A 457,479-nucleotide genomic window follows, 5' to 3' on the forward strand; every position below is an offset into this window, starting at 1 on the left:
CAATCAGGCAGGTCTTTAAGTGTCCGAAAAAGCTGAAAAGAAGCAGAACGCCCTCTGGGAAAACGTCAAGGTCATCATTCAGGCGCTGCTGCTGGCCATGGTCATCCGCACCGTGCTGTTTCAGCCCTTCACGATCCCTTCAGGGTCGATGATGCCGACGCTGCTGGTAGGCGACTATCTTTTCGTCAACAAGTTCTCCTACGGCTATTCGAAATATTCGCTGCCCTTTTCGCCGAACCTGTTTTCAGGCCGTATCCTCGAATTCAGCAAGCCCAAGCGCGGCGATGTCGTGGTCTTCCGCCTGCCGCCCAATCCTGAAGTCGATTACATCAAGCGTCTCGTCGGCTTGCCCGGTGACCGCATCCAGGTAACGAACGGCGTGCTGTTCATCAACGGCCAGCCGGTTCCGAAGCAGCCTGACGGCACCTTCACCTCCGATTACCGTGCCGATCCGGGCGCCAATGTACCGGTGTTCCGTGAAACGTTCGATAATGGCGTTACCTTCGACACGCTCGACCAGTCGCCCGATTCGCGCGGCGACAACACCCGCGAATTCCTGGTGCCGGAAGGCCATTATTTCATGATGGGCGATAATCGCGACAACTCGCTCGACAGCCGTTTCGATGTCGGTTTCGTGCCGGAAGAAAACCTGATCGGCCGCGCCAGCGTCATCTTCTTCTCGCTGGGCAATGACACGCCGTTCAGCCGCATTTGGGACTGGCCGTCCAACATGCGCTGGGACCGTCTCTTCAAGGTTGTGGGATGAGTAAGACCAAGCCGCTGTCGATTGCGGAGATTTCCCGTCTCGAAGCGTTGATCGGATATGAATTCAAGGAAAAGGCCCGGCTCGACCGGGCCTTGACCCATGCGAGTGCCCGTTCCGCTGCGGCGGGCAATTACGAGCGGCTGGAGTTTTTGGGCGACCGCGTTCTCGGCCTTTGTGTTGCCGAGCTGTTGTTCTCCACCTTCCGCAACGCCAGCGAAGGTGAGCTTTCGGTTCGCCTCAACCAGCTTGTCAGCGCCGAATCCTGCGCCACTATCGGCGACGAGATGGGCCTGCATAATTTCATTCGCACCGGATCGGATGTGAAGAAGCTGACCGGCAAGGCAATGCTGAACGTGCGCGCCGATGTGGTCGAAAGCCTGATCGCCACTCTTTATCTGGATGGTGGTCTGGAAGCATCCCGCAAGTTCATTCTGAAATACTGGCAGGGCCGCGCAACGCGCGTGGATGCCGGACGGCGCGATGCCAAGACTGAATTGCAGGAATGGGCGCATGCCAGATTTGCGGTGACGCCCGCTTACCGGGTTGACGATCGCTCCGGACCGGATCACGATCCAAGCTTCACCGTGACGGTGGAAATTCCCGGCGTAAAGCCGGAAACCGGCGTCGAGCGCTCCAAGCGCGCAGCCGAACAGGTGGCAGCAACCAGATTGCTGGAACGCGAAGGCGTCTGGCAGAAAAGCTCCACCTAGAACTGAGCGCCCAAAAGATAGTGGCGCTAAAATCGAGCGCATGGCGAGCCTTGTGGCCGCATGTTGAATACCTCAGACCTTGAATGGATATCATGACCGATCACGAAAACCCCGCCGTTGCCGGCGAAGACATCGCCCTTCCGACCCGCTCCGGCTTCGTGGCCCTCATCGGCCCGACCAATGCCGGCAAGTCGACGCTGGTCAACAGGCTGGTGGGTGCAAAAGTTTCGATCGTCAGCCACAAGGTACAGACGACGCGAGCCGTGATGCGCGGCATCGCCATTCACAAAAATGCGCAGATTGTTTTCATGGACACGCCCGGCATCTTCAAGCCGCGCCGCAGGCTCGACCGCGCCATGGTCACCTCGGCCTGGGGCGGCGCGAAGGATGCGGATCTCATCCTGCTGCTGATCGACAGCGAACGCGGCCTGAAGGGTGATGCGGAAGCGATTCTCGAGGGGCTGAAGGATGTTCCGCAGAAGAAAATCCTCTGCCTCAACAAGATCGACCAGGTGAAGCGCGAAGACCTGCTGAAGCTTGCCGCCGCCGCTAACGAGCACGTAACCTTCGACCGGACCTTCATGATTTCGGCCACCAACGGCTCTGGCTGCGAAGACCTGATGGATTATCTGGTCGATACCCTCCCGGAAGGTCCGTGGTATTATCCGGAAGACCAGATTTCCGATCTGCCGATGCGCCAGCTCGCCGCCGAAATCACCCGCGAAAAGCTGTTCCTGCGTCTGCATCAGGAGCTTCCCTACGCCTCGCATGTCGAGACGGAGAAGTGGGAAGAGCGCAAGGACGGCTCCGTGCGCATCGAGCAGGTGATCTATGTCGAGCGCGACAGCCAGAAGAAGATCGCTCTCGGCAAGAACGGCGACGCGATCAAGGCGATCTCCACCGCCTCGCGCAAGGAACTGTCTGAAATCCTCGAACAGCCGGTCCACCTCTTCCTGTTCGTCAAGGTTCGCGAAAACTGGGGCGACGATCCCGAGCGTTTCCGCGAAATGGGCCTGGAATTTCCGCGGGGATAAGGCACATCCGGTTCCTCCCACATTCCTGTGACAGGCACAGGAATGTGGATGTGCCGGCCGGAAACGGAACGACACACAACGAACATTCTGAATATCTTCAACCTTTTATCGGGAACCGAATGCATTCGGGTGGGTTGTTCCAAAACGATTGGGCGCAACCTTTTTTCGATGATGGATATTCATGTCGCCAAAAAAACCGAACGGAATTTCCACCACCCCGTGTCAGCACTGTCCCTTGCGCGACCTGCCGCATTTCAGGGACTTTTCCTCTTCCGAACTGGATTTCGTCTCCCGTTTCAAGACGGGAGAACTGGCGGTCGAAAGCGGTTCCGTCATTTTGATGGAAGGGTCGCACAGCGCCCATCTCTACACTGTCCTTCAAGGCTGGGCTTTCCGTTATAAAACACTGGAAGACGGCAGGCGGCAGATCCTCAATTATGTCATGCCAGGCGATCTCGTCGGCCTGCAGGGCACGGTCATGGGGGAAATGCAGCATTCGGTGGAGGCGCTGTCGCCGGTGACGCTGTGTGTCTTCGAGCGCTCGCGACTCAACAACCTTTTCACCGATCATCCGACACTTGCCTATGACCTGACGTGGATTGCAGCAAGCGAGGAGCGCATGCTCGACAACCACTTGCTCAGCATCGGCCGGCGCACAGCGATCGAGCGTGCCGCCTACCTCATCGCGTTCCTTTACAGCAAGGCAAAGGCGGTTAATCTCGTGCAGGGCGAAACGCCGATCCCGGTAACCCAGCAGCATGTTGCCGATACGCTCGGCCTCTCCATCGTCCACACCAACAAGACCTTGAGAAAGCTTGTCGATCGCGGTCTGATTCGCTGGACGGACAAGGGCTGTCTGGTGCTGGACGATGCCGGACTGAGCCATGTTGCCGGTTGGCAAAACGATGAAAAGCGGCCAAGACCCTTCATCTGATCTTTTTTTGACATGTCTTTTTTAAATGACGTTGGGTCCGTAATTTGCGAACTCTATCGACATGGCGCTTGAAAATCACAGTGGCGACAGCGGCGCAAATCCGTCTGGTTCCCTTCACGTTGAAAGAAGAAGAAACATGGTGCCACAACGCTGCATCATCGTTGAAGATGAATATCTGGTGGCGCTTGACGTCGAGGCGGTTCTCCAGTCCATCGGCGTTGAAACCATCACGATTGCGACGACACTTGCGCAGGCACAGGACGCATTAGGTCGGGATGGCGCCGATTGCGTGCTTCTCGACGTCAGCCTTTCCGACGGCAAGAGTTACGATTTCGCCCGCCACCTGCGCGATCACGGAATTCCCTTCGGTTTCGTCAGCGGTTATGGCGACACGAGTGGTTTCCCCGAAGATCTCGTGCATGCGCCTCTGCTGGGCAAGCCTTTCGGTGAAAACGAAATCGCCGATTTCGTGACGACGCTCGTTGCTGCGGCGCGCGACACCGTAAAAGAATAACGTTTCGCCGTCAGATCGGTTATGATCAGGCTTGAATCGGAATTCGGACAGATTTCATGCAGTGGCAGGACGAGGCAATCATTCTCGGCGTAAAGCGTCATGGCGAGACCAGCGTCATCGCCGAGGTGATGACCCGTTTGCGCGGCCGCCATCTGGGGATGGTGCGCGCCGGGCGCTCCCGCAGCATGCAGCCGGTGCTGCAGGCGGGAAACCGGGTGGATGTGATCTGGCGGGCGCGGCTTGACGACCATCTCGGCGAATTCCGCATTGAGCCTTTGCAATTGCGGGCGGCGCAACTGATGGAAACGGCAACCGCCGTGTATGGCGTGCAGGCCATGGGCGCGTTGCTGCGCCTTTTGCCGGAGCGTGACCCGCATCCGCATCTCTATCAGGCGCTCGACGTCATTCTCGACAATCTCCATGATCCGGTCGATGCTGGCGAATTGTTCGTACGGTTCGAGCTGGCGGTGCTGAACGATCTCGGTTTCGGTCTCGATCTCACGGAATGCGCGGCAACGGGCCTGCGCACCGATCTCATCTATGTATCGCCCAAAACGGGCAGGGCGGTCTGTAGTACGGCGGGGGCGCCCTATGCGGCGCGTATGCTTTCGCTTCCCGCTTTCCTGAGCGAAGGTCAGTCGAAGGCCGCCGATCGCGACAGCCTCGCGGCTGCCTTCCGTCTCACCGCCCATTTCCTCAACCGCCATGTCTATGATCCACGCGGCCTCAATGAAAACGCCGCCCGCGACGGTTTCGTGCAGGCGGCGTTGAAGGCACTGGAGCGCAAGGCGGTGCTGCCTGCGCTCGATAAGGCGGTATAGCCTCAGGCCATTGCTGGCCGAGGTGCCGGTCGTTCCTGGATAGGCCAATGCACGATGGCCGCAAAAATACCCATGCCGACGCCGAGCCACCAGACGAGATCGTAGGAGCCGAGCTTGTCGTAAAGGAAGCCGCCCAGCCAGACACCGAGGAACGAGCCGATCTGATGCGACAGGAATACGACGCCACCCAGCATGCCGAGATGGCGCGTGCCGAACATGATCGCCACCAGCGCATTGGTCGGCGGCACGGTGGAAAGCCACAGGATGCCCATCACGGCCGCGAAGATGATGACCGAAAGCGGCGTTTGCGGCAGAAGCAGGAAAGCCGTGACGGCGATTGAGCGGGCGATATAGATATAGGCCAGCAGATAGGGTTTCGAGTAACGCTGGGCAATGACGCCGGCGGCCAGCGATCCGATGATGTTGAAGAAGCCGATCAGCGCCATGGCGATGACCGCATAGCGGGGTTCGATGCCGATATCGCCGAGATAGGCCGGAAAATGCGCGGTGATGAAGGCCACCTGGAAACCGCAGACGAAAAAGCCGGTGGTCAAAAGCAGATAGCTCTTGTGGCCGAGCGCTTCTCTCAGCGCCTCGCCTGCCGTCTGCTTGAATTGCGTCTGCGACTGGCTGCCGGACGAGGAATTGCCGCGCATCGGATAGGCCAGCAGCGGCACCAGCATCATCATCACGGCAAGCCAGACGAGACTGTCCGACCAGCCATAGGTGGAAATCAGGCCCTGACTGATTGGCGCAAACAGGAACATGCCCGCCGATCCCGCCGCGGTGCCGATGCCGAAGGCAAGCGAGCGTTGCTGCGGCGTAACATGCCGCGCGAAGGCCGAAAGAATGACGCTGAATGAACCAGCGGCAATGCCAAGCCCGACAAGCACGCCACCACCGAAATGCAGCCAGAAGGGCGAAGTGCCGAAGGACATGCAGATGAGGCCAGCCGCATAGAGAAAGCCTGACAGCACGAGTACGCGCCCCGTACCGAATTTATCGGCGATGGCGCCGAAGAAGGGTTGGCCGAGACCCCAGAACAGATTCTGCAACGCCATGGCAAGTCCGAAGGTGGAGCGGTCCCAGCCGGTATCGGCCAGCATGGGTAGCTGGAAAAAGCCCATCGCCGAGCGTGGCCCGAAGGTCATGACCGCGATCAGCGACCCGGCGACGATGATCGCCCAGGGCATGGTTTGGCGTGTGGCTTGCGACATGAAAACTCTCCCGATGCAGCGCCTCGCCCCGTGGGACGCTGTGCCGCAAAATTCCCCTTTGATGAGAGGAATATTATCTTTTGCAAGGCTGGCCCACTAGCAACTTTTCTTGACGGCACTATTCGTGCGATTGATGAGACACTCAGGTGAAATGCCATCGGGCAAGGTGAGGCAACGATGAAGCAGAATATTTACGACGACCCGCAGTTTTTCGAGCGCTACAGCGCCATGCCACGCTCTCTGGAGGGACTGCGTCAGGCGGGCGAATGGCATGAGCTGCGCGCCATGTTGCCAACGCTGAAAGACAAGACCGTTCTTGATCTCGGTTGCGGTTTTGGCTGGCATTGCCGCCATGCCGTAGAGCAGGGCGCGGCGCATGTCATCGGGGTCGATCTGTCGGAAAATATGCTGCGCCGCGCCGCAGAGATAAACGGCGGCCCCGGCATCGAATATCGCCGCGCCGCGATCGAGGACATCGATTTTGCGCCGGAAAGCTTCGATCTGGTACTGAGCTCACTCGCTTTGCACTACGTCCGCGACCTGGATGCGGCATTCGCGAGAGTTTTCTCCGTGTTGAAATCCGGCGGCGACTTCATCTTTTCCATCGAGCATCCCGTGTTCACGGCGCTGGATAAACAGGACTGGTTCTACGGCGAAGATGGCGAAATACTGCACTGGCCGCTCGATAGTTATCAGAACGAGGGCGTGCGCCATTCCAACTGGATGGCGGATGATGTCGTCAAATATCACCGCACGGTGTCAGGCATTCTCAACGCCCTGCTGACTTCCGGCTTTGCGATCACGCGGCTCGCGGAACCGAGGCCCGATCCCGCCCTGCTGGCGGAGCGGCCGGAGATGAAACACGAAGACCGCCGCCCGATTTTCCTGATCGTCGGTGCGAAGAAGCCTTGATAGGAGAGCGGCGTTGCACGGCGTGCGCGATATGATGGATTGAGATCGGTGCGTCGGGCTGGATGCTTGCCGTCGTCCATAGTGCTCCGTGGTATCCTCATCCCTGTGCTTGTCACAGGGATCCGGCCAGCCCAAGTCTTTGGGCTGAAAGGAGTCTTTCCCGTCGCGCAGACGCGCGTCGGCTGGATTCCGGTGACAAGCACAGGAATGAGGGAGCGAGGTTGGACCGGCTCTAGCGCCTTTTGATCGCCCAGCCGTCGGCGCGTTCCTCAACCACCTTTGCCACATCGCCGACAGACAGCCTGCCTTCGCCGCGCGGCGTGACATTCCAGCCGAAGAGCGGGCCGGGCACCCGCCGGTCGCCGGACATGCGGATGCGGCCCATGGCTTTCATGGGCGAGGGCACGTCGCGGGAGCCGGTGATCTGGTCCTGCGTCGTCATGATGCAGCGGGCGCAGGGCTTGACGAGGTCGAAGCGGATGCCGCCGATCTCGATCGCCGCCCAGCGATCTTCCGCCCACGGCTCCTCCGTTTCCAGCACGATATTGGGCCGGAACCGCTCCATGCCAACGGCGTCCTCGCCATTCGCACGCATATTGTCGTTAAGGGCTGCAAGTGAAGCGGTGGTGGTGACGAGGATCTGGTAACCGTCGGCAAAAGTGACGGGCGTTTCGTTGCCGGTCCATTCAAGGCTCGCGATGCGTTTTGCGATGTCGTCGAAGAACACCAGCTTCACCTCACGCCCAAGCCACTCAGACAGTGTGTCGTTGGTTTCGCTATCGGCGATATTGGCGCTGACGACCGATTTCCACACCGCCACATCCATGCGCTCGCCGGAAGGCCTGGCGAAAATCTCGCCATTCGTTTCCCGCGAAAGCACCATGCCGCCATCCGCGTGCTGTGCCAGAACCGTGGCGATGACAGGCAATTCGCGCTGGGTGATGAAGTGGCCCGAAGGGTCGGTCAGCATGGCGCGCCGGTCGCCAGGCAGGCCTTCCGCCGAAACATCGCTTTTCGAGAGGACAATGCCGCGCGCGCTTTTCAGCGGGTAGATGTTGAGTTCGGTAACACGCATTCAGGTCTCCTCAGATTTCGTCGAGAAACAGGTCCAGCACCTGTTTCAGCCGCTCATGGCGGGCCTTTGCCAGTTCTCGCCCGGTTTCGGTGCGGAAACCATCAGCAAGCTTGAACAGCTTGGTTTCGAAATGGTCGATGGCAAAGGCGCGATCATCAAGCGGACGGTCCTTTGCCAGCGGATCGGCCGGGTCGTAAAGCGCCGAACCCATGCGCCCGGCAATATAAAAGCAGCGCGCTGCCCCCACCATGCCGATGGCGTCCAGTCTGTCGGCATCCTGAAGGATTTTTGCCTCCAGCGTCTGCGGCTCGATATTGGCGGAAAAACTGTGGGTGGTGATGGCATGCGCGGCAGCGTCAATATCGGCCTGACGCCAGCCAAGCCCGGCCAGAATGCCGGAGGCTTTTTCCGCCGCAAGACGTGAGGCCTGCGCGCGAAGCGGCGAGTTCTTCTCCACCGCCACGCAATCATGCAAAAGCACGCTGGCCGCCAGCACCGTGCCATCGCCGCCTTCGCCCGCATGGATGCGCATGGCGTTGCGGAAGACGCGGTGGATATGGGCAAGATCGTGCGAGCCGTCGCCCGCATCGGCGGCATGCGGGATAAGGTCCTGCGCAAGCGCCGCATAGGGCGCAAAAGCCTCAGCCGGGATCATGTCTTCGGCTGCCGGGTGAGGATTTTCTGATAGAACAGACCGATGCCGATCAGCACGGCGCCAAGCCCGATGAAGGACAGCGCCCGCAGCACGCCCTCAAGATTGCTCATGTCGATCAGGAATGCCTTGGCGACGGAGATCAGTACGAAGGCGGCGGATGCCAGACGCAGGCTGCGCGCATTGAAGCGCGAACCGACGATGAGCAGCAATACGCCTATCAACAGCCAGACCACCGAGTAGCTGTAGGTCTCGCCCTGCAGGAAGCCTTTCCAGTTGGCAATGTCTTCACCCTGCCAGAAACGGCGGACCGAAAGCGTGGCCCAGGCAAAGCCGAGTGCGGCACCCGCCACGGCCAGCAGGCTGACATAGGCCGCAGGCCGCTTGCCGCGTGCGTAATAGGCAAGGCCGCCATAGGCGAGCGCCGGCAGCAGGTAACCGATCAGCAGCAGGTTGAGGAACGGGATGCGGCCGGTATTTTCGCCGGTGAAATAGGGGTTCAGCGTGAAGAAATGCATCACCAGCACGTTGATGACGGCGATAACGCCTGCAATCATCGAGCCGTAACGGAAGACGGGGCTGGGGCTCTTCAAATCGAGCGTCATCAGAACGCCTGAAAAACCGATGGTCAGCAGCGTATAGATCGACTGTTCGCCAAGCGTCGGCACGCTTTCGTCCAGTGTGCCGCCATTCATCGCATGGCGGATGAGGATTGAGACCGCCAGCAGGCCCATCAGGCTGGCGATGGCCTGCAGGAAGTTCTTTGCCCGGAAGCCCGGCCAGTCGCGCAGCATCCAGGCGGAGACGATGGCGAGCAGCGCCGGAATGCCGTAACCCGGCAGAAGCGCGTTGAAGACCGGCGTGAGCCCAAGATTTTGCGGCCCGACGATGGTCGGCTCCCAGGCGATGCGGCCAAGAACGGCAACACTTGCCACCGCCATGACCCAGGGCAGCACATCCCAGTTGCGCTGGCGGGTTGCCAGCACATAACCGAAACCGATGACGGAAAGCAGTATGGTTGTCGTAAGCCCCTCAGTCAGCGTGTGCAGGCTAAGCGCGAATGCGGCAAACGAGCCGAGCACGAGGATGTTGAGCGGCTTGCGATAGGCCTCGTTGTTTTGTCGGTGCAGCCATTCGGCAGCGGCGATCAGCACGAAACCGAGGCCGAGGCCATAGGCCGCGTGCAGCCAGTCACGACCGAGATTTCCATATTCGACGAAGCTCGCGGTTCCGAGCCAGACCGGGAAGAGAGCTGCAATCCCCGCCCAGAGCTGGGCGAAATCCGGATCGTCCGCGCCCTTGCGTTTCAGGAAGGAAAAACCGCAGAGCAAAAGAATGGCGCCAAGACCAAGCGCCATGGCAATTTCAGCCATGTAGCCGGTTCGCACCGGCGGCAGCGCAATCGAGGTATCGTTGATGATGCCGATGAAATCGAGCCCGGAGCGAGACATCAGCGAGACCGCAGCCTGCGCGCCAAGTGCTGCGATAATGGCGGGCCAGACCGCGTTGCGGCGGGAAGCACCAAGGGCCGCCAGCCCTGCGATGAGCGCTGAGACAATCACGGCCGGATGAAGGTCGATGCCGGCACCGATGACGAGAAAGCTGAATGCAGGCAGGATCACGGCCATTGAGACGGTGAGATTGATGGAAAGCGACGGGCGCAGCAAAAGCCGCATGGCGCGAACGGCGCGCCGCCCGGAAGTTACGGTTTCTCCCGTTTCGGCAGGTGCTGTGTCGACATAGCGTCCGGGCCAGAGGAAGGTCGTACCCGCCAGCATGACGAGCAGCGCAAGGACCGGAGGTGCGGCACTGATCGTATCGGCGATGGCGATATAGCCGAGCGCCCAGAGGCCGAGACCGGCATTGGCAAGCGAGGGAGCCACGGTCCAGCGCTGCCTGCGCGCAGCAGCTGCTGTCGCGAGCCAGGAGATCGTGAGGAAGATAAACAGCGCCCAGACATCAGGCGTTTCGGTGGCGATCAGCGCAGGCGTCAGCATCGAGCCCAAAAGGCCAAGACCGGCGAGCGCCTGCCCGTGCAGAAGTGAAAGGCCAATGGTGCCGAAGGCGACAAGCCCGAGCAGGATGAAAGCGGTGGTGGGGCTTATGTAGTCGTAAATGCCGTAGGCGGCATAGATAACGCCGAACAGTGTCAGTGCACCTGCTGCCGTCAGCACGCCAGGTATCATGGCGTTGGAATAGGTAGTGGCGATACCAGGTACGGCCCTGCGGCGGATTGCTTCGCCGGCAAGACCGAGGCCGAGGCCGAAAATGGCGGCGAGCGAAAGCCGCACGGCCGGGCTCAGGAGCCCAGACTCGATCGAATATTTGATGAGGAAAATGCCGCCGAGCGCCAGCGCCAGCCCACCTGCCCACACTGCCCAGCGTGCACCCAGCAGGCTTTCGAAGCTTTCCTTCGGGGCTGACGCGGATGCGGCCTCAGTGGAAAGCGCACGTGTCTCTTCCCCGCTGGCAAGGTTCTCCGCCGGCGCCATGGCAGCGGCCACTTCGGTTTCGGACGGATATTCCGTTTCGACGAACTCGTCTTCCGGCAAAGCCCGATCTTCTTCTTCCGCCCTGAAATCCGGGTTTTCCGCGGCTGCATCCACCTCCGCCTGTGCGGCAAGAGGAGAGGCCGCCCCGGTGGCTATCAGCCGCTTCAGGCCGTGAACCTCACGCTCCAGCGACTTGATGCGGCTTGAATTGCGGATGCTTGCGACCAGCGTATAGATGAAGGCTGCGATGACGGCGAGGATGAGAAACGGGATTTCCAAACAGACTCTCCAATTACTAAGCTGTTTTTAAAGCCGTTTTGGCGAATTTATGCAAGGCTTGGTTGAGGGATGCGGGAGGTTGCCGTTTGTTTCTTCTCCCCTCCGGGGAGACGGTGGCCCGAAGGGTCGGATGAGGGGAAAACGTTGCCCATCTCACGGCCTTTGCCCCCTATCCCGCTGCCGTGGCTTTCTGCCCTGCGGGGGAGAACAAACCACGAGGCAACGCAGTATCGTCAGATGTCACGCCGCAAGCCAGTGCCGTGCCGCTTCGATATCGGCAAACCCGAGATCGTGACCGTCATCGATCATTTGCACTTCTGCCCGCGCGCCGCCGGCCACAAGCCTGCCTTGCACATCTGCCGCTCTGTCGCGATATTTGTCGCGTTCTCCGGCTACGAGCAGGAAGTTGCGTCCGGTAAGATCACTTTCCGGCCATCTATCGAGAATCGGCAACGGGCGGTAAAGCAGCGCATCCCCGGCAAGCTCCGGGTAGAGTGCCGCAAAGGCCGCATAGAAATTTGCGCCGTTGGAATGGCCGATGAAGCGCAGCTTCGAACGATCCAGACCATAGGACCGAATGGCGCCGTCAATGAAGGCGGCAAAGGCTTCCGCTTCCGAGACGATATCCTTCTGGTCGAAGCTGAAATCGGGCAGACGCCGGAACCAGCGGGCGATGTCTTCCTCCGTGCTGCGGCCACGAACGCCGAGAAGCGTGGCGCCCGGAGCAGCCCGGTGCGCCAGCGGCATCAGGCTGGTTTCACTGCCGCCGGAACCGTGCAGCAGGATGATGGTGCTGCCATCCGGCTTTTCGGGCGTATAGAAGCGGTGCACGAAGGGCAGGTCGCGATAGACGATACGTTCTTCGCCAGGCATCGAAAATTGTGGCAGCGCAACGCGCACATCCGCTTCGTCCTTCATGAAGAGTGGCGGGATGAACAAATTTTCGCCGAGTGCCTCCAGCGGTTCGTCCACGGTCATGCCGGGAGCGTCGGTCGCCATTTCAATCAGCACGCCGCCCGGTTCGCGGACATAAAGCGAGTGGAAATATTTCCGGTCGTGGGCATTCGTGGTGCTGGAATTAAGCGATTTCAGCTCGGCCAGAACCGCGTTCAACTCTTCCAGATCCTTCGCGCGGAAAGCGATGTGGTCAACAGTGCCGGTGCCCGGCGCGCTGGACCAGAAGCCGGTCGCATCGCGCACGTCGATGATGTCGCCACTTTGCGCTACGAGCCGGCGGATCGCGCCTGTCTGGCTTTCCTGCCGGTAGCCGAAATATCTTGTGAGGAACGCCACGGTTTCTTCCGGCACCTCGCTCAGCATCGTCGCGCCATAAATCCGGCGAATGGCGTCTTCTGCGGGGATGTCGTTTGTCACATGCGGCGTGGCATCGGCGAAGGCGTTCGTGCCGACCAGCTTGACGATCAGGCCGTCAGGGTCTTTCAACCGGATGACAGGGGTACCGAATTCGTCGGATGGTCCCTCGGCGCGGATGCCGAATTTCAGCGCGCGCGTCAGCCAGAAACCAATGCTGGCAGGGTCGATCGCCAGTGAAACTTCCAGCGTCTGACCATAACCCACGCGGCCCTGCCCACCGTCTTCCCAGACGAGGAAGGTCAAAAGCGAACCGGGCGAGGCGTTTCCGTCGCCGTAAAGCAGGTGAAGCTGCATGGCATCTTCAAAACCGGCAGTACGTTTGACGAGCCTTAAGCCCAGAAAGCCGGCGTAAAAATCGACATTCGCCTGCACCTTCCGGGTGATCATCGTGATGTGGTGTATGCCCAGTGCAGAATTCATCTTGCCGTCCCCGCCGTTTTGCCTGCTGTTTGTGGCCCTATTTGTCCCACGCTGCGCCTGATCCGCAACCCCGGCAAGTGAGAACGCTGTGTTCGCGGCGTGAACGATATTGCTGTCGCTTCGTTGCATGCGTGATGGGCAAAAATCGGGCTTTTTGCCTGCCGGTTGACCATGGGTGCCTTTAAAATAAGCATACAAAATAACGGCTATTTTGTATGCAATTTTATCTTGCCTTGATGGCTGGAATTGGGTCTTATGCAACCAATCCAACCATAACCATCAGGGGGAATAGATGATATTAACGCGTAGGTTGTTGTCGAGAGCTCTGGCCATTGCTGCAGTCGGTGCCGCTGCCGGGCTGTCGCTGCCGGTAACGAGCGCCCATGCCGAAACACCGGTGAAATTCACGCTCGACTGGAAATTCGAGGGACCTGCCGCAGGTTTCCTGCTGGCGTTGGACAAGGGATACTTCAAGGCCGAGGGCCTCGACGTGACGATCGACAGCGGCAACGGCTCGGTGGAGGCCATTCCGCGCGTGGCGACCGGCGCTTACCAGATGGGTTTCGGCGACATCAATTCGGTGATTAAGTTCCTCGATGAGGATCCGAGCCAGAAGGTCAAGGCCGTTTACATGGTCTATGAACGCCCGACATTTGCCGTCGTCGGCCGCAAGTCGCTTGGTGTCACTGGCGACCCGAAGTCGCTGGAAGGCAAGAAACTCGGCGCGCCGCCGCCGGATGGCGCTTTTGCGCAATGGCCAGCCTTCAAGCAGGTCGCCGGGCTGGACGACAGCAAGATCAAGATCGAATCGATCGGCTTTCCGGTGCGTGAGCCGATGCTCGCCAAGGGCGATGTCGACGGCGTCTTCGGTTTTGCCTTTTCGGTGATCCTCAACCTGAAAAAACAGGGCATTGCCGATGACGATATCTCGACCATCCTGATGGCCGAGCATGGCTTGAATCTTTATGGCAATGCCGTGCTGGTAAACACTGATTTTGCTGAGAAAAACCCTGATGCCGTCAAGGGTTTCCTCAAGGCGCTGGCCAAGGGCTTCGCCGATTCCGTCAAGACCCCTGAAGAGGGTGTGGCGGCCGTGCTCAAGCGTAACGAGACGCTCGACAGCGCGATTGAGCTGGAACGCCTCAACATGGCCAACAGCATGAACATCAAGACACCCTATGTGGTGGAAAATGGCATGGGTGGTGTCGATCCGGCCCGGCTTGCTGCCTCCCTCGAGACCCTGAAAGTTTCCATGGGTCTGAAGGGCAACGTCAAGGCAGAGCAGGTCTTCGACGCGGCTTACCTGCCGCCCAAGCAAGAGCGCATGCTCCCCTGATTGAGGTCACGGCGACCGCTCGGATCGCTTGCCGGTCCGGGCGGTTTGCAATTTTTAAATAGCTTGGGGGGCTGAAAAGGGGACTGCGATGTCACATCTCGTGGAAATAGACAATGTCGACATGCGTTACGGCGGGGCGGCCGGAACGCTGGCTGTATCCGGCCTCAACCTGACGGTCGACAAGGGGGAGTTCGCTGCTGTCGTAGGCCCGTCGGGCTGCGGCAAGTCGACCCTGATGAAGCTGGTAACGGGGCTGCATATCCCGCAAAAGGGCAATGTCATCGTTGCCGGGCGGCAGGTCACGGAACCGGTTTCCATCGTCGGCATGGCGTTTCAGAACCCGACGATGCTGCCCTGGCGCACGACGCTCGAAAATATCCTGCTGCCGCTGGAGATCGTCGAGAAGCACCGCCGGCGTCTTCGCGCGCACAAGGCCGAATATGTCGCCAAAGCCGAACGCCTGCTGGAAATCGTCGGCCTCAAAGGCTTCGGCTCGAAATTCCCCTGGCAGCTTTCCGGTGGCATGCAGCAGCGCGCCAATCTCTGCCGCGCCTTGATCCACGAGCCGGATCTTCTGATGCTGGATGAGCCCTTCGGCGCGCTCGACGCCTTCACCCGTGAGGAACTGTGGTGCGTCATTCGTGATCTGCATACGGCGCAGCGGGTTACCATCATTCTGGTGACACACGATCTGCGCGAAGCGACCTTTCTCGCCGACAAGATTTTCGTGATGAGCGCAAGGCCGGGCCGCGTGCTGGCGGAACACCGCGTGCCTTTCGCGCGGCCGCGCCAGCTGGATATCATGTATGACAAGGGTTTCAACGACATGGTGCAGGAACTGCATGGCGAGATAGCGCAGGCGAGGGTGGCTGCATGAGTGCGTTTGTGGAAAGCAGCATGGCAACCGCGCCGTCGAAACCGCTGATCGCCCGGGTCAACTGGGTGAAGGCCGCCCCCTGGCTATATACGCTGGCGCTGTTTGCAATGTGGGAATTGCTGGTCTACGCGCTGAAAATGCCGCCAACCATTCTGCCGTCGCCCGTGCGTGTGGGGCAGGCCATCGTGCAATATTGGTCGCCGATCTGGAAGAACTCACTGCAGACGCTCTATACCACTACGCTCGGTTTTGCGATTGCCGTCGCGGCGGGTCTCGCCATCGGCCTCTTTATCGGCTGGTCGAAAACCATCTATGCCGGGCTTTATCCGCTGATGATCGGTTTTAATGCCATCCCCAAAGTGGCGCTGGTACCGATCCTCGTCATCTGGTTCGGCATCGGCACTGTTCCTGCGGTTCTGACTGCGTTCCTGATTTCCTTCTTCCCCATCGTCGTCAACGTCGCGACCGGTCTGGCCACCATCGAGCCGGAAACGGAGGACGTGCTGCGCGCACTTGGCGCCAGGAAGATGGATATCATGCTGAAGGTCGGCATTCCGCGCTCCATGCCTTACTTCTTCGGCTCGCTGAAAATCGCCATCACGCTCGCCTTCGTCGGCTCGGTCGTATCGGAAACCGTCGCCTCCAATTATGGCCTCGGTAATATGATGAGTTCGGCGCAAAGCCAGTTCAACGTTCCACTGGTCTTTGCCGGTCTGTTGATGCTCGCCGTGGAAGGTATCGTCATGTATGCGATCATGGCCTGGCTCGAAAAGCGCATGACCGGTTGGGCGCATCGCTCGACCATGGGGCAGTGAGCGGGGAAAGGGCCGTATCAACTCGCATTGGTTGCCTTCTCCCCACTGGGGGGAAGGCGAAATCGTGACAATTCAAGGTTTGACCACATGCTGCGGAAAACCAGGAAGAGTGCGGTCTTAATGCGCCGCCATTTCCTCGACGATCTCAGGGCCATCCATCTGGAACGGATAATAGGTCGGCCAATTGGTCACCTCGTCCAGAAGCGCCTTGCGGTCATTGCCCCAGTAGAGGTGGTAATGGCCGGCTTTTTTAGGCGCGATGGTGTGATCGCTGAACTGAATGAATTGCGGTGCATCCGCATCGCCGCCGGTCTTTTTAAAGATGTACCGCACGCCGCGATTACCCTTCTTGTAGGTCAGGATTTCCTGGCCGTCGCTGACATAAGTGCCTTGCGCTGGTTTGCCTTCCTTATAAAACGCCACGTTGTCGCCCTTGATGGTGATGCGATTGACATCCGTTTTGTAGCCGATTTCGTAATAGGCACGATATTCGGCTGCTGTCTTGTCGCCGTGGGCTGCCTTCTCCGCCATGATCCCATCGAGAGAACCGTTCAGCAGATAGGGATAGACGGACTGCCAGTCACCTTCCCAGTCTGAAAGCGTGCGTGGCTTCACCTGCGCATCCTCGAAGTAACCCTTGTAGATCTGTTTCTCGGCTTCGGTCTGGCCATGGCTGTGGTCGTGGCTGTGACTATGCGCGGTGGACGTCTTGTCTTTTCCGGCCGCCAGTGCCGGGGCTGTCATCAGCAGCATGGAACCGATTGCAAGCGCGCCGGTGACGCGGGTGATGGTTTTTTGCATTCTTCTGGCCCTTATGTGGTTATAAATTGAAGGGTAAGTTATGTAATAACATTACGCATAGGTCGTATAAACACGTCCTTCGCCAGACGCAAGAGCGCCTGCCGCCACCCTTGCGCGAAAAATGGCGAAATCCGGCTCAGGGCCGGCTTTCATATGGAAAAAAGTTGTATGGAGAAGGGAGCGGCTGGGACGCTCCCAATTCACGCGGTTTGTGCGGTTAATTCCGCCTTGCGCTCATCGAAAGCGAGCTTCATTGCCTTCGTCACGTCACGCGTGGTTGCGAAGTAATTGTCGCTGCGCGCCCAGTAGCGCAATTTCACGGTGGCGCTGTCGGCGCTGACCGAATCGACGAAGGTAACGGGGGCGGGGTCCAACAGCACCCGGCTTTCCGAGCGCACCACACGCATCAGCATGTCCTGCGCCGCAGCCAGATCCTCGTCGCTCTTTACCGTCAGGCTCAATTCGTGGCGGCGCGATGGGAAGCGGCTGTAATTGGTGATCGGCACGTTCCACAGGGTGGAATTTGGCGCAAGGCGGTAAAGCCCATCGCTGGTTTTAAGCTCGGTAGCAAACAGGCCGATTTCGATCACCGTGCCGCTCACGGCGCCGGTCTCGATATATTCGCCAACCCGGAAGGGACGCAGCACCAGAAGCATGATGCCGGCGGCGATGTTCTGCAATGTGCCCTGAAGCGCCAGACCGATGGCGAGGCCGGCAGCGCCAAGTGCCGCAAGAATGGAGGCCGTCTGTACGCCGAACTGACCAAGCACCATGACCAGCACCAGAATAAGCACCACGTAACGGATGGCACCCGCGAAGAAACCGGCAAGCGTCGCATCGAAGCCGCGGATGCGCGACAGGCCTTGAAAAGCCCAGCGCTGCAGGAAAGTCGCGGCCAGCCAGCCGATGATCAGAAGCAGGAGCGCACCGATGATCGAAAAGGAATATTGCACCGCCAGCGTGCTCGCCTGTCGTACCGCTGCCTGCGATGCGACGATGATATCCGTTGCCTGTTGTTCCATGAATTATCCCGTGATTCTTATTGCTGTTCTACTTTGGTAACGACTGGATGCCGCAGGGGTTCCGCCAAAAACGGAGGCGTCAGTTGGAGAGAGGCAGCACGAAGGGCACGTTGCCGTCCGTATCCGCACCCCTGCCGATCGTCTTGATTGCCGCCACCAGCCTGCCATCCCGCCCAAGCAACCGGTCACCGATTGCGATGATCCGGGCATTGGGGGTGGCGTAAGGTGAGGCGGTGCGCAGGCTGAGCGCAAGCGCCATCTCGTCCTGATCCGGATAAAGGCTGAGTGCTGCAATGACGGCTGCGGCGGGAGAGCGCGACACGCCCATCCAGCAATGGATGAGAAGCGGTGCGGACTGGTCCCATTCGCGGGCGAAATCGATCAGCCGCAGCACATGCGCATCGTCAGGCGCGATGAGATCGCCGGTGCCCTTGAAGCTGATGTCGTTCATGGCAAGGGTCAGGTGCCTTTCGGCTGAGATCACCGCCGGGCGGTGAAAGGTCTGCTCCTTTGCTATCAGCGTCACCATTTCGCGGGCTTTGTGCTTCACGGCCATTTCCGCGATCCTCGACAACGGCGATACGACGATAGAAGTCATTTCACCCCTCCAGCCGCGTTGCTGGTTTTGACCACGCGCATTGCCTCGATCGCCTCGAAGCGTTCAACGAACCGCTTCTGCGCCTCGGTCGAGGGAAGTGGGATAATGTCGAACATATCGCGGGTGATGCCGCGCGGCAGGCCGAAGAATTTCTGTGCCTCGGCAATGGAAAAACCGGCAAGCTCTGTCGCCTCGAAAAAAGCGGCAACCGTATCGGCTTTCTTGATGCGGTCCTTCAGCTCGCGCGAGGCATGCGGCGGCAGGCCAAAGCGCAGATGCACGGCCGCTTCCAGCCTTTTCTCCACGGTTTTATAACCGCCGCCGACCACGGATTTGAACGGCGAGATCATGTCGCCGATGACATATTCCGGGGCGTCGTGCAAAAGCGCCATCTGCATATCGTCGGGCGTCGCATTCACACACATGCGGCAGAAAATGTTTTCGACGATGAGGCTATGCTGGGCGACGGAGAAGGCGTGATCGCCGCGCGTCTGGCCGTTCCAGCGGGCGACGCGGGCAAGACCATGGGCGATATCGGCGATTTCAACGTCGAGCGGTGAGGGGTCGAGCAGGTCGAGCCGCCGTCCAGAAAGCATGCGCTGCCAGGCGCGCGGACTTTTAGCGGGCGCCACGCCTATTCCTCCGCCTGTACCGCAGGATCGACTACGGGGAAGGAGATGCCGCTCCAGGCCGGCAAGGCCATAGTCACGGGAACATTCTCGGCAATGAGCGGCGTGGCGGAGGCGAGCGCATCGGCAACGCGGTCCGTCCGCACGATGGCAAGTCCCGTGTTGCCGCAAACGGTTCCAAGCGCCCCTACCGGTTTTCCGTTGGCGGTGATGTCTGTTCCGGTTGCGGGAAGCGCGCTTTCAGCCGAAACGGTGACGACCCGCCGTCTTGCCGTGCCGCGATGTTTCATGCGCGAGACGACTTCCTGGCCGACGAAGCAACCCTTTTTGAACGAGACGCCGTCATTCACATCCATCAGCACATCATGCGGAAAAGCATCCTGCAACGCATAATCGCGGCCGGATTCGGCAATTCCGTACTCAATGCGCAGGGCATCATATGCCGTTATGTCGCCCGAGGCCGAAGCACCCGGAACGCGGAACAGATTGATGCCGGCCTTGGCGAAACGGCCGTCCGTCGCGCCCGCCTTGGGCACGCTTTCGCTCCAGAAAACGCTGACGCCTTCTATCGGTTCGGCCTTGAGATCGACGGGCGCGCGCAGCTTGTACATGGTCAGGCGGCGCAGCAGCGCATCCTGTTCGGCAGCACCCGATTCGATCAGATAATCCGGGCCATCGCGCGCGATCAGGAAATCGAACAGGATCTTGCCTTGCGCCGTCAGAAGTGCCGAGGCGCGCGCCTCGCCTTGCGGCAGGTTTTCAACATCGGCCGTGATCAGATTGTTCAGAAACTCTTCGGCACCCGTGCCGGAAACTCTGATCAGGCGGCGGTCGGCAATAAAGGCGGAAGGCATGGCATCACCGTTCGGTTCATCGAAAGCATTTCCGGCCAGGGTCGCTGAGGGCTGCCCGAGGCAATCTGCAAAAATGCTCTCTTTTTGTTTTCGCGCAGTTTCCTTTGCAGAACCGCGACGCGCTTCTGCTGAATTGCTCATGCCGCACAGTTAGGATTTTTGCAAAAGAACGGCAAGCACCGCCGCGCGATCAATCGCCGGCGGTGAAGAACTTCCACTTGCCGTCAGGCGAAATGCCGATGCGGTAAAAGCTGTAATTACCGTATTCCTGCATATCAGCCAGATCGCCCGCCGTGATGATACGCAGCAGCTCCACCTTTTCCGGCGCGGTCAGCGTATTGAGCGGCTTTCCGGCGAAATAGGGGAAAACATAGGCTTCATCCGGGGTGCCGGCGTCGACATGGGCATAACCCGTCGAAAGCAGATCGATGATGATCGCCAGCACTTCCAGACCGTCGGGATCGCCGGAATAGCTTTTCAGCGCTGCGATCGGGTCGTCGCTGTCATTGCCGTCGATACGGAACTGCTTGTCGCTGGCGGCGATGAAAGGCCGCAGTTTTTCGATATCGCCCGAAGAGGCGGCGTCGATGATCTGCTGGCGAAGCTTGCGCACTGCTTCCGGCGCCTTGGAAATATCATGCTCGATAACGACCGACATTTCCGGCGTGTTGCCCGGCTTGGCGGGTTGCTGGGTCGATTGACCGGCGGAACGGTCGACCAGAGGGTCGGGCAGGGGAATGCCGTCCGAATCACCTTCGATCTCGTCGGGCTCGGGAGCCTGGGGCCGTTGCGGCTGTTCGCCACTTTGGGCTTGCGGCTCGCCTTCGGTATTTTGTGCGGGTTTCAGCTCGGAAAGCGCAAAGGCGCGGCTGGGCAAGCCAATAGACCCGGCGGTCAAGGCAGCCAATATGGACAGCATGGCGGAAGAGAGCAAAAGCCCCTTGCTCAGGCAAGACATGACAGACCCCGACTTTACTGTATCACACGCTGCGGGGAAAATTCGCCTTCAAGCATGCGCTGGCGCAGCGATTCCAGCATTGCTTCAGCACCGGCTTCGCCGTGCATACGGATGGTTTCGCGCATGGCCAGAGCGATTGCGGCATCGGCGATGATCTCCGGCTCGATGCCGTCGGCCATGCCGTCAGCCCATGCCTCGTTCTGGTGTTCCAGAGCGACCTGCATCTTTTCATGCACGATCATGTCGTCGATTTCGTTACGGCTCGTCTGCATTTTTCATCCTCGACAGGGCGGGCAAGTCCTTACCACCCTGTTAACAACACTAGCAGCCTTTTATCAAAACGGCACGGGCTGCGGCGAAAAGAGGTTAACAATCCGCTAATTTCCGAACCTGGACGCAATTTCTTGGGCGAGTGTTGCCCCTTCGTTACGGTAGCCCTCTTCTGCCATGACGGCGGCGCGTGTGCAACTGGTGTGGATGGCCGCAAAGGAACGATATCCACGGTTGAATGCAGCCGTCATGCGCTGGCGCCTTTCCGGTTCGTTGGCCGTATCGGCCGCCAGAAGATCGCTCATCGATTTGCGCCAGTCCTCCGGACCGGAGGAAGGGCACAGGGTTCTCAGATATTGCACCGCCCCCAATATCTCCGACAGCCGTGCCAGCCTGTCGTCATAGGGAGCGGGTTTGGGCGGTTGTGCTTCCGGCGGGCGAACCTCACTGGAAGCAGCCTTCGAAGGCTGCGCATGAGCGACGCCGTCTTGCCCGGCGGGTGCAAGCATGGTCAGGAAAAAAGACAGGAAAATGGTTGGCCTTATCAAAATTTTATTCTGCCCCACACATACTCGTGAACACCCGGCGGGCGGATCGGTCCTAAAGCCATCGCGGTCTTTCAGACCGCTCCGTCAGCTTTAGGTCTATATCATGTCGTTATCGCAAAACCGCTGCACAGTGTTGCGCGACATCCTCTAGATAATAGCGATTCTGGCTGGCTGGCAATCATGCAAGCAGCCGCTCGGCGCATTCGACGACGCTTTCCGGTGCCGGCAACCGGCGGATTTCCGCCAATGTGAACCAGCCCGCATCCGCCGCGTCGTCGGCCGCCGTCACCTCCGGGTCCGCGTCCGTTTCCACGGTAAAGACGGAGAGGAAATAGTGGCTCGTCAGCGCACCTTCGGGGTCGCGCGACGGCAGGTCATAGGTCGCAAACAGCTGCGGTTTACGCGCGACGATGCCGGTTTCCTCCTGAAGTTCGCGCAGCGCCGTCTCGGCTGGCGTTTCACCCTCTTCGCCGCGCCCGCCCGGAAAGGCGAACATGTCCTTCGACGGCGGATTTATACGGCGCACGAGCAGCAGCCGATCTCCATTCCGGACGATGGCGGAGGAGGCGGGGCGGGGCTTGATACGAAGGGTCATGAATGGTTTCGCTTGTTTCAGCCGTCTTGGGCCTGTCTATATTGGTCCGGGAATACCGATGGTATATTTGGGAATCGGATCGATTGTGCACGCAGAAGACGGTGGAATGAAGGTCTATCTTATTTATGCCCTGGCGGCTGTTGCGGAAATCGCCGGTTGCTTTTCCTTCTGGGCCTGGCTGAAGCTTGGCAAGACGGGCTGGATATTGCTGCCAGGCATGCTGGCGCTCGCTGCTTTCGCCTGGGCTTTGACGCTGGTGCCGACCGAGACCGCGGGCAGGGCCTATGCCGCCTATGGCGGGATTTACATTGCTGCATCGCTTCTCTGGCTCTGGGGCGTTGAGGGGCAAGTACCGGATAGATGGGATATCGCTGGCGGTGCCGTCTGCCTCGCGGGCGCGGCTATCATTTTATTCGGTCCCCGGGCCTGAGGAGCAGACAATGTGCGGACGTTTCGTGCTCAAAGCGACACCGGAAGAGATTGCCGATTATCTTGATCTGATCGGCCTTGAGGATTTTCCCGCCCGTTTCAACATCGCGCCCACACAGCCGATCCTGATCGTGCTGGAGGGTGAACGGCAGGAGCGCGGCAGTAACCTGCCCAACCGGCGGGCCATGCTGGTGCGCTGGGGTTTTCTGCCCGGCTGGGTCAAGGACCCGAAGGATTTCCCCCTGCTCATCAATGCGCGTTCGGAAACGGCCATTGGCAAGGCATCTTTTCGCGCCGCCATGCGCCATCGCCGCGTGCTGGTGCCTGCCACCGGCTTTTACGAATGGCGGCGCCCGCCGAAGGAGGAGGGCGGCAAGTCGCAGCCCTATTTCATCCGCCCGAAGAACGGCGGCATCGTCGCCTTTGCCGGCCTCATGGAAACCTGGTCCTCTGCCGATGGGTCCGAGGTCGATACCGGCGCCATCCTCACCACCGCTGCCAACGCCGCGATCGGCCGCATTCACGACCGTATGCCGGTGGTAATCGCGCCGGAGGATTTCAGCCGCTGGCTGGATTGCAAGACGCAGGAGCCGCGCGAGGTGGCCGACCTGATGCGCCCGGTTCAGGATGATTTTTTCGAGATGATCCCGGTATCGGACAAGGTCAACAAGGTCGCCAATGTCGGCGCTGACCTTATCGAGCCGGTGCCGGAAAGCGCGCCACTCGCGAAAATCAGGCCACCTAAGGATGATGGCCAGATGTCATTGTTCTGATGTGCTTGCTTGCTGGCATTCGAGGCTGGTCATCGCGGATCGACACCCGGTCACTCCACAGTTGCCCATCCTGCGCCCGTCTTACCCGTTCCGCCCGATTTTCTGCAGGCCTTCCTGAATCATGATGTCGGAATAGACGCGGTTGCGGCCGTTCGCCTTGGCGAGGTATAGCAGCTGGTCTGCGGCATTGAGCTGATTGTCGAAGGGTTCGCCCTTTTCGATTTCCACAACGCCGAGCGAAATCGTCAGCGCCAGGCTGCTGCCGCTCAGCTGGCGGCCGTTCTTTTCGACGGCGCCGCGCAGCTCCTCGCAGAATTGATAGGCGGCATGCGCATTGAGCCCACGCAGGAACACGGCGAATTCCTCGCCGCCAAGACGCGCGGGAATGTGGCGCTGCTCATGGCACATGTCGTGCAGCAGTTCGGCAAGCTTCTTCAGCGCCCTGTCGCCGGCATCATGCCCCAGCGTGTCGTTGATCTTCTTGAAATGGTCGATGTCGAGAATGGCGACTGCGCCGTTCTCTTCATTGTCGTTGATGACGTCCATCAGCGCCCGCGTACGCTCGAAGAAGGAGCGGCGGTTCGGCAGACCGGTCAGATGATCCCGCTCTGCCAGTTCGCGCAGCCGTTTGAGCTGTTTCAGCGTTTCGATATTGTTGTCGATGCGGCACTGCAATTCTTCCGGCACGAAGGGACGGTAGACGAAATCCGACGCCCCGGCCTTGAGGAAGCTTGCCGAAAGCAGCCGGTCCGTGGAGGACGAGATGCCGATGACCCGCAGGTCTTCCGAGGAACGGCTGTCGCGGATGCGGCGCGTCAGCTCGTAGCCGTCCATGTCAGGCATATGGTAATCGGTGATGACGAGCTGAATCGATGGATCCTGCGACAGGATTTCCAGCGCCTGCTTGCCCGAATGGGCTTCGCTGACCCTGAAATTCTGCCGTCCGAGGATTTCCACGAGGCCGGAACGCGCCGTCCGCACGTCATCCACCACCAGCACGGAAAACAGTCTGTTGGTCAAAATCCGGTCGACCGTTTTCACCACGGCATCAACGGTGCGATGGCCATCCTTGACGATGTAGTCGATGATCTTCTTTTCGGCGTAGCGCTTGCGCGCCTCTTCATCCACCGTGGCGGTGAAGACGATCGCCGGCACCTTGTGGTCGGCAAGAAGTGCGAGAATTTCACCCTTCGGCGCATCCGGCAGATTGAGACCGGTGAGTGCCAGCGTGAAATCATGGGCGCGCAGCAGTATATCGGCCTGCGCCATGCTGTCACAATGGATCACTTCGGCTGCCGTTTCCTCCGAAAGCCGCGACTTCAGCAGCATGGAAAGAGCAACGGAATCTTCAATCAGAAGGATTTTATCCTGCATGCCGTATGAAGCCCCCCATGGCCCGTCTTCGTTGGTTTTCCCGCAACATCCGAATTTGTCCGATACCGCCTGTCAACGGCATCGAAAATCGGCCTTGTTCGCTGTAGCAGGAAGAATCGCTAAAGTAGAAATTTTTTTGATGCTCAGTAGTCGATGCGAGACTATCCGTACAGTCGTCCCGTGGAAGTCGAATACTTTACTTCGTTTTGGTTGCAGCTTCGTTACGGATTGGGAAATTTTATAAAACACGCCGGTTATGCGGTTCTCGATGGGGGCCGCACAAATGGAGACGGCGCTAATATTAGCGCCGCACATTTATCCGGATGTTTTTTCGGATTGACCGTTACCATCGCAAAGTCTGCCAGGCCTTGGATGCTGTGCTTTTAAGAAAAGCGAATGTTTTCAAGCAGTTTTGGCGGCGGGCTTGCGCTTCAGCATCAGGGCTGCGGCCGCAACGGCCTTCAGTCCGAGCGGTCGGTAGTGGCTGTTGAGGTCGGGCTTCGCCTGCGGCTGTGCCTTCGTCTCGTTCGTCATTTCTCTTTCTCCACAATTCACGTCAATCGCCGTTTCGATACGTGTGAGCTACTTCTTTCGTGGGTAATCTTGACGGATTCGAGGCGAAAGAACGCGAAGCCCGCTTTTCGGGCTGCGACATTTTGCGTCATGTCAAACGCCGGTTCGTGGGAGAAAAATAATACCTGCGGTTTCAAATACCGCGATCGAGGCCGTTGCCGCCATTGGCGTCGTCATGCGCGTCTTCCTCAATCGTCAGCGTGCCGTAACGGCGGTGCCACAGGCGGGCGCTGATGGGGATGAACACGAGATAGGCGGCAACGGTCAGAACCAGTACTTCCCAGGTGAAGCTCATCAGCATCGCGACGTAAAGCACGACGACGAGGATCATCGGCAGCACCAGATCGCGGCGAATGCGGCTGGTACCTGACTTTCCCGACCAGACCGGCAGGCGGCTGATGAGAAGATAACCGATCAACACGGTGTAGGCGGCGGCGATATAGGCGAAGGGCTTGCCCGGCTCGACACCAAGGAAGCCGAGATAGACCGGCAGAAGCACCAGCATGGCGCCCATCGGCGCCGGAACGCCCACGAAAAATTCGTTCTGCCACGGCGCCTTCACCGGGCGCTCGATCATGACGTTGAAGCGCGCCAGACGAAGGCCTGCGGCAATCACGTAGATAAGGGCGGCGATCCAGCCGATCGAACGTGCCTGATCAAGCAGATAGATATAGACAACGAGGGCAGGGGCGACACCGAAATTGACGATGTCGGCCAGACTATCCATCTGTTCGCCGAATTTGGATGTCGCCTTCATCATGCGGGCGATGCGCCCGTCGATGCCGTCGAGGAAGGCGGCAAGCAGCACCATGCCCACAGCCAGCTCGAACCGGCCTTCAATGGCTAGGCGCACGCCGCTCAGGCCCGCGCAGATGGCCAGAACGGTGATGAGGTTGGGTATCACGAGGCGAAAAGGAATTTCCCTCAGGCGCGGCCCACGGCCGCTATCGTTGCGGCCCTCATGTTTTCCGTTCTGTTGCGGCTCCGAGATCGGCGTTTCCATGGCGCATGCCCTTCCTGTTTTCGTCAGCCGCGACGGCTAAGGACCGGACCCTTGGCGGAGCCGAACTCGGCCAGAACCGTTTCGCCGGCAATTGCCGTCTGGCCCACCGAAACGCGCGGCTGAAAACCTTCGGGAAGGAAGATATCGAGGCGCGAACCGAAACGGATAAGACCGAAACGCTCGCCGGCATCAACTGGTTCATTCGGCTTGACCCAGCAGACGATACGGCGGGCGACCATGCCGGCAATCTGCACCACGCCAACCTTGCCATGCGCTGTCTCGATGACGAGGCCGTTGCGCTCATTGTCTTCGGAGGCCTTGTCCACTTCCGCATTAAGGAAGAGGCCGGGGCGGTAGGCGACATTGACGATGCGGCCGCGCACGGGCGCGCGGTTCACATGGCAGTTGAACACGTTCATGAACACCGAAATGCGCACCATCGGCTCCTTGCCGAGTTCCAGCTCCAGCGGCGGAACGACGGTCTGGATGGCGGACACCTTGCCATCGGCAGGGCTGATGATCAGGTCGTCATCCTGCGGCGTCACGCGCTCGGGGTCGCGGAAGAAGTAGGCGCACCAGGCCGTCAGCACCAGACCGACCCAGAACAGCGGTTCGGATATCCAGCCGAGCACCAGCGATGCGACGAAGAAGGCGGCCACGAAGACGTAGCCTTCCTTGTGGATCGGTACGATGGTGTTGCGAATGGTGTCGAACAGATTCATAAGTTTCCTTGCTCCGGTTTCCGCCTGCCGCGTCTGTATATGGTCGTGATACGACATCATCCATACGGGCATGCGACAAAGTTCGCTTAGCTGGTTACAGCCAAACTCCCCGCCCGGCAATGGTCCGGTTGGTGTGCCGCCCTGTTGTCAGGGGTTTATGCCCGTCAATGCGCGGGTTCGCCGCGGTCCACAACGCCAAGATCGTCGGTTTCGCGAACATGGCGCAGCATTTCCTCTGCGCGAATGGCTTCGCGCTGGCGGCTCCACATCGAGGCATAAAGCCCGTTCTGCGCCATCAGCGAGGCGTGGGTTCCACGCTCGGCGATTAGCCCTTCCTTCAGCACGATGATTTCATCGGCACTGATGACGGTGGAGAGGCGGTGGGCGATGACCAGCGTCGTACGGTTTTTCGAAACGATATCAAGCGCGCTCTGGATTTCCTGTTCCGTATGGGTGTCCAGCGCAGAGGTCGCTTCATCGAGAATGAGGATCGGCGGCGCTTTCAGAATGGTTCGGGCAATCGCCACGCGCTGCTTTTCGCCGCCGGAAAGTTTCAAGCCCCGTTCGCCGACCATGGTGGCGTAACCCTCCGGCAGCTTGCCGATGAAGGCGCTGATCTGGGCCGCATCCGCCGCTGCCGTGACCTCCTCGGTCGTTGCCGAAGGGCGTCCGTAACGGATGTTGTAGGCGAGCGTATCGTTGAACAGCACGGTATCCTGCGGCACCATGCCGATCATCGAGCGCAGGCTCTTTTGCGTCACGTCGCGAATGTCCTGCCCGTCGATGGTGACGGCGCCTTCCTGAATATCGTAGAAACGATAAAGCAACCGCGAGATCGTCGATTTTCCGGCACCCGAAGGACCGACGATCGCCACCGTCTTGCCCGCCGGCACATCGAAGGAAACGCCCTTCAGGATCGGTCTTTCCGGATCGTAGGCGAAATGCACGTCGCGGAAGGAGATAGCGCCCGGTCCGGCCACAAGCGGCTTTGCGTCCGCCCTGTCGGTAACCTCGGCCTCGACCTCGAGAAGTTCGAACATCTGTTCGATGTCGGTCAATCCCTGGCGAATTTCACGATAGACGAAGCCGATGAAGTTCAGCGGTACCGAAAGCTGCAGCAAAAGCGCGTTGATGAACACGAAATCGCCAATGGTCTGCTCGCCGCGCTGCACGGCCATCGCCGACATCACCATCATGACCGTGGAGCCGATGCCGAAGATCACGCCCTGGCCGAAGTTCAGCCAGCCGAGCGACGTCCAGATCGAGATCGCTGATTTTTCATAGCGCTCCATGGCGACGTCAAAGCGCTTCGCCTCCATCTCCTCATTGCCGAAATATTTGACGGTTTCGAAGTTCAACAGTGAATCGATCGCCTTGGTGTTGGCATCGGTGTCGCTGTCGTTCATGGCGCGGCGAATGGAGATGCGCCAGTTGCTGGCCCGCACGGTGAACCAGATATAAGCCCACACGGTGACAACCGTGACCAGCACATAGGAAAAGCTGTAGGAGGTCCAGAAAATGATCGCCGTCAGCAGGAATTCGATGAAGGTCGGTGCGGTGTTAAGAATGGTGAAGCGGACAATGGTTTCGATGCCCTTGGTCCCGCGCTCGATAACCCGCGAAAGCCCGCCGGTCTTGCGCTCCAGATGGAAGCGCAGGGAAAGCCGGTGCATGTGCACGAAGGTTCGGTAGGCGAGCTGGCGCACGGCATGCTGGCCGACGCTGGCAAACAGCGAATCGCGCAGCTGGTTGAGCCCGACCTGTATCAGCCGCGTCAGATTATAGGCGATGACAAGCGCGACAGCACCGAGCAGAAAGGCCGGAACCAGCCCGACCATGTCCAGCTTGCCGTTCAGCGCATCCGTTGCCCATTTGAAGAAATAGGGAACGAGGATCAGCACCAGCTTGGCGACAACGAGAAACGCCGTCGCCCAGATTACCCGCATTTTCAGGTCAAGGCGGCCTTCCGGCCACATGTAGGGCCAGAGGTTGATGAGGGTCTGCGTGGGATTGCTGGAATCCGCCGAAATGGTTTTTTTCTTAGTGGCCATCATTTGCTCCGGGCACTGCCGGAAGCCGACAGCAGGGCGGCGGCTCTGGAAAGCCGCCGTGCTTGTCACAGGTAGGGTTGTTGCGGGGTCACCGCAATGTCTTGAACGATCAGGAACCGCTCTTCAGACGCTTGCGATGAAGTTCTTCCGCATTCGGCAGTGCCTTCTCCGGCACACCGAAAATCTGGCCGGGCTCGATCAGGTCAGGATTTTTGATCTGATCCTCGTTGGCGAGGTAGATCGTGGTGTAACGCACGCCCTGTCCGTAAACGCGGCGGGAAATCTGCCACAGCGTATCGCCGCGGCGGATGATGACGCTGTTCTGGCTTTCGGCAAGCGGCGGCTGCTCGAAGGTCTGCGGACCGGCGGGCGCCTGCGGTGCAGGTGCGGGCGGCGCGATGATGTGGAGGTCGGCAAGACGGCTTGCCAGCGTGGCGATGCCCTTGCCGATCCCGGCAACGTCGTTCGGCCACGCCTCTACCGATGTCAGCAACTGACGTGCCTTGGCGGCGATATCGCCGGCAAAGGCGGTAAAGGACGGCTCGGTGCCGGCGGCAGTGCGGAACTCGGAGAGCGACTTGAGGCCGATCACCACGGCGGAGCGGCCCGCAATGGCCTGGTCGAGCGCCGGTGTGGCCTGATCCTTGTAAAGATTGGACAGAATGCCGAAGGCCTTGGCGACATCCGTGCGCAGCTTTTCGAATGCAGCGCGGTCGCTTGCTGTGCTCTGATTTTCAGCGGGTGCGGTCGTCGTGGCGACGGAGGGCGTTGCGGACGGTGCCTGCATGGCGACGGTTGCCTGGTCGGTCTGCGGGCGCTCGAAAGGAACGCGCACGCGCACCTTCACCGTGCCGTCGGCATTCAGCTCTTCGACAGTGATGATATGGCTGCCGACGGAAAGATCGACATTGCCCTCGATGACGAAATGGCCGGAGGCCTCCGTGGTGCTTTTGCCGATTTCCTTGTCATCGACCAGCGCGCGCACGCTCGAAGCGGCAGGCGCGGAACCCGCAACGAAAATCTTCGAGCCTTCGAATTCGACGGCGGTCACCTGAACGGTCGAAGTCAACGGGGCGGCGGCAGCGGACGGAGCCGGGGTACCAACGGCAGTCGCGGGCGTCGCGGTGGCGGCAGCTGTTGCCGACTGGCCCGGTTGCGCGGCTTGCGGGGGCTGGAGTGCTGAAGGTGCCGCCTCCGGCATTGCCAGCACGCGGCTTGCTTCACCGGGCTTGGACACCATTGCCAAGAGTTCGCCCGCCTTGCCGTTGGGCACGGAAACGGTTGCGACTTCTTCGGATTGCGTTGCCTTGCCGCTGGCGTCGGTCGAGCGCAGCACCAGCTCATGGTCGCCTGGTGGTAGCGGATTGTCAAAAACGGCGGCGAAATCGCCCGATCCGTCGATGGTCGTCTGCGCGATCACCTTACCGTTGCTGAGGATTTCCAGCTTCGAGCCGGGCTGTGCCTTGCCCGCGACCACAGCCGAACCATCAGGTTCTACGCGAAGCACGTCAAAGGTCGGTGCGCCTGATGTGGCCTGCGCTGCATCGGCGGCAGGAGCCGCGGGTTGGGGCTGCTGTGCAGCGCCATCGTCGGTGCCGGTGAAGACACCCGCCAGACGGCGAACCTGTGCTGCCGCCGCCGCTGCACTATCGGGCAGACCGCGCAGGAAAGCGGTGGTGCGTTCGGCCGCAGTGCGCGCCGTGGTGATGAGGCGCGACGTCGTTTCATCCAGCGTCTCGGGAATTTCGATATTGGTCAGTTCCTTGAGCGATGCCTCGACCTTCTTGCGTGCTGCCGCAAAGTCGGCGTCGGACGGAACCTTGCTGTCGGCGAAAAGCGTGGTCAGATCCTTGATCGACTGGGTTGCGGAAGCCGCGAGGCGCCCGACCTTGTCGGCGATATTGGCGGTCTCCTGAGCGGCGTCGGACAGGATGTCGCCCGCCTTGTCGCTGCCCATTTCAACGCTGTTCTTTACCGCGTTGCCCGCTTCGTTGATGGCATCGCCGATCGGTTTGCCGTCATTGGAAATTCTAGGCAGGACGAAAAAGATCATGAGCAGGGACGCGATGCCCAGCACGATCAGTGCCAGCAAACCGGCTTTATTGTTTTTCATCCTGGAATCTCCGGGTATTGTAAGCTTTTTACACGAGTTGAGATTGCTAGCGTCTTACCTTGCCCCAGACAAGCGGCGTGGCCGTAAAAGGCCATATTTGCAAGGGATTTCCCAAATTTTCTTGACGTGTCGCATCCGGCATAGTTCCTTCCCCTCATGACGGACAAAAATACAGCGATTCGATCCATCTGCGTTTATTGCGGCTCCCAGCCCGGACGTGATCCGGCTCACATGGAAGCAGGCCGCGCGCTTGGGAAATCCATTGCCGAAAACGGCATTCGCCTGGTCTATGGCGGTGGCACCAAGGGCATCATGGGCGCGGTCGCCAGCGGCGTTCTTTCCAACGGCGGCGAAGTAACGGGTATCATACCTGAATTTCTGGTCGATATGGAGGCTACACGCCATTCTCTCGGACAATTGAACGAGCTCATCGTCACCAAGGACATGCATGAGCGCAAACATATGATGTTCGAGCGCTCGGATGCTTTCGTAACGTTGCCGGGCGGTGTCGGCACGCTGGAAGAGATCGTCGAAATCATGACCTGGGCGCAGCTCGGTCGTCACGCCAAGCCGATTGTCTTCGCCAATATCAACGGCTTCTGGAACCCGATGCTGGAACTCGTGCAGCATATGCGCGATCAGGGTTTCATCCATCGCGCCCATCTTCTGAACCCGCTGGTCATCGATGAGGTGAAGGACATCGTGCCCGCCATCATCGACCGGGCGCTTGCGCAGCAGAACCCGGAAGGCGACCCCTCGGTAATCTCCCGTCTCTAGGCATCGAATAAATGTTAACGGGCCGCCACGCGGTTCGTTACAATTTTAAGTGTATATTAATAGAGATTTGACTGCGGCATCGCCCCGCCCGCTGTTTTCATGGCTCCGCGCTCGATCCTGTGCCAGCGTCTACAAGGCGTAGGCTGAGCGCGGAATTTGATTTTCGCCGCCATGATAGCGGGGCTCATTGGGGAATGATTGCTTTTTTGGTGCGGCTGAAAAGCCGGACGCATTTTATTATTCAGAGAAGTCCGTTTCAGGGCAGGGATGCGATCCTCGGTTCCGCTGCCCGCCGCCGGGTGGACGCGAAAAAGCGGCTCGGAATATTGATCGCCGTCTTTGCCGTTATCTATGGCGTCGTTGCGGCGCGACTGGTCCAATACGGCCTTGCCGAACCCATTGCGACCGCATGGATCAATACCGGCGCTACCGCAGTCGCGTCCCGTCCCGATATCCTCGACCGCAACGGCACGCTGCTCGCGACCGATCTCAACATGGTGTCGCTTTATGCGGATCCGCGCCGGGTCGTGGACGCGGATGAGGTTGTCGAGAAACTCGCAACCGTCATCCCCAATCTCGACTGGCGCGAGACGCACCGCAGATTGCGCTCGGACACCGGCTTTCAATGGCTGCGGCGCCAGCTGACGCCGCGCCAGCAGGCCGATATTCTCAACCTCGGCATCCCCGGCATCGGTTTCCGGCCGGAGAAACGGCGCTTTTATCCGGGTGGCCCCGCAGCCTCGCATATCATCGGCCACGTCAATGTCGACAATCAGGGCCTTGCGGGGATGGAACGTTATCTCGACCAGCAGGGCCTGGCCGACCTGCGCGCGACCGGCCTTGCCAGCGGTGCACCGCTGGAGCCGGTGAGGTTGTCGATCGATCTGCGGGTGCAGAACATCGTGCGTGAGGTCGTGCTCAAGGCGAAAACCGCCTATCAGGCGGAGGCTGCCGGTTCAGTGATACTGGATGTGGAGACGGGCGAGGTGCTGGCCATGGCGTCGGTGCCGGATTACGACCCGAACGAGCCTTCCCCCACCCTTGCCGATGGCAGCATCGACAGGGAGTATGAAAAGGGCTGGTTCAACCGCATGAGCAATGCGACCTTCGAGATGGGATCCACCTTCAAGAGCTTCACACTTGCCATGGGACTGGATGCAGGGGCCATAACGCTCAACTCGGTAGTTGACGCGTCGCGGCCCATCCGCATGGGCGGCTTCACCATCAAGGATTTCAAGGGCCGGAACCGCCCGCTGTCGATCCCGGAAGTGTTTCAATATTCATCGAATATCGGCACGGCGGCTGTTGCCGACAAGGTCGGGGTCGAAGGCCACCAGCAGTTCCTGACGAAACTGGGACTTCTCTCCAGAATGGACACGGAAATGCCCGGCGTTGCCACGCCCACCCAGCCGAGAACATGGAAGAAGATCAATTCCGTCACCATTTCCTTCGGCCATGGCGTTGCCACTACGCCTTTGCAGACGGCGGTGGCGGCAGCTGCGCTCATCAATGGCGGCAACCTTATTTCGCCGACCTTCCTGCCGCGCTCCCGAGAGGATGCGGCTGTGCTTTCTCGCACCGTCATCAACGGAAAGACGAGCGCCGATATGCGTTACCTTTTCAACTGGAACGGTATCAAGGGTTCGGGCAGGGGTGCGCAGGTGGAGGGATTTCATGTTGGCGGCAAGACGGGAACCGCCGACAAGGTCATCAATGGCCGCTATGCCAAGGATATCAATTTCAACGCCTTCGTTGCCGGTTTTCCGATGCACAAGCCGAAATATGTCGTGCTGACGATGATCGACGCCCCCAGGACCGGCGTGAACGGAGGACGCACGGCTGCCTCGACGGCCGCACCCATGACCCGCGAAATCATCACGCACACGGCTGGACTTCTCGGCGTCAAACCGCGCTTCGGTTATGACGCGACACCGCAATTGCTGGTCGATTATTGAAGACCCACATTCCCGTGACAGATACGGGAATGTGGAGAGGTGGCATGACGCGGAAGGTTATCGCTTCAGCCGCATCAGGCTCGATGCGGTATAGATCGCCAGCGCCACCCAGATCATTGCAAAGGAAGCCATCCGCACCATGTCGAACGGTTCCTTGAAGATGAAGATGGCGATGAGGAAGATCATCGTCGGCGCGATATATTGCATGATGCCGATGGTTGACAGCCGCAGAAGCTTTGCACCATTGCCGTAAAGAATAAGCGGAACGGCGGTGACGATGCCGCTGGCGGCAAGCAGCCAGGTATCGGTCGCATTGCCGGCCATGAAATGCGCCTGTCCGCTAATGGCAAACCAGGCCAGCACCAGCACGGCCGGAACGGAAAGAAGCATGACTTCAAGCAGGAAGCCCTGTGTGGCGCCGATTGGCAGCGTCTTGCGGAAGAAGGCGTAGAAACCCCAGGACACGGTAAGCGCGATGGAAACCCATGGCAGGCTGCCCGCATGCCAGGTGAGGATCGCAACGGCCAGCCCCACGAGGCCGATGGCGGCGATCTGCGCCGGATAAAGCTTTTCCTTGAGCAGTACCGCGCCGAGGAAGATGCTGAACAGCGGATTGATAAAATAGCCGAGCGCGGCATCGAGTGCGCGGCCCGCGCCGATCGCCCAGATATAGATGCCCCAGTTGATGCTGATGAGGGCGGCCGTGAGGCTTGCCATGGCGAGCATTTTAGGGGTTTTCAGCGCAGTGCGGATTTCCGCCGTGCGACCGAGAGCGATGAGGACGGCGGCGCCGATCGGCACCGACCAGATGACGCGGTGCACGATGACCTCTAGAGGCGAAATATGCGCAACCGCCTTCATGTAGATGGGAAGGAATCCCCACAGCAGATATGCGGAGAGCGCGAAAGCAAAACCGCGTGCGCTATCGCCGCCCTCTTGGGCCGGAAGCGTTTTATCGAGTGCCATGGGAGTACCGCCAATTATTAGGGATGGCCCTTCATAACGGATCGTCGTAGCGCGGGCCAATTCATTTCCGTGAAGCGTTCATGAGAAAAACTGCATGAATAAAAGGCGATTTGCCCTTGAAACAGGCGACTTTGCGACAGGAGGGATGATCCACGCACGAAAATCTGCGTGAATCGTTGTCTCATCAGGTCGCTTCAAGCATCTGAAAGGCCTGCCTATTTCCCCCCGAAACGATCGGTTGCGCGGATCAGCTGGTCAAGAATACCAGGTTCGCTCAGCGCATGCCCGGCTGCCTCGACAATATGGAAATCCGCCTTCGGCCAGGCCTTGGCAAGCTGCCAGGCATATTTCAGCGGGCAGGGCATATCGTAACGCCCGTGCACGATGACGCCCGGAATATCGCGAAGCTTGTTGGCATCGCGCAGCAATTGCCCTTCCTCCAGCCAGCCGCCATTGACGAAGAAGTGGTTCTCGATGCGTGCGAAGGCGATGGCGTATTTATCCTCGCCGAAATCCTCGACGCGCGCCGGATCGGTCACAAGGGCGATGGTTGCGCCTTCCCATTGGCTCCATGCTCGCGCGCATTCGAGTTTCTTGGCTTCGTCCGTACCGGTGAGATAGCGGTTATAGGCCTGCATCATCTCGCCGCGCTCGGTTTCAGGAATTGGCGCGATAAAGTTTTCCCAGCGATCGGGATACATTTCAGAAACGCCGAACTGGTAATACCAGTCCAGTTCCGGCCTGGTAACCGTGTAGATGCCGCGCAGCACCAGTTCGCTCACGCGTTCGGGATGAGTCTCGGCATAGGCAAGCGCCAGCGTCGAGCCCCAGGAGCCGCCGAAAACCAGCCATTTTTCAAAGCCGCACAGCGCACGGAGCCTTTCAATGTCGGCAACCAGATGCCAGGTGGTGTTGGCTTCCAGTTCCGCATGCGGCGTGGAGCGACCGCAGCCGCGCTGATCGAATAGGATGACGTCGTAAAGTGCCGGGTCGAAAACGCGGCGATGCGTGGGGTTTACCCCGCCGCCAGGACCGCCATGCAGGAAAACCGCCGGTTTTGCACCGCGTGTACCAACTCGTTCCCAATAGATCGTGTGCCCATCGCCGACATCGAGCATGCCGCTCTCGAAGGGTTCGATCTCGGGGTAAAAGCTGAGCAATTCTTCGGTCATGTCTTACTTTCCTTCGGGTGGCCATTCGGCCGTGTCACGATCCGGGTGTTGCCGGTTGTTGACCGGTAGCCGGTTTTCATCCGGCGCAGCTTCCGGCTCGACCGGCAAGCCGTCAAGCTCCCCGAACCAATGCATTTTGCTGTCGAGATTTGATTGAGCCTCGGGCTTTATCCGCTCCGGCTCGTCCAGCGAACCAAGCGTGATGTTGATGAAATCGGCGTCCGGCATGTCATAGAAAAGCGGCGTGCCGCACCGTCCGCAAAAACCGCGCCGCACGTGATCGGACGACTGGAACCACGAAGCCTCGCCACGGGTCATTTCAAACTTCGCGCGGGTGCTTGCTGCAAGCGGCATGAAATAGTTGCCCGATGCCTTCTGGCACATGCGGCAATGACACAGATGCGGATAGCGCAACCCGCCATCGATCCGGTAACGCACGGCGCCACACTGGCATCCGCCGCTGAAGCTTTCTGAACCGTTCATGCGCGGTCGTCTTCCGGCGGCCAGACCTTGGTGTCGTGGTCCGGGTGCTGGAAGGAGGTGATATCAGCCTCATCGACGCTCTGCTCGATTGCAGGTTTGGAAAACAGCTGCTCGATCCAGGGCATGCGCTTGTGGATATTGACCTGCACCTGCGGTTCGATCCGCTCCGGCTGATCGAAAGCGCCGATCGCGATTTCTACGCCGCCAGGATAATGGTAGGTCAGCGGCGTGCCGCATTTGTTGCAGAAGCCGCGATGGATTTTCGCAGATGAACGGAAGAGGGAAGGCTGGCCGCGCGTCCATGTCAGATGCGCCTGATCGGCGGTGACGAGCGCACCGAAGAAATTGCCGAAATGCTTCTGGCACATGCGGCAATGGCAAATGGAGGGGCGACCGATCTTGCCCGCATGAAACCGCACGGCGCCGCACTGGCAGCCGCCGGAAAAGCCTGTTTCGCTCATCGTTTATTCTCCGGGGGCCAGCTCTCGGTGTCGTGGTCGGGGTGCTGGTAGGAAACGAGGTTGGTCAGATAGTCGACCGAGGTCAGATCGTCTTCCGTTGGGACGGCGGGTAGCGTGTGGATGCTGTCGACGAAATCGATCTTGCGTTCCACACCCCACTGAATGGTGGGCGGCAAGGCGGCGGGATCGTCGAAAGCACCGGCCGCAACCGCCATGCCATCCGGCGCCTCATAGGTCAGTGGCGTGCCGCATTCGGGGCAGAAGCCGCGCTTGACGACGCTGGAGGACTGGAAGCGCTTGGGTTCGCCGCGCGTCCATTCGAATTCGACCTCACGCACCGAAACCAGCGGCGCGTAATATGCCCCGAAAGCCTTCTGGCACATGCGGCAGTGGCAGACGGAACTGTCTTTCAACTCCCCGCTGGCGCGAAAACGGATCGCACCGCACTGGCATCCGCCGGTGTAGGTGGTCATGGTTGGCTCTCCTCTGTCACGCGGAGTATGTGCAGGCAGACGTTATCGATGTCTTTCACAACATCTTCGTTCCAGAAACGCAGAACCCGCCAGCCACACTGCTCCAGCGTCTCCGTTCGTTGCCGATCATAGTCTGCCGCAGCATCTTCCGCATGCTGAAACCCGTCTAACTCGACAATGATCTTATGCGACGGGGAGGCGAAATCAACGATGTATCCTGCGACAGGCAGCTGGCGTCTGAAAGATAGACCTGCAAGACGATGGGCACGGACGGCGTTCCAGAACTTGAGTTCGGCGCCGGTCATGGCCTTGCGCATCTGCCGAGCATGTTCCCGATGTCGGGGTCTGACCTTGGCATGGGGCATTGGGATGCTCGCGACTTGAACGGTTGCCGCGAGATTGTAGCATGGTGTGGACGAAATCAAGGGCCTGTCGTGGGGGATCACCCCCCTCTGCCCTGCCGGGCATCTCCCCCTCAAGGGGGGAGATCGACAAGCGGCTAGCACCCTGCCTATGGAATGCGCGGGGACTTATCGTACTAGCGCGCGGCATCTGATCTCCCCCCTTGAGGGGGATATGCCCGGCAGGGCAGAGGGGGGTAAGCCGCAGACGCGACGCTACCGCTTCAACTCCCAGGTCGTCGTCCGTTCCCCGGTTTCCTTGTCCTTGCCATCCTTCAGCTGGATACCCTTTTCAGAAAGCTCGTCGCGCAAACGATCAGCCTCCGCAAAGTTCTTCGCCTTCAGCATTTCAAGGCGCAGCTGCACCAGGGCATCGACTGCCGAAACGATGGCCTCGTCCACTTCCGCTTTCTTCGGCAATACGCCGAGCAGGGCGGCGCTGGCCGCGAAGGCGGGCAGGCGGGCAGGATCGGTGTTGGCGGCATGTGCCAGCGCATGAAGCGCCTGCACGGCGGCAACCGTGTTCAGGTCGTCGGCAAGCGCATCAAGCACGGTTTCGTCCGGCGCGGCGTCTGAGGCTTCGGCCGCCGGCCACTTGGCGAGCAGACGTTCGGCCTCTTCGAGACGCTTCACCGAAAAATCGATTGGCTCGCGGTAATGCGTCATCAGCATGGCAAGGCGAAGAACCTCGCCCGGCCATTGGCGGCCGCCGAATTTTTCGGTGTGCAGCAATTCATAGATGGTCACGAAGTTGCCCTCGGACTTCGACATCTTGCGGCCTTCCACCTGCACGAAGCCGTTATGCATCCACACATTGGCCATCACCTGCGTGCCATGGGCACAGCGGGATTGCGCGATTTCGTTCTCGTGATGCGGGAAGATGAGATCGAGCCCGCCGCCATGAATATCGAACACTTCGCCGAGGTAGCGACCGGCCATGGCCGAGCATTCGATGTGCCAGCCCGGACGGCCTCGGCCCCAGGGGCTTTCCCAGCCCGGCTCATTATGAGAGGAAAGTTTCCACAGCACGAAATCGCCGGGGGTCTTCTTGTGGGCTTCCACCGCCACGCGCGCGCCGGCCTGCTGTTCGTCCAGCGGGCGTTTGGACAGCTGGCCGTAATCGGCCATCGAGCGGGTGTCGAACAGCACTTCGCCGCCCGCCGCATAGGCATGGCCGCGCGCGATCAGCTTCTCGATGATGTCGATCATCTCGGCGATGTAGTCGGTGGCGCGCGGTTCAACGGTCGGCTGCAGGCAGCCGAGTGCTGCCACATCCTCATGGAACTGGTCGGCGGTCTTTTTCGTCACCGCGTGGATGGCGTCGTTCAGCGGCAGATGCGGATAGTCGCGCAGCGCCCTTGCGTTGATCTTGTCGTCGAGATCGGTGATGTTGCGAGCGTAGGTCACATGGCTTTCGCCATAGACGTGGCGCAGCAGCCGGTAAAGAACATCGAAAACGATGACCGGGCGCGCATTGCCGATATGGGCGAAATCGTAAACCGTTGGTCCGCAGACATACATGCGCACATTGTCGGCGTCGATCGGCGCAAATTCCGTCTTTTCGCGTGTCAGGGTGTTGTGGAGTTTCAGGCGCAAGGACATGCGGGCGTTCCCTAAAGGCAGTCAATTGTCCTGGCCGGACCGTTTGTCTGTTGGACCTTGCGGGGAGACGAAAACGATCTGGCCGGTGGTGAACCAGCAAAAATTATTCAGCAGCAGGTGCAGATCGTTGTTTTCATGCCTTGCCTTATGGCGTGCCGGTGTTTCGCGGTCAAGCGTTTCTCGCAGGCGCCAGAACCACCTTAAGAGACCGCCTTGACCAAAAGCCTATTCAGGCTGGCGATAATCCAGGAATTTGCCCTCGCGTACCACGAAGAGCTTGCCGGTTTCGTTAAGCTCAGGCGAAGCGAGTTGAACAATGGCGGCGGCAACTTCAGAAGGGTGCGGCACGTCTGCGGGGTCTTCGCCGGGCATGGCCTGCGCGCGCATGGCGGTGCGTGTAGCGCCGGGATTGATGCTGTTGATGCGCAGCGCGGTTTTATCGGTTTCCGCAGCCCAGGTGCGGGCAAGTGCCTCAACGGCGGCCTTGGAGGTGGAATAAACGCCCCAGAAGGGACGACAGCTGTGGGCAGCACCCGAAGACAGGATCAACGCGCGGCCGGCATCCGATCGCAGGAGCAACGGTTCGACCGAGCGGATCAGCCGCCATGTAGCGGTGACATTGATGGTCATGACCTTTTCGAAGACTTTCGCCTCGATATGGCCGACCGGCGAGATGACGCCGAGAACACCGGCATTCGCGACCAGAATATCGAGCTTGCCCCAGCGCTCGAAGATATTGGCGCCCAGAGCATCGATGGCGTTCATATCGGCGAGATCGAAGGGAACCAGCGTCGCGGTGCCGCCGACGGCCTTGATGGCGTCGTCCAGATCCTCGAGACCGCCGACCGTGCGGGCGCAGGCAATGACATGCGCACCGGCCTTGGCAAGTTCCAGCGCCGTGAAATAGCCGATACCGCGCGACGCGCCGGTGACAAGCGCGATCCTGCCCTTGAGATTGATGGTCATTTTGCCCCCTCCGAAATTCATTCCGCTTGTTTTATGAAGCCCCTGACGCCAACCGCAAGCGATCAAAACGCCGCAGCGGGCACTGTTTCAATCGCCCGCCACAAAAAAAGCGGCCACCGGAAGCCGGTGGCCGCTTGTTATTTCAACATTATCAGCCGTTGCTGGCCAGCACGGAAATCTTGCTGCCCATCGCCTCGCCATTCTGGTCGAGAAGGCGGGTAGGGTAGTCGCCGGTAAAATAATGGTCCGTGAATTGCGGACGCGCATTGTTGCGGTTCTCGCCACCGACGGCGCGGTAAAGACCGTCGATCGACAGGAAGGCAAGCGAATCGGCGCCAATGAATTTCGCCATGGCGTCCACATCGGCATATTGGTTGGCGAGCAGCTTGTCAGCATCAGGTGTGTCGATGCCGTAGAAATCCGGATGGAAGATCATCGGGCTGGCAACGCGGATATGCACTTCTTTCGCGCCCGCTTCGCGGATCATCTGCACGATCTTCAATGAAGTCGTGCCGCGCACGATCGAATCATCCACCAGCACCACGCGCTTGCCTTCAATCATCGCCCGGTTAGCGGAATGCTTGAGCTTGACGCCAAAAGCGCGGATCTGCTGCGTCGGCTCGATGAACGTACGGCCGACATAATGGTTGCGGATGATACCGTATTCGAACGGAATACCGCTTTCCTGCGCAAAACCAAGTGCTGCCGGCGTGCCGCCATCGGGCACCGGAACGACAACGTCAGCTTCCAGCGGCGCTTCCTTGGCAAGGTTCATGCCCATGTTCTTGCGCGTCGTATAGACGTTGCGGCCGCCGACGACGGAATCGGGGCGGGCGAAATAGACATATTCGAACAGGCAGAGACGTTCCGGCTGCGGCTTCGAAGGCTTGCGCGCATCGATGGTGATCGAACCATCAGGCTGAATTTCGCAGATGATGACTTCGCCGTTTTCGACGTCACGCACGAATTTCGCGCCGATGATATCGAGAGCGCAGGTTTCCGAGCAGAAGATCGGCTTGCCGTCCAGCTCACCCATGACGAGCGGGCGGATGCCGATCGGGTCGCGGGCTGCGATCAGCTTGGTGCGGGTCATCGCCAGCATCGAATAGCCACCTTCCATCTGGCGGATGGCGTCGATGAAACGGTCGGCAGTGGAGCTGTGACGCGAACGGGCGATGAGGTGCAGCACGACTTCGGTATCCGACGTCGACTGACAGATGGCGCCGGTGGCGATGATCTGTCGGCGAAGCGTCAGGCCATTGGTGAAATTGCCGTTATGGGCAATCGAAATGCCGCCTTCTTCCAGCTCGGCAAACAGCGGCTGCACGTTGCGCATCGCCACTTCGCCTGTGGTGGAGTAGCGGGTATGGCCAATCGCGATGGAGCCGGGCAGGCGGGCAAGGGTTGCCGGATCGGTATAATGATCGCCGACGAGGCCCATATGGCGTTCCTGATGGAAGCGCTTGCCATCGAAGGAGACGATGCCTGCTGCCTCCTGGCCGCGATGCTGAAGCGCATGCAGGCCGAGTGCAGTCAGGGCGGAGGCATCGGCGTGGCCGAGAATGCCGAACACGCCGCACTCTTCGTGCAGCGTGTCGCCGTCGATCTCTTCATTGAAAGTGGAATGCGAAAGCGGCTCAATCATCCGGCTTGCCCTTGCTCTCTACCGAGAAAAACGAAAGACCTCTCCGGTGAGCTTGTCTCCCGGTCGGCCTGTCTGTGTCGTGCTTGATATTTAGCACAAATAGCGCGCCTTGCATGCATTGCAAGGCGCGACACTGTGTCAATTATTCGTTGCCGGCGCATTTGTCGCCGGTGCATCTTCCGCAGGCGTCTGCGCAGCTGCCGGTTCCTGCGGTTTTCCGAGGATACGGGCGCGGATCTGCGGCTCGATATCGTCAGGCAGGACCGCTTCCAGCTTGCCCACCAGCCCGTCGAGGAAAGGCTTGGACTTGGCCTGTGTTACCCATTGCGGCTGCGTCTTCACATCCACCAGCCAGTTCCAGAAGGCAACCGCGACGACCAGCAGCAGAATGCCGCGCGCTGCGCCGAACAGGAAACCCAGCGTGCGATCCAACGCACCGATGCGGCTGTCGATGATGAAATCGGCAATGCGCGAGGTGATGAAGGAAATGACGACGAGGGAGATGAGGAAGACGACGCCTGCCGAACCGGCGATGGCGATCTTGTCGTCATCGGTATAGTTGCGTGCATAGGGCAGCAGGATCGGGAAAAGATAATAGGCGGCGGCGACCGAACCGGCCCAGCTCGCGATGGACAGAATCTCGCGGGAAAAACCGCGCACCATCGCGAGAATGGCGGAGAAAAGAACAACGGCGATGACGATGCCGTCGAAAATTGTAATGGGCATATACCAACTCCGGAGGTGCGACGCCCTGTCAGGCGCTGCCTTGCCAATTGTGCGATCCTCTTACACCACTGTTTCCCTTGGCGAAAGGATCAATCTTAGTCGTCCTCAACCTGTTTGAACCGGTTGCCGGAACCGGCGATGCGCGCCACGAGGTCCGGCAGGCTTTCTATTTCCGTCCAGCGCCCCTTGCCCGCTTTCGGCAATTCAGCCGAAGCAGACGGCAGAAGTGCGGCGGAGAAACCGAGTTTTTCAGCTTCTTTCAAACGCTGGCCCGTATGCGAGACTGGCCGTACCGCGCCCGACAGGCTGATCTCGCCGAAATAGACGCAATCGGCGGGCAGGGCAAGACCGGCAAGCGAGGAAACCAGCGCAGAGGCTATCGCCATATCCGCAGCCGGTTCGGAAATGCGGTATCCGCCGGCGACGTTCAGATAAACGTCGTGCTGACCGAGCTTCACGCCGCAATGGGCTTCCAGCACGGCAAGGATCATGGCGAGCCGCGAACTGTCCCAGCCGACCACGGCGCGGCGCGGCGTGCCAAGCGAGGTGGCCGCGACCAGCGCCTGCACCTCGACCAGAATGGGACGGGTGCCCTCCATGCCGGCAAAGACCGCGGCGCCGGGAGATTTCTCATTGCGCTCGCCAAGGAACAGTTCGGACGGATTGGAGACCTCGCGCAATCCGCGGTCGGACATTTCAAACACGCCGATCTCGTCCGTCGGCCCGAAGCGGTTCTTGACGGTGCGCAGAATGCGGTAATGGTGGCCGCGGTCGCCTTCGAAATAAAGCACGGCGTCGACCATGTGCTCCACCACGCGCGGACCGGCGATCTGGCCTTCCTTGGTCACATGGCCCACCAGCACCATGGTTGCGCCCGTCTGCTTGGCGTAACGGATCATTGCCTGCACGCCGGTGCGCACCTGCGTTACCGTGCCGGGAGCGGAATCGGCCGTGTCGCTCCATAGCGTCTGGATGGAATCGATGATGACAAGATCGGGGCGTTTGCCCTCGGAAATCGTCGCCAGAATATCCTCGACATTGGTTTCTGCCGCCAGCAGCACGTCGGTTTCAGCCGCACCCAGCCGCTGGGCGCGCAGACGCACCTGCGCTACCGCTTCTTCGCCAGAAACATAGATGACGCGATGTCCGCGCCGCGAAAGGGCCGCCGCCGCCTGCATCAGCAGGGTCGATTTGCCGATGCCGGGATCGCCGCCGATCAACACCGCCGAACCGCGCACGAAACCGCCACCGGTTGCCCGGTCCAGTTCGCTGATGCCGGTCGGAATGCGCGGTGCCTCCTCGATCTCGCCCGAAAGCGCCGTGAGCGCGACCGCCCGGCCCTTTTTCGGCGTCTTGCCGGGGCCGGAGCCGATGCCACCCATCGGGTCTTCTTCGACGATGGTATTCCACTCGCCGCAGCCTTCGCATTTTCCCGCCCAGCGGGTATGAACCGTGCCGCAGTTCTGGCACACGAATTGGGTCTTGGCTTTGGCCATCTATGTCAGTTTTCTTCTTGTTTGAAATCTTTGGCGGAAATGTCCTGGTGGCCGTGCAGCACGCTGCAGAACGGTTAAATCAACCTCGTCAATCCGAAAGAAGATGACGCGCTCGCGAAAGGTAATGCTGCGGAGCCCGGCTCCATACCCGCTTCTTGAGACGCCGGACAAGCCGAGCGTCGCTATCGATTCGATTTTGTTGAAGATATCGAGAACGAGGCGATCCGTCGCAACGGGATTTTCGGTCTCGATATAGGCGTGGTCTTCGGCAAGATCGCGCCTTGCCCGCGTGGTCCAGATAGAGGTCCGGATTTTAATGATCGGTCCCCGTTTTTTGCTGCGCGGAAACGCGTTTGATATCGCTCAGGAAGTCGTCTTGGGAGGCGTAACGGTGAACCCGGCCCGCCTCCGCGTCATCGAGGCCCTCCTGTATCAGCAATTTAAGCGCGGCTCTCTTGCCTTCGTCGCTGCTCAGCAATTGCAGGCTCGCGTGAATAACCGCATCCGCATCGCTGTAGATGCCCGCCGCCACCTGCTCTTCGATGAACTTCTCGTCCTGTTCGCTCAAATGGATTTCGGGCACTTCGATCTCCTTTTGTTCTCTTTTAGCACAGGTGGCATCGGCTTTCCAAGGGCTAAAGGCGAGGCTTAGTCATCGGCAATCAGATATTGCCGCTCGTAACGCAGGCCAAGCCCCGTCAGCATTTCATAACCGATAGTACCGGCGGCCCGCGCCACCTCATCGAGCGGCACTTTCGGGCCGAAAAGCTCGATATAATCGCCGGTGCGGACGGCGTTTGCCGGTATGTCCGTGATGTCGAAAATTGTGAGATCCATGGTTACACGACCGGCGACCGGCGCCTTGTGGCCGTTGACTATGCCGTAAGCGCCGCCATGCCCCATTTCGCGCAAGGGTATGCCGGAACCGGAAAGCGACCGCTGGTATCCGTCCGCATAACCAACGGAAGCGATGGCAAGGCGGCTTGCCCGTTTCAGCAAATAGGTGCCGCCATAGCTGACGGTCTGGCCTTCGCCGGCCTCGCGAATCTGGATGATCCGCGCTTCGGCCTTTGCGACGGGCCGCATCGGGTTTGCCACATCGTTGATTGCCTCGCCGCCGTAAAGGGCGATGCCGGGGCGGGTGAGATCGAAATGATAGTCCGGTCCCATAAAGATTCCGGCAGAGGCGGAAAGGCTTGATTCGATACCTTCGAAAGCGGCGCTAACCTTGTGGAATGATTCGAGCTGAACCCTGTTCATCGGCGAAGAAGGCGTGTCGGCGCAGGCGAGGTGGGAGAGCACCAGAACCGGATCGAAACTCGCCGGCCGGGTCACGTCGTCGGCCAGAAACAGCGCGTCGTCCAGCGGCAGGCCAAGCCGGTTGAAGCCCGTATCCACATGCAGCGCGCAGGGGTGTTCGCCGCGTTCGGCAACCGTCGCCATCCAGAAGGAGAGCTGTTCCTCCGAGGCCAGAACCGGCACGAGATCATTGTCGAAGACCTGACGCTCCTGGCCCCGCCAGATGCCTGACAGCACGAAGATGCGCGCTTCCGGTGCATAGGATCGCAAGGTCGCACCTTCGGACACCGTGGCCACGAAGAAGTCGCGTGCGCCGGCATGGTAGAGCGTCGCGCCGCAATCCTCGATACCGAGCCCGTAGGCATCCGCTTTCACGACGGCCGCCGTCCGCGCCTTGCCGGACCGCTTTTTCATGTCGCGCCAATTGTCGGCAAGCGCGCCGAGATCGACGGTCAGCCTCAGCGGCGCATGTTCGAAAGCGTCGGTTTCGTGTTCGGGAAATGTGTCTTCGAAGTCGTCTGTCATGCCATGCGTCCGGTTGATTGGAACCGGTTCGGACCCTAGCACTTTTGTTCAAGACGGTAATGACCGATTGGTTTAAAGTCGTTCTATGCACAATGTTTCGCAGGAACAGGCCATAGACGTCATGCCGGTTGCAGCGACGGAAACGACGCGTTTCTGGCGCGACCCACGTTTTGGCGGCATGGAATGTCTGAGCGCGACGTTTCTGACGCATGAATATTCGCCGCACGCGCATGATACCTTCTCGATCGGCGCGATCGAAAGCGGCTCGCAGATTTCCACCATTCAGGGCACCAGGGAACAGACCGGGCCGGGGCATCTCTATCTCATCAATCCGGACGAGATTCACGATGGTGCGCCGGGTGGCGGCGGTTATCGTTATCGGATGATCTATCCCGACGCAGCACTACTGCGTGATATTATCGAGGATGTGACGGGCAGGGCCTTCCACGGCATGCCGTCCTTTCCACGGTTTCTGCCGCGTGATCCGCAGATGGCCGCCGCTTTTCAGATGGCGCATCGCAGGCTGGAGGCCAAGTCCGGCGCTCTTGAGGCGGATGAGGGCATGTTCTCGGTTCTGGCGGCACTGTTCGGCAGGCATGGCAGCGCCATTATCCTGGCCATTGAAACCCGCGAGAAGACGGCGGTCTATACCGCTCGCGACTATCTCTCCGATAATTACGAGACCGATATCGGCCTTGAGGAACTGGCGTCCATCGCTGGTCTCAGCCGCGCGCATCTCATCCGGGCCTTCCGCAAGGAGTTCCACATCACCCCGCATGCCTATCTGACGGATGTGCGCATAAGGCGCGCGCGCCGTCTTCTGCGCGCCGGCGAAATGCCGGCGGATGTAGCGGCGTTGTGCGGTTTTGCCGATCAGGCGCATTTTACGCGGCATTTCAAGGCGCGCACCGGCGTCACGCCGGGACAATTCCGGACGGCGTGATTTTGGTGGCCATTCCGAAGCGCAACGTCACTTTCATTCAAGACTGGAAAAACTTGCGGGCGTAATCGCATGTCTCTGAAAAGGAGAATGCAATGTCCGTACTGGAAAAACGTGCAGAGCTTGGCGCAGGCCTGAGAGCTGCGGCACCCCTGCTGGTCGCCATGGTGCCGATCGGCGCCGTGTTCGGTGCAGTCGCGGTCGGCAAGGGATTGTCGCCGCTGGAAGCCTCGCTGATGTCGATTCTCGTCTTTGCAGGTGGCTCGCAATTCGTCGCCATGGATCTGTGGACGCATCCGGCAAGCTGGAGCGCGCTCGGTTTTGCCGCGCTGCTGGTCAATCTTCGCCATGTGCTGATGAGCGCTTCCATCGCCGGCAAGCTCGATGACTTTACCGGCTGGCGAAAATATGCGGCCATGCTGGTGCTGACGGACGAATCCTGGGCGCTATCGGAATTCAGGGCAGTTGCCGGCAGGCTGACGGCCGCATTTTTCACCGGTGCTGCGCTTTCGATTTACCTCGTCTGGAACCTCGCCACGCTCACGGGCGCACTTTTAGGCTCGGTGATGGGGGACATGACGGTCATCGGTCTGGACTTCGCTTTTCCGGCCGTCTTCATCGTGCTGCTGATGGGGTTCTGGAAGGGCAGGGAAACGGGCCTGGTGCTGCTGGCAAGCGCTGCCGCCGCCTTTGTCACGCACGCGCTGGTCCCAGGCGCCTGGTACATAGCCGCCGGTGCGCTTGCGGGACTTTCCGTCGCAGCCTTCGGCCGCGGGGACGAGGTGGAGCAGCCGGCATGACGCTTGATACGAACACCCTGCTGGCGATCCTCGCCATGATGGCGGCCACCGTCGCTACGCGTCTTGGGGGTCTGCTGCTGGTCAACCATTTCACCCTGACGCCGCGTCTGAAAAAAGCGCTCGGCGTGGTTCCGCCTGCGGTCTTGATGGCTGTGGTGACGCCAACGGCATTCTCAAGCGGAATGGCGGAAACAATCGCCTGCGCGGTGACGGCAGTCGCGGCATTCCGCCTCAGCCTGCTCCCAGCCGCAACGCTCGGCGTCGTCACCGTTGCGCTTTTGCGCGGAATCGGATTGTGAGGCAATCCCGCCAAAGTTCTGAAAAGATTCCCCAGTTTCGATTTAGAGCATGCAGGGCGAAACGCTGACCCGGTTTCGCCCTCGGTTCAGATCAATGCTCTTCGTACTGGCTGAAGCTCGGGTCGGCCAGATCCGCAAAGCGGGTGAATTCGGACTGGAAGGCGAGTTTCACCGTGCCGGTCGGTCCGTGACGCTGCTTGGCGATGATGACGTCGGCGGTGCCTTTCACCTTGTCAAACAGGGCTTCCCACTCGGCATATTTCGGATCGGAAATATCGCGCGGCTCCATGTTCTTGACGTAATACTCCTCACGGAACACGAACAGCACCACGTCGGCGTCCTGCTCGATCGAGCCCGATTCACGCAGGTCGGAAAGCTGCGGGCGCTTGTCCTCACGGCTTTCCACCGCACGGGAGAGCTGTGAAAGCGCGATGATGGGAACGTTGAGTTCCTTGCCGAGCGCCTTAAGGCCCGTGGTGATCTGGGTGATTTCCTGCACGCGGTTCTCACCGCTCTTGCCGGCGCCGGTCATCAGCTGAATATAGTCGACCACCAGAACGTCAAGACCACGCTGGCGCTTCAGTCGACGGGCACGGGCGGAAAGCTGGGCGATGGAGATACCACCGGTCTGGTCGATGTAAAGCGGCACCTTCTGCATCATCTGGGAGCAGGCGACGAGCTTCTCGAAATCGGCCTCGGTAATGTCACCGCGGCGGATTTTCGAGGAAGACACTTCCGTCTGCTCGGAAATGATACGGGTTGCCAGCTGTTCGGACGACATTTCGAGCGAATAGAAGCCGACGACGCCGCCGTTTTTCGCCTTGAACGAACCATCAGGCTGGACTTCCTGATCGTAGGTCGCCGCGATGTTGTAGGCGATGTTGGTGGCAAGCGAGGTCTTGCCCATACCCGGACGACCGGCAAGTACGATAAGGTCGGAACGCTGCAGGCCGCCCATGCGGGCGTCGAGCGAATGGATGCCGGTGGAAATGCCTGAAAGATTGCCGTCACGCTCGAAGGCGGCGCCCGCCATGTCGATCGCCAGCGCCACCGCATCGTTGAACGACTGGAAGCCGCCATCGTAGCGACCGGTTTCCGCCAGTTCGAACAGGCGGCGCTCGGTGTCTTCGATCTGCGTCTGCGGCGGCATGTCCAGCGGCGCATCATAGGCGATGTTGACGACATCCTCGCCGATCTGGATCAGCGCGCGGCGCAGCGCCAGATCGTAGATCGCCCGGCCGTAATCTTCCGCATTGATGATCGAAACGGCTTCTGCCGCCAGACGCGCCAGATATTGCGCCACCGTCAGGTCGCCGACCTTGTCGTCTGCGGGCAGGAAGGTCTTGATGGTCACCGGATTGGCGGTCTTGCCCATGCGGATGATGTCGCCCGCCACTTCGAAAATCTTGCGGTGCAGCGGTTCGTAAAGATGCACGGGCTTCAAGAAGTCCGACACGCGGTAATAGGCGTCGTTGTTGACGAGGATGGCGCCCAGCAGCGCCTGTTCGGCCTCGATATTGTTCGGCGCCTCGCGGTAATGCGGTTCCGCCGGTTGCGCGGGGGTGATCTTTCTCACAGCGTCGTTCATGGTTTGCACGATCTCCCTTTGCCTTGCCACTACACTTCGGGTTTGGCTTCCTTGGCCATGGCAGTCAATGATATTGTTGCAACACTCTATGGCAGCCTGACGTCCTGTCTGCGAAGCTGGATCACATCTTCAGTTGTCCCCAGCAATCCACAGGCGGGTGGGGACAAGGGGCGGGAAATTCCCGGCAACGTGATTCGCTGCCATGAGTTTATCGCATGGCAGACCCGACGTGAAAGAAACTTGAAAATCGGCAGGCTTCCAAATAAATAGGTAGAAAATAAGTAGTGTGCTAATTATAAGGCTTGCTGACATGTCCCGCGAAACCGACAAGGAACAGCTTCTGGACGAGGTGTCCGCCTTCACCCGCAAGCTGCGCGCATTTTTTGACGCGCGGGTAGGGGAAAGCGGCCTGACTTTGGCGCGTGCGCGTGCGCTTTTCGCGCTGTCGCGACGGGGGCCGCTGACCCAGACGGAGCTTGCCGAGGAGATGGAAATCGAAACGCCGACGCTGGTGCGCGTGCTTGACGGCATGGAGAAACAGAACCTCATCGAGCGCCGCTCCGACGAAACCGACCGCCGCGCCAAACGAATCCACATGACGGAGGAGGGCGAGAAAACCTCCGAAACGGTGCAGGCGGTGGCAAAATCGCTCCGTTCTGAAATCGCCGCCGATGTTTCCTCGCAGGATCTGGCGATGGCGCTGGATGTCATGCGCAGGCTTTCGGCCAATCTGCAAAATCTGGCAAGCGGGAGGGCGCAATCGTGAGTACCGTGGTGCCGCAAACGGCAGATGAGACCGCCTCTGAAAATGCCGACGTGACGGTAAAGCCGGCGAGCGCGCCGGAATCTGCCGCCGCCGCCGCGCCGCAGCCGGTGGAGCGGCCAGTGTGGCTGCGGCTGTGTTTCATCTTTGCGGGCCTGGCGTTCTTCATCACGCAAGGGTTGGGCATGAACCTCGTCATGGCCAATCTCTACCAGTTGCAGGGCGAATTTTCCGCCACGGTGGCCGAGGTCGCCTGGCTTTCCGCCGCCTATATGGCCCCCTATGCCACGTTTTCCATCGCGCTGTTCAAGGTGCGAACGCAATATGGCCTGCGGCCCTTTGCCGAACTTTCGATCATCGTCTTCGTCGTCGCCTCATGCCTCAACCTGTTCGTGACAGACCTGCATTCGGCGATCGTCATCCGCTTCCTCAGCGGCATGGCGGCGGCACCTCTTTCTTCGCTCGGCTTTCTCTACATTCTGGAGGCCTTTCCGCCGGCGCGGAAATTCTCGCTGGGCTTCAGCATCGCGCTCACTGGAACCTTGCTGTCTGCACCGCTCGCGCGCATCGTCTCGCCTTCCTTGCTGCAAATCGGCGGCTGGAATGCCCTCTACACGATGGAAATGGGCTTCGCGCTGATCTCGCTCGCCTTGATCTACCTGTTGAAAGTCACGCCGCCGCCGCGCGCGAAAGTCATCGAGCGCACGGATATTCTGAGTTACCTTCTGTTTGCGGGTGGCCTTGGCTGTCTTGCGGTCATGCTCACGCTTGGCCGGTTTTACTGGTGGTTCGAAACATGGTGGCTGGGCGTGCTTCTGGCCACGTCGATCACGCTTCTCACGCTGATGGTCGTCATCGAGTTGCCGCGCAAGAACCCGCTGCTTGACCTGCGCTGGATTTTTTCGAAAACCAACCTGCATGTCATAGCGGTCCTGCTCATCTACCGTGCGGTTTCCTCCGAGCAATCCTCCACGGCGGTGAGTTTCTACCAGCAGCTTGGCCTTTTGAACGACCAGACGATCACGCTTTATGCTCTGGTGCTTTTGGCGACGGTTCTCGGCGGTGCGGCCTGTGCCTGGCTGATGCTGACGAAATATGTCGATACCGCTCATGTGATTGCGCTTACCCTGATTGCGGCCGGCGCTTTTCTGGACAGCCAGTCCAACAATCTGACGCGGCCAGCGCAGATGTATCTGAGCCAGATGATGATCGCCTTCGGTGCGGCCATGTTCCTGCCGCCCGTTATGGCCAAGGGGTTTGCCGCCGCACTTGCGCGCGGAGCGCCCTATCTGGTGAATTTCATCACCATCTTCCTGTTCACCCAGATTACCGGATCGATGTTGATGACCGGGCTGCTCGGCAGTTTTGTGACGCTGCGCGAAAAATTCCATTCCAATATTCTGGTAGAAAATATCCTGCTCACCAACCCTTTGGTCGCCCAGCGCGTGTCGCAGCTTTCCGGCGCCTACAGCCACGTCATCACCGATCCGGCGCTGCTGAAGGCCGAGGGGCTTTCGCTCCTTGGTCAGCAGGTTACCAAGGAAGCCTATGTGCTCGCCTATAACGATACGTTCCTGTTGATTTCCACCGTTGCGGCGCTGGCGCTCATGGCGCTTTTGCTCCACCTTGCATGGCTGCGCATCCGTCCCCGCTTTTTCCGGGACAATGTCGATGCCGCGCCGGCGCCACAGTCTTGAACCTCCAAGAGTGATAATATGCTGAAGAAGATTTTTACCCCCGTTTCCATTCTCGTTCTGCTGGGCGGCCTCGCCGGCGTCGCGCTCGTGCTTTATGCATGGCGCCTGCCGCCATTCCTCTCAACCGTCGAAATGACCGACAACGCCTTCGTGCGTGGTTACGTGACGACGATGAGCCCGCAGGTGAGCGGTTATGTCGTGGATGTGCCGGTGAAGGACTATCAGGAGGTCAAACAGGGCACATTGCTGGCGAAGATCGACGACCGAATCTACCGCCAGAAGCAGGCGCAGGCGGGAGCCGCGCTGGATACGCAAAAGGCGGCACTGGACAATTCCCGCCAGCAGGAAAACGCCGCCAATGCCAATATCCGTTCCAGCGAGGCGGCTGTCGATAGCGCGCAGGCATCTCTGAAACAGGCGCAGCTGGCATCAGACCGTCAGGACAACCTCATCAAAAGCGGTGTCGGCACCTCCAGCCTGCAGGAAGAGGCGCATGCCGCGCTTGAAAAGGCGAGGGCATCGCTCTCGCAGGCGAAAGCGGCACTTGAGGTCTCGCGGCAGGATTTGCAGACGATCATAGTTAACCGCAGTTCCCTGCAGGCCGCTGTAGCCAATGCCGAGGCTGCGGTCGAACTCGCCAGGATCGATCTCGACAATACCGAAATTCACGCGCCGGTGGACGGCAGGCTCGGCGAAATCGGCGTACGCACCGGTCAATATGTGACGGCCGGAACGCAGTTGATGGCGGTTGTGCCGCATGATGTCTGGGTCATCGCCAATTTCAAGGAAACCCAGCTCGCGGGCATGCAGGTCGGCCAGCCGGTTACGATCTCGGTGGATGCCCTGCATCGCCGCAAACTCAACGGCCGTGTCGAGCGGTTCTCGCCCGCCACGGGTTCGGAATTCGCCGTCATCAAGCCCGACAATGCCACCGGCAATTTCGTGAAGATCGCCCAGCGTCTCGGCGTGCGCATCGCAATCGACGCCGATCAGCCGCTGGCAGCGGATCTGTCGCCGGGCATGTCGGTGGTTGTGCATGTGGACAAGAGTACGTCGCCTGAGGGTGCGGAGACGGCGGCGAAGTAGTCTGGCTATTGAGTATGCCGAGAGGCACCCCCTCTGTCCTGCCGGACATCTCCCCCACAAGGGGGGAGATCGAATTGTGGCTTGCGCTCGACAACCTCAACGTTGCGGCTATTAGCGATGTGGGATCGCCCTGCTGATCTCCCTCCTTGTGGGGGAGATGCCCGGCAGGGCAGAGGGGGTAACCTCTCCGCACACTCCACGCCACCGCCAAAAAACGAAAAACCCCGGATGTCGCCATCCGGGGTTTTCCTTATGACCACAAGGCCAAAATCTTATTCGTCGTCGTCGTTGCCGTCAGCTTCCGGATCGAAGAAGTCTTCCGGACGCAGGGCGTCTTCGTCAACGCCGTAGATGGCGTCGGCGGAGGTGAGGCTTTCGCCCTTGGACTGACGCTCGGCTTCTTCGGCAGAACGGGCAACGTTCAGCTCGACCTGAAGCTCGACTTCGGCGTGCAGGTGCAGGGTAACGTTGTGCAGGCCGATAGTCTTGATCGGCGTGTTCAGTTCAACCTGGTTGCGGCCGATGTTGAAGCCTTCGGCGCCGAGGATTTCAACGACGTCGCGAGCAGCAACAGAACCGTAAAGCTGACCGGTTTCGCCAGCCGAGCGAACGACGATGAAGGACTTGCCTTCGAGTGCTTCGGCAACCTTCTGGGCTTCCGACTTGCGCTCGAGGTTACGGGCTTCAAGCGTTGCACGCTCGGTTTCGAAACGGGTCTTGTTGGCGGCGTTGGCGCGCAGCGCCTTGCCCTGCGGCAGCAGGAAGTTACGTGCGTAACCGTCGCGAACCTTTACGGTTTCGCCCATCTGGCCGAGCTTGTTGATGCGTTCGAGAAGAATAACGTCCATCTTCTTGATCCTTTCTATGTGTTGGTTTCGTTCGTATTGTCAGTTTTCCGCGTCGGGGTGAGGGAGATCGTGCTGCGCACGTCGCTCAATCCCAACACGAGAATGATAAGCAGCGGGAAGACAAAGACCGCCGAGAGATAAGCGAGGATGAGAACCGGCAGACGCCAGTCCTTTCCACGCGCGCGTTTGTGCAGCGAGGCGTAACCCGCCATCAGGAAGCCCGCGCCGAAGGTGCCGCAGACGACTGCGCCGACCATGGCGGCAACGCCCCCGAAGAACATGGCGACGATGCCGCAGAGAAAAACGAAGATGGCGTTGCGGTGCATGCGCAGTGCGGAAGGAATGTCCTCGCGCGGGCGAAGACCCTTGCCGAAGGAACCGACCAGCCGGGCCGCGAAATAATAGGCCGCAAACAAAAGGATGACCCACAGGCCGCCCTGAACGATCGGCAGCATCAGAACCAGCAGCGACTTCGTCTGCGCCAGTGCCTCGACATTGGGTTCGAACAGCGGTTCGCGGCTCTGCACGGAGGTCATCATCAGATCGACCATGCGCGCGACGAGATCGGGACCGTAACCGATCATCCAGCCGAGAATGACGACGGCGACCGAAACCAGAAGGCAGAGATGCAGGACGATGCCGGACAGCGGATACCAGGCAAGCAGGTCATCCGGACCGCCGAGTTCCGAGGCCGGGCGCGCCAGATTGGCAAGATGCGAGAGCCAGCCCGCCGGGATCAGCGTGAAGATCGCGATGGTCAGCGAGAAAAGCGGCGATATGACGAGTGCGCCGATGATAGCCGTGGTGATAATCGCAACGACGGCTGCGCGGTTGCCCCAGCCCATGCCGGCGATGAAGATGGGCATGGCGGAACCGGCGTAAAGCAGGAAGGAAAAGGACGACTGTGCCGTTGCGCCAAGCGTTAGAAACGCGGCGCATATGCCGGCGAGAACGCCGGTGATCAGCACTGTCTGGTTCAACTTTTGCACTTCGCTGTCCTGCTGGAAACTTGAGCAGTTAGAGGACCGGTCCAATCAGGATCGTCGTCCCCAACATGGGATTTATGGTATCGATCCGCGCCCAACGCGGAAGGATTTGAACTCGCAACCTACTGATTAAAAGTCAGTTGCATCGTGGAAGACGAGGCCGCGCCAAAGCGCGGCCTCGTTTCAAATCATTACGCTACGACGTAAGGCAACAGGCCGAGGAAACGGGCGCGCTTGATCGCCTGGGCGAGTTCGCGCTGCTTCTTCTGGGAAACGGCCGTGATGCGGGAAGGAACGATCTTGCCGCGCTCGGAAATGTAGCGCTGCAGGAGACGAACGTCCTTGTAGTCGATCTTCGGAGCGTTTGCGCCGGAGAAGGGGCACGTCTTGCGACGGCGGTGGAACGGGCGGCGTGCCTGGGAAGAGGATGTATCAGCCATTGGTCAATTCTCCTTATGCACGGTCTTCGCGCGGACGGCGCGGACGGTCTTCGCGGTCGCCGAAGCCACCTTCGCGCGGTGCGCGGGGACCACGATCTTCACGCGGGCCACGATCCGGACGGTCGCCATCGCGGCGCGGACGGTCGTCACGGTCGCGCTTCTGCATCATCGCGGACGGGCCTTCTTCGTGGGCTTCGACGGCGATGGTCATGTAACGAAGAACGTCTTCGTTGATGCGCATCTGGCGCTCGATTTCGTGGATCGCAGGCGCCGGAGCGTCGATGTCCATGAGAGCGTAGTGAGCCTTGCGGTTCTTCTTGATGCGATAGGTGAGGGACTTCAGACCCCAGTTCTCGACGCGTCCGACTTTACCGCCGAACGATTCGATAACGCCCTTGTACTGCTCGACAAGTGCGTCGACCTGCTGGGCAGAAATATCCTGCCGGGCAAGGAAGATGTGTTCGTAAAGAGCCATTTAAGCTTTGCCTTTCTTGCGTTTCGTCCTTCACCCGGCAACGGCGCTAAGCCTCAACGACTGCTCCTGGTTAGGCTGCGAAGCCTTAAAGCAAGAAAAGCGTTGTTCGAGACGGTCGAGAGCGGAGACACGGGAGGCCGGAAAAACCTTATGGTTCCTGCTGTTTCGTTACCGAAACCAGCCCTCCGTTCAGCCACCAGCCAATTGGACCGGGTGTTGTGAACAGCGCGCTTATACGGATTTTTCACATTTTGGCAATGGTTTTGTCAGTGAAGCGCGTTTTTCTTCAAAACGACGAACCATTTGTGCGTGGTATCGCCGATATGACCGCTTTCAGTGAGCGGGATCGTCTTTTTCGTCACCGAGTCTAGAACGTTGAAGCCGATGACGTCGATCTCTCCGGGTCGTCTTGCGACGACAATGTCAGTATGCGACCTATAGGTCCCGACTTTATCATAGTAGCCCTGCGCTTGCTGAAAGCTCACTTTTTCATAGGTATAGCCGATGATATCGCCAACATCCGGAGTCGCGCCAGGCTCTTTGAGGCGGTAGCCGTGGTAGAGGGCGCTTGTCGAGTTTTGCTGGCGCGCCTTTATAAAATGGCGAATCCAGACGGAATGCGCTTGCGCGAAGGGAAACTCTTTTTTGATGAATTTCGCGGCATGGAAGACATAGGAAATCCCGACGGCGGACCAGAAATACTCGTCGTTCATAATCTCGTCTTCAGTCGGCGTTCCGCCGCCTACAGCATTGTAGTTCTTGATGACGTGTTTTGCGAATAGGGGATCGTCATCTTTGTGACGGATGTTCTTAGCGCCAGTAGAAAGGTTCCATATGGAATTTCCCCAGTGGTTCCATTCCTGATTTGCGATGCTGAGAATATCTGCGACTGTCTTCGCCATCGGATTCTCCAAATTATAATATAATTATTACTGTCGTAAAATATATATAAAATTCTGCATGTTCGATCGGTAATTCATCGACGCATATTATGGAGATGCGTCGATGAATACGATAATACAGAGTTTAACAAGTATTGAAAGACAGTTTATTTGGATTTCCGGTTTGACGATAGTTCAGATCGGCATCGGATACTGCCGATGGATCGCGGCGATGCCTTTCAGGACGTCGTCGGACAAGGTGACGTCGGCTGCTGCGATATCCACCTTCAACTGCTCCATGGTCGTTGCGCCGATGATGGCAGAGGCCATGAAGGGGCGTGTCAGGCAGAACGCGATGGCGAGCTGGGCCGGATCGAGGCCGTGTTGTGCGGCAAGCTCCAGATAGGCCTTGACCGGCGCTTCCTGATGCGGCTGCAGGCGACCGCCGAGGTCCTTGTTGATGGTGCCGCGCGAGCCCGCAGGCCGTGCGCCGTTCTGATACTTGCCGGTGAGCAGCCCCGCCGCCAGCGGCGAGTAGGCCAGCAGGCCGACATCTTCGTGATGGGCGACTTCCGCCATGTCGAGATCGAAGCTGCGATAGAGCAGGTTATATTCGTTCTGGATGGTTGCGACGCGCGGCAGGCCACGGGCCTCGGCAATATCGATATATTTCTGCGTGCCCCAGGCGCTTTCGTTGGAAAGGCCGATAGCGCGGATCTTGCCGGCCTTTACCAGCTCGCCGAGCGTGTCGAGCTTTTCGGTGATCTCGGCAAGCGTGCGCTCCTTTTCCTGACCGGAAGCATCAAAGCTCCAGGCGCCGCGGAAGTGATAGGTGCCGCGGTTCGGCCAGTGGATCTGATAGAGGTCGATGTAATCCGTCTTCAGGCGCGTGAGGCTGGTATCTACCGCCTCGCGGATGGCGCTCGCATCGATATCGCGCCCGCCGCGAATATAGTCACGCCCGGAACCGGCGACCTTGGTGGCGAGCACGACCTGGTCACGCTTGCCGGTCTTTTCGAACCATGTGCCGATATAGTCTTCCGTCCGTCCCTGCGTTTCGGCGGAAACGGGGGTGGTGGGGTAAAGCTCGGCCGTATCGAAGAAATTGACGCCGTTCTCCAGCGCGTAATCCATCTGCGCATGCGCTTCGGCTTCAGTGTTCTGCGTGCCCCACGTCATTGTGCCAAGGCAAATTTCGGACACGGAAATGCCCGTGCGGCCCAATAGTCTCTTTTTCATGGAAATGTCCCGGTGCTTGGCCAGATATTTTGAAAGGTGGCATGAAAGTAATCGGGAATTGCCGCAGTGCAAGAAAAAATATGATGAAAAGAAAGGGGAAAATAGATCGGCAAAACCGCGTCGATGGGGTGCCGAAGGGCTTCAAGCCTTGACTCCGCAGGCCGGAATGTGAATGGAAGTCGAAAAGAATAAAGGCAAGGCCAGACAAGAAGGACCACATCCCATGGGTATTGCATTCACATTTCCCGGTCAGGGAAGCCAGGCCGTCGGCATGGGCAAGGAACTCGCCGACACCTATCCGGAAGCACGGGCTGTGTTCCAGGAGGTCGATGACGCGCTCGGCCAGAAGCTCTCCGACATCATGTGGAATGGCCCGGAAGAAACGCTGACGCTGACGGCCAACGCTCAGCCGGCGCTCATGGCGGTGTCCATGGCAGTCATGCGGGTTCTGGAAGCGCGCGGTCTGAAGCTCTCCGATGCCGTTTCTTATGTCGCTGGCCATTCGCTCGGTGAATATTCGGCGCTCTGTGCTGCCGGCACCTTCTCGATTGCCGATACCGCACGGCTTCTCCGCATTCGCGGCAACGCCATGCAGGCTGCCGTGCCGGTGGGCGAGGGCGCGATGGCCGCGATCATCGGGCTGGAGCACGATGCTGTTTCGGCAATCTGTGAAGAGGCTTCCATTCTCGGCGTCTGCCAGATCGCCAACGACAATGGCGGCGGCCAGCTGGTCATCTCCGGCGGCAAGGCGGCTGTCGAGAAGGCGGCTGCGATCGCTTCCGAAAAGGGCGCCAAGCGCGCCATCATGCTGCCGGTTTCCGCGCCCTTCCACTCCGCGCTGATGGCGCCGGCGGCGGAAGCCATGCGCGAGGCGCTGGCGGCTGTCGAAAAGAATAACCCTGTCGTGCCTATTATCGCCAATGTGCGTGCCGCCCCCGTTTCCGACGCCAATGAGATCGCCGCTTTGCTGGTCGAGCAGGTGACGGGCCAGGTGCGCTGGCGCGAGACGGTGGAATGGTTCGCTGCCAACAATGTGACACAGCTTTACGAGATCGGCTCCGGCAAGGTGCTGACCGGTCTTGCCCGTCGCATCGACAAGACGGTGAACGGCGTTGCCGTCAACGGCGCTGCCGACATCGACCAGCTTCTCGCCACTCTTATCGGCTGAGACGGGTTTCGCCCCGCATCGGCTTTTTGTTTTACGGTAATTCCCGATGCAATTCCGCTAAAAGGCTTTTTGCGGAATTGGTCTAAAGAAGGAACGGAACATGTTTGATCTGACAGGCCGCAAGGCTCTCGTAACCGGCGCGACCGGCGGCATTGGCGAGGAAATCGCCCGCCTTCTGCACAGCCAGGGCGCAACCGTCGGCCTGCACGGCACGCGCGTTGAAAAGCTCGAAGCGCTGGCGGCGGAACTTGGCGACCGCGTCAAGATTTTCCCGGCCAACCTTGCCGATCGTGCCGAGGTCAAGGCGCTGGGCGAAAAGGCAGAGGCCGAGCTGGAAGGCGTCGACATTCTCGTCAACAATGCCGGCATCACCAAGGACGGCCTGTTCGTGCGCATGAGCGACGAAGACTGGGACAACGTCATCGAGGTGAACCTGACCGCGATGTTCCGCCTGACGCGTGAACTGACGCATCCGATGATGCGCCGCCGTTTCGGCCGCATCATCAACATCACCTCCATCGTCGGCGTCACCGGCAATCCCGGTCAGGCGAACTACTGCGCCTCCAAGGCCGGCATGATCGGTTTTTCGAAGTCGCTGGCACAGGAAATCGCCACCCGCAACGTCACCGTCAACTGCGTGGCACCTGGCTTCATCGAAAGCGCGATGACCGGCAAGCTGAACGACAAGCAGAAAGACGCCATCATGGGTGCCATTCCCATGAAGCGCATGGGAACGGGCGCCGAAGTCGCTTCGGCCGTACTTTATCTGGCTTCCAATGAAGCTGCCTACATGACCGGCCAGACCTTGCACGTCAATGGCGGCATGGCGATGATCTGACGCCACCTGAAAGGCGTCTTGAAACGATTGCGGCGCTGTTTCTGCACCTTGTTTGGTGTCGGGCGCCGCAAGACCCTCCATGCCGGTTTCCGGCGAAATTGCCTGTCATACGTTGTGCTTAGCGCGTTTTCAGGCTTTTCGACCGGTTGAAACCGTGTTAATCGGGCCAAGACTGTGAACAGTCGTCCCGGAGAGACAGGAAGCCGTTGCGATTTTGCGCGACGATGTCTAGCTTGGACCGGGTTGAACGGGTTTGCCAGCAGTGCCGGATTTGAACGGCGCATGAGGGCTTCTAACAGGGCAGGGTGCCGTAAGGCATTCCCTTCAAAATAAAGGTCGAGGAAACCGACATGAGCGATATCGCAGAACGCGTAAAGAAAATTGTAATTGATCATCTGGGCGTCGACGCCGACAAAGTTGTTGAAGGCGCAAGCTTCATTGACGATCTGGGCGCTGATTCGCTCGATACCGTTGAACTGGTCATGGCTTTCGAAGAAGAATTCGGCGTCGAGATCCCCGACGACGCAGCTGACTCGATCCTGACTGTTGGCGACGCTGTCAAGTTCATCGAGAAGGCCCAGGCCTGATCGACCTGTATTGGGGAGGTGTAACAACCTCCCGTCTTGGCCCGGCTTGTCCGGGCCAATATTTTATCGTGAAACAGAACGCGCCCGAAAGACGTGCGTCCTGACGACTGCATAAGTTTCCGAACCGGCTCTGGCCTGCGGAAGATTATGCGGACATTCAAAATGGTGCAGCGCCTGTTCCCGCCATTCCATGGTGTGTGGCGTTGCAAAAAGACCGATGATTTGGATAAGGGCGGAGCGTTGGCGATGAGGCGTGTCGTTATCACCGGTACCGGCATGGTATCTCCTCTTGGATGCGGAACGGAAATCACCTGGGAACGGCTGCTTGCCGGCCAGAACGGTGCCCGTCTCGTGACTGAGTTCGAAGTCGAAGACTTGCCCGCAAAGATTGCCTGTCGCATTCCCGTCGGCGATGGCTCCAACGGCACGTTCAATGCCGATGACTGGATGGAACTCAAAGAGCAGCGCAAGATCGATCCGTTCATCCTTTACGGTGTGGCCGCCGCCGACATGGCGCTTGCGGATGCCGGCTGGCATCCCGAAACGGACGAGGACCAGATCGCTACGGGCGTTCTGATCGGCTCCGGCATTGGCGGTCTGGAAGGTATTGTCGAGGCGGGCTATACGCTGCGCGACAAGGGCCCCCGCCGCATTTCTCCATTTTTCATTCCCGGCCGTCTGATCAACCTGGTTTCCGGCCACGTTTCCATCCGTCACAAGCTGCGCGGTCCGAACCACGCCGTAGTGACGGCTTGCTCGACCGGTGCGCATGCCATCGGCGATGCTGCCCGGATGATCGCGTTCGGCGATGCCGAGGTCATGGTCGCAGGTGGTGCCGAATCGCCGGTCTGCCGCATCGCGCTTGCCGGCTTTGCCGCCTGCAAGGCGCTTTCCACCCAGCATAACGACGATCCGCAGAAGGCATCCCGTCCCTATGACCGCGACCGTGACGGTTTCGTCATGGGCGAAGGTGCCGGCATCGTCGTTCTGGAAGAGCTGGAACATGCCAAGGCGCGCGGCGCAAAGATTTATGCCGAAGTCGTCGGTTACGGCCTTTCCGGTGACGCCTACCACATCACTGCACCGTCTGAAGATGGCGATGGCGCGTACCGCTGCATGGCGATGGCGCTGAAGCGCGCCGGCCTGACGCCTGACGATATTGACTACATCAACGCCCACGGCACCTCCACCATGGCCGATACGATCGAGCTTGGCGCGGTCGAGCGGCTGGTTGGTGACGCGGCGTCGAAGATTTCCATGTCTTCCACAAAGTCGGCCACCGGCCATCTTCTCGGAGCAGCTGGCGCTATCGAGGCGATTTTCGCCACGCTTGCGATCCGCGACAACATCGTTCCGCCGACGCTGAACCTCGACAATCCCGACGTAGAGACGAAGATCGATCTGGTGCCGCACAAGGCGCGCAAGAGGCAGGTCAACGTCGCCTTGTCGAACTCCTTCGGGTTTGGCGGCACCAACGCCTCCCTCGTACTGCGTCGCTACGAAGCATAAATCACGACGAAAACCCGGCGCCGCAAACCGCCTAAAGCGGGTGCGGCTCCCTCCCGCCGGGTGCCTGAGAGCGCTCTTCTTTGAAGAACGCATTGCGGCTTGCGAAAGCCATTTCGATTTTCGCGCCGATATTGTAGTCGTTTACGGAAGACGGTTTGCCGGTTTCGGAATGATTTGCTGCTGCGGATGAATTTCCCGCCGCAGATGGCTTTCTTTGACCGGCTTTGCCGGAAACGACGATTCGTGAAGGAGGACAATGAGGTCTTCACGATGTCTCTATGTGGTGCAGGAAGGCATTCCGAACCTGTTTTTGCCGCATTACCTGCGCAAAAAGCGCTGACAACGCCGAACTGAAAAGGACCGACGGTGAGCGACACGAACCAGAACAGCCAGGGACCATACGGACGAGACGGCGCGGGTGAGGGCAATCGCGGCCCGATCATCCCGAAATCCCCGACCGAAGCGCTTCGGCCGGAAAAGGTGCCGGCTCCACCGAAGCGCTCCCGCAAGGCCCATGGCCAGCTGGTGATCTTCCTGAATTTTCTGATGACGCTTGCGGTTGCCGTCTGTGTGCTTGCTGTCGCAGCCTTCTATTACATGATCAATGCGTTCCAGGAGCCCGGTCCGCTTCAGACGAACACACATTTCACGGTGCGCAACGGCGCAGGCCTCATCGAGATCGCTAATAATCTCGAGCGCAATGACGTCGTATCCAATGCCCGTGTTTTCCGCCTGATGACGGGCAGCTACCTGCAAAAGGACCAGACGCTGAAGGCGGGCGAATACGAAATCAAGGCCGGCGCATCCATGAAGGATATCATGATGCTCTTGGAGTCCGGCAAATCGATCCTTTATTCCGTGTCGTTGCCGGAAGGTCTGACCGTCAAGCAAATGTTCGCGCGGCTTGCCGCCGACGAGGTGCTGGATGGCGAATTGCCCGCCACCCTGCCGCCGGAAGGCAGCCTTCGCCCCGATACCTATCGCTTTACCCGTGGTACGAAGCGTGAGGAAATCATCAACCAGATGAGTGCGGCGCAGGAGAAGCTGATCGACATGATCTGGGAACGTCGTGACCCCGACCTGCCAATCAAGACGGTCGAGGAATTCGTGACGCTCGCCTCGATCGTGGAGAAGGAAACCGGCAAGGACGACGAGCGCGCCCATGTCGCTTCGGTGTTCTACAACCGGCTGAAGAAGGGCATGCGCCTGCAATCCGACCCGACGATCATCTACGGTCTCTTTGGCGGCGACGGCAAACCCTCCGACCGTCCGATCTACCAGTCGGACCTGCAAAAGCAGACGCCGTTCAACACCTATGTCATCAAGGGCCTGCCGCCGTCTCCCATCGCCAATCCGGGCCGGGCCGCACTCGAGGCGGTTGCTAACCCGTGGCGCACCGATGACATCTACTTTGTTGCCGATGGCACCGGCGGCCATGTGTTTGCGAAGACGCTGGACGAACATAACGCCAATGTGCGCCGCTGGCGCAAGATCGAGGCCGAAAAAGCGGCTTCCGGCGCCAATCCCGATGTTGTCGTGGATGGTCAGCCCGGCGGCACCGAGGCGGAAAAACCGGCCAATAACTGATAGTTCTGACCGGGCCTTGTCATTGCAAGGCCCGGTTTTTTGCACGGCATGATGGGGGCTTTCTGAATATGACATTGCAATCGATGACCGGGTTCGCGCGCAGCGAAGGAACCTCCGGCCGTTACCGCTGGGCGTGGGAATTGCGCTCGGTGAACGGCAAGGGGCTCGACGTGCGCCTGCGCCTGCCAAACGGTCTGGAAGCGCTGGAAACGGGCCTGCGGGAAATCGCGGCACAGCATCTTTCCCGCGGCAATGTTCAGGCGGGATTGACGCTGGCGATTGCGGAAAACCGGCTGGAGGCAGTGATCAACCGCGATGCTCTTGCTGCAGTTCTCGCTCTCAAGAAAGAACTGGGTGACGTCGTCGACGACAAGCCGCTGAGCTTCGATACGCTGCTGTCGCTGCGCGGGCTCGTCGATTTTCGCGAGGCGGAAGATGATGCCGAGGCGCAGGCCGCGCGCAACACTGACGTGCTTGCGGGCTTTGCCGCCGCCGTCGAGAAGCTGAAGGACATGCGCGAGCGGGAAGGGGCTTCCCTGTTTGCCATCCTGTCCGGGCAGATCGACAGGATCGAGCAACTCGTGAACCTCATCGAAAACGATCCTTCCCGCCAGCCGGAACAGATCGCGGCAAGGCTTGCCCAGCAGATTGCCCTTATTGGCGATGGCATGCACGGGCTCGATCGCGACCGCCTGCACGCCGAGGCCGCACTGATCGCTACCAAGGCGGATCTGCGCGAAGAGGTCGACCGGCTACACGCACATGTCCAGGCATCGCGCGAACTTTTGGCTCATGGCGGGCCGGTTGGCCGCAAGCTCGATTTTCTTGCACAGGAATTTAACCGCGAGTCGAATACAATCTGTTCCAAATCGAACGCCAGTGCGGTAACCGCAGCAGGCATAGAGCTGAAAGTGGTTATCGACCAGTTCCGCGAGCAGGTCCAAAATCTGGAGTAGACCCATGGTTCCGGTGAACAATTCCCCTGTTACGATTGCCCGCAGAGGGCTGATGCTGGTGATTTCATCGCCATCGGGCGCTGGTAAATCCACGATTGCGCGCAACCTGCTCGACAAGGACAAGAACATCAGCCTGTCCGTCAGCGTGACGACGCGCCCGCGCCGCCAGAGCGAGATTGAAGGCATCCACTACCACTTCATCTCCAAGCGCGACTTCGAGCGCCTGCGTGACAGCGATGAGCTTCTGGAATGGGCAGAGGTTCACGGCAATTTCTACGGCACGCCGCGCGAGCCGGTGGAAGTGGCGATGGCGGCCGGACGCGACATGCTGTTCGACATCGACTGGCAGGGCGCCGAGCAGCTTCAGGACAAGATGAAGGCCGACGTCGTGTCGATCTTCATCCTGCCGCCAACCATGACCGAGCTGCAATCGCGCCTGCACCGCCGCGCCGAAGACACCGAAGCGGTGATCCAGACCCGGCTTCTCAATTCCCGCGCCGAGATCGAGCACTGGCGCGATTACGACTACGTCATCCTCAACGACGACCTGCAGGCGGCCTTCGAGGCCGTAGAAGCGATAGTCAAGGCCGAACGTGTGCGCCGCGACCGCCGCCATGGCATGTTCGATTTCGTGCGCGGACTGCTTGCGGAAGAACCGCAGCTCTGATTTGGCGGTTAAAGCGGCGTGTTATCTCTAACGCTGACGTAGCCATTGCCGGGACAGCCGCTCGTCTGCCGCGTCTGCTGCCCAGCCATGGCCTGTGTCGAGTGTCTCCAGTACCACATCCGCGCCCGCAGTCGAAAATTGATCGGCCAAATGGGGCGCATCATCGCGATGCCGCCGCTCATCATGTGCACCTGCCAGCAGGAGCGCAGGATATCCGGTGAGCTTCGGAAAATGCTCGTTATTGCGGGGGGATAGTGGCCGAAGCAGAATGGCACCCCTCGACAGATGACGATTCTGGCAGATCGTTTCAGCTGCGATGATCGCACCGTTTGAATATCCCACGAGAAAGGGTCTTTGCCCCGTCTGCTGAAATACGAATTCGATAAACCGGCAAAGCCCGCCGGCTTGATGTTTCAGGTCGTCGATATCGAGTTGTCTGTCGGGCTTTCTGCGAAAAAACGCAAAGCCATTTTCCCATGGCACAATGCCTCTCGGAGCATAGAGAATGCCGTTGGGAAAAACGGCACGGCCAAACGAAGCGAGATCTTCCTCCGTTCTTCCCGAACCGTGTAGCAACACGACCGCGCAATCAGGCGATCCGACGGGAATGGGGAGCTTGTAGTGAAAACCGGCACTCTCCACGCGCTTGTTCCCTAATTCTGTCACCCGCGTTAGAAGTGCCGAAACGTCGCCTTCAATTACAGGCAGTTCGCCAGCGTCACAAATTCCTCGACCGACAGCGTTTCCGCTCGCCGTGTCGCGTCAATGCCTGCCTTTTCCAGCAGAACTTCACCGCCAAGGCTTTTCACGCTCTGGCGCAGCATCTTGCGGCGTTGGCCGAAGGCAGCTTCCGTTACCTTTTCGAGCTTCGCGACATCGCAGGGCAGCGGCTTTTCCTTTGGCAGCAGATGCACGACCGTCGAGGTGACCTTAGGCGGTGGGCTGAAGGCCTGCGGCGGGACGTCGAAGGCCATTTCCGAAACCGTGCGCCAGCCGGCGAGAACGCCAAGGCGGCCGTAATGGTTGTCGCCTTCTTCCGCCACGATGCGCTGGCCGACTTCCTTCTGGAACATCAGCGTCATGGAGAGCCAGAAAGGCGGCCATTCTTTCGGCAGCAGCCAGTTGACCAGCAATTGCGTGCCGACATTGTAAGGCAGGTTTGCAATGATCCGCACCGGTTCGCCGGCGGGAACCAAAGCCTCGAAATCGGTCTTCAGCGCATCACCCTCGATGACCTCAAGACGTCCGGGATAATGTGCTTCGATCTCCGCAAGTGCCGGCAGGCAGCGGCTGTCCCGCTCAATGGCGATAACCTTTTTGGCACCGAGCGATAGAATGGCGCGGGTGAGGCCGCCAGGCCCGGGGCCAACCTCGATGACCGTCACGCCGTCAAGCGGCCCAGCGGTTCGGGCGATCTTCTGGGTGAGATTGAGATCGAACAGGAAGTTCTGCCCGAGCGATTTCTTAGCGTCGAGCCCATGGCGCTGAATGACATCGCGCAGCGGCGGCAATCCGTCTATGGCGGCCATTATGCGCCGACCCGGCTGCGAAGAGAAATCTCCGCCGCCATCTTCAGCGCTGCGACAAGGCTCGTCTCGCTGGCAATGCCTTGGCCGGCGATGCCGAAGGCGGTGCCGTGGTCGGGCGAGGTGCGGATGAAGGGCAGGCCGAGCGTGACATTGACGGAATCGTCAAAGCCAAGCGCCTTGGCCGGGATAAGGGCCTGATCGTGATACATGCAGACGGCGACATCATAGCGCCTGCGGGCGGCATCGTGGAACATCGTATCGGCGGGCAGGGGGCCGAAAGCGTCGATCCCGTCTTTCCGCAACCGTATGGTCGCAGGGTGAACCACATCGCGGTCCTCCGTGCCCAATGCCCCATCTTCACCCGCGTGTGGATTGAGACCGGCGACCGCCAGTCGTGGTGCCTCGATGCCGAATTTCTGCCGCAGATCGGCATCGATAATGCGGCAGGTGGTGACGATGAGGTCTTCCGTCAGCGCCGAAGGCACCTCTTTTACGGGGATATGGATCGTTACCGGCACGACGCGGACCTTGGGTCCGGCAATCATCATCACCGGCATCACCTGTTTGCCGGTCAGACGCAAAGCCAGATCGGCGAGAAATTCCGTGTGACCGGGAAAACCGAAGCCTGCTTCGTAAAGCACGGATTTCGCAATCGGATTGGTGACGACGGCGGAAGCCTTGCCCTCGACCGTCAAGGCAACGGCGAGCTCGATCGCCTTGATCGTCGCATGAGCGGCTCCGACATGCGGCTGGCCGGCCTGAACCTCGAAACCGACGGGAAGAGGAAGAACGGGAAAAGCACGGTCGAACACGCCGAGGGCATCCGCCGCTTCGCAGGTCTCGATATTGACCGGTATACCAAGCAGCGCCGCACGGCTCGCCACCACATCGGGATCGCCGATGAAGATGAAGGGCGCTACGCCGTTCTCCCGGCGCTTGGCCCAGGCGGCAATGGCGATATCAGGGCCGATACCGGCTGGATCTCCCTGTGTCAGGGCAAGCGGCAGGGATGCATGTGTCACGGAAAGGCCGGCTCTCGTATCAGGTGTTGACGATCTGCGCCTTCTTGCGCAGCTCATCCATATATTTCTTCTCGTTCGGGTTTTCGCCACCCTTGGCCTTCATCAGGTCTTCGGACTTGAACACCATTTCCGCTGCGTAATCGTCGGAAACCTGACGCTGCTTGCAGATTGCCAGATATTCGACACCCTTTTCGGTCACGCGTGTTCCTGTGGTGCCGCCTTCCTTGGTCTTTTCCACCAGAGGCTTCCACTCTTCCGGCAGTTCGGGCGCCAGAATCCGTCCGAGATCCTTGATCGCCACGTCCCGCATGGTGGCCGCGAAAGTCATGGCCTGGTCGCAGCCGGGATAACGCTTGCGCGAGGCTTCAGCCTCAGCCTTGCGCTTGCCGGTGATGGCATTGCGCTTCGATTCCGGAACGACAAAGATCACCTGTTGCAGGAAATATTCCGTCGTTACCGGCTTGTCGCCGCGTTCCCTAAGGCGGGTGACGAGGTCCTGGTTAGACATCTTGCCACGCGCACCATAACGGGCGTTCACAAGGCGCGGCCAGCTCATCTGCACGGCGATGAAGGATTTGAAATGGTCCGCACCGACACCGGCCTTGGCGAGGATCTGCGTCAGCTGTTGCGGGTTCATCTTGTTGTTTGCAGCAAAGCGCGCAAAAGCCGCATCGACTTCTTGGGTGCTGACGGACATTTTCACACGGCCGATTTCTTCGCGCTTCAGCGCCTCATCAACCAGTTGCTCACGCGCTTTTTCGGCGAGATTGCCGGATTGACGCTGCAACTTCAGAAAGGCGACACGCTTGGCAATATCGTCATTGGTGATGGGCGTCTTGTTGACGACGATCTTGACCGTGCTGTCGGCGAAGGCCTGGCTGGCAAAGGGCGCAACGGCCATGGGAACGGCGAATATCGCAAAGGCGAAAGCAGCGCCACGCAAAGCCGTCTTTCCGAAATTCATCATATCCTTCTCCCTTTCGTCGGGCGGGGTTCTGTTTCCCCGTCCCGCCAATCTGTTCTGTCTGCCAATGGGGAATATTCCTTACCCCGGCTTTTCAGATCTGCACCTGTGCATCCGCACCGCGAATTTGCCACGTATATATCATCGCGATCTGCAAGACGGCAATGTGTCGGTTTGTTGAAAGAAACCCGATGGTCCTATACCGGACGAACCCTGGCGCGTTGTTGCGGCAAAACCGTGACTTTTACTGGCTGGATGGCAAAAAGGCAGGCCACAATGCTGTATGGCCTGCCTTTAAACTCAGTAATTGTTCGGTTTCCAGCCGATATCCATATCGGCCCAGTCCTCGTTTGCGGAGCCAATGCTGACATCGCCGAGCGTGCGGAACGCCAGACGGGCATTGATCGACCAGTCATTGGCGGCCTGCCGGCTGGACGTGATATTGCCCTCATCGGAGTAGCTGACCGTCAAGATCGTGCATTCATCCTGATAGGCAATGCCAATACGGCGCTCGGCGGCAAATTTTCCGTTCAGATCGTAGTTGATCGAGCCGAACAGCGACCAGTTGTCGTCCATGCGCAGCGTACCGGAGGCCTGAACGATATCGCGGTCTTCATTGTAGCCGTACTGCGGCTGCGCCTTGACCTGCGTATAGCTGAGCTTGCCGGTGAGGCGGCGGTCCGAATAGCTGACGCCTGTCTCGGAACGGTTGATCTCGAGATTGTCCTTGTCGAAGCGCAGGCTCGACGACAGCGATAGGCCGATCGGCGCATCGAAGGCTGCCATGGCGACGTAGTCAGACCGGTCAGATTCGAGACCGGAATTGGCACCAACATTGAGCAGATCGTAAGAGGCGAAGGAATTGTCGCCCGCCAGATGGAAAGACTGGCCGGCAATGGCGCGAATGCCGTAGCCATTGTCAAACGTGCCGTTGTAGCGGAGGCCGATGTTTGCGCGCGTGCCGCCTTCGATCCGGTCGAAACCGGAGAACTTGTCACGTTCGAACAGGTTGGTCGCGTCGAACACGAAAGCCTGCGCATCTTCATTGGGGAAGCGGCCGGCATATTGTTCGTTCGGACGCACGAAAATCTGCGCAATCGGCTCGATCACGTGGTTGCTGTTAAGCGCCGTGAACAGCCAGGGGTAACGCACTTCCAGACCGCCGGTTACCATGCCGCGCAACGCCGCATCGTCCTGCATCATGCCCTGATAGGCATAGGAAGTGCCACCCGATGTAAAGCTTGCCGCCGACATATCCGTCCATAGCGCATCGCCACGGGCGGCAAGGATCGGCGTGATCTGCAGGCCGCTATCCATCGTGAAGGTGCGCTTCCATTCGGCTTCGGTGGAAAGACGCGTATAGTTGCCTTCAAGCCCGTTGAACCGCGAATAGCCTCCAAGCGCGTAGGCATCCTGTTTCTGGCGGGTGATGCTGGTCAGGTTGGTGGTCAGCGAAAGTTCGCCGCCATAGATCGGATCCGGTACGAAATAACGGTAGTCGACAACCGGATGAACGATGGCCTGCTTGCGTTCGTTGGACTCGTTGTTGTCCGTATCCTGAACGTTGAAATAATAGCCGCGGGCATCGAAACTGTTCCGCTCGCCTGTGCCAGCCAAATAGATCTGATTGGTCTGGACGTCGTTCTTGTAACCCTTCAGCCCATAGGTGCGCGAAAAGTTGTTGTCGGTCTGCACCATGGCATCCCAACCGAACGCCCAGCGCGGATTGATGGAGAAGTTACCCTTGCTGGCAATCATGCCGCGATTGTCGTTGAGGGCGTCACTGGTTCCGGCAGTAAATGTATCGGACTTCAGCTGGCTGATGCCGGCGACGGTCACGGTGTGCATGCCGGTTTCGAAACGCTGGCGCAGTTCCGCCTGCAGAAGCAGACCCTGCGTCGTGTAATAGGTCGGGGTAACGGTCACATCCGAGGTGTCGGACAGAACCTGAAAATAGGGCACGCCGATGCCGAAACCGAGGTTGTCGGTAATGCTCATTTGCGGGAACAGGAAACCCGACTTCCGCTTCACCGTATTGTCCGGAACCGTCAGGAACGGCACATAGGCGATCGAATGGCCAAAAAGCTGCAAGCGGGCTTTTTCCAGCCGGATCGTATGGGTCTTGCCGTCCTGAATGACGCGTTCAGCCTTGACCTGCCACAGCGGCGCCTTTTCGGGCCGTTCGGCGCAGGGCAAACAGGCGGTATAGACGCCGTTATTGAGGACCATGCGGTCGCCTTCGAGCCGTTCGGCACTTTCACCCGCGATGCGGGTATTGTCCGGGGTCTCGACGCGAAGCGCATTGACGAAGCCCTGACCGAAATCGTCAGTGACATCCATCTCGTCGGCATAGATCTTGTTGCCGCCGGGCTCGATCAGCTCGATGTTGCCATGCGCAATCACGCGGCCCGTCTGCTGATTATATTCCACTTGCTGGGCCACCATACGGTAGCCCGAATAATGCATGCGAACCACACCCTTCGCGATGACCCGCTGGGAATCGCGATTATAGGTCAGTTCATTTGCCGTAAGCAGGAGTTTCGAATCGTCTTGGCTTCCGGGCGCAAGCAAGCCACCCTGGCCGAAAGCGACCGGGCTGGATGCCAAATATGCGCACACAGCGGCACCTGTCAGAAGGGCCGTCCAAAGCCGCCTGATATTCCCGCGGTCATATACCGCCACTAGCCGTCCTCCTGATGAAGCAGAATGGTTGCCCCCAAAGCCAACGCCACGATGACTGGAACCCAGACCGCGACGGTGGGAGGGACAACGCCACCACTCCCGAATGCCCTTACGAGCACGGTTACTACATAAAGCACGAAGCCGGAAACGATTCCACCCAGAATCACGGAGCGCGACTGGGCGAAGCGGCTGAACTTTAATGAAACTGTCGCGGCGATCAAGGTCATCGCAACCAGAAGCAGGGGCGTCGATAGCAGGAAATGATACTGCGTCTCAAGCGCTTTCGAAGACAGTCCAAAAGACTTTGCAACTTCGATCTTGTGAGAAAGATCAAATAAAGCAACGGTTTCCGTCTGTGTCATGCGTTCCTGAACGAATTCCCGTCTCAGATTGGTACTGATCCGCGTGCTCTCTTGCCGAACTGGCACATGTCCCGCGCGGGTTTCCGCGACGCCGTTAAGAAGCCAGTAACCATCTTCCAACTTTGCCGACTTCGCGTCCTGCCGGGAGACAATGTTTCCGTCCTTGTCGAGGTGGATCAGAACCACATCGAGAAGCATGGTTCCGTTGTCTTCGAAGCTCTTGGCGCCGATGATCGTATCCTGGCCGCCACTCGACTGGCGCATCCAGGGAATGATGTCCTGCTGGCGACCGCCGCTGCCTTCGTTACGCCAGCCCGCCTCCATCGACAGCGAGCGGTTCTGGCCCCATGCAGCGATTGGATTGAGGACGAGGACGGACAGGATTCCAAGAAAGACCGCACCAAGGACAAAAGGAAGAATGAATTGCCAGGCGGAGACGCCCGCCGCACGCGTGACGACGAGCTCGTAACGCCGGTTGAGCGAGATCAGCGTCGTCATGCCGACGAAGAGCGCGATGAAGGGAATAGTCTGCTGCAAGATCAGCGGCAGACGAAGCGCGGTGAGGCCAAGTGCGCCCGGAACCGAATAGCCTGGCACGCTGGACATGCGCCGCGCCGTTTCGCTGAAATCGGCAAGATAGATGATTGCCGATACGCCGAGCAGGAACCAGATGGCCGTGATCAGATACCGTTTGAGGAAATACCGGGCGAGGGTGCTGAAAATCATGCGTTGCCGCTCCCCGAGCTTCGCGCCAGCCGGCTGGAGAAAAGACGGCGCAGACGGCTGGCCGTATCCGCGATGATCTTCGGCATTCTCGGCTTGCGGCCCGTGATGAGAATAAAGGCGGCGGCGGCGCCGCTGAGACCCGGCACGGCATAGACCAGCGGAATGAAAGCCGCGCTCTGCTTGACCTGGTTGGTGACGTAAAAACCGAGCCAGCGCAGCATGAAGGCCGTCACCAGCGCAGCGACCATCGGATGCATCCGCGCTTCACGATGCGAGCGCGCATCGGCGGCGATGACCAGCGATATCAGTGCGAAGGCGAAGGCGAACATCCAGTCCGACAGGCGCTTGTGCAGCTCACTGCGGAAGCTTTCGGGAGACCGCTTGTAACTCGCGTTGTTCTCGTCTGGCGAGAGAAGGAAACCGAGGCTCGCATCGCCCGGAGAAAGCGACGGTTCGGAAGTCTGCTTTTCCGACATGGTCGAAAGGTCGAAGGCATAGGACAGGAACTTGACGATGGAGACCTTGCCATCAGGTGTCTTCTGCTGGACTTCGCCGTCGCGCATCGTCAGCGACGTGCCGCTTTCATCGATCATGCCTTCCTTGGCGTAATAGATAAGATCGAAATTCGGATCGCGGCGGTCGGCGACGAACAGGCCCTTGAGGATACGGCCCTGACGCTGGGCGATCTGCACATAGAGGCCGTCCTGAACAGCGCGGAAGGTCTTTTCCTCGATCACCGACGAGAGGAGGTCGGCATAGGCAGCCGCCACCATCTGCCTGGCCGAATTTCGGGCAGGCGGCTCGATGAAGTTGGTGATGGTGAAGGAAAGCGCACTTAGAACGGCAGCCAGAATGATAACCGGGCGAAACATCACAGAGCGCGACGATCCTGCCGCATCGATGATGGCAAGCTCGGAATCGTTGTTCATCGCCGTGAATGTCTGGGTGATGCCGATGACGAGGGCGAAAGGCAACACGACGGGGATCAGCGTCGGCAGGATCATCGTCGCCAGCGCCATGAAGGAACCCATCGACTGGCCGGTATCGGTGACGAGGTTGATTCTCTGGAGAACCTGGATGGTCCAGATGATGGCCAGCACCGGCAGCAGCGCGACCAGAAACATCTGCGTTGTCCGTCGCAGGATATAGTTCTCGAGAAGCTTCATACTGCCCTTGTCGACATTGTTTTTCTGCGCGATCGCTCGCCGGATTTCCGCCTATCTAATCGCATCGTTTGCAATTGGCTATTCCGGCACGCTCACAAATATGTTTTGCACGATGATTTTTCCACCGCCTGTGTCTTTTTGTGGAACAAGCTGTCGGTTTCATGACGCGATCGGCCATTCCACAAAAATGCCTTTCCTTTAGCGAATGTCGGCCTTTAAAGAATGTGAGCCTTTAAAAATGCAGGGTTGCGCCGGGGGCCGAAAAGGCCATGATCGGGCGCACACGCAAGTTATCCACGAAGAGCAGGAAAACATGTCCGCCAAATTCGATATTTCTTTCGCCAATTCCGCCTCGCTTGAAAATACCCTTGCCGTTGTGCTGCAAGCCTCGGGTGAGGCGCAGGCAGCTGCCGGCGCATCGGAAGCCGATCCGGGCGGCGTGCTTGAACGGGCGGCAAAGATCTCGGGCTTTTCCGCAAAGTCCATGACGACACTCGACGTGATTGCGCCGCAGGGCTCGAATGCCGACCGGCTTCTCGTCATTGGCCTCGGCAAGCCGGCGAAACTTGTCGCCCATGACTGGCTGCGCGCCGGCGGCATTGCTGCCGCCAATTTCAGGAAGGCGGACAAGGTCGCCATCTATCTCGATGCCCCGGGCGTCGATGTCGGTGCGCAGGCGGCTGCGGATTTTGCGCTTGGCCTGCTGCTGCGCGCCTATAGCTTCGATGCCTATAAGACCAAGAAGAAATCCGATGATGAGAAGTCGCCGAAGAAAGTAGAAATCGTCATCGTGACGGCAGTCCATCAGGAGGCGGAAAAGGCCTTTGCCGTGTCGGATGCCGTCGCGGGCGGCGTTGTCCTGGCGCGTGATCTCGTCAACCTGCCGCCGAATGTTCTCGGTCCTGTCGAGTTCGCCGAAAAGGCCGAAGAGTTGAAGAAGCTCGGTGTCGAGGTCGAAATTCTCGGCGAGAAGGAGCTGAAGAAGCTTGGCATGAACGCGCTTCTCGGTGTGGCGCAGGGTTCGGCGCGTCCGCCCCGGCTTGCGGTCATGCAGTGGAACGGCGGCTCCAAGAAGGACGAGCCTATCGCCTTCGTCGGCAAGGGCGTCGTGTTCGATACCGGCGGTATCTCGCTGAAGCCCGGCCTTAACATGGAAGACATGAAGGGCGACATGGGTGGCGCTGCCGCCGTGACCGGCCTCATGCACACGCTTGCGGCCCGCAAGGCGAAAGCCAATGTGATCGGCGTCATCGGTCTGGTGGAGAACATGCCTGATGGTAACGCCCAGCGTCCCGGCGATATCGTCACCTCCATGTCCGGCCAGACAATCGAGATCATCAATACCGACGCCGAAGGCCGGCTGGTTCTGGCTGATGCACTCTGGTACACCAAGGAGCGTTTCAGCCCGAAATTCATGATCAACCTCGCCACCTTGACGGGAGCGATCACGGTTGCTCTCGGCAATCTTCAGGCTGGCCTTTTCTCGAATGACGACGAGTTGGCTGCACGTCTTTCGCAGGCGGGCGATGTTACGGCGGAGAAGCTGTGGCGCATGCCGCTCGGCAAGGATTACGACAAGATTATTGATTCCAAATTCGCCGACATGAAGAACAGCTCCGGCCGTCTGGCGGGCTCGGTCACCGCCGCTCAGTTCCTCAAGCGTTTCGTGGGCGAAACACCCTGGGCGCATCTCGATATCGCCGGCACCGCCATGGGTTCGCCGATGACCGAGATCAACCAGTCCTGGGGATCCGGCTACGGTGTGCGGCTGCTGAACGAACTCGTTCGCGCCCACTACGAAGATTGATGCGACCGGAGCTGCAAGTCCGCAGATGACTGAAATCCTGTTCTACCATCTGACGGAATCCAAGCTGGAGGATGCATTGCCGCCCTTGCTCGAAAAATCGCTGGAACGCGGCTGGAAGGTCGCGATCCAGACGGTGGACGAGGAGCGCCGCGATTTCCTCGACACGCATCTGTGGACCTTTCGTGACGACAGTTTTCTGCCGCACGCAACGGATACCTCTGCCTCGCCGCAAAACCAGCCGATTCTTTTGACGGCGTCGGATGCGAACGGTAACGAGGCGAGTGTCCGCTTTCTGGTCGACGGTGCCGAACCGCCAGCGGTGGAGGGCTATGAGCGGATAGTGTTCATGTTCGACGGATACGATGCCTACCAGCTGGAAATGGCGCGGAATCACTGGAAAAGGCTGAAGACCGAAGGTCATGCGCTGACCTATTGGCAGCAATCGCCGGAAGGCCGCTGGCAGAAGAAGGCCTGATCACAGCTCCCCACACAAAAAGACTGGCAAAAATTCGCATGTGGCGCCGCCTGTCGGTTTTCGCATTATGAGCCGAATCGGACATAGCTGTCTGATCCGGCCGACAGGTGACGGAAGGTGGCGGCTGCCACAGACGAAACAGCAGAAGGACATCATCATGGGACAGGCGATTTCACGGCCCGACGGGGAAATAGAGCGTCTTGTCGCGGTGCGGTCAATCATGTCCGTCAAGAATGCCGAGATGCCGGAACTGGAAGTGCTGTCTCGATTGGGGCAGGGCGTCTTTGACGTCCCGCGTGCGGCCGTCCATATCGTCGATGAGGACTGGCTCCATATTGCCGAACAGGCGGGAATGCAACTTTCGGAATGCCCGCGCGATCTGTCGATCTGCAACCGAGTAATTGCCAGGCAGGATGTCGTGGTCATTTCCGATCTGACCCAGCATCCGGATTTCCGCTTCATGTCTTATGTGAAAGGCGGTCCCGGATTGCGTTCCTATGCCGGCGCGCCGATTGAGCTGGAACCGGGTCTTGTGGTCGGCGCCTTTTGCCTTGTCGATACGGTGCCGAGAAAATTCTCTCACAGCGAAATTGACAATCTGAAGCACTTCGCGCTGCTGGCGGCCGCACTCCTGCGTCTACAGAAGGCCAACTTCACAATGAGTCTGGCGGAGCGTGAATTGCGGGATGCGGTGATGACTGATCCGTTGACCGGCTTTTACAATCGCAAGGCGCTGGAGGCGATTGTCGATGGCCAGCTCGGCGCGGCCCTGCGTGAGAACGAGGCCTTCGGCGTGCTCTATCTCGATCTGGACGGTTTCAAGGCGATCAATGACACGTTCGGCCACCCGGCGGGTGACCGGGTGCTCACCGCCGCCGCCGACCGCATTCGTAATTCGATCCGCAGCGAAGATACGGTGGTGCGCATGGGGGGCGACGAATTCGCCATTTTCATACCCCGTCCCAGCAGGTCTGAGGTGATGAACGGACTGGCAGACCGGCTTCTGGCGGCCTTCCGTGAACCCTTTGATGTTGACGGGCAGGCGGTCGGTGCGCGTCTCAGCATTGGCGGCGCCATCGCCCCTCAGGCCGGTGCTGACCGCGCCACGCTTTTGCGCAGCGTAGACGAGGCACTGTATCAGGCAAAAAAGTCAGGGCGCGACCGTTTCGTCAGCCGCGCCCTTTGATGCACCTGTCTTCCGGAAGGCTTCCAAAAGCCTTTCGACTTCTCAGTCGTAGAAAGAATCCACGAATTTGTGACGGCCGAGCAGGAAGGCATCGGCCACATGGGTCAACGGCGCAAGATCGACATCAGAGCGTCCGGCCTTGATGATTTCCGCAAAACGCTCGTAGAGCGCCGGATATTCCCGCTCGGGTTCCGACACTGCCTGCTCGCCATTGATGGAGAGCTTCGCGCCGCCTTCCGAAAGCACCATCTGCCCGGCCGCCGTTTCGGCAATGATATCCCAGCTCTGCTTGCCGGTCTGGCGCCAGTCGAACTCGGCGCGCACGGGCATTTTCGTCACGTCGGAAAAATGCAGCTCGGCAGCGATGGGCGCGTCGCGGTTTTCCGGGAACTCAAGCGTTGCCTTGGTCAGGAACAGCGCGCGGGGCAGGATGTGGGTGATGATCGACAGCGCGTTGATGCCGGGATCGAACACACCGAGACCGCCCGCCTGCCAGATCCATGCCTGGTTGGGGTGCCAGTGGCGCACATCCTCTTTCCAGATGACATGCACGCTGTCGATTTTTGTCGAGGCCAGAAACGCCTTTGCAGCTTCAACGCCCGGCGCATAACGCGAGTGCCAGCTTGCAAATAGCGAAAGACCCTTCGAATCCGCAAGGCGAACGAGATCCTGAACTTCCGAAAGCGTTGCGCCCGGCGGCTTTTCGAGGAAAACGTGCTTGCCGGCATTCAGCGCCGCATAAGCAGCCTCGTAACGGTACTGCGGCGGCATGCAGAGCGATACGGCCTCGATATCCTCGACGGCCTCGAGCATGGTCTCGATGGTGCCGTAAGAAGCGACGCCATCCACGGTACCGTGGCGGCTGGCCGTGCAGATCAATTCAAAATCCGGATTGCCTGCGATGGCGGGAAGGTGCTGGTCGCGAACGATTTTGCCGACGCCGACGATGGCAAGCTTGGTGGCTGACATGAAGTGGAACCCATTTGTATGATGCGTGGGATAAAGTGTGACTTTACGAGTTTTTTAACAGAAACGCTCAAAGGAGCAAGGCGATCGTCCTTGCAGGTCTCGTCTTTTTTCCGTGCGTAAGGGTATGGCAAAAATCGGTATGCATATTTTATGTTGCCTAATATTTGAAATGTGAAAATATTCTTTCAAATTTAAAAGTATTGATTTTTATAACTTAATGCCTTTAAGATTCGAACTTGAAGTTACGTTCCGAAATATTAATGTATATTTTACATGTAAATCAATTTAAATTTCAGTATTAAAAGTATGATAATTAAAATTGAAAATACATCTTTATATGGATTTTGTCAGGATTTCAGCGAAGGCAATTGTCAAATAAATACATACAGCGTAATTCTTGCATCGTTATCTACACTCCGTTCTTTAAGGTCGACGTAAAATTCGTGCGGTAGACTATCTCGTTGGTTTTTTCGTCCGGTTGTTGGTTGGCGCTTCGCTCCGTTGCTTGATTTTCCTGCTCGGCATTGTCCGACGCCGGCGGTGAGGAGGTACCCGAACTCGTGACTTATCAGTCACTCGCTGCTGGCTCCTGTCCGGTGATTTCGCCCGAGGGCAGCCCGCGATGGAGCGACAGGTCGTGTGGAGCGATTGGCTATATGTACTGATTTTCCTGCGTAAACGCGGGATTTGTGAAGGTCAAACGCCGGAATCACGGCGACAGAATAAGTAATGACCGGGGGACATGCAGAGATGATGGAATTGATCGCCGCCCAAGCGGCCGCGTCAGCCGCCGAGTTGCCGTTCCTGCTGCTCCAGGCTGCGGCCCTTGTCGGCATGGTGTCAGTGCTGATCCTTCTGCAGCGAAACATCGCTCTCGATGACGCTCGTTATAAAATCTACTACGGCATCATCTTCGGAGTTACCGGTTTTTTGCTGACGCTGCTGGTATCCGAGTTCATCAAGCTGCCTTCCAAGCCCTATATCCGCTCTGACCTGCTGTTCCTGGCTGGCGTGTTGGGGTCCTGGCAAGGCGGTTTGATCAGTCTGGCGCTCGTCTCCGCCGGGCGGCTTTTGTTCGGTGGTCCGGCACTCTTTGGGGCTGCATTTCTGGATATGAGCATCATCTCGGCTTTCGGGATGCTGATGTATGGCTGGATGCGCAATCGCAGTCTTACTGAACTCGGCGCCCGCGAGGTCTTCGGCGTATTTGCGGTCAGGATTTTCGCGGCGTTGTTCGCTGTTTGCGTGACCTACAGTCTCAGCATGATAAATCAGGAGGTTTTTCTCAGTAACGTCGGACGTCGCATCTTCGGCTCGTTGGTCGGGCTGCCGATGATCGCCTGTCTGTTTTTGTTGCTGCGCAGCGAGGCGCGGGCGCGTGAGGAGGCAAGAAAACGCGATGCTGCGGCGCGGACGGATTCGTTGACGGGCCTGCCCAACAGGCGCGCCCTCAAAGACCATATCGAAGCCGTAATGCGGCAGGAGCCGGCCGTTCCGCACGCTCTCCTTCTCATAGAAATCGTCAATATCGCCGATGTCGCCGCCTGCCAGGGCGAGGATTGGGGCGATCTTTTCTGGCCGAGGCTGGCACAGGAAATCTGCAACACCGACAACGGCCTCCTGTCGAGCTCCAATGCACCGCGTAGCTTCATGTTCGGCGATACCACCCTTGCAGTCGTCATTGCGGGGATTTCGCTCGAGAAGTCGGAAAGCACAAGGCTGATGATGCGCCTCCATGACGGGCTAAGTACATTTTCACGGTCTGCAGACGCCGAGCCGGTGCCGCATCTGAAAATAGGTGCTGCTAATCTGGATAAGCTTTCCCGGCAGAACGTGGCTTCCTTCCTCCGGCAGCTTAGTCTTGCGCTGAGGGGAAGCGAAAATCCGGTGCAGATATTCCCCTTCTCCTTTGCCGATAAGGCCACGCGGGACGAGGGGGTGCGCCAGATGCTGGTCAACTGGATCAGATCCGGCAAGCCGCCGATATTTTATCAGCCGAAATTCGAAATGTACAATCGCCGCATGATTGGCGCGGAGGCTCTTTTACGGGCTGTGGATGCGCGCGGACAGCCGCTTTCGCCCTATTATGTGCTGGAGATTGCCGAGCGTCACCGGCTGCTGGTGGAGTTTGAATGGTCGACGATCGAAGCCGTCGTCCGCGATCTCATCGATCTGCGGGGCCTCGACCCGGACTTTCATCTGGCGGTGAACATTTCCGCATCGTCTTTTGCCACTGCGGGCTTCGGAGAGCGGGTTGTGGCCTTTTTGAACGAGATGGGGGTCCCGGCGCACCGTCTGTCGATCGAGGTGACGGAGATGAGCAGGATACCGGCTATCGACATCGTGCAGCAGAATTTCGACAGGCTGAGCGAAGCGGGCGTGCGGCTGGCGCTCGATGATTTTGGCACCGGTTATGCGGCACTCACCCTGCTTGCGAGGTTCCCCTTCGAGGAGGTCAAGATCGATCACTGGATGACGTCCCGGCTTGAACAGTCGCGGTTCAGGGAGGCCATCGCGCTCGCCTTCGAAAGCGCCGAACGTTACGGCGCCACGCTGGTGACGGAAGGTATAGAAACGGAAGAGCAGAGCAGGCTGCTCATGCAGATGGGAATCCGTTTCGGTCAGGGCTATCTTTATTCGCCCGCCGTGCCGCTCGAGCGGCTGCAGCCTCGCAGGGAATGCGCTTAGCTTTTCGCACGAGCATCATGACGCATCACTGCGCCATCGCATCCTCATATTCGCTTGAAAGCATCAGCCACTGCTCCTCGGCGTCCGAAAGCTTGCTCGCGGCTTCGCCACGCTCTTTGACTTTCTGCGCGGCCTTGGCAGGTGCCTTTTCGTACAAGGCCGGGTCCGCCAGTTCCTTGTCGAGCGCCTGAATCATTTTCTCAAGCTTCGCCGTCAAAGATTCGATTTCATTGATCTTTTTCTTCAGCGGCGCAAGCTGGGCGCGTTTTTCGGCGTTGGCCTTGCGCTGGTCGGCTTTCGATGTCTGGTCGGCGGCGGCTTCTGTCTTCTCTTCCTTCTTTTTTCCGGAAGAGACGACGAGGTCGCGATATTCCTCCATGTCACCTTCGAACGTCTTCACCGTGCCATCGGCCACCAGCCACAGGCGGTCGACAGTTGCCTCGATGAGATGCCGGTCGTGCGAGATGAGGATGACGGCGCCGTTATAGTCGTTCAGCGCCTCGATCAGCGCCCGGCGACTGTCGATGTCGAGATGGTTGGTCGGTTCGTCGAGGATGAGCAGATTTGGCGCATGGAAGGCCGCAAGTCCCATCAGCAGCCGGGCCTTTTCACCGCCGGACAGGTCTTTCGCCGCCGTCGCCATCTTCTCCGTCGCAAGGCCCATCTGCGCCACCCGTGCCCGCACCTGCGCTTCGGACGCCAGCGGCATCAGCTTGCGCACATGTTCGACCGGTGTCTGGTCCGGCACGAGATCGTCCAGCTGATGCTGCGCAAAGAAACCGATCTTCAGGCCGGGGGCGATGCGAAGATCGCCCGCCTGCGGCGCAAGCCTGCCGGAGATGAATTTCGCAAAGGTCGATTTGCCGTTGCCGTTGGAACCGAGCAGCGCGATGCGGTCGTCATTGTCGATCCGGAGATTGAGCTGCTTCAGAATGGATTTGCCCGGCTCGTAGCCCACGGCACCGCCATTGATGGCGACGATAGGTGAGGCGGGCTGTTTTTCCGGCTCCGGGAACGTAATCGGCTGGACGTGGTCCTCGATCACGGCGGCGACGGTGCCCATGCGCTCCAGCGCCTTGATACGGCTCTGCGCCTGACGCGCCTTGGTGGCCTTGGCGCGAAAACGGTCGATGAAGCTTTGCAGATGTTTGCGCGCGGCGTCGTTTTTCACCTTCGCCTTCATCTGCAATTCGTCTGCTTCGGCTTTCTGGCGCTCGAACTGGTCGTAACCGCCGCGATAGAAGGTCAGTTTCTTCTGGTCCAGATGCACGATGGAATTGACGGCATTGTTCAGGAGATCGCGGTCGTGGCTGATGATGATGACGGTATGTGGGTAACGCCGGATATAGTCTTCCAGCCAGAGCGTGCCTTCAAGGTCGAGATAGTTGGTCGGCTCGTCGAGCAGCAAGAGGTCGGGTTCGGCAAACAGCACGGATGCCAGCGCCACGCGCATGCGCCAGCCGCCGGAGAAGGAGGAGGCGGGGCGAAGCTGCGCCTCGTGATCGAAGCCAAGACCGGCAAGAATGCTGGACGCGCGGGCTTCGGCCGAATGCGCGTCGATATCGACCAACCGCACCTGGATTTCGGCGATCCGGTGCGGGTCTGTTGCGGTTTCCGCCTCGGCCAGCAGCGCGCTGCGCTCCTTGTCGGCGGAAAGCACGATGGAAATCAGCGATTCTTCCGTTCCCGGCGCTTCCTGCGCAACCTGGCCGATGCGCGCCAGTTTCGGGATCGTTACCGAACCGCTTTCCGCTGAAAAGTCACCGGTGATGACCCGGAAAAGAGTGGATTTGCCGGCGCCGTTGCGGCCAACGAGGCCCACTTTCACGCCAGCCGGAAGCGTCACGCTGGCGTGGTCGAGAAGCAGGCGGCCGGCGATGCGGGCGGAGAGATCGGTAATCGTAATCATGGCGCCGTTTTGGCCGAACTGCGTGGCCAAGGCAAGAGCGCGCGCGCCACACCAGATCAGATATGCAGCTTCAACAGCCGAGCTGTGCCAGATAGCTGCTGCGGCTGTGTTGAGCCACGTCCCGGGAGTAGCCTATGACGCAATTGCGCGTGCCGCAGCGTGCGGATAGCAGGGCGAGCTCGGCATGGCTGAAAAATTCGGCTGATGTCGTGGTGCAGTCCACTGCCGCAACGCCGATCGAGACGGTCAGATGCTCGCCGTCGCCCTCACTGGTGACGAAACGCAGCGCCTCGACGTTCTGCCGCAACCGCTCTGCAATTGCTTCAGCTGTATTTTGCGAGACGCCAGCAAACAGAAAAGCGAACTCGTTTCCGCCGATGCGGGCAACGAAATCGTCCTTCTTGATCGTCTTGCGGAAAAGCGCTGCCAGCCGGCGCAGCGCCTTGTTGCCAGCGGTGGGGCCGTATTTGCCGTTGATTTCGCGGAAATGGTCGATGTTGAGCAGCACAAGCGATGTGGCGGATGCTCCTTGATCGCCCGAAAACAGGTCGCCGAGCTTCTCGAGGAAAGCCGCCCGGTTGGGAAGCGCCGTCAAGGCATCACGCAGGGAGTTCGCCTGAAGATCGGTCCGGCTTTTCTCAACCTCGCGGATTTTCATCAGCCCCATGGAAACGAAATGCCGGAGGCTCGTTTGTTCCTCGTGAATATCGCCGATCAATTGCGCAAGCCGCTCCGTTGCAGGCAGCTCGGAGTGATCTTGCCCGGAAAGACTGGAAATGAATGTTTCGGTGCGTTGCAGGCCGGCTTCCAGCCGCGCGGAAATCTGCTTCAGCGTTTCAAAAGCCGTCGCTGCCATCTGCTCGGCCTCGATCTTCGAAAAACCCGGCAGATTGTGTCTCTGGCCGACAATATCGATTTCATGCTGTTGCGGCGCGTTGCCAAGGGCGAGAATATCGCGTCCCATCGCCGGGTTGTGCCCCGACAATATTTCGTAAATCAGTTCGTAGTTTCGCGGCAGCGGCGCAATATTCATCTTGTCGATGAACTGAGCGATTTTCGTAAAGACGAGACCGTTCCTTGCCTGTTCGCGTTTTTTATCGCCCGCTGTTGACGTCACTGACAGCCCCAATACCAATAGATTATGAATGCACCGGCGATAACCGATTGTTGAACACGATTATTCTTACAAGCAACGGTTTAAATAGGCTAAACCTGGTGAGGTTTTCATCGCCGCGAGACCCAAATTCCCGTGGAAGGGACGGTTACGCGCCGGAAGCGTTTTTTGATCAGTAGTATGACAAATCCTGATTTGATTTCACGCGGTGGTCGTTTTTATATCTCATCATCGATGTAGCAGAAGAGGGTGCAGCCTATGACGACCTCCAGAACCTTATATTCACTTTGCGGAAGCGATAGCTCACGGCCGTTTTCTCCCCATTGCTGGAAAACCGTGCTTTCGCTGGCGCATAAGGGGCTGGATTTCGAAGAGCGCCCCCTGCCATTCACGGTTATTCCCACCGTGGAGGACGGTTTTTCGAAGACCGTGCCGATCCTTCGTGACGGCGATCATCTGGTGAGCGACAGTTTCGAGATCGCCCTTTATCTGGATGAGGCCTATCCGGAGCGGCCGTCGCTGTTTAACGGGGAAGGCGGCAAGGCCATGGCGCGTTTCGTTGAAAGCTGGTCGCAGACGGTGCTGCACCCGGCCATCGTCCGTATCGCTGTTCTCGATATTCACGACATGCTGAACGAACCGGACCGGAATTATTTCCGCGACAGCAGGACAAAGGCGCTCGGCCGCCCGCTTGAGGATGTGGTGGCGAACCGCCAGGCCGAAATTGCCGCCTTTCCGGCATTGCTGACGCCGATCCGCCGCATGCTGGGCTTCCAGCCTTTCATCGGCGGCTCATCGCCGCTGTTTGCGGATTACATCGTTTTCGGTGCGCTGCAATGGGCAAGGATCACCGCCGGAGCGGATCTGTTTTCGGAAAACGACCCCGTCCGTGACTGGTTCGAAGGATGCCTCGACCTCCACGACGCCAGAGGCCGCAGTGTGACAGCGGCGTGAAATGTCTGCAGCCATCGTCGCAATGTGGTTGATCCCCCTTGTTTTCGGGCCTTTGGGCGGGTAAAGACCGCCCACTTTCTCTATAGGAAAAGGAAACGGACACATGGCGATTGAACGCACATTTTCGATGATCAAGCCGGACGCAACCAAGCGTAACCTGACTGGCGCGATCACCAAGGTATTTGAAGACAACGGTCTGCGCATCGTCGCCTCCAAGCGCGTCTGGATGAGCAAGCGCGAAGCCGAAGGCTTCTACGCCGTTCACAAAGAGCGTCCCTTCTTCGGCGAACTCGTTGAAGGCATGACATCCGGCCCGACCATCGTTCAGGTTCTGGAAGGCGAAAACGCTATCCTCAAGAACCGCGAAATCATGGGCGCAACCAACCCGGCCCAGGCTGCTGAAGGCACCATCCGCAAGAGCTTCGCGCTTTCCATCGGCGAAAACTCTGTTCACGGTTCGGACGCTCCGGAAACCGCCGCACAGGAAATCGCCTACTGGTTCGCCGAAACCGAAATCGTCGGCTGATTCAAAATATCAACGGCTTGAATCGCCCTCTCAGGCGATGGCATGAAGCCGCTGAAAAGACTCGATGAAACGGAGCCGAAAGGCTCCGTTTTTTTTGTTTTGTTGCCGATAAAAGTTTACACCGAAGCCATCCACACGGACCTCAGTCCTGTGACGAGCACAGGTATGAGGGGAGGTCTTCACGACGCCGGACACCCCTCGACAGGCCGCATATCCGTCGTGCCGTCCGCTTTGAACACGTCCGGGTTGGGCGTGTAGAGCGGGCCGACCGTGAGCGGTTTGGCGGGAAGGAGCGATTGGTCGGTGTCGGAGCGGATGGTGGTCTCTATCGTCTGCAGTACATCGCCTTCCGGCCCTTTGATGCGGATCGTGACCTTGTAGGGGCGGTCCTGCTTGACGCATTCGACCGGTGGGCTTTGAACGGCGATCTTTTCATCTGCCGGGAAAATCTTCTCCCTGGTCGTCAGCTCGGCGCCGCCGCGGGGATTTTCGAAGGTCGCCTCCAGCGTGCTGCCGTCGCGGATGGGGGCGATGCGCTGCAAGGTCACGAGATAGGTGGCAATCGCCACACGGTAGTTGAAGACGAACATGCGGCCGGAAACCTTCGCGACATCGCGTGGCTCGTCCCGCTGACAGCCGGAAAGACCGAGCACCGCCGTGATCGCAAGCAATGGAATGGTTATTCCTCTCATGCCTGCGCCTCCTTCTTGCGGTGATAGTGCCGGCTGGCTTTCTGCCGGTTGCCGCACACCGTCATGTCGCACCAGATGCGGCTTCTGTTCTTGCTGCGGTCGATGAAAAGCCAACCACAATTGCCGCAAATCCGCAGCCGCTTCCGCGTCTCCGCCGCAAGCAGCGACAGAGCTGAATGGGCGGTCGCATTGGCAAGGCTCTCTCGCAGGGGAAACGACCGTAGTGCCGTGCCACATGCGAAGAGAAGCCCGGCAAGCCGCCCGTCGTCATCGCCGCCGCTCGTCATCGACGAGCGGAAATAATCGTCGATCGCCTCGCGAAGATCGAGAAATACCTGCCTCATGTCCGCTTCGGGTGCGATGAGGGCGGGAAACCTGTCGCGCTCCGCTCCGAGCCGGGTCGACGCCTCGGCAAAGGTGGCAATCTGCTCAGGCGTGGCGAAACGGTCGACTGATTTTGCCGCGTCGGCGCGCAGGATGACGCTATTGGCGACATCGAGGGCCAACGCGCCGCCTGCGAAACGATGTTCTGTCCAGCGAAATGTCATGGCGACATTATAACTATCAAAATGGATTTTAACAGTTATAATGCGATGGGGAGAACGGATTGGCTTATTTCCTGCAACAATTGCTGAATGCCGTGCCGGTCGCCTCGCTTTATGCGGTTCTGGCCTTCGGCTACGCCGTCGCCTTCTCGGTCACGAAACGGGCCGATGTCACCTATGGCGCGATTTTCGCTTTCGCCGGTCAGACCTGCCTGCTGTTTGCCGATTTCGGCTGGAACCGGCTGTGGCTGATCTTGCCTGCAACACTCGCGCTTGGGGCAGGGGCCGGTCTTTTCGGCGGTCTGTGGGCGGCGGCTTTCATCGGCAGGGCGGTGATGCGGCCCCTGGCGAAAGCCTCCCCCAATGCGGTGACGGTCGCCTCCATTGGCGTGCTGATTGCGCTCACCGAAAGTGCCAGACTTGCCGCCGGCACGCGGCAGTTGTGGCTGCCGCCGCTTTTGTCCGAACCGGTGCGATTCTGGGCCGATGGAAGCTTCGCCGTCACCCTGACGTCGATGCAGATGCTGAACACGGCTGTCTTCTGCCTGCTCGTTCTCGCAGGCACTTTCTACCTCCAGCGTTCCGGCTTTGGCAGACGCTGGAAGGCGGTGTCGGACGATGCTTTCGCCGCGTCACTGTGCGGGGTAAATGCAGGCAGGGTGTTCCTGCTGTCTTACTGTGCAGCGGGTCTGCTTGCCGCCATCGCCGGCGTCCTCGCCACGTTTTATTACGGCACCATGGATTTCGGTGCCGGTCTGGTGTTCGGCCTGAAGGTCGTGCTGATTTCGGCAGCGGGCGGTTATGCAAGCCCGCTCGTCTGCGCGCTCGGGGCTGCTGCCGTCGGGTTCGCGGAAACGCTATGGGTCGGTTACGGCCCGGTTATCTGGCGGGATGCGGCGGTTCTGGCGCTTCTGGTGGGCTGGCTGATCGTCATGCGCAGCAGGGTGGAAGCGCCCTAGAGCATTTCCAGGAGGGGTGGCGTCCGGTTTTCGTGCGGAAATGCGGGAAAACACAAAGCGTTACCGCCATTTGTCCTTGGCCGTGTCGTCGGTCGTCTTTGCGGCAACCCAGTCACCCGTCATGCCATCCTTGCCATGTTCCTTTTTCCAGAACGGGGCGGACGTCTTGAGGTAGTCCATCACGAAATTTGCGCCGTCGAAGGCGGCCTGCCGGTGCCGGGAAGCGGCAATGACGAGGACGATATTCTCGCCGGTGGCGATCTTGCCATGGCGATGGATGGCGGTGAGGCCAAGAAGTTCGAAGCGTTCGATGGCGAGTTGCGCGATGCGGGTCATTTCCGCTTCGGCCATGCCGGGATAATGCTCGAGTTCCAGCGCCGCGAGCGTACCGCCATCATCGCGACAAAGCCCGGTGAAGGCCACCACCGCGCCGATGCTCTTGTCGCCTTCCGTCAGCCTGCGGGTTTCTTCCGCAGCGTCGAAATCCTGTGCCTGCACGCGGACCGTCGGCTGCATCCGGTTATCCCCCCGTCATGGGCGGGAAGATGCCGATCTCGCGCGCACCGGCAATGCTCTCGTCATGTTCGACATGTTCCTGATTGACCGCAACGCGGATCACATCCGGAAATTCGAAGGCGGCTTCGTAGTTTTCACCAAGGGTTGAGAGATAAGCGATCAGCTCGCCGGCCGTGGTAACGGAGGAGGGGATATCCAGCTCCTCCTCAGCCGTGCCGATCTTTTCGCGAACCCAGGCGAAATAAACGATCCGCGCCATCATTCTTCGTCCACGATGTGCTTGAGGCCAGCCTTGAAGTAGTCGTAGCCGGTGTACATGGTCAGCGCTGCTGCAAGCCAGAGAAGCGTAATTCCCATCTCGGTCGTGTAGGGCAGAACCTTGTCGCCTGCGGGACCGGCGAGAAGAAAGGCGATGGCCACCATCTGGATGGTCGTCTTCCACTTCGCGATGCGGGTGACGGGAACGCTGACCTTCAGCGCCGCCAGATATTCACGCAGGCCAGAGACCAGAATTTCGCGGCAGAGAATGGTAATAGCGGCCCACAGCGACCAGCCGGCAATGGTGCCGTCGGCTGCCATCAAAAGCAGCACCGAGGCGACCAGCAGCTTGTCGGCGATCGGGTCCAGCATGCGGCCGATATTGGAGGTCTGGTTCCAGATACGCGCCAGATAACCATCCAGAAAATCGGTCAGCGAGGCGACGATGAACAGCCAGAGTGCCGTCCAGCGCGCAAAATCCGAGCTTTCCAGCTTTCCTTCGATGTAAAAACACAAAACGATGACGGGAACCGCCAGAATGCGGGCATAGGTGAGAAGGTTGGGAATGCTGTATGCGCGCGAAGCCATGGGAAACCTGTCAGTCTGGATAAGCTGCCTTGATGCCGCCCCTGACGCATAGGGTCAACACGTTATTATGTTTTTTTAGCAGTTCGTTGCGACAGTGAGCCTTCAATCGCCACTGCTCTCATGGAAGTGATTGTAGATTTGCCGCGCTACGGCTTCTGAAATGCCGGTGACATTCATCAGATCGTTGAGGCCTGCGCGTGAAACCGCCTTGGCCGTACCGAAATGCTGCAGCAGCGAGCGCTTGCGTCCTGGGCCGATCCCCGAAATTTCATCCAGCGGATTGCGCACCATTTCCTTCTTGCGCCGCGCCCGGTGAGAGCCGATGGCAAAACGGTGGGCCTCGTCGCGCATGCGCTGAATGAAGTAAAGCACGGGATCGCGCGGCGGCAGGGAAAAATCGCTGCGGCCATCCGCGAAGAAGCGCTCGCGGCCCGCCTCGCGGTCCACACCCTTGGCGACGCCGATGGCAATCACGCTGTCGCGAATGTCGAGCTCATCGAGGATGGCACGCACCGCCGTCATCTGTCCCTGACCACCATCGATCAGGATAACGTCCGGCCAGGCGGGGAAGGGCATGTCCGCGGCTTCCTCGGGTGTGGGCGTCAGCGTCTGCGCGCGGTCGGGCTTGCCCTCTTCCTTCAACAGGCGCGAGAAGCGGCGGGTCATGACCTCACGCATCATGCCGAAGTCGTCACCGGGAGTGATGTCGGTCGATTTGATGTTGAACTTGCGATACTGGTTTTTCACGAAGCCTTCCGGCCCCGCCACCACCATGCCGCCCACGGCATTGGTGCCCATGATGTGCGAGTTGTCGTAAATCTCGATCCGGCGCGGCACGTAGGGAAGGTTGAAGGTTTCCGCGAACCCCTTCAGCAGCCGCGCCTGAGACGAGGTTTCCGCCAGCTTGCGGCCATGCGCCTCGCGGGCATTGGCAAGAACATGGTCGGTGATGTCCTTCTTCTCGCCGCGCTGCGGCACGCTGATCGTGACCTTGTGTCCGGCTTTTTCACCGAGAGCAGCGGCCAGCAATTCCTGTTCCTCTACGGTTTCGGAAAGCAGGATTTGCTTCGGCACCGGTTTGTCGTCGTAAAATTGCGCCAGGAACGCATTGAGGATTTCCGAGCCGGGCAGGGACGGGTCGGCCTTTGGAAAATAAGCGCGGTTGCCCCAGTTCTGGCCGGTGCGGAAAAAGAACACTTGGATGCAGGATATGCCGCCCTCGTGATGGATGGCGAAAACATCCGCCTCCTCGATGCCGGCCGGATTGATGCCCTGATGGCTCTGGACGTGCGAGAGCGCCGCCAGCCGGTCGCGATAGACGGCGGCGCGCTCGAAGTCGAGATCCTCGGCCGCCTCGTTCATCTGTCGGGCAATCGCGGTCTTGACGCTCTGGCTCTTGCCGGACAGGAAATCCTTGGCTTCCTTGACGAGTTCCGCATACCCCTCATCGCTCACCTCATGTGTGCAGGGGCCGGAACAGCGCTTGATCTGGTAAAGAAGACAGGGCCGCGTGCGGGTTTCGAAAACGCTGTCGGTGCAGGTGCGGATCAAGAACGCGCGTTGCAGTGAATTGATCGTGCGCCCGACGGCTCCGGCAGAGGCGAAGGGTCCGAAATAGTCACCCTTGCGCGCCCGCGCACCCCGGTGCTTGAAAATCGCCGGTGCACGATTGTCGGCGGTGATCAGGATATAGGGAAATGACTTGTCGTCGCGCAAAAGCACATTAAAGCGCGGCCGCAAGCGTTTGATGAGGTTAGCTTCCAGGAGAAGCGCCTCGGTTTCCGTGCGGGTGGTGACGAATTCCATATGGGCGGTCAGCCGCACCATCTGCGCAATGCGGTTGGAATGCACGCGACCCTGGGCATAGTTGCCGACGCGCTTCTTCAGCGAGCGCGCCTTGCCGACGTAGAGAACGTCGTTCGCCTCGTTGAACATGCGGTAGACACCCGGCGAGTTCGGCAGGTGTTTGACGAATTCGCCGATCAGATCCATGCCCTTCAGGCCGGATTCGTTTTTCCAGCCGGCATTCCAGTCCATGCCGGCAACGTCGCGCGGTGCCTCGGCCGCGTCTGTCGCGGCAAGGTTTGCATCGTCGTCTTCGTCATCGGTTTCATCGAAGAGAATACCGCCGTCAGGCAGCTTCTTTCCGTTCATTCAGGTATCTCCGCCACATCAGGGGTTTCCCAGCCAAGATGCTGGCCGCCATCGAGCGCGATCATTTGTCCGGTGATCGACGGCGTATCAAAAAGAAAGCGAATCGTCCGCCCGAACTCGTCGGGTTCCGGACCGCGCTTTAATATAAGGCCGTCGATCTGCGCCTGAAAGTCCTCCGGCGCCTGTCTTTCGCTTTTGAAGGAGGGACCCGGCCCGATGGCGTTGACGCGCACCCGCGGCGCAAAACTCTGCGCCATCGTCCGTGTGGCTGTCCAAAGGGCCGATTTCGAAAGCGTATAGGAGTAAAAACGCGGCGTAAGCGCAAGTACACGCTGATCGATGATGTTGACGATCAGTCCGGATTTGTCCTGAGGCAATTGCTGAACGAAGGCGGCCGCGATGAGGGAAGGCGCCCGCACATGCACGGAAAAATGCGCGTCGAAGATCGCCGGATCGGGCGTTTCTGCCGAATCGTCCAGAAAAATGGATGCATTGTTGACGACGACGCCTATCGGGCCGAGCGCCGAAGATGCCTGTTCGACAAGCGCCATCGTTGGCGATGATTGTGTCAGATCCGCCTGAACGGCAACGGCCTTGCCGCCTTTTTGCCTTATTTCGTTAGCGAATTCCTCGGCTTGCCCCATAGAGGCATTGGCGTGGACGGCAATCGCAAAGCCATGCGAGGCCAAATCCGTGGCGATCGCCCGCCCGAGCCGCCGGGCGGCACCCGTTATCAAGACTGTCTTCGGTATATTTTCTTTCACAGCGGACCTGCATTTGCTCATACACGCCCTATTTGCTGGATATAATCGCAAATCGCAAGCTGTCCGTGGGCCGTAAAAGAATTGTGTGGATTTTTATTGGTAATGTAATTTAAATTTAATTTGAATATAACTAAGTTTAAATTCGATATATTGGAAATTAAGTTTCCGGTAGGGTTAATAAAACCCTTGTGGCAATTAGGCAACGTCTAATTCTAGTCACGTGTCTGCCCCAAACAATTCACATTTTGGCTCTTTGATCTCCGCATTCTCCCATCAAATTCAATTTTCAGAGGGGCGATTAACCCGACGAATTTACCGCGTCTAAAAACAATGTTTTGAGTACGGCGCGGTCCTGAAAGGAGAATAACATGCGTATTTTCGTAGCAACCATTATGGCTTCGACCATTGCAGCCGCCGGTTTCTCGGCTGCTCACGCCGCTGACGCCGTAAACGACGTGCCGCAGGCACCGGTAGCCTACGACCAGCCCGCTCCGGTCAAGAACTGGACCGGCGCTTACCTCGGTGGTACCGCCAACTACGATTGGGGCCGTTTCAGCTCCAGCAACGACGGCCGTGACGCCAAGGGCGCTGGCGGCGGTATCTACGGCGGTTACAACATGCAGAACGGCCAGATCGTTTACGGTGCCGAAGCAGATGTTAACCTCGGCCGCGAGCGCGGTTCCGCTGGTACGGTTGGTGGCAACGCCGTCGAAGGCAAGCAGGGCGTCAACGGCTCGCTGCGTGCCCGCGTCGGTTACGACATGAACCCGTTCCTGCTGTACGGTACGGCTGGTCTCGCAGCCTCCGACAACAAGGTACGTGACGCGACCTCCAAGGACAGCGCAACCGCCCTCGGCTACACCGTTGGTGCCGGCGTTGAAGCCATGGTTACGGACAACATCACTGCCCGTCTGGAATATCGCTACAGCGACTACCAGAAGAAGGACTACAGCCTGGACTCCGGCGCGTTCTCGCGCGGCTTCGACGACCACTCCGTCAAGGCCGGTATCGGCGTCAAGTTCTGATCCTTCAAGGATCGGTAAAAGAAAAGCCGGGGTTTACGCCCCGGCTTTTTTGTTTTTGCCATCAGTGACCACATCCATGCCCGGCGATCAGGCCAGGCATGGCGCTCACATTGGCGTCAGGCGGCGGCCTTCATGTCCTTATAGGCTTCGAAACGCTTGCCGAATGTCTCCGGCCATTGCGCCAGCGCCTCGTGTCCTTCGGCCCATTCGCCTGCAAAACGCAGATCGAGATAACCGATCAGTGCCGCAAGGGCGAAATGTCCGCCATGCAGCTTCTTGCCGGTTTTCGGCAGGTTGGCGTTGAGCTGATCCAGACCCTTCACCGCCTTTTTCCACTGCTTGTCGATCCATGGCTGGTGAACTCTGTCTTCCGGGCGGGAACGGCGCTCGTAAACGATGGCCAGCAGGCAATCCATGATACCGTCGCAGAGCGCTTCCAGAATTTCCGCTTCGGTGCGCTTGCCGTTCTTTTTAGGGTAGAGCTTGCCGCCCGAAAGACGGTCTAGATAGTGCATGATCGCGACGCTGTCATAGACGGACCCGCCATCGTCCAGAAGCAGGACCGGAATTTTGCCGAGCGGATTGTTGTCAACCAGCGTCGCGGGCTCGGCATTGGTGTCGACGGCGACATTGGCAATGTCGATGCCAAGATGGCGGGCGGCCATGCGCACCTTGGCGGAGTAGGGGGAAGTGACGGAATAAAGCAGTTCCATAGTCGGGTCCTGACGTATGTTGATGTGTGAGTATTAGCGTATGGGGACGATTTCGGTAGCGCTGACGCGGCAGCCCTTGCGGTCAAGCTCAGGGCAATCGCGGAATGTCATGTCCTTGTTGAGGCAGATACGGACTTCCTCAAGGCGTTTTCCGTCGCAACTGATCGAGACGCCGCGTTTCGACATGCCGGGGTTGGCGTCGGTGAAGGCGGTTTCGATGGCGTCGGCGGAAAGGGTGGCGCCTTTAGCGCCCGAAGCAATCGTCTCCGGCAGCTTGACCGCCTCGAAGGCGGTTCGTGTTGCCGAAAAATAATCCTTCTGCGAAAGGCCGGAGCAGGCGCCGTGCTTGCGCCACTGGTGGCCGATCAGGCCCATGGAGGGCATGATGTCGAACATCGTGCGGCCGATTGCGTCGGGCACACGGTCCGGCTCGCTGCTCGTGCAGAATTCGGGGTATCCGGTTTCGTTTTGCGGCCAAAGCCCGTGCACGACGAAACCGTAACGCCTGTCGCTGCCGCATTGCTGGCGATTGCCGGAACCTTCGGAACTGGCGCAGAACGCCGGCGACCAGGAGAGCGAAAGCACATAAAAATCGAAGCCCGTTCCGGCGGGCACAGGGTTTTTGCCCGTGTCTCGCCGGGAAATTCCCGGCTGGGATGTTTCGGGCCTGGAATTGCCGGCGGGCTGCGTTTGGGATTGGGTCTGCCGGTTGGTTGCAGAACCGGTCGGGACCGGATTTTCCCGCGAGAACCACAGGGCCGCAAGCGACAGAAGACCGAAGGCGATGAAACCGGCATAACGCTTCATTCCGTGCACGCTCTCCGGAAAATGGACGACCTCGTATCGCCCGCAGACGACAAAGCGGTCTTACATAAATTTGTGAACGAGGCAAACGGGCAAAAAGGTTGAAAGCTTCGCCGCATAACGAATAGAGTCGAACGAATCTTCTGCGGAGTGCGGAAATCGGGTTGGGGTGAAGCTGGGGGAAATAGGCGGGCATGACCGCATGACATTGAAGAAATACATCTGGCCCGTCATTGGTCTGGCAACGATCGGTTTTTCGGCCTGGCTGCTCTATCACGAGCTGCGCGGTCTTTCACTCGATGATCTATGGGAAAGCCTCACGGCCATTCGCGCGCGGGACTGGGTGTGCTCCGGCCTGTCGACGCTTGTCGCCTATGCCGCCCTTGCCGGTTACGACCGCATCGCTCTCCAGCATCTCGGCCGCAAGGTAAACTGGTTCTTCATCACGCTCACCTCCTTCACCACCTACGCGCTTTCCCACAATGTCGGGGCATCCGTGTTTTCCGGTGCCGTCGTCCGATACCGGGCCTATACGTCCAAAGGGTTGAGCGCTGCCGAAGTCGGCATTCTCGTCGGCCTTTGTTCCTTCACCTTCATCATCGGAACGATCATGCTCATCGGTCTGGTGCTGGTCTACGAACCGGACATTACCGAGCGCTTTACCGGCATCCTGCCCGTGGAAGCATCAACGACAACCGGCGTCCTGCTGCTCGCCATCGTCGCACTTTATGTGCTTGGCAGCCTTTTAAAGCTGCGGCCGCTGAAAATCGGTTCGTTTTTCCTGCCCTATCCCGTGCCGAAACTGGTGGCGCAACAGCTTGTCATCGGTCCGATCGAACTGATCGGAGCGGCGGGCATCATCTATTTCGCGCTGCCGGAAGCCGGAAATCCCGGTTTCATGATCATTCTCGGGATTTTCCTGATTTCCTTTTCAGCGGCGCTCATCTCGCACGCGCCGGGCGGGCTTGGCGTGCTGGAGCTGGTGTTCGTCACCGGGCTGCCGGATATGAACCCGGCTGACGTGATTGCGGCGCTGCTGGTGTTCCGGCTGTTCTATCTCATCATCCCGTTCATCATGGCGCTGTTCGTGATCCTGTTCTTTGAGCGATCGCAGCTTGCACAGGCGCGGAAGGGGTGAGGTAAGCCCTCAATCCTCTTCCGGCTTTTCCTCGCCGCGCAGCCAGAAGGCGCGGTGCGAGGCGTATCTGTCCTGCGCCATCACCGTCTTCAGGAATGGCAATAGCGTGTGCAGCTCGTCCTTCAGCGTGTAGGGCGGGTTGACGACGATGAGGCCGGAGCCGCTCAAGCCTTCCAGGCGGTCACTTTTCACGGAAAGTTCCGCGCACAGCATCTTCGGAATATCGAAGGATTGCAGCCGCTCGTGGAAATCCTTGATCGGTGCGCCTTTTTTGAGCGGATACCACAGGCAATAGGTGCCGGTGGAGAAACGCCGATATGCCTTGTTCAACCCATCCGCCAGCCGCTGATATTCATTTTCAAGCTCGAAAGGCGGATCGACGAGGATGAGGCCGCGTTTTTCCTTCGGCGGCAGATGCGCGCCAAGCGACAGCCAGCCATCGAGCTCCGTCACCCGAACCTGATAATCTCCCTCGAACAGACGCGCCAGCGCGCGTGCGTCGTCCGGGTGCAGTTCCATGGCCGAAAGCCGGTCCTGCGGGCGGAACAGCATGCGCGCGAGTTTCGGCGAGCCGGGGTAGAATTGCATGCCGCCTTCGGGGTTAAGTTCCCTGACGGTGGAAAGATAGGGTTCCAGCAATTCGGCGATAGCGGCCGGCAGATCGGCGTCCATCAGCTTGCCGATGCCAGTCTGCCATTCGCCAGTCTTCTGCGCCTCTTCCGACGACAGGTCGTAAAGGCCGATGCCGGCATGAGTATCCAGCACCCGAAACGCCTTGTCCTTGTTCTGCAGGTAACGGACGAGACGGGCGAGAACGGCGTGTTTGAGAACATCCGCGAAATTGCCGGCGTGGTAGATGTGGCGATAGTTCATGGGATGTGTCTCGCTTGCCGATGGGGATGATGAATATTCTTGATGGACGTCACTTCGGCCTTTTTGCCGCGTCGCTGATGCAATATAGAAAAGACATGAACCTTGCGACCCCGATTTCCGCTAAAAACGCCGCCCCGAAAGCCGAAAGTGCCACGCGCATCGGCCACACGGTCTGTCCGCATGACTGTCCGAGCGCCTGCGCGCTGGAAGTGGACATCAACGCCGATGGCCGCATCGGCCGCGTGCGCGGCGCCAATGCCAATACATACACTGCCGGCGTCATCTGCGCCAAGGTGGCGCGTTATTCCGAGCGTATCTATCATCCCGGCCGTCTTTTGACCCCGAAGCGCCGCAAGGGTGCGAAGGGTGCCGGCGACTGGCAGGAGATATCCTGGGAGGCGGCACTGGACGAGGTTGCCGACGCCTTCGTCAAAGCCGAGGCAAAGCACGGCGCCGAGGCCATCTGGCCCTATTTCTATGCCGGAACCATGGGACAGGTTCAGCGCGATTCCATCGAGCGCCTGCGTCACGCCAAAAAATATTCCGGCTTTTTCGGATCGATCTGCACCAACATGGCCTGGACGGGTTATGTGATGGGTACAGGCGCGCTTCGCGGACCCGATCCGCGCGAAATCGGCAAGGCCGATGTCGTCGTCATCTGGGGCACGAATGCGGTCGCCACGCAGGTCAACGTCATGACCCATGCGGTAAAAGCCCGCAAGGAACGTGGCGCGAAGATCGTCGTCGTCGATATCTATGACAATCCGACCATGAAACAGGCCGATATGCGCATCGTCCTGCGTCCCGGCACCGATGCAGCGCTCGCCTGCGCCATCATGCACATTGCCTTCCGCGATGGTTATGCCGACCGCGATTACATGGCGCGCTTCGCTGACGATCCGGTAGGACTTGAAGAGCATCTGAAGTCGAAGACGCCGCAATGGGCGTCCGAAATCACCGGTCTTTCCGTGGAGGAAATCGAGGATTTCGCAAGGCTCGTGGGCACGACGAAAAAGACGTTCTTCCGGCTGGGTTATGGTTTTGCCCGCCAGCGCAATGGTGCAGTCGCCATGCATGCCGCCCTTTCGATCGCGACGGTGCTCGGCTCCTGGCAATATGAAGGCGGCGGCGCCTTCCACAATAACGGCGATATCTTCCGGCTCAACAAGGCGGAACTGATGGGCACAGCCTATGCCGACCCCGACGTGCGCCAGCTCGACCAGTCACAGATCGGCCGTGTGCTGACGGGAGATGCGGAAGCGCTGCGACACGGTGGCCCGGTGACGGCGCTGCTCATCCAGAACACCAACCCCGTCAATGTCGCACCCGAGCAGCGGCTGGTGAAACAGGGTTTCCTGCGCGACGATCTTTTTGTTGCCGTGCATGAGCAATTCATGACGGAGACGGCCGAGCTGGCCGATATCGTGCTGCCGGCCACCATGTTCCTTGAACATGACGATATCTACCGTGCGGGAGGCCAGAACCACATTCTGCTCGGCCCGAAACTGGTGGAGCCTCCGGAAACCGTGCGCACCAATCTCTTCGTCATCGAAGAACTGGCGAAACGTCTCGGTATCGACCATATGCCGGGCTTCGGCCTTTCCGCCCGCGACCACGTCGATCATATGCTGAAAGTCAGCGGCTGGGGCGATTTCGATACGTTGGCGGAAGAAAAATGGATCGATGCGCAGCCCTCTTTCGAGGTGGCGCATTATCTCGAAGGCTTTGGTTATGGCGACGGAAAATTCCGTTTCAGCCCCGAATGGGCGACGGGGCCATCTCCGAACAAGCCGCCGAAAAATATCGGCGTGATGGGGCCGGTTGCGCAATTTCCCAAGTTTCCGGATCAGGTAGATGTCATCGAAACCGCTGACGGAGAGCATCCTTTCCGACTGGCGACATCGCCAGCGCGCAACTTCCTCAACTCCACCTTCGCGGAAACGAAAACCTCCGTGCAGAAGGAAGGCCGTCCGGAAGTGATGATCTGTTCCGAGGACGCCACCCGTAACGGTATAGCCGATGGCGACATCGTGCGTATCGGCAATGGCCGCGGCGAAGTGCGTCTTCACGCGAAAATCGTGGAGGGTGCGAGGCCCGGCGTTCTGGTTGCCGAAGGGTTGTGGCCCAACAAGGCGCATCTGGACGGCGAGGGTATCAATGTTCTGACGGGTGCCGATGCCGTTGCCCCCTATGGCGGCGCGGCTTTCCACGACAACAAGGTGTGGCTCCACCGCGACGACGAAGCCTGAAAGGCTTGATATTGCACCGCAACAGGGCCAAGCTGAACACTTCCGCGACAGGCAAGGGAATATCCGGTGACACAGACGCAAGCGAAAAACGTTCCGGGCGACACTGATTCCGGCAGGGTCCGGCTGGTGGAAAAGGAAACGGTGTGGAAGGGCTTCGTGCATATGCAGAAGCTCGTTTTCGACCAGCGCATGCCGGATGGCAAGACAATCCGCATCGTGCGGGAAGTCCACGATCACGGCAGTGCCGCCGCCATCCTTCTATATGATGCCAAACGCGACAGCGTGGTGATGGTGCGCCAGTTCCGTCCTGCCGTCTTCGTGAACGGCGATCCAAGCTTCATGATCGAAGTGCCAGCGGGGCTCCTCGATGACGACAATGCCGCCGACGCCATTCGCCGCGAGGCGATGGAAGAATCTGGCTACGCGGTGGAAAAGGTCGAATACCTGTTCGACATGTATGCCAGCCCGGGAACGCTCACCGAAAAAGTCAGCCTCTTCGTTGCCCGCATCGATCTTGACGTGCAGGCCGGCAGCGGCGGCGGTCTGGAAACGGAAGGCGAGGATCTGGAGGTTCTGACCTACGGCCTCGACGAAGCCTTCGCGATGATCGCGTCCGGCGAAATCACCGATTCCAAGACGATTATTTTGCTGCAATGGGCGATGTTGAACCGATCGAGGCTTTCAGGGCGGGCGTGACACGTCCGCCGCAAGAACTCAGAAGCGGCCCTTGACGCCAGCGCTCACGAGAAGCGACTGCATGTCGCCGCCACCGGCATTTTTGTAAAAGGAGCCATTAGCGCTTCCAAACCGTGTGACCGTTTCGTCTCCGCGACCGAAACTCGTATATTCATAAGCGCCGTCCAGATAGAGCGAGGCAGTATCGGTGAGGTTGTAGGCGATGCCAGCTTTGGCCCCGAACATGCCACCGATGTCGAAGTTGTCGGTGAAGCGGAGCGATCGCATCCAGTGATCGTCGGTGGCTTTAGCGTACACCATCGCGCCGCCTTCGAGACCGGCATTCAGCGACCAGTTGCCGATTTTGCGCCCGCCTGTCAGATTGCCGTAAAACACTGGTATTTGCTGGCGATAGGTAATTCCTTTTTCGCCATTGTTGAACTCACCGACGTTGTTGCGAAAGCCCCCCCAGCTGTAGATATAGTTTCCGCCATATGCTGACCACTGTACGTCGGTATAGCGAAAGCCGATACCGGCGCTGAGATGCTGCACTTGGTCTTCAAGCAGAGTTCGGTTAAGTTCGATGCTTCCGGTTAAGTAGTGATCGAGCCGGGTGTCGCCATGCTGTGAGCGGTCGCTCCATCCATTCTTCGACGTATCCCTATAATAGGGACGCAGCCAATCGTAGTCCGTCATGTAGCCATCGCCAGCAAAGCCAATGCGGCCCTCTGTTTTGACGCGCCAGTCGGGTGACAGTTCAAATCCGAGCGATCCGCGCAAGGCCATGGCATTTGTTGTCTTCCAGTCGAGATGGCTGATTTTGTGGCTGCCATCGTAGACGGTTTCCGTGGCCTTTAGGTTTAGGACCCCGACATCGAGCGAGGCAGTTATGCCGCTGTCTTGAGCTGCAAGCGGCAGGCTGCTGTTCATCAATAAAATGGCCGAAAGCGGTAGGGAACATTTCGGAAACAGCATAATCGCTCCTTAAGTGACGGAGGCCTGAAGAGGGCCGTTACCGATACTAAGGATGGTTGTGGTAAACAATCAGTTTATTCAGGTGGAAATACTGCTCAGGAAAAGTTTATATTAGAGATTTATTTATCAATTACATGAAATAAGGCTCGAATATTCCTGTTTAATTATGCTGCTGCTGGAGACGGCTTTGCCGCCTTCCATCCGCACCTTGCCTTCTGCAAGCTGCTTGAGGGCCAGCGGATAGAGCTGATGCTCGACGGTGAGTATCCGCGCCGCCAGCGTTTCGGCCGTGTCATCGGAAAGAACCGGCACCGCGCCTTGAGCGATAGTCGGGCCTTCGTCCATGCCTTCGGTTACAAAATGTACGGTGCAGCCGGAAATCTTCATGCCGCTGTCGATGGCGCGCTGGTGGGTGTGCAGGCCGGGGAAAAGCGGCAGCAGGGAAGGGTGGATATTGATGATGCGGCCTTTATAGGGGGCGATGAAATCCCCGGAGATCAGCCGCATGTAACCGGCAAGGCAAATGATATCCGGCGCAATCTCGCCAAGTGCGGCCAGAATGGCGCCCTCATGCTCGGCTTTGCTGGCATAGGTCTTGCGCTCGAAAACGAGCGTGGGAATACCGAACGCCTGCGCCTTTTCCAGCCCGCCTGCCGACGCCTTGTCTGAAATTACACAGGCGATCTCGGCCGGAAAATCCGTCTCCTGACAGGCCTTGGCAAGCGACACCATGTTGGAGCCGCTGCCGGAAATGAAAACGACGACACGTGCGCGGCCAGATCGAGAGGCGGCGCTCATCATAGGCTGAGGGCGCCCTTGTAGATCGTGCCGTGCCCACCCTCTTCGCGGGCGACCATGCGGCCGAGCGGGAACACGGTCTCGCCTTCCGCCGTCAGGGCGTCGGTGACCTTGGCGGCATTTTCAGCCGAAACGACCACGATCATGCCAACGCCGCAGTTGAACGTGCGCAGCATTTCTTTGGCTTCGACGCCACCAGTTTTTGCAAGCCACGAGAACACAGCCGGAACCTCGATCGCGTCGAGATCGATCTCGGCGGCGAGATGCTTGGGCAGAACGCGCGGAATATTCTCCGGGAAGCCGCCGCCGGTAATATGCGCCAGCGCCTTCAGCGCACCGGTCTCGCGGATTGCCTTCAAAAGCGGCTTTACATAGATGCGCGTCGGCGTCAGCAGCGCTTCGCCAAGCTTCTTGCCATCTGCGAAGGGTGCCGGGGCGTCCCAGTCAAGGCCGGAGACAGAAACGATCTTGCGCACCAGCGAAAAACCGTTGGAATGAACGCCGGAGGACGAAAGCCCGAGAATGACGTCGCCTTCGGAAATATCGCCGGCGGGCAGAAGCTGGCCACGTTCGGCAGCACCCACGGCAAAGCCCGCGAGATCGTAGTCGCCATCGGAATACATGCCGGGCATTTCAGCGGTTTCACCACCGATCAGCGCACAGCCGGATTCGCGACAGCCGGCAGCGATGCCGGAAACGATGGCAGCGCCCTGGTCTGGGTCGAGCTTGCCGGTCGCGAAATAGTCGAGGAAGAACAGCGGTTCTGCGCCCTGCACAACGAGATCGTTGACACACATGGCAACGAGATCGATGCCGACGGTGTCATGGAAATTCGCGTCGATGGCGATCTTCAACTTGGTGCCGACGCCGTCATTGGCGGCCACCAGAACCGGATCGTTAAAGCCTGCGGCCTTCAGATCGAACAGGCCGCCGAAGCCGCCGATTTCGCCATCCGCGCCGGGACGCCGCGTCGAGCGCACCGCCGGTTTGATCTTTTCGACCATCAGGTTGCCGGCGTCGATATCCACACCTGCGTCACTATAGGTAAGACCGTTCTTGCCCGACTGGCTCATCGCTCTCGTCTCCGCTGGTTCCTTTGGCGTCGCCATTCGCACGGGACGGGGCCTGATGCAAGGGTTTGAGTGGCAAAAGCTCCGGTTTTTAACGGCTTTGCGACGGTTTGACGTTTTGTGTGCCTCGGGCCTCTCGACGGCGATATGCGCAGCGCAGACTTGAAAACCCGTCGTCGTTGCACAGACCTGGTAACCGCCGTGTCTATCGCTGCCCGACCACCGGCCTTGACCATGTGCATATGCGCATCCTATCTCCATCATGGGCAATGACGGCACGGCGACAAGAGGATGAACGGATGCAACCCCATGTGAGCGGTACGAGCCTGCGCCGGCAGGTTTTTTTCTGGATAGGCGTGCTTGCCGTCTTTATCTTTTTCCTGATGGTCTTCAGCTCCATCCTCCTGCCTTTCGTGGCGGGCATGGCACTTGCCTATTTTCTCGATCCGGTTGCCGACTGGCTGGAGCGGCGCGGCCTTAGCCGGTTGATGGCCACCGTCGTTATCCTCGTCTCCTTCGTGCTGATTTTCGCGCTGTCGCTCATCATCATCATTCCGTTGATTGCCGCACAGGCATCCGAATTCATCACGCGCATCCCGCAATATATCTCGTCCCTGCAGCAGTTGATCGCCGGTGCGGACGCCAATCTGCTGCCTGACTGGGTGAGCAACCAGATCAATGCGGTGAAGGAGAATTTTTCCAAGCTGCTGACCGAAGGCGCGGGCTTCATCGGCACCCTGCTGACGCAGATCTGGAATTCCGGCAAATCGCTGGTCGATGTCATGTCGCTGCTGGTCGTTACACCCGTCGTCGCCTTCTACCTGCTGCTCGACTGGGACCGGATGATCGACAAGGTCGATAGCTGGATACCGCGCGACTACGTGCATACGGTCCGCCAGATCGCCCGCGACATGGACAGGACAATTGCCGGATTCGTGCGCGGGCAGGGGTCGCTCTGCCTGATCCTCGGCGTTTATTACGCTGTGGGCCTGTCGCTGGTGGGTCTGAATTTCGGCCTGCTGATCGGCCTTTTCTCCGGCCTTATCAGCTTCATTCCATATATTGGTTCGATGGTTGGCCTCATCCTTGCCGTCGGCGTTGCCATCGTGCAGTTCTGGCCTGATTATATCTATGTGTTTCTGACACTTGCCGTGTTCTTCTCCGGCCAGTTCATCGAAGGCAACATCCTGCAGCCGAAGCTCGTCGGCAGCAGCGTCGGCCTGCATCCGGTATGGCTGATGTTCGCATTGTTCGCCTTCGGTGCGCTTTTCGGTTTCGTCGGCCTTCTGGTCGCCGTGCCGGCGGCGGCGGCCGTTGGCGTGCTTGTCCGCTTTGCATTGTCGCGATATCTTGAAAGCGATCTTTACCATGGGCACGCCGCCAACCTTCCCTGGGAAGAACAGGAAACGTCCTCCGGCAAGGTTGACTCTCAGGGCTAACGATGACTGACCAAATCAAAAACGACAACGCCCGGTCGAAGGCCGAGCAGCTGCCGCTCGCATTCTCGCACCAGTCCGCTTCCGGAAGGGACGATCTTCTCGTGTCCGACTCGCTCAAGGCTGCCGTCAGCCTTGTGGATGAATGGCCGAACTGGCCTTCGCCCGTGGTGGTGCTGGCCGGGCCTCCTGGTTCGGGAAAATCGCATCTCGCCAATATCTGGAAAAATATCAGCAGCGCGCAGGATATCCACCCGCAAGCAGGCGCAGGCGCCGCGCGACTTGCCGAAACCGGACCGGTTCTGTTTGAGGATGCCGATCGCCGCGGTTTTGACGACACCGAACTTTTCCATGTCATCAACAGCGTGCGCCAGCACGGCACCACGCTTTTGATGACCAGCCGGCAATGGCCGGCCGCATGGCCGGTGACATTGCCGGACCTGCGCTCACGCCTGAAAGCCGTGACTGTGGTGGAGACAGGCGAGCCCGACGAGGGTCTTCTGGCACAGGTTCTGGTGAAACTCTTCGCCGACCGGCAGCTTTATATGGATGACAAACTCATAGGCTACATCGTCAACAGAATGGAGCGTTCACTCGATACGGCGCAGACGATTGTGGACCGTATCGACAGGCTGGCGCTCTCGCGTGGAACGAGGATAACCCGTCCCTTGGCGGCGGAAGTCCTCAACGCGATGGGCGAAGGGACAAGGGGTAGCGGGCTGGAGGTCGATTGACTGTCACAGTTCCGTCGTCAAACTGTTATACGGGCAAGAGGGACGATCGCGGGATGCAGCAGGATCACGGGACGGAAAGTCAGGGGATGGTACAGGACATGGACGCTATTGTGCAGGACGACTTCAACAAGGTTCAGCCGGTCAACGAGGGCGAGAACCTCTGGGACAGCCCCGCGCGCTTCATCAACCGCGAATTCTCCTGGCTCCAGTTCAATCGCCGTGTTCTTGAAGAGACGCTGAACACGGATCATCCGCTGTTGGAGCGGCTACGTTTTCTGTCCATCTCCGCCGCCAACCTCGATGAATTCTTCATGGTCCGCGTCGCCGGCCTCGAAGGCCAGGTGCGCCAGAAGATTACGGTCAAGACACCTGACGGCAAGACACCGGCCGAGCAGCTGGAAGACATTCTGAAGGAAATCGACAATCTTCAGATGGAGCAGCAGGCTTCGCTTGCCGTTCTGCAGCAATATCTCGCCAAGGAAGAAATCTTCATCGTGCGGCCTGCCGCACTTTCCGAAGCGGATCGTACCTGGCTTGGCACCGAGTTCGAGGAACGTATTTTCCCGGTGCTGACGCCGCTGTCCATCGACCCTGCGCACCCGTTTCCCTTCATTCCGAACCTCGGTTTCTCGATGGGCCTGCAGCTCGACAGCGTCAACGGCCGCGAGCCGATGACGGCGCTGTTGCGTCTCCCGACCGCGCTCGACCGCTTCGTTCGTTTGCCGGATGAGAAAAACGCCATCCGCTACATCACGCTTGAAGATGTGGTCGGCCTGTTCATTCACCGTCTTTATCCGGGCTATACCGTCCGGGGATTCGGCACGTTCCGCATCATCCGCGACAGCGATATCGAGGTGGAGGAAGAGGCGGAAGATCTGGTCCGCTTCTTCGAAAGCGCGCTGAAGCGCCGCCGCCGCGGTTCGGTTATCCGCATCGAGACCGACAGCGAAATGCCGCAGTCGCTCCGCCAGTTCGTGGTGCACGAGCTCGGCGTGCCTGATAATCGCGTCGCCGTTCTGCCCGGCTTGCTCGCGCTCAACACCATCTCGGAAATCGTGCGCGCACCGCGCGACGACTTGAAGTTCGAGCCTTACAACGCCCGTTTCCCCGAGCGCGTGCGTGAACATGCCGGCGATTGCCTTGCCGCCATCCGCGAAAAGGACATGGTGGTTCACCACCCCTATGAAAGCTTCGACGTGGTTGTGCAGTTCCTGTTGCAGGCTGCGCGCGACCCCGAGGTGCTCGCCATCAAGCAGACGCTTTACCGCACCTCCAACGACAGCCCGATCGTTCGCGCGCTGATCGACGCGGCGGAAGCCGGCAAATCCGTCACCGCGCTGGTCGAATTGAAGGCGCGTTTCGACGAAGAGGCGAATATCCGCTGGGCGCGCGATCTGGAGCGTGCCGGCGTGCAGGTGGTGTTTGGCTTCATCGAACTCAAGACGCATGCCAAGATGTCGATGGTGGTGCGCCGCGAGGACGGCAAGCTCAGAACCTATTGCCACCTCGGCACCGGCAACTACCATCCGATCACGGCCAAGATCTATACCGACCTGTCCTTCTTCACCTGCAACCCGAAGATCGCCCACGACATGGCGAATATCTTCAACTTCATCACGGGTTACGGCGAACCGGAAGAGGGCATGAAGCTCGCCATTTCGCCCTATACGCTGCGTGCGCGCATCGTGAAGCACATCAACGAAGAGATCGAGCACGCCAATCGCGGTGCGCCGGCGGCGATCTGGATGAAGATGAACTCGCTGGTCGATCCCGAGATTATCGATACGCTTTACCGTGCCAGTGCGGCTGGCGTGGAGATCGATCTTGTCGTGCGCGGCATTTGCTGCCTTCGCCCACAGGTTGCGGGTCTGTCGGACAATATCCGCGTCAAGTCGATTGTGGGCCGCTTCCTCGAGCACAGCCGAATCTTCTGCTTCGGCAATGGTTTCGGCCTGCCTTCCGACAAGGCTCTGGTCTATATCGGCTCCGCCGACATGATGCCGCGCAACCTTGATCGCCGCGTTGAAACGCTGGTGCCGCTCACCAACCCCACCGTGCACGAGCAGGTTCTTTCACAGATTATGCTGGGCAATCTCATTGACAACCAGCAGAGCTACGAGATACTTGCGGACGGAACGTCGAGGCGCATCGAGGTGCGTAAAGGCGAAGAACCGTTCAACGCGCAGCACTATTTCATGACCAATCCCAGCCTTTCCGGACGTGGTGAAGCCCTGAAATCAAGTGCGCCCAAATTGATTGCCGGGTTGATTTCTTCCCGCAAGAAACAGGCTGAATGACTCGATCAGAAGCACAGGGGCGGCTGACCGGCCTTGCCCCCGTTTCCGTCATAGATATTGGTTCGAACTCCGTTCGTCTCGTCGTATATGAAGGTCTTTCCCGCGCGCCCGCCGTGCTGTTCAACGAAAAGGTCCTTTGCGGTCTCGGCAAGGGACTGGCCCTCACGGGCCGGATGCATGAGGAAGGCGTTAGCCGGGCTTTGATGGCACTGCGTCGCTTCCATGCGCTTTCCGAACAGGCGCAGGCGCAGCAACTCTACGTGCTGGCGACAGCGGCAGCGCGTGAAGCGGAAAACGGCCCGGATTTCATCCGTGAAGCCGAAGCCATACTTGGTTGCGAGATCGAGGTACTGTCCGGGGAAAAGGAAGCGCTTTATTCCGCCTACGGCGTGATCAGCGGTTTCCACGACCCGGATGGCATTGCAGGCGACCTGGGCGGCGGTTCGCTGGAACTCATCGACATCAAGGGCAAGAACTGCGGCGAGGGCATCACCCTGCCGCTCGGCGGCCTTCGGTTGTCGGAGCAATCGGATGGCTCGCTGGAGAAGGCGACGACCATTGCCCGCAAGCACGTCAAATCCTTCGCAAAGCTGCTGGCGGCCGGCGAGGGGCGTACCTTTTATGCCGTGGGCGGCACGTGGCGAAACATCGCCAAGCTGCACATGGAGATCACGGGTTATCCGCTGCACATGATGCAGGGATATGAATTGCCGCTGGCGGAAATGCTGAATTTTCTGGAAGAAGTCATCGTCTCCAGGGACAGCAAGGACCCGGCCTGGCAGGCGGTCTCCAAGAACCGCCGTTCGCTTCTGCCGTTCGGCGCCATCGCCATGCGCGAAGTTCTAAAGGCAATGAAGCCGGCAACGATCGCCTTTTCGGCGCAGGGCGTGCGCGAAGGTTATCTTTATTCGCTGCTGACGGAAGCGGAGCGGGATACCGACCCGCTGCTGGTCACAGCCGACGAGCTGGCCATTCTGCGTGCCCGTTCGCCCGAACATGCGCGCGAACTGGCCGACTGGAGCGGCCGCACCTTTCCGGTCTTCGGCATCGAGGAGACGGAAGAGGAAAGCCGTTACCGGCAGGCGGCCTGCCTTCTGGCCGATATCAGCTGGCGCGCACATCCGGACTATCGCGGCCTGCAGGCGCTCAACATCATCGCCCACTCCTCCTTCGTGGCGATCACCCATCCGGGCCGCGCCTATATCGCGCTTGCCAATTATTACCGCTTCGAAGGGCTGAACGACAACGGCACCACACAGCCGCTCGCCGCCATGGCGGGTGACCGCCTGCTGGAACTCGGCAAGTTGCTCGGCGGCCTGCTGCGTGTCGTTTACCTCTTCTCAGCCTCCATGCCTGGTGTCGTCGATCACCTGAAATTCCGCAAATCCGCCAATCCGGATCTGGATCTGGAATTCGTCGTACCACACGCCTATTGCGATTTTGCCGGCGAGCGTCTGGACGGACGCCTGCAGCAACTGGCGAAGCTGACGGGCAAGCGGTTAGCGTTTGTGTTCGAGTAGACCAACCAGGTGGTAGTTGATGATTCAGTCAACTATGGCTTTGGAATTCGTCATCGATAAATGGGGTGAGGCACGAAGAAATGGCAGAATACAGTCATGATATATTTAGTGCGTCACGGTGAAACCGTCTGGAACACGCTCGGTCGCTATCAGGGCATCAAAGATTCACCGTTAACCCCTCACGGCGTCCGGCAAGCGAATACCGTAGCGACTTTGCTGCGTCGCGAGATTTCCGGGAGCGGACAATCGTTCGAATTATGTGTTAGTCCGCTTGGTAGAGCGCAGGAGACCGCTGCGCTTCTACAATCCGTCTTGCAGATAAACAAAAGTGACGATGAACGACTTAAGGAGGTTTCGGCGGGTTCTTGGGATGGCCTGACGACGTTCGAGATCGAAAATGAATTTCCCGGAATGCTTCGCGGATCGACTGCCTATGACTGGTACTTTAAATCACCGGATGGGGAGAGTTTTGATCAAGCGTGCGATCGGGCAACAGCATGGTTAAAGAATATTCATAAGCCAACGGTTGCCGTCTCCCATGGACTTTTCGGAAGAATTTTGCGGGAAGTTTATTCAGGTCTTTCTAAAGAAGAAATGATTGAACTTACGGTTCCGCAGGACGGTTTTTTTGCTTTGGAAGACGGTGCGGTACGCGCTGTCAGCTGTTAGGCGAGCCTCGTAAACTCGAAACATAGTACAACTATTTCAGCTTCCCTGTTTGTAACGGTAGCGACCGTTCAGCAGTGCCCCAGCGCCTTCCTGATACAGGCGCTGAGATAGGCATATTGCAGGGGCGTGGCCCTTGCCATCGCCTCCGTGCGGGTGGCGGGCCTGTCCTCGTAACCGACCGGAATATCGAACTGGGTGAAGGTGAAATCCCAGCGGGTGCCGTTGACGATATTGTAGAAATGGTCGGCGCCGCTAACGACGGTTTGGGCGAGGTCGCCACCGAAAATATCTTGCACCACAAGTGCTGTAACGCCGCCTTGCCCCCTGGCTGGGTTTTCCCTTGACCACAGGCTGCTGGTTTCGAGCGACCAGCTTTTCCTCAGGGCGTAATACAGTCGTTCGGCATTGTCCTGCATGAAGGGTCTTTCCTGTTTCGGAACCGGGTTCCGGGTCAGGTTGGGTCGGTACAGGAACGGAGCGCCGCGCTTCCTTTTTCAGGCCGCAGGGACGCTCCGTTCAGTTGAGATTGCGCCGATGCGCTGATGGTGCCGGAACGAATTCCGGCACCGTTTTCCTTACTTCGCGTCGAGCAGGTCCTTGACTTCCAGCAGGACGAACTCGTTGTCGTCGGCCTTGTCCAGCGCACGGCCAGCCGAGAAGGGCAGGTTGTTGTCGTTGCCGACGATGATATGGGTGGCGTCTACACGGTCGACATTCTCGATGGTCACGAACGGCATGTCGTAGAAACCGTTGCCGCCGCCCTGACGCTTCCTGTTATCAGGATCGGAGATTTTCAGCAGGTCGATATAGCCGATCTTGCGCGCCGCCTTGCCGGCATTGGCGTCGTTGAATTCGATCTTGTAGATGCGCTTGACCTTGGAAGGCACGGCAAAGCAGTTTACGTCCGGCTTCTTCGGGTCGGCGCAGGCCTTGTCGGCGGTGCCGGCGCCATTGTCACGCTCGATGACCAGCGCGGTGCTCTCGTCCAGCATGTTGAAATCGCCGATGGCTTCGCCACCTTGCGCCAGCGGGTAGAGCCAGGTGCGGCCTGTCCATTCCTTCTTGGCGGTATCGAGTTCGATGATGCGAAGGGCGGTTGAGCCGTCTTCGGTCTTTTCGACCTGACCTTCGGCGTTGTAGAGCGGGCCTTCGAGAAGGCCGTAAAGCTTCGAGCCGTCCTTGGACAGTGTCATGCCTTCATAACCACCTGATCGTTTCAGGTTGAAAGCGGGCATTTTCTGCGTCGGGTTGCCGGGCAGTGCCAGGGTCGGATGATCGGGGACTTCACCTCGATATCGCCGACCTTGGTGGCGATGACGTCGGTCAGCTTGCCGTCGCGGGTGAATTTCAGGATATAGGGACCGAACTCCTCGCCCACCCAGAAGCCGTCGGCAACGGGCTGAATGGATTCCACGTCGAAGTCGGCGCCCGTCAGGTAACGTTTGGCCGAACCTTCCATGACGATAGGGAAGGGAGCTTTCTTGTCCGGGTCGGAAAGGAACACGGTCTCCAGCGCGTTGACCTTGCCGGCATCCCAGTCGAATTTGATGTGGTGGAGCATCAGCATGGCGTCGCTGGAGTTGAGCTTCGAGCCGAAACCATTATCGGAAAGGCTCCAGAAGCTGCCGTCCGCCATGGCCTTGATGCCGGAAAAGCCCTGCATGGCCTGGCCGTTGAACGGCATGGAGAGGCCGGTCGGGCGAACGCCATCCTTGCCGGGCACCGTGCCGAGACCCTCAGCGCGCTTGCGGTCGGCCGTCGTGAACTTGGCGGATGTCTTGAGGTATTCCGGCGCATCGGCAGGTGCTGCGATGATGGTGTTGGCGGGCAGAATGGCGTGCGAGACCAGCTTTGCCGGAAACTCCTGCTCTGCATGGGATGCGGTGGCGAGCGCAAGAACGGCGAAAGGTGCGAAAAGAATATGCTTCATGGTGGAGACCCCTCAATACCTGTAGAAGACAGGATTGAGGCGATAGGGGTGCTGCATGACAGGCAGGTGATTGCAGTTTGAAGCTTTGATGAATTTTGATGGCGGGCACCGTTGGAAACGAGGCTACCCGTTTGTTTTCAGGGTTTTTTTCAGGCGGCTGGGGCCTGATATTGGCTGAGCGTACACACGCCGAGCGTCTGCCCGCGTCCCTTGACTGCATGTTCGCCGAGATATTCGCTGCGCACACCTTTGGGTAGCACCAGCTGATGGGCGAGATCGGCGGAAATCAGCACGGGATGGCCGAGCATCTTGCTCAGTGATTCGAGTCGCGAAGTGGTGTTCACCGTGTCGCCGAAATAGGTGATCTTGTGGTGATCGACGCCGATTTCGGCGGTAATGACCGGTCCGCCATGAATCGCAAAGCGAAGGCGCGGCACTTCGCCGAAACGGGCGAGCCACATGTCGCGCTTGTTCTCGATGGTCGCCTGGATATCGAAAACACAGCGCACGCAGGCTGCCCGCCTTATCGCCATGTGATAGGGCCAGGTGATGATGGCCGCGTCGCCGATATAGTCGTCAATGACGCCGCCATGTCTTCTGACGGGGGCTGCGTAGCTCGCAAAGATTTCGCCCAGAAACTCCTGCGCCTTTAGGTCGCCATGGGTTTCGGCGAACGAAGTGGAGCCGACGAGGTCGATAAAGATGAAGACGCGGTCTTCGCTGACTGGACGGCGATAGCGCCCGAGAATGAGATCGATGAAGATGTCACGGCCCAGCAGTTCGCGCACGCGCATGATGAAAACGATGATGCCGCAGACGATGAGGGTGAAGATCAGTGTCTGCACCTCGGCATGCACCGCCCGTTTCCAGGTGCCGGGAAATATGCCGCTAACCCACAGAATGGTACCGCCAAGCCCGAAGCCACAGAAGACGAGGACGGCGTAGATGATGAGGCCGACGGCAATGTAGGCCGGTGTCGGCAATGCGCTGACTTGCCGCGACAGGCCGGGCAGCACGTAACCACGCTCGAAGGCGAGGATGGGCGCGCAGGCGAACAGCGCATAGGTGGCGCCAATGAGCGCGCCGCCGCCATATTCCAGAAACGCGTAGGCCACACCGCTGCCGGCCACGGCAACGAAGAGCACCACGTAATCCAGAATGGGCAGCAATTTTCTCATGTCGGTTCTTGATCTCGGGGAAGGGAAGCGTCGTGCCCCCGTCAGGCGAAGCTTCTGTTCAGGTCATATGCGACATTAATGTGGAAAATGCGCTGCAAAAAGTGACCATTCGGTAAGGTCACATGAAGGATTGGAAAGGCTGTTGCCCCGTTGCCGCAAAACGGCTGTGCACCCGGCTCTACTACTTAATAGGATGTTCTGTAATAGACCGTTTCAAGCGGGGATTGCGGACGGTCGTCCGGCGAGCGGTTCGACCATGTGACGGGGAAAGCGGCAAAACGCAGCCGGTTGCCGTCTATCCATGCCCGGTCGAACAGGGTTTCTCCCTTGCCGGCAAAGGTGATCGCCGCGCAGGTCCGGCCATCGACATCGAAGGGAATATTCTCTTTCCAGCCAGTCAACCCGCAGCCGGTACCCTTCGGGTCGCCATTATAATGCTCGACAACCGCGGGGTCGTTGGGTGTCATGGCGATCGAGGTGACGGTATGGGCAAAGAGCAGGCTGTCGTTGTCCTTCAGGCCACCATCCAGCGTGCCTTCGTAACGCACCTGCACCGTGGGCTGCTGGCAGCTGCTGCGGGCGTAAATCTGTGAGACGGCATGCATGCGGCCACCGCGTATGGTGATGCGCGTGACGATGCCGTGACGGTCGTTCTTGCCGATCTTAAGGCAATCGGTCGTCCATTCGCCCTGAAGATCGACCTTGCCGTCATCGGCGCGCGCTGACGTGGGTGAAAGAGTAGGGAGAATACCTGCGGCCGCGATAGATGCGGCCAACAGCAGAGCACGGGCAGGTTTCATGGAAATACCCTCAAAGCGAGACCATCTGCAAAGAGATGGACCGCGATGCGGGCGAAATTTGGGTTGGCGCATGTCCGGTAAAAGCAGAAGCGCTTTCGCGTCCGGACAACGCGCAAAACTGCGCGAGGCGAGGGCGATCAGGCCTCGCTCACCGCCACCTCAACTGCCTCGACCTTCTTGCCGGCGAAACGCAATGCCACTTCGCCATTGATGAGCTTCAGCGCCACGTCGCCAAACAGTTCGCGCCGCCAGCCGGTCAGCGCTGCCACGGTGGCAGCCTCGCCCTCGGAAGCGATCTTGTCCAGATCTTCGCTGTTGGCGATGACCTTTGCTGCGACGCCATGCTTGTCCGCCGTCAGCTTCAGGAGAACTTTCAACAGCTCCACGGCAGCGCCGGAGCCTTCCGGTGCGTGGCTGTGACGCGGCGCCTTCGGCATTTCCTCTTTCGGAAGTGCCAGCGCCGCATTCACGGTCTCGACGATGGCCGTGCCGGAGGAGGAGCGCTCCCAGCCCTTCGGGATGGTGCGAAGCCGCGACAGCGCCTCGGTGTCCTTCGGCTGCTGCTGTGCGATTTCGAAGATCGCATCGTCCTTCAGCACGCGTGAGCGCGGCACGTTGCGCGACCGCGCCTCACGTTCACGCCACGCGGCGACAAATTTGAGGATGGCGAGTTCCGTCGGCTTGCGCAGGCGCGATTTCAACCGCAGCCAGGCATCGTCGGGATGCATGTCATAGGTTTCGCGCGATTCCAGAATGTCCATCTCTTCGGTCAGCCAAAGCGAGCGGCCTTCACGCTCGAGCTGCGCCTTGAGCGCCAGATAGACATCGCGCAGATGGGTGACGTCGGCCAGCGCATAATCCAGCTGCTTTTCCGTCAGCGGGCGGCGGCTCCAGTCCGTGAAACGTGAGGATTTGTCGATCTGCACATTCTTGATCCTCTGGACCAGCTGGTCGTAAGAGATCGAATCGCCGAAACCGCACACCATGGCCGCGACCTGCGTATCGAAGATCGGGTGCGGAATAAGCCCGCCAAGATGATAGATGATTTCGATATCCTGACGCGCCGCATGGAAAACCTTCACGACATCAGGATTGGCCATGAGTTCGAACAGCGGCGTAAGGTCGAGACCCTTGGCGAGCGGGTCGACCAGTACCTCAAGGGTAGGGCTCGCCATCTGTACGAGACAAAGCTCGGGCCAGAAGGTCGTCTCACGCAGAAACTCGGTGTCGATGGTAATGAATTCCGATTTCGCCAGTTCCGTGCAGGCTTCGGCGAGGGCGGCAGTCGTTTCAATCATTGCAAATGGCCACTCGTGAAAATTATCCGTCTTACTTTCCCTTTGCCGGGCGCATGTCAATACAAAGCCCGCTTTTGAAGGCTCAAGGATCGTTTTTCTCAGGTTGTTTTGGCGTCGGCCCGTCGTTTTTGGGCGGTGAAGGGGCCGCCAGCTTCTGAAAATAGGCCGAGGTGCGCAAAAGCGGGCGGAACCGCCAGTTCCGCTCCTCAACGGGTACTCCCTCGCGCACCCGCAGCCGGTATATGGTGTAGGCGATGAAAACGATCTGGATCGCGGCCGTATAGCTGAACAGCGCTTTGGGACCGAACTGGTCGATCAGGACGGAGGCGAGCAGCGGCCCGACGGTTGCACCCACCGACCAGAAGAACAGCAGCCCGGCAGACACCATCGCATGTTCGCCCTCTTTCGCATGGTCGTTGCCATGGGCGGAACTCAGTGAATAGAGCGGCAGAGCAAAGGCGCCGAACACGAAGACGCCGATGATGTTGCTCCATTCGTCCGAGCCGGCGAACAGGGCGAGAAACAGACCGACAATCACGGAGCACGCCGTGGTGGCGAGAATGATGATGCGGCGGTCGTAACGGTCGGAATAGACGCCGAGCGGATATTGCAAGACCACGCCGCCGATGATGCCCGCACTCATGAAGGTGGCGATGGCGGTGACGGAAAGGCCGATCTGTTCGGCATAGATTGGCCCGATATTGCGAAACGCCGCCATGCTGAGGCCGACAGCGACGCAGCCGACGACGGCAAGCGGTGAGATGCGCCACACCGCGAAAAGATTGAACGGGATCTGTTTCGGCGGCGCGGGGTTGGATTTGTCGGCAATCGAGATCGGCACCAGCGACAGCGTGAGCGCCATGGCGATCAGCGAAAACACGACGGGCCCGTCAATGCCGGCGACGGGAATGATATATTGGGCGAGCGTTACGGAACCGAGATCGACGAAACGATAGATGGACAGCGTGCGCGCACGGTTGGAATTCGTCACCTGCGCATTGATCCAGCTTTCGATCGCGGCGAAAAGACAGGCGACCGCAATACCGATGACGAAGCGCATCAACATCCAGAACAAGGGATGAAGGACAAGCGGCATGGCGATCGAGGCGGCCGATGCGACCGCAGCCATGGTGGCGAAGGTTCTGATATGGCCAATCTTGCGCAGAAGGCGCGTCACCGAAATGCAGCCGAGCGCGAATCCGATGCTGTAGGCGGCGCTGATGAGGCCGATGGTGCTGGCCGAAAACCCTTCGGACAGGCCCCGCAGCGCGATATAGGTTCCCTGGAGACCGTTGCCGCCAATCAGAATGCCGGCGGTAACGAGAAGCGGGATAAGAGGTCTGATCTGGCTCATTGCGGGCCGACTCGGTTTGGCGGGCTGAATAAGCACTATCTAAAGCGAAGGTGCGCGAAAGGACAGGCTGAACGCGACATTGTTGTGCTTTGCCTTGACAAATCGGGCTGGTCATGCGCTTTTCCGGCAAATTTCGACAGTGCCGCCCATCTGGCCCACGACACGCTCCAGGATAAAAAAATGCATCGTTACCGCAGCCACACCTGTGCCGCTCTCCGCAAGTCCGACGTCGGCGAAACCGTTCGCCTTTCCGGTTGGGTTCATCGCGTGCGAGATCATGGCGGCGTTCTCTTCATTGACCTTCGCGACCACTACGGCATCACCCAGGTCGTGGCCGATCCGGACAGCCCGGCCTTCAAGGTTGCCGAGACGGTGCGCGGCGAATGGGTGATCCGCATCGACGGTCTCGTCAAGGCGCGTTCCGAAGACACCATCAACAAGGGCATGGCCACCGGCGAGATCGAGCTTTATGCGCAGGAGATCGAGGTTCTGGGCGTTGCCAAGGAACTGCCGCTGCCGGTCTTCGGTGAGCCTGAATATCCCGAAGATGTACGCCTGAAGTATCGCTTCCTCGACCTGCGCCGCGAAACCCTGCACAAGAACATCGTCAAGCGCACGCAGATCATCTCCTCCATGCGCAAGGGTATGGGCGATCTGGGCTTTGCCGAATATACGACGCCGATCCTCACCGCATCCTCGCCGGAAGGCGCGCGCGACTTCCTCGTTCCCTCACGCATCCACGAAGGCCAGTTCTTCGCGCTGCCGCAGGCCCCGCAGCAGTACAAGCAGCTTCTGATGGTGGCCGGTTTCGACCGCTACTTCCAGATCGCTCCATGCTTCCGCGATGAAGACCCGCGTGCAGACCGTCTGCCGGGCGAATTCTACCAGCTCGACGTCGAAATGAGCTTCGTGACCCAGGAAGATGTCTGGACCACGATGGAGCCGATGATGACGGCCGTTTTCGAACAGTTTGCCGAAGGCAAGCCGGTGACGAAAGAATGGCCGCGTATTCCCTATGACGAATCGATCCGTAAATACGGCTCCGACAAGCCGGACCTGCGCAATCCCATCGTCATGGAAGCCGTGACCGAACATTTCGATGGCTCGGGCTTCAAGGTTTTCGCCAATATGATCGCCTCCAACCCCAAGGTTCAGGTCTGGGCTATCCCGGCCAAGACCGGCGGTTCGCGTGCATTCTGCGATCGCATGAACGCCTGGGCGCAGAGCCAGGGCCAGCCGGGCCTCGGGTACATCTTCTGGAAGGAAGAAGAAGGCAAGGTTGCCGGCTCCGGTCCGCTTGCCAAGAACATCGGCGAGGAACGCACCGAGGCGCTGCGCCAGCAGCTTGGCCTTGAGGCGGGCGACGCCTGCTTCTTCGTCGCGGGCGATCCCGCAAAGTTCTACAAGTTTGCCGGCGAGGCGCGCACCCGTGCCGCCGACGAGCTGAACCTGATCGATCGCGACCGTTTCGAAATGTGCTGGATCGTCGATTTCCCCTTCTTCGAATACAACGACGAAGAAAAGAAGATCGACTTCGCCCACAACCCATTCTCCATGCCGCAGGGTGGCATGGAAGCGCTGGAAGGGCAGGATCCGCTCTCCATCAAGGCCTTCCAGTATGACGCGGTCTGCAACGGCTTCGAAATCGCCTCCGGCTCGATTCGTAACCAGTCGCCTGAACTGATGGTCAAGGCTTTCGAAAAGGTCGGCCTGTCGCAGAGCGACGTGGAAGAGCGCTTCGGCGGTCTCTACCGCGCCTTCCAGTATGGCGCGCCTCCGCATGGCGGTTGCGCTTTCGGTATCGACCGTGTGGTCATGCTTCTGGTCGGTGCGAAGAACTTGCGCGAAATCACGCTGTTCCCGATGAACCAGCAGGCGCAGGACCTGCTGATGAACGCGCCGTCGCCGGCAACGCCGACCCAGCTTCGCGAGCTGGCGCTGCGCGTGGTTCCGTCCAAGAAGGACTGATCTCAACCGCCACGGGTTTTGAACAAAAGGGCTGGCGGCGACGCCGGCCCTTTCTGTTTCTGCAACGAACGTGGGAAAGTCACAATTTTACCGCGAGTTTAACGGAATTCCGAACGTAATCAGCCGGAATCCGATCCCAGTATAGTTTTGCGCTCATTTTGGGGACGCAAAGACTATCAGGGATTTTAAACTTGGGACAGCGCCGGCCGAACTTCGCTTGGGGTTGCGGCGCGATCATATTTATAAGGATTTCAGAATGGCACATGAATCGGAAAAAGACCTCGCCCCGGCCGGTGGGCAGATGCTGCCAGCCCCGCCTCGCAACGGCTTCGCCGTCAGCCTGCGCTCACCGGGCGCCAAGTTTCTGATGATCGGTTTCATATCGATGGTTCTGCTCGTACCGCTGCTTCTCGTCTGGGCGCTGACGGAAGAGCGCGCCTCGCGGGCCGAGGATGTTTCGGGCCGTATCGCCAGCGGCTGGGGTGGCGATCAGGTGGTGAACGGCCCTTATCTCGCCGTGCCTTTCGACGTGGAAAGACGCCGCGAGGTGAACGGCCAGAGCATCGTCGATCGCACGACCGAATGGGCGCTGGTCATGCCGGAAACGCTTGATGTCACGGCCGATCTGAAGACCGAGGAGAAGCGGCTGTCGATCTACAGCCTGCCGGTCTATAATGGCGACCTTGTCCTCAAAGGCCGGTTCGGTGCCGGTATCCTTCAGGATCTCGCCCGCTTCTCCGGCACGCCCCGCCTCGACAGCGCCATTCTCGTTCTCAGCATACAGGATATGACCGGCATTCGCTCGAGCGCCGGTGTCAGGATCGATGGCGGTTCCGTATTGCCGTTCGATCCCGGCATGCGTGATATCTCTGTCATAGCGCCCCGCACGGGTGCGCAGGACATGTCCATCAGGTCCGATGCCGGCGTGCACAGATCGATCGAAAGAGGCCTTGTCGAGAAAGGCTTCGATTTCGATATAGCCTTCTCCCTGAATGGTTCCGGCAGCTTTGCCGTCGCGCCCGCCGGCCAGACCACCAGTTTGGCGGCCAAGGCCAACTGGCCGCATCCCGGCTTTGAAGGCCTGTTCCTGCCGGAGGAAAAGACCGTCACAGCCTCGGATTTCACGGCCAACTGGACAATCCCCTATCTCGCAAGGGGCATAGACCGCGTGGTCGAGAGTTCGCGCCTGCCGCTGACCGACAGCCTGATGAGGATCAACCTCGTCGAGCCCGTGAAATTCTACCAGATCATCGCCCGGACACTCAAATATTCGATAGGCTTCATCTCTCTGGTGTTCCTGGCCGTCTTCATCGTCGAACTGAGGGGCGGCAGCAGCGTGCACTGGATCCAGTACGTGCTGACGGGGCTGGCGCTGATCGTTTTCTACGTGCTGCTGCTCGCACTTGCGGAACATACGGGCTTCACCATCGCCTATGCTGCGGCGTCGCTTCTGACAGCGCTCCTGATCTCCTCCTATCTCGGAAGCGCAACCGATAGCCGTCAGAACGGGATAGCCCTGTTCACGGTTCTGGCGGTGGCTTATGGGGTCATGTATCTGGTTCTGAATGAGGATGAATATGCGCTGCTGGCCGGCGCGTTGATATCTTTCATCGCCATTGCTGCCACCATGTTCGCAACCCGCAGGGTCGACTGGTCGGGAACCGGCCCAACCCAGCACAACACCAATATTGGTCGGCACGAAGCCTCTTGAGGCGTCATCGCCGGCATCGAAAAGCGGGCAGGCAACTTGCTGCCCGCTTTTTTGCCGTCTATAGGTGGACCACTCACCACGGACCCGGTGAAATTCCGGGTGGCTCTTCTGGCCGCCGATCCGCCAGACAACGCAAAGCACCGACATTCTTTTTCAATCTACCGGACATGTTTCCGGCCGGTGCGTCATATTTTGCGAAAAAATCAAATGAACAGATTTCAGACTTACAGACGTGAGTGGTTTTCCAATATTCGCGGCGATGTGCTTTCCGGCATCGTCGTCGCACTCGCGCTCATTCCCGAAGCGATCGGCTTTTCCGTCATCGCCGGCGTCGATCCCAAGGTGGGGTTGTTCGCCTCTTTCGCCATTGCCTGCGTCTGCGCCTTCACCGGTGGCCGTCCGGGCATGATTTCCGCGGCAACCGCCGCCACAGCCGTCCTGATGGTGACGCTGGTGAAGGAACACGGCCTGCAATATCTCTTTGCGGCGACCATCCTCATGGGCGTGCTGCAGATCGCTGCGGGCTTTGCAAGGCTCGGACGGGTGATGCGCTTCGTCTCGCGCTCGGTCATGACCGGCTTCGTCAATGCGCTGGCGATCCTGATCTTCATGGCGCAATTGCCCGAGCTGGTAGGCGTGCCTGTCGCAACCTACGTCATGATCGCGGCTGGTCTTGCGATCATCTATCTCTTTCCTCTGGTCACGAAAATCATCCCGTCGCCGCTGGTCGCCATCGTCCTTTTGACCTGCGTGGCGGTGTTTTTCGGCATGGATATCCGCACCGTCGGCAATCTCGGTGAGCTGCCCTCGACGCTGCCGGTCTTCGCCCTGCCGCAGGTGCCGCTGACTTTCGAAACGCTTCAGATCATCTTTCCCTATTCCGCAGCGCTGGCCGCCGTCGGTCTCCTGGAATCCCTGCTGACGGCACAGATCGTCGATGACATGACGGATACCGGCAGCAACAAGAGCCGGGAATGCATCGGGCAGGGGACAGGCAACATCGCTTCCGCGCTGATCGGCGGCATGGGCGGCTGCGCCATGATCGGCCAGTCCGTCATCAACGTCAGATCCGGCGGCAGGGGCAGGCTCTCCACCTTTGTGGCGGGCGCCTTCCTGCTGTTCCTCATTCTGGTGCTGGACGATCTTGTCCGAATCATTCCAATGGCCGCTCTTGTGGCTGTCATGATCATGGTTTCGATCGGCACCTTCTCGTGGCGTTCGATTCTCGATCTTAGCCGCAATCCACCGTCTTCCAGCATCGTCATGCTGGTAACGGTCGGGACCGTGCTGGCGACCCATGATCTCGCAAAAGGCGTGCTCGCAGGTGTGCTTTTCTCCGGCGTGTTTTTCGCGGGGAAGGTTTCAAAACTCTTCCACGTTCGTCCAGAGCTTGCAGCCGATGGTCGGCACCGCATCTACCGCGTCGATGGGCAGATTTTCTTCGCCTCGACGGAAAGCTTCATTGCCGCCTTCGATTTTGCCGAAGACGTGGAAACGGTCACCATCGACGTCACACAGGCGCATCTGTGGGATATTTCGGCTGTCGGTGCGCTGGACAAGGTGGTGCTGAAATTCCGCAAGACCGGCAAGACGGTCGAGGTGATCGGCGTCAACGAAGCGAGCGCTCATATGATCGACCGTTTCGCCCTGCACGACAAGCAGGATGGAGCGACAGCCCCACTCCACTGACCAGAAGTAAAAAGCCCCGGCGTAACCGGGGCTTTTTTGTTGTGCTATTCGTTTGCCGTCACCGTGACGCCCAGCATTGTCGGCAGGGTGTTCGGCGCGCCCATGGCGGCGCCCATGATCATCGGGAAGGGAACCGGCTTTTCCGGTTCGGCCGAGATGGAGAAGCTCTTCGGATTGTCGACGTAGGCGTTGATCGCAGCCGACACCATGTTCTGCAATTCCGGAACGTTCAGCGAAGCCATCATGATGGGCGCCATGCCCTTGATGGTCTGGGAAAGCTGCTCGCTGGTCATGCCCTGCTGGCTTGCAGCGTAGTCGATGGCGCGCTTGGTGATGCTGGCATCTTCGAAGCTGATTTCGGCATTAATGAAGGAAAGCTGCTGCATCAGGCCGAGCATGGCAAGGCCCGCTGCCTGTTCCGCCTGTTCCTTGTTCGGATTTGCAGCCTGCGCCTTCACCGTCTCCTGCATCGATTTGATGAAGGCGAGTGTGTAGCCCGAGAAACCGAACGACATGTTGAGACGGCCGACCTTGTCGAGGTCGATGGCATATTCCTCGACGTCTACGGTGCCGGAGGCGACTTCCCAGCTTCCGCTCATGGTCATGTTGCCGGAAAGGGCCTGCAGATTGAGCTTTTCAATCGCGTCCTTCGTGGCCGGATCGTTGACTTCGCTAAGATCGGCCTTGAAGCCGGATGCATCGAGATCGAAGCCGATCGAGGCCTTGTCGTCGCTGACGGACATCGTTGCGCTGCTTTCCTCGAGCGAGAAAGCCTGCTTGCCGTCGATGGAAACGGAAATCGGACCGCTATGCGCCTCGTCGTAGAACATCAGCGCATCAATCGTGCCCGTCGTCGCATCGGCAGGGATGGTGAGACCCGACATGTAGATGTCGTTGGCCTTGATCTCCACGTTTTCCTGCTTGTAATCGACATTGTCGAAACGCGCGTTCTTGATCTTGTAGCCGCCGTTGTTTTCCTCGACGCCTTCAAGGGTGACGTTGCCGACCGGAATTTTTTTGGCCGGATCGGCAGCTGCATTGAAGGTCACGCCGTTCAGCGTCACCGTGTCGCCGTTGACGGCGACGGACCCGGCGGCGATTTCACCGCCCTGCGCGGCGTAGGCGGCGTTGATCTTTTTCAGAACGTCGCCGCCATCCAGTGCGAATGCCGGTGCGGAAAGCGCGAGAAGCGCGGCACTTGCGAAAAGAATCTGCCGGGTGGATTTCAGTCTCATAGTGTTTCTTCCCTCAATGTGCGGATGTGCACCGTGTTCTAAATGTGAATGGTGACATTTATATTCGCGATTATTCAAAGGTCTACAGGATTTAGATCGATTCGTATGACGGCGGCATTGCGGCATTCGTAACGCAGTTAATAAAAATCCTCACAAAAGGCGTCGTTTCGTCCACAGCCGAGACCCCCGAATTCCTTGCCGGGAATCGGCATTTCCGCTAGTCAAGCACCATGGGAAAAAATCTTGTACCTCCGTCAGGCGGAGACGATAACATTCATCCGGTCGATTTGAAGGCGGCGCTTGAAGAGCGCTACCTCGCTTACGCCTTGTCCACGATCATGCATCGTGCGCTGCCGGATGTGCGCGATGGCCTGAAGCCGGTTCACCGCCGCATCATCCACGCCATGAGCGAAATGGGCATCCGCCCCAACTCGGCTTTCAAGAAATGCGCCCGTATCGTCGGTGACGTTATCGGTAAGTTCCATCCGCATGGCGACCAGTCGGTCTACGATGCGCTGGTGCGTCTTGCGCAGGATTTCTCGCAGCGTTATCCGATCGTGGACGGGCAGGGCAATTTCGGCAATATCGATGGCGACGGCGCCGCCGCCTATCGTTATACCGAAGCACGCATGACCGATGTGGCAGCGCTGCTGCTCGAAGGCATCGGCGAGGACGCGGTTGATTTCCGCGCTACCTATAATGAGGAAGACGAGGAGCCGGTCGTCCTCCCGGGCGCCTTCCCCAATCTGCTTGCCAACGGTGCCTCCGGCATCGCCGTCGGTATGGCGACATCCATCCCGCCGCACAACGCCCATGAACTGTGCGACGCAGCTCTGCATCTCATCAAGCATCCGGATGCGACGGTTGAAAAGCTGGTGGAATTCATTCCCGGCCCCGACCTGCCGACCGGTGGCGTGATCATCGAAAGCCGCGAGAATATTCTCGAAGCCTACAAGACCGGGCGCGGTGGTTTCCGCGTGCGCGCCAAATGGGAAACGGAAGACCTCGGACGTGGCGGCTATCAGATCGTCATCACCGAAATCCCGTTCCAGGTGCAGAAATCGCGGCTGATCGAAAAGATCGCCGAGCTGCTGCTCGCCCGCAAACTGCCGCTGCTTGAGGATGTCCGCGACGAATCGGCCGAAGACGTGCGTATCGTGCTGGTTCCGAAAAACCGCACCGTCGACGCGACGCTGCTGATGGAATCGCTGTTCCGTCTGTCCGACCTTGAAAGCCGCCTGCCGCTCAACATGAACGTATTGTCGCTTGGCAGGGTGCCGAAGGTCATGGCGCTGAACGAGGTGCTGAGCGAATGGCTGGCACACCGCAAGGACGTGCTGGTCCGCCGTTCCCGCCATCGTCTCGCGGCCATTGATCGCAGGCTCGAGATTCTGGGCGGCCTGCTGGTCGCCTATCTCAATCTCGATGAGGTGATCCGTATCATCCGCGAGGAGGACGAGCCGAAACAGGTGATGATGGCCAAGTGGTCGCTCACCGACAATCAGGCCGAAGCCATCCTCAACATGCGTCTGCGCAATCTGCGCAAGCTTGAGGAATTCGAAATCCGCAAGGAGTTCGACGAACTCAGCAGCGAGAAGGCTGAAATCGAGGGGCTGCTCGCCTCCGATGAAAAGCAGTGGCAGACCGTCGCGTGGGAAATCGGCGAAGTCAAAAAGAAATATGCCAAGGCAACCGAGATCGGCCGTCGCCGCACGCAGTTTGCGGATGCGCCGGATGCCGACATCGAGGCCATTCAGCAGGCGATGATCGAAAAGGAACCGGTCACCATCGTCATCTCGCAGAAGGGTTGGATCAGGGCGCTGAAGGGGCATATGTCCGATACGTCGGCTCTGACCTTCAAGGAGGGCGATGGCCCGAAGCTCGCCTTCCCGGCGCAGACGACCGACAAGTTGCTGCTGCTGACCACCGGCGGCAAGGCCTACACGCTCGGCGCCGACAAGCTGCCCGGCGGGCGTGGTCACGGCGAGCCGATCCGCATCATGGTCGATATGGAGAACGATCAGGACATCCTGACGGCCTTCGTCCACGATCCGTCGCGCAAGCTTCTGCTCGTCTCGACTGGCGGCAACGGCTTCATCGTGGCCGAAAGCGAAATGGTCGCAAATACCCGCAAGGGCAAGCAGATCATGAATGTCGCCATGCCTGACGAAGCCAAGCTCGCCGTACCTGTTACGGGCGACCATGTCGCCGTCGTTGGCGAGAACCGCAAGCTTCTGGCCTTCCCGCTGTCGCAGGTGCCGGAAATGTCACGCGGCAAGGGCGTGCGCCTGCAACGCTACAAGGACGGCGGGGTCGTTGATGTGAAATGTTTCGCGCTTGCAGACGGCTTGAGCTGGTCCGACACGGCTGGGCGCCTCTTCACCAAGGTCGGTGAGGAATTGCGCGAATGGCTGGCAGACCGCGCCACCGTTGGCCGCACCGTACCGAAGGGCTTTCCGCGTAGCGGGAAATTTGGCGGGTAAAACCGTCCGACGCTCATAGGCATCCAAGACGCGCCGCATATCGAAAGATGTGCGGCGTTTTCGCTTACTGGAGCGGGATGGTGTGATCGTTGAGAAAACGGTATGCGCCTTCCTCATCAATCTCACCTGCAGCAACATCAAGAACAAAAGCCACGATGTCTGCTTGCTCGGCAATGACTTCAAGTCCGTTGATAAAAAGGAAGGTGTAGGCTGCAAGAAAAGCCGTGCGTTTGTTGCCATCGCAAAACGGATGGTTGCGCGCTACACCGTAAAGATAAGCGGCGGCGAGTTTCAGTGGCTCCTCTTCTCCAAAGGCAGCTTTACGCAATGGACGTGCCAAAGCTGCCTCAAGCGCATTTTCATCCTTGAGGCCCGGCAAGCCACCGTGTTCGGCGAGTTGCTCCTGATGTATAAATTCGACGGCGGCACGGGAGAGCCACTTGATACTGCTCACTTGGCGAGTTCTCTCAGCGCTGTATGGTATTTTTTCATACCACGCCGGGCGGCTTCAAGCTGTTCCCTCAGTTCCGCATGTTCGGGGACGAGTTCGATATTGCCAGCGGTTTCTCGGAGTTCCAGCGCGTCACCAGCCTTGAGACCCATGCGATCCAGAACTTCCTTCGGAATGATGATACCTTCGGAATTACCGATTTTGCGGATCGTAATGTTCATGATGACAGCTCCTGTTATAACTGGCGTTATAACAGGACTGGAATTCGTACACAATGTACGATTTCCGGGGAGTGTCAGTACGACGTTTCCAAACGCGGGTTACTTTTCTTCCGGTGTATAAACCTCCCACCCACGCGGTGTCAGATGCTCCTGCGGGTGGTAGCGGGTCTTGTAGCCCATCTTTTCAGAACCATCGACCCAGTATCCAAGATAGACATGCGGCAGGCCGAGTGCGCGCGTGCGGGTGATGTGATCCATGATCATGAAAGTGCCGAGAGAGCGCTTTTCTAGATCGGGGTTGAAGAAGGAATAGACCATCGACAGCCCGTCGCTCATCACATCGCTCAGCGCTACGGCGAGAAGTTCACCTCGTTTGCTGGAATCGATGCCGGAGCCGGGCTCTCGCACACGGTATTCGATGATGCGGGTGTTCACATGCGTGTCTTCGATCATGATCGCATAGTCTAGCGCCGACATGTCGGACATGCCGCCCGACTGGTGCCGATGGTCGAGATAGCGGCGAAACAGTGAGAACTGTTCGGTGGATGGCTCAGCGGCGTGAACGGTGGCGACGACATCCTTGTTGATGGAGAGAACGCGCCGCATCGATTTCGTCGGCTGGAACTGTTCGGTAAGGATGCGCACCGAAACGCAAGCGCGACAGGTTTCGCACGCCGGGCGATAGGCGATGTTCTGTGAACGCCTGAAGCCGCCCTGGGTGAGAAGGTCGTTCATTTCCGACGCACGCGGGCCGACCAGATGCGTGAAAACCTTCCGCTCCATCTGGTTCGGCAAATAGGGGCAGGTGGCCGGTGCCGTAAGATAGAATTGGGGAGAGGGCGTCGCCTGCGTGTTCATCGAACCGTGATCGCCTCCTGCGTCTGTTGTGAAAGCGCGCCGCGATTTCACGGGGTGCGGCGACGCTTCAAGCGACATGCATAGTGTCACAGAATGGCAAAATGACGGAAAACGTCAACTGCACCATGCGGTATTTGCCTGATATGGAAGCCACGTTTTCGTGGCTTTCCCCTATATCAGTAGGTTCTGACCATGACGGTGCCGAGCAGGAAGTCGTGAACGAGGCGCGAGCGCTCCGTAAACAGGCCTGCAAGCAGGATAAGCGGCGTCAAAACCGAGTTGATGACCCAGAAAAGCGCGATGTGCACGGTCGCCAGAAGGAAATCGATTCGCCGTCCGTCCATACGCGCCATCGCGATTCCCATCGCCCGCATGCCGGGTGAGGCCTGCGACGGGCCACTGAGCGTCACGCCGAAATAAAGGACCGCGACGATGACGAACAAGGCCGGATAGAGGAAGAAGCCGAGACCCAGCGTAATCACGCCGAGAAAGAAGACGATCACGGCGGCTGGAATGCACAGCAAGAGAACGATCGCGTAATCGATCAGGAAAGCGAAGATGCGTCGGCTCAGCACGCCGCTATAGGCGCGCCAGTCGTCCGGTGCGACATAGGTAGGGTTCTGGTCGAGGTTCATCGGTCGTTTTCTCCTGAGAAGACATGACAGCTCGAAATGCGCTTTTCGTCAGCATTCCGTGTCAGCAAACAATATGGGAAGAAAACGACCGAATACAATAAGCGTCCGCTGTCAGCCCTTCGCGAGTTTGCGTGCGGCTTCCACAGCGAAATAGCTCAGAATGCCATCGCAGCCCGCACGCTTGAAACAGAGAAGCGTTTCCATCATCACGCGCTCGCCATCGATCCAGCCATGCATGGCCGCTGCCTTGATCTGGGTATATTCACCGGACACCTGATAGGCGAATGTCGGCAGCCCGAAATTCTCTTTCAGCCGCCAACAGATGTCGAGATAGGGCAGGCCGGGTTTGACCATCAGCATGTCAGCACCTTCTTCCACGTCGAGCGCTGCGTCGCGGATTGCCTCCATACCGTTGGCGGGGCTGATGTAATAGCTGTTCTTGTCCCCCTTCAGCAGTCCGGCCGTCGAAATGGCCTCGCGATACGGACCGTAATAGCCGGAGGAGAATTTCGTGGCATAGGCCATGATGCCGACGTTCTGGTGCCCGGCCGCATCCAGGCCGCGGCGGATGGCGCCAATGCGGCCATCCATCATCTCGGACGGAGAAATAATGTCCGAACCGGCATCGGCCTGAAGGATTGCAGCACGAACGACCTGGTCCACGGTCTCGTCATTGACGATTTCGTCGCCGCGCAGAATGCCGTCATGCCCATGGCTGGTGAAGGGATCGAGCGCAACATCGGTGATCATGCCGATATTCGGAACCGCTTTTTTGACCGCAATGGTCGCCTGATTGATGAGGTTGTTGGCCTCGAGCGCATTCGAGCCGGTCTCGTCACGCAAGTCCATCTCGATATTCGGGAAGGTCGCAATCGCCGGAATGCCGAGATCGGCGGCTTCCTTCGCCGCTTCGACCAGCTTGTCGACGCTCATGCGGTTTACGCCGGGCATCGCCGGTATGGGATCGAGGATGTTGCTGCCCGGCACGATGAAGACCGGCCAGATGAGATCATCGACGGTCAGACGGCTTTCCTGAACCAGACGGCGAGTCCAGTCGGCCTTGCGATTGCGGCGCATGCGGCGATGGCCGGTGATCGCGTCGACCAGATGCGTTTTGTCCTGCATGTAAGAATGTCCTTCGTATCCCACCCAAGTCAGGAAAGCTGCATAACACGAAGCAAGCGCCGTGCGAATGCGACAATGTTTCCCCCTGGACTTCCCCGGCGGGCGAGGGTGCTTTGACAAGGCAAGCCACGGAATTCAATATGGGCTGGTCGCCCGCCCGTCGAAACCGTATCTTCCGGCCATGGAACCTGATTCTCAACCTCTGCCGAAACGTCCGCTGACGGAAATCCTCTTTCTGGTCTTCATGAGGCTGGTCGCGGTTTCCTGTTTCTGGTTCGGCCTGCAATATTGGGCGATGCTGACGGGATATTCTCTCGGCGGGCATGGGCGGTTCGATATGCTTAACCTGCCATGGCGGGTGGCGGGTAGTGCGCTTGCGGTGATTTTCCCGGTCGCGGCGCTCGGTCTCTGGCTCGGCGCCTCCTGGGGGGCGGTCATGTGGGTCTTGGGTGCCGGCACCCAGATCGCCATGTATAAGGTGTGGCCATATATCTTCGGCGCCAACACGCTTGTACCCGTCATGCACGGTCTCGTGGCAACCATTTATATACTATTCCTGGTCGCTTTTTGGCTCGATCAGCGCCAGAATGAAGAGCGCGCAAGAATTGATTTACCATAAGAATAAAGCAATTCAGCCTGGTTTTCGGTTGAATTTTATTGCTAAGTAATTGATTTGTAATGCATGGCGATAAGCCAGTCCCGCTTCGCCACAAGTTTGACCCACTTGAGAAAATGCAGGTAAGCATTTGTTAATCGTAGCTTTTAAGTAGAATTTTATGCGCATTGATTAGGTTCTCACTCAAGGCGGGAGACAAACAAACACACCGCCAAACAAAACAGTGAGGCAGTCATGATCAATAGCAAAGCAAAGCCGCAGGCCGTTGTTGCCGACGCACATGAAGATACCATCCGTTCGCTCTACATGGAGTCGCTGCACCTGGTGGAACGTCTCCACCGCCGCCTCCTCGATGTCATCAAGGACGAGTTCGATCGTCAGGGTCGCGATGACGTCAACGCCGTTCAGGCGCTCCTGCTGTTCAACATCGGCAATTCCGAGCTGACGGCCGGCGAGCTTCGTTCGCGTGGTTATTACCTCGGATCGAACGTCTCATACAACGTCAAGAAGCTGGTAGACCTCGGTCTCATCAACCACCAGCGCTCGCGTGTCGACCGCCGCTCGGTCCGCATCAGCCTGACTGAAAAGGGCCAGGAAATCGCCGAAACGGTTGCTCACCTCTACGAGCGCCACGTCGGCTCGATCGAAAAGGTCGGCGGCATCGGCACTGGCGAGTTCTCCGAAATGAACAAGCTGCTGCAACGCCTCGATCGCTTCTGGAACGACTCGATCGCTTATCGTCTCTAATTCGCGACGGTTTCACTGTTAGAGCCGGGGGCATCGGTTTGCCTCCGGCTTGCGGATTCGCGTTGGAGGCGCCGTTCACCTGTGCGTGTCAAGCCCGGTCTCTCAGGTGCGTTTTCGCCCTGTTTTGCAGGCATACACAGCTTCGTGAGAAAAGGCCCGTGACACGAATTGGCCATATTGATATGGGACCCGCAAAGGTGAAGGAGCCGGCGGTTTCTCCTGCTGTCGTGGCAAGTCCCGACTGTTCTGCCAGACAATAGCGCCCAGACGATGGGTGTTGAGCATTACCGGCCGGCAGACACGTTGTACGTGTTTGTTAATCATATTGATTTAGGCATTGTTGAGAATGCCGAAGAGAGTGGCTGGTAGGTAGAATGACAAAAAAATCCGTTTCCGAATCCGTATCGCGCCGTGCGCTTCTGCGCTCGGCTGTTTCCGTTGGTGTTGCCGCGCTTGCCGCGCCGGCCCTGGCGCAGAATGCGCTCAACGATCTCATGGGCTCATCGCGCCGCGGCAACTGGGATGACCAGTTTGACGCGAATTCGTCGCGTTCCGCCGTTGGCGTCGTTTCCAACAACCCGGTTCTCGGACGGGAAGCGCCTGTCTACATGCAGCAGGCGATCATGCAATATCAGCAGATCGTGCAGAATGGCGGCTGGCCGGACGTGCCCGTCACCCAGCAGCGTCTCCAGATCGGCGTTTCCGATCCGTCCGTTCAGGCGCTTCGCCAGCGACTGATGGTCTCCGGCGACCTGCCGCGCGAAGCTGGCATTTCCAGCGCCTTCGATTCCTACGTCGATGGTGCGTTGAAGCGCTTCCAGGCCCGCCATGGCCTTCCCGCCGATGGTGTCAGCGGCGAATATACGACCAAGGCGCTCAATGTTTCGGCCCAGATCCGTCTGGCGCAGTTGCAGACCAACCTCGTGCGCATCCAATCCATGTCCGGCGATCTCGGTCAGCGTCACCTGATGGTGAACATTCCGGCCGCTGCCATCGAAGCGGTTGAGAATGAGCGCGTCGTCCTGCGCAACACTGCCGTCGTCGGTCGCGCAAGCCGCCCGACGCACGTCATCAATTCCAAGATTTACGAAGTCATCCTCAACCCTTACTGGACAGCGCCGCGCTCGATCGTCGAAAAGGACATCGTGCCGCTGATGCAGAAGGACCCGACCTATCTGGAGCGGAACAACATCCGCCTCATCGACGGCAAGGGACAGGAAGTTTCGCCGACAGCGGTCGACTGGTTTGCGCCAAAGGCACCGAACCTGATGTTCCGCCAGGACCCCGGCAAGATCAACGCCATGTCCTCGACGAAGATCAACTTCCACAATCCCAATAACGAATATATGCACGACACGCCGCAGCAGGGTCTGTTCAACAAGCTGATGCGGTTCGAATCGTCCGGCTGCGTGCGCGTACAGAACGTGCGCGACCTCACGAGCTGGCTGCTGCGCGACACGCCCGGCTGGTCGCGTCAGGAAATGGAACGCGTCATCGCCACCCGCGTCAACACACCGATCAAGCTGGCGCAGGAAGTGCCTGTCTATTTCGTCTACATCACCGCATGGTCAGCGAAGGACGGCGTGGTGCAGTTCCGCGACGACATCTATGAAAAGGACGGCAACGCCGAACTGGCGCTCAACACCACCACCGGCATCGAACAGCCGGCTGGACCCGTCGACGACGACCTGTTGCCGCGCAACTGATCCGGTACTGCCGTCAGGTTTTTATATCGAAGTGAAAGGCCGCACCCCGTCGGGTGCGGCTTTTTTCATTTTCGCTGCTGGTTTTGAAAAAACAGCTGCCGTTTTTTGTCGCAACGTCGCAGTTTGACGGGCAAATCTCGCTGCCCGTATTGCTCTTGGTCGGGCAGGGCGCTAAGACGCCATCGCATTACTGTTTCAGGAGCCTTCACCATGTCGAACACAGATGCTTTCTTCTCCCGTCCGCTTGCCGAAGTCGATCCGGATATTTTCGGCGCGATCGAGAAGGAACTGGGTCGCCAGCGCCACGAGATCGAACTGATCGCCTCGGAAAACATCGTTTCCCGCGCTGTGCTTGAAGCGCAGGGTTCGATCATGACCAACAAATATGCGGAAGGTTATCCGGGCAAGCGTTATTACGGCGGCTGCCAGTTCGTAGACATTGCTGAAGAGCTTGCCATCGAGCGCGCCAAGAAGCTGTTCGGCGTCAACTTCGCCAATGTCCAGCCGAATTCCGGTTCGCAGATGAACCAGGCCGTGTTCCTCGCGCTGCTCCAGCCAGGCGACACCTTCATGGGTCTCGACCTGAACTCCGGAGGCCATCTGACGCACGGTTCGCCGGTCAACATGTCCGGCAAGTGGTTCAACGTCGTGTCTTACGGCGTGCGCGAAGGCGACAACCTGCTCGACATGGACGAGGTGGAGCGCAAGGCCAAGGAAACCCGGCCGAAGCTTATCCTTGCCGGCGGCACCGCCTATTCCCGTATCTGGGACTGGAAGCGCTTCCGCGAGATCGCCGATGAAGTCGGCGCCTATCTGATGGTCGATATGGCCCACATCGCTGGTCTCGTTGCCGGTGGCCAGCATCCGTCGCCGTTCCCGCATTGCCACGTTGCCACCACGACGACGCATAAGTCGCTGCGCGGCCCGCGTGGCGGCATGATCCTCACCAATGACGAGGATTTGGCCAAGAAGTTCAACTCCGCCGTTTTCCCCGGCCTGCAGGGCGGTCCGCTGATGCACGTCATCGCCGCAAAGGCAGTTGCCTTCGGTGAAGCTTTGCAGCCGGAATTCAAGGATTACGCCGCACAGGTCGTCAAGAACGCCAAGGCGCTTGCCGAAACGCTGATCGAAGGCGGTCTTGATGTCGTCTCCGGCGGCACCGACAACCACCTGATGCTGGTTGACCTTCGCAAGAAGAACGCCACCGGCAAGCGTGCGGAAGCAGCCCTTGGCCGCGCTTACGTCACCTGCAACAAGAACGGCATTCCTTTCGATCCGGAAAAGCCCTTCGTCACCTCTGGTGTGCGTCTCGGCACGCCGGCCGGCACCACGCGCGGTTTCAAGGAAGCGGAATTCCGCGAAATCGGCAAGCTGATCGTCGAGGTTCTCGATGGTCTTAAGGTCGCCAATTCGGATGAGGGCAACGCTGCCGTTGAAGCTGCGGTGCGCGAAAAGGTCGTCGGCCTGACTGACCGTTTCCCGATGTATCCGTACATGTAAGGACGTAAAAAGATGCGCTGCCCATTTTGCGGTTCCGAAGACACACAGGTCAAGGACTCGCGTCCGGCGGAGGATAACACCTCCATCCGCCGGCGGCGCATCTGCCCCGATTGCGGCGGCCGCTTCACGACCTATGAGCGCGTGCAACTGCGCGAGCTGATGGTCATCAAGAAAAGCGGCCGCAAGCTGCCCTTCGACCGGGAAAAGCTGGTGCGATCCTTCGAGATCGCGCTACGCAAACGCCCGGTTGACCGGGACCGGATCGAGCGGGCCGTCTCCGGCATTGCTCGCCGTCTGGAAAGTTCCGGCGAGACGGAAATCCCCTCGGAAGAAATCGGCCTCCAGGTACTTGAAGCGCTGAAGAGCCTCGATGACGTGGCCTTCGTACGCTACGCCTCGGTCTATCGCGATTTCAGTCATGCCGAGGATTTCGAGAACGTGATTGCCGAAATCAACGCCAAGATCGCCCGAGATACAGACGCCGGAGCATAGACGTGACGAGCCGCGCCGATGACGAAAAATTCATGGCCCGGGCAATCGAGGTTTCCCTGCGCCATCAGGGTCAAACCCAGACCAATCCCTCCGTCGGTTGCGTTCTCGTCAAGGACGGAAAAATCATCGCCGAAGCGGTGACCGCAATTGGCGGCCGCCCCCATGCCGAACGCCAGGCGCTGGAAATCGCCGGCGAAGCGGCGCGCGGTGCAACAGCCTATGTCACCCTCGAACCCTGCTCACACTGGGGCAAGACGCCGCCCTGCGCCAATGCGCTGGTTGAATACGGCGTGGCCCGTGTCGTGGTAGCGGTTGACGACCCGGACGAGCGTGTTTCCGGTCGCGGTTACTCCATCCTGCGGGAGGCGGGCATTGTCGTGGAAACCGGCCTGCTGCGCGAACAAGGCAAGAGAGCGCTTGCGGGTTACCTCACACGCCAGGTGAAAAAACGCCCGCATGTGATTCTGAAGCTTGCCATTTCTGCCGATGGCATGATCGGCAGACAAGGGGAGGGGCAGGTAGCGATCACCGGTCCGCAGGCCAGGCACGCCGTGCATGAACTGAGAGCGCGCTGCGATTGCATCCTCGTGGGCATCCGTACCGCGATAGCGGACGATCCGGAACTGACCGTTCGAATTGCAGGTCTCGAAGATCGTTCTCCGGTCCGAATCGTGCTTGATCGCAAGTTTGAACTACCGTTGACGTCTAAGCTGGTTGATAGTGCACGCGAAGTGCCGGTAATCGTCGCGGCGTTATCCCCCTCTGCCCTGCCGGGTATCTTGCCCTCAAGGGGGGAGATGCCCGGCAGGTCAGAGGGGGGTAGCCACGACCGTCGCCAACAACTGACCGACGCAGGCGTGGAAATCCTTCAAGCACCAACCCTCGAGAACCTCCTTCACATTCTCGCTGAACGCGGCATGTCGGAACTTCTGGTCGAAGGCGGCGCTTTTGCCGCAAAATCGTTCCTTGAAGCTGATCTGGTGGACCGTATCATGCTGTTTGAAAGCCCGGTCGTGGTTGGTGAAGGCGGGATTGAAACGCCGCTCAGCCGTGCCGATATTCCGGGCGATTATGTTTTGGTCAGCGAAACCGCCTACGGGCCGGATCGCTGCTTCGATTATGAAAGGCCGCTTTGATGTTTACCGGAATTGTCACCGACGTTGGAACCGTGTCCGAGCTGGAAGCTTTGGCGGAAGGCATTCGTCTGCGGGTGGCGACCAATTACGATCCCAAGACCATCGATATGGGCGCATCGATCTCCCATGGCGGCGTCTGCCTGACGGTGACCAAACTGCCGGAAGACGGCAGCAACGAGCGCTGGTACGAGGTCGAGGCCTGGGAAGAGGCATTGCGCCTGACGACGATTGCGGGCTGGCAGAAGGGCACGCATGTCAATCTGGAGCGCGCCCTGAAGATTGGCGACGAGCTTGGCGGTCACATCGTTTCCGGCCATGTCGATGGCAAGGCGGAGATTCTGTCGGTCGAGCCGGAAGGCGAGGCGGTCCGTATCCGCCTGCGCGCGCCCGACCATCTGGCGAAATTCGTGGCGCCCAAGGGTTCCATTGCACTCGATGGCACTTCTCTGACTGTCAATGCGGTCGACGGAACGGATTTCGACGTACTCCTGATCCGCCATACGCTCACAGTCACCACATGGGGTGAGCGCCAACCGGGTGATTTCGTCAATTTCGAAGTCGACACCATGGCGCGATATGCCGCAAGGCTTGCGGAGTTCCCCTCGGCGTAACAACGTTCGGCATTTATCGTGCTGAAATACACTCCCGGCCTTGAGCCGGTATCCAACCAGCCCAAATCCTTGGGCTGAAAGCACTTTCTTCGCCGCGCAGATGCCCGTGACTGGATCCTGTGTCAGCTTACAGTCCTCCGCCATCGCGACAAATCAGTTGTTGTCCCGCACTCCGCTTTCGATTGACGGGCAAACACTGTAAAGACGTCCTTAGGCCCAAACGGGTAGGGGGATTACGACATGCCGTCTTTCGAACTGCTGACAGCCTTTTTCATCACTACCGCCCTGTTTGCCTATATTCCCGGCCCGGCCATGCTTTATGCGGCGGCGCAGACCATGGCGCGCGGCCGGTTTGCCGGGCTGATGGCGGTGCTTGGCATCCATGTCGGCTGCTATTTCCATATCGTTGCCTCTGCGGCGGGGCTTTCGGTGCTGTTCCAGGCGGTGCCGTGGCTTTATCTGGCCGTGAAGCTGTGTGGCGCGCTGTATCTCATCTGGCTCGGTTTCTCGATGCTGCGCAGCAAGCTTGAAGGTGAGGCCGTCAATCTGACCATCGAACCGAAATCGGCAAGGCGCGCCTTTATCGACAGCATTATCGTCGACGTGCTCAATCCGAAGACGGCGCTGTTCTTTCTGGCGTTTCTGCCGCAATTCGTTGATCCGGCGGCGGCCTTTCCGATCTGGCTGCAATTGCTGATCCTCGGTATCGCCGTCAATTTCATTTTTTCCTCCGCCGATCTCGTTGGCGTGCTTCTGGCGGGCGCGATGGTCGGGAGGCTCAAGCGTTCCAGCAGGGTGCAGGTGCTTGCCCGTCGCACTGCGGGAACGGTGCTGATGGGGCTTGGCGTGCATCTGGCTTTCCAGAAAACCTGATTTCCGTAAGCCGCGCCGGATAAGGCGAAAACCTGGGCAATTGTCTTGCAAACGGGGCCTCTTGCGCGGGTGACACATGAAATTACTTGCCAAAAACGGCCAGCCGTGGTTTGACCGCCGCAAAAGCCGGTATGATCCGGCCCGAACCTTTTCAGGAAAATCCCATGTCCAAACCCCATCTCCTTATCGTGGAAGCACGCTTTTACGACGATATGGCAGACGCTCTTCTCGAAGGCGCGAAGTTCGCGCTGGATGAGGCTGGCGCAACCTATGACATCATCACCGTTCCCGGCGCGCTCGAAATCCCCGCTGCCATTGCCATGGCGCTGGATGGCGGCGACAACGAAGGTACGGAATATGATGGTTTCGTAGCGCTCGGCATGGTCATTCGTGGCGAGACCTACCACTTCGACATCGTTTCCAACGAATCCTCCCGCGCCCTGATGGATCTCGCCGTCAGCGAATCGCTGGCCATCGGCAACGGCATCCTCACCGTCGAAAACGACGATCAGGCATGGGCACGTGTTCGCCGTTCTGACAAGGACAAGGGCGGTTTTGCGGCCCGCGCGGCGCTGACGATGATCGAGCTCAAGAAAAAACTGGGTGGCTGAACGCATGTCGGATGTTGAAAATGGCGGCGAACCGCGCCAGCCTTCGGTAAAGCCCGCCAACCAGCGTGGCGCTGCGCGCCTCGCGGCTGTGCAGGCACTTTATCAGATGGATGTCGGCGGCACCGGCGTGATGGAAGTCGTGGCGGAATACGAGGCACATCGTCTCGGTCAGGAAGTCGATGGCGATACCTATCTGAAGGCCGATCCTTCCTGGTTCCGTTCCATCGTGTCCGGCGTCGTCCGCGATCAGACGAAGATCGACCCACTGGTGCGCTCCGCACTTCTGGAAGACTGGCCGCTGTCGCGTCTCGATGCCACCGTTCGCGCTATCCTGCGTGCCGGCGCTTTCGAGATTCTGGAGCGCAAGGACGTGCCGGTCGCCGTCATCGTCACGGAATATGTCGAAATCGCCCGTGCTTTCTTCGAGCATGACGAGCCGAAGCTGGTGAACGCGGTTCTGGACCGCATTGCCAAGCAGGTGCGCGGCGAGGCAAAACGCTGAAATACGTTAGGTGAGGAAGATATGAGCGCCGTTTCCGTCCCCGGACTTGAAGTTCAACTGGACGAGGCGAAGCGCAACGTCTTCCTCCTGACCGCCGCACAGGCGATCATGGGCTCGGCAGCACCTATGAGCTTCTCGGTCGGCGCGCTTGCCGGTTACCAGTTGCTCGGGGCTGACAAGTCGCTGGCAACGGCGCCGCTTACCGGTTTCAACATCGGCGTGGCGCTGGGCGCCATCTGCGTTGCCGCAGCATCGCGTTTTCTCGGCCGCAAGGCGGGCTTCATGGTCGGCGCGCTGATGTGCTCCATCGGCGGCGGCATTGCTGCGGTGGCACTCTTCCGCTCCGACTTCTGGCTGTTTGCGATCGGCCTGCTGCTGATCGGCATTTCCGGCGGCTTCACGCAGAAAATCCGCTTTGCTGCTGCCGACGCATCCCCCTCTTTCTACAAGCCGAAAGCCATTTCCTGGATATTGGCGGGTGGCATCGTCTCGGCGATCATCGGGCCGCAGCTTGCCATTTTCGGCAAGGATGTCTTCGCACCGGTCACCTTCGCCGGTGCTTTCATCGCGCTGGTGCCGCTCGGCATCATCGCGATTGCCATTCTGGCATTCCTGAAATTGCCGGACCCGAAGGCCGCCTCTATCCACGCGCAGGCGGCACGGCCTTTGTCGGAAATTGTGCGCACGCACCGGTTTGTCACCGGCATGGTCTGCGGCATCGGTTCCTATGCGTTGATGACCTTCATGATGACCGGCGCGCCGCTCGCCATGGTGGTCGGCTGCGGGTTTCCCACCGAACTTGCGACGCTCGGCATCCAGTGGCACGTTCTCGCCATGTTCGGCCCGAGTTTCTTCACCGGTATGTTGATTGCGCGATTCGGCGCGGAAAAAATCGTTGCAGCCGGTCTCGTCGTGCTGATGGCCTGCGCCATCATCGCCCATATGGGCATCGAATTGTGGAATTTCTGGGCGGCGCTCATTCTCCTCGGTCTCGGCTGGAATTTCGGCTTCATCGGCGCCACCGCCATCATCACCTCGAGCTACCGCCCGCATGAGGCAGACAAGGTACAGGGCTTTCACGATATCGTGCTGTTCGGCACGGTAGCGCTGTCGTCCTTCTCTTCCGGCAAGGTGTTTACGGCTTGGGGCTGGTCGGTCATGAACCTCGTCATCTGGCCGGTTGCGGGCCTTTGCCTCCTGCTGGTGGTGTCGCTGCTGCTGACCCCGCGCAGAAACGCCGCGTAAGATCAGCTTCGATCTCTACCCCTTTCATGTTTCAGGCAAATTTGTGGGCTTGACGCCACGCCTTTCGCCAACGCAATCTTGCCGCGCAGGTCATTTTTCCTTGGGAGGGGAATAATGGCCACGACAGGACAGGCCGCGGATTTGATCGCCCCTGTCCTTGCACATGGTTCGCCACGCCGGGGAGGGAGTGAGACCCGGCCTTTTGGGAGGTAAGTGCGCATGACCGTAATACCCATAGTGATTTTATGTGGGGTCCTGTCCGTGGTTTACGCGGCATGGACGACCAGGAGCGTTCTCGCTGCCGATCAGGGCAACGAGCGTATGCGTGAAATAGCAGGTTTTATCCGTGAAGGTGCGCAGGCTTATCTCACCCGTCAATATCTCACCATCGCCATCGTCGGATTGATCGTCGCCGTTCTCGCCTGGTATCTGCTGTCGGCTCTCGCGGCCATAGGGTTCATCATCGGCGCCGTGCTTTCGGGTGCTGCCGGTTTCATCGGCATGCATGTCTCCGTCCGTGCCAATCTGCGCACCGCACAAGCCGCATCCCACAGCCTTGCCGCCGGTCTCGACATCGCGTTCAAGTCGGGCGCCATCACCGGCATGCTGGTGGCGGGCCTGGCGCTGCTTGGCGTATCCATCTATTATTACGTCCTAACCTCGGTGCTCGGCCATGCGGCTGGTTCGCGTGAGGTGATCGATGCGCTGGTGTCGCTCGGTTTCGGCGCTTCGCTGATCTCCATCTTCGCCCGTCTCGGCGGTGGCATCTTCACCAAGGGTGCAGATGTCGGCGGCGATCTCGTCGGCAAGGTCGAAGCAGGCATTCCAGAGGATGATCCCCGCAACCCGGCAACCATCGCCGACAATGTCGGCGACAATGTCGGCGATTGCGCCGGCATGGCGGCCGACCTTTTCGAGACCTATGCCGTCTCGGTGGTCGCAACCATGGTGCTTGCGGCGATCTTCTTTGCCGGAACGCCGATACTGGAAAGCGCGATGGTCTATCCGCTGGCCATTTGCGGCGCCTGCATCCTGACCTCGATTGCCGGCACCTTCTTCGTCAAGCTCGGCACCAACAACTCCATCATGGGCGCTCTCTATAAAGGGCTGATTGCCACCGGCGTCTTCTCGATTGCGGGTCTTGCCGTGGCAACTTACGCGACCGTGGGCTGGGGTACCATCGGCACGGTGGCCGGAATGGAGATTACCGGCACAAACCTCTTCCTGTGCGGGCTGGTCGGCCTTGTGGTGACGGCGCTGATCGTCGTCATCACCGAATATTATACCGGCACCAACAAACGGCCGGTCAATTCCATCGCACAGGCTTCGGTCACGGGCCACGGCACCAACGTCATCCAGGGTCTTGCAGTCTCGCTGGAATCGACGGCGCTGCCGGCGCTCGTCATCGTCGGCGGCATCATCGGCACCTACCAGCTCGGTGGCCTGTTCGGCACCGGCATCGCGGTCACCGCCATGCTTGGTCTGGCGGGCATGATCGTGGCGCTCGACGCCTTCGGTCCGGTGACGGACAATGCCGGCGGCATTGCCGAAATGGCCGGTCTCGACCCGGATGTGCGTAAGGCGACCGACGCGCTGGATGCCGTCGGCAACACCACCAAGGCCGTGACCAAGGGTTACGCCATCGGCTCTGCCGGTCTCGGCGCGCTGGTGCTGTTTGCCGCCTATTCCAACGACCTGTCCTATTTCGCTGCCAATGGCGATACCTATCCTTACTTCAAGGATATCGGCGAAATATCCTTCAGCCTTGCCAATCCTTACGTCGTTGCCGGTCTGCTGTTCGGCGGCCTCATTCCGTATCTCTTTGGCGGCATCGCCATGACGGCGGTGGGCAAGGCGGCAAGCTCGATCGTCGAGGAAGTTCGCCGCCAGTTCCGCGAAAAGCCTGGCATCATGGCAGGAACGGAAAAACCGGACTACGGCAGGGCGGTCGATCTTTTGACCAAAGCGGCGATCAAGGAGATGATCATTCCGTCGCTGCTGCCGGTTCTGGCGCCGCTCGTCGTTTATTTCGGCGTGCTGCTTATCTCAGGTTCCAAGGCCTCCGCCTTTGCCGCACTCGGTGCATCGCTGCTTGGCGTCATCATCAACGGCCTGTTCGTGGCGATTTCCATGACCTCCGGTGGTGGCGCGTGGGATAACGCCAAGAAAAGCTTCGAGGATGGCTTCATCGACAAGGACGGCGTGCGCCACGTCAAGGGTTCGGACGCCCACAAGGCGTCGGTTACGGGCGATACAGTGGGCGATCCCTACAAGGATACTGCCGGCCCCGCCGTCAACCCGGCCATCAAGATCACCAACATCGTGGCGCTGCTGCTGCTTGCGGTTCTTGCCCACTGAAGGCTGAGGTTCCGACGAATGAAAAAGGCCCGGGGAGCGATCCCCGGGCCTTTGAATTTCCGTTCCGTCTTCCGATCAGGGGGTGTTGCCGCCCTGGCCGAGAATGCTCTTGGCGATGTTGGCGCCCGAGGTGCCGCCGGACAGCAGCTGCTGCAGGAAGGTGAGATCCTTGCCGCCTGTCGGGGTGGTACGCGAAATCGTGTCGAAGACCTTGCCGTCCTGCAGCGCGTAATTGGCCTTACGCTCGATTACGCCGTCCTTGTTGAAATAGATCGCGAGAATGTTCTGTTCGACCAGCGTCGGCTTCATGAAAGCGGCGCGGCGCACGCGCTTCTGCGAGATGTAATAGAAAACCTCGTTGCCGAAGGTCGCCGTGGTGGAGGGCGTGCCCATGGTCAGCAGAACCTGCTCGCGGCTGGAACCTTCCGGGATCAGCTGAAGCGACTGCTCGTCCATGACGTAGCCGTTGTGGAACACATCGGTGGTGCTGGTGCAGGCGGAAAGCAGGGTGGACGCGACGACGATTGCGATGGCGGTCTTGCCCAGAATTTTGCCGTGACTTGCGGATTTCTGCTTGCTCAACTGCTTTTCCCCGACTGCGATCATGAATGGCACCTTCCGGCATTGCGTGGTGCACAGTGTCTGTGCACATGATTGTGTCAATCCGGGGACGGAAAATCCCGATCACCCCCCAAATTCAATGCTTTCACGGCCTTTGGAAACTCCTCCGGTCTCTTAGACTGTTTCAGCCGAAAGACGAACGTGACCGCGACAGCATTGCAATTCGTGGATGCTTCGGTAAACCAGCTTTGGCGATCATGCAACAAGTGCGATAGGCGGGTGAGCGAATTCACCAGCCCCGTTCGGAAAAAAACGATGATATTCGGGCTGTTCAGACAGAAAAACAACAACCGCGCCATAGTAGACCGGCAATATGCGATCCTGACGGCTGCGGCCCGCACGCCCGCTTTTTATCTTGATCTCGGCGTTCCAGACACCGTGATGGGCCGCTTCGAGATGCTGTCGATCATCATGATTCTCTATTTCCGCCGCACCAAATCCTCCGGTGTGAGCGGGCAGGAAATCGCGCAGGAGATCGTCGACGCCTTTTTTCAGGATATCGACCATTCCATCCGTGAGCTCGGCATTGGCGACCAGGGCGTGCCGAAGCGGATGAAGAAATTTGCCGGCATGTTCTACGGGCGGCTCGAATCCTATGCGGCGGCGCTGGATGCATCCGACCCCGTTGCCCTTGCCGCAGCGCTCCGGCGCAATATATACCCCCAGACAGATGAGAAGGCACCGGAACTGGACGGGCTTGCGGGCTGGATGATGGATGCGTCTTCCACCCTTTCCGCAGGCTCCGAAGAAACGATAGCAACCGGAAGCCTGAAGCTGCCTTTGCCTGGACTATGAGGTTTACGATGAACGCGCGACACGCCGCAAATGACGATCTGCCTTTTTCCTACCCCGTAAAGGTAGGCCATATTTCCGCCAATCCGGTGAGGATTGGTCTTGAAGCCAATGCCGAGGAACTGAAGGCGCTGGCGAAATTCTGGGATGTGGTTTCCGTCGAATATCTGAAGGCGGAATTGCAGGTTACCCGCTGGAAGAGGGATGGCGTGAAGATCAAGGGCGAGGTGCATGCGGCCGTGACCCAGTCCTGCGTCGTGACGCTGGAGCCGGTCTCCAGCAAGATCGACGAGAGCGTCGAGCATATTTTCGTGCCGGAAGGATCGAAGCTGGCGCGGATGGTCACCAATGAGGAAGGGGAGATCGTACTCGACCCCAATGGCCCTGACATTCCCGACCAGTTCACCGGCGACAGCATCGATGTTGGCGCAACGGTTGCGGAATTCGCGGCCCTTGCGATCGATCCCTATCCTCGCAAATCGGATATCGAATTTACCGATACGACCGAAAATGAGCCTGAAGAAGAAAAGCGTCCGTCGCCTTTCGCCGTGTTGAAAGACTGGAAAAAAGACTGAATGCGCCGCCGGGCTGAAATAATTTTATTGTAACACAGGCCGGAACAGGTATTTTCGCGCAAAATCCGCTTGAGTGGCGGCAAAAAGGATAAGGGACGAGTGATCAGAATAGCGATTGACGTCATGGGTGGCGATTTCGGCCCTGATGTTGCCATACCCGGTGCCGCCAAGGCGCTTGAACGGCACAACGATGTGACTTTTCTGCTCTACGGGCAGAAAAGCAAGTGTGACCCCATTCTGGCACAATATCCCGCACTTCGGGAAAAGTCGGTCTTTCACGATTGTGAAATCTCGGTCGCCATGGACGAAAAGCCAAGTCAGGCGCTTCGTCGTGGCCGCTATGTCTCCAGCATGTGGCGCGCCATCGAGGCCGTGAAGCTCGGTGAAGCGGACGTCGTCGTATCCGCCGGCAATACCGGCGCGCTGATGGCTATGGCCAAATTCTGTTTGCGCACCATGGCGCGGGTGGAACGCCCGGCCATCGCCGGCATATGGCCGACGCTGAAAGGCGAAAGCATCGTGCTCGATGTTGGCGCGACGATTGGCGCCGACTCCCAGCAATTGCTCGATTTTGCCCTGATGGGCGGCGCCATGGCGCGTGCGCTTTTCGATATCGACCGTCCGACCGTCGGCCTGCTGAATGTCGGCGTCGAGGAGGTGAAGGGTCAGGAAGAGGTCCGTGAAGCCGGACGGCTGATCCGCGAGGCCGATCTCGGCACCATCGATTACCGCGGTTTCGTCGAGGGCGACGATATTGGCAAGGGCACGGTGGATGTGGTGGTGACCGAAGGTTTCACCGGCAACATTGCGCTCAAAGCCGCCGAAGGCACGGCGCGCCAGATCACCACGCTTCTGCGTGAGGCGATTTCCCGCAGCTTCTTTGCCAAGATCGGTTATATTCTCGCGAAAAGCGCTTTCGATGTGCTGCGAGAAAAAATGGACCCGCGCAAGGTCAATGGCGGCGTGTTTCTCGGCCTGAACGGCATTGTCATCAAAAGCCATGGCGGCACGGATGCCATCGGTTTTGCCTCCGCGGTCGATGTCGGCTACGACATGGTCCATAACGGTCTTACGGCAAAAATTGAAAACGATCTGAAGATTTACCACGCAAGACGGCTTCCGCCCCCGGCGCCCGAAGCTCTCGTGGCTGACGAGGAATAAGGGAATGATCCGCTCTATCGTACGTGGTTTCGGGGCAGCGCTTCCGAAGCGTGTCATGACCAATAGTGAAATCGAAGGGGTCGTAGAGACTTCCGATGAATGGATCGTGCAGCGCACGGGCATTCGCCAGCGCTACATAGCGGGAGAAGGCGAGACCACCGCTTCGCTCGGCGAGGCTGCGGCGCGCGCGGCGCTCGACAATGCCGGCCTGACGCCCGATGATATCGACCTCATCATTCTGGCAACCTCGACACCGGACAATACCTTTCCGGCAACGGCGGTAAACATCCAGAACCGTCTCGGCATGACCCACGGTTTCGCCTTCGACATGCAGGCCGTCTGCTCCGGCTTCGTCTATGCCGTGGCCACCGCCGATCTTTACATCCGCGGCGGCATGGCCAAGCGCGTGCTGGTGATCGGCGCCGAAACATTCTCGCGCATTCTTGACTGGAAGGATCGCACCACCTGCGTTCTGTTCGGTGATGGTGCAGGCGCGCTCGTAATCGAGGCCGACGAAGGCGAGGGCACTTCCAGCGATCGTGGCATCCTCACCTCGCAGCTGCGCTCCGACGGTTCGCACAAGGACAAGCTTTATGTCGACGGCGGACCTTCCACGACCGGCACGGTCGGCCATCTGCGCATGGAAGGCCGGGAAGTGTTCAAGCACGCTGTCGGCATGATCACCGACGTCATCGAACAGGCTTTCGAGGCGACAGGCACGACGGCTGATGATCTCGACTGGCTCGTTCCTCATCAGGCCAACAAGCGGATCATTGACGGATCGGCGAAAAAGCTCAACATCGATCCGGAAAAAGTCGTCATCACCGTCGATAAGCACGGCAATACCTCGGCCGCATCCATTCCGCTGGCGCTTGCCGTTGCGGCCAGTGACGGGCGCATCAAGAAAGGCGATCTGGTCATGCTGGAAGCCATGGGCGGCGGTTTCACCTGGGGCGCAGTGCTGCTACGCTGGTAACGGCAAATTTTAGCGTTTATCGGGGCGCTGGCACAAAATCGGTTGTGATTTTTGCGGCAGTACCCCGTTCAAACGCCCTGAAGCGACCCCCGCTTGCGGCAAAACCGCGTCGGTCGCTCTAAGCCATTGCACTGATTGCCGAAAGCCTCAAATGAATCTGGAACAATCCCTTGACCGGTCGCCACAAGGGAAATAATCTCGGCGGCTCCTAGAGAAAAATTCAGACACGGTTTGTGGGGAAAAATGGCCGGGAAGACAGTGACACGCGCAGATCTTGCAGAATCTGTGTTTCGTAAAGTCGGGCTGTCCCGCACCGAATCCGCCGAACTGGTCGAAACGATCATCGACGAGATTTGTAATGCGATCACGCGCGGCGAGGTCGTCAAGCTCTCGTCCTTCGCGACATTCCAGATCAGGGAAAAGAACGAGCGTATCGGCCGCAACCCGAAAACGGGTGAGGAAGTTCCGATTTCGCCACGCCGCGTCATGACCTTCAAGGCATCAAACGTGCTGAAACAGCGAATCCTGAAGGCGCATACGGCTCGCAAGACCAAGCAAAAGGGTCAGAAAGCCGGGGCGTAAGCCAGCTGCGACAGGGGTTTTTTGCCGCATGGCAAGCCTTTATCCCCATTCTTCTTGTGAACATGCTTGAATTTCGACGTGCAAGCCGTTGAAATCTGGTCGACTCGCATCATAATCAATTTTAGATAAATGGTATCTTGCCGCCACGGGCATCGGTGCGAGGATCGGGTTCGATTTTTCGCAAGACATGATGCACGGTATCGGCTGGTGAAAAGCGTTCTTGTTCAGTGTCCGGCTGGGTGCATGGCGCTCAAGGTCCGGATGGGAGTGGAAGTTTGGACAAAAGCCCCGACGCGTTTCGGACGATCAGTGAAGTGGCGGATGAGCTGAACCTGCCGCAGCACGTGCTGCGTTTCTGGGAAACGCGCTTTCCGCAGATCAAGCCGATGAAACGGGGTGGGGGCCGCCGTTATTACCGCCCTGATGATATCGATCTCCTCAAGGGCATTCGTCATCTTCTTTATGACCACGGCTACACCATCAAAGGTGTGCAGAAACTTCTGAAAGCCAACGGAAACCGTTTCGTGGCGGCAATCGCGTCGGGCGATCTTGCGACCATGGAAGCCATCATGGCAGCGAGCGGCGAAAAGGAAGTTGCCGAACCGCGCGTGCTGGATCCGGACGGGGACGAGGTCGTCGGCCGCCCGAAAGCCAAGCCGAGTGGCCGATTTTTCGGCTTCGGCGGCGGTAACAGCGATACCGAGATATCGGTCGGCAAATCCGGCATCGGCAAGGATGACCAAGCGCTGTTGCAGGAGGCGCTGTTCGATCTTCTCGAATGCAAGCGGCTGCTTGATCAGGTTCGCTGATCGTTTATCCACAACTCTGTTCGAGCATTTTCAGGAAAAGCGAAGGCGCTCTGGAATGCCAACCTTTCAGAAACTCTCTTGACCGATAATGCGGCTCCGTAAAAAGGAGTCTGATCGTGAGCAATCGAAAACCGACAACGCGACGCCGTACGGCGAAGAAATCGGCCGGCGGCAGCGTTTGGCCCTGGGTGCTGATGCTGGGCGTCGTGGCTGGCGGCATTCAGGCTTACGAACATCGCGACAGTCTTATGCCGCAGCGGCATGTCGCGAAGGCAACATCCACGACGACAAATTCCCCCAAGATCGCCGTAGCCGCCAAACGCGAGACGGCCGCACCGGAGAAGGTGGCGGCCATCCGCCCCGCATCGCCGGTTTCACCGATCAATGGTCCGGTGCCGCCACGCTCGATTGCCATGCCGCCTGCGGCACAGCAAAGCCAGGTTGCCGCTATCCTGCCGGAAACACGCCCTTCGGTCGAAAAAGTCTCGCTGGGAGAAAAAAGCGGCGCCTTTGCCTTTTGCGGTCGCTCAGGTCTCACCAATTGCGTGGCCGATGGCAATACCTTCTGGATGAAGGGCGTGAAAATGCAGCTCGCCGGCATCGAGGTCCCGCAGATCGACCGGGCGCGATGCATGGAAGAGCGTCAGCGCGGTTTCATTGCCAAGGTGCGGTTGCGGGATATGCTGAATGCCGGCGCATTCGATGTGGCGTCGTCGGCAACAGCCGGCGGGCAAGCCATGGAACGCAAACGGATTTCACGTTCGGGCGTATCCTTTGCCGATCAACTCGTGCGGGAAGGCCTGGCTCATCCGGTCTCGGCAAAAAATCAGTCCTGGTGTGGCTAAGGCCCGGTTGACCGAAACGGTGCGGCCTGTGTAGATGTGGCGCTGTCGGTGCTTGGGGTCAGGGTCTCGTTGGATCCTGCGCCTGAGGAATGACAAAGTAATTTTGTAGCGCCGGGGCCTATTGGCACGCGGCGCGACAATGCGGACGTGGCGAAATCGGTAGACGCAGCAGACTTAAAATCTGCCGACCATTGGTCTTGCGGGTTCAAGTCCCGCCGTCCGCACCATTTCCATCTCCAATTAAAAGATTTCTCTGCCGTTTTCCTGAGACATGCGGGCATTCAGGATGGATTCTGCACCGGGATAGTCGATATCCGGGCAATCGATTGCATCATGACGCATGAGTTAGCCTAAAAAATGGGCTTGTTCACGCTCGCGGCATTTCTCCGTGAAAATCATCCAAAAGAGCCTATTGACCTTGCCACGATGGGAAGCCCTATCTTTTTTTTGTAAAGAGAAAAAGAGGTCATGCGCATGTCACAAATCCAGATACAGGCGAACCATTCGATAGCCATTGAGGGAATGACATGCGCCTCCTGCGTCGGTCGTGTCGAGAAGGCTATTGCCAAGGTGCCGGGGGTCGTCAAGGCTTCGGTCAATCTTGCAACGGAGCGCGCCGATATTGCTTTTTCGGGAGCGCCCAACGTTTCGGCCGTTGTCGATGCCGTGCGAAATGCAGGCTATAGCGTCGACGAAAAAACCATCGAACTCGATATCGAGGGCATGACTTGCGCGTCCTGCGTCGGCCGTGTCGAAAAGGCGCTGAAGGCCGTTTCCGGTGTCTCCGACGCGAGTGTCAATCTCGCAACGGAGCGCGCGACCGTCCGCGTCGCCGGCAATGCCGTCTCTGCCGCGAGGCTGGCCGAAGCAATCAGCCAAGCCGGTTACAAGGCAAACGAGATCGTCGCCGACAAGGCCAAGGGTGACGAGCCAGACCGGCGCGAAGCTGAATTGCGCGGTTTAAAAATCAGCCTGGCCACCGCTGTTGCCCTGACGCTGCCGGTCTTCATTCTGGAGATGGGCTCGCATCTGGTGCCCGCCATCCATGATTTCGTGATGGAAACCGTCGGCATGCGGGAAAGCTGGTATCTGCAATTCGCGCTGACCACGCTTGTCCTCTTCGGGCCGGGCCTGCGGTTCTTCAAAAAAGGCATCCCCGCACTTCTGCGGCTGGCGCCGGATATGAATTCGCTGGTGGTGCTGGGCACTGCCGCCGCCTGGGGGTTCTCGGTCGTCGCCACTTTCGTGCCCGAGATCCTGCCGAGAGGCACGGCCAATGTCTATTATGAAGCCGCAGCGGTGATCGTCACGCTTATCCTGCTCGGCCGTTTCCTCGAAGCGCGCGCCAAGGGCCGCACCAGCGAGGCGATAAAGCGGCTCGTCGGCCTGCAGGCCAAGTCGGCCCGCGTGATGCGCAATGGTGAAACCATCGATGTGCCGCTGCAGGATGTTGCGACCGGCGATGTCATCGTTGTCCGTCCCGGTGAGAAAGTGCCAGTCGATGGTCTGGTGCTTGATGGTTCTTCCTATGTCGACGAATCGATGATTACAGGCGAACCGGTGCCGGTGACCAAGACGGCTGGGTCCGAAGTCGTGGGCGGTACGGTCAACAGAAACGGCTCCTTCACGTTCCGCGCCACGAAGGTCGGTGCCGACACGCTGATCGCGCAGATCATCCGCATGGTCGAAGAAGCGCAGGCCGACAAGCTGCCGATACAGGCGCTGGTGGACAAGGTGACCAACTGGTTCGTACCTGCAGTCATGCTCGCTGCAATCGCCACCTTCATCGTCTGGTTCATTCTCGGGCCGGACCCCGCCTTGACCTTTGCGCTGGTTAACGCCGTCGCTGTCCTCATCATCGCTTGCCCCTGCGCCATGGGCCTTGCCACCCCGACCTCGATCATGGTCGGAACCGGACGCGCCGCCGAAATGGGCGTGCTGTTCCGGCGCGGCGATGCTCTCCAGACTTTGCGTGATGCCGATGTCATCGCCGTCGACAAGACCGGCACGCTGACGCTCGGCAAACCGACACTGGTGCATTTCACCACGACCGAAGGCTTCGATCGGGATGAGGTGTTGCGCCTTGTCGCCTCGCTTGAGAGCCGTTCCGAACATCCCATAGCCGAAGCGATCGTCGAGGCGGCAAAACATGGTGGCCTGACGCTTGCCGACGCGGCCGGCTTTGAGGCGACCCCCGGTTTCGGCGTTGCGGCAACGGTTGACGGCCGCAAGGTCGAGGCTGGCGCCGACCGCTTCATGGTGAAGCTCGGTTACGACATTGCGAAGTTCGCCGACGATGCCGACCGGCTGGGCAGGGAAGGGCAGTCGCCGCTTTATGCCGCTGTCGATGGCCGGCTGGCCGCCATCATCGCGGTTGCCGATCCGATCAAGCCGACGACGCCGGAGGCGATCGCAGCGCTGCATGCTCTTGGTCTCAAGGTCACGATGATAACAGGCGATAACCGCCGCACGGCCGAAGCCATTGCCCGCCGTCTTGGTATCGACGAAGTGGTGGCGGAAGTACTGCCTGACGGCAAGGTCGAGGCCGTGAAAAGACTTGCGGCCGGCGGCCGGCGGGTGGCCTTCGTCGGTGATGGCATCAACGATGCGCCGGCCCTTGCGGCAGCCGATGTCGGTCTCGCAATCGGCACGGGTACGGATGTCGCCATAGAAAGCGCCGATGTGGTGTTGATGTCTGGCGATTTGCGCGGTGTCGCGAATGCCATTGCGTTGTCCAAGGCGACGATCCGCAACATCCGCCAGAACCTGTTCTGGGCCTTTGCCTATAATGCCGCGCTCGTTCCCGTGGCGGCCGGAATATTGTATCCTGCCAACGGTGTTCTGCTGTCGCCTGTCCTTGCTGCCGGAGCCATGGCGCTTTCCAGCGTGTTTGTCTTGACCAACGCGCTGCGTCTAAAAAGCTTCCGCCCGCCGCTGCTGGACAGATCGTCCGGCATGCAACTCGCAGCGGCAGAATAGGGGGGCGGATGTGATGACGCCTGGAAACACAGTCTATTTGCCACGTATCGGACGCAGCATTGTGGCAGTGCAGGGCGAGACCGTCCTTCAGGCCGCCCTTGCCGCCGGAATTTCCTATCCGCACGGCTGTCGCATGGGCCGGTGCGGGGCGTGCAAATCGCACCTCGTCTCAGGCGAGATCGACCTTCTCAAGCATACGCCTTTTTCATTGACCGAAGAGGAAAAGGCGGAAGGACTGACACTCGCCTGCCGCGCCGTGCCGTTGAGCGACGTGACAATCGGCTGGCTCGACGGCGAGGATGAGTTTGCCGATATTCCGACCGGCCGCTTTGATGGCGTCATCGCGGAAGCGGTGGATGCGACGCATGATATCAAGCTCATCCGCATCAGGCTCGACGATCGCGAACTGTTCACCTTCAAGGCCGGCCAATATGTGCGCCTGCTTTATCCGGACTGTTCGCCGCGTGACTATTCCATTGCCAGCCGCATCGATGAGGACTTGATCGAATTCCATATCCGGCATGTCCCCGGCGGCGTCACGAGTGGCCATATTTTCGCGAACGCCAAGGCGGGTGACCCTGTCGCGCTGGTCGGTCCCTTCGGGTCTTCGTATCTGCGGGAAAAGCATTGCGGACCGATCCTCGGCATTGCCGGCGGTTCGGGGCTGGCGCCGGTCAAGGCGGTGGTCGAGGCAGCTCTTGCCACTGATCGGACCACGGGCCGGGAACGCCCGATCCATGTCTATTTCGGCGCCCGCGCCGAGCGTGACCTCTATATGGTCGACCGTTTCGAAGAACTTGCCACCAGCCACGGCAATCTGAGTTTCGTTCCGGTTCTCTCCAATGAAGACCATGCGCAGATGCGGCGCGGTTATGTCGGTTCCGCCGTGGCGGACGACTTCGACGATCTCGATGGCTGGAAAGCCTATCTGGCCGGACCGCCGGCGATGATCGAGGCAACGGTGCCGCAGCTCCTGGCAAGGGGCATCCGCACCGCCGACATTCATGCAGACGTGTTTTTCACCCCGGAAAGATAGGAGCAGGATCGATGAACATTGGTACAGCCGCCACCGCATCCGGTGTTTCCGCAAAGATGATCCGTCATTACGAGACGATCGGGCTGATCAAATCGGCAAACCGCACGGAATCCGGTTATCGGGTCTATACGACCAACGATCTGGAGACGCTGCGTTTCATCCGCCGCGGCCGCGACCTCGGTTTTTCGATCGAAAAGATCAGGCAGCTTATGACCCTGTGGCGCGATCCCGGCGGTGCATCCTGCGACGTCAAGCGCATCGTCATGGAACATGTCGTAGATCTCGAGGCCAAGATGCATGCGCTTCGAGAGATGGCCGACACGCTGCGAAATATCGCGACCTATTGCCCTGATAATGGTGAGCCGGATTGCCCGATCATTCAGGATCTTGCCCAATCTGAAGACCCTGATTTTACGCCGGTGGCGATCCTGCCCAAGCGTTCCGGCATGCTGAAGGGCACGTCCGGTGTGGTGACGGATTTGCCGCGCCTCATGAAATAAACCGCATTTCCCCGGCGGGGACCGATCATCAATTGCAGTGCAATGGCCATTTGCGGCGAAGGAGAACAGGCAATGTGGATACAGATAATACAACGCTTCCTTATTCTGTGCCTTATGCTGATGATCGTCTCCGTCATCGCGTTTCTTTTGCCCTACATGGCCGGTGGCGATCCTGCCCGCACCATTCTGTTTTCGCGCATGCGCGATACGGCGCTCGATCCGCATGCGGTCGAGGCCCTGCGGTTAAGCCTCGGGCTCGACCGGCCGCTTTACGTCCAATATTTCGCATGGCTGTCGGGCGCTCTGCGCGGTGATCTGGGCTTTTCCTTCACCAGCAGCCAGCCCGTGGCGGGTGAGCTTTTGCGCTCTCTCGGCGTGTCCGTGACATTGGCACTGACGGCGCTGGCGATTGCGGTCGCCGTTGCCCTGCCGCTCGGTACATTGGCGGCGATGCGTCCGGGTGGCCGGCTGGACAATTTCGCAACGCTGATGATCCAGACCTTCGTTGCCACGCCGGAATACTGGTTTGCGCCGATGTCGGCGCTCGTCTTTGCGCTTTATCTCGGCTGGTTGCCGTCCGCGGGCTGGGATAGCTGGCGCTCGCTGGTGCTTCCCGCATTGACGTTGACGCTGCGCCCACTGGCCTATTTCACGCAGGTGACGCGCGCCGCCATGGCTGAGGTTCTGCGCGCGCCTTACATCACGGCGGCCCGCAGCCGAGGTCTCGGCATGCATGGCACGGTCATGCGCCACGGCATTCGCAACGGTTCGCTTCCGATCGTCACCTTCTTTGCCCTGTGGCTTGCGGGCCTGCTTGGCGGATCGGTGGTCGTGGAGGTGATATTCGCCATCCCCGGAATGGGCCGGCTTCTTTACGACGCCGTGGTCAATCGGGACATCCCCATGCTGCAGGGCGGTTTCATCTGCATCGTCGCCCTTTCCATCCTGATCAATACCCTGGCCGATGGCCTCTATGTCCTGATCAATCCAGCAATGCGAGGTCAACATGACCATTAGTCACTTCCCGAGCGCGCCGGTAGCCGCCATGCCAATGACCTTGCCCAAGCGCCCGTCGACACTTTTCCGGTTCACGGATTTCATCCGCCGGCGGCACTGGACGTTCTACGCGGGTTCGGCGATTTTTCTCGTCATCATCGTGCTGCTCGTCATTGCGCCGTGGATTTCACCCTATAATCCCGCGCAGCAAAGCCTTCGCCTGCGGTTGAATGCGCCAAGCGCCGCCTACTGGCTGGGCACTGACCATCTCGGGCGTGATGTCTTGAGCCGGCTGCTTATCGGCGGACGCTTCACGGTCACGATTGCCGCCATCACCGTCATTCTGTCGGTCGCCATTGGAACATTCATCGGCATCATCAGCGGTCGCAGCCGCGGCGTTCTCGATGAAGTCCTGATGCGGGTGGTGGATCTGCTCATCGCCATCCCTGACGTGGTGATCGCCATTTTCCTCGTCGCCATCTTCGGCCCGGGATATGGAACATTGATCGCGTCGCTGACGATCGTCGGCTGGACACCTTTTGCGCGACTGGCACGCGGGCTGACGCTTTCGATCAATTCCCGAGAATATATGCGCGCCGCCGAGGTACTTGGATGCACACGCCGCTTCATCATCTTCCGGCATGTCATTCCCAACACGATCTGGCCCATCGCAGCCGTTGCCTTCCTGCGCTTCGGCCACAAGCTGATCACGGTGGGCGGACTGTCGTTTCTCGGCCTCGGCGTGCAGCCGCCGGCCGCAGACTGGGCGCTGATGCTGGCCGATGCGCAGGCCTATGCGGAACGTATGCCCATTCTCGTGATCGCACCGGGTCTGGCGATTTTCCTGTCGGCCTTGAGCGTGACATGGATCGGCCACGGCCTGAACATGGATACCAGGAAACCGAACGGCCATTGACGCCTGCGGTTAGAGCAATGACCGGCGCCCGCGCCGATCAAACATATACAGGGCACGATAGCCCCAAGGAGAGTATTATCGTCTGAAGCCGCTTGAAAATACGCCCATGCCTCCGATGCAATAATAATAAGGGGAACTCTTATGAATATCGAAGGACACACGCATGCCAATACGGCCATCGCCCCCGAGCGGACACCGCTTCTGGAAATCGAGGATCTGCACGTTTCGGTGCCGTCTGCAAATGGCCGCAAGTTTGTTATCTCTGGTCTGACGCTCTCCGTCGATGCCGGAGAGGTCGTTGCACTGGTCGGCGAATCCGGATCCGGCAAGAGCATGACGGCTCTGTCGCTGATGCGGCTGTTGCCGCACGGCGCGGAAATCAACTCCGGCCGCATTTCCTTTGCCGGGCGCGACATTCTAGCACTCTCGCCCTCCGAGCTTGATGCGTTGCGCGGCGCCGATATCGGAATGCTTTTTCAGCAACCGCAGGCCATGCTCGATCCGACCAGCCGGGTGAGGACGCAGGTTGCCGAGCCACTGTGGGTCCACCGCAAGATGAGCCGGCATGCGGCACTGGGCCGGGTTGTCGGCATGCTGTCGGATGTTGGAATTCCCGATCCGTCGGCGCGGGCGCAATGCTTCGCACATGAACTCTCCGGGGGCATGGCGCAGCGCGTCATGATTGCTGCAGCACTTTCCGGCAATCCGCAACTGCTCATCGCCGATGAACCGACGACGGCACTCGATGTCACCGTCCAGGCACAAATATTGCGCCTGCTCGACGATGAGCGCCGGAAGCGGCGGCTCGCCACGCTGCTCATCACCCATGACCTCTCGGTCGTTGCCGCTTTCGCGGACCGGATTGCGGTGATGTATGCCGGTCGCATTGTCGAGGAGGGGCCGACGCAGGCAATCCTCAAGGCGCCGCAACATCCCTATACCAAGGCGCTCATCAGTTGCTCGCTTCTGACGACCGACAGCGAGGGGCAGCTGCTGACGATCCCCGGCTCCAGCTCGCAGGCCCATGACATGTCCTGCGGTTGCCGTTTCCATCCCCGCTGCGCGCTTGCCCAGTCGGCCGGCATGGGCGGTCGTTGCACCGCAACAGAGCCGGATCTGAATGCCTTGCCGGAAGGTCGCAAGGCGCGGTGCTGGGCGGTCGACGACGACAATGCCGGCAGCCATGCCAGTCACACAGTCTGCTGAAGGAGGGTTGCGATGCTATCGACAGTGAAAACACCGAACCGGCCTCAGGCGGATGGCAAGATCAAGCCCTATGTGGTCGCAAACAACCTGTGCAAATATTATCCGATATCGGGTTTCGGCAACCGCGTGGTCAAATCCGTGGACGATGTTTCCCTCACGATCGGCGAGGGCGAGGTTCTTGGTCTCGTCGGCGAATCCGGCTGCGGCAAAAGCACTGTCGCCGGGCTGATAACGCGGTTGACCAACGCGACGAAAGGCGAGGTCAGCATCGGAGACCACGATATTCTGCACATGCAGGGCGAGACGCTGCGGCGTATGCGCCGTGTCGTGCAACTGGTGTTCCAGGATCCCTATTCCGCGCTCGACCCGCGCATGCGCATAGGGCAAAGCATGGAAGCACCGCTTGCCCAGCACGGCATCGGCACGCGCGAAGAACGCATCGCGCGCGTGTTCAAGATGCTGGAGGAGGTCGGCCTCGATGCCTCCTATTATGACCGTTATCCAAGCCAGTGTTCCGGCGGGCAGTTGCAACGCGTGGTCATAGGCCGCGCGCTTCTTCTCAATCCAAGCTTCCTTGTGTGCGACGAACCGACATCGGCGCTCGATGCCTCCATGCGCACGCAGATCCTGAACCTTTTGATGGACATGAAGCGCCGTCACGGTTTGACGGTGCTGATGATTTCCCATGATCTGCGCGTGGTGCGTTACCTCTGCGATCGCATCGCGGTTATGTATCTCGGGCGGATCGTTGAAATCGCCGACCGGGAGGAGCTTTTCCGGGCGCCTAAGCATCCCTATACGAAGGCTCTTATTGCCTCGTCGATGCTTGATGAAACCGGCCTATATGCACCGGAAATGCTTCTGGATGGTGATTTGCCAAGCCCGCTCAATCCTCCAAGCGGCTGCAAATTTCACACCCGCTGCAAGCATGCGACGCAGATATGCGGTGAAAAGGAGCCGGTTCTGGAAGACGTCGCCGGGGAGCATTTCGCTCGCTGCCATCACTGGCGGGAATGGGGTTGAGGAGCAGCGCAGTTACAGTCTTCTGGTTCTGTAAAAACAGATGAATTGTGCGTTTGTGAATTAATATCGGAATTAAATTCCGAGTATAAAAACATAAAATGAATGATATTCGAGCGGATGTTCGTGGGGCGTCCGAAGGATATTCTTATGCCTTGCGAGATTTATTTTTGTGACGATCTTAAATCTCGTTAGACGACTGACTTTTGAGCATTGTCATCAAAAATAAAAGGGGAATATTCAATGATAAAGCACGTACTTTTGGCGACAAGCGCCATTATGGTTTCGTTTTCAGTTCAAACGGCCAAGGCCGATACGATTACCTATGACGACAATTTCGGTGTCAAGACCGGCTGGCAAATGGCGTCGGACGACGCCTATCTCGGCTCACGCGCGGGTTGTTTCGAAAGCTTCGTGCGCGTCGGCTACGACATGAAACTGGAGGCCAGTCTTGCCGAAAGCTGGAAGCAGACGGACCCTAAAGTCTGGGAATTCAAGCTGCGCAAGGGTGTGAAGTTCCAGAATGGCGAGCCGCTCAATGCCGCAACCGCAGTCAATGCGCTGACCAATCTTCTGAAGGCGCCGGTTCCGGCCCGCGCCTTCTCTCCGAAATTGATCGCTTCAGTCGAAGCGAGCGGTGACGACAGCGTGAAGATCACCACCATCGAACCATCGGTGATGCTGCCGGCGCAAATGGCGAGCCCTGCCACGTCAATCCTTGCCCCCGCCGCCTATAAGGACGGGAAGGTCGATCCGGTCGGGACCTGCACCGGACCTTTCAAGATCACGGAGGTCGACCCCAGCCAGTATATGCTTCTTTCCGCCAACCACGATTATTGGGGCGGTATGCCGAAGCTTTCCGGAGGCCGCGTCAACTTCGTTCCCGATGCCGACACCCGCGCCACCCAGGTCCGAACCGGCGAAGCGCAGATTTCGCGCCTCGTGCCACCATGGACGGTCAAGACCATCGAATCCACCGATGGCGTCAAGGTAGCGCCAATTCCTTCGCCGCGCATTACGGAACTCCTGCTGAACAACGCGAAGGCGCCTTTCAATAATGTGAAAGTGCGCCAGGCGATCCAGGCGGCCATCGACACCGCCGGTATCGCCGACAGCATTTATGAAGGCGCGGTAAAGGGTGCTACCCTGCCGTTCGCAGCGGGAGAGCCATGGGCCGCAAAGGAAGTCGAGCCCGCCTATAATGTCGAGAAAGCAAAAGCTCTGCTGAAAGAGGCAGGCGTAGCGCCAGGCAGTCTGAAGATCGCGCTCCTCGCCTATACGGCAAAAACGGAACTGAAGGATGTCGCGGCCATTATCCAGGCCCAGTTGCAGGAAATCGGTATCAAGGTTGATGTTCGCGTCGCCGATTACAGTGCAATCGAGCCAGATCTGCTGTCCGGTAATTTCGACATGGCGCTCCTGTCCCGCGGTTATGCCACAGATGTTGCCGAACCGGCCGGCTTCCTCAATGCCGACTATACCTGCGGCGGCAGCTACAATATCTCGCATTATTGCAACGAAGACACCGACAAGCTGATCAAATCGGCCTATGCGACGGCCGAACCTGCCAAGCGGTATGCAATTTACGGCGAGGCGGCAAAGAAGCTGTATGAGGAGGCCGTCACCGTCTTCCTGATCCATGAGACCGTATTCGACGCCTATTCGGAGAAGCTTGCAAACTACAAGCCCCATCCCGTCAACTACTTCGTCATGACCAAGGATCTGGCAACGAAGTAAGGCATGCAACATTGCCGATGAAGCCCAGCCCGGCTCGCAAGAGCCGGGTTTTTCGTGGGCACAGAGACGGTTGATGCCGGCGTTTGATGAATATGGGTTTGAAATCCGGAAAACCTCCGCTGTCATCCCTGGGAAGGGAGAGGGCATATGCAGCCTGGGGGAGGTAAGAAGGGGCGGACGTTGGTATCGTCCAGCGGCTGTCACGCAAGCTTGGCGTGAAGCGGGGGCAGGCAAGTCTATCCGGCGGCAGGGATGAAAGCCGCCGCCGGCATCTCGTCAAATCAGGCGCGCGCTTCCGGCGTATAGCCCGCAGCGGTGATGATTTCAGCAATACGTGCCGCGTCGGAGACGCCGCCAACCACAACCGTGCGGCTTGCCGGATCAGCATGAACGGCGGCACCGGGAACGGTCTTTTCGATTGCGCCCTTGATCACACCGGCGCAGTGACCGCAGGTCATGTCTTCAACGTGGAAAGAAAGGTCGGCATCAACAGGTGCGGCAGCGGTTTCGGGGTGATGCTGGTGGGCGGTGCACATAGGCGGTTCTCCTTGGGTTGGAACTCGTAACAGCAGGAGCCTGGACTATTCCAACGTGGGAAGGTCAAGCGCTTTATTCAGGCAGTCAAAATAAGCGCACCGGCATTTTAGTTGCGCCAGAAAATCGGCATCAGCAGCACGAGAACGGTGAGGATTTCCAGACGTCCAAGCAGCATCAGGACAGACAGGAGATAGAGCGCCGGATCGCTGATCGTGGAGAAATTGCCGACAGGCCCGATGATCGGGCCGATGCCGGGGCCGACATTGGCAAGTGCGGTCGCAACGCCCGAGGTCGCAGTCAGGAAATCGTAACCCATCAGGCTCATGGCAAGGCTGCCGGCGATCCAGAGCGCGATGAAACAGCTGACGAAAAGGAAGATCGTCCGGATCGTGTCGGGATCGACCACCTGCTGGCCGTAACGGACCGAATAAACCGCGTTCGGATAGATCAGCTTTTTGAGGCCCGCCCGAACGACATTGAACATGATCAGGAAACGATAGGCCTTGATACCGCCCGCCGTCGAGCCGGAACAGCCGCCCATGAAGGTTGCGAAAAAGGCAACGACGACAACGAACGGACCCCACAGCGTGTAGTCGTCGCTCGCAAAGCCACCGGTCGAGAGGATCGATGTCATGTTGAAGAAGGAATGGCTGAGCGCAGTATCCAGCGGCACGCCGTTTCTAAGGTGGTGATAAACGCCGACAGCGATGGAAATCGCGCAGAGATAGCCAAGGAAGACGGCTATCTGCGGGTCGCGCAGCGTCTCCAGCCTGCGGCGCACCGCAAGCAGGATCATCACCGAGAAGGGCAGGCTGCCGAAGATCAGGAAGACGGTGGCAATCCAAAGCAGCGCCGTGTTGTTGAAATAGGCAAACGAGGCGTCGTGGGTGGAAAAACCGCCGGTCGCAACCGTCGACATGGCATGGTTGAGGGCATCGAAATGCGACATGCCGGCAAAATCGAAAGCCACCGTGCAGGCGATGGTCATGATGATGTAGATCGCCACGAAAGCGCGGGTGAAGCTTGCCAGCCGCGCGAAGGGCCGGTCATTGCCGGTGTCGGATGATTCCATGCGGAAGAAGGTCATGCCGCCGACGCGCAAGAGCGGCAGAATGAAGAGGCCAAGCGCGACAATACCGATGCCGCCGAGCCAACAGAGCAACGACCGCCACAGAAGAATGCCCTGTGGCGCGTTATCGAGGCCGGATATGGCGGTCGATCCCGTCGTCGTGATGGCCGAGACCGATTCGAAAAGGGCCTGACCGGGCGTCAGGTCAAGCTCGGACAGATAGAGCGGAACCGCTCCGACAATGGAAAATACAAGCCACAGCACGTTGACGAGCAGGAAGCCGAAACGTTTGTTGAAGGACGCGATCGGTGCGCGCGTGGCCAGCGCGCAGGCAAGTGCAAAGCCGCCGCACATGAAGCCCGAAAGCGCAAACACCATCCAGTCGTCATTGCCGTAATAAAGGTCCGTCAGCGCGGGCAGGAACATGGCCGTCGCGAGATAGAGCCCGAAGATGGACGCCACATATATGACCGAGCGCAGAAGATTGCTGTTCAAGAAATGAAACCCAGGGTTCGTGGCAGCGTGAAATGAGTCTTTGTCTCTGACGCCTTCCTATGGCATAGCGGGTGCCATTATGAATTTCAATGGATTGACAATCGTGGACAAGCAGCTTGTGGAGGCAGCGCGGCGGGAAGTGCGGGAGATATTCCCGGAAACGCCGTTGCAGTTGAATGAACATCTCAGCCGTCGGTATGGCGCGTCGATTTGGCTGAAGCGTGAGGATCTGTCTCCGGTTCGTTCCTACAAGATTAGAGGCGCATTCAACTTTCTCCGCAAGGCGGTGGCGAAGGCTGGCAAGGACAAGGTTTTCGTCTGCGCTTCGGCCGGCAACCATGCGCAGGGCTTTGCTTTCGCCTGCCGCCATTTCGGCGTTCACGGTGTTGTTTTCATGCCGGTGACCACACCGCAGCAGAAGATCGACAAGACCCGCATCTTCGGTGGTGAATTCATCAGTATCCGTCTGGTGGGCGATATTTTCGACCAATGTTACGCCGCCGCGCGCAAATACGTCGAAGACAATGACGCCTACATGGTGCCGCCCTTCGACCATCAGGATATCATCGAAGGTCAGGCGACGGTTGCTGCCGAAATCATGGACCAGCTTCCCGAAGGCACCAAACCGGATATGGTTGTCATGCCGGTTGGCGGCGGCGGGCTGTCGGCAGGCCTTACCGGCTTTCTGGCGGGCACCGCTGAAAAGGGCAACTTCGTGTTCTGCGAGCCGGAAGGCGCGCCGAGCCTGAAAAGGAGCCTCGAGCGCGGCGAAGCGGTAACGCTCCCCAAGGTCGACAATTTCGTCGACGGCGCCGCCGTTGCCCGCATCGGCGATCTGAACTTCCAGGCGCTGAAGGATTTTCCGGCCGAGCAGGTTTTGCTCATCCCCGAAAACGCCATCTGCGTGACCATCATCGAGATGCTGAACCTCGAAGGCGTGGTGCTGGAGCCAGCGGGTGCGCTGTCCATTGCCGCGCTGGAGAAGCTCGGCCGCGAGAAACTGGAAGGCAAGACGGTTATCGTCGTCGTCTCCGGCGGCAATTTCGATTTCGAGCGCCTGCCTGACGTCAAGGAACGCGCCATGCGTTACACCGGCGTGAAGAAATACTTCATTCTGCGCCTGCCGCAGCGCCCCGGCGCGCTGCGCGATTTCCTCAATCTGCTTGGCCCGGACGACGATATCGCCCGTTTCGAGTATCTGAAGAAATCGGCCCGCAATTTCGGTTCGATCCTTATCGGCATCGAAACCAACGCGCAGGAAAACTTTGCAGGGCTTCTGGAACGTTTCGAGGCTGCTGGCCTCGGTTATGAGGATATTACCGAAAACGAGATCCTGTCGAACCTGATCATCTGATCGGGGTGAGAGCGACGGGGAAGGGCGGAGCATATCCGCCCTTCGAAATGCGAGACAGATTAAGGGAGTGAAAGCCATGGCATCGTTTTTTTCCAAAATCCTTTCGGCCTTCGGCTCCGGCCAGTCCGCGGATGCGCCGCAGAAGGCAGCGCAGTCGGAACCGCATGTGCATGGAGACTATCTGATCTATGCGACGCCACTGAAGGAAGGCGGCCAGTTCCGTTTGGCGGGCCGCATCGAGAAAAAGGACGGCGAGGAAACGCTTGTGCATGAATTCGTGCGCGCCGATGTCTTCACCAGCATGGACGATGCGGTTGAGTTCACCATCCGCAAGGCAAAGCTGATCATCGATCAGAACGGTGCATCGCTTTTCCCAGGAAAATGATGGCGGTTTCTTCTGCTGGACATTAAGATTCCGTTGGTTGCTTCGGCCTATCGTCTTCGGAGGGCATGAAGTCGCGCCGATGAACCGGCGCGATGTGGATCGATAGGGCGTATGCCGATGCAATGGGCAAATCTGGCCCTCTTCGTGGCGGAAGCCATCGTCTATTTTTCGGTAATGACGGCATTCCTTCATTACCGGCATATTCTCGGCATCGGTGTTTTTCTCACCGCGCTGGGCGTCATGCATTTCCTGGAAACCTACCTGGCGGCGGTCTTTTACGTCGAGCTGCCATTTGGCGTGGTATCACCCGGCTCCTCGATCCTTTTTGCCGGCAAACTGATGATGATCCTCATGCTCTATATGCGAGAGGATGCGGCAGTCGTCCGCCAGCCGATCTACGGCCTGTTTCTCGGCAATATACTCACCGTCATCATGGCGCAGATCATCCGCTTCCATCCGACGGTGGCAATTGTCCCCGGACAGTCGGTAAATACCGGATTTCTGGATGAGATGGGCGTGCTGATGGTCTGGGGAACCAGCCTGCTTTATATCGACGCCATCGCCATCATTCTGTTTTACGAAAAGCTGGGACGCTATTTGCAGCGCCATATTGTCCTGCGCTTTGCAATCTGTGGCGTGGCGATTTTGAGCCTGGATCAGGCAGGCTTTTACGCGGCGTTGCGATATATGCTGAACGCGCCGGTCGATGTCTTTTACGATGGCTGGAAAGCGAAGATGGTGGCCGTGGCCATCTATGCTCTGCTCTTTGCCATTTATCTGAAGCTGACGGCGGCGAAGGGCCGCTTCCTGACGCGCCGCAGCGTTGCAGATGTCTTCAACGACCTCACCTTCAGGGAACGCTACGAGGAGCTTTTGTCCCGTTCCGGCCGCGACATGCTGACCGGTGTGTCTGACCGCGCCCGCATGGAACTCGATGCGCCGTCCGTCGTCGTGGAATGTCTGGAAAAGAAACGTCCCGTCAGCGTGCTGATAGTCGATATCGATCACTTCAAGACCGTCAACGACACCTTCGGGCATTTGCAGGGCGATGAGATATTGCGGGAATTCGCCGCCGTTCTGAAACGCATCGTGCAACCGCACGGCCATCTCTACCGGTTCGGCGGCGAGGAGTTCGTGGCCCTGTTGCCGACGATGGCCCATGAGGGGGCACTTGCCTTTTCAGCAGGTCTGCGGACGGCGATCTTGAAGGATCTGCAACGGCCGGACGGTTCGCCGCTGACTGTCAGCATCGGCGTCGCCACGGCTTTCGAGGACGGGCAGCTTTTCCGCGCGCTGCTGTCGGAAGCCGATGCGCGGCTATATGCGGCAAAAAATAACGGCCGTGATCAGGTGCACGGCCGTTACGGAATGTGGGTCGGCTGATACCGGCAATCGTGCCGGCATCACCATGTGTCAAATGGCGCCTCAGGCGGCCTGCGCCAGTTCGGCAACCTTTGCTTCGGCTGCCGCAACGGCCTTTTCAACGGCTTCCGGGCCAAATGCCAGACCTTCGACATAGATCACTTCAACATCCGTCATGCCCATGAAGCCAAGAACGGTCTTGAGGTAGGGAACGGCGTGGTTCATCGATACAGCCGGGCCTTCGGAATAAACGCCGGCGGCGGCCAGCACGATGTAGACCTTCTTGCCGGTGGCAAGGCCAACCGGGCCGGTTTCGGTGTACTTGAAGGTCTGGCCAGCGCGGGCGACGTTGTCGATCCACGACTTCAGGCCGGAATAGATGTTGAAGTTGATGAGGCCGGTGCCGATGACGACAGTGTCGGCGGCCATAAGCTCTGCAACCAGCTTGTCGGAATAATCGGCTGCAACCGCTTCTTCAGCTGTGCGCTGGTCGGGAGCCTTGCGGATCGCAGCGGTCTTGACGGTGTCGAGATGCGGAATGGGGTCGGCAGCAAGATCGCGGTGGACAAGGGTGTTGGAAGCCGACTTGGCCTTCAGCTTGTTTGCGAGTTCGCCGGAAAACTTGTTGGAAATCGATTCGTCGCCACGCGGGCTGGAGGTGATGAGCAGAATATTGGACATGGTCTTTCCTTGCATAAGCGATGAATTGACGGGCGCCTTGGGAGGGCGGGAGAGCACGATGCCCTTCCTTTGCCCCCTATATGACCAATTGATGCCATCAAGAAAACTGTGATAATGTGGAAGCGACCTATCGATGAAATGGATGGAACATGGACGCGAACCCGACGCTCGACCAATTGCAGGTGTTTTTGACGGTTGCCGAAACCGGAAGTTTCTCTGCCGCGTCACGGGCGCTCAATCGCGCCCAGTCTGTTGTCAGCTACACCATCGCCAATCTCGAGGCGCAGCTTGAAGTCAGCCTGTTCGAGCGCAATGGCGTACGCCAGCCACGATTGACGGACGAGGGTCGCGCCATGCTGGAAGATGCAAGGCGCATCGTCGCCGGTCTGCAGGAAATGCGTGCGCGCGCCAAGGGTTTGAAGCAGGGGCTGGAGGCCGAGCTTTCTGTCGCCATCAGCACCATGGTGCCGGCGGAAGCTGTCGTTGCGGTGCTTCGCGATTTTCGCAAGGAATTTCCCACCGTTACCCTCAGCCTCAATGTGGGTGAGTTGGGCATGGTGATGGATATGGTGCTCTCCCGCAAGGCTGGCATTGGCATCGGCGGGGCGCTGCTGCGCCAGGATGACGAACTCGTCGTCGAAAAGGTCGGCCATTCCTTCATGCTGCCGGTCGTCGCCGCCGATCATCCGCTGGCACAGATCGAGAGGCCGCTGGTTCTGGGCGATGTCCGCGAGGAGGTCCAGCTCGTCGTCACCGATGCATCGGGGCTGACCAAGGGCCGTGATTTCAACGTGCTGTCCTACAAGACATGGCGGGTCAGCGACATCGCCACGAAATACCAGCTCATCAAGGGCGGTCTCGGCTGGGGCGGTCTGCCCGCATCGATCGTGCGCAACGACCTGACCAATGGTAGCCTGAAGGCACTTGATCTCGAAGCCTATGAGCAGGGCGAATATCCGATCTTTGCGCTGCGCCGGGTCGATTCACCCGCCGGTCCCGCTGGCCAGTGGCTTGCCACGGCCTTTCAGCAGCGTCTGTCGGCATGCCCGAACCAGAAGGATTTCAACACAATAATTGCCGGAGGCAAACAGCGGACTATTTCTGTCGCCGCCGAGTGACATGGGTTGGCTGAGTGACCAATTGACGAAGGTGAATGGCCTGCCTTATACAGGAAACACGGTCAGCAGTTCACCGAGGCATCGCCGTCCCGCAAGGGAAGCTAAACCTGCATTTTGAAAGATTGACAGCACTTATCCCGTGCCTAGTCGGAAGCCGGCGATCAGCGACACCTCTTCGGAATGGCACTTGAGGGTAAGTCATGCCACGTTCGATCCTTTCCATTGATATCGCCGACCTCTCCACCTTTGCCAAATCGCTACGCGAACAAATCGGCAGGCTGGACCGCCAGCCAAGCCATGTGGAGATGCTCAATCTCCTGAGCCGGGCTGCCGGGTTTCGCAACTTTCAGCATCTGCGTGCCGCGCGCACGCCACCCGTGGAAAGCGGCTCGCCGCCACCGCAGACACGACCGGAGACAATGCCTGCCAATGAGGGCAGGGTGCTGAAGACCGCGCGGACTTTCGATGCTGCCGGTAGATTGGTGCAATGGCCGGCCCGCCGCTCCCAGCAGGAACTGTGCCTCTGGTATCTGTGGGCAAGAATCCCAGCCGGTCGCAGTTTCTCGGAACGCGAATTCAGCAGCTTTCTCGATGGTCTGCACCTGTTTGGAGATGCCGCGATGCTGCGGCGTGACATGGTGGGTCTCCGGCTCATCCGCCGTAACCGCGACGGCAGCGACTATCAACGCATCGAGCAGAAGCCACCGCCGGAACTGCCACTGCTGTTACGTATCGTCAGTGGCCGCAATTGAGTAAATGCCCTCCCGGCCAATGAAACGCCGGGAGGGCTGCAAGCTCTAGAGAACGAGGCGGAACTTTGCGAAACCTTCGGCGCCGTCGCCCGCATCCTCGATTTTTGCGCCCTTGATGTCAGCCGCGTAATTACGACCCTTCGGGCCAGTCTCGAAGATGGCGGTCGTATTGGCAACCGGGGCGAAGGACCAGTTGGCATCCGCCGACGGGTTGATGGTGCCCTGATCGATGATATAGCGCACGATCACGTCGCGGTTGGTATCGGGCGCCACGAAGATCACTTTGTCGGCGGCGATATCGGGGAATTTTCCGCCGCCACTTGCCCGGTAATTGTTGGTCGCCACCACGAATTTCTGCTCGGGATCGATCGGCTTGCCGTCGAATTGCAGGTTGACGATGCGGTTGCTGTCAGGATTGACGGCCTTGCCGTCCTTGTCGAACTTCGCCGGTTTGGAAATGTCGATCTGGTAGGTGACACCGTCGATGACGTCGAAATTATAGGACGGGAAATCCGCGTTTAGGAGCGGCGCATCCTTTGCGCCGGCCTCGACCGTGTTGAACATGCCGGCGGACATTTCCAGCCAGTTCTTCACCTGCGCACCGTTGATCAGTACCGCCTGCACCGTGTTGGGGTAGAGGTAGAGATCGGCGACGTTCTTGATGGCGATGTCACCGGCAGGGACATCGGTATAATAATCCGCACCACCGCGACCGCCAGACTTGAAGGGCGCTGCTGCCGAAAGCACGGGCAGATCCTTATATTGCCCTTCCTTCAGCATGTCCTTGATGTACCACGTCTGGGCATTGGAGACGATCTGCACGGATGGATCGTCGGCCACAAGCGCGAAGTAGGAATAGAGCGGCGCCGACGTCTTGCCGACCGGGCGGCGAACATAGGCGAGCGCCGCTTCGTGATCTGCCTTGGCGGCGGCTATGACCTCCGGCTTGTCCGTGACATCTGCAACGACCTTGCGATTATCGTCGCGGTGGTAGATCGGCCGGGCCTCGGAGGTGAAATCGACGATCTTCCAGCTCTTGCCGTCCTTTTCGAGCAGAAGGTCGATGAGGCCCATATGCGAGCCCCAGAAACCCGCCATCACGGCCGGCTTGCCCATCAGCGTACCCTTGACCGCATCCGCACCCTCGATGCCGTCCCATGTCTTCGGACCGGGGAAGACCAGATGCTGGTGGCCGGTGAAGATGGCGTCAATGCCTTCGACGCCCGCCAGATAAAGCGAGGCGTTTTCCATGCGATCGGTCTGGCCCTTGCCATCTATGCCGGAATGGGAAAGGGCGATGACGATATCGGCACCCTCTTCCTTCATGACCGGAACCCAGGCTTTAGCCGCCTCGACGATATCGCGCGTTTGGGCCTTGCCCTCGAGATTCTTGGAATCCCACATCATGATCTGCGGCGGCACGAAACCGATGATACCGACCTTGACCGGGCTGGTTACGCCTGCACCATCGCGGATCTGTTTCTCGAGGATGACGTAAGGCTTGAAGAACAGCTCATCCTGCTTGGGATCGGAAGCCAGCTGACCCTTGGTGAGGTTGGCGCAGACATAAGGGAAACCGGCGCCCGCCAGCGTATTGGACATATAGTCGAGGCCGTAATTGAATTCGTGGTTGCCAAGCGTGCCACAATCATAGCCGAGGACGTTCATGGCGTTGATGGCGGGATGCTTGTCGCCAGCCTTCATGCCGCGCTCATAGGCGATGTAATCGCCGAGCGGATTGCCCTGCAGGAAGTCGCCATTGTCCACCAGCATCGAGTTTCCGGCCTCGGCACGGATGGCGCCGATGATCGAAGCGGTGCGCGCCAGACCCATCGTGTCGTTCGGTTTGTCGGCGTAATAATCATAGGGAAAGACGTGAACGTGGATGTCAGTCGTTTCCATGATGCGCAGATGCGCCTGGTTGGCTGCGGCGCGCGCGGCGAAGGGATGCAACAGCACCAGAGCCGAAGAGGCGGCGATGCCACCCAGAAGCGAACGGCGAGTGATGGGGTGGAGAGCGAGAAGCGACGACATGGGAACTCCTTCGTATGAAGCTTGCTCTGTCAGGAAAACGACAAGGTAGAAGCAATCCCCGAGGAGTCCATCATCAAAATGACAAGCCCGTGACGGACGGGCCAGTTTTCAACCGTTTGATAAATTTTTTGTCACAAGGTGGCCGCGCGCGCATGGCGCGCTTCGGGAATGCGCTATGTCCGGTCTGCGCATTCCCCTTGTTGGAAACGTCTGCTTAGCGGGCGAGAGTCGGTTTTACTTCTTCGTGGAAGAAGCGGAAATAAGACGACAGCTGTGCCAGCGTGTTGGTGGAAAGCTTGAGTTGCAGGCCGAGCCGGTTCATGTGCTGCCATTGCACGACACCCTCGATGAAACCCAGATCTTCACTCTGCACCTTCACCCGGCTTCCCTTGGCGGCAGCGAAAGGCCCGTCCAGTTCGAGCGCCATGCCGGTGGCGGACAGGTCCACCACGCGGCCTCGGGTCGAATGGCTGAAATAGTGCACGGTCGCGTAGATCCGGGTCTTGCTACGGGTCGCAGTGCGGGTCGCCATATTGAGGTTGTTTGTCATTTCGCTACTCAAATCAATTGTTTCCGATGCTTGCATCATGACGTAGAAAGTTTGAGAGCCGTTTAGCCGTTTGCTTAAAATTGCAAGTAATCGCGCGATTATGCTGTGTCGATACGGCACTGGTAGCAATTGTTGCGGGCGGAGCGCACATGCACATAAGCGACGTCTGCCCGCTCCAGAAGATACGCTGCGCGTGAAAGGATCTCGTCCGTCGCCGTCACCGCGCCGGTGCCGTAGACGATGCGGTCGTTAGTGCCATAGCCGCGAACGATATAATCGGGGCTGTTAAGCATCGGGGGAAGGGCATCCGTCTGCGGATAGTGCTCACAGGCCTCAGCGTGAAGAAAGATTGGCCCCGTTTCCGCATAGGGCTGGAGCAAAGGGAAGGGCCGGTAGGCGAGGATCAGCATCCCTTCGCCTTCATTAATCTGGGAAAGGCAATGGCGGCACGGCATGCCGCCTGGAGAAACGGCCTTTTCCGGCGGGTTACCATAGGCGTCGGCGGCTCCCGCCCGGAAAGCCTCAGCTTCCTTAGCCGGCATTGCTGTAAAGACGAGATCGGTCATGGCGAGGTCCTTCTGTTGGGATCGGCGTTGCTTCTTTGCAGCTATGATCCCGAAACAGACCTCTATCCACCCGATTCTTGACGGGTGATGCAACCAGCCCATTGCGTGACTCGTTAGCATCGGGAATCAGTGGCGCTCCTCGATCCCGGAAGGTCTGATTTTATGTTCCGTCGTTTTCTGGCCGCCGTTCCGCTGGCTTTCGTTTCTTTGACGGTTCCGATCGACACGCAGGCGCAGGTCGCCTCCGGTCTCAATGGCCTGTCCGACGATCAGCTCCAGCAGGCGGTCAATTTCGTCATCGGCAATGCGATCTTCTCGCTTTATCACGAGGGTGCACGCATGCTGATCTCGGATTTCGGTGCGCCGGAGACCGGCAGCGCGCAAGCACCTGCCGATCAACTCGCGGGCACGCTCATCCTTCAGGCCAACGAGGAATGGCTTGATACCGCACTCGTCAATGCTACCGACAGCTGGTATCTGGCGCGCGAGACGGAGGCTTTGCCCCAGCACGAAGCACCGGTGTTTTCGGCGCTTGTTCCCGACAGGAGCCGCGATCGCAACATGGCCTGCCTGATGGTCGGCCGCGACAAGGACGGCTATGGCGATCTTGCCACCATGATGGGGCTCGCCAATGACGAATTTGCCAAATGTGGCGCCGCCTATCCGCGTATCGCATCGGCGTGGGAAGATTTTCTGACGCCCCACCGCGCGCAGACGCCATCCAGATTTACCGTGAGCTACGTGCCGCCGCGCGATCCGGAGCTGGAACCTTACGCCATCATGGTCAAGGAATCGAAGGTTCTCGATCTTATCAGCCGCAGTTTCGGCGCTTACGGCTTGAAAGGCGAGGTCAAGTTGACGGCGAAGTCCTGCGGGCGTCCCGATGTCTACTGGTCGGCCGAAAAACGCGAGATCACCTATTGCTACGAACTGGGTAAATTCCAGGCGGAGCTGATTGCCGATCATCTCCTCAACAGCGTTACCGAAGACAAAGGTTCCGCCGGCGGGCATACCCCGACGGCCGTTACTCTGGAAAGAGAAATCTGAGGCCAGTTACCGGATGCGCGGCAACCTGTCCTCTTGAAACGGGAGGATATTGCCATGCCGAAGGTTGTCGTTCGAAATTTCGTCATTTCGATTGACGGATACGGTGCCGGGCCGGATCAAAGTCTTCAGAACCCGCTGGGTGTGAATGGCGAAATGCTGCATCAATGGGCGTTCAAGACCCGCACCTTTCACCGCATGTTCGGCAAGCAAGGCGGCTCGACCGGCACGGACGAGCAGTTTTCCGAGAAAAGTTTCGAAAATATTGGCGCCTGGATCTTGGGCCGCAACATGTTCGGCCCTATCCGCGGTGCCTGGCCGGATGAACACTGGAAGGGCTGGTGGGGGGAAGAGCCGCCTTATCACGTGCCGGTTTTCGTACTGACGCACCATGCGCGCGCCTCCTTTGCCATGAAGGGCGGCACCGTGTTTCATTTCGTCAACACGGGCATCAAGGCCGCCCTCGACATGGCGTTGGAGGCGGCAAACGGCAGGGACGTCCGGATCGGCGGCGGCGTTGCGACCATTCGGCAATATATGGCCGAAAGCATGATCGACGAACTGCATCTGGCGCTGGCCCCGGTCTTTCTCGGTAAGGGCGAAAATCTCTTCGAGGGGCTGGATTTGCCTGCGCTTGGTTATCGCTGCACCGCAACGGTGGCAGGCGAGGGCGCTACCCACTTGACGATCGACAAGGCGTGAATGCTCGCCGTTAAAGGTATCCCCACCAACATTGCACAGCGGTTTTCTGCGCTGGCAGTTTCCCCCACGCCCTCCTTCCTGTGCTCGTCACAGGAATCCATCCGACGCGCGTCTGCGAGGCAAGAGAACCCTTCCAGCCCAGGGACTTGGGCTGGCTAGATTCCTGTGACGAGCAGAACAAGGGAGAAGGGACAACACGCGACTGAAGAATGGCGTGCGTCGCTCCCAATCGCCGGCAACTCAGTTGCGCAGCGAAATTTCCAGAAGCTCGGTATCGGACAGCGGCTCCACCCAGGCCTCATAGGTACCAACAGGCGAAAATCCCATCATCTGGTAGAGTTGCAGCGCGCGCGGATGGTCAAGCGTGTTGGTGGTCACCGTCACGCGCTTCGGATTGTCCTGCCAGGCGGCGTAGAGCGCCTGCAACAGGAACCACTTGCCGACGCCAGCACCGATCGCCTCTTCGAGAAGCCCGAAATAGGAAAGCTCGGTCACCTCGTCGCTTGCCTTGTTCAGCTCGAAGAAACCGGCGGGTGCACCGTTCATGTAAAGGACGGTAACGCTGTTCTTCGGGTCCTTGAGGACGGCGGACAGTTCCGCATCGCTCATGCGCATGCGTTTCTGCCAGTGCCAACGTTTTCCCACCCGCCAGTACATGTAGCGGTAAAAGTGCAGGGGAATATCGGTGACCCGCATCAGTGCCGTCTGGATGTTGACGGGGATAGCAAGGCTGACCTTGGGCGGCGCCGTCATTTCCAGCTGCGTGACATGCGCCTTCAACGGCCCATGCGACACCACGGGAAGAGGTTCGGCAGGGCCGGTGACAACAGGCGTGTCTTCCAGTCCACCCCATTCCGACCAGGAACCGTCATAGAGCGAATTATCCTGATGGCCGAGCGATTCCAGCGCCAGCGTAATGACGGCGGCGGTAACGCCCGAGCCGCAGCTCGTCACCACAGGCTTGCCAAGATCGATACCGGCATCCGCCATCATCTTGCGGATGGCGGTGAGGTCCTTGAAGTGGCCGTTCTCGGAAAATGCGGTGGCGGGCAGGCTGCGAGCGCCAGGCATATGGCCAGAACGCATGCCGGCACGCGGCTCGGCCTCGTCGCCGGTGAAACGTCCCGCGCCGCGGGCATCGGCAATCTGCTTTTCGCCACTGTCAACGATGCCGCGCATGGTTGAAAGCGAGGTCACGCGCTTTTCGTTGAAATCGGGTGTGAAGGTGGCAGGCTCGATTTCCGGCGTGCCGGTTTCTAGCGGCCGGCCTTCGCGCTTCCAGCCGTCAAGACCGCCATCCAGCACGTAGGCCTTGCGCACGCCCATCACCCGCAGCATCCACCACACGCGCGGTGCGGAAAAGAAACCGGGGCCGTCATAGACCACGATCGTATCGGTGTCGCTGAGGCCAAGCTCGCCCGCCTGTTCCGCGAAGAACTCCGGCGAGGGCAGGGAATGCGGCAATCCGGTTGCATGATCGGCAATCTTGTCCTGATCGAAGAACACGGCACCGGGCAGGTGACCCGCCGCAAATTCTTCCGCACCGTTGCGTTTATGCGCCGGCAGATACCACGAGGCATCAACGAGACGAAACCCGGCCGTGCCGAGCTGCTTTTCTACCCAGTCCGCCGAAACGACGAAACGGCTCTTATCCGTGCTCACGATGTCTCTCCTGATTTCAGGCAGCAGCTTCAGGCGTGCCGAAACGAATGCGGAACCGCCTGTTCTCCTTGCCCTTCTTTTCTATCTTGGCAATGTGAATATCGCCCACTTCCTGCGTTTCGGAAACATGGGTGCCGCCGCAGGGCTGGCTGTCGATGGTAGAGTTTTCGCCGATGCAGACAAGGCTGACCCGGCCAAGACCGATTGGCGGGCGCACATTCTTGGATTTGACGATGCCCGGATTGGCCTGAAGTTCTTCGTCGGTAATCCACTGCAGGAAAACGGGATGGTTGGCTTTGACCAGTTCCATCAGCTTTGCCGTGACTTCATCCTTGTCGATGGTTTCCGACATGTCGAAATCGACGCGCGATTCGTCTTCGCCGACGGCAGCACCGGTGATCGGCCACTGGCAGACGACGGATAGCAGATGGCAGGCCGTGTGCATCCGCATCAGCTTGTAGCGGCGCGGCCAGTCTACATGCAGGGTCAGTTTTTCACCGACCTCGGGGGAAGGCTGACCTTCCAGCGGCACATGGATGATCACGCTCTTGTCGGAGCCATTTTTGGTGATGCCGAGTTCGATGCGCGACCCATCGGCCCGCTCGAGAAAGCCGCTGTCGCCCGGCTGGCCGCCGGACGTGGCGTAAAAGCAGGTCTGGTCGAGTTCGATGCCGCCATCCTCATGCACCGCCGTGACGATCGCTTCTGCGGTGGAAAGATAAAAATCGTCACGGAACAGGGCATTCACAGGCATTTCGGCATGTCCTCAAACGGTTTCGTACGGAACCGCAATCTCGCTTTTCGTCGCCAGCCACTGCGGAACCGGAAGCCCCTTGGAGCGCAGGAAATCCGGATTGAACAGCTTCGACTGATAACGATTACCGTAGTCGCAAAGTATCGTCACGATTGTATGCCCCGGACCAAGCTCGCGGGCAAGGCGGATTGCGCCGGCAATGTTGATGCCGGAGGAGCCACCGAGGCAAAGACCCTCTTTCGTGACCAGATCGAACAGCACCGGCAGGGCTTCCGCATCCGAAATACGATAGGAGAAATCCGGCGCGAAGCCTTCCAGATTGGCGGTGATGCGCCCCTGTCCGATGCCTTCGGTGATAGAGGAGCCTTCCGACTTCAGGACGCCATGCTTGTAAAATTCGTAGAGGGCGGCCCCCTCAGGATCGGCAAGGCCGATCTTGATGTCGGGATTGAAATCGCGCAGGCCATCGGCCACGCCCGCAAGCGTTCCGCCGGAACCGACGGAGCAAATGAAACCATCGACCTTGCCGTCCGTCTGGTCCCATATTTCCGGTGCGGTTGTCTCGATATGGGCCTGGCGGTTGGCGATATTGTCGAACTGGTTGGCCCAGATCGCGCCGTTTTCATCCGTCGCGGCCAGCTGTTTTGCCAGGCGGCCGGAAACCTTCACGTAATTGTTCGGGTTGGAATAGGGTGCCGCCGGAACCTCCACCAGCTTTGCGCCGAGAAGCTTCAGCGCATCCTTCTTTTCCTGACTCTGCGTCTCGGGAATGACGATGACAGTCTTGTAGCCGAGCGCATTGGCCACCAGCGACAGGCCGATGCCGGTATTGCCTGCCGTGCCTTCCACGATGGTGCCACCCGGCCGCAGCTGTCCGCGCCGTTCCGCATCGCGGATGATGTAGAGCGCGGCGCGATCCTTCACCGATTGGCCGGGATTGAGAAACTCCGCCTTGCCGAGGATTTCACACCCCGTCGCTTCAGAGGCAGCTTTCAGACGGATAAGCGGCGTATTGCCGATAGCACTGAGCGCAGAGGGATGAATGGTCATGATTGAGCCTTCTTGTCTGAGCGGAAATTAGGTGCCGTTATGTCCCGTTACAACCGCCTCAAGGCAAGAAATTATCTTCCCGCCTCAGGCTTCGCCACGCAAAATTTTGCCGATACCCAATTTTATGCGTTGTTCTTCACTGCGGCATAGGCCGCAAGTGCTCTTTCCCGTGCCTTCCCATGGTCGACGATCGGCAGCGGATAGGTCTTGCCGAGCTCGATACCCGCCTTTTTAAGCACCTCTTTCGGTGCTTCAAACGGCTTGTGGATGTATTTTCGCTCGAGCTTTTCAAGCTCCGGCACGAAGCGGCGCACGTAGTCTCCCTCGGCATCGAATTTCTCCCCCTGCAATATGGGGTTGAAAATGCGGAAGAACGGCGAGGCGTCCGCGCCCGAACCCGCCACCCACTGCCAGTTGGCGGCGTTGGAGGCCGGATCGGCATCAACAAGCGTATCGCGGAACCACTTCTCGCCTTTGCGCCAGTCGATGAGTAGATGTTTGATGAGGAAGGATGCCACGATCATGCGCACCCGGTTGTGCATGGTGCCATGTTTCCACAATTGCCGCATGCCGGCATCCACGATCGGATAACCCGTCATGCCACGCGTCCAGGCGTTGAAGGATGTGTCATCGTCCCGCCAGCCGAAGGCGTCGAAACTGTCGTTCCAGTTTTTCTCGTCCAGCGCGGGGAAGTGGAACAGCAGATGGTAGCAGAATTCCCGCCAGACGAGTTCCTTGCGGAAACGGCTGATATCGTTGGACGCGATATGGCGTGAGAGCCCCTTCGTCGCATGCCACACGGCGGCGGGCGATATTTCGCCGAGCGCCAGATGCGGCGCAAGAAACGAGGTAGCGTCCTTCGCCGGAAAATCGCGGCCTTCCTCATAACCCTTCAAGGCACCATCGATGAAATCATCGAGTTTTTCCCGAGCGGCATTTTCACCTGATGTCCATATCTCGCTGAAATCTCTGGCCCAGTCTGGTTTGACCGGCAGAAGCTTCCAATCCTCGAGTTTCTCCGATTTTGGCCATGTCTCAGGTGCCTTCAGGCTCTGGGGTGCATCCGCCGGCGCATGTGGCTCCTCGCCGCCCTCCAGCGCCCGCCAGAAGGGCGTGTAGACCCGGTAAGGACCGCCGGATTTGGTCTGCACCCGGGATGGTTCATGCAGCAGGTGTCCGGCAAAGCTGCGAACTGTCAGTCCGTCGTCCCCAAGCGCCTCTTTTAGTGCCTTGTCCGTTGCCATGCCGGTCGGCTCATAGCGACGGTTCCAGAGGACTGCATCCGCGCCGGTTTCTGCTATCAGCCGGCGCAGCGTCTCCTCTGCGTTGCCGCTCCTGAGAAGTAGACGGCTGCCGCATTTTTCCAGCGCCGCGGAAAGAGAGGCAAGCGAATGGTGAAGCCACCATTTCTGCGCGCCGCCCAGCGGGCCGCAGGACGCCTCACGGATATAGAGCGGTATGACGGGGCCGCCATGCTCCACCGCTGCGAGTAGGGCAAGATTGTCCGCAAGGCGCAAGTCCTTGCGGAACCAGACGATAACAGGAGAGGAATTTGTTGGCATGAAGGGATCCGGTTCACTTCCGCTTGAACGAGTGTTGAAACGCTTTGTTCCTCAAATCGCGTAGGATGGAAAGCTGGAGGCACATGGTTTTTAGAGGGCTATTTTTTCGACCTTGAAACCGAAAGTGAAGGGAACCAACTGGAGGAGCCGGCGTTTGTCGCTGGTTAATAGAGCATGGAAGTACAATCAATGTTGCTGAAAGACGTTAAGTGGGAAAAGCCTGTTACCATATCCTTGGAAAACGGTGCTCCCCGGATTTTCAACGGCGTTTACGAGGCCTTCGATTTTCTCCAGCACGAATGGCCACAACGCGGTGACAAGGCGCATGAGCAGGCCCTGCGTCTGTGCCGCGCCTCGCTGATGGGGGACGTGGCGGGAGAGATTGCGCGCGCCGCATTTGTTACCGCAAGCCGGCAGGCGCAATGCCTTGTGGAGGCCGGAAACAAGGTGGAAGATCAGGGTAAACTCGCATCCTGACAGCGTTCCCGGATTGAGATGTGAAAGGCCACCCGTAAAGCCGGGTGGCCTTGTTTTATCCGCCGCCAGAAACGGGTTGTGTCGAACGCAGGATATGGCATCGTGCGCGTGCAAAGCGGATGAATACGGCAATGACCAACCACTACGGCTATATTGTTTTCCCGACAGCTCTCGGCCATTGCGGCCTCGCATGGGCAGAGCGCGGTATCGCCCGTCTGCAATTGCCCAGCGCAGATGCCGGTGAAACCGAGAAACTTATCCAGAAACGCCTGCCGTCGTCTTCCATTGCTGTACCCGACACACGGGCCCGTGAGGTGATTGCGATGGTTGCCCGCTATTTCGATGGTGAAGAGATTGATTTTACGCCCGTGGAACTCGACCTTGCCGGGCAGGAGCGGTTCTTTCTCGATGTCTATGAGGTGGCACGGCATATCGGCTGGGGTCGCACGACGACCTATGGCGGTATCGTAAAAACGCTGGGCCTCTCCATGGAAAAGGCCCGCGACGTTGGGCAGGCCATGGCGAAAAATCCCGTGCCGCTGATCATTCCCTGCCATCGTGTTCTGGCGGCCGGCGGCCGGCTGGGTGGATTTTCCGCGCCGGGCGGAACGAACACCAAATTGCGCATGCTGGATCTCGAAAATGCCGGCCGCAGCCGTGCTGACGATGCACAGGGTAGCCTGTTTTAAAGCAATGGCAGATCAGTCCGCATGAATAGCGGTCTGATTTCTGCCCTTTTCTCGTCAAATTGTCGCTAAATTGTCACAATACACGGACGCCCTCTAACATAAGGGCGAGACGTTTGAGAGTATCCGCGTTAATTCTATCCGCTGCCTTGGCTTTTACAGTCGTTGCGCCCGCTTCGGCGGGCATGCTGAACCAGGCTGAAAAATACACCGGGCTGCATGAATCCAAAAACAATAAAAGCCTGAAGAATATTCTTGGCGCAAATCCCCGCAGCACCCCGTGGTGTGGCCTGTTCCTGCATGCCGTTGCGAGCAAGGCCGGGCGCGCATCTCCCAAATCCTACGGATTTGCAAAATCCTGGACGTCATTCGGTTATGCCGTTCCCGTCGCCGCCGCCAAACCGGGCGATGTTGTCGTCATTCGCAACGGTCGCGGTTATCACGCCGGAATATTGAAGAGCATGAGCGGCAAGACAGCGCAAATTCTCGGCGGCAATCAGTCCGGTCGGGTGCAGGTGTCGAACTTCAACCGCAAGGCCATCGTTTCCGTGCGTCGCTGAAGACCGGACCAACTTAGTACGATCCTTATAAAGGCGGGCTGTGGCCCGCCTTATGCGTTTTAAGGCCTCTATGGCTGTTCCCTTGTGCCGGGCGCCGCATCGCGCTGGTCATCGTCCTCAAGGTCTGTAGCGACGATGAAGGCATCCTCGTGTTGCCGAGCCGCCTGCCGGCGTGCGCGCAGGCTTATGGATTCATCGGGATAAATCTCACTTTCTTTCGATTTGAGTTCGCTGTCGGTTTCAAAACGCGGCAAATCCTCGTCTTTGATATCGAGAGGTTCGTTTTTCTTCTGTTTCGGATCGCTCATGGATGGTCCTCCTGCGGGTTCGTGCGGGGCAAACGATCCTGCAGTGAGTAGGGTTCCCTTTTTTCGGGGAAATGAGCATCCGCAATCTCGGGACACGGAACAATTTCCGGCCATTTCTGTTTTTCATTCGGCACAGTCAAAGCCGATGCGACGCAAAGAGGAGGACGTTATGAACCATGATCGCGAAGCAGCAATCCGCGAAAAAGCCCGCGCAATATGGGAGAGGGAAGGCAGACCGGAGGGACATCACGAACGCCACTGGATGGAGGCGGAACGGGAGGTCTCGGCAAGCAAAGAAACCGGAAAGACCAACGGCAAAAATGGCGCGAAAAAACCCGCTGCCGCCAAGTCCTTGGTGCAGAAGAAGGTGACTGCGGATAAGGCGTTGGCAAAAAATGCCAAATCACCAGCGGTAAAATCTCTTCAGAAAGAGCAAAAAGCTGAGACCCGCCGAAAAGACGACGACCTGACCGAAAGCCTTGAGGAAAGTTTCCCGGCAAGCGACCCGCCGGCACTCACCAACGCGTCTACTGCGACGAAGCGTGTGGCGAAGAAGACCTGAGGTCAATAGCGCCCAGCTACGCGCATATGCCAAGATCGATATAGAGCGAATGCTGCGGCATCTCGCTCATCATGCCATGTTTTGGAAAAAAAAATGGCTCCCCGGGCCGGATTCGAACCGGCGACCTGTCGATTAACAGTCGAATGCTCTACCGCTGAGCTACCAGGGAACGTGCGCTGCTTGGCGCGGTGTGAGCGGGGTAATACAAATGCTTTTCCGATTTGCCAAGCGCTTTTTTCAAAAAAAACGCATTCATCTTGTTTTATCTCGCCGGAGTCCCGATTTTCCGGGCTTATCGACGGTGAAAAAATTATCCACAGGCCAGATGTTAAAGGGCAGTATGGAATGAAATTTGGAATGGACCACAGAACGGGTCGTCTCAATCTCGGAAAATGGAGCGTTGCCATGCCGCGTTCGCGCGTCGGCAGGATCGCCACCGGCTCGGCGCTGGTGGTGGGCGGAACGCTTGGGTTTTTGCCCATCCTCGGTTTTTGGATGGTCCCGCTTGGTCTTATCGTGCTTTCCCACGATTTGCCGGCGGTTCGCCGCAGGCGGCGGCGGCTGGCAGTCTGGTGGGCATCGCGACGCAATGGTCGCAACACCCGCAATAGAGGTGGACAATAAGGCTCAGCCGCCCATCGAGCTGCTGAGGCCCTGTCCGGCCCAGAAGGCGGCATAGGCGAGTGCTGCGAAATAAATCGCCGTCAGGATGAGAAACAGATACCCGCCAAGCACGGTCACGCCGTCCCTCTGGATCATACCCGCCGAAAAAAGCAGGATGGCGACGCCCGGCAGGGTGTTGGAGAAGGGAATGAAGCCGAGCGGCATCATCAGCAACACGCCAGCGGTCATCAGCGCAAGTCCGTTTACTCTATTGGCGACGATGCCCGCCGTCAGCGCCGGAAGGCGCGGGCGAATGAAGCGATCGAGCCTGGAGACAATGGCGACGCCTTTCTGCAATGCCGGCACCAGCTTTGCCGTTTCCATCTGCCGGTCGAGAATCCTGGCCGGCAGCCATGGCAGACGGTTGAGGGTTATGGCCAGACTGACGAGAATGATCGCTGCGCCAAACACGGTGCTGACGCCGGGAATGGAGACCGGAATGAGGAAGGGCAGGGAGGCTATGGCACAGATGAGCAACAGGCCCTGTTCGCCGATTGCCTCCATCAGCTCGCGCAATGTGATCGTCTGACCTTGTAGTTTCCCAATCAGCTTTTCGAGCGTGGTGCTGAGCTTTTCAGACGTATCAGTGAATGCGAATTCGTTCGACATCAGGCTTCCCGGAAGTTGCTTTAACTCCGGGTTTGATACCATTCATCCTGCCGAATGCCTACCGCCGATGGAAAATCAGCGTCTTTTCGGACCGGTGCTGCTGCCCGCCTTTGTCAGTGGGAAACCCAGCTGCTATAGGCACCTGCGAGAAGAACAATCAGCAGGATGACCAGTATGACCGGATTGATCGACGTAATGAAGCTTACATAGTCCATGATAACTTCCTCCTCTTTCCGCCACACCTTATTCTACCGCAAAAAGGCCGGTTTATCTACCTGAGGATGAAATTTCGCATCGCAGCAACCATTCGCCGCTGCGGTCTGGAATTGTTTGTTTTTCTCATTTGCCGCAATGCAAAAATAAATCTTCCAACATTTGCCATTCTCTTGCGTTGTCTCTAATCCTGATTTGTCGGCGGTCGATAGTCAGACCGTCCGCCGCTGACAAACCGCCACTGAGATGCCTTGGCTCCCGCCTTGCCGTCGGTCTAAAACGATCTTCCCCGAGGACATGAAATGCTGAAAAACATCTATGCCTGGACGATGGCGCTTGCCGCGCGCAAAAGTGCCGTGTGGTGGCTGGCGATCGTGGCCTTCGTCGAAAGCTCCGTCTTCGTCGTGCCGGCGGATGTGCTTTTCCTGCCCATGGTGCTGGCAAAGCCAAAAAAGGCGATGTTTTATGCGCTCGTCGCAACGGTCGCTTCCGTTCTCGGTGGCATCGCCGGCTGGTTCCTCGGTCACTACGCTTTCGAGAGCATCGCGCGGCCAATTCTGGAATTTTACGGCAAGCTGGACAGCTTCGAGCAGCTCAAGAATTCGGTGAATTATGAGACCATCATTCTCCTGCTGGTGACATCGGGCTTTGCGCATCTGCCGCCGATAAAGGTCGTCACCATCCTCTCTGGTGCGGCCAATATCAGCCTCGGCCTGTTCATTCTCTCGGCTGTCGTCACGCGCGGCGCACGCTTTTTCATCCTCGCCGGGTTGCTGCAAAGATACGGTGAACCGGTGCGCCACTTCATCGAAAAACGCCTTGGTGTTATTGCCGCCGCAGTGGCCGCAGCGCTCATCGCCATCTATGCGGTCTACGTTTTCGTGCGCTGACGAAACGCAGTTTTTCTACTCTTACAATACTGTCGCATAACTTTCAGCCTACTGTCAGAATCCAGCTGTATCGGTTGTCTCGTCCAATGAGAGAACCGATTTATTATGCGAAGATTATGGAAGTGCTCCTTGGGGGGTATGGGTATTGCTGTGCTTGCCGCAGGCGGTTATCTCCTCGCCATCCAGCTTCTCGGCAACTTTCACGAGGTGGTGGCAGGGCAGCTTTACCGCTCCAACCAGCCAAGCAGTGAGCAGCTGGTCCGCTATGCCAGGGACCATGGCATCAAGACGGTCATCAATCTGCGCGGAGAGAATGAATCCGAGGACTGGTACAAGGATGAGATCAAAACCTCGCGCGAGCTTGGGTTGACCCATATCAATTTTGGCATGTCAGCCCGCCACGAACTCGACATGACCAAGGTGAACCAGTTGGTCGCGATCATGCGTGATGCGCCGAAGCCCATCCTCATCCATTGCAAGTCCGGTGCGGACAGGACGGGCCTTGCCACCGCGCTTTATCTCGGCCGCGTCGCGTATCTCGGTGAAAAGGCGGCTGAGAGCCAGCTTTCCGTCCGCTACGGCCATATCGGCATCCCCTATCTGTCTGAGACCTATGCCATGGACCAGACCTGGGAAAATGTCGAACACATGTCCATCGCGGACGACTTCACAATTGCTTCAAACGAGTTTTGAAAACGGTCGGGCGTAGCGTCCGCAAAATTGCAAATCGAAGCGGCATGTTGAGTTCCGTTGTGATCGCGCAACGGTCCGGACGGGCGCAAACGCGTGGTTTCCTAACTGTTGAGTTCTCAACGACGCAGCCTGTCTTTCATCAGGCGACCGGATTTCTCCCTCTCAAGGTTCGTCGGAAATTACATTTTTTGTCTATATATTAGTAACTTATGCGATCCAACAATTAAGTTGACTCCTTTAATCATCTTTTATAGAGCGACGTTGTTTCAACTTCTGGATCGCATCATGACCCCAAAATCATTTATGAGCGGCCTTGCCGCATCGCTCTTGTCTATTCTCTTTACCGCCCCTCATGTAATGGCTGAACAAAAGACCATCACAGATGTCATCGGACGCGAGGTGAAGGTTGACCTTCCAGCAAAGCGTGTTGTTCTCGGTTTCTACTTCGAGGACTACATGGCGGTCGGCGGCGAGAAAGCCTATGATTCCGTCGTCGGCATTTCTCGCGAAGCCTGGGAAGGCTGGGTACCCGCCAACTGGAAAATGCATCTCGCGCATCGCGCCTCACTTGCCGACATTGCCGATGTCGGTGAAGTGGAAGCGCAGACTTTCTCGGTCGAAAAAGTGTTGAGCCTCAATCCCGATCTGGTGATTCTGGCAGACTGGCAATACAAAGCGCTTGGTCTCGATGCCGATCGTCTGGAAGAAGAAGGCATTCCCGTCGTCGTCGTCGACTACAACGCCCAGACGGTCGAGCGGCACGTCGCCTCGACCCGGCTTTTTGGCGACCTGACCGGCCAGGAGAAGCGTGGCAAGGAAATTGCCGACTTCTATGCCGGTTCGCTGAAAGAGGTCGCTGACCGGGTCGCCAGGTCCGGAAAGCCGAAACCGAAGGTCTATGTCGAGTTCGGCAACAAGGGTCCGGCCGAATATTCTTTCACCTACGGCAAGAACATGTGGGGCGCCATGTCCACGGCGGCTGGCGGCGACAACATTGCCGCTCCCTTCGTCGAATGGTGGGGACCGATCAATCCAGAACAGGTTCTGGCGTCCAAGCCTGACGCCATCTTCATTTCCGGTCGCGAAAACAACAAGAACCCGGCAGCGCTGCCCATGGGACAGGCGGTGAAGGCGGCAGACGCAGGCGAGAAACTCAAGGCATTTGAGGCCCGTCAGGGCTGGAGCGAATTGCCCGCCATCAAGAACGGCCAGCTGTTCGGCGTCTATCAGGGTGCGTCGCGCACGCTCTCCGATTTCGCCATGGTTCAGTACATCGCAAAGCAGCTATATCCCGAGCAGTTCAAGGATGTCGATCCGATCGCCAACTATCTCGGCTATTACAAGAAGTACCTTCCGGTAACGCCTCAAGGCACTTTCGCCATCGCCGTCAAGGATTGATATCGCGCTTGCCTGCGGCGGCGCAGAACCATGCTTTCTTCGCCGCCACAGTGGCGAAATCTCGCGAACGCCGCCGTTGCGGCGTCCGCTTTTCAAGACAGTCCTTTCAGGCAGGTTTTCATGACAATTGCTGCCCGCAACGCCGAGGCCATCGGTGCGCACCGGCTGCGCGAGCGCCGTCGCTGGCGTGTCGTCTCTATCTTCTTCGTATTGATGGCGGTGAGCCTTGTTCTCGATATCGCCACTGGTCCTTCGCTGCTGTCGCCCGCCGAAGTGGTGAAGTCGCTGACCGGCCTTGGCGAACGGGCCGCCATGACCGATTCCATCGTGCGCGGCCTTCGCCTGCCCATGGCGCTGATGGCGCTTGCCGTCGGTGCGGCACTCGGGGCAGGTGGCGCGCAAATGCAGACCCTGCTCAATAATCCCATGGCGAGCCCCTATACGCTCGGTATGGCCGCAGCCGCCGGTTTCGGTGCGGCGCTGGTACTGGCGCTTGGCGGTCTCGGGCTGGATGCCATGATTGCCGTTCCGCTGGGCGCGTTTGTCTTTTCCATGCTCGCAGCACTTTTTCTCTTCATGCTGGCCTCCATGCGGCAGATGACGACCGAAACCATCATTCTCGGCGGCATTGCGCTTCTCTTCCTGTTTCAGTCGCTGCTGTCGCTCATCCAGTTCCTGTCCTCGCCGGAGCTGTCCCAGCAGATCCTTTTCTGGCTGTTCGGCAGCCTGACCAAGGCAACATGGCCGACGCTTGGCCTGACCGCTGCCGTGACCGCCCTCTGCTGCGCCCTGTTGATGGCGGATTGCTGGAAGCTGACCGCGCTCAGAATGGGGGAGATGCGGGCGGCAAGCCTCGGCATCAATGTCCGCTGGCTGCGCATGAAGGTTCTCGTCATCGTCGCCATCATGACCGCGACGGCCACCAGCTTCGTCGGCGTCATCGGTTTCATCGGGCTGGTCGCGCCGCATATCGCCCGCATGACGGTGGGCGAGGATCAGCGCTTCTTCCTGCCCATGTCGGTGCTGAGCGGCGCGCTGATGCTGTCGGCTGCCTCGATCCTCTCCAAATCGATCGTTCCCGGTGCGCTGTTCCCGGTTGGCATCGTCACGGCCATTGTCGGCGTACCGTTTCTGATGTGGCTGATTTTCGCTCCGAAGAGGCGCGGCCGATGATGGTTCTCGATTCGATTTCCGCCGAGCGCGGCGGACAGACTGTAGTGAAAGGCCTGTCGGCACGTCTGGAGGCGGGGCATATTCATGCCGTCATCGGCCCCAACGGAACGGGCAAGACGACCCTTCTGAGAGCGATCTTCGGCGATCTGCCACTTGCTGCCGGTTCGATCAGCCTCGGCGACCGCCGCCTTCGGGCCGGGGAGAGGGCGGGGCGGTATATAAGGCAGTGGCGCGACGGCTTTGCCTACATGCCGCAAGACACCACGGCCGATATTGCGCTCAGCGTACTGGAGGTGGTGGCACTCGGCCGGTTCGGGCGTCTGTCGCTGCATATTGACGACGAGACGCTCGACCTGGCCATGACACGCCTGCATCAGGCGGGCATAGCGCATCTGGCGGGCAGGGAGATTGCCTCGCTCAGCGGCGGGCAGCGGCAGATGGCGCTTTTCGCGCAGGTTCTGATGCGCGAGCCGCAGGCGATGCTGCTGGACGAGCCGGTCAGCGCGCTGGACCTCAAACATCAGGTGGCGCTTCTCGATCTGGTGCGGCAGGAAACCCGCGCCAATGGCTGGGTAACGCTCGTCGTGCTGCATGATCTCAACCTCGCCTGCCAATATGCCGACAACCTGCTGGTGATTTCCGGTGGCGCATTGAAGGCGACCGGCGCGCCGGGAGATATCGTCACGCCGAAACTCATTTCCGAGACCTACGGGGTGACGGTGGAAGTTTTGCGGGACAGGCGCGGCAATCCCGTCATCCAGCCGGCTGGCGACCCGCTGCCCGAACATTTCAAAACCCTTGAAGGAATAATTGCATGAAACGATTTTTGATGACGTTTGCCGCGGCTTTGGCCGTAACCTTTTCTGTCGCGCCGTCCTTTGCTGCCGAACACAAGGTGCTGATGCTCAATTACGGCACGGACGGCAGCATGGTGTTCGAGCCTTCCTTTGTGAAGGCAGAGCCCGGCGACACCATTACCTTCGTGCCGCAAAATTCCAGCCATTACGTGCAGTCCTATGCCGTTCCGGAAGGCGTAACGCCCTGGAAAGGCAAGCTCGATGAGGCCTTCACCGTCACCGTCGAGAAGGAAGGCGTCTATCTCTATTATTGCCCGCCGCATCTGATGATGGCGATGATCGGCGTGATCCAGGTCGGCAAGCCCGTCAATCTGGAAGCGGTCAGGCAAAAGGCGGAGAAGCTGCGCCCCAAACTGGTCATGAAGGGCGAAAGGCTGGACGCGGCTCTGGCACAGGTAACGCCGGCGCAATGACGCTGTCTACATGCTCGACCAGATGGGACGCTCGATCCCTCGAATCTCGCTCGCCGGGTGTGTGAAGCAGCCCGCACGAAAAAATTGGCTGCAATCACCATAACAAGGATAAACCAATGGCAAATAAACTAGTCGAAACGACATTGAACGATCTGCTCAACGGCGAATTGCGCGCCCACCACGCCTATCTTCAGGCGGCCGCCTGGGCGGCTGAGCGCAATCTCGATGGTTGCTACAAGTTTCTGCTTGGCCATGCTGCCGAAGAGCTGGAGCATATGCACCGCATCTTCAGCTTTCTGAACGATCTCGGAGCTCCAGTTATTTTCACCGAGCTGCCTGCCCCACAGGTCACCGCAAACGATATCAAGGGGTTGTTTGCAATTGTCGCGCAACACGAATCGCGTGTCACCGCCGCCATCAACGCGGCGGTTGATCTCGCGCGGTCTGAAAAAGACCATGCGACCACATCCTTTCTGCAATGGTTCGTGAACGAACAGCATGAAGAGGACAGCCTGTGCCGCACGATAATGGGCAAGATCGAGCTGATCGGTGACGGTCCCAATGCGCTTTATCTGATTGACCGCGAAATCGGCGAACTGGCTGAAAAGGCCTGAAGGCTGCGCAGCATTCATTGATATTCCACAAGCTGCATCAAACGCAGCTTGTGGCTGGTTCAGTCACTTCCCAAATCCGGCGTCCATCCACGCGTATAGCCTTTTCCCATGATGGCAACCGCAAGGGAAAGCTGTTCCTGCAAATGTTCGATTTCGCCCAGCAGCGTTTCAACAGCCGCCTTCGCATCGCCATCATGACACTGGATGACATATCCAGCTATGTCGTCAGGCCGTACAGGGGTGATTTTTTCCGCATCGGGCATATCGGTTGACCTCTCGTTTGTTCACTAAATGTTCTAATTTTAGCGGAGAGTCAACAAGGCAAATGCGTGCCGTCTCTGGACGGTCACAGGCTTTGCAATAAGGGTATATTTCAGGAATTATCGTTGAATGCACTCGCGCCCGCCACGGCCTCGCACCGCAGTGTCAAGCGTCAATGAACGGATGGATCTTCGCCGTCCAGGAAGCTGCGAATTCCATCTTTCTCACAGGTGGCCAGGAATTCTTCCCAGGCGTCCTTGTCTGTCGTAAAAGGTTCTTCCCAGGTGGTGACATCATCGTGCTCGCTGATAACCTCGAGCGTCCAATCCTGTTGGGTGCCAGCCGGCCGGTAGATATCAACCAGAACCGTGATACCGTCGTCTTCAAATTCGCCTGAGAATTCCGAGTGTTCAATTTTTGTTTTTTTGACCATCACAGCACACCTCGTTCTCAGGCTTGGATAAACGCACACCCACACCGCATCTTGTCAATTCGCGCATGGCGCCGGCGAGAATGTGGCTGAAAAAATTATAGCCAGCTCTGGGGGAACTGGCTATCTATCTGTTTTTAATGGTCGGAGCGGCGGGATTCGAACCCACGACCCCTTGACCCCCAGTCAAGTGCGCTACCGGGCTGCGCTACGCTCCGAACCTGAAAGCCGTTTATATATAAGCCTGTTAGGGCGCAAGCGGAAAATAGCCTTTTCTTGAAAAAAGGAACAAAGGCTGTGGACGGTGGGCAGGGGACTTTCTTCCCGACGATGTTGCCCGTCAAACGCGTGACACATCATCCTTCCATCATGGCGGGAACCTGCCGTGTTCTTTGGCGTTCCAATCTAAGCGAAACTGAAATTCAGGGAGATGAAACATGTCCGAACTCGTCGTTGTCGGTTTTGACGGAACGGAAGAGGCCGACCGGGTCCTTCTGAAACTTGCTGGAATGAAAAAGGAATATCTGGTCGATCTGGAAGATGCCGTCGTCGTCGTTCGCGATGAAAACGGCAAGGTGCACCTGAAACAGAGCGTCAATCTGACGGCGATCGGTGCAAGCTCCGGTTTTCTCTCCGGTGGTCTCTGGGGCGGCCTCGTTGGCCTGCTGTTCCTCAATCCGCTCGCGGGATTTGCGATCGGCGGCGCGATCGGTGCGGGAACGGGTGCGCTTGCGGGGTCGCTGACGGATTACGGCATCGACGACGATTTCATCAAATCTCTGGGTGAAACCATCCCGAATAGCTCTTCGGCGTTGTTCGTGCTGATCCGCAAGGTGCAGCCGGAAAAGGTGATGGCGGAACTGGAAGGTCTTCGTGGGCGGGTCATCAAAACCTCGCTTTCGCCTGAGCAGGAAGCGCAACTGCAAAAGGCGCTTTCCGGCGGAACGAAACAAGCCGCAGCACCTGCCGTCTGAACGCGGCAGGGAGAAGATGCTGCGGCATGATTTATGTCGCAGCAGATCGATAAAAGGGCGGCGGCGCTCCCTTCGACCCTTGCCGGAAACGTTGGCTTAAACCGTCAGCGTTCCGGTTTTCGCCTGCGGCCAGGTCAGATAATAATAGCGACTGCCGACATTGCCAAAAAATGCGTTGTCGCCGGAAATACTGTCGACATAGGCGCCACCGGTGGTCTTGGCATAAGCGGAACCGTCGCGCTTGAGGTGGTCCTTCAGAAAATCGCTCCAGCCGGTCGTGGTGATCTCGGTTGCCGGTTTTGAGGTGGTTGTCTTGTCGGCCTCCACGTCCCAGGCTTTTATCTTTGCGCCTTCGGTCGGATCGGAGACGGTCAGCGTTCCAGCGGCCAGCGCTTCCAGCATTGCCTTGGCTTGCGTAGCCTTGCTCGGGTCCTTGGAGAGTTCTTCCAGCGTCGCCTTCAGGCTTGTCATGAAACTGGCCCGTGTAATGTCGCCGGAGGGCGCCTGCGTGCTTGTGTCGTCGGTCTCCGCGGCAGTGCCGGAAACTTGCGCATATTGCGCCAGAAGCTGTGTCAGCCGCGTATTAGTGGAGGAGGGCGAGGTGTCGATCCCGTAGGAGTCGAGGATCGCAGTTCGTGGCGAGGAGGTCGAAGCGGAATTGTCCTCCTGCTCCTTGATGGCCTTGAGTGCGAGTTTGGTGGCATTGATGCGTGTGGACAGGTCGACGGAGGAGACCATTGCGCTCACTGTTTCCATGATCAGGCCGATACACGTCATGCATACCGAACCGGCTCGGCGAAGATTCTCGATCCCGCCTTTCGTCTCCTCTCATAAGAAGACCGGGTGCATCCCCAGCCGTCTCAAGCTTGGGATGCACCCGGTCTAATAGCCGAACTTTGCGCGACGCTTGCGGACATATGGTGCGTCTCTAATGAACGGAAGCGTTGGACGCGCTCAATGCCTTGGTTTCAGTCATGAAACCGCTACGCAGTTTTACTGGAAGTGCTCAGTTTTCCTGCACGGAAACACCGTTCGGGCCGATATTCATCTCGATCCCCTTCGGTTTGCTTTCCTCGTGCCAGACATAGGCTCCAAGGCCGACAAGAACCACCAGGAGTGCGCCAATGATAAAATAGAGATTGTTGGTCTGCGTCATAGGATGTCTCCCCGTTTGACAATCATGATCGCGGGCTAAACGCATGAAATAATGTAAGGTTCCGTAAGGGTAAGGACTTTAAGCGGCACTTCTGCTTCGGCGCAGGTTTTCGCGCTTTTCCAGCGCCATGCATCCCCACAATATGCCGAGCAGCAGGAAGAAATGCCGCCAGTGGTCGGTGTCGATGACGTTGCCGATCATCACATGCCCGACAAAGGTTACCCAGGAAATGATGAGAAACGGCTGCCACGGCCGCTGGCGCAGCAGCAGTTTGAAGCAGGCGGCAATGGTCCAGCAGATCAGCGTGAGATAGATGACGAAGCCGAACCAGCCATGCGTGGTCAAGCTTTTCAGCCAGATATTATGTTCTGCGGCGGGGAAGATGTCATCGAACACCATGGGGCCGATGCCGAGCGGATGTTCCATTGCCATCAGGAAACCGAGATAGTGGCGGGCAAAACGCCCGAGATGGCCGCCATCATAGGATTGCACCGCCGAGGCGCGGCTGGAGAACAGGTCTGCCACCTGCTTGAATTGCAGCGCGATGATGACGGCTGCCACCATCAATGCCACGGCGACGAGAAACAGAACGAGGATTTTCAGCCGGAATGCCGCCGTGCGCTCTTTCAGCAGCATGACGAAAACCAGAAGCACGGCCGAAAACAGGAAAAGGCCCCATGCGGCGCGTGAAAACGACAGGAACACGGCAAGAGACAGAATGAGCAGGCCAAGGATCCGCCATGGCGCATGCATTGCCTTGCCGGAGAGCAGGCCGTAAATCAGGTACAGCGACGGCGTCACCAGGAAGGGGCCGAAGACGTTAGGGTCCTGAAAGGCGCCCTTGGCGCGATCGTAAAGGGTAAAGACCTCGAAACCGGGAATGGCGTGAAAATATCCGATGATGCCGAGCAGGGAGGTAATCAGCGCTGCGGCGAGCCAGGCCCGGAAAATCAGCAGCAGCCGCTGGTGCTTGTCCTCGATGATGGCAGCATAAAAGACCGAGGTCAGCGCCAGAAAGGTCGATACGGCGAGATAAAGTGGCCCCTCGTCGAGATTGGCCATGGTGGTGAGCGAAAGATAACCGCCGACATTGAAGGCAAGCAGCAGGCACAGAAGCAGGACGACGGTGCGCGAGAGGCGCAAGCCCAGCAGGAACCAGATGGCCACTTGCCCCACCATCATCAGCTCGTAGGGCGCCGGTTCGGAAATCACGAAGCCGGAAAGAAAGACGCCGAAGGCAATGAAGAACGCGCCGACCAGCCGCATGGCGGCAAGCGGTGCGTCAAAATCCGGTGCGTGCTGGTAACCGGTGTGGGTCAATAGGCATTTTCCGATTTGAGCAGCCGGATCGGCGTCAGGAACAGGATCTTGAGATCGAGAAGCAGCGACCAGTTCTCAATATAATAGAGATCGTATTCGGTGCGGAACTTGATCTTGTCGCCGTGGTCGATCTCACCACGCCAGCCATTGATCTGTGCCCAGCCGGTAACACCGGGCTTGACCTTGTGCCGGGCGAAGTAATGCTCCACCACCTCGGTATATTTCAAGTCGCCCGTCTGGGCATGCACCGCGTGCGGGCGCGGGCCGACCAGTGAAAGATCGCCGTAAAGAACGTTGAAGAGCTGCGGCAGCTCGTCCATCGAGGATTTGCGCAGGAACCGCCCGACCGGCGTGACGCGCGGATCGTTTTTCGTGACGGCCTTTTTCGCCGTGGGGTCGCTGAGTTCCGTATACATGGAACGGAACTTCCAGACATTGATCGTTTCATTGTTGAAGCCATGACGCTTCTGCTTGAAGAACACGGGGCCTTTGGATGTCGTCTTGACGGCAATCGCCGCGCCCAGCATCACCGGCCACAACAGAACGATGCCGATAATGCTGAAGACGATGTCGAACACCCGTTTCCCGACCGAATCCCAGTCGCGTATCGGCTTGTCGAACACGTCGAGCATCGGCACCGCGCCGACATGGGAATAGGCGCGGGGGCGGAAACGCAATTTGTTGGCATGGGCCGCGATACGGATGTCGACGGGTAGCACCCACAGCTTGCGCAGGAGCTGGAGGATACGCGCCTCGGCACTGAGCGGCAGGGCGATGATCAGCATGTCGAGCTTCGTCAGGCGGGCGAATTCCACCAGTTCCGCGAAGGTGCCGAGCTTGGGATAACCGGCAACCACATCGGGCGAACGCTCGCTTTTCCGGTCGTCGAAAATACCGCAGATGCGGATATCATTGTCCGATTGCTGTTCGAGCGAGCGGATGAGGTCCTTTGCGGCATCGCCGCCACCGACGATCACGGCGCGGCGCTCCATCACGCCGTTGCGGCCCCAGTGGCGAATGGCGAAGCCTAGGATCAGCCGTCCCGTGAAAATGGCGATTGCGCCCGTGGCGTACCAGATGGCAAAAGTCTGCCAGGAATGCAGCGCTTCTGGCAAAAACAGGAGAAGGATGCCGGCGACGGTGACGAAGGACAGGCAGACGGCGCCCTGAATGCGGGCAAACATTTTCAGCGGCGCGCGCAGCGTCGGCAACTGGTAACAGTCGCCGGCCTGCAAAAGAAACACGCAAACCGCCGCGCCCAGCACCCCAATGCCGAAAACCCCAAGAAAGGTTTCAAGCCCCTGCCGGGCAGCGATGCCGTTGACGATGGCCGCGATGATCGCAAGCATCGAAAATTCGAGAAGACGCAATTGGCCGATGACCATGTTTGGCGAATGGTTGCCGGCGCGAAGCTGGTTGGCGATCTGCCGGGCAAGCGGATTGAGAACGACGCTTTCCGATGCGGAAGGCTCACCCGCATCGCGCTCGGAGATTTGCTGGCGCAACGTTGCCAGATCGAATTCAAGTCTTCCCTTGTCAGCCTTGGTCATTGCTTTGGTCCGCACCCTCCAGCCCATCGGCCCGAAAATCGGAATCGATTTTCGAAGGGAACGATGCGCAACTTCAAAGTGGTAGAGCACAGTTTTCGCATCCGCGAGGATATGTGCGCTCTACGAGCAGGAAACTAGCCGAAACATGCTAAGAAACGTTTATGATGAGTTTCTACAGGACGGCGGAATATACAATTAAAAATCGTGTTTTTGAAATGTTTCTAGAGCGAAAGCAGGTGACGATAGAGCTTCATCATGTCGTCGGCCATGACAGGCGTTGAAAATTTCGCCTTGAAGCTGTCGGGGCGGGGCATCACCCGTTTTCCCCAGTCCGGGTTCTCGGCATCCTTGACCATTATCTTTGCCAGCGCATCGGCGTCTCCAGCCGGAACGAGCGCCTCGCTGTCTTCTCCCAGAACCTCAGCTATGCCTCCAACATGCGAGGCGATGACGGTTTTCCCCGCAGCAAGCGCTTCCAGCACGATATAAGGCATCGCCTCGGCGCGTGAGGGAACGACAACAGTCGACGCCAGCGCGAATGCCTGTCTGGCGGGCATGGCGGCATGCATGGAAATTCGCTGCGAAAGTCCGGCCTTGGCGATCATATCAGCATATTTGTCCCTGTCCGGCCCATCGCCGACGATGACGCCGGACATGGGCTGGCCGATGCTGCGTTCCATCTTGGCAAATGCCTTGATGAAGACGTCGGGCCCCTTCAGATCACGCAACATGCCGATATAGAGAAAGCGCGCGGCCCCTTCGCGGGCGGGCACTGTTTCAAACTCGCTTTCCTGCACGCCGTTATAGATCATCGCCGTGCGGGTGCGTGGTTTGCCGACTTTGGTTTCGTAGGTTTCCTGTTCAAAATTGCAAACGAAACACAGGGCGTCGGTGAAATGCTCCTGAAACCGCTCGATACGCAGGAACAACTGCCCTTTAAGGCTTTTGCGATCGTAATGCAGGCTGCCGCCGTGCGGCGAATAGAGGCGGGCTACGCGATACTTGTTCACCCGCAACAGTGAGCCGATCAGCCGGGCCAGAGCGCCACCCTTGGCGCTGTGCCCATGCAAAATATCCGGCCGCAAACTTTTGATATGGTTGTAGGACTTAACGAGCGCCCATAGGTCGCCGGGGCTGATCGACCGCTTGATCGGCAGGCGGGTCAACCCTAGCTCCAGCATCGGGGCGATCTGCGCGAAAAGCCGTTCCTCATGCGCGCCGCCGGTCGAACTGTCACAGACGATGCCGACCTTGTGGCCCTGCTTGACGTGTTCTTCGATCAGGTCACGCACATGGCGGAACACGCCACCGACGGGAGAGCGGAAACAGTGAATGATGCGCAGGGGAGGACCGTCATCCGCCATGTCAGCCGCTCCGTTTTTCAGAAGAAGCGTTCACGCACATAGACCGTATCGCCCGCAAGAATTGGTGCGGTGATCCCGATCCGGCCGGTCATCACCTCGGTATTGATCTTGCGGGTGATATCGACATCGGCCTGATTGGCGCGTGGCGTGAAGCCGCCGGCGATGGCGATGGCGTTCTGCGCCGTCATGCCCGGCACGTAGGAATATTGGCCGGGACGGCCGACTTCGCCCATGATGAAGACGGGGCGATAACGATCGATCTCGATCGTCACATCGGGATCGCGCAGATAACCCTGGCGCAATTTGGCGGCAATGGCAGCTTCGAGCTGCGGCAGCGTCTTGCCTCGGGCGGGAACCTGACCGACGAGCGGGAAGGCGACATAGCCGGCCTGATCGACCGTATAGGTATTTGTCAGCCCGGTCTGTTCGAACACGTTGATGCGCAGCCTGTCGCCGCTATCGACATGATAGGGCTGCAGGGCGCCCTCATGAAACGCCTTGGGCGCAGGTTGATATGCCGCGCAACCGGAAAGGGCCGTTAGAACGGCAAGCGTCAGTGCGGTGACATGTCGTGATCCGGCGAGCGGCATCTCATCTGGCTCCGAGTCGAACTATGAGCATTCTTATCGTTCTGTTAGGGTTAATGGGCGGTAAACAGCCAGTCGCAAGGATGGTAATATCGGCTTTATTTCGTCGGCTTCGTCACAATTAACTGTTGTGTTACCGGAAAGACTTAAACTTCGCGAAAATTGGCCCTCTATATTTGAGCGCCCGAGGTGTGTCTCGGTTACGGAGCCCGTATGAACGGCGATCGCATTGATGACAGGGATGTGGATATCGATCTCGCGCGGCTCGTCGCTGCCATATGGCAGCGCAAGGGCAGGATAGCGGCGATCACGCTACTTGCCGGGGGCGCCGCCTTCGTTGTCGCAAGCATGATGTCGCCCGCGTACAAGGGCGAGGCGCGCGTCCTCATCGAATCGCGCGCGGCCTCCTTCGGTGCGTCGCAGCAGTCGAACGCGCCCGCCGAACCCGTGCTCGATGAATTGACCATCTCCAGCCAGGTGCAGATCCTGCAATCGGTCGACCTCATCAAGCAGGTCGCGAAAGATATGAAGCTTTATGAGCGGCAGGAGCTTGACCCGGCGGCGCGTCCTTCTCTCGTCTCGAAGCTGCTGGTTGCTGTCGGCGTCAAGAAAGATCCGCAGCAGGTGCCGCCAGAGGAACGGATTCTGAAGGCGTTCCAGGAGAGGTTGCAGGTCTACCAGGTCGAAAGCTCGCGCGTCATCACGGTCGAGTTCTCGTCCGAGGACCCGATGCTTGCGGCAGCAGTCCCCAACGCGATGATGAAGGCCTATATCGCGCTGCAGAGCGGCGCGAAACTGGACACAAGCACGGAGGCGGCACGCTGGCTCGAGCCGGAAATCGTCAATCTGCGTGAGAAGGTTCGCGATGCGGACAGGAAGGTCGCGGATTACCGCGCCTCGTCCGATATTCTGTCGGCAGGGCAGGGCGAAACGCTCGCCACCCGGCAACTCAGCGATATCTCGACCGAACTTGGCCGTATCCGCGGGGAGCGGGCAAATGCGGAGGCGCGGGCAGAAGGCGTGCGCAACGCGCTTTCGAGCGGCCGGCCACTCGATACTTTTCCGGATGTCGTCGCCTCGCCGATGATCCAGAGACTGAAGGAAAGCGAGGCTGCCATGCGCAGCCAGATTTCCGATCTGTCTTCCTCGCTGCTGGAAGGCCATCCGCGTATCAAGGCGCTGCGCAGCCAAATTGACGGCATACAGCGGCAGATTCAGGAAGAGACCCGCAAGGTGCTCGCAAGTCTCGAAAACGAGGCCAATGTGTCCCGCCTGCGGGAGCGGCAACTGGTTCAGCAATTGAATGTGCTGAAAACGGAAAGTGTACGCGCCGGTGAGCAGCAGGTTGGCCTCAACGACCTGGAGCGCGAGGCCTCGGCCCAGCGCCAGCTTCTTGAAACCTATCTCGCCCGTTACCGCGAGGCGACGTCTCGCGCCGGTTCAGCCGAATCCACGCCCGCCGATGCCCGCGTGATTTCAACGGCAGTGGAGCCGCGCGAACCCTATTTCCCGAAGACCGGCGCCATCACCATCGTCGTCACGCTGGCGGCCTTCCTTCTCTCCTGCATCGTCGTCATGCTCGTGGAACTGTTCACCGGGCGGGCGTTGAAGCCGGTTGGCAAGACCCATGTCCCGCCGCTGTCCGATCCGCCACCGCCCGCCAAAGCGCGTGCTGACACGGATGAGACACCGGATACGCCGGAACAACCGCTTCCCGCACGTCAAGAGGAAGCGCCGCCTGCGGTTCGTTCCATGCCTGCCGCTGCGCGCCAGTCCATTGTCGAGCAGGAAGCGCAGATACCGGTCGCGGCCGTCGCTGCCACATCGGCCGTGCCGGTTGCAGACGCCGTGGCTGCGAAAGCGGACGCTGCGGAAGAAGAGATCGACAACGCCGACAATTTCTCGATCGACGCCGTCGCGGCCTTCCTCGCCACTCGTCTTGCCAAATCTGTGGCAGCGGTTGTGTCTCCAGCTGGTGATAGTGGTTCGACCACCACCGTCATGCTGGCGCGCGCCCTGTCCGAAATGGGCCGTTCGGTCGTTCTCGTCGATATGACGGCATCGGCCTGTCCGACGCGCCTGATGGCGCCTGAGACCGGACTGCCGGGCGTTATGGACCTTCTGGCGGGTGCCGCCGCCTTTGGCGAAACCATTCACGGCGACCGGCTTTCCGACGCCCATATCGTGCCGCGCGGCAATGCGCAGCCGCGTGAGGCCATGCGCGCCATCGACCGGCTGACCATGATCCTTAGCGCGCTTTCCGACGCCTATGACACGGTTCTCGTGGAGTGCGGCGCGGTGCAGATATCGAGCCTTGAGAAAATGCTGCGCAATCTGCCGGCGGAAATCGTTGTGTCCGTTCCCGGTAATGATAGCGAATTGCTGGAAAAGACCCTCGGAGAACTGGTTGCCCACGGCTACGAGCAGGCATTGCCGATGACCGGCATGCGCAAACCGGACCGTCTGAGCGCCGCCTGAGATGCCGCGGCCGATAACCGGTCAGTCGGCAGCGGGCGTTGCGTCCATGCTCGGCCGACCGGCGCGGAAACGCTGAATGAACGCATAGAGTGCCGGATTGGATTTGATCAGGCTCTTTGTCCGGGCAATGGCAACATAGGCAGAGGCCGCCGCGCGGCCCTTCAACGTCACCGGCAGGAAAATATCATGCTGTACGGTGAAAAGCGGACACCAGCTGCGCTTGTACGGCTGGTCACCGACGCCGAAATCGAAGATCGCCGCATTTTCACTGCAAGCCCGTTCGATCATCAGCCAGAACAGCAGCTCACCGGGGCTGATTTCCGCGAAGGTCTCGTCGATAGAACCGAACTGGCAGATGATGTGATCCTGCTTGCGCGAAAGGCCGGATATGGCAGCGATGAAACCTTCATTTTGACCATGCAGACGAATGGCGTGCAGTTCCAGAAGACTGTCTGTGCCGATCTCCGGAAAATTTGCGAGGTCATAGAAGAAGTCTTTTACCGATTGATCGCGAAAAACATCCGGAATGCCCTGCGATGCGAACCGGGCTGCCTTCTGCCGGAAAAACGTCTGCAATAATTCGCACTTTTCCCGTGGCGAACGGGCGATCACATGGCTGTAACCACCCATCTCCTCGGCTCTCCGGCTCTGGATGCGGAATTTCTTCCGGCGCCTCTTGGCGTTGATCTGCCGAAGCGTGGTCTCAAAATTTGCAAGTAAGGGAATCTGAAAGGCCGGGTTCTGGTTTTCGACGGACGCCAGATGCGAGAGCGGGTTGGTCCTGCCGCGCCAGATCAGCGGTATGTTCTGCAAGGCCAGAATATCCGCCTGGCCACGCAGCAGCTTTCGCGCTTCGCGGGCAATGGCTGCCGCCGTTTTGTGGCTGGCTGCTTCGGCGAAGGACCGGTCGAAAAGCCCGGTATTGATATTGTTGAAACGGCCGCCGGGAAAACGTGCCTTGCGGATGCCGCCTTCCAGAACGATTTCGAGCGGCAGCAGGAACACGGTCTTTCCGCTTTGCCTGCCGCGAATGATGAGGAGGCGTCTGTCCTGCGTTTGCGCCCAGATGGAGCACCAGCCGTAACCCTGATGCAGCGAATTGAGCGGGTCGCTCTCCAGCTGTTCCCAGTCGGCGCGGATGGTCGAGGCATCGTCGACGAGATCGATAGCCAGGCGATCGGCGCCCCGCCGCTCGTTTTGCACGGCGGCTGGTCCTTCACCCTCGCTGACTATGACCGGCGCTTCAGCCGCCATCCACGCTCTCCGGTTGTTTCGGTGAGACTATATCGTTGAGCGGCAAACAAGAGGTTTATAAAATTGCGACCTCTGGATGTCCCGTAGAAGGCAGGTGCCTATCCCTGCTTTTTGGAGCCGGCCATCCATTTGATGACCAGCATGGCGGGCAGTATCCACAAAAGCCCACTCAGCACGAAGTAGGCAAGATGCACCCACCACGGCGATTGCGCCAGCGTCGCCGACGCGATGGCCGTCGCCGCCACGGCGTAGATGACGACGAGGCAGATGATGACGATGGTGCCAATGAGCGATCTGAGGCGAGGGTGCATGAAATCTTCCATAACCGAGCATGTATCCCAAAAGTGTCATCGGTTTTGGGGAAAAGACATGCGTAAAACAAAAAATCTAGATCGTCTTGGTGATTCGAAGAAGAGACAGGACGATCTAATGTCTGGCGCAACTATACCGCCGCGACCGGATGCCGCAAACCCTGAGGCCTTGTTTTGTGGTGCCGGTTGGGGCTAATCAACATGACTGTATGATGGAGACCTCAAAGATGCGTTCGAGCGGCATGACGATGGCAAATGGTTCTGCGGAAATGGTGGTGGAGGCTGCCCTGCAGAAACAGGAGAAGGATCGCCGCCTGCTGCGCATCTGGCTGCGCGTCGTTCTCTTCACGCTGTTCTGTCTCGTGCTTGTCGGCGGCGCCACGCGGCTGACCGAGTCTGGCCTGTCAATTACCGAATGGAAGCCGATCCACGGCGCCATTCCGCCGCTTTCCGTTGCCGAATGGGAAGAGGAATTCCAGCTCTACAAGCGTATTCCCCAATATCAGGAAATCAACCGGGGCATGTCGCTTAATGAGTTCAAGACGATCTTCTGGTGGGAGTGGGCGCATCGACTGCTTGCCCGCGCCATCGGTCTCATCTTCGCCCTGCCGCTCGCCTTCTTCTGGCTGACCGGCCGCATCGAAAGGCGCTCGCGCCTGCCGCTCATCGGCCTTCTGGGGCTTGGCGGCTTTCAGGGCTTCGTCGGCTGGTGGATGGTGTCCTCCGGCCTCGTCAACCGTACGGATGTCTCGCAATATCGCCTGGCAACGCATCTGACGATCGCATGCCTCATCTTTGCGGGCTGCATGTGGATATTGCGCGGCCTGTCGCACCATTCGCCCGATGCTGCCAATGAAACGACCGGCCGCCGTTTTGCCGCACTGCTGACCTTCCTCTGTCTGTTCCAGATTTATCTCGGCGCGCTGGTGGCGGGGCTGAATGCCGGCCTGTCCTACAACACGTGGCCGCTGATGGACGGCTCCCTGGTGCCCGGCGATCTTTTCCTGCAACAGCCCTGGTGGATCAACCTGTTCGAAAACCCGAAGACGGTGCAGTTCGTCCACCGCCTCGGCGCCTATACGCTGTTTGCCGCCACGCTGTGGCATATGGTGTCCTTGGCTCGCGCCGTGCCCGGCACGCCGCATGCCCGCCGCGCCGTACTGTTCTTCGTGTTGATCTCCATTCAGGCGGCGCTCGGCATCACCACGCTTCTGATGCATGTGGATATTCATGTGGCGCTCGCCCATCAGGGCATGGCGCTGCTCGTGCTTGGTTTTGCAGTCGCCCATTGGCGAGGCTTCCTCGGCGAATACCCGGCACCTCTCGCGGTTGAGATCAGGGACTGAAAACCCTTAAAATTGCTTCAGGACAGACTTGATGGTTGTCGCGACGGCCAGTTCGTCGTCGCGTTCGCGCGTGTTGCCATCTTCCTCGTGCCATGCCGCCGAAAGGCAGCCGTAGGCGAAGGCATATTGCAGAAGCACCCGTTCGTCCCGTTTGAGCGCTTTCGCAAAAATCGACGCCATGGAGGCGATGCGTGCCTCGCTGCGTGTCAGATCGAAGCGGTCGAGCGGATTGGAGAACATGTTGGCGACGTCGAGTGCTTCATCGCCGATCAGGCCTGCCGGGTCGATGATGATCCAGCCACGCGCACTGCGCATGATGTTTTCGTGATGCAGATCGCCGTGCAGCGGTCGAATATTGCTTTGGTGCCCGATAAGCTCCTCAGCAAGCGAAGCGGCTTCGATATAGGGGCTGTCGGTGCCTTCGCTGCGATCGTGCTCGGCTTTACGGAACAGACTTTCGAAATATTGCGGCAGCGTCAGCAGGCTTGCTGGTGGCGTCTGCGTTGAAGGCTGGTGATAGTGAAGGAGAACATCGGCGGCGATTGCTGTCGTGGCATCATCGTCGCTGTCGCGGAACAGCACGTCGCGCAGCGTCTCATTGCCGGCATGTTCCATGAGCAATATGTCGTCGGAGCGATCGAGCAGCTTCACGCAGCCGACACCCGCCCGCCATTCGATGAAATCCGCCCCGCGAAGGCTGTCTTTCAGAACCTTTTGTTTAAGTACCTTGGCGATGGCAAGGGAACCATTGCCAAGTCTGACTTCGTAAACCACCCCGGCCGGCGTATCGGCGATCTGTTTTCCGGCCTCGATATTCCACGAGGCCGGAAAAAAGGGGATAGCTCGGCTCACGCAGAAAGCCTCATGCCGAGAGCATCAGCTCCATGTTCTGGACAGCCGCACCCGATGCGCCCTTGCCGAGATTGTCGAGCAGCGCGACGAGATTGATGTGTTCGCCGCCCGGCGTGCCGAAGACGAACAGCTTCATCGTGTCCTTGCCCGCCAGTTCCTCGGCATCGATGCGGGACAGCCCCTTGCTTTCGGCAAGCGGAACGACGCTGACGATGTCCTGTCCGGCATAATGGGCAGTGAGCGCGGCATGCACGGTCTCGATGGTCGCGCCGTCCTTGAGGTCGGCGGCAAACAGCGGAACCTGCACGATCATGCCCTGCGGGAAGCGCCCGACGGAGGGCGCAAACAGCGGCGCGCGGTCCAGCTGGCCGTGAATGGTCATTTCCGGCACGTGCTTGTGCGCAAGCGTCAGGCCATAGAGAAAATTATTGGCGCTGATCGCGTCGTCCCGGCTCTGATCTTCCATCTGCGCGATCATCTGCTTGCCGCCGCCGGTATATCCGGACACGGCGTTGACGCTGACGGGATAACCATCGGGCAGAATGCCGGCGGCGCGCAACGGACGCAGAAGGCCGATCGCGCCGGTCGGGTAGCAGCCGGGATTGGCGACGAAGCGGGCGGAACGAACCTTTTCGCCCTGTTCCTTGTCCATTTCGGCAAAACCGTAAGCCCAGTCCTTATGGATACGATAGGCTGTCGAGGTGTCGATGATGCGGACATTGTTGTTGCCTGCCACCATGGTGACAGCTTCCCTGGAAGCATCATCCGGCAGGCAGAGAATCGAAATGTCGGCGTTGTTGAGCATGTCCTCGCGGATAGCGGCGTTGCGGCGCTCGGCTTCGGGAATGGACAGCAACTCGATATCGCGGCGACCAGCAAGGCGCGTGCGGATCTGCAGACCCGTTGTGCCGTGTTCGCCATCGATGAAGATCTTCGCTGTCATGTCCTTGTCCTGACTTTTCAGAGGGTTGCGAGGGTAATCGGATTCAGTTTGCTAAGCGCCCGGGCGTCGGTTCAGCCGGCCTTCGCCAGCCGTTCGGCGCGCAGGCCAAGCATATACATTGCAACGGTCGCTCCGGCAATGGCGGTGATATCAGCATGGTCGTAAGCGGGCGCGACCTCCACCACATCGGAGCCGCGAATATCCAGCTGGCCGAGCCCGCGAAGAACGGACAATATCTTGGCGCTGGTGGGCCCACCGGCCACAGGCGTACCGGTTCCGGGCGCGAAGGCTGGATCGAGGCAATCGATATCGAAGGTCAGATAGGTGGGCATGCCTGCCGTGTGCTTGATGATAAGCGAGGCGATGTCGCTCGCCCGCATCTCCTCCACCTCGTAACCGTGGAGAATGCGGATACCGAAATCCTCAGGCGCATGAGTGCGAATGCCGATCTGGATCGAGCGGTCTGGATCGATCAGGCCGTCGCGCACGGCGCGGGCCACGAAGGAACCATGGTCAATGCGTTTGCCGTCGTCGAACCAGGTATCCTGATGCGCATCGAAATGCACCAGCGCCAGCGGGCCGTGCTTTGCCACATGCGCCTTCAGCAGCGGCCAGGTGATGAAATGGTCGCCGCCAAGCGTCAGCAGATAATCCGTCTTTGAGATGATCTTGCGCGCTTCCTTTTCGATCGTATCAGGCGTTTTCCAGTGATTGCCGTAGTCGAGCAGGCAGTCGCCATAGTCGATGGTCGGCATATGGGCGAAAAGATCGCGGGCGAAGGGATATTGCGGGTCGTTGTCGAAAATCGCGGAAGCCCGGCGGATCGCCTGCGGCCCGAAGCGTGCACCCGGCCGGTTGGATGTCGCCGCATCGAAGGGGACACCCCAGACGGCCGTCGATACGCCCTTGAGGTTCTTGGTATATTTGCGCCGCATGAAGGAGAGGACGCCCGCATGGGTCGGGTCAGTTGCAGCTGATGTCAGCGTGGCGGCGGTGAAGGCATGGTCGATGGTTTTTGATGGCATTGATCACCCCATTGCGGTTCGCGCTGAGGGTGCTGTCTTCTCGCCGAAAAAACAAGGAGGATGGCAATGAAAAAAGGCGGAGTCGAAGCTCCGCCTTTCGAAGTTTTGAACGAACGGTTCCGAAAAGCGATTAGCGCTTAGAGAACTGGAACGAACGGCGGGCCTTGGCCTTACCGTACTTCTTACGCTCGACAACGCGGCTGTCGCGGGTCAGGAAGCCACCCTTCTTCAGAACGGCGCGCAGGCCCGGTTCGAAGTAGGTGAGGGCCTTGGACAGACCGTGACGAACGGCACCGGCCTGACCGGACAGACCACCACCGGCAACGGTAGCGATGATGTCGAACTGGCCCGTGCGTGCAACGGCAACGATCGGCTGCTGAAGGATCATCTGCAGAACCGGACGTGCGAAATACGTGGTGAAATCGCGGCCGTTGATGATGATCTTGCCAGAACCCGGCTTTACCCATACGCGGGCAACGGCGTTCTTGCGCTTGCCGGTCGCGTAGGAGCGGCCGAGAGTGTCAACCTTGCGGACGTGCACGGGAGCAGAAGCTTCCGATGCAGGGGCGAGGTCTTTCAGAGAGGAAAGATCGGCCATTATCAGGCGCTCCTTACGTTCTTCTTGTTGAGCACGGCTACGTCGAGAACGACGGGCTGCTGTGCTTCGTGCGGGTGGTTCGAGCCAGCGTAAACGCGCAGGTTCTTCATCTGACGACGGCCGAGCGGGCCGCGCGGGATCATGCGCTCGACGGCCTTTTCAACGACGCGCTCCGGGAAGCGACCTTCGATGATCTGGCGAGCCGTACGCTCCTTGATGCCACCCGGGTGACCGGTGTGCCAGTAGTACTTCTTGTCGGAGTACTTGTTGCCGGTGAAGGCAATCTTTTCCGCGTTGATGACGATGACGTTGTCGCCATCATCGACGTGGGGGGTGTAGGTGGCCTTATGCTTGCCGCGCAGGCGGGTTGCAATGATGGTGGCGAGGCGACCAACAACGAGGCCTTCGGCGTCGATGATGACCCACTTCTTCTCCACCTCAGCAGGCTTCTGAACGAAAGTAGACATGGATTTCACTTTCTAACGTGGACCCGTCATCCTCTTTTAAAGTAAGAGCATACGGGCGTTTCTTGTTGCTTGGTTTGGTCACCCGAAGGCGACCGCAAATGACCATATTCCCTTTGGAATCCGATCTGGCGCGCTTATACGGTGTGCTGGATGAAGCGTCAATATGACGGATTTTGCTGACTGTAAAAATAAATCAATAAAAACAATTAGTTATTTGTGTGGTATTATTTTACCCCATAGATTTGCCTGTTTCATCCCAGTCGCATGACCAGAACACCCGCTGCGATGATGCCGCCAGCGAGATAACGCCAGATGCTGGCGCGTTCTTTGAGGATGACGACGGAGATCACCAGCGCAAACAGAATTGAGGTTTCGCGCAGCGCCGCGACGACGGCGACGGGGGCCTTGGTCATGGCGTAGAGCGCCAGCCCGTAGGAGAGGATGGAGCCGCCGCCGCCGATCAGGCCGCGCCACCAGTTTCGCCGCACATGCTGCGTAACCACGCTTACGCCACGCTGGTAAAAGGCGAAACCGAAGAGGAGGACGGGCGGCAGAAGCGACATCCACAGCGTATAGGAAATCGCATTGCCGGAAAGCCTTGCGCCGACGCCATCAACGAAGGTGTAGGAGGCAATCACGAAGGCGTTGATGAGCGCGACAATGATCGCCTTTCCGCCGCCGCGTCGCGCCTCGAAGGCAAGCGTCAGGATGCCGCTGGAAATGATGGCAATCCCGGCAAGCGCAAGCGGGCTTAAAATCTCGCTGAGGAAAAGGCTGCTCGTCGCTGCGACGATCAGCGGTGCCACGCCACGCATGACGGGATAGACGAGGCCGATATCGCCGATCGTATAGGCAGCTGCGACAAGGCGGAAATAGGCAAATTGCAGAAAAGCCGAGGCGATGAGGAACGGAATGGCCACCGGCGCGGGAAACGGCAGGAAGGGCAGAAAGGGTAAAGAACAAGCTGCGGCGCCCGCCGCGATCAGCGAGGCGTCCAGCGACTTGTCGGATCCGGATTTTACCAGCGCATTCCATCCGGCATGCAATATCGCGCCCAGAAGCACCAGAATTAGAATGTCAAATGTCACAATAGAGACTCGCTCATGGGCTATTCTAGGCAACTTACAGCATCGGCTTGAAAACCGGAATCCATTTTCCGTGGTGGCTATGCGAGGCGCAAATCCTCCTGTCGTAAGCGGCTGCTTCTTTGCAGATTATGACGCGTGTCAAGTTTCGGGTTTGTGCGGGTTGCGGGGTGGAGTGGGCAACTGTGCGAGAGGCGATATGCGGCCGTGCTCACTATTTCATCAGCAGGACAGACGCGCCGATGCCGGATGCACAGCTTATGGTTTTGCTGTGGAACGTGTTTTTTCAAAAAATGCGGCCGATTGCGGCGATTATTCCTGCTCAAAATTGCCCATATCCAGAGGATGAAACTGTAACAATCAAGCGAGCACATACAGGCTCATAATGAAAAGAAGTTTCAATTCATTACTGAATGGCCGGCTACAACGTTACAGTTTTACCCATAAGTTGATTTATAGAATAACTTTCTGAAAATTAGATACGCCTAATGCATCGGTGAACGGAATGAAAACAAACAGGAGACGAAGGGCGCATAAGATGCACGCAAATGTTGTTTCAGCAAACGTTCATCGAAATGTATGCTTTTGCAAAACTGGATAAAAATACTCAGCACAACGCCGCTTAAGGTATTTTTGTGAAATCATTTTGCGCGAACCTAGTTGTACTTTCGTGACACCACGAGCCCGTCTTGTTCAATATTTTCATTCGGGTAGGGGTTCAAGAGAACGATGGGGGTTCCTAGATTTAGGAAAGCGGCCGCAAAAAAGCGGTGCGAAAAGCTCGTCCGCGGATTTATGCGGGAGAGGCAATTCTCGCTGGGCCATTGAGCGTCGAGCCGGCGCATGAGGTCCTTGAACCGCGCGATATGGCAGAGGGAAAAGTTGACATGCAGCATGATACCTACGAACCGGATTACCTCAGAAAAATTCTGACGGATGTCAGGACCATCGCCCTGCTTGGCGCCTCTCCCAATCCGGATCGGCCGAGCCACGGCGTCATGCGCTTTCTGCTGTCCAAGGGTTACCGCGTGTTTCCGGTCAATCCCGGTCAGGCGGGCAAGGAGATCTTGGGGCAGAAGGTGTATGCGCGGCTTGCCGACATTCCCGAACCCGTTGATATGGTCGATGTGTTCCGGGCGCCGGAGTATTTGTCGGCAATTGTCGGAGAGGCGATATTGCTGCCGCAGCGGCCATCGGTGATCTGGGGCCAGCTTTCGGTCAGAGACGACAATGCGGCTGCCAAGGCCGAGGCCTACGGCATGAACGTGGTGATGGACCGTTGCCCCGCAATTGAGTATCCGCGTCTCAATATTGTGCGATAGTTGGTACGGATTGGACTTATCATTTGGCGGCAAGGCATTATGATCCCTCCAAAATATCATTGGAGGAAACATCATGCCGAGCAGCAATCCTGGGTTCTCAACGTTGGCCGTGCACGCGGGCGCACAGCCCGATCCGACCACCGGTGCGCGCGCGACGCCGATCTACCAGACAACGGCCTATGCCTTCCGTGACGCCGATCACGCCGCCGCGCTGTTCGGATTAAAAGAGTTCGGCAATATCTACACGCGCATCATGAACCCCACCCAGGCGGTTCTGGAGGAGCGTGTCGCAGCGCTTGAAGGCGGCACGGCGGCACTTGCCGTTGCATCCGGTCACGCCGCGCAATTGCTGGTCTTCCACACATTGCTGCAACACGGCGACAATTTCGTCGCGGCACGCCAGCTTTATGGCGGCTCCATCAACCAGTTCGGCCACGCCTTCAAGGGTTTCGACTGGCAGGTGCGCTGGGCCGATGCGGCTGATCCGGCAAGTTTCGAACGGCAGATCGACGACCGCACACGCGCCATCTTCATCGAAAGCCTCGCCAACCCGGGCGGCACATTCGTGGATATCGCCGCGATTGCCGATGTCGCCCATCGTCACGGCCTGCCGCTCATCGTCGACAACACCATGGCAAGCCCCTATCTGTTGCGGCCGCTGGAACATGGCGCGGATATCGTATTGCATTCGTTGACGAAATTCCTCGGCGGCCATGGTAATTCCATGGGTGGCATCATCGTCGATGGCGGCACTTTCGACTGGTCGGCCACGGATAAATATCCGTCGCTGTCGCAGCCCCGCCCGGAATATTCCGGCGTCGTGCTGCACCAGACCTTCGGCAATTTCGCCTTCGCGATTGCCTGCCGCGTTCTTGGCTTGCGCGATCTCGGCCCGGCGATCTCACCCTTCAATGCCTTCCTCATCCTCACAGGCATAGAGACCCTGCCGCTGCGCGTTCAGCGCCACTCCGACAATGCGCTGGCCGTTGCCAAATGGCTGAAGGCGCACCCTAAGGTCGGCTGGGTGCATTATGCCGGGCTTGAGGATAGCGACAACTACGCAATCCAGCAGCATTATTCGCCAAAGGGCGCGGGTTCCGTCTTCACCTTCGGCATCAAGGGCGGTTATGCCGCCGGCAAGGCGCTGGTGGAAGGTCTGCAACTCTTCTCCCATCTCGCCAATATCGGCGATACCCGCTCTCTCGTCATCCACCCGGCTTCCACGACACATGCGCAGCTGACGCCGGAACAGCAGACGGCGGCGGGTGCCGGACCGGATGTCGTGCGACTCTCGATCGGCATCGAGGATGTCAAGGACATCATCGCCGATCTCGAACAATCGCTTGCGAAGCTCTGAGAGACCGGGGTCGTCATGACGAATTTTCTCGCATTCGAAGATACACGAACCGCTACGGCCGGTGATGTCGAGGCGGAGGTGGAGCACAGTGCACCCGCGCCGGAAAGGCTGATTTCCGGCGACCCCAGATTCACCACGTGGAATCTGGAGGAAGCGCCCGGTGGCATCTATGCCGGCATCTGGCAGTCGACGCCCGGCAAATGGCGGGTGGTCTATGACGAATGGGAATATTTCAACATTCTCGAGGGTCACTCGATCCTGACCGAGGATGGCGGATCCCCGCGCGACCTGAAACCGGGCGACAGGCTGGTGCTGCGGCCGGGCTTCAAGGGAACCTGGGAGGTCGTCGAAACGACCCGCAAGGATTATGTCATCCGGTTGTAGGGACCGGATGACTTTTATAGGTCCATCGCCGGGATAAAGGTTGTTCCCGGCGTGGCTGTCACCAGCTGAGATCGAGCCGTTCCAGACCATGGAAGTGATAGACGTCCTTGACCCTGGGTGGCTCGGCAATCTTCAGGCCCGGCAGGCGCTTGAAAAGCAGAGGCAAGGCTAGGTTCAGCTCCAACCTTGCCAGCGGCGCGCCAATGCAGAAATGGATGCCGGCGCCGAAGGAGACGTTGGCGCCTTCGTTCCGGTCCGGCCTGAATGCCAGGGGATCGGAAAACTTGGCCGGATCGAGATTGGCCGCCGCCAGAATGAGGCTGACCTTGTCGCCGCGTTTGAATTCCACGCCATCGATCTCGACCGGCTCCAGAACCCAGCGCTGGAAAATATGGACGGGCGCGCAGATGCGCAGTGTTTCTTCCACCGTGCGTTCCGTTGCCGTCTCGTCGTGGAAAAGTATGTCAGGCGAAATGCCGCTTTCCAGAATGATGCGCACGGAATTGCCGATCTGGTGCACCGTCGCCTCGTGCCCGGCGTTCAACAGAACGATGGTGGTCGAGATCAGCTCGTCGTCGGTCAGATACTGGCCCTTGTGCTCCGTATGGATCATGTGGCTCAGCAGATCGTCTTTCGGCTCCGCCCGGCGCTCCGCGATCACACTGCGCACATAGTCTGAAAACTCACGTGCGGCCTTGTCGGCCAGAAGCTCGTCCTCGGGCGTGCGCTTGAACATGTACATGCCGACATAGGCATGTGACCATTTCAGAAGCTGCGGCCCCATTTCCTCGGGAATGCCGATCATGCGTGCGATCATCGTCACCGGGATGATGTCGGCATAGGAAGAGAGCAGTTCCGTCTCGCCGTTTCGTTCGAAGGCGTCGATCAGCCGGTTGGCGAGTTCCTCTATTTCCGGCTTCATCTTGTCGACATGCCGCGAAACGAAGGCGCGGTTGATGAGGGTGCGCAGCCGCGTGTGTTCCGGCGGCTCCAGTTCCAGAAGCGAATGCTGCTCGGCGGCGTCGAAATGCTTCACATGCTCGAGCGGCTCTGCCAGACCGATCTCCTCGCGGCTCGCGACATGCAGGATCTGCCGTCCAAACCGGCGGTCGCGCAGGAGGGCGCTGACATGGTCGTATTCGGTGAAAAACCACTGCTTCTGCTCTTCCCAATAGAAAGTGGGACATTGGGCATGCAGGGCAGCATAGACCGGGTTCGGATCGTTGTAGAAAGCCGGATTGCGTGCATCGAGTGAAACACGACGCGTGTCGGGATCGATTTTGAGAAAGGGAAATGTCGCTGTCATGTCCATGGTTTATTCCGCGCGCCGCACTTTGGGAAGGGCGTGAAAATGCCGTTCCATGTGTTTATTCGCATGTCACTGTGTGGTTACTTTGTCACCGGTTGGCGATGGCCGCTATCCGGTTCAGCGCCGCAACCTGCCGGTTGGCATTGTTGTCCATCGGGTTTTCGTTCCGGTCCGGAGAGGGGACGACGACATTGGCTGAATTGACGTGGATCACGGTCCGGTTGCGGCCGGCCTTCTTGGCCGCGTAAAGCGCACGGTCGGCCTCCGTCATCATCACGCTCAGGTCCGCGTCCTTGATCATGGCTTCGGATATGCCGACGCTGGTCGTGACCTCGATGTTTTCGCCACGTGCGCTGATCTTCGAAAGGCGCAGATTGCTGCGGATGGCTTCCGCAAGCGTCACGGTGCTGGAGGGGCTTTCCACTTCGGCGACGAGCGCGAATTCTTCGCCGCCCATCCTGACGAACAGGCCGCGCTCACCGATGACCCGCTGCGCCATATTGCAAAAATACACGAGCACCGCGTCGCCCGACTGATGGCCGTATTTGTCGTTGATCTTCTTGAAATGGTCGATGTCGAACAGCACCAGCGCCACATAGCGGCTGGAGGCAGGTGACCTTTTTTTGATGTGTTCGAACTCTTCCATAAGACCGCGCCGGTTGAGGACGCCGGTCAGATGGTCGGTCATGGCCAGCCGGTGCAGGCGGATTTCGGTGTCTTCCATGATGATCTTGGCGCTGAGCATGACGATGACGGTGAAACCGAGAATGCCTGAAAAGGCGAGCGCCGCCGTCAGCGGAATGGCGTTGGGGGAGGCGACATTGATGGGAATGACGATGGATGCCACCAGAGCCCCGCAAAATGACTGCAGGATGAAGATGGCCGCCAACACCTTGCGGCTGAGCGACGCGCGTGCCTTGCTGGCCAGAAGTACGCCGGCCAGCATGAAATAACCGGTGGCCGCACAGGCGTGATAGAGCAGGATGCGCGAGACCATGCTTTCGCGCACGGGGGTGATGAACATGCCCGCCACCCATAAAAGTGCCGGAATGGCGATCCAGCCGGCGGGCTTGCGCTGTTCGAAAGACAGGAGACCGGCAAGCCAGAAGCTGAAAGCCGAAAGGGCAAGAGCGTTACCGACCTCGATTGACAGGAAGTTGGGAATATCGCCGCGCAGCGCCACCATCACCGTGCCGACGCTGGTGGCGGCGAAACCGGCGGCGAAATAGATATTGTGCCGGCGGGCAGGGCGGTGCAGCCACAGGGTTCCCAACAGGAGGGCGAGCGTCAGCGTTTCCGACGCCCAAAGCAGCATGCCCGTCTTTGCATCCAGCATTGCAAAATCCTATCTGCGCTATCATGCCGTAAAAGCGGGTTCGCGGCACGATGTGCGCAATGCCCGCCGAATTGGTGGAGATGCCATTTCGCCTCAAAAGAGGCTCCCGCCCCCTGACGGGAAACCGGAAATTCGCGGACGTAGTATCAGCCGCAAATACCTAACGAGTTCTTGCCAGTGAGAAGTTATATCTGGGCAACACACCGGTTTTTGCGTTTGCGGTTTGCTCCTGTTAAAAAAATAATGCGGGCGACAGAGAATGGTCCGGCTGGCATCGGCTTGTCCGTAGCCGTCACCCCGCGGGTGGAAAACGCCCGCAAACGGTTAAGGATATGCGGCTTCGTGTCTTGAAGTACCGGGCAGGGACACTCTATGTAGGGAGAACGAAGGTTAGAAGTGATTCCGGAGCGGTTTTCCGCGAAGGGCAGAGTTTGACAAAGGACGGACATGAAAAATCCAGTTGATACCGCCATGGCTCTGGTGCCGATGGTCGTAGAGCAGACCAATCGCGGCGAACGCTCCTATGACATATTTTCCCGTCTTCTCAAGGAACGCATCATTTTCCTCACCGGACCGGTGGAAGACCAGATGGCCTCGCTCGTCTGCGCGCAGCTGCTTTTCCTCGAGGCTGAAAACCCGAAGAAGGAAATCGCGCTCTATATCAATTCGCCGGGTGGCGTCGTAACCGCCGGCATGGCCATCTACGATACGATGCAGTTCATCCGCCCTGCCGTTTCGACGCTTTGCGTCGGCCAGGCCGCATCCATGGGCTCGCTGCTTCTGGCCGCTGGCGAAAAGGGAATGCGTTTCGCAACTCCGAACGCCCGCATCATGGTGCATCAGCCCTCCGGCGGCTTCCAGGGTCAGGCTTCGGATATCGAGCGTCACGCCCGCGACATCATCAAAATGAAGCGTCGCCTTAATGAAGTCTACGTGAAGCACACCGGCCGTACGCTGGAAGAGGTTGAAAAAACCCTTGATCGCGACCACTTCATGGATGCCGACGAGGCCAAGGATTGGGGTGTGATCGACAAGATCCTCACCTCACGCCAGGAAATGGAAGGCGCCGCCGCGAATTAAGGCGCGACGCTTTTTGACGGTTGTTTAACCCCGCAAAGTAATTTCGGGGCTTTCAACCGCAACAGAAAGCGATATTAGTATATATAAAGGCTGTGTTGAATTTTTATGACGTGGCCTTTGGTTTGATGGGGAATTCGTTGCAGCCGGTTGTCAGCTCATGTATCTGATACCGGTTAGTACCCCGGGAAACGAGGCGGATACGGCGATGCACCCAAGGGCGGCCGTATCGGCGGGCGGTAAGTTGACCGCGATCCGTTTGGCGGACCTGCGGCGTGCTGGAAGGAAAGTGATATGAGCAAAGTCAGCGGCAGCAACGGCGGCGACTCTAAGAATACACTCTATTGTTCATTCTGCGGCAAGAGCCAGCACGAAGTCCGGAAACTCATTGCCGGACCGACGGTATTCATCTGCGATGAATGCGTCGAATTGTGCATGGACATCATCCGCGAGGAGAACAAGACGTCGATGGTGAAGTCGCGCGAGGGTGTTCCCACCCCGCAGGACATCATCAAGATCCTCGACGAATACGTCATCGGCCAGAAGCAGGCGAAAAAGATCCTGTCGGTGGCCGTTCACAACCATTACAAGCGCCTCGCGCACGCCTCCAAGAATGGCGATGTCGAGCTTGCGAAGTCGAACATCATGCTCGTCGGTCCGACGGGTTGCGGCAAGACCTATCTTGCCCAGACGCTCGCCCGCATCATCGACGTTCCCTTCACAATGGCGGACGCAACGACGCTGACCGAAGCCGGTTATGTCGGCGAGGACGTGGAAAACATCATCCTGAAGCTGTTGCAGGCTGCGGATTACAATGTCGAGCGCGCCCAGCGCGGCATCGTCTATATCGACGAAGTCGACAAGATTTCCCGCAAGTCGGACAACCCGTCCATTACGCGTGACGTGTCGGGCGAGGGCGTTCAGCAGGCGCTTCTGAAGATCATGGAAGGCACGGTCGCTTCCGTTCCGCCGCAGGGCGGCCGCAAGCATCCGCAGCAGGAATTCCTGCAGGTGGATACGACCAACATTCTCTTCATCTGCGGCGGCGCGTTTGCCGGCCTGGACAAGATCATCTCGGCCAGGGGCGAAAAGACCTCGATTGGCTTCGGTGCGACCGTCAAGGCTGAAGACGATCGCCGCGTTGGCGAGGTGCTGCGCGAACTGGAGCCGGAAGATCTGGTGAAATTCGGTCTCATTCCGGAATTCATCGGCCGTCTGCCGGTTCTGGCGACGCTGGAGGACCTTGATGAGGATGCGCTGATCCAGATCCTGTCTGAGCCGAAGAACGCGCTGGTCAAGCAGTACCAGCGTCTGTTCGAGATGGAAGATGTGGAACTGACCTTCCACGAGGACGCGTTGCGCGAGATTGCCCGCCGGGCGATTACCCGCAAGACGGGTGCCCGCGGTCTGCGCTCGATCATGGAAAAGATCCTTCTGGATACCATGTTCGAACTGCCGACGCTGGAAGGCGTGCGCGAAGTGGTGATCTCCAACGATGTCGTCAGCGGCATCGCTCGCCCGCTCTACATCTATGCGGATCGTCAGGAAGAAAAGGCCAATGTTTCGGCTTGATTGACCGATCCGACGCTTTGATGAATTCAAAAGGCCCGCACTCGTGCGGGCCTTTTCTGTTGTGGCAGGTGCGAAACTTGCCGCTAACTTGGAGTAACCCGATTTTGCGTTTGGAGCGGATTGCGCTTTGCTGATAAAGTCTTAAAACTGATTTGCAGCGCGATATGACGGAAATGTGAATTACCGTCGGCGACCCGGTTCCTGATCCTGTGGGATAACCGGAAATGTCGGGAGTAATAGCCGGCGCTGTATTTGTTTGAATTTTACGGCCGTGCCGGTGCGCGGGGTCGTCTCTTCCGGTGACTTGAAATCGGCGTTTCGAAACTCCACTTTCAGTCTCGAGAAATGAATATGCCGGACGCCCCAAGACGTCAGGCAAAGTGTCCTGAAAGGGACCATGAAAGGAAATGATATGACGAACATCACGTCTGCGGCATCCGGCGGTATCTATCCGGTACTTCCCCTGCGCGACATTGTCGTTTTCCCGCATATGATCGTTCCCCTGTTCGTCGGGCGGGAAAAATCCATTCGCGCTCTAGAAGAGGTCATGGGCTCGGACAAGCAGATCATGCTTGTTACCCAGATCAACGCCAGCGATGACGATCCGTCCCCGGAAGCCATCCACAAGGTAGGTACGGTCGCCAACGTTCTCCAACTGCTGAAGCTGCCCGACGGCACCGTGAAGGTGCTTGTGGAAGGCAAGGGCCGCGCCCAGATCGAGGCCTATACCGACCGCGAGGATTTTTACGAAGCGTCTGCGACGCCGCTGCAGGAGCCTGCGGAAGACCCGGTTGAGATCGAGGCGCTGTCGCGTTCCGTCGTTTCGGAGTTCGAGAGCTATGTGAAGCTCAACAAGAAGATTTCGCCCGAGGTTGTCGGCGCTGCCGGCCAGATCGACGATTATTCGAAGCTGGCCGATACGGTTGCTTCGCACCTGTCGATCAAGATCACCGAAAAGCAGGAAATGCTGGAAACCGTCAGCGTGAAGCAGCGGCTTGAAAAAGCGCTCGGCTTCATGGAAGGCGAAATTTCCGTGCTTCAGGTCGAGAAGCGTATCCGCTCGCGCGTCAAGCGCCAGATGGAGAAGACGCAGCGCGAATATTACCTGAACGAACAGATGAAGGCGATCCAGAAGGAGCTCGGCGACGGCGAGGACGGTCGTGACGAGATGGCCGAACTGGAAGAGCGCATAGCCAAGACCAAGCTTTCCAAGGAGGCCAAGGACAAGGCCGAGGCGGAAATGAAGAAGCTTCGCCAGATGAGCCCGATGTCTGCGGAAGCGACTGTCGTGCGCAACTATCTGGACTGGCTGCTCAGCTTGCCTTGGGGCAAGAAGTCGAAGGTCAAGGTTGATCTCAACAGCGCCGAGGCGGTCCTCGATCAGGATCATTTCGGTCTGGACAAGGTCAAGGAACGCATCGTGGAATATCTGGCCGTGCAGGCGCGCGCTTCGAAGATCCGTGGCCCGATCCTGTGCCTCGTCGGTCCTCCCGGCGTCGGCAAGACCTCGCTTGCCAAGTCGATCGCCAAGGCGACCGGCCGCGAATATGTGCGTATGGCGCTGGGTGGTGTGCGTGACGAGGCGGAAATCCGCGGTCACCGCCGTACCTATATCGGCTCCATGCCGGGCAAGATCGTTCAGTCGATGAAGAAAGCCAAGAAGTCCAATCCGCTCTTCCTGCTCGACGAGATCGACAAGATGGGCATGGACTTCCGCGGCGATCCGTCTTCCGCACTGCTGGAGGTGCTCGATCCGGAACAGAACTCCACCTTCATGGACCACTATCTTGAAGTGGAATACGACCTGTCCGACGTGATGTTCGTGACCACGGCCAACACGCTGAACATTCCAGGTCCCCTGATGGACCGTATGGAAGTGATCCGCATCGCCGGTTACACGGAGGACGAAAAGCGTGAAATCGCCAAGCGTCACCTGCTGCCGAAGGCGATCAAGGAACATGCCCTGCGTCCGGAAGAGTTCTCGGTCAGCGATGACGCTCTGATGATCGTGATCCAGCAGTACACCCGCGAGGCGGGCGTGCGCAGCTTCGAGCGCGAGTTGATGAAGCTTGCGCGAAAGGCCGTGACTGAGATCATCAAGGGCAAGGTCAAGTCTGTGGAAGTCACCGCAGCCAATGTTCCGGATTATCTGGGCGTTCCGCGGTTCCGCCACGGTGAGGCCGAGCGCGAGGATCAGGTTGGTGTCGTCACCGGTCTGGCATGGACGGAAGTCGGCGGTGAGTTGCTCACCATCGAAGGCGTGATGATGCCGGGCAAGGGCCGCATGACGGTCACCGGCAACCTCAAGGAAGTGATGAAGGAATCCATTTCGGCAGCGGCATCCTATGTCCGCTCGCGCGCCGTGGACTTCGGCATCGAACCGCCGCGTTTCGACAAGAGCGACATCCACGTTCACGTTCCGGAAGGGGCTACCCCGAAGGACGGACCGTCTGCCGGTGTTGCCATGGCAACCGCCATCGTCTCCATCATGACCGGTATCCCGGTCTCCAAGGATGTGGCGATGACGGGCGAGATCACGCTTCGTGGTCGCGTGCTGCCGATCGGCGGCCTGAAGGAAAAGCTGCTTGCGGCGCTTCGCGGTGGCATCAAGAAGGTGCTCATCCCGGAAGAAAACGCCAAGGACCTGGCGGATATTCCTGATAATGTGAAGAACGAGATGGAGATCATCCCGGTTTCTCGCATGGGTGAGGTCATCAAGCACGCGCTGCTTCGCATGCCCGAGCCAATCGAGTGGGACGGCAGCATCGAAACGCCTGTTATCGCAACTGTCGACGGTGTCGACGAGGGCGGACAGACGATCGCACATTGATTGCCACGTCGTTGTGAAAGCCAGAATCGGTTTTCGCGACACCTGTGCATAGATTCAATGTGTTAGATGCCGAAAGGCGCGATGCTTCTTTGATGCTCGCAGAACTGGTGCGAAATTGGCACGTTTAAGGGAAAGGCCGGCAGAAATGTCGGCCTTTTTTGTGAAAAACCCCGCAGACCCCTTGTTTTTCAGGCGATTCCAGCGCTTTTGAGTTGCTGCGCGCGGATACAGACGTATTCTGCGCCGGCTTAATTTGAGTCGTTTCAAACCATTGAAAGGGGTGGAAACATGAACAAGAACGAGCTCGTCTCTGCTGTTGCCGAAAAGGCTGGTCTCACGAAGGCAGATGCTGCTTCCGCTGTTGATGCCGTATTCGAAACCGTACAGAACGAACTGAAGAGCGGTGGCGACATCCGTCTCGCTGGCTTCGGCAGCTTCTCCGTAAGCCGTCGTGAAGCCTCCAAGGGTCGTAACCCTTCCACGGGTGCTGAAGTCGATATCCCGGCTCGCAACGTACCGAAGTTTTCCGCAGGCAAGGGCCTGAAGGACGCCGTCAACTCGTAAGGTTTCCGAAAGGCCGTGACGTCCGGCGGCGGGCGGGCGGCTTTTCAGGTTCACGAGGAAACATGTTTTGACGCCCTGACGCCATCATGCCGGCACGAAAACCGGGCGGCTTTTCGAAATACTTTTTCGGATAGCCCATTTTTTCGAACCGGCAAGATGTACTTGAAAGTAGGAGAGCGCGCCTGTGTAGCCTCCATCCGGTCACACAGCGCTCCGATACGCGGAATGTGCGCACGAACAGGAAAGCCCGGCCTTCATGGTCGGGCTTTTTGATTCCTCCGACAGGAAATGTCATGCCGCTGTCATGTATCTGACGCAGAAGCCATAGGGTATTTTTTTGGATCCAAGGGGGATTTACAATGGCGTTCCGACTTTCTCAGATGGCTTTGACCGCTGCTCTGCTCACGTCCGCGGCCTTTCCGGCTGCTGCCGAGCCGGTTTTCAACCGCATCGCATCTTTCCCGGTCGTAAAGAACCTGCCGGCGGAAAAGGACGCGAAGGCCGTCACTTCAGCTGAAATCGTAACCGCCAGCGAAGACGGCAAGACGCTGATCTATTCGGACAGCCCGCTTGGCGGCATTGGTTTCGTTGATATCACCGACGCGAAGGCACCAAAGGCTGGCGGCGCGTTGCTGCTGGAAGGCGAACCGACCTCGGTTGCCGTTGCCGGCGCCAAGGTTCTGGCCGGTGTCAACACATCCGAAAACCGCGCCAAGCCGTCCGGCAAACTGGTGACGGTCGATATCGCCACCAAGAAGATTGAAGCGAGCTGCGATCTCGGCGGCCAGCCTGATTCCGTCGCAATTTCCCCGGACAAGACCTTCGCCGCCATCGCGATCGAAAACGAACGCGATGAAGAGGTGAACGAAGGCGCCTTGCCACAGATGCCCGCCGGTTATCTGGTGACGGTCGGTCTGAAGAACGGTGTTGCCGACTGCGCGACGCTGAAGAAGATCGACGTGACCGGCCTTGCCGAAATCTCCCCGGAGGATCCGGAGCCGGAATTCGTCTCGATCAATGCCAATGGCGAGATCGCGCTCACGCTGCAGGAAAACAACCACATCGTTATCATCGACGGTAAGACCGGTACGGTAAAGACGCATTTCTCCGCCGGCACGGTTGATCTGGAAGGCGTCGACACGAAGACGGACGGCCAGATCAAGTTCACCGACAAGCAGGAAGGCCGCAAGCGCGAGCCGGATGCCGTGAAGTGGCTGGACAATGACCGTATCGTCATCGCCAATGAGGGTGACTGGCAGGGCGGTGCACGCGGCTTCACCATCTTCGACAAGACCGGCAAGCTTCTCTATGAAGCCGGTGCCACCCTTGAGCACGCCGCCGCCAGCATCGGCCACTATCCGGAAAAGCGCTCCAAGGCCAAGGGCATCGAGCCGGAAGGTCTGGAAGCGGCAACCTTCGATGGCCAGAAGTACTTCTTCGTTCTTGCCGAGCGCGCGTCTCTCGCTGCGGTCTACAAGGATACGGGCGGCACGCCGGAACTGGTCCAGCTTCTGCCCTCGGGCATTTCGCCAGAAGGCGCCGTCGCCATTCCGTCGCGCAATCTTCTCGTCACTGCCAACGAAGCCGATCTCGTCGAAGATGGCGGCGCTCGCTCGCATGTCATGATCTATGAACGAGCAGAAGGCCAGATTGCCTACCCGCAGCTCGCTTCCGCCACCGTTGACGGCGCACCGATCGGCTGGGGCGCTCTCTCCGGTCTGGTGGGTGATGCTGAAAAGCCTGGCATCCTCTATGCCGTGTCCGATTCGGTCTATGGCAACCAGCCGTCGATCTACACCATCGACGCAACGAAGAAGCCCGCCACCATCACCAGCGTCCTGCGCATCAAGCGCGACGGTATCGCAGCCCAGAAACTCGACATCGAAGGCATTACGCTTGACGGTAAGGGCGGCTTCTGGCTGGCCTCGGAAGGCGACAGTGCCAAGCTCGTGCCCCACGCGCTCTACAACGTCAGCGCCAAGGGCGAGATCAAGGCCGAGATCGCTTTGCCGAAGGAACTGCTGGCCGGCGAAACCCGCTTCGGTTTCGAAGGCGTGACCATGATCGGCAAGGGCGACGACGCGACGCTGTGGATGGCCGTACAGCGCGAATGGGGCACGGACGAGAAGGGTTTCGTCAAGCTCGTTTCCTACAATCCGAAGTCCAAGGAATGGGGCGCCGTGCGTTACCCGCTCGACAAGACCGAGGCAGGCTGGGTCGGCCTTTCTGAAATCACCGCACAGGGCGACTATGTCTATATCGTCGAGCGCGACAACCAGGTCGGTGACAAGGCCAAGATCAAGAAGCTCTACCGCGTCGCGATCGCTGACCTGAAGCCGGGCAAGATCGGTGGCGAACTGCCGCTGGTGGCAAAGCAGGAAGCACATGATTTCCTGCCGGACCTCAAAGCCCAGACGAATGGCTACACCGTTGACAAGCTGGAAGGCTTCACCTTCGACAAGGCAGGAACGGCCTATGCCGTCACTGACAATGACGGCGTCGACGGATCTTCCGGCGAAACGCTGTTCTTTACGGTTGATCTGAAGGCGATCAACTGATCGCTCCGAATAGAATCGCTAATGAGAAAAGCCGGGCATAGCCCGGCTTTTTTGTGCGGCGGAAGAAACCCCGATCTGGAGAATGCCGATTCCCACGATGAGTCGCATACCAGCCGTTAAAACCGGCATGGTCGCGTCGCTATCGCATGATCGAGGGTGTTATCCGGAGGACTTCCATGAATGTGCAGTGGACCAGATCGCTAGAGATCACCGCCCCATGGAATTCTTGCTTTTGGGAGTGCTGTCTTTTTCCGAGTCCTGCTGGACCCACCGGAAAAAAATATAAACAGGCAGCGCAATAAGCGCGAGTGTTACAAACGCGTCGACCGACATGGTTTCATCCATCATTTATACCGTTCATCATGAAACGGCTCGAAAACAATGCATGAAATCTCTTTAAAAAGTCTGAATCTGCTTATTTTTCGGTATGTTGCGGGGTGGCACACCTATTGGAGCCGGCCTGTATGAATGTGGAACAGAAGTGCCGATTTGGCATAGGCTCAAGTCGGAAAAGCCGCTCCACCAGCCCAAGGCCGTGATCGTCTACAGAATCGGGGGCAGGGGCCGTGATTCCCAATGCAGGAAGTTTACGGCAAAACGCACCGGCGTCCGAAACAGCTTCGGCTTGGTAATGCGCACATTTTTAAGAAGCTGGAAAATGGTGGGCGATGAGAGACTCGAACTCCCGACATCCTCGGTGTAAACGAGGCGCTCTACCAACTGAGCTAATCGCCCTTCGCGTCTTGCAGATCGTGTCTGCCGCGTCGGTGGCCGTGATGTATTCGGATCGGAAAAAAACCGCAAGGGCTTTTGTGAAGTTTTTTTGTTTTTTTTCCGGACAGCTTTGCCCATTGCCAGAGGTGATCGGCAAAAAGCCGGGAACTGCGGGCTTTTCGATAAAAACAACGCCCGGCCGTTACCTTTGGCGGTATGCTGGAATCGCGTTACGGACGCCCCGGCTGTGGACAAGTTTTTTGTTTTTGTTGGGAAAAGCCCGGAAAACAGGGCATTCGCTGCAATGCCGGTCAAAGGCCTTTCAGTTTTTTCCAATCAAAATGAAGAAGCTTATTCTTTTGTCGTGAAACCTGCTTGACACCCCCGCACGAACGCCGTAGTTAGCCGCTCAACGAACAGCCGAGGCTAGTTCGTACGGCGAGACTAAGGTCTTGTCGGTCAGGATAAGCGGGTGTAGCTCAGTTGGTTAGAGTGCCGGCCTGTCACGCCGGAGGTCGCGGGTTCGAGCCCCGTCACTCGCGCCATCCTGTTCCTCGGAAAAAACGCAGACGAATGTCTGTGGAGCGCGGGTGTAGCTCAGTCGGTTAGAGTGCCGGCCTGTCACGCCGGAGGTCGCGGGTTCGAGCCCCGTCACTCGCGCCATTTCTCTCACCGAAATGACACTCCCAAACGAAGCGAGCAGGCATCGTCCTGCCATCTCGGCAATGGCGATTTCAGCGTCTGTTTCCGGCATTTGCGAGCGCGGTTTTTCCTGCTGTTTTTAGTCAAGTTTCGATATCGAGAGATCGTCACTTCGCTGCCATTTTGACGTAAAATTCGTGTGACTTTTTTGCGGTTGCGTCGTTCAATCGATTATTATTGTATTTGAGGGGCTTAGCCCGGAATTGTGGCCCAAATTTGCGTCAATTCCGGCAATATTGTTGCCAATCAATGCGGCAGGTGTCTTGAAATGGTGCCTAAACTCTTGCAGAGAGAGCGCGGCTGCGCTAACCACTTTGGCGTTGCAACATATCTGTGCGCCTTTAGACTTTCAGTCGCAAAGGCAGGTCCGGCACCCGGCCGGACAGGGAAGAGACCATGACTGAACTCCTCAGTTCCTATATTCCGATCGCAATCTTTATCGGTATCGCTCTTGTCATTGGCCTGGCGCTTCTCATCGCGCCTTTCGCTGTCGCTTATAAGGCGCCGGACCCGGAAAAGCTCTCCGCTTTCGAGTGCGGTTTCAATGCCTTCGACGACGCCCGCATGAAGTTCGATATCCGGTTTTATCTGGTGTCCATTCTCTTCATCATCTTCGACCTTGAAGTCGCCTTCCTGTTCCCCTGGGCTGTGTCCTTCGGTGATATGGGCTGGTTCGGTTTCTGGTCTATGATGGTGTTCCTCGCCGTTCTCACCATCGGCTTTATCTATGAGTGGAAGAAGGGAGCGCTGGAATGGGCATGAGCCAGAACAACAGCACGCTCGTTGCGCCGCAGCCGAAGGGGATCATCGATCCCGCGACCGGCAAGCCTGTCGGCAGCAACGATGCCTACTTCACGGAAATCAACGACGAGCTGGCCGACAAGGGCTTTCTCGTCACCTCGACCGACGAGCTGATCACCTGGGCGCGTACCGGCTCCCTGATGTGGATGCAGTTCGGTCTTGCCTGCTGCGCCGTCGAGGGTCTGATGCAGGCTTCCGGCCCGCGTTACGACATGGAGCGCTTCGGTGTCGCTCCGCGCGCCTCACCGCGCCAGTCGGACGTGATGATCGTCGCGGGAACGCTGACCAACAAGATGGCGCCGGCACTGCGCAAAGTCTATGACCAGATGCCTGAGCCGCGTTACGTCATCTCCATGGGCTCCTGCGCCAATGGCGGCGGCTATTACCATTATTCCTACGCCGTCGTGCGCGGCTGCGACCGAGTAGTGCCGGTGGATATCTACGTTCCGGGCTGTCCCCCCACGGCGGAGGCGCTGCTTTACGGCGTGCTTCTGCTGCAGAAGAAGATCCGGCGTACCGGTACGATCGAGCGCTAAGGGCAAAGGACGGATTAAGGAATGAGCGAAGCTCTAAACGATCTTGCTGCTTACGTTAAGGAAGCGCGTGGTTCCCTCGTGGTTTCGGCCGATATCGCCTATGGCGAGCTGACGCTGAACACGACGACGGAAAGCGTTATCGCGCTTTTGACGTTCCTGCGTGACGATGTGCAGTGCGGTTTCGTCAACATCATCGATATTTGCGGCGTCGACTGGCCGCAGCGCGAGAAGCGTTTCGACGTCGTCTACCACCTCTTGTCGCCGCGCCAGAATCTGCGCGTGCGCATCAAGCTGCAGGTGGCGGAAGACGAGGGCGTTCCCTCGGCGACCTCCGTTTACATGGGTGCAGACTGGTTCGAACGCGAAGCCTGGGATATGTACGGCATTCCTTTCGAGGGCCATGCGGACCTTCGCCGAATCCTCACCGATTACGGTTTCGAAGGTCATCCGCTGCGCAAGGATTTTCCGGTTACCGGCTTTGTGGAAGTACGCTACGATGACGTTCTGAAGCGGGTTCTCTATGAACCGGTCGAACTGAAGCAGGAATTCCGCAATTTCGATTTCCTCTCTCCCTGGGAGGGGACTGACTATGTTCTCCCGGGTGATGAAAAGGCCAAGCAATGAGCGAAGCCCCCGCGACAGAGCACGGACAATGTCTTTGCGGCGCCGTTGGCTTCAATGCCAGCGTCGGCGCCCGCGAATTCGGCGTTTGCCATTGCTCGATGTGCCGCCGCTGGTCCGGCGGTACGTTTCTGGCTGTCGAATGCGCTGACGTCGCCATCGAGAACGAGGAACATTTCGGTGTTTATACCTCGTCGGAATGGGGCGAGCGCTGCTTCTGCAAGAATTGCGGCAGCACGCTGATGTGGCGCTCCAGAGATGGCAAGCATTTTGCCGTCTCGTTGCAGGCTTTCGACAACCCTTCCAGTTTCCATTTTGCGTCGCAGATTTTCACGGATGAGAAGCCTTCGAGCTATTCTTTCGCGCAAACAACGCAGAACATGACCGGCCCCGAATTCATCGCCATGATCACCTCGGCGGAGCACTAGAATGACTGAGCATAACGTCCGCAATTTCACGATCAACTTCGGTCCGGAACACCCTTCCGCGCACGGCGTGCTGCGTCTGGTTCTGGAACTGGACGGCGAAATCGTCGAGCGCGTCGATCCGCATATCGGTCTTCTGCATCGCGGCACCGAAAAGCTGATCGAGACCAAGACCTACCTTCAGGCGGTGCCTTATTTCGACCGTCTCGACTACGTCGCGCCGATGAACCAGGAACACGCTTTCGCGCTCGCCGTCGAAAAGCTTCTCGGCCTCGAAATCCCTATGCGCGGCCAATTGATCCGCGTGCTTTATTCGGAAATCGGCCGTATCCTGTCGCACATCATGAACGTGACGACTCAGGCCATGGACGTCGGCGCAATGACGCCGCCGGTCTGGGGCTTCGAGGAACGTGAAAAGCTGATGGTGTTCTACGAGCGCGCCTGTGGCGCCCGCATGCACTCGGCCTATGTCCGTCCGGGCGGCGTGCATCAGGATCTGCCGCCGGAGCTGGTGGAAGACATCGGCAAATGGTGCGATCCCTTCATTACCGTTCTCGACAATATCGAAGGCCTGTTGACCGACAACCGCATCTACAAGCAGCGTAACGTCGATATCGGCGTCGTCTCGCTTGAAGACGCCTTTGCCTGGGGTTTCACGGGCGTCATGGTGCGCGGTTCGGGTGCTGCCTGGGATTTGCGTCGCGCGCAGCCCTACGAGTGCTATTCCGATCTGGAGTTCGATATCCCCGTCGGCAAGAACGGTGACTGCTATGACCGTTACCTGATCCGCATGCAGGAAATGCGCGAATCGGTGAAGATCATGAAGCAGTGCGTCGATCTTCTCTCCGGCAAGCACCGCATCGGCCCGGTCTCCTCGCTGGATGGCAAGGTGGTTCCGCCCAAGCGCGGCGAGATGAAGCGTTCGATGGAAGCTCTTATCCATCACTTCAAGCTCTATACCGAAGGCTATCACGTTCCGGCCGGCGAAGTTTACGCCGCCGTCGAAGCGCCGAAGGGCGAGTTCGGCGTCTACGTGGTCGCCGATGGTTCGAACAAGCCCTACCGCTGCAAGATCCGCGCGCCGGGTTATGCACATTTGCAGGCGATGGATTTCCTGTGCAAGGGCCATCAGCTTGCCGACGTTACAGCCGTGCTCGGCTCCCTCGACATCGTGTTCGGGGAGGTCGACCGCTGATGCGTCTGCCGCTGGCCATTTTGGCTTTTCTTGCTGCGATGTCGACCTCCGTTCTCGCCCAGACGGCGACGGACGAGGGGAACATTTCGCTGGCAGGCAGCGGTGGTTCCACCATCAAGCAGCTTCTGTCATCGGGATACGAGATCAAGGCCTCGGTTCCCAATGGCAGCAAGTTCATCGTGTTCATGCAGAAAGACAAGGCGGCTTATGCCTGCGAATTCGTCACGGTGGCGAGATCGCGTTGTGAGACGTTAAACTGAAAAGGCGTGAGGAAGTATGTCCGTTCGTCGACTAGCCGAAGATCAGTTCCAGCCCGTGGCATTTGCCTTTAATGCGGATAACACCGCATGGGCGGAAAAGACGATCCAGAAATATCCGGAGGGACGCCAGCAATCGGCGGTTATCCCGCTGCTCATGCGTGCGCAGGAGCAGGACGGCTGGGTTACCCGCGCCGCCATCGAAAAAATCGCCGACATGCTGGATATGGCCTATATCCGCGTCATGGAAGTGGCGACCTTCTACACCCAGTTCCAGCTGAAGCCCGTCGGCACACGCGCCCATGTTCAGGTTTGCGGCACCACGCCCTGCATGCTGCGCGGTTCGGAAGCGCTGATGGATGTCTGCCGCAAGAAGATCCACCACGATCCGCTGCACACCAACGAGAGCGGCACGCTGTCCTGGGAAGAAGTGGAATGTCAGGGCGCCTGCGTCAACGCGCCGATGGTCATCATCTTCAAGGATGCCTATGAGGATCTGACGCCCGAGCGCCTGGAAGAGATCATCGACACGTTCGAGGCAGGCAAGGGCGACACGGTCAAGACAGGTCCCCAGATCGACCGTCACCAGTCGGTGCCCGTTGGCGGCCTGACAACGCTGACGGAAGAGATCAAGCCAGATCGCTCCAATCTCGACAAGCCTGCCGAAGCTGCGGCGGAAGCAGCACCCGTTCTGCCTTCGAATACTGCAAAGCCGAAGACGGACGCACCGGAAACCGATCCGAAGCTGAAGACGCCTGCGAACGAGCCCAAGGCTGCTGCGGAAAACGCAAAGGCAGGGGAACAGCAATCGGCAGGCAAGGAAGCGACAGCGTCCAGACCGTCGCTTGAGTCGGCCGACCGTCCGGCAGGCATTGAAAAGCCCGCTGCGCCCGATGACCTGAAACTCATTTCAGGCGTTGGCCCGAAGATCGAAGGCACGCTTAACGAGCTCGGTATCTTCACCTATGCGCAGATTGCCGGCTGGAAGAAGGCCGAGTGCGACTGGGTGGACGGTTATCTGAATTTCAAGGGCCGCATCGAACGCGATGAGTGGATCAAGCAGGCCGAGGCGCTCGCCAAGGGTGGCGAAGCCGAGTATATCAGGGTCTTCGGCAAGAAGCCGCGGTAAAGGGTGAAGCATGTTAAAAGATCAGGATCGCATCTTTACCAATCTCTACGGCCTAAAGGACAAGTCCCTGAAGGGCGTGAGGGCGCGCGGCCACTGGGATGGCACCAAGCAGATCATCGAAAAGGGTCGTGACTGGATCATCAATGAGATGAAGGCTTCCGGCCTTCGCGGTCGCGGCGGAGCAGGCTTCCCGACGGGTCTCAAGTGGTCCTTCATGCCCAAGGAAAGCGACGGCCGTCCGCATTATCTCGTGGTCAACGCCGACGAATCCGAGCCCGGCACCTGCAAGGACCGCGAAATCCTTCGCAACGATCCGCATACGCTGATCGAAGGCTGCGTGATCGCCGGTTTCGCCATGGGTGCACACACCGCCTATATCTACGTGCGCGGCGAATATATGCGCGAGCGTGAGGCGCTTCAGGCGGCCATCGACGAATGTTACGATGCCGGCCTGCTCGGCAAGAACAACAAGAACGGCTGGGATTTCGACATCTACGTCCATCACGGCGCAGGTGCCTATATCTGCGGCGAAGAGACGGCACTGCTCGAAAGCCTCGAGGGCAAGAAGGGCCAGCCGCGCCTGAAGCCGCCGTTCCCGGCCAATATGGGTCTTTACGGTTGCCCGACGACCGTCAACAACGTCGAATCCATCGCTGTTGCTCCGACCATTCTGCGCCGAGGTGCGGCATGGTTCTCGTCTATCGGCCGTCCGAACAATGTCGGCACCAAGCTGTTCATGGTCTCCGGCCATGTCGAGCGTCCATGCACCTTCGAAGATGCGCTGGGCCTGTCCTTCCATGAGCTGATCGAACACCATTGCGGTGGCATTCGCGGCGGCTGGGACAATCTGCTTGGCGTCATCCCCGGCGGCGCATCCTGCCCCATCGTGCGCGGTGAGGACATGAAGGACGCCATCATGGACTTCGACGGCATGCGCGAAGTGAAGTCGTCCTTCGGCACCGGCGGCATGATCGTCATGGACAAGTCCACCGACGTCATCAAGGCGATCGCCCGCATCGCGGCGTTCTTCAAGCATGAAAGCTGCGGCCAGTGCACGCCGTGCCGTGAAGGCACCGGCTGGATGTGGCGTGTGCTGGAACGCATGGTGAAAGGCAACGCGCAGAAGCGCGAAATCGACATGCTGTTCGAAGTGACGAAGCAGATCGAAGGCCACACCATCTGTGCGCTCGGCGACGCCGCCGCATGGCCGGTACAGGCGCTGATCCGCAATTTCCGTCCGGAAATCGAAAAGCGCATCGACCAATATACCTACAGGGCCATGGATGATGGCGCTGTTCTGGAAGCTGCCGAATAAGCTTTTCGCAGTTTGCATGCGGCGCGGGGATGATCCCGGCGCCGGAAAACCATGAAGCGCCTGACCGACGAGATGAAGTGTCGGGCGCGATTAAGGATTTGTTGCGGACCGTGTGAGAGACACGGGACGAACAGGCAACAGGACGTAAGTAGAACCATGGCAAAGCTCAAGGTTGACGGTAAAGAGATCGAGGTTCCGGATCATTTCACGCTGTTGCAGGCGTGCGAGGAGGCTGGTGCTGAAGTTCCGCGCTTTTGTTTTCATGAGCGCTTGTCGGTCGCGGGTAACTGCCGCATGTGTCTAATCGAGGTGAAGGGCGGACCGCCCAAGCCCGCCGCATCCTGCGCCATGGGCGTGCGCGACGTTCGCGGCGGCCCGAATGGCGAATTGCCCGAGGTCTTCACCAACACGCCGATGGTCAAGAAGGCCCGCGAAGGCGTGATGGAGTTCCTTCTCATCAACCACCCGCTCGATTGCCCGATCTGCGACCAGGGCGGCGAATGCGACCTGCAGGACCAGGCCATGGCCTTCGGTATTGCCGGTTCGCGCTACGCGGAAAACAAGCGTGCGGTTGAAGACAAATATATCGGCCCGCTCGTCAAGACGGTGATGAACCGCTGCATCCACTGCACGCGCTGCGTCCGTTTCACCACGGAAGTTGCCGGCATCGCCGAACTCGGCCTCATCGGCCGCGGCGAGGACGCTGAAATCACCACCTATCTCGAGCAGGCGATGACCTCAGAGCTTCAGGGCAACGTCGTCGATCTTTGCCCGGTCGGTGCGCTCACCTCCAAGCCTTTCGCTTTCACTGCCCGTCCGTGGGAACTGAACAAGACCGAAACCATCGACGTGATGGACGCTCTCGGTTCGGCAATCCGCGTCGATACCCGTGGCCGCGAAGTCATGCGCGTCATGCCGCGTGTAAACGAGGCAATCAACGAAGAGTGGATCTCCGACAAGAGCCGCTTCATCTGGGACGGCCTGAAGACACAGCGTCTCGACCGCCCTTATGTCCGCAAGGATGGCCGCTTGCAGCCCGCAAGCTGGGGCGAAGCCTTCGGCGCTATCAAGCAGGCGGTTGCCGCAACCAGCGGCAGCAAGATCGGTGCGATTGCCGGTGACCTTGCTTCCGTCGAGGAAATGTTCGCGCTGAAGTCGCTTCTGGCGTCGCTCGGCTCGGCCAATGTCGATTGCCGTCAGGATGGCGCAGCGCTTGATCCGTCTTTGGGCCGCGCCAGCTACCTGTTCAATTCCACAATCGAAGGCATCGAGCACGCGGATGCGCTGCTGATCGTCGGCGCCAACCCGCGTTACGAAGCTGCCGTGCTCAATGCACGCATTCGCAAGCGCTGGCGTCGCGGCGGTTTCCCGATCGGCGTGATCGGCGAAGCCGGTGAGCTGCGCTACAACTACGAATATCTCGGTTCCGGCGCGGAAACGCTTTCCGATCTCGCCAATGGCTCTCACAGCTTCGTTGAGAAGCTGAAGTCCGCCAAGAACCCGCTGATCATCATCGGCCAGGGTGCTCTGGCGCGTGCCGATGGCGCAGCTGTCCTTGCTGCTGCTGCGAAGCTTGCCGTTTCGGTTGGCGCCATAAGCGAAGAGTGGAACGGTTTCTCTGTGCTTCACACCGCCGCTGCCCGCGTCGGTGGTCTCGACATCGGCTTCGTGCCGGGCGAGGGCGCTGCTGCTGCCGCTGAGATGGTGACGTCCATGGACGTTCTCTTCCTGCTCGGCGCCGATGAAATCGACCTGTCGAACAAGGGCGCCAAGTTCACCGTCTATATCGGCAGCCACGGCGACCATGGCGCGATGAACGCCGACGTCATCCTTCCGGGTGCGGCCTATACCGAAAAGTCCGGTATCTGGGTCAACACCGAAGGCCGCGTTCAGGTGGGCAACCGTGCCGGTTTCGCGCCGGGCGAGGCCCGTGAAGACTGGGCGATCCTGCGTGCGCTTTCCGACGTGCTCGGCAAGAAGCTGCCGTTCGATTCGCTGTCGGCGCTGCGCGGACAGCTCTATGTCGCGCATCCGCATCTGGCTGAAACCGATGAGATCGTTGCCGGCAACGGCGCGGATGTCGAGGCACTTGCCGCTCGCGCGGGCAACCTCAACAAGTCGGCGTTTGCCTCGCCGGTAAAAGACTTTTATTTGACGAACCCGATTGCGCGCGCATCCGCCGTCATGGCCGAGTGTTCCGCATTGGCCCGCAACAATTTCCAGGCTGCGGCAGAGTAAGGGTAGGGGATTATGGAATCGTTTTTCTGGAGCTACGTCTGGCCCGCGCTGATCATGGTCGGCCAGTCCCTGCTGCTTCTCGTTTGCCTTCTGGTGGCCATCGCCTTCCTTCTGCTTGCCGACCGCAAGGTCTGGGCAGCCGTGCAGTTGCGCCGTGGTCCCAACGTCGTCGGCCCCTTTGGTCTGTTCCAGTCCTTCGCCGACCTTTTGAAATTCATCCTGAAGGAACCCGTCATTCCGGCGGGTGCCAACAAGGCGGTCTTCCTTCTGGCGCCGCTGGTTGCCGTAACGCTGGCGCTCGCCACCTACGCGGTCATCCCCTTCGCCGATGGCTGGGTCGTTGCCAATATCAATGTCGGCATTCTCTACATTTTCGCGATTTCCTCGCTTGAAGTATACGGCATCATCATGGGCGGCTGGGCTTCGAACTCGAAGTACCCGTTCCTCGGCGCGCTTCGTTCCGCGGCGCAGATGGTGTCCTACGAAGTGTCGATCGGCCTCGTCATCGTCACCGTGCTTCTGTGCGTCGGCTCGCTCAACCTGACGGATATCGTTCTGGCGCAGCGTACCGGCCTCGGCACGATGATCGGTCTGCCGGCCTCGTTCCTCGACTGGCACTGGCTGTCGCTGTTCCCGATGTTCATCGTGTTCTTCATCTCGGGCCTTGCCGAAACCAACCGTCCGCCCTTCGACCTTCCGGAAGCGGAGTCGGAACTGGTTGCCGGTCACATGGTCGAATATGGCTCGACGCCTTACATGATGTTCATGCTCGGCGAATATGCTGCGATCGTCCTGATCTGCTGCCTGACGACGATCCTGTTCCTTGGTGGCTGGCTGCCTATCGTGGATGTGTGGTTCCTGAACTGGATTCCGGGCATTGTCTGGTTCGCGCTCAAGGGCTGCATGGTTTTCTTCATGATCGCTCTGGTGAAGGCCTTCGTTCCGCGTTACCGCTATGACCAGCTCATGCGCCTTGGCTGGAAGGTGTTCCTGCCGCTGTCGCTCGCCATGGTCGTTATTGTTGCATTCGTATTGAAGCTGACGGGGTGGGCCGGTTGATGTCCGTACTCCTCGCTCAGAAATCTGGAGTTTGAGATGGCAAGCCTTTCCCAAGCCGTCAATTCACTGTTCCTCAAGGAGTTCGTCGGTGCGATCTTCCTGACGATGCGCCACTTCTTCAAGCAGAAGGCCACGGTGAATTATCCTTTCGAAAAGGGCCCGGTGTCTCCGCGCTTCCGCGGCGAGCATGCGCTGCGCCGTTATCCGAACGGTGAAGAGCGCTGCATCGCCTGCAAGCTGTGTGAGGCGATCTGTCCCGCTCAGGCGATCACCATCGAAGCCGGTCCGCGCCGCAATGACGGCACCCGCCGCACGGTGCGTTACGACATCGACATGGTGAAGTGCATCTATTGCGGTTTCTGCCAGGAAGCCTGCCCGGTGGATGCCATCGTCGAAGGCCCGAACTTCGAATTCGCGACGGAAACCCGCGAGGAGCTTTATTTCGACAAGCAGAGGCTTCTCGACAATGGCGACCGCTGGGAGCGTGAAATTGCGCGCAACCTCGCACTGGATGCGCCTTACCGTTAAGGCGCAACCGTCTTTCCGGGGGAGACCCCGGGAAGCGAAGAAAGAGAAAAAGAGCCTGCACGGTTACCGCCGGCGGGGACGAAACGGGTAGAGCGCGCGATTGCGCGGTCTTTGCCCGGATGAGGACAAGAAGGCACCAACATGGGTCTGCACGCTGTATTCTTTTATATATTCGCTTTCGTCGCCGTGGCGTCTGCGTTCATGGTCATCGCATCGAAGAACCCTGTTCATTCGGTGCTGTTTCTGATTTTGACCTTCTTCAACGCAGCCGCGCTGTTCCTGCTGACGGGGGCCGAATTCCTCGCCATGATCCTACTCGTCGTTTATGTCGGCGCGGTGGCGGTTCTCTTCCTCTTCGTCGTCATGATGCTGGATGTGGATTTTGCGGAGCTGCGCTCCGGCGTGCTGCAATATGCGCCGATCGGTGCGCTGATCGGTATCATCCTCGCGGCTGAACTGATCGTCGTGGTCGGCGGCAGCGTGCTCAACCCGCAGGCGGCCAAATCGATTACCATGCCGATCCCGTCACCGGCCGTGCGCACCAATACGGCCGCGCTGGGCGACGTGCTCTATACCAATTACGTCTACTTCTTCCAGCTTGCCGGTCTCGTGCTGCTGGTGGCCATGATCGGCGCCATCGTGCTGACGCTGCGTCACCGCACCGACATCAAGCGGCAGAACATATCCACGCAGGTCGGCCGTGACCCGAAGACCGCCGTCACCACGGTCAAGGTCAAGCCGGGCCAGGGCATCTGAAGGCGCGAACGGATCCAAGGAAACAGAATATGGAAATCGGTCTTTCCCACTACCTGACGGTCAGCGCGATCCTCTTCACGATCGGCATCTTCGGTATCTTCCTCAACCGGAAGAACGTCATCGTCATCCTCATGTCGATCGAGCTCATCCTGTTGGCGGTGAACATCAACATGGTGGCGTTCTCGGCTTTCCTGAACGACATCGTCGGCCAGGTCTTCGCACTGTTCATTCTGACCGTCGCAGCCGCCGAAGCGGCCATCGGTCTTGCAATACTCGTTGTCTTCTACCGCAACCGCGGATCGATCGCTGTCGAAGACGTCAATATGATGAAGGGCTGATAAGGCTATGATCTACAAGGCTATCGTCTTTCTTCCCCTGATCGGCTTCCTGATTGCCGGCCTGTTTGGCCGGTCGATCGGCGCCAAGGCTTCGGAATATGTCACCACCGGTCTGATGATCGTGGTCGCCGTCCTGTCGTGGATCGTCTTCTTCTCCCTCGCGCTTGCCCATGGCGAGCCGGGCGAGGTGATCAAGGTCACCGTGCTGCGCTGGATCCAGTCCGGCGGCATCGACGTCGAATGGGCGTTCCGCATCGATACGCTGACGGCCGTCATGTTCGTCGTCGTCAACACCGTTTCGACGCTGGTGCACCTCTATTCGATCGGATACATGCACCACGATCCGCATCGTCCGCGCTTCTTTGCCTATCTTTCGCTGTTCACCTTCGCCATGCTGATGCTGGTGACCTCCGACAACCTGCTGCAGATGTTCTTCGGCTGGGAAGGCGTGGGTCTGGCGTCGTACCTGCTGATCGGTTTCTGGTTCAAGAAGCCTTCGGCGTCTGCTGCTGCCATGAAGGCGTTCATCGTCAACCGTGTTGGCGACTTCGGCTTCATTCTCGGCATATCAGGCGTCTTCGTGCTGTTCGGCTCGATCAATTTCGAGACCATCTTCGCTGCCGCCAGCACCTATCTGCCGGCTGAGGGTGCAGCTTCCACCGAAACCGTCATCAACCTGTTCGGCATGCAGCTGGACAAGGCCAATGCGATGACGGGCGTCTGCCTGCTGCTCTTCATGGGCGCCATGGGTAAGTCGGCGCAGTTCCTGCTGCACACCTGGCTGCCGGACGCGATGGAAGGCCCGACCCCTGTGTCCGCCCTCATTCACGCCGCAACCATGGTCACCGCCGGTGTCTTCCTCGTTGCCCGCATGTCGCCGCTGTTCGAATTGTCGCATGATGCGCTCACCGTCGTGACGCTGGTCGGCGCCATCACCGCCTTCTTCGCAGCGACCGTTGGTCTCGTGCAGAACGATATCAAGCGCGTGATTGCGTATTCGACCTGCTCGCAGCTCGGTTACATGTTCGTGGCACTCGGCGTCGGCGCTTATGGCGCGGCCGTGTTCCACCTCTTCACGCATGCCTTCTTCAAGGCACTGCTGTTCTTGTGCGCCGGTTCGGTCATCCATGCCGTCGATGGCGAGCAGGACATGCGTTACATGGGCGGCCTGCGCAAACATATTCCCATCACCTTCTGGACAATGACCGTCGGCACGCTGGCGCTGACCGGTGTAGGTATTCCGGGCACGATGATCGGCTTTGCCGGCTTCTTCTCGAAGGACGTGATCATCGAATCCGCTTATGCGTCCCATTCGGTGCTGTCGGGTTTTGCCTTCACGCTGCTGGTCATCGCCGCGCTGTTCACCAGCTTCTATTCCTGGCGTCTGGCGTTCATGACCTTCTTCGGCAAGCCGCGCGCTTCCGCTGACGTGATGCACCATGTGCATGAATCGCCGATGGTCATGCTGATCCCGCTCTTCATCCTCACCGTCGGCGCGATCTTCGCCGGTGTTGTCTTCGAAGGTTATTTCTTCGGTCATGAATATGCCGAGTTCTGGAAGGGTGCTCTCTTCACGCTTCCGGAAAATGAAATCCTTGACGAGTTCCACCATGTTCCGCTGTGGGTCAAGTGGAGCCCGTTCTTCGCCATGGCGCTTGGTTTCGTCACCGCATGGTACATGTATATCAAGTCGCCGGAGACGCCGAAGCGTCTGGCAGCGACCCATCGCGGCCTCTACCAGTTCCTCTTGAACAAGTGGTACTTCGACGAGCTTTACGACTTCCTCTTCGTGCGTTCCGCAAAGGCGCTTGGCCGCTTCCTGTGGAAGAAGGGCGACGTGGCCGTCATCGACCATTATGGACCGAACGGCATTGCAGCGCGTGTGGTTGACGTGACCAACCGCATGGTCCGCCTGCAATCCGGTTACCTTTATCACTATGCCTTTGCGATGCTGATCGGCATCGCGGCGCTTGTCACCTGGATGATGCTCGGGAGTGCGTTTTGATGACCGATTGGCCAATTCTTTCAACGGTCACCTTTCTGCCGCTCGTCGGCGTGGTGCTCTTGCTGCTGACCAATGAGAACGGCCCTTACGGTCGCCGCAACATTCTCAACGTCTCGCTGCTGACGACCGTTTTCACCTTCCTGGTGTCGCTGTTCGTCTGGATCGGCTTCGATAATTCGAACCCCGGTTTCCAGATGGTGGAAAAACACGCATGGTTCGGCAACATCGCCGCCTATCATCTGGGCGTCGACGGCATCTCCATGCTGTTCGTCATCCTCACCACCTTCCTCATGCCTTTCTGCGTGCTGGCAAGCTGGCAGTCGGTTGAAAAGCGCATCAAGGAATACATGATCGCCTTCCTGCTTCTGGAAGTCGTCATGATCGGCGTCTTCGTGGCGCTGGATACGGTTCTTTTCTACGTCTTCTTCGAAGCAACGCTGATCCCGATGTTCATCATCATCGGCGTCTGGGGCGGCAAGGATCGCGTCTACGCGTCCTACAAGTTCTTCCTCTACACGCTGCTCGGCTCGGTTCTGACCATGCTCGCCATCATGGCGATGTACTGGCAGTCCGGCACAACAGACATGACCGAACTTCTGAAATACGGCTTCCCGGCCGGCATGCAGACGTGGCTATGGCTTGCCTGTTTCGCGGCCTTCTCGGTCAAGATGCCGATGTGGCCGGTGCATACCTGGCTGCCGGATGCGCACGTGCAGGCGCCGACCGCAGGTTCCGTCATTCTGGCAGGCGTCATGCTGAAGCTTGGCGGTTACGGTTTCATCCGTTTCTCGCTGTCGATGTTCCCCTTGGCGTCGGACTATTTCGCACCCTTCGTTTTCACGCTGTCGGTTCTCGCCATCATCTACACCTCGCTGGTGGCGATGATGCAGGACGACATCAAGAAGCTGATCGCCTATTCCTCCGTCGCCCACATGGGTTACGTGACCATGGGCATCTTCGCAGCCAATGTGCAGGGCGTGCAGGGCGCAATCTTCCAGATGCTGTCGCACGGCATCGTGTCGGGTGCGCTCTTCCTCTGCGTCGGCGTCGTTTACGATCGGCTGCATACCCGTGAGATCTCGGCCTATGGCGGTCTCGTGAACAACATGCCGAAATATGCCGTCGCCTTCATGATCTTCACCATGGCCAATGTCGGTCTGCCCGGAACCTCCGGCTTCGTCGGTGAATTCCTGACGCTGATCGGCGTATTCCGCGCCAACACGCTGGTCGCGCTGTTTGCGGCAACCGGCGTCATCCTCTCGGCCGCTTACGCGCTTTGGCTCTACCGCCGCGTGATTTTCGGTGCGCTTGAGAAGGAAAGCCTGAAATCGATGCTCGATCTGTCGACCCGCGAAAAGGTCATCCTTTATCCGCTGGTTGCGCTGACGATCTTCTTCGGCGTCTATCCGGCTCCGGTTTTCGATGCGACAGCCGCTTCGGTCGATCTTCTGGTAAACAACTATACGGCTGCATTGCAGGCGGCGCAAAATGTTGCGCTTTCTATGAATTGACGACAGGACCCGTTGGACATGACCGCTGAAATTCTTTTTGCCAGTCTGCACATCGCGACGCCCGAGCTGATCCTTGCGGTCGGCGCGCTGGCGCTGCTCATGATTGGCGTCTTCTCGGGCGACAAGTCGACAACGACGGTCACGGGCCTCTCCGTGGCCCTGCTGCTCGTCGTCGGTCTCTGGATCGTCTTTGCGCCCGCTTCGGGTGTGGCTTTCGGCGGCGTTTACGTCGCCGATGCCTTCGGCAACTTCATGAAGGTGCTGGCGCTGATCGGCTCGATCACCGCCATGATCCTTTCTGTCGGCCAGAGCCGTTTCGAGCCGGTCGGCCGGTTCGAATATCCGGTGCTTCTGGTTCTGGCGACGCTCGGCATCCTGCTGATGATTTCGGCCAACAACCTGATCTCGCTCTATATGGCGCTGGAGCTGCAGTCGCTTGCGCTCTACGTCGTCTGCGCCATCAACCGGGAAAGCCTGCGCTCCACCGAAGCTGGCCTGAAATATTTCGTTCTCGGTGCGCTCTCCTCGGGCATGCTGCTTTACGGCATGTCGCTGGTTTACGGCTTTACCGGCAATACCGGCTTTACCGAAATCGCTCAGGTTCTGACGGCAGAGACCCGTTCGCTCGGCCTCGTCTTCGGTCTGGTTTTTGTTCTCGCCGGTCTGGCATTCAAGATTTCCGCCGTGCCGTTCCACATGTGGACGCCGGATGTTTATGAGGGGGCGCCGACACCGGTCACGGCCTTCCTGTCTGCCGCTCCCAAGATCGGCGCCATGGCGATCTTCGTTCGCATCGTCGTGGACGCTTTCCAGCCGGTCTTTGCCGACTGGCAGCAGATCGTCGTCTTCATCTCCATCGCTTCCATGCTGCTCGGCTCGTTCGCGGCAATCGGTCAGAAGAACATCAAGCGCCTGATGGCCTATTCTTCCATCGGTCACATGGGTTACGCGCTGGTCGGTCTTGCGGCGGGCACCGAGGCCGGTATCTCGGGCGTCATTCTCTACATGACCATCTACATGGTCATGACGCTCGGCACCTTCGCCTGCATTCTCTCCATGCGTCGCAAGGAAATCGGCAATGTCGAAAATGTCGAGGATCTGGCCGGGCTTTCGTCCACCAACCCCTTCATGGCAGTTGTTCTGACGATCCTGATGTTCTCGCTTGCAGGCATTCCGCCGCTCGCCGGCTTCTTCGGCAAGTACTACGTCTTCCTTGCTGCCATCGAAGCCAAGCTCTATCCGCTTGCCATCATCGGTGTGATCGGCTCGGTTGTCGGTGCGTATTATTATATCCGCGTCGTCAAGGTCATGTGGTTCGATGAGGCCAAGGGCAGCTTCGAGCGTCCGGCTGGCGAACTGAAAATCGTTTATGCGCTCTCTGGACTGTTCGTCGTCGCCTTCATCGTCTTCGGTGGTGCGCTTGGCAATGCAGTCACGGTTGCGGCAAAGACGTTCTTTTGAGCAATACGCACAAGCATACGGGCCGGATGTCCATCGATGACTTCCGGCACGAGGCGATGGCGGAAACGCCATCGACCAACATAGAATGTTTCGCCCGGGCAAGGGCAGGCGATGGCGGCAATCTGTGGATCACCGCCATCCGCCAGACTGGCGGGCGCGGTCGCCGCGGCCGGCCTTGGGTGTCTGAACCCGGCAATCTCTACGCTTCGCTTCTTCTCATCGATCCGGCGCCAATGGACCGCATCGGTTCATTGCCGCTTGCCTTTGCGCTCGCCGTCTACCGCGCCATTCGCGCTGTGCTGCCGACGGGTGGCGATCCGCTAGAGATAAAATGGCCGAACGACGTGCTGATCGGGCGCCGGAAGACCTGCGGCATTCTGATGGAAGCCGAACTTCTGCCGGATGGACGCCGCGCCATCGTCATCGGCATCGGCATCAATATCGCCCACAAGCCTGAAAACCCGCTTTATCCCGTCACCATGCTGTCCGAACACGGGGCGTCGTGCTCCCCCGACGAGCTGTTCGCGCATCTCTTCCGCGAGACAGCGGATGTGCTGCAAAGCTGGGATGAGGGCAGGGGCGTTTCCGGTGTCATGGCCGGATGGCGGGCGGCTGCCTGCGGTATCGGAGAACATATCACCGTCAATTTTCCGGATCGCTCGATCGGCGGGCGTTTCGTTGGAATTGATGATAATGGTTATCTGCTGCTGGATGAGGATGAGGGCACAAGGCTCTCCATCGCCGCCGGCGACGTGTTTTTTGGATGAGGTGGACGGCGTGTCTTCAAAGACCCGCGCCGAACCTCTTCCCACAGGTTGGAGCTTTCCTGCTGCTCATGAAAAGCAGGGTGACAGACCGGCTCCGCATCGGCCCGGTCGATCAGATGATTTTTCAGGTCCGATGCTGTTAAACGGGCGGCTGGGCGCGGCATATTGCCGTCGCCAGCGCGCTCTCGTGAATGGATAAGAAGAACAATGACTAAACAGGACGAACTGGTATTTCTGCCGCTTGGCGGCGTCGGCGAAATCGGCATGAATCTGGCGCTGTACGGCTACGGTCCGGAAAGCAAGCGCGAATGGATCATGGTGGATTGCGGCGTTACCTTTGCCGGTCTCGATCTGCCTGGCGTCGATCTGGTTCTGCCCGATATCAGCTATATCGCCGAGCAGAAGAAGAACCTCAAAGGCATCATCATCACCCACGCCCATGAGGATCACTACGGCGCGCTGAACGATCTGTGGCCCGGCCTCAACGTGCCCGTCTATGCCTCGGGTTTCACCGCCGGCATGCTGGAGGCAAAGCGCGCCTATGAGGGCAGCCGTGCCGAAATTCCAATTACCCCGTTCAAGGCGGGTGATCGCATCAATGTCGGCCCGTTCGAAATCGAGGCCGTCGGCGTCAACCATTCGATCCCCGAGCCGATGTCGCTGGTCATCCGCACGCCGCTTGGCAATGTCATCCACACGGGCGACTGGAAAATTGACGAGGCGCCGTCTCTCGGACCGTTGACGGATGAGGCGCGTTTCCGCGCCATCGGCGAAGAGGGCGTGCTGGCGTTGATGTGCGACAGCACCAACTCGCTGCGCGATGGCGTGTCGCCTTCGGAGCACGAGGTATCCGAAGGTCTGCGCCAGATCATCGAAAATGCCGAGGGTCGCGTGGCCATCACCACCTTCTCCTCCAATGTCGGCCGTATCCGTTCCATCGCGCAGGCTGCTGAAGCTGCCGGACGCGAAGTGCTGCTGCTCGGCTCGTCGCTGAAGCGCGTCGTCAACGTTTCGCAGGATCTCGGCATCATGGAAGGTATCAAGCCGTTCCTGGCTGAAGACGAATACGGCTATATTCCGCGCAACAAGGTGGTCGTGATTCTCACCGGTTCGCAGGGCGAGCCGCGGGCAGCCCTTGCCAAGCTTTCGCGCGATGAGATGCGCAATGTGGCGCTGGCTGCCGGTGATACGGTGGTATTTTCCTCACGCGCCATTCCGGGCAATGAAAAGGCGATCATCGAGATCAAGAACGGCCTGATAGAGCAGGGCATCCATATCGTTACCGACAATGAGGCTTTGGTGCATGTCTCCGGCCATCCCCGCCGTAACGAACTTCTGAGAATGTACGAATGGACCAAACCGCAAATCCTGGTGCCGGTGCATGGCGAGGCGGCGCATCTGGTGGCGCAGAAGGAACTGGCCGAACAGGCCGGCATTTCTCAGGTGCCGAAGGTTCGTAACGGCAACATTCTGCGTCTGGCGCCTGGTCCTGCGGAAGTCGTCAACGACGCACCGCACGGCCGCGTCTTCAAGGACGGCAACCTCATCGGTGACCTCGACGAGATGGGGATCAGCAACCGCCGCAAGCTTTCCTTCGCCGGCCATGTCTCCGTCAATGTGCTGCTGGACAGCCGCTACGACTTCCTCGGAGATCCCGATGTCGTGCCTTTCGGCCTGCCGGAATTCGATGATGAGGGCGAGGACATGGAAGATACGCTCTATGACGCCGTACTCGGCGCCGTGGAAAGCATCCCCCGCGCCCGCCGCAAGGACCTTGCGCTGCTGCGCGAGTCAGTGCGCCGCGCCGTACGCGCCGCTGCCAATCAGGCATGGGGCAAGAAGCCGATTGTGACGGTTTTCGTCACCAAGGTCTGAACCGGAAAATCCCGGGTTTTCAAACCGTCACGCCCCATCATGTCCGGGCCATCTCGGACATGACGCAATCGCCGTCCGCGATCGTTCCTTCTCCTCTCTTGCAGCTTTTTACACATCTTGCAGGGAAGTGATTCCGGTTCGCGGATGAATGCGTTACAAGGGGCGCATCACGCAGGAGGACGTCATGCCGCTTCTTTCGGTCTTCGCCATTTATTTCATCGTCTGGTGGACGGTGCTTTTCGTTGTGCTGCCGATTGGCCTTCGCACCCAGGAGGAAGAGGGCGATGTGGCGATTGGCACGGTTGCAAGCGCCCCGTCAAGGTTCAGGGGCGGGCGCATCGTGTTGTGGACAACGCTGATATCGGCTTTGATCTGCGGGCTCTGGTACGGCGGAACCTGGTGGTTCGGCGTCAGCATGGACGACCTTCCGAGAATTATTCCGGTTTTCGACTGAAGCATCTCACCCACGCCCTAGGATTAAGCGCGCCGCAGAATTTTGCAGCGTGGCGGGCTTCGTGATGCGATTTAAGGCAACATAAGCCGCGCTACCGTTTTATGAACGGTCGCCACAAGATGCGTCAGTGCTGTCATATGGATGTCATATCAGTCGTGCACACACCATGAGGGCGTCTGGCGGGCAATTCGCTGTCACAATTTTACCGGAATAACCATTCGGGGTTGTGAACTTTGCCGGAATCAAAAAAAAACAAGGCATTTCAGCCTTGTTTTTCAGGTTTCGCGTGATCTGTAACCGTTACCGGGGCAGCGACAAGCGCGCCTAAGATCGAATCCTCCCAAGACTGACCGCGAAAACGGCAAGAATTTAGACTTCCTGCCTCTTTTGTGAGCTAAAGTTAGCCCAATCACCCATGCTTGTCATCTCATTTTTTGCATATTTGTTACAGTCGGCAAAAAATTCCCTGTGGTGCAATTTGTCGCACCAGATCAAGAATAATATTCCGGCCAAAGCGTTTTGACGCAAATTAGCTATCGCGAAAATGCCACGAAATCGCCCAGACAGGTCTTTGCATGGCGGGTTTTCTTCTTGGTCAGAAACAGCTATGTACGGCGCCAATATCCCTCTATTCGGGGCGATTCCCGCGCCTTTGCGTGTTGTTGCCCATACCAATGGAAGTCGTCATGCGTCTCAGCCGTTATTTCATGCCCATCCTGAAGGAAAACCCCAAGGAAGCGGAGATTGTCTCCCATCGCCTCATGCTGCGTGCGGGCATGATCCGGCAGCAATCGGCTGGCATCTATTCCTGGCTGCCGCTCGGCAAGCGCGTCCTGGACAAGGTCAACAGGATCATCCGCGAGGAGCAGGATCGCTCCGGCGCGATCGAGCTTCTGATGCCGACGCTGCAGACCGCTGAGCTGTGGCAGGAGAGCGGCCGTTATGACGATTACGGCAAGGAAATGCTGCGCATCAAGGACCGTCAGGACCGCCAGATGCTGTATGGCCCCACTAACGAGGAGATGATCACTGACATCTTCCGGTCCTATGTGAAGTCCTACAAGAACCTGCCGCTGAACCTCTACCATATTCAGCTGAAGTTCCGCGACGAGGTGCGCCCCCGTTTCGGAACCATGCGCTCGCGCGAGTTTCTGATGAAGGATGCCTATTCCTTCGATCTGACCAAGGAAGACGCGATCCACTCCTATAACAAGATGTTCGTGGCTTACCTGCGCACGTTCGAACGGCTTGGCCTGCGCGCCATTCCCATGCGTGCCGATACCGGCCCGATCGGCGGCAATCACAGCCACGAATTCATCATTCTGGCCGATACCGGCGAATCCGAAGTCTTCTGCCACAAGAGCTTCCTCGACCGCGCCATCCCCGCCGACGATACCAACTTCGACGACGTCGCAGCCCTTCAGGGCGTTTTCGACGAATGGACGGCCGACTATGCCGCCACCTCGGAAATGCACGACGAAGCTGCTTATGACGCCATTCCCGATGGCGAGCGCCTTTCTGCGCGCGGCATCGAAGTCGGCCATATCTTCTATTTCGGCACCAAATATTCCGAGCCGATGGGCGCCAAGGTGCAGGGTGCTGATGGCAAGGAACACCCCGTTCACATGGGGTCCTATGGCATTGGCCCGACACGCCTTGTTCCCGCCATCATTGAAGCATCGCATGACGAGAACGGAATCATCTGGCCGGCTTCGGTCGCTCCTTTCGATGTCGTGATTATCAACATGAAGGCAGGTGACGCAGCCTGTGATGCGGCGTGCGAAAAGCTGTATTACTCGCTCTCCAATGCCGGCAAGGATGTTCTTTATGACGATACGGACGACCGCGCGGGCCAGAAGTTCGCGACTGCTGACCTGATCGGCGTGCCGATGCAGATCATCGTCGGCCCCCGTTCCGCCGCGAACGGTGAAGTCGAGGTGAAGGATCGCAAGACCGGCGACCGTGAAACCGTCACAATCGAAGCGGCAATGAACAGGGTGCTTGGCTAAGCACGAAATGGTGAAAGTGAGGAGCGGTTTTCGCCTGAAATCCGCTCGAGCTTTATGAGATCAAGATCAGGGGTCGGTTTTTCGTGAAAACCGGCCTTTCAAGTTCAGATCAGGGAGACGACATGGCAAAAGCCGAGGCTGACAAGGGTGCGGCTCCTTCCGCCCGGGAAAGGACCGCCCGGCCGTTTTCCGCTTTCGAGCGCATGGTCGCCTGGCGCTATCTGCGGTCGCGGCGCAAGGAAGCGTTCATTTCCGTCATCGCCGGCTTTTCCTTCGTCGGTATCATGCTGGGCGTCGCGACGCTCATCATCGTCATGGCTGTCATGAACGGTTTTCGCACGGAGCTGATTTCGCGCATTCTCGGCATCAACGGCCATATGATCGTCCAGCCGATCGACCAGCCCTTCAACAATTATGATGAGCTGGCGAAGAAGTTCTCCGCCATTCCGGGCGTGACGATGGCCCTGCCGCTGGTAGAGGGGCAGACATTGGCCTCCGGTCGCGGTGGCGCAGGCTCCGGTGCGCTCGTGCGCGGCGTTCGCCAGGACGATATCGACAAGATCAAGGAAGTCGCCACCAACGTCAAGACCGGCGATCTCGTCGGCTTCATGGCGGGCGACGGGGTTCTGGTTGGCTCAAGGCTTGCCGCACAGCTTGGCGTGACGGCGGGTGACGATATCACCCTCATTTCGCCTGAAGGCGATGTGACGCCGATGGGTGTCAACCCGCGCGTCAAATCCTACAAGATTTCGGGCGTCTTCGAGATCGGCATGTCGGAATATGATGCGTCGATGATCTATATGCCGCTGTCCGAAGCCCAGCTTTATTTCAATGCCGAAGGCCTGGTGCAATCCATCGAGCTTTACGTCAGTCGCCCCGACAATGTCGACGGCATCCGCCCGCTGGTGGAGCAGGCAGCTGAACGGCAGATCTATATCACCGACTGGAGACAGCGGAACCAGACCTTTTTTTCCGCCCTGCAGGTGGAAAGAAACGTGATGTTCATGATCCTGACGCTCATCGTTCTGGTGGCGGCGCTCAACATCATCTCCGGCCTCATCATGCTGGTGAAGGACAAGGGCAGCGATATCGCCATTCTGCGCACCATGGGCGCCAGTTCCGGCGCCGTCATGCGTATCTTCTTCATGACGGGAGCTGCCATCGGTACCGTCGGCACATTCGCCGGTGTGGCGCTCGGCGTCATCGTCTGCCTCAATGTGGAATCCATCCGGCAGTTCTTCTCATGGGTGTCGGGCACGGTACTCTTTGATCCGCAGCTCTATTTCCTCAGCCAGCTTCCGGCCGAAATGGATATCAGCGAGACCATTACCGTCGTCATCATGGCGCTGACGCTTTCTTTCCTGGCAACCATCTTTCCGGCATGGCGGGCTTCCAAGCTCGATCCGGTGCAGGCCCTGCGTTACGAATAAGGACCGCTTCACAATATGGCAAAAAAATCAGTGCTGCGGCTTACCGGCGTCGAGAGGACCTATGGTCAGGGCGAGACGTCGCTCTCCATTCTGCGCAAGGCCGATTTCGAGTTGAAGAGTGGTGAGATGGTGGCGCTTGTTGCCCCGTCGGGCACCGGCAAATCCACGCTGCTGCATCTCGCCGGGCTTCTCGAACATCCGGATGCAGGCGAGGTCTTCATCAATGACGCGCCGTGCAATGGTCTGCCGGATGAAAAGCGCACGGCGATCCGCCGCAGCGACATCGGTTTCGTCTACCAGTTCCATCATCTGCTGCCGGAGTTTACGGCGGTGGAGAATGTGATGATGCCGCAGCTCATCGCCGGTTTGACGCAGGGCGAAGCCCGCAAGCGTGCGAGCGCGCTGCTCGATTACATGCGCGTCGGCCATCGCGGCGAACATCGCCCGGCTGAACTTTCCGGCGGTGAACAGCAACGTGTGGCGATTGCCCGCGCCGTTGCCAACGCACCGCTCCTGCTTCTCGCCGACGAGCCGACCGGCAATCTCGATCCCGAGACCGCGCATTATGTGTTCGATGCGCTGGAGGCGCTGGTGCGCCAGTCCGGCCTTGCCGCACTGATCGCCACCCATAATCATGAGCTGGCCAACCGCATGGACCGCCGCGTGACGCTTGCAGACGGCAAGATCGTCGACTTCTGATCGTGATGCGGTGAGGCGATCATACCGCCTTTGCGATCTGTTCTGCGGCTGAGTTCTGTCTACGTTCAGGTTTCCCGCAAGGCCACTCGTCCTCCCACAATTGAATTTTCACGAACCCGGAGGTGTTTTTGCCTCCGGGTTTTTTCGCTTTGGAGTCAGTGGCTTGCCGTTCACGAAGGTGGAACCGCAGCCGATTCTGCCGCGTTAGCAAGGGGAATATCAGTAAAAGCCTGTTGACAATCGAACAAAATGAGAACAAAGTTAGAACATAACGAGTAAGGAGAGACCAATGACTGATTTCATCCGTGACGTTGCCGCTTTCGCCTCCATCGCTGTGTTTGTCGCCAGCTTTTCGGTGATCCTCACTGCCCTGTGAAGGGCACACCGGCGCAGAAGCCTGTATAGACGCCGAAAGGCGGTGGACTTTGAAGGCCGAAAATCGGAAAATCGCCCCCTCGATTCAGAATGACAGGATGACGATATGGGCGAGACGGTTGCGCGTGGAGAGACCTCTGGCGAAACGCTGAAAACACCCGGTTTCGTCCATCTGCGGGTTCACTCCGCTTACTCCCTGCTTGAGGGGGCTTTACCCCTCAAGAAAATTATGTCCAAGGCCGTTGCAGACGGCCAGCCGGCCATCGCCATTACCGACACCAACAATCTTTTTGTCGCGCTGGAGTTTTCCGAAAAGGCGCGTGATGAGGGCTTGCAGCCGATTATCGGCTGTCAGGTGTCGATCGACATGCAGGATGCGGTGGATGATCGCCGCAACCATAACAGCCACCTTGCCAAGCTTCCAGCCATCGTGCTGCTCGCGGCTGATGCCGGAGGGTACGAGCGGTTGGTGGACCTTATCAGCCGCGCTTATCTGGAAGGTGAAAGCGGTGGCCAGTCCGTGCATATTACCCGCGCATGGCTGGAGGAAGCCTCCAATGCAGGGCTGATCGTGCTGACGGGTGCCTCCGGTGGTCCGGTGGATATGGCTCTGAAGGAAGGGCATATGGCGCAGGCGAGAGAACGCCTGCTGGCGCTGAAATCACTCTTCGGTGACAAGGTTTATATCGAATTGCAGCGTCAGTCCGGTTTCGACCGCGTCCATGAGCGGCGTATGATCGGGCTTGCCTATGAACATGATATTCCGCTGGTCGCCACCAACGAGGCGTTCTTCCCGTCGAGGGCCGATTATGAGGCGCATGATGCATTGATGGCGGTGGCGCATAACGCCATCGTTTCGGATGACAGCCGGTTCCGCCTGACCCCCGACCATTATATGAAAAGCCGTGAGGAGATGGCGGAGCTGTTTGCCGACCTTCCGGAATCACTGGAAAACACCGTCGAAATCGCAATGCGTTGCTCGTATGTGCTGAAGAAGCGTGGGCCGATCCTGCCGCGCTTCACCGGTGCCAGCGACGATCCCGAAGCGGCGCAGCGGGCAGAGGCCGAAGAGCTTCGCCGTCAGGCCGTCGAAGGTCTTGATCATCGCCTTGCGGCCCTCGGCATGGCGCCTGGCTACACAGAGCAGGAATATCGCGACAGGCTGGATTTCGAGCTTGGCGTCATCGAGCGCATGGGTTTTCCCGGTTACTTCCTGATCGTTGCGGACTTCATCAAATGGGCCAAGCAGCAGGATATTCCGGTCGGCCCCGGCCGCGGTTCGGGTGCAGGCTCGCTCGTGGCCTATGCGCTGACCATCACCGATGTCGATCCTCTGCGCTTCTCGCTGCTGTTCGAACGCTTCCTCAATCCCGAACGCGTGTCGATGCCCGACTTCGATATCGACTTCTGCCAGGACCGCCGCGAAGAGGTGATCCGCTACGTGCAGCGCAAATATGGCCGCGAGCAGGTGGCGCAGATCATTACCTTCGGTTCGTTGCAGGCGCGCGCGGCATTGCGCGACGTCGGCCGTGTGCTGGAAATGCCCTATGGGCAGGTGGACAAGATCTGCAAGCTGGTCCCCAACAACCCGGCCAATCCGACGCCGCTGTCAAAAGCGATCGAGGAAGAGCCGCGCCTGCAGGAAGAGGCGGACAAGGAACCTGTCGTTGCCCGACTTCTGGATATCGCCCAGAAGATCGAGGGGCTTTACCGTCACGCCTCCACCCATGCTGCCGGTATCGTCATCGGTGACCGGCCGCTGTCGAAGCTGGTGCCGATGTATCGCGATCCGCGCTCCGACATGCCGGTTACCCAGTTCAACATGAAGTGGGTGGAAAGCGCCGGCCTCGTCAAATTCGACTTTCTCGGTCTGAAGACGCTGACGGTGCTGAAGGTCGCTGTCGATTTCGTTGCCAAACGCGGCATCAAGGTCGATCTCGCCGCAATTCCGCTGGACGACGCCAAAACCTACGAGATGTTGTCACGCGGCGAAACCATCGGCGTGTTCCAGGTGGAAAGTGCCGGCATGCGCAAGGCGCTGATCGGCATGCGCCCGGACTGCATCGAGGACATCATTGCGCTGGTGGCGCTTTATCGTCCGGGTCCGATGGAGAACATTCCGGTCTACAATGCCCGCAAGCATGGCGAGGAGGAGCTGGAGTCGATCCATCCCACCATCGACCACCTCCTGAAGGAGACGCAGGGCGTTATCGTCTATCAGGAACAGGTGATGCAGATCGCCCAGGTTCTGTCAGGTTACTCGCTCGGCGAAGCCGATCTTCTGCGCCGCGCCATGGGCAAGAAGATCAAGGAGGAGATGGACCAGCAGCGCGAGCGCTTCGTCGACGGCGCGATCAGAAACAGCGTGTCGAAGCCGCAGGCCAACACCATCTTCGACCTTCTGGCCAAATTCGCCAATTACGGCTTCAACAAGAGCCACGCCGCCGCTTACGCCATCGTGTCCTATCAGACCGCCTATATGAAGGCGCATTATCCGGTGGAGTTCCTCGCGGCCTCCATGACGCTCGATATGGCCAACACGGAAAAACTCAACGATTTCCGCCAGGATGCCAGCCGTCTCGCTATAGAGGTCGTGGCACCTTCGGTGCAGACTTCCTTCCGGCAGTTCGAGACGGGTGAGAACCGCATCTATTATTCGCTGGCTGCCATCAAGGGCGTGGGCGAGGGCGCAGTGGAACACATCGTTACAGTGCGCGACGGCAAGCCATTTGCGAGCCTGGAGGATTTCTGCCTGCGCATCGATCCGAAGCAGATCAACCGGCGTGTGCTTGAAAGCCTCATCAATGCTGGCGGTTTCGATTGTTTCGGCCGCGACCGCGCCGAGATGATCGGCGGGCTGGACCGCATCATCGGTTATTCGCAACGCGCACAGGAAAGCCGCGTTACCGGCCAGTCTGACATGTTCGGCTCCGGCGGTGCGAGCGGTCCAGAAAAGCTCATCCTGCCTGCCTTCCAGCCCTGGCTCGCCTCGGAGAAACTGCTGCGCGAATATCAGGTGCTCGGTTTTTACCTGACCGCGCATCCGCTCGATACCTACCGCCCTGTATTGGAAAAGTTGCGGGTGCAGAATTTCGCCGATTTTTCCGCCGCAGTGAAACAGGGTGCGACCGCCGGGCGTCTGGCCGGCACTGTCACCGGCAAGCAGGAGCGCAAGACCCGGACCGGCAACAAGATGGGTATCGTCACCTTCTCCGATGCCTCCGGCCAATATGAGGCGGTGTTGTTTTCCGAAGGGCTTGCCCAGTTTCGCGATCTGCTCGAGGTGGGCAAATCCCTTGTTATCACCGTGCAGGCGGAAGAGCGCCCGGAAGGCATCGGTCTTCGCATCCAGACGGCGCAATCGCTCGAGGAGAAATCCGTGCAGATGCAGAAGGCGTTGCGGGTTTATGTGCGCGATTCAGGCCCGCTGAAAACCGTTGCCCGCCACCTCAATACCAAAGGTGACGGATCGGTTTATTTCATCGTCATCAAGGACGAGGGGAGCCGCGAGATCGAGGTGGAGCTGACGGAGAAATACCGTATTTCCCCTGAGATCGCCGCCGCACTTCGCTCCGCCCCCGGTGTTGTTGATGTGGAGCTGGTGTGAGGCCTCAAGCCCTCAAACCGGCCCTTCCTTTGTCACGGTAATGAAGTCCGTCCCCATCCCTGTCTCCATCTGGTGACTGAGGTCTGAAACGGTAATCGAGCTGCCGGTTGAAAGTTCTTTCTCGATTCGGGAGCGAATTTCAGCCGGTATTTCGAGGCGGCCGAGTACGGCGCTTAGCTGGTCAAAGCCACCGGGCGCTTCGGTAACGGTGATGCCGAGCCGCTTGCGGGCTGCGGCCGGCAGATGGTTTTCCAGCGTTACGCCATTCCATTCAGCGGTTCCGGCAGCGCGGTTGACAGCAACGGCTTCGAAGAAATGCGTTCCGAGTGCCACCTCGGGATCCTTGATGTCGATCGCAGCCTCGAATAGCGGCTTGAAATCCTGTCGCACCATGATCTGGCCATTCGGTGGATGATCTTCGCCGGCAGACGCGTAAAGCGCAGCGACGAAATCGTCGGTCAGTAGCGGCCCGGTGGTTTTCAGCCCCTTCCAGCGCTTGAAACCGTTGACGGCGCTGATCGTCATTTCTCCGGTATAACCGTCGGGTGCGCCAGCATCGAAGCCAAGGCGGGTCAGCACGGCCTGAATATCCATCACCTTTTCGCGCTCGCCGCGCCGGGTGATGAGGATGCGCAAGGGCGAGGGCTCCTTGCCTTTGGCCATCGGTTTGATGGCTTGCGTTTTTTCATTCACGGCCACCTCAACGGTGCCTAATGCGGCGTCGAAGGTCGCAGGGCGCAGCTCGACGTCGGATAAAAGCAGCTTGCCGTCATCGGCATCGTCCCGCGGCTCAAACAGGGTTGGATGTTGTACGGAGCGCAGAGAAACCGGCCGGTCGGTGATGATGACATGCACGCCGTAGCGGGTCTCGCCGAACAGTGACTGCGCGAATTTCGAAGGCAGGCGCACGCAGCCATGCGAGGCCGGATAATTCGGCACCTTGCCTTCGTGCAACGCGATGCCCGACCATGTCAGTCGCTGCATGAAAGGCATGGGCGCCGCCGAGTAGATATTCGATTCGTGGTATTTGCGCTTTTCCAGAATCGAAAAAATGCCGCTCGGCGTCTCATGCCCGGCCTTGCCGGTTGAGACCTTGGATGTAGCAACGATCTCGCCGTTCTCGTAAAGCGCCAGGGATTGATCGCTTTTCGAAACGACGATCTGCAGGGACTTGTTGTCGGCGGCAAGCGCCGGAAAGGCAAGAATGCTGGCCGACAGCATGCCGGTCAGAAGACGGAAGCGAAGAGACATGACGCAATACACCACATGCACAAAACTTCGTTTACTCAACCACGCGAAGTTTAATGAAGTTTAAGGATACGGCGTCTGCTACATCACTAATTTGTGTAATATCTAAAATAGGGGCGGGGTGTTGCAGGCCGCAGGGTTTCACGGCGTTTGCAAGCGGCATGGCCGCTATTTGCGTGTGCCGAAAGTGTAGCCGGTCTCGACGCTGCCCTTGCCGAACTTGTCGCGCAGCTTATCCATTGCCGCTTCCGCCGCCGCCCGCCGTTCCGCCTGCCTGTCAACGAGATCGGGAGGATCGGCAAGGTCCGCATCGCGCAGATCACTGACGCCTATGCCGATCAGGCGAAACTTGGTGCCGTCGGTTTCTTTCGCAAGCAGCGAAAGGCCGGTGCGGAATATGCGGTCGGCAAGCTGGGTCGGATCGTCAAGCTTGCGGTTGCGGGTGCGGAGTTTGAAATCGGCCGTCTTCATTTTCAGCACCACCGTCTGGCCGGAAATGCCGCTCTTCTTCAGGCGCCATGCAACTTTTTCGGAAAGCGACCGCAGGATCGGTACGAGGTCCTCGTGGCGGGAAATATCGTTGAAGAAGGTGGTCTCGGAAGACACGCTTTTCACCGGGTCGTTATTGTGCACGTGCCGTTCATCGATGCCGCGCGAAAGCCGGAACAGCCGTTGTCCCATCACGCCATAGCGGCGCATCAGGTCGCCTTCCTCCATCTCCTGTAACTGCGCGATCATGCGGATGCCGTCCGCCTCCAGCGTCGCCGCAAACGCCTTTCCAACGCCCCATATCGTCGTGACGGGCCGTTCTGCCAGAAAGGAAAGCGCTTCCGCTTCGCCGATCACCGAAAAGCCGCGCGGTTTTTTAAGGTCGGACGCGACCTTGGCCAGAAATTTGCAGTAGGACAGCCCGGCCGAGACGGTAACGCCCACTTCTTTTTCCACCCGTTTCACAAATTTCGCCAGAACCCGGGCAGGCGGATCGTGATGCAGCCTCTCCGTTCCGGAAAGATCGAGAAACGCCTCGTCTATGGAAAGCGGCTGCACGAGCGGCGTCAAATCCTGCATCATGGTTCGGATCTGACGGCCGACGCGGCTGTATTTTTCCATGTCGGGCTTGATGACTACGGCGTCCGGGCAGGCTTCCAGCGCCTTGAACATCGGCATGGCGGAGCGCACGCCCTGGATGCGGGCAATGTAGCAGGCAGTGGAAACCACGCCGCGTTTTCCGCCGCCGATGATCAACGGCTTGTCGGCAAGCTCGGGATTGTCCCGTTTTTCAACGGAGGCGTAAAAGGCGTCGCAATCGATATGAGCGATGCTGAGGTCGTAGAGTTCGTCATGGTAGACGAGGCGGGGACTGCCGCAGGCGCGACAACGCCTCAGCTCCGCTGGCTGGCCGGCCAGACAGTCGCGGCAAAAACCGGGATCATAGAGATGCGACGTGGACATGGGCCGAAAACAAAACCAGAACGTCGCCGACCATACTCCGGCCGTGACGGCGGCTCAAGGGGTGGCCTGTCAATACCCACCCGAATCCAGCCCCGGGCCGGAAAAATGGTGCCAGGCGGCGGCAACCGTTTCGGGGGATGTGTCGGTCGCCGCGCAGAAGGCCATGAGGTCTGGTTCGTGGCTCATCAGAAAATCGGTGAGCCCCGCCAGAAAGCCGGGATCGTTGGCGGCATGGCGCAGCATATTGGCCTGCAATCCGCTCAGCGCCAGAAAACGCCCGAGCATTTCCGGCTCGTTTGCCAGCCAGCCAAGTATGGCGGCCGCCGTTTCTTGCGGATCTTTTCCGGCATTGTCTTTGTTTTTTGTATCTCTCAGCATTTCTCTACCGAAGTTACCTATTTTGAAACCAAATCGTTCTAGCCTTGCGCAACAAATGGACGATGGAATCGGTTCTCTGGCACCCTATATGTCTGGAAGAAGGTTTCAAAGCGAAACGGGGACTGCCCACCATGCCCAAGCAGGTCATGATAGTCGAAGACAACGAGCTGAACATGAAGCTCTTTCGTGACCTGATCGAGGCGTCTGGCTATACGACGATCCAGACGCGCAACGGCATGGAAGCGCTGGATCTTGCCCGCAAGCATCGCCCGGACCTCATTCTCATGGATATTCAGCTGCCGGAGGTTTCCGGGCTGGAGGTGACGAAATGGCTGAAGGAGGATGACGAGCTGCATGTCATTCCGGTCATCGCGGTCACGGCCTTCGCCATGAAGGGGGATGAGGAGCGCATTCGTCAGGGCGGATGCGAGGCCTATGTGTCCAAGCCGATCTCCGTTCCGAAATTCATCGAAATCATCAAGACCTATCTAGGCGATGCGTAAGGCGGTTGGGGAACTGTTATGACGGCGAGAGTTCTGGTTGTTGACGACATACCCGCAAACGTAAAGCTTCTCGAAGCCCGGCTTGTCGCGGAATATTTCGACGTCGTAACCGCCGAGGATGGTTTCAAGGCGCTCGATATCTGCGACCAGGAACAGGTCGATATCATCCTGCTCGACATCATGATGCCTGGCATGGACGGTTTCGAGGTCTGCGAAAGACTGAAGGCCAATCCGAAAACGGCGCATATTCCTGTTGTCATGGTCACCGCACTCGATCAGCCCTCGGACCGCGTGCGCGGCCTGAAAGCCGGCGCCGATGATTTTCTGACCAAGCCCGTTAACGACCTTCAATTGATCGCCCGTGTCAAAAGCCTCGTGCGCCTCAAGGCCGTCAGTGACGAATTGCGGCTGCGGGCCGAGACCGCGCGCGAGATCGGCATCGAGGAGATGCTGCGCAGCGATGGCCTCATGCAGACGCCTGGCCGCGTTCTGGTGGCGGATGGCCGCGCAAGCTCGCAGGAACGCATCGTCAGGGCGCTGAAGCCGGTTGCCGAGGTCGATGCCGTCACGGAGCCTCAGGCGGCTCTGCTGAAGGCGGCGAGCAACCCCTTCGAGCTTGTCATCGTCAATTCCAATTTTGAGGATTACGATCCGCTGAGACTGTGTTCGCAGCTTCGTTCGCTGGAGCGTACCCGGTTCCTGCCGTTGCTTCTGGTGGCGGAGCAGGGGGCGGACGACATGGTCGCGCGGGCGCTCGATCTTGGCGTGAACGATTATATTCTCCGCCCTATCGATCCCAACGAACTTGTCGCCCGGTCTCTGACGCAGATCCGGCGCAAGCGCTATAACGAGCATCTGCGGCTCAATCTCCAGCACACGATGGAGCTTGCGATCGTTGATGGGCTGACCGGTCTCAACAATCGCCGTTATCTCGACAACCATCTAAAGATACTTTTCGACCGTGCCGCCGTCCGTGGCCGCCCTATTTCCATTTGCATGACCGATATCGACCGCTTCAAGTTGGTCAACGATACCTATGGCCACGATGTCGGCGATGAGGTTCTGCGCGAGTTTGCAGCCCGCATCCGCAGCACGGTGCGCGGCGCCGATCTTGCCTGCCGTTATGGCGGGGAGGAATTCGTGGTTGTGATGCCCGACACGCCGATGGAGCTTGCCACAAGCGTTGCCGAACGCCTGCGGGCAATCATCGAAGACGAGCCGTTTCACGTTCGTTCCATCGACCGTGAGTTGAGTATCACGGCTTCGCTCGGCATCGCCACCAGCAGTGGAGCATTCGGCGCGCCGGACGAGCTTCTGAGACATGCAGACAAGGCGCTCTACGAGGCGAAACACACAGGACGCAACCGCGTCGTGGCGGCCGCCGCCTGAAGGTGCTGGCCGGCCCGTGAGGCGGACAAATCGTGCCGCCTTTTGAGACTTTCGACATTTACCGGTATCGATAGCCGCCCAAAGATCTGATGGCAAACTTTGGCAAGCGCCAAGGCCCTGACCTTGCCAGTATTTTATCTTCTTGCAATGAAGGGATGAAGTTAAACAGGGTTAATAGAGTTCAAGTTGAAAAATACGTTGAATTCAATCGCTCACGGAACTATAGTGTGCCAGCGTTGTATATTTAACCATGTTTTCCAGGTGATGTATCTCTGGCTTAAGAATTTGTTGATTTTTATTTTACTTCTGCGCACACTCCCAATCGAGAATAACAGTTCTTCCGGCGGTTTTTCCGTCTAGTGATGAAGAAACCATGGCGGTTTACACCGCTGATGTTTCGGTCGTCAGGGGCTGGTATTGCGTAGTTTGAATGCCCCATGATGCTCAGGTCCGCCGCATCTCCTGGATCGTGGGGTCGGTCGGCTGACGATGTCCGAATCGGTTCCTCGTGCCGTGATCACATCGTTGGCCGACCGCCTTATCTCCCCAAATATTCTGTGCTTGTGCTGCCGCTTATAGCGCAGCACATCCGGCTGCGCGCGCAGGCGGCGCCTGTCGCAGCGGTTGGCGCATTTGGCCGATGAGACGCTGGTTAGGAGAGGCGCTGACTAGGCGAGACCGTGGTTTGGTGAGACGGTGATAAAGAGCTTTCCCGCCGTGCCGATAGCGCCGATTAAGTTCCAAACTCAAGAACCGCAACGACGAAGGTCGCGATTCGTTGGCCCGTGCCGGGCCTTGCGAGGGCGCTGGCGCAAAGAATGCCGTTGGCGGCATCCCTTCCGTACAAACAAAAAACGCGCCCGTTGGGCGCGCTTTTGCCGGAGAACCCGATCAAGAATTACTTGATCTTGGTTTCCTTGAATTCAACGTGCTTGCGTACAACCGGGTCATACTTCGTCTTCGTCATCTTGTCCGTGAACGTACGGCTGTTCTTGGTGGTGACGTAGAAGGTACCGGTGTCGGCTGTCGACAGCAGCTTGATCTTGATTGTTGTAGCTTTCGCCATGGTCGTCCTGCCTTTAAACAAAAGAGAAGCCGCAGGCGCTTCTCACCTCGGCTAAATCTGGCGCGAAACTACGTATCGCGCCTGAAAAGTCAAGTCTGTTTTGCCCTGAAAACAAAACGGAAGGCATAAAGCACCACGTAAAGCCCGAAAAACACGGCAAGCGCCCAGGCGAAACCATCGGTACCCGCAACATCCATGGAAATGCCGACTGCCTGTGGTCCGGCTATTGTGCCCATGGCATAGCAGAAGATGAAGGCGGCGTTGGCGGCCACCAGATCGGCCCCTTTGAGACGCGATCCCAGATGGGTGAGGCCGACGGTATACATGCCGGATACGAGGCCGCCCCAGAACAGCAGCAGGGCCGCGACGAGAATCCATCTATCCACCAGCAAGGGCAACGCCAGCGTGCCGCAAACGCCCGCAAAGGCCATCAGCGCCAACATTGTGCGCCGGTCCTTCATCCGGTCCGAAAGCAGGCCGATCGGTATCTGGAAGACCATGTTGCCGATGCCCATCACGGTCAGCAGAAGTGCCGCCTGCGATTCGTTGAAGCCTTCCCGGGTCGCATAGATGGGAAAGAGCGACAGACCGCCCGCTTGCACGGCGCCGAACACGAAGGCCGCCGCAGAAGCCATCGGCACCAGCCATATATAACGGGCGAAATGGTGGTTCGGCCTTTCGCTCAGCTCCGGGCTTTCGCCGCGCGCGAGGAAGATCGGGATCGCGGCAAGCAGTATGATTGCCGCCCCGACCAGAAATGGCAGGATGCCATCGCTGCCGACCACGGAAAACAATAACGGGCCAACCGCAAAGCCAACCGCAAGTCCGGTGGCGTAGATGCCGAGAACCATGCCGCGTTTTTTCGGCGGCGCGGTCATGTTGATCCAGTATTCGGAGAGGATGAACAGCGTGGTGGTTGCGCCATGGAAGACGATTCGCAGCGGAAACCACATCCAGAAGGCGTCGGCGAAATAGAAACAGAGCGCACTCAGAGCCGACACGACAACGGCAAATAGCATCGTTCGCGCCACGCCGAAATCATGGGCGATCTTGGTGGTCACCGGCGCTGCCATCATCGCCGCAACGCCGGCCATTGCCGAATTTACCCCGATCATGGTGGAGGAGATGCCGCGCTTCTCAAGGATGATCGACAGGAGCGGCAGGCCAAGGCCGATGGCGACACCGACCGCACTGATGGCGGAGATGGCGGCGATCAGTGAGGGCCAGTGAATGGCGTCCGCTTCGCATTTCATTTGTGACATGACGGCCTTTATACAAAGTCTCGAATGAATCGGCCGTGGCGCGTGACATAGAGCCGCGCGGGGCTTTCAAAGGGCAGTGACGGATCACCTATCATGAGTTTTGTGACATCTTCGAGAACCGTACGTGTGATTTTCGGCATGTTCAGACTGGAAAGCGCTGTCATGTCAAGCCATTGCACATTGTGCAGCTCATCTGAATCCCTGATTAGCCGGGTATCCAGCCGCAACTCGTCGGCGTAACAGCAAAAGAATCGCGTGTCGTAGCGCCTGATATTGCCGGGCGGGGTGATCGCGCGCGCCACATATCGAAAACGCGAAAGGTCCGGACCGTCAGCGTCCATGCCCATATCGACGCCGGTTTCCTCCAAGAGCTCGCGCGCGGCGGCAAGCGCCAGCGCCCGTGCCCCGGCAGCGCTCAGGCGGCGCGCGGCAGACGTGGTGAGGCTGCGCAGCACCGCGGGGTGCAGATCGCTGGAGAAGGGCAGGGCGTGGTCGCGCGGATCGCGTTTGCCACCGGGAAACACGTAAGCGCCTGGCATGAATATGTGGGCATTACTGCGCCGGCCCATCAGCACGCGAATAGCAGGGCCGGAACGATCAAACAGGATGATCGAGGCGGCATCGCGGGGCCGCAAGGGGCCGCTCGCCGCCTGGGTGCTCGAGGGAAACTCGGACACGTGCAAATTCCCGCCCGCCGTCAGTGGGAGGAGCCGTCGATCTGCACTTTTGGCTGTTTTCCGTCGAAGCCGTGCATTCTAAGCGCCCATTGCAGGCCGATGACGCCACCCTTGATCGGTTGCAGCGTCAGAAGCGCGGCCAGAATGGTGATAGGCACCCAGATGGCGAAGTGCACCCACATGGGAACGGAAAGCACGAGATCGGTCATCATGAAGCCGCCAACGGCGATATGGCCGATGATGACGATGGAAATATAGGGCGGCAGGTCGTCGGAGCGGTGATGATGCATTTCCTCGCCGCAGGCCGCGCAATTGTCCACCGGCTTCAGGAAGGCCCGAAACAGGCGACCGCTGCCGCAGGCCGGGCAGCGATTGGCCATGCCGCGCATGATCGAACGGCCAAGCGGACGCTCCGCGCTTCCATCTCCGAAGGTAACCGTTTCCGAGCCCTGATTTGCACTCATCCTGAAGTCCTTCTCCCGTTTGTCTTAACCGCTTGACGCGGTCTTGTCACCGACGTCCTCTCGGCGGCCTTGTTCCCGGCTTGGCGGAAGGACGTGATGTCCGCCGGCCTGCCTTGTGGAACGACCGCGAGCCGACCGGCATCTTGCGCCCCGGGCTCAGCATTTCAAACCGCAGCGCACCAGCCAACGGTACCGCTTCCGCGAGCCGCACCTGAACCGTATCGCCAAGCTGATAACCGAGACCCGTCTTTTCCCCCGTCAGAGCCTGATGGGCTTCGTCGTAGAGGAAATAGTCGGTTCCAAGTGTAGATATAGGAACAAACCCGTCGGCGCCAAACTGCGGCAGCGCGACAAATAGTCCCGCCTTCGTGACACCCGCGACGCGGCCGTCGAACTCTTCACCGACGCGTTCGGAAAGATGGTGCGCGATCAGCCGGTTGATGGTGTCGCGCTCGGCGGCCATGGCACGGCGCTCGAAGGTCGAGATTTCGGCGGCGATATCGTCCAGCGTCGCCTCTTCCTGCGGGGTGATGCCGCCTTCGCCGAGGCCTAGCGATCCGACCAGCGCCCGATGCACGATCAGATCGGCATAACGGCGGATCGGTGAGGTGAAATGCGCGTACTTCATCAGGTTTAGACCGAAATGGCCGATGTTTTCCGGGCTGTAGATCGCCTGGCTCTGGCTGCGCAGCACCATCTCGTTGACCATGATCTGGTGCGGCGTGTCGAGTGCGCGCGCCAGAATGCCGTTGAAGGAATTGGCGCGCATCGCGACACCCTTGGCCATGGAAATGCCGATGGTGCCGAGGAATTCGCGCAGCACTTCCTGCTTGGTGAGTGTGGGGGCGTCATGCACGCGGTAGACCAGCCGCTGCTTTTTCTTTTCCAGCGTCTCGGCGGCGGCGACGTTCGCCTGGATCATCATTTCCTCGATCAGCTTGTGCGCGTCGAGGCGTTCGGGAATGACGACCTTGTCCACCGTGCCGTCCGGCCTGAGCTGGATCTTGCGCTCCGGCATGTCGAGTTCCAGCGGCTGGCGGCGGTCGCGGCCGCGCTTCATCACGGCATAGGCGTGCCACAGCGGCTTCAGGATCGGCTCCAGCAGCGTGCCGGTCTTGTCGTCCGGGCGGCCGTCGATTGCGGCCTGCGCCTGCTGGTAGGAGAGCTTGGCGGCACTCTTCATCATGATGCGATGGAAAGTGTGGCTCGCCTTGCGGCCTTCCTTCGAGAAGGTCATCCGCACAGCAAGGGCAGGGCGGTCGACGCCTTCCTTCAGCGAACAGAGGTCGTTGGAGATGCGTTCCGGCAGCATCGGCACGACACGATCAGGGAAATAGACGGAGTTACCGCGCTTTAGCGCCTCGCGGTCGAGCGGTGCGCCTGATCGCACATACCATGACACGTCGGCGATGGCGACGGTGACGATCACTCCATCAGGATTGTCGGGCGAGGGGTCGAGTTCGGCATAGACCGCGTCGTCATGGTCCTTGGCGTCGGCCGGATCGATCGTGATCAGCGGCAGGTCGCGCCAGTCTTCACGGTGCGACATGGTCGCGGGCTTTGCGGCATCCGCCTCGGCCAGAACATTCGGCGGGAAGATGTGCGGAATACCGTGGGCATGGATCGCGATCATCGAGATCGCCTTTTCCGAGGCAACTGAGCCGACGACCGACAGAACCTTTGCGCGTGTCAGGCCGTAACGACCGCTGTTGCGCGAGGTTTCCACCTCGATCAGGTCGCCGTCCTTGGCATCGCCGACACCCTCGGGGTCGATGACCATTTCCTCACCGCGCCGGTCGATCGGCATCAGGCGTCCGCCGCCGCCTTCCGTTTCCTTGAACACGCCAAGCAGTGCGTTCTGACGACGGTCGATCAGCTTGACGACGCGGGCCGTGTAGGCCGGGCCGAGGCTGTCCTTGGAGGGGAAGATTTTTGCCAGAATGCGATCGCCGAGACCGGCGGCAGGGGCTTTCTTACTGCGATCCTGCGAGGACTGGCGGATGAGCACGGCGGGGGCCGCGCCCTGATCTTCAGGCCATTCGGCAGGCCGGCCGATCAATTCGCCGTCCTTGTCGCGGGTGGTGATGTCGAGAACCGTCACCGGCGGCAGGCCACCCGGTCGCGTCAGCGTCTTGCGGCTCTTCTGCACCATGCCGTCGCTTTCAAGCTCCTTCAGCAGTGCCTTGAGCACAACGCGGTCGTCGCCCTTCAGCCCGAAAGCTTTGGCGATTTCGCGCTTGGAGGCCTGCTGCGGATGCTCGGCGATGAATTTCAGCAGCACTTCGCGGGAAGGCACCTCGCCATGGATGATGCCTTCACCTTCGTTTGCCCGCTTGCCGCGCCCGGTACGTCCGAAGCCGTCGCTGGCGGAACCCTGTCTCTGACGCGGCGCCTTGCTCACGATTCTGCCTTCTTGGGTTTGGCTGCGGCTTTCGGCTTGGCAGCCGTCTTGCTTTTCGTTGCGGCCTTGGCTTTTGTCGCCTTCGGCTTTGCGGCTGTGTCGCCCTCGGCCTTCTTGGCAGCAGGTTTCTTGGCCTTGGCGGGCTTGCCGCCGGTTCCGGTCTTGGCGATGCGCTCGGCAATCAGCACCAGCGATTCGTCCAGCGTCACGGAGGTCGGATCCTGCCCCTTTGGAATGGTGGCGTTGACCTTGCCCCAGTTGACGTAAGCGCCGTAACGCCCGTCGCGGACGGTGATCGGGCCGCCATCGGGGTGATCACCCAGTTCCTTCAGCGCCGCAGGCGTGCCGTTGCGGCCGCGCCCCGGTCCCTTGCTCTGCTTCTCTGCAATGACGGTAACGGCACGGTTGAGGCCGATCGAGAACACGTCTTCGATGCTTTCGAGGTTGGCATAGGAACCGTCATGCAACAGGAAGGGTCCGTAGCGGCCAAGCCCGGCGGAAATCATCTTGCCGGTTTCGGGATGCTTGCCGATATCGCGCGGCAGGTTGATGAGCGCCAGCGCCTTTTCGTGGTCGATGTCCTCAGGCTTCCAGCCCTTGGGCAGCGAGGAGCGCTTGGCTTCCTTGCCATCGCCGCGCTGGATGTACGGGCCGAAACGGCCAGACCGAAGCGTCAACTCCTCGCCGGTCATCGGATCGGCACCCAGCGCTTTCGGCTCGTTGGACACGGAAGCTTCGGCTTCCGAGCCATCGGACGTGAGCTGGCGGGTAAAGTTGCACTCCGGATAATTGGAGCAACCGACAAAAGCGCCATATTTGCCGAGCTTCAGCGAAAGATTGCCGGTGCCGCAAACCTGACAGATGCGCGGATCGGAACCGTCCTCACGCTTGGGGAAGACCAGCGGAGCCAGAACTTCATTGAGCGCATCCAGCACGTTGGTGACGCGCAATTCCTTGGTATCTTCGATCTGCGCGAAGAAATCCTTCCAGAAATCGCGCAGCACCTGCTTCCAGTCCAGTTCGCCCGCGGAAATGCGGTCGAGCTTTTCTTCCAGATCGGCGGTGAAGTCGTATTCGACATATTTGGCAAAGAAGCTTTCGAGGAAAGCCGTCACCAGCCGTCCGCGCGAATGGGGAATGAGCTTGCGTTTGTCGATGATGATATATTCGCGGTCGCTTAGCGTCTTCAGTGTCGCCGCATAGGTGGAAGGACGGCCGATGCCGAGTTCTTCCATCTTCTTGATGAGCGAGGCTTCAGAATAACGCGGCGGCGGCTCGGTGAAGTGCTGGCTGGCGTTGATCTTCTGCTTGGCGAGGTTCTCGCGCGCATTGATCTGCGGCAGGCGGCCTTCATCGTCACCGTCGTCGCTCTGCTCGCCATCTTCTTTCTGGTCGGTATAGGCGGCAATGAAGCCGTCGAAGCGGATGACGGAACCGACGGCACGAAGCCCGGCCTTTTCACCGTCCTTGTCCGCCAGAATTTCCACGGTGGTACGCTCGATTTCAGCCGACGCCATCTGGCTGGCGATGCCGCGCTTCCAGACCAGTTCGTATAGACGCAGCTGGTCTGGATCGAGGTAACGCTTAACCTGATCCGGTGTGCGGTTAAAATCGGTCGGACGGATAGCTTCGTGCGCTTCCTGGGCGTTCTTTGCCTTGGTCGAGTAGAAGCGCGCCTTTTCCGGCACATAGCGGTCGCCGAACTGCTCGCCGATGGCGCGGCGTGCGGCATCGATCGCCTCCGGCGCCATCTGCACGCCGTCGGTACGCATATAGGTGATCAAACCAACGGTTTCGCCGCCGATGTCGATACCTTCATAAAGCTTCTGGGCCACCTGCATGGTGCGCGAGGCGGAAAAGCCCATGCGCGAGGAGGCAGCCTGCTGCAGCGTCGAGGTGGTGAAGGGCGGGCCGGGATTGCGCTTGACGGGTTTCGCCTCGACCGTATCGACAATATAGGTCGCGCCTTCCAGGAGCGCCTTCAGGCGGTTGGCGTCATCTCCGGTCTTGATCGAACGGCCTTGCAGCTTCTTGCCATCGGCGGAAACCAGCTTCGCCTCGAACTCGTCACCGCGCGGTGTCTTCAACAGCGCGCTGATGTTCCAGTATTCCTCGGAGACAAAACGCTCGATCTCGGCTTCGCGGTCGCAGACGAGACGCAGCGAAACGGACTGCACGCGGCCGGCGGAACGGGCGCCCGGCAGCTTGCGCCACAAAACCGGCGACAGGTTGAAACCGACGAGATAATCCAGCGCACGGCGGGCAAGATAGGCATCGACCAGCGGCACGTCGATGTCGCGCGGGTTCGCCATCGCGTCCAGTACCGCTTTTTTGGTGATGGCGTTGAAGACCACGCGCTTCACGGGCTTGTCGCCGAGAACGCGCTTCTTCTTCAAGAGATCAAGCACATGCCAGGAAATCGCTTCACCCTCGCGATCCGGGTCGGTTGCGAGAAACAGGCCGTCGGAGGATTTCACCGCGTCGGCAATGTCCTTCATGCGCTTGGCGGATGCGCTATCGACCTCCCAGGACATTTCGAAGTCCTGGTCGGGCAGCACAGATCCGTCCTTGGCAGGAAGGTCCCGGACGTGGCCAAAGGATGCAAGAACCTTGTAGCCCGGACCAAGATACTTGTTGATCGTCTTGGCTTTGGCAGGAGATTCTACGACGACGACATTCATATTGTTTTTCTCTGGAACTGGTCCGTTAACATAGCCGGATCACGGCATAATGCCGCAATTAGCCTTCTTTATAATTCGACATGGACAGGTAATGCGCGCGGGTCAAGAGGCAAGCCCGATTTTATCGCTCCAAGGCGATTGCAACCTATGGATAATCTATCGTTGTATTGCAATCTTTGGTAAATTGGTTATAGTGACCAACATGATTTGAATTGACGTAATGCTCTTTGTTTCAGGTTGAATTTCCAGGATAGATATATGGTCCCGAACGCAACAAACAATAATGCCGATAATGAAGGGACCAGAGAGAACTTGGCTTACATTCGCCAGATGCTCGCGGAACTGAGGCTCGTCGCCAATCGCGAGGGCGCCGACATGCTGTGCTATCTGATTGAAATGGCCTATGTGGAAGTCGGCGATATCCAGAGCGGGCGGCGCAAGCTTTCAATCCGCGAGGAGCGAAACCCGCCCCCCGGCGTGCCGGTTTAACCGCCCGGCAATATCGAGTTCCAGCAGCACCATGTGAACCGTGGCTGCGGAAAAACCCGTGTGGCGAATGATATCGTCCGTTTCGACGGGCGAGTGCCCGAGGGCTGCGGCAATGATGCTGCGCTCGTCATCTCCGGGCGGTGACATCTCCTCATCGGATCGTGGTTCCTCGACCTTGCGGTCATAGGGCAATTGCGGTTCCATCAGCGGTCGTAGCGCATCGAGAATATCGGCCGCCCCCGTGGTCAGCATCGCGCCTTCCTTGATCAGCCGGTTGGTGCCTTCGCAGCGCGCGTCGAGTGGGGAGCCTGGCACGGCGAAAACCAGCCGGCCCGCTTCGCCGGCAAGCCGCGCCGTGATCAGCGAACCGGAGCGTTCCGCCGCTTCCACTATGACGACGCCGAGCGAGACGCCTGATATCAGCCGGTTGCGGCGGGGGAAATCCCGCGCGCGTGGCTCCCAGCCGAAGGGCATTTCGCTGATCGTCGCGCCGCCCTGTTCGTAGATGTCCTGCAAGAGCTCGAAATTTTCCTGCGGGTAGGGACGATCGAGACCGCCCGCCAGCATGGCCACCGTGCCGGTTGCGAGGCTCGCCCGGTGTGCTGCCGCATCGATGCCGCGCGCCAGCCCGGAAGCGATCGTATAGCCCGCACGACCGCAATCGCGCGCCAGCATCGCGGCGAATTTCGCGCCGTTGATGGAGGCGTTACGTGATCCGACAATGCCGACGCAAGGTCTTGTTGCGGTGCATGCCGATCCCTTCATGGCGATCAGTGGCGGTGCGCCGTCGAGCTGTCGCAGGGCAGGCGGATAGTCCGGCTCACCGATGCCGACGAAACGAGCGCCGAATGTGTCTGCGACTTCGATTTCGGCTTCCGCTTCCGCCTGTGTGGCAATGCGCGGGCTGCGCAATGAACCGCCGCGCCTTGAAAGCTCGGGCAGGGCAGAGAGCGCTTTTTCAGCGCTGCCAAAATGATTGATGAGTTCGCGGAAGGTGACGGGGCCGATATTGTCGCTGCGGATCAGCCGAAGCCATGCGACCCGCTGCCGCGCGGAAAGCTTGATGCCCTGCCGTGTCGTTTCCTCATGCGGCATGACGTATCCCTAAAGCGGGCCTTAGCCCTTTTGCCCGATCCTGCTTTCCGTGCCGGCCAGAAGCCGTGCGATGTTTTCCCGGTGTTTCCACCAGGAAATCACGCTGAGCAACGTTACCAGCAGTGCCGTCTTTTCAGGCCCGACTATCCAGAGGGCGACCGGGATCACAAGCATGGCAACCAGCGCCGACAGCGAGGAATACCGGGTGATGAACGCGGTTGCGAGCCAGATCAGCGCAAAAGCCAGCATCATCAGGGGTGCAGCGCCGAGAAGCACGCCGATATAGACGGCAACGCCCTTGCCGCCTTTAAAGCCGAGCCACACCGGAAACAGATGGCCGAGAAAGGCAAAGAAACCGGCAACCAGCGACGCCTCGTAACCCCAGAGCGCATTGGCGACGAGCACTGCGGCGGTGCCCTTCAGCGCATCGAGCAGCAATGTCGCTGCGGCGAGTTTCTTGTTGCCGGTGCGCAGCACATTGGTGGCGCCAATATTGCCGGAACCAATCTTGCGCACATCGCCCAGCCCCGCCATGCGGGTAAGAAGCAGGCCGAAGGGTATCGAGCCGAATAGATAGCCAATCAGCGCCGCAAGCGCGAGAAGGGCAGGCGCCGTCTGCCAGTCAGTCAAAGCACTCATTCAACGTTCCCTCTCGTCGCGCGCCTGCGTGATCCCATGTCCGTGATCTTATGCCAAGGAATGAACCGCTTTGCCAGCCACATAAGTGGCGACAGCGCGGCCGCTGAAACGGGCATCCTCAAACGGCGTATTCTTGGATTTCGACACCAGTTGATCTCTCGCAACCAGCCAAGGCTCGTCGAGGTCGATCAGCGTGATATCGGCTTTCGCGCCGGCTTTAAGCGTTCCCGCATCCAGACCGAAGATTTTCGCCGGGCGGGTGGAAAGCGCATCGATCAGCCGCATCAGCGGAACCTCGCCGCTGTGGTGAAGGCGAAGCGCCGCCGCCAGCATGGTTTCCAGCCCCACCGCACCGCTTGCCGCATCCGAAAAGGGCAGGCGCTTGGTGTCCACATCCTGCGGGTCGTGCGAGGAAACGATGATGTCGATCGTGCCGTCCTTCAGCGCCTCGACCATGGCCTTGCGGTCGTCTTCGGCTCGCAAGGGAGGTGAGAGCTTGAAGAAGGTACGGTATTCGCCGATATCGTTCTCGTTCAGCGTCAGATGGTTGATCGAGATGCCGCAGGTCGCCTTGACGCCCCGCTGCCGGGCAAGACGGATCGCTTCTGCCGATTCCGGCACGGAAATCTTGGCGGCGTGGTAGATCGCCTGCGTCAGACCGGCAATGCGCAGGTCGCGCTCCAGCGGAATGATTTCGGCTTCCTTGGGGATTCCGGACAGACCGAGCCAGCTTGCGAAAAGCCCCTCGTTCATGTCGCCGCCGCCGATATATTTGTCGCGGGTCTCAAGTGCAATCACCGCACCCAATTCGCGCGCATAGGTCATGGCGCGGCGCAGCACCAGCGTGTCGGAAAGCGCCCTGCGGCCATTGGTGAAGGCAACCGCACCGGCTTCCTTCAGCATGCCGATCTCGGTCATTTCCTCGCCGTTGAGGCCCTTGGTCAGGGCTGCGGCGGGATGCACATTGACGAGCGCCTTGTCGCGTGCCGCCTTTTTTACGTATTCGACCAGCGCAATGTCGTCGATAACAGGGTCGGTGTCCGGCATGACGATGATGCTGGTGACGCCGCCAGCCGCCGCCGCGCGCGATGCGGATTCGATGGTTTCACGGTGTTCGCCGCCCGGCTCACCGACAAAGACGCGGGCATCCACCAGACCGGGAACGGCCAGCAGTCCCTTGCAGTCGCGAACCGTCGCACCCTCGGGCACACCCTGGTTGTGTGCCTGCCCGCCGGAGGCGAGGATCGTGCCATCGGCACCGATGACGATGCTGCCCACCTCGTCCAGATTGCGGGAGGGATCAACGATGCGAAGGTTTTTGAGAACGGTCACGGCACTCATACGCGCTCACCCTGATTTTGCGAGACAAGCAGGGTTTCCATGACGGCCATGCGCACGGCAACCCCCATTTCCACCTGGCTTTCGATGACGCTCTGCGGACCATCAGCCACTTCGGAGGAGATTTCCACGCCACGGTTCATCGGGCCGGGATGCATGACCAGCGCGTCTTCTTTCGCTGCCTTCAACTTTTCGGCATCGAGACCGTAATAGTGGAAATATTCGCGCACCGAAGGCACGAAGGAGCCGGACATGCGCTCGCGCTGCAGGCGCAGCATCATCACAACATCGGCGTTCTTCAGGCCTTCCTTCATGTCATGGAAGACCTCGACGCTCATGTCGCGGATACCGGAGGGAAGGAGCGTCGCGGGAGCCACGACGCGCACGCGCGCGCCCATCTGGTTGAGCAGGATGATGTTGGAGCGGGCAACGCGCGAATGCAGCACGTCGCCGCAGATCGCCACCGTTATTCCCGAAAGATCACCCTTGGCGCGGCGAATGGTCAGCGCGTCGAGAAGGGCCTGCGTTGGGTGTTCATGCTGGCCGTCGCCGGCATTGACCACAGAGCAGGCAACCTTCTGCGCGAGAAGGGCTGCGGCACCGGCCGAGGAGTGACGCACGATCAGCACATCGGGGCGCATGGCGTTCAGCGTCATCGCCGTGTCAATCAGCGTTTCGCCCTTCTTCACCGAGGAATTGCTGACCGACATGTTCATCACATCGGCGCCAAGCCGTTTTCCGGCAAGTTCGAAGGAGGATTGTGTCCGGGTCGAGGCTTCGAAGAACAGGTTGATCTGCGTGAGGCCCCGAAGCGTCGAGGTTTTTTTCTCGCGCTGACGGCTGATTTTCACCGCTTCGTCGGCCTTGTCGAGAAGCAGGGTTATATCCTGATGGGAAAGCCCCTTGATGCCGAGGAGATGGCGGTGGGGAAAATAGACCATGGAAATTGTCCTCCGGGTCGCAATAGTCAACGGGTCTATAAAGACAGGTGGCTTTGCGGGCAAGCATGCGATAAGCCGGGTTTTGGCATATACACGCAATAAAGCACGAATCCCGATAGAAGGATGCGAATGACAGGCATGAACCGGACAGAAGAATCGCTCGCCGAACTAAACCAGCCTAGCCTATGGTCCGGTATCAATGCCTATCGTTCCGATCCGCTGATCGTCGACCTCACATCCGGCCTGTCACGCAATCTGAGGGACGAGTTCGACCAACTCGGCCGTTACGTCACCTCGCACGAGGCGCAGGAACTGGCGCGCATGGCCAATCAGGGCGTGCCGCAGCTGCACACGCATGGCCCGCGCGGGGAACGTCTCGATCAGGTTGAGTTCCATCCCGCATGGCACGCGCTGATGCGCCGTTCCATGTCATCGGGTCTTCATTCCAGCGTCTGGGAAAATGCGGCTGAGACGCGCGGCAATGAACACAAGGCGCGCGCCACCAAATTTTATCTGACCTCGCAGCTCGAGGCCGGGCATCTCTGCCCGTTGACCATGACCAGCGCCTCCGTCGCCGCCATCATGACCTCGTCGCGTGTGCAGAAGGAATGGGTGCCGAAGATACTGTCGCGGAAATATGATTCCTCGCAGAAACCGGCCTTGCAGAAAACCGCCGTCACCGTCGGCATGGGCATGACGGAAAAGCAGGGCGGCACGGATGTGCGCGCCAACCGCACCACGGCAGAGCGGGTGGGCGAAGGCATCTATCGCCTGTCCGGCCACAAATGGTTCCTGTCCGCGCCGATGAGCGACGGTTTCGTCATGCTGGCACAGATGGGCGACGGCATGGGCTGTTTCCTGGTGCCGCGTTATCTGGAAGACGGTTCCGCCAACGGCCTGCATTTCCAGCGCCTGAAGGACAAGCTCGGCAACCGCTCCAACGCCTCCGCCGAAGTCGAGTTCACCGATGCTTTCGGTTATCTTCTGGGTGAACCCGGCAGCGGTGTGCGCACCATTCTCGACATGGTGACGCTGACGCGGCTCGACTGCGCTTTGGCATCCGCCGGCATGATGCGCGCTTCGCTCGCCGAAGCCGTGCATTTCGCACGCGGCCGTTCCGTCTTCGGCAAGACGCTGGTCAGCCAGCCGATCATGACGCGCGTTCTCGCCGATATGGCGCTGGATGTCGCAGCCGCGACGGCACTCTCCTTCCGGCTGGCATCGGCATTCGATGCCGCCCGCAACAATGCCGCCGAGGCGGCCTATGCGCGGGTGATGACGCCGATTGTGAAATACTGGTGCTGCAAGATCGCGCCGGCGTTGATCTACGAGGCGATGGAGTGCCTTGGCGGCAACGGCTATGTGGAAGAACGGCCGATTGCCCGCCACTACCGCGAAGCGCCGGTCAATGCCATCTGGGAAGGCTCCGGCAACGTCATGGCGCTGGATGTGCTGCGTGTTCTTCAGCGCGGCAAGGATCTGTTCGATCTCGTTTTCCAGACGCTGGAGCGCGATCTCGGACCCGCCGGCAAAAAGACCACGGATGTGCTGCGCGCCGCGATCGCGCTTGCGGAACGCGATGAGGGTGCTGCCCGCCTGCTGGTGGAGCAATTCGCACTTGCTGCCGCTGCCGCCGAGCTTTGCCGGCTCGGTGCCGGCAAGATCGCAGACGCCTTCCTCGAAACCCGTCTGGCGGGTGGTTGGCGACATACTTACGGCATGCTCGATTCTCGCTTTGATCCGAATTATATAATCGATTTATTGTATCCGCCCGCGTCCTGACCGATAAAGGGTGGAAGGCTGTTGTTGCAGTCCCTGTGGGAGGGGTATCGGATTTGAGAAAAGGCGTTGGCGTGGGGCGTATTTCTGTCTTTCAGTCGTTGGGCGCGTGCGCGCGCATGGAGATGGAGGGCGATAGCAGATGCTGACCTTCCGCTCCGCCCGTCCTGAAGATGAAGAGGCGCTCTACGCCATCAGTCTTGCCACCGGCGATGCCGGGCAGGATGCCACCCCGCTTTATCGCGATGGTCGCATGGTGGGGCATATTTATTCCGTGCCTTATCTGCATCTGTGGCCCGATGCCGTTTTTGTGGCGGAAGACGAAGAGGGTGTCTGCGGTTACATCGCCGGCGCGCTCGATACCGCCTTGCATGATGAGCGGCTGGAGCGTGAGTGGTGGCCGCATCTGCGCGCCCTTTATCCCGACCCCGTTGGCGATCAGCAAACATGGGACGCCGATCAGCGCCGTGCACATTTCATCCACCACCCGCGCCACACGCCAACCTGGCTGACCGATCCGTTTCCGGCCCATATCCACTTGAACCTTCTGCCACGCACGCAGGGCAAGGGCGGCGGCACGCGGCTTTTGTCGCGCTGGCTGGATATGGCGAGACAAAACAACGTCTACGGCATCCACCTCGGCGCCAGCGAGCGCAACCAGGCGGGTATTCGCTTTTGGGAAACCCGCGGCTTCAAACGTCTCGAAACCCACGACACACCTGGCACCGTGTGGTTTGGAATGGCGCTGGAGTGATTATTTGCGGGGTACGGGTCCTCGATCTTCACTCATCCACAGGAACCTTCTCCCCAGCCACTCCGCCGCATTGTCCTCGTCTTCATGCTTTGTTAACCCGTTGGGTCAGGCCTTTTAAAAGACGGGTAGGGAAGCATGCTGGCGACCGCAGAGGTGATTTCAGCCGACAAGCCGGAAAAGCGCATCAAGGATCGCGCTGCGACCGAGAAGGCGATTTTTGAGGCGGCGCGGTCGCTTCTGGCCGAAGAGGGCTTTCAGGGTTTCGGCATCAACGCCGTTGCCCGCCGCGCCGGATGCGACAAGCAACTCATCTACCGTTATTTCGGCGGTCTGGAAGGGTTGATCGAGGCGATCGGCGAGGATCTCGGATCCTGGGTGAAGGACCGTATTCCTGAAGATACCGGCGGCATGTTCCTGTTGACCTATGGCGATCTCATGGAAAAGCTGGCGCTTTATTTCATGGATGCGCTGCGCAGCGATCCTCTCGTCTGCAAGATCATTGCCTGGGAAGTGTCGGATGGCTCGCCGCAGGTCAGGCAGCTTGCCGAAGCCCGCGCCAAATCGCTCGGCAAATGGCTGGAGCGCATGCGCGGATCGCTGGCAGCACCCAAGGGCGTGGATACCGCAGCCGTCAATGCCGTGTTGTTTGCCGCCATCCAGCATCTCGTGATTTCCGCCGCCACCAGCGGCCAGTTCGCCGGCGTGCCGTTGAAGTCGGACAAGGACTGGGACAAGATTGCAACCGCCGTCAAAAGACTGGTGCGCGGCGTTTACGGCTGAACCCGGCGTAAAGAGTCGGGCGAGACCGTCGAGACCGTCGCTTTAACAAAATCGGCCGATATTTGACGAAAAATCAACCATGTTTTCAGCGGGCCGGCAACCTTGGGGCATCGCATGCCGTTGGCTTCGTGAGGGGTGTTTTCCACAGCCGGACCCGCCACCGTTAACCATACCGACAGCTTTCATTTGCTTAGCCATGGTTACCGGTCCAGTGTGCATTAACAAAATGTTAACCATGCGCAATGACTGCGTATAAGGGAGCCGCAAGTGAGCCGCTGGACAGCTTTGGGCGTCATGATGACGTTTTTTGCTATGCTGCCGTTGGATATTGACGCGCCGGCGTTTAACCTTTGCCTGATGGCTCTGGTGCGCTGGGCGGTGCTTGCTGGCATTCCCGATACGATTTTCACGCGGGAGCAGACTGCATGAAGTGGTTTTTGATCCTCTGGGCCGGTCCCGTTGCATTGCTCGGCAGCTGGTACTGGCTATCCTATTACGACTTGAGCTTCAGCTTCTTCATGCTGACGCGTCAGACGCATGATCTGGTATTCCAGATTTACGGCGATATCCTCGGCCTGCCGCCGGAAAGCCTGCCGCCGCTGGTCGCGCGCGCCATAGCGGTCGACAGCCTGATCGTTTTTGCGATCCTTGCTTTCCGCAAGCGAAAACAGATTGCCAATTGGTGGCAGGGACGTCAGCCGGTTGCGCGGGCGAGTGCCGAAAGCCTGTCCAGCGCGCCCTGAAGAATGAAGCTTGCGGCTGCCGAATCGATGCGTTCGGCCCGTTTGGCGCGAGAGACATCCATTTCCAGAAGCACACGTTCGGCGGCGACCGTTGAAAGCCGTTCATCCCAGAAAATGAAGGGCAGGGCGGTTTTTTCCCCCATGGTACGAACGAAGGCGCGTGTTGCCTGCGCGCGTGGTCCGGCAGATCCATCCATGTTTATGGGCAGGCCGATGATGAAGGCGGATACCTTTTCCTTTTCGGCAAAGGCCAGCAGCACCTCGGCATCCCGAGTGAATTTGACCCGTTTGATGACGGGGCGCGGCGTGGCGAAGCGCCGCGACAGGTCCGACATGGCAAGTCCGATGGTTTTCGTCCCAAGGTCGAGGCCCGCAATCGCCTGTGCCGGCTGAAGCGTTTCCGCGAGCTCCTCGATGGTAAGTATCGCCATGTCGTACGCTGTCCTTTATCTTTTGCGGACGAATTCGGTGCGCAGCACCAGACCCTTGACCGTCTCGTGCCTGCAATCGATTTCTTCCGGGTTTCCGGTCAGGCGGATCGATTTGATGACGGTGCCCTGCTTGATGACCGTATTGGTGCCTTTGACCTTCAGATCCTTGATCAGCGTTACCTGGTCACCATCCGCAAGCACATTGCCTGCCGCATCGCGCACTTCGTTCGCGCGCAAAGCTTCTGCGGCCAACTCGGACGCAGGCCGCCATTCGCCGGTCGCCTCGTCATATACGTAATCGTCATTATCCGCGGCCATTGTCGCCTCTCTGAAATATCGGTAGTGCGGTTGTTCAAGCCGTCCTATGTCATAATATACGGGCAATACAAAGGAGAACTTCCCATGAAAATCACCTGGCTCGGCCATTCCGCCTTCCGCCTTGAAAACGGCAGCGCGAAGATCCTTATCGATCCGTTTTTCACCGGCAATCCCGGTTTTGCCGGACAGGATGCGAAAAACGCGGCTGAAGGCATCACCCATATTCTCCTGACCCATGGCCATGGCGATCATGTAGGGGATACCGTCCAGCTTGCTCGCGAAACGGGCGCGACGGTGCTTGCCAATGCCGATCTCGCCGCCTGGCTTTCCACCAAGGGCGTGGCGAAGGTCGATATGGGCAATACCGGCGGCACGGTACATTTCGACGGTTTTTCCGTAACCTTCACCAATGCGCTGCATTCGTCCGCCCAGATCACCGAGGATGGCGTTTCCCATTCACTCGGCAACGCCAATGGACTGATGCTGCATTTCGAAGACGGTCCGGCCGTCTATCATATGGGCGATACGGATATTTTCTCCGACATGAAGCTCATCAACGAATTGCATCAGCCGGATATCGGTCTCGTGCCAATCGGCGACCGCTTCACCATGGGTGGTGCGGTGGCTGCACTTGCCTGCCAGCGCTTTTTCAAATTCGCCAACGTCATTCCCTGCCACTACGGTTCCTTCCCGATCGTTGACCAGACGCCGGAGAAGTTCGTGGCCGGCATGGAAGGCTCGGATGCGCGCGTCCACACGCCGAAGCCGGGCGAAATACTGTCCTTCTGACATTTTGCTGACGCGTGTCGCTACCGCAAAACCGCTACACAGTTTTACGCGACATGCTTTCTACCGTTGCGAATGGCGGACATGGTGATTATAGCGGTTAGGAAAATTCTGACCGGAGTAGAACCATGTCCGTCGATCTCGCCACCGTAAAGCGCGTTGCGCGCCTTGCCCGTATCGCTGTTACTGAAGACGAAGCACAAAATATGCTTGGCCAGTTGAACGGCATACTCGGTTTCGTGGAGCAGCTTTCGGAAGTGAATGTTGACGGCGTCGAGCCGATGACCTCCGTTACCCCCGTGGATATGAAAAAGCGTGCCGACGTCGTGACCGACGGCAACAAGGCGGAAGACATCGTCGCCAATGCGCCTGCGACCGACCGGGACTTCTTCATGGTTCCGAAAGTGGTCGAGTAAGCCGACCGCCGTTTGCCGCCCGATTTTTCCAAGATTTCGAAAGCCGTTGCCGACCATGACCGACCTGACGAGCCTGACCATTGCCGAAGCCCGCGAAAAGCTGAAGGCGAAAGAGTTTTCCGCCCTCGAGCTGACCGACGCCTATATTGCCGCCATCGACGCCGCCAACGGCGCGCTGAACGCCTATGTTGCCTTGACGCCTGAAAAGGCGCGCGACATGGCGAAAGCCTCCGATGGCCGAATCGCCGCAGGCGCGGCGGGCGAGCTGGAAGGCGTTCCGCTCGGCGTGAAGGACCTTTTCGCCACCCGTGACGTGCACACGCAGGCGTGTTCGCATGTTCTCGATGGCTTCAAGCCGAAATACGAATCGACCGTCACCCAGAACCTCTGGGACCAGGGCGCCGTCATGCTCGGCAAGCTCAACATGGACGAGTTCGCCATGGGCTCGTCCAACGAAAGCTCCTGGTACGGTCCGGCCATCAACCCCTGGCGCGCCAACGGCTCCGAGCAGAAGCTGGTGCCCGGTGGTTCCTCCGGCGGTTCGGCCGCAGCCGTTGCCGCGCATCTGTGCGCTGGCGCCACGGCAACCGACACCGGCGGCTCCATCCGCCAGCCGGCGGCCTTTACCGGCACTGTCGGCATCAAGCCTACTTATGGCCGTTGCTCGCGTTACGGCATCGTTGCTTATGCTTCCTCGCTCGATCAGGCCGGCCCGATCGCACGTGACGTGCGCGACGCCGCTATCCTGTTGAAGACGATGGCGAGTGTTGACGCAAAGGATACGACCTCCGTCGACCTGCCGGTGCCGGATTACGAAAAGGCCATCGGCCAGTCGCTCAAGGGCCTGAAGATCGGTATCCCCAGGGAATATCGCGTCGATGGCATGCCGGAAGAAATCGAAAAGCTCTGGGCAAAGGGCGTCGAATGGCTGCGCGATGCCGGTGCCGAAGTGGTCGATATCTCGCTGCCGCACACCAAATACGCGCTTCCTGCCTATTACATCGTCGCGCCCGCGGAAGCTTCGTCCAACCTCGCTCGTTATGATGGCGTACGTTACGGCCTGCGCGTCGACGGCAAGGACATTGCCGACATGTACGAGAAGAGCCGTGCAGCCGGTTTCGGCAAGGAAGTGCAGCGCCGTATCATGGTCGGCACCTACGTGCTGTCAGCCGGTTACTACGATGCCTATTACCTGAAGGCGCAAAAGGTCCGCACGCTGATCAAGCGCGATTTCGAAAACGTCTTCCATGAGGGCGTCGACGCCATTCTGGCGCCGATTACTCCGTCTTCCGCCTTCGCTGTCGGTGATGAGGAACTCGCTTCCGATCCCGTGAAGATGTACCTCCAGGACGTCTTCACCATCACGGTCAACATGGCCGGTCTTCCCGGCCTTTCGGTGCCTGCCGGCCTGGACGGCAAGGGCCTGCCGCTCGGCCTGCAACTCATCGGCAAGCCGTTCGAAGAGGAGACACTCTTCAAGACGGCACATGCCATCGAGCAGGCTGCCGGCAAGTTCACGCCCGCCAAGTGGTGGTAAGCGGCTGAACAAAAGCTTTATAATTGTCACGGGCGGCATCAAGTGCCGCCCGTTTGTTTTTATCGATTGTCCAGTTCACCCCGTACGAGTTCCAAGCCACGCGTCGTGATGCGGTAAGGCTTGCCGCCTGACGAGGCGATGGCCCGCTTCCGTTTCAGTTTGCGGAAGGTGAGGAGATCGAGGCCGCTGAAAATCCAGCCGTCGCGCGTATAGAGCGCGAGTTTTTCGATTTTGTGATGGTCGTCTCGAACGAGTTCTATGCTGCCGCCCTGGGCGAGCAGGTGAAGAATGCGCTGTTCGGCGCGGGAAATGTCCATTGTCGGAAATCCGGTCGGCGTCTTCTAGACGCATGAAAACAAGTCCGGGTGCCGTTAAGGCATCCAGGTCGGTTTCATCATGGCCCGGCGCGCAAGAAACTTGCGGGCAGGGCCGTTACCGGGACTCCGATTGAGCGAACATAAAAGCTCCTTGTTTGCTCTTTTTGGTTAGCGGGGGAGACCTGCGCGGTCAAGTCCGGCGCGTGTCGCCGGCCGGTGCCTTCGCGATGTGTTCGGCCTGGCTTGCCGTCCGGGTGGCGGAGTCTAGCGGGGCGGTTGCCAGATGGGCGGCACGGGAACATTTCAACGAGGCGATTTCCTATTTCTGGATCGATGTGGATACGACAAATTGTCGAGACGTTGTAAGCGGTTCGATGAGAAAGCCATTAACGCAGAGCGAATGGATTAAGCCGCAGTGGCAGGATTCGAACCCGCAACCTCTTGCCCGGCAAGGGGTAAATCTTGTCGTAGAAAGCAAGTGCGCTATCCATTGCGCTACACCGCGACATGCCGTCTCAGGCACGTTCGAGATATACCCCGACTGCGTTCTACGATGTTGACGCAGATTTGTTATTTTTCCGAAAAGCGGGTTGATAAATTCGCCCGACGTTTCTGTTGCCCGACTTCTATCGCCAGTTTCAACCTTTGCTGCTCATGGTCTAGCAATTCATCCATATATGATTGTCTTGTCGATGGGCTTATTTGGCTTGCCCAAACCAAATGAGGTCCATGGGTGAGAGTTGCCTTTTCCCGTTGCTCTAAAACGTCGACGAGACGTAATGCTATTTGGCTCTCAGAAAACTTATCCCACTCACGAGCGGACATCATTTTTCTCCAGAATTCTTCAGATTTTGAGAGCTCCTTAATACGCTGCTTCACGTCAGCAAAGTTATCGGCCTCTCGCTCTCGCATTCCTTCATCGCTGTTTTCGTAGCGAGAAATTATCTCGTCCCGATCTATCTCCACTCTCAGTTCACTACGAGCAAATCTGTTTATCGCTCCCGCCAAGCTCTCATCGGATATGCCACTCGCGAGTTCAAATATCAAACTGCATAGAATTGAGAATGATGACCCGGGTGTCGTGACAAATTCGGGTGACTGAAATTGAAGGGAAAGGCGGTATGCGCACTCTACGATGTGGGTCCGCCCTTTGTTGTCTCCTACATAAAACGCTGTCCCGCCATTCTCATCCTCATAACGAGTCAGCTCGGCGGCAAAACGCAACACCTTTAGTTCTCCGCGCAACTCCTCGATGTGACGGATTGGATAATAGGTGCTGTCATTCAATACTTGATGCAGCGCAGTTTTGTGGTGTGCATATTGAATGTCGATATGACGAGCGGCTTGATCGAGTAGGCTCTCCAACTCATTAGTTTGAGTTATCAGGGTGTTGATGTCACGTAGGATTTTCTTTCGCTTCTTACTTGAGTATTCAGACACCATGACCGACGGATAGTCCCGGCAACAGTCATTTATTTGATGAACGGCCGAACTGATGTTGGCAAAATCTATCAAATCTAAAATCTGGACAATGGATGGGAGTAAGTCCTGCAGTCTAGCGATGAAGATTTTTCTCTCGTTGATGATTGTTGTAAGATCACTTTGATTTATTTTTGCGCTGATGAAATCTAAGAGATGTTCATCTGGCAGATATTGACCGGCTGTCTCAGAGAGGGAGCTGGCCACGGCACGACGCTTGTCAGTAAACAAGCCGTCCGTAATTTGATTTAGAGCGTCGAGCATCAGATTGTGGGGAATTTTCTCCCCTGATCGGAGATAAGGAAAGATTCTTTGAAGCACAGCCTTTTCTCGCCATTCCGTTCATAACAACAACCAAGAATGTTAGCCTCGAACCTTCAAGCCATGAAGAGGGATTCTAATAAAAAAGGTAGACATCGTTACTTCATGGGAGTCTTCGCTCTAAGTGTGTTTTTTAAGGCTCCTTAGTCGATCACAGGCACACGCTGGTACTCTTCAAGGCCGCACTGGCCGAATCGCGCGACCGATGCTTTACTTCGTTGGGCCATGGAGGGCGCGGCTTGATCGTCATTCGCAATGCGCAGGAGCAGGAAGCGGAGGTTCTGGCCGCCATCGGCCTCAGGGCATGGCGGCAGGCCACAACGGCGCTCGGCATTACCACGACGCTTTACGATAACGCAGCCAGTGCCTTTTCCAATTTCACCCGCTCGTCCTGGCTTGCCATCCGCGTGGCCGAGTTCGGCGGCGCGGTTGCCGGATGGGCGGCACGGGAACATTTCAACGAGGCGATTTCCGATTTCTGGATCGATCCGGATTTTCAGCGCAGGGGTATAGGCAGTCTCCTGCTTGCAGATATCGAACGGCAGATATTGCAACGTGATTTCGAAACCATCCGGCTTGAAACCCATGCGCAGAACGAACCGGCGGTCGCCTTTTTCCGTCATCACGGTTACAGCGTCCACTGGCTCTCCGTCTCCTATGCGCCGAAGCTTGATCGCGACGTGCAATCCGTCGGCCTGCAAAAGCAGTTGGTCGAGGTCGAGAGCGGCCTTTATGGGCCGGGGTTCTGAGAGAGCGTCTGCAGGCCGTTTACAAGCCGTATCGGCCAGTCCGGCATGATGGCGAGGGACGCGACAAGGCCCACCTGTAAAATTACGATGGATATCAGGATGCTGCGGAAGGGTTCCTTGCGGGTTTTGTGGCGCAGCAGGCGTTGAGCCGAGACTGCGCCCATGCTGCCGCCAATGAAAGCAAGCAATAACAGAGTACTTTCCCGAATGCGCCAGCCACCGTTTCTTGCCGCCTCCTTGTCCCACCAATAGACAAGAAAGACGAAAAGATTGAAGGCGATATAGGTCATGAAGCAGAGAGCGATCATGGTCATGACGTGAATTGAAACTGAGAACCGTAAAAAACGCGTATCCGGTTCCGGCGAAAATCCGGTGCCTGGCGCGACAGGGTGCAAGATGTCTTGCGCCCGCGCTCCATTTGTTCTACCCACCAAAGCCAAAGAACCCGTATATCGTGAGCTTCATATGACCCTTGTAGACGTGCGCACCCCCGACCCGAAACGCTTCATTCCCGGCGCCACTGGCGATTGGGAAATCGTGATCGGCCTGGAGGTGCATGCGCAGGTTCTCTCCAATTCCAAGCTGTTTTCCGGCGCTTCGACCACTTTCGGCAATGCGCCGAACTCCAACGTGTCGCTGGTGGACGCCGCCATGCCCGGCATGCTTCCCGTCATCAACGAGGAATGCGTCAAGCAGGCGGTGCGCACCGGTCTCGGCCTGAAGGCCAAGATCAACAACCGTTCGATCTTCGACCGCAAGAACTACTTCTATCCGGATTTGCCGCAGGGCTACCAGATTTCGCAGTTCAAGGACCCGATCGTCGGTGAGGGCATCATCACGATTTCACTCGGTCCGGACCGTCAGGGCAATTTCGAGGATATCGAGATCGGCATCGAGCGCCTGCATCTGGAGCAGGACGCCGGCAAGTCCATGCACGACCAGCACCCTACCATGTCCTTCGTGGACCTGAACCGTTCGGGCGTGGCGCTGATGGAAATCGTCTCCAAGCCCGACATGCGCTCGTCAGATGAGGCAAAGGCCTATCTCACCAAGCTGCGGTCCATCGTGCGTTATCTCGGCACCTGCGATGGCAACATGGACGAAGGCTCGATGCGTGCCGACGTCAACGTGTCCGTGCGCCGCCCGGGCGAAGGTTTCGGCACGCGTTGCGAAATCAAGAACGTCAACTCCATCCGCTTCGTCGGCCAGGCCATCGAATATGAGGCGCGCCGTCAGGTCGCCATTCTCGAAGACGGCGGTGTCATCGATCAGGAAACCCGCCTGTTCGATCCCGGCAAGGGCGAGACGCGCTCCATGCGCTCCAAGGAAGACGCGCATGACTATCGCTATTTCCCCGATCCGGACCTGCTGCCGCTCGAATTCGACGATGCTTTCGTCGAGGCGCTGAAGGTCGATCTGCCGGAACTGCCTGATGACAAGAAGGCCCGTTTCGTGGCCGATCTCGGCCTGTCGGTCTACGACGCCTCGATCCTCGTTTCGGAAAAGGCGATCGCCGATTATTACGAGTCGGTTGCCGCTGGTCGTGATCCGAAGGCCGCCGCCAACTGGGTCATCAACGATCTTCTTGGCGCGCTGAACAAATCAGGCAAGGACATCGAGACGACGCCGGTTTCGCCGGAACAGCTCGGCGGCATTATCGATCTCATCAAGGCAGAGACCATTTCCGGCAAAATCGCCAAGGATGTGTTCGAAATCGTCTGGAACGAGGGCGGCAACCCGGCCGAAATCGTCGAGACGCGCGGCATGAAGCAGGTGACGGATACCGGCGCCATCGAAAAGGCCGTGGATGAAATCATCGCCGCCAACCCCGATCAGGTCGAGAAGGTGAAGGCGAAGCCGACGCTTGCCGGCTGGTTCGTCGGCCAGGTCATGAAGGCGACGGGCGGCAAGGCCAACCCGCAGGCCGTGCAGGCGCTGGTGAAGGCCAAGCTCGGCATCGAGGAAGAATAGGAACTGCGGGTCGGAGTGGCCCTCAGAAAAGGTTCAGAAAGACTGTAGACCTCTCCTTCGTCATCCTCGGGCTTGTCCCGAGGATCTAACGACCCACAAGATTAAACGTGATTAGATCCTCGGGACAAGCCCGAGGATGACGTCGAGATTGGGGGATGACATCGCTTGCTGCCGGGATCAACGCCCGGCTTTTTCTATTGTGAGACGGAGCCCGATCATGTTTTTTATCCGCACGGCAGGTTTGCGAGATATCGAGCCGGTACGCACCTTGCTCGCCACGACATGGCACGCCACCTATGACGCGATCTACGGCGCAGACAAGGTGAACGAGCTGATAGCCGCGTGGCATTCGCCGCAGGCCATGAAGGACCGCGTTGAGAAAAAGGGCGGTGAGTTTCTGGTGGCTGATGATGGCAAGCGGATCGGCGGAATGGCTTATGGCTCCATGTCCACCAAGATGGCGAAAACCGCGTTACTGCACCAGCTTTACGTAGCACCCGATCTTCAGCGTCAGGGCGTCGGCCGCGATCTCTTCGCCGAGCTTGAAACCTGCTTTCCGGATGCGGAAATCATGCGTCTGGAAGTGGAGCCCAAAAATACTGTCGCAATAGCCTTTTATGAAGGCGTAGGTTTTACCGAGGTTGACCGAATCGAGCGTATGGCGGGTATCGATGGTTTTCCCGGTATCGTCATGGAAAAGAGCCTGAAACGATGAATGCGACAATAGACACGCTGATAATCCGCACGGCACGGCAAGAGGATGTTCCCGCACTCGCGGCCATCTATGCCGCTGACGAAATCGGAGGCCACGGCGATACGGCCGACGAATCGGCGCTGCCGGACTATCTCGCGGCCTTCCGCGATATCGGGGCGTCTCCCACAGAGACGCTTTACGTGGCGGAACTGGACGGCGAGATCGTCGGCACTTTCCAGACGGCCATCCTCACCAAGCTTATCGGGCGCGGCGCCAAATCCATGGTGATTGAAGCGGTGCAGACGCGGCCCGACATGCGCGGCCGTGGCATCGGTGCGGTCATGATCAACTATTGCCTTGATGAAGCGCGCGCCAAGGGCATGAAAGCCGTACAGCTCACCTCCAACGTAGCGAGGCTCGATGCCCATCGCTTTTACGAGCGGCTGGGTTTCGAGAAGCGGCATTTCGGTTTCAGGATGAAGCTGAAATAGCGCGGATATATCGGGAAATACTGGACAATCGCCGTGAGGGGCGGCATAAGCTTGTCTTGTGCCGTGCACGGAAAATCGCTGCGGCGCATTCAAGCCCGAGGAACGCATAATGAAGACTCTCCTGACGCAAATCTTCACCTGGTGGAACGGCCAGACGATCGGAACGCGGTTTCACACCTGGCGTTTCGGCAAGAAGGTCGGACAGGACGAGTTGGGCAACACCTATTACGAAGGCGGCACCACCTCCTGGGGCATGCCGCGCCGTTGGGTGATCTATAATGGTTATGCCGAAGCTTCGGCCATTCCGCCCGGCTGGCATGGCTGGATGCACTACCGCACCGACGTGCCGCCGAGCCAGGAAACCTACGTTCCGCGGGAATGGCAGAAGGCACATCAGGCCAACCTCACCGGCACATCCAAGGCCTATCGCCCACAGGGATCGCTGGCGGTCGCGGGCGAGCGTCCACGCGTAACCGGCGACTACGACGCCTGGACCCCCGGCAACTGAGCCGGGCAAAATGAGCATTGTGATGCGCGGTGTTGTGCAAAACGCCGAGCTTGGCACCCGACCTCACCGGTTTTTGCCACATTCCGCCCTTACGCGTTGATCCGGTCGTCGTCCCGACACAGGCAATTTTTTGGAGACATATCGTATGAGGATATTCACGCGGGATCGTTCTTTGCGTGCGCTGACAGTCTCGCTGTTTGCAGCGGTCTCTGCTGTCATCCTCGTGTCGCCCGTCTCCGCCGCCCGTCTCGAAAACCGCGTGGCAGTGTTTTCCGGCATCGACAAGATCACCGGCCGCATTACGTCCTTCGATGTCTATATCGACGAAACGGTTCAGTTCGGCGCGCTCCAGGTGACTCCTAAGGTCTGTTACTCGCGCGACCAGACGGAAGCCCAGAAGATCGATGCTTTCATCGAGGTGGATGAAATCACTCTCGACCGCAAGATCAAGCGGATTTTCACCGGCTGGATGTTCGCCGACAGCCCCGGCCTCAATGCCGTCGAGCACCCGATCTATGACGTATGGCTGACGGGCTGCAAGCAGGACTCCGAAGTTCCCGCTCCCTCAACGGCAAGCAAATAACGTTACGTTATGATTTTTAGAATTGCAGGTCTGGCTGGTTGACGGCCTGATCGAGCATTTTCGCGTATTGCTGCTTCGGCACGTCGATCGCGCCGAATGTCTTCAGATGCTCGGTGGTGAATTGAGTGTCGAGCAGCACGAAACCGCTTGCTCTCAGCCGCTCCACCAGATGCACGAGGCAAATTTTCGAGGCGTTGGTGCGGCGGGAAAACATGCTTTCGCCGAAGAATGCGGCCCCAAGCGACACGCCGTAAAGCCCGCCGACAAGTTCCTTGCCATCCCACGCTTCGACACTATGGGCATGGCCGATCTGGTGCAGTTCGGTGTAGAGCTTGCGAATGGTGGCGTTGATCCAGGTGCTCGGCCTGTCAGGCGCTTCCGCCGCACATCCTGCCATCACCGCTTCGAAAGCGGTATTGAAGCGTATCTCGAACGGCTTCTTGCGCATCGCCTTGGCGAGGCTTTTGGAAATGTGGAAATCGTTGAGCGGAATGATGCCGCGTATTTCCGGCTCGACCCAGAAAAGCTCAGGATCGTCAGCCGAATCGGCCATCGGAAACAGGCCGGCGGAATAGGCGCGCAGCAATATATCGACGGTTATGCCGTTATTTTTGCTGCGCCGCCCAACCATATCTCTTAGTGAGACGCATCACCGGCCAGGTATTTTTCCAGCCAGTGAATGTCGTAATTGCCGCTGAGGATATCTTCGTTCTGAAGAAGATCCTGGAAAAGCGGGAGCGTGGTCTTGATGCCGTCGACGACGAACTCGTCCAGTGCCCGGCGCAGACGGCGGATGCATTCGTCACGGTCGCGACCGTGAACGATAAGCTTGCCGATCATGCTGTCGTAATAAGGCGGGATCTTGTAGCCCTGATAGGCACCCGAATCGACGCGCACTCCAAGGCCGCCCGGCGTATGGAAATAGGTCAACGTGCCGGGGGAGGGAACGAAGGTGCGCGGGTCCTCGGCATTGATACGGCATTCGATGGCATGGCCATGGAATTCGATATCCGCCTGCGTGACCGACAGGCCCTGTCCCGAAGCAACCCTGATCTGTTCCTGCACGAGGTCCATGCCGGTGATCGCTTCCGTGACCGGATGTTCCACCTGAAGACGCGTGTTCATTTCAATGAAATAGAACTCGCCGTTTTCGTAAAGGAACTCGATGGTGCCGGCACCGCGATATTTCAGCTTGCGCATGGCGCTTGCGCAAATTTCGCCGATCTCCATGCGCTGTTCAACGGTAAGGGCCGGGGAGTTTGCCTCTTCCAGCACCTTCTGGTGACGGCGCTGCAGCGAGCAGTCGCGTTCGCCAAGGTGAATGGCGTTGCCTTCGCCGTCGCCGAAAACCTGCACTTCGATATGGCGCGGCTTGCCGAGATATTTTTCCATATAAACGGCGTCGTTGCCGAACGCAGCTGCCGCTTCGGAGCGGGCCGTCGAGACCGCTTCGTCGAGATCCGCTTCCGTCTTCGCCACCTTCATGCCGCGACCGCCGCCGCCTGCCGTCGCCTTGATCAGGACCGGGAAACCGATCGTCCGGGCGATTTCGAGCGCATTCTCGGGCTTTACTTCGCCGTCGGAGCCGGGAACCACGGGAATACCGAGTTCCTGCGCCGTCTGCTTGGCGGTGATCTTATCGCCCATAAGGCGGATATGCTCTGCGGTCGGTCCGATGAAGGTAATGCCGTGCGCGTCGAGGATATCGGCGAACTTGGCGTTTTCCGACAGGAAGCCGTAACCGGGGTGAACGGCGTCCGCACCGGTGATTTCGCAGGCCGCAACGATCTGGTGGATGTTGAGGTAGCTGTCACGCGAAGGCGGCGGGCCGATGCACACACTTTCGTCGGCAAGGCGCACATGCATGGCGTCCGCGTCTGCGGTGGAGTGCACGGCGACTGTCGGAATGCCAAGCTCCTTGGCAGCGCGCAGGACGCGCAGCGCAATCTCGCCGCGGTTGGCTATGAGGATCTTCGAAACCATGCTGAACCGCCTTTATTCGATGACCACGAGAGCTTCACCATACTCCACGGGCTGTGAGTCGTTGACGACGATTTCCACGACCTTGCCGGACTTCGGAGCCGGGATCTGGTTCATGGTCTTCATGGCTTCGACGATGAGGATGGTCTGGCCTTCCTTGACGGTCGCGCCCACTTCGACGAACGGACGTGCGCCCGGAGCAGGCGACAGGTAGACCGTGCCGACCATTGGCGAGGTAACGGTATTGGCCGGGTTGCGGGCAGGTGCTGTGGCGACCGCAGGTGCTGCCGGAGCGGCAACTGCCGCCGCTGCAGGGGCTGGCACCGGTGCTGCGTAACCGGTGGGCGCTGCGGCATATACCGTGGTGGGCGGAGCGGCGCGGGAAACGCGGATGCGCAGGTCTTCCTGCTCCACTTCGATTTCCGAAAGGTCGGTATCGTTGAGGATATTCGCGAGCTCGCGGATCAGTTCCTTGTCGATACCCTGTTTCTTTTCAGACATGACAAACCCTATTCTTTGTTTCTTTTTATGCCGTGATGTTCTTCAGCGCGTGAAGCGCCATGATGTAGCCATATGGTCCGAAACCGCAGACCATGCCCTTCGCGGCGGGCGATACCATCGATTTGTGACGGAACTCTTCCCGCGCGTGGATGTTGGAAATATGCACTTCCACGACCGGCGTGGAAATCGCACGAATGGCGTCATGCAGCGCGATCGAGGTGTGGCTGTAGGCGCCGGGATTGATGACGACACCTGCCGCTCTCTCTCCCGCCTCATGCAACCAGTCCACGAGCACGCCTTCGTGGTTGGACTGGCGGAATTCCACAGCGAACCCGAGATCGGCACCAGCAGCAAGACAATCATTCTCGATGTCTTTCAGCGTCTTGCCACCATAGATACCCGGTTCCCTTTTTCCCAGCATGTTGAGATTGGGGCCGTTGATGACGATGATGATGTTGCTCATTCGTGTTTCCATAAGAAAATCAGCGACACCTATAGACTGCGCAGCCTTCAAGGAAAAGCCCCCGAAAGCCGTAAAGAGCCGGCAGGCCCGGCATCCACAGGGAATGCAGCGGCTTTTTGCGGAATCAGGAGCAGGTGGCTTTTCCGCAGCTGCGCATATTGGCGATTTTTTCCTTCAACGGGTCCGCACCAACAGCGCCGAAAACGGCCTCGTTGCCGACGATATAGGACGGTGTTCCTGTTATGCCGAGGCTGTTGGCGAGCTTGTAGGTTTCCTGCACCTGCGCGTCGTTGGGGTTTTCTGCCATCGATTTGCGGATGTCGGCTTCCTTGAGACCAAGCGACGTCGCGACTTCCATGGCGCTGTCTTCATTCGCCCGTCCGCGGCCGCCTAGCAAGGCCCGCTGGAATTCGGGATATTTGGCAGGCGCAAGCAGCTTGACGGCGTTGGAGACCCGATGTGCTGCGACCGATTCCGGCCCGAGGATCGGGAATTCCTTGAGCACGACGCGCACTTTCTTGTCCGTCTTCAGAATATTGTCCATGTCGCCCATGGCGCGTTTGCAATAACCGCAATTGTAATCGAAGAACTCGACCAGCGTGACGTCGCCGTCCGGATTGCCGAGCGCCAGATCGTATTTCGATTCGAAGATGGTCTTCTGGTTGTCGGCCACGGCTTCCGCCGCCTTGGCGTTGCGGGTCGCATATTGCTTTCGTTCAAGCGCGTCCTGAACCTCAAGCATGATCTCGGGGTTCTCGATCAGATATTGCTTGATGAACTCGCCCATTTCCTTCTTCTGCTTGTCATCGAGGGCATGGGCGGGCAGAGAAGCGAAAGCCATTGAAAGGGCCGTTACGCTGGCGAGAAGGGTTGAACGGAGAAGATGCGCCATATCGGTCCTCATACTGTGCGGCCAATGCCTCATGAATGTTATGATGCAATTACCTTACTTTAAGCCAAATGCCATACGCCAAAAATAGTTGTCCGCATTATGGTCGCACGATTGTGAAGCGTGTGATTCTGGGGCAAGTCTCTGAAATACGGTTCAGGAAAGAGCATGCCCTTGATAACGATGTCGAAGCGGAGCGCAGTCGAACCCTTTCACGCCATGGATATTCTGGCGGAGGCGAACCGGCGACGGCAGGCGGGACGCCCCGTCATTTCCATGGCGGTCGGCCAGCCTTCCCATCCCGCACCGAAAGCCTCTCTGGCGGCCGCGCAGGAGGCGCTGAAGCATGGGCGGATCGGCTATACCGATGCGCTGGGCTTGCGTGAGTTGCGCGAAGCGATTGCCGGCCACTACCGGCTGCGCCACCAGGTTATCGTCGATCCGGCGCGCATTGCCGTTACCACCGGGTCTTCTGCCGCTTTCAACCTCGCCTTCCTCAGCCTTTTCGATGCCGGTGATCATGTCGCGATCGCAAGGCCCGGTTATCCCGCCTATCGCAATATCTTGAAAGCGCTTGGCCTCAATGTCGTGGAAGTTCCGGTAACGGCGGAAACCGGCTATACGCTGACGCCTGCCAGCCTCGAGCGGGCGGAAACGAGGGCGGGCTGCAAGTTGAAGGGCGTGCTCCTGGCAAGCCCGGCCAACCCAACTGGCACGGTCACCGGCCGCGAAGCGCTGAAACGGCTCGCAAACTATTGCGAAAGCCGGGATATCGCCTTCATTTCCGACGAGATCTACCACGGCCTTACTTTCGTCGGCGAGGAAACGAGCGCGCTCGAACTCACCGACAATGCCGTCGTCATCAATTCCTTCTCGAAATATTATTGCATGACCGGCTGGCGCATCGGCTGGATGGTCCTGCCGGAAAATCTCGTCCGTCCGGTCGAGTGTCTCGCTCAGAGCCTGTATATTTCACCGCCGGAACTATCCCAGCTGGCGGCAACTGCAGCCTTTTCGGCGGCGGAGGAACTGGACGTCTACCGGGAAAGCTACCGCACCAACCGCGATTTCCTGATGACGCGCCTTCCGGAAATCGGCCTGCCGCTGGCGTCTCCCATGGATGGTGCATTTTACGCCTATGTCGATACCAGCCGCTTTTCCAATGACAGCATGGATTTCGCCAAACGCATGCTGGCGGAAATCGATGTGGCGGCGACGCCCGGCATGGATTTCGATCCAGAGGAGGGCCACAGGGCGCTGCGCATTTCCTATGCGGGTTCGGTGTCGGATATTGCCGAGGCCGTTGGGCGCATTGCGGGCTGGCTGAAATAAACCGTTGGGTTCTTCTCCCCCTTGGCGGGGATCAGACGGGCGAGCAACCGAAGGTGCTGGCAAAGGCCTTTTCACCCTTTGTGGTGAAGGTCAGCACGCGCCCGTTTCCTTGCCGCAGCCAGTCGCGCTGCTGCATGGCTTTCAGAAGCGATGCGCCGAGCCCGCCGCCGAGGTGGTGACGGCGTTCGCTCCAGTCCAGGCAATGCAGGCAAACCGGGCGCCTTGCCTTTTCCAGCGGCGAAAGATCAATGCCAAAGCTCGAGAAGAAATCCCGCCCGCTATCTGTAAGTGCGGGATCGTCGCCTGACGTCACGAGACCTTTTGCGGTGATGGTGGAAAGCAGTGCTACGCCGCTTTCTCCCGCCAGATGATCGTAACAGATTCGCGCCTCTCGAAGCGCGGTGTCCTTTGGTCCGGTGCGTACGCGCACGGCCCCGGTGCGCTGCGCAAGTCCCATCAGCGCTTCCAGAACCTGCGCCACATCCGCGTCGGAAAGACGAAAATAGCGATGCCGCCCCTGTTTTTCCGCTTTCAGCAATTGGGCGTCGGAGAGTTTTGACAGATGCCCGCTGGCGGTCTGCAGGGTCACGCCGGCGGCTTCGGCAAGCTCGCTTGCCGTCAGCGCACGTCCGTCCATCAGCGCCGTCAATATGTTGGCGCGGGCGGGGTCGCCGATCAGGGCGGCGACATTTGCGATCAAGGGTCCGTCTTTCATAGTTCGATGATAGCCGAAGCATTGATGTGAGGCAATGGCGTAAACAGGGAAGGCAGAACACGAGGAGACCGACGATGCTGACTTGTTTCATCCGTTACGAGATCGACCCCTTCAAGGTCGATGCTTTCGATCAATATGCCCGCAACTGGGGTGAGGCGATACCGCGCTGCGGCGCCGATCTGGTCGGTTATTACGCGCCGAAAGAGGGATCGAGCACTATTGCCTACGGCGTCTATAATATCGAAAACCTTGCCGCATACGAAGCCTACCGGGCGCGACTTGCCGCCGACCCGGCAGGGCGGGAAAATTATGAATTCGCCCGGCGCGAGCAATTCATCCGCCGTGAGGACCGGCTGTTCCTGAGGCTGGCATCTGCGCCCCATGGCGGAGGCGGACGATGATCGCCGTCATCTTCGAGGTCTGGCCGGCTGAGGGCGAAAAACAGCATTATCTCGATATTGCCGCCAGCCTGCGCGCCGAGCTCGAAACCATCGACGGCTTCCTGTCCGTCGAACGCTTTCAGAGCATCAGCAATCCCGACAAGATGCTTTCGCTGTCATTCTTCAGGGATGAGGAGGCGGTGAAGGCATGGCGCAACACCGCGCCGCATCGCGCAGCACAGTCGCTGGGGCGGTCAGGCGTCTTTTGCAATTACCGCCTGCGTATCGCCACCGTGATGCGGGACTATGGTCTGAAGGAGAGGGAGGAGGCCCCGACCGACAGCAGACAGGTCCATGCGGCGGATGATCAAGTGCGGCGTTGACGGGCCTTCAGATCAGTTTTTCTTCAAGCCGGTCCAAGGCTTTCTGGTTCGAACTCGCTGCCAAAACCCGCTATAGATGGAGCGGGTTATGGATGGAGAAGGGCTGCCACGCGGCGGTCCGCCCGATTGGACATGGAGAGAAGAACGATGTCGGCAGAAAAAGTGGCGATTGTGACGGCAGGCGGCAGCGGCATGGGGGCGGCCGTGGCGAAACGTCTAAGCGCTGATGGTTACAAGCTCGCGGTCCTGTCGTCCTCCGGCAAGGGAGAGGCGCTGGCGAAGGAACTGGGCGGCATCGGCGTCACCGGCTCCAACCAGTCCAACGACGATCTCAATCGACTGGTGGAGCTGACGCTCGAAAAATTCGGTCGTATCGACGTTCTCGTGAACAGTGCAGGCCACGGCCCCCGCGCCTCCATCCTCGATATCACCGATGAGCAATGGCACACGGGTCTCGATGTCTACCTGATGAACGTCATACGCCCGACACGGATCGTGGCTCCATTCATGGTGAAACAGAAAGCCGGGTCGATCGTCAACATCTCGACTGCCTGGGCTTTCGAGCCGAGCAGCATGTTCCCGACTTCTGCAGTGTTCCGCGCCGGCCTTGCCTCCTACACCAAGATTTTTTCCGATACCTATGCGGCCGACAATGTGCGCATGAACAATGTTCTGCCCGGTTGGATCGATAGCCTGCCAGCCACGGAAGAGCGCCGCCAGGGTGTGCCGATGCAGCGTTACGGAACGAGCGAGGAGATAGCCGCAACCGTTGCCTTCCTGGCCTCGGAAGGTGCGGGTTACATCACCGGCCAGAACATCCGCGTCGATGGTGGTCTGACACGGTCTGTTTGACGACTGGCATATCCGGCTTCCGTCACCCCGGACTTGGTCCTGGGCCAGAGCGGTCAAGTCCTTGATCGCGAGAGATTTCTTTCAGGGCGCAGACGCGCCGTGGCTGGATGCCGGATCGATTGATGCCGGATCGATTACGGCATGAGAGAAACCTAACATCCGCCAACAAAGCAAAACGCCCGCAACATGGTTGCGGGCGTTTTTCGTTTCAGTGTCTTCTATCAAAAGAAGCCTTTGCGCTGCCACCAGCCGCCCTTGCGCGGCTTAGGCTCGTCGCCTTCAGGGTTGACGGGCGTGCCCGACGAGGTCACGACCGGCTCCGAATTCGAGACATTGCTGCCCCGGTTCGCGCGAACCTTTTCTTCCGTCGCCGGTGCTCCGGCTTCCGAACCCAGATCGGCCGAGGCTTCACCCACTTCGTCGAGGGCGACATCGACGACGGTTTCCACAACGACTGCGGGTTCGACGATCACCGGCTCGACCGTTTCAACGGTTTTGGCTGCGACTTCAGCCTGCGGTGCCGCTTCAGCCGGCGGTACGTCTTCGGTCTTGGCCTTCGCCTTGCGGGTGCGGCGCGGTTTCTTCGGGGCTTCCGCTTCCACAACGTCGGCAACCACACCTTCCACCACTTCGGCAGCGGCAGGCTCTTCGGTTACGGGTGCTGCGGCGGAAACCTCTTCGCTTTCGCTTTCCGTTTCGCCTTCTTCGTCGGACTCAGTGCCTGCGGCATCGAGGGCCTCATCTTCAGCACGGTTGCGACGGCCGCCACGCTTGCCACGACGGCGACGCTTGCGCTTGCCCTCTTCATCGGAGCTTGCAGCTTCGTTCACACCGTTTTCATCGGCGTCGTCTGCGGCTTCATCGGTTTCGACGCCATCTTCGTCGTCCGCATCATCAGCGCCGCTGTCATCGCCAGCCTGCGCATCAACTGCACCGTTCTGGTCATTCTGTCCGCCCTTGCCACGACGGCGACGACGACGCTTGCGCTTGCGCTTGCCGTCTTCACCGTTGTCGCCCTGCTGCTGTTGCTGGCGCGGCTCGCTGGCCTGCGCCTTGACGATTTCTTCCTCTTCTTCGTCCTCTTCCGCCTCAACGACGAAATCGTCTTCCTCTTCCACGAAGCTCGGGAGCATCTGGATAAGGCTTTCGATCTTCACCGGATTTTCAACCGCTTCACCGCGATCGATGGCGAAATGCTGGGCGCCAACGCCGGCGTCGGCAGCAATGATGATCGCCACACCAAAGCGGCCTTCATAATCGACAATGGTGCCGCGCTTGTGGTTGAGCAGGTAGAGAGCCGTTTCCGGCGTGCAGCGCACGGTAATGTTGTGGGTCGTGTTGCGCAGCAGATATTCCTCGACGCCGCGCAGCACGTGCAGCGCGATGGAGGATTCCGAGCGAACGTGACCCGTGCCGCCGCAATGCTGGCAGACCTGCGTGGTCGATTCCAGCACCGAAGCGCGGATGCGCTGGCGCGACATTTCCAGAAGGCCGAAATGCGAGATACGGCCGACCTGGATGCGCGCCCGGTCGTTTTTCAGGCAGTCCTTGAGCTTCTTCTCGACGGAGCGGTTGTTGCGCTTTTCTTCCATGTCGATGAAGTCGATGACAACAAGACCGGCAAGGTCGCGAAGACGCAGCTGGCGAGCCACTTCTTCCGCCGCTTCCAGATTGGTCGTCAGCGCCGTTTCTTCGATGGAATGCTCGCGGGTCGAACGACCGGAGTTCACGTCGATGGCAACCAGAGCTTCCGTCTGGTTGATGATGAGGTAACCGCCTGATTTCAGCGTAACCTGCGGCTGCAGCATGCGGTCGAGCTGGGCTTCGATGCCCGAGCGCGAGAAGATCGGGTGGATGTCGCGGTAAGGCTGAACCACCTTGGCGTGGCTCGGCATCAGCATCTTCATGAAGTCTTTTGCTTCACGGTAGCCTTCTTCGCCCGAAACGATGATCTCGCTGATATCCTTGTTGTAGAGATCGCGGATCGAACGCTTGATGAGCGAGCCTTCCTCGTAAACGAGGCAGGGAGCCGTGGAGTTCAGCGTCAGCGTGCGGACGTTTTCCCACAGGCGCATCAGATATTCGAAGTCGCGCTTGATCTCGACGCGGGTGCGGTTGGCGCCTGCGGTACGCAGAATGACGCCCATGCCCTGCGGAACTTCCAGATCACGCGCGATTTCCTTCAGGCGCTTGCGGTCGGTCGGCTGGGTGATCTTGCGGGAAATGCCACCGCCGCGTGCAGTATTCGGCATCAGCACGGAATAACGGCCGGCAAGCGACAGATAGGTGGTGAGTGCGGCACCCTTGTTGCCACGTTCTTCCTTGGCAACCTGCACGAGAAGGATCTGGCGGCGCTTGATGACTTCCTGAATGCGGTACTGCTTGCGCGGCTTGCGGGCGACGCGATCGGGAACCTCTTCCATGGCGTCTTCGGCGCCGACGGATTCGATCACTTCCTTTTCGTGATGATCGTCATCATCGTCGTCATCATCATCGTCATTGCCACGGCGAAGACCCTCGACTTCCTCGGAAATCGTATCGGTATCGACCATGGCAGCCATTTCGCCGCCCGTGCTGCCGTCTTCTTCGGAAGAGGCCTCAGTGGTGTCGGAAACGGCTTCTTCTTCCGCAACCTTCTTCTTGGCGCGGGGGCGGCGGGTACGCTTCTTCGGTGCTTCTTCAGAAACGGCCTCGACGGCCACTACCGTCACGTCCTCGGATACCTCTTCGGCAGCGGCAACGGCAACGGTGTCGTCCACGACCACGGCGTCAGGGGTTTCGCTGACGGCAACGATGCCGACATCCGGCTGGTCCGCCTGCGACAGATCGACAGCCGGTGCGCCAGGCTCGGGGGCGTCAGCCGATTCGAAGTCGTCGCTGCGGCGATGATCCTCGGCTTCCGCCTTGAGGAGTGCCTGACGGTCGGCGAGCGGGATCTGGTAATAGTCAGGGTGGATTTCCGCAAAAGCGAGAAACCCGTGGCGATTTCCACCGTAATCGACGAAGGCCGCCTGAAGGGAGGGCTCAACCCTCGTGACCTTGGCAAGGTAGATATTGCCGCGGATCTGTTTCTTGTGCTCCGATTCGAAGTCGAATTCCTCGATCCGGTTCCCACGGACAACGACTACGCGTGTCTCCTCTTCGTGGGAGGCGTCGATAAGCATTTTGTCTGCCATGTAAGCTGTGCTCCTCGGCGCAGCCTTGTTTTATACGAGAACAGGCCCGCCACACGGACGAGCCTTTCATATGAGTGCAAGGATGTGCCGGAAATGAAGTCTCCAGCCGGGCCTCTGTAAACTGGCAGCATCCGGACCGACGGCGAGGCGCTTGGCCTGCTCCTGGTATCCGGTTCATATGAAAACTGCTGCGACATCATTGGCCAGGCGGAACGACAATAATATATAGACCCCTTGGGGTCCGATGAATTTGCTCTCCTCAGAGCAGCGGTGGCATTGCCACCGGGTAGGTCTCCGGCCACGGCCGGAATTGATCCAGTTTCAGGATAAATGTAACGACGGCAGATGATTGCCCGTTTTGCAGCGCCAGCGTCTTTTTCGATTGGCAGCCGGCGGGCATCTATCCCGTCAACACTTTTAACCCTCATCCTTGTTGTATGTTTTCTCTGTCATAATAGCAATAGGCTGGCTAAATATGCCATATTGTTGGTGGAATTTCCGGGTTAACAATTGGTTCACCAACGCCTGCGATTGTGGGGCGCAAACGCACAAACACGCGTCCGGCGTGGCCGAAATTACGACGTTCCCGGCACTTTGCCGCACCATTTATGAAAAATGACTGAAATACGGAATTTCTTGAAGACCATGAATTTCACGCGCAGCGCAGCGATATTCGATGGGGCAGGGCCGCTTGGCGCGCGAATCGCGCGGCTTGCGGGTGCCCTTGTCTTGCCGGTTGTCTTTTCGGTCGCCGCATTCGTCTCCTGCGTTGCACAGGCCTTCGCCGTGGAGCCGCTCATCGCCAATCAGGCACGCATCATCGGCGACGAGGCGCGCACGCGCATCGTTCTCGATTTTGCCGAGGAGCCGGAATTCGACATTCACTATCTCGATTCGCCCGCCCGCATCGTCGTGGACTTTCCTGCGGTGAATTTTGCGTTCCCCGCATCGGCTCTGGCGCCAACCGGCCTTTTCTCGGACATTCGCTTCGGTAGCATGGGGCAAAACAGCGCCCGCATCGTGCTGACGGCAAAAAAACCGGTTCAGGTGGCAGTTGCCGAAACCAAGAAGGGCGAGGACGGCACATCGTTCCGTTTCGTACTGGATGCGGAGATCACCACCAAGGCCAAATTCGCCGAACTGGTGAAAGAGCAGCAATGGCGCGCGCCAGCCCCGGTCTCGACAGCGGCGATCACGCCTGACGACAAGACATCGCGGCAGACGGATTTCGTCATCGCTGTTGATGCCGGCCATGGCGGCATCGATGCCGGCGCTTCCGGCGGCGTAACCGGCACGGAGGAAAAGGTCATCACGCTGACCTTTGCCAAGGAACTTGTGGAGCGTATGAACCGGGAACCCGGCATCAAGGCGTTCCTGACGCGTGATTCCGATACGTTTCTCGCTCTGTCCGAACGCGTGACGATCGCCCGGCAGAACAATGCCAACCTGTTCATTTCATTGCACGCCGATACACTGAAGCAGAAGGGCATCCGGGGCGCGACCGTCTATACATTATCCGACCGCGCCTCAGACCGCAGGGCGCAGGAGCTGGCCGAGCGCGAAAACAAGTCCGACCAGATTGCCGGTGTGGCAGCCTCCAGCGAGCCGCCTGAAGTCGCCGATATCCTTCTCGATTTCACCCGGCGCGAGACGCAGGCCTTTTCGGTGACGCTGGCCGAAAATATCGTATCGTCCTTCGAGGGACAGGTTGGCCTCATCAATAATCCGCATCGCTATGCCGGTTTCATGGTGCTGCGTGCCCATGACGTGCCATCGGTGTTGCTGGAACTCGGCTTTCTCTCCAATCCGGAAGATGAAAAACTGCTTCTTGATGCGGAATGGCGCAAGAAGGTCGCCGATACGCTTGCAACTGCGGTCGGACGATACCGCACCAAGGCCATGGCGAACGGCGGCTGACGGGCCGGGCGGGTAAGCGGCGCCCCCGTTGTCGCCGTGCCCCTTGCTGCCGAAAAGCTGTTCAATTCTTGGGCCTTGCGGACGATTAGGTTGGTGAAGCCCTATTTTACTCACATTCGCCGCGTTATTGCGGAAGCGGATTCTGTGGTGATCCGCCAGTGCGGCTGGAACCGCAATTGCGGCAGTCGGCCCGGTAACATATCAGCGAATGCTGTCGTTCCGGCTTGTCATCGAAGGTATGGTGTGCAAAACGGCACGCGATATGCAAGGATGCGCCCGTATCATCGGGCGTTGATGGTTACGATTCGAATTATCGGTAGCTTGGTATGATCAGACTGATTGGATATTTTTTCGGCTTGGCCAGCGTGCTCTTCCTGTGCGCCGCCGCCGTCGGTGCAATTTATTTGCACGGCGTGACGAAGGACCTGCCGGATTATGCAGTTCTGAGCACTTATGAGCCGCCGGTGACGACCCGCGTGCACGCCGGCAACGGTGCGCTGATGGCGGAATACGCCCATGAGAAACGCCTGTTCCTGCCGATCCAGGCTATTCCGGACCGCGTGAAGGCAGCCTTCCTTTCGGCGGAAGACAAGAATTTCTACAATCATCCCGGTGTGGACATCTGGGGCCTCGGTCGTGCCGTTCTCGTCAACCTCCAGAATCTCGGCTCGGGCCGTCGCCCGGTCGGCGCCTCCACCATCACCCAGCAGGTGGCGAAGAATTTTCTGCTCACCAACGACCAGACCTTCGACCGCAAGCTCAAGGAAGCGCTTCTGTCCTTCCGCATCGAGCAGACCTATTCCAAAGACAAGATCCTCGAGCTTTATCTCAACGAGATCTTTTTCGGCCTGAATTCTTACGGTATCGCCGGTGCGGCACTCACCTATTTCAACAAATCGGTCACGGAACTGACGATCGCGGAGACCGCCTATCTCGCATCGCTGCCGAAGGGCCCTGCCAACTACCATCCGATCCGCCGCGAGAAGGCGGCGCTGGAGCGCCGCGACTGGGTGATCGACCGCATGGCCGAGAACGGCTACATCACGGTCGGCGATGCCGAGGATGCTAAGAAGCAGCCGCTTGGCGTCAATCTGCGCCGTGGCGGCGCGCATATCTTCGCGTCTGACTATTTCGCCGAGGAAGTCCGCCGCCAGATCGTCGAGAAATACGGCGAGCAGGCGCTTCTTGAAGGCGGCCTTTCGGTTCGCACCTCTTTCGATCCGCAGATCCAGATGGAGGCGCGCAAGGCGCTTCAGGACGGTCTGGTGCAATATGACGAGCGTCGCGGTTTCCGCGGACCCGTCGAAAAGATCGAGACGACCGGTGACTGGACTGCGGCGCTCGCCAAGGTAAAGGGCCTTCGCGACGTTCCCGAATGGAAGATCGCGGTTGTCCTCGCCGTTGCTGCCGATGGCATCGATATTGGCGTGCAGGTCGACCCCGATGCCGAGGATGGCGACAAGCGCACACGCGGCCATATCTCCGCTGAAAACATGCGTTGGGCCTATCGCGATGCCACCGGCAAAAAGCCGACGGCTAAGTCGCCGGTTGGCGTTCTGGCTGTGGGTGACGTCGTTTACGCACAGCCGCTGTCCGGTTCCGGCAACGAATATCGCCTGCGCCAGCCTCCGAAGGTGCAGGGCGGCATGATGGTGATGGACCCGCACACCGGCCGCGTTCTGGCCATGGTCGGCGGCTTCTCCTATGCGCAGTCGGAATTCAACCGCGCCACGCAGGCGATGCGCCAGCCCGGCTCCTCCTTCAAGCCGTTCATCTATGCGGCTGCACTCGACAACGGCTATACCCCAGCCTCGGTCATTCTCGATGCGCCGATCGAGGTTGTTTCGGGCGGCCAGGTCTGGAAGCCGCAGAATTACGGCGGGGGTTCCGCCGGTCCTTCGACCCTGCGTCTCGGCATCGAAAAATCCCGTAACCTCATGACCGTGCGTCTGGCGCAGGACATGGGCATGAATCTGGTGGCGGAATATGCCGAACGCTTCGGCATCTACGACAAGATGCCGCCGCTTCTGGCAATGTCGCTCGGTTCGGGTGAAACCACCATCATGCGCATGGTCTCGGCCTATTCTGTGATCGCCAATGGCGGCAAGCAGATCAAGCCGACGCTGATCGACCGCATCCAGGACCGTTACGGCAAGACGATCTTCCGGCATGAGGAGCGTGCCTGCGAGGGCTGCAACGCCACCAGCTGGCAAAATCAGGACGAGCCGGTCATCGTTGATAACCGCGAGCAGGTTCTCGACCCGATGACCGCTTACCAGACGACCTCCATGCTGGAAGGTGTCGTGCAGCGCGGCACGGCGGCGGGCAAGATCAAGGTCGATCTGCCGGTTGCCGGCAAGACGGGCACCACCAACGATGAAAAGGACGCCTGGTTCGTCGGTTACACGCCGGACATGGTTGCCGGTCTTTATATCGGCTTCGATTCGCCCGCACCGCTTGGGCGCGGCGGCACCGGTGGTTCGCTGTCGGCACCGATCTTCGGCGAGTTCATCGCCGATGCTGCCAAGCACCTGGAACCGAGCAAGTTCATCGTGCCTGAAGGCATGAAGTTCATCGCCGTCAACCGCAAGACCGGCATGGCGGCTTCGGAAGGCGAACCGGACACCATCATGGAAGCCTTCAAGCCAGGCACCGGCCCGGCCGATACCTTCTCGGTGATCGGCGCGGAAGGCATGTCGCAGGACGATATTCTGAAGACCTCGCCACAGGCCCAGCAGGCCATCACCGGCGGTGGCGGCGGTCTTTATTGATACCAGTCTTATGTTTGGCGGGGGGCGCGGGTCTTTACATCCGCGCCCCCCGCATTTATTTGAGCTACCAGTTTAAATGAAGGCGAAGAACCAGCGAAATGCGCAATGAAACTGTGAACGTAGTCGACGAAATCAAGCAGGCCATAAGCCTGCTGAGGAGGCATCTTTGACTGGGACCAGGCGATAAGACGACTGGACTGGTTGAATAACAAGGCAGAGGACCCGACCCTCTGGAACGATGCCACCGAAGCGCAGAAACTGATGCGCGAGCGCCAGCAGCTGGATGACAGCATCAATGGCGTGAAGGCGCTTGAGCAGCAGCTCAAGGACAATGTCGAGCTGATCGAACTCGGCGAGATGGAAGGCGACGACGAGATCGTCAAGGACGCCGAAGATGCGCTGAAGGCGCTGAGGAGCGAGGCGAACCGCCGTCAGGTGGAAGCCATGCTTTCCGGTGAGGCTGATAGCAACGATACCTATCTCGAAGTGCATTCCGGCGCCGGCGGCACGGAAAGCCAGGACTGGGCCAACATGCTGTTGCGCATGTATACCCGCTGGGCCGACCGCGAAGGCTTCAAGGTGGAAGTGCTGGAAGTTCATGACGGCGAAGAGGCCGGCATCAAGTCCGCCACGATCCTCGTCAAGGGCCACAATGCCTTCGGCTGGTTGAAGACGGAATCGGGCGTACACCGCCTCGTCCGCATCTCGCCCTATGACAGCAATGCGCGTCGCCATACATCGTTCTCTTCCGTCTGGGTTTACCCAGTGGTCGATGATTCGATCCAGATCGACATCAACGAGAGCGATTGCCGCATCGATACCTATCGTTCGTCCGGTGCAGGCGGCCAGCACGTCAACACCACCGATTCGGCCGTGCGTATTACCCACATACCAACCGGTATTGCCGTGGCCTGCCAGCAGGAGCGTTCCCAGCACAAGAACCGCGCCAAGGCGTGGGACATGCTGCGCGCCCGCCTTTACGAGGTGGAGCTGCAAAAGCGGGAAGATGCGGCAAACGCCCAGGCCGCATCCAAGACGGATATCGGCTGGGGCCACCAGATCCGCTCCTACGTTCTGCAGCCCTACCAGTTGATCAAGGACCTGCGCACCGGCGTGGAAAGCACCGCACCCGGCAACGTGCTGGATGGCGATCTGAACCAGTTCATGGAAGCGGCCCTCGCGCACCGCATCAGCGGCGGCGCAGACGTGGAAGTGGCTGATATCGACTGACGCGTCACAGCGTCGCTTGAAAAAATCACCCCTCGCAACCCATTGCGAGGGGTTTTTCGTTGGAGGAGATGCATGAAACAGGCGCTTTACATCGTCGACGTTCAGCCTAGCTTCAATCCGCCGGCTGCGCTGGTGGCGGACATATCCGCGCTGGCCGCCACCATGCCAAGCGTTGCCAGCGTCGAGCGCCATGATGAAAGCGTCACGCCTTTCGAGCGGCAACTCGGCTGGAAGCCGGGCAGGGACGACTGCTCGCTGGTTGCGGCGGACTGGATTTTCATAAAGCACGGCTACGCGCCGCCAAGGGCGGCTATCGACCACCTCCTGTCTCTAAAGCTCGACAGGGTGCTGGTCTGCGGCATTCAGGCCGATACCTGCGTGCTGGCTGCGGGTTTTGCCCTGTTCGATGCGGGGCTTCATCCCACGCTTCTGCCATGGCTGACGGTGGGCTCCAGCCTCGATCGCAGCGGCGAACTCGGCGCCAGACTATGGAAACATCATTTCGGCGCGGTTCTGGCCGGGCCGCACGAGCTTAACGCGTAGAGAATTTCCAGTAAAACTGCGTATAATCAAAGAGGTAGAGAACCTAGAACGATTCCGTTCAAACCGACGTGCCCTTGCCCTCAGTTCGAGGCCTTTTCGATCTTCATCTCCCCGAGCTCATCGATCAGGATCGTCCAGCTTTCCGCTTCCCTGATCTGCGGATCGGTTTTCAGATAGACGGTCACGAACAGGCCGGGCGAGGCCGATGCACCGTTCGAGCTTTCGGGGCGAATATCCGTGACGTAGGACTTCATCTGGCTGAACTCTTCCAGCTCGATGTTTTCGAGAAGGTTCGGTCCGTTTGCGGTAGTGGCGATGCGCTGCAGATAGACTTTAGCGGTGCCATCGCCCTGGCGGATTGCAATCACCTTGTAATAACCGCGTGTGGGCGTCGCCGGCGGCGGCCGCATCTGGCCGTCAGAACCTTTCACCGGCTCAAGATTATGCTCTTCCCACATGCCGCTGCTGACAACGAAGATCGCCGAAACCGGCAAGTTGTCGATCGCCTCCGTTTGCGCCCGCACGGGAAGCGCTGTGGCGGCGAAAATGAGGGCGGCGAGAAGAGGTTTTTTCAGGGGCATGGCCATCATCAGTGGTTGGCGTCAATTGTTGAATTGTTCGGCGAGAACGCGGTCTGACCAGGAACGGTCCGGGTCCGAGAGAATTCTGGCCGTCCTGTCCTGCGATTGCGCAATCCGCACATGCCGTACGGACTTCACCTCCGTATGGTCGGCGACCGCGTTCACCGGACGCTTGTCGCGCTCCAGAACATGAATATCGACCGTCACCTTGTTCGGCAAAAGAGCACCGCGCCAACGCCTTGGCCGGAAGGCGCTGACGGGTGTGAGCGCCAGAAGCGGTGATTCCAACGGCAGGATCGGTCCATGGGCTGAGAAATTATAAGCTGTCGATCCCGCCGGTGTCGCAACCATCATGCCGTCGCAAATCAACTCTTCAAGCCGCGTCTTGCCGTCCACCTCGACACGAAGCTTGGCGGCCTGATGAGATTGCCGGAACAGGCTGACCTCGTTCATGGCAAGCGCCGTAAATTCATCGCCGTCGGAATCCGTCGTCGTCATGCGCAGCGGATGAAAATCATTGCCGGTCGCCACCGCAATACGCTCGACCAGGCCGTCTACCCGGTAGTCGTTCATCAGAAAGCCGACCGATCCCCGGTTCATGCCATAGACCCGCTTGCCGGAATTCATCGTTTCGTTGAGAATTTGCAGCATGAAGCCATCGCCGCCGAGCGCCACGATCACTTCCGCCTCGTCGAAGGGCGTGTTGCCGTAAGCGCCTTTCAGCTCCTCCAGCGCCCTCTGCGCCTCCTCGGTTGTGGAGGCCACGAAGGATAGTGAACAGTTAGAATGCGACATTCGCTTCCCTCGGCAACGACGCATACCGGAATCGATATGCGGACGATGCTGTAACCTGTTGAAGCAGCTAACAATCTCCAAACGTCGATAAAACGGTCGATCGCAAGCAACAAGACGCATCCTTGGTACATGAAGACGGCAGCAGGCGACAAGGCCTTTCCGGCGGACAGGCGTTCGCAGCAGGCGCGTTTGCCCGCGTGCGGTCCACAGCTTCTTGGTTTCCGGCCTTCGACAAGGGTTGCGATGCGGCGCGACGTGAGGCAACTTGCGCGAAACAAGCGGAACGGCGAGTGGCAGGAGACGGCGTGGTGCTGAATTACAATATCTACGATGTCTTTACCGAGACCAAAATGGCGGGAAATCCGCTGGCGGTCATGTATGACGCAGATGGCCTCGACCAAGTGACGATGCAGGCGATAGCCAGAGAAATGAACCTCTCCGAGACCGTTTTCGTCAACCGCTCGGGCAACCCGGCCCACGCGGCTTCGCTGCGTATCTTCACGCCTTCAGGCGAGTTGCCTTTCGCGGGCCACCCGACTGTTGGCGCAGCGATCGCGATTGCCGAGCGCAATCGCAACGAAGGTGATGACGATATCGATATGGTCTGTGTGCTGGAGGAAAAGGTGGGTCCGGTCCGCTGTGCGGTAAAAATGCGCGCCGGTGCGGTCAGCTTCGCCGAATTCGATCTGCCGCGCAAATCGTCCCGCGTCACACTGCCGCTCGATCATACCGCACTTGCCGATGCGCTGGGCGTGAGCGAAGGCCATCTCGGCTTTGAGAACCATGTACCGTCGATCTGGACGGCCGGTGTGCCGTTCCTGCTCGTGCCGCTGCACAATATTGCCGCTATCAGCGAAATGGATTTCGACGCCAATCTCTGGCTGCGCACCGCACCGCTGGTGGAGGGGCGCCTGACGGCGGCCTATATCTACTGTCGCGGCGGCGTCAATCACGCGGCAAAGTTCCATGCCCGCATGTTTTCCCCGGAAATGGGGATTTCGGAAGACCCCGCCACCGGTTCCGCCGCCGCCGCCCTTTCCGGCGCAATCCATCATTTCGACGGCCTGACAGACGGTCACTATCCGCTGTTGATAGAGCAGGGCGTGGAGATGGAACGTCCTTCCCACATCCATCTGCGCATGGACATCAAGGACAACGAAATCGCCCGCGCCCGCATCGGTGGCCACGCGGTCCGTGTAGCATCGGGTACGTTCGAGATTTGATTTCAACGTGAGCGACTGAACTACAGTCGAAAAGCCGCCTGTCTACCAAAACGAAAAACCCCGGCCATGACCGGGGTTTTATTGTTTCTGGTCTTAACCAGAGATCAGTTGAACCGACCCGCCGCATGGGCAAGCATCGTGTAGACCTTGCCGGTATCGGAGGTGAGGTAGGACTGGGTGACTGTCCGGTCACGGTCCGTGCGGGCGACATCAGCGAGCAGCTTTTCGAAATCGGTGATGTAGCGGTCCACAGCGGTGCGAAACTCGGCTTCCCGCTCGTATTTGCGCTTGATCTCGTCAAACGTCGTCTGGCCCTTCAGCGTATAGAGGCGACGGGTGAAGACGTCGCGTTCGCCGCGCTGGTACCGGCGCCACAGTTCCACCGACGCATCGTGGTCGATCGCGCGGGCGATGTCGACGGACAGCGAGTTCAGCGATTCCACCATGTGACGCGGATTGCGGGTGTCGGCAGCACGGGTCGGCTGCTGATCGGCGCTTGCGCGGGGTGCGGAAGCGGCGGCCGATTCCTGCGAGGCACCGCGCAGAAGATCGCTGATCCAGCCACCGCCTTCTTCGCGGCGTGCGGCAGGCGCCGCAGCCGCCTGGGACGGGGCAGGCGCCTGACGGTTTTCGACCTGGCGGTTCTCAAGCGGCAGGGTGCCACGCAAGGCGGGTGCGGCTGCCGGCTGCGGCTGAGCCGGACGTGGTGGCTGTACCGGCGCGGCTGCTGCCGGCTGAGGACGCGTCTCGACGCGGCGTTCAGCGGCAGGCTGGGTCGCTGCAATGGCGCGGGCGACGGGTTCGGAGACTTCCATCTGTTGGGTCGAGCGTCCGACAAGCTGGGAAATATCCTGCAGGGCCTTGATCTGCTCGGAAACGGCGCGGCGCATCGCTGCGGCGCTTTCCTTGGCCTCTTCCGGCAGGTCGAACGCGCCGCGCTTCAGTTCGGCACGGGTCGCATCCAGCTCGCGGCGGATATCGTGGCTGGAGCGGCGGATTTCGTCCGTCGCGCCGGCAAAACGGCTGACAGCTTCCTCAACTGCCTGACGCAGCGTTTCCTTGAGGTTGGCGGCGGCGGCATTCGATTTTTCCGAGGCACTGCCGAGCAGGTTGTCGACTTCCGAAAGCGAGGATTCGACACCGCCACGCAGGCGGTTGACCAGCTCGTCGGAATATTTCTGCGCGTCGGAAAGCGTGCTTTCGATCGAGCGGCTGGCATCCTGACCAGCGGCGAGCAGGGCGCCCCGCATGGTCTGTGCTGCCGAGCGGGCGCGCTGTTCCGTCTCGTCGAGCGAGCGGCCGATATCGGAGAAGGATGCCTGCAGATTGTCACGCAGGTTGCCGGCGACGTTCTGCGAACGCTCCTCGGCCTCGTTGAGTGTGGTTTCCACCACGCTGACGACGCCGCGCATGGCGGTTTCAATTTCCTCGGAACGCTTGACGAGGCCGACGGACAGGCTGCGAAGTGCATCCTGACGCTCTTCCAGCGTACCGACAAGGCTCGACTGCGCGGCATTGAGCAGTTCAGACGCCTGGCTCAGCACCTTCGAATGTTCCTCGAAACGTCCGACGATGCCGGCAACCTGCGCCAGTGTCTGGCCGGAAATATTCGACAGACGATCGATCTTTCCTTCGAGCAGACGGCTGGAGCTGGACACCATGTCGGCGGCCTGCGAGGCGGATTCGGAGAAGCGGGTGGCCGATGCGTTCAACGCTTCGTCGGCCGTGCCGAATTCCTGCGCGGCGCGCTCCACCGCAGAGTTGAAGTTGTTTGCCGACTTTTCGACGATTTCGGCCATGCTGTTGTGGGTCTGCGACAGCATATCCGTGCTCTGGCGCGTGGCGGCGACGAGCTTGTTTGCCACATCGCTGCCCGTGCGGGTGTATTTGTCGATACCTTCTTCGACGGCGTCGGCCATGGCCGTATGCGTCTGCGACAGCATGTCCGTGCTCTGGCGGGTTGCCGCGACAAGCTTGCTTGCTGCGTCGGTTCCGGCATTGGCATAATCGCTGATCGCCTGTTCCACCATGCCGACCATGCCGCTGTTGCTCTGCGACAGAAGTTCGGCGCTCTGCTGGGCGGCGGAGACGATCTTTTCGGCGGCTTCGCGACCGATGGTAGCGTATTCGTCGACGACAGGCTTTGCCTTCTCTTCGATCAGGCGCGACAGTTCAGCAGAACGGCTGGCCAGCATCGAGTTGAGTTCGCGGGTGCGGTTGTCCAGCGCCGAGCGGATGGATTCGCCGCGCGCATCGAGAGCGGATTCGACACCGGTCAGGGTCTCGGAAATGACGCCCACCTGCGAGCGTACGACCGCTTCGGCCTCGGCAACCTTGTTGACGATGATGTTGCCCGCCTCCGAGAAGGTCTGGGCAACAGCTGCCGCCTGGCCGGACAGGCGTGTCTGTGCATCCGAGATGCGGTTGACGATCTCGCCGGAGCGTTCTTCGATCGCCTTGGTGAAGGCGTCGTTCTGCGCCTGCACCTGTTCGGCGAATTCCGAGCCGGTTTTCGCAAGCAGGGCAGTGGAACGAACGGCTTCGTCGTCGATGCTCTGGGTGGCGGAAATGACCGCGCCACGCAGGCCGACCGCGAGCTCGCTCGCCTTGCCTTCGATGGTGCGGTTGACGTTTTCGAGGCCGATCGTCAGCGCGCGGTCCATGGTGCCGAGGCGTTCATCGATGCGGGCCGAACCGGCATCGAAGGTTTCCGCCAGACGGCTGGTGCGACTTTCGAAGGTGTCGGCAACCCGTATCGTCTGCTCGTCCAGAATGCCGGTGATACGCTGAGCCGCATCGTCGCTGGTACGGGCGAAGGCGGCTGTCTTGTCTTCCAGCGCGTCGGCAAAGCGACGTCCGGCATCCTCGATAGAGGTGTTGACGTTGCCGAGATCGCTCGACACACGCTCCTGCAGCGCACCGAGCGAAGTTTCGATGCGGGTGCCGGTCTCGTCGAGCCTGCCCGTGACGCTTCCAATCGAGGTTTCGATCCGCGAGGAGAGCGCATCGGTCGCACCGCCAATTTCGCGGGCGGCCTCACCGATCTTGACGGCAATATCGCCGGCGCTGTTGCGAAGACGCTGTTCCAGCGTGGCTGCACTGCCGTCTATGGCCTTCTGCAACGTCTCCTGCTGGGTTTCGAGCGAGAGTTCGAGCATGCTGGCGCTGGATGCAACGGTGGTGCCGATCATCATCGCCTGTTCGGAGAGCATGTCGCCCATCTGGGTCGTGGCAGAGCTCAAGGTCGCGGCGATATCCGCCTGGCGCTGCTCGAGCGCGGTACGGATGTCCTCATGCGATTGCGAGAGGTTGTTTTCGAGGCGGGAGACGCCTTCTTCCACCGTCTGCGCAAAACGGCTGCTGCCGTCTTCCACGACGCTTTCGATGCGGTTGGCCGCGCCGGAGACGCTCTGCTCGATCAGGCTGCTATTGCGCTCAAGCGAGCCGGCAATGCGTTCGGCCTGCGAACCGAGCATGGTCTCCAGCCGCTCGTGGCCGCTGGCAAGTGCGTTTTCAAGCGTGAAAGCCGTCGATTCCAGTCGCTGGCCGACGCCTGCGGCCGCAAGCGAAAGTGATGCGGTTCTGGCATCCATCGCCTCGGAGATACGCTCCTCAACGCCGGAAATCGTCATGTCGAGCGCCATGGTGCGGCTGTCGAGTGCGTCCGCGATGCGTTCTTCCGCACTGGAGACAATGCCGGAAAGGGCGGCAGTGCGGCTGTCCAGAGCATCGGCAATACGATCTTCGACCCCGGAAACCGCCGAGTGAAGCGCAGCAGTGCGTCCGTCGAGGATATCGGCGATCTTTTCCTCGACACCGGAGAAGCTCATGTCGAGCGCCATGGTGCGGCTGTCGAGCACGTCCGTGATCCGCTCTTCCGCGCCGGATACGACGTTTTTGAGCGAAGCCGTGCGGCTGTCGAGTGCGCTGGCAATGCGGGTCTCGGCACCGGCCACCAATTCGCCAAGAACGGCGGTGCGGGTATCGAGCGCTTCGGTAATTTTTTCCTCGGCGCCGGAAAACGCCATGTCGAATGCCATGGTGCGGCTGTCGAGTGCATCCGCAATGCGTTCTTCAACGCCGGAGACGACGGCATTAAGCGCTGCCGTGCGGCCATCAAGCGTTTCCGCGATACGCGTCTCTGCACCGGCCACCAATTCGCCAAGGACGGCGGTGCGGGTATCGAGTGCTTCGGTAATTTTTTCCTCGGCGCCGGAAAACGCCATGTCGAGTGCCATGGTGCGGCTGTCGAGTGCATCTGCGATGCGTTCTTCAGCCCCCGAAACGACGGCGTTAAGCGCTGCCGTGCGACCATCAAGCGTTTCCGCGATCCGGCTCTCGGCACCGGCAACCACGTCGCCGAAGGTGGACGTGCGGCTGTCGAGTGCCCCCGCAATCTTCTCTTCGGCACTTGCGACAATGCCGGTCAGAGCGGAGGTGCGGTTGTCGAGCGTTTCCGACAGCCTCTCCTCGACATTGGCGAAGGTCATGTCGAGCGACAGCGTGCGGCTGTCCATCGTGTCGGCGATGCGTTCCTCTACGCCTGAAATGGCGCTGGAAAGAGCGGCCGTGCGGCCATCCAGCGTCTCGGCAATACGGTTTTCCGCACCGGATACGACGTCGTGCAGGGCAGCCGTGCGGCTTTCCAGCGTATCGGAAATGCGGTCCTCGATGCCGGAAACGGCGCCGGTGATGGCGGCGGCGCGGGTTTCGAGCGTTTCCGAAAGACGGCGCTCGACATCAGCAACGACGCTGTTGATTGCGGCTGCACGTTCATCGAGCATCGCGGCAAGACGTTCCGCCGTGCCGGAGACCGATCCGGTAATGGCCAGCGAACGGCTGGCAAGCGCCTCGTCGAAACGGTCCTGGCTTGCCGAAAGTGCGCCAAACAGAGCATTGCTGCGCTCCGCCAGCACGCCGTCGATCTTCTCGTGCGAATTGGCGAAGGCATCGGTGATTTCAGCGGTGCGCTGGCCGATTGCGTCGCTGAACGCGCGGGTACGGGTCTCAAGCGCACTTTCGAGCATTTCCTGGCCGGTGCCCAAGGCAGTTGCAAGTGCAAGCGACTGATCGGTCATGGTATTGCCGATGCGCTCAAGTCCGCTGGTCAGCATGGTGTCGAGGGCTTCGGAGCCACCGGCAACGGTTTCGTTGATCCGGGCGAGGCTCTCCATCAGCTTGCTATCGAGGCTGCCGGCGCGCTGGTCGAAGGCACTGGCAAAATCCGCCACATGTTCGTCGAAGGCGGAGTTGACCTGGCCGACCGTCGCCTGCAGGCGTTCTTCATAGAGGCCGGAGCGAAGATCGAGATCCATGATCGCATCATCGGCCGTGCTTTGCAGGCTCTGGCGGAAGGACAGGCCTTTTTCTTCAAGCGTCGTGGACAGCTTGTCGAGCACGTTATCCAGCGACCCACCGATGATCTGCTGGCCGCGATCGATATTGCGGTTGAGTTCGAGCGTGCGGGTGGACAGCGTCTCGTTGAGCTGGCGGGTGCGTTCCTCGAGTGCGCTGTTGAGGCTTTCCGCGCCGCTGTCCAGCGTCGAGGCGTGGATCGCGAAGCGTTCCAGCAGCACTTCGCCGCGCTCGTCCAGCGTCGAGGTGAGGTTGTGCAGACGCATGTCGAATTCGCTCGACAGCGTTGAGCCCGAGGAATTCAGTGCCTGAAGCAGATTTTCGGTCTTGGCGGCAATCAGGCTGCCCATCGCTTCGGTCGAGGCGCGCGATTTTTCGAGCAGCGCGGCCGAGCGTGTGTCGATCATCGAGGCGAAGGCCTCGCCGGTGGTGGAAAGCCGCATCGAAAGCTCTTCGCCGACGATGGAAAGCTCTTCCTTGATCTGTTCCTGCGCGCCGACAATGGAGGAGCGGATGCGCTCCGCATGGTTGACGATGGCGTCGCGCTCGGCGCTCAGTTCCTGCACGAGGCTGCGCACGCGCAATTCATTGTCTGCATAGCTGCGCTCAAGCGCGTTGACTTCAGAATGGACGAGCGTTTCGAGTTCCGTCGCGCGGGCAATGGTGCGCTCGATGCCATCGTTCATGGCCGAGACTTCGCGGCGAACCGCCTGGCCGACGGACATGATCCGGTCGGAGGCGACAGTTTCGGGTTCGGCAAGACGAAGGGCGACTTCTGCCATCGACCGGGCAGCGTTGCGCAAATCGCGGGCACGCGCCATCATGATCGCGAAGGCGAAGAACAGCATGATCGGAACGACGATGCCGACGACGATCGCCATCAGCCCAGGTATTGCGGCGAGGTCGGCAACCGAGCCGATGTTCCAGAGTGCGCTGCCGTAGATAAGATGCGCGATGCCGAGGCCGCCGAGCGCCCAGATCACCGACATGATCGTCGCGTTTCTGAGCGCGCCGCCGATGGAGCCGCCTTCGAGCGATTTCAGGATCATGGCCGGGCTGCGCTTGGAGCCGTCGTTGGCAGCTTCCAGATTGGGGGATTTGGGCGCCTGTTCGACAGGCGCGCGCGCGGCCTCGGGAGCAGGGGGCTGTCTGCTTGCTTCCTTCAATCTGGCCTCCGGCTGCTTTGGCGCTGTCGTCTTCCGCGATTCCGGCTTGTCTTCGAAAGCACCAAGCTGCAGGGCGTCTTCCAACGCCTGAAATGCAGTCTCGTCGACAGAGTCGCTGATCTTGTTATTCGCCATGCGGTTACGCCTCGTTACACATACGCCCGGCTTCATGCCGTTTGACCATCTGCGACCCGCAAATGGACTGCCGCCATCATGCCAGCGGAACATTATCCCGTTAAAGAGAACAATTCCGCCATTACCAATCCCGAATTGCTGGTGGTCCAGCTTTCGGGCGAAATTACATCACTGTGCCGGAATAACAAAGCTTGAGCATAAGCCTCGTCGGAGCGGCAGTACCGTAGTGACACATTTAGGTGTTCGAAACAATTAATGCGGGTTTGCCGCAGCAGCGAAGTGTCGGCTTTTTAACAGTTTTTAAACCTGAGTTTCACGCTGAACGCCTTGTTTCACATAAGTTTAACATAAATTAACCATAGCAGAAGATTTTCGCCCGCGTCACGCCGTAATTTAAGCTGATAGCACCGGCTTCAATGCGTAAATACGACACAGATGTGACACGAAACAGGAAACGGCGAGACAAAGGAATTTCAGATATGGCAGCCGTCAGTATTGCTTTCGAAGCTCCGGATAATTTTGGTGGTGCGCCGGCCGCCGCGACAAGACCAATCGATTTCGAACATCTCGCCCGCCAGACGATGGGCGACAAGGAACTTGAAATCGAGGTGCTGCAACTCTTCAGCCGTAACGCCCGTGCTGCCCTGCATGAAATGGCCGGCGCTGACGACAAGACCGTCAAGGCAACCGCCCATCGTCTGAAGGGGGCCGCGCAGGCGGTTGGTGCCTCCACCGTTTCCACGGCGGCGGCGGCAGTGGAGGACAAGGGCAACGATAGCGCGGCCGTAGCCAGACTTGCGGCAGCGATTGTCGAAGCGGAGAACTTCATCCTCAAGCTCTGCCGTTAAGGCGAATCCAGTCTGTTTTACAGGGCCGGTTGCGCTTGGCGCCTGCGAGAAGCGGGTTGCCAAGGCGAACCGGCCTTTCTATGTGTTTGTTTAGAACAGTTCTTAGACACCATTTTGGATCTCCGGCATGACAAAACTGACCATTGTTGCCTTTGACGGCACGCCCCATGAACTCGACGTAAGCAACGGTTCCACCGTCATGGAGAATGCCGTGCGCAACTCCATACCCGGCATCGATGCGGAATGCGGTGGCGCCTGTGCCTGTGCGACCTGTCATGTCTATGTGGATGACGCATGGGCGGAACGCGTCGGCGGGCCCGAGCCGATGGAAGAGGACATGCTGGACTTCGCCTTCGAAGTACGCCCGACCTCGCGTCTTTCCTGTCAGATCAAGATGAAGGACGAGCTTGACGGTCTTGTCGTTCACGTTCCCGAACGTCAGGGCTGACGGCAAGCCGCATTATACGCCACAGAAAAAGCCCCGCTCACCTGTTAGCGGGGAGCGGGGCGAGGCGGGTACGCAGCATGCAAGCGAGGGAGGAAACACCTGCGAGCCTCAAGTGCGCACCGGGAGAACCGGAGGTGGTTTCAAACGCCGGACCCCTGCGGATCACCACCGTTAAAACCATATGAACAAGCTACAATGAGTCTCGGCGACCGCACCATGACGAGAAGTCACGGGTGATATCGAACATGACGTAACGTCATGTTCGCGTTGCGTTTCGCGTCTAGGGGGGTACGGGGCGAAAGGCTGCTCAGCGCCGGTTCTGGCCCTGTTCGATCCGGTTCTTCAAAAGCCGGGTCATGCGCGCGTCGAAGTTTTTGGATTCCACGATATCGAAGCGCAACTGATCCTTGTCGTGCTCGTCCATGACGGTCTGGGTAATCTTGCCGACCATTGCCTGCAGCGTTTCACAGTCTTTTTGCGGACGAAGCGCCGTCAGTTGCCTTTCAAGCGAGCGGGCATGGCTGCGGGCGATTTCCGCGTGCCGTTCCTCGTGGCGCTTGATATCTGCAAGCAGCGTATCCCAAATGAAGGCCAGTTCCGCCGTGGTGCGGCGGCGGTTTTTCCATTGCGGCAGGAGGATACGGGTGTTCAGCAACACCTTGGTGCTTCCAACGCTGCACATGCCGTTTTTCTCGACATAGGTGAGTTCGCCGCCGAATTTGATCTCGGTGGCACCGGGATGGCGCGCGCCGGTGTTGCGCGTCAGCGGGCCGTGCTTGGAAAGCTGCTTGTCGAGGTCAGCGGCGGTTTTACCGTTGATCGAAAAATAGGAATAGGTCTTGCTGACGATGGTTTCGGAAAAGGCCGATCCGGGCATGGAAAGGGCTAATGCGCCAGCGAAAACGGCGCAAAGAGCACGTGAAGATATGGTCATAACCCGGCCTTCCGGTTGAACTTGAAAAACGTTTGCTGCATAGGCGGAGCGGAACTTATAAGAATTGGCATAACACTCCGTTATTCCCGAAAGGCGCGTGTTACGTGATAACAGCCGGCAGCAATGTGTGGCAAGCGGCCCATGGTCGCTCCCTGAAACTTGATGGACGTGGCCGTATTATGGCCATCGTCAATGCGACGCCCGATTCCTTTTCGGATGGCGGCCGTTATCTTGCCGTTGATGCGGCTTTTTCCCATGCCCTGACCTGTGTCGAGGAGGGGGCGGATATCATCGATATCGGCGGCGAATCCACCCGCCCGGGCGCTGCCGAGGTGACCGAGGGTGAGGAACAGGATCGCGTGCTGCCGGTTATCGAACGGCTGCGTCGCGAGACGGATGTCCTGATTTCCGTCGACACCTACCGCGCATCCACGGCAAGGCTGGCGATCGAGGCGGGCGCCCATATCGTCAACGATGTTTTCGGCCTGCAGAAGGACGGGAACATGGCGGGCGTGGTTGCCGCCGCGCGCGCGGGCGTCTGCATCATGCATACCGGGCGCGACAGGCAGAAGCGCGCCGATGTCATCGAGGATCAGTTCGAATTTCTCAATCGTTCGCTCGAGATCGCGGAAGATGCAGGAATCGCCCGCGACGCCATCGTGCTCGATCCCGGTTTCGGTTTTGCCAAGGACGAGCGTGAAAATGTCGAGCTGATGGCGCGCTTTGGCGAACTTGCCGCGTTCGGCCTGCCTGTTCTGGCCGGGACGTCGCGCAAGCGGTTCATCGGGTCGCTGACGGGCAGGGATGCGGCCCACGAACGCGATATCGGAACAGCAGCGACGACAGTGATCCTCAGGCTGGCGGGTGCCGCGATTTTTCGCGTGCACAATGTCGCCGTAACACGCGATGCGCTGGCAATTGCCGACGCGGTTCTTGCCAAAGCGTCGGCAAGGCCCGATGCATAGATCAATAAATGCCGGAGTGCCGCATGCCTTAAAAGAGGCCGGCTATTCCGGTATAACCCCCGCCATGGAGGCGATGCGATGAGCCGCTACACCATTATTCTGAAAAACTGTTCCTTTTTCGCCCGTCATGGCCTTCTCGAGCAGGAGGAGGTGCTGGGCCAGCGCTTTTTCGTCGATGCCGAGATGGAGGTTGAAGCGGGTGATGCGCTCGAAACCGACGATATCGAAAATACCGTCGATTATGGTGTCGCCTTCGCCGTTATCGAAAAGATCGTCGTCGGCCAGCGCCGTTACCTGATCGAGGCCCTCGCGAACGATATCGCCAAGGCCCTGCGCGCGCGTTATCCGCAGATTGTCTGGCTGCGTATCACGGTTCGCAAGCCCTCTGCGCCGGTTCCCGGCATTCTCGACTATGCGCAGGTGAGTGTTGAACACCGTGCCTGACAGGATGACAGTTGCTGCATTAGGCCTTGGCGGGAATATCGGTGACCCAGCCGCTGCGATGGCCAGAGCCTTGCGCGAACTGGATGCGCACAGCGATTGCCGGGTGCTGTCTGTCTCCCGGCTTTATCGCACGCCGCCCTGGGGCAAGACGGACCAGGCGGATTTTTTCAATTGCTGTGCGCTGGTCGAAACCTCGCTTTCAGCACCCGCGCTGTTGCAATTGTGCCTCGATATCGAAAAGGGCATGAAACGGGTCAGAACGGAGCGCTGGGGGCCACGCACCATCGATATCGACGTGCTGACCTATGGTAATGATGTTGTCGTTACGGAAAGCATTGAAGTGCCGCATCCGCGCATGACGGAGCGCGCTTTCGTGCTGATGCCGCTAGCCGATATCGCGCCCGATCTCGATGTCCGGGGCAAGCCCGTGCGGGAATGGCTGCGGCAGGCGGATAAAACCGGCATCATCAGCGCAAACGAAAAACGGGAGTGGTGGACACTCCCGCTTGGCGATGGCTGAAAAGATCGCAGGTTTTACGGCTTGATCGAACCGACGGCGATCTGGTCGATGTCGCGCGCGAGTGTGACGCCGATAACCGGGATCATCTGGTCGGCGACCTTGACGGAAATGGTGATGTTCATCGAATTGTCGTTCGACACGCGGGCGACCATGGCACCGTTGAGCTTGGCGCGATTGATGCCTACAACGACCTTGTCGCCGCTAACCTGCCCGGAAATGATGTCCAGTCCCTTGCCTTCGGCGCCGTCGAGGAACTTGCCCTCGTAAGAGCCGCCCTTCTGGCTGATGACCGCGGACATGGGCTGGCTGAAGACGCCGACGCGGCAGGTGCCGGCGAGCTTGATGCCTGTCTGCTTGTCGTCGAGCGGCTCGCCCGTCAGGTCGCAGGTGAACTTGGTGCCCTTGTACTTGCCGGCGACGATTTCGCCCGGACCTTTCCAGCTTCCGGCAACGGAGCGGAAAAACACGTCGTCGCGATCGCGCGATGCGGCATGGACGTCAGACAGGCCAAAGCCACCGCTGACGGACAATATGGCGGCAAGTCCGCCCACAAGCGAAAAGAAGCGCGAATACATGATACTTTCCCCGGCGAAGAAGCCTGTTCGATAAGCGGCAATCTACCGGCGGAATGGTTAATGCTTGGTTTATTTCGGCTTTATTTACAGCTTCGTCCGTAACCTTTTGAGGCGTACAAGTCCGGCTGATCAGGCTTTTTGACCGGTTTTTCCGCCACCAAGATCGGGCGTGAGGTCAGACATGAAATCACCTATGCCCGGTCGCTTCACCGCCTTGAAGGGTAGCGGGCGGCACAGATCCATCGCCGCAATACCGATTCGTGCCGTCATCAGACCGTTGATGACACCTTCACCCAGGCGTGCGGAGAGTTTTGAGGCAAGCCCGTGACCGAGAACCTGCTGGGCAAGCCCATCACCGACGGCGATCGAACCGGTGACCGCGAGATGGGCGACGACGTCACGCAAAAGCCTGAGCATGCCGAGCGTGCCCGGCCGGCCGCCGTAAAGTTCCGCCATGGCGCGCACCAGCCTTGTCACCTCGAACAGCACATAGGCGAGATCGACCACGGCGCGTGGGCTGACGGCGGTAACGACGGAGACGCGTTTGGAGGAGTTGAGGATCAGCGCGCGGGCTTGCCGGTCGAGCGGCACCAGCAATTCGCGTTCGGCAAGCTCGATCAGATGCGGCCCGTCGATCACGTCGTTTTCGGTATCCTTGAGGGCGGCGCGCCCCTTGGCCGTTTCGGCGCGGTGGGAGAGAACCGCATTGAGCCGGGTGACGATGGCGCGGGCGGGTTTCGGGCTCTTGTCGAGGCTGGCCGTCTCCGCATCAGCTTTCAGCGATTGAACGGCGTTGAGCCGCATGATGCCGAACACTTCTCGTCCGACCAGAACGAGGACGGCAAAAAGCGCGACAAGGAGGGCAATGCTCGCCGTGTAACCCAGCCAGTCGGAGCGGGAAAAGAGATTGCGGATAAGCTGGTCCGCCCAGAGCCCGAAGGCGAGCGAGAACAGCACGCCGAGTGCACCAAGCGCGAGCTTGCCGATGGAGAAGCGGCTTTTCTTCGGCACGGCCACCGGCAATGCGGCGGCATCCGTCTCTTCAGGTGCTAAAAATGGATCATCCTCATCGGGCGTCAGGGAAATCTCGGTGTCGAAGCTGCGCGGTGCGCGTTTTTGCGCGACGGTTGGCCGTGCCGCTTCTTCGGTTTCGAGCGTGAAAGCCGCCGGGCGGCGTGCCTGCGGATCGTTTGGTGTGGGAGCCTTCATGCGAGCTTGTCTCCAAACAGGAACTGCATGGCGCGGTCGAGCCTTATGTGGGGAACGGAAAGCCGGATGCCGCCGCTGCCCGGTTCATCGATATTGGGCGGGCGGAAACGCACGACATTGACGTCCGGCAACGTCGCCTTGTCGCCATCCCTGTCGATGCTGCGGAAAAGTGGCTCCGGGTCTTCAGGCAGGTCGCCGGGAAAGATCGCCGTTTTGCGGTTGCCGTCAAATATCTCGCCGTTGATGGTTTCACCCGCCATCGGCGTACCGACGATGACCGGAAGCTCGTGACCGTCCTGGCGTACGCTTGCTTCCCGCGTGGCGCGCACGGAAGCCAGCGCCATGACCTCAATGCCGGCGCCATTCATGCCGATGGTGGTGATGGCGCGGTCCACCAGACGGCGGGTCAGCCGTTCTAGCCGGTCGTGGCTTTCATGATGCAGGTGGTCGGCCTTGGTGGCGGCAATCAACACCTTGTCGATGCGTCGGCCCAGCAGCGATGACAAAAGACTGTTGGTGCCAGGGCGGAAACAGGCGAGAACATCGCCCAACGCCCGCTCCAGATCCTGCACCGCCTCCGGGCCGCGATTGACCGCCTGCAGTGTATCGATCAGCACGATCTGCCGGTCGAGGCGGGCGAAATGTTCGCGGAAGAAGGGTTTCACCACGATTGCCTTGTAGGCGTCGTAGCGCCGCTCCATCATGGCGCGCAGCGAGCCCTTTGGTGCCTTGTCGTCTGTCAGGCCCGGCAGGGGCGCAAAGGTCAGCGCCGGTGATCCTTCGAGATCCCCCGGCATCAGCAGACGGCCTGGCGGCAAGGTGGAGAGCGATCGCTCGTCGGATTTGCAGGCCTTCAGATAGGCGGCGAAGCTTTCCGCGAGGCGTCGCGCCGTCATCTCGTCGGCGGGCGCATTGATGTCGAGCGAGGAGGCTATTGCCAACCATTCCTGCGCGAGTTCGGCGCGGATGCCATTTTGCGCGAGCGCGACGGTGCTGTCGCTGAAGCTCTTGTAGTCCTGCGAAAGCAGCGGCAGGTCGAGCAGCCATTCGCCGGGATAATCGACGATATCGATGGAGAGCTTGCCTGCGGAAAACCAACGGCCCCAACCGCTGGCGCTCTGGTAGTCGAGCGTGATCCGCAGTTCAGAGATTGCCCGTGTCGAATCCGGCCAGAGCCTGTCGCGTACCAGAGCCTGAATATGGTCCTCATACTGAAACCGGGGAATGGCATCGTCCGGTTGCGGCTCCAGACGCACATTCGAGACGCGCCCGGACCGCATGGCCTCAAACAGCGGCAGACGACCGCCATTCAGAAGATTGTGGACGAGCGAGGAGATGAAAACCGTCTTGCCCGCCCGCGAAAGACCGGTGACGCCAAGCCGCAATGTCGGATGTGTAAGGGTGCTCGCACGGTCGGCCAGATTGTCGAATGCGATGAGCGCACTGTCTGTCAGGGACGTAAGAGAAGGCGGCAATGGCAGTTTCCCAGCTATTTTTCACGGTCACAGCTGCAATATAGGAAGGGGCGGCTGCCCAAAAAAGAAGCGCGCCAATGGATTTTCAGCGGGCCTGGCTTCGGCAACGCATTGGTCGCACGCTGCTGCTGCTATTTGCCGGGCGAGAGAAAATCGACCAGCCGCCAGCGATTTTTACCGTTCCCGGCACTGTCGTCGTGATCGAGAACCGCAAGACCCGATGTCGGAAAACCGGAGGGCAGGGCGGCATGCAGCAGGTCCTCGCCGATCATCGCCTCCAGCGTCGCCTCCATTGTGGGGTTGTGCCCGACCAGCATCACGGACTGTGCGTCCGTTTGCGCGGCGATGAGGGAGAGATAGGTTTCGCTGCGCGCATTGTACATATCGTCGATATAGACGATGTCGATGCCCTCGTTGAAGGCCCGCTGCCAGGCCTGCGTGGTCTGCCGGCAGCGCGTGGCCGTGGAGGACAAGAGCACGTCCGGGCGGTAGCGCCGGTCGGCGGCAAGGTCGGCGATGATCTCCGCCTCGGCAAAACCGGCCTCGTTCAATCCCCGGTCGAAATCGCGTTCTCCCGGTGCCGCCCAGGCGGCCTTGGCGTGGCGCAAAAGATACACTCGGCTCGGAGAAGATGCTGTCAAGGGCGGGGACCGACGTTCGAATGGGAGGCAATGGAGGAATGCTACAGGATAGGGTTGCAGGACCGCAAGTCCTCTTTCCTGTTGGTAAGTCGCGTTTAAGTGATTTAAGAAGAGATCGCTTGAATACGAATAAAGGATAAAAATTAGTCATTTAGATGATTTTTGTGTCAGTTTTAAAAAATGCCTGAAAACTGATCTGTAGACTTGAATCAGCCTATATCATTGGAGTATACACCGCCGCATTGAGATGTTCTTCGAGGAGAATCGCGTTGAGTGAGAAGATCGATCTTAGCAAATATGTGCTCTCGGAAGACGACGAGTTCATGAATGCAAACCAGCGTGCCTACTTCCGCGCGAAGCTGGTCGCCTGGAGAAACGACATCCTGAGAGAAGCGCGCGAGACCCTCGGACATCTCGCCGAAGAAAGCGCCAACCATCCCGACCTAGCCGATCGGGCATCTTCGGAAACTGACCGGGCGATCGAACTTCGCGCCCGCGACCGCCAGCGCAAGTTGATCTCAAAGATCGACTCTGCCCTTCAGCGGATTGACGACGGCACTTACGGTTACTGTGAAGAAACGGGTGAGCCTATTGGCCTCAAGCGTCTGGACGCCCGCCCGATAGCGACGCTGTCCATCGAGGCGCAGGAACGTCACGAGCGTCGTGAAAAAGTCTACCGTGACGAATAAGGCGTAGCGTTGTTCAGGGCGCTTCGGCGAGCCGGCCAACGAACAGAACCAAAATGACAAAGGGCACGGATTTGTTTCCGCGCCCTTTTTTTGTTTTGAATTCTGTCTGCCGACAGATGTGAACCTGTCAGCGGTCGCGGGTAACGGAAAGTTCGCCGAAAATACGCGCCATTTCCTTCTGCATGTCGCCATCCGGCGTTGCACCGGTAACAGGCGGCGAGACGGGTTCGGTTTTTGGCTTTTCCGCAGCAGCGGCGATTGCCTGTTCGCTATCCGCATCCTTGCTCTTGGCGATCTCCGCCTCAAGAAAGCTTTCGAAATCGCTGGCAAGGTCATCGGAAAATTTCGGCTCGGCATTAGCGGAGACGACGGGCGGATTTTCGGGCTTTGGCGCAAAGGGCGCAGGCGGCGCATCTTGCCCCGGTTTCAGGCCGGGTAGAACGCGCTCGCGTGCGGCATCCAGAAAATCTGCGGCATTCGATTGGTCGATGACCGGTTCGCGCGCGGCAACAACCGGCGGGGCAACAACCGTCGGCCGTTCTTCAGGAGCCGTTGCCTGGACAGGCGGTGCGGGCGGCGCCGAGGGTAGAGGAGCCGGCACGAAGGGATCAGGGCGTCGCTGTTCCGGTCGCTCAGCGGGCATGTCGAGTGATGCGGCGGCGAGAGGCAGAACAGCGGCGGCCGGTGCCGCAATGACCGATGCCGGTGGTGGCGCAGGACGGGTAACATCCCTTTCCGGGGCGGCTGGTCTAATCGGCGCAACGGGCTCGCGTGCCGTCATGGGCGTGGATACCGGTTGCGGCGGCGTAGACGGACGTGGTGGCAGCGATGCGGACGGTGCAGGGGCGGGCGCCGGGCGAGCAGCCGGGGCGGGCGGTTCCGGCCGCTGCGGCTGCTTTACGGGTTCTTCCGGCAAGGAGGCTGGAGATGCCGCTGCAATTGGCTGCTGTGGCAAAGCAGGGCGGCTTTCGCGAGGGATCGGCGGTTCAGCCCTTTTAGGTTCGCTGTCCTGACGCGGCAGCGCCTTAAGTTCAGCTTCCTGCGGTTCGCGCACTTCCCTGACGATTGGGATCGCGCCGATACCACTCTCGATGACGATATCCGTGGGGCCGCCAATCATGACAAGATGCTCGACATTGTCGCGGCGCACCAGCACCAGACGGCGCCGGGCGTCTACCGCCGTCGCATCGAGAACCTGCAAGCGCGGCTGCCGGTTGCGACCGCCACGGATAAACGGGGCCGCGCCGCCGCGCCTGCGCAGGATCCAGAGAACAATTGCCAGAACAAGCAGGGCGAGACCGACACCGACGACGGCGACGATGAGATTGTTTCCATAGGTGCCGATAAAATCTTCCATCATGGAGATCATCCCTTCAGATTTTTTCGTGCAATTAATATTGCCGTGGTTCTTATAATGTGAACGTCAAGCAGGAAAAGACGATTTTTTTAAGCGTGATACAAGGTTTATTCATTTCGTCCCCCAGGATCGCTTCATAGGATCGTCTCGTCAGCCGACCGGGCGTCACCAAAGCGCCATATCTTTCCCTTCAATGCCGGGGAGCAATGAAGGTTGCAATTCTCTCTTCGATGGAGCGATTGTAAATGCTTGCGAAATTGCTCGTTGACGGGCTTCCGGTAAGAGTTTTCATTTTTGTTGTTTTATTTGGATTGCCGGGATTTGTTTTTTCCGCTCAGGCCGCGACGGCGGATGACAAGGCGTCCGACAATCCTGCGAACATGATTGAGTTCGTAAGAGACAATCCATCCTGTATCGATTTCACGGATGGATGCTCGGTTTGCACGGTTGCGGATGGCAATATCGTCTGCTCCGCGCCGCGCATTCAATGCCAGGTTAAAGCGCTGACCTGCAGCCGCAAAATAGGCTTCTGAGGCATTTGCGCCTCTTTAGGGCCGTTTCTCTGTGCGATTTTAAGCCTTTGTGGTGCAGCGGAGCTTTTTGACGGTCAAGCGAGTTGCTACAAGAAATTCTGCTGCCCGATTCCGTTGAGGAAATAGGGCTGACCGAATGACGACCTGCAGGACTGCGAGGCCAAGATGACACGGGTGCGCGAGACAAGCGACAACGACCTTCCGCTGGTGGACAGGCGTGCCCGTTCCGGCACGGTTTTGCGGATTCTGCTGCTGGCGCTGGTGCTCATCGCTGCCGCCGCTGCTTTCGTCTATTTCAAGGATTCGCTGGAAAACGAAATCGTGCTCGGCATTCTCGGCGTGCTGGCGATGATGGGTATCTTTTTTCTGGTGTCGTCGATCATCGGTTTCATCGAGGTCATGCCGCAGTCGCAATCGGACGGGCTTGCCCGCCGTTTCCTGTCGGCGCACCCGGACGGCACACTGATCACCGATGCCAAGGGGCATATGGTCTATGCCAACGCCACCTATTGCCGGATGAGCGGCACCACGAAGGCGAGCGATATCCAGAGCCTGGAGACGCTGCTCTCGCGCAGCCGGGAATCGACCGAGGCGCTCTATCGCCTCATCAATGTTTTGCGGGAGGGCCGTGACGGTTACGAGGAGTTCCGTCTGCTAAAACCGCTCGGGGAGGCCACTTCCGGCGGGCCGCACTGGTACCGGCTGAAAGGTCGGGTGCTGAAGGATGCTGGCGGCGAGGCGCTGCACGTCTTCCAGATCGCCGACATCACACCTGAGCGGGAAGATCAGGAACGCTTCTTCCGCGAATTGCAGAACGCCATCGATTATCTCGACCATGCGCCGGCCGGTTTCTTTTCTGCCGGACGCAAGGGTGAGATCGTTTATCTGAACGCCACCCTTTCCGAATGGCTCGGCATCGATCTCGCGCAATTTTCGCCCGGTTCGATGACGGTTTCCGACATCGTCGCCGGCGAGGGTATGGCGCTGATCGAATCCGTCCATCCGCAGGGTTCAGCCAAGCGCACCGAAATTCTCGATCTCGACATGCGCCGGGTCAACGGCCAGAGCATGCCGGCCCGCCTCGTGCATCAGGTTACCTCGAAGGACGGCGCGCCCGGCGAAAGCCGGACGATTGTTCTGATGCGTCCGAAAGGGCAGGAGGATACGGAATCCTCGTCCGCCATGCGCTTCACTCGTTTCTTCAACAACACGCCGATGGCGATTGCCTCGCTCGACGGCGAAGGCCGCATTCTGCGTATCAACGCGCCATTCCTCAAGCTGTTCTCCGGCGTCGTCGGGCGTGACGATATCGATCGCGGCGTTGCCCTCGAAGCCATCATCCACGACAATGAGAAACCAAGACTTGAGCAGGCGCTGGCCGAGGCGAAGGACCGGCAGGGCGATATCGCCCCGTTCGATTCTCGCCATCCGAGCGACGAGGGCCGCCATTTCCGTTTCTACGTCAATGCCGTCATCGATCAGGACGACGAGGCGCCCGAAGAGGTGGCAATCGTTTATGCGATAGAGGTGACGGAGCAGAAGGCGCTCGAAACCCAGATGGCGCAGACGCAGAAGATGAACGCCGTCGGCACGCTGGCAGGCGGCATCGCCCACGATTTCAACAATGTGCTGACTGCGATCCTGTTGTCATCAGACCATCTGCTGTTGCAGGCCCGGCCCGCAGACCCGAGCTTCGCCGACCTGATGGAGATCAAGCGCAACGCCAACCGCGCGGCAGTGCTGGTGCGACAGCTTCTCGCTTTCTCGCGCAAACAGACGATGCGCCCGGCGATCCTCAATCTGACCGACGTGATCGGCGACCTGCGCATGCTGGTGGACCGGTTGATTTCCGGCACCAATGTCAAGTTGGAAGTGGACTACGGCCGCGATCTCTGGCCGGTGAAGACCGACCTGTCGCAATTCGAGCAGGTGCTGATCAATCTTTGCGTCAACGCGCGCGATGCCATGCCCGATGGTGGCAAGATCACCATCCGTACCCGCAATGTGGATGCGGATGAAGCCGCAGCGCTCGGTCGGCCGGAAGTCCCGGCGGAAGACATGGTCATGGTGGAGGTCGCCGATAACGGAACCGGCATTCCGCCGGAGATCATGGACAAGATCTTCGAGCCGTTCTTCACCACCAAGGATGTTGGCAAGGGCACCGGTCTCGGCCTGTCGATGGTCTATGGCATCGTCAAGCAGTCCGGCGGTTACATCTATCCCGAATCGGAAGTGGGCAAAGGCACTGCGTTCCGCATCTATTTGCCGCGCCACGTGGTGGAAGTGGTGCACGTTCCGGGCCAGCAGCCCGGTGAAGCTGCACTCGCCCCTGTGGCTCTGCCCGAACCGGTGAAGGAAGAGCCGCTGGATCTGACCGGCAACTCCGCCGTCGTGCTTCTGGTGGAGGACGAGGAGGCGGTGCGGCGCGGCGGCAAGCGCATGCTGGAAACCCGTGGTTACACCGTTCATGAGGCGGGTTCCGGCGTCGAGGCGCTGGAGGTGATGGAAGAGCTGGAAGGCAAGGTCGATATCGTCGTGTCCGACGTCGTGATGCCGGAGATGGACGGTCCTTCACTCCTGAGGGAATTGCGCAAATCCTATCCCGACCTGAAATTTATCTTCGTTTCTGGTTATGCCGAGGACGCGTTTGCGAAAAACCTTCCGGCGGATGCCAAGTTCGGCTTCCTGCCAAAACCCTTCTCGCTGAAACAGCTGGCGATCGCCGTTCGCGAAATGCTCGACAACAAGGAATGACGGTGGATGGCGCGGGCGGGAGATTAGGTCCGCTGTTGCTCGCGATTCCCTTGCAGGCGCTTGGCGTCACGGCTGAAACCACGTCGGGAAAGGCGGATAGTACCGCGCTTTCCCGATGTGTTATCGCAAGACCCCTGTTTTTCCCGAGGTTTGCCTCTTCGCAAACGCAATAGTGATTGCACCGTTTCACAGGGGGCTTAAAATCCGATCTTAACGACCTAGATATGAAGAGGCGAAGTTCTCCCTCCTGGTGATGACTGCCGGTTTGAGAACGGTTTGGAGAATGATGAAAGATGATCGCTGAGCCGATCTACATGCAGGGCGAGGGCGACGGGGAAGACGGCGGTACGAACCGCGGAACGTCCGTTATCACCCGCGTCAAGCCAAAGACGAAAAGACCGAATTTGTACCGTGTTCTTTTACTGAATGACGATTACACTCCAATGGAGTTCGTCATTCATATTCTGGAGCGTTTTTTCCAGAAGGATCGCGAAGCGGCGACCCGCATCATGCTGCACGTGCACCAGCACGGCGTAGGAGAATGTGGGGTGTTTACATATGAGGTCGCAGAGACGAAAGTAAGCCAGGTCATGGATTTCGCCCGACAGCACCAGCATCCGCTGCAATGCGTCATGGAAAAGAAATGAGGATCGCAACGTGCCAACTTTTTCCCCAAGTCTCGAGAAGGCGCTGCACCAGGCACTGACCTTTGCAAATGAGCGTCACCACGAATATGCGACGCTGGAACATCTCCTTCTGGCGCTGATCGACGACGCGGATGCCGCTGCCGTGATGGGCGCCTGCAATGTCGATCTCGATGCGCTGCGCAAGACCGTCAGCGATTACGTCGACAACGAACTGACCAACCTCGTGACCGGTTATGACGAGGATTCCAAGCCCACATCCGGCTTCCAGCGGGTTATCCAGCGGGCTGTCATTCATGTTCAGTCGTCCGGCCGCGAGGAAGTGACCGGAGCGAACGTGCTTGTGGCCATTTTCGCCGAACGCGAAAGCCACGCTGCCTATTTCCTGCAGGAGCAGGAAATGACCCGTTACGATGCGGTCAATTATATCTCCCACGGCATCGGCAAGCGTCCGGGCACGTCGCAGACCCGCGCTCCGCGTGGCGCAGACGAGCCGGAAGCCGACCCCAAGGCTGCACGCAGCAATCCCGAGGAAGAAGGCTCATCCGCCAAGAAACAGCAGGATGCGCTGAAGGCCTATTGCGTCAACCTCAATGAAAAGGCCAAAAACGGCAAGATCGACCCGTTGATAGGCCGTCATGAGGAAGTCAACCGCACCATCCAGATCCTCTGCCGCCGTTCCAAGAACAACCCGCTTTATGTGGGCGATCCGGGCGTGGGCAAGACGGCGATCGCCGAAGGTTTGGCCAAGCGTATCGTTGAAGGCAAGGTGCCTGAAGCGCTGGCCAATGACACGATCTTCTCGCTCGACATGGGCACGCTTCTGGCCGGAACCCGCTATCGTGGTGATTTCGAGGAACGCCTGAAGCAGGTGGTCAAGGAACTCGAGGAGTATCCCGGCGCAGTCCTGTTCATCGACGAAATCCACACCGTCATCGGTGCGGGTGCGACGTCCGGCGGCGCTATGGATGCATCGAACCTGTTGAAGCCGGCGCTGTCGTCAGGCGCGATCCGCTGCATCGGTTCGACCACCTACAAGGAATATCGCCAGTTCTTCGAGAAGGACCGCGCACTGGTGCGTCGCTTCCAGAAGATCGACGTCAACGAGCCGTCGATCGATGATGCTATCGCGATCATGAAAGGCCTGAAGCCTTACTTCGAGGATTATCATCACCTCAGATATTCCAACGAAGCGATCAAGGCTGCGGTCGAATTGTCGGCCCGCTACATTTCCGACCGCAAGCTGCCGGACAAAGCGATCGACGTAATCGACGAGACCGGTGCGGCGCAGATGTTGCTGCCGGCGTCCAAGCGTCGCAAGCTGATCACGGAACGGGAAATCGAAGCAACCATCGCGACAATGGCCCGCATTCCCCCGAAGACCGTTTCCAAGGATGACGAGATGGTTCTCGCCAACCTCGAAAAGGAACTGCGCTCGGTCGTTTATGGTCAGGACATCGCCATTGAGGCGCTGGCCACCGCCATCAAGCTGGCACGCGCCGGTTTGCGCGAACCGAACAAGCCGATCGGCTCATATGTCTTCTCCGGCCCGACCGGCGTGGGCAAGACCGAAGTGGCCAAGCAGCTCGCCGCCTCGCTCGGTGTCGAGATGCTGCGGTTCGACATGTCGGAATATATGGAGCGCCATACCGTCTCGCGTCTACTCGGTGCACCTCCCGGTTATGTCGGCTTCGACCAGGGCGGTCTCTTGACCGATGGCGTCGACCAGCATCCGCATTCCGTGGTGTTGCTGGACGAAATCGAGAAGGCCCATCCGGACATCTACAACATCCTGTTGCAGGTGATGGACCACGGCTCGCTGACCGACCATAACGGCAAGAAGATCGACTTCCGCAACGTCATCCTCATCATGACGACCAATGCGGGCGCTTCCGAAATGGCAAAATCCGCCATCGGTTTCGGTTCTTCGCGACGCACGGGTGAAGATGAAGAGGCGATTAACCGCCTGTTCACGCCGGAGTTCCGCAACCGTCTGGATGCGATCATTCCGTTCTCGCCGCTGCCGACCGCCGTTATCCACAAGGTGGTGCAGAAGTTCGTCATGCAGCTCGAGACCCAGCTCTCCGAGCGGAATGTCACCTTCGATCTGCATGAAGACGCGATCTCGTGGCTGGCGGAAAAGGGTTACGACGAAAAGATGGGCGCTCGCCCGCTGTCGCGCGTGATCCAGGAGCACATTAAGAAGCCGCTCGCCAACGAAATCCTCTTTGGCAAGCTCAAGAAGGGCGGTGTCGTCAGCGTCACCGTCGGCAAGAAGGATGATGGTTCCGACGGCCTCAAACTTGAGGTTCTGCCGGAAACAGCGCCGGTAAAGCCGAAGCCGGAAGCAGAGCTCAATGCGGCCAAGTCTCCGGGCAAGGCGTCTAAGGCCAAGTCGAAGCCCGCCTCGAAGGCAGCGATTGCCAATGAGGAAGCGGATGTTCTGGTTGCCGAGGCGAGCAAGCCCGACGAGGAGAGCAAGCCGCGCCGCAAGGCGAATACGGTGCCGAAGGTGCCGAAGAAGAAATGATAACGGTCTTCCGACCTACAAATTGGTGCCGGGCGAAAGCCCGGCATTTTCATGCCTGAAGCGTGTCGCATTTTACCGGATTCGTGAAACGCGCTTTATTTTCTCGTCATTCCGAAACCGCTGCGCACTTTCGGACGACATGCATTAGTGGACCAAGCAATGCAATCAGCAGACAGCGATACCATCCCCCTGCGCGGCTGGTTTTTCAGGGGAATGCGGGGCATATTCTCGCTGCCCTCGCTTATTCTCATGACATCCTTTGTCGGTTTCAGCGCCTTCGCGCTGGAATCGGGCGTCCAACGCGGCGAAGCGGTGTTCATGACGCTGGTTATCTGGGCTTTGCCGGCCAAGATGATCCTGATCGGCTCGATGGTCGGCGGCGCCAATCTTGCCGCGTGTTTTCTCGCGGTGACGCTGTCATCGGTGCGAATGATGCCCATGGTTGCCTCCATCGTTCCGGAGATGCGTGGCGCAAAAACGCCGACATGGATTTTGTTGTTCCTCTCCCACTTCGTGGCGATCACCGCCTGGGTCTTCGCCACGCAAAATCTTTCCAAGATACCGCGCGAAGCACGGGCTGCGTGGTTTGCCGGTTTCGGCATTACCCTTACCGTCGTCAACGCTATCATTGTCGGCCTTTGTTACGGCGTCGTCGCGGCTTTTCCACCCCTTGTCGCAGGCGTGCTGTTTTTTCTGACGCCTGTCTATTTCATAGCGTCGATCTGGGCGACCGCCCGCCATTCCGTCGTCAAGGTCGCCTTCATTATCGGTGTGATCGCGGGGCCGGTCTTTGCGGTGATCGCGCCGGAATTCGACATTCTCTATGCCGGGATCGGTGGCGGCACGGTGGCTTATCTGATCGACCGTTTCGTTTTCCGCCGAAAGATCATTCCCGTCTCACCGGAGAGCGAACCATGATGACCGAACAGTGGTGGGCGCCCTATCTCTTCATCGCCATTGCCGGCTGGCTGGCGACCGATCTCTGGCGCTGGCTCGGCGTGCTCGCCGGCAATCGGCTGAAGGAGGATTCCGAGGCGCTCTACTGGGTGAGGGCGGTCGCCACCGCGCTCGTCATGGCCGTCACCGCCAAGCTGATCGTCTTTCCAACCGGAACGCTTGAAGCTTCACCGCTGTGGCTACGCATCGGCGCGGCAGCACTCGGTTTCATAGCGTTCCTGGCCGCCGGCCAACGCGTCATTGTCGGCGTAGCCGTTCCTATCCTGCTTCTCGCTGGCGGGTTGTTCGCACTCGGCTTTTAATACTCGTCTTATCCAAATATTAAGCGCGACACCCTACTTTACCGTTGATTGGAACCGGGGCGGCAATTCCATGCGACTCTTTGCGGCAGAGCGTTTTGTACTTGGCTTTATCACCATCTTATTCGTTATCGATACGGTACTGATCGCCGTCAAAGGCATCAGGGTTGACTACGCCGGATATTTATTATGCGGATCGATGGGCGCCGGCGTTTTTATTCTCGGTCAGTTCTATCGCAAAAGCGGGCGTGATCTTCGCATCGCTGCCGCGCTAATCGCAGGCGGATTGTTCATTCTTTTTACGCTTGTTGCCTCCGTTTTTAACTACATGTTCCTGCCTGTCGCTTTCCCGGCGATTGATCATGCGCTTCTCCGTGTGGATGCGGCCTTCGGTTATAGTTGGATGGGCATCGTCACTTGGGCGGCGACACACCCATGGATCGGAACGATCCTGTTTTTCGTTTATGCGACGTCGCTGCCGCAGCTTCTGGTGATCGTGATAACGCTAGGTTTTACTGGCAAGGAGCGGATGTTGCACCACTTCCTTGTGACGGGAGTGCTGGGCGCTTTTGCAAGTATAATCTTCTGGATATTTTTCCCGTCATTTGGGCCATCCGCCTATGTGCAATTGCCGCAATGGGTTTCTCAGACCATCCCCTTGGCGGTTGATAATGCGTACGGGCAGGAGTTGAACCGCCTGATAACGGAAGGGGTTGTTCACCTTTCGCCTAAAAACGTGCTGGGGCTAATCGGCTTCCCTTCGTTTCATATCTTCATGGCGGCGATGTCCGTATGGTTTGTTCCACGTCACTGGTTGGTGTTGGCGGTGATCTTGCCGATCAATATCTTGATGTTGCCCGCCGTTCTCGTTCAAGGCGGTCATCATCTGTCTGATATTTTCGGCGGTCTCGTTGCGTTTGCAATCGTCTGTGCAGCCTCAGCCTGGCTGCTCAAGTGGCTTTCGGTAAGGGAAAGAAACGGAGAGAAGGCTCGCGCTTCGACTCAAGTTGTCGCGGCGGAGTAATTGCTCCGGTTTCCGCTCTCGCGGGCCTCGGCAATCAGCCAATCAGATAGTAGCCGGGCCGACGCAGTCATCTCTTCTGCTTCAATCAACCAGTAATATTTGTCCGCATCGGCCGCCCGATCGAAAAGCACGGTCAATTGACCGTCGGCGATTTCGTCGCGAAGGAGCGCTGTCGGGCAAAGGCCGATGCCGTGTCCCGCCTTTAGAGCGGTCACGAGCAGATTGAAGTCCGCAAAGATTGGGCCGGTGCCCTGGAACAGGAATAGGCCAGCAGCCGCCAGCCAGTCCCGCCATGCCGTCTCGGTGGCGTCATGCAGCAATTCAGCCCGCGGCAGGCTTGAGACATCGTCGAAGGGACCGGACTTCGTGGCGTAAGCGGGCGCGCATGTCGGACGTGTTTCCGCGCTGAAAAGGGCTACAGCTTTTTGCGCAGGGCGTGCGCCATGGGTGATGCTGAGATCGGGCTGCGTGGCATCATTCCTGCCGGAATAGCTGATTGACACCTGTATGTCGGGATAAAGCGCGCGGAAACGGGGCAGGCGGGGTGTCAGAAAATGCGCCACCACCGAAGGCAGGCTGGCCAGACGAACGGTGATGCGGTCGCGACCCTGGCGGATCCGGGCGGCACCGGAGGCGATCTGCAGCAAACCACCCGAAACAGTGATTCCGAATTCCTGTCCCGCCGGCGTCAGTCTCACGCCTCTTGCATGGCGCTCGAAAAGCGGCACGCCGAGCCATGTTTCCAGATTGCGCACATGCTGGCTTACGGCCGTCGCCGTCATGCCGAGTTCCTGCGCGGCCAGGGAAAAACTTGACCTTCTGGCCGCAGCTTCAAACGCGCGGAGGGTGGCGAGGGGTGGAAGTTTCATGATGCTGCGAGGCTAAGTCAGACTTGGTCTGAGCGCAAGAAAAACCCGTCTTGTCATCACGCCATTCATGCCGCAATTTCGCGTCACATTTTCATCCATCCGAGGATTTCATGACCCCCGTGTCCGCCGCCGAACCCATTGATGCCGCCGCGCGCCGCGCCGTCCGTCCCGTCGTCGTTTATCCGAACGGCACACTTCAGACACCGGACCTGGCGCGTCTGGAACAAGCTAAAAAAGCCATGGTGAAGATAGACGAAGTCATCGTGCCACCGCGCGAGGGCGGCACTTTCAATGTTCCGAAGGGGCATTTTTTCCGCATCGTCAGCACCGAAGGCCCGCAGGTGGGGGATTTGAACCTCTGGAATGCCCATGATCTGACGGAGCGCTTTTTCAGCGGCAAAACCCGCGCCCTGCATGCGACCCATGTTTCCGTGGGCAACCGGCTGTGGAGCAATCTGCCATTCCTGCGGCCGATGGCGACCATCACCCATGATACTTTGTCATGGTATGGCTGGGATGAAGATGGCGGTGGCGTGCATGATGTGATCGGCACCCGGTGCGATCCCTACACCAACAAGCTGTTGAGCGGCGGCGACTATCACCATTGCTGCCATTCGAACCTCACCAATGCGCTCGCTGCAGCCAAAGGCCTGTCATTCGGCGAGGCGGAACCGCATGTACATGATGTTCTGAACATCTTCATGTGCACGGGTTTCACCCGCGATACGCATCAATATTTCATGAAGGCAAGCCCGGTGCGGCCGGGCGACTATCTGGAACTCGTCGCGGAAATTGATCTCATCGGCGCGCTCTCCGCTTGCCCCGGCGGCGATTGCGGCGCCAGCCATTCGAGCGACGCGGTCCCGTGCTATCCCCTGAAGGTGGAGATATTCCGGCCGGATATGGCGGTGCTTGAAGGCTGGCCCTGGCCGGAGAGGAATGCCTATCGTCCTGTGGAATGATGACAAGTACCACGGTCGTCATGCTGGACTAGATCCGGCAACCAGCCACGGCGCGTCTGCGCCGAGAGGAGTATTGCGCGATCAAGGACTGGATCGCGCCGCACCCCGGATAAGCTCCGGGGTGACGGTGTGCGGATGCCGCATTCTGCCAAACGCGTGGGCGTCTTGGCAAACATCACGAGGCAAGTGCTGCCTTTATCTTTTCCGCATGGGCCTTCAGCACTTCGCCATCTGCCATAGCGCCGGAATGCGGCTTTAGCGGCTCGCCTTCCTTGCGCGGAATGACGTGGAAATGCAGGTGGAACACGGTCTGGCCAGCCGCCGGTTCGTTGAACTGGGCAATGAAGACGCCATCAGCGTCGAAGGCTTCCTTTGCCGCGACTGCTAGTTTCTGCACCACGGCAATGGTCTTTGCCAGCACTTGCGGGTCGGCATCGAGCAGATTGCGCGAGCCGGTTTTCGGAACGACCAGAAGATGGCCGGGTGCCTGCGGCATCACATCCATGAAAGCCAGCGTATGCTCGTCTTCATAGAGCTTGTGGCTCGGAATTTCGCCGCGCAGGATTTTCGCGAAGATATTGTTGTCGTCATAGGCGCTGGCGGTCATCGGTGATCTCTCCTCGTAACGGACTAATGCATGTCGCGTAAAAGCGTGTAGCGGTTTTGCGATAACGACATGCCACTAAACAAAGGCATAAAGCGTAGGGAGCGAATCTAAAAGATCGCGACAGCTTTATGCATCCGGCTCGTGTTCCTGTCGCTCACCCTTGCGGAAGGGCGTGTGGTCTTCCAGATAGTCGCCAATATGTTCGACCTCTTCACGCTCGCGCTGAAGATAATCGGCAATCGCGCGGCGCAGACCGGGATGGACGATGAAATGCGCCGAATGGGTGGTGACCGGCATGTAACCGCGCGCCAGCTTGTGCTCGCCCTGCGCACCCGCCTCCACCCGCCTCAAACCCTTCGACAGCGCGAAATCGATCGCCTGATGGTAACAGACCTCGAAATGCAGGAAGGGATGATCCTCGATACAGCCCCAGTGCCGGCCGTAAAGCGCATCCGAGCCGATGAAATTGATTGCACCGGCGATATAGCGTCCCTCGCGTCTGGCCATGACCAGCAGAACATCGTCAGGCATGCGCTCGCCAATCAGCGAATAGAATTCCCGCGTCAGATAGGGCCGTCCCCATTTGCGGCTGCCGGTATCCATGTAGAAGGCGAAGAACTGGTCCCAGATCTCCTCGGTCAGGTCACTTCCGGTCAACCAGTCAATCTCGATACCATTTTCCAGCGCTGCCCGGCGTTCCTTTTTCAGCCCCTTGCGCTTGCGCGATGAAAGGGCGTCAAGAAAATCGTCGTGGTCGCGATAGCCGTCATTGATGAAGTGGAACTGCTGATCGGTCCTGTGCAGGAAGTCCCGGGGCAGAAGCGCGGATAGGTCGGCGTCTTCCAGAAACGTGACATGCGCGGAAGAAACGCCGATCTTTTCCGTCACCTGGACAAGGCCGGATGCCAGAAGCGGTTTGAAGCGCGTCTCGTCTTCGGTTTCAGACACCAGCAGCCGCGGCCCGCTCGCCGGCGTAAACGGCACCGAACATTGCAGCTTCGGATAATAATGGCCGCCGGCTCGCTCGAAGGCATCCGCCCAGCCATGGTCGAAGACATATTCGCCCTTGCTGTGGTTCTTCAGATAGGCCGGAACGGCTCCGACGAGTTCGCCCGATGCGTTTTCGAGAAGCAGATGGTGCCCAAGCCAACCGGTCTTGGCAGTGGCCGATCCGGAATCTTCCATCGAGGATAGAAATGCGTGGGAAATGAAAGGATTGTACGGTTTTCCTGACACATTGCGTGATGTTCCGGAAAGCCGTTTCCAGCTGTCCGGATCGATATCCCTCAGGGATTGCGCAACGCGTATGGAATAGTCTTCTGTCATGCCGTGGCGGAGGGGTTCTCTCTCGGGTCGAAACCTTCGAATGTCATCTGGTCCGCATATTTATAGGTAGTCTCGCGCGCATTTTCATCCCTGACAGTCCAGGTAATCACGGGGAGCCCAAGTTTTCTTTGCGCCTCGATGAAACTGTTGGGCAAATGACCCCAATGATAGGAGATGAAATCAACACCGATCTGCATCGCCTCGTCGTGTTTGAAGAAGTCTTCCGGCTTGGCGCCTTCGGCGGTAAGGCCGAGCGGCCAGGGCGAGCCTGCAGCCTTCAGGTCTCTGAGGAGGTGATGGTCGAAGCTCATCAGCGCCACCTGGCCCTTGTAGCCCTCGAGATCTTCCAGCACCGCTTCGGCAAACCCGTCATCGACGCCTTCGCCCTGACGTCCTTTCAGCTCGATCACCAGCGGCACCTTGCCGGCGCATAGCGTCAGAAGCTGTTTCAGCGTCGGTATGCGGTCCTTGGTCTGACCGACCGAAAGCAGAGACAATTCACTGGCGGTATGTTCGCGCACGTCGCCCTTGATACCAGTCAGCCGGGCCATGTCGTCGTCGTGAAAAATCACCGGCACGCTATCGGCGGCCAGCTGCACGTCGCATTCGATGGCAAAACCAGCGTCGATGGCGCGCGAAAATGCGGATAGCGTGTTTTCCCAGACCACCTTGTTCAGGTCGTGATAACCGCGATGGGCGACGGGCTGGGCGGTAAGCCAGGAAAGTTTAAGGGTCATACGTCGATTTCCACGATCGCGTCGATCTCGACGGCGGCATTGAAGGGCAGGCAGGCCATGCCGACGGCGGCGCGGGCATGCTTGCCGGCATCACCCAGAACGTTGGCGAGCAGATTGGAGGCGCCGTTAATGACGAGGTGCTGTTCGACGAACTCCGGAACCGAGGCAACGAAGCCGTTCAGCTTGAGGATACGACGGATTTTCGAGAGGTCGCCGTTCAAGGCAGCCTTGACCTGTGCGAGAATGTTGACGGCGCACAATTCGGCGGCGCGCTGGGCGGTTGCAACGTCAACATCGCGGCCAACGAGGCCCGTCACCGCAATCTTGCCTGATTCCATCGGCAGTTGACCCGATACATAAAGAAGATTGCCGCTGATGGTGAACGGAACGTAGTTTGCGGCAGGTGCTGCCGCTACGGGAAGAGTAAAGCCCAGTTCCTTGAGGCGGCCTTCGATGACATCAGACATTTTCGTCTCCGGTTTTGTTGTAAATCCTTCAAGAATCCGGCATTCAGAAGATGTTGATCCAAAAGCCGGGCGGTTGCTTGTACAATATGAGCAGCGAGTCCAACAGGAGATATTGCATGTTTGTCAGGACGCTTGGTTTCGTTGCCGCCACAGGGCTTATGACCGGCCTGTCGAACGGTGCCAATGCCTTGCCCGTCACGGTTCCGGACCTCATCGCCCATCGCGCCGTCTACGATCTCGAACTCAAGGACGCGACGGATCGTTCCGGTATCGAGGGCATGACGGGCCGCATGGTCTATGAATTCACCGGCTCTGCCTGTCAGGGTTACAAGACGGATTTCCGTTTCGTGACACAGATCAACACCGGCGACGCGGTCCGCATGACCGACCAGCAGACGACGACCTTCGAGGACCTGGCGGCCAGGAAGTTCACCTTCGAGACCAAGTCCTACACCGACGACAAGCTGGACAAGGAAGTGCAGGGCGCTGCAATCGACGACAAAGAGGGTGTGAAGGTTGATCTGACCCGCCCGGACCCCCGTCAGATCGATCTCGTCGCCAGCGAATTTCCGACCGAGCACATGTTTCAGGTCATTGAAAACGCCAAGCAGGGGAAGCGCATCTTCGAATCCCGTATTTTCGACGGCTCGGATGACGGCGATGAAAGCCTGATCACTTCCACGCTGGTCGGCAAGGCGCAGATGCCGAAGGACGGCGATGCCGAGGCCGGCAAGGCGGGCGAATTCGGCAAAGCCGCGTTCTGGCCGGTGACGATCGCTTATTACAACGACAAGACCGGCACCGACGCCCTGCCGATCTACCGCATGTCGTTCAAGCTTTACGATAACGGAATCACCCGCGATCTGACGATGGATTACGGCGATTTCGTTCTGACCGGCAAACTCGCGAAGCTTGATATCCTCAAGCCGGAAACCTGCGAAAACAAGCCGGTTCGCTAAAAGGCGGACCGTTTGCGTGGTTTTTTCGCAGAAATGCTTGCTTTTTATCTGAGGCGACTGTATGCGCCTCACCATTCCACACGCGAAGCTTGGGATGTTCCGGGAGAAATCCGGTCCGTTCCGCCCGGTGGTGTCGATGAAAATCGGCGCTGTTCGCTTCGCGGGGGTTAAACCGGAAAAGGAGTAACTAGGCATGGCATTGCCCGATTTTTCTATGCGTCAGCTTCTGGAAGCTGGTGTTCACTTTGGTCACCAGACGCATCGCTGGAACCCGAAGATGAAGCCGTACATCTTCGGCGACCGTAACAACATCCACATCATCGACCTGGCTCAGACCGTTCCGATGCTGTCGCGCGCCCTTCAGGTCGTGTCCGACACTGTTGCTCGTGGCGGCCGCGTTCTGTTCGTCGGCACCAAGCGTCAGGCGTCTGAAATCATCGCCGACAGCGCAAAGCGTTCGGCCCAGTATTACGTCAACTCCCGCTGGCTCGGCGGCATGATGACCAACTGGAAGACGATCTCCAACTCGATCCAGCGTCTGCGCAAGGTTGACGAGATCCTGAACTCGGAAGGCACCGGCTATTCCAAGAAAGAGCGTCTGACCCTCGAGCGCGAACGCGAAAAGCTTGAAAAGGCTCTCGGCGGTATCCGCGATATGGGCGGCGTTCCGGACCTGATGTTCATCATCGACACCAACAAGGAAAAGATCGCGATCGAAGAAGCCAAGCGTCTTGGCATTCCGGTCGTTGCGATCATCGACTCCAACTGCGATCCGGATCACATCGACTACCCGATCCCGGGTAACGACGACGCATCGCGCGCCATCTCGCTCTATTGCGACCTGATCGCCCGCGCCGCCATCGACGGCATCCTGCGTCAGCAGGGTTCGTCCGGCCGCGACATCGGCGCTTCGGAAGAAGCTCCGATCGAGCCCGCGCTCGAAGACGAGGCTGGCGCCTGATATAGGCCCTGTCTGGCGGCGATTTCGTGTCGCCGTCTCCTCGACCAGGATATGACAAGGCCGTCAAAGACCTTAAATGGGTTGACGGCCTTGTTCGTTTCAAACCGCTCCGTCGGGGCTTCGGTGAAGTCTCCGGCGTTTTGATGCGGATGAAATCCGGTGGCAGCCTTCATAACGCTGTCACACTTGAGCGGCACCCATCGTTTCGATGTATGGAGACGCCGCAGCACTTGGGAATGCGCATGCCCCTTTCCTGAAATCGTCCCGGTTTCAAAGGGTGTGCGGCCGGGTACACTCATCACCCAGAACTTCGGCACGGCGAATTCAGCCGGCTGACCGATCGAACCGATAAGAGGCAAACAATGACCGAAATCACAGCCGCAATGGTGAAGGAACTGCGCGAGAAATCCGGCGCAGGCATGATGGACTGCAAGAAGGCTCTTGCTGAAACCAATGGCGACATGGAAGCGGCGATCGACTGGCTGCGCGCCAAGGGCATCGCAAAGGCCGACAAGAAGTCTGGCCGTACGGCTGCCGAAGGTCTGATCGGCGTCGCCACCATGGGTCACAAGGCTGTTGTTGTCGAACTCAACTCCGAAACCGACTTCGTTGCCCGCAACGACGCGTTTCAGGATCTCATTCGCGGCATTGCCCAGGTAGCGCTCTCCACCGACGGCACCGTTGAAGCTGTCAGCGCCGCCACCTATCCGGCAACCGGCAAGTCCGTTTCCGACAGCATCAAGGACGCGATCGCCACCATCGGCGAGAACATGACGCTGCGCCGTTCGGCAGCACTCGAAGTCGAGCACGGCGTTGTCGCGACCTACATCCACAATGCTGCCGGCGAAGGCATCGGCAAGCTCGGCGTTCTCGTTGCCCTGAAGTCGGTCGGCGACAAGGCCGTTCTGAGCTCCATCGGCCGCCAGGTCGCCATGCACATCGCTGCAACCAACCCGCTCGCCATCCGCGCCGAGGAAGTTGACGCAGCCGTGGCCGAGCGCGAACGCAACGTCTTCATCGAGCAGGCCCGCGAATCCGGCAAGCCGGAAGCCATCATCGAAAAGATGGTTGATGGCCGCATGCGCAAGTTCTTCGAAGAAGTCGCTCTTCTGTCGCAGGCTTTCGTCATCAACCCCGACATCACTGTCGGCGCTGCCGTAAAGGAAGCTGAAAAGGAAGCCGGTGCTGCCATCGAAGTGACGGGCATGGTTCGCCTGCTGCTCGGCGAAGGCGTCGAAAAGGAAGAAAGCGATTTCGCAGCAGAAGTCGCTGCAGTGGCCAAGGGCTGATTATATTTACCCAATCTTGGGAAAACGGGAGGGCATCGCGTGACAACGCGGTGCCCTTCGTGTATCCGCGTTTCGGTTACATTTCCGAGGAGTCATGATGTCTTCCAAGCCGATCTACAAACGTGTTCTTCTCAAGGCTTCCGGTGAAGCCCTTATGGGCGATCAGGGTTTCGGTATCGATGTGGCGGTTGCAGACCGTATCGCCTCCGATATTGCCGAGGCGAGGGCGATGGGCGTTGAAGTCGGCGTTGTCGTCGGCGGCGGCAATATTTTCCGCGGCGTTGCCGTGGCGTCCAAGGGCGGTGATCGCGTTACCGGCGACCACATGGGCATGCTGGCCACCGTCATCAACGCGCTGGCGCTCGCAACCTCCCTGCGCAAGCTCAGCATCGACACCGTCGTTCTGTCCGCAATCGCGATGCCGGAAATCTGTGAGAGCTTCTCGCAGCGTGCAGCGCTCCACCATCTGGCGCAGGGCCGCGTGGTGATTTTTGCCGGCGGCACGGGCAACCCCTTCTTCACCACAGATTCCGCCGCAGCGCTGCGCGCCGCGGAAATGGGCGCGGAAGCGATCTTCAAGGGCACCCAGGTGGACGGCATCTATTCCGCCGATCCGAAAAAGGACCCGACAGCCACCCGTTTCGACGAGCTGACCCACAGCGAAGTGCTCGGCAAGGGACTGGCGGTCATGGATATCGCAGCTGTCGCGCTTGCCCGCGAGAATCACATCCCGATCATTGTTTTCTCGATCCACGAGAAGGGCGGTTTCGCGCAGATATTGACCGGCGGCGGCCGCAAGACCATCGTGCACGACAAATAATCAAAAAACGATGTCGCCCCTGTGGCGTATTCCGGCCGCCACGGCCGATAGAGATGGAGTATCAAGATGAGTGGTATTGACCTCAACGATATCAAGCGCCGCATGGATGGTGCCATCAATGCATTCAAAAGCGATATCGCATCGCTGCGCACCGGCCGCGCTTCGGCCAACATTCTCGATCCGGTGACCATCGAGGCCTATGGCTCGCGCGTTCCGCTAAACCAGGTCGCAAACATCACGGTTCCGGAGCCGCGCATGCTCGGCGTCAACATCTGGGACAAGTCGATGGTGAACGCCGTTGACCGTGCCATCCGCGAATCCAATCTCGGCCTCAACCCGATCGTTGATGGTCAGAACCTGCGTATCCCGCTGCCTGAACTCAACGAAGAGCGCCGCAAATCGCTCGTCAAGGTGGCCCATGACTACGCCGAGAAGTCCAAGGTGGCGATTCGTCACGTGCGTCGCGATGGCATGGATGGTCTGAAAAAAGCCGAAAAAGACGGTGATATCGGTCAGGACGAAAGCCGTGGACAGTCGGAAAAAGTGCAGAAAATCACCGACGACACGATTTCGGAAATTGAGCGCTTGCTTGGCGAGAAGGAAAAGGAAATCATGCAGGTCTAGTATCGCTTGCGATAGACCTGTATTTTATTCGTTTTAATTCCGCGCTGCCTGTTAATGGATCGATATGCCGACGACGACACGTTCCTCAATACCCGAGCACGTCGCCATCATCATGGATGGAAATGGGCGATGGGCAAAACAGCGCGGTCTTCCGCGCGTGATGGGGCATCGCCGCGGGGTCGAGGCTGTGCGCGAAACGGTGCGCGCGGCCGGCGACTGCGGTGTCCGCTACCTCACACTTTTCGCGTTCTCGTCTGAAAACTGGCGCAGGCCCGAATCCGAGGTCAGCGACCTGATGGGGCTCTTAAAGGCTTTCATTAGGCGCGACCTTGCGGAACTGCACCGCGAAAACGTGCGTGTGCGCATCATCGGCGATCGGCAGGGGCTGAAAAACGATATCCGCAGTCTTCTCGATGAAGCGGAACACATGACGGCTGATAACACCAGGCTGACGCTGGTGATTGCCTTCAATTACGGCAGCCGCGACGAAATTGCCCGCGCGACAATGGCGATTGCCCGCGATGTCGCAGAAGGCCGGTTGGATGCAGAATCGATCACGCCGGAGATTATTTCGGCCAGACTCGATACATCAGGCATACCGGATCCGGATCTGATCATCCGCACCAGCGGCGAGGAACGGCTGTCGAACTTCCTGCTCTGGCAGGCTGCCTATTCCGAGTTCCTGTTCGTTCCCGAATATTGGCCCGACTTCGACCGGCAGCGATTTTTTTCCGCAATCGAGCAATATGCAACGCGTGATCGCCGTTTTGGCGCTCTGGCCGAGCAGGTTGCCGTGGCAGGCGCCTGATGAGCCGTGAACTCAGACTGCGGATCATATCCGCAATCGTCATGGCGACGGTCATTTTGGCTGCGACCTGGTATGGCGGCATTCTGTTCCGCATCGTGGCCGGTCTGCTGGCGATCCTCATCTATTATGAATGGGCGACAATCACCCGCATGTCGGAAACCAATTCCACCGGCAATGCCTGGGGCTGGTTTGCGGTTGCCGTCATCGCCGGCAACACTATTTTCGGCGAACCCTCGCTCGATCTGCCTCTGCTCTCCGGCTTCACGCTGACGGCGGCACTTTTTCCCGTCTTGCGTGGCAGAAACTGGTGGCTGGTGGGCGGCATCGTTTATGCGGGTCTGAGCGGCATATCGCTGGCCGCCATTCGCGGCGATGAGCTGACCGGTTTCGTCGCCATCCTGTTCATTTTCGCTGTCGTCTGGTCAACGGATATTCTCGCTTATTTCGTCGGGCGCGCCATCGGCGGGCCGAAGCTTGCGCCGGCGATCTCACCGGGCAAGACATGGTCAGGCGCAATCGGCGGAGCGGTGGCCGCATTGATCGGCGGCGGCGCGGTGTCTCTTGCCTATCACGGCAGGATCAGCCTGCTGCTGCTTGGGCTCGCTCTCATTCTTTCGGTGTTCAGCCAGATAGGCGATCTCTTCGAATCCTTCGTGAAACGGCGTTTTCAGGTCAAGGATTCGAGCCATCTCATTCCCGGCCATGGCGGCTTCATGGACCGGGTTGACGGTCTTGTTTTCGCCTGCTTTACGGTATTCCTCATTGCTTTCGTGCATGCGGCGGCAACCGGCGACGTGCCCGGATCGGGCGGCGGCCCGTTGCCGGGCTTTTAAGCGGCACGCAAGGTCATGAAATAAAGGGCAGATTGTCATGAACACAGTAATGGCGGCGACCGGTTTTCTGACCGGCTATATCGTGCCCTTCGTCCTCGTACTTTCCCTGCTCGTTTTCGTCCATGAAATGGGCCACTACCTTGTCGGCCGCTGGAGCGGCATTCGCTCCACCGCCTTTTCCATCGGTTTCGGCCCGGAGCTAATCGGCTTTACCGACAGGCACGGCACGCGTTGGAAGATTTCCGCCATACCGCTCGGCGGCTATGTAAAATTCTTCGGCGACGAGGATGCGTCCAGCAAGCCGGATAGTTCCGGCCTGTCGCACATGTCGCTTGAGGAGAGGGCGCAGACGCTTTCCGGCGCTAAGCTGTGGAAAAGGGCGGCGACGGTTGCCGCCGGACCTATCGCCAACTTCATTCTCGCCATTCTCATCTTCGCGGTCCTGTTCGGTGTCTATGGCCGGATGATCGCCGATCCGGTCGTGGCGGAAGTGCGTGAAAACAGCGCGGCTGCCGCCGCCGGCGTGCACCCCGGTGACCGCCTCGTTGCGATCGACGGTGAAAAGGTCAAGACGTTCGAGGACGTACGCCGTTATGTTGGCATCCGTCCAGGTACGCCGATCACCGTGACCGTCGAAAGGGCAGGCGAGGAGCTGAAGCTGCCGATGGTTCCGACCCGCACCGAAACCACGGACCAGTTCGGCAACAAGCTGGAAATGGGCATCATCGGCATTGTCACCGACCAGAATAGCGGCAATTTCCGCCACATTGAGTATTCGCCGTCGCAGGCGCTGCTTGAGGGCGTGCGTGAAACCGGCCACGTCATCACCGGTACTTTCAACTACATCGGTAACCTCGTGACCGGGCGCATGAACGCCGATCAACTGGGCGGTCCCGTCCGCGTCGCACAGGCTTCGGGCCAGATGGCGACGCTCGGTATTTCAGCCGTCATCCAGCTTGCAGCGGTTCTTTCCGTATCGATCGGTCTTTTGAACCTGATGCCTGTGCCGGTTCTGGACGGCGGACATCTGGTGTTTTATGCAATCGAGGCCATCCGCGGCAGACCGCTTGGCGCCGGTGCGCAGGAGGTTGCGTTCCGTATCGGCATGGCAATGATTTTGGGTCTTATGGTTTTTGCAACATGGAATGATATCAGCAGCTTGATTGGCTGAGGATAGTGTTTTAACGGTTTTGTTAGTCGATTGTTTACCCTGTTTTTATCCCGAAGTGGCGAATGCGCCACTCTGGATCACGAAGTAAACAGAATTTAACGTTCTGACTTGCTTGTAGGGGAAAAGCAGGTAAAACGACGCACATGGCCGGAGTCGGGTTCCGCCCGCTGAGGGACAACGTAAAAAGGTAAGAATTGAAATGAAGGCTGGTTCAAGATTTTTGAACGCGGTGTCGGCGGTTGCGCTGTCTGCTGGTGTTTCTTCGGTTGCGGGCCTCGGCGTGCTTGTCTCTGCTGGTGTTGCGAATGCAGCCGTCATCAGCAAGATTGATGTTCGCGGCGCTGAGAGATCCGGTGCGGACTCCGTACGCTCCAACATTACCATTGCGCCGGGTAAGAACTTTTCCAATTCGGACATCGATGAATCGGTGAAGCGTCTTTACGCCACCGGTTACTTCTCGAATGTCTCCATGCGCGTTTCCGGCAGCACGCTGGTTGTAACGGTCAACGAAAACCAACTCGTCAATCAGGTGGTTTTCAACGGCAACCGTAAGATCAAGGACGACAAGCTCGCTGGCGTCGTGCAGACCCAGCCGCTCGGCCCGTTCAATCAGGCAATCGTTACTGCCGATATCGCGCGCATCAAGGAAGCCTATTCCGCGATCGGCCGCAGCGACGTCGAGATCACCACCCAGACCGTTTCCGTTGGTCAGGGCCGTGTGAACATCGCTTTCGTCATTAACGAAGGCGAGCGCACGAAGATCGGCCGCATCGATTTTGTCGGCAACAATTCCTATAGCGACGGTCGTCTGGCCGCTGTCATCAATACCAAGAAGTCCAACATGCTGTCGTTCCTGACACGCAAGGACGTCTATAACGAGGACAAGCTGCGCGCCGACGAAGAGGCGCTGCGCCAGTTCTACTACAACCGTGGTTATGCCGACTTCCGGGTCGTGTCGTCCGACGCGGTGCTTGATGAGTCCAAGAACGAATACACCATCTCCATCACGGTCGACGAAGGCAAGAAGTACGACTTCGGCAACGTCGCAGTCGAATCGACTGTTCCGGGTGTTGACGGCTCCGAACTTCAGGGTCTCGTGGAAACCCGCCAGGGCGCAAGCTACAGCGCCAAGGAAGTCCAGCAGAGCATGGAAGCGATTTCCAAGCGCGTTGCCGGTGAGGGTTATCCTTTCGCCCGTGTAACGCCGCGCGGCGACCGCGATATGTCTGGTAACACCATCGGTGTGACCTATATCGTCGATCAGGGCGAGCGCGCCTATGTCGAGCGTATCGAAATCCGTGGCAACACGCGTACGCGTGACTACGTCATTCGCCGCGAGTTCGACATTTCCGAAGGCGATGCTTTCAACCAGACGGTCATCACGGCTGCCAAGCGCCGTCTTGAAGCCCTCGGTTATTTCTCGAAGGTCAATGTCTCGACTGCCGGCGGCAGCGCGCCTGACCGCGTCGTCATCGTTGTCGACGTGGAAGATCAGTCGACAGGTTCGTTCGGTATCGGTGCGGGTTACTCGCAGAACGATGGTGTGCTGCTTGAAGCATCGATCGAAGAGAAAAACTTCCTCGGTCGTGGCCAGTACATTCGTCTCGCCGCCGGTGCGGGTGAAGACGATGCACGCAGCTACACGCTGTCCTTCACCGAGCCGTATTTCCTTGGTTACCGTCTGGCCGCAGGTTTCGACCTGTTCAAGAGCCAGAGCCGCAGCGAAGACTATTACGATTACGACGAGCAGGGCTTCGCACTGCGCGTGACGGCGCCGATCACCGAGAACCTCTCGACGACGTTCAAGTACACCTACAAGCAGCTCAACTATGACGGTGAGGGCGATTGGGAAACCGGCAGCAATCTTGCCGAACCCTATAAGGCTCTGATCCGTGGCGGTGACTGGACACAGTCCATCATCTCCAACACGCTGAACTACAATACGCTCGACGACCGCAACATGCCGCGCGAAGGCTGGCAGGCTGCCTTGACGAACGAATTTGCAGGCCTCGGCGGCGATTCCGAATATTACAAGATCTACGCCAAGGCGCGCTTCTACTACACGCTTTCGGACGAGTACGATGTTATCGGCTCGCTCACCGGTCAGGCGGGTCACGTCGTGCCGACGGGCGACAATCTGCTGGTGTTCGATCAGTTCAAATTCGGCGGTCGTCAGGTTCGCGGCTTCAAGAACGATGGTATTGGCCCACGTATCGGTTCAGACTCGATCGGCGGCACGACCTACTTCGCGGCTTCTGCTGAAGTCACGGCTCCGATGCCAGGTGTTCCGGAAGATTTCGGCCTCCGTCTCGCCGGTTTCGTCGATGCCGGTACGCTGTACGGCAACAAGGTTGCCAACAGCGCAGGCGTGAAGGATGACAACTCCATCCGCGCATCCGCCGGTATCGGTGTGATGTGGGCATCGCCCTTCGGCCCGATCCGCGTCGACTACGCGGTTCCGATCGCCAAGGAAGACTACGATGAGGAACAGCGTTTCCGGTTTGGCATGTCCAACACTTTCTGATATCGGCAGTCCAGAACTGCAACTTTGAACGTTCTGGAGTGTCCGGCTAATGGAATACAACGCGTTTTTTCCGCCCCACGAGGGACTGCGATTGAAAGACATCGCAGACCGTTTTGGGGCGGAACTGTCTGATGAGGCGGCGGGAGAACGGATCATCAGGTCCGTTGCGCCGGTCTACCGGGCAAAACCCGACCAGCTCTGCTATATTCTTTCGCGAAAGAACCGCGATGAGTTGCCGACCTGTGAGGCCGGCGCCGTCATTTGTGACGCCGCACTTGCGGATATGCTGCCATCTCACATCCCGGCGCTGATATCGAAAAACCCGCACACGCTTTTTGCGCAGGTAGGTGCCTTGCTGCATCCCGCCGCGATGCGTCCCGGTACGATTGTGGTGATGGAAGCTGAAGTTTCCCATACCGCGCATGTCGATCCGTCTGCAAAGCTGGAAGCTGGCGTGATTGTCGAGCCGCTCGCCGTGATTGGCGCTGGTGCCCATATCGGCGCCGGTACGCGGATCGGACCTGGTGTCATCATCGGCGCGGATGTTCAGGTGGGGCGTGATTGCACGATTGCCGGCGGCGCGAGCATTCTTGCCGCTCTCATCGGCAACAATGTGATTATTCACAACGGCGCACGCATCGGTCAGGACGGGTTCGGTTATGCGCCCGGTCCGCGCGGCATGCTGAAGATCGTGCAGATCGGTCGGGTTATCATTCAGGATAATGTCGAGATCGGCGCCAATACGACGATCGACCGTGGCACCATGGACGATACGGTCATCGGCGAAGGTACCAAGATCGACAACCAGGTTCAGATCGGTCACAACGTCCGCATCGGCCGCCATTGCGGCATCGTCAGCAAGGTCGGCATTGCGGGCAGCACCCGCATCGGCGATGGTGTGATGATCGGCGGCGCGGCGGGTATCAACGGCCATATCACCATTGGTGACGGCGTGCAGATTGCGGCGATGAGCGGTGTTGTCGCCGACGTTCCGGCCGGCGCCCGTTATGGTGGGACGCCAGCGCGTCCGATGAAGTATTTCCTGCGCGACATGGCCGATATTCTGGCGCGCGCTGAAGGGCGTGATAAAAAAACAGGAGAAAAAAACGATGGCTGAAGAAACCAAGACGACGCTCGGCGCGGCTGACATTCTGGAAGTCATGAAGCTTTTGCCGCATCGTTACCCGTTCTTGCTCATCGACAAGATCATCGAGATCGATGGTAATAATTCGGCGATTGGCATCAAGAACGTGACGGTCAACGAACCGCATTTCACCGGTCATTTCCCGGATCGCCCGATCATGCCGGGCGTTTTGATCGTCGAGGCCATGGCTCAGACGGCAGGTGCGATCTGCGCCCGCAGCCAGGGTGAGGGCGGTTATCTCGTCTATTTCATGACCATCGACAACGCGCGCTTCCGCAGACCCGTCGTTCCCGGCGATCGTCTGGAAATTCACGTGGTCAAGCAGCGCCAGCGCGGCAATGTCTTCAAATTTCATTGCGAGGCCAAGGTCGAAGGCGCGCTGGTGGCAGAAGCTGACGTCGGCGCGATGATGATCCCCGAGGACCAGCAATGAGCACTATCGCGGCTTCGGCAAAAATTCACCCGACCGCTGTTGTCGAAGACGGCGCGGTTATCGGTGAAAATGTCGTCATCGGTGCCCTGAGCTATGTCGGCGCGAAAGTCACGCTGCAAGACGAGGTCACGCTGCACAATCACGCCGTCGTCTCCGGTCTTACCGTCATTGGCCGTGGTTCGGTCATCCATCCAATGGCCGTTATTGGCGGTACACCGCAGGCGATTCGCCACGATGGCTCGGAAACGACGCTCGAGATCGGTGCACGCTGCATCATGCGCGAAGGCGTAACGATGAATGCCGGCAGCTCCGACGGCAGCGGCAAGACGATTGTCGGTGATGACAACCTGTTCCTCGCCAATTCGCACGTAGCGCATGATTGTCGCCTCGGCAGCCATATCATCCTGTCGAACAATGTGATGCTGGCGGGACATGTCACCATCGAGGACCGCGCCATCCTGGGCGGCGGCTGTGCCGTGCACCAGTTCACCCGAATCGGTCGTCAGGCCTTCATCGGCGGGCTGTCGGCGGTCAACTATGACGTCATTCCCTATGGCATGCTGAACGGTAATCCCGGCATTCTCGGTGGGCTGAATGTCGTTGGCATGACGCGTTCCGGTATCGACCGCGCGGATATTCACAAGGTCAGGCGCGTCTTCAAGCAGATATTCGAAGGCGAAGGCGCCATCCGCAGCAATGCGGCTGCGATTGACCGCGCAGAATATCTCGATTGCCCCCAGGTCATCGAAATCCTCGATTTCATCGGTGCGGATAGCGACCGCGCGCTTTCCTCGCCAAACCGGGGCAAGTGAGCCGTGACAGGCGGCGGGCGTCTCGCCATCGTGGCCGGAAGCGGCCAGCTGCCGCTGCATGTCGCAGCGGCCGCGCGCGAGATGGGGGAGAACCCCTTCATTGTACAGCTGCGCGATGATTCCCTGTTTGACTGGAGCGGTTTCGACAATGCGGTGATCAGCGTCGGCGATGTCGCCGGGCTTGGTCGTCTGCTGCGCGAAAACAAGGTGGACCGCGTCGTGCTTTCCGGCGCCGTAGCGCGGCGCCCGGAATGGCGGGAAATCCGCCCCACGATCGGCATATTGCTGAAACTGCCATCCATCGTCCGCACCCTGCTGTCGAGCGGCGATGACGCCGTTTTGCAGATGGTCATCAAGGTCATCGGCACGCTCGGTGCAAAAGTCATCGGTGCCCACGAGATCGCACCCGGTCTGCTTGCGACGACCGGCCCTTTCGGTGCGCATAAACCTGCTGAAGATGATCTGCGCGACATACGCAAGGCCGCGCAGGCCGCACTCGCACTCGGCACGCTTGATGTCGGGCAGGGCGCAGTCGCCGTTGGCGGCCGTATCGTTGCACTGGAGGGCGTGGAGGGCACAGACGCGATGCTGGCGCGTGTTGCGGCATTGCGCGCCGAGGGCCGCATCTCGCCCCGTCGAAAGGGTGTTTTGGTGAAGCTCTGCAAGCCGCAGCAGGATATCCGTGCTGACCTGCCGACCATCGGCGTGGAAACGGTGGAGAACGCGCATAAGGCCGGGCTGGCGGGGATCGCCGTTGAAGCCGGACGCGCGCTGGTACTTGATCGCGATGAGATGTTGAAGGCGGCAGATCAGGCCGGCATATTCGTCTGCGGTATTGATACGTCACTCGGTGAAGACATGATGGGCGGAGACATGGTGGGATGACGGCAACATTGAAGGTGGCGGTTATAGCCGGCGAGGTATCCGGCGATCTTCTGGGCGCCGATCTCATCCGGTCCCTGAAAGGCCATTACTCGGGTTCTATCGAGCTGATGGGCGTCGGCGGTGAAGCTCTGGAGGCGCAGGGGCTGGTTTCGCTGTTCGATTATTCCGAACTCTCCATCATGGGCTTCACACAGGTTCTGAAGAAGCTGCCGAAGCTGATTTCGCGGATCAACCAGACTGCGCAGGCAATCATTGTCGCCAAGCCGGATATTCTGCTGATCATCGACAGTCCGGATTTCACCCATCGTGTTGCGAAAAAAGTCCGCAAACAATTGCCGCATCTGCCGGTCGTCAATTATGTCTGCCCCAGCGTCTGGGCGTGGAAGGAATATCGCGCCACTGCGATGCTGTCCTATGTCGATCACGTTCTGGCCCTGCTTCCATTCGAGCCGGAGGCGATGCGGCGTCTCGGCGGCCCGCCGACAACCTTTGTCGGCCATCGCCTCAGCGTCGATCAAGATGTGCTCTCCGTGCGGCAGAGGCGGGCTGAGCGGCTACTCCCTGCCAATGGCGAACCGAAAACCATTCTGCTCCTGCCGGGGTCACGTTCCACCGAAACGACCCGATTGATGGAGCCGTTTCAGGAGGCCGCAAAAGCCTATGTCGAGCGCAACGGCCCGACGAAGTTTCTGCTGCCGACAGTGCCGCGCCAGGAAAACCGCATCCGCGAACTGGCGGCAACATGGCCGCATGATATCAGGCCTGAAATAGGCATCGATCCCGCCTTCAAGTGGAATGCATTTGCGCGCGCCGATGCGGCGATTGCCGCCTCCGGCACCGTTATTCTCGAACTCGCGCTCGTCGGCGTACCGACCATATCGGTCTACAAGACCGACTGGATTTTCACGATGCTGAGCAAGCGGGTGAAAACCTGGACGGGCGCGCTTCCGAACCTGATTGCCGACTATGTCGTCGTGCCAGAATATTTCAACGAGGTGGTACGGGCAGGGTCGATGCTGCGCTGGGCCGAGCGGCTCTCATCCGACACCACCGAACGGCGGGCGATGCTGGAAGGCTATGCTCTGGTGCAGGAGCGTTTGCACACCGAAGTGCCTCCTGGCGAAACCGGCGCCCTTATCCTTCTCGATGTGCTGAACAGCCGCAAGCAGCAAGGCTGAACCGGCAGCGATCCTGTCTGCTTCTTAGGGTCGGCAGGGCAGGTTTCGCTATTCTTCTCGATGATCATATCCAACAAAAAAGCCGGCGGATAAAACCCGCCGGCTTTTTTATATTGGTTGGTTTCCCGGCTTAACGCTTGGAAACCGGAACGTAGTCACGCTTGCCGGCGCCTGTGTAGAGCTGGCGCGGACGGCCGATGCGCTGCTGCGGATCCTCGATCATTTCGTTCCACTGCGCGATCCAGCCGACGGTCCGGGCCAGTGCGAACAGCACGGTAAACATGGTCGTTGGGAAGCCAAGCGCCTTCAGCGTGATACCCGAATAGAAGTCGACGTTCGGGTACAGCTTCTTCTCGACGAAATAAGGATCGGAAAGAGCGATCTTTTCAAGTTCGAGCGCGACCTGCATGATCGGATCGTCGGAATTGCCGGTGGCTTCCAGCACTTCGTACATCGTCTTCTGCATGATCTTGGCGCGCGGGTCGTAGTTCTTGTACACGCGGTGGCCAAAGCCCATCAGGCGGAACGGATCGTTCTTGTCCTTGGCGCGGGCAATATATTCCGGAATGCGGTCAACCGTGCCGATTTCGTTGAGCATGTTGAGCGCCGCTTCGTTGGCGCCGCCATGTGCCGGACCCCAGAGGCAGGCGATGCCCGCTGCAATACAGGCGAACGGGTTTGCACCCGACGAACCGGCAAGACGCACCGTGGAGGTGGAAGCGTTCTGCTCGTGATCCGCATGCAGGATGAAGATGCGGTCCATGGCGCGAGCCAGAACCGGATCGACCTTGTACTCTTCGCAAGGCACGGCAAAGCACATGTGCAGGAAGTTGGAAGCGTAATCGAGGTCGTTCTTCGGGTAAACGAAGGGCTGGCCGATATGGTACTTGTAGGCCATGGCGGCGATCGTCGGCATTTTCGCGATCATCCGCAGCGAAGCGACCATGCGCTGGTGCGGATCCGTAATGTCCGTCGAGTCGTGATAGAAGGCCGAGAGAGCGCCGACCGTGCCGCACATGACGGCCATCGGATGTGCGTCGCGACGGTAGCCGGTGAAGAAGCGGCTCATCTGCTCATGCACCATGGTGTGGCGCGTGACGCGGGTGTCGAAGTCCTTCTTCTGCGCAGCCGTCGGCAATTCGCCGTAAAGCAGCAGATAGCAGGTTTCCAGGAAGTCGCCCTGTTCGGCAAGCTGCTCGATGGGGAAGCCGCGGTGCAGAAGAACGCCTTCGTCACCATCGATATAGGTGATCTTGGATTCGCAGGAGGCTGTCGAGGTGAAGCCGGGGTCGTAGGTGAAGGAGCCCGTGTGCTTGTACAGCGTGGCGATATCGACGACGCTTGGTCCAATCGTGCCTTCCCTGACCGGGAGTTCGACCTGTTTTTCGCCAAGTGTCACTGTAGCGCTTTTTTCCGTCATACTGATCCTCCGAAAACATGCGGGTGGGGGCGTTGAGATACGCCCCGCGGTTAAGCGTCTACCGATTAGCTATATGATCCTTGCGCGGATGCCAAGCTATCCAAAGGTCAAATTGTGCATTGCGGCAAACGCAATCGCGTTGCTTCAGGCTTTCCCGGCAGCAGCAATTCAATCTCGGTCAACGCATCGTTAAAGTAAAGGATTGCAATCCCCAGCGCTGGTCTGCAAACCTGTTTTTGGTGCGGCAAGGGGCGGTGGGGATTGCTCGGTCAAGGGGAAAAACAGCATTTCGGATATGCTAAAACGATGCAGGGAGACATGCCCGGCACGCGGGAAATTCTGTTTCCTCTCCGCCGAAGCAGTGATGCGGCAACATATGACATCCCCGCCATTATTCCCGAGACTAACCGCAACACTACCGTGGCGGAAAAAATCGCCACGTGCCTGGCCGAGGAGCGCGCATTCGGCCACGATTTTCTTTTCATTCCCGTTTCCATCGGCTGCGGCGCGGTACTCTGGTTTTCTCTAGATGCCACGCCTTCCCCGGTCGTTTTGATTGCCACATTTCTTTTTGTCGCCGTTCTGGCACTCTTTGTGAGATATAAAGCTGGCATTGCGGCAGCGGTTTGCGGCCCTTTCGCTTTTCTATTGCTCGGCATGCTTCTGGCCGATTTCGAAACCCGACGGGCAGGGACCTTGGTGCTGGATACCCCCGTCACCACCACCATCACCGGCACCGTGGCGCGCCGGGAGGTCGATGCACGCGGCTACTGGCGATATGTCGTTGATCTGACCGCAACAGCGGACCCGACATTGTCGCGTCCACCGCAGAGGATATCGGTGCTTTCGCGTGGCGGAGGCGAGCCTATCGCACTCGGCGCCACCCTTCGCGGCAAGGTCCGCCTCTCGCCGCCATCCGGCCCCGCCTTGCCGGGACTGAACGACTTCGCCTTCACGTCCTATTTCAGAGGTTTAGGCGCGACCGGTTTCTTTTATAAATCACCGCAAACGCTTGTGTCACCTGTTGGTGACGCAAGGCCTGACAAGGGTTGGTTGGAATGGGCCGATATGCGGCTCTACGGCCTTCGCAGCGCAATTGCCGAACGCATCCGCACCACCATCGGCGGTGATGCCGGAGCCTTCGCCGCCTCCATCATCACCGATGAGAGACAGGCCATATCGGCGGAGACGATGGAAGCGTTGCGGCTCTCCGGCCTTGCCCATATCGTTGCCATATCCGGGCTCAACATGGCACTGGCCTCCGGCATATTCTTTGTTGGCCTGAGACTGGCCTTCAGCCTGTTTCTCGCCTTTGCGCAGCGCTGGCCGGTCAAGAAGATCGCGGCTTTCGCGGCACTGCTGATGACGTTCGCCTATTATCTGATTTCCGGTTTCGCCGTTTCCGCCGAGCGCGCCTGGCTGATGATGTCTGTGATGCTGATTGCGGTCCTTTTCGATCAACCATCACTCAGCCTCAGAAACGTTGCCATTTCCGCCCTGATCATTCTGGTTTTCTCGCCCTCGGAAATCATGGGTCCGAGTTTTCAGATGTCATTTGCCGCCACCATAGCGCTTGTTTCGGCCTATGCCTTCTGGAGCCGTTGGCGCACGGATCGCGAGCGGCTGTTCATCGGGCGCAAGCCCGCATGGCTGAAGGTGGCGGAAATGATGGGCGCGGTCATTGGCGGCGTTATCACGACGTCGCTGATCGGGGGCCTTTCGACGGCGATCTATTCGGCCGAACATTTTCACCGTGTCACCACCTATGGACTGTTCGCCAATCTGGCTGCGATGCCGCTCATGTCGCTGATCGTCATGCCATTCGCTCTTCTCGCCATGCTGCTGATGCCCTTCGGGCTCGATGCGCCGTTCCTGAAGATCATGGGTTATGGCATGGCACTCGTCATCGAGGTTGCAAACGAGGTGGCCTCCTGGGGCGGCAGCGCAGCGACTGGGCGTCCGCATGGCTGGTTTATCGGTTTGGCTTCGGTGGGTTTCCTGCTGCTGACATTGCTGCGCAGCCGGCTTGCGCTTCTTGGCATCCCGTTTCTGCTCTTCGCCTTCGGCGTGTCGGCAGTTACGGCCTATCGTGATCTGCCGGATCTATTGATTCACGAGGACGGTGAATTGGTGGCACTCTTGGAGGACGGCAAGGTCTCCACCACAAAAGCCCGTCCGCAGGGCTTCGTTTACGGCCAGTGGCAAAGGGCGCTGCTGCTGCCGGAAAAAACCGTGCCGCCGGATTTTATAAATGGTGAGAGCACGGCAAATACTGCTGGTTCTCACTCGAGATCGCAACTGTCGCCGGAAGACATGGCTGTGGTGGTGCGCGAGATGACGGCGGCGCTCAAAGACGCCGAAGCTGGCGTCTTCATCTGCAGGAAAGACATATGGTGCGTAGCGAGCGCCGCAAGCGGAGAGTGGATCGTCGTTCTGGAAGATGGCCGCTTCGCCGGAAAAGCCTGCGATATTGCCGATATCGTCGTTGTTTCCCGCAGAACCTCTTTTTCGCAGTGCCGCTCGGGTGCACTCCTGCTCAGCCGTGACATCTTGCGGCGTCTCGGTTCTGTGGAAATAGATTTTGCCAACAAGAGGGAGGAGGGTGTGGCGAGCGGGCTGCGCGCCGCAATCGCCGGAACGGACAGGCCCTGGAGCCAGCACCGTTATTACGACTGGAAGTGCGGACGTTTCGACCGTGATCTGCCGCAGCCCATCATCCGGCTGCTGGCGGCGTCGCAATGACCGCCGCAAACGTAGATCATCAGGCCATTGCGCGCAGATCTTCAGTCAATTCGCCTATCCCGCCAACTTCCTCTTCATGACCAGCGTCCCGCCAGCTCTCCTTCAAACCGGCCTCGTACCATTCTTGCATGGCAGGCAGGGCGAGCAGCCGGTCGCAATAGGCTTTCGCTGCTGGCGAAAGATCCGCGCTGCCATAGGTCTGGAAACGGAATGCAACCGGGCAGAAGAAAGCATCGACCGCCGTGAATTTCTGACCGGCAAGATACGGCCCGCCGAATTTCGTGAGACCCTCGCTCCACAACGCATCGATCCGCTTTATATCGGCCTTAAGCCCGGCATCGCCACCCCTGGGTTTGACCCGAATGCCCACCGACATGGGATAAAGATTGCGCAGCGACGAAAAGCCGGCATGCATCTCACTCGCGGCCGAACGCGACCAAGCCCTCGCATGCTTGTCGCTTGCCCAGACGCCCTGGTGTCTTTCGGCAAGATATTCGACGATCGAAAGCGTTTCCCAAACCGTCATACCCTCGTCGACCAGGCAGGGCACCTTGCCCGTCGGCGAAAAGGAGGAGAAGGAGACGCCTTCACCGAACGGAATGAGCTTTTCATCAAAGGCGATACCGAGCGTGCGCATCAATACCCACGGCCGCAGCGACCATGAAGAATAGTTCTTGTTGGCTATATAAAGATCGTACATGGCGTATCTCCCGGATATGACGCGCATTTCTACACCTGCCAAGCGTTCATGGAATATCGAAAATTATCCATGGCTCCCATAAACGCCGTTGATGAATGGTGATGTGGGGTCGCTGAGAGCGCGCCTCGCGATAAGTCACCCTTTGGTGATGACTAGAAACTGACTGCGCAGCACGACAGAACTACGTTGCTAAAAAACAGCGGATGGGATCACTTCGACAATTACAGAGAGCAGCCCATTCGCCACCACGCCTGTAGCTAGACCGAAGCATCTGTATGGAGCAGGAGCTCAGTTTAGAAAGGGCAACGCGCATAGGCTGAATGGTGCATATCCTCGTGCACCCGCAAAAGCACGCCACGTTTGGAAACAGCCAAAACTATTATAGGCGCCATCTTCACGATGACGCCTATTGTAAAGTGAATACATTCGGTTCGATAAGATCAATGGTAGCGGCGGATCAGCCCCACCAGCTTGCCCTGAATTTTCACCCGGTCCGGCCCGAAGATACGGGTCTCATAGGCTGGGTTTGCCGCCTCGAGCGCAATGGAGGCTCCCTTGCGGCGGAAGCGCTTCAGCGTGGCTTCCTCGTCATCCACCAGAGCCACAACGATATCCCCGGGATTGGCGGTGTTGCCGTTGCGGATGATGACTGTGTCGCCGTCGAAAATGCCGGCCTCGATCATCGAATCACCCTTGACCTCAAGAGCGTAATGTTCGCCCGTGCCAAGCATGTCCACTGGCACGGCCACATCATGGGTGTTGTTCTGGATGGCGGAAATCGGCACGCCCGCAGCGATGCGGCCCATGACCGGCACGGTGACAGCCCCGCCCAGATCGTTGGCCGGCGTCTTGGGGGCGGGGGCCGGTTCCGGCGTCTTGGGCTTGCCAAGGCTGCCTTCGATAACGCTTGGCGAAAAGCCGCGCTGCGGCCTTGCGCCCGGCGTATAAGCCTCGGGCAGCTTGATGACTTCCAGCGCCCGAGCCCTATTCGGTAGCCGACGAATGAACCCGCGCTCTTCGAGAGCGGTTATCAGGCGGTGGATGCCGGATTTCGAAGCAAGATCGAGTGCGTCCTTCATTTCATCGAAGGAGGGCGGCACGCCGGACTCTTTCATTCGTTCATGAATGAAGAGAAGCAATTCCTGCTGTTTGCGCGTGAGCATGAGGAAAACACCCTTTAGAATCGTAGTGGAAGTCGCGAAACAAATACAGAACGAACACTATATGTTCCATATGTGTTCTGCAATCCCCTAAAATTTCGTGAAGGTGGCATCTGTTGCTGTGATGATTTGCCTCACAGCACGCAATTGTGCTTTTGTGCGGTCGAAACCGTCCCGGCATGCTCCGGGCGGAAGGCCAGCAGGATACATGTCATGACGAAACCCTATAGCGTTGACCATCTCGTTTTGCCCGTGGAAGTCATAGGCGTCGCCGTGAAGCGCCTCGTCAGTCTTGGCTTTACGGTTGCGCCGGAGGCTCTGCATCCTTTCGGCACCGAAAATGCCTGCGTATTTTTCGCCGATGGCACGTATCTGGAGCCGCTCTCAATTGCTGATCCGGCTAAATATAATGCCTCGATAGAGAGGGGTGATGTGTTCACGGGCAGGGATGTGGCCTTCCGGCAACGGGACGGGCAGGAGGGTTTTTCGGCTCTTGTCGCCAGGACCGAAGACGCCTTGATTGACCATGAGCGGTTTCGGGCAGCCGGCCTTTCGGCGGGCGATGTTTTCGAGTTTTCGCGGCCTGTTCGGATGCCGGATGGCTCGCAAGGCGAGGCGGCGTTCCGGCTGGCTTTTGCGGCAAGCGGGGCGGCCGCGGATTTCTTTTTGTTCAGTTGTCAGCGGCTTCAAGCCCTGCCGGGCGATCGCACCATGCTGGAGCGCCACGCCAATGGTGTCACCGGCCTCAGTGAAATCGTCCTGTTTTCTGGCGGCGATGCGAAGGTGGCGGGCCTGATCGAGACGGTGTTTGGCTGTGAAGGCAAACTGTCTCCGGGCGGTGATATGGTTTTCGCAACCGGCAACGCCAGCATCAGATTGACCGGAAAACCGCCTTTCAGCGGGCAGGCCCTGAATGCTCAGGATGGCAACGAAGGCGGATTGCGCGGCGCGGGCATCGTCTTTTCGTCACACGATCTTGCCGTGACAGAAGCGGTGCTTGCTGCTAATGGCGTGTCCTGCGCAAAAGCGGACGGCCGTCTGGTGGTGCCCGTAGCACCCGGTCAGGGTGTTGCCTTCGCCTTCGAGGAAAAATGATGAGCGTTACGAACAATCTTAAAGTCACTGCCGGCGACGGCGCCAGCAAGGTTTCCTTCTCGAATACCGAGCGGTTTTCGCTGATTGCCGGCCCCTGCCAGATGGAAAGCCGCGAACATGCCTTCATGATCGCTGGCGTCCTGAAGGAGCTTTGCGACAAGCTTGGAATAGGGCTTGTCTACAAGTCCTCTTTCGACAAGGCGAACCGCACTTCGCTTTCCGGCAAACGCGGCATCGGCCTGGATAACGCGATGCAGGTTTTTGCCGATCTCAAGAAGGAATTCGGTTTTCCTGTTCTGACCGACATCCACACGGAAGAGCAATGCGCCATCGTTTCCGAGGTGGTGGACGTGCTGCAGATTCCGGCGTTCCTAAGCCGCCAGACCGATCTTCTCGTTGCCGCCGCCAAAACCGGCCGCGTCATCAACGTCAAGAAAGGCCAGTTTCTGGCGCCCTGGGACATGAAGAACGTGCTTGCCAAACTGAATGAGAGCGGCAATGCGAATGTGATGTTGTGCGAGCGCGGCGCGTCCTTCGGTTACAACACGCTGGTTTCCGACATGCGCTCGTTGCCGATCATGGCAGCGCTCGGCGCACCTGTCGTGTTCGACGCCACCCATTCGGTGCAGCAGCCGGGCGGGCAGGGCGGCTCCACAGGTGGCCAGCGCGAATTCGTCGAGACGTTGGCGCGTGCGGCCGTTGCGGTTGGCGTGGCTGGCCTCTTCATCGAGACCCATGAGGATCCGGACAATGCGCCGTCAGACGGCCCTAACATGGTCCACCTGAAGGACATGCCGAAACTGCTCGAAAAGCTTCTGGCTTTCGACGCGATTACGAAAGCCTGATCGGCTGACCGTTACGGCGGGCACTTTTGTGCCAATCGATTTTAATGGCGGGCGGGCCGTTTCCGCTGCCCACCGTCATTGTAATTTCTTCGCCATCGTCTAAGACAGGCGACGGAAAATATCTGTTCCATTCCCAAGGGAGAGACCATGACTGCCATTACCGATATCATCGCGCGCGAAATTCTCGACAGCCGCGGCAATCCGACCGTTGAAGTCGACGTTTATCTCGAAGACGGCTCCATGGGCCGTGCCGCCGTTCCCTCCGGCGCCTCCACCGGCGCGCATGAGGCGGTTGAGCTGCGCGATGGCGGCAAGCGTTATCTCGGCAAGGGCGTGGAAAAGGCGGTCGAAGCCGTCAATACGGAAATCTTCGACGCCATCGGCGGTTTCGACGCTGAAAACCAGATCCAGATCGACCAGATGATGATCGCGCTCGACGGCACGCCGAACAAGTCTCGCATCGGCGCCAACGCCATCCTCGGCGTGTCGCTTGCCATTGCGAAGGCTGCCGCTGAAGCCTCCGGCCTGCCGCTTTACCGTTATGTCGGCGGCCCGAACGCGCATCTGCTGCCGGTTCCGATGATGAACATCATCAACGGTGGCGCGCATGCCGATAACCCCATCGACTTCCAGGAATTCATGATCCTGCCGGTCGGCGCAGAAAACATTCGCGAAGCCGTGCGCATGGGCTCCGAAGTCTTCCATACGCTGAAAAAAGAACTGTCCGCACAGGGCCACAACACCAATGTCGGCGATGAGGGCGGTTTTGCACCGGGTCTCGAAAGCGCGCCGGCAGCACTCGATTTCATCATGAAGTCGATCGAAAAGGCTGGCTACCGTCCGGGCGACGACATGTTTATCGGTCTCGACTGTGCCGCGACCGAATTCTTCAAGAACGGCAATTACGTTTATGAAGGCGAAGGCAAGACCCGTTCGCCGATCGAGCAGGCCGAATACCTCGCCGAGCTCGTGGCGAAGTATCCGATCATCTCCGTTGAAGACGGCATGGCTGAAGACGACTGGGATGGCTGGAAGGCGCTGACCGATCTCATTGGCAACAAGTGCCAGCTGGTGGGCGACGATCTTTTCGTCACCAACTCAGCCCGCCTTCGCGACGGTATCAAGATGGGTGTCGCCAACTCCATCCTCGTCAAGGTCAACCAGATCGGTTCGCTTTCCGAGACGCTGGACGCAGTCGAAACGGCGCACAAGGCAGGTTACACCGCCGTCATGTCGCACCGCTCGGGCGAAACGGAAGATTCCACCATCGCCGATCTCGCGGTCGCAACCAACTGCGGTCAGATCAAGACCGGCTCGCTTGCCCGTTCCGACCGGCTCGCAAAGTACAACCAGCTTATCCGCATTGAAGAGATGCTGGGTCCGCAGGCTGCTTACGCCGGCCGTTCGATCCTGCGCGGATAATTCGCGTTCGGGTTTTGCGATATGGCCTGCCGCCTGGCGGGCTAGTCTCAGGGATGGGCGGTTTATCCGCACTGCTCACTCCGGAGTTGATCCGGGGTTCAGTCAGCCCAGGTCCCTGGGTTGAAAAGGACGCTTTCCACGGCGAAGACGCGCTGTGGCTTGATGCCGGATCAAGCCCGGCATGGCGAACTCTCTCTGATATCGTCGGCATTATTAGCCCGCCTTTGGCGGGCTTTTTTGCGTCTGTCAGCCGCGCGGAATTTAAGGTCAACGGATAGTTAAACAATCCGCATTAGTCTCGAGACTCACATTATGCGTTTTAAGGCTTCTCTCCGGCATGTGGACCAGACATCATAAAAAGAGACGATTCGGCCGTTTGATCGTTCCGGCCATCACGATCGCTTTTCTTTCCTATTTCGGGTATCATTCCATCCACGGCGACTTCGGCCTTCAGGCGACGGAGCGGCTGGAGAGGCAGCGTATTGCCAGAACGGCAGAGCTTGCAAAGCTGACGCAGGCGCGCGTTGCGCTGGAGCGGCAGGTCGAATTGTTGAGCGACGGTTCTCTCGAACGTGACATGATCGACGAGATTTCCCGTTATCAGTTGAATATGTCCCGTACGGACGAAATTGTCATCATGAATACCTACTTCTAATTAACCGAAATCAAGTTAATTAATGATTTGTGATTTATTCACAGCACTTTAGCGTGAATATGTGCCATGCGTTTAAAGCATTGCTGCATGGCATTTTCTTGCATATGGTACGCGCCAATCTATCCATTCAAACGGCAACTCAGGGAGGGATGAATGGCGCCGCGAAAAACCGCGTCCGTATCCGGCCGAAAGACAACGGCAAAGGCTGCAGGCGAATTCACCGGTAAGAACAGCCCGGACTTTTCGAAGGAAGAAGAGCTTCACGCCTATCGTGAGATGCTTCTCATCCGTCGCTTCGAGGAAAAGGCCGGTCAGCTTTACGGCATGGGCTTCATCGGTGGTTTCTGTCACCTCTACATCGGTCAGGAAGCCGTTGTTGTCGGCATGCAGATGTCGCAGAAAGAAGGCGATCAGGTCATCACCGCTTACCGTGACCACGGCCATATGTTGGCTCTGGGCATGAGCGCGCGTGGCGTCATGGCCGAATTGACCGGCCGCAAGGGCGGCCTGTCGAAAGGCAAGGGCGGCTCGATGCACATGTTCTCCAAGGAGAAACATTTCTACGGCGGCCACGGCATCGTCGGTGCGCAGGTTTCGCTTGGAACCGGTCTCGCCTTCGCCAACCGCTATCGCGGCAACGACAATGTCTCCGTGACCTATTTCGGTGACGGCGCCGCCAACCAGGGCCAGGTCTACGAGAGCTTCAATATGGCCGCTCTCTGGAAACTGCCGATCATCTATATCGTTGAAAACAACCGTTACGCCATGGGCACCTCGACTGCCCGCGCCACCGCCCAGTCGAACTATTCGCTGCGCGGCCAGTCCTTCGGCATTCCCGGCATCCAAGTGGATGGCATGGATGTGCGCGCCGTAAAGGCCGCCGCCGATCAGGCGCTGGAACATTGCCGCTCCGGCAAGGGTCCGATCATTCTGGAAATGCTGACCTACCGTTACCGTGGTCACTCCATGTCCGACCCGGCGAAATACCGTTCGAAAGACGAAGTGCAGAAGATGCGCTCCGAACATGACCCGATCGAGCAGGTCAAGGCACGGCTTCTGGAGCAGGGCTGGGCAAGCGAAGACGAACTCAAGGCCATCGACAAGGCTGTCCGTGATATTGTCGCCGATAGCGCGGACTTCGCCCAGAACGACCCAGAGCCGGATGTATCCGAGCTCTACACCGACATTCTGCTCTGATCGGGAAAGGGAAACCCATGCCAGTAGAAATTCTTATGCCCGCCCTTTCCCCGACCATGGAGGAAGGCACGCTTTCCAAATGGCTTAAAAAGGAAGGCGACAAGGTCACATCCGGCGACGTGATTGCCGAGATCGAGACCGACAAGGCGACCATGGAAGTGGAAGCTGTGGATGAAGGTGTTATCGGCAAGCTGCTGATCGACGCCGGCACCGAAGGCGTCAAGGTCAACACGCCGATCGCCGTTCTCATCCAGGAAGGCGAAAGCGCTGCCGACATCTCTTCTTCCGCCAAGAAGGAAGAGCCTAAGGCTGAAGCTGCAAATTCGGATTCGGATGCCGCAGGCGGCAAGACCCGCGAAGCATCCGAGGAGCCGAGCGCTGCCAAGGAAGCTGCAAAGGTTCCGGCAGCACCTAAGATCGAAGTCGCTGCCGATCCGGATATTCCTGAAGGCACCGAAATGGTGATGACGACGGTGCGTGAAGCGCTGCGCGACGCCATGGCCGAAGAAATGCGCGCCGACGAAAAAGTCTTCGTCATGGGTGAGGAAGTCGCCGAATATCAGGGCGCCTACAAGATTACCCAAGGCCTGTTGCAGGAATTCGGCGAGCGCCGCGTCATCGACACCCCGATCACCGAGCACGGTTTTGCCGGTATCGGCGTCGGTGCGGCAATGACGGGCCTGCGGCCCATCGTCGAATTCATGACCTTTAACTTCGCCATGCAGGCGATCGACCAGATCGTCAACTCGGCTGCGAAGACGCTTTACATGTCGGGCGGCCAGATGGGTGCACCGATGGTGTTCCGTGGCCCCTCGGGTGCTGCTGCTCGCGTTGGTGCTCAGCATTCGCAATGTTACGCCGCATGGTACAGCCATATTCCGGGCCTCAAGGTCGTCATGCCCTACACGGCAGCGGACGCCAAGGGTCTCCTGAAGGCTGCCATCCGTGACCCGAACCCGGTCATCTTCCTTGAGAATGAAATTCTCTACGGCCAGAGCTTCGAAGTGCCGAAGCTCGACGATTTCGTGCTGCCGATCGGCAAGGCGCGCATTCACCGCAAGGGTAAGGATGCGACGATCGTTTCCTTCGGCATCGGCATGACCTACGCAATCAAGGCGGTTGCGGAACTCGAAAAGCTCGGCATCGACGTCGAACTGATCGACCTTCGCACCATCCGTCCGATGGATCTGCCCACCGTCATCGAATCGGTCAAGAAGACCGGTCGTCTGGTCACCGTCGAGGAAGGCTTCCCGCAGTCATCGGTTGGTGACTTCATCGCCAACCAGGTCATGCGTGCGGCTTTCGACTATCTCGATGCGCCGATCCTGACGATTGCCGGCAAGGACGTTCCGATGCCTTACGCGGCAAACCTCGAAAAGCTGGCTCTGCCGAACGTCGATGAAGTCGTTCAGGCTGTCAAAACCGTCTGCTACAAATAAGGGGAGATGATTTTGAGTAAAATAAAACAAATCCTCCCGGCAACTGAAAATTGGTATCGTGTTCTAGGTTCCAAAGGGTCTCCTCAGTTCGAGCGTGTCATCTTTTGGGCGATTATCAATGACGGTGAAGGCGATGTGATTGCCGGTGTCCCGCGTGAGTATATCGGCGTCATCGGCGCCGTTAGCGAATGGCTGAGCGATGTCGCCGGATATATCGAAGTCTCGCCGTCGCAGCTGGATCGGCTGGCGGAACATCCTGAAGAGTTGGAACAATATAATCTCGTTTGGGGGGACTAGTCATGCCTATCAAAATCACCATGCCTGCCCTTTCTCCGACGATGGAAGAGGGTAATCTGGCCAAATGGCTGGTCAAGGAAGGCGACAAGGTCGCACCCGGTGACGTGATCGCCGAGATCGAGACCGACAAGGCAACCATGGAAGTGGAAGCCGTCGATGAGGGCACGGTCGCCAAGCTCGTGGTTCCCGCAGGCACGGAAGCGGTCAAGGTCAACGCCCTGATCGCTATCCTCGCCGCCGATGGCGAGGATGTGGCTGAGGCGGCAAAGGGCGGCAATGCTGCTCCCGCCGCGTCCCAGGCCAAAGCCGAGGCTCCGAAGCAGGAAGCTGCAAAGGCCGAAGCGCCAAGGGAAGAAGCTGCGCCAGCCAAGGCTGAAAAGCCAGCTGCCGACCAGGCCTCCGCACCTTCCACCCCGGCTCCGGTTGCAAAGTCCGGCGAGCGCATCTTCGCTTCGCCGCTTGCCCGTCGTCTCGCCAAGGAAGCCGGTCTCGACCTCACGGCCGTGTCCGGTTCAGGCCCGCATGGCCGTATCGTCAAGACAGACGTGGAAAAGGCCGCCGCTTCCGGTGGTGCGAAGGCAGCTCCTGCCGCTGCAGCATCCGCAGGCGCACCGGCTGCCGCACTTGCCAAGGGCCCGTCCGAAGAAGCTGTTCTCAAGCTGTTCGAACCCGGTTCTTACGAACTGGTGCCGCATGACGGCATGCGCAAGGTCATCGCCAAGCGTCTGGTCGAATCCAAGCAGACCGTTCCGCATTTCTACGTTTCCGTGGATTGCGAACTGGATACGCTTCTGGCGCTGCGCGCCCAGCTCAACGCCGCCGCTCCCGAAAAGGACGGCAAGCCCGCCTACAAGCTTTCGGTCAACGACATGGTCATCAAGGCGCTGGCTCTCGCGCTGCGCGATGTGCCTGATGCCAACGTCTCCTGGACGGAAAGCAACATGGTCAAGCACAAGCATTCGGATGTCGGCGTTGCCGTTTCAATTCCGGGTGGCCTGATCACGCCGATCATCCGCAAGGCGGAAGAGAAGTCGCTCTCCACCATCTCCAACGAGATGAAGGACTACGGCAAGCGCGCAAAGGAGCGCAAGCTGAAGCCCGAGGAGTATCAGGGGGGCACGACGGCCGTGTCCAACATGGGCATGATGGGCGTCAAGAGCTTCTCCGCCGTCATCAACCCGCCGCATGCCACCATTCTGGCAGTCGGCGCGGGCGAACAGCGTGCTGTCGTGAAGAACGGCGAGATCAAGATCGCCAATGTCATGACGGTCACGCTCTCTACCGACCACCGTTGCGTCGATGGCGCGCTCGGAGCCGAGCTGATCGGTGCCTTCAAGCGCTACATCGAAAACCCGATGGGCATGCTGGTTTGATCGGAGAGTGAGATGGTGAAGTCGGTCCTCTGCTTTGGCGATTCCCTGACATGGGGATCAGATGCGGAAACGGGTGGCCGGCATAGCCATGACGATCTTTGGCCGAGCGTCTTGCAAAAGGCGCTCGGGCCTGATGTGAAGGTGATCCACGAAGGGCTGGGCGGACGAACCACCGCCTATGATGATCATACCGCTGATTGCGATCGCAACGGCGCAAGGCTCTTGCCGACGCTTCTGCACAGCCACGCGCCGCTCGATCTGGTCATTATCATGCTCGGCACCAACGACTTGAAACCGTCGATCCATGGCTCGGCCATCGTCGCGATGAAGGGTGTGGAGCGGCTGGTCAAACTGGTGCGCAACCATGTCTGGCAGGTGCCGGACTGGGAAGCGCCGGATGTTCTGATCGTCGCGCCGCCGCAACTGTGCGAAACGGCCAACCCCGTGATGGGCGCTATCTTTCGTGATGCGATCGATGAATCGGCGATGCTCGCCCCGGTCTACCGGGATTTGGCCGACGATCTCGATTGCGGATTTTTCGATGCGGGGTCAGTTGCTCGCACGACGCCCGTGGACGGCGTTCATCTCGATGCTGAAAACACGCGGGCCATCGGGCGCGGGCTGGAACCCGTCGTTCGCATGATGCTCGGACTTTGACAACAATTCTCGTTTCGGAACGGCATGCCGTGACCCGATAGGACAAGGCAGGATACCTATGGCTCAATCTTATGACGTCATCATCATCGGTTCGGGACCGGGCGGTTATATTGCCGCGATTCGCGCAGCCCAGCTCGGCATGAAGGTTGCCGTGGTCGAGCGCGAGCACCTTGCAGGCATCTGCTCCAACTGGGGCTGCATTCCCACCAAGGCGCTGCTGCGCACCGCCGATGTCTTGCATACGGCTCAGCACGCCAAGGACTACGGCCTGACGCTCGAAGGCTCGATCAAGCCTGATGTCAAGGCGATCGTTGATCGTTCGCGCGGCATTGCCCACCGCATGAACAACGGCGTCGGTTTCCTGTTCAAGAAGAACAAGGTCGATATCATCTGGGGCGAGGCCAAGATCACCAAGCCCGGTGAAATCGTGGTTTCCAAGACCCAGAAGAAGCCCGTCGAACCGATGGGCCCGGTTCCGAAGAACACGCTGGGCGAGGGCACCTATACCGCCAAGCACATCATCGTCGCCACCGGCGCCCGCCCGCGCGCGCTTCCAGGCATCGAACCGGATGGCAAGCTGATCTGGACCTATTTCGAGGCAATGAAGCCGGAAGAACTGCCGAAGTCTCTGCTCGTCATGGGGTCCGGCGCCATCGGCATCGAGTTTGCCAGCTTCTACCGCACCATGGGTGTCGACGTTACCGTCGTCGAAATCATGAGCCAGGTGATGCCGGTCGAAGATGCGGAGATTTCTGCCTTCGCCAAGAAGCAGCTGGAGAAGCAGGGCATCAAGTTCCATCTGGAAACCAAGGTTTCCAAGGTCGAGAAGGGTGCGAATTCCGTCACCGCGACGCTCGAGAAGAAGGACGGTTCGTCGGAGAAGATCACCGCTGACCGGATGATTTCAGCTGTCGGCGTCGTCGCCAACATCGAAGGCATCGGCCTTGAGGCTGTCGGCGTGAAGACCGATCGCGGCTTCATCGTCATCGACGGTTACGGCAAGACCAATGTGCCTGGCGTTTACGCCATCGGCGATGTCGCCGGCCCGCCGCTGCTTGCCCACAAGGCCGAGCATGAGGCCGTGATCTGCGTTGAAAAGATCGCCGGTCTGCCGAATGTTCACCCGATGGACAAGCTCAAGATCCCCGGCTGCACCTATTGCAACCCACAGGTCGCCTCTGTTGGTCTCACCGAAGCCAAGGCGAAGGAACTGGGCCGCGATATCCGCGTCGGCCGCTTCTCCTTTGCGGCCAACGGCAAGGCCGTGGCGCTCGGTGAAGATCAGGGCATGGTCAAGACCATTTTCGACAAGAAGACAGGCGAGTTGATCGGCGCGCACATGGTTGGTGCGGAAGTCACTGAACTCATTCAGGGCTTCGTGGTCGCCATGAACCTCGAAACCACCGAAGAAGAACTGATGCACACGATCTTCCCGCATCCGACCATTTCCGAGTCGATGAAGGAAAGCGTGCTCGACGCCTACGGACGTGTGCTGAACGCATGAGTGCCCCGTGATGCCCGGCATTGTCTAACCATGCCGGGTGTCCCATATGTCTCAACGCTGGTTCTATAAGGGAGCGCGGGAATGGAAAATATCGGCTGGATTGCGGCAATCATCATCGGCGGTCTTGCCGGCTGGCTCGCCGGCAAACTCATGGATATGCGTTTCGGCATCTTCATGAATATCGTTCTCGGCATCGTCGGTTCGGTGGTTGCCGTTGCGGTGCTGAGAACCTTCGACGTTTTCGTTCAGGACAGCAGGCTCGGTTATTTCGTAACGTCCTTCATCGGCGCCAGCCTGTTGTTGTTCATGGCTAAGCTGGTACGGCGCTGACAAGGCTTCGTGCCCGGAAGGGGCTTACGCTTTTTCTGGAATTGTTCTAAAGCATCGCGTCAATAAATGTGATGATCGCGGCAAGCGATAGAAACAGGTTTCTTATGGTCACTATTCTCGACAGAACTTCGTCCGAAGAAAAGCGTATCCGCCACCCGGAAAAGGCCCATCGGCCCGATACCGAGGTCATGCGCAAGCCGGAATGGATCCGCGTCAAGGCGCCGACATCCAAAGGCTACCACGAGACGCGCGAACTGGTGCGCAGTCACAAGCTGGTGACGGTGTGCGAGGAAGCCGGCTGTCCAAATATCGGCGAATGCTGGGACAAGAAACACGCGACCTTCATGATCATGGGTGAGATCTGCACCCGCGCCTGCGCCTTCTGCAACGTTGCGACCGGCAAGCCCAATGCGCTTGATATGGACGAGCCGGAAAACGTCGCCAAGGCCGTCAAGCAGATGGGCCTCAGCCACGTCGTCATCACCTCGGTTGACCGCGATGATCTCGCCGATGGCGGCGCGGAGCACTTCGAAAAGGTGATCTGGGCGATCCGCGCTGCGTCTCCCAACACCACCATCGAAATTCTGACCCCGGACTTCCTGAAGAAGCCCGGCGCGCTGGAGCGTGTCGTCGCGGCGAAGCCCGATGTCTTCAACCACAATATGGAAACCGTTCCCGGCAATTACCTCACGGTTCGCCCCGGTGCGCGTTATTTCCATTCCGTGCGCCTGTTGCAGCGCGTCAAGGAACTGGACCCCACCATGTTCACCAAATCAGGCATCATGGTCGGCCTTGGCGAAGAGCGCAACGAAGTGCTGCAGTTGATGGACGATCTGCGCAGTGCTGACGTGGACTTCCTGACTATCGGCCAATATCTGCAGCCGACCCGCAAACACCACAAGGTCGAGGCTTACGTCACGCCGGAGGAATTCAAGTCCTATGAGACGGTCGCCTATACCAAGGGCTTCCTGATGGTCTCTTCCAGCCCGCTGACCCGCTCCTCGCACCATGCCGGCGACGATTTTGCACGCCTGCGCGCAGCCCGCGAGAAGAAGCTTCTTGCCGCTGCGGAGTAAGTAGGCGGGGCGGGCAATTTCTTTCACGCGTCATCCTCGGGCCTATCTTGAGGATGACGCTGCGGCTTTCACCTGAAGTCAGGCCACAATCTTCTCCGGCCGATGCGCGCGCATGCACAGGATGACGCTCAGCACGACTGAGGAAATCGCCAGGACTTCTACGATTGTTGGCCCACGACCTTCCCAGAGGAAACCATAGAGCAACGCAAAGAGCGTCTCGAACAGGATCATCTGTCCGACCATGGTGAGCGGCAGCAGGCGGCTCATGCGGTTCCAGAGAGCATTTCCGAGAATGGATGCGGTGAAACCCAGACCGGCGGCGATGGCCGCAAAATGCAGCCAGTCCTCGGAGCTATGGCTTTCCCCGCCGAAGGCAAAGGCCGGTATGGCGAGCGCCAGCGCCAGCCCGCCGGTCACCACACCCGTCATCATGTTCCAGTCGTCGGCGCTTACATTGTGAAGGCGTGACAGCCAGCGGGCATTGCCAACCGCAAAGGCCGTCCATGAGGCGAGCGCGCCAAGCGCACAGGCCAGCCCGATCAGGCGGGAGACATCCAGCCCCGCATCGCTTTCCGTCAGCGACTGCCAGGATATGCCGATAATGCCGATTGCGCCAAAGGCGAGCGATGGCCACAGACGCTTGAGCGATACCGCGCCATGATCGCGCGTGCCGATGATGGTGACGGCAACCGGCAGGAAGCCGATGATGATGGACGTGAAGGCAACGCCGCTCAGTTTCACCGCCGTCGATATGAAGACGTAATAGGCGATGTTGCCGATCATGCTCAGCCAGCCGAGCGCGATCCATTCGCGCGCACCGAAATGGGCCGATACCCGTTTCAGGCGCGGTCCGATGATGATGAGCGAAATCAGCCCGTAGGTCAGGTAACGGGCCGTCGACAGTTGCAGGGCGGAAAAATCCGGTACGAGTTTCGGGGCGAGAAAGATCGCCCCCCAGAGAGCGCCCGCCATCATGCCGTAGATCACACCGAGGCTTGTCTTGTTCATGTCATGTCACATCCGCATTCACGATTGCCCGCGATGTGCCACAGCCACGTGCGGCTGTCTTGACAAAAACTCCTGAGAGAAGAGGTGCTGTGCTTTCAGTGAATTCCGAAGGCCCGGCGATAGGCGGCAGGCGTTTTGCCCATCGCGTTGCGCATGGCGCGCGTCAGTGCCGTCTGGTCGGAAAAGCCGGCCCGCAAGGCAATTTCCGCAATCGGCAATGTGGAGTGGCGCAGCAATGCGCAGACCTTGTCCATGCGCAGCTCTGCAAGCCAGCGGTGAGGAGGGAGGCTGAACTCTTCCAGAAATAGCGCATGCAGGCGGCTATCGCTGATCGCAGCGCAGGATGCGAGCGTCTCGATGGTCCAGGGGAAAAATGGTTCCGCCCTGACGATCTCGCCCAGCGCATGCAGGCGGTGGCGGATATCGGTCTTTTCAGTCGCAAGGCTGTCGATCAGGAGCGGTGCCCAGAGGTTGGCAATATCCTCACGCGGCCCATCCGATCCGATGACGCCGCGCATGTAAGCGACCAGCTGCCGTGTATCCCGTGCGATATCGAGAAACGGCTTGCGGACAAATCTCTCCAGCACCTGTTCGGGAACAGCAGTTTCGTCGATATCGACCACCAGCGACCGGTTGATCGTCGTTGCTTCCTGTGCGTGCGGTGTGTCGCGATGAATGAAGACCGCGCGCCCGGTGGACAATTCGTCCTCTAGCCCTGCTACATCGATCCGCAGACATCCCGACACCGGAAGAACGATCTGCACGAAGCCATGTCGTTCCTTCGGTCTTTCCTGCGTATAGGTTCTGATATCGGCGGATGCGGCGATCATGAGATTGTCATTTCCATCGTGCAAAGAAACGGCCGCCTCGAAAAGCGGCCGGTTTCAGTCCTGATTATGACATCGTCTTGAAGATTGGGCCAGCCGGCTTTATCGAGCCGGCGTCTAACATTCTTCCTTGGCGGTCGATTCGCCGCGTTTGCGCTTGCGCAAAACCGGCTTGTTCTCTCTCGCCTCGCATTTCGCAACGTCGATGAGATAGGCAAGCATCGGCATTTCGTTCATCGACGCGAGTTGCTTGGCGGATTCGAGAAGGTTGATGATGTTGGAAAAATCGTCCATCGGCTCACTCAGTGGCTCAAAGCGGGTTATGTGGGTGTGAACCCAAGGATGAATAAGCGCGGTGAAAATGGGAGGTTCCAGCGCCGTTGCATCCCATGGGTGTAATATTAGTCGCAAATAAATAGCAATCCCTGCGAGGGGGTTGCAATAGTTAAATTTCCGTAACATCGGACGCCGCGGCCATGCCGCCGCAGAATAATAGCCGCGCTATTTAAAAATGGCATGGTGGCGAAGACGAGGTTTATTCGATGCCGAACTATCTTGAAAACGTGGAGGACGCGGCTGCGATTATCGTATCTGCGCAGCGTATTTCAGTCGTCGGTTGCTCCGGAGGCGGAAAATCGACGCTTTCCCGGAAGCTCGTAAGGCGCTTTGGATTTGAATACATTTCCATGGATCGCGATATTTTCTGGTTGCCCGGCTGGAAGGCGCGCCCGCGCCAAGAACAGCGGCAGAGGATCTCCGCCATCGTCACCAAAGACCGGTGGCTGATGGACGGCAGCAATCCATCGTCTTTCGACATGCGTCTGCCGAGATCCGACATCGTCCTTTGGGTGCGCATGCCGCGCTGGCTTTGCCTGTGGGGCGCCATCACCCGGATTGCCAGGGGGTATGGCAAGGCGCGCCCTGAAATGGCTGAAGGCTGTCCCGAAAGACTGGACCTCGATTTCCTGCGCTATATCTGGAATTTCGAACGCCGCCACGCCCCGATCTTCGAGCAGAATTTCACGCTTTATGGTCCCAACGTGCCGGTATTCCAGCTTAAAAGCCGAAAACAGCTTCGCCGCCTTCTTGATCTTCTTGTTATCGAGGATTAACTGCCGCTCATGCCACAGTTCGAAACGCATCGCCTTGTAAAACACTCGCCCGACCGCATGTACGACCTCGTCGCCGATGTGGAGAAGTATCCGCAGTTTCTGCCGCTTTGCGAAGCGCTGGTCATCCGCTCGCGCAAGGAGCGGGACGGCAAGACGCTGCTGGTTGCGGATATGACGGTGGGCTACAAGGCCATTCGCGAGACCTTCACCACGCAGGTGCTGCTGAACCCGGCAGAGCGCGCCATCGACGTGAAATATATCGACGGTCCGTTCAAATATCTCGATAATCGCTGGCGTTTTGAAGCTTCCGAAGATGGCGGCTCGGCCATTCATTTTTTCATCGAGTATGAATTCAAGAACCGGCTGCTCGGTGCGGTCATGGGCTCGATGTTCGACAGGGCCTTCCGCATGTTCGCCGAAGCCTTCGAGACCCGCGCCGATAAAATCTACGCGGAACCCGCCTGATTGAGGGCAATCAGCATCTCGAGCGCCGTCCTGACGGTCGCAAGACGGATTTCCGTGCGCCCGATCTCTCCGTAGTGCATTTCATGGTGCAGGATTTTACCGCTGCGCGCCCTGGCGGCCAGATGCACCAGCCCCACCGGTTTTTCAGCCGAACCGCCGCCCGGACCCGCAATGCCGGTCACGGCTACGGCAAAATCCGCCCGGGAACGAAATAGCGCGCCATGCGCCATTTGTAGCGCGGTCTGCCGGGATACGGCGCCGAAATTCGCCAGCGTCTCAGTGCCAACCCCAAGCATGTCCATCTTGGCCTGGTTCGTGTAGGTGACGAAGCCGCGATCGACGACGGCAGAAGAGCCGGCGATTTCCGTCAGCGAACCAGCAATCAGGCCGCCCGTACAGCTTTCCGCCGTCGAGACCATGAAGCTGCCGGCGGTAAAGTCGGAAATGATCCGCCGCGCCAGTTCTTCTATATCCGCAGGAAACAGGCTCATAGCGGTCTGCCCTTGTAGACCACAGTGGCAGTGGCAATCGCCGCGATACCTTCCCGGCGGCCGACGAAACCGATCGTCTCGTTGGTGGTCGCCTTGACCGAGCAGCGCTCCAGCGCGATGCCGAGCATGTCGGAAAGCGCCTCACGCATGGCCTGCCGATGCGGACCGATGCGCGGCGCTTCGGCAATCAGTGAGACATCGGCATTCATGATCGTGCCGCCATTGCCGCGGACTACCTTGGCCGCGTGTTCGAGGAAGATACGCGAAGCGGCACCCTTCCATTGTGGATCGGAAGGCGGGAAGTGATCGCCTATGTCGCCAGCGCCGCAGGTGGCGAGCAGGGCATCCGTCAGCGCATGCAGCGCCACGTCGGCATCCGAATGGCCTTTGAGTTTCTGGTCGTGTTCGATGAAAACGCCGCACAGCGTCACACCGTCTCCGGCTTCCAGCTGGTGCACGTCATAACCATTGCCGGTGCGCACGTCAGGCAGTCCGTAGGAGAGCTTTTCATCGGCCATGGCGATATCCCGCTTGAGAGTGAGTTTCACATTGTCGACCGAGCCTTCGGTCAGCGTCACCGGCAGACTTGCCCATTCTGCGATCGAGGCATCATCGGTAAAGTCGGTTTTTCCAGATGTGGCAGCAGCGCGATGCGCGGCGAGGATTTCGCCATAGCCGAAGCTTTGCGGTGTCTGCGCCGCATAAAGACCCTGCCTTGAAACCGTCTCAGCGACAGAATCGCCTGCGCCACGCTTCAGCGTATCAGTGACGGGCAGGGCAGGCAGAACGCCGACAGCGCCTGCCTTGTGCAGCGCCACGATGCGTTCCAGCATATCCACGGCGATGAAAGGCCGCACGGCATCGTGGATCATCAGATGCGTCAGGTCTTGCGCAGCCAGTGCTTCCAGACCGGCGAGCACCGATTGCTGCCGCGTTGCGCCGCCGGTGACGGTGACGATCCGCTCTTCGGCATTCAGCCGTTCAAGGATTGGTGACAGGAGTGCCGAATCGTCGGCATGGATAACGACCACGATAGGGGATGTGTCTGCCCAGGCAAGAAAGGTCGACAATGTATGCTCGATCACGGCCCTGCCACCGATCGGGCGATATTGTTTCGGCCCTTCCTCGGGGGATCCGGCTCTTTCTCCGCGTCCTGCGGCGACAATGACGATGCCGAGTTTCATAGTACTTTCCTGCATTGGTCTTATGCTTTGTGCGCAACCCTTAATGGTTGACAGTCCTGCTCTAGCGTTTCAAAACCCGAATGGCCAGCCCGATAAGCCGCCCACCCGCACCCGCATGCCGCAGGATCGGTCATCCCGTTTGTTCAAACCTGCACAAATTGCCGCCGCTAGCAAAACAGGCAGGCAGGCCACGCGCAAATAAAAGGTGCAACCCTGTAAAAGTGCTTGGCAACTGCGCAAACACTGTCTAAAAATAATGCATATAACCCTTTTGCACGAAAGATCATCATTTGCCCCCTCCGGAGTTGTCAGTCCCGTTCAGCATCGGCTCAGTCGCGATCCGTAATCGCGCGGTGCTGGCGCCCATGTCGGGTGTGACAGATCTGCCTTTCCGTCAGCTCGCCTGGCGTTACGGCGCGGGCCTTGTTGTGACTGAAATGGTCGCAAGCCGGGAACTCGTCGCCAATCGTGGGGAATCCTGGGCGCGGCTGAAAAATGCCGGGATGGTTCCGCATATGGTGCAGCTCGCCGGACGCGAAGCGCGTTTTATGGCGGAAGCGGCAAAAATTGCGGCTGATAATGGCGCTGGCATCATCGACATCAATATGGGTTGTCCGGCCAAGAAGGTGACGGGCGGTTATTCCGGTTCGGCCTTGATGCGGGATCCTGATCATGCGCTGTCGTTGATCGAGGCGACCGTCGGCGCGGTCGATGTGCCCGTGACGCTGAAGATGCGGCTCGGCTGGGATGAAAATACCATCAATGCACCCGAAATTGCCCGCCGCGCTCAAGCCGCTGGCGTCCAGCTCATCACCATTCACGGCCGTACCCGCATGCAGTTTTACGAAGGACGGGCGAACTGGGACGCCATTCGCGCCGTGCGCGAGGTGATTTCCGTGCCGCTGATCGCCAATGGCGATGTCGAGACCGCCGAAGATGCGCGTGAAATCCTCAGCCGTTCCGGCGCGGATGCCGTTATGGTCGGTCGCGGCGCACAGGGGCAACCCTGGCTGCCGGCGGTACTGGCCGGACATGCCGCGCCGCAACGCGCCGATATTTCCGATATCGCCGTCGAACATTACGACATGATGCTCGAATTTTATGGAAGGGAAGCCGGTCTTCGGCATGCCCGCAAACACCTGGGCTGGTATCTCGACCGTTTCGCGACGGAGATCGCCACCACCGACAAGGCTAAAATCATGACATCGCGTGATACGGGGGAAGTGGCTGATCTGCTGCGCTCCGCCCTTTGCGACAATGCGGGCGAAGAAGCCGCAAGGAAGGCCGCATGAGCGCTGATAAACACAGCCCGGCAGATGCGAACCCGCTCGCCATGGCGGTTCTTAACGCGGTGCAGAATCCCGTTATTCTGGTGGATGCCGAAGGCTTCATCGCTTTTGCCAATTGGGAAGCAGAAGCCTTTTTCGGGGCCAGCGCCTCCCATCTCGCCCGCTACCGCGTCTCCACGTTCATTCCCTTCGGCAGTCCGCTGCTTGCGCTGATCGATCAGGTGCGGGAACGCCGCGCGCCGGTAAATGAATATCGGGTCGATCTGAGCTCCCCACGGCTTGGACAGGACAAGCTCGTCGATCTCTATGTCGCGCCCGTTGTCAGCGAGCCGGGGTCCGTTGTCGTCGTCTTCCAGGAACGGTCGATGGCTGACAAGATCGACCGGCAATTGACCCACAGGGCTGCTGCACGCTCTGTGACCGGCCTTGCCTCGATGCTGGCGCATGAGATCAAGAACCCGCTTTCGGGCATTCGTGGTGCCGCGCAGCTTCTCGAGACATCGGTTGCCGATGAGGACCGTGCGCTGACGCGGCTGATCTGCGACGAGACAGATCGTATAGTCTCGCTGGTTGACCGCATGGAAGTGTTTTCCGACGAGCGTCCGGTGGACCGCGTGCCGGTCAACATCCATTCGGTGCTCGACCATGTGAAGGCCATAGCCAAGGCCGGCTTTGCCCGTAACATCAAGATTTCCGAGAACTACGATCCGTCGCTGCCGGCGGTCTATGCCAATCGCGACCAGCTGGTGCAGGTCTTTCTCAATCTGGTGAAAAACGCGGCGGAAGCCGTCGGAAATCAGTCGGAGGGCGAAATCGTGCTGACGACGGCATATCGTCCCGGCATGCGCATGTCCGTGGCCGGCAGCCGCGAACGCATCTCGCTGCCGCTTGAATTTTGCGTGCATGACAATGGGCCGGGGGTGCCGGCCGATCTCCTGCCGCATCTCTTCGACCCCTTCATCACCACCAAGACGAATGGTTCGGGCCTGGGTCTGGCGCTTGTCGCCAAACTCATCGGCGCCCATGGCGGCATCGTCGAATGCGACAGCCAGAACCATCGCACGACTTTCCGCGTATTGATGCCCGTCTCGCCTGAAGTGGCGTTGGACGACCGCATCTTGCCGAACTCGACAGGAAATGACAGATGACAGCTACTATCCTCGTCGCCGATGATGATGCCGCGATCCGCACCGTGCTTAATCAGGCGCTCAGCCGTGCCGGTTACGATGTGCGTATCACGTCCAATGCCGCAACGCTCTGGCGCTGGGTTTCTGCCGGCGAGGGCGATCTGGTCGTTACCGATGTCGTGATGCCCGATGAAAACGCCTTCGATCTGCTTCCGCGCATCAAGAAGGCCCGCCCGGATCTGCCGGTTCTGGTGATGAGTGCCCAGAACACCTTCATGACCGCGATCAAGGCCTCGGAAAAGGGCGCTTACGATTACTTGCCCAAGCCCTTCGACCTGACGGAGCTTATTGCCATCATCGGCCGCGCCCTGTCGGAGCCGAAGCGCAAGCCCGCCAAACTCGACGACGATATGCAGGACGGCATGCCGCTCGTCGGCCGCTCGGCCGCCATGCAAGAAATCTACCGGGTTCTCGCCCGCCTGATGCAGACCGACCTGACGCTGATGATCACCGGCGAATCCGGCACCGGCAAGGAACTGGTGGCGCGCGCGCTGCATGATTACGGCAAGCGCCGCAACGGCCCCTTCGTCGCCATCAACATGGCGGCAATCCCGCGTGATCTGATCGAATCCGAACTGTTCGGCCATGAGAAGGGCGCCTTCACCGGCGCGCAGAACCGCTCGACCGGCCGTTTCGAACAGGCCGAGGGCGGCACGCTGTTTCTCGACGAAATCGGCGATATGCCGATGGACGCCCAGACGCGGCTGCTGCGCGTATTGCAGCAGGGCGAATATACGACGGTGGGCGGACGCACGCCGATCAGGACCGATGTTCGCATCGTCGCCGCCACCAACAAGGACCTGAAGCAGTCGATCAACCAGGGCCTTTTCCGCGAAGACCTCTATTACCGCCTGAACGTCGTGCCGCTGCGGCTGCCGCCGCTGCGCGACCGCGCCGAGGATATTCCCGATCTGGTGCGCCATTTCATCCAGACGGGTGAAAAGGAGGGGCTGGAAGGAAAGCGTTTCGAGACCGAGGCGCTCGAAGTCATGAAGGCCTATGCCTGGCCTGGCAACGTGCGCGAACTCGAAAACCTGATCCGTCGCCTGATGGCGCTTTATCCGCAGGAAGTCATCACCCGCGAGATCATCGAGCAGGAATTGCAGTCGGATGTTCCAGACAGCCCGCTCGACAAGATGGCGGTCCGCACCGGCTCGCTGACCATTTCGCAGGCGGTCGAGGAAAACATGCGCGATTATTTCGCAAGTTTCGGCGAAGGCCTGCCGCCGCCGGGTCTCTACGACCGTGTTCTGCGCGAACTGGAATATCCGCTCATTCTCGCTGCTCTGACGGCGACGCGCGGTAACCAGATCAAGGCTGCCGATCTTCTTGGCCTCAACCGCAATACGCTGCGCAAGAAGATTCGCGAGCTTGGCGTTTCCGTGTATCGCAGCTCCCGTCCCAGCTGAGAATGTTGACAAGGCCGCAGTTGTCGTTGCATTTTCGCCACATTGTGTTGCTTGGAAAACACTAGGATGGAGAGAGATTCGCCGGCACGAGGCGGATTCGCCCATTTTCATGAATGTGGTGCTGGCTAGCCAGCGATTGGGAGAAATGCATGCGGAAACCCGCCGCCGAAAAAGCCGTTGCCGAAGACGCAGCGGGAATGGTGGTAGCCGATCGCAGGATGTCTTTCGCTCTGCCGGGGCTGGTGCTTGCCGGTGTCGCACTTGTTTGCGCCATACTGACACTTTTCGTGCTTCTGGGCGTAACACCGATTGCGCCGACTTCGAATGTCGTCATCGCCTCGGTCGTCATCAATTCGATCTTTGTGATCGGACTGATCTTTCTCATCGGTCGGGAAATCAACCGCCTTTTGAAAGCGCGGAAAAAGGGCAGGGCGGCCGCACGATTGCATGTGCGCATCGTCGTGCTGTTTTCCATCGTTGCGATTACACCGGCCGTTCTCGTCGCGATCTTCGCCAGCCTGACGCTGAATGTAGGTCTCGACCGCTGGTTTGCGCTACGTACCCAGTCGATCGTCGATTCTTCCAGCAATATCGCCCAGGCCTATATGATGGAGAATGCCGGTTATCTTCAGGGGCAGACCCTGTCTATGGCCACCGACCTCGACCGCAATCGCGCTCTTTTTTATCTCGACCGCACCGGCTTCGTCGATCTCATGACCCGTCAGGCCAAGGGCCGTGGTCTTCTCGGCGCATTCCTGGTGCAGGAAGACGGCGACGCCGTCGCGCAGGCCGATATCAAGACGGAAAAGCCGCTTCCAGCCATTCCGCACGATGCACTTGAAAAGGCCGCCGCCGGTCAGCCAACCCTCATTCCGCCTGGCATCACCAATCTCGTCGGCGCCATCATCAAGCTCGAGGGCATCAGCGGTACGTTCCTTTACACCGTGCGTGCCGTCGATCCCAAGGTGATGGGCGCGATGCGGCTGATGGAGGAGAACCGCGCCGAATACAAGGCGATGGAGGCCGGCCGTGCGCCGTTGCAGATTGCGTTTGCAATCCTCTATCTCGGTTTTGCGCTGATCGTACTTCTGGCGGCGATCTGGACCGCGATTGCGGTGGCCGACCGTATCGTGCGTCCTATCCGTCTCCTCATCAGCGCCGCAGACAGTGTCGCCACCGGGAACATGCATGTGCTGGTTCCCGTTCGCGCCATCGATGGCGACGTTGGCCGCCTGTCGCGCACCTTCAACAAGATGGTCTCGGAACTGCGCAGCCAACAGGAACAGATCATTGAAGCGAAAGACGACATCGATGATCGCCGCCGCTTCATCGAGGCCGTATTGTCGGGCGTTACCGCCGCCGTTATCGGCATTGATGAAAACCGCAGGATCACCATCGTCAATCCTTCTGCTGAAGAATTCGTGGCGCTTTCCTCCGACCAGCTTATCGGTGCGCAACTATCTGATATCGCGCCTGAAATCGAAGAGGTCGTGACCGAGGCCAACACCTGGTCGCGCGGCAATTTCCGCAAGCAGATCAACATCATGCGGCGCGGCACGGAACGGACGCTCAATGTGCAGGTGACCCGTGAGGATGCGCGCGACAGCCGCGACAGCTACGTCATCACGCTCGACGATATCACCGATCTCGTCATTGCCCAGCGCTCGACCGCCTGGTCCGACGTCGCGCGGCGTATTGCGCATGAGATCAAGAACCCTCTGACACCTATCCAGCTTTCCGCCGAGCGCATCAAACGCCGCTTCGGCAAGCAGATCGACGAGAACGATCGCGCCATCTTTGACCAGTGTACGGACACCATCGTCCGGCAGGTTGGTGACATCGGCCGGATGGTGGATGAATTCTCGGCCTTTGCGCGCATGCCGAAGCCCACGAAGGAAAAGTCGGACCTGCGTTCGATCTTGAAGGACGCGGCATTCCTGCGCGAAATAAGCGCCGCAGACACGAAATTCTCGACGGAATTTGGCGATGACCCGCTGGAGGGCATGTTCGATGCCCGCATGCTGGGACAGGCGTTCGGCAATCTCATCAAGAATGCAACGGAAGCGATCGAGGCGGTGGAAGGCGAAAAGCGGCCAGGTAAAATCCTGGTGCGCGCATCCTTCGACGAGGCCAATTCGCGGTTCGTGGCTGACATCATCGACAATGGCAGAGGCCTGCCCGTCGAGAACCGTCACCGCATTCTCGAACCCTATATGACGATGCGGGACAAGGGCACGGGCCTCGGCCTCGCCATCGTCAAGAAAATCATCGAAGAGCATGGCGGGTATCTGGAGCTCCACGATGCCCCGCCGGAGTTCGACCATGGCCACGGTGCCATGATCAGAGTGCTGCTGCCCTATATCGAGGCGGTCGGCGGCAAAAATAACAAGGAAGCAGCATATGGCGTCTGATATTCTGGTCGTGGATGACGAGGCGGACATTCGCGAAATCGTAGCGGGTATTCTTTCCGATGAAGGCCACGAGACGCGCATGGCGTTCGACAGCGACAGCGCGCTGGCCGCCATTTCCGAACGCGTGCCGCGTCTCATCTTTCTCGACATCTGGATGCAGGGGTCGAAGCTCGACGGTCTGGCCCTGCTGGACGAGATCAAGAGCCGCCATCCCGATATCCCTGTTGTGATGATTTCCGGTCACGGCAACATCGAAACCGCCGTCAACGCCATCAAGCGCGGCGCGTTCGATTTCATTGAGAAACCGTTCAAGGCAGACCGCCTGATCCTGATTGCCGAACGCGCGCTGGAGAACTCCAAGCTGAAGCGGGAGGTGCAGGAACTCAAGAAGCGCACCGGCGACGCGGTTGAACTCGTCGGCGCGTCGCTTGCGGTTTCCCAACTTCGCCAGACAATTGACCGCGTGGCGCCCACCAACAGCCGCATCATGATCCTCGGCCCCTCCGGTTCCGGCAAGGAGCTGGTGGCGCGCATGGTGCACAAGAAATCCTCGCGTGCTACAGGACCTTTCGTTGCGCTGAACGCTGCGACGATCACGCCGGACCGCATGGAAATCGCCTTGTTCGGCACCGAAGGTCTGCCCGGGCAGCCGCGCAAGGTAGGCGCTCTGGAAGAGGCCCATCGCGGTGTTCTCTATCTCGATGAAGTCGGCGAGATGCCGCGCGAAACCCAGAACAAGATCCTGCGCGTGCTGGTCGATCAACAGTTCGAGCGTGTCGGTGGCGGCAAGCGGGTGAAGGTGGATGTGCGCATCATCTCCTCAACCGCCCATCACCTCGAAAGCCTGATCGCCGAAGGCCAGTTCCGCGAAGATCTCTACCATCGCCTCGCCGTGGTGCCGGTGAAGGTGCCGGCGCTGTCCGAGCGGCGTGAGGATATTCCTTTCCTCGTCGACATGTTCATGCGGCAGATTTCCGAACAGGCCGGCATCCGCCCGCGCAAGATCGGCGATGATGCCATGGCCGTTCTCCAGACGCATGACTGGCCGGGTAACATCCGCCAACTCCGCAACAATATCGAGCGGCTGATGATTCTGGCACGCCCCGAAGGCGGTGAGGCACCAATCTCGGCAGACATGTTGCCGGCGGATATTGGCGACATGCTGCCGAAGATTTCGGCGCAAGGCGACCAGCACATCATGACCCTGCCGCTGCGCGAAGCACGTGAAATGTTCGAGCGGGACTATCTGGTCGCCCAGATCAACCGCTTCGGCGGCAATATTTCGCGAACGGCGGAATTTGTCGGCATGGAAAGATCGGCACTGCATCGCAAACTGAAATCTCTCGGCGTATAAGAGACGAAGGCCCAAGTCGTCGTAATCGATTATTCCGTCAGAGAGACAGCATGAAAGTCATCATTTGCGGCGCAGGGCAGGTGGGTTACGGCATCGCCGAACAATTGTCGCGCGAGGATAATGAGGTATCGGTCATCGATACCTCCGCGACCCTCATTACCGCCATCACCGAGACGCTGGATGTGCGCGGTTATGTCGGTCATGGCGCCCATCCCGACATGCTGGCAAAGGCGGGTGCGGACCAGGCCGACATGATCATCGCCGTGACCCTGCATGACGAGATCAATATCGTCGCCTGCGAGGTTGCGCATGCGCTGTTCAGCGTTCCGACCAAGATCGCCCGCATCCGCGACCAAAGCTATCTGAAACCGGAATATGCCGATCTGTTCAGCCGCGAAAACATGTCGATCGACGTGACGATTTCGCCTGAAGTCGAAGTCGGCAAGATGGTGCTCAGGCGCATCGCCTTTCCGGGTGCAACCGATGTCGTGCGTTTCGCCGACGACACGGTCTTCATGCTGGCGATCGAGTGCATGGAGGACTGCCCGGTCATCAACACGCCGCTGCAGCAGCTTTCCAACCTCTTTCCGGACCTTATCGCAACCGTGGTGGGTGTTTACCGGGACGGCATCCTCAAGGTCGCGCACTCCTCCGAGCAGCTGCGCGTCGGCGATCTCGCTTATGTCATCTGTCAGCGCCAGCACGCACGCCGCACCCTTGGCCTCTTCGGCCATGAGGAGCAGGAGGCGCAGCGCATCGTGATTGCGGGCGCCGGCAATATCGGCCACTTCGTCGCGCAGAAGATCGAGGAGTTGCAGCCTAAGACGCGGGTAAAGATCATCGAGGCGGATCGCGACAGGGCTATTGCCGCATCGGAACAGCTCAGCAACACCATTGTCATGCATGGGTCGGCGCTGGACCAGAAGATTCTGCTGCAGGCCGATATTCAGGATGCGGATCTGATCGTGACGCTAACCAACAGCGATCAGACCAATATTCTGGCGGCGGTGATGGCCAAGCAGCTCGGCTGCAAATCCAACCTTGCGTTGTTGAACAGCTCGTCCTTTCACGAGGTTGCGGATTCACTCGGTCTCGATGCCTATATCAACCCCCGGGCCGTTACCATTTCGCGCGTTCTCCAGCATGTGCGCAAGGGCCGTATCCGGTCGGTTTATGCCGTTCAGCGCGGCTCGGCGGAGGTAATCGAGGCAGAGGCGCTGGAGACTTCGCCGCTGGTCGGCCAGTCCTTCCGTGACATCGATATGCCCGATGGCGTGCGCATCGGCGCGATCTATCGCGACGGTATGGTGATCCGCCCGGACGGCAGCACGAAGATCAAGGCGAAGGACCGCGTCGTGCTGTTTGCATCTGCCGATGCCGTGCGCGACGTGGAACAGCTTTTCCGGGTTTCGATACAATATTTCTGACTGTTTCGAATCGAAAAAGCAGGTCAATACTCGTACTCATTCGGCTGTTTTCGCCGTTGCGGAACAGGACACGATTTGATACCAGAGTTGCAGGTCGGCCAAGCGGGGGACTAGACTCGGCCGGCTTATTATTGATTGATTATTTTCCGGTATCCCTGCCGGCAAAAAAGAAAGAAGCGGCGCCATGGCGGAACGTTCTCAAAACCTTCAGGATCTTTTCCTCAATACCGTTCGTAAGCAAAAGATTTCGCTCACGATTTTCCTGATCAACGGCGTCAAGCTGACGGGCGTTGTCACCTCCTTCGACAATTTCTGCGTACTTCTGCGCCGTGACGGTCACTCGCAGCTTGTTTACAAGCATGCGATCTCCACCATCATGCCCGGCCAGCCGATGCAGATGTTCGAGAGCGAAGAAGGCGCAGCCTGATCAGGCTCCCTCAACGGTATCTTCGATATAAGCTGACCCGAACCGGGAACATTTCCGGTTCAATCAGGTTAATCCGAATAGTCGTCCGCACGGATGCGGCCGGCTGCAATGTCATTTCTTGATAAGGCTGAACCCATTACGACGCGCGACACCTCGAACGAATCGATCATCCCCGAACAGGAAAAGCACCGCGACGACATGCGTGCGGTGGTCATCGTGCCTGTCCTCAAGCAGCAGCGCGAAAGCCGCGATGCGGTGGCGGGTCCGGTTTCTCCTGTGCGGTCTGTTGAGGCCAAGCTTGAGGAAGCAAAGGGGCTGGCGCTCGCCATTGATCTTGAGGTGATGCAAGGTCTCGTCGTGCCGGTCAACCAGCCGCGTCCGGCAACTTTGTTTGGAACCGGCAAGATCGAGGAAATCGGCCATCTTCTGGATGAAACCAATTCCGGTCTGGTGATCGTCGATCACCCTTTGACCCCGGTGCAGCAGCGCAATCTTGAAAAGCAGTGGAATGCCAAGGTCATCGACAGGACCGGCCTGATACTCGAAATCTTCGGCCGCCGCGCCTCCACCAAGGAAGGCACGCTGCAGGTCGATCTTGCGCATCTGAACTATCAGAAGGGTCGCCTCGTCAGAAGCTGGACCCACCTTGAACGCCAGCGCGGTGGCGCGGGCTTCATGGGCGGTCCTGGTGAAACGCAGATCGAGGCCGACCGCCGGCTGCTGCAGGATCGCATCGTCAAGCTCGAGCGCGAGCTGGAGCAGGTTGTGCGCACCCGCCAGCTTCACCGCGCCAAGCGCCGCAAGGTGCCGCACCCGATCGTGGCACTGGTCGGTTATACCAATGCCGGCAAGTCCACCCTGTTCAATCGCATTACCGGCGCTGGCGTTCTGGCGGAAGACATGCTGTTCGCAACGCTCGATCCGACCTTGCGCCGCATGAAGCTGCCGCATGGCCGCACGGTTATCCTGTCCGATACCGTCGGCTTCATCTCCGATCTGCCGACACATCTCGTCGCCGCTTTCCGCGCAACGCTGGAAGAGGTGCTGGAAGCCGATCTTATTTTGCATGTGCGCGATATGTCCGATCCGGATAATGCCGCCCAGTCGGCCGATGTGCTGCGCATTCTTGGCGATCTCGGTATTGACGAGAAGGAAGCCGAAAAGCGCATCATCGAGGTCTGGAACAAGGTCGATCGTCTCGAACCCGAAGCGCATGACGCCATCATTGAGCGCGCCGAGGGCCGCTCCGATATTCGTGCCGTTTCGGCGGTCACGGGCGAGGGCGTCGATGCCCTGATGGACGAGATTTCCGGCCGTCTGTCAGGTGTCCTGACGGAAACGACCGTAGTCCTCTCCGTCGAGCAATTGCCGCTGATCTCCTGGGTCTACAGCAACTCCATCGTGGATAGCCGTGAAGACAATGAGGACGGTTCGGTTTCGCTTGATGTGCGCCTGTCGGAAGCGCAGGCCACCGAGCTGGAACGGAAGCTTGGAAAGGCAACCATCCGCGAGCGGGAAGACTGGGAGCAGTAAGCGCTCCGAGAACGATTGCGGTATATTCCCTTATACTCGACGTCATCCTTGGGCTTGTCCCAAGGATCTAAACACCCAGATACAATCAGGACGTCGCAGATGCTCGCGGCAGGCCCGAGCGTGACGCAGGAGAGGTTCTAGGTTTTCGTCACCACTGTCGAAAGCACCGGGCGCTCTGAATTTTTCGGTATATCCGGGTGATCAGGACTAAACCATATCCAGCGAGCGTTCGATGCGTTTTGCCGCCTGCCACAGGTCTTCCATTCTCTCAAGGCTCGCTTCCTGAAGCGTTTCGCCATTTTCGGTGAGCGACGTCTCGATGTGATTGAAACGCCTGCGGAATTTCGTATTGGTGCCGCGCAGCGCGTCTTCCGGATCGGCTTTGACATGGCGGCCGATATTGACCAGCGCGAAGATGAGATCGCCAAGTTCATCAGAGACCTTCTCCGGTTTACCCTCCGCGAGCGCCTCACGAAGTTCGGCGATTTCCTCCTCGATCTTGTCGAGAATGGGGGCTGGATCCGACCAATCGAAACCGATGCGCGCAGCCTGTTCCTGTAACTTGAGAGCCTCGGTCAGAGCCGGCTGGCTACGCTGCACACCGCCTAAAAAGCCGGCCTTGAAATCCTCGGTGATACCGCGGCGGGCGCGGCGTTCCGCACGCTCGCGCTTTTCCTCGGCCTTGATCTGGTCCCACTGCAGCTTGACGCTGTCAGGCGTATTGGCGGCGGAAACGGCAAAGACGTGCGGATGGCGGCGGATCATTTTGGACGTCACGGCCTCAACCACGTCGCCAAAGGCGAATTCGCCCCGTTCCTCGGCGATGCGGGCATGGAAAACCACCTGCAGTAACAGGTCGCCCAGTTCTTCGCAAAGATCATCCATATCCTTGCGCTCGATGGCGTCGGCAACTTCGTAAGCCTCTTCGATGGTGTAAGGCTTGATCGTCTCGAAGGTCTGGACGACATCCCAGGGGCAGCCGGTTTCCGGCTGGCGCAGGGCTTCCATGATCTCGATCAGGCGAGAAATATCCTTCGAGGCTTCCATAGTCTTTCAAACCTTCGTTCTTTGTTTTCATACATATCCAGGCGGAAAACCGTCTAGAAATGCTCTAGTTCAGCGGAATGTCATTGTCGCTTTTCGATGACTGGTAGGTGGTGGAAAGCTCGTCATAGGCAGCCTTGATGCGGGCCGTCTGCGCCTTCAGCTCGGTCTTCAGCGGATCGTCTTCGCTCTCCACCAGATCGGCAATGAAGAAAGAGTTCCAGAAGGCGTTGCTGCGGCGATACCCGCCCGGCTCCAGCCCGAAAACTTCCTTGAGGATTTTCAGGTCGTGCGGGATGGCGAAAGCGTCGCGCGAATCCTCGTGGCTGAAAAAGGAGTAGAAATTGTCGAAGCCGGCCCAAGTGATGGCGGACATGCACATGGTGCAGGGTTCATGGGTGGAAAGGAAAATCAATTCCTTGGTGTTCGGCTTCTCACCCAGCTCGTAAAACCGCTTCAGCGCGTGTACTTCGCCATGCCAGAGCGGGTTTTCGAGCTCGTTATTCGTCTCCGCGATCACCAGCGACAGGTCGGATTTGCGCAGGATCGCCGCACCGAAAACCTTGTTGCCGAGGCTGACGCCGCGCGCCGTCAGGGGCAGGATATCGTGTTCGATGACATCGAGAAGACGGGCGGCGATGGTCGAGTTGGTCAAGGGTCTGATCCTTCGTACCGCCTCCGGGTGAAGCGGTTTTTGCATGGAGAAATCGACTAAAATAGTCCCTTCTTGTTCGGCGCGAGGGACTGGTTTGTCAAGGGATTCTCATGGGATTTCGAGGCGTTCGACAGGGGTGAAAAAGGTGTGCCGGTTAGTTTTCCTCAAAAATAGGGGTGTTCGAGAAATAAAAATCCAGGTGTTGGAAAGGCTTGAATTTCTGTTTCTTCAATCTTGCGCCGCAATGCGGGATAAATGCCCGATGCACAACGAACACGATTTTTCCGCTTCTGGCGATCGCCTTTCGACCTTCCCCGCGTTCTTCCGGGTTGAGGGACGGCAGGTCGCTGTTTTCGGCAATGGTGACGAGGCCTTTGCGAAGGTAAGGCTGCTTGCCAATACCAATGCACATATCATTGCTTATGCCGACCAGCCGGAAGCGGATTTTGCGCGCTATATCAGCGAAAACGGCATCGATCATCGGGCCTTGGGTTTCGCGAGCCAACTGATTGAGGGCGCGACACTGGTTTTTGCCGCCACCGGGGACGAGGCACTGGACCGTGAGATAGTTTTGGCTGCGCGCGCCAAGAAAATCCCCGCCAACGCGGTGGATCAGCCGGAGTTCTGCGATTTCTTCACGCCGGCACTCGTCGCCCGCGCACCCGTCGCCATCGCCATTGGCACCGAAGGCGCAGGCCCGGTTCTTGCCCAGATGATCCGCGCGCGTATCGACCAGATGCTGTCTCCGTCGCTCGGAAAGCTTGCGCGCCTCGCCGTGCAATATCGTGACGTCGCCGAGCAGAATGTTCCCAAGGGCGCGTTGCGGCGCAATTTCTGGCGCCGGTTCTTTTCCGGTGCTGTCGCAGATGCCGTCGCTCTCGGCGATACATCTTCCGCCCGCCATGCCGCTGACCGTTTGCTGCAATCGCCCGAGCGCAGCGAAGGCCGCGTCTGGCTTGTCGGCGCTGGTCCCGGTGCGGAAGATTTGCTGACGCTGCGCGCGCAGCGCGTGCTGATGGAAGCCGATGTGATCGTCTATGATGCGCTGGTGCCGCAGGCAATCGTTGATATGGGCCGCCGTGACGCCGAGCGTCTGTCCGTCGGCAAGCGCAAGGGCTGCCACAGCAAGTCGCAGGATGAGATCAACCGCCTGCTGGTACGTCTTGGTAAAGACGGCAAGCGCGTCGTGCGCCTCAAATCCGGTGATCCGCTGGTCTATGGCCGGGCGGGAGAGGAAATGGCGGCGCTGCGCGATGCCGGTATCGGTTACGAGATCGTGCCGGGCATTACTTCGGCCTTCGCCGCCGCTGCGGATTTCGAATTGCCGTTGACGCTGCGCGGTGTCGCTTCGTCGCTGATTTTCACCACCGGCCACGACCTGACCGGCGATGTCCTGCCGGACTGGGCGCGGCTTGCCGTCTCCGGCGCGACCATTGCCGTCTATATGGGCCGCAGCGTCGCTGCTTCAGTCGCGACAAGGCTGATCGAGGCAGGTCTCGGCGTGGAAACGACCGTCGCCGTCATCGAAAATGCCAGCCGCGCGGATCGTCGCCTGCTGCATGGCACTCTGAACGATCTGCCTGACCTCGAACATCGCGATGAGCTGACCGGTCCGGTCATGGTCATTATCGGCGATGCGGTGGCGGGCGCCAATTTTGACAGGTCCGAGGCGCTCGCGCTTGTTGCGCGGCCAGCGAACCTTAAAAGGGAGTATGCAAATGGCTGACAAGGTTTTGACCGCCAACCGCCTGGGCGATGGGATCGCCGTATGGCTCGATGCCAATGGCGAATGGACGGAGAACCTGCAGGACGCAATCGTCGCCCGCCACGCAGAGGCCGTCGCTTCGTTCGAGGAAATTGGCAAGCGTGATTTTTCCGCCAACAAGGTCGTTGATGTGAATGTCATTGACGTTGTGGAGGAGAATGGCAAGCTTTGGCCGACGCGGCTTCGCGAGCGCATTCGCGCCGCTGGCCCGACCATGCACTATGCCAACGGCTTCAAGCCGGCCGATGCAGCATTCATCGCAGTCTGAGGAAGAATATGTACCGTTACGACGAGTTCGATCACGCATTTGTTGAAGGCCGCGTGGCACAGTTTCGCGATCAGGTCGAGCGCCGGTTGTCCGGCGAGCTGGCCGAGGACGCGTTCAAGCCGCTGCGCCTTATGAACGGTGTCTATCTCCAGCTCCATGCCTATATGCTACGCGTCGCCATTCCCTACGGCACGCTGAATTCGCAGCAGATGCGGATGCTGGCCCATATCGCCCGCAAATATGACCGGGGTTACGGCCACTTCACCACCCGCCAGAACATTCAGTACAACTGGCCGCGCCTGTCCGACACGCCCGATATCCTCTCAGAACTGGCAAGCGTGGAAATGCATGCGCTGCAGACCTCGGGTAACTGCATTCGCAACGTGACCGCCGACCATTTCGCGGGCGCCGCCGCAGACGAGGTCGCCGATCCGCGTCCTTATGCGGAAATCCTGCGTCAATGGTCTTCCGTGCATCCGGAGTTCTCGTTCCTGCCGCGCAAGTTCAAGATCGCTGTAACGGGTGCCGAGCGCGACCGCGCCGCCATTCAGGTTCATGATATCGGCCTGCATCTGAAAAAGAATGACAAGGGCGAGATCGGTTTTGCCGTCTATGTCGGCGGCGGGCAGGGCCGTACGCCGATGATCGCCAAGAAGATCCGCGACTTCCTGCCGGAAGAGGACCTGCTGTCCTATACTACGGCGGTCATGCGCGTTTACAACCTGCACGGCCGCCGCGACAACAAATACAAAGCGCGTATCAAGATCCTCGTGCATGAAACCGGCGCAGAAGAACTGGCCCGCCAGGTCGAGGTTGAATTTGCGGAGCTGAAAAACACCGAATTGAAGCTGCCGGATGCCGACATTGCAGCCATCACCGCCTATTTCGCACCCCCGGCGCTGAAGGACCGCCCTGAAGGCTGGGAGAGCCTGGCGCGTTGGAAGCGGGCGGATGAGGGTTTTGCCCGTTTTGTCGAGCAGAACGTCCAGCCGCATAAGCATCCGGACTACGGCATGGTGACGATTTCCCTGAAGCCGATTGGCGGCATTCCCGGCGATGCGACCGACGAGCAGATGGAACTCGTCGCCGATATCGCCGCCGAATACGCTTTTGACGAAATCCGCATCAGCCACGAGCAGAACATCATCCTGCCGCATGTGGCGCTGGCCGATCTCGAGCCGGTCTATCGCGCACTTGTGGGTGCGGGGCTGGCGACTGCAAATGCCGGGCTGATCACCGATATCATTGCCTGTCCCGGGCTGGACTATTGCGCGCTTGCCAATGCGCGCTCCATTCCGGTGGCGCAGGAGATCTCTACCCGTTTCGGCGCGCCGGAACGTCAGGCGGAAATCGGCGAGCTGAAGATCAAGATTTCCGGCTGCATCAATGCCTGCGGCCACCACCATGTTGGCCATATCGGCCTTCTGGGTGTTGAAAAGAAGGGTGCGGAACTCTACCAGATCACGCTTGGCGGATCGGGTGATGAAAACACCTCGATTGGTGAGATCATTGGTCGCGGTTTCGAGCCGGAAAAAGTGACCGACGCGGTGGAAACTATCGTCGACACCTATCTGGGCTTGCGCCTTTCGAAGGAAGAAACCTTCCTCGAAGCCTATCGCCGCGTCGGACCGCAGCCGTTCAAGGATGCGCTCTACGGTTCCGCCGCTGAAGCCGCCTGAGGAGATTGCCATGACGAAAATCTGGAACCGCGACGGCTTCGTGGAAAACGATCCCTGGGTGATCGAAACGGAAGAAGTGAAGGCAATTGCCGAGCAGAAATCGGTGCTGTCGCTCGCTGATTTCCTTGTCCGTGCGGCTGAAAGCAATGATGTCGGCCTCGGCGTTCTGATTGCGCCTGCCGACGATGTCACCCGGCTCGAGCCCTATCTTGACCGTATCGACCTTGTCGCCGTCAGCTTCCCGGCCTTCAATGACGGGCGTGGTTTCAGCCATGCCTCGTTGCTGCGCAGCCGTCTTGATTTTGCGGGTGAGGTGAGGGCGGTTGGCGATGTTTTGATCGACCAGGTGCCGCTGATGCTGCGCACCGGCTTTACCAGCTTTGCGGTGACGAACGAGACGGCGATCCGCCGCCTGTCCGAAAATCGCCTGCCGGAAATCCCGGTCTATTACCAGCCGACGGCCCTTCCGGCCAACGGTGGAGAGGCCTATAGCTGGCGCCGCCGTGCGGCCCAATGACGCGTTGCGCGGAAATATGAGTTTTAGATGCATATTTTCTGCGCGCATGGCAGTATTGATATTCTCATGCCTTCAAACCGCGGCAAAAATGGTATAATTGCCCGGTCGAAGAATGTCGCTTATCGAATGAATGGACGGAACCTGAAATGAACGCGCCAGCCAAGACGGAAGATTTCGCGATCAAGATACCTGATGGTGTTTACGCCGAGACAGTTTTGTCGGTGGAACACTATACGGATCACCTGTTCCGTTTCCGCATGACGCGTCCGGCCGGCTTCCGTTTCCGTTCCGGCGAATTCGCCATGATCGGCCTGATGGTCGGCGAAAAGCCGATCTACCGCGCTTATTCCATCGCCAGCCCGGCCTGGGACGAGGAACTGGAATTCTTCTCGATCAAGGTTCCGGATGGGCCGCTGACCTCGCATCTTCAGGCGATCAAGCCCGGCGATACGGTGCTGATGCGCAAGAAGCCGACAGGCACTCTGGTTCTGGATGCCCTGACACCAGGCAGACGGCTCTATATGTTCTCGACCGGCACCGGCATCGCACCTTTCGCAAGCCTGATCCGCGATCCCGAGACCTATGAAAAGTTCGAAGAGGTCATCCTCACCCATACCTGCCGCGATGTGGCCGAACTGAAGTACGGTTTCGATCTGGTCGACGAGATTCGCAACCACGAATTCCTGAACGAGATCGTTGGTGACAAGCTCAAGCATTATGCGACCGTCACGCGCGAGGATTACCCCTTCAAGGGCCGCATTACATCGCTGATTGAGAACGGCAAGCTGTTTACGGATCTGGGTGTCCCCGCACTTGATCCCGCTATTGATCGCGGCATGATCTGCGGTTCTTCGGCCATGCTGAAGGACACGAAGGAACTCCTGGAAAAGGCCGGCCTTAACGAAGGTGCGAACAACAAGCCTGCCGAATTCGTCATCGAGCGCGCTTTCGTCGGGTAACCGACTTTGCGCAAGTTGGATGAAGGAGGCCGTGAGGCCTCCTTTTTTATTTGTACGACTTACTGAGGCAGTGCTTCGTCGTCCTGCTTCGGGGCGATCTCGTTTCGGTAGATAAAGAAGAGGGCGATGGCGATGGCCGATATGCCGCCGCCGACCAAGTGCGAAAGGGCGTAACCGCCTTTGGTGACCAGCCACCCGGCAACGACGTTGCTGAGGGACGCACCAATTCCCTGCACCATCATGACGCTTGCAAGACCGACATTGAACCGGCCTGTTCCCTTGAGAATGCGTTCGGCGGCCACAGGCGTCACGATGCCCAGAAGGCCGGCACCGATACCGTCAAGCAGCTGTACCGGAAAGATTACCCAGAAATCCGTGAAGGCGGAGGCCAGCAGACCGCGGATCGGCAGGGCGGCAAGCGCGATCAGGAACACCGTCGCAAGACCGAAGCGACGGATCAGCCACGGCGCCAAGGCCGCAACGAAGATCATGGCAAATTGCGCGACGCCAGTAATGATCGCTGTCGTGCGGAAAGGTGTCTGCAGTTCGATGGCGAAATTCTGCGCGATAAGCCGTCCCATCGGGGCGTTGCCGAAGTGAAAGATAAGAAGAATTATCGCGAGGAATATCAGACCGCGTTCGTGAAGCAGTACGTTTATACCTGAGGGCCCCGGTTCGCCCTTGTCCTCGCCAAGGCCTCGCGCCACCTTGTGGTCGATCCTGTCGGGGTCGATGGCGGCGGCGGCAACAAGTGCGCCTGCAGCCGTCAGAAGCATAAGCCCGATGACGCCATGCAGGCCGAAGAAGGAGACGGCAACGTAAGTGGCGAAGAGCGATGCGAAATTGCCGCCATGGTTCCAGAATTCGTTTCGCGATATCTGACGGGAGAACAGGCGTTCACCGACCAGACCAAGCGTCAGCCCGGCCAGAGCCGGTCCCACGACGGCGCCGACAACCGCAGTCATGATCTGGCCGGTCCAGACGATCCACGCATCGGGAAAAATCAGCGTAATCAGCGCTCCGACGGTCACGAGAACGACTGGGATGGCAATCAACGTTCTTTTCCACGTTGTGCCGTCCACCAACGCGCCGCAAAGCGGTGTGGCAAGCAGACCGACGAGGCCGCCGACCGTGGCGATCATCCCCAGTGAAAGCGAAGACCAGCCCTGTGTCGCCAAAAATGCGTCCAGGAACGGCCCTAGACCGTCGCGGGCATCGGCCAGAAAGAAATTAAGCGCCGCAAGGGCAAAAAGCGTGCGGTCTGAAATACCACCGCTGCGAGGCAGACCGCCGGAAGGGAGGCTGCCGCGCGGTGCCGAAACGCCGATCGTCGTCATGAAATATGCTCCGAAAAATATGCGGTAGGTGATCAGAAATTGATCGACGCTGGCGAGAAACATCTATGTCTGCATTTGGTTGCATCGGCACGATAGAAACATGAGCCTCTCGAATTTTTTGACAGTTGCTAAATAAACCGGAGGAACGTTTGACGGTGCAAGCGAGTTAGTCTTCGTGAAAAATTGGATACGCGCCATGAAAACGACGGCTATCACGAGTTTATTTTTTGCAGGGCTGCTCGGTGTGCAGCCGGCATTGGCGGACGAACGCGAATTCCTCTCGTCGCTGAAAGGCACATGGGCGGGCAAGGGAACCGTTATCACCCGCATTGGCACCCCGCCAATCAACGTCAATTGTACGCTGAATTCCAAAGCGGGGGCGTCGTCGCTCAATATGTCCGGCACATGCCGTGGCCTTCTGGTGGTCAGGCGCGCAATCGCAGCTGACCTGTCGGAGAAAGGTGGACGTTACAGCGGCGCCTACACCGGACCCTCTGGCAGACCGTCGGCCCTTTCCGGTACGCGGCAGGGAAATGCAATCAACCTGACGGTTCGTTGGAACCGCGACATCAACGGTGACCGCGTCGCAGCCATGACAATCGAAAAAGTTGGGCAGAACGGCCTGCGGCTTCGCACCACCGACAAGGACGGCAGGACCGGCAAGACGGTAGTGACGAGCGATATCCGGCTGGTGCGCTGACCAAGCCGTGAGATGAAGACAATGACCGGTAAGGCGGCTTAAGCCTCTAGCTGAATTCGAGCAGCAAGGGGCAATGATCCGAGACTTCCGGCTGTCTCACCACATCGAAGTGATCGACCTGCACAACCGGATTGACCAGCATGTAATCTGCAAAACGGTTTTGTTTGGCATAATGCGAGGTGCGCGTGTCTGTGAAACCACGTGTCGTGACGAGTTCGATGAGATCCAGTTCCTTCAATACGGTGAAGGTATCGCTCTCAGGCAGAACATTAAAATCGCCGCAGACGATGATCCGGTCACCATCTTCCGCGATGTCTTCGACAAGTTTCACGAGGCGTTTTGCCTGTATTAAACGGGCAGGAATATCATGTTTACCGTTGGGGTCACGCAGTCCATGCATATGGGCGATGACGGCCGGCTGGCCGGTCGTGAAGTCGAAAACCCTGACAGCATGGCCCGTGCGCGAACGCGGGTGATCTCCGTATCCATTCGCAGAAAAGGTGCCGTGCACGAAACCTTGCGCTTGCGCAACAATGGCGATGGATTTACGCACGAAAGTCGCCAGCCCCCATTGTGAAGGATATCGTGTCTCCCCGTGCCAGAGGTCGCCCTGTGACGCCGGGCAGAAGATTGCCAGATGATCGGGTAGGGCGTCTGCGACATCGCGAAGGAAGTTCGCCCTTTGCGGCAGGTCCATACCGTCATCGCGATAGCTCAGCCAGTCCTGCTCGGCTGCCGGTGTATGCACCACTTCCTGCAAACATAAAATGTCGGGATCGGACGCGGAGATATAGGGAACAAGCTCGTCATGGAGCTTTCCGCCCCAACCATTCAGGCAAATCAAACGCATTCAAACTCCATCACCGCTTAAATTGCAGTATCCGGTTTAGCATGGAACGGGTGACGATCAATCGCATGTGACGTGGTCGCCCGGTCTTGGGGCTTGTGTCCGGAACGAAAAAGGCCCGGAGCGATCCGGGCCTTCATAAGTTCGTTCGTACCGATGCCTTTATTCGGCGGCTTCGGCATAAGCCTCCATCGGCGGGCAGGTGCAGATGAGGTTGCGGTCGCCATAGACATTGTCAATGCGGTTGACCGGCGACCAGTATTTGTCGATGCGGAAGGCGCCGGGCGGGAAGCAGCCCTGTTCGCGGCTGTAGGGACGATCCCACTCGCCGACGAGATCTTCCACCGTGTGCGGCGCGTTCTTCAGCGGATTGTTGGTCTTGTCCGCACGGCCTTCCTCGATGTCGCGGGCTTCCTCGCGGATCGCCAGCATGGCATCGCAGAAACGGTCGATTTCCGCTTTGGTCTCGGATTCCGTTGGCTCGATCATCAGCGTGCCGGCAACCGGCCAGCTCATGGTCGGCGCATGGAAACCGCAGTCGACGAGGCGCTTTGCAACGTCGTCCACCGTCACGCCGCAGCTGTCTGCCAGCGGGCGGGTGTCGATGATGCACTCATGCGCCACACGTCCCGTTTCGGACTTGTAGAGCACGTCGTAAGCGCCCTTCAGCCGTTCGGCGATGTAGTTGGCGTTGAGGATCGCAACCTTGGTCGCCTGCGTCAGCCCTTCGCCGCCCATCATCAGGCAGTAGCTCCAGGAAATCGGCAGGATCGACGGCGAGCCGAAGGGGGCAGCCGAAACCGCACCCTCACGACCGTCCGTCGTCGGATGGCCGGGAAGATAGGGAGCAAGGTGCGCCTTGACGCCAATCGGTCCCATGCCCGGACCGCCGCCGCCATGCGGAATGCAGAAGGTCTTGTGCAGGTTGAGGTGGCTGACGTCGGAACCGATATCGCCGGGACGGGCAAGACCGACCATGGCGTTCATGTTGGCGCCGTCAAGATAGACCTGACCACCGTGTTTATGGGTGATCTCGCAAATCTCGCGAACCGTCTCTTCAAACACGCCATGGGTGGATGGATAGGTGATCATGCAGCACGAGAGGTTTTCCGTATACTGCTCTGCTTTTGCTCGGAAATCGTCGATATCAATATCGCCATTTTCTCGCACCTTCACCGGCACCACTTTCATGCCGACCATCTGCGCGGAGGCTGGATTGGTGCCATGCGCCGAGGTTGGAATGAGGCAAACGTCGCGATGTGCGCCGCCATTGGCGATGTGATAGTTGCGGATGGTCAGAAGCCCCGCATATTCCCCTTGCGCGCCAGAATTCGGCTGCATGGAGAAGGCGTCGTAACCGGTGACCGAGCACAGCTTTTCCGAGAGATCATCGATCATCTCCTTGTAGCCGAGCGCCTGATTGGCCGGCACGAAGGGATGGATGTCGGAAAATTCCGGCCACGTGATGGGCAGCATTTCCGCAGTTGCGTTCAGTTTCATAGTGCAGGAACCGAGCGGGATCATCGAGCGGTCGAGCGCGAGATCACGGTCCGAAAGACGGCGGATGTAACGGGTCATCTCGCTTTCGGCACGGTTCATGTGGAAGATCGGATGCGTCATGTACTGGCTGGTGCGCAGCAGTTCCTTCGGCAGGCGATATTCCGGCTCGAAATCCGAGATCGAGAAATTGCCGCCGAATGCGCGCCAGACCGCCTCAAGCGTCGCGGGACGCGTGCGCTCGTCAAGGCTCATGCCGATCTTGGTCGCGCCGACCTTGCGCAGGTTCACACCTTCCGCAACGGCCGAGCGCAGGATGACGCCCTGCATATGGCCGACTTCGACGGTGATGGTGTCGAAGAAAGTTTCCGGCTCGATGACGTAGCCAAGTTTCTCCAGGCCCTTGGCCATCAAAACGGCCTTCTGGTGGGTCTGCTGGGCAATCGCCTTGATGCCCTGCGGGCCATGGAAGACGCCATACATCGACGCCATGACCGCCAAGAGCACCTGCGCGGTGCAGATGTTGGAGGTGGCCTTCTCGCGGCGGATATGCTGCTCGCGTGTCTGCAGCGACAGGCGATAGGCGCGATTGCCGCGCGCATCGACGGAGACGCCGACCAGACGGCCAGGCATGGAGCGCTTATGCGCGTCCTTGACGGACATGTAAGCCGCATGCGGGCCGCCGTAACCGACCGGAACGCCGAAACGCTGCGAGGTGCCGATGGCGATATCCGCACCCATTTCACCGGGTGATTTCAACAGCGTCAGCGCCAGAAGATCGGCGGCAACGGCAGCGATGGCGCCGGTCTGGTGCAGGCGGGAAATCAGGCCCGAGAAATCGCTGACATGACCGTGGGTGCCCGGATACTGGAAGATCGCGCCGAATACGTCGACACGATCGAGATCGGTGAAGGGATTGCCAACGATCACCTTCCAGCCGAGTGGCGCCGCACGGGTCTCGATCAGCGCGATGGTCTGCGGGTGGCAATTGGCATCGACGAAGAAGGCGGTCGCCTTGGACTTCGCGACGCGCTGGCACATCGCCATGGCTTCGGCGGCGGCGGTCGCTTCATCGAGCAGCGATGCATTGGCGACATCGAGGCCGGTCAGATCACAGACCATGGTCTGGTAGTTCAGCAGCGCCTCAAGACGACCCTGGCTGATTTCTGGCTGGTAAGGCGTATAGGCTGTGTACCAGGCCGGGTTTTCCAGAATGTTGCGCTGGATGACCGGGGGCGTGATCGTGCCGTAATAGCCCTGGCCGATCAGCGAGGTCAGTACCTGGTTCTTGTTGGCCGTTTCGCGCAGGCGGTCGAGCGCCTCGCGTTCGGTCAGCGCGGCACCCCAGGTCAGCGGCACCTTCTGGCGGATGGAGGAGGGAACGGTGGCGTCGATCAGGGCATCGAGGCTCTTGTAGCCGATGACCTTCAGCATCTCCGCCATTTCCGACGGCGACGGCCCGATGTGACGCCGGTTGGCGAAATCATAGGGCTGATAGTCGGTGAAATGGAATTCCGTGGGCGTCGTCATTACGCGATCAGCTCCTTGTAGGCTGCCTCGTCGAGCAGCGTATCGGCATCCGCAGCGTTGGAGAGCTTCAGCTTGAAGAACCAGCCCGCACCCTGCGGATCGGAATTGACCAGCGAGGGATCGTCGACGATGGCCTGGTTGATTTCCACCACTTCGCCATCCAGCGGACAATAGACATCGGAAGCCGCCTTGACGGATTCAACGGTCGCCGCGTCGCCATCCTTGGAGAAGGTGGCGCCCACTTCCGGCAATTCGACGAAGACGAGGTCGCCAAGCTGTTCAGCGGCGTGGCTGGTAATGCCAACGGTGGCGATATCGCCTTCGAACTTCAGCCATTCGTGTTCTGCGGTAAATTTCAGCATCGTATTCTCTCCGGAGATGGGATGAAGATTATCGTTTGTAGGTGGGCTTGATGAAGGGCAGGGCAGCGACGGTGACGGGCAGATATTTGCCGCGCACTTCTGCAAAGATCGCCGTGCCGGGAGCAGTATAGGCCGCAGGGACGTAACCCATGGCAACGGGACCTTCGACCGACGGACCGAAGCCGCCGGAGGTTACTTCGCCGATTTCCGTCTTGCCTTCGGCATCCGCGAAAAGCTTGGAATGACCGCGCACCGGTGCCTTGCCCTCTGGCTTCAGGCCGACGCGACGGCGCGATGTGCCGTCCTTGAGTTCGCCTAGAATACGCTCCGCCCCCGGGAAACCGCCTTCGCGATCACCACCGGCGCGGCGCGCCTTCTGGATCGCCCATTCAAGCGAGGCTTCGATGGGGGAGGTCGTTGTATCGATATCGTTGCCGTAGAGACAAAGGCCAGCTTCAAGACGAAGGCTGTCGCGCGCTCCAAGCCCGATCGGCTCGCAATCAGGATGCTCGAGCAGGGCCTTGGCGATCTCTTCCGCCTTTTCGGCAGGCACGGAGATTTCAAAACCATCCTCGCCGGAATAACCGGAACGGGAAACGATGCAGGGAACGTCGTGCAGCGGAACTTCCAGCACGTCCATGAACTTCATTTCGGAAACGCCGGCCCAAAGTTCGGCCAGAACCGCTTCCGCGCGTGGTCCCTGAAGCGCGATCAGCGCCCGATCATCGAGAAGGGTAATGTCGCAAGTGTCGGAAAGATGCGCCTTCATATGGGCGACATCGGCGTCCTTGCAGGCCGCGTTGACGACGACGAAAAGGTGATCGCCGCGATTGGTGATCATCAGATCATCCAGAATACTGCCGTTTTCATCGGTGAAAAAACCGTAACGCTGGCGGCCTTCCTTTAGGCCGAGAACGTCAACCGGCACCAGTTTTTCAAGCGCGATTGCGGCATCGGCATTGTTGCCCGACTTCGCCTTCAGGATAACCTGGCCCATGTGGGACACGTCGAAGAGGCCGGCAGAGGTGCGGGTCTGAAGATGTTCCTTCAGCACGCCCGCCGGATATTGCACGGGCATGTCGTAACCGGCGAAAGGCACCATGCGGGCGCCAAGGGAAACATGCAGGGAATGGAGCGGCGTGATTTTAAGCTCGGCGGTATCGTCCAAGGACGCCTCCAGGGTTGCGCGAAAGATCGCGCGGGCTCAGGTCATGACGCGAAAAACGCGCCGGGTTCAAGAGCCCCCTCTGTCCTTGTCGCCTGAGATTGTTATCCCTTCGGCGAGCCGTCCTTATGAAAGGTGGCTTCTCTCCAGAGTTCCGTCGTCACCGCTGGTCCTTTTGCCTGAGAGTTTCCGGGGCGGTTGCTCCTTCGGCACCGCAATGAAGCGGTTTCTCCCAACGATGATGCGAGGCTCATTATCTTCGAAGCCCGGTCATTGGCAAGGACGAAATGACGCATCTGAACAGATTTTTGCTCCATCTGCGCCATCGCTGGCTAGATACACGGCGAGTTCCATGCATGAGGCGTGCCGTCAGTCTGATTTTTTCTCCGGCAGACCCTTGCGCTTTGTCGACGCCAGTTCATCAAGTTCCTTTTCTGTCATGGACTTCTCCATGCTTTTTGAAGCACCTTGTAAACTGGATTTCTTGACTTCACCGCGTTTGGCGGCCAGCGCCGCACCTGCGGCTTTCTGTTGGGCTTTCGATTTGGCTGGCATGTCGGTACTCCTTCCGAAACGATCTGTAATTTAAAGGAAATGCCGCCCTGTATTGATTGTTCCGTTGAGCGGCTGGGCCTGCGGCAAATTTCCCCTTTGAAATCGGAAGGAAAGAGGGGTATCGCCAGAAGATGGACGCAAATCGAAAACGACCGCTGACACGGGTGGAGAAAATGCTTCGCATTTTCTGCGCGGTGTTGATGTTGTCGCTTGGTTTTGCCCACAAGCCCGCGCTCGCCGCGGCACCTGCCGTTCTTCTGGATGAGAGCTACCGGCTGCCGGACGGCACCTTTGCCGAAATCTGCCTAGGCCACAGCGGCGGGGTAAATGCCTCGCACCCCAATGACGGGCCCGCCCATTCAAGCGATGCGATCCTGTTTTGCGAGGCCTGCCTGCTGGCCTCGTCCATTCTCTTGCCGGTGCCCGATGCGGCCGGCTGGCTGAGGACGGAATTCGCCTGGCTCGACAATCGCCTGACCGCGGAATGGGACTTTCGCTCGGTCCAGACGATCCGCAAACCGTCCGCACGCGGCCCACCATCCCTGTTCGCCTGATCTCTTCGTTTCACAGGATCATCGCCGCCGGGTGGCGGCACGGAGCAACTGCCCGGGCCAATGGCGCCGCAGTCGCAAGGACAAACAAATGAAAACCACCAAGATCATCACCTGCACCCTGTTCGTCGCCTCCGTCTCGACGGCGCAGGCCTTCGCCCATACGACCTTCGTTGACGGTTCGGCCGAACAGGAAAGCACCATCGTTGCCGCACTTCAGGTGCCGCATGGCTGCGATGGCGGACTTGCCACCACAGAAGTGCAGATCAAACTGCCGGAAGGCTTCATCACTGCCAAGCCGCAGCCCAAGGCCGGTTGGGAACTTGAGATCATCAAGGGCGACTATCAGAAAGCCTACAAGAACCACGGAAAGGACATCAAAAGCGGTCCGGTCGAAATCCGCTGGAAGGGTGGCAACTTGCCGGATGAATTCTATGACACCTTTGCCGTTCAGGGAAAAATCTCCGGCATAGAGGCCGGGCAGGACCTTCCCTTCAAGGTGACGCAGCTTTGCGGCGACAAAGGCAAGGTTTCCTGGGACGAGGTAGCGGCCGCAGGCGTCGATCCGCATTCGCTGAAAAGCCCGGCACCGACCATCCGCGTTACCGCAAAAGCCCATGCCGGTGGGCATGATCATTCCGCTATGGCCATGGATATGGACCTGGACGTGGTGAAGGCTGGCAGTCTCGAGCTTTCGGCTGGCGCGACAAAGGCCATGCTGCCCGGTCAGCCCGTGGGCGGCGGTTATGTCACGATCAGGAATACCGGTTCCAGCGAAGACAAGCTGATCGGCGTCGAATCCTCCGCCGCCGGCCGTGCAGAAATTCACGAAATGGCCATGGTCAACGACGTCATGAAGATGCGCAGGCTGGATGACGGCATCGTCATTCCCGCCGGCGAGACAGTGGAACTGAAGCCCGGCGGCCTGCACATGATGTTCTTCAACGTGAAGAAGCCGTTTGCCGAAGGCGACAAGGTGCCAGTGACGCTGATCTTTGAAAAGGCTGGCAAGGTCGACATTGTGCTTTCCGCAGGCTCGGCCAAGGGTGGTGACGACAAGAACGCTCACCAGCACAACTGACGCAAAAAAGAGGCTGCCGGAACGCAATACTCATTCGGCAGCCTCAGCTTGTTCGACCAATATTATTTTGTAACAGTCAGCTTGGCCTGCATACCCGCTTCGTAGTGACCTTTTATGTTGCATAAGAGGAGATATGTGCCGGGCGTAAGCTTTGCCTTGAGCTGACCATCGCCGCCCGGCTTCAGGTCGGCCACTTCGCCAAGACTTTTAAGCTGTTTTTCATCGACACGGTGTTTCGCGGTATTGAGCGGCATTTTTTCCTCTGCAGACTTCAGCTTGACGAGCACCATTTCGTGCTGCTTGCTCATGGCATCGTTATGCACATGAAACACGGCTTCACCGGCTTTGACTGTCGTCTGGTCCATACGAGTGTCATTGGTCCGCCACCTTCACCGCCTTCGGTGACCTTGATCGTCGTGGCCGCGAAAGCCGGCGCCGAAACAACGAGCGCGATCGTGGTAGCTGTGACGTGACGAGCAATAGAAATCATGATCTTCCTCCAGTTGGTACCGAAGGACTAAAATTTGAAGCTGACAACAACCTGAACGCGCGAAATGCGCACCAAAAAAATGATAAATCGATTTAATAAATATGGATATTAAATTGATATTATAAACTTTTATTGGATTCATTTTCCTCGTAGGCCTGCACGGCCTGATCGAGTGTTGTCTGGGGCGCGTGCCGCTGGCTTGCGCTTGTCAGGAAATAGAGGGTCAAGGCCGGCGGCTTGATGGCGGTGAGCAAGGCTCTCAGCTGGAAATCGTCTCCCTGTTCGGCCTTGCGCGCCAATTCGTGAATGGCTTCCTCAACCTCGCTTCTGCGCGATACACGCTGCGACGGCTTCACGGCCTCCAGTGCGTAGGCCGCAGTGTTTGCAGAAACGGAAAGAACCTGTGTCATCCAACCTCCGGCCATCCTTCGCCGACCCGTAAAACCGCAGATTAGCAGCTGCGTCTTGTTGGAAGGCTAAATCGCGGACGTGCAATTTAATCGAGTTTTAATCGAAAAAAGGTCGGGACGAGGGGGTTTCACCACCCGTGGCTATGTTCTAGAAAACGTCTTCAACAGACCCGTCGGGTATTTCTCCGGAGACATTCCCAAATGCTGAATATCGCTCTTGTCGCAGCAGGCGGCGCAATCGGTTCGGTTTTCCGCTATCTCGTGGGTGTGTTGAGTGTGCGCCTTGTCGGCATGACTTTCCCTTGGGGAACTCTGGCGGTGAATGTGGTCGGATCCTTCCTCATCGGTTTCCTGGTTGAGCTTGTTGCAAGGCGGCTGAACGCGTCTATGGAGATGCGCCTGTTTCTGGTCACCGGCGTTCTCGGTGGCTTCACCACCTTTTCGTCCTTCTCGCTGGATGCGGTAGCGCTTTTCGAACGCGGCGCGCTCGGCCTTTCGGCGGTTTACATCACGGCAAGTCTGGTGGTTTCCATCGCGGCGGTTTTCGCCGGGCTGGCCTTGGGCCGCAGTTTGTTCTAAAGGCTTGCTCCAAACGGTGCGCCGGAGAACAGGGCGCGCGATCAAGACAGAGAGACTGGAAATTTCATGGCAGGTATCGAGCATATCAAGGTCGAGGCCGACGAGGCCGGTATGCGCCTCGATCGCTGGTTCAAGATTCACTATCCGGGTCTGGGGTTCGGGCAGCTGCAAAAGCTGCTGCGCTCCGGGCAGGTGCGTGTGGACGGCGGCCGGGTGAAGACGGACGCACGGGTGCAGCCGGGACAGATGGTGCGTGTGCCGCCGGTCGATTCCGACCTCAAGGTCAAAAGCGGACCGATCGGATCCAGGGACCTAAAACATTCGGCAGACGGCGAACTTCTGGCGCGCATGCTGCTGCATGAAGACGACAAGGTTCTGGTGTTCAACAAGCCGGCCGGCATTGCCGTGCAGGGCGGCTCTGGCGTCAACCGTCACATCGACGGGCTTCTGGAAGCATGGACCAGCCCGAAGGGCGAAAAGCCGCGTCTGGTGCACCGTCTGGACCGTGACACATCGGGCGTACTGGTGGTGGCCCGCACCCGAGGTGCTGCACAGAAGCTGACGGCCGCTTTCCGCGAGCGCGATACCAAGAAGACCTATTGGGCGCTGGTTCGCGGCGTGCCGCGCAAGCATCAGGACAAGATTTCCACCTGGCTGGTCAAGGAGCAGACCCCCGACGGCGACCGCATGCGCATCGCCAAGCACGGCGAGGAGGGGGCAGATCACGCCATTTCTTACTACCGTGTCATCGATACCGCTGCGCAGAACCTCGCCTGGCTGGAAATGGAGCCCTATACCGGCCGTACCCACCAGCTGCGCGTTCACGCGCTGCATATGGGGCACCCGATCATCGGCGATCCGAAATATTACATCGATGATCCGAACTGGGATTTTCCGGGCGGTGTACAAAAGCGTCTGCACCTGCATGCGCGCCATATCGACATTCCGCACCCGAATGGCGGCCGGCTTCGCGTCAGCGCGCCTTTGCCACCGCATATGGTACAGACTTGGAACCTGCTCGGCCTCGACGTGGCCGATGGCGACAGGGAAGGCTGATATCAGATGAAACTCGTTCTTTTCGATTGTGACGGCACGCTGGTCGACAGCGCCGGTCTTATCCATGCCGTCATGGTCGATACCTTCGCAGATTTCGGAAAGCCACGGCCTGATATTGCGCAGACCAAGGCAATCATCGGCCTGACGCTCGACATCGCCATCGCCCGCATGCTCGGTAAGGCGCATGTGGATGACGAGGCGCGCGCGATGACTGAGCGCTACCGGGAAATCTACCACCCGATCCGCGCCCGACCTGGCATGATCGAGCCGCTGTTCGACGGTATCGCGCCCTTGATCGACACGCTTGCCAGGCGGGATGAGGTGCTGATCGGCGCGGTCACCGGCAAGGGCCGTCGCGGGTTGACCCATATTCTCGAAACGCATGGTTTTGCCGAGCATTTCATCGTGTCGCGCACGGCGGATGATTGCCCTTCCAAGCCGCATCCGGCAATGGTGATGGAATGTTGCCATGAAACCGGCATGGTTCCGGCCGACACTGTCGTCATCGGCGATGCTATCTATGACATGCAGATGGCAAAGGCGGCCGGCGCAAAGGCCATCGGCGTCGCCTGGGGCTACGCCTCGGTCGATGATCTCTGGAAGGCAGGCGCTGACGCCGTCGTCAGCCATCCGAGCGAAATTCCCGCCCATGTGTCCGCCGATATTCTTGAATGACCCTTTCTATTCGACTGATGAGGACGTGCCATGCGTGATCTCCTGAACGACCTTTCGGAAGGCCTCAGCCACCCCGATCCAATCCTTCGCGCCCAAATCCAGATGCAGCGGCCTCTGCCGAAACGGTTTTATAAGGACGTTACCGTTGCTGACGTGGAAGACGGCGGCTTCACCATCCATCTCGATGGCAAGCCGCTGCGCACGCCTGCCAAGAAGCCGCTTGTCTTGCCATCGAAGGCGCTTGCGGACCTGCTTCGCGGTGAATGGGATGCGCAGAAAGAGGTGGTGAACCCGGTCGTCATGCCGGTCTCGCGGCATGTGAACACGGCCATCGACGGCATCGCCAGCGACACCCAGGCGGTTTTCGAGGATATCCTGCGCTTTTCCTCTTCCGATCTCCTGTGCTACCGGGCAGGTCAACCGGAAGCGCTTGTGGCGCGGCAGGCGGACCATTGGGATCCGGTGATCGACTGGGCAGCCAATGTTCTCGGCGCACGCTTCATTCTCGTCGAAGGCGTCATGCATCGCGATCAGCCTCGGGAAGCTGTTGCAGCCTTTGCCGTTACACTCAAAAAATACGACACGCCGATCGCGCTTGCCGCCCTGCACACCATGACGTCGCTGACCGGCTCCGCCATTCTGGCGCTGGCACTGGCGGAAGGGCAACTGACGCTGGAGGAAACCTGGGCGCTGGCCCATCTTGACGAGGACTGGACCGCCGAACATTGGGGCGAGGACGAGGAGGCGCAGGAGCGCCGCGCCACCAGGCTCATCGACATGCGTGCAGCACTCAACGTTCTGGAGGCGTTGAAGAGCGCGCCTTAACGCTTTTCTAACCCTGATGACCGAATATGCGGTTACCTCACGTTAGGGGAGCCGCAGATCATGAACACTCGATTGAAACGCCTTGGCATTGTTGTGCTGGCGTGTTTCACGCTCATGTCTTTCAGGCTGGAACCGGAGGCGACCAATGCCGACCGGCTGCTTTATGATGTGCGCGGCGCCTTTGTAGCGGCACGGCCGGATGTGGCGCCGGCATTGATGCAATCCATTCATGCGCAACTACAGAATGCGATCAAAACGACGGCACGCGGCGAAATCAGACCGCGCGTGGTGCTGACCATTCGCCTCGCATCCGTCACCCGCGGTCCCTTCCTGTTTGGAGAACGGGCATCGGCCCGTGTCATCGTTCGTGCGGCCGCCGTGGCGACGGGCGAGGTGATCGCCGAGGCCAAATTCACAGCCACCGTCGTCAGCTTCGACAATCAGTCGATCGAGCAGGATCTCGCTTACGGCGTCGCGGAGCGCGTGATCCGTGAGTTCCGGCTGAGCCGACCCGGACCGACAACGCTGGCGACGGCGCTGTTTCCGTGAACAAGTATGGTTTCCAGATAGAGTTTAAACTGGTTTCACAAGAAGGCCGGTGGCCATGGACTGGAAAGCCTCGACAGCCTTCGGCAGCACCCTCACGGGATCGTCACTGGCGGCGATCCAGAGCGCAGCATTAAGTGCAGCGCCGCTTAGAAGCCGGGCAGCAGCTTCCGCATCGACTGACTTGATGACCCCTTGTTTGATGAGGCTCTGAACCGTCCGCTTGGTCGCCTGCAGACAATTGCTCTGGCTAGGCCACTGCGAGGGATCACCCAACACCGCAGGCCCGTCGAGCAGAACGATGCGTTGTACTTCGGGATCAAGTGCCATTTCGATATAGGCGGCGCCCTCGGCGAGCAAACTTTGCCAATCGCCCCCGGCCAGTCCCCCGATCTCCTGAGCGCGCGACGCCATTTCAGAATCGATCTGATCGACCACCGCCGCTAGAAGCCCACGCTTATCTCCGAAATTGTGATAAAGCGCCCCACGCGTCAGACCAACCTCAGCGGTCAACTCGTCCATTGATGCGGCAGAGTATCCCTTTTCGGCGAAAATCTTTCGTGCAGCCGCGATCAGCTTTACGCGATTTTCCTCCATCGTTTCCGCGCGTCGTTTCACCATTTTCCCCTCAATTTCACATACGTGATGTATATGGGTTGACATACGGCATGTATGCGACCAAACTCAAATACGCATCGTATATCAAATAAGGCGTTGCGTGAAGCGCTCGAAGCGTAACGTTCCGCCCGGAGGGTGCACTCGATTACAAAGAAGAGAGATTTAAAAATGACGAAGCGCGAAGCAATCTTTCCCGCTAACAGACATGCTCTTTACGAGGAGCACGGCTATTCGGCGGCTATTCGATCCGGGGACCTTTTGTTTGTTTCCGGGCAGGTGGGCAGCCGTTCCGATGGAACGCCAGAACCCGATTTTGAACGTCAGGTACAATTGGCTTTCGAAAATCTCAAAGCCACGCTGCATGCAGCGGGCTGTACATTTGATGATATTGTCGACGTGACGACATTCCATACGGACCCCGAAAAACAGTTCGGAACCATCATGGCCGTCAAGCAGCAGATTTTCAGCAAGAAGCCTTACCCGAACTGGACTGCAATAGGCGTGAACTGGCTCGCGGGCTTCGATTTCGAGATCAAGGTCATCGCCCGCATTCCTTCGGATGCATAAATCTCCGAAAGCCATGGGTAAGACGGCGTACTGAAAACGCCGTCACGTCGCTCTTCAAGATGTCGGACGAAGCCAAACTGCGCAGGTTAGGCTACCCCTGTCGCAGCCTTAGCCAAGCCGCTCGGCATGCCATTTCAGATGGTCATCCATGAAGCTGGAGATGAAATAATAAGAGTGGTCGTAACGCTCGTGCATGCGAAGCGTCAGGCCGATATCGGTTCCTTTGATCGCCTCTTCGAACAGCCAGGGACGCAGGCCTTTTTCGAGGAAACTGTCGGCCTTGCCCTGGTCGATCAGGAATTCCGGAAAACGGGCGCCGTCTTCGACCAGCGAGCAGGCGTCGTATTGCCGCCATGCGGCACGATCCGTTCCGAGATACTTTTCCAGCGCCGGTTCGGACCAGTCGGCAGAGGAGGGGGCGACGATAGGGGCGAAGGCGGAGCAGCTCTTGAAGCGGTCTGGGTTCTTCAAGGCAATCGTCATGGCGCCATGGCCGCCCATCGAATGGCCGAAAATGCCCTGACGGCTCATATCCGCGCGGAAATGCTGGCCAATGAAGGCTGGCAGCTCTTCCGTCACGTAGCTGTACATATGGTAGTGCTCCGACCAAGGCTCCTGCGTGGCGTCGAGATAAAAGCCGGCGCCCTTGCCCATCTGCCAGTTGGTCACTTCATCAGGCACATCGTTGCCGCGCGGGCTGGTATCCGGGCAGACAATGACCAGCCCGAGTTCGGACGCCATGCGGCGATATTCGCCTTTTTCCATGACATTGGCGTGGGTACAGGTGAGGCCGGAAAGATACCACAGAACCGGGCACGGCTCGCTGATCGCCTTCGGCGGCACATAGACTGCAAAGGTCATCTCGCATTTGAGGGTTTCAGATGGGTGCGAAAATACGCCCTGCATGCCGCCAAAGGCCGTATTTTGCGAGATGATATTCATGAAGCCATTCCTTTATGAAGAGGTTTTCCGGTTCAGCCCGCAAGCGCGACCGCAGCATTGACCGCCGCTGCCACCAGAACCGTGTTGAAGAAGAAGGAGACGATGGAGTGCAACAGCGTGACCTTGCGCATCGGTGTCGTGGTTACAGCAACATCCGAGGTCTGCGCTGTCATGCCGATGACAACAGCGAAATAGAGGAAGTCGTAACCGCAGGGTTCTTTCGTCGCCGGGAAATCCATGCCGCCGCGATGCTGGCGCTTGCCATCAACGGTTTCCGGACGCCAGTAAAGATGGGCGTAGTGCAAGGCGGTCATGGTGTGGATAGTCAGCCACCCGAAAATGACGGAGCCGAAGGCGAGCAGCAGCGTCCAGACGGTTTCGCCGGAATGGTTGAGTGCCTGGAACAGTGAAACGACGGCGACGGTGGCAGCGATCAGCGTAATGGCGATGATGGCCATTGCCGGCAGGTCATCACTATCGGCATGCGCTTTCAGGTGCTGGGCCGTTAATTTCGGAAGCCGAAAGGCCACCAACCCGAGATAGGTCAGGAAAAACAGAATGGCCGTAATTTCGATGGCGAGCGGCCGTGCGAATGCCAGCGCCAAGCCAAGGCCGAGGGCGCCAACAAAAAGAGCGACGAAGAAAGGCTTATGGCGGCTATAGGTGTTGCTCTGCGGATTGGCCGGGGTCATGGGCTGCGCCTTCCTGTTTACGCGGTCATTTTTTGACACGGCGGCAGAAACGGTCAAGCGTCTCCAGAAAAGCAGACCGGTCGCGCGGCGAGAAAGCCGCGTTATATCCTTTGCTCTCACCGGTTTCGCGCAGGTGTGCGCCAAGGTCGCGCATCGCAGTTGCCATGCCGATGTTGGTTTGGTCGAAAACGCGGCCGGTCGGTCCCGTCACCAGCGCGCCCCTGGCAACGCAACGCCCGGCGAGCGGCACATCGGCGGTAATGACGATATCGTTTTCGCCCGCACGCTCCGCAATCCAGTCATCCGCCGCATCGAAACCGGCCGATACGATCACGTTTTTCACCATCGGATCGCGCGACGGGCGCAAACCGGAATTGGCAACGAATGTCACCTCCAGCCCATGCCGTTCCGCCACCTTGAGAATCTCGGGTTTCACGGGGCAGGCGTCGGCATCGACATAGATTTGCGGGGTCTGCGACATGGGCACTCTTCGAGGATCATTTATGCATCGCTTTTAAGGGCAAACGCTGCGATTACCAAGCCCGCCATCTGTGAAAATATGGCGACAGGCAGGGTAAGGAATACGCTTGCGACCTTCAAACAAGTGCAGTATGTTCACTTTATGTTCTTGACGTGAGGTATTCCCGATGCTGGAAGAATTCATCGTGCAGGCCAAATCCGCCACTTATGTGGGCGGCGGCAACAAATCCTCAACGCCCACCCGCATCGGCTCACACGACCTCGGTTTTCATAGCGGCGACTGGAACTATATCGATAGCTATTTCGGCGGAACCGACTTCATCGGTCAGGAGGTCGTCTGGCATCAGGGAATTCCACTTTGGGCCATGAATTATTACGGCCGCATCATCCGCCCTGAGCTAATCGACGGCACGGTGGCGGGCAGGGTGATCCAGCGATCGCTTTCCACGCTATACAGGGAAGGGCGCTTCCTCGGTGGCTTCACCCACGAGGTCGAAGACATGGTCTATGTCGATACCAATGAGGGTGAATTCCGGTCTTTTACCGGCGTGGAGCGGATATATCGGAACAGTGTCGAGGTGTACCGGCTCGATTACCACGGCGGCGTGATAAAGCCGTAGTTGCGCCGCGAGTAAGATCAAACAGGGACGATGGAGACCCATCGCCCCTTTTATCGATTTCAAATCAGCCGGGCTGCTTCGTCTTGCGCAGGTATGGAAGAACAGTGTCATAGGAGCCGAAACGGGCAATCGCATCCTCGTTGGAGACGGCGGCGGTGATGATGACGTCTTCGCCCTGTTTCCAGTTTGCCGGTGTCGCCACCTGATGTTTGGAAGTCAGCTGGATGGAATCGATCGCGCGAAGAATTTCGTCGAAGTTGCGCCCGGTGGTCATCGGGTAGGTGAGGACCAGCTTGATCTTCTTGTCGGGACCGACAACGAAGACGGAGCGCACGGTGGCGTTGTCGGCCGGCGTGCGGCCTTCGGAACTGTCGCCAGCGCCCGCCGGCAGCATGTCATAGAGCTTCGCCACTTTCAGGTCCTTGTCGCCGATCAGCGGATAATCGACGTTAAAGCCGGTCGCAGTGCGGATGTCGTTTTTCCATTTCTCATGGCTTTCGACCGGATCGACCGAAATGCCGATGATCTTGACGCCGCGCTTTTCGAATTCCGGCTGCAGGCCGCCCATCGCGCCGAGTTCCGTGGTGCAGACCGGCGTGAAATTCTTCGGATGCGAAAACAGGACCGCCCAGCCGTCGCCGATCCATTCGTGAAAGCTCACCGGACCGTGTGTGGTCTCGGCGGTGAAATCGGGTGCGATGTCGTTTATACGCAGGCTCATCTGATGGTTTCTCCCTAATGATTTAAATTGAAATCCTGAAGGTTTGGCAATCCGCGTCCGGCGCAGGAGCTTAGAGTTTTTGCGTGAAATGGCCAGCCCTTTCCACGGCAAACGGCACGCCAATGACCTGTCATGGAAACGTACAAGGATTGTTTTCGTTCTGGCGAACGCCTATTCTGACACGCTGCCTTTTCCGGCCGGCGCAAAAAGCTGACGCTCGACCACAATGAGCCAATAGTCTCCAAACAGACGCGATGGGGAACAGCAATGACGATCACCATTACCGCTTTTGAACGCTCGCCCGATGGCGGCAAGGGTCTGGCCCGCGACATGCGCGTCCGCTGGGCGCTGGAGGAAGCGGGGCTATCCTACGATGTTCGCCTTCTCTCCTTCAAGGCGATGCGGGAACCTGAGCATCTCGCACTTCAGCCGTTCGGACAAATCCCGACCTATGAGGAGGGCGATCTTGTACTGTTTGAATCCGGCGCGATCATTTTCCACATCGCAGAGCGCAATGCCGGCCTGTTGCCGCGGGATGAGAATGCGCGGGCGCGGGCGATAACCTGGATGTTCGCCGCACTCAACACGGTGGAGCCGCCAATCGTTGACCGCTCGATTGCCCGATTTCTGGAGGGCGACAAGAGCTGGTACGAGGAGCGCTTAGCGATGATCGATAAAAATGTCCGCAAGCGGCTCGGCGAACTCTCCCGCTGCCTCGGTGACGACGACTGGCTCGACGGTGCGTTCAGCGCTGGAGATCTGTTGATGATATCGGTGCTGCAAAGGATAAAAAGCTCAGGCATCCTCGAAGAATATCCAAACCTTTCAGCTTATGTGGCCCGCGGTGAGGCGCGTCCGGCCTATCAACGCGCCTTTGCCGACCAGCTTGCCGTCTTCAAGGCCGCCTCGACTGGTTGAACGTCGGTGAATAGCGGGGGCCTTAAGGTAAGAACCCTACTACACTGTCTATACAGGACTGCCCGCAATCAAAAGCTACCGTAGCCGTTTCAGTGATTGTCGTGCCTCTATCGCTGCCCGTTCTACTTCTTGATTGAAATGGAAATCTGCGATAGTACTAATATTGAGGTACGTACCTCAAATTTAGAAACCGCTCAAATGTGGACAAAGAAGAATAATCGATATGTCAGCAATATCCAGGCGTTTTCGTCTGGTGAAGCTGATGGGAACAACGGGGCAACGTCACAAGGGTGAGGGATGATGACGGCGTTTGAACTTGATCCGGAATTTGCAGTAACAGATGAGCCATCGCTTCGAGGGTTGTTCGAGGCGACCCACGCGCTAGCGATATTGAAGTGTCAGGACACCATTGGCGAGCATGCGCGGGAATTTATCAGACGCTCCCCGTTCCTGTGCATAGGAACGCAGAATCTGGCAGGAAGTGCTGACGTAAGCCCTCGCGGCGACCCTGCGGGGTTCGTCAAGATTCTTGATGAACGCACACTCGCGATACCGGATCGACCGGGTAACAATCGTCTGGATACGTTGACCAATATCATTGCCAATCCAAGCGTCGGGCTGTTGTTTGTCATACCGGGATTTGACGACACGTTGCGTGTGAACGGGCAGGCAAAGCTCGCAACCGACCCGGAGCTTCTGAAAAGCATGAGCATCAATGATCGTGCGCCCAAACTCGCGATTGTCGTCAGGGTGAGCGAGGTTTTCATGCATTGCGCCAAGGCGTTTCGGCGGTCGCATTTGTGGAGCCCGGATCATTTTCAGGATCGCTCCGAGATGCCGTCGCTCATCAAAATCATCCTTGACGAAACGACGGGCGCGCCCAGCAACAGGGATGAGATGCGGAAAATGGACGACGATCTGGAAAAGGACTACCAGAGAACACTTTACTAGCCGCCTCACTTGCAAAGCAGCGATGGTGGCAGGCGAGGGTACCTCGCCGGCTACTGGCTTTGGAAAACGGCGCCCAGGCTTTCACAAGTTTCGGCGTCTATTTTCGAGGGGAGGCGGTGCGACTGGTGTTATCTGCAGCAGCCCTGAAAGGGCTCATGCGCCGAAGCGTTGGATCTTTGCGGATGAAATGGTGCCACAGCGCCGCTGCCACATGAAGAACGACGATAACTGCGGCAAGATAGGCCAGAGTGGCGTGAACCTCAGTCCAGAAGGCTTCGGCTTGGTCGGAGATCGCCATGGGTAGTCCCGGCATGACGACAAGATCAAAGACGTAACTGGGGATCTGCAGAGGAGACGTCGACGCGACGGCCCAACCGGCAAGGGGAACGGCAAGAGTAAGGAACAGCAGCGCGGCGTGAGCCGCCCGTGCAGCCAACCTCGAAGCCATCCCTTCATCATCCAGAGCCCGCGGTTTCCTGCTGAAAACCGACCAGATGAAGCGGGGGGCGGCGAGGGCCAGAACCAGAAACCCAATCGACTTGTGATACTGAAAAAGATTGAACTGAAGCACCGGATCGATGTCGCGGCTCATAAGATATCCCAGCGCAAGCTGCGTGATGAATAGGAGCGCGATCGTCCAATGGAAAACGATCGCTACCAAACCAAAGGAGGCGGACGTGTTGCGCCATCTCCTTACGCCTCCCGTCGCTCTATCGGAATGACCCTTGAGATATTGCATCGGCTAACTCAGCTGTTGATAGGTGTCTTTGGCAATAGCGTCCATGCGGTCGGACGGCAGGCTGCCGACCAGGGCGCAGCGGATTGTTTCGTCATCCCAGGACACTGTTTCCAGCGCGTCGACATTGGAGCGCCGCATGGCGGTATCGCTCGAGTCAGCCGCGGCCACGATATAAAGAGTGATACGCTGCCCACTTTTGTCTTCATACATCAGCTGAGCTGCGGCGCCTTCGGAACTGGGAAGCACCCGGCCGCCGACAAGGGACAAGCCATGGCGGGTGAGGTCCGGCACGTTCAGTTTACGGTCCAGCCGTTTTGACAGCCATTTCGGCAGGCTGGAAGCGTTCTCGGCATCCGCCCGAACTTCGACCGGGTGCAGAACCTCGCTTGCAAACAACTTATGCGCCTGCGTCGCATCCGCCACGATGGAATGGGCAGGTGCCTCGACCTCCGACACAAGTCCGCGCCCGAACCAGCCACCTGTCAGTCCAACGGCCAGGACCAGGACGGATGCGGCTGCCAGATTGCGCCAATTGGCACGCTCCGACCGCAAGCGCCGCTCCATCCGATAAACATCGAGGCGCTCGGGTAAAACATCGACATCAGCAGGACGATAGAGAGCCGTAAGTGTCGCATTCTGCCGCTGCCATATCTCGACCTTGCGTGCATCGGCCGGATTGGAGGCGAGGTGGGAGCGAACGGCATCACGTCGCTGGTCTTCCAGCTGCCCGTCGACATAGGAGATCAGATCGGCTTCCGTTATCTGCGGCTCGTTGCCAGTCATTTTATCACCTTGAGATTTGGCTGGTCTTCCTGGTTCATGCGGGCCAAGGCTGTTCGGGCGCGCCCCAGACGGGACATCAAAGTGCCCAACGGAATTTCCAGAACCTTCGCCGCTTCCGCATAACTCAGACCTTCAACGACGACGAGGAGGAGAGCCTCACGCTGCTCGCCTGACAGTTTTTCGATGGCGCGGGCCATTTCGGCAAGCGCGATCCGGCCCGTCTGCGCCGCCGGCACAAACATCTGTTCGGCAACATCATCAATCGGGATCTGCGAGGGCCGGCGGTTTCTGCCGCGCAGATTGTTGCGGTAAACGTTGACCAGCACCCGGTACAACCATGGACGTAACGGCCCCTGCGGCCGCCACAGCGCCTTTTTGCGGATGGCTCTTTCCAGGCAGTCCTGAACGAGATCGTCAGCCGTGTCACGGTCGTGCGTGAGCGCATTCGCGTAACGTCGAAGCGCCGGTATGCAACTTGTAATCTCGTCCAGAAAATCAGGCATGGGTGCTATTCCTTAGCAACGTGCCAGACGCCATCAACACCATCACCTGTGACATCGCCGGGCTTCTTGTCCATCTGCCAATGATACAGCGGCTTTCCATCATGCGACCACTGCATCGTGCCATCCCTGCGGGCGATTGGTCTGTAGTGGCCATCCGCCTTGTCGGTTTTGGCAGCCGCAAGCGGCGGCCATTTCTTCGCGCAGCCGTCATAGCAGGTTGACGAGCCATTACCATCATTGTCGAACGTATAAAGGGTCATCCCCTTGGCGTCAGTCAGGATCGTGCCCTTTGCCGTCGCCGTTTCAACCACCGCGCCACCGGCGTATGGTTCGGCAAGCGCGGCAGTGGAGGCGAGCGCGAGAGCGCCTGCCAGAATGAAATGATGTGCACGCATGAGATCGTCCTTTGAGAGGTAACGGTGCGGACACCATGTCCGATACAAGACAGAACACCGGCCAGCGGCAATTAATCCCGTCCCACCGACTTTTTTGAAGTTCCGTCGTTTTTATCTGACGCCCTTCAAATCTATGTCGAAGGCAACCGTATTCGAATAGAGCGGCACGCCAACACCCATGCCATAGGGCAGGCGAGGGATACTTCCGGTGACATGGAAGGTGACGGAACCCTTTTGCTGCTCAACGAATGTTGCGTGAAAAGTCTCGGCTCTGGAGACGCCTCGGGCCGTGAGCACACCTTCAACGACCGCGCTGCGCGGCCCGTCCTGCGTAACGCGGTTGGAGCGAAACACGATCTGCGGATAGGCGGCGATGTTGAAAACCGCGCTGGACCGCAGGAAATTTTCCACCCGTTCCTGGCCTGTCTTCACGCTGGAAGGGTTCAAACTGATTTCCACATAGGACTTGGACGGTTGGTCCGGATCGATATCGAAGCGGCCGGATATATCGGGAATAGTGCCGTTGATGCCCGGACCGGCAACCTGTGCAATCGAAAACCCGATGTGCGAGGTGGGATCGATACGGTAACGCCCGGCGGCGGACGAAAACGGGCTGGCAGATACAGGTGTGCAGGCCAATGTCGCAATGACGAGAGTGATGGAGTAGAGGTACTTCATGGCGCAGGCTCCTTCATGAGTACGTGGTCGTACCCATGAGAACACCGCTGGCGACTATTTAATCCCCATCAGTTCCGACAGATCATCAAAATCTTTGCCGCATCAGCCAAAGCATGGGCATTTCGTCAGCAATGTCCTTCATCGGTTCAAAGCCCACTCGCGGAAGATTTTCTTGGCGGCAATGGCGTTTTCTGGAGCACTGCTTCACCCTGGCTCGAAAAGTAAGGCTAGGTGCTTTCTCTAAATCCTTTGCTCGCTACTGTGCTCAAGCGATGTACAGAGCGTCGCGGCGGCGCTGATGAAGGTGAGGCGCTCAGGACCATAGAAAGCTTCATCTGGCTGCTACATACGATAATCGCATAAGATAGATTATGGAACTTTTGTTGATTGAAATGTCTTGCGTTTTCAGTCCAAATGACATTTTAGGCAACTTCAGAACTCGTTTTGAACATTATCTGGCTGTTGCGTTATCGCGCTACGTCGAAGCGTAACGCATCCTTTCGCTCTAAACAAAACACCACTCAATTTCCGCCCAACATTATTGCCTGAAGCGATACTGATGGAGCATGCTCCCATGGAATGGCGTCGCGTCTCTGGCTGGGCCTCGGTTACCTGATCGCCCGTTCGGAAGGTAACTTCGACGCGGTCGGCGTTTTCGCCGGGATCATCATTCTCGCCATTTTTGTTCTCGTCATCGATCTCATTCTCGATGTCGCCGAGAGGAAGCTGATCACCTGGAGGCCGAACGCGGGCGAAGAACGGACTGCTTGAGGTTTCGACCCAGTCTCATATCAAGCGGGGCGGCCAGTTGGTCGCCCCGTTTTTGTTCTACTGACGTCATCAGGCCGATCTCTCGGCTATCGAACGCCGACGGACCTGCTCACGGGCAATATGCAGAAAGATGGTGGATCCCCTACCCTGTAAAACGGGAATGATTCACTTTGTCGTTGGAACCAAATTTCCATTCAAACATTTTAGGGGACCGTTACCTTCAGGACCTTGCATGAAAGATAATGATCTCTTCCGGCAGGATGCTCAAGACGCTGGAGAGCGTCTAGTATCTGGCCACGCTTCTGAAGATCCGTTTGCGGCAGCCTTCAAGGCCACCCGCATGCCCATGATCATCACAAATCCACTCCAGAAAGACAATCCAATCATCTTCTGCAATGCTGCTTTCAGCAGATTGACGGGCTATTCCGCCGAAGAGCTGGTTGGTCAAAATTGTCGTCTGCTCCAAGGTCCAGACACGGATCCTGGCTCAGTTACGAAGCTGCGTGAGGCAATCGCAGCCGAGCAGGATTTGGCGATCGACATCCTTAATTACCGCAAGGACGGATCAGAGTTTTGGAATGCTCTCTTCGTAAGTCCGGTTCGCGATGCTTCCGGAACTGTCATCTATTTTTTCGCCTCGCAACTCGACTTCACCGATATCAAGAGCAAGGAAGCCGAACTCGCTCGCGCCCGCCACATCGCGGAGGGAGAGGTGGCGCAGCGAACGGCGGATTTGACCGAGGCATTGCGGGCAAAAACAACCCTCGTCCACGAGGTTGATCATCGCGTAAAAAACAACCTCCTGACTATCGCCTCAATCGTGAAGCTTCAGGCGCGGATGACTGATAACGATGTTGTGGAGCGGACATTGATGTCTGTGCTGAACAGGGTCGAAGCACTCAGCACCGTTCAGCGCAAGCTTCTGAACGATGAGGATGTAGGGCATTTCGATGTCGCGGATTTTGCCAATACATTGATGCTCGACAAGATCGGCGCCTTGAAGCGAACCGACATCATTCTCACCACCGATCTTCACGAGGTTGTTGTTCCGGCGACCAAGGCCTCCCCCCTTGCATTGATCATCAACGAACTCATCGGTGACGCCATTCGCAGAGGGTTGAAGGACCGAGGCGGGCAATTGCACCTGGAGGTCAAGCGCCTCAACGGCCACTTCCTTGTCAGGGTTGCCGATACCGTCACGCCGGGCGAAATGGACAAGGAAGAAGCAGCCTTTAGCAAAAAGATGCTGGAAGCATGCGTAAAACAATTGCGCGCTACGATCGTTCGGACCGTTGAAGGTCGCTTCTCGGATGTTCGTGTCACGCTTTCTGTAAAAGACTGAAAGGATCTCCTGTGAAAATCTTGATCGTAGAGGACGAAGCCCTGCTCGCGATGGAACTCGAAAGCGAAGTGGAAGATGCCGGACACGAGATTGTGGGGATCGCTGCCGACAGCAAGGAAGCTATCGAGCTTGCCAACAAGGCACTGCCGCAATTCGCATTTGTAGACATTCAATTGCTGGATGGTCCAACGGGAATCGAAGTCGGCCGATACCTTTCCTCGAGTTCCATCCCTTATGTTTTTGTTTCGGGCAACCTGAAGAGAATACCCGAGGATTTTGCGGGCGCACTTGGAGCGATAGAGAAGCCGTACACCATGAACGGTTTGCAAAATGCCTTGCAGTTCATTGAGGGGATTGTCATTGGCGCGGAGCGCTCCGTCACCCCTCCTCCCAGCCTCGTTGTTTCGCCCAAACTGCTTGCCGCCTTGTCGGCTTGTTCAACGCCGCGCATGTGCGGATAAGGATTGACCTTGAATTCACCGTCGGAACGCATTGACGCAGTTCGAAACTCTGGGCTGCTTGATGTCCAGAGCCCACCTGAATTCCAGGATATTATCGAGGTCGTCAAAACCGGCCTGAAATGCCCAGTGGCGTTGATCTCGATTCTGGACGAGCATCGGCAGGTTTTCATCGCCCATGTCGGGTTGCCACCCAAATGGGCCGCAGCAGCGGAAACGCCACTCACCCATTCATTCTGTCAGCATGTGGTCCGCGACAGACAGCCTTTGATCATCGGAGATGCGACGCTTCATGATCTCGTTAGAAATAATCTGGCCATAACCGATCTGGGCGTGATTTCCTACATGGGAGTGCCTGTAACCCTCCCTGACGGCATGGTGATCGGCGCGCTCGCAGCAATCGATGGAGAGCCACGCACATGGACGGAAACCGAGCTGCAGTTACTGAACCAGATCGGAAGGGTCGCCTCGAACCAGATTGCGACCTTCCTTTCCGAGCGACGCTGGGGTGCGCTTTTCCAGCAATTGGAGGAAGGCATCGTCGTGGGCTCGGTGATCCGTGACGTCGACGGAACGATAGTCGATTGGCGGTACGAGACGGTCAATCCCGCATGGAGCACTCTTCTCGGATTACCAGGCGATAATGTGCCTGGTCGAACCATGCGCGAACTCTTTCCAGAATTCGAGAATGAGTGGGTTTCCGATGTGGTGGAAGCCGTCGAGACCCAACAAAGCAAGCGTTTCACCCGCAAGATCGGATCGATGGACCGGTGGTTCGACGGCTATGTTCAAGCCACTGGTGAAGACACGTTCGTCATCATGTTCGTTGAAGTCACTGATCGTATGCAAGCCCAGGAGGCTCTGCGCGACAGCGAAACGAAGCTTCGCCTGATCGTCGAAGGCGCCAAAGACTATATTATCATGACGATCGATGAAGACCAGCGCATTACAAGCTGGTTCGGTGGAGCGCAGGAGACATTTGGCTGGTCGGAAGCCGAGATGCTCGGACGGCCGTTTGAGTCGATTTTTACTGAGGAAGACCGGGCAGCCGGCGTTCCTGCGACTGAGGTGCGCAGAGCCACGTCCGAAGGGGTTGCACCCGACCGCCGATGGCACCTCGCTGCCGATGGCTCCAGCATCTTTCTGGACGGCACGATCCGGCCGATGTCCAACCATTCGTCGCCCAAGGTCCCGGGTTATATCAAGGTCGCACGCAATGCCACCGCTCAAAAACTGTCAGAGGACAGGCAGCTTGCATTCCTGGAACTCGGCGAAAAGATCCGCGAGCTGGATACTGTTGCGGAAGTGGCATTTGCCGCCGCCGAGATTTTAGCACGGAGTCTGAGGGGCGCGACGCGGGCGGGCTACGGCATCGTTGACCCTATCGCCGAGACGGTGCAGATGCTTCCCGACTGGTGTGCGGAGGGAATGTTCACTGTCGCAGGGCTCCATCATTTCAGGAATTACGGATCCTACATCCAGGATTTGAAGCGCGGCGAGACGGTCATCATACCCGATGTGGCGACGGATCCGAGAACCTCCGCTTCAGCCGAGCTTCTACACTCAATAGGCATCTCCGTCCTCGTGAATGTGCCAATCATCGAAAGGGGTGCATTCGCGGGGGTCATGTTCGTACACTACGACAAGCCGCATGAATTCTCGTCTGAGGAGCGCGATTTTGTGCGTACGATAGCGGACCGCACGCGTGAGGCGATCTCCAGGATTCGGGCCGAGCAGGAACAGCAGGTTCTCAATCACGAGATCAGCCACCGGCTCAAAAACACGATGGCCATGGTTCAGGCGATTGCGACACAGACGCTTCGCCCCGTCACCGACAGAGCCCCTGTCGAAGCCTTCACGAGCAGATTGCGTGCGCTTTCCAATGCGCATGAGGTTCTCCTGAACCAGGACTGGTCGTCAGCGCGCATGGTGGCAGTGATCGATTCCGTGCTTCGCCAACTTTCTCTTCCCGAGCGATACCGCATATCGGGCACCGACATGGAAATCGGGCCTAGGACTGCGCTATCCTTGGCCCTGTTGATGCACGAGCTTGGCACAAACGCCTTGAAATACGGAGCCTGGTCTTCTGATGCCGGAACCGTCGTTATTTCATGGACGATAGAAGATGCCGGCGGCGAGAATGCGCTTGTTCTGGAATGGAAGGAGCAGGACGGTCCGCCGGTGACCGCTCCATCGGGTAAAGGTTTCGGATCGAAGCTCATCCGGCTTGGTCTGATGGGTACAGGCGGTGTCAAGGTCAATTATGATCCTGACGGCCTGCGGGTAACGATGCAGGGACTGGTTTCCCATTTGAGACAGTCATGATGAGCGTGACCTCGAATGCTGCCGATGTGGCAACCATACTCGTCGTCGAGGATGAGCCGCTGCTACGCCTTGCCGCACTGCGAAGAGCAGATCGTGGAGACGATAAGGCAGATGCTGCGGTAGCCGAGAATTTTTGCGGCTACCGGCATTCACCGCTCCGCTTGGAATTTGGAGATGGTGACAGAGTCAGATAAGGCTTGGCAGTCGATCTGCCCACTGATTGCCGCTGGTCCCTGAGGTTGGAATTGACGGATAAATTACCTGCTGAACTTGATGGTTTGCATCGCAATACCTTTGAATATTTCTGGTCCGGGAGCCACCCGGAGAGTGGTCTACCGCGGGATCGTATGCGATCCGATGGTCTTGCGATCCATGAGATCGCGTCGGTCTCCGGGATCGGGTTTGGTTTCCTTTCGCTCATCGTTGGTGTCCGCCGTTCTTGGATAACCGAACAGGAAGCCATCGCCCGGGCGAGCCGGATGCTGAAATCGCTGGCAAGCGTGAAGCGTTTTCATGGCGCCTTTCCTCACTTCATCGATGCGTCCAGCGGAAGAACAATACCCTTCGCGAAATTCGACGACGGCGGAGATCTCGTTGAAACCGCTCTTCTGGTTCAGGCGCTGATCTGCGTCAGAGAGTTTTTTGGCGCGCAGACATCCTCCGAAATCGATTTACGCCGGTCCATAAATGAAATCGTCGAGACGGTGGAATGGGGCTGGTTTACCAGGGGAAAACCCGGGCCGCTGTTCTGGCATTGGAGCCGTCGGTATGCATGGGCGAAAAACTTGCCGATTGTGGGCTGGAACGAGGCCCTCGTCTGTTATGTGCTCGCGGCAGGTTCAACGACGCATGCAATCAGCGCCGAGTCTTATCATTCCGGATGGGCAAGCGATGGCGAAATCCGCAACGGATCGATGTATCTCGGTGTTCGGCTGCCGCTTGGCCAGCCGTATGGAGGACCGCTTTTCCTGTCGCACTATTCCTTCTGCACACTCGATCCGCGCGGTCTCGGCGATGTTTATTGTCACGACTATCTGGAGCAGGTTCACGCGCATTGCATGATCAATTACCGCTACTGCCGCACGCGCTACCCAAGTGAGGCCGGGTGGGGTCTGTCTGCGTGTGATGGGCCAAAGGGCTATGTCGTAAATTCTCCGACCGACGATGACGGCATCATCGCGACGACGGCAGCCCTCTCGAGCATGCCGTTCTTTTCTCATCGCTCACGCGAGGCGGCTTTGCGTTTTCTGCAATGGAACGATGGTGCACTCATCGGCCGCTTTGGCCTCATGGATTCATTCCAGCCCGCAACCGGCTGGGTGTCCGGAACCCATCTTGCGATCAATCAAGGGCCTGTTGTTGCGATGATGGAAAACTATCGCAGCGGCCTCATCTGGGATTTATTCATGAACGCACCCGAGGTGAAAAACGGCTTGGCCAAACTGGGCTTCCATCAGGACAGGTCTTTCGAAAAGTCGAGCCTGCAGGAAGGACGGACCGACCCCTGAGAACCGGTATTTGAGTACCGCAAATGCATCCTCGAGGACAACGCCGGAAGGCCTTGGTAATTCGTTGGCAAGGCCTTCGGCGCGCAGGATATGCTAGGGTAAATTCGTGGTCATCGTCTCAAAACTGCGGAAGTTTTGATGTCCGACAACCGGTGTGCTGTCATTCGGCAGGTTTCGAAGAGGCGCTTTCGATATAGGCGATAAGATTATCCAGTTCTTCCGGTTTGCTGATGCCCGCCAAGGCCATCTTGTTTCCGGGAATCTTCTTCTTGGGAGCGCTTAGAAAGTCTCGCAGTTCCTCCGGTGTCCACACCAGCCCTTCCTCGCCTGCTTTTTTCATCGCATTCGAGTAATTATAGTCCGGATCGCCGCCCGCCGTACGGCCGATGATCCCGTTAAGCTGCGAGCCGACCTTGTTTTTCGCACCTTCGCCGATGGCGTGACAGGCGGAACAGCGCTTGAAGGCCGCCTCCCCCTTGGTAACGTCGCCCTCTGAAAAAGCGGGAATGGCGCTTGCTGCCAGCATTGCCGCCGTGATGATCATTCTCTTGCGCATCGTGTCATCCTTGTTCTGCCGTATGAACGCGCCCGCCTGCGAATGCAGGCGGGCGGCTGGTTCTCAATTCAGGTCGTGCCCCAGGCGGGCGTACCCTTCTTGTAGGGAACGCAGGTCTCAAAGCCACCGGGGATCTCGTCGTAAACGAGAACCTCGGTGGCGCCGATCTTCGAGGTGAAGAAACCGAGCAGCGTCAGCTGCTTGACGAGTGTGAAGGGATGCGGTGCGGTCGGCGTCTGCTCCGCCCGGGCCTGTTTGTCCAGCGCAGAAATCAGCGTCTGCCGTTCCTGCGACGTCAGCTCCAGAAACGCCTTCTTGTATTCCGTCCGGCTGCGGTTTTCGATGTCAGCCATCGCGGAGAGGAAGAGTTTCCGCTGTTCGCCGGTATAACAATCAGCCGCATAGACTACCATGAATGCGCCAACGGCAGCGTCCTTCGCACCCGGGGTGGATGTGCGAGGGATGATCGTTTCAGCCACCTCGTCCAGAAGCCGGATTTCCTCCGGGCTGAACACGTGGGCATCACCGGCGGGCTTGGCGGCGTTTTCCGCCGCAGTGACCACGTCAGCGCCGATCAACGGAAGACCGGACGCAATGGCTATCAGTTTCAGCAGTTCACGTCTGTTCATCACAGGTTCCCCTTCTTGCGTTCGGAAACGGCAAATTCCGCGGCACGCGCCGTCAGCGCCATGTAGGTGAGCGACGGGTTGACGCAGGAGGCCGAAGTCATGCAGGCACCGTCAGTGACAAAGACATTCGGCGCATCCCAGACCTGGTTGTTGCCATTAAGCACGGAAGTTTTCGGGTCGCGTCCCATGCGGGCCGTACCCATTTCATGGATGCCCATGCCCGGCGCATAGCTGCCCCTCGACGGTTTGACGTTCTTGATGCCGACCGCTTCGAACATCTCGACTGCGTCATTGACCATGTCTTCGCGCATATCGAGTTCGTTCTGCTTCATCTCGACATTCATCGACAGGACCGGCAGGCCCCATTTGTCCTTCTTTTCGTGGTCCAGCTTCACGCGGTTCTCGTGATAAGGCAGCATTTCACCGAAGGCAGTCATGCCGATAGTCCAGGCGCCCGGTTGGGTCAGCGCTTCCTTGTAGTCGGCACCGATGTTGAGTTCGGCGATTTCCCGCTCCCAGCGCGAACGGCTGGCGGATCCCTGATAACCGAAACCGCGCAGATAGTTCCGCTTGTCGTCGCCGGTGTTGCGGAAACGGGGAATATAGAATCCCGCAGGGCGGCGGCCCTTGAAATAGAACTCTTCGAAACCTTCCACCTGGCCGGTGGCGCCCATGCGGAAATGGTGGTCCATCACATTGTGGCCGAGTTCGCCCGAACTGCTGCCGAGCCCTCCCTCCCACACGTCGGTGGCCGAGTTCATCAGAACCCAGGTCGAGTTGAGCGTCGAAGCGTTGAGGAAGATCACATCGGCGGTGTATTCATAGGTGAGGTTCGTTTCGGCATCGATGATCTCGACACCGCGCGCCTTCTTCTTGTCCTTGTCGTAAAGGATTTCTTTGACGATGGAGAAAGGCCGGAGCGTAAGATTTCCGGTGGCGACTGCCGCCGGCAGGGTCGATGACTGCGTGCTGAAATAGCCGCCGAAAGGACAGCCCAACCGGCACTTGTTGCGGAACTGGCAGCGCGTGCGCTCCTGATCGGGAAGTTCCTGGGTGATGTTGGCACAGCGCGAATTGATGAGGTGGCGCGTGCCTTTAAAGGCAGTTTTCAACCGGCGGGCCACATCCTCTTCAACGCAATTCAGCGGAATAGGCGGCAGGAATTCACCATCAGGGAGAATGTCCAGCCCCTCGCGGCTGCCGGAAATGCCGGCGAAACGCTCGACATAATCATACCAGGGAGCAATGTCCTGATAGCGGATCGGCCAGTCAACGGCGATCCCTTCTTTGGCGTTGGCCTCGAAATCGGTCTGCGACCAGCGGTAGGTCTGGCGTCCCCACAGCAGCGAACGGCCGCCGACGTGATAACCACGGAACCAGTCGAAACGCTTTTCTTCGACATAGGGCGTTTCCTGCTCGTCGGCCCACATACCAAGCGTGGCCTCTTCCAGCAGATAGTCGCGGCTGAGAACCGGATATTTCGCCTTCATCTCCTGCGTGGCGCGGTTGCGATGGGGATAGTCCCAGGCTTCCTTGTCGGCATTCTGATAGTCGGTGATATGCTCGATGTTTCTGCCGCGCTCCAGCAGCAGGACCTTCAGGCCTTTTTCCGTGAGTTCCTTTGCGGCCCAGCCTCCACTTATGCCTGAACCGACAACAATCGCATCATAATGATTGTCCGCCATGATAACTCCTCCGATTGGTACTTGGGTAAAAAGTCGACGAGACAATGCCCTCCCCGTCGCAACGCGGCGGAAACTTCATCATGCGTCTGTCGAACCTTATGCGCCCCGGCGAAACCGGCCGCCGGGGTGCGGTTCTGGTTTTACTGGCAGTGTTTACTGAATGGTCGGCAGGCGCTCGCTCAGGAACGCGTTGCCCTTGGTGACGACCGCTTCGGCATCGAGCGGAAGGTCGTGTTCAAGGATGAACCATTGTGCGCCGGCATGTTTGGCCGCCGGCAGGATCGTCTTCCAGTCGAGAACGCCGGTGCCAATCGTTGCAAAGCCGCGCTCGTTTTCAGCCGTGCCGGCCGGTGCATTGTCCTTGGCGTGGATTGCAAAAACCCGGCCGTTCAGAGTTCCGAGGAACTCAGCCGGATCATTGCCGCTGCGCGCCACCCAGGCGACGTCGAGTTCGCTCTGCAGTTTCGGGCCTGCGGCATCGAGCAGCAGTTCAAGCGCCGTCTTGCCGTCGAACTTGACCATTTCAAAATCATGGTTGTGATAGGCCATGGAGAGGCCAGCCGTGGAAAGCTTGTCGGCATATCCGCCCAGTTCCTTGCCAAAGGCTGTCCAGCCTGCGGCGTCCTTAGGGCGGTCTTCGGGCTTGAGGAACGGCACGGTCACGACCGGATTGCCGACAGCCTTCTGCTCGGTGATGACCTCGTCGAGATTGCCGCGAAGCTTGTCGATCGGCACATGCGAGGAAATGACCTTGATCGTGTGCTTTTCCAGAAGCGCGTTCAGCTCGCTGGCGCTGACCTTCTGCATATCCACCGTTTCCACGGCGGAAACGCCCGCGCGGTTGAGGATGGCAAGCTGCTCCTCAAGCGTTCCGGCGTTGCGCAGTGTGTACATCTGCGCGGCAATCGGCAGCGTCTTGCTGTCATCGGCAAAAACCGGATTTGCGATACCGGCCGCCAGCCCGACGACGAATGCCATCTTTGCGAATTTTGACTTGAACGTTTTCAAACGCGTAACTCCCTTTCCGTTTGATCAATATGACGACACGCCTGCCCGTGCTCTTCCGGACAATTAGTCGGGTAATGCTGGGCACAACCTCCGATGCCCTGCGTCGTCAGTCCCCGATATCCAGTGATCTAGATGTCGATCTCTACCCAGGACGAGGTCAGGCTGGACCGCACGGCCGCATCGATGAATGCGAGACCCGCAAGGCCGTCCTCTATGCCGGGATAAATCACATCCCCGGCGGCTGCTTTTCCCTCCCTTTTTGCGATGATTGCGTCTGCGGCTTCACGGTAGATCGTCGCAAAACCCTCGAGATATCCCTCCGGATGCCCTGATGGCACGCGGCTGACGCGGTTGGCGGCAGCGCCTGCACCCGCGCCATTGCGCGTAATCAGCCGCTTGGGCTCGCCGTAAGGTGTGAACCACAGCTCGTCCGGCACGCGGTGGTGCCATTCAAGGCCGCCCTTATCGCCATAGACCCTGAGCGACAGGGCGTTTTCATTGCCGACAGCGATCTGGCTTGCCCAAAGCATGCCCTTCGCGCCGCTTTCGTAACGCAGCAGGATATTGGCGCTGTCATCCAGCTGCCTGCCCGGAACGAAGGACGTGAGATCGGCGTAGAGGCTCGCGGGAGTTTCACCGGTCACGAAGGCGGCGGCGTTGAAAGCGTGGGTCCCGATGTCGCCGATTGCCCCGCCCGCGCCAGAGCGGCTCGGATCGGTGCGCCATTCCGCTCCCTTTGCGCCGGTCTTTTCGACCGCTTCGGTCAGCCAGTCCTGCGCATATTCGGCCTGGACATGGCGCAGCTTGCCGATGGCGCCGTTGGCCACCATCTCCCGCATCTGCCGCAACATGGCATAGCCGGTGTAATTATGCGTGAGGATGAACAGCCTGTCGGATGCCCTGACGATCTTCGCCAGCTCCTTCGCCTCCTCCAGCGTCGCTGTGACGGGCTTGTCGCAGATAACGTGGATGCCAGATTCGAGAAAGACCTTGGACGGGGCGAAATGCAGGTGGTTGGGGGTGACGATGGCAACCGCCTCGATACCGTCTTCACGACCGGCCTCGGCCGACGCCATCTCCTCAAACGAAGCGTAGGACCGCTCGGGCGCAATGCCGAGCAGGGTTGCCGAGGCGCTGGCGCGTGCCGGGTCGGAGGAAAGCGCACCGGCGACCAGTTCGTAACGGTCGTCGAGCCGCGCGGCGATACGATGCACCGCGCCGATAAAGGCACCCTGACCACCACCCACCATGCCGAGACGAATGCGGCGGCTATTAAATCTTGCTGTTGCGGAGGACATGTCTATCCCTTTCAAAGCCCGAGAAGGCGACGGTTAGCCGCATCATCGACGCCGCTTTTGGCGAAATCGTCGAAAGCCCGCTCGGTCACGCGGATGATGTGATTTTCAATGAAGCCGGCACCTTCACGCGCCCCGTCTTCCGGGTGTTTCAATGCGCATTCCCACTCCAGCACCGCCCATCCTTCGAAGTCGTATTGGGTGAGTTTGGAAAACACCGCGCCGAAATCGACATGCCCGTCGCCGAGCGAACGGAAACGCCCCGGCCGGTCGACCCAGCCTTGATAACCGCCATAGACGCCGGACCGGCCGGTCGGATTGAACTCGGCATCCTTGACGTGGAAGGCCCGGATGCGCCCGTGGTAGATATCGATGAAATCAAGATAATCCATCGCCTGAAGCACGAAGTGCGAGGGATCATAAAGGATGTTGGCGCGCGAATGATTGCCGGTGGCTTCGAGAAAACGCTCGAAGGTAATGCCGTCATGCAGGTCTTCGCCGGGATGCAGCTCGTAGCAGAGATCGACGCCATTCTCCTCGAATGTATCGAGAATGGGCGTCCAGCGCTTGCCGAGTTCAGCAAAGGCCATTTCGACAAGACCTGCGGGGCGCTGCGGCCACGGATAAACGAAAGGCCACGCCAGCGCGCCGGAAAAACTCGCATGGCTCTTGAGGCCCAGATGCTGCGAGGCTTTCGCCGCGCACTTCAGCTGGTTGACCGCCCATTCCTGACGCGCCTGCGGTTTCCCGCGCAGTTCGGCGGGCGCAAAACCGTCGAACATCTCGTCATAGGCGGGATGAACGGCGACGAGCTGCCCTTGAATATGAGTCGAAAGCTCGGTGATCTCGATGCCTGTCTCGGCCAGACGGCCCTTGATATCGTCGCAATAAGCCTTGGAAGCGGCAGCTTTCTCGAGATCGAAGAGCTTGGGATCGGTCGGCACCTGAATGCCCTTGTAACCAAGGGAAGCCGCCCATTGGCCGAGATTGTCGAGCGTGTCGAAGGGTGCCTTGTCCCCAACAAATTGCGCGAGGAAAATCGCCGGGCCTTTGATCGTCTTCATGTCCTTACACTCCTTGCATTCACTGTCTGGCCGCTACCGGTGCGGCGAACGGCAGGGCGCGACCGAGCCGCGCACCACCAGTTCCGTATCCAGCACGATGGTTTCGGCCGTGCGTTTGCCATTAAGCCGGTCGACCATCAGCGCCATGGCTTTGCGGCCCATTTCCTGCCGGGGCTGGCGCACTGTCGTCAGCGGTGGTTCGAAGGCATTGGCGAAAATTATATCGTCGAAGCCAATGACCGAGACATCGCCCGGCACCGACAGCCCGCGCCCGCGCAGCTCGCTGATTGCGCCAATCGCCATCTGGTCGCTCGATGCGAAGATGGCGGTGAAGGAAATGCCGTTTTCGAGAAGTCCGGCAATCGCCTGTCTACCGGCTTCGATGCTGTAATCGCCTGTCACGACGAGTTCATTCGCGTAACCGATACCCGCTTCTTCAAGCGCGTCGCGGTAGCCCTCGAAACGCTCCTGCGCCAGACTTTCCGGAAAAGGTCCGGCGAGATGCGCGATCTTCCTATGCCCTGCTTCGATCAGATGATGCACGGCGTTTCTGGACGCGGCGCGGTTGTCCACCTTGACGGTGGGCAGCGCGATGCCTGGCACGGTTTCCGAAGCTATGACGATCGGCGGCAGCGCGTCACCCTGATCGAGAAGCTCTGAAGGAAACTGGCCGGTCATCAGGATGAGGCCGTCGGCATGTTTCTGCCTGACCATGTCTATATGTGTCGCCACGCGGTTTTCGTCGTTACGGGCGTCTCCCATGAGCACCTTGAAGCCCGCCTCCCCCGCCGCTTCCTCCACGCCCTTGTAGATCTCGAGATAAAAGGGGTTGCCGATATCGCGAACGAGAAGAATGACAGTGTTGTTGGATTGACGCCTGAAGCTTGCGGCCTGGGCGTTGGGAACGAAGTTCGCCTGCCTGACGGCATCGAAAACCTTCTTCCTTGTTTCCGGGCGGACTTTGTCGGGTTGTTGCAGCGCCCGTGACACGGTCGCGATCGAAACGCCCGCGAGAGCTGCAACTTCCCTGATATTCGAACCTTGGTCTTTGCTCATCTGTCACACACGCAACTGCTTTTGGCGGCCATAAAGCAGCATCAGCGCAAGTAGCGTGACACCGAATATGATCTGCCGGGCCCATACATCGAGGTTGAGCGTTATCAGTACGCTTTGCAGAATGGTGAGCGCAACTGCCCCGGCCATGGTTCCGATATATCCGCCCGCACCACCGGCAAGCGAAGTGCCGCCGATGACAACAGCGATGATCGATGGAAGGACATATTGGTCGCCGACAGAAATGAAGGAGGTGCCGGTGTAGCCGATCACACAGACCCCGGTCAGACCGGCAAACAGGCCGGACAGGCCGTAAAGCAGCGTGCGGATCAAAGACACGGGCAATCCGACCAGCGTCGCCGCCCGCTCGTTGGAGCCGATGGCGTAAATGGAGAAGCCGAAGGCCGTGCGGCGCAGCACGAACAGCATGATCGCGGCAATGCCAAGCCAGACGAAGAGGACGCCGGGAATGCCGAAAACGAGAGGCCGGTTGATGAAGCCTGCCAGGAGGGGCGCCGCGGCACCTGATGGAACGCCCTGCGAATAGACCACCAGACCGCCCTGGATCACTGCCGTCATGCCGAGTGTCATGACCAGCGGCGGAATGCGCACGAAGGTGATGCCGAGGCCATTGATGAGGCCGATCAGGAAGGGAATGCCACCTGCGACAAGAATGGCAAGCGGTATGCCCGCATTCTGGCCGTTCATCATGTTGCCGGCAAGCACCGCGCCGAGCGAGATCATCGCGCCGACGGACAGATCGATGCCTTCGCGTCCGCCGAGGATCACAAGATTTTGGCCCGCCGCGACGATACCGAGAATGGCGGCGATCGTCAGCAGCCGCACGATCTGCGACCCTTGCGCGAAGCCGGGAGACAACAGTTCGCCGACCAGCAGCAGGAAGACTGACGCGCCAATCGCAATGGTCAGGGGATCGGTGATGATGGATTTGATTTTCAAACCGGGATTTGTCATCTCAACGCCTCGTCACCAGAACGCCGCCGGCAAGTGCCGTCAGCACGATCAACCCCTGCACCAATGTCTGGTACTCGAAGGGCAAGCCCGCAAAGAAAATCACGTTGCCGATCATGCCCAGCACCAGCGCGCCGGCGATCGACCCTGTCGAGCTGCCGAACCCGCCGGACAGTGCGGTGCCGCCAAGAACGACCGCCGAAATGGAAGAGAGCGCCAGGCTTGCACCGAGCAAGGGGTCGCCGGAGGCGGTCTCGCCCGTCAGGCACAGCGCTGCGAGCGCCGAAAACAGACCGGAAATCATGTAGGCGCCAATGCGAATGCCGGAGAGGCGCAAGCCCGTCTGGAAAGCGCCCGTGCGATTGCCGCCCACGGCCAACAAATGCACGTGAAACGGAATGCGCGACACAACGAGCGTAAAGGCAATGCCGGCCAACAGCATCCACAGCACGAAAGGCAAACCGATGAAGCTGCCGGAATAGGTCTGCCAATAGGCTTCCGGCACGGGAAGACCGGCCTGCGGCAGAACCCAGATCGCCAGACCGGCAAAGATGATGCCCGTCGCGAACGTGGTGACGATGGGCTGGAAACGCAGGCCGGATATGAACAGGCCGTTGACTAGCCCACAGATTAGTCCGACCGCAACTCCCGCTCCCATGCCCGCAATGACGGCACCCGCCGTTCCGCCAAGTGCAGCGATGACGCTGACGGTAACGACATTGGCGAGCGCTACGATGCTTCCGACCGACAGATCTATATCCCCCGCCAGAATGACATAGGTCTGACCGATGGCGACCAGGATCAGGGGAAGAAACGTCGTGAGGTTCGACTGCAATACGGCCGGCTGCACGAAAGACGGCTGCAGAAACGTGTTGACGCCGATGAGAACGGCCAGAACCACGAGAGTTATGATCCAGGGTTGCTTGCGCATAAAACCGAGGGAATTCATGCGGTGTCTCCATAGGCGGCGCGGGTCATGTTGACGGATGTCATGTCGGCTCCGGTCAGCTCCGCAGAAATGCGTCCGCCGTTGAACACGAGAATGCGGTCGGCATATTCAAGGATTTCCGCATCTTCCGAGGAATAGAGAAGAATGGTCGCGCCCGCGTCAGCCTGCTGGCGCATCAGCGCGAAGAGATCGGCCTTGGCGCCAAGATCGATACCCTTGGTCGGATCGTCGAGCAGCAGCAGTTTCGGCGCGGTGGCAAGCCAGCGGGAAATGAAGATTTTCTGCTGGTTGCCGCCTGAGAGCGTGCCTATTGGCATATCCATGCCGGCAAACTTCGTCTTCATGTCGTCCGCGACCTTCTGCACACGCGGCTTCAGTGTCGCGGGCCGGACCAGTCTCATCTTTTCGCGCACCATCAGAGCTGCAACAAGATTTTCGAAGATCGACCGGCCCTGAAGCGAGGCATCACGCCCTCGGTCGCCCGATACATAGGCAAAACCGTTATGAACCGCCTGCGAAGGCTTGCCGATGGCGACATCACGGCCCTCAAACTGGATTTGCCCGGCGGCAAAGGGGCTTGCGCCGAACAGACCCTTCAGCAAGGCCGACTGGCCCTGCCCCTGCAATCCCGCCAAACCGACGATTTCACCCGGATAGGCTTCCAGACTGACACCGCGAACACCCGCGCCCGCAACGTCCGTCACCTTCAGGCTGGGCGCTGCACCTGCGCGTCCCTGCTGGCGGTCAGGCGCGGCGCGGACATCGCCGACCATGTCGTGCACTACGGCCTCGCGGGTGGTAGCGGCGGTGTCGAGTTCCGAAATGGTCGCACCGTTACGCATGACGGTGATGCGGTCGCAGACAGCAAAAACCTCATCGAGCCGGTGGGAAATCATGATGGTGGAGATACCGTCCGCCTTCTTGACTCTGAGTATCTCGAAAAAACGCTCGGACTGGCGGCCATCAAGAGCCGCGGTCGCCTCATCCATGATCATGAGGCTGGCATTCTGGGCAAAAACTTTCAGGATTTCGACGAGCTGGCGCTGATCGGGCGGCAGATTGCCGACGATCGCATCCGGCTCCAGCCCTGTCCCGGCAACCCCGTCAAACAACGCGATCAACCTGCGCGCCTCGGCTTTCAGGGCCTTGGTGTCGACAAAAACGCCGCGCTTCGGTTCGCGACCGAGAAAAATATTGTCAGCGACGGAAAGCTGCGGAATGAGGCTTAGCTCCTGATAAAACAGCGCAATACCTGCATTTTCGGCGTCACGCGGGCTTTTGAAGCGCACGTTTTCGCCGTTGAACCGGATGGTGCCGCTGGTCGGCGCGACCGCACCTGCAACGATCTTGCAGAGCGTGCTCTTGCCGCAGCCATTGGCGCCCAGCAGCGCGTGAATTTCACCGCGACCAACGGTCAGCCTGCCGTCGGAAAGCGCACGCACGGCGCCAAAATTCTTCTGTATGCCGGCCGCTTCCAGAGCGTTCGCCATCGCATGTCCCCGAATTGTACTTGTCATTGTGCTTCGTCACTGGCGGACGCGCGCAATACGCGGTCCACATTCGAATTTCAGGTTTCGGGCTGGCGTTTGCCGCCAGCCCGAGACTGATCTTACTTGAAGAACTCGCCAGCCTGTTCCGGCGTCACGGTTGCCGTGACGGACCAATAGCCCGGCTTGCCTTCGGCGGACTTGATGTTGTCGGCGAGGTTGTCGTTGCTGACGAAGGGGATCGGAATATAGATGGCGTTGCCATAGGTACCGCCGAAAACGCCGTCCTTGAATTCCTTGCCCTGCAGCTTCAGAACGGCAACGTTGAGCGCGCTGGCCATGACACCCGGAGGATTGACGGAGGCGCCGGAGTTGAACTTTTCCTTTTCCCAGCGCGTCATGAAGTCCTTGCGGATTTCACCTGTCGCGGCGATGTCCTTGGTCTTGCCGGCGGCTTCGATTGCGCGCCATGCGCCATCAGCCATGCCGTCCTGCACCCATACACCGCTGATATCGGGATAGGTGGCGAGAAGGTTCTGCATGGCCTGCTGGCCCTGCGCCTGATCCCAGCTCGCATTGGCTTCGTTCAGCACCTTAATATCAGGATATTTCTTGAACACTTCGCGGTAACCGGCGACGCGGGCTTCGTTGGCGGGGTTGCCGGCGATACCGTTGATCGCGACGACGCTTCCCTTGCCCTTCAGAGAATCCGCAAGCCACTGTGCGGACTGTGCCGCCCAGGCCTTCTGGTCGATGCCGACATAGATCGCGTCCTTTGAAGACACTTCCGCGTCGGTTGCGATGACGAGAATGTTGCGCGCCTTCGCCTGAGCGAAGATTGGATCAAAGGCAGTTGGGCTGCCGGGATTGATGAGGATCGCATCAACGCCCTGGTTCATGAAATTGCGGATATGGCCGATCTGCCCCTGCACATCGACATTGCCGCTCTGAACGACAACTTCTACCTTCACGCCCTTTTCGCCCCACGCCTTTGCGGCAGCCTGGGCTTCCTCGATCATCTGTGTGCGCCATTCGCTGCCGACGAAAGAATTGGAAAGACCGATCTTGAAGCTCTGTTCCTGAGCGTGCACGGACGTGCCCGCCGCCAGCACCATAGCGGCAGCAGCCATCAAATGTTTAAACATGAAAATTTGCTCCTCCAAGCACGGTTTTTAACCAATGAAACCGTTTACATCCGCGAATGTAACCGGTTTCATAAATGAGTCAACCCAGCTGGGATTTTTTATGCACTCGTTGCCACAACGAATTGCCGACCCTTGGCGGAGAGATTGGGTGGCAATTTAAGGAGGAACAGCGGCGCCATATTGGCGTGGATTTCAGGGCTGACAGCGCCCCAATTTTGTCCGTGTGCGGACAGCTTGAAGCTCCGCGACCTCAACAAGAACAAGCTGCTGGCGTGCGTCTACAGGCCGGGTGGCGTGAGACTAATTGCCTCCATCCACGATCTTGGTACGGGCCAAAGCGTCCGCGAGATCGTTCCCGGCTATACCGGAATGTCCCTTGCACCACGCTATCTCGACGTTTGGATTGCGAAGGAGCAAACGATCCACATTCTGCCACAGAACGCCATCTGGTATCTGTCGCTTGCGTATTCGCGAATCTGGATTGATGCGCTTCCACCCGTTGGTACGCCAAATTTCGCGCCAGCGATGGCAACCTTCCATCACATGAGCGGAATCTGTCCAGAGCTTGGCTGGCAGGCCTGGAGCCTGCGCATCGAGCCACAAAAGTGCATTCATGACCGCCATGACTTCGAACGAATTGTTCGTAAGTCCGATTTCCGTTCCTCGCGCAGCATGGAGCTGCCGCTCGGTTTCAAACACGATGAATGCCCAGCTTCCCGATAATTCAACGGGGTCGTATGAACCATCCGCGTAGATGACGAGTGGAGCAGTCATGGAGCCCGTTTCCTTGCGTCAAAGGCGCTTGGAAAGAATGACAGCGCTTTCGGGTGTTTTCTGTAGATAGCTTGTACAATCATCTTATTCGAGTCAGATTCACGTCCAGGGATGAAACATGATCTTCAAACGCATCATCGCAGGAATAGTCGATCTCATCTTGCTCATCAGTGTGGCGTTTGCACCGACATTCATGGCCGCAGAGTGGCTACCGCAATATATGGACGCTCCAGCGGGGCAACCGCCGACACCTCTGATGGGCGTAACGCTTTTATGGCTGGCATCCGTGTTGTTTTGCTATTTCCCGGCCTTCGAAAGCAGCACTTTCATGGCAACTCCCGGAAAGCTGCTAATGCGATTAAAAGTCGTCCGGCGCACCGGCGAAAGACTGACCTATACGCAAGCGCTCTATCGCATGGTCTTCGGCCCGCTCGCAATATGGTTTCTGCCCTGGTACCGCGACCATTTCTCGGGTGGTGCGATTGTAAAGGGCCGCTGAGTTCGTGGTTGTGTGATTTAACTCTCGGCCCCCTCACCTTCCCGTTTCCCATTACCGTTTAAAGGACGGCGGCAGGTCAGGATGAAACGACGGTAGACGAAAGTTCGCAGCCTGTTGCGCAGGTTGGTATTTTTCCGCTGCGCTCTCGCAATCGGGGCATGTGAGTGCAGTTCGATGCAGGTAAAGCCGGCGGCGATCAGGAGCGGCGTCAGCATCTGCGGGCGCAACCCCTGCCCAAACGGAAGTGCCTTCATGATTGCGGCATGATGGCTGCTTTGAGCGCCATCGTAATTCTTGTCGGCCCCCACCGAAAGATCGATGAGCCGGATCAACAGGCTCGCGAGACGTCCTGCCGGTTTTGGCGTTGCCCAGTCACCATCGAAAAACAGGAGCCGACCGCCCGGACGAAGCAGCCTGAACCACTCGCGGAAGGTCTCCTCAGGCTGCGTCAATGTCCAGACCAGATGCCTGCAAATGATCGCATCATAGGACGCATCCGGCTCCATAGTGTTTTCAGCATCTGCCATCACGAAACGCAGCCTTGGTTTTCCCGCATGCTTGGCGCGCGCCACGGATAACATCGCTTCTGAAAAGTCGAGTGCTGTGACCTCGTGGCCGAGATCATGAATAAGCCGCGTCACCTCGCCGGTGCCACAGGCCAGTTCAAGGATACGTTTCGGCTCAGGTCCCACCAGGTCGCGGATCGGCTTCTGCCATGCATTGGCCTCGGCGCCGGCTGCTATCTTGTGTCCAAAGGCCAGATCGAAAGTCTCTGATCTTTTCGACCAATAATCGCGAATTTCCTCCTTGAGATCGAAGTTGCCGCCATCCATGGTCTATTCCTTTGAGTACTCAAATCGTATCCGCTGCGGCGAATTACAGCTTGCTTCACAATGTGATGCCAAGTTAGCCCATGCGACATCGCTGGAAAATCAGAAGTCTGTCACCCCAAGATTTAGATCATAAGAAACCTATCTATTTCAACATATAAGTGCAGTTTCCTGATGTGATTTATAACTCTCCTGATGCCTCCCGGCGCCTTTGCTCTAGCTCTTCGCTATACCGCCTGAGCGTATGGCTTTCCGTCAGCAGGCCAACGGGTCGGTTTTCGATCTTGTCATTGACGACAACCAGAGCTTCGCTTTCCGTAGCATCGAAGGCTGCCGCCGCCTGTCGTGCGTTCATCGCCGGCAGCAGCACGTCGTTCTTGTAATTCAGGTAGGTCTCGAGGCTGATCTTGGAGGGATCGCGATCCATCGGATCGGCGTAGATTTCCGGCACGAGCACCATGCCGGCATAACGCCCGTCATCATGGGTCATGATAACCCGCTGCGTCGAGCCGAGCGGAAACTTTTCCTTGAAGGCCGGAAGTCCCATGCTGACATTGGCCTTGCGAATATCGGCGCGCATCATCTTGCCCACCGTCAGGTCGCGGATCCAGCCAATATCGTGGGCGCTGCGAATGCTTTCGCCCCGCAGGTGAAAACGCCAGGTGGCGAAGGAGTAACCGAAGGTGGTGCGTACCACGAGCGATGTCGTGATGACGGCCGCCAGCACCAAAGCCGTGATCTGGAAGTCTCCGGTCAGTTCCAGCGCCAGAAACGTCATCGTCAGAGGACCGCCGATAATGGCGGCGGCAAAAGCACTCATGCCGACCACGGCGTAGACCACGGGTGCTGTCGAGCCGTAGCCGATATAGGGTGCGCAGAGTGCGAAAATCTTGCCGACCAGCGACCCCATGAACAGCGAGGCAAAAAACAGACCGCCGCGGAAATTCGAGCCGATGGAAATCGCGCTCGCCGCAGCCTTCAGCAGGAAAAGCCCGGCCAGCCCGTATATCGTCAGATCGGCATCGATGTTGAGATGGAGCGCACCGTGGCCGCTCGACAGGACCTGCGGTGAAATCAGCGCAAGTGCGCCCACCGCCACGCCACCGATTGTTGGACGCAGCCAACCGGGAATGGCACTTTTGCGGGCCGTTTCCTCGATAAGCGATACCGTCTGCATTAGCACGATGCCGATAAACGCACACACCACGCCGAGGAAAATGGCCGGTACATAATCCGGCGGCGTCACACGGCTGGCATCATAGATATCGATGGACAGGCCATGTCCGCCGATAAGCCCTGCCACGATGCTGGCCACCAGCGCCGAGACAATGAGCGGCGCGAGTGTCACGACGGTATATGTGCCGATGATGAGTTCTATGGCATAGAATGCCCCGGTCAGAGGCGCGTTGAAAGCAGCGGCAATGGCACCAGCAGCACCACAGCCGACGAGGATGCGCATGTCTCCTCGTCTCAGCTTAAGCTTGATGCCGATCTTGGAGGCCACACCGCTGGCGATCTGCGTATAGCCTGCCTCAAGCCCGACAGATGCGCCGAAGCCGTTTGAGACGATGTTCTGCACGCAGACGATGATGCTGTCCGTCAGCGACAGGCGGCCGCCATGCAGCGCATTCGCCTCGATAGGGTCGACCATCGGCTTTTTGCGGGTTTTCGAAAGAATGAAGAGGATCAGGCCGAGTACGATGCCGCCAATGACCGGCCCGGCAAGCACGATCCAGCCGGAAAGTTCACTGCTGCTCAGCCGCTCGACACCGAAGACCAGCACATGCAGGGCCGTACTCAATCCGCCGATCAGCGCCACCAGAAGGCCGGCCGCAATGCCGATGAGGACGGCGAGAGCCACCAGCCCCAGCTCGCCGCGCCGGAACATCGCCCGCAGGCGACTGGAGCGCAGATTGTCGAAGAAGCTCGCCATACTGGGTGCACGGAAAGGCCGGGTCGACATGCTGTTCCTTTTCAGGCGGTATTAGGGCGCTTCAATCTCAAGTTCGAATTCGAAACGCATCTGGTCGTAAGCCGGTTCAACATGATCAGGCGTTTCGCGCATCACCGTGTCATAATCGAGCGGAATGTGCATATGGGTCAAGATCGCCCTTTTGGGTGCAAATCTATCGATCCAGCCGAGCGCCTGTTCCAGCGAGAGATGGCTTGGGTGATAACGGTGCTGCAGCGCATCGATGACGAGGACGTCGAGACCGGCAAGCTTGGGCACGCTTTCGGCCGGAAAATCGCTGACATCGGTGCAATAGGCGACATCGCCAATCCGAAAGCCGAGCGAGTGCACGTCGCCATGCTGCTGCATGTGCACGTTGAAAGGTATCGCCCCGCCCGCCCCGTCGATGATCAGGGTCGCGTCGATATCGGCGATGATCCGCGGCTCGACGATCGGTGGATAATTGCTGCCCGGAGGCGTTTCCAGGCAATAGGCAAAACCATCCCAGATGCGTGCCATGGTGACGGGATCGGCATAGATCGGAATGCGTCTCTGCTGAATGGCGAAATAGATGCGCAGATCGTCAATACCGTGCAAATGGTCGGCATGGGCATGAGTGTACAGAACCGCATCGACTGCCTCCACTTTGGCGGCAATCATCTGCTCGCGAAAATCAGGGCCGGTATCGATGACGACGGTGGTCTTGCCGCCATCGGGTCCGATCTGCTCCACCATGAAGGCCGCACGAGTACGCCGATTCCTGGGGTTTTCAGGATCGCAGGCGCCCCAGTCGCCGTGGATGCGCGGCACGCCGGGAGACGACGCACATCCGAGAACCGTAAAGCGGCGACGGTAGATTGCCACGCCTACACCCTTGTCATCTTCGAAAAGCAGCGGAAAGCATTCTCGGTGGTGATTTCGGCCATGCGCTCGAACGAGATGCCATGCACCTCGGCCAGCACTTCCGCCGTGTTCACCACGTAAGAAGGCTCATTGCGCTTGCCGCGCCAACGCTTGGGCGCGAGATAAGGCGCATCCGTTTCCACCAGCAGACGGTTGAGCGGCACGGTGGCGGCAATATCGCGGATATCCTGCGATTTCGGGAACGTCAGAATGCCGGAAAAGGATACGTAACCGCCAAGTTCGACGCCGGTTTTAGCGAGATCAGGACCTGCGGAAAAGCAGTGCAGGATAAAGGGAAAAGCACCCTTGTCGCTTTCTTCACGCAAAATCGCAGCCATGTCGTCATCGGCGCTGCGGCTGTGGATGACGAGCGGAAGCTTGGTTCTCCGCGCCGCCTCGATGTGGCGAACGAGGCCGGTCTTCTGGTCTTCCGGCTTTTGCGTGTCGTAGAAATAATCCAGCCCCGCCTCGCCGATCGCCACGATCTTGTCATGGCTCTCGGCAAGCCGCACAAGGTCATCGGCCGAAATGTCGAGTTCTTCGTCGGCATTGTTCGGATGCGTGCCGACCGAGCAGAAAACCGACGGATATTTTTCCGCAATCTTCAGAAGCTCGGGCAGACGGCGCACCCGGGTCGAGATCGTCACCATCTGGGCAACGCCGGACGCATGGGCGCGAGCGATGATATCGTCGCGCTCAGCCTCGAAATCGGGAAAATCCAGATGGCAATGCGTATCGATCAGCATGGTCGTTGCCTTCACGCTTCCGGTGCGACGTAACGCGGGAAGACCGGCTTCGGTGCCTCAAGCGGCGTTCCGGGAACCAGACGTCCGGCTTCGCCGAGTGCGGCAAAATCCCGTTTGTCGGCAGGGGCGGCAACGAGATCCAGCAGCTTTTCGCAGGATCCCGGCATGAAGGGCTGCAACAGAATGCCGATCTGGCGGACGACTTCCGCCGTCACGTAAAGCACGGTGCCCATGCGCTCAGGATCGGTCTTCTTCAGAGCCCACGGCTCCTGGGACGCGAAATAGCGGTCGGTTTCCGAAACGACGGCGATGATGGCTGCAAGCGCGCGATGGATGAGCTGCTTGCCCATCTCCTCACGGCAGAGTGCCAGAAGCCCGTCGGCGGAGGCGAGCATCGCCTTGTCTTCATCGGTCAACGGCCCGGGCGTCGGGATCTGTCCGTCGCAATTCTTGACGATCATCGACAGCGAGCGGCTCGCCAGATTGCCGATGCCATTGGCAAGATCGGCGTTGATGCGGGTGGCGATGCCCTCTTCGCTATAGCTGCCGTCCTGGCCGAAGGAGACTTCGCGCATGAAGAAATAGCGGACCTGATCGAGACCGAAATGGCTGACCAGATTGACAGGATCGACGACGTTGCCGAGCGACTTAGACATCTTCTCGCCCTTGTTGAGCAGGAAGCCGTGCGCATAGACCCGCTTGGGAAGCGGCAGCTTGGCGCTCATCAGGAAAGCCGGCCAATAAACCGCGTGGAAGCGGATGATGTCCTTGCCGATGATATGCACGTCGGCCGGCCAATATTTCGCGCGCGGACCGTTCTTGTCCTCGATGTAACCCGTGGCGGTAATGTAGTTGGTCAGCGCATCGACCCAGACATACATGACGTGCTTCGGATCATCAGGAACCTTGATGCCCCAGTCGAATGTCGTGCGGGAAATCGACAGGTCCTTGAGGCCGGATTTGACGAAGGAGATGATCTCGTTGCGACGCTCAGCGGGACCGATGAAATCCGGGTTCTCCTCGTAGAGCTTCAGCAACTTGTCCTGATATTCCGAGAGCTTGAAGAAATAGCTCTCCTCCTCGACCCATTCGACGGGCGTGCCCTGCGGCCCATAGCGAACGCCGTCGGCGCGCACTTCCGTCTCGTCCTCGCCGTAATAGGCCTCGTCGCGCACAGAATACCAGCCGGCATAGCTGTCCTTGTAGATGTCGCCGCTATCGGCCATCAGGTTCCAGATATTGCGCGAGGTCTCGTGGTGACGTTCTTCCGTGGTGCGGATGAAATCGTCGTTCGAGGCGTTGAGCAGCTTGCCCATCTCGCGGAACTGGTCGGAATTGCGCTGCGCCAGCTCTTCCGGCGAAATGCCTTCCGCCCGCGCTGTCTGCTGCATCTTCTGGCCGTGTTCGTCGGTGCCGGTCAGGAAGAAAACATCCATTCCATCCAGGCGCTGAAAGCGTGCCATGGCATCCGTCGCAATCAGCTCGTAGGCATGGCCGATATGCGGCTTGCCGTTAGGATAGGAGATCGCGGTGGTGATGTAGAAGGGTGTCTTGTCTGTCATGACGGTCTATCGACTTTACAGGCTGTTTTTTGGATAGACCGCTCTTAAACGATTGTTCGCAACAGCGAAAGCAAAAGCGTACGTTCCGTACGATCTCTTGGGTCTCACACGCCGCGAACATCTTCCAGAATGGAAAGCACCATCTGCTTCTTGTCGAGATTATAGGCCTGCGCCACGGTAATGCGTTCCGAAAGCGTCGACGAAAGGCGCGCATGTTTCTCTGCCGCCGCGATATCACCGGCCATCGCCGCCGCTCTTGCACGCGCCATCAACTCCTCCGTCACGTGCTCCATGAAGAAGCCGAGAACGATATCGCCGTCCTTCTGTGCCAGAACTTCGGCAAGCTTGTGCATCTGCTTGCGTGCACCAGGCCCTTCGGCCGTCATGACGGAGGCAAGCGCCTCGACAATGTCGGCGCCGCCGTAATTCATCAGTTTTAACGCCTGCGCGACGCTGCCCTTGGAGGCGGATAGCAGCGCATCCCGCTTTTCGCCAGCCGGGCTGATACCGAGATGATCCAGCGACTGCACCATATCCGCATCCGAAAGCGGCAGCAGCCGGAGCGGCATGCAGCGCGAGCGGATGGTCGGCAGCAATTTGCCCGGCGCATGCGACAAAACGAGGAACATCGCCCGCTTTGGCGGCTCTTCCAGTATTTTCAGAATGGCGTTTGCGGCATTGCGGTTGAGATCGTCAGCCGGATCTATGATGACGATACGCCAATTGCCGGTGCCCGAGGTCTGCGAGAAGAAGTGCCCTGCCCGCCGCACCTCATCCACCGTGATGGCGGATTTCACGCGGCCGGTCTTTTCATCCGCCGGACGGGTCAGATGCAGCAGATTATGCGACGCACCGGAGGTGATCTGCCGGCTGACAAGCGATTCCGTATCGGGATCGGCCAGGAAATCCGGTGCTGTGGCTGGATCGGGATGGGTAAGTACATGGTTGGCGAAACGGAAGGCGAGTGTCGCCTTGCCAATGCCTTCAGGGCCTTCGATCAGGATCGCATGGTGGCCCTTGCCGGAGCGATAGGACTGCGCAAGAAACGCCTCCGCTTCGCCATGGCCGAAAAGCTTCGTGTTCTGCTGCGGCGCAATTGCGCCGTCGAGAACGCCCTGAACCTCACTCATGCGCCGTGTCCGCCGCAGTCTCCAGCCGCTCGAGCAAAGGCTCGACAAATGACATGACGTCTTCCGTCACCTTTTCTTCCGGCTGATCGGCGTTGACGATCCGACAACGACGCGGCTCGGCAAGCGCAATATCCAGATAGGCTTCGCGCCGCTTCTCGTGGGTCTCGATTTCCTCTTTTTCGAAACGGTCCGGTGCGGCACCCTCATCCGCACGCTTTCTGGCCCGGGCAAGGCCCTTTTCGGCGGCGATATCGAAGATCAACGTCAGTTCCGGCACGACGCCATCAATAGCAACGCGTTGCAGCGTCTCGATGAAATCCGGCTCCAGATTGCCGGTCGTGCCCTGATAGACACGTGAGGAATCAAGAAACCGGTCACAAAGCACGATTGCGCCACGTTCCAGTGCCGGGCGAATGACCTCCTCGACATGGTCGTTGCGCGCTGCCGCAAACAGGATTGCCTCCATGCGCACGCCGAAGGATTCGGCAGCACCCGACAGCAGAACATGGCGAACGGCCTCCGCCCCCGGCGAACCGCCCGGCTCACGCGTTACGATCACATCGAAACCACGGCCGCGAAGCGCCTCGGCAAGCGTGCGAATCTGCGTCGACTTGCCGGCGCCTTCGCCGCCCTCGAAGCTGATGAACAATCCGGTCTTTTCGGCCAATGTCACGTCCTGTGAGGAATTCTCAGAAATATCGAAATGCCTGTTTACAGCATCGAACCGAAAAGTGTGAAGCGCTTTTCAGAAAATCCGGTGTCTGAACAAAAGCATAGGGAAAGTTGCGCTTTGCGGGATAGGCATCAGAGCCAGAACAGCAGCAATTCCTTGAGCGCCCCGGCTGCATTCTGGGTCAACGTGCCCTTGCCGACTGCCGTTCTCGTATAAAGCGGCACTTCCCGCAACAGCTTTTCGCCCGAAAAAACCTTGAGTGTTCCGACATTCGCACCAGTGTCGAGCGGTGCATTGAGCGGCCAGCGATAGACGATCCGCCCGGAAATACGCTCGGGATTATTGACCGGTACCAGCACGCTGACATCTTCCCGGGGCGACAGATCTACATGCGAGACATCGCCACCGTAGACGCTGACCGAACCGACGGCTTCGTCCTTTGCAAAAAGATGGCGTTTTTCGAAGGCCGTCAGCCCCCAGTCAACAACCCGGCGTGCTTCGTCCTGCCGCGTCTTGTCGTCGGCGATGCCGCCAAGCGCCAGATAGACCCGGCGCCCTTCCCGCTCGGCCGAAACGACAGCTGCGAAACCGCTGCCTTCCGCAAAACCAAGCCCGAGACCGTCTATGCCGTTACCCAGCAGAGAGTTCTTGTTGCGCTGGAAAATCCGGTTCCATTCGAAATCCGGCTTGGTGAAAAGCTGATAGCGATCGGGATAGGTATCGCGCAGATGCTGGGCGAGAAGCACCATATCCTTCGCGGTCGTCTGGTTGCCCGGATCGGGAAGACCCGTCGAATTGGCAAAGACACTGCGGTTCATGCCGAGTTCGCCGGCTCTCACCGTCATGCGCTTGGCGAAAGCGGGGTCGGACCCTGCCATGCCTTCGGCGACAATGATGCAGCCATCATTGGCGTTCTGCACAATAATTCCCGTCAGAAGATCGTTGACGCTGACAGAAGATTTCAGCGCCGCAAACATGGTCGAGGTCCGCGACGGCGCACCACCCGTGCGCCAGGCATATTCAGAAACGGGATAAGCTCTCTCGGGCGTCACCTGCCCTTTGGCCAGCGCATCCAGCATCACCTCCACAGTCATCAGCTTGGCAAGCGAAGCGGGCGGAAAGGATTGATTTTCATTCTGGGAAAGCAGCACCGTGCCGGTCTCGGCATCGATCATATAGGCCTGTTCGGCCTTGGCGATGAAAGGTGCTGTTTGCGTTTGCGTTTGCGCTGGACCGTTACCGAAAAACGCAAATGCTAGCGCTGCCGCGACCGGGAGAAAAGAACGATGAATGGCCTTGTGCATGAAACCGCCCAGCTTTCCCTGCCGCAACCCGCCGCTCGCGACGAAAACGCAAGTCAGCCATAAACTCTTCAACCCGTCAGCGGGTCTTCGCCTGCTGACGCTTCACATGGGCAAGTATGGAATCCTCGTTGAGCGCTCCGCGATCGACGAGGACGCTGTCGAACGCACGTGAGGTTCTCGAAACCGCAGAGGATTCCTCGGAATAAGCCGCTGCATATTTGGACGACGGCGTTGGCACGCGCAGATAGTTGCCGCCAGGTGCTGCCGGCTCACGCGTGAAATTGCCTTCCGGGCGTTCCGCCAGGAACGGACCGATTTCCGGCAGGATTGCAAATTCTTCCAAGGCCGGTGCGGGGCCATTGACCAGCGGCATGGCCTGGAGCGCTGCATTCTTCCTGGTACCAACCAGCGCCGTCTGCGTCGAAGCACCGTAATTCGGGTTGGATGTCGGGGCCGGCACGAAATTCGGCGAAGCCGAAGCCACCATGACACCAGTCGCGATCTGCCCTTCCGGCGCAATGCCCGGAGAACGAGAGCCCTTCGGAACATAGGAAGCCATCAGATAGGGCATGTCATGCCCATCAAGCGGCGCACGGCCTGCATATTGCACCCGCACATTCGCCGTTCCAGTGCCCTTCATGTCGAGAAGATCTGCGGTCTTGCTGGAAACGTCGATCAGGCGACCTTCATGGAAGGGTCCGCGATCGTTGACGCGCACCAGAACCGATGCACCGTTTTCCACATTGGTGATGCGCGCATAGCTCGGCAGGGGAAATGTCGGATGCGCAGCGGAAAGATGTTCCTTGTCATAGACCTCGCCATTTGCCGTCAGGCGGCCGTGGAAGGCGGAACCATACCAGGAAGCAAGACCGGTCTTGTTGTAACCCGGCTCTTCCTTCGGAAAATAACGTCGGCCCTTGACGGTATAGGCATTGCCGAGAAGCTCGCGTCCGCCGCCCTTGGGAATGTTCTGGCCGTCGGCCACGCGCGGGCTGGCTTTGACGCCATATTCCGATTCGGAGAAATATTCCTTGCTGCGCTTCTGCTTCGGTTTGGTCTCAGAGGTGGTGGAACACGAGGCTGTCGCGGCGCAAAGCACGGAAATTGCAAGCCACTTCACGCCCGATCTGGCGTTGATGCCGAGTTTCTTGACCGTAGATTTCAAATCGTCTGCCCCACGCTGCTTGCAGGCTCGAAGAACCGCACCCTCATTTGCCTCGATGCATGCCCCTGCCATCGAAGCACCTAACAGTCGCTTAATCTTGTGCATAACGTGGCGAAAATGCGAACGACTTCTGCAAATTCGATAAAATTGTAACGAACGTGGTTAACGATTTATGTCTTTTCCGCAGCACTAGAAGCCCGATGCGCCTGTAAACGCGCCGTCTTGAGATGTCTCCTGCTCAAGGAACAAACGAAGCCCGACCGCGTTTTCTCCTCGCAAACACACGAGCTTCCGCCGGTTTTCGGCTGAGTGAGGGAACATGATCAAGTCAATAAAAACCGCCGGCCTGGCACTTGGCATCGCGTTGGTGTCCATTGCCGCCCCTATTCACGCAAGCGCACAGGACATGGAGCTGCGGATCGGCCCCGACGGCGTTCGCCCGGTTATCCGTGACCGCGATCGCGACATGGATCGCCGGGGACCTCCGCGCATGCGTGGTTGCGGTGAACGCGAAGCCCGCGCCGCCGCCCGCGAGGCAGGCCTGCGCGACCCCGAAATCGTGCGCGTCACCCCTGGCCGCGTCGTCGTCCAGGGCTTCACCCGCCGAGGACCGGAGCGCATCACATTCGCGAACGAACGCGGCTGTCCTGAACTCTAATGACATTAATCAACGGAACCCGCCGACAGGCGGGTTTCTTCATTTCGGTGATACAAGAAATTTTTCACGCGGAAAGTACACCGCGACGCTAACGCTGCCGGTTCTTTTGATTTCAAACTGTCTGTTTGGATTTTATGGCAGATGGGGTGGGATTCGAACCCACGGTACGCTCTCACGCACGCCGGTTTTCAAGACCGGTTCCTTAAACCACTCGGACACCCATCCATCGGTGGTGAGGCTTTATAGCGTTTTGAAAAAGGCCGTCAATCCCGATGGCGCACGCGCGCACAGCCTATCCGCACCCGTCAGCAACTCATTGTCCTTGTGTCGTTGCCGGCGGCAGCAGAGACCCCTCGCCCGAAGGAAGTGCCGGACTTTGCTGAGGCGAGCGAAATAGCGCCAGACTCAGCACGATTGCCACAAGCACCAATAAAAGCGCCACGAAGAAGATTCCGGATTTATCCATGCGTCTGCTCATGTCCCGTTATGTTAGGCGCGAATATGTGCAATTCGAGGCAATCGAAGAATAAAGCGACCTCCTGTCAAGTTGCCTGACAGATTTAGCCAGTTGATATTCCTAAATTCTTACTGCTTGAGCAAATTTCATGCGTCGGCGTACTGTTTGGGACGGAAGTGGCCTATCGCGTCAACAATATTGTCATTTATATAGCCGCATCGCTCCCGGGCATTGCCCAACTTTCCCCGAGCGATCAACCTGCCCCGCCCGTTTGCGGGGCTTTTTTCTTTTATACTACCGAAAAACTGCGACCGGCGGATGGAAGCTGGGTATGCGTTACCTGCTTTATGGTTCAGACACCGATGCTCGGTCCGCCGTCGCCGTGCCGAAAACCGCCCCGGAAAATATCCTCGAAAAGGTTCAGCAACGCCGGCGGTAACGTGTCGGAAAACTCCATAATGATCTCGTTGGCGCGATTGTAGGAATAGATGGCGCAAAGTGTCAGCACCAGCAGCACGATCCACGGCCAGATTGGCTTGCGCCTAGGCGGCGCCCCATTGGGTTGTTGCGGTACAGTCATCCCGGTACCTTCCGTTCAGGCCTTTACGCGCGGTTCGCCTCCCGGCGCATAGGCGGTTTTTTGCAGGAAACGGAATATGTTGCCGCACTGACCGCAGCGGATCATGAATTCCGTTGGATCGACCGAGGCACGCTCGGTGCGGAAGCCACGCGGCATTTCATCAACGCGAAAATCAAGGTTACGGCGGTCTTTCTCATCCGATTCCGACACCTCGGCAAAACCCTGATGACCACATTTGGAACATTCGAGTTTCCGGGAATATCTGTCGCGCGCTGCCATATGCCGTCCTTTGCTTGCACCTTATCAGGTAGCAGCGGCAAAACAGCATTTCAATGGCGATCGCCGCAGGTTAAAGCTTTGCCCGTCTGTTTTCAGTGTGGAAAACGCGTCCAGTGGCAAGAATAAGTTGGAAGCTAATGCACAACGAAGCACCCCTGCTTTCATCCTCCCTGATACGGCGCGCCGTCATCATTGCCGTCATTATTATATGCTTTGTTGCTGCCCTTAATATCGGGGTTAAATGGTACGGGGAGCGGATCCTTCAGGCGGGCCATACGACAGCAACTGACGCGGTGGAGATCACAATCGGCAATGACCGGTTGAAGCTTGCTAAAAACACGCTGCGTGTGCCTTCCGACCGGCATGACGGAGAGCGAGAGCGGGCCGATCTTTATCTCACCTGGCCGGATCTCAAGGGATATGAAGACTCCAATCGCGCTGTTTTCGATGATCCGGCGCAGGCAGCAGGGCTTATTTTCATCCAGCTATCGCAAAGCACGATGTCTGAGGACATGTCAGGCCGTTTCGGGCCGATCTATGCCCGATTGACGGAAGGAGAGCCTGTGCCGCTGAAACACGGCCTCACACTGCACCGCCTGCGTGCCGACGCAGGTTACGGCAAGGAAGTCATCTTGACCGGGCAGCGTGAGGGCGAAAGCGACTATGTTGTGCGCTGCCTTCTGCCGCAAACGCAGCAGGAGGCGACGGGCAGCGACTGCCAGAGGGATATCCACGCCGGCCAGGACCTCAGCCTGTTCTACCGATTCTCCGCAACCTTGCTGCCGCAATGGAAAGAACTCGACGCAGGCGTGAAACGCTACATCGAGCAGCGCCTCGTAAAAGACTGAAATCCGTGAAAAGGCGTGAGACAGATTGCGCCCGAAAAGTCGCATTTTATGGAGCGTGGATACCTTTCATAAACCACTTGGTAACGCCATCCCGATAAAGTTTCTCCCCGGAGCACTCGGGCGGGGCGCGTCCGAGCGGAACAGAAATATGCGATTGAAGAGTTCAGCAGTGTTGAAAAGTCTATTTGGGGCAGATTCGCGCAAAGCGGGTGCGACGTCTTTGGTAAGGTTTGTTGCGTTGACCCTTGCTGCGGCGTTCATAACCGCAACATCCGTTGGCACCGCACAGGCGGACCCGAAATATGCGGGCATCGTCATTGATGCCAAGACCGGCAAGGTTCTCTATGGCGAAGATCCGGATGGATTGCGCTATCCTGCCTCGCTGACGAAGATGATGACGCTTTATCTTACGTTCGAGGCGCTCAATTCCGGACGCATTTCGCTCGATTCCAAGGTGCCGGTTTCGGCCAACGCCGCCAAGGAGCCTCCTTCCAAGCTCGGCGTGCGCGCCGGTGGCAGCATCACGGTCGAGCAGGCAATCCTTGCGCTCGTCACCCGTTCCGCCAATGACATGGCCACCGCACTCGGTGAATATGTCGGCGGCTCCGAAGACCGTTTTGCCAGAATGATGACCGCCAAGGCCCGTGCGCTCGGCATGACGCGCACGACCTATCGTAACGCCAACGGCCTGCCAAACACGGCGCAGATGACGACGGCGCGTGACCAGGCCCGCCTCGGCATCGCCCTTCGCCAGCATTTCCCGCAATATTACGGCTACTTCTCCACGCGCACCTTCAATTTCGGCAAGCAGGTCATCGGCAACCACAATCGTCTCGTGGGAACCGTGCGCGGCGTGGACGGCATCAAGACCGGTTATACCCGTGCTGCCGGAAGCAATCTTGCAACATCGGCACAGCTAGACGGTCGCTCCATCGTCGCCGTCGTTCTTGGCGGCCGCTCGAGCGCTGCCCGTGACGCCACCATGCGCAAGCTTGTTGCGACCTACCTGCCGCAGGCCTCCCGTAGCGGCAACAGCAACCTGATTGCGCAGACGAGATCGGCACCTGTCGAGGAGCCCGTTGCTGTGGCTGTTGCTGCTCCACCTGTGGCAGTCGCGGCTCCGTCCGCAGCTGTCGCTGCGACAGATTCCGGCCTGCCGCATGCCGGTCCCGTACCGCAGACCCGTTACGAGGACGCGCCGGTTACCGCCTTTGCAGGCTCCTCTTCCAATGCGGCCGTAAAGGCCATGGAAGCCGCCACCTGGCAGAAAGGCAAGGATCCTATTTCTCAGGTAGCCGTCGCGCCTGACCGCAAGTTGATTACCAACTCGACCAAGGTGGACAATATCGTCACCGCATCCACACCGGCTTCTGTACCCTCCACCCCTTCCGTTTCGGCAAAGGCTGAGGCTCCGCAGGGCGGCTGGGTGATCCAGATCGGCGCATCGCCGGATGAAAACTCGGCGCGTGGCCTGTTGCAGAATGCGCAGGAAAAAGGCGGTGCCGCCCTTCGGTCCGCAAAACCCTTCACGGTGGCCTTCAGCAGAGAAGGCTCCCAGGTATACCGCGCCCGCTTCGGCGGCTTCGACGGCCAGGCCGCCGCGGTAAATGCATGCAATGCATTGAAAAAGAAAGGCGTCAGCTGCTGGGCGTCACTCCAGTAATCGACGTTCGCGCAGGCGGTGGCTTATTTGTTGAAACATCGCCTGTCTCCTCGAATTGTGTAATGTGTAGCGAGGCTTTCCAAGATGGCAGTTAACGAGAACTATTCGGACATTGCGTCTGGCAACGGGCAAGGCAGCCTGTCGGTTCTGCATCCCATTCACGAGGCGGCAATGCGCATTGCCGATCTCGGTCTTAATCGCTCCAAGGCAAAGACGCGTGATCTCGTCAGCCTGCTTCTGTCGCACGGCGCCCGCGCCTGGCGTGCCAATCAGCCGGAAGCCAATATCCACCTTCATGTCGGCCGCCGCTCTGGGCGTGCACCGGTCCATATCCGGATCCGCTGACGAACCGAACATAACCGGACGAGACAAAGAAAAACCCCGCGGAGCCTGTGCACCGCGGGGTTTTTGTTGATTGACGATGGAGAAACGAGGCGGCTTACGCCTCGCTCTCCGGTGCCTCAGGTGTTTCCGGCAGATTGTCAGCCACATCTTCGCCGTTGCCGTTTTCCGCCTCTTCGTCGCCTTCCGGCTCGTTGATGCGTTCCACGGAAACCACCTTCTCATCCTTGGCGGTGGAGAAGATCGTCACGCCCTTGGTGGCGCGGCTGGCGATACGGATTCCGTTTACCGGCACACGGATCAGCTGGCCGCCATCGGAAACCAGCATAATCTGGTCGCCTTCGTCCACCGGGAAAGCCGCAACGAGTTCGCCGATTTCCGTCGTCTTCGAGGTATCGGTGGCGCGGATGCCCTTGCCGCCACGACCCGATGTGCGGAAGTCATAGGACGAAGAACGCTTGCCGTAGCCTTTTTCAGAGACGGTCAGCACGAATTCTTCGCGTGCCTTCAGTTCCTGATAACGCTCTTCGCTGAGTTCGCCTTCTTCCGCGACTTCCTCACCAACCAGTGCGATATCTTCCTCATCCACACCGGCGGCACGCCGCTCGGTGGCCGAACGCTTGAGGTAGGCCGCACGCTCCCACGGTTCAGCTTCCACATGGCCCACAATGGTCATGGAGATAATGCGGTCGCCATCGGCCATGTTGATGCCGCGCACGCCAACCGAGTTGCGGCCGGCAAAGACGCGGACATCGTCCACGGGGAAGCGGATGCACTGGCCGAGTGCCGTCGTCAGCAACACGTCATCCTGGTCGGTACAGGTCTCGACGGAGAGGATTTCATCGCCCTCCTCGTCCAGCTTCATGGCGATCTTGCCGTTGCGGTTGACCTGCACGAAATCGCCTAGCTTGTTGCGGCGAACCGTGCCGCGCGTCGTCGAGAACATCACATCGAGCGTTTCCCAGGTCGTTTCGTCCTCGGGCAACGGCATGATGGTGGTGATGCGCTCGCCGGGTTCAAGCGGCAGCATGTTGATGAGGGCCTTGCCCTTCGACTGCGGCGTACCGATCGGAAGGCGCCAGACCTTTTCCTTGTACACGATGCCGCGCGAGGAGAAGAACAGCACCGGCGTATGGGTATTGGCGACAAAGAGACGGTTGACGAAATCCTCGTCGCGCGTCGCCATGCCGGAACGGCCCTTGCCGCCGCGGCGCTGTGCCCGGTAGGTGGTCAGCGGCACGCGCTTGATGTAGCCAAGATGCGAAACGGTGACGACCATATCTTCGCGGGAGATGAGGTCTTCATCATCCATGTCAGGACCGCCTTCGACGATCTCGGACCGGCGTGGCGTGCCGAACTCGTCGCGGATGGCAATAAGCTCATCCTTGACGATCTGCATGATGCGCAGCCGTGAAGACAGGATTTCGAGATATTCGCTGATTTCCGCGCCGATCTTGTTCAGCTCGTCGCCGATTTCGTCGCGGCCAAGCGCCGTCAGGCGGGCAAGGCGCAATTCGAGAATGGCGCGTGCCTGCTCTTCGGAGAGATTGTAGGTGCCGTCTTCATTGATGCGGTGGCGCGGATCGTCGATAAGACGGATCAGGCTTTCCACATCCTGCGCCGGCCAGTGCCGCGTCATCAGCTCCTCACGGGCCGAAGCCGGATCGGGAGCATGACGAATGACGCGGATGACTTCGTCGATATTGGCAACCGAGATCGCCAGACCGACCAACACATGCGCGCGGTCGCGCGCCTTGCGCAGCAGATACTTGGTGCGGCGGCTGACGACATCCTCACGGAAGGACACGAAGGCGCGCAGCATGTCCAGCAGCGTCATCTGTTCCGGCTTGCCGCCGTTCAGCGCCACCATGTTGCAGCCGAAGGAGGTCTGCAGCGGCGTGTAGCGATAGATCTGGTTCAGGATGACTTCTGCGTTAGCGTCGCGCTTCAGCTCGACGACGACGCGATAACCCTGGCGGTCGGATTCGTCGCGCAGATCGGAAATACCCTCGATGCGCTTTTCCTTGACCAGTTCGGCCATCTTCTCGATCATCGTCGCCTTGTTCACCTGATAGGGAACCTCGGTGATGATGATCTGCTCGCGGTCGCCACGCATCGGCTCGATGGTCGCACGGCCGCGCATGATGACCGATCCGCGACCGGTCTCATAGGCAGAGCGGATGCCGGAACGGCCCATGATGAGCGCGCCGGTCGGGAAATCCGGGCCGGGAATGATCTGCATCAGTTCCAGCAACTCGATCGCCGGATTGTCGATGAGGGCGATGCAGCCGTCGATGACTTCGGAAAGATTGTGCGGCGGAATGTTCGTCGCCATGCCGACGGCGATGCCGCCTGCCCCGTTGACCAGAAGGTTCGGGAATTTCGCGGGAATGACGACCGGCTCATGCAAGGTGCCGTCATAGTTGTCGCGGAAATCCACCGTTTCCTTGTCGAGATCGTCGAGAAGCGAATGTGCCGCCTTTTCGAGACGGCACTCGGTGTAACGCTCGGCCGCCGGCGGATCGCCGTCGATGGAGCCGAAGTTGCCCTGTCCGTCGATCAGCGGCAGGCGCAGAGACCAGTCCTGCGCCATGCGCGCCAGCGCATCGTAAATCGCCGCATTGCCGTGCGGATGGAATTTACCCATCACGTCACCGGTGACGCGGGCGCATTTGACGTATTTCTTGTTCCAGTCGATGCCGAGTTCGGACATGCCGTAAAGAATACGGCGATGAACCGGCTTCAGACCGTCACGGACATCGGGAAGTGCGCGGGAAACGATAACGCTCATGGCGTAATCGAGATAGGACCGCTGCATTTCCTCAATGATGGAAATCGGTTCAATGCCTGGCGGAAGTTTTCCGCCGCCGGGGGGGCTCTGGTCAGTCAAAACGGATCACATTCTCTGTTAAGAATCGGATGGATTTTTATAGCGGAAACAGCCACGTTAAGCCAATTTCCCGGCGAGTTTTGAACAGTCTTTTGCGTCATTTGCAAGACATACCCCGCTTTTCGCCATTTAGGTTGGCAAAAGCGACGCCGCTCCCTTTTAAAGCGTGTACGACTTGCGTAGGCTCCGGCCTAAAAACAGAACAGGTGGGGAATGAATGGCCAGCAGCGAAACGCTCATCAACGCGCTTACAACACTTCTGGTCACGCTCGATCCGCCCGGTCTCGCGCCCGTATTTCTCGCACTCACGGTTGGAATGACGCGCGACCAGCGCGCCCAGGTGGCCCTGCGCGGCTCAATCATCGCCTTCGGCATTCTCGCCATCTTCGCCCTGTTCGGTCTCACCATCCTCAACCTTCTCGGCATTTCGCTGGGTGCCTTCCGCATCGCCGGTGGCCTGCTGCTGTTCTGGATCTCCTTCGAGATGATTTTCGAGAAACGCCAGGAGCGCAAGGAAAAGACCTCGGAGATCGCCATCACCAAGGACCATCTGCACAATCTGGCGGTCTTTCCGCTCGCCTTGCCGTTGATCGCCGGGCCTGGCGCCATTTCCGCGACTGTGCTCCTGGCGGGAACGATGAAGACGTCACTCGAAATGGTCGTGCTTATTCTCATCCTCGCCTTCGCCATGGCCCTCGTCTACGCCACCCTGATCGTCTCGGAACGCATGGACCGTTTTCTCGGCAATACCGGCCGCGCGATCCTGACAAGGCTGCTCGGCGTTCTGCTCGCCGCGCTTTCCGTGCAGTTCGTAGTGGACGGCATAAAATCGGCCTTCGCATTCTGACGACCATCGGTTCGGAACAAAATGCCGCAACCGGCCGGATTTGCGAAAAATCCGCCCTTTGAATCCGGCTCCTGCCTCGGTTAAAAGACGCGCATCTTTTTTCCGCATCAGAAAGCTCTCTCCATGCGATCCACGCTGCGCCGCCTCATCCCGGATGCCGCTCCCGTCAGTAACCGGGAAAGGCTGCGCGCTGCGGCAGGCGCCTTCGTCGGTATTTCGCTGACCGGACTTCTGGGCAGCCTTGCTTTCCGATTCGACCCCACCCTGCCCGCCATGATCGCGCCGATGGGCGCCTCGGCGGTGCTTTTATTCGCCGTGCCATCCAGCCCCCTTGCGCAGCCCTGGTCGATCCTCTGCGGTAACATCGTGTCGGCTTTCGTGGGCGTGACGGTGGCTTTACTCGTTCCGGATATCTTCCTTGCCAGCGCGCTTGCCATAAGCCTTGCCATTGCTGCCATGATGGCGCTGCGCTGCCTGCACCCGCCAAGCGGCGCGGTGGCGCTGACCGCCGTTCTCGGCGGCCCCGCCGTGCATAGTCTCGGCTATGGCTTTCTTCTCTGGCCGGTCGCCGGAAACTCGCTCATCCTTCTCATCCTTGCGCTCGTTTATAACAATGCCACCGGCCGCGCCTATCCGCACGGCCTGAGGTTGGGAAAGGCCAGCCACGGCACGGCAGACCCGACGCCGATACATAAAATCGGCTTTTCCTCAGCCGATCTGGACGAGGTGCTGAAGGAATATGACGAGGTTCTCGATATTGATCGCGATGTGCTGGAGATGATTTTGCGCAAGACGGAATTGCGCTCCTGGCGTCGCCGCGCCCTCCACCTCGATTGCGCCAGCGTCATGTCGCGCGATGTGGTCGGCGTCGCCCCGGATGATAGCCTGCGCCACGCCCACGCACTGATGCGCAACCGCCATTTCAAGGCGCTGCCCGTGACCAACGACAGGGCCGAAATCGTCGGCATCGTCACTCAGACGGATTTTCTTGAAAAGGCTAGCTGGAGAAACGGCCGCCCTTCCATCGGTTTCCTGCAGCGCCTGCGCCTTATCCTCTCAGGCGCAAGCGCACCTAACGATACCGTCAAGGATATCATGACATCGCCGGTTAGAACCGTGCAGCCGGAAACGGCGATTGAGGAAGCAATCATCCGCTTTGCGGAGGAAGGGCTGCATTACCTGCCGGTGATCGACGCCAACGGCAAGATGGTGGGTATTCTTTCGCAATCCGATGTCATGGTTGCGATGCTGGCGGACAAAGCCGCGGCATAGGTCGTCGCGACCTTGAAGCGGGCAACCGGTTTAGACCGGTGCCCGCCCCGTCAATCACTGTTCCGATCAGAACGGGATATCGTCGTCCATGTCACTGGAGAAGCCACCGGAAGGCTGGCTGCCGCCACGCGAGGCACCGCCGCGGGCCGCCGGCTGCTGGTCATAACCGCCACCGTAGTTACCGCCGCCACTGCCATAATCTCCACCGCCGATGTCGCCACCGCTGCGGCTACCGCCGCCACCTTCGCCGCGACCGTCGAGCATCGTCAGCGTGGAGTTGAAGCCCTGCAGTACCACTTCGGTGGAGTAACGGTCGTTACCGGTCTGGTCCTGCCACTTGCGCGTCTGCAGCTGGCCTTCGATATAAAGCTTGGCGCCCTTTTTCACATATTGTTCGACAACCTTGCACAGGCCTTCGTTGAAAACGACGACCGTGTGCCATTCGGTCTTTTCCTTGCGCTCGCCGCTGTTGCGGTCCCGCCACGTCTCCGAGGTGGCGATACGCAGATTGGCGATCGGACGGCCGTCCTGCGTCCGGCGAATTTCGGGATCGGCGCCAACGTTCCCAATCAGAATTACCTTGTTTACGCTACCAGCCATCTCGTCATCCTGTCCGCCAGCCATCGTGACCGGCAATTGCATTTCAAAAAATCCCGCACACAATAACCATCGCCGCCCGCAAAGGGCACCGCAACGGGGAACAATCCACAGCGAATAATCCCGACTTTCTCAGAGAGTATATTCGCACTTGCAATTTGTTCCTTTTTTGTTCTATTAAATCACGAAATTCGAGTCAAGTGAGCCGAAAAGCCATCGATCGATAGGGAATAAACCTCGACACGTCCGGTTGCGTCACTACATAAGGACGCGCCGCCATCAGGCCTGTTATTTTTGTCCGAGCTTTATCATGAGTGAACTGAAGACGATTTCCATCCGTGGTGCCCGTGAGCATAACCTCAAGGGTATCGATCTGGATCTACCGCGCAACAAGCTGATCGTCATGACCGGGCTCTCCGGCTCGGGCAAGTCGTCGCTTGCCTTCGACACAATCTATGCCGAGGGCCAGCGCCGTTATGTCGAGAGCCTCTCGGCCTATGCGCGCCAGTTCCTCGAAATGATGCAGAAGCCGGATGTAGACCGCATCGAGGGTCTTTCTCCGGCGATTTCCATCGAGCAGAAAACCACCTCGAAGAACCCGCGCTCCACGGTCGGCACGGTCACGGAAATCTACGACTATATGCGCCTGCTGTTTGCGCGTGTCGGCGTGCCCTACTCGCCGGCGACGGGCCTGCCGATCGAGAGCCAGACGGTCAGCCAGATGGTCGACCGTATCCTTGCCTTCGAGGAAGGCACGCGCCTTTATATTCTCGCGCCGATCGTGCGCGGCCGCAAAGGCGAATATAAAAAGGAACTCGCCGAGCTGATGAAGAAGGGCTTCCAGCGCGTCAAGGTGGATGGCCAGTTCTACGAAATCGCTGACGTTCCCGCCCTCGACAAGAAGTACAAACACGATATCGATGTGGTGGTGGACCGCGCCGTGGTGCGCCCGGATATGGCGGCACGCCTTGCCGACAGTCTCGAGACCTGCCTTAAGCTCGCCGACGGGTTGGCAGTGGCCGAATTTGCCGACAAGCCCCTGCCGCCGGAAGAAACCTCGGCTGGCGGCTCCGCCAATAAATCGCTCAATGAGACCCATGAGCGTATGCTGTTTTCGGAAAAATTCGCCTGCCCGGTCTCCGGCTTCACCATCCCGGAAATCGAGCCCCGGCTTTTCTCCTTCAACAATCCCTTCGGCGCCTGCCCCACCTGTGACGGTCTTGGCTCGCAGCAGAAGGTGGACGAAAACCTGATCGTGCCCGAACCTGCACGCACCCTGCGGGATGGCGCGATTGCCCCCTGGGCCAAGTCGTCTTCCCCCTATTACAACCAGACGCTGGAGGCGCTGGGCAAGGCCTTCGGTTTCAAGCTGTCGAGCAAATGGACGGACCTTTCGAAAGAGGCGCAGCACGCCATTCTCCAGGGCACTGACGACAAGATCGAGTTCAACTATCAGGACGGCGCGCGCTCCTACAAGACGGTGAAGAATTTCGAAGGCATCGTTCCCAATCTGGAGCGTCGCTGGAAAGAGACCGACAGCGCTTGGGCGCGCGAGGAAATCGAGCGTTATATGTCGGCGGCCCCCTGCCCGGCCTGCGCCGGCTATCGCCTGAAGCCGGAAGCGCTCGCCGTCAAGATCAACAGGATGCACATCGGCGAAGTCACCCAGATGTCGATCCGTATGGCACGCGACTGGTTCGAGACGCTGCCGGAAAATCTGAACGCCAAACAGAACGAGATCGCGGTTCGCATTCTCAAGGAAATCCGCGAACGTCTGCGATTCCTCAACGATGTCGGGCTGGATTATCTCAGCCTGTCACGCAATTCCGGCACGCTTTCCGGCGGAGAAAGCCAGCGCATCCGGCTTGCTTCGCAGATCGGTTCCGGCCTCACGGGTGTGCTCTATGTTCTGGACGAGCCCTCCATCGGCCTGCACCAGCGCGACAATGCCCGTCTGCTCGATACGCTGAAACATCTGCGTGATATCGGCAATACGGTGATCGTGGTCGAACACGACGAGGATGCCATTTTGACGGCGGATTACGTTGTCGATATCGGCCCCGCCGCCGGCATTCACGGCGGTCAGGTCATCGCCGAAGGCACGCCGCAGGAGGTGATGGCCAATCCGAAATCGCTAACCGGCAAATATCTATCCGGCGAACTCGGCGTCGCCGTGCCGGCAGAACGCCGCAAGCCGAAGAAGGGCCGCGAAATCAAGGTTTTCGGCGCACGCGGCAACAACCTGAAGAATGTGACTGCGGCCGTTCCCCTTGGCGTTTTCACCGCCGTTACCGGCGTGTCGGGTGGTGGCAAATCCACCTTCTTGATCGAGACGCTCTATAAGTCGGCAGCACGCCGGGTGATGGGCGCGCGCGAAATTCCGGCCGAGCATGACCGCATCGATGGTTTCGAATTCATCGACAAGGTGATCGATATCGATCAGTCGCCGATCGGCCGCACGCCACGGTCCAACCCTGCCACGTACACGGGCGCATTCACGCCGATCCGTGACTGGTTCGCCGGTCTGCCGGAGGCAAAGGCGCGCGGTTATGCACCTGGCCGTTTCTCCTTCAACGTCAAGGGCGGCCGCTGCGAAGCCTGCCAGGGCGACGGCGTCATCAAGATCGAGATGCACTTCCTGCCTGATGTCTATGTCACCTGCGACGTCTGCCACGGTAAACGCTATAATCGCGAGACGCTCGATGTGACATTCAAGGGCAAGTCCATTGCCGACGTGCTTGATATGACGGTGGAAGAAGGCGTTGAATTCTTCGCCGCCGTTCCGGCCGTGCGCGACAAGCTGCAAGCGCTGTTCGATGTCGGCCTTGGTTACATCAAGGTCGGTCAGCAGGCCAATACGCTCTCCGGCGGCGAGGCGCAGCGCGTCAAGCTCGCCAAGGAACTGTCAAAACGCTCCACCGGCCGCACGCTTTACATTCTCGACGAACCGACAACAGGCCTGCATTTCCACGACGTCAACAAGCTTCTGGAAATGCTGCAGGCGCTGGTGGATCAGGGCAATTCCGTCGTGGTAATCGAGCACAATCTCGAAGTCATAAAGACGGCCGATTGGATCATCGATATTGGCCCCGAAGGCGGCACAGGCGGCGGCGAAGTGGTGGCAACCGGCACGCCGGAAGACATCGTCAAGAACGAGCGCTCCTATACCGGCCATTTCCTGAAGGAACTTCTGGAACGTCGGCCAGCCGGAAAACGCGAGGCTGCGGAGTAATCCGCACCCTTCGCAGCAAGGTACGTAAGGCGGATAGCCCGAGGAGGAACAGTATATGTCGACATCAGGCACGATCCGCACCGGTATCGGCGGCTGGACCTTCGAGCCGTGGGAAGGCACGTTTTATCCGGAAAAACTGCCGAAAAAACGCCAGCTGGAACATGCCAGCCGGCAACTGACGGCGATCGAGGTGAACGGCACCTATTATAGCAGCCAAAAACCCGAGACCTTCGCAAAATGGGCGGCGGACGTGCCTGAGGATTTCGTTTTCTCCCTGAAGGCAAGCCGCTTTGTCACCAACCGCAAGGTCCTGGCCGAGGCGGGTGAATCCATGACGAAGTTCCTGACCCAGGGACTGACGGAACTCGGCCACCATCTCGGCCCGATTCTCTGGCAATTCGCGCCGACGAAAAAATTCGACGCCGAGGATTTCGGCGCGTTTCTGGCATTGCTGCCCGAAAAACAGGACGGCATCAGCCTTCGCCACGTGGTCGAAGTGCGAAACCCGACATTTCAGGTGCCGGAATTCATCGATCTTCTCGCCAAACACAAGGTCGCGGTCGTCTGCGCCGACCATCACGATTATCCGATGCTGCCTGACGTAACTGCCGATTTCGTCTATTGCCGCCTGCAAAAGGGCGAAGACGATATAGAGACCTGTTATCCGAAGGCCGAGATTGACCATTGGGCAAAACGGGTCAAGACCTATGCGGCGGGTAACGTGCCCAACGACCTGCCGCTGATCGCTCCCGACAGACAAGTCGAGAAGACCCCGCGCGATGTCTTCGCTTTCTTCATCACCGGCGGCAAGGTGAATGCACCAAACGGCGCACAGGTATTGCAGAAATTGGTCTGACTGGCTCAGCCAGCCATTTCTTTCGCAGGGTTGAAATCGATTGCCGCGAACGCCGCCTCGATCACCTCGGTTCCAGCGCCCGGCCGTGTGGCGTCGCTGGAAAGGATTTGCCGGAAACGGCGCGCGCCGGGCATGCCCTGAAACAGGCCGATCATGTGGCGGGTGACGTGGTTTAGGCGCCCGCCGGCGGCAATATAGTCGGCGGCGTAGGCCATCATCGCATCACGCAGACCCATCCAGTCAGCTTGCCGGGACTCTTCGCCATAAATGCGATGATCGACATCGGCAAGGATGGACGTATTGTGATAGGCCGCGCGGCCAAGCATCACGCCGTCCATATGGTGCAGATGGAGGCTTGCCTGATCGAGATCGGCGATACCGCCATTGATGCCTATGAAGATGTCAGGATTTTCCCGCTTCATGCGATAGACGAGACCATAATCGAGCGGCGGCACCTCGCGGTTTTCCTTCGGCGAAAGCCCTTGCAGCCAAGCCTTGCGCGCATGGATCCAGACCGCATCCGCGCCCGCTGCCACAACCCGTGAAAGAAAATCCGGCAGCACGGCTTCCGGCTCCTGATCGTCCACGCCAATGCGGCATTTGACCGTGACCGGCACCTTCGCAACGGCCTTCATCGCCGTCACGCATTGCGCGACAATCTCGGGCTCGCGCATCAGACAGGCGCCGAAAGTGCCGGATTGCACCCGGTCCGAAGGACAGCCGACATTGAGGTTGATCTCGTCATAGCCATAATCGCCGGCGATCCGCACCGCCTCCGAAAGCTTCTGCGGATCCGACCCACCGAGTTGCAGTGCAACCGGATGTTCCTGAGTATGATAGTTGAGCAACCTGTCGCGCTGGCCATGGATGATGGCGTCGACAACGATCATTTCCGTATAAAGCAGCGCACGCTTCGACAATTGCCGGTGCAGAAATCTGCACCTCGTGTCGGTCCAATCGATCATCGGGGCCACAGCAAAGATTTTTTCGCCGGATTTCATTGCATTTTCGTAAAAATTCAACTCTTTACGCTCGCTTGCTTAATGTCACGGTTTAGCACTCCCTTTCTCATTTTTTCACGCTGTTGCACCGATTTCCATGGTGAAGTACAACGACGTCGTACCAGATACAGGAATGTTGTACCGATGGGAACGATCACCGCGAGAAAACGAAAAGACGGTTCAGTGGGTTATACCGCGCAGATCCTCCGAAAAAAAGGCGGTCGTATCGTTTTCCGAGAGGCCAAGACATTCGACCGTAAGCGAGAGGCAGAAGCGTGGGTTCGATTTCGCGAGACTGAAATCGACAAGCCTGGTGCGCTGGAGCGGCTGAACGCCGACCGCTTCACCCTGGCGGACGCTATTGATCAGTACCTCAAAGAGAAAGGAACAATGGGGTCCACGAAGGCACAGGTGCTTCGTACGATTAAAACCTTCAAGATCGCCACAATGGACTGCGCAGACATTCGGAGCGATGACATCGTTACGTTTGCAAACCAACTCGCAGTAGGCCGTAAGCCGCAGACGGTCGGAAGCTACATTTCGCACCTGTCTTCCATATTCGCCATTGCTCGGCCGGCGTGGGGTATGCCGCTAGATCCTATTGCAATTCGCGACGCACAGACCGTGCTGCGGAAACTCAATACCATTGCAAATTCGGAGAGCCGAACGCGCCGCCCTACCCTCGTCGAACTCGACAAGATCATGGAACACTTTACCAAGCGAAATCAGGCGACGCCGCATGTCTCGCGCATGGATCGGGTTGTCGCCTTCGCTATTTATTCGACGCGCCGGCAAGAGGAGATCGTTCGCATAGAATGGGAGGATCTGGACGAGGTTCACAGCCGCATTCTTGTCAGGGATTTAAAGCATCCTGGCCAGAAGAAGGGTAACGACGTGTGGTGCGAGCTTCCACCTGAGGCAATGCAGATCATCAAGGCTATGCCGAAGAATGGGCCACGGATATTCCCCTACGGTACGGCCGGGGTCGGCGCCGCGTTCACACGCGCCTGCCAGTTCCTTGAGATCGATGACCTACACTTCCATGATCTGCGGCACGAAGGGATTTCACGCCTGTTCGAGATGGGAAGGACGATCCCCCTCGCCGCCAGCGTATCCGGCCACCGCACCTGGAACAGCTTAAAGCGTTACACGCAGATCAGGGAGAAAGGCGACAAATTCGAGGGATGGAAGTGGCTGAAAACGGTGACGGAGGGGTGAACTGAATGTGGCCTTGCAGGGCTGGCGGCTTTTTGCGACTGGGCTCGGTCAGCTCCCAACGGGTGCGGCTCGGATCTGAAGTGGAGGGCAGTCGTGAGGCCACCCTTTTGCTATGCGGGTCCACTCGCTGGCAAGTTCTTGCCAGCGCCGCCGAATGTGGCTAACCGCGTTGTGACTAGTGTTCGGTGCATAGATGAAAAGCAGTAAATGGGTTAGGCGTACGTCTCGCGGCTTTGAGCCTGCAGCCAGACAGCTGCTTGATGGCTGGATCGAAGCGACGACGAAGTATTGCGGCGCAATGGATGGACGGGAAGCGCCGTTCTTCTTCAACGAACGCGCCAACATCTCTATGCTCGCCGCTGCTTCTTGGTTAAAGGGTGGCATTGCGTTAGAGGAATACACCGCTTCAAAATTCGCCGAAGACCGGAATTCGAACGGGCGTTGTGATCTCTACGTGTTTTTGGCCGGGGAGAATATCGAATTCGAGGCGAAGTCCGTTAAACGACGCCTGCCGTTGAACGCTGCGTCATTGTCTTTACACTTGCGCTCGAAACTTGACGAAGCGATTGAGGACGCGAGAAAGCTTCCGCCGCAGAGATCGTTTCGTCGTGCCGCTTGTGCGTTCTATACACTGAGGGTTGAGGCATCAAGATTCTCGTCGAGCGAACAACTAAAGGAGAAGTACGCGGAGGAGCTGGACAGATACAAAGACGCCCTCATTGCGTACGAAAAGTGCTCCGCTGTTGCGTGGTGTGTTCCTCGATCGATTGAACGGCTACGTGTGTCGCCAGATGCCGACGAATTTGTATTCGGCTGCATTGTGGCGCTATCTTTTCTAACCTAATGCAACCGATCCCGCCGGATCGAGTTATGTGGCCATACGGCTTTATCGTCGACCACGGATGTACTGGCGGCGCAGAGAAGCAAAAGAAAGGTCGGTGCAGAGAAGCGCCGGCCTTTTTTATATGTTCTCCGCAAAAATGACCGCATCCCTCATTGTTTTTGGCTTCAGCGCGTGCTGTCTCTTCCAGCCGCTTCCTACGTCTTTTTCAATTGCGAACGTCCCGCCATTAGCTAGCACGCGCATACGTTTCTTTGGCCGGTGGAGAACAATATGACCCCCGTCAGGACGCCAATCAGGAATCCTGCGCTTCATATTATTCAGTGCCGCGATGAAGTCAGCCACGGATTTGTGTCTATTTTTTCTTTCGACGCGGGTTGCGGTTCTTATGAAGGTCACGACGCTCTTTGGCACGTATGGAGGTAGAGTATCCATATCCAGGAGGCGACCTTTGTTTATCTTTTCCTCAATGATTTTAGTGGCGTAGTTCCCTTTATCGGTTGTACCTTTAAGCGCATCATATTCAGATTGCTGTTTGCTACTTAGCCAATCGCGCTCATCGTACGGTAGGCATCCGCCCAGTAACTGAAAGAGCATCAGGCCCAACTGATAAACGTCACTTTCCTTGAAGTAATCGTTTGTGACAGTGGCCTCAGGCGGTCTGTACAGCAGGGAGTGGCGGGTAAGCGTTTTGCAATGCCCTTGCGCGTCGCACGGAGAAACGGAGCCGAAATCTCCTATTACGATTTGTTCGTTGTCTCGATATACGTTTTCAAGCTTGAGATCGCGGTGCAGGAAGCCATTGCCATGGAGAAAACTCACGCCGGATGCGACCATCATGACGGCGTCAACCGCCTCCCGCAAGCCAAGCGGGCCTTTTTCTAGAACCGTGTCGAGATCACCACCGTCACAGAACTTCGTCGTAAAGAACGCCCATTCTAAATCAATCGAAGCGGCGTGGTAGACTTTGAGTATGTTAGGGTGTTCGAGTTTTGCTAGCAACTCTGGTTCAGCGTGGTCGCCGCTCTCCCAGTAGTACAGCTTAACGACGTCTGGTCGGCCGAGCACTCGGTTCGTTCCAAACAAAACATGGCCATTCTGGCCTTTGTCAGAGGCTTTATGAAACTCAATTTGCTTCTCAAGCTCTCGAAGTGCGACCTTGACGTCTTCTGGGACCGACAGACTATTGATAATCACAACAGCCCTTTTTCGTTGAGGAGCCAAGCGGCAGACGTAAATGCGTCCTTCTGATATGCGTTTAGTCCGGCGGGGGCGCCCGCCACGTTCTTCTTTGTAAACTTCCTGAGCGTGTTTCCGTGGACCAGGACGACATCGTTGTGAGACATCTGAAAAAGGGCTTCAATTTTAAATGTGACGCCCGACGCACCCATCGCCCCGGTTGCTCGTTCTTTGATTACCACCACGTCAATATTCTGCTCGTGTAAATAGCTGTCTATAGCCATCTTCATGGACTTCAATGCGGGCCCATCAGCACCGTCATCCAACTTTATTCGCTTTGTACTTGCCTCAACCACGTTAGCAGCACCCGAAGATGGCTCGCAGATTACGACGATAGCTTCTTTTGATTTTATATCGACTCCACAAACCCGCATTTATTCATCCCATAAAAAGCAGACAACCGATATCCAAGGTCAAACTTCGAACTCGCTAATACAACCAAATTCTAAT

The 457,479-nt window shown here is 58.8% G+C and carries 438 protein-coding genes, 8 tRNA genes, 4 pseudogenes, 1 riboswitch and 1 other annotated feature; of the genes and pseudogenes, 243 read left to right on the forward strand and 207 right to left on the reverse strand.

All coding sequences use genetic code 11. The annotated features are described in order from the left end of the window. Positions 1-19 precede the first annotated feature (19 nt). The 6 genes from lepB (at position 20) to recO (ending at position 4,779) form a co-directional block, all read left to right on the forward strand. Positions 20-766, forward strand: a complete 747-nt coding sequence (gene lepB, locus CRP02_RS16280) for a signal peptidase I (protein WP_097102059.1) — start codon at positions 20-22, stop codon at positions 764-766. Further along, positions 763-1,476 carry a ribonuclease III gene (gene rnc, locus CRP02_RS16285; RefSeq protein WP_097171737.1) on the forward strand — a complete coding sequence of 238 codons (714 nt, stop codon included), beginning with the start codon at positions 763-765 and terminating at the stop codon, positions 1,474-1,476. Before lepB ends, rnc begins: the two co-directional genes overlap by 4 nt. An 83-nt stretch (positions 1,477-1,559) precedes the next feature. Further along, a complete protein-coding gene (era, locus tag CRP02_RS16290) occupies positions 1,560-2,510 on the forward strand; it encodes a GTPase Era (RefSeq protein WP_013635798.1) in 951 nt (316 codons plus the stop codon). A 181-nt stretch (positions 2,511-2,691) separates the two neighbouring features. After that, on the forward strand, positions 2,692-3,444 hold the full coding sequence (locus CRP02_RS16295) for a Crp/Fnr family transcriptional regulator (RefSeq protein WP_003512249.1): 753 nt from the start codon (positions 2,692-2,694) through the stop codon (positions 3,442-3,444). 136 nt (positions 3,445-3,580) lie between these two features. Beyond that, positions 3,581-3,958 (forward strand): response regulator, encoded by a 378-nt coding sequence (locus tag CRP02_RS16300; RefSeq protein ID WP_025592901.1) that lies wholly within the window; start codon positions 3,581-3,583, stop codon positions 3,956-3,958. A 56-nt stretch (positions 3,959-4,014) separates the two neighbouring features. Next, complete coding sequence (gene recO, locus CRP02_RS16305) at positions 4,015-4,779, forward strand: DNA repair protein RecO (RefSeq protein ID WP_097102061.1); 765 nt, start codon at positions 4,015-4,017, stop codon at positions 4,777-4,779. Positions 4,780-4,781: 2 nt separating this feature from the next. Here the strand turns inward: recO and CRP02_RS16310 are convergent, their stop codons facing one another. Continuing rightward, on the reverse strand, positions 4,782-5,996 hold the full coding sequence (locus CRP02_RS16310; RefSeq protein WP_065704828.1) for an MFS transporter: 1,215 nt from the start codon (positions 5,994-5,996) through the stop codon (positions 4,782-4,784). Between the two features lie 177 nt (positions 5,997-6,173). On the opposite strand from CRP02_RS16310, the gene CRP02_RS16315 reads away from it, so the two are divergent. Next, positions 6,174-6,908 (forward strand): class I SAM-dependent methyltransferase, encoded by a 735-nt coding sequence (locus CRP02_RS16315; RefSeq protein WP_097171738.1) that lies wholly within the window; start codon positions 6,174-6,176, stop codon positions 6,906-6,908. 232 nt (positions 6,909-7,140) lie between these two features. On the opposite strand, the gene CRP02_RS16325 is transcribed toward CRP02_RS16315, so the two are convergent. The 4 genes from CRP02_RS16325 to CRP02_RS16340 all read right to left on the reverse strand — a co-directional run bounded on the left by CRP02_RS16325 (position 7,141) and on the right by CRP02_RS16340 (position 13,200). After that, the gene (locus CRP02_RS16325; protein ID WP_097171739.1) at positions 7,141-7,983 is read right to left on the reverse strand and encodes an MOSC domain-containing protein; all 843 of its coding nucleotides are present in this window, start codon (positions 7,981-7,983) and stop codon (positions 7,141-7,143) included. Between the two features lie 10 nt (positions 7,984-7,993). Next, positions 7,994-8,638 carry an HD domain-containing protein gene (locus CRP02_RS16330; RefSeq protein ID WP_097102068.1) on the reverse strand — a complete coding sequence of 215 codons (645 nt, stop codon included), beginning with the start codon at positions 8,636-8,638 and terminating at the stop codon, positions 7,994-7,996. Next, positions 8,635-11,406, reverse strand: a complete 2,772-nt coding sequence (locus tag CRP02_RS16335; RefSeq protein ID WP_179784047.1) for a DUF2339 domain-containing protein — start codon at positions 11,404-11,406, stop codon at positions 8,635-8,637. Before CRP02_RS16335 ends, CRP02_RS16330 begins: the two co-directional genes overlap by 4 nt. A gap of 240 nt (positions 11,407-11,646) precedes the next feature. Beyond that, positions 11,647-13,200, reverse strand: coding sequence for a VOC family protein (locus CRP02_RS16340; protein WP_097103238.1), 1,554 nt, complete (start codon positions 13,198-13,200; stop codon positions 11,647-11,649). 292 nt (positions 13,201-13,492) lie between these two features. Between CRP02_RS16340 and CRP02_RS16345 the strand changes: the two genes are divergently transcribed. The 3 genes from CRP02_RS16345 to CRP02_RS16355 all read left to right on the forward strand — a co-directional run bounded on the left by CRP02_RS16345 (position 13,493) and on the right by CRP02_RS16355 (position 16,228). Beyond that, complete coding sequence (locus CRP02_RS16345) at positions 13,493-14,536, forward strand: ABC transporter substrate-binding protein (protein ID WP_097171740.1); 1,044 nt, start codon at positions 13,493-13,495, stop codon at positions 14,534-14,536. Positions 14,537-14,624: 88 nt separating this feature from the next. Beyond that, the gene (locus CRP02_RS16350; protein ID WP_003512279.1) at positions 14,625-15,413 is read left to right on the forward strand and encodes an ABC transporter ATP-binding protein; all 789 of its coding nucleotides are present in this window, start codon (positions 14,625-14,627) and stop codon (positions 15,411-15,413) included. After that, positions 15,410-16,228 carry an ABC transporter permease gene (locus CRP02_RS16355; RefSeq protein ID WP_003512280.1) on the forward strand — a complete coding sequence of 273 codons (819 nt, stop codon included), beginning with the start codon at positions 15,410-15,412 and terminating at the stop codon, positions 16,226-16,228. The genes CRP02_RS16350 and CRP02_RS16355 overlap by 4 nt, the downstream gene beginning before the upstream one ends. 117 nt (positions 16,229-16,345) lie before the next feature. Here CRP02_RS16355 and CRP02_RS16360 read toward each other — a convergent pair whose 3' ends face one another. The 9 genes from CRP02_RS16360 to CRP02_RS16400 all read right to left on the reverse strand — a co-directional run bounded on the left by CRP02_RS16360 (position 16,346) and on the right by CRP02_RS16400 (position 22,503). Continuing rightward, on the reverse strand, positions 16,346-17,029 hold the full coding sequence (locus CRP02_RS16360) for a metal-binding protein ZinT (protein WP_097171741.1): 684 nt from the start codon (positions 17,027-17,029) through the stop codon (positions 16,346-16,348). 200 nt (positions 17,030-17,229) lie between these two features. Next, the gene (locus tag CRP02_RS16365; RefSeq protein WP_019565366.1) at positions 17,230-18,051 is read right to left on the reverse strand and encodes a mechanosensitive ion channel family protein; all 822 of its coding nucleotides are present in this window, start codon (positions 18,049-18,051) and stop codon (positions 17,230-17,232) included. 79 nt (positions 18,052-18,130) lie between these two features. After that, positions 18,131-18,649, reverse strand: a complete 519-nt coding sequence (locus tag CRP02_RS16370) for a tyrosine phosphatase family protein (RefSeq protein ID WP_019565367.1) — start codon at positions 18,647-18,649, stop codon at positions 18,131-18,133. Next, positions 18,646-19,281, reverse strand: a complete 636-nt coding sequence (locus CRP02_RS16375; protein ID WP_179784048.1) for a YfbR-like 5'-deoxynucleotidase — start codon at positions 19,279-19,281, stop codon at positions 18,646-18,648. Before CRP02_RS16375 ends, CRP02_RS16370 begins: the two co-directional genes overlap by 4 nt. A 2-nt stretch (positions 19,282-19,283) precedes the next feature. Beyond that, positions 19,284-20,132 carry a YgfZ/GcvT domain-containing protein gene (locus tag CRP02_RS16380; protein WP_097172811.1) on the reverse strand — a complete coding sequence of 283 codons (849 nt, stop codon included), beginning with the start codon at positions 20,130-20,132 and terminating at the stop codon, positions 19,284-19,286. A gap of 190 nt (positions 20,133-20,322) precedes the next feature. Next, a complete protein-coding gene (locus CRP02_RS16385; protein ID WP_097171742.1) occupies positions 20,323-21,090 on the reverse strand; it encodes a hypothetical protein in 768 nt (255 codons plus the stop codon). 14 nt (positions 21,091-21,104) lie between these two features. Then, positions 21,105-21,362 (reverse strand): hypothetical protein, encoded by a 258-nt coding sequence (locus tag CRP02_RS16390; protein ID WP_003496894.1) that lies wholly within the window; start codon positions 21,360-21,362, stop codon positions 21,105-21,107. Between the two features lie 105 nt (positions 21,363-21,467). Continuing rightward, the gene (locus CRP02_RS16395; RefSeq protein ID WP_097102076.1) at positions 21,468-21,908 is read right to left on the reverse strand and encodes a TIGR02301 family protein; all 441 of its coding nucleotides are present in this window, start codon (positions 21,906-21,908) and stop codon (positions 21,468-21,470) included. A gap of 178 nt (positions 21,909-22,086) precedes the next feature. Then, positions 22,087-22,503: an NUDIX hydrolase gene (locus CRP02_RS16400; RefSeq protein WP_097171743.1), complete on the reverse strand. Its 417-nt coding sequence runs from the start codon at positions 22,501-22,503 to the stop codon at positions 22,087-22,089. A gap of 106 nt (positions 22,504-22,609) precedes the next feature. Here CRP02_RS16400 and CRP02_RS16405 point away from each other — a divergent pair, with 106 nt between their 5' ends. Together CRP02_RS16405 and CRP02_RS16410 are read left to right on the forward strand one after the other, a co-directional pair. Continuing rightward, the gene (locus tag CRP02_RS16405; protein ID WP_097172812.1) at positions 22,610-22,933 is read left to right on the forward strand and encodes a YnfA family protein; all 324 of its coding nucleotides are present in this window, start codon (positions 22,610-22,612) and stop codon (positions 22,931-22,933) included. 10 nt (positions 22,934-22,943) lie between these two features. Next, positions 22,944-23,705 (forward strand): SOS response-associated peptidase, encoded by a 762-nt coding sequence (locus tag CRP02_RS16410; protein WP_097171744.1) that lies wholly within the window; start codon positions 22,944-22,946, stop codon positions 23,703-23,705. An 81-nt stretch (positions 23,706-23,786) separates the two neighbouring features. Here the strand turns inward: CRP02_RS16410 and CRP02_RS16415 are convergent, their stop codons facing one another. The 6 genes from CRP02_RS16415 to CRP02_RS16435 all read right to left on the reverse strand — a co-directional run bounded on the left by CRP02_RS16415 (position 23,787) and on the right by CRP02_RS16435 (position 31,541). Then, positions 23,787-25,079, reverse strand: a complete 1,293-nt coding sequence (locus CRP02_RS16415) for a response regulator (protein WP_097171745.1) — start codon at positions 25,077-25,079, stop codon at positions 23,787-23,789. 402 nt (positions 25,080-25,481) lie between these two features. Continuing rightward, positions 25,482-25,613: a hypothetical protein gene (locus tag CRP02_RS27975; protein ID WP_003496883.1), complete on the reverse strand. Its 132-nt coding sequence runs from the start codon at positions 25,611-25,613 to the stop codon at positions 25,482-25,484. Between the two features lie 172 nt (positions 25,614-25,785). After that, positions 25,786-26,655: a CDP-diacylglycerol--serine O-phosphatidyltransferase gene (pssA, locus tag CRP02_RS16420; RefSeq protein WP_097102085.1), complete on the reverse strand. Its 870-nt coding sequence runs from the start codon at positions 26,653-26,655 to the stop codon at positions 25,786-25,788. A gap of 23 nt (positions 26,656-26,678) precedes the next feature. Beyond that, the gene (locus tag CRP02_RS16425; protein WP_003512305.1) at positions 26,679-27,377 is read right to left on the reverse strand and encodes a phosphatidylserine decarboxylase; all 699 of its coding nucleotides are present in this window, start codon (positions 27,375-27,377) and stop codon (positions 26,679-26,681) included. A 164-nt stretch (positions 27,378-27,541) separates the two neighbouring features. Further along, positions 27,542-29,428, reverse strand: a complete 1,887-nt coding sequence (locus tag CRP02_RS16430) for an ABCB family ABC transporter ATP-binding protein/permease (RefSeq protein ID WP_097171746.1) — start codon at positions 29,426-29,428, stop codon at positions 27,542-27,544. Positions 29,429-29,537: 109 nt separating this feature from the next. Then, complete coding sequence (locus CRP02_RS16435) at positions 29,538-31,541, reverse strand: LysM peptidoglycan-binding domain-containing protein (protein WP_097171747.1); 2,004 nt, start codon at positions 31,539-31,541, stop codon at positions 29,538-29,540. 156 nt (positions 31,542-31,697) lie between these two features. Here CRP02_RS16435 and CRP02_RS16440 point away from each other — a divergent pair, with 156 nt between their 5' ends. Next, positions 31,698-32,318 (forward strand): TIGR00730 family Rossman fold protein, encoded by a 621-nt coding sequence (locus CRP02_RS16440; RefSeq protein ID WP_003512311.1) that lies wholly within the window; start codon positions 31,698-31,700, stop codon positions 32,316-32,318. A 194-nt stretch (positions 32,319-32,512) separates the two neighbouring features. Further along, on the forward strand, positions 32,513-34,273 hold the full coding sequence (locus CRP02_RS16445; RefSeq protein ID WP_097171748.1) for a peptidoglycan D,D-transpeptidase FtsI family protein: 1,761 nt from the start codon (positions 32,513-32,515) through the stop codon (positions 34,271-34,273). A gap of 57 nt (positions 34,274-34,330) precedes the next feature. Here the strand turns inward: CRP02_RS16445 and rarD are convergent, their stop codons facing one another. The 14 genes from rarD to alr all read right to left on the reverse strand — a co-directional run bounded on the left by rarD (position 34,331) and on the right by alr (position 46,488). Next, entirely contained in the window at positions 34,331-35,239 is a 909-nt protein-coding gene (rarD, locus tag CRP02_RS16450) for an EamA family transporter RarD (protein ID WP_097171749.1), read from the reverse strand. 215 nt (positions 35,240-35,454) lie between these two features. Continuing rightward, the gene (pip, locus tag CRP02_RS16455) at positions 35,455-36,411 is read right to left on the reverse strand and encodes a prolyl aminopeptidase (protein WP_097171750.1); all 957 of its coding nucleotides are present in this window, start codon (positions 36,409-36,411) and stop codon (positions 35,455-35,457) included. A 3-nt stretch (positions 36,412-36,414) separates the two neighbouring features. After that, entirely contained in the window at positions 36,415-36,894 is a 480-nt protein-coding gene (locus tag CRP02_RS16460; protein WP_097171751.1) for a GFA family protein, read from the reverse strand. Then, positions 36,891-37,355 (reverse strand): GFA family protein, encoded by a 465-nt coding sequence (locus CRP02_RS16465; RefSeq protein ID WP_097102099.1) that lies wholly within the window; start codon positions 37,353-37,355, stop codon positions 36,891-36,893. The genes CRP02_RS16460 and CRP02_RS16465 overlap by 4 nt, the downstream gene beginning before the upstream one ends. Next, a complete protein-coding gene (locus tag CRP02_RS16470) occupies positions 37,352-37,828 on the reverse strand; it encodes a GFA family protein (protein WP_097102102.1) in 477 nt (158 codons plus the stop codon). Before CRP02_RS16470 ends, CRP02_RS16465 begins: the two co-directional genes overlap by 4 nt. Then, positions 37,825-38,193: an endonuclease domain-containing protein gene (locus tag CRP02_RS16475; protein ID WP_097171752.1), complete on the reverse strand. Its 369-nt coding sequence runs from the start codon at positions 38,191-38,193 to the stop codon at positions 37,825-37,827. The genes CRP02_RS16470 and CRP02_RS16475 overlap by 4 nt, the downstream gene beginning before the upstream one ends. 252 nt (positions 38,194-38,445) lie before the next feature. Beyond that, a complete protein-coding gene (gene cysS / locus CRP02_RS16480; RefSeq protein ID WP_097102106.1) occupies positions 38,446-39,831 on the reverse strand; it encodes a cysteine--tRNA ligase in 1,386 nt (461 codons plus the stop codon). Between the two features lie 225 nt (positions 39,832-40,056). Then, the gene (locus CRP02_RS16485) at positions 40,057-40,797 is read right to left on the reverse strand and encodes an SDR family NAD(P)-dependent oxidoreductase (RefSeq protein WP_097171753.1); all 741 of its coding nucleotides are present in this window, start codon (positions 40,795-40,797) and stop codon (positions 40,057-40,059) included. A gap of 151 nt (positions 40,798-40,948) precedes the next feature. Continuing rightward, positions 40,949-42,442 (reverse strand): amidophosphoribosyltransferase, encoded by a 1,494-nt coding sequence (gene purF, locus CRP02_RS16490; protein ID WP_003512343.1) that lies wholly within the window; start codon positions 42,440-42,442, stop codon positions 40,949-40,951. A gap of 138 nt (positions 42,443-42,580) precedes the next feature. Continuing rightward, a complete protein-coding gene (locus tag CRP02_RS16495; RefSeq protein ID WP_097102108.1) occupies positions 42,581-43,168 on the reverse strand; it encodes a CvpA family protein in 588 nt (195 codons plus the stop codon). A gap of 95 nt (positions 43,169-43,263) precedes the next feature. After that, a complete protein-coding gene (gene radA / locus CRP02_RS16500) occupies positions 43,264-44,664 on the reverse strand; it encodes a DNA repair protein RadA (protein ID WP_003512347.1) in 1,401 nt (466 codons plus the stop codon). Then, positions 44,665-45,024 carry a type II toxin-antitoxin system RelE/ParE family toxin gene (locus CRP02_RS28070; protein WP_174002327.1) on the reverse strand — a complete coding sequence of 120 codons (360 nt, stop codon included), beginning with the start codon at positions 45,022-45,024 and terminating at the stop codon, positions 44,665-44,667. Then, a complete protein-coding gene (locus tag CRP02_RS16510) occupies positions 44,978-45,247 on the reverse strand; it encodes a type II toxin-antitoxin system ParD family antitoxin (protein WP_097171754.1) in 270 nt (89 codons plus the stop codon). The genes CRP02_RS28070 and CRP02_RS16510 overlap by 47 nt, the downstream gene beginning before the upstream one ends. Before the next feature lie 65 nt (positions 45,248-45,312). Beyond that, positions 45,313-46,488 (reverse strand): alanine racemase, encoded by a 1,176-nt coding sequence (gene alr / locus CRP02_RS16515; RefSeq protein WP_097171755.1) that lies wholly within the window; start codon positions 46,486-46,488, stop codon positions 45,313-45,315. A gap of 85 nt (positions 46,489-46,573) precedes the next feature. On the opposite strand from alr, the gene CRP02_RS16520 reads away from it, so the two are divergent. The 3 genes from CRP02_RS16520 to CRP02_RS16530 all read left to right on the forward strand — a co-directional run bounded on the left by CRP02_RS16520 (position 46,574) and on the right by CRP02_RS16530 (position 48,527). After that, entirely contained in the window at positions 46,574-47,431 is an 858-nt protein-coding gene (locus CRP02_RS16520; protein WP_179784049.1) for an AraC family transcriptional regulator, read from the forward strand. Positions 47,432-47,523: 92 nt separating this feature from the next. Next, complete coding sequence (locus CRP02_RS16525; RefSeq protein ID WP_097171756.1) at positions 47,524-48,228, forward strand: AzlC family ABC transporter permease; 705 nt, start codon at positions 47,524-47,526, stop codon at positions 48,226-48,228. Next, the gene (locus CRP02_RS16530) at positions 48,225-48,527 is read left to right on the forward strand and encodes an AzlD family protein (protein ID WP_097102116.1); all 303 of its coding nucleotides are present in this window, start codon (positions 48,225-48,227) and stop codon (positions 48,525-48,527) included. The genes CRP02_RS16525 and CRP02_RS16530 overlap by 4 nt, the downstream gene beginning before the upstream one ends. Positions 48,528-48,618: 91 nt before the next feature. Here CRP02_RS16530 and CRP02_RS16535 read toward each other — a convergent pair whose 3' ends face one another. After that, positions 48,619-50,115, reverse strand: coding sequence for a replicative DNA helicase (locus tag CRP02_RS16535; protein ID WP_097171757.1), 1,497 nt, complete (start codon positions 50,113-50,115; stop codon positions 48,619-48,621). Between the two features lie 310 nt (positions 50,116-50,425). On the opposite strand from CRP02_RS16535, the gene CRP02_RS16540 reads away from it, so the two are divergent. Genes CRP02_RS16540 through CRP02_RS16550 form a run of 3 tightly spaced genes read left to right on the forward strand, consistent with a single transcriptional unit; the run spans position 50,426 to position 53,661 of the window. After that, positions 50,426-50,881, forward strand: coding sequence for a MarR family winged helix-turn-helix transcriptional regulator (locus CRP02_RS16540; RefSeq protein WP_003512359.1), 456 nt, complete (start codon positions 50,426-50,428; stop codon positions 50,879-50,881). After that, the gene (locus CRP02_RS16545; protein ID WP_162701220.1) at positions 50,878-52,575 is read left to right on the forward strand and encodes an MFS transporter; all 1,698 of its coding nucleotides are present in this window, start codon (positions 50,878-50,880) and stop codon (positions 52,573-52,575) included. Before CRP02_RS16540 ends, CRP02_RS16545 begins: the two co-directional genes overlap by 4 nt. 18 nt (positions 52,576-52,593) lie before the next feature. Next, positions 52,594-53,661 carry an HlyD family secretion protein gene (locus CRP02_RS16550; protein ID WP_097171758.1) on the forward strand — a complete coding sequence of 356 codons (1,068 nt, stop codon included), beginning with the start codon at positions 52,594-52,596 and terminating at the stop codon, positions 53,659-53,661. 272 nt (positions 53,662-53,933) lie between these two features. On the opposite strand, the gene rplI is transcribed toward CRP02_RS16550, so the two are convergent. From rplI to CRP02_RS16590, 6 genes are all read right to left on the reverse strand, one after another. Further along, a complete protein-coding gene (gene rplI / locus CRP02_RS16560; RefSeq protein WP_003512362.1) occupies positions 53,934-54,509 on the reverse strand; it encodes a 50S ribosomal protein L9 in 576 nt (191 codons plus the stop codon). Between the two features lie 14 nt (positions 54,510-54,523). Further along, positions 54,524-55,498: a hypothetical protein gene (locus CRP02_RS16565; protein WP_025592960.1), complete on the reverse strand. Its 975-nt coding sequence runs from the start codon at positions 55,496-55,498 to the stop codon at positions 54,524-54,526. 188 nt (positions 55,499-55,686) lie between these two features. Further along, a complete protein-coding gene (rpsR, locus tag CRP02_RS16570; protein ID WP_003496832.1) occupies positions 55,687-55,935 on the reverse strand; it encodes a 30S ribosomal protein S18 in 249 nt (82 codons plus the stop codon). A 13-nt stretch (positions 55,936-55,948) separates the two neighbouring features. Further along, positions 55,949-56,410, reverse strand: a complete 462-nt coding sequence (gene rpsF / locus CRP02_RS16575; protein ID WP_003512373.1) for a 30S ribosomal protein S6 — start codon at positions 56,408-56,410, stop codon at positions 55,949-55,951. A gap of 266 nt (positions 56,411-56,676) precedes the next feature. After that, positions 56,677-57,312 carry a DUF2272 domain-containing protein gene (locus tag CRP02_RS16585; protein WP_097171759.1) on the reverse strand — a complete coding sequence of 212 codons (636 nt, stop codon included), beginning with the start codon at positions 57,310-57,312 and terminating at the stop codon, positions 56,677-56,679. 174 nt (positions 57,313-57,486) lie between these two features. Beyond that, positions 57,487-58,530, reverse strand: a complete 1,044-nt coding sequence (locus CRP02_RS16590; RefSeq protein WP_097171760.1) for an aldo/keto reductase — start codon at positions 58,528-58,530, stop codon at positions 57,487-57,489. Between the two features lie 223 nt (positions 58,531-58,753). Between CRP02_RS16590 and fabD the strand changes: the two genes are divergently transcribed. The 7 genes from fabD to gmk all read left to right on the forward strand — a co-directional run bounded on the left by fabD (position 58,754) and on the right by gmk (position 65,842). Next, complete coding sequence (gene fabD / locus CRP02_RS16595) at positions 58,754-59,698, forward strand: ACP S-malonyltransferase (RefSeq protein ID WP_097172815.1); 945 nt, start codon at positions 58,754-58,756, stop codon at positions 59,696-59,698. Between the two features lie 100 nt (positions 59,699-59,798). Further along, on the forward strand, positions 59,799-60,536 hold the full coding sequence (gene fabG / locus CRP02_RS16600; RefSeq protein ID WP_003512379.1) for a 3-oxoacyl-[acyl-carrier-protein] reductase: 738 nt from the start codon (positions 59,799-59,801) through the stop codon (positions 60,534-60,536). 350 nt (positions 60,537-60,886) lie between these two features. Continuing rightward, positions 60,887-61,123, forward strand: coding sequence for an acyl carrier protein (locus CRP02_RS16605; protein WP_003502080.1), 237 nt, complete (start codon positions 60,887-60,889; stop codon positions 61,121-61,123). A gap of 246 nt (positions 61,124-61,369) precedes the next feature. Beyond that, positions 61,370-62,632 (forward strand): beta-ketoacyl-ACP synthase II, encoded by a 1,263-nt coding sequence (gene fabF, locus CRP02_RS16610; RefSeq protein ID WP_065661575.1) that lies wholly within the window; start codon positions 61,370-61,372, stop codon positions 62,630-62,632. A 366-nt stretch (positions 62,633-62,998) separates the two neighbouring features. Next, positions 62,999-64,219 carry an endolytic transglycosylase MltG gene (mltG, locus tag CRP02_RS16620; RefSeq protein ID WP_003512383.1) on the forward strand — a complete coding sequence of 407 codons (1,221 nt, stop codon included), beginning with the start codon at positions 62,999-63,001 and terminating at the stop codon, positions 64,217-64,219. Positions 64,220-64,287: 68 nt separating this feature from the next. Next, positions 64,288-65,175, forward strand: coding sequence for a YicC/YloC family endoribonuclease (locus tag CRP02_RS16625; protein WP_097171761.1), 888 nt, complete (start codon positions 64,288-64,290; stop codon positions 65,173-65,175). A gap of 4 nt (positions 65,176-65,179) precedes the next feature. After that, entirely contained in the window at positions 65,180-65,842 is a 663-nt protein-coding gene (gmk, locus tag CRP02_RS16630; protein ID WP_003512388.1) for a guanylate kinase, read from the forward strand. A 27-nt stretch (positions 65,843-65,869) separates the two neighbouring features. On the opposite strand, the gene CRP02_RS16635 is transcribed toward gmk, so the two are convergent. The 7 genes from CRP02_RS16635 to CRP02_RS16665 form a co-directional block, all read right to left on the reverse strand. Continuing rightward, a complete protein-coding gene (locus CRP02_RS16635) occupies positions 65,870-66,484 on the reverse strand; it encodes an alpha/beta hydrolase (protein ID WP_097171762.1) in 615 nt (204 codons plus the stop codon). Between the two features lie 56 nt (positions 66,485-66,540). Continuing rightward, on the reverse strand, positions 66,541-67,371 hold the full coding sequence (rsmA, locus tag CRP02_RS16640) for a 16S rRNA (adenine(1518)-N(6)/adenine(1519)-N(6))-dimethyltransferase RsmA (RefSeq protein ID WP_013635841.1): 831 nt from the start codon (positions 67,369-67,371) through the stop codon (positions 66,541-66,543). Continuing rightward, entirely contained in the window at positions 67,371-68,393 is a 1,023-nt protein-coding gene (pdxA, locus tag CRP02_RS16645) for a 4-hydroxythreonine-4-phosphate dehydrogenase PdxA (protein WP_097171763.1), read from the reverse strand. The genes rsmA and pdxA overlap by 1 nt, the downstream gene beginning before the upstream one ends. Before the next feature lie 19 nt (positions 68,394-68,412). After that, a complete protein-coding gene (locus CRP02_RS16650) occupies positions 68,413-69,360 on the reverse strand; it encodes a SurA N-terminal domain-containing protein (RefSeq protein WP_097102133.1) in 948 nt (315 codons plus the stop codon). A gap of 297 nt (positions 69,361-69,657) precedes the next feature. Continuing rightward, complete coding sequence (locus tag CRP02_RS16655; protein WP_097102136.1) at positions 69,658-72,039, reverse strand: LPS-assembly protein LptD; 2,382 nt, start codon at positions 72,037-72,039, stop codon at positions 69,658-69,660. Continuing rightward, positions 72,039-73,127 (reverse strand): LPS export ABC transporter permease LptG, encoded by a 1,089-nt coding sequence (lptG, locus tag CRP02_RS16660; RefSeq protein WP_097102138.1) that lies wholly within the window; start codon positions 73,125-73,127, stop codon positions 72,039-72,041. Before lptG ends, CRP02_RS16655 begins: the two co-directional genes overlap by 1 nt. After that, on the reverse strand, positions 73,124-74,293 hold the full coding sequence (locus CRP02_RS16665; RefSeq protein WP_003512402.1) for an LptF/LptG family permease: 1,170 nt from the start codon (positions 74,291-74,293) through the stop codon (positions 73,124-73,126). The genes lptG and CRP02_RS16665 overlap by 4 nt, the downstream gene beginning before the upstream one ends. Before the next feature lie 313 nt (positions 74,294-74,606). Here CRP02_RS16665 and CRP02_RS16670 point away from each other — a divergent pair, with 313 nt between their 5' ends. The 3 genes from CRP02_RS16670 to CRP02_RS16680 all read left to right on the forward strand — a co-directional run bounded on the left by CRP02_RS16670 (position 74,607) and on the right by CRP02_RS16680 (position 77,761). Continuing rightward, a complete protein-coding gene (locus tag CRP02_RS16670; protein WP_097171764.1) occupies positions 74,607-76,100 on the forward strand; it encodes a leucyl aminopeptidase in 1,494 nt (497 codons plus the stop codon). Positions 76,101-76,125: 25 nt separating this feature from the next. Next, entirely contained in the window at positions 76,126-76,575 is a 450-nt protein-coding gene (locus CRP02_RS16675) for a DNA polymerase III subunit chi (protein WP_097171765.1), read from the forward strand. Positions 76,576-76,732: 157 nt separating this feature from the next. Continuing rightward, positions 76,733-77,761: a sensor domain-containing diguanylate cyclase gene (locus CRP02_RS16680; protein WP_097172816.1), complete on the forward strand. Its 1,029-nt coding sequence runs from the start codon at positions 76,733-76,735 to the stop codon at positions 77,759-77,761. Positions 77,762-77,803: 42 nt separating this feature from the next. Here the strand turns inward: CRP02_RS16680 and CRP02_RS16685 are convergent, their stop codons facing one another. After that, positions 77,804-78,730 (reverse strand): Gfo/Idh/MocA family protein, encoded by a 927-nt coding sequence (locus CRP02_RS16685; protein ID WP_097171766.1) that lies wholly within the window; start codon positions 78,728-78,730, stop codon positions 77,804-77,806. A gap of 750 nt (positions 78,731-79,480) precedes the next feature. On the opposite strand from CRP02_RS16685, the gene CRP02_RS16690 reads away from it, so the two are divergent. Further along, on the forward strand, positions 79,481-81,418 hold the full coding sequence (locus CRP02_RS16690) for a GGDEF domain-containing phosphodiesterase (RefSeq protein ID WP_097172817.1): 1,938 nt from the start codon (positions 79,481-79,483) through the stop codon (positions 81,416-81,418). 25 nt (positions 81,419-81,443) lie between these two features. On the opposite strand, the gene abc-f is transcribed toward CRP02_RS16690, so the two are convergent. Then, positions 81,444-83,327, reverse strand: a complete 1,884-nt coding sequence (gene abc-f / locus CRP02_RS16695) for a ribosomal protection-like ABC-F family protein (protein ID WP_097171767.1) — start codon at positions 83,325-83,327, stop codon at positions 81,444-81,446. A gap of 70 nt (positions 83,328-83,397) precedes the next feature. Beyond that, a complete protein-coding gene (locus CRP02_RS16700) occupies positions 83,398-84,444 on the reverse strand; it encodes a GGDEF domain-containing protein (protein ID WP_179784050.1) in 1,047 nt (348 codons plus the stop codon). Between the two features lie 255 nt (positions 84,445-84,699). Here CRP02_RS16700 and CRP02_RS16705 point away from each other — a divergent pair, with 255 nt between their 5' ends. Together CRP02_RS16705 and ndk are read left to right on the forward strand one after the other, a co-directional pair. Then, positions 84,700-85,395 carry a glutathione S-transferase family protein gene (locus tag CRP02_RS16705; protein WP_097171768.1) on the forward strand — a complete coding sequence of 232 codons (696 nt, stop codon included), beginning with the start codon at positions 84,700-84,702 and terminating at the stop codon, positions 85,393-85,395. A gap of 103 nt (positions 85,396-85,498) precedes the next feature. Beyond that, entirely contained in the window at positions 85,499-85,921 is a 423-nt protein-coding gene (gene ndk / locus CRP02_RS16710) for a nucleoside-diphosphate kinase (protein ID WP_003502118.1), read from the forward strand. A 179-nt stretch (positions 85,922-86,100) separates the two neighbouring features. Here ndk and CRP02_RS16715 read toward each other — a convergent pair whose 3' ends face one another. Next, positions 86,101-86,613, reverse strand: a complete 513-nt coding sequence (locus CRP02_RS16715; protein ID WP_097171769.1) for a hypothetical protein — start codon at positions 86,611-86,613, stop codon at positions 86,101-86,103. Then, entirely contained in the window at positions 86,610-87,161 is a 552-nt protein-coding gene (locus CRP02_RS16720) for a CGNR zinc finger domain-containing protein (RefSeq protein WP_097171770.1), read from the reverse strand. Before CRP02_RS16720 ends, CRP02_RS16715 begins: the two co-directional genes overlap by 4 nt. A 59-nt stretch (positions 87,162-87,220) precedes the next feature. Between CRP02_RS16720 and CRP02_RS16725 the strand changes: the two genes are divergently transcribed. Beyond that, the gene (locus CRP02_RS16725) at positions 87,221-88,117 is read left to right on the forward strand and encodes a branched-chain amino acid ABC transporter permease (RefSeq protein WP_097171771.1); all 897 of its coding nucleotides are present in this window, start codon (positions 87,221-87,223) and stop codon (positions 88,115-88,117) included. A gap of 60 nt (positions 88,118-88,177) precedes the next feature. Here CRP02_RS16725 and CRP02_RS16730 read toward each other — a convergent pair whose 3' ends face one another. The 5 genes from CRP02_RS16730 to CRP02_RS16750 all read right to left on the reverse strand — a co-directional run bounded on the left by CRP02_RS16730 (position 88,178) and on the right by CRP02_RS16750 (position 92,418). Further along, positions 88,178-88,633 carry a molybdenum cofactor biosynthesis protein MoaE gene (locus tag CRP02_RS16730; RefSeq protein ID WP_097171772.1) on the reverse strand — a complete coding sequence of 152 codons (456 nt, stop codon included), beginning with the start codon at positions 88,631-88,633 and terminating at the stop codon, positions 88,178-88,180. A gap of 4 nt (positions 88,634-88,637) precedes the next feature. Next, complete coding sequence (moaD, locus tag CRP02_RS16735; RefSeq protein WP_019565410.1) at positions 88,638-88,892, reverse strand: molybdopterin converting factor subunit 1; 255 nt, start codon at positions 88,890-88,892, stop codon at positions 88,638-88,640. Further along, positions 88,892-89,479: a CDP-diacylglycerol--glycerol-3-phosphate 3-phosphatidyltransferase gene (gene pgsA / locus CRP02_RS16740; RefSeq protein ID WP_003512433.1), complete on the reverse strand. Its 588-nt coding sequence runs from the start codon at positions 89,477-89,479 to the stop codon at positions 88,892-88,894. The genes moaD and pgsA overlap by 1 nt, the downstream gene beginning before the upstream one ends. A 102-nt stretch (positions 89,480-89,581) precedes the next feature. After that, the gene (gene uvrC, locus CRP02_RS16745; RefSeq protein ID WP_013635857.1) at positions 89,582-91,633 is read right to left on the reverse strand and encodes an excinuclease ABC subunit UvrC; all 2,052 of its coding nucleotides are present in this window, start codon (positions 91,631-91,633) and stop codon (positions 89,582-89,584) included. Continuing rightward, complete coding sequence (locus CRP02_RS16750; RefSeq protein WP_003512437.1) at positions 91,630-92,418, reverse strand: SDR family oxidoreductase; 789 nt, start codon at positions 92,416-92,418, stop codon at positions 91,630-91,632. Before CRP02_RS16750 ends, uvrC begins: the two co-directional genes overlap by 4 nt. Positions 92,419-92,765: 347 nt before the next feature. Between CRP02_RS16750 and CRP02_RS16755 the strand changes: the two genes are divergently transcribed. Further along, positions 92,766-93,422, forward strand: a complete 657-nt coding sequence (locus CRP02_RS16755) for an outer membrane protein (RefSeq protein WP_003512439.1) — start codon at positions 92,766-92,768, stop codon at positions 93,420-93,422. A gap of 116 nt (positions 93,423-93,538) precedes the next feature. Here CRP02_RS16755 and CRP02_RS16760 read toward each other — a convergent pair whose 3' ends face one another. Together CRP02_RS16760 and CRP02_RS16765 are read right to left on the reverse strand one after the other, a co-directional pair. Next, entirely contained in the window at positions 93,539-94,135 is a 597-nt protein-coding gene (locus tag CRP02_RS16760; RefSeq protein WP_097171773.1) for a glutathione S-transferase, read from the reverse strand. Positions 94,136-94,168: 33 nt separating this feature from the next. Beyond that, the gene (locus tag CRP02_RS16765) at positions 94,169-94,942 is read right to left on the reverse strand and encodes a ribonuclease T2 family protein (protein WP_097171774.1); all 774 of its coding nucleotides are present in this window, start codon (positions 94,940-94,942) and stop codon (positions 94,169-94,171) included. A 199-nt stretch (positions 94,943-95,141) separates the two neighbouring features. Between CRP02_RS16765 and CRP02_RS16770 the strand changes: the two genes are divergently transcribed. Next, entirely contained in the window at positions 95,142-96,077 is a 936-nt protein-coding gene (locus CRP02_RS16770; protein ID WP_019565412.1) for a lysylphosphatidylglycerol synthase domain-containing protein, read from the forward strand. Between the two features lie 9 nt (positions 96,078-96,086). Here CRP02_RS16770 and CRP02_RS16775 read toward each other — a convergent pair whose 3' ends face one another. Then, the gene (locus CRP02_RS16775; RefSeq protein ID WP_097171775.1) at positions 96,087-96,950 is read right to left on the reverse strand and encodes a 23S rRNA (adenine(2030)-N(6))-methyltransferase RlmJ; all 864 of its coding nucleotides are present in this window, start codon (positions 96,948-96,950) and stop codon (positions 96,087-96,089) included. Between the two features lie 29 nt (positions 96,951-96,979). Here CRP02_RS16775 and CRP02_RS16780 point away from each other — a divergent pair, with 29 nt between their 5' ends. Together CRP02_RS16780 and CRP02_RS16785 are read left to right on the forward strand one after the other, a co-directional pair. Further along, positions 96,980-99,199: a molybdopterin-dependent oxidoreductase gene (locus CRP02_RS16780; protein WP_179784156.1), complete on the forward strand. Its 2,220-nt coding sequence runs from the start codon at positions 96,980-96,982 to the stop codon at positions 99,197-99,199. Positions 99,200-99,265: 66 nt separating this feature from the next. Beyond that, positions 99,266-99,895, forward strand: a complete 630-nt coding sequence (locus CRP02_RS16785) for an NUDIX domain-containing protein (protein ID WP_097171776.1) — start codon at positions 99,266-99,268, stop codon at positions 99,893-99,895. Positions 99,896-99,913: 18 nt separating this feature from the next. Here CRP02_RS16785 and CRP02_RS16790 read toward each other — a convergent pair whose 3' ends face one another. From CRP02_RS16790 to purM, 3 genes are all read right to left on the reverse strand, one after another. Continuing rightward, positions 99,914-100,849 carry an omptin family outer membrane protease gene (locus CRP02_RS16790; protein WP_097171777.1) on the reverse strand — a complete coding sequence of 312 codons (936 nt, stop codon included), beginning with the start codon at positions 100,847-100,849 and terminating at the stop codon, positions 99,914-99,916. Between the two features lie 126 nt (positions 100,850-100,975). Next, positions 100,976-101,650: a phosphoribosylglycinamide formyltransferase gene (purN, locus tag CRP02_RS16795; protein WP_097171778.1), complete on the reverse strand. Its 675-nt coding sequence runs from the start codon at positions 101,648-101,650 to the stop codon at positions 100,976-100,978. Next, a complete protein-coding gene (gene purM, locus CRP02_RS16800) occupies positions 101,647-102,720 on the reverse strand; it encodes a phosphoribosylformylglycinamidine cyclo-ligase (RefSeq protein WP_097171779.1) in 1,074 nt (357 codons plus the stop codon). The genes purN and purM overlap by 4 nt, the downstream gene beginning before the upstream one ends. A gap of 296 nt (positions 102,721-103,016) precedes the next feature. Between purM and CRP02_RS16805 the strand changes: the two genes are divergently transcribed. The 5 genes from CRP02_RS16805 to CRP02_RS16825 all read left to right on the forward strand — a co-directional run bounded on the left by CRP02_RS16805 (position 103,017) and on the right by CRP02_RS16825 (position 109,373). Next, complete coding sequence (locus CRP02_RS16805; RefSeq protein ID WP_080798846.1) at positions 103,017-104,156, forward strand: AI-2E family transporter; 1,140 nt, start codon at positions 103,017-103,019, stop codon at positions 104,154-104,156. Between the two features lie 2 nt (positions 104,157-104,158). Then, entirely contained in the window at positions 104,159-104,887 is a 729-nt protein-coding gene (hdaA, locus tag CRP02_RS16810; protein WP_097171780.1) for a DnaA regulatory inactivator HdaA, read from the forward strand. Then, positions 104,884-107,184 carry an RNA degradosome polyphosphate kinase gene (locus tag CRP02_RS16815; protein ID WP_414896236.1) on the forward strand — a complete coding sequence of 767 codons (2,301 nt, stop codon included), beginning with the start codon at positions 104,884-104,886 and terminating at the stop codon, positions 107,182-107,184. Before hdaA ends, CRP02_RS16815 begins: the two co-directional genes overlap by 4 nt. Then, positions 107,181-108,704: an exopolyphosphatase gene (gene ppx / locus CRP02_RS16820; protein WP_097102174.1), complete on the forward strand. Its 1,524-nt coding sequence runs from the start codon at positions 107,181-107,183 to the stop codon at positions 108,702-108,704. Before CRP02_RS16815 ends, ppx begins: the two co-directional genes overlap by 4 nt. 96 nt (positions 108,705-108,800) lie before the next feature. After that, positions 108,801-109,373: a histidine phosphatase family protein gene (locus tag CRP02_RS16825; protein WP_097171781.1), complete on the forward strand. Its 573-nt coding sequence runs from the start codon at positions 108,801-108,803 to the stop codon at positions 109,371-109,373. 68 nt (positions 109,374-109,441) lie between these two features. Here the strand turns inward: CRP02_RS16825 and CRP02_RS16830 are convergent, their stop codons facing one another. From CRP02_RS16830 to CRP02_RS16855, 6 genes and pseudogenes are all read right to left on the reverse strand, one after another. Beyond that, positions 109,442-109,789: a hypothetical protein gene (locus tag CRP02_RS16830; RefSeq protein ID WP_097102180.1), complete on the reverse strand. Its 348-nt coding sequence runs from the start codon at positions 109,787-109,789 to the stop codon at positions 109,442-109,444. Positions 109,790-109,948: 159 nt separating this feature from the next. Next, positions 109,949-111,303 (reverse strand): annotated as a pseudogene (locus CRP02_RS16835) (esterase-like activity of phytase family protein). Between the two features lie 149 nt (positions 111,304-111,452). Next, entirely contained in the window at positions 111,453-112,481 is a 1,029-nt protein-coding gene (locus CRP02_RS16840; RefSeq protein WP_097171782.1) for an adenylate/guanylate cyclase domain-containing protein, read from the reverse strand. 185 nt (positions 112,482-112,666) lie between these two features. Beyond that, positions 112,667-113,281 carry a hypothetical protein gene (locus tag CRP02_RS16845; protein WP_179784052.1) on the reverse strand — a complete coding sequence of 205 codons (615 nt, stop codon included), beginning with the start codon at positions 113,279-113,281 and terminating at the stop codon, positions 112,667-112,669. Positions 113,282-113,418: 137 nt separating this feature from the next. Further along, the gene (rnd, locus tag CRP02_RS16850; RefSeq protein WP_097171783.1) at positions 113,419-114,579 is read right to left on the reverse strand and encodes a ribonuclease D; all 1,161 of its coding nucleotides are present in this window, start codon (positions 114,577-114,579) and stop codon (positions 113,419-113,421) included. A gap of 82 nt (positions 114,580-114,661) precedes the next feature. Next, complete coding sequence (locus tag CRP02_RS16855; RefSeq protein WP_097102188.1) at positions 114,662-115,933, reverse strand: MFS transporter; 1,272 nt, start codon at positions 115,931-115,933, stop codon at positions 114,662-114,664. Between the two features lie 180 nt (positions 115,934-116,113). Between CRP02_RS16855 and aspS the strand changes: the two genes are divergently transcribed. From aspS to CRP02_RS16870, 3 genes are all read left to right on the forward strand, one after another. Further along, complete coding sequence (gene aspS, locus CRP02_RS16860) at positions 116,114-117,901, forward strand: aspartate--tRNA ligase (protein WP_003512477.1); 1,788 nt, start codon at positions 116,114-116,116, stop codon at positions 117,899-117,901. Positions 117,902-118,157: 256 nt separating this feature from the next. Beyond that, complete coding sequence (creD, locus tag CRP02_RS16865) at positions 118,158-119,612, forward strand: cell envelope integrity protein CreD (protein ID WP_179784053.1); 1,455 nt, start codon at positions 118,158-118,160, stop codon at positions 119,610-119,612. 77 nt (positions 119,613-119,689) lie between these two features. Next, positions 119,690-119,745, forward strand: a sequence feature (sul1 is cis-regulatory element that is thought to sense ions involved in sulfur or methionine metabolism; They are found in Alphaproteobacteria). A 74-nt stretch (positions 119,746-119,819) separates the two neighbouring features. Beyond that, positions 119,820-121,301: a SulP family inorganic anion transporter gene (locus tag CRP02_RS16870; protein WP_097171784.1), complete on the forward strand. Its 1,482-nt coding sequence runs from the start codon at positions 119,820-119,822 to the stop codon at positions 121,299-121,301. A 44-nt stretch (positions 121,302-121,345) separates the two neighbouring features. Here CRP02_RS16870 and CRP02_RS16875 read toward each other — a convergent pair whose 3' ends face one another. Continuing rightward, positions 121,346-122,536: a hypothetical protein gene (locus CRP02_RS16875; protein ID WP_097171785.1), complete on the reverse strand. Its 1,191-nt coding sequence runs from the start codon at positions 122,534-122,536 to the stop codon at positions 121,346-121,348. Between the two features lie 230 nt (positions 122,537-122,766). On the opposite strand from CRP02_RS16875, the gene parC reads away from it, so the two are divergent. After that, positions 122,767-125,019, forward strand: coding sequence for a DNA topoisomerase IV subunit A (parC, locus tag CRP02_RS16880; RefSeq protein WP_013635880.1), 2,253 nt, complete (start codon positions 122,767-122,769; stop codon positions 125,017-125,019). Positions 125,020-125,083: 64 nt separating this feature from the next. Here the strand turns inward: parC and CRP02_RS16885 are convergent, their stop codons facing one another. From CRP02_RS16885 to hemB, 5 genes are all read right to left on the reverse strand, one after another. Next, positions 125,084-125,473, reverse strand: coding sequence for a type II toxin-antitoxin system death-on-curing family toxin (locus CRP02_RS16885; RefSeq protein WP_097171786.1), 390 nt, complete (start codon positions 125,471-125,473; stop codon positions 125,084-125,086). Beyond that, positions 125,470-125,691 carry an AbrB/MazE/SpoVT family DNA-binding domain-containing protein gene (locus CRP02_RS16890; RefSeq protein ID WP_059752528.1) on the reverse strand — a complete coding sequence of 74 codons (222 nt, stop codon included), beginning with the start codon at positions 125,689-125,691 and terminating at the stop codon, positions 125,470-125,472. The genes CRP02_RS16885 and CRP02_RS16890 overlap by 4 nt, the downstream gene beginning before the upstream one ends. 99 nt (positions 125,692-125,790) lie before the next feature. Beyond that, positions 125,791-126,549, reverse strand: coding sequence for an arginyltransferase (locus tag CRP02_RS16895; protein WP_097102198.1), 759 nt, complete (start codon positions 126,547-126,549; stop codon positions 125,791-125,793). A 176-nt stretch (positions 126,550-126,725) separates the two neighbouring features. Next, the gene (locus tag CRP02_RS16900; RefSeq protein WP_097102200.1) at positions 126,726-127,184 is read right to left on the reverse strand and encodes an RDD family protein; all 459 of its coding nucleotides are present in this window, start codon (positions 127,182-127,184) and stop codon (positions 126,726-126,728) included. Between the two features lie 111 nt (positions 127,185-127,295). Next, the gene (gene hemB / locus CRP02_RS16905; RefSeq protein WP_003512495.1) at positions 127,296-128,309 is read right to left on the reverse strand and encodes a porphobilinogen synthase; all 1,014 of its coding nucleotides are present in this window, start codon (positions 128,307-128,309) and stop codon (positions 127,296-127,298) included. 181 nt (positions 128,310-128,490) lie between these two features. Here hemB and CRP02_RS16910 point away from each other — a divergent pair, with 181 nt between their 5' ends. From CRP02_RS16910 to CRP02_RS16965, 12 genes are all read left to right on the forward strand, one after another. Then, positions 128,491-128,928: a DUF6163 family protein gene (locus tag CRP02_RS16910; RefSeq protein WP_003512497.1), complete on the forward strand. Its 438-nt coding sequence runs from the start codon at positions 128,491-128,493 to the stop codon at positions 128,926-128,928. 234 nt (positions 128,929-129,162) lie between these two features. Further along, the gene (gene ldtR / locus CRP02_RS16915; protein WP_025593036.1) at positions 129,163-129,672 is read left to right on the forward strand and encodes a transcriptional regulator LdtR; all 510 of its coding nucleotides are present in this window, start codon (positions 129,163-129,165) and stop codon (positions 129,670-129,672) included. A 374-nt stretch (positions 129,673-130,046) separates the two neighbouring features. Further along, positions 130,047-131,378 carry a L,D-transpeptidase family protein gene (locus CRP02_RS16920; RefSeq protein WP_003512501.1) on the forward strand — a complete coding sequence of 444 codons (1,332 nt, stop codon included), beginning with the start codon at positions 130,047-130,049 and terminating at the stop codon, positions 131,376-131,378. A gap of 210 nt (positions 131,379-131,588) precedes the next feature. Beyond that, the gene (gene glyA / locus CRP02_RS16925) at positions 131,589-132,878 is read left to right on the forward strand and encodes a serine hydroxymethyltransferase (protein WP_003512506.1); all 1,290 of its coding nucleotides are present in this window, start codon (positions 131,589-131,591) and stop codon (positions 132,876-132,878) included. 12 nt (positions 132,879-132,890) lie between these two features. Then, on the forward strand, positions 132,891-133,370 hold the full coding sequence (nrdR, locus tag CRP02_RS16930) for a transcriptional regulator NrdR (RefSeq protein ID WP_003512508.1): 480 nt from the start codon (positions 132,891-132,893) through the stop codon (positions 133,368-133,370). Between the two features lie 2 nt (positions 133,371-133,372). Continuing rightward, positions 133,373-134,506, forward strand: coding sequence for a bifunctional diaminohydroxyphosphoribosylaminopyrimidine deaminase/5-amino-6-(5-phosphoribosylamino)uracil reductase RibD (ribD, locus tag CRP02_RS16935; RefSeq protein WP_097171788.1), 1,134 nt, complete (start codon positions 133,373-133,375; stop codon positions 134,504-134,506). Continuing rightward, the gene (locus tag CRP02_RS16940) at positions 134,506-135,117 is read left to right on the forward strand and encodes a riboflavin synthase (protein WP_003512512.1); all 612 of its coding nucleotides are present in this window, start codon (positions 134,506-134,508) and stop codon (positions 135,115-135,117) included. Before ribD ends, CRP02_RS16940 begins: the two co-directional genes overlap by 1 nt. Positions 135,118-135,357: 240 nt before the next feature. Continuing rightward, a complete protein-coding gene (locus CRP02_RS16945) occupies positions 135,358-135,990 on the forward strand; it encodes a LysE family translocator (RefSeq protein WP_065658050.1) in 633 nt (210 codons plus the stop codon). A gap of 164 nt (positions 135,991-136,154) precedes the next feature. Continuing rightward, complete coding sequence (ribH, locus tag CRP02_RS16950) at positions 136,155-136,601, forward strand: 6,7-dimethyl-8-ribityllumazine synthase (protein WP_013635886.1); 447 nt, start codon at positions 136,155-136,157, stop codon at positions 136,599-136,601. A 4-nt stretch (positions 136,602-136,605) separates the two neighbouring features. Beyond that, complete coding sequence (gene nusB / locus CRP02_RS16955; protein WP_013635887.1) at positions 136,606-137,103, forward strand: transcription antitermination factor NusB; 498 nt, start codon at positions 136,606-136,608, stop codon at positions 137,101-137,103. A gap of 21 nt (positions 137,104-137,124) precedes the next feature. Next, positions 137,125-138,348, forward strand: a complete 1,224-nt coding sequence (locus tag CRP02_RS16960) for an MFS transporter (protein WP_097171789.1) — start codon at positions 137,125-137,127, stop codon at positions 138,346-138,348. A 219-nt stretch (positions 138,349-138,567) separates the two neighbouring features. Next, complete coding sequence (locus CRP02_RS16965; protein WP_097171790.1) at positions 138,568-140,706, forward strand: sodium-translocating pyrophosphatase; 2,139 nt, start codon at positions 138,568-138,570, stop codon at positions 140,704-140,706. 75 nt (positions 140,707-140,781) lie between these two features. Here CRP02_RS16965 and CRP02_RS16970 read toward each other — a convergent pair whose 3' ends face one another. Further along, on the reverse strand, positions 140,782-141,312 hold the full coding sequence (locus tag CRP02_RS16970) for an outer membrane protein assembly factor BamE (protein WP_003512524.1): 531 nt from the start codon (positions 141,310-141,312) through the stop codon (positions 140,782-140,784). Between the two features lie 270 nt (positions 141,313-141,582). Here CRP02_RS16970 and CRP02_RS16975 point away from each other — a divergent pair, with 270 nt between their 5' ends. The 16 genes from CRP02_RS16975 to CRP02_RS17050 all read left to right on the forward strand — a co-directional run bounded on the left by CRP02_RS16975 (position 141,583) and on the right by CRP02_RS17050 (position 157,457). Continuing rightward, positions 141,583-142,122: a ubiquinol-cytochrome C chaperone family protein gene (locus tag CRP02_RS16975; RefSeq protein ID WP_097102214.1), complete on the forward strand. Its 540-nt coding sequence runs from the start codon at positions 141,583-141,585 to the stop codon at positions 142,120-142,122. An 8-nt stretch (positions 142,123-142,130) separates the two neighbouring features. Next, entirely contained in the window at positions 142,131-142,694 is a 564-nt protein-coding gene (locus tag CRP02_RS16980; protein ID WP_003512527.1) for a YceD family protein, read from the forward strand. Positions 142,695-142,793: 99 nt separating this feature from the next. Further along, positions 142,794-143,855: a phosphate acyltransferase PlsX gene (plsX, locus tag CRP02_RS16985; RefSeq protein ID WP_003512528.1), complete on the forward strand. Its 1,062-nt coding sequence runs from the start codon at positions 142,794-142,796 to the stop codon at positions 143,853-143,855. Positions 143,856-143,859: 4 nt separating this feature from the next. Beyond that, a complete protein-coding gene (locus CRP02_RS16990) occupies positions 143,860-144,831 on the forward strand; it encodes a beta-ketoacyl-ACP synthase III (RefSeq protein WP_097171791.1) in 972 nt (323 codons plus the stop codon). 243 nt (positions 144,832-145,074) lie between these two features. Next, positions 145,075-145,413: an integration host factor subunit alpha gene (locus CRP02_RS16995; protein ID WP_003512530.1), complete on the forward strand. Its 339-nt coding sequence runs from the start codon at positions 145,075-145,077 to the stop codon at positions 145,411-145,413. Between the two features lie 275 nt (positions 145,414-145,688). Next, the gene (locus CRP02_RS17000; RefSeq protein ID WP_097102218.1) at positions 145,689-146,222 is read left to right on the forward strand and encodes a MerR family transcriptional regulator; all 534 of its coding nucleotides are present in this window, start codon (positions 145,689-145,691) and stop codon (positions 146,220-146,222) included. Positions 146,223-146,338: 116 nt separating this feature from the next. Continuing rightward, positions 146,339-147,067, forward strand: coding sequence for a hypothetical protein (locus tag CRP02_RS17005; RefSeq protein ID WP_013635890.1), 729 nt, complete (start codon positions 146,339-146,341; stop codon positions 147,065-147,067). A 141-nt stretch (positions 147,068-147,208) separates the two neighbouring features. Further along, positions 147,209-147,294, forward strand: a tRNA-Leu gene (locus CRP02_RS17010). Between the two features lie 247 nt (positions 147,295-147,541). Then, on the forward strand, positions 147,542-150,046 hold the full coding sequence (locus CRP02_RS17015) for a heavy metal translocating P-type ATPase (RefSeq protein ID WP_179784157.1): 2,505 nt from the start codon (positions 147,542-147,544) through the stop codon (positions 150,044-150,046). 13 nt (positions 150,047-150,059) lie between these two features. Continuing rightward, positions 150,060-151,082: a 2Fe-2S iron-sulfur cluster-binding protein gene (locus CRP02_RS17020; protein WP_097171793.1), complete on the forward strand. Its 1,023-nt coding sequence runs from the start codon at positions 150,060-150,062 to the stop codon at positions 151,080-151,082. 11 nt (positions 151,083-151,093) lie between these two features. Further along, the gene (cueR, locus tag CRP02_RS17025) at positions 151,094-151,582 is read left to right on the forward strand and encodes a Cu(I)-responsive transcriptional regulator (protein WP_013635893.1); all 489 of its coding nucleotides are present in this window, start codon (positions 151,094-151,096) and stop codon (positions 151,580-151,582) included. Positions 151,583-151,654: 72 nt separating this feature from the next. Continuing rightward, positions 151,655-152,599 carry an ABC transporter permease gene (locus tag CRP02_RS17030; protein WP_003512536.1) on the forward strand — a complete coding sequence of 315 codons (945 nt, stop codon included), beginning with the start codon at positions 151,655-151,657 and terminating at the stop codon, positions 152,597-152,599. Next, positions 152,589-153,494: an ABC transporter permease gene (locus tag CRP02_RS17035; RefSeq protein WP_046205511.1), complete on the forward strand. Its 906-nt coding sequence runs from the start codon at positions 152,589-152,591 to the stop codon at positions 153,492-153,494. The genes CRP02_RS17030 and CRP02_RS17035 overlap by 11 nt, the downstream gene beginning before the upstream one ends. 141 nt (positions 153,495-153,635) lie before the next feature. Then, positions 153,636-154,700, forward strand: coding sequence for an ABC transporter ATP-binding protein (locus tag CRP02_RS17040; protein WP_097171794.1), 1,065 nt, complete (start codon positions 153,636-153,638; stop codon positions 154,698-154,700). A gap of 12 nt (positions 154,701-154,712) precedes the next feature. Beyond that, the gene (locus CRP02_RS17045) at positions 154,713-155,723 is read left to right on the forward strand and encodes an ABC transporter ATP-binding protein (RefSeq protein WP_097171795.1); all 1,011 of its coding nucleotides are present in this window, start codon (positions 154,713-154,715) and stop codon (positions 155,721-155,723) included. 240 nt (positions 155,724-155,963) lie between these two features. Further along, complete coding sequence (locus tag CRP02_RS17050; protein WP_097171796.1) at positions 155,964-157,457, forward strand: ABC transporter substrate-binding protein; 1,494 nt, start codon at positions 155,964-155,966, stop codon at positions 157,455-157,457. Between the two features lie 281 nt (positions 157,458-157,738). Here the strand turns inward: CRP02_RS17050 and CRP02_RS17055 are convergent, their stop codons facing one another. Continuing rightward, a complete protein-coding gene (locus CRP02_RS17055; RefSeq protein ID WP_003496638.1) occupies positions 157,739-157,993 on the reverse strand; it encodes a heavy-metal-associated domain-containing protein in 255 nt (84 codons plus the stop codon). A gap of 107 nt (positions 157,994-158,100) precedes the next feature. Continuing rightward, entirely contained in the window at positions 158,101-159,558 is a 1,458-nt protein-coding gene (locus tag CRP02_RS17060; RefSeq protein ID WP_174001658.1) for a TrkH family potassium uptake protein, read from the reverse strand. A gap of 79 nt (positions 159,559-159,637) precedes the next feature. Between CRP02_RS17060 and ilvA the strand changes: the two genes are divergently transcribed. The 3 genes from ilvA (at position 159,638) to CRP02_RS17075 (ending at position 162,680) form a co-directional block, all read left to right on the forward strand. Continuing rightward, positions 159,638-160,912, forward strand: coding sequence for a threonine ammonia-lyase (ilvA, locus tag CRP02_RS17065; protein WP_097172822.1), 1,275 nt, complete (start codon positions 159,638-159,640; stop codon positions 160,910-160,912). Positions 160,913-160,988: 76 nt separating this feature from the next. After that, entirely contained in the window at positions 160,989-161,297 is a 309-nt protein-coding gene (locus tag CRP02_RS17070; RefSeq protein WP_013635901.1) for an HlyU family transcriptional regulator, read from the forward strand. A 117-nt stretch (positions 161,298-161,414) separates the two neighbouring features. Continuing rightward, positions 161,415-162,680 carry a sensor domain-containing diguanylate cyclase gene (locus CRP02_RS17075; protein ID WP_097172823.1) on the forward strand — a complete coding sequence of 422 codons (1,266 nt, stop codon included), beginning with the start codon at positions 161,415-161,417 and terminating at the stop codon, positions 162,678-162,680. A 42-nt stretch (positions 162,681-162,722) separates the two neighbouring features. On the opposite strand, the gene CRP02_RS17080 is transcribed toward CRP02_RS17075, so the two are convergent. Further along, complete coding sequence (locus CRP02_RS17080; protein WP_097171797.1) at positions 162,723-163,340, reverse strand: FMN-dependent NADH-azoreductase; 618 nt, start codon at positions 163,338-163,340, stop codon at positions 162,723-162,725. Between the two features lie 149 nt (positions 163,341-163,489). On the opposite strand from CRP02_RS17080, the gene CRP02_RS17085 reads away from it, so the two are divergent. Then, entirely contained in the window at positions 163,490-164,458 is a 969-nt protein-coding gene (locus tag CRP02_RS17085) for a LysR family transcriptional regulator (protein WP_097171798.1), read from the forward strand. A gap of 200 nt (positions 164,459-164,658) precedes the next feature. Then, positions 164,659-165,210: a DUF2087 domain-containing protein gene (locus tag CRP02_RS17090; protein WP_097171799.1), complete on the forward strand. Its 552-nt coding sequence runs from the start codon at positions 164,659-164,661 to the stop codon at positions 165,208-165,210. Between the two features lie 45 nt (positions 165,211-165,255). Here the strand turns inward: CRP02_RS17090 and CRP02_RS17095 are convergent, their stop codons facing one another. From CRP02_RS17095 to CRP02_RS17105, 3 genes are all read right to left on the reverse strand, one after another. Further along, a complete protein-coding gene (locus tag CRP02_RS17095; protein ID WP_097171800.1) occupies positions 165,256-167,244 on the reverse strand; it encodes a bifunctional 2',3'-cyclic-nucleotide 2'-phosphodiesterase/3'-nucleotidase in 1,989 nt (662 codons plus the stop codon). A 214-nt stretch (positions 167,245-167,458) separates the two neighbouring features. Then, positions 167,459-167,794 (reverse strand): PilZ domain-containing protein, encoded by a 336-nt coding sequence (locus CRP02_RS17100; protein WP_097171801.1) that lies wholly within the window; start codon positions 167,792-167,794, stop codon positions 167,459-167,461. A gap of 98 nt (positions 167,795-167,892) precedes the next feature. Further along, positions 167,893-168,360, reverse strand: coding sequence for a DUF1203 domain-containing protein (locus CRP02_RS17105; protein ID WP_097171802.1), 468 nt, complete (start codon positions 168,358-168,360; stop codon positions 167,893-167,895). Between the two features lie 162 nt (positions 168,361-168,522). On the opposite strand from CRP02_RS17105, the gene CRP02_RS17110 reads away from it, so the two are divergent. Both CRP02_RS17110 and CRP02_RS17115 read left to right on the forward strand, forming a co-directional pair. Continuing rightward, the gene (locus CRP02_RS17110) at positions 168,523-169,407 is read left to right on the forward strand and encodes a DUF4344 domain-containing metallopeptidase (RefSeq protein ID WP_097171803.1); all 885 of its coding nucleotides are present in this window, start codon (positions 168,523-168,525) and stop codon (positions 169,405-169,407) included. Positions 169,408-169,461: 54 nt separating this feature from the next. Next, positions 169,462-170,106 carry a dihydrofolate reductase family protein gene (locus CRP02_RS17115; protein WP_097171804.1) on the forward strand — a complete coding sequence of 215 codons (645 nt, stop codon included), beginning with the start codon at positions 169,462-169,464 and terminating at the stop codon, positions 170,104-170,106. 240 nt (positions 170,107-170,346) lie between these two features. On the opposite strand, the gene sseA is transcribed toward CRP02_RS17115, so the two are convergent. The 4 genes from sseA to CRP02_RS17140 form a co-directional block, all read right to left on the reverse strand. Next, the gene (sseA, locus tag CRP02_RS17125) at positions 170,347-171,768 is read right to left on the reverse strand and encodes a 3-mercaptopyruvate sulfurtransferase (protein WP_097171805.1); all 1,422 of its coding nucleotides are present in this window, start codon (positions 171,766-171,768) and stop codon (positions 170,347-170,349) included. 16 nt (positions 171,769-171,784) lie between these two features. Then, entirely contained in the window at positions 171,785-172,522 is a 738-nt protein-coding gene (locus CRP02_RS17130; RefSeq protein WP_097102255.1) for an alanyl-tRNA editing protein, read from the reverse strand. A gap of 12 nt (positions 172,523-172,534) precedes the next feature. Beyond that, entirely contained in the window at positions 172,535-173,572 is a 1,038-nt protein-coding gene (locus tag CRP02_RS17135; protein ID WP_003512558.1) for a cysteine synthase A, read from the reverse strand. 122 nt (positions 173,573-173,694) lie between these two features. After that, entirely contained in the window at positions 173,695-175,134 is a 1,440-nt protein-coding gene (locus tag CRP02_RS17140) for a cryptochrome/photolyase family protein (RefSeq protein ID WP_097171806.1), read from the reverse strand. A 189-nt stretch (positions 175,135-175,323) separates the two neighbouring features. Here CRP02_RS17140 and CRP02_RS17145 point away from each other — a divergent pair, with 189 nt between their 5' ends. The 3 genes from CRP02_RS17145 (at position 175,324) to CRP02_RS17155 (ending at position 176,857) form a co-directional block, all read left to right on the forward strand. Next, on the forward strand, positions 175,324-175,611 hold the full coding sequence (locus CRP02_RS17145; protein ID WP_174002329.1) for a DUF982 domain-containing protein: 288 nt from the start codon (positions 175,324-175,326) through the stop codon (positions 175,609-175,611). Between the two features lie 131 nt (positions 175,612-175,742). Further along, positions 175,743-176,300, forward strand: a complete 558-nt coding sequence (locus CRP02_RS17150; RefSeq protein ID WP_097172824.1) for a methylated-DNA--[protein]-cysteine S-methyltransferase — start codon at positions 175,743-175,745, stop codon at positions 176,298-176,300. Positions 176,301-176,413: 113 nt separating this feature from the next. Continuing rightward, entirely contained in the window at positions 176,414-176,857 is a 444-nt protein-coding gene (locus CRP02_RS17155) for a TIGR02594 family protein (RefSeq protein ID WP_025593218.1), read from the forward strand. Between the two features lie 68 nt (positions 176,858-176,925). On the opposite strand, the gene CRP02_RS17160 is transcribed toward CRP02_RS17155, so the two are convergent. Continuing rightward, positions 176,926-177,165 (reverse strand): hypothetical protein, encoded by a 240-nt coding sequence (locus CRP02_RS17160; RefSeq protein WP_013635919.1) that lies wholly within the window; start codon positions 177,163-177,165, stop codon positions 176,926-176,928. Positions 177,166-177,334: 169 nt separating this feature from the next. Between CRP02_RS17160 and CRP02_RS17165 the strand changes: the two genes are divergently transcribed. Then, positions 177,335-177,727, forward strand: a complete 393-nt coding sequence (locus CRP02_RS17165) for a DUF2934 domain-containing protein (protein WP_097171807.1) — start codon at positions 177,335-177,337, stop codon at positions 177,725-177,727. Between the two features lie 94 nt (positions 177,728-177,821). On the opposite strand, the gene CRP02_RS17170 is transcribed toward CRP02_RS17165, so the two are convergent. After that, positions 177,822-177,896: transfer RNA gene (locus CRP02_RS17170), tRNA-Asn, on the reverse strand. A 176-nt stretch (positions 177,897-178,072) separates the two neighbouring features. Here CRP02_RS17170 and CRP02_RS17175 point away from each other — a divergent pair. Next, complete coding sequence (locus tag CRP02_RS17175; protein ID WP_013635921.1) at positions 178,073-178,351, forward strand: hypothetical protein; 279 nt, start codon at positions 178,073-178,075, stop codon at positions 178,349-178,351. A 3-nt stretch (positions 178,352-178,354) separates the two neighbouring features. Here the strand turns inward: CRP02_RS17175 and CRP02_RS17180 are convergent, their stop codons facing one another. Continuing rightward, positions 178,355-178,999: an exopolysaccharide biosynthesis protein gene (locus CRP02_RS17180; RefSeq protein ID WP_003512591.1), complete on the reverse strand. Its 645-nt coding sequence runs from the start codon at positions 178,997-178,999 to the stop codon at positions 178,355-178,357. Between the two features lie 515 nt (positions 179,000-179,514). On the opposite strand from CRP02_RS17180, the gene CRP02_RS17185 reads away from it, so the two are divergent. The 7 genes from CRP02_RS17185 to CRP02_RS17215 all read left to right on the forward strand — a co-directional run bounded on the left by CRP02_RS17185 (position 179,515) and on the right by CRP02_RS17215 (position 185,250). Beyond that, positions 179,515-180,102 (forward strand): YqaA family protein, encoded by a 588-nt coding sequence (locus CRP02_RS17185; protein WP_003512594.1) that lies wholly within the window; start codon positions 179,515-179,517, stop codon positions 180,100-180,102. 138 nt (positions 180,103-180,240) lie between these two features. Further along, the gene (locus CRP02_RS17190) at positions 180,241-180,795 is read left to right on the forward strand and encodes a dual specificity protein phosphatase family protein (protein WP_179784054.1); all 555 of its coding nucleotides are present in this window, start codon (positions 180,241-180,243) and stop codon (positions 180,793-180,795) included. 303 nt (positions 180,796-181,098) lie between these two features. After that, on the forward strand, positions 181,099-182,193 hold the full coding sequence (locus CRP02_RS17195; protein ID WP_097102268.1) for an ABC transporter substrate-binding protein: 1,095 nt from the start codon (positions 181,099-181,101) through the stop codon (positions 182,191-182,193). A 120-nt stretch (positions 182,194-182,313) separates the two neighbouring features. Next, positions 182,314-183,366, forward strand: coding sequence for a FecCD family ABC transporter permease (locus CRP02_RS17200; RefSeq protein WP_097103271.1), 1,053 nt, complete (start codon positions 182,314-182,316; stop codon positions 183,364-183,366). Then, complete coding sequence (locus CRP02_RS17205; RefSeq protein WP_097102270.1) at positions 183,363-184,184, forward strand: ABC transporter ATP-binding protein; 822 nt, start codon at positions 183,363-183,365, stop codon at positions 184,182-184,184. Before CRP02_RS17200 ends, CRP02_RS17205 begins: the two co-directional genes overlap by 4 nt. Beyond that, positions 184,181-184,636: a pseudoazurin gene (locus tag CRP02_RS17210; protein WP_097102272.1), complete on the forward strand. Its 456-nt coding sequence runs from the start codon at positions 184,181-184,183 to the stop codon at positions 184,634-184,636. Before CRP02_RS17205 ends, CRP02_RS17210 begins: the two co-directional genes overlap by 4 nt. 116 nt (positions 184,637-184,752) lie before the next feature. Continuing rightward, complete coding sequence (locus CRP02_RS17215) at positions 184,753-185,250, forward strand: ferritin (protein ID WP_003512602.1); 498 nt, start codon at positions 184,753-184,755, stop codon at positions 185,248-185,250. Between the two features lie 59 nt (positions 185,251-185,309). Here CRP02_RS17215 and CRP02_RS17220 read toward each other — a convergent pair whose 3' ends face one another. The 3 genes from CRP02_RS17220 to CRP02_RS17230 all read right to left on the reverse strand — a co-directional run bounded on the left by CRP02_RS17220 (position 185,310) and on the right by CRP02_RS17230 (position 186,159). Continuing rightward, on the reverse strand, positions 185,310-185,513 hold the full coding sequence (locus CRP02_RS17220; protein WP_013635930.1) for a hypothetical protein: 204 nt from the start codon (positions 185,511-185,513) through the stop codon (positions 185,310-185,312). Positions 185,514-185,683: 170 nt separating this feature from the next. Then, positions 185,684-185,944, reverse strand: a complete 261-nt coding sequence (locus CRP02_RS17225) for a hypothetical protein (RefSeq protein ID WP_003512603.1) — start codon at positions 185,942-185,944, stop codon at positions 185,684-185,686. 138 nt (positions 185,945-186,082) lie between these two features. Beyond that, a tRNA-Pro gene (locus tag CRP02_RS17230) sits at positions 186,083-186,159 on the reverse strand. A gap of 219 nt (positions 186,160-186,378) precedes the next feature. On the opposite strand from CRP02_RS17230, the gene CRP02_RS17235 reads away from it, so the two are divergent. After that, complete coding sequence (locus tag CRP02_RS17235; protein ID WP_097102276.1) at positions 186,379-186,915, forward strand: DUF1269 domain-containing protein; 537 nt, start codon at positions 186,379-186,381, stop codon at positions 186,913-186,915. Between the two features lie 96 nt (positions 186,916-187,011). On the opposite strand, the gene CRP02_RS17240 is transcribed toward CRP02_RS17235, so the two are convergent. The 6 genes from CRP02_RS17240 to uppC all read right to left on the reverse strand — a co-directional run bounded on the left by CRP02_RS17240 (position 187,012) and on the right by uppC (position 192,895). Beyond that, positions 187,012-187,692, reverse strand: coding sequence for a hypothetical protein (locus CRP02_RS17240; RefSeq protein WP_097102278.1), 681 nt, complete (start codon positions 187,690-187,692; stop codon positions 187,012-187,014). 229 nt (positions 187,693-187,921) lie between these two features. After that, positions 187,922-188,071, reverse strand: coding sequence for a hypothetical protein (locus tag CRP02_RS17245; protein ID WP_003512607.1), 150 nt, complete (start codon positions 188,069-188,071; stop codon positions 187,922-187,924). Between the two features lie 78 nt (positions 188,072-188,149). Beyond that, complete coding sequence (gene uppF / locus CRP02_RS17250) at positions 188,150-189,391, reverse strand: polysaccharide biosynthesis O-antigen ligase family protein UppF (protein ID WP_097171809.1); 1,242 nt, start codon at positions 189,389-189,391, stop codon at positions 188,150-188,152. Beyond that, complete coding sequence (gene uppE / locus CRP02_RS17255; RefSeq protein WP_097171810.1) at positions 189,388-190,941, reverse strand: polysaccharide biosynthesis glycosyltransferase UppE; 1,554 nt, start codon at positions 190,939-190,941, stop codon at positions 189,388-189,390. Before uppE ends, uppF begins: the two co-directional genes overlap by 4 nt. Before the next feature lie 221 nt (positions 190,942-191,162). After that, positions 191,163-192,305 (reverse strand): polysaccharide biosynthesis type 4 glycosyltransferase UppD, encoded by a 1,143-nt coding sequence (uppD, locus tag CRP02_RS17260; RefSeq protein ID WP_097171811.1) that lies wholly within the window; start codon positions 192,303-192,305, stop codon positions 191,163-191,165. Positions 192,306-192,322: 17 nt separating this feature from the next. Then, the gene (gene uppC / locus CRP02_RS17265; RefSeq protein WP_003512614.1) at positions 192,323-192,895 is read right to left on the reverse strand and encodes a polysaccharide export protein UppC; all 573 of its coding nucleotides are present in this window, start codon (positions 192,893-192,895) and stop codon (positions 192,323-192,325) included. Positions 192,896-193,105: 210 nt separating this feature from the next. Between uppC and uppB the strand changes: the two genes are divergently transcribed. Continuing rightward, positions 193,106-195,370, forward strand: a complete 2,265-nt coding sequence (uppB, locus tag CRP02_RS17270) for a polysaccharide biosynthesis protein UppB (RefSeq protein ID WP_097171812.1) — start codon at positions 193,106-193,108, stop codon at positions 195,368-195,370. A 21-nt stretch (positions 195,371-195,391) separates the two neighbouring features. Here uppB and uppA read toward each other — a convergent pair whose 3' ends face one another. Together uppA and CRP02_RS17280 are read right to left on the reverse strand one after the other, a co-directional pair. Next, the gene (gene uppA / locus CRP02_RS17275; protein ID WP_097171813.1) at positions 195,392-196,624 is read right to left on the reverse strand and encodes a polysaccharide biosynthesis GNAT family N-acetyltransferase UppA; all 1,233 of its coding nucleotides are present in this window, start codon (positions 196,622-196,624) and stop codon (positions 195,392-195,394) included. Between the two features lie 98 nt (positions 196,625-196,722). Beyond that, complete coding sequence (locus CRP02_RS17280; RefSeq protein WP_045018742.1) at positions 196,723-196,935, reverse strand: DUF2842 domain-containing protein; 213 nt, start codon at positions 196,933-196,935, stop codon at positions 196,723-196,725. Positions 196,936-197,162: 227 nt separating this feature from the next. Here CRP02_RS17280 and CRP02_RS17285 point away from each other — a divergent pair, with 227 nt between their 5' ends. Continuing rightward, the gene (locus tag CRP02_RS17285; protein ID WP_097172825.1) at positions 197,163-198,281 is read left to right on the forward strand and encodes a COX15/CtaA family protein; all 1,119 of its coding nucleotides are present in this window, start codon (positions 197,163-197,165) and stop codon (positions 198,279-198,281) included. Positions 198,282-198,287: 6 nt separating this feature from the next. Here CRP02_RS17285 and CRP02_RS17290 read toward each other — a convergent pair whose 3' ends face one another. From CRP02_RS17290 to CRP02_RS17315, 6 genes are all read right to left on the reverse strand, one after another. Further along, entirely contained in the window at positions 198,288-199,133 is an 846-nt protein-coding gene (locus CRP02_RS17290) for an aminoglycoside phosphotransferase family protein (RefSeq protein ID WP_097171814.1), read from the reverse strand. A 10-nt stretch (positions 199,134-199,143) separates the two neighbouring features. After that, complete coding sequence (argC, locus tag CRP02_RS17295; RefSeq protein WP_019565461.1) at positions 199,144-200,076, reverse strand: N-acetyl-gamma-glutamyl-phosphate reductase; 933 nt, start codon at positions 200,074-200,076, stop codon at positions 199,144-199,146. A gap of 71 nt (positions 200,077-200,147) precedes the next feature. After that, on the reverse strand, positions 200,148-201,101 hold the full coding sequence (speB, locus tag CRP02_RS17300; RefSeq protein WP_097171815.1) for an agmatinase: 954 nt from the start codon (positions 201,099-201,101) through the stop codon (positions 200,148-200,150). 130 nt (positions 201,102-201,231) lie between these two features. Beyond that, entirely contained in the window at positions 201,232-201,699 is a 468-nt protein-coding gene (rpsI, locus tag CRP02_RS17305) for a 30S ribosomal protein S9 (RefSeq protein ID WP_003512631.1), read from the reverse strand. Positions 201,700-201,701: 2 nt separating this feature from the next. Further along, entirely contained in the window at positions 201,702-202,166 is a 465-nt protein-coding gene (gene rplM, locus CRP02_RS17310; protein WP_038490710.1) for a 50S ribosomal protein L13, read from the reverse strand. A 251-nt stretch (positions 202,167-202,417) separates the two neighbouring features. Beyond that, complete coding sequence (locus CRP02_RS17315) at positions 202,418-203,254, reverse strand: EamA family transporter (RefSeq protein ID WP_097171816.1); 837 nt, start codon at positions 203,252-203,254, stop codon at positions 202,418-202,420. Positions 203,255-204,138: 884 nt separating this feature from the next. On the opposite strand from CRP02_RS17315, the gene CRP02_RS17320 reads away from it, so the two are divergent. The 3 genes from CRP02_RS17320 (at position 204,139) to CRP02_RS17330 (ending at position 206,314) form a co-directional block, all read left to right on the forward strand. Next, on the forward strand, positions 204,139-204,573 hold the full coding sequence (locus CRP02_RS17320; RefSeq protein ID WP_097172826.1) for a CoA-binding protein: 435 nt from the start codon (positions 204,139-204,141) through the stop codon (positions 204,571-204,573). A gap of 73 nt (positions 204,574-204,646) precedes the next feature. Then, positions 204,647-205,930, forward strand: coding sequence for an O-acetylhomoserine aminocarboxypropyltransferase (locus CRP02_RS17325; protein WP_035198148.1), 1,284 nt, complete (start codon positions 204,647-204,649; stop codon positions 205,928-205,930). Between the two features lie 15 nt (positions 205,931-205,945). Then, the gene (locus CRP02_RS17330) at positions 205,946-206,314 is read left to right on the forward strand and encodes a cupin domain-containing protein (protein WP_097171817.1); all 369 of its coding nucleotides are present in this window, start codon (positions 205,946-205,948) and stop codon (positions 206,312-206,314) included. 58 nt (positions 206,315-206,372) lie between these two features. Here CRP02_RS17330 and CRP02_RS17335 read toward each other — a convergent pair whose 3' ends face one another. Continuing rightward, positions 206,373-207,626 carry a cytochrome P450 gene (locus CRP02_RS17335; protein ID WP_179784055.1) on the reverse strand — a complete coding sequence of 418 codons (1,254 nt, stop codon included), beginning with the start codon at positions 207,624-207,626 and terminating at the stop codon, positions 206,373-206,375. Between the two features lie 85 nt (positions 207,627-207,711). Continuing rightward, positions 207,712-208,959: a sensor domain-containing diguanylate cyclase gene (locus CRP02_RS17340; RefSeq protein ID WP_097171818.1), complete on the reverse strand. Its 1,248-nt coding sequence runs from the start codon at positions 208,957-208,959 to the stop codon at positions 207,712-207,714. A 447-nt stretch (positions 208,960-209,406) separates the two neighbouring features. On the opposite strand from CRP02_RS17340, the gene clpP reads away from it, so the two are divergent. From clpP to CRP02_RS17370, 5 genes are all read left to right on the forward strand, one after another. Further along, complete coding sequence (gene clpP, locus CRP02_RS17345; protein WP_003496491.1) at positions 209,407-210,039, forward strand: ATP-dependent Clp endopeptidase proteolytic subunit ClpP; 633 nt, start codon at positions 209,407-209,409, stop codon at positions 210,037-210,039. A gap of 291 nt (positions 210,040-210,330) precedes the next feature. Further along, positions 210,331-211,608, forward strand: a complete 1,278-nt coding sequence (gene clpX, locus CRP02_RS17350; RefSeq protein ID WP_003512644.1) for an ATP-dependent Clp protease ATP-binding subunit ClpX — start codon at positions 210,331-210,333, stop codon at positions 211,606-211,608. 412 nt (positions 211,609-212,020) lie between these two features. Next, on the forward strand, positions 212,021-214,438 hold the full coding sequence (gene lon, locus CRP02_RS17360; protein WP_003512645.1) for an endopeptidase La: 2,418 nt from the start codon (positions 212,021-212,023) through the stop codon (positions 214,436-214,438). A 288-nt stretch (positions 214,439-214,726) separates the two neighbouring features. Beyond that, a complete protein-coding gene (hupB, locus tag CRP02_RS17365; protein WP_003496481.1) occupies positions 214,727-215,002 on the forward strand; it encodes a DNA-binding protein HupB in 276 nt (91 codons plus the stop codon). 359 nt (positions 215,003-215,361) lie between these two features. Continuing rightward, on the forward strand, positions 215,362-217,560 hold the full coding sequence (locus CRP02_RS17370) for an esterase-like activity of phytase family protein (protein ID WP_097171819.1): 2,199 nt from the start codon (positions 215,362-215,364) through the stop codon (positions 217,558-217,560). Positions 217,561-218,219: 659 nt separating this feature from the next. Here the strand turns inward: CRP02_RS17370 and CRP02_RS17375 are convergent. Then, positions 218,220-218,295, reverse strand: a tRNA-Val gene (locus CRP02_RS17375). 109 nt (positions 218,296-218,404) lie between these two features. Between CRP02_RS17375 and CRP02_RS17380 the strand changes: the two genes are divergently transcribed. From CRP02_RS17380 to dnaE, 26 genes are all read left to right on the forward strand, one after another. Beyond that, positions 218,405-218,653: a hypothetical protein gene (locus CRP02_RS17380; RefSeq protein WP_143539326.1), complete on the forward strand. Its 249-nt coding sequence runs from the start codon at positions 218,405-218,407 to the stop codon at positions 218,651-218,653. Positions 218,654-218,742: 89 nt separating this feature from the next. Further along, positions 218,743-218,819, forward strand: a tRNA-Asp gene (locus tag CRP02_RS17385). A gap of 41 nt (positions 218,820-218,860) precedes the next feature. Next, a tRNA-Asp gene (locus CRP02_RS17390) sits at positions 218,861-218,937 on the forward strand. A gap of 435 nt (positions 218,938-219,372) precedes the next feature. Further along, positions 219,373-219,738 (forward strand): NADH-quinone oxidoreductase subunit A, encoded by a 366-nt coding sequence (locus CRP02_RS17395; protein ID WP_003512653.1) that lies wholly within the window; start codon positions 219,373-219,375, stop codon positions 219,736-219,738. Beyond that, positions 219,729-220,313 (forward strand): NuoB/complex I 20 kDa subunit family protein, encoded by a 585-nt coding sequence (locus CRP02_RS17400; protein ID WP_003512655.1) that lies wholly within the window; start codon positions 219,729-219,731, stop codon positions 220,311-220,313. Before CRP02_RS17395 ends, CRP02_RS17400 begins: the two co-directional genes overlap by 10 nt. Before the next feature lie 21 nt (positions 220,314-220,334). Next, positions 220,335-220,937, forward strand: coding sequence for an NADH-quinone oxidoreductase subunit C (locus CRP02_RS17405; RefSeq protein WP_003512657.1), 603 nt, complete (start codon positions 220,335-220,337; stop codon positions 220,935-220,937). After that, a complete protein-coding gene (locus CRP02_RS17410; protein WP_097171821.1) occupies positions 220,934-221,362 on the forward strand; it encodes a GFA family protein in 429 nt (142 codons plus the stop codon). The genes CRP02_RS17405 and CRP02_RS17410 overlap by 4 nt, the downstream gene beginning before the upstream one ends. A 1-nt stretch (position 221,363) precedes the next feature. Next, complete coding sequence (locus CRP02_RS17415; RefSeq protein ID WP_003512668.1) at positions 221,364-222,554, forward strand: NADH-quinone oxidoreductase subunit D; 1,191 nt, start codon at positions 221,364-221,366, stop codon at positions 222,552-222,554. Then, positions 222,554-222,814: a hypothetical protein gene (locus CRP02_RS17420; protein WP_097171822.1), complete on the forward strand. Its 261-nt coding sequence runs from the start codon at positions 222,554-222,556 to the stop codon at positions 222,812-222,814. The genes CRP02_RS17415 and CRP02_RS17420 overlap by 1 nt, the downstream gene beginning before the upstream one ends. A 16-nt stretch (positions 222,815-222,830) precedes the next feature. Continuing rightward, positions 222,831-223,940 (forward strand): NADH-quinone oxidoreductase subunit E, encoded by a 1,110-nt coding sequence (locus CRP02_RS17425; RefSeq protein WP_097171823.1) that lies wholly within the window; start codon positions 222,831-222,833, stop codon positions 223,938-223,940. Between the two features lie 10 nt (positions 223,941-223,950). Further along, positions 223,951-225,255, forward strand: coding sequence for an NADH-quinone oxidoreductase subunit NuoF (gene nuoF, locus CRP02_RS17430; protein ID WP_097171824.1), 1,305 nt, complete (start codon positions 223,951-223,953; stop codon positions 225,253-225,255). A gap of 156 nt (positions 225,256-225,411) precedes the next feature. Next, entirely contained in the window at positions 225,412-227,493 is a 2,082-nt protein-coding gene (gene nuoG / locus CRP02_RS17435; RefSeq protein ID WP_097171825.1) for an NADH-quinone oxidoreductase subunit NuoG, read from the forward strand. A 12-nt stretch (positions 227,494-227,505) separates the two neighbouring features. After that, a complete protein-coding gene (nuoH, locus tag CRP02_RS17440; protein ID WP_013635951.1) occupies positions 227,506-228,552 on the forward strand; it encodes an NADH-quinone oxidoreductase subunit NuoH in 1,047 nt (348 codons plus the stop codon). Between the two features lie 36 nt (positions 228,553-228,588). Next, positions 228,589-229,080, forward strand: coding sequence for an NADH-quinone oxidoreductase subunit NuoI (nuoI, locus tag CRP02_RS17445; RefSeq protein ID WP_003512679.1), 492 nt, complete (start codon positions 228,589-228,591; stop codon positions 229,078-229,080). A gap of 141 nt (positions 229,081-229,221) precedes the next feature. Beyond that, positions 229,222-229,836: an NADH-quinone oxidoreductase subunit J gene (locus CRP02_RS17450; RefSeq protein ID WP_003512680.1), complete on the forward strand. Its 615-nt coding sequence runs from the start codon at positions 229,222-229,224 to the stop codon at positions 229,834-229,836. Positions 229,837-229,865: 29 nt separating this feature from the next. After that, a complete protein-coding gene (gene nuoK / locus CRP02_RS17455; protein ID WP_003496445.1) occupies positions 229,866-230,174 on the forward strand; it encodes an NADH-quinone oxidoreductase subunit NuoK in 309 nt (102 codons plus the stop codon). 7 nt (positions 230,175-230,181) lie between these two features. Then, complete coding sequence (gene nuoL / locus CRP02_RS17460) at positions 230,182-232,179, forward strand: NADH-quinone oxidoreductase subunit L (RefSeq protein ID WP_097171826.1); 1,998 nt, start codon at positions 230,182-230,184, stop codon at positions 232,177-232,179. Continuing rightward, positions 232,179-233,690: an NADH-quinone oxidoreductase subunit M gene (locus tag CRP02_RS17465; RefSeq protein WP_013635953.1), complete on the forward strand. Its 1,512-nt coding sequence runs from the start codon at positions 232,179-232,181 to the stop codon at positions 233,688-233,690. Before nuoL ends, CRP02_RS17465 begins: the two co-directional genes overlap by 1 nt. An 18-nt stretch (positions 233,691-233,708) precedes the next feature. Beyond that, positions 233,709-235,151: an NADH-quinone oxidoreductase subunit NuoN gene (gene nuoN, locus CRP02_RS17470; protein WP_097103275.1), complete on the forward strand. Its 1,443-nt coding sequence runs from the start codon at positions 233,709-233,711 to the stop codon at positions 235,149-235,151. 26 nt (positions 235,152-235,177) lie between these two features. Next, positions 235,178-235,918 carry a biotin--[acetyl-CoA-carboxylase] ligase gene (locus CRP02_RS17475; protein WP_179784056.1) on the forward strand — a complete coding sequence of 247 codons (741 nt, stop codon included), beginning with the start codon at positions 235,178-235,180 and terminating at the stop codon, positions 235,916-235,918. A gap of 207 nt (positions 235,919-236,125) precedes the next feature. Beyond that, complete coding sequence (locus tag CRP02_RS17480) at positions 236,126-237,793, forward strand: ribonuclease J (RefSeq protein WP_097171828.1); 1,668 nt, start codon at positions 236,126-236,128, stop codon at positions 237,791-237,793. Positions 237,794-237,941: 148 nt separating this feature from the next. After that, positions 237,942-238,247: a DUF1467 family protein gene (locus tag CRP02_RS17485; RefSeq protein ID WP_162692009.1), complete on the forward strand. Its 306-nt coding sequence runs from the start codon at positions 237,942-237,944 to the stop codon at positions 238,245-238,247. Between the two features lie 686 nt (positions 238,248-238,933). Next, positions 238,934-240,256, forward strand: a complete 1,323-nt coding sequence (gene proS / locus CRP02_RS17490; RefSeq protein WP_019565481.1) for a proline--tRNA ligase — start codon at positions 238,934-238,936, stop codon at positions 240,254-240,256. Positions 240,257-240,378: 122 nt separating this feature from the next. Continuing rightward, on the forward strand, positions 240,379-241,686 hold the full coding sequence (locus CRP02_RS17495; RefSeq protein WP_003512696.1) for a lipoprotein-releasing ABC transporter permease subunit: 1,308 nt from the start codon (positions 240,379-240,381) through the stop codon (positions 241,684-241,686). A 15-nt stretch (positions 241,687-241,701) separates the two neighbouring features. Beyond that, entirely contained in the window at positions 241,702-242,385 is a 684-nt protein-coding gene (locus CRP02_RS17500; RefSeq protein ID WP_013635957.1) for an ABC transporter ATP-binding protein, read from the forward strand. A 481-nt stretch (positions 242,386-242,866) separates the two neighbouring features. Next, a complete protein-coding gene (gene dnaE / locus CRP02_RS17510) occupies positions 242,867-246,367 on the forward strand; it encodes a DNA polymerase III subunit alpha (RefSeq protein WP_097171829.1) in 3,501 nt (1,166 codons plus the stop codon). Positions 246,368-246,379: 12 nt separating this feature from the next. Here dnaE and CRP02_RS17515 read toward each other — a convergent pair whose 3' ends face one another. From CRP02_RS17515 to CRP02_RS17525, 3 genes are all read right to left on the reverse strand, one after another. Continuing rightward, positions 246,380-247,618 carry a L,D-transpeptidase family protein gene (locus CRP02_RS17515; RefSeq protein WP_097171830.1) on the reverse strand — a complete coding sequence of 413 codons (1,239 nt, stop codon included), beginning with the start codon at positions 247,616-247,618 and terminating at the stop codon, positions 246,380-246,382. Between the two features lie 165 nt (positions 247,619-247,783). Further along, positions 247,784-249,067, reverse strand: coding sequence for a DNA polymerase IV (locus CRP02_RS17520; RefSeq protein ID WP_097171831.1), 1,284 nt, complete (start codon positions 249,065-249,067; stop codon positions 247,784-247,786). 69 nt (positions 249,068-249,136) lie between these two features. Further along, complete coding sequence (locus tag CRP02_RS17525) at positions 249,137-249,445, reverse strand: DUF3572 domain-containing protein (protein ID WP_097171832.1); 309 nt, start codon at positions 249,443-249,445, stop codon at positions 249,137-249,139. 131 nt (positions 249,446-249,576) lie between these two features. On the opposite strand from CRP02_RS17525, the gene CRP02_RS17530 reads away from it, so the two are divergent. Together CRP02_RS17530 and CRP02_RS17535 are read left to right on the forward strand one after the other, a co-directional pair. Next, positions 249,577-249,948, forward strand: coding sequence for a response regulator (locus CRP02_RS17530; RefSeq protein ID WP_003496409.1), 372 nt, complete (start codon positions 249,577-249,579; stop codon positions 249,946-249,948). 18 nt (positions 249,949-249,966) lie between these two features. After that, positions 249,967-251,337, forward strand: a complete 1,371-nt coding sequence (locus CRP02_RS17535) for a PleD family two-component system response regulator (RefSeq protein WP_097171833.1) — start codon at positions 249,967-249,969, stop codon at positions 251,335-251,337. Between the two features lie 898 nt (positions 251,338-252,235). On the opposite strand, the gene rpmG is transcribed toward CRP02_RS17535, so the two are convergent. The 6 genes from rpmG to topA all read right to left on the reverse strand — a co-directional run bounded on the left by rpmG (position 252,236) and on the right by topA (position 259,888). Then, positions 252,236-252,403, reverse strand: coding sequence for a 50S ribosomal protein L33 (rpmG, locus tag CRP02_RS17540; protein ID WP_003496403.1), 168 nt, complete (start codon positions 252,401-252,403; stop codon positions 252,236-252,238). A gap of 89 nt (positions 252,404-252,492) precedes the next feature. Further along, positions 252,493-253,656: an MFS transporter gene (locus CRP02_RS17545; protein WP_019565488.1), complete on the reverse strand. Its 1,164-nt coding sequence runs from the start codon at positions 253,654-253,656 to the stop codon at positions 252,493-252,495. Positions 253,657-253,673: 17 nt separating this feature from the next. Further along, entirely contained in the window at positions 253,674-254,342 is a 669-nt protein-coding gene (locus CRP02_RS17550; protein WP_097172828.1) for an NUDIX domain-containing protein, read from the reverse strand. Positions 254,343-254,362: 20 nt separating this feature from the next. After that, on the reverse strand, positions 254,363-254,806 hold the full coding sequence (locus CRP02_RS17555) for a DUF983 domain-containing protein (RefSeq protein WP_003512717.1): 444 nt from the start codon (positions 254,804-254,806) through the stop codon (positions 254,363-254,365). Between the two features lie 46 nt (positions 254,807-254,852). Then, complete coding sequence (gene rnr, locus CRP02_RS17560; RefSeq protein WP_097171834.1) at positions 254,853-257,207, reverse strand: ribonuclease R; 2,355 nt, start codon at positions 257,205-257,207, stop codon at positions 254,853-254,855. Beyond that, positions 257,204-259,888: a type I DNA topoisomerase gene (gene topA, locus CRP02_RS17565; RefSeq protein WP_097171835.1), complete on the reverse strand. Its 2,685-nt coding sequence runs from the start codon at positions 259,886-259,888 to the stop codon at positions 257,204-257,206. The genes rnr and topA overlap by 4 nt, the downstream gene beginning before the upstream one ends. A 258-nt stretch (positions 259,889-260,146) precedes the next feature. On the opposite strand from topA, the gene CRP02_RS17570 reads away from it, so the two are divergent. After that, a complete protein-coding gene (locus CRP02_RS17570) occupies positions 260,147-260,377 on the forward strand; it encodes a hypothetical protein (protein ID WP_019565491.1) in 231 nt (76 codons plus the stop codon). On the opposite strand, the gene dprA is transcribed toward CRP02_RS17570, so the two are convergent. From dprA to CRP02_RS17590, 4 genes are read right to left on the reverse strand one after another with little or no spacing between them, the layout of a single operon-like run. Next, positions 260,333-261,472, reverse strand: a complete 1,140-nt coding sequence (gene dprA / locus CRP02_RS17575) for a DNA-processing protein DprA (RefSeq protein ID WP_097171836.1) — start codon at positions 261,470-261,472, stop codon at positions 260,333-260,335. The genes CRP02_RS17570 and dprA overlap by 45 nt on opposite strands. A gap of 21 nt (positions 261,473-261,493) precedes the next feature. Further along, entirely contained in the window at positions 261,494-262,111 is a 618-nt protein-coding gene (gene plsY / locus CRP02_RS17580) for a glycerol-3-phosphate 1-O-acyltransferase PlsY (RefSeq protein ID WP_179784057.1), read from the reverse strand. Between the two features lie 48 nt (positions 262,112-262,159). After that, positions 262,160-263,452: a dihydroorotase gene (locus CRP02_RS17585; protein WP_065657978.1), complete on the reverse strand. Its 1,293-nt coding sequence runs from the start codon at positions 263,450-263,452 to the stop codon at positions 262,160-262,162. Continuing rightward, positions 263,449-264,390 carry an aspartate carbamoyltransferase catalytic subunit gene (locus CRP02_RS17590; RefSeq protein ID WP_003512724.1) on the reverse strand — a complete coding sequence of 314 codons (942 nt, stop codon included), beginning with the start codon at positions 264,388-264,390 and terminating at the stop codon, positions 263,449-263,451. Before CRP02_RS17590 ends, CRP02_RS17585 begins: the two co-directional genes overlap by 4 nt. A gap of 129 nt (positions 264,391-264,519) precedes the next feature. Between CRP02_RS17590 and CRP02_RS17595 the strand changes: the two genes are divergently transcribed. The 5 genes from CRP02_RS17595 to CRP02_RS17610 all read left to right on the forward strand — a co-directional run bounded on the left by CRP02_RS17595 (position 264,520) and on the right by CRP02_RS17610 (position 268,446). After that, positions 264,520-266,172 (forward strand): acyl-CoA dehydrogenase family protein, encoded by a 1,653-nt coding sequence (locus CRP02_RS17595; RefSeq protein WP_097102345.1) that lies wholly within the window; start codon positions 264,520-264,522, stop codon positions 266,170-266,172. 139 nt (positions 266,173-266,311) lie between these two features. Continuing rightward, the gene (locus tag CRP02_RS17600) at positions 266,312-266,923 is read left to right on the forward strand and encodes a GNAT family N-acetyltransferase (protein ID WP_003512727.1); all 612 of its coding nucleotides are present in this window, start codon (positions 266,312-266,314) and stop codon (positions 266,921-266,923) included. 135 nt (positions 266,924-267,058) lie between these two features. After that, positions 267,059-267,703 carry a TetR/AcrR family transcriptional regulator gene (locus CRP02_RS17605; protein ID WP_003512728.1) on the forward strand — a complete coding sequence of 215 codons (645 nt, stop codon included), beginning with the start codon at positions 267,059-267,061 and terminating at the stop codon, positions 267,701-267,703. A 267-nt stretch (positions 267,704-267,970) separates the two neighbouring features. After that, positions 267,971-268,132, forward strand: a complete 162-nt coding sequence (locus CRP02_RS27570; RefSeq protein WP_013635969.1) for a hypothetical protein — start codon at positions 267,971-267,973, stop codon at positions 268,130-268,132. Continuing rightward, on the forward strand, positions 268,129-268,446 hold the full coding sequence (locus CRP02_RS17610; protein WP_097171837.1) for a DUF6105 family protein: 318 nt from the start codon (positions 268,129-268,131) through the stop codon (positions 268,444-268,446). Before CRP02_RS27570 ends, CRP02_RS17610 begins: the two co-directional genes overlap by 4 nt. Here CRP02_RS17610 and ruvX read toward each other — a convergent pair. Both ruvX and CRP02_RS27575 read right to left on the reverse strand, forming a co-directional pair. After that, complete coding sequence (ruvX, locus tag CRP02_RS17615; RefSeq protein ID WP_003512731.1) at positions 268,398-268,877, reverse strand: Holliday junction resolvase RuvX; 480 nt, start codon at positions 268,875-268,877, stop codon at positions 268,398-268,400. The two genes, CRP02_RS17610 and ruvX, sit on opposite strands and share 49 nt — an antisense overlap. A 15-nt stretch (positions 268,878-268,892) precedes the next feature. Further along, the gene (locus tag CRP02_RS27575) at positions 268,893-269,195 is read right to left on the reverse strand and encodes an alkylphosphonate utilization protein (RefSeq protein WP_003512732.1); all 303 of its coding nucleotides are present in this window, start codon (positions 269,193-269,195) and stop codon (positions 268,893-268,895) included. Positions 269,196-269,279: 84 nt separating this feature from the next. On the opposite strand from CRP02_RS27575, the gene CRP02_RS27580 reads away from it, so the two are divergent. The 3 genes from CRP02_RS27580 (at position 269,280) to gatA (ending at position 271,934) form a co-directional block, all read left to right on the forward strand. After that, positions 269,280-269,984: a metal-dependent hydrolase gene (locus tag CRP02_RS27580; RefSeq protein ID WP_174001702.1), complete on the forward strand. Its 705-nt coding sequence runs from the start codon at positions 269,280-269,282 to the stop codon at positions 269,982-269,984. Positions 269,985-270,109: 125 nt separating this feature from the next. Further along, positions 270,110-270,397, forward strand: coding sequence for an Asp-tRNA(Asn)/Glu-tRNA(Gln) amidotransferase subunit GatC (gene gatC / locus CRP02_RS17625; protein ID WP_003512734.1), 288 nt, complete (start codon positions 270,110-270,112; stop codon positions 270,395-270,397). A 55-nt stretch (positions 270,398-270,452) separates the two neighbouring features. After that, entirely contained in the window at positions 270,453-271,934 is a 1,482-nt protein-coding gene (gene gatA / locus CRP02_RS17630) for an Asp-tRNA(Asn)/Glu-tRNA(Gln) amidotransferase subunit GatA (RefSeq protein WP_003512742.1), read from the forward strand. A gap of 59 nt (positions 271,935-271,993) precedes the next feature. Here the strand turns inward: gatA and CRP02_RS17635 are convergent, their stop codons facing one another. Beyond that, the gene (locus CRP02_RS17635; protein ID WP_003512746.1) at positions 271,994-272,251 is read right to left on the reverse strand and encodes a YjhX family toxin; all 258 of its coding nucleotides are present in this window, start codon (positions 272,249-272,251) and stop codon (positions 271,994-271,996) included. Between the two features lie 233 nt (positions 272,252-272,484). Between CRP02_RS17635 and CRP02_RS27980 the strand changes: the two are divergent. Next, positions 272,485-272,592 (forward strand): annotated as a pseudogene (locus CRP02_RS27980) (N-acetyltransferase); the annotation flags it as partial. A gap of 69 nt (positions 272,593-272,661) precedes the next feature. Here the strand turns inward: CRP02_RS27980 and CRP02_RS17645 are convergent. Next, positions 272,662-272,756: transfer RNA gene (locus CRP02_RS17645), tRNA-Arg, on the reverse strand. Between the two features lie 65 nt (positions 272,757-272,821). Beyond that, positions 272,822-274,051, reverse strand: coding sequence for a hypothetical protein (locus CRP02_RS17650; protein ID WP_141566653.1), 1,230 nt, complete (start codon positions 274,049-274,051; stop codon positions 272,822-272,824). 239 nt (positions 274,052-274,290) lie between these two features. Here CRP02_RS17650 and CRP02_RS17655 point away from each other — a divergent pair, with 239 nt between their 5' ends. Further along, the gene (locus CRP02_RS17655; RefSeq protein ID WP_065704678.1) at positions 274,291-274,800 is read left to right on the forward strand and encodes a GNAT family N-acetyltransferase; all 510 of its coding nucleotides are present in this window, start codon (positions 274,291-274,293) and stop codon (positions 274,798-274,800) included. Here the strand turns inward: CRP02_RS17655 and CRP02_RS17660 are convergent. Beyond that, entirely contained in the window at positions 274,782-275,114 is a 333-nt protein-coding gene (locus CRP02_RS17660; protein WP_179784058.1) for a DUF1294 domain-containing protein, read from the reverse strand. The two genes, CRP02_RS17655 and CRP02_RS17660, sit on opposite strands and share 19 nt — an antisense overlap. A gap of 151 nt (positions 275,115-275,265) precedes the next feature. On the opposite strand from CRP02_RS17660, the gene gatB reads away from it, so the two are divergent. The 5 genes from gatB (at position 275,266) to CRP02_RS17685 (ending at position 279,047) form a co-directional block, all read left to right on the forward strand. Beyond that, positions 275,266-276,771 carry an Asp-tRNA(Asn)/Glu-tRNA(Gln) amidotransferase subunit GatB gene (gatB, locus tag CRP02_RS17665; RefSeq protein ID WP_097171840.1) on the forward strand — a complete coding sequence of 502 codons (1,506 nt, stop codon included), beginning with the start codon at positions 275,266-275,268 and terminating at the stop codon, positions 276,769-276,771. A gap of 217 nt (positions 276,772-276,988) precedes the next feature. Next, positions 276,989-277,486, forward strand: coding sequence for a GNAT family N-acetyltransferase (locus CRP02_RS17670; RefSeq protein ID WP_097102358.1), 498 nt, complete (start codon positions 276,989-276,991; stop codon positions 277,484-277,486). Further along, positions 277,483-277,956 (forward strand): GNAT family N-acetyltransferase, encoded by a 474-nt coding sequence (locus tag CRP02_RS17675; RefSeq protein WP_097102359.1) that lies wholly within the window; start codon positions 277,483-277,485, stop codon positions 277,954-277,956. The genes CRP02_RS17670 and CRP02_RS17675 overlap by 4 nt, the downstream gene beginning before the upstream one ends. 109 nt (positions 277,957-278,065) lie before the next feature. After that, positions 278,066-278,464 (forward strand): NADH:ubiquinone oxidoreductase subunit NDUFA12, encoded by a 399-nt coding sequence (locus CRP02_RS17680; RefSeq protein WP_013635978.1) that lies wholly within the window; start codon positions 278,066-278,068, stop codon positions 278,462-278,464. Between the two features lie 145 nt (positions 278,465-278,609). Beyond that, positions 278,610-279,047, forward strand: coding sequence for a DUF2155 domain-containing protein (locus tag CRP02_RS17685; RefSeq protein WP_013635979.1), 438 nt, complete (start codon positions 278,610-278,612; stop codon positions 279,045-279,047). A 16-nt stretch (positions 279,048-279,063) separates the two neighbouring features. On the opposite strand, the gene aat is transcribed toward CRP02_RS17685, so the two are convergent. The 5 genes from aat to CRP02_RS17710 form a co-directional block, all read right to left on the reverse strand. Then, a complete protein-coding gene (gene aat, locus CRP02_RS17690) occupies positions 279,064-279,678 on the reverse strand; it encodes a leucyl/phenylalanyl-tRNA--protein transferase (RefSeq protein ID WP_003512757.1) in 615 nt (204 codons plus the stop codon). A 5-nt stretch (positions 279,679-279,683) separates the two neighbouring features. Continuing rightward, entirely contained in the window at positions 279,684-281,030 is a 1,347-nt protein-coding gene (gene accC, locus CRP02_RS17695) for an acetyl-CoA carboxylase biotin carboxylase subunit (RefSeq protein ID WP_097171841.1), read from the reverse strand. A gap of 12 nt (positions 281,031-281,042) precedes the next feature. Next, positions 281,043-281,528 (reverse strand): acetyl-CoA carboxylase biotin carboxyl carrier protein, encoded by a 486-nt coding sequence (accB, locus tag CRP02_RS17700; protein WP_097171842.1) that lies wholly within the window; start codon positions 281,526-281,528, stop codon positions 281,043-281,045. 25 nt (positions 281,529-281,553) lie between these two features. Continuing rightward, positions 281,554-281,991 carry a type II 3-dehydroquinate dehydratase gene (gene aroQ, locus CRP02_RS17705; RefSeq protein WP_003496340.1) on the reverse strand — a complete coding sequence of 146 codons (438 nt, stop codon included), beginning with the start codon at positions 281,989-281,991 and terminating at the stop codon, positions 281,554-281,556. 124 nt (positions 281,992-282,115) lie between these two features. After that, positions 282,116-282,883 (reverse strand): DsbA family protein, encoded by a 768-nt coding sequence (locus CRP02_RS17710; protein WP_003512760.1) that lies wholly within the window; start codon positions 282,881-282,883, stop codon positions 282,116-282,118. A gap of 171 nt (positions 282,884-283,054) precedes the next feature. On the opposite strand from CRP02_RS17710, the gene CRP02_RS17715 reads away from it, so the two are divergent. Further along, a complete protein-coding gene (locus CRP02_RS17715; RefSeq protein WP_025593298.1) occupies positions 283,055-284,212 on the forward strand; it encodes a pyridoxal phosphate-dependent aminotransferase in 1,158 nt (385 codons plus the stop codon). 31 nt (positions 284,213-284,243) lie between these two features. On the opposite strand, the gene CRP02_RS17720 is transcribed toward CRP02_RS17715, so the two are convergent. Beyond that, on the reverse strand, positions 284,244-284,927 hold the full coding sequence (locus CRP02_RS17720) for an ArsR/SmtB family transcription factor (protein ID WP_097171843.1): 684 nt from the start codon (positions 284,925-284,927) through the stop codon (positions 284,244-284,246). A 74-nt stretch (positions 284,928-285,001) separates the two neighbouring features. Here CRP02_RS17720 and CRP02_RS17725 point away from each other — a divergent pair, with 74 nt between their 5' ends. The 3 genes from CRP02_RS17725 (at position 285,002) to CRP02_RS17735 (ending at position 286,542) form a co-directional block, all read left to right on the forward strand. Further along, positions 285,002-285,328: an NIPSNAP family protein gene (locus tag CRP02_RS17725; RefSeq protein WP_097171844.1), complete on the forward strand. Its 327-nt coding sequence runs from the start codon at positions 285,002-285,004 to the stop codon at positions 285,326-285,328. Continuing rightward, positions 285,325-285,690, forward strand: coding sequence for an antibiotic biosynthesis monooxygenase family protein (locus CRP02_RS17730; protein WP_097171845.1), 366 nt, complete (start codon positions 285,325-285,327; stop codon positions 285,688-285,690). Before CRP02_RS17725 ends, CRP02_RS17730 begins: the two co-directional genes overlap by 4 nt. Positions 285,691-285,837: 147 nt before the next feature. Next, the gene (locus CRP02_RS17735; protein WP_097171846.1) at positions 285,838-286,542 is read left to right on the forward strand and encodes an SDR family oxidoreductase; all 705 of its coding nucleotides are present in this window, start codon (positions 285,838-285,840) and stop codon (positions 286,540-286,542) included. Positions 286,543-286,763: 221 nt separating this feature from the next. Here the strand turns inward: CRP02_RS17735 and CRP02_RS17740 are convergent, their stop codons facing one another. Beyond that, entirely contained in the window at positions 286,764-289,718 is a 2,955-nt protein-coding gene (locus CRP02_RS17740) for an Rne/Rng family ribonuclease (RefSeq protein ID WP_097171847.1), read from the reverse strand. 645 nt (positions 289,719-290,363) lie between these two features. On the opposite strand from CRP02_RS17740, the gene CRP02_RS17755 reads away from it, so the two are divergent. The 4 genes from CRP02_RS17755 to CRP02_RS17770 all read left to right on the forward strand — a co-directional run bounded on the left by CRP02_RS17755 (position 290,364) and on the right by CRP02_RS17770 (position 296,179). After that, positions 290,364-291,635: an N-acetylmuramoyl-L-alanine amidase gene (locus CRP02_RS17755; RefSeq protein ID WP_097172830.1), complete on the forward strand. Its 1,272-nt coding sequence runs from the start codon at positions 290,364-290,366 to the stop codon at positions 291,633-291,635. A 326-nt stretch (positions 291,636-291,961) separates the two neighbouring features. Next, the gene (locus CRP02_RS17760; protein ID WP_097171848.1) at positions 291,962-294,406 is read left to right on the forward strand and encodes a penicillin-binding protein 1A; all 2,445 of its coding nucleotides are present in this window, start codon (positions 291,962-291,964) and stop codon (positions 294,404-294,406) included. 98 nt (positions 294,407-294,504) lie between these two features. Next, positions 294,505-295,636, forward strand: a protein-coding gene (prfB, locus tag CRP02_RS17765; RefSeq protein WP_179784059.1) for a peptide chain release factor 2 whose coding sequence is annotated in 2 segments (ribosomal slippage) — positions 294,505-294,573 and positions 294,575-295,636 — 1,131 coding nt in all. Because the reading frame shifts where the segments join, the coding sequence is not laid out codon by codon here. 72 nt (positions 295,637-295,708) lie between these two features. Continuing rightward, entirely contained in the window at positions 295,709-296,179 is a 471-nt protein-coding gene (locus tag CRP02_RS17770; protein WP_003512771.1) for a cysteine hydrolase family protein, read from the forward strand. An 80-nt stretch (positions 296,180-296,259) separates the two neighbouring features. Here CRP02_RS17770 and CRP02_RS17775 read toward each other — a convergent pair whose 3' ends face one another. Both CRP02_RS17775 and CRP02_RS17780 read right to left on the reverse strand, forming a co-directional pair. Next, positions 296,260-296,760, reverse strand: coding sequence for a hypothetical protein (locus CRP02_RS17775; protein WP_097172831.1), 501 nt, complete (start codon positions 296,758-296,760; stop codon positions 296,260-296,262). A 21-nt stretch (positions 296,761-296,781) separates the two neighbouring features. Beyond that, the gene (locus CRP02_RS17780; protein ID WP_097171850.1) at positions 296,782-297,555 is read right to left on the reverse strand and encodes an NAD kinase; all 774 of its coding nucleotides are present in this window, start codon (positions 297,553-297,555) and stop codon (positions 296,782-296,784) included. Between the two features lie 305 nt (positions 297,556-297,860). On the opposite strand from CRP02_RS17780, the gene CRP02_RS17790 reads away from it, so the two are divergent. Next, positions 297,861-298,778, forward strand: a complete 918-nt coding sequence (locus CRP02_RS17790; protein ID WP_035251764.1) for a PhzF family phenazine biosynthesis protein — start codon at positions 297,861-297,863, stop codon at positions 298,776-298,778. A gap of 104 nt (positions 298,779-298,882) precedes the next feature. On the opposite strand, the gene CRP02_RS17795 is transcribed toward CRP02_RS17790, so the two are convergent. Further along, positions 298,883-305,434, reverse strand: a complete 6,552-nt coding sequence (locus CRP02_RS17795) for a hypothetical protein (RefSeq protein ID WP_097171852.1) — start codon at positions 305,432-305,434, stop codon at positions 298,883-298,885. Positions 305,435-305,913: 479 nt separating this feature from the next. Between CRP02_RS17795 and CRP02_RS17800 the strand changes: the two genes are divergently transcribed. After that, a complete protein-coding gene (locus CRP02_RS17800) occupies positions 305,914-306,282 on the forward strand; it encodes an Hpt domain-containing protein (protein WP_003512780.1) in 369 nt (122 codons plus the stop codon). A 127-nt stretch (positions 306,283-306,409) separates the two neighbouring features. Beyond that, complete coding sequence (locus CRP02_RS17805) at positions 306,410-306,730, forward strand: 2Fe-2S iron-sulfur cluster-binding protein (protein ID WP_003512782.1); 321 nt, start codon at positions 306,410-306,412, stop codon at positions 306,728-306,730. Between the two features lie 307 nt (positions 306,731-307,037). Here CRP02_RS17805 and CRP02_RS17810 read toward each other — a convergent pair whose 3' ends face one another. Then, on the reverse strand, positions 307,038-307,664 hold the full coding sequence (locus CRP02_RS17810; protein ID WP_097102390.1) for a DUF922 domain-containing Zn-dependent protease: 627 nt from the start codon (positions 307,662-307,664) through the stop codon (positions 307,038-307,040). 179 nt (positions 307,665-307,843) lie between these two features. Here CRP02_RS17810 and folP point away from each other — a divergent pair, with 179 nt between their 5' ends. From folP to folK, 3 genes are all read left to right on the forward strand, one after another. After that, a complete protein-coding gene (gene folP, locus CRP02_RS17815) occupies positions 307,844-308,629 on the forward strand; it encodes a dihydropteroate synthase (protein ID WP_097171853.1) in 786 nt (261 codons plus the stop codon). A gap of 78 nt (positions 308,630-308,707) precedes the next feature. After that, positions 308,708-309,073 (forward strand): dihydroneopterin aldolase, encoded by a 366-nt coding sequence (gene folB, locus CRP02_RS17820; protein ID WP_003502532.1) that lies wholly within the window; start codon positions 308,708-308,710, stop codon positions 309,071-309,073. A 4-nt stretch (positions 309,074-309,077) separates the two neighbouring features. Further along, on the forward strand, positions 309,078-309,593 hold the full coding sequence (gene folK, locus CRP02_RS17825) for a 2-amino-4-hydroxy-6-hydroxymethyldihydropteridine diphosphokinase (protein ID WP_097171854.1): 516 nt from the start codon (positions 309,078-309,080) through the stop codon (positions 309,591-309,593). 14 nt (positions 309,594-309,607) lie between these two features. On the opposite strand, the gene CRP02_RS17830 is transcribed toward folK, so the two are convergent. The 4 genes from CRP02_RS17830 to CRP02_RS17845 form a co-directional block, all read right to left on the reverse strand. Further along, positions 309,608-310,168, reverse strand: coding sequence for a hypothetical protein (locus tag CRP02_RS17830; protein ID WP_097102397.1), 561 nt, complete (start codon positions 310,166-310,168; stop codon positions 309,608-309,610). Between the two features lie 129 nt (positions 310,169-310,297). Next, the gene (locus CRP02_RS17835) at positions 310,298-311,377 is read right to left on the reverse strand and encodes a YcjF family protein (RefSeq protein ID WP_097171855.1); all 1,080 of its coding nucleotides are present in this window, start codon (positions 311,375-311,377) and stop codon (positions 310,298-310,300) included. Beyond that, positions 311,374-312,852, reverse strand: coding sequence for a YcjX family protein (locus CRP02_RS17840; protein WP_097171856.1), 1,479 nt, complete (start codon positions 312,850-312,852; stop codon positions 311,374-311,376). Before CRP02_RS17840 ends, CRP02_RS17835 begins: the two co-directional genes overlap by 4 nt. 131 nt (positions 312,853-312,983) lie before the next feature. Beyond that, the gene (locus tag CRP02_RS17845; protein ID WP_323455373.1) at positions 312,984-313,460 is read right to left on the reverse strand and encodes a histidine phosphatase family protein; all 477 of its coding nucleotides are present in this window, start codon (positions 313,458-313,460) and stop codon (positions 312,984-312,986) included. A 302-nt stretch (positions 313,461-313,762) separates the two neighbouring features. Here CRP02_RS17845 and dksA point away from each other — a divergent pair, with 302 nt between their 5' ends. Then, positions 313,763-314,182: an RNA polymerase-binding protein DksA gene (gene dksA / locus CRP02_RS17850; protein WP_003512796.1), complete on the forward strand. Its 420-nt coding sequence runs from the start codon at positions 313,763-313,765 to the stop codon at positions 314,180-314,182. A gap of 127 nt (positions 314,183-314,309) precedes the next feature. On the opposite strand, the gene CRP02_RS17855 is transcribed toward dksA, so the two are convergent. Then, entirely contained in the window at positions 314,310-315,551 is a 1,242-nt protein-coding gene (locus CRP02_RS17855; RefSeq protein ID WP_179784060.1) for a flagellar biosynthetic protein FliO, read from the reverse strand. A 233-nt stretch (positions 315,552-315,784) separates the two neighbouring features. Here CRP02_RS17855 and CRP02_RS17860 point away from each other — a divergent pair, with 233 nt between their 5' ends. From CRP02_RS17860 to CRP02_RS17890, 7 genes are all read left to right on the forward strand, one after another. Further along, on the forward strand, positions 315,785-316,072 hold the full coding sequence (locus tag CRP02_RS17860) for a hypothetical protein (RefSeq protein ID WP_097171858.1): 288 nt from the start codon (positions 315,785-315,787) through the stop codon (positions 316,070-316,072). 165 nt (positions 316,073-316,237) lie between these two features. Continuing rightward, entirely contained in the window at positions 316,238-318,826 is a 2,589-nt protein-coding gene (gene cckA / locus CRP02_RS17865; protein WP_003512808.1) for a cell cycle histidine kinase CckA, read from the forward strand. Between the two features lie 293 nt (positions 318,827-319,119). Next, positions 319,120-319,473: an ATP-dependent Clp protease adapter ClpS gene (gene clpS, locus CRP02_RS17870; protein ID WP_003512812.1), complete on the forward strand. Its 354-nt coding sequence runs from the start codon at positions 319,120-319,122 to the stop codon at positions 319,471-319,473. Positions 319,474-319,483: 10 nt separating this feature from the next. Beyond that, the gene (clpA, locus tag CRP02_RS17875) at positions 319,484-322,000 is read left to right on the forward strand and encodes an ATP-dependent Clp protease ATP-binding subunit ClpA (protein WP_097171859.1); all 2,517 of its coding nucleotides are present in this window, start codon (positions 319,484-319,486) and stop codon (positions 321,998-322,000) included. A gap of 159 nt (positions 322,001-322,159) precedes the next feature. After that, positions 322,160-322,918, forward strand: coding sequence for an AzlC family ABC transporter permease (locus tag CRP02_RS17880; protein WP_013636011.1), 759 nt, complete (start codon positions 322,160-322,162; stop codon positions 322,916-322,918). Further along, entirely contained in the window at positions 322,915-323,259 is a 345-nt protein-coding gene (locus CRP02_RS17885; protein WP_174001720.1) for an AzlD domain-containing protein, read from the forward strand. Before CRP02_RS17880 ends, CRP02_RS17885 begins: the two co-directional genes overlap by 4 nt. 70 nt (positions 323,260-323,329) lie before the next feature. Continuing rightward, entirely contained in the window at positions 323,330-324,280 is a 951-nt protein-coding gene (locus CRP02_RS17890; protein ID WP_097171860.1) for a phosphatase PAP2 family protein, read from the forward strand. On the opposite strand, the gene CRP02_RS17895 is transcribed toward CRP02_RS17890, so the two are convergent. Further along, a complete protein-coding gene (locus CRP02_RS17895) occupies positions 324,259-325,149 on the reverse strand; it encodes a LysR family transcriptional regulator (protein WP_097171861.1) in 891 nt (296 codons plus the stop codon). The two genes, CRP02_RS17890 and CRP02_RS17895, sit on opposite strands and share 22 nt — an antisense overlap. 110 nt (positions 325,150-325,259) lie before the next feature. On the opposite strand from CRP02_RS17895, the gene CRP02_RS17900 reads away from it, so the two are divergent. Continuing rightward, on the forward strand, positions 325,260-326,111 hold the full coding sequence (locus CRP02_RS17900; RefSeq protein ID WP_097171862.1) for an urea carboxylase-associated family protein: 852 nt from the start codon (positions 325,260-325,262) through the stop codon (positions 326,109-326,111). 175 nt (positions 326,112-326,286) lie between these two features. Here CRP02_RS17900 and CRP02_RS17905 read toward each other — a convergent pair whose 3' ends face one another. From CRP02_RS17905 to CRP02_RS17920, 4 genes are all read right to left on the reverse strand, one after another. Continuing rightward, positions 326,287-326,718 carry an HIT family protein gene (locus tag CRP02_RS17905; RefSeq protein WP_019565530.1) on the reverse strand — a complete coding sequence of 144 codons (432 nt, stop codon included), beginning with the start codon at positions 326,716-326,718 and terminating at the stop codon, positions 326,287-326,289. A 126-nt stretch (positions 326,719-326,844) separates the two neighbouring features. Continuing rightward, entirely contained in the window at positions 326,845-328,044 is a 1,200-nt protein-coding gene (locus CRP02_RS17910) for a GNAT family N-acetyltransferase (protein WP_097171863.1), read from the reverse strand. Continuing rightward, positions 328,041-328,781, reverse strand: coding sequence for a glycerophosphodiester phosphodiesterase (locus CRP02_RS17915; protein WP_097171864.1), 741 nt, complete (start codon positions 328,779-328,781; stop codon positions 328,041-328,043). Before CRP02_RS17915 ends, CRP02_RS17910 begins: the two co-directional genes overlap by 4 nt. After that, positions 328,778-329,248 carry a RidA family protein gene (locus CRP02_RS17920; protein ID WP_003512829.1) on the reverse strand — a complete coding sequence of 157 codons (471 nt, stop codon included), beginning with the start codon at positions 329,246-329,248 and terminating at the stop codon, positions 328,778-328,780. The genes CRP02_RS17915 and CRP02_RS17920 overlap by 4 nt, the downstream gene beginning before the upstream one ends. Before the next feature lie 116 nt (positions 329,249-329,364). On the opposite strand from CRP02_RS17920, the gene CRP02_RS17925 reads away from it, so the two are divergent. From CRP02_RS17925 to lpxB, 15 genes are all read left to right on the forward strand, one after another. Then, a complete protein-coding gene (locus CRP02_RS17925; RefSeq protein WP_097102418.1) occupies positions 329,365-330,207 on the forward strand; it encodes a cell envelope integrity EipB family protein in 843 nt (280 codons plus the stop codon). 61 nt (positions 330,208-330,268) lie between these two features. Continuing rightward, the gene (locus CRP02_RS27985; RefSeq protein WP_003512833.1) at positions 330,269-330,394 is read left to right on the forward strand and encodes a hypothetical protein; all 126 of its coding nucleotides are present in this window, start codon (positions 330,269-330,271) and stop codon (positions 330,392-330,394) included. 6 nt (positions 330,395-330,400) lie between these two features. Continuing rightward, on the forward strand, positions 330,401-331,168 hold the full coding sequence (gene rpsB / locus CRP02_RS17930) for a 30S ribosomal protein S2 (RefSeq protein ID WP_003512836.1): 768 nt from the start codon (positions 330,401-330,403) through the stop codon (positions 331,166-331,168). 362 nt (positions 331,169-331,530) lie between these two features. Then, a complete protein-coding gene (gene tsf / locus CRP02_RS17935) occupies positions 331,531-332,457 on the forward strand; it encodes a translation elongation factor Ts (RefSeq protein ID WP_003512838.1) in 927 nt (308 codons plus the stop codon). Positions 332,458-332,554: 97 nt separating this feature from the next. Next, positions 332,555-333,277, forward strand: a complete 723-nt coding sequence (gene pyrH / locus CRP02_RS17940) for a UMP kinase (protein ID WP_003502561.1) — start codon at positions 332,555-332,557, stop codon at positions 333,275-333,277. 66 nt (positions 333,278-333,343) lie between these two features. Beyond that, positions 333,344-333,901, forward strand: coding sequence for a ribosome recycling factor (frr, locus tag CRP02_RS17945; protein WP_003512840.1), 558 nt, complete (start codon positions 333,344-333,346; stop codon positions 333,899-333,901). Between the two features lie 64 nt (positions 333,902-333,965). Further along, positions 333,966-334,709: an isoprenyl transferase gene (locus tag CRP02_RS17950; protein WP_097171865.1), complete on the forward strand. Its 744-nt coding sequence runs from the start codon at positions 333,966-333,968 to the stop codon at positions 334,707-334,709. Continuing rightward, entirely contained in the window at positions 334,709-335,542 is an 834-nt protein-coding gene (locus CRP02_RS17955; RefSeq protein ID WP_097171866.1) for a phosphatidate cytidylyltransferase, read from the forward strand. The genes CRP02_RS17950 and CRP02_RS17955 overlap by 1 nt, the downstream gene beginning before the upstream one ends. A gap of 49 nt (positions 335,543-335,591) precedes the next feature. Next, positions 335,592-336,713 carry an RIP metalloprotease RseP gene (gene rseP / locus CRP02_RS17960; RefSeq protein ID WP_174002333.1) on the forward strand — a complete coding sequence of 374 codons (1,122 nt, stop codon included), beginning with the start codon at positions 335,592-335,594 and terminating at the stop codon, positions 336,711-336,713. A 199-nt stretch (positions 336,714-336,912) separates the two neighbouring features. Then, positions 336,913-339,237: an outer membrane protein assembly factor BamA gene (gene bamA, locus CRP02_RS17965; protein WP_097102428.1), complete on the forward strand. Its 2,325-nt coding sequence runs from the start codon at positions 336,913-336,915 to the stop codon at positions 339,235-339,237. Positions 339,238-339,286: 49 nt separating this feature from the next. Further along, a complete protein-coding gene (lpxD, locus tag CRP02_RS17970) occupies positions 339,287-340,354 on the forward strand; it encodes a UDP-3-O-(3-hydroxymyristoyl)glucosamine N-acyltransferase (protein ID WP_003512851.1) in 1,068 nt (355 codons plus the stop codon). Beyond that, on the forward strand, positions 340,347-340,814 hold the full coding sequence (fabZ, locus tag CRP02_RS17975; protein WP_003512853.1) for a 3-hydroxyacyl-ACP dehydratase FabZ: 468 nt from the start codon (positions 340,347-340,349) through the stop codon (positions 340,812-340,814). The genes lpxD and fabZ overlap by 8 nt, the downstream gene beginning before the upstream one ends. After that, the gene (gene lpxA / locus CRP02_RS17980) at positions 340,811-341,626 is read left to right on the forward strand and encodes an acyl-ACP--UDP-N-acetylglucosamine O-acyltransferase (protein ID WP_013636021.1); all 816 of its coding nucleotides are present in this window, start codon (positions 340,811-340,813) and stop codon (positions 341,624-341,626) included. The genes fabZ and lpxA overlap by 4 nt, the downstream gene beginning before the upstream one ends. A 3-nt stretch (positions 341,627-341,629) precedes the next feature. Continuing rightward, positions 341,630-342,511, forward strand: a complete 882-nt coding sequence (locus CRP02_RS17985) for an LpxI family protein (RefSeq protein ID WP_179784061.1) — start codon at positions 341,630-341,632, stop codon at positions 342,509-342,511. Continuing rightward, a complete protein-coding gene (lpxB, locus tag CRP02_RS17990; protein ID WP_097171868.1) occupies positions 342,508-343,689 on the forward strand; it encodes a lipid-A-disaccharide synthase in 1,182 nt (393 codons plus the stop codon). The genes CRP02_RS17985 and lpxB overlap by 4 nt, the downstream gene beginning before the upstream one ends. Positions 343,690-343,819: 130 nt before the next feature. On the opposite strand, the gene gltA is transcribed toward lpxB, so the two are convergent. Further along, positions 343,820-345,109: a citrate synthase gene (gene gltA / locus CRP02_RS17995; protein WP_003496202.1), complete on the reverse strand. Its 1,290-nt coding sequence runs from the start codon at positions 345,107-345,109 to the stop codon at positions 343,820-343,822. A 306-nt stretch (positions 345,110-345,415) separates the two neighbouring features. Between gltA and CRP02_RS18000 the strand changes: the two genes are divergently transcribed. Then, positions 345,416-347,851, forward strand: coding sequence for a ComEC/Rec2 family competence protein (locus CRP02_RS18000; RefSeq protein ID WP_097171869.1), 2,436 nt, complete (start codon positions 345,416-345,418; stop codon positions 347,849-347,851). A 19-nt stretch (positions 347,852-347,870) separates the two neighbouring features. Here the strand turns inward: CRP02_RS18000 and CRP02_RS18005 are convergent, their stop codons facing one another. Together CRP02_RS18005 and lexA are read right to left on the reverse strand one after the other, a co-directional pair. Next, on the reverse strand, positions 347,871-348,551 hold the full coding sequence (locus tag CRP02_RS18005) for a glutathione S-transferase family protein (protein ID WP_097171870.1): 681 nt from the start codon (positions 348,549-348,551) through the stop codon (positions 347,871-347,873). 440 nt (positions 348,552-348,991) lie between these two features. Then, entirely contained in the window at positions 348,992-349,714 is a 723-nt protein-coding gene (gene lexA, locus CRP02_RS18010) for a transcriptional repressor LexA (protein WP_003512859.1), read from the reverse strand. Positions 349,715-349,924: 210 nt separating this feature from the next. Between lexA and CRP02_RS18015 the strand changes: the two genes are divergently transcribed. The 12 genes from CRP02_RS18015 to lipA all read left to right on the forward strand — a co-directional run bounded on the left by CRP02_RS18015 (position 349,925) and on the right by lipA (position 361,601). Next, positions 349,925-350,806: a VOC family protein gene (locus tag CRP02_RS18015; protein ID WP_097171871.1), complete on the forward strand. Its 882-nt coding sequence runs from the start codon at positions 349,925-349,927 to the stop codon at positions 350,804-350,806. Next, the gene (kdsA, locus tag CRP02_RS18020; RefSeq protein ID WP_097171872.1) at positions 350,806-351,651 is read left to right on the forward strand and encodes a 3-deoxy-8-phosphooctulonate synthase; all 846 of its coding nucleotides are present in this window, start codon (positions 350,806-350,808) and stop codon (positions 351,649-351,651) included. The genes CRP02_RS18015 and kdsA overlap by 1 nt, the downstream gene beginning before the upstream one ends. Before the next feature lie 147 nt (positions 351,652-351,798). Next, complete coding sequence (eno, locus tag CRP02_RS18025; RefSeq protein WP_097171873.1) at positions 351,799-353,073, forward strand: phosphopyruvate hydratase; 1,275 nt, start codon at positions 351,799-351,801, stop codon at positions 353,071-353,073. 337 nt (positions 353,074-353,410) lie between these two features. Beyond that, positions 353,411-353,728 (forward strand): FtsB family cell division protein, encoded by a 318-nt coding sequence (locus tag CRP02_RS18030; protein ID WP_003512872.1) that lies wholly within the window; start codon positions 353,411-353,413, stop codon positions 353,726-353,728. A 153-nt stretch (positions 353,729-353,881) separates the two neighbouring features. Further along, positions 353,882-354,925, forward strand: a complete 1,044-nt coding sequence (pdhA, locus tag CRP02_RS18035) for a pyruvate dehydrogenase (acetyl-transferring) E1 component subunit alpha (RefSeq protein ID WP_097171874.1) — start codon at positions 353,882-353,884, stop codon at positions 354,923-354,925. Positions 354,926-354,942: 17 nt separating this feature from the next. After that, positions 354,943-356,364: a pyruvate dehydrogenase complex E1 component subunit beta gene (locus tag CRP02_RS18040; protein WP_003512876.1), complete on the forward strand. Its 1,422-nt coding sequence runs from the start codon at positions 354,943-354,945 to the stop codon at positions 356,362-356,364. Between the two features lie 12 nt (positions 356,365-356,376). Next, positions 356,377-356,661 carry a hypothetical protein gene (locus CRP02_RS18045; RefSeq protein ID WP_174001736.1) on the forward strand — a complete coding sequence of 95 codons (285 nt, stop codon included), beginning with the start codon at positions 356,377-356,379 and terminating at the stop codon, positions 356,659-356,661. Between the two features lie 2 nt (positions 356,662-356,663). Then, positions 356,664-358,034 carry a pyruvate dehydrogenase complex dihydrolipoamide acetyltransferase gene (locus CRP02_RS18050; RefSeq protein ID WP_097171875.1) on the forward strand — a complete coding sequence of 457 codons (1,371 nt, stop codon included), beginning with the start codon at positions 356,664-356,666 and terminating at the stop codon, positions 358,032-358,034. 12 nt (positions 358,035-358,046) lie between these two features. Next, entirely contained in the window at positions 358,047-358,691 is a 645-nt protein-coding gene (locus CRP02_RS18055) for an SGNH/GDSL hydrolase family protein (RefSeq protein ID WP_003512881.1), read from the forward strand. A gap of 58 nt (positions 358,692-358,749) precedes the next feature. Next, the gene (gene lpdA, locus CRP02_RS18060; protein ID WP_097171876.1) at positions 358,750-360,195 is read left to right on the forward strand and encodes a dihydrolipoyl dehydrogenase; all 1,446 of its coding nucleotides are present in this window, start codon (positions 358,750-358,752) and stop codon (positions 360,193-360,195) included. Between the two features lie 81 nt (positions 360,196-360,276). After that, complete coding sequence (locus CRP02_RS18065) at positions 360,277-360,525, forward strand: GlsB/YeaQ/YmgE family stress response membrane protein (protein WP_003512885.1); 249 nt, start codon at positions 360,277-360,279, stop codon at positions 360,523-360,525. A gap of 104 nt (positions 360,526-360,629) precedes the next feature. Beyond that, on the forward strand, positions 360,630-361,601 hold the full coding sequence (gene lipA / locus CRP02_RS18070; RefSeq protein WP_003512887.1) for a lipoyl synthase: 972 nt from the start codon (positions 360,630-360,632) through the stop codon (positions 361,599-361,601). Positions 361,602-361,679: 78 nt separating this feature from the next. On the opposite strand, the gene CRP02_RS18075 is transcribed toward lipA, so the two are convergent. The 3 genes from CRP02_RS18075 to CRP02_RS27585 form a co-directional block, all read right to left on the reverse strand. After that, positions 361,680-362,609, reverse strand: coding sequence for a DMT family transporter (locus CRP02_RS18075; protein ID WP_097171877.1), 930 nt, complete (start codon positions 362,607-362,609; stop codon positions 361,680-361,682). A gap of 95 nt (positions 362,610-362,704) precedes the next feature. Further along, positions 362,705-363,439, reverse strand: a complete 735-nt coding sequence (locus CRP02_RS18080; protein WP_097171878.1) for a helix-turn-helix transcriptional regulator — start codon at positions 363,437-363,439, stop codon at positions 362,705-362,707. Positions 363,440-363,553: 114 nt separating this feature from the next. Next, on the reverse strand, positions 363,554-363,730 hold the full coding sequence (locus tag CRP02_RS27585; protein WP_003512893.1) for a hypothetical protein: 177 nt from the start codon (positions 363,728-363,730) through the stop codon (positions 363,554-363,556). Between the two features lie 248 nt (positions 363,731-363,978). Here CRP02_RS27585 and CRP02_RS18085 point away from each other — a divergent pair, with 248 nt between their 5' ends. Together CRP02_RS18085 and CRP02_RS18090 are read left to right on the forward strand one after the other, a co-directional pair. Next, on the forward strand, positions 363,979-364,548 hold the full coding sequence (locus CRP02_RS18085) for an AAA family ATPase (RefSeq protein ID WP_097171879.1): 570 nt from the start codon (positions 363,979-363,981) through the stop codon (positions 364,546-364,548). 9 nt (positions 364,549-364,557) lie between these two features. Then, on the forward strand, positions 364,558-365,013 hold the full coding sequence (locus CRP02_RS18090) for a type II toxin-antitoxin system RatA family toxin (protein WP_097171880.1): 456 nt from the start codon (positions 364,558-364,560) through the stop codon (positions 365,011-365,013). Here the strand turns inward: CRP02_RS18090 and CRP02_RS18095 are convergent. Continuing rightward, on the reverse strand, positions 364,995-365,504 hold the full coding sequence (locus CRP02_RS18095) for a CinA family protein (protein WP_097171881.1): 510 nt from the start codon (positions 365,502-365,504) through the stop codon (positions 364,995-364,997). The genes CRP02_RS18090 and CRP02_RS18095 overlap by 19 nt on opposite strands. Next, complete coding sequence (locus CRP02_RS18100) at positions 365,501-366,688, reverse strand: bifunctional 2-C-methyl-D-erythritol 4-phosphate cytidylyltransferase/2-C-methyl-D-erythritol 2,4-cyclodiphosphate synthase (protein ID WP_097171882.1); 1,188 nt, start codon at positions 366,686-366,688, stop codon at positions 365,501-365,503. The genes CRP02_RS18095 and CRP02_RS18100 overlap by 4 nt, the downstream gene beginning before the upstream one ends. A 305-nt stretch (positions 366,689-366,993) precedes the next feature. On the opposite strand from CRP02_RS18100, the gene dusB reads away from it, so the two are divergent. From dusB to hflX, 8 genes are all read left to right on the forward strand, one after another. Next, a complete protein-coding gene (gene dusB, locus CRP02_RS18105; RefSeq protein ID WP_272870536.1) occupies positions 366,994-367,980 on the forward strand; it encodes a tRNA dihydrouridine synthase DusB in 987 nt (328 codons plus the stop codon). Then, positions 367,977-369,125, forward strand: a complete 1,149-nt coding sequence (locus CRP02_RS18110; protein WP_003512904.1) for a two-component system sensor histidine kinase NtrB — start codon at positions 367,977-367,979, stop codon at positions 369,123-369,125. Before dusB ends, CRP02_RS18110 begins: the two co-directional genes overlap by 4 nt. Continuing rightward, positions 369,122-370,573, forward strand: a complete 1,452-nt coding sequence (gene ntrC / locus CRP02_RS18115; protein WP_003512914.1) for a nitrogen regulation protein NR(I) — start codon at positions 369,122-369,124, stop codon at positions 370,571-370,573. The genes CRP02_RS18110 and ntrC overlap by 4 nt, the downstream gene beginning before the upstream one ends. 149 nt (positions 370,574-370,722) lie before the next feature. Next, positions 370,723-372,984, forward strand: a complete 2,262-nt coding sequence (locus CRP02_RS18120) for a sensor histidine kinase NtrY-like (RefSeq protein WP_097171884.1) — start codon at positions 370,723-370,725, stop codon at positions 372,982-372,984. Next, positions 372,974-374,338 (forward strand): sigma-54-dependent transcriptional regulator, encoded by a 1,365-nt coding sequence (locus tag CRP02_RS18125; protein ID WP_003512918.1) that lies wholly within the window; start codon positions 372,974-372,976, stop codon positions 374,336-374,338. The genes CRP02_RS18120 and CRP02_RS18125 overlap by 11 nt, the downstream gene beginning before the upstream one ends. A 50-nt stretch (positions 374,339-374,388) precedes the next feature. Next, positions 374,389-375,765, forward strand: a complete 1,377-nt coding sequence (gene trkA, locus CRP02_RS18130) for a Trk system potassium transporter TrkA (protein ID WP_097171885.1) — start codon at positions 374,389-374,391, stop codon at positions 375,763-375,765. Between the two features lie 184 nt (positions 375,766-375,949). Then, a complete protein-coding gene (gene hfq / locus CRP02_RS18135) occupies positions 375,950-376,192 on the forward strand; it encodes an RNA chaperone Hfq (RefSeq protein WP_003496145.1) in 243 nt (80 codons plus the stop codon). 108 nt (positions 376,193-376,300) lie between these two features. Beyond that, positions 376,301-377,725 carry a GTPase HflX gene (gene hflX / locus CRP02_RS18140; RefSeq protein ID WP_179784062.1) on the forward strand — a complete coding sequence of 475 codons (1,425 nt, stop codon included), beginning with the start codon at positions 376,301-376,303 and terminating at the stop codon, positions 377,723-377,725. A 207-nt stretch (positions 377,726-377,932) separates the two neighbouring features. On the opposite strand, the gene mazG is transcribed toward hflX, so the two are convergent. Both mazG and CRP02_RS18150 read right to left on the reverse strand, forming a co-directional pair. Continuing rightward, positions 377,933-378,772 carry a nucleoside triphosphate pyrophosphohydrolase gene (gene mazG, locus CRP02_RS18145; protein WP_097171886.1) on the reverse strand — a complete coding sequence of 280 codons (840 nt, stop codon included), beginning with the start codon at positions 378,770-378,772 and terminating at the stop codon, positions 377,933-377,935. Positions 378,773-378,836: 64 nt separating this feature from the next. Beyond that, positions 378,837-379,424, reverse strand: coding sequence for a deaminase (locus tag CRP02_RS18150; RefSeq protein ID WP_097171887.1), 588 nt, complete (start codon positions 379,422-379,424; stop codon positions 378,837-378,839). Positions 379,425-379,686: 262 nt separating this feature from the next. Here CRP02_RS18150 and cysG point away from each other — a divergent pair, with 262 nt between their 5' ends. The 5 genes from cysG (at position 379,687) to CRP02_RS18175 (ending at position 384,612) form a co-directional block, all read left to right on the forward strand. After that, a complete protein-coding gene (cysG, locus tag CRP02_RS18155) occupies positions 379,687-381,150 on the forward strand; it encodes a siroheme synthase CysG (protein WP_097172836.1) in 1,464 nt (487 codons plus the stop codon). Beyond that, positions 381,143-381,457: a DUF2849 domain-containing protein gene (locus CRP02_RS18160; RefSeq protein ID WP_003512933.1), complete on the forward strand. Its 315-nt coding sequence runs from the start codon at positions 381,143-381,145 to the stop codon at positions 381,455-381,457. The genes cysG and CRP02_RS18160 overlap by 8 nt, the downstream gene beginning before the upstream one ends. An 8-nt stretch (positions 381,458-381,465) precedes the next feature. Continuing rightward, a complete protein-coding gene (locus CRP02_RS18165; protein ID WP_003512935.1) occupies positions 381,466-383,136 on the forward strand; it encodes a nitrite/sulfite reductase in 1,671 nt (556 codons plus the stop codon). A gap of 10 nt (positions 383,137-383,146) precedes the next feature. Beyond that, a complete protein-coding gene (locus CRP02_RS18170) occupies positions 383,147-383,653 on the forward strand; it encodes a DUF934 domain-containing protein (protein ID WP_097172837.1) in 507 nt (168 codons plus the stop codon). A 146-nt stretch (positions 383,654-383,799) separates the two neighbouring features. Then, positions 383,800-384,612: a ferredoxin--NADP reductase gene (locus CRP02_RS18175; RefSeq protein ID WP_097171888.1), complete on the forward strand. Its 813-nt coding sequence runs from the start codon at positions 383,800-383,802 to the stop codon at positions 384,610-384,612. Between the two features lie 59 nt (positions 384,613-384,671). Here CRP02_RS18175 and CRP02_RS18180 read toward each other — a convergent pair whose 3' ends face one another. Beyond that, on the reverse strand, positions 384,672-386,012 hold the full coding sequence (locus CRP02_RS18180) for an MFS transporter (protein ID WP_179784063.1): 1,341 nt from the start codon (positions 386,010-386,012) through the stop codon (positions 384,672-384,674). Positions 386,013-386,145: 133 nt separating this feature from the next. Between CRP02_RS18180 and CRP02_RS18185 the strand changes: the two genes are divergently transcribed. Continuing rightward, positions 386,146-386,649 carry a hypothetical protein gene (locus CRP02_RS18185; protein ID WP_097171889.1) on the forward strand — a complete coding sequence of 168 codons (504 nt, stop codon included), beginning with the start codon at positions 386,146-386,148 and terminating at the stop codon, positions 386,647-386,649. Between the two features lie 46 nt (positions 386,650-386,695). Here CRP02_RS18185 and CRP02_RS18190 read toward each other — a convergent pair whose 3' ends face one another. From CRP02_RS18190 to CRP02_RS18210, 5 genes are all read right to left on the reverse strand, one after another. Continuing rightward, a complete protein-coding gene (locus CRP02_RS18190; RefSeq protein ID WP_097171890.1) occupies positions 386,696-387,499 on the reverse strand; it encodes an endonuclease/exonuclease/phosphatase family protein in 804 nt (267 codons plus the stop codon). A gap of 159 nt (positions 387,500-387,658) precedes the next feature. Further along, the gene (gene gcvP, locus CRP02_RS18195; RefSeq protein WP_097171891.1) at positions 387,659-390,523 is read right to left on the reverse strand and encodes an aminomethyl-transferring glycine dehydrogenase; all 2,865 of its coding nucleotides are present in this window, start codon (positions 390,521-390,523) and stop codon (positions 387,659-387,661) included. Next, the gene (gcvH, locus tag CRP02_RS18200; RefSeq protein WP_003502678.1) at positions 390,523-390,885 is read right to left on the reverse strand and encodes a glycine cleavage system protein GcvH; all 363 of its coding nucleotides are present in this window, start codon (positions 390,883-390,885) and stop codon (positions 390,523-390,525) included. The genes gcvP and gcvH overlap by 1 nt, the downstream gene beginning before the upstream one ends. A 28-nt stretch (positions 390,886-390,913) precedes the next feature. After that, positions 390,914-392,053: a glycine cleavage system aminomethyltransferase GcvT gene (gene gcvT, locus CRP02_RS18205; RefSeq protein WP_097171892.1), complete on the reverse strand. Its 1,140-nt coding sequence runs from the start codon at positions 392,051-392,053 to the stop codon at positions 390,914-390,916. A gap of 154 nt (positions 392,054-392,207) precedes the next feature. Further along, positions 392,208-392,295: riboswitch (glycine riboswitch) on the reverse strand. Positions 392,296-392,419: 124 nt separating this feature from the next. Next, positions 392,420-392,605: a DUF3008 family protein gene (locus tag CRP02_RS18210; protein ID WP_003496099.1), complete on the reverse strand. Its 186-nt coding sequence runs from the start codon at positions 392,603-392,605 to the stop codon at positions 392,420-392,422. A gap of 173 nt (positions 392,606-392,778) precedes the next feature. Here CRP02_RS18210 and CRP02_RS18215 point away from each other — a divergent pair, with 173 nt between their 5' ends. Both CRP02_RS18215 and CRP02_RS18220 read left to right on the forward strand, forming a co-directional pair. Further along, entirely contained in the window at positions 392,779-393,159 is a 381-nt protein-coding gene (locus CRP02_RS18215; RefSeq protein ID WP_097171893.1) for a hypothetical protein, read from the forward strand. 88 nt (positions 393,160-393,247) lie between these two features. Beyond that, positions 393,248-394,237 (forward strand): copper chaperone PCu(A)C, encoded by a 990-nt coding sequence (locus CRP02_RS18220; protein ID WP_097171894.1) that lies wholly within the window; start codon positions 393,248-393,250, stop codon positions 394,235-394,237. Between the two features lie 62 nt (positions 394,238-394,299). Here CRP02_RS18220 and CRP02_RS18225 read toward each other — a convergent pair. Continuing rightward, positions 394,300-394,727 (reverse strand): annotated as a pseudogene (locus CRP02_RS18225) (plastocyanin/azurin family copper-binding protein). A 119-nt stretch (positions 394,728-394,846) separates the two neighbouring features. Beyond that, the gene (locus tag CRP02_RS18230; protein ID WP_097171895.1) at positions 394,847-395,137 is read right to left on the reverse strand and encodes a hypothetical protein; all 291 of its coding nucleotides are present in this window, start codon (positions 395,135-395,137) and stop codon (positions 394,847-394,849) included. Between the two features lie 201 nt (positions 395,138-395,338). Here CRP02_RS18230 and crcB point away from each other — a divergent pair, with 201 nt between their 5' ends. The 5 genes from crcB to CRP02_RS18255 all read left to right on the forward strand — a co-directional run bounded on the left by crcB (position 395,339) and on the right by CRP02_RS18255 (position 398,821). Next, positions 395,339-395,716, forward strand: coding sequence for a fluoride efflux transporter CrcB (crcB, locus tag CRP02_RS18235; RefSeq protein WP_097171896.1), 378 nt, complete (start codon positions 395,339-395,341; stop codon positions 395,714-395,716). A gap of 66 nt (positions 395,717-395,782) precedes the next feature. Then, positions 395,783-396,772, forward strand: coding sequence for an RluA family pseudouridine synthase (locus CRP02_RS18240; RefSeq protein WP_003512960.1), 990 nt, complete (start codon positions 395,783-395,785; stop codon positions 396,770-396,772). Positions 396,773-396,778: 6 nt separating this feature from the next. Beyond that, positions 396,779-397,447, forward strand: a complete 669-nt coding sequence (locus CRP02_RS18245) for an HAD family hydrolase (RefSeq protein ID WP_097171897.1) — start codon at positions 396,779-396,781, stop codon at positions 397,445-397,447. Positions 397,448-397,477: 30 nt separating this feature from the next. Continuing rightward, positions 397,478-398,272 carry an ATP12 family chaperone protein gene (locus CRP02_RS18250; protein WP_097171898.1) on the forward strand — a complete coding sequence of 265 codons (795 nt, stop codon included), beginning with the start codon at positions 397,478-397,480 and terminating at the stop codon, positions 398,270-398,272. A 60-nt stretch (positions 398,273-398,332) separates the two neighbouring features. Continuing rightward, positions 398,333-398,821 carry a hypothetical protein gene (locus CRP02_RS18255; RefSeq protein WP_013636057.1) on the forward strand — a complete coding sequence of 163 codons (489 nt, stop codon included), beginning with the start codon at positions 398,333-398,335 and terminating at the stop codon, positions 398,819-398,821. Positions 398,822-398,845: 24 nt separating this feature from the next. Here the strand turns inward: CRP02_RS18255 and CRP02_RS18260 are convergent, their stop codons facing one another. Continuing rightward, positions 398,846-399,439 (reverse strand): TetR/AcrR family transcriptional regulator, encoded by a 594-nt coding sequence (locus tag CRP02_RS18260; protein WP_097171899.1) that lies wholly within the window; start codon positions 399,437-399,439, stop codon positions 398,846-398,848. A 165-nt stretch (positions 399,440-399,604) separates the two neighbouring features. On the opposite strand from CRP02_RS18260, the gene CRP02_RS18265 reads away from it, so the two are divergent. Next, positions 399,605-400,003, forward strand: a complete 399-nt coding sequence (locus CRP02_RS18265) for a RidA family protein (protein ID WP_097102496.1) — start codon at positions 399,605-399,607, stop codon at positions 400,001-400,003. Positions 400,004-400,111: 108 nt separating this feature from the next. Here CRP02_RS18265 and fghA read toward each other — a convergent pair whose 3' ends face one another. From fghA to CRP02_RS18280, 3 genes are read right to left on the reverse strand one after another with little or no spacing between them, the layout of a single operon-like run. Beyond that, positions 400,112-400,945 (reverse strand): S-formylglutathione hydrolase, encoded by an 834-nt coding sequence (gene fghA, locus CRP02_RS18270; RefSeq protein ID WP_097171900.1) that lies wholly within the window; start codon positions 400,943-400,945, stop codon positions 400,112-400,114. A 32-nt stretch (positions 400,946-400,977) separates the two neighbouring features. Next, on the reverse strand, positions 400,978-401,637 hold the full coding sequence (locus CRP02_RS18275; RefSeq protein ID WP_097171901.1) for a DUF1345 domain-containing protein: 660 nt from the start codon (positions 401,635-401,637) through the stop codon (positions 400,978-400,980). Positions 401,638-401,662: 25 nt separating this feature from the next. Continuing rightward, positions 401,663-402,118, reverse strand: a complete 456-nt coding sequence (locus CRP02_RS18280; RefSeq protein ID WP_003512976.1) for a YaiI/YqxD family protein — start codon at positions 402,116-402,118, stop codon at positions 401,663-401,665. Between the two features lie 166 nt (positions 402,119-402,284). Here CRP02_RS18280 and CRP02_RS18285 point away from each other — a divergent pair, with 166 nt between their 5' ends. Then, a complete protein-coding gene (locus tag CRP02_RS18285) occupies positions 402,285-402,737 on the forward strand; it encodes a DUF5680 domain-containing protein (RefSeq protein WP_097171902.1) in 453 nt (150 codons plus the stop codon). Between the two features lie 64 nt (positions 402,738-402,801). On the opposite strand, the gene CRP02_RS18290 is transcribed toward CRP02_RS18285, so the two are convergent. Beyond that, positions 402,802-403,458: a peroxiredoxin gene (locus CRP02_RS18290; RefSeq protein WP_003512980.1), complete on the reverse strand. Its 657-nt coding sequence runs from the start codon at positions 403,456-403,458 to the stop codon at positions 402,802-402,804. A gap of 267 nt (positions 403,459-403,725) precedes the next feature. On the opposite strand from CRP02_RS18290, the gene CRP02_RS18295 reads away from it, so the two are divergent. Continuing rightward, a complete protein-coding gene (locus CRP02_RS18295) occupies positions 403,726-404,376 on the forward strand; it encodes a glutathione S-transferase family protein (protein WP_097171903.1) in 651 nt (216 codons plus the stop codon). A 300-nt stretch (positions 404,377-404,676) separates the two neighbouring features. Then, positions 404,677-405,327: a pyridoxamine 5'-phosphate oxidase family protein gene (locus CRP02_RS18300; RefSeq protein WP_097172839.1), complete on the forward strand. Its 651-nt coding sequence runs from the start codon at positions 404,677-404,679 to the stop codon at positions 405,325-405,327. A gap of 97 nt (positions 405,328-405,424) precedes the next feature. Here the strand turns inward: CRP02_RS18300 and CRP02_RS18305 are convergent, their stop codons facing one another. From CRP02_RS18305 to CRP02_RS18325, 5 genes are all read right to left on the reverse strand, one after another. After that, complete coding sequence (locus CRP02_RS18305; protein ID WP_097171904.1) at positions 405,425-406,066, reverse strand: cytochrome b; 642 nt, start codon at positions 406,064-406,066, stop codon at positions 405,425-405,427. A 3-nt stretch (positions 406,067-406,069) separates the two neighbouring features. After that, complete coding sequence (locus tag CRP02_RS18310; protein WP_097171905.1) at positions 406,070-406,849, reverse strand: anti-sigma factor family protein; 780 nt, start codon at positions 406,847-406,849, stop codon at positions 406,070-406,072. Then, entirely contained in the window at positions 406,846-407,352 is a 507-nt protein-coding gene (locus CRP02_RS18315) for a sigma-70 family RNA polymerase sigma factor (RefSeq protein ID WP_097171906.1), read from the reverse strand. Before CRP02_RS18315 ends, CRP02_RS18310 begins: the two co-directional genes overlap by 4 nt. 5 nt (positions 407,353-407,357) lie before the next feature. Continuing rightward, on the reverse strand, positions 407,358-407,747 hold the full coding sequence (locus CRP02_RS18320; protein WP_097171907.1) for a hypothetical protein: 390 nt from the start codon (positions 407,745-407,747) through the stop codon (positions 407,358-407,360). Positions 407,748-407,858: 111 nt separating this feature from the next. Further along, positions 407,859-408,425: a YceI family protein gene (locus tag CRP02_RS18325; protein ID WP_097171908.1), complete on the reverse strand. Its 567-nt coding sequence runs from the start codon at positions 408,423-408,425 to the stop codon at positions 407,859-407,861. A 600-nt stretch (positions 408,426-409,025) separates the two neighbouring features. Here CRP02_RS18325 and CRP02_RS18330 point away from each other — a divergent pair. The 5 genes and pseudogenes from CRP02_RS18330 to CRP02_RS18355 all read left to right on the forward strand — a co-directional run. Further along, positions 409,026-409,196 (forward strand): annotated as a pseudogene (locus CRP02_RS18330) (ABC transporter permease); the annotation flags it as partial. Positions 409,197-409,428: 232 nt separating this feature from the next. Next, positions 409,429-410,538: a PAS domain-containing protein gene (locus tag CRP02_RS18335; RefSeq protein WP_097171909.1), complete on the forward strand. Its 1,110-nt coding sequence runs from the start codon at positions 409,429-409,431 to the stop codon at positions 410,536-410,538. 11 nt (positions 410,539-410,549) lie between these two features. Continuing rightward, positions 410,550-410,999 (forward strand): response regulator, encoded by a 450-nt coding sequence (locus CRP02_RS18340; RefSeq protein ID WP_097171910.1) that lies wholly within the window; start codon positions 410,550-410,552, stop codon positions 410,997-410,999. Between the two features lie 3 nt (positions 411,000-411,002). After that, positions 411,003-413,321 (forward strand): GAF domain-containing protein, encoded by a 2,319-nt coding sequence (locus CRP02_RS18345; RefSeq protein ID WP_323455374.1) that lies wholly within the window; start codon positions 411,003-411,005, stop codon positions 413,319-413,321. A gap of 347 nt (positions 413,322-413,668) precedes the next feature. After that, entirely contained in the window at positions 413,669-414,829 is a 1,161-nt protein-coding gene (locus CRP02_RS18355) for a glucoamylase family protein (protein ID WP_097171912.1), read from the forward strand. A 160-nt stretch (positions 414,830-414,989) separates the two neighbouring features. Here CRP02_RS18355 and CRP02_RS18360 read toward each other — a convergent pair whose 3' ends face one another. The 12 genes from CRP02_RS18360 to CRP02_RS18415 all read right to left on the reverse strand — a co-directional run bounded on the left by CRP02_RS18360 (position 414,990) and on the right by CRP02_RS18415 (position 427,446). Then, on the reverse strand, positions 414,990-415,385 hold the full coding sequence (locus tag CRP02_RS18360) for a c-type cytochrome (RefSeq protein WP_097171913.1): 396 nt from the start codon (positions 415,383-415,385) through the stop codon (positions 414,990-414,992). 68 nt (positions 415,386-415,453) lie between these two features. Next, entirely contained in the window at positions 415,454-416,014 is a 561-nt protein-coding gene (locus CRP02_RS18365) for a gluconate 2-dehydrogenase subunit 3 family protein (protein WP_097171914.1), read from the reverse strand. Next, positions 416,014-417,699, reverse strand: coding sequence for a GMC oxidoreductase (locus tag CRP02_RS18370; protein WP_097171915.1), 1,686 nt, complete (start codon positions 417,697-417,699; stop codon positions 416,014-416,016). The genes CRP02_RS18365 and CRP02_RS18370 overlap by 1 nt, the downstream gene beginning before the upstream one ends. A gap of 153 nt (positions 417,700-417,852) precedes the next feature. Next, positions 417,853-418,707: a sugar phosphate isomerase/epimerase family protein gene (locus CRP02_RS18375; protein WP_179784065.1), complete on the reverse strand. Its 855-nt coding sequence runs from the start codon at positions 418,705-418,707 to the stop codon at positions 417,853-417,855. Between the two features lie 128 nt (positions 418,708-418,835). Then, entirely contained in the window at positions 418,836-420,005 is a 1,170-nt protein-coding gene (locus CRP02_RS18380) for a Gfo/Idh/MocA family protein (protein ID WP_097171916.1), read from the reverse strand. A gap of 11 nt (positions 420,006-420,016) precedes the next feature. Next, positions 420,017-421,066, reverse strand: a complete 1,050-nt coding sequence (locus CRP02_RS18385) for a sugar phosphate isomerase/epimerase family protein (RefSeq protein WP_097171917.1) — start codon at positions 421,064-421,066, stop codon at positions 420,017-420,019. A 33-nt stretch (positions 421,067-421,099) separates the two neighbouring features. Then, complete coding sequence (locus CRP02_RS18390; RefSeq protein ID WP_097171918.1) at positions 421,100-422,122, reverse strand: LacI family DNA-binding transcriptional regulator; 1,023 nt, start codon at positions 422,120-422,122, stop codon at positions 421,100-421,102. A gap of 3 nt (positions 422,123-422,125) precedes the next feature. Next, entirely contained in the window at positions 422,126-423,094 is a 969-nt protein-coding gene (locus CRP02_RS18395; protein WP_097102525.1) for an ABC transporter permease, read from the reverse strand. A 1-nt stretch (position 423,095) separates the two neighbouring features. Further along, positions 423,096-424,040: an ABC transporter permease gene (locus CRP02_RS18400; RefSeq protein WP_097171919.1), complete on the reverse strand. Its 945-nt coding sequence runs from the start codon at positions 424,038-424,040 to the stop codon at positions 423,096-423,098. Further along, a complete protein-coding gene (locus CRP02_RS18405) occupies positions 424,037-425,530 on the reverse strand; it encodes a sugar ABC transporter ATP-binding protein (protein ID WP_097171920.1) in 1,494 nt (497 codons plus the stop codon). The genes CRP02_RS18400 and CRP02_RS18405 overlap by 4 nt, the downstream gene beginning before the upstream one ends. A 119-nt stretch (positions 425,531-425,649) precedes the next feature. Further along, on the reverse strand, positions 425,650-426,672 hold the full coding sequence (locus tag CRP02_RS18410) for a substrate-binding domain-containing protein (RefSeq protein WP_003498934.1): 1,023 nt from the start codon (positions 426,670-426,672) through the stop codon (positions 425,650-425,652). 300 nt (positions 426,673-426,972) lie between these two features. Next, positions 426,973-427,446, reverse strand: a complete 474-nt coding sequence (locus CRP02_RS18415; protein ID WP_097171921.1) for a ribonuclease H family protein — start codon at positions 427,444-427,446, stop codon at positions 426,973-426,975. 118 nt (positions 427,447-427,564) lie between these two features. Between CRP02_RS18415 and CRP02_RS18420 the strand changes: the two genes are divergently transcribed. Next, entirely contained in the window at positions 427,565-427,945 is a 381-nt protein-coding gene (locus CRP02_RS18420) for an RDD family protein (protein ID WP_097171922.1), read from the forward strand. A 17-nt stretch (positions 427,946-427,962) separates the two neighbouring features. On the opposite strand, the gene CRP02_RS18425 is transcribed toward CRP02_RS18420, so the two are convergent. From CRP02_RS18425 to CRP02_RS18465, 9 genes are all read right to left on the reverse strand, one after another. Then, positions 427,963-428,778 carry a class I SAM-dependent methyltransferase gene (locus tag CRP02_RS18425; protein WP_097171923.1) on the reverse strand — a complete coding sequence of 272 codons (816 nt, stop codon included), beginning with the start codon at positions 428,776-428,778 and terminating at the stop codon, positions 427,963-427,965. A 178-nt stretch (positions 428,779-428,956) separates the two neighbouring features. Next, positions 428,957-430,738 carry a chloride channel protein gene (locus CRP02_RS18430; RefSeq protein WP_013636093.1) on the reverse strand — a complete coding sequence of 594 codons (1,782 nt, stop codon included), beginning with the start codon at positions 430,736-430,738 and terminating at the stop codon, positions 428,957-428,959. Between the two features lie 21 nt (positions 430,739-430,759). Further along, positions 430,760-431,590, reverse strand: coding sequence for an MBL fold metallo-hydrolase (locus tag CRP02_RS18435; RefSeq protein WP_097171924.1), 831 nt, complete (start codon positions 431,588-431,590; stop codon positions 430,760-430,762). A 2-nt stretch (positions 431,591-431,592) separates the two neighbouring features. Next, positions 431,593-432,375: a TatD family hydrolase gene (locus CRP02_RS18440; protein WP_097171925.1), complete on the reverse strand. Its 783-nt coding sequence runs from the start codon at positions 432,373-432,375 to the stop codon at positions 431,593-431,595. Between the two features lie 11 nt (positions 432,376-432,386). After that, on the reverse strand, positions 432,387-433,937 hold the full coding sequence (metG, locus tag CRP02_RS18445; RefSeq protein ID WP_097171926.1) for a methionine--tRNA ligase: 1,551 nt from the start codon (positions 433,935-433,937) through the stop codon (positions 432,387-432,389). A 104-nt stretch (positions 433,938-434,041) separates the two neighbouring features. Further along, on the reverse strand, positions 434,042-435,067 hold the full coding sequence (locus CRP02_RS18450; RefSeq protein WP_097171927.1) for a DNA polymerase III subunit delta': 1,026 nt from the start codon (positions 435,065-435,067) through the stop codon (positions 434,042-434,044). Beyond that, positions 435,060-435,734, reverse strand: coding sequence for a dTMP kinase (tmk, locus tag CRP02_RS18455; RefSeq protein ID WP_097171928.1), 675 nt, complete (start codon positions 435,732-435,734; stop codon positions 435,060-435,062). The genes CRP02_RS18450 and tmk overlap by 8 nt, the downstream gene beginning before the upstream one ends. Before the next feature lie 137 nt (positions 435,735-435,871). After that, the gene (locus tag CRP02_RS18460) at positions 435,872-437,044 is read right to left on the reverse strand and encodes a D-alanyl-D-alanine carboxypeptidase family protein (RefSeq protein ID WP_097171929.1); all 1,173 of its coding nucleotides are present in this window, start codon (positions 437,042-437,044) and stop codon (positions 435,872-435,874) included. Positions 437,045-437,120: 76 nt separating this feature from the next. Beyond that, complete coding sequence (locus tag CRP02_RS18465; RefSeq protein ID WP_097172842.1) at positions 437,121-438,209, reverse strand: septal ring lytic transglycosylase RlpA family protein; 1,089 nt, start codon at positions 438,207-438,209, stop codon at positions 437,121-437,123. Positions 438,210-438,528: 319 nt separating this feature from the next. Between CRP02_RS18465 and CRP02_RS18470 the strand changes: the two genes are divergently transcribed. Beyond that, positions 438,529-438,867: a hypothetical protein gene (locus CRP02_RS18470; protein ID WP_003515252.1), complete on the forward strand. Its 339-nt coding sequence runs from the start codon at positions 438,529-438,531 to the stop codon at positions 438,865-438,867. Positions 438,868-439,002: 135 nt separating this feature from the next. On the opposite strand, the gene CRP02_RS18475 is transcribed toward CRP02_RS18470, so the two are convergent. From CRP02_RS18475 to CRP02_RS27990, 3 genes are all read right to left on the reverse strand, one after another. Then, positions 439,003-439,092: transfer RNA gene (locus CRP02_RS18475), tRNA-Ser, on the reverse strand. A 584-nt stretch (positions 439,093-439,676) separates the two neighbouring features. After that, entirely contained in the window at positions 439,677-439,904 is a 228-nt protein-coding gene (locus CRP02_RS18485; RefSeq protein ID WP_025593443.1) for a hypothetical protein, read from the reverse strand. 15 nt (positions 439,905-439,919) lie between these two features. Beyond that, positions 439,920-440,183: a hypothetical protein gene (locus CRP02_RS27990; protein ID WP_003515255.1), complete on the reverse strand. Its 264-nt coding sequence runs from the start codon at positions 440,181-440,183 to the stop codon at positions 439,920-439,922. A gap of 137 nt (positions 440,184-440,320) precedes the next feature. Between CRP02_RS27990 and CRP02_RS18495 the strand changes: the two genes are divergently transcribed. The 3 genes from CRP02_RS18495 (at position 440,321) to CRP02_RS18505 (ending at position 443,039) form a co-directional block, all read left to right on the forward strand. Further along, a complete protein-coding gene (locus CRP02_RS18495; protein ID WP_097171930.1) occupies positions 440,321-441,031 on the forward strand; it encodes a hypothetical protein in 711 nt (236 codons plus the stop codon). A 148-nt stretch (positions 441,032-441,179) separates the two neighbouring features. Further along, on the forward strand, positions 441,180-442,694 hold the full coding sequence (locus tag CRP02_RS18500; RefSeq protein WP_097102588.1) for a D-alanyl-D-alanine carboxypeptidase family protein: 1,515 nt from the start codon (positions 441,180-441,182) through the stop codon (positions 442,692-442,694). Positions 442,695-442,778: 84 nt separating this feature from the next. After that, a complete protein-coding gene (locus CRP02_RS18505) occupies positions 442,779-443,039 on the forward strand; it encodes a hypothetical protein (RefSeq protein ID WP_003515258.1) in 261 nt (86 codons plus the stop codon). Positions 443,040-443,133: 94 nt separating this feature from the next. Here the strand turns inward: CRP02_RS18505 and gyrA are convergent, their stop codons facing one another. After that, positions 443,134-445,926: a DNA gyrase subunit A gene (gyrA, locus tag CRP02_RS18510; RefSeq protein ID WP_097171931.1), complete on the reverse strand. Its 2,793-nt coding sequence runs from the start codon at positions 445,924-445,926 to the stop codon at positions 443,134-443,136. A 217-nt stretch (positions 445,927-446,143) separates the two neighbouring features. Between gyrA and CRP02_RS18515 the strand changes: the two genes are divergently transcribed. Both CRP02_RS18515 and CRP02_RS18520 read left to right on the forward strand, forming a co-directional pair. Next, the gene (locus CRP02_RS18515; protein WP_097171932.1) at positions 446,144-446,773 is read left to right on the forward strand and encodes a MarC family protein; all 630 of its coding nucleotides are present in this window, start codon (positions 446,144-446,146) and stop codon (positions 446,771-446,773) included. A gap of 123 nt (positions 446,774-446,896) precedes the next feature. Continuing rightward, positions 446,897-448,045, forward strand: a complete 1,149-nt coding sequence (locus CRP02_RS18520) for an HPP family protein (protein WP_097171933.1) — start codon at positions 446,897-446,899, stop codon at positions 448,043-448,045. Positions 448,046-448,111: 66 nt separating this feature from the next. On the opposite strand, the gene CRP02_RS18525 is transcribed toward CRP02_RS18520, so the two are convergent. Beyond that, positions 448,112-448,687, reverse strand: a complete 576-nt coding sequence (locus tag CRP02_RS18525) for a single-stranded DNA-binding protein (protein WP_003515262.1) — start codon at positions 448,685-448,687, stop codon at positions 448,112-448,114. Positions 448,688-448,952: 265 nt separating this feature from the next. Here CRP02_RS18525 and uvrA point away from each other — a divergent pair, with 265 nt between their 5' ends. After that, positions 448,953-451,874, forward strand: a complete 2,922-nt coding sequence (uvrA, locus tag CRP02_RS18530; protein WP_097102594.1) for an excinuclease ABC subunit UvrA — start codon at positions 448,953-448,955, stop codon at positions 451,872-451,874. 55 nt (positions 451,875-451,929) lie between these two features. Next, positions 451,930-452,730, forward strand: coding sequence for a DUF72 domain-containing protein (locus CRP02_RS18535; protein WP_097102596.1), 801 nt, complete (start codon positions 451,930-451,932; stop codon positions 452,728-452,730). 5 nt (positions 452,731-452,735) lie between these two features. Here the strand turns inward: CRP02_RS18535 and dusA are convergent, their stop codons facing one another. After that, positions 452,736-453,731 (reverse strand): tRNA dihydrouridine(20/20a) synthase DusA, encoded by a 996-nt coding sequence (dusA, locus tag CRP02_RS18540; RefSeq protein WP_097171934.1) that lies wholly within the window; start codon positions 453,729-453,731, stop codon positions 452,736-452,738. A gap of 144 nt (positions 453,732-453,875) precedes the next feature. Between dusA and CRP02_RS18545 the strand changes: the two genes are divergently transcribed. Both CRP02_RS18545 and CRP02_RS18550 read left to right on the forward strand, forming a co-directional pair. Next, positions 453,876-454,949: a site-specific integrase gene (locus tag CRP02_RS18545; protein ID WP_097171935.1), complete on the forward strand. Its 1,074-nt coding sequence runs from the start codon at positions 453,876-453,878 to the stop codon at positions 454,947-454,949. Between the two features lie 193 nt (positions 454,950-455,142). Next, the gene (locus tag CRP02_RS18550) at positions 455,143-455,793 is read left to right on the forward strand and encodes a hypothetical protein (RefSeq protein WP_097171936.1); all 651 of its coding nucleotides are present in this window, start codon (positions 455,143-455,145) and stop codon (positions 455,791-455,793) included. Positions 455,794-455,910: 117 nt separating this feature from the next. Here CRP02_RS18550 and CRP02_RS18555 read toward each other — a convergent pair whose 3' ends face one another. Both CRP02_RS18555 and CRP02_RS18560 read right to left on the reverse strand, forming a co-directional pair. After that, complete coding sequence (locus tag CRP02_RS18555; protein WP_179784066.1) at positions 455,911-456,987, reverse strand: protein kinase domain-containing protein; 1,077 nt, start codon at positions 456,985-456,987, stop codon at positions 455,911-455,913. Beyond that, positions 456,984-457,403, reverse strand: a complete 420-nt coding sequence (locus tag CRP02_RS18560; RefSeq protein ID WP_097171938.1) for a DUF3010 family protein — start codon at positions 457,401-457,403, stop codon at positions 456,984-456,986. The genes CRP02_RS18555 and CRP02_RS18560 overlap by 4 nt, the downstream gene beginning before the upstream one ends. Positions 457,404-457,479 lie beyond the last annotated feature (76 nt).

Origin of the sequence: Rhizobium sp. AN5 (genome assembly GCF_900215255.1) — a bacterium.
Taxonomy (GTDB): domain Bacteria; phylum Pseudomonadota; class Alphaproteobacteria; order Rhizobiales; family Rhizobiaceae; genus Agrobacterium; species Agrobacterium tumefaciens.

Coding starts and splice junctions, on each gene's coding strand:
- CRP02_RS17735 (WP_097171846.1), top strand. CDS start 285,838: ATGTCGGCAGAAAAAGTGGCGATTGTGACGGCAGGCGGCAGCGGCATG.
- lexA (WP_003512859.1), bottom strand. CDS start 349,714: ATGCTCACGCGCAAACAGCAGGAATTGCTTCTCTTCATTCATGAACGA.
- CRP02_RS17095 (WP_097171800.1), bottom strand. CDS start 167,244: ATGTCGTCGCTTCTCGCTCTCCACCCCATCACTCGCCGTTCGCTTCTG.
- CRP02_RS16625 (WP_097171761.1), top strand. CDS start 64,288: ATGACATTGCAATCGATGACCGGGTTCGCGCGCAGCGAAGGAACCTCC.
- gatB (WP_097171840.1), top strand. CDS start 275,266: ATGACCCTTGTAGACGTGCGCACCCCCGACCCGAAACGCTTCATTCCC.
- CRP02_RS17245 (WP_003512607.1), bottom strand. CDS start 188,071: ATGACGCAGACCAACAATCTCTATTTTATCATTGGCGCACTCCTGGTG.
- pdhA (WP_097171874.1), top strand. CDS start 353,882: ATGGCGCCGCGAAAAACCGCGTCCGTATCCGGCCGAAAGACAACGGCA.
- CRP02_RS17160 (WP_013635919.1), bottom strand. CDS start 177,165: ATGAGCGATCCGAAACAGAAGAAAAACGAACCTCTCGATATCAAAGAC.
- CRP02_RS17235 (WP_097102276.1), top strand. CDS start 186,379: ATGTCCGAACTCGTCGTTGTCGGTTTTGACGGAACGGAAGAGGCCGAC.
- CRP02_RS17090 (WP_097171799.1), top strand. CDS start 164,659: ATGCCACGTTCGATCCTTTCCATTGATATCGCCGACCTCTCCACCTTT.
- CRP02_RS17885 (WP_174001720.1), top strand. CDS start 322,915: ATGATGACCGAACAGTGGTGGGCGCCCTATCTCTTCATCGCCATTGCC.
- rnc (WP_097171737.1), top strand. CDS start 763: ATGAGTAAGACCAAGCCGCTGTCGATTGCGGAGATTTCCCGTCTCGAA.
- CRP02_RS17635 (WP_003512746.1), bottom strand. CDS start 272,251: ATGGACATTTCCCGCGCCGAACAGCGCATTCTTCACCTGCTCGCCCAG.
- CRP02_RS17330 (WP_097171817.1), top strand. CDS start 205,946: ATGACGAATTTTCTCGCATTCGAAGATACACGAACCGCTACGGCCGGT.
- CRP02_RS18310 (WP_097171905.1), bottom strand. CDS start 406,849: ATGACTGGCAACGAGCCGCAGATAACGGAAGCCGATCTGATCTCCTAT.
- CRP02_RS16325 (WP_097171739.1), bottom strand. CDS start 7,983: ATGCGTGTTACCGAACTCAACATCTACCCGCTGAAAAGCGCGCGCGGC.
- CRP02_RS17420 (WP_097171822.1), top strand. CDS start 222,554: ATGCGTCTGCCGCTGGCCATTTTGGCTTTTCTTGCTGCGATGTCGACC.
- CRP02_RS18275 (WP_097171901.1), bottom strand. CDS start 401,637: ATGACCCCGGCCAATCCGCAGAGCAACACCTATAGCCGCCATAAGCCT.
- CRP02_RS17205 (WP_097102270.1), top strand. CDS start 183,363: ATGATGGTTCTCGATTCGATTTCCGCCGAGCGCGGCGGACAGACTGTA.
- CRP02_RS17910 (WP_097171863.1), bottom strand. CDS start 328,044: ATGACAGAAGACTATTCCATACGCGTTGCGCAATCCCTGAGGGATATC.
- CRP02_RS16370 (WP_019565367.1), bottom strand. CDS start 18,649: ATGACTTCTATCGTCGTATCGCCGTTGTCGAGGATCGCGGAAATGGCC.
- CRP02_RS16825 (WP_097171781.1), top strand. CDS start 108,801: ATGATATATTTAGTGCGTCACGGTGAAACCGTCTGGAACACGCTCGGT.
- eno (WP_097171873.1), top strand. CDS start 351,799: ATGACTGCCATTACCGATATCATCGCGCGCGAAATTCTCGACAGCCGC.
- CRP02_RS16400 (WP_097171743.1), bottom strand. CDS start 22,503: ATGACCCTTCGTATCAAGCCCCGCCCCGCCTCCTCCGCCATCGTCCGG.
- fabD (WP_097172815.1), top strand. CDS start 58,754: ATGGGTATTGCATTCACATTTCCCGGTCAGGGAAGCCAGGCCGTCGGC.
- CRP02_RS17920 (WP_003512829.1), bottom strand. CDS start 329,248: ATGTCTGATGTCATCGAAGGCCGCCTCAAGGAACTGGGCTTTACTCTT.
- CRP02_RS18170 (WP_097172837.1), top strand. CDS start 383,147: ATGACGAAAATCTGGAACCGCGACGGCTTCGTGGAAAACGATCCCTGG.
- accB (WP_097171842.1), bottom strand. CDS start 281,528: ATGTCTGAAAAGAAACAGGGTATCGACAAGGAACTGATCCGCGAGCTC.
- abc-f (WP_097171767.1), bottom strand. CDS start 83,327: ATGATTACGATTACCGATCTCTCCGCCCGCATCGCCGGCCGCCTGCTT.
- CRP02_RS16540 (WP_003512359.1), top strand. CDS start 50,426: ATGTCCCGCGAAACCGACAAGGAACAGCTTCTGGACGAGGTGTCCGCC.
- fabZ (WP_003512853.1), top strand. CDS start 340,347: ATGGCTGAAGAAACCAAGACGACGCTCGGCGCGGCTGACATTCTGGAA.
- CRP02_RS18215 (WP_097171893.1), top strand. CDS start 392,779: ATGCTTCGCATTTTCTGCGCGGTGTTGATGTTGTCGCTTGGTTTTGCC.
- CRP02_RS18295 (WP_097171903.1), top strand. CDS start 403,726: ATGACGATCACCATTACCGCTTTTGAACGCTCGCCCGATGGCGGCAAG.
- CRP02_RS17150 (WP_097172824.1), top strand. CDS start 175,743: ATGACCAACCACTACGGCTATATTGTTTTCCCGACAGCTCTCGGCCAT.
- rpsI (WP_003512631.1), bottom strand. CDS start 201,699: ATGGCCGATCTTTCCTCTCTGAAAGACCTCGCCCCTGCATCGGAAGCT.
- nuoN (WP_097103275.1), top strand. CDS start 233,709: ATGACCGCTGAAATTCTTTTTGCCAGTCTGCACATCGCGACGCCCGAG.
- CRP02_RS16475 (WP_097171752.1), bottom strand. CDS start 38,193: ATGCCCCATGCCAAGGTCAGACCCCGACATCGGGAACATGCTCGGCAG.
- CRP02_RS17515 (WP_097171830.1), bottom strand. CDS start 247,618: ATGTCTCTTCGCTTCCGTCTTCTGACCGGCATGCTGTCGGCCAGCATT.
- CRP02_RS18505 (WP_003515258.1), top strand. CDS start 442,779: ATGGCAGTTAACGAGAACTATTCGGACATTGCGTCTGGCAACGGGCAA.
- CRP02_RS18095 (WP_097171881.1), bottom strand. CDS start 365,504: ATGAGCCTGTTTCCTGCGGATATAGAAGAACTGGCGCGGCGGATCATT.
- CRP02_RS17730 (WP_097171845.1), top strand. CDS start 285,325: ATGATCGCCGTCATCTTCGAGGTCTGGCCGGCTGAGGGCGAAAAACAG.
- CRP02_RS16855 (WP_097102188.1), bottom strand. CDS start 115,933: ATGAGCCAGATCAGACCTCTTATCCCGCTTCTCGTTACCGCCGGCATT.
- CRP02_RS16345 (WP_097171740.1), top strand. CDS start 13,493: ATGATATTAACGCGTAGGTTGTTGTCGAGAGCTCTGGCCATTGCTGCA.
- CRP02_RS17395 (WP_003512653.1), top strand. CDS start 219,373: ATGACTGAACTCCTCAGTTCCTATATTCCGATCGCAATCTTTATCGGT.
- CRP02_RS17110 (WP_097171803.1), top strand. CDS start 168,523: ATGTTCCGTCGTTTTCTGGCCGCCGTTCCGCTGGCTTTCGTTTCTTTG.
- CRP02_RS16415 (WP_097171745.1), bottom strand. CDS start 25,079: ATGCAGGATAAAATCCTTCTGATTGAAGATTCCGTTGCTCTTTCCATG.
- CRP02_RS17520 (WP_097171831.1), bottom strand. CDS start 249,067: ATGTCCACGTCGCATCTCTATGATCCCGGTTTTTGCCGCGACTGTCTG.
- CRP02_RS16605 (WP_003502080.1), top strand. CDS start 60,887: ATGAGCGATATCGCAGAACGCGTAAAGAAAATTGTAATTGATCATCTG.
- CRP02_RS27575 (WP_003512732.1), bottom strand. CDS start 269,195: ATGGCCGCGGATAATGACGATTACGTATATGACGAGGCGACCGGCGAA.
- CRP02_RS17055 (WP_003496638.1), bottom strand. CDS start 157,993: ATGTGCACCGCCCACCAGCATCACCCCGAAACCGCTGCCGCACCTGTT.
- CRP02_RS16550 (WP_097171758.1), top strand. CDS start 52,594: ATGCTGAAGAAGATTTTTACCCCCGTTTCCATTCTCGTTCTGCTGGGC.
- CRP02_RS16780 (WP_179784156.1), top strand. CDS start 96,980: ATGAATATTCTTGATGGACGTCACTTCGGCCTTTTTGCCGCGTCGCTG.
- CRP02_RS16585 (WP_097171759.1), bottom strand. CDS start 57,312: ATGGCGAAGACAGTCGCAGATATTCTCAGCATCGCAAATCAGGAATGG.
- CRP02_RS18075 (WP_097171877.1), bottom strand. CDS start 362,609: ATGAACAAGACAAGCCTCGGTGTGATCTACGGCATGATGGCGGGCGCT.
- pyrH (WP_003502561.1), top strand. CDS start 332,555: ATGTCTTCCAAGCCGATCTACAAACGTGTTCTTCTCAAGGCTTCCGGT.
- CRP02_RS18385 (WP_097171917.1), bottom strand. CDS start 421,066: ATGAAGACGATCAAAGGCCCGGCGATTTTCCTCGCGCAATTTGTTGGG.
- CRP02_RS18410 (WP_003498934.1), bottom strand. CDS start 426,672: ATGTTTAAACATTTGATGGCTGCTGCCGCTATGGTGCTGGCGGCGGGC.
- CRP02_RS18255 (WP_013636057.1), top strand. CDS start 398,333: ATGAACACTCGATTGAAACGCCTTGGCATTGTTGTGCTGGCGTGTTTC.
- rarD (WP_097171749.1), bottom strand. CDS start 35,239: ATGGCACTCGATAAAACGCTTCCGGCCCAAGAGGGCGGCGATAGCGCA.
- CRP02_RS17280 (WP_045018742.1), bottom strand. CDS start 196,935: ATGCACCCTCGCCTCAGATCGCTCATTGGCACCATCGTCATCATCTGC.
- CRP02_RS17285 (WP_097172825.1), top strand. CDS start 197,163: ATGCGTTCGAGCGGCATGACGATGGCAAATGGTTCTGCGGAAATGGTG.
- CRP02_RS18390 (WP_097171918.1), bottom strand. CDS start 422,122: ATGAGCAAAGACCAAGGTTCGAATATCAGGGAAGTTGCAGCTCTCGCG.
- CRP02_RS16765 (WP_097171774.1), bottom strand. CDS start 94,942: ATGAAGCGTTATGCCGGTTTCATCGCCTTCGGTCTTCTGTCGCTTGCG.
- aspS (WP_003512477.1), top strand. CDS start 116,114: ATGCATCGTTACCGCAGCCACACCTGTGCCGCTCTCCGCAAGTCCGAC.
- CRP02_RS16525 (WP_097171756.1), top strand. CDS start 47,524: ATGTCCGTACTGGAAAAACGTGCAGAGCTTGGCGCAGGCCTGAGAGCT.
- CRP02_RS17070 (WP_013635901.1), top strand. CDS start 160,989: ATGGCATCGTTTTTTTCCAAAATCCTTTCGGCCTTCGGCTCCGGCCAG.
- CRP02_RS18305 (WP_097171904.1), bottom strand. CDS start 406,066: ATGCAATATCTCAAGGGTCATTCCGATAGAGCGACGGGAGGCGTAAGG.
- CRP02_RS17835 (WP_097171855.1), bottom strand. CDS start 311,377: ATGAAGGCTCCCACACCAAACGATCCGCAGGCACGCCGCCCGGCGGCT.
- CRP02_RS17225 (WP_003512603.1), bottom strand. CDS start 185,944: ATGGTCAAAAAAACAAAAATTGAACACTCGGAATTCTCAGGCGAATTT.
- CRP02_RS16470 (WP_097102102.1), bottom strand. CDS start 37,828: ATGACCACCTACACCGGCGGATGCCAGTGCGGTGCGATCCGTTTTCGC.
- lpdA (WP_097171876.1), top strand. CDS start 358,750: ATGGCTCAATCTTATGACGTCATCATCATCGGTTCGGGACCGGGCGGT.
- fabG (WP_003512379.1), top strand. CDS start 59,799: ATGTTTGATCTGACAGGCCGCAAGGCTCTCGTAACCGGCGCGACCGGC.
- CRP02_RS17860 (WP_097171858.1), top strand. CDS start 315,785: ATGCTTGCGAAATTGCTCGTTGACGGGCTTCCGGTAAGAGTTTTCATT.
- CRP02_RS17140 (WP_097171806.1), bottom strand. CDS start 175,134: ATGCCAACAAATTCCTCTCCTGTTATCGTCTGGTTCCGCAAGGACTTG.
- CRP02_RS18400 (WP_097171919.1), bottom strand. CDS start 424,040: ATGAATTCCCTCGGTTTTATGCGCAAGCAACCCTGGATCATAACTCTC.
- fabF (WP_065661575.1), top strand. CDS start 61,370: ATGAGGCGTGTCGTTATCACCGGTACCGGCATGGTATCTCCTCTTGGA.
- CRP02_RS17475 (WP_179784056.1), top strand. CDS start 235,178: ATGTCCATCGATGACTTCCGGCACGAGGCGATGGCGGAAACGCCATCG.
- CRP02_RS18470 (WP_003515252.1), top strand. CDS start 438,529: ATGATCAAGTCAATAAAAACCGCCGGCCTGGCACTTGGCATCGCGTTG.
- rsmA (WP_013635841.1), bottom strand. CDS start 67,371: ATGGCCGCCATAGACGGATTGCCGCCGCTGCGCGATGTCATTCAGCGC.
- pssA (WP_097102085.1), bottom strand. CDS start 26,655: ATGGAAACGCCGATCTCGGAGCCGCAACAGAACGGAAAACATGAGGGC.
- purN (WP_097171778.1), bottom strand. CDS start 101,650: ATGATGAGCGCCGCCTCTCGATCTGGCCGCGCACGTGTCGTCGTTTTC.
- CRP02_RS17215 (WP_003512602.1), top strand. CDS start 184,753: ATGGCAAATAAACTAGTCGAAACGACATTGAACGATCTGCTCAACGGC.
- hdaA (WP_097171780.1), top strand. CDS start 104,159: ATGACTGACCAAATCAAAAACGACAACGCCCGGTCGAAGGCCGAGCAG.
- CRP02_RS18190 (WP_097171890.1), bottom strand. CDS start 387,499: ATGCGTTTGATTTGCCTGAATGGTTGGGGCGGAAAGCTCCATGACGAG.
- CRP02_RS16410 (WP_097171744.1), top strand. CDS start 22,944: ATGTGCGGACGTTTCGTGCTCAAAGCGACACCGGAAGAGATTGCCGAT.
- CRP02_RS18440 (WP_097171925.1), bottom strand. CDS start 432,375: ATGCTGATCGATACGCATTGCCATCTGGATTTTCCCGATTTCGAGGCT.
- CRP02_RS17795 (WP_097171852.1), bottom strand. CDS start 305,434: ATGGCGAATAACAAGATCAGCGACTCTGTCGACGAGACTGCATTTCAG.
- CRP02_RS18560 (WP_097171938.1), bottom strand. CDS start 457,403: ATGCGGGTTTGTGGAGTCGATATAAAATCAAAAGAAGCTATCGTCGTA.
- CRP02_RS17895 (WP_097171861.1), bottom strand. CDS start 325,149: ATGAAACTTCCACCCCTCGCCACCCTCCGCGCGTTTGAAGCTGCGGCC.
- CRP02_RS16870 (WP_097171784.1), top strand. CDS start 119,820: ATGAACAGATTTCAGACTTACAGACGTGAGTGGTTTTCCAATATTCGC.
- CRP02_RS16940 (WP_003512512.1), top strand. CDS start 134,506: ATGTTTACCGGAATTGTCACCGACGTTGGAACCGTGTCCGAGCTGGAA.
- CRP02_RS17030 (WP_003512536.1), top strand. CDS start 151,655: ATGTGGATACAGATAATACAACGCTTCCTTATTCTGTGCCTTATGCTG.
- CRP02_RS18495 (WP_097171930.1), top strand. CDS start 440,321: ATGCACAACGAAGCACCCCTGCTTTCATCCTCCCTGATACGGCGCGCC.
- CRP02_RS16435 (WP_097171747.1), bottom strand. CDS start 31,541: ATGAAAAACAATAAAGCCGGTTTGCTGGCACTGATCGTGCTGGGCATC.
- nuoF (WP_097171824.1), top strand. CDS start 223,951: ATGTTAAAAGATCAGGATCGCATCTTTACCAATCTCTACGGCCTAAAG.
- frr (WP_003512840.1), top strand. CDS start 333,344: ATGAGTGGTATTGACCTCAACGATATCAAGCGCCGCATGGATGGTGCC.
- CRP02_RS16970 (WP_003512524.1), bottom strand. CDS start 141,312: ATGATCGCAGTCGGGGAAAAGCAGTTGAGCAAGCAGAAATCCGCAAGT.
- CRP02_RS18185 (WP_097171889.1), top strand. CDS start 386,146: ATGAAAACGACGGCTATCACGAGTTTATTTTTTGCAGGGCTGCTCGGT.
- accC (WP_097171841.1), bottom strand. CDS start 281,030: ATGGTTTCGAAGATCCTCATAGCCAACCGCGGCGAGATTGCGCTGCGC.
- CRP02_RS16425 (WP_003512305.1), bottom strand. CDS start 27,377: ATGAATCTGTTCGACACCATTCGCAACACCATCGTACCGATCCACAAG.
- CRP02_RS17135 (WP_003512558.1), bottom strand. CDS start 173,572: ATGACCATTCATCCCTCTGCGCTCAGTGCTATCGGCAATACGCCGCTT.
- CRP02_RS18015 (WP_097171871.1), top strand. CDS start 349,925: ATGACGAAACCCTATAGCGTTGACCATCTCGTTTTGCCCGTGGAAGTC.
- CRP02_RS17880 (WP_013636011.1), top strand. CDS start 322,160: ATGCAATCAGCAGACAGCGATACCATCCCCCTGCGCGGCTGGTTTTTC.
- CRP02_RS17535 (WP_097171833.1), top strand. CDS start 249,967: ATGACGGCGAGAGTTCTGGTTGTTGACGACATACCCGCAAACGTAAAG.
- CRP02_RS18550 (WP_097171936.1), top strand. CDS start 455,143: ATGAAAAGCAGTAAATGGGTTAGGCGTACGTCTCGCGGCTTTGAGCCT.
- CRP02_RS16960 (WP_097171789.1), top strand. CDS start 137,125: ATGAGCGCCGTTTCCGTCCCCGGACTTGAAGTTCAACTGGACGAGGCG.
- CRP02_RS16805 (WP_080798846.1), top strand. CDS start 103,017: ATGCAACCCCATGTGAGCGGTACGAGCCTGCGCCGGCAGGTTTTTTTC.
- kdsA (WP_097171872.1), top strand. CDS start 350,806: ATGAGCGTTACGAACAATCTTAAAGTCACTGCCGGCGACGGCGCCAGC.
- CRP02_RS17175 (WP_013635921.1), top strand. CDS start 178,073: ATGAAATTTGGAATGGACCACAGAACGGGTCGTCTCAATCTCGGAAAA.
- uppB (WP_097171812.1), top strand. CDS start 193,106: ATGAACGGCGATCGCATTGATGACAGGGATGTGGATATCGATCTCGCG.
- CRP02_RS17775 (WP_097172831.1), bottom strand. CDS start 296,760: ATGCCCCTGAAAAAACCTCTTCTCGCCGCCCTCATTTTCGCCGCCACA.
- CRP02_RS16385 (WP_097171742.1), bottom strand. CDS start 21,090: ATGTCTTGCCTGAGCAAGGGGCTTTTGCTCTCTTCCGCCATGCTGTCC.
- CRP02_RS17590 (WP_003512724.1), bottom strand. CDS start 264,390: ATGGTCTATTTTCCCCACCGCCATCTCCTCGGCATCAAGGGGCTTTCC.
- CRP02_RS17020 (WP_097171793.1), top strand. CDS start 150,060: ATGACGCCTGGAAACACAGTCTATTTGCCACGTATCGGACGCAGCATT.
- uppE (WP_097171810.1), bottom strand. CDS start 190,941: ATGACCAAGGCTGACAAGGGAAGACTTGAATTCGATCTGGCAACGTTG.
- CRP02_RS18065 (WP_003512885.1), top strand. CDS start 360,277: ATGGAAAATATCGGCTGGATTGCGGCAATCATCATCGGCGGTCTTGCC.
- CRP02_RS17075 (WP_097172823.1), top strand. CDS start 161,415: ATGCAATGGGCAAATCTGGCCCTCTTCGTGGCGGAAGCCATCGTCTAT.
- ppx (WP_097102174.1), top strand. CDS start 107,181: ATGACTCGATCAGAAGCACAGGGGCGGCTGACCGGCCTTGCCCCCGTT.
- CRP02_RS17755 (WP_097172830.1), top strand. CDS start 290,364: ATGAATTTCACGCGCAGCGCAGCGATATTCGATGGGGCAGGGCCGCTT.
- CRP02_RS17525 (WP_097171832.1), bottom strand. CDS start 249,445: ATGCTGAGAGATACAAAAAACAAAGACAATGCCGGAAAAGATCCGCAA.
- CRP02_RS16775 (WP_097171775.1), bottom strand. CDS start 96,950: ATGAACTATCGCCACATCTACCACGCCGGCAATTTCGCGGATGTTCTC.
- CRP02_RS16975 (WP_097102214.1), top strand. CDS start 141,583: ATGATATTCGGGCTGTTCAGACAGAAAAACAACAACCGCGCCATAGTA.
- CRP02_RS27990 (WP_003515255.1), bottom strand. CDS start 440,183: ATGGCAGCGCGCGACAGATATTCCCGGAAACTCGAATGTTCCAAATGT.
- lpxB (WP_097171868.1), top strand. CDS start 342,508: ATGACGGCAACATTGAAGGTGGCGGTTATAGCCGGCGAGGTATCCGGC.
- CRP02_RS16760 (WP_097171773.1), bottom strand. CDS start 94,135: ATGGAACTGCTTTATTCCGTCACTTCCCCCTACTCCGCCAAGGTGCGC.
- CRP02_RS18085 (WP_097171879.1), top strand. CDS start 363,979: ATGCCGAACTATCTTGAAAACGTGGAGGACGCGGCTGCGATTATCGTA.
- rpsR (WP_003496832.1), bottom strand. CDS start 55,935: ATGGCTGATACATCCTCTTCCCAGGCACGCCGCCCGTTCCACCGCCGT.
- CRP02_RS17200 (WP_097103271.1), top strand. CDS start 182,314: ATGACAATTGCTGCCCGCAACGCCGAGGCCATCGGTGCGCACCGGCTG.
- CRP02_RS17955 (WP_097171866.1), top strand. CDS start 334,709: ATGAGCCGTGAACTCAGACTGCGGATCATATCCGCAATCGTCATGGCG.
- CRP02_RS17400 (WP_003512655.1), top strand. CDS start 219,729: ATGGGCATGAGCCAGAACAACAGCACGCTCGTTGCGCCGCAGCCGAAG.
- CRP02_RS18525 (WP_003515262.1), bottom strand. CDS start 448,687: ATGCAATTGCCGGTCACGATGGCTGGCGGACAGGATGACGAGATGGCT.
- CRP02_RS18300 (WP_097172839.1), top strand. CDS start 404,677: ATGACGGCGTTTGAACTTGATCCGGAATTTGCAGTAACAGATGAGCCA.
- rpsB (WP_003512836.1), top strand. CDS start 330,401: ATGGCATTGCCCGATTTTTCTATGCGTCAGCTTCTGGAAGCTGGTGTT.
- CRP02_RS17770 (WP_003512771.1), top strand. CDS start 295,709: ATGAAACAGGCGCTTTACATCGTCGACGTTCAGCCTAGCTTCAATCCG.
- CRP02_RS17115 (WP_097171804.1), top strand. CDS start 169,462: ATGCCGAAGGTTGTCGTTCGAAATTTCGTCATTTCGATTGACGGATAC.
- recO (WP_097102061.1), top strand. CDS start 4,015: ATGCAGTGGCAGGACGAGGCAATCATTCTCGGCGTAAAGCGTCATGGC.
- dnaE (WP_097171829.1), top strand. CDS start 242,867: ATGGGCGAGACGGTTGCGCGTGGAGAGACCTCTGGCGAAACGCTGAAA.
- nuoL (WP_097171826.1), top strand. CDS start 230,182: ATGATCTACAAGGCTATCGTCTTTCTTCCCCTGATCGGCTTCCTGATT.
- CRP02_RS18515 (WP_097171932.1), top strand. CDS start 446,144: ATGGCCAGCAGCGAAACGCTCATCAACGCGCTTACAACACTTCTGGTC.
- CRP02_RS16995 (WP_003512530.1), top strand. CDS start 145,075: ATGGCCGGGAAGACAGTGACACGCGCAGATCTTGCAGAATCTGTGTTT.
- CRP02_RS17950 (WP_097171865.1), top strand. CDS start 333,966: ATGCCGACGACGACACGTTCCTCAATACCCGAGCACGTCGCCATCATC.
- CRP02_RS17050 (WP_097171796.1), top strand. CDS start 155,964: ATGATAAAGCACGTACTTTTGGCGACAAGCGCCATTATGGTTTCGTTT.
- purM (WP_097171779.1), bottom strand. CDS start 102,720: ATGAGCCAGTCGGGCAAGAACGGTCTTACCTATAGTGACGCAGGTGTG.
- uppA (WP_097171813.1), bottom strand. CDS start 196,624: ATGGCGGCTGAAGCGCCGGTCATAGTCAGCGAGGGTGAAGGACCAGCC.
- CRP02_RS27585 (WP_003512893.1), bottom strand. CDS start 363,730: ATGGACGATTTTTCCAACATCATCAACCTTCTCGAATCCGCCAAGCAA.
- CRP02_RS17530 (WP_003496409.1), top strand. CDS start 249,577: ATGCCCAAGCAGGTCATGATAGTCGAAGACAACGAGCTGAACATGAAG.
- CRP02_RS17720 (WP_097171843.1), bottom strand. CDS start 284,927: ATGAAAGACGGACCCTTGATCGCAAATGTCGCCGCCCTGATCGGCGAC.
- uvrA (WP_097102594.1), top strand. CDS start 448,953: ATGAGTGAACTGAAGACGATTTCCATCCGTGGTGCCCGTGAGCATAAC.
- CRP02_RS16360 (WP_097171741.1), bottom strand. CDS start 17,029: ATGCAAAAAACCATCACCCGCGTCACCGGCGCGCTTGCAATCGGTTCC.
- CRP02_RS16650 (WP_097102133.1), bottom strand. CDS start 69,360: ATGATGAATTTCGGAAAGACGGCTTTGCGTGGCGCTGCTTTCGCCTTT.
- aat (WP_003512757.1), bottom strand. CDS start 279,678: ATGGTTGGGCGGCGCAGCAAAAATAACGGCATAACCGTCGATATATTG.
- CRP02_RS18000 (WP_097171869.1), top strand. CDS start 345,416: ATGCAGGGAGACATGCCCGGCACGCGGGAAATTCTGTTTCCTCTCCGC.
- speB (WP_097171815.1), bottom strand. CDS start 201,101: ATGCCATCAAAAACCATCGACCATGCCTTCACCGCCGCCACGCTGACA.
- CRP02_RS16990 (WP_097171791.1), top strand. CDS start 143,860: ATGATCCGCTCTATCGTACGTGGTTTCGGGGCAGCGCTTCCGAAGCGT.
- CRP02_RS17900 (WP_097171862.1), top strand. CDS start 325,260: ATGACCCCCGTGTCCGCCGCCGAACCCATTGATGCCGCCGCGCGCCGC.
- rseP (WP_174002333.1), top strand. CDS start 335,592: ATGGCGGCGACCGGTTTTCTGACCGGCTATATCGTGCCCTTCGTCCTC.
- cueR (WP_013635893.1), top strand. CDS start 151,094: ATGAACATTGGTACAGCCGCCACCGCATCCGGTGTTTCCGCAAAGATG.
- purF (WP_003512343.1), bottom strand. CDS start 42,442: ATGATTGAGCCGCTTTCGCATTCCACTTTCAATGAAGAGATCGACGGC.
- CRP02_RS27985 (WP_003512833.1), top strand. CDS start 330,269: ATGCGCCTCACCATTCCACACGCGAAGCTTGGGATGTTCCGGGAGAAA.
- crcB (WP_097171896.1), top strand. CDS start 395,339: ATGCTGAATATCGCTCTTGTCGCAGCAGGCGGCGCAATCGGTTCGGTT.
- CRP02_RS18315 (WP_097171906.1), bottom strand. CDS start 407,352: ATGCCTGATTTTCTGGACGAGATTACAAGTTGCATACCGGCGCTTCGA.
- metG (WP_097171926.1), bottom strand. CDS start 433,937: ATGACAGACAAGACACCCTTCTACATCACCACCGCGATCTCCTATCCT.
- CRP02_RS16875 (WP_097171785.1), bottom strand. CDS start 122,536: ATGAGACTGAAATCCACCCGGCAGATTCTTTTCGCAAGTGCCGCGCTT.
- CRP02_RS16485 (WP_097171753.1), bottom strand. CDS start 40,797: ATGACCATCAATCTCAAGGGCAGGATCGCGCTTGTCACCGGCGCGTCG.
- CRP02_RS16295 (WP_003512249.1), top strand. CDS start 2,692: ATGTCGCCAAAAAAACCGAACGGAATTTCCACCACCCCGTGTCAGCAC.
- cckA (WP_003512808.1), top strand. CDS start 316,238: ATGACACGGGTGCGCGAGACAAGCGACAACGACCTTCCGCTGGTGGAC.
- ndk (WP_003502118.1), top strand. CDS start 85,499: ATGGCGATTGAACGCACATTTTCGATGATCAAGCCGGACGCAACCAAG.
- gcvH (WP_003502678.1), bottom strand. CDS start 390,885: ATGCTGAAATTTACCGCAGAACACGAATGGCTGAAGTTCGAAGGCGAT.
- CRP02_RS17015 (WP_179784157.1), top strand. CDS start 147,542: ATGTCACAAATCCAGATACAGGCGAACCATTCGATAGCCATTGAGGGA.
- lon (WP_003512645.1), top strand. CDS start 212,021: ATGACGAACATCACGTCTGCGGCATCCGGCGGTATCTATCCGGTACTT.
- CRP02_RS18280 (WP_003512976.1), bottom strand. CDS start 402,118: ATGTCGCAGACCCCGCAAATCTATGTCGATGCCGACGCCTGCCCCGTG.
- CRP02_RS18210 (WP_003496099.1), bottom strand. CDS start 392,605: ATGCCAGCCAAATCGAAAGCCCAACAGAAAGCCGCAGGTGCGGCGCTG.
- dusA (WP_097171934.1), bottom strand. CDS start 453,731: ATGAAATCCGGCGAAAAAATCTTTGCTGTGGCCCCGATGATCGATTGG.
- CRP02_RS17675 (WP_097102359.1), top strand. CDS start 277,483: ATGAATGCGACAATAGACACGCTGATAATCCGCACGGCACGGCAAGAG.
- CRP02_RS17800 (WP_003512780.1), top strand. CDS start 305,914: ATGGCAGCCGTCAGTATTGCTTTCGAAGCTCCGGATAATTTTGGTGGT.
- CRP02_RS18460 (WP_097171929.1), bottom strand. CDS start 437,044: ATGCACAAGGCCATTCATCGTTCTTTTCTCCCGGTCGCGGCAGCGCTA.
- CRP02_RS17495 (WP_003512696.1), top strand. CDS start 240,379: ATGGCAAAAGCCGAGGCTGACAAGGGTGCGGCTCCTTCCGCCCGGGAA.
- CRP02_RS18050 (WP_097171875.1), top strand. CDS start 356,664: ATGCCTATCAAAATCACCATGCCTGCCCTTTCTCCGACGATGGAAGAG.
- CRP02_RS17195 (WP_097102268.1), top strand. CDS start 181,099: ATGAGCGGCCTTGCCGCATCGCTCTTGTCTATTCTCTTTACCGCCCCT.
- CRP02_RS16315 (WP_097171738.1), top strand. CDS start 6,174: ATGAAGCAGAATATTTACGACGACCCGCAGTTTTTCGAGCGCTACAGC.
- CRP02_RS17545 (WP_019565488.1), bottom strand. CDS start 253,656: ATGAAATGCGAAGCGGACGCCATTCACTGGCCCTCACTGATCGCCGCC.
- CRP02_RS17725 (WP_097171844.1), top strand. CDS start 285,002: ATGCTGACTTGTTTCATCCGTTACGAGATCGACCCCTTCAAGGTCGAT.
- CRP02_RS17425 (WP_097171823.1), top strand. CDS start 222,831: ATGTCCGTTCGTCGACTAGCCGAAGATCAGTTCCAGCCCGTGGCATTT.
- CRP02_RS17100 (WP_097171801.1), bottom strand. CDS start 167,794: ATGACAAACAACCTCAATATGGCGACCCGCACTGCGACCCGTAGCAAG.
- CRP02_RS17890 (WP_097171860.1), top strand. CDS start 323,330: ATGCGACTCTTTGCGGCAGAGCGTTTTGTACTTGGCTTTATCACCATC.
- CRP02_RS17035 (WP_046205511.1), top strand. CDS start 152,589: ATGACCATTAGTCACTTCCCGAGCGCGCCGGTAGCCGCCATGCCAATG.
- CRP02_RS16980 (WP_003512527.1), top strand. CDS start 142,131: ATGAACGCGCGACACGCCGCAAATGACGATCTGCCTTTTTCCTACCCC.
- CRP02_RS18090 (WP_097171880.1), top strand. CDS start 364,558: ATGCCACAGTTCGAAACGCATCGCCTTGTAAAACACTCGCCCGACCGC.
- clpX (WP_003512644.1), top strand. CDS start 210,331: ATGAGCAAAGTCAGCGGCAGCAACGGCGGCGACTCTAAGAATACACTC.
- CRP02_RS17855 (WP_179784060.1), bottom strand. CDS start 315,551: ATGATCTCCATGATGGAAGATTTTATCGGCACCTATGGAAACAATCTC.
- rplI (WP_003512362.1), bottom strand. CDS start 54,509: ATGGACGTTATTCTTCTCGAACGCATCAACAAGCTCGGCCAGATGGGC.
- lpxD (WP_003512851.1), top strand. CDS start 339,287: ATGGAATACAACGCGTTTTTTCCGCCCCACGAGGGACTGCGATTGAAA.
- CRP02_RS18265 (WP_097102496.1), top strand. CDS start 399,605: ATGACGAAGCGCGAAGCAATCTTTCCCGCTAACAGACATGCTCTTTAC.
- folK (WP_097171854.1), top strand. CDS start 309,078: ATGACAGTTGCTGCATTAGGCCTTGGCGGGAATATCGGTGACCCAGCC.
- CRP02_RS17085 (WP_097171798.1), top strand. CDS start 163,490: ATGGACGCGAACCCGACGCTCGACCAATTGCAGGTGTTTTTGACGGTT.
- CRP02_RS18425 (WP_097171923.1), bottom strand. CDS start 428,778: ATGGATGGCGGCAACTTCGATCTCAAGGAGGAAATTCGCGATTATTGG.
- CRP02_RS17925 (WP_097102418.1), top strand. CDS start 329,365: ATGTTTGTCAGGACGCTTGGTTTCGTTGCCGCCACAGGGCTTATGACC.
- CRP02_RS16460 (WP_097171751.1), bottom strand. CDS start 36,894: ATGAACGGTTCAGAAAGCTTCAGCGGCGGATGCCAGTGTGGCGCCGTG.
- CRP02_RS16405 (WP_097172812.1), top strand. CDS start 22,610: ATGAAGGTCTATCTTATTTATGCCCTGGCGGCTGTTGCGGAAATCGCC.
- CRP02_RS18260 (WP_097171899.1), bottom strand. CDS start 399,439: ATGGTGAAACGACGCGCGGAAACGATGGAGGAAAATCGCGTAAAGCTG.
- CRP02_RS16900 (WP_097102200.1), bottom strand. CDS start 127,184: ATGAACCTCGACCAGAACCCTACCTATGTCGCACCGGACGACTGGCGC.
- CRP02_RS16755 (WP_003512439.1), top strand. CDS start 92,766: ATGCGTATTTTCGTAGCAACCATTATGGCTTCGACCATTGCAGCCGCC.
- CRP02_RS18520 (WP_097171933.1), top strand. CDS start 446,897: ATGCGATCCACGCTGCGCCGCCTCATCCCGGATGCCGCTCCCGTCAGT.
- uppC (WP_003512614.1), bottom strand. CDS start 192,895: ATGCCGCTCGCCGGATCACGACATGTCACCGCACTGACGCTTGCCGTT.
- CRP02_RS16830 (WP_097102180.1), bottom strand. CDS start 109,789: ATGCAGGACAATGCCGAACGACTGTATTACGCCCTGAGGAAAAGCTGG.
- CRP02_RS18250 (WP_097171898.1), top strand. CDS start 397,478: ATGCGTGATCTCCTGAACGACCTTTCGGAAGGCCTCAGCCACCCCGAT.
- CRP02_RS17605 (WP_003512728.1), top strand. CDS start 267,059: ATGCTGGCGACCGCAGAGGTGATTTCAGCCGACAAGCCGGAAAAGCGC.
- ilvA (WP_097172822.1), top strand. CDS start 159,638: ATGAATTTCAATGGATTGACAATCGTGGACAAGCAGCTTGTGGAGGCA.
- CRP02_RS16705 (WP_097171768.1), top strand. CDS start 84,700: ATGACGACCTCCAGAACCTTATATTCACTTTGCGGAAGCGATAGCTCA.
- CRP02_RS17165 (WP_097171807.1), top strand. CDS start 177,335: ATGAACCATGATCGCGAAGCAGCAATCCGCGAAAAAGCCCGCGCAATA.
- CRP02_RS16770 (WP_019565412.1), top strand. CDS start 95,142: ATGACATTGAAGAAATACATCTGGCCCGTCATTGGTCTGGCAACGATC.
- CRP02_RS16390 (WP_003496894.1), bottom strand. CDS start 21,362: ATGCAGACGAGCCGTAACGAAATCGACGACATGATCGTGCATGAAAAG.
- moaD (WP_019565410.1), bottom strand. CDS start 88,892: ATGGCGCGGATCGTTTATTTCGCCTGGGTTCGCGAAAAGATCGGCACG.
- topA (WP_097171835.1), bottom strand. CDS start 259,888: ATGAATGTCGTCGTCGTAGAATCTCCTGCCAAAGCCAAGACGATCAAC.
- argC (WP_019565461.1), bottom strand. CDS start 200,076: ATGACAGCGAAGATCTTCATCGATGGCGAACACGGCACAACGGGTCTG.
- CRP02_RS16670 (WP_097171764.1), top strand. CDS start 74,607: ATGTCCGCCAAATTCGATATTTCTTTCGCCAATTCCGCCTCGCTTGAA.
- CRP02_RS17180 (WP_003512591.1), bottom strand. CDS start 178,999: ATGTCGAACGAATTCGCATTCACTGATACGTCTGAAAAGCTCAGCACC.
- CRP02_RS18450 (WP_097171927.1), bottom strand. CDS start 435,067: ATGAGTGAGGTTCAGGGCGTTCTCGACGGCGCAATTGCGCCGCAGCAG.
- CRP02_RS16330 (WP_097102068.1), bottom strand. CDS start 8,638: ATGATCCCGGCTGAGGCTTTTGCGCCCTATGCGGCGCTTGCGCAGGAC.
- CRP02_RS17145 (WP_174002329.1), top strand. CDS start 175,324: ATGTTGCTGAAAGACGTTAAGTGGGAAAAGCCTGTTACCATATCCTTG.
- CRP02_RS18335 (WP_097171909.1), top strand. CDS start 409,429: ATGAAAGATAATGATCTCTTCCGGCAGGATGCTCAAGACGCTGGAGAG.
- tsf (WP_003512838.1), top strand. CDS start 331,531: ATGACCGAAATCACAGCCGCAATGGTGAAGGAACTGCGCGAGAAATCC.
- CRP02_RS17670 (WP_097102358.1), top strand. CDS start 276,989: ATGTTTTTTATCCGCACGGCAGGTTTGCGAGATATCGAGCCGGTACGC.
- CRP02_RS17220 (WP_013635930.1), bottom strand. CDS start 185,513: ATGCCCGATGCGGAAAAAATCACCCCTGTACGGCCTGACGACATAGCT.
- bamA (WP_097102428.1), top strand. CDS start 336,913: ATGAAGGCTGGTTCAAGATTTTTGAACGCGGTGTCGGCGGTTGCGCTG.
- uvrC (WP_013635857.1), bottom strand. CDS start 91,633: ATGAACGGAAAGAAGCTGCCTGACGGCGGTATTCTCTTCGATGAAACC.
- folP (WP_097171853.1), top strand. CDS start 307,844: ATGGCCATCGTCAATGCGACGCCCGATTCCTTTTCGGATGGCGGCCGT.
- CRP02_RS18080 (WP_097171878.1), bottom strand. CDS start 363,439: ATGATCGCCGCATCCGCCGATATCAGAACCTATACGCAGGAAAGACCG.
- dprA (WP_097171836.1), bottom strand. CDS start 261,472: ATGCCGCATGAGGAAACGACACGGCAGGGCATCAAGCTTTCCGCGCGG.
- CRP02_RS18500 (WP_097102588.1), top strand. CDS start 441,180: ATGCGATTGAAGAGTTCAGCAGTGTTGAAAAGTCTATTTGGGGCAGAT.
- aroQ (WP_003496340.1), bottom strand. CDS start 281,991: ATGAGCAACATCATCATCGTCATCAACGGCCCCAATCTCAACATGCTG.
- CRP02_RS18040 (WP_003512876.1), top strand. CDS start 354,943: ATGCCAGTAGAAATTCTTATGCCCGCCCTTTCCCCGACCATGGAGGAA.
- CRP02_RS16350 (WP_003512279.1), top strand. CDS start 14,625: ATGTCACATCTCGTGGAAATAGACAATGTCGACATGCGTTACGGCGGG.
- CRP02_RS16355 (WP_003512280.1), top strand. CDS start 15,410: ATGAGTGCGTTTGTGGAAAGCAGCATGGCAACCGCGCCGTCGAAACCG.
- glyA (WP_003512506.1), top strand. CDS start 131,589: ATGTCGAACACAGATGCTTTCTTCTCCCGTCCGCTTGCCGAAGTCGAT.
- clpP (WP_003496491.1), top strand. CDS start 209,407: ATGAAAAATCCAGTTGATACCGCCATGGCTCTGGTGCCGATGGTCGTA.
- gcvP (WP_097171891.1), bottom strand. CDS start 390,523: ATGACGACGCCCACGGAATTCCATTTCACCGACTATCAGCCCTATGAT.
- CRP02_RS16310 (WP_065704828.1), bottom strand. CDS start 5,996: ATGTCGCAAGCCACACGCCAAACCATGCCCTGGGCGATCATCGTCGCC.
- CRP02_RS16845 (WP_179784052.1), bottom strand. CDS start 113,281: ATGAAACCTGCCCGTGCTCTGCTGTTGGCCGCATCTATCGCGGCCGCA.
- CRP02_RS17585 (WP_065657978.1), bottom strand. CDS start 263,452: ATGAGTGCCGTGACCGTTCTCAAAAACCTTCGCATCGTTGATCCCTCC.
- CRP02_RS17805 (WP_003512782.1), top strand. CDS start 306,410: ATGACAAAACTGACCATTGTTGCCTTTGACGGCACGCCCCATGAACTC.
- CRP02_RS16495 (WP_097102108.1), bottom strand. CDS start 43,168: ATGCCCATTACAATTTTCGACGGCATCGTCATCGCCGTTGTTCTTTTC.
- CRP02_RS17485 (WP_162692009.1), top strand. CDS start 237,942: ATGCGTTACAAGGGGCGCATCACGCAGGAGGACGTCATGCCGCTTCTT.
- CRP02_RS16365 (WP_019565366.1), bottom strand. CDS start 18,051: ATGGAACAACAGGCAACGGATATCATCGTCGCATCGCAGGCAGCGGTA.
- CRP02_RS16675 (WP_097171765.1), top strand. CDS start 76,126: ATGACTGAAATCCTGTTCTACCATCTGACGGAATCCAAGCTGGAGGAT.
- CRP02_RS18180 (WP_179784063.1), bottom strand. CDS start 386,012: ATGTTTCTCGCCAGCGTCGATCAATTTCTGATCACCTACCGCATATTT.
- CRP02_RS16750 (WP_003512437.1), bottom strand. CDS start 92,418: ATGAGCAAATGCAGGTCCGCTGTGAAAGAAAATATACCGAAGACAGTC.
- CRP02_RS18120 (WP_097171884.1), top strand. CDS start 370,723: ATGCGGAAACCCGCCGCCGAAAAAGCCGTTGCCGAAGACGCAGCGGGA.
- CRP02_RS18325 (WP_097171908.1), bottom strand. CDS start 408,425: ATGAAGTACCTCTACTCCATCACTCTCGTCATTGCGACATTGGCCTGC.
- hupB (WP_003496481.1), top strand. CDS start 214,727: ATGAACAAGAACGAGCTCGTCTCTGCTGTTGCCGAAAAGGCTGGTCTC.
- radA (WP_003512347.1), bottom strand. CDS start 44,664: ATGGCCAAAGCCAAGACCCAATTCGTGTGCCAGAACTGCGGCACGGTT.
- CRP02_RS17680 (WP_013635978.1), top strand. CDS start 278,066: ATGAAGACTCTCCTGACGCAAATCTTCACCTGGTGGAACGGCCAGACG.
- CRP02_RS18380 (WP_097171916.1), bottom strand. CDS start 420,005: ATGTCCTCCGCAACAGCAAGATTTAATAGCCGCCGCATTCGTCTCGGC.
- rpmG (WP_003496403.1), bottom strand. CDS start 252,403: ATGGCGAAAGCTACAACAATCAAGATCAAGCTGCTGTCGACAGCCGAC.
- CRP02_RS17570 (WP_019565491.1), top strand. CDS start 260,147: ATGGTCCCGAACGCAACAAACAATAATGCCGATAATGAAGGGACCAGA.
- clpS (WP_003512812.1), top strand. CDS start 319,120: ATGATCGCTGAGCCGATCTACATGCAGGGCGAGGGCGACGGGGAAGAC.
- CRP02_RS18230 (WP_097171895.1), bottom strand. CDS start 395,137: ATGACACAGGTTCTTTCCGTTTCTGCAAACACTGCGGCCTACGCACTG.
- CRP02_RS18405 (WP_097171920.1), bottom strand. CDS start 425,530: ATGGCGAACGCTCTGGAAGCGGCCGGCATACAGAAGAATTTTGGCGCC.
- era (WP_013635798.1), top strand. CDS start 1,560: ATGGATATCATGACCGATCACGAAAACCCCGCCGTTGCCGGCGAAGAC.
- CRP02_RS17660 (WP_179784058.1), bottom strand. CDS start 275,114: ATGACCATGATCGCTCTCTGCTTCATGACCTATATCGCCTTCAATCTT.
- CRP02_RS16665 (WP_003512402.1), bottom strand. CDS start 74,293: ATGAAGCTTCTCGAGAACTATATCCTGCGACGGACAACGCAGATGTTT.
- nuoI (WP_003512679.1), top strand. CDS start 228,589: ATGGCAAGCCTTTCCCAAGCCGTCAATTCACTGTTCCTCAAGGAGTTC.
- CRP02_RS17415 (WP_003512668.1), top strand. CDS start 221,364: ATGACTGAGCATAACGTCCGCAATTTCACGATCAACTTCGGTCCGGAA.
- CRP02_RS16535 (WP_097171757.1), bottom strand. CDS start 50,115: ATGAACGACGCTGTGAGAAAGATCACCCCCGCGCAACCGGCGGAACCG.
- CRP02_RS16730 (WP_097171772.1), bottom strand. CDS start 88,633: ATGCAGCCGACGGTCCGCGTGCAGGCACAGGATTTCGACGCTGCGGAA.
- parC (WP_013635880.1), top strand. CDS start 122,767: ATGGGAAAAAATCTTGTACCTCCGTCAGGCGGAGACGATAACATTCAT.
- CRP02_RS17080 (WP_097171797.1), bottom strand. CDS start 163,340: ATGTCCAATATTCTGCTCATCACCTCCAGCCCGCGTGGCGACGAATCG.
- CRP02_RS18220 (WP_097171894.1), top strand. CDS start 393,248: ATGAAAACCACCAAGATCATCACCTGCACCCTGTTCGTCGCCTCCGTC.
- CRP02_RS18285 (WP_097171902.1), top strand. CDS start 402,285: ATGCTGGAAGAATTCATCGTGCAGGCCAAATCCGCCACTTATGTGGGC.
- CRP02_RS17130 (WP_097102255.1), bottom strand. CDS start 172,522: ATGCCTGTGAATGCCCTGTTCCGTGACGATTTTTATCTTTCCACCGCA.
- lptG (WP_097102138.1), bottom strand. CDS start 73,127: ATGATTTTCAGCACCCTCGCCCGGTATTTCCTCAAACGGTATCTGATC.
- CRP02_RS16895 (WP_097102198.1), bottom strand. CDS start 126,549: ATGAACACGCAGGCGACGCCCTCTCCCCAATTCTATCTTACGGCACCG.
- CRP02_RS17370 (WP_097171819.1), top strand. CDS start 215,362: ATGGCGTTCCGACTTTCTCAGATGGCTTTGACCGCTGCTCTGCTCACG.
- CRP02_RS27975 (WP_003496883.1), bottom strand. CDS start 25,613: ATGACGAACGAGACGAAGGCACAGCCGCAGGCGAAGCCCGACCTCAAC.
- proS (WP_019565481.1), top strand. CDS start 238,934: ATGCGTCTCAGCCGTTATTTCATGCCCATCCTGAAGGAAAACCCCAAG.
- uppD (WP_097171811.1), bottom strand. CDS start 192,305: ATGGCGGATGACGGTCCTCCCCTGCGCATCATTCACTGTTTCCGCTCT.
- CRP02_RS17210 (WP_097102272.1), top strand. CDS start 184,181: ATGAAACGATTTTTGATGACGTTTGCCGCGGCTTTGGCCGTAACCTTT.
- folB (WP_003502532.1), top strand. CDS start 308,708: ATGAGCCGCTACACCATTATTCTGAAAAACTGTTCCTTTTTCGCCCGT.
- rpsF (WP_003512373.1), bottom strand. CDS start 56,410: ATGGCTCTTTACGAACACATCTTCCTTGCCCGGCAGGATATTTCTGCC.
- CRP02_RS16690 (WP_097172817.1), top strand. CDS start 79,481: ATGATGGAATTGATCGCCGCCCAAGCGGCCGCGTCAGCCGCCGAGTTG.
- CRP02_RS17040 (WP_097171794.1), top strand. CDS start 153,636: ATGAATATCGAAGGACACACGCATGCCAATACGGCCATCGCCCCCGAG.
- CRP02_RS16680 (WP_097172816.1), top strand. CDS start 76,733: ATGGGACAGGCGATTTCACGGCCCGACGGGGAAATAGAGCGTCTTGTC.
- CRP02_RS16340 (WP_097103238.1), bottom strand. CDS start 13,200: ATGAATTCTGCACTGGGCATACACCACATCACGATGATCACCCGGAAG.
- gltA (WP_003496202.1), bottom strand. CDS start 345,109: ATGACGGAAAAAAGCGCTACAGTGACACTTGGCGAAAAACAGGTCGAA.
- CRP02_RS17830 (WP_097102397.1), bottom strand. CDS start 310,168: ATGTATTCGCGCTTCTTTTCGCTTGTGGGCGGACTTGCCGCCATATTG.
- CRP02_RS16440 (WP_003512311.1), top strand. CDS start 31,698: ATGACGGACAAAAATACAGCGATTCGATCCATCTGCGTTTATTGCGGC.
- CRP02_RS18160 (WP_003512933.1), top strand. CDS start 381,143: ATGGCTGACAAGGTTTTGACCGCCAACCGCCTGGGCGATGGGATCGCC.
- nuoH (WP_013635951.1), top strand. CDS start 227,506: ATGGAATCGTTTTTCTGGAGCTACGTCTGGCCCGCGCTGATCATGGTC.
- CRP02_RS18420 (WP_097171922.1), top strand. CDS start 427,565: ATGATCTTCAAACGCATCATCGCAGGAATAGTCGATCTCATCTTGCTC.
- CRP02_RS17600 (WP_003512727.1), top strand. CDS start 266,312: ATGCTGACCTTCCGCTCCGCCCGTCCTGAAGATGAAGAGGCGCTCTAC.
- CRP02_RS17810 (WP_097102390.1), bottom strand. CDS start 307,664: ATGACCATATCTTCACGTGCTCTTTGCGCCGTTTTCGCTGGCGCATTA.
- CRP02_RS18355 (WP_097171912.1), top strand. CDS start 413,669: ATGCGATCCGATGGTCTTGCGATCCATGAGATCGCGTCGGTCTCCGGG.
- ribH (WP_013635886.1), top strand. CDS start 136,155: ATGTCCAAACCCCATCTCCTTATCGTGGAAGCACGCTTTTACGACGAT.
- gmk (WP_003512388.1), top strand. CDS start 65,180: ATGGTTCCGGTGAACAATTCCCCTGTTACGATTGCCCGCAGAGGGCTG.
- CRP02_RS16945 (WP_065658050.1), top strand. CDS start 135,358: ATGCCGTCTTTCGAACTGCTGACAGCCTTTTTCATCACTACCGCCCTG.
- CRP02_RS18245 (WP_097171897.1), top strand. CDS start 396,779: ATGAAACTCGTTCTTTTCGATTGTGACGGCACGCTGGTCGACAGCGCC.
- CRP02_RS18290 (WP_003512980.1), bottom strand. CDS start 403,458: ATGAGCCTGCGTATAAACGACATCGCACCCGATTTCACCGCCGAGACC.
- CRP02_RS16530 (WP_097102116.1), top strand. CDS start 48,225: ATGACGCTTGATACGAACACCCTGCTGGCGATCCTCGCCATGATGGCG.
- CRP02_RS18360 (WP_097171913.1), bottom strand. CDS start 415,385: ATGCGCAAGAGAATGATCATCACGGCGGCAATGCTGGCAGCAAGCGCC.
- lipA (WP_003512887.1), top strand. CDS start 360,630: ATGGTCACTATTCTCGACAGAACTTCGTCCGAAGAAAAGCGTATCCGC.
- mazG (WP_097171886.1), bottom strand. CDS start 378,772: ATGGAAGCCTCGAAGGATATTTCTCGCCTGATCGAGATCATGGAAGCC.
- hfq (WP_003496145.1), top strand. CDS start 375,950: ATGGCGGAACGTTCTCAAAACCTTCAGGATCTTTTCCTCAATACCGTT.
- CRP02_RS18370 (WP_097171915.1), bottom strand. CDS start 417,699: ATGGCGGACAATCATTATGATGCGATTGTTGTCGGTTCAGGCATAAGT.
- CRP02_RS16720 (WP_097171770.1), bottom strand. CDS start 87,161: ATGACATTTCGCTGGACAGAACATCGTTTCGCAGGCGGCGCGTTGGCC.
- CRP02_RS16715 (WP_097171769.1), bottom strand. CDS start 86,613: ATGAGAGGAATAACCATTCCATTGCTTGCGATCACGGCGGTGCTCGGT.
- CRP02_RS18545 (WP_097171935.1), top strand. CDS start 453,876: ATGGGAACGATCACCGCGAGAAAACGAAAAGACGGTTCAGTGGGTTAT.
- CRP02_RS16790 (WP_097171777.1), bottom strand. CDS start 100,849: ATGCTGTTTCCGAAATGTTCCCTACCGCTTTCGGCCATTTTATTGATG.
- pgsA (WP_003512433.1), bottom strand. CDS start 89,479: ATGGCTTCGCGCGCATACAGCATTCCCAACCTTCTCACCTATGCCCGC.
- cysG (WP_097172836.1), top strand. CDS start 379,687: ATGCACAACGAACACGATTTTTCCGCTTCTGGCGATCGCCTTTCGACC.
- CRP02_RS18055 (WP_003512881.1), top strand. CDS start 358,047: ATGGTGAAGTCGGTCCTCTGCTTTGGCGATTCCCTGACATGGGGATCA.
- CRP02_RS16380 (WP_097172811.1), bottom strand. CDS start 20,132: ATGCCTTCCGCCTTTATTGCCGACCGCCGCCTGATCAGAGTTTCCGGC.
- CRP02_RS18030 (WP_003512872.1), top strand. CDS start 353,411: ATGTGGACCAGACATCATAAAAAGAGACGATTCGGCCGTTTGATCGTT.
- CRP02_RS17105 (WP_097171802.1), bottom strand. CDS start 168,360: ATGACCGATCTCGTCTTTACAGCAATGCCGGCTAAGGAAGCTGAGGCT.
- CRP02_RS17480 (WP_097171828.1), top strand. CDS start 236,126: ATGACTAAACAGGACGAACTGGTATTTCTGCCGCTTGGCGGCGTCGGC.
- CRP02_RS17045 (WP_097171795.1), top strand. CDS start 154,713: ATGCTATCGACAGTGAAAACACCGAACCGGCCTCAGGCGGATGGCAAG.
- CRP02_RS16300 (WP_025592901.1), top strand. CDS start 3,581: ATGGTGCCACAACGCTGCATCATCGTTGAAGATGAATATCTGGTGGCG.
- plsY (WP_179784057.1), bottom strand. CDS start 262,111: ATGAGTGCTTTGACTGACTGGCAGACGGCGCCTGCCCTTCTCGCGCTT.
- CRP02_RS17595 (WP_097102345.1), top strand. CDS start 264,520: ATGACAGGCATGAACCGGACAGAAGAATCGCTCGCCGAACTAAACCAG.
- CRP02_RS18005 (WP_097171870.1), bottom strand. CDS start 348,551: ATGTACGATCTTTATATAGCCAACAAGAACTATTCTTCATGGTCGCTG.
- creD (WP_179784053.1), top strand. CDS start 118,158: ATGGCACATGAATCGGAAAAAGACCTCGCCCCGGCCGGTGGGCAGATG.
- CRP02_RS16965 (WP_097171790.1), top strand. CDS start 138,568: ATGACCGTAATACCCATAGTGATTTTATGTGGGGTCCTGTCCGTGGTT.
- lpxA (WP_013636021.1), top strand. CDS start 340,811: ATGAGCACTATCGCGGCTTCGGCAAAAATTCACCCGACCGCTGTTGTC.
- gatA (WP_003512742.1), top strand. CDS start 270,453: ATGACCGACCTGACGAGCCTGACCATTGCCGAAGCCCGCGAAAAGCTG.
- CRP02_RS18175 (WP_097171888.1), top strand. CDS start 383,800: ATGAACGCGCCAGCCAAGACGGAAGATTTCGCGATCAAGATACCTGAT.
- hemB (WP_003512495.1), bottom strand. CDS start 128,309: ATGCAGGACAAAACGCATCTGGTCGACGCGATCACCGGCCATCGCCGC.
- CRP02_RS18485 (WP_025593443.1), bottom strand. CDS start 439,904: ATGACTGTACCGCAACAACCCAATGGGGCGCCGCCTAGGCGCAAGCCA.
- CRP02_RS17410 (WP_097171821.1), top strand. CDS start 220,934: ATGAGCGAAGCCCCCGCGACAGAGCACGGACAATGTCTTTGCGGCGCC.
- CRP02_RS16840 (WP_097171782.1), bottom strand. CDS start 112,481: ATGAGAAAATTGCTGCCCATTCTGGATTACGTGGTGCTCTTCGTTGCC.
- hflX (WP_179784062.1), top strand. CDS start 376,301: ATGTCATTTCTTGATAAGGCTGAACCCATTACGACGCGCGACACCTCG.
- CRP02_RS17905 (WP_019565530.1), bottom strand. CDS start 326,718: ATGACCGCCAGCGCCTATGACGACAACAATATCTTCGCGAAAATCCTG.
- CRP02_RS18535 (WP_097102596.1), top strand. CDS start 451,930: ATGTCGACATCAGGCACGATCCGCACCGGTATCGGCGGCTGGACCTTC.
- CRP02_RS18415 (WP_097171921.1), bottom strand. CDS start 427,446: ATGACTGCTCCACTCGTCATCTACGCGGATGGTTCATACGACCCCGTT.
- CRP02_RS18110 (WP_003512904.1), top strand. CDS start 367,977: ATGAGCGCTGATAAACACAGCCCGGCAGATGCGAACCCGCTCGCCATG.
- trkA (WP_097171885.1), top strand. CDS start 374,389: ATGAAAGTCATCATTTGCGGCGCAGGGCAGGTGGGTTACGGCATCGCC.
- CRP02_RS17240 (WP_097102278.1), bottom strand. CDS start 187,692: ATGACGTGTATCGGCCTGATCATGGAAACAGTGAGCGCAATGGTCTCC.
- CRP02_RS17450 (WP_003512680.1), top strand. CDS start 229,222: ATGGGTCTGCACGCTGTATTCTTTTATATATTCGCTTTCGTCGCCGTG.
- CRP02_RS27580 (WP_174001702.1), top strand. CDS start 269,280: ATGAAAATCACCTGGCTCGGCCATTCCGCCTTCCGCCTTGAAAACGGC.
- rplM (WP_038490710.1), bottom strand. CDS start 202,166: ATGTCTACTTTCGTTCAGAAGCCTGCTGAGGTGGAGAAGAAGTGGGTC.
- CRP02_RS16465 (WP_097102099.1), bottom strand. CDS start 37,355: ATGAGCGAAACAGGCTTTTCCGGCGGCTGCCAGTGCGGCGCCGTGCGG.
- CRP02_RS17555 (WP_003512717.1), bottom strand. CDS start 254,806: ATGAGTGCAAATCAGGGCTCGGAAACGGTTACCTTCGGAGATGGAAGC.
- cysS (WP_097102106.1), bottom strand. CDS start 39,831: ATGTCCTTGCGCCTGAAACTCCACAACACCCTGACACGCGAAAAGACG.
- CRP02_RS17190 (WP_179784054.1), top strand. CDS start 180,241: ATGGGTATTGCTGTGCTTGCCGCAGGCGGTTATCTCCTCGCCATCCAG.
- CRP02_RS17685 (WP_013635979.1), top strand. CDS start 278,610: ATGAGGATATTCACGCGGGATCGTTCTTTGCGTGCGCTGACAGTCTCG.
- nuoK (WP_003496445.1), top strand. CDS start 229,866: ATGGAAATCGGTCTTTCCCACTACCTGACGGTCAGCGCGATCCTCTTC.
- CRP02_RS17740 (WP_097171847.1), bottom strand. CDS start 289,718: ATGGCAGACAAAATGCTTATCGACGCCTCCCACGAAGAGGAGACACGC.
- CRP02_RS17465 (WP_013635953.1), top strand. CDS start 232,179: ATGACCGATTGGCCAATTCTTTCAACGGTCACCTTTCTGCCGCTCGTC.
- nusB (WP_013635887.1), top strand. CDS start 136,606: ATGTCGGATGTTGAAAATGGCGGCGAACCGCGCCAGCCTTCGGTAAAG.
- CRP02_RS16445 (WP_097171748.1), top strand. CDS start 32,513: ATGATTGCTTTTTTGGTGCGGCTGAAAAGCCGGACGCATTTTATTATT.
- CRP02_RS18395 (WP_097102525.1), bottom strand. CDS start 423,094: ATGACAAATCCCGGTTTGAAAATCAAATCCATCATCACCGATCCCCTG.
- alr (WP_097171755.1), bottom strand. CDS start 46,488: ATGACAGACGACTTCGAAGACACATTTCCCGAACACGAAACCGACGCT.
- nuoG (WP_097171825.1), top strand. CDS start 225,412: ATGGCAAAGCTCAAGGTTGACGGTAAAGAGATCGAGGTTCCGGATCAT.
- rnd (WP_097171783.1), bottom strand. CDS start 114,579: ATGATTGAAACGACTGCCGCCCTCGCCGAAGCCTGCACGGAACTGGCG.
- CRP02_RS16910 (WP_003512497.1), top strand. CDS start 128,491: ATGGAACCTGATTCTCAACCTCTGCCGAAACGTCCGCTGACGGAAATC.
- CRP02_RS17780 (WP_097171850.1), bottom strand. CDS start 297,555: ATGTCGCATTCTAACTGTTCACTATCCTTCGTGGCCTCCACAACCGAG.
- CRP02_RS16590 (WP_097171760.1), bottom strand. CDS start 58,530: ATGAAAAAGAGACTATTGGGCCGCACGGGCATTTCCGTGTCCGAAATT.
- CRP02_RS18430 (WP_013636093.1), bottom strand. CDS start 430,738: ATGTCGACCCGGCCTTTCCGTGCACCCAGTATGGCGAGCTTCTTCGAC.
- CRP02_RS18240 (WP_003512960.1), top strand. CDS start 395,783: ATGGCAGGTATCGAGCATATCAAGGTCGAGGCCGACGAGGCCGGTATG.
- CRP02_RS18125 (WP_003512918.1), top strand. CDS start 372,974: ATGGCGTCTGATATTCTGGTCGTGGATGACGAGGCGGACATTCGCGAA.
- CRP02_RS17610 (WP_097171837.1), top strand. CDS start 268,129: ATGAAGTGGTTTTTGATCCTCTGGGCCGGTCCCGTTGCATTGCTCGGC.
- CRP02_RS17405 (WP_003512657.1), top strand. CDS start 220,335: ATGAGCGAAGCTCTAAACGATCTTGCTGCTTACGTTAAGGAAGCGCGT.
- CRP02_RS18100 (WP_097171882.1), bottom strand. CDS start 366,688: ATGAAACTCGGCATCGTCATTGTCGCCGCAGGACGCGGAGAAAGAGCC.
- fghA (WP_097171900.1), bottom strand. CDS start 400,945: ATGAATATCATCTCGCAAAATACGGCCTTTGGCGGCATGCAGGGCGTA.
- CRP02_RS16920 (WP_003512501.1), top strand. CDS start 130,047: ATGACAAAAAAATCCGTTTCCGAATCCGTATCGCGCCGTGCGCTTCTG.
- ruvX (WP_003512731.1), bottom strand. CDS start 268,877: ATGGCGATACTTACCATCGAGGAGCTCGCGGAAACGCTTCAGCCGGCA.
- CRP02_RS17915 (WP_097171864.1), bottom strand. CDS start 328,781: ATGACCCTTAAACTTTCCTGGCTTACCGCCCAGCCCGTCGCCCATCGC.
- CRP02_RS18365 (WP_097171914.1), bottom strand. CDS start 416,014: ATGAACAGACGTGAACTGCTGAAACTGATAGCCATTGCGTCCGGTCTT.
- CRP02_RS16520 (WP_179784049.1), top strand. CDS start 46,574: ATGCACAATGTTTCGCAGGAACAGGCCATAGACGTCATGCCGGTTGCA.
- CRP02_RS17710 (WP_003512760.1), bottom strand. CDS start 282,883: ATGGCGCATCTTCTCCGTTCAACCCTTCTCGCCAGCGTAACGGCCCTT.
- CRP02_RS16430 (WP_097171746.1), bottom strand. CDS start 29,428: ATGGCCACTAAGAAAAAAACCATTTCGGCGGATTCCAGCAATCCCACG.
- gatC (WP_003512734.1), top strand. CDS start 270,110: ATGTCCGTCGATCTCGCCACCGTAAAGCGCGTTGCGCGCCTTGCCCGT.
- CRP02_RS18320 (WP_097171907.1), bottom strand. CDS start 407,747: ATGCGTGCACATCATTTCATTCTGGCAGGCGCTCTCGCGCTCGCCTCC.
- CRP02_RS17500 (WP_013635957.1), top strand. CDS start 241,702: ATGGCAAAAAAATCAGTGCTGCGGCTTACCGGCGTCGAGAGGACCTAT.
- CRP02_RS16890 (WP_059752528.1), bottom strand. CDS start 125,691: ATGAACATTACGATCCGCAAAATCGGTAATTCCGAAGGTATCATCATT.
- ntrC (WP_003512914.1), top strand. CDS start 369,122: ATGACAGCTACTATCCTCGTCGCCGATGATGATGCCGCGATCCGCACC.
- CRP02_RS16685 (WP_097171766.1), bottom strand. CDS start 78,730: ATGTCAGCCACCAAGCTTGCCATCGTCGGCGTCGGCAAAATCGTTCGC.
- CRP02_RS17320 (WP_097172826.1), top strand. CDS start 204,139: ATGCAGCATGATACCTACGAACCGGATTACCTCAGAAAAATTCTGACG.
- CRP02_RS17325 (WP_035198148.1), top strand. CDS start 204,647: ATGCCGAGCAGCAATCCTGGGTTCTCAACGTTGGCCGTGCACGCGGGC.
- CRP02_RS17185 (WP_003512594.1), top strand. CDS start 179,515: ATGCTGAAAAACATCTATGCCTGGACGATGGCGCTTGCCGCGCGCAAA.
- pip (WP_097171750.1), bottom strand. CDS start 36,411: ATGACCGAAGAATTGCTCAGCTTTTACCCCGAGATCGAACCCTTCGAG.
- CRP02_RS18165 (WP_003512935.1), top strand. CDS start 381,466: ATGTACCGTTACGACGAGTTCGATCACGCATTTGTTGAAGGCCGCGTG.
- CRP02_RS17340 (WP_097171818.1), bottom strand. CDS start 208,959: ATGCTGGATGCAAAGACGGGCATGCTGCTTTGGGCGTCGGAAACGCTG.
- CRP02_RS17335 (WP_179784055.1), bottom strand. CDS start 207,626: ATGGACATGACAGCGACATTTCCCTTTCTCAAAATCGATCCCGACACG.
- CRP02_RS17760 (WP_097171848.1), top strand. CDS start 291,962: ATGATCAGACTGATTGGATATTTTTTCGGCTTGGCCAGCGTGCTCTTC.
- nrdR (WP_003512508.1), top strand. CDS start 132,891: ATGCGCTGCCCATTTTGCGGTTCCGAAGACACACAGGTCAAGGACTCG.